A 453,036-nucleotide genomic window follows, 5' to 3' on the forward strand; every position below is an offset into this window, starting at 1 on the left:
TCCGCACCTTCATGCGTGACCACAACACGCCCGCCCACCGCCTGGCCCAGCGCCTCGGCGGCACCAGGATCGACCGCCAGGTCTTTCCCGATGGCGTCACCCGCGACATCTATGCCTTCCCGCGGGAGACAGCCCTGTGACAACCGCTCTGATCATCCCCCGGCTCGAAACCGAGCATCTGATCCTGCGCGCGCCCGAAGCAGGCGATTTCGACACCTATTGCGCCTTCGCCACCGATCCGGTGCGCTCCGCGGGCTTCGGCACCGAAGAGAACCGCTCCAAGGCGTGGCGCTGGTTCGCCTGCAACCTGGGCCACTGGGCCCTGCGCGGCTATGGCTATTTCACGATCGAAGAGAAAGCCTCGGGCAAACCCTGCGGCCTCAGCGGCATCTGGGCGCCCGAAGGCTGGCCCGAGCCCGAGATCGGCTGGGTCGTCTATGAGGGCTATGAGGGCAAGGGCATCGCCTTCGAGGCCGCCACCCGCGTGCGCGAATGGGCCTATACCGATCTTGGCTTCACCACGCTCACCTCCAATATCGTGCCGGGCAACACCCGCTCCGTGGCGCTGGCCGAACGGCTGGGCGCCTGGTTCGAACGTGAATATGACAATGTACACATGGGCGCCGAGCAGCTTTACCGGCACCCCTCGCCCGCCGATCTGGGCCTTGTGGCCGACGCTGACGGCAACCCGGAGGCCTACGCATGATACAGGCCGCCGCCAAGACCCCGGTGCTGGAAACCGCCCGCCTCACCCTGCGCGCCTTCGCGCCGCAGGATATGGAGGCCGGTGTGGACTTCCTGATGCAGCCGCGCACCCGCTACATGGGCGGGCCGTTCTCGCGCGCCGCCGCCTGGGACCATTGCGCGGTTCAGATCGGACATTGGGCGATCCGGGGCTATGGCCTCTTTACGATCTGCCTCAAGGGCACCGATGAGGCCATCGGCGATGCCGGGCTGATCTGCCCCGGCGGCTATCACGAGCCCGAGCTGGGCTGGGGCCTGTGGTCCCCCGCGCATGAAGGCCAGGGCTTCGCCCACGAGGCCGCCCTTGCCGTGCGCGCCCATGCCTATCGGGATCTCGGCTGGTCCACCCTGATCAGCTATATCGACCCCGACAATGCCCGCTCCATCGCTCTGGCCAAGCGGCTTGGCTGCACGCTGGACAGCGACGCAAAGCTGCCGGACCTGCCCGACTGGGAGGGCACGCTCACCTTCCGCCACCCCGGCCCGGAGGCGCTGGCATGAGCATGTATTGCGAAACCAACCCCACCGGCACCGCCGCCGGGATGGCCGCGCGCTTCGCCGCGCTGGTGCCGGTGCTGACCACCGAGCGTCTGACCCTGCGCGCGCCTCAAGCCGCCGATTTCGCGCTTTATGCCGAAATCGCCTGCGGCCCGCGCAGCAAGGGCATCGGCGGCCCGATGACGCGCGATGAAGCCTGGTATGACTTCGCCACGCTCGCCTCCTGCTGGATGCTGCGGGGCCATGGCGGCTGGACCATCACGCTCACCCGAACGGGCGCGCCCATAGGTTTTGCCCTGATCGGGGCCGAACCCGGTGATCAGGCCCCCGAACTGGGCTATCTGCTCATCGAAGCGCAGGAAGGCCAGGGTTACGCGACCGAGGCCGCCGAAGCGGTGCGCGACTACGCCTTCGGCACGCTGCGCCTGCCCGAGCTTGTCAGCTACATCGCCCCCGGCAATGCGCGCTCCGTCGCCGTGGCCGAGCGGCTCGGCGCCATCCGCTCGGGTAACGTGACCTATCCCGAGGGCGACACGCCGGCCCTGGTCTATCGCCACCCCAGCCCGGAGGACGTGTAATGGCAACACAAAACATTCCCGTGCTCGAAACGCGCCGCCTGATCCTGCGCGGGCCCGAGGCTGAGGATTATCCCGATTTCAAGGCCACGTTCAGCTCCTACCGCTCGCGCTTCATGGGCGGGCCGCTGAACCCGTATGAGGCCTGGATGCTCTATGCCGCCGAGATCGGCCACTGGAACATTCGCGGCTATGGCATGTGGATGATCCACGACAAGGCGACCGACAAGACCCTCGGCATGGCCGGCGGCTGGTTCCCGGCCAAATGGCCCGAACGCGAGATCGCATGGATCATCTGGCCCAATGAGGCCGGCCACGGCTACGCGCTCGAGGCCACCCACGCGGTGCGTAAACATCTTTATGCCCATTGCGGCTGGGACGGGGCGGTCAGCTATATCGACCCCAAGAACCTCGACAGTATCCGCCTGGCCGAGCGGCTGGGCTGCGTCAAGGACCACGACGCCGCCACCATCGACGGCAATGACGCGGTCTATCGCCACCCCTCGCCCGAGCGGCTCAAATCCGGCCAGCTCGCCGACGGGATCGAGCTGGAAATCAGCCATTACTGCGATCCGCTCTTCAAACCGAAAGGAATGCCCATTGACTGACGCATCCTCCCGCGCCGCCGAGCTCCTGAAAGAGCATCGCGACAGCATCGACCGGCTCGATGCCGTGCTCGTCTATACCCTGGCCGAGCGGTTCAAGCACACACAGGCCGTGGGCCGTCTCAAGGCCGAACACGCCCTTCCCCCCTCCGATCCGCTGCGCGAAAGCCAGCAGATCGAGCGGCTTCAGCGCATGGCGCTCGATGCCGATCTCGACCCGGAATTCGCCAAGAATTTCCTGAATTTCATCATTGGCGAAGTCATCCAGCACCACAAGAAACACCAATCGTAGGGTGCGTGATTTCACGCACCATCCCACGCCATTCAAAAGGAGAACTCAACAATGGCTATGAAAATCCGTCTCGCCCGTGGCGGCTCCAAGAAACGCCCCTTCTACCGCATCGTGGCCACTGACAGCCGCATGCCGCGCGATGGCCGCTTCATCGAGAAGCTGGGCACCTACAACCCGCTTCTGCCGAAAGACAGCGAAGACCGCGTCAAGATGGACATGGAGCGCGTGCAGTACTGGCTCGACCAGGGCGCCAAACCGACCGACCGCGTCAGCCGCTTCCTCGAAGCCGCCGGCACGATCGAGAAGAAAGAGCGCGCCAACCTCAAGAAAGGCGAGCCCGGCGCCAAGGCCAAGGAACGCCTCGAAGAGAAAGCCGCCAAGGCCGCTGCCGCCGAAGAGGCCGCCAACGCCCCTGCCGAAGACGCGGCACCCGCTGAAGACGCAGCCGCCGAAGAAAACGCGGAAAGCTAAGCGACAGGCTTCCGAGCATGTCGCGCTTTTCGGCCTCGTTTCAGGCGGAACTGCGGGATCTCATGCGTTGGCGGCGCGATGTGCGCCGCTTTCGCACGGGTCCCGTGGACGAGGCGCTGCTCACCCGGTGCCTTGACGCCTTCGCGCTGGCCCCCTCCGTGGGGCTGAGCGAGCCGTGGCGGATTGTCCGGCTCGACAGCGCCGGAATGCGTGCCGCCGCGCTCGCCAATTTCTCGGCCGCCAATGCCGAGGCGCTGGCGGGCTACGGCGGTGACAAGGCGGCGCTCTACAGCCGCCTCAAGCTCTCGGGCATGCAGGAGGCGCCAGTGCAACTGGCGGTCTTTAGCGACGAGACGACCGACAAGGGCGCCGGGCTGGGTGCGCGCACCATGCCCGAGATGCGGCGCTATTCCGTGGTGGCCGCAATCACCCAGTTCTGGCTCGCCGCGCGGGCCGAGGGGCTTGGCGTGGGCTGGGTTTCGGTGCTCGACCCCGACCGGCTTTGCCGCGACCTGGCCGTGCCCGAAGACTGGGCGCTTGTCGCCTATCTCTGCATCGGCTGGCCCGAGGCCGAGGCCGACACGCCCGAGCTGGAGCGCGCGGGCTGGGAAACCCGGCGCGCGCATGTGCCCCTGGAGGTGCGATGAGCCTGCTCTTGAAACCCATTCGGCTGATCCTGCTCTGCGGCGGCGCCTTCATCGCCGGTGTGTTCTATGAACGCACCCAGTCCGGCACCGAATGCGCCAGCCTGGCCCTGAACCCGGGGCCGACCTGCACCGAGGAGACCGCCCATGGATGATCCGATCTGCATCGGGGCCATCGCCGGCGCCTTCGGCGTCCACGGCGAGGTGCGGCTCAAAAGCTTCACGGCCCAGCCCGAAGACATCGCCGCCTATGGCGCTCTGAGCACCGAGGACGGCACACAGCGCTTCACCATCACGCTCACCGGCCAGACCAAGAACGGCTTGCTTGCCCGGCTTTCCGGCATCACCAGCAAGGAAGCGGCCGATGCCCTGCGCGGCACCCGGCTCTATGCCGAGCGCGCACAGCTCCCCACCCTGCCGGACGATGAATATTACCATGCCGATCTGATCGGGCTTGAGGTCTACGACACCGGCGGCACGCTGCTGGGCCGTGTGAAATCCGTGCTCAATCACGGCGCCTCGGACCTGCTCGAAATCCACGGGCCGGGCCTGAAGGACACCGTGCTTCTGCCCTTCACGCTTGAGGCGGTGCCCACTGTCGATCTCGCCGCAGGGCGCATCGTCGCCGACCCGCCGGACGGGCTGTTCTGAGCGATGCGCATCCTGCTGCATCCGGGCTTTCACAAGACAGGCACCTCCAGCCTGCAACGCGGAGCCGAGGCGCGGATGGATGTGCTTGCACCGCATCTGCGCCTGATGGTCACCGCGGATGTGATCGAGGCCGCCCGGGCCGCGCGCAAGTTTTCCGCCCAGCCCGACATGACCCTCCTGCGCAGCTTCGCCGAGCGGCTGGCCGAGGCGGTCGAGCCGCTGGACCCTTCCGACCCCCGCGCGCTGCTGATCAGCGCCGAGGATCTCAGCGGCTACATCCCCGGCCATCACGGCGTTGCGGGCTATGACGCCGCCCCGCCCCTGATGAACGTGGCCACCGCCGTGCTGCGCAGCCATTTCGGCCCGGACGCCGAGGTGACCATCTGGTACACCACCCGCACCGCCCGCGACTGGCAGCGCAGCGTCTACTGGCAGAACCTGCGCGCCCTGCGCCTGACACAGGAGTTCGAGGAGTACCGCGTCACCCTCACTCATGCGGCGCGGCTTGGCGATGTGGTGCGCGCCGTGGCCGACCGGCTCGGCCCCCGCGCCCGGGTCACCCACACCCCCATCGAAAACTGCGGCGCCACCCCGCTTGGCCCGCTCGGTGCGGCCCTTGACCTGCTGGGCATCCCGACCGACGATATCGCCCCTCTGCCTGCGCATAACGTGCAGCCCGACGGCGCCGCCGAGGAGCTTCTGGCGCTCAACCGTTCCGATCTGGACGATACCGCCCTCGCCGACGCCAAGCGCGAGGTGATCCGCGCCCATCGCCGGCTGGGCTACACCCACCGCGCGCCCCGCTCCGACGGCCCCGGGGCTTGACCCGCGCGCACCCCTCGGGCCAAAGACGCAAAAGACCTGACCACAAGGCGCATCGACATGCCCGACACCCCGAGCCGCTCTCATGGCCGCAAATCCATCACCGCCTCGCTCGCCCCGCGCAGCCTGATCGACGGCAACCCGCGCCTCGCCGGTGTCTGGCGCGCGCAGGTGATCACGCTTCTGCCGCAGGCCTTTCCCGGCGTGTTGGGCGAAAGCCTGACCGGGCGCGCCCTCAAGGACGGGCTCTGGCAGCTCGACGCCATCGACCTGCGCCCCTTCGGTGAGGGCAAACACCGCAACGTCGATGACACCCCGGCAGGCGGCGGTGCGGGCATGGTCCTGCGCGCCGATGTCATGGGCCGCGCCATCGACCATGCTCTCAAACTCGCCCCGGCAGGCGCACCGCTGATCTATCTCAGCCCGCGCGGCACCCCCTTCACGCAAGCCATGGCGCAAAAACTGGCGGATGGGCCGGGCGTGAGCCTCATCTGTGGCCGCTTCGAAGGGCTCGACCAGCGCGTGATCGACCATTACGGCATCACCGAGGTCTCTCTGGGCGATTTCGTCCTCACCGGCGGCGAGATCGCGGCGCAGGCCCTGCTTGACGCCACCATCCGCCTGCGTCCCGGCATCCTCGGCAACGAGGCCTCAACCGAGGAGGAAAGCTTTTCCGCCGGCCTGCTGGAACACCCGCAATACACCCGACCGGCCGAGTGGCAGGGCCACGCCATCCCCGAGGTGCTTCTGTCCGGCGATCACGGCAAAATCGGCCAGTGGCGCCGCGCGCAATCGGAGGCGCTGACCCGCGCCCGCCGCCCCGACCTGTGGCAGGCGCACCTCGCCGCGAAACACGGGACGGATGAGTAACGCCTCCGATGCAGCCGCCGCCCTGCGATAAAGGCCCGAACCCATGCTGAGCGCTGTCATCCTGTTCGCCACCCTGCTCGCCGGGGTGCTGCTGATCCATCCGCGCCTTTCCCGCGCCACCCATTGGCGCGCCACGGTCACGCCGCTCGCCTCGATCATCGGCAGCGGCTTTCTGGTGCTCGGCCCGATCCTGCATGGCGCCTATGGCACCTGGGCGCCCTTGGGCATGGTCGCGCTTTGTCTGCTGGCCTATGCCTTCGGCGCGGCGATCCGGTTCAACATCCGCTATCTCGATGCGCAGGCCTTGCCCCCATCTCGGCTCGACGGGTGGGGCGAGATGCTGGCCGACTGGGTGCTTGCCTTCGCCTATGTGATCTCGGTGGCCTATTATCTCAACCTCTTCGGCGCCTTCGCCATGAGCCTCGCCGCGGCCCCCATCGCACATGCCGCCGAACTTGTGACCACGGGCATTTTTGCGCTGATCCTGATCACCGGCCTCACCCGGGGCTTCGGCGCCCTGGAATGGATGGAGAAAGCCTCGGTCAGCCTCAAGCTTGCCATCATCACCGGATTGCTCGCCGGTCTGGCCTGGGTCTTTGCCGAACGCAGCGTGACGGGCGCGCTGATCTACTCGCCCGCCCAGATCGAAGGCTGGGCCGCGATAACGCTGATCTTCGGCCTGCTCGTGACCGTGCAGGGGTTCGAGACCTCTCGCTATCTGGGCGATGAATATGACGCGCCCACGCGCATCGCCTCCATGCGCACCGCGCAATGGATCTCGGGGGCCGTCTATATCGCCTACGCTCTGCTGCTCTGCGCGCTGTTTCTGCCCGACACCGGGCCGGTCTCCGAAACCGCGATCATCGGCATGATGGCCGGGATCGACCCGGTCCTGCCGACGCTGCTCATCATCGCCGCACTCAGCGCACAGTTCAGCGCCGCGGTGGCCGACACCGGCGGCTCGGGCGGCTTGCTGGCCGAACTGACCCGCGGCCGGATGAGCGCGCGGATGGGCTATGCTCTGCTGGCGGCCATCGGCGTGGGCATGACCTGGACGCTCAGCGTGTTCGAGATCATCGGCTATGCCTCCCGCGCCTTCGCGCTTTACTATGCGATGCAGGCGCTGCTGGCCGCGCGGCGCGCCTGGACACAGCCCCGCGGCCACCTGCCCGCAACAGGGTTTTTCCTTCTGGCGCTGCTGGGCCTTGCCATCGTGGCCCTCGGAACCCCGGTCGAATGAGGCAAATCCCTTTCATTGTTCCGAAAATACTCATTTTCCCGGCCTCACAGGCCACGCAACGCTTGATTTCCTGTGCCATCCCCCATATGACCCGCCCATTCCGGGCGCAGGCCCGCCTTTCGTGATTCCCGACCGCTTCGGCGGGAGCCCCGCGAAACGGCACCGCGGCAGCACCCGGACAAGGACATGACGATCTGATCTCTGGCGGGCATGGGCACCATGAACCCGAACGAAGACCAAGAGCTCTCTGTATCGCGCAACCACCTTTGCGGATGAAACCGCAAGCAGCATAGGAGTTGATCAGATGGACCTGATCGCACAGCTCGAGGCCGAACAGATCGCCTCGCTGGGGAAAGACATCCCCGATTTCAAAGCCGGTGACACCGTGCGCGTCGGCTTCAAGGTGACCGAAGGGTCGCGCAGCCGGATCCAGAACTTCGAAGGCGTCTGCATCAGCCGCAAGAACGGCGCAGGCATCGCCGGGTCGTTCACCGTGCGCAAGATTTCCTTCGGCGAAGGCGTGGAACGTGTCTTCCCGCTCTACTCGACCAACATTGACAGCATCACCGTTGTCCGCCGTGGCCGTGTGCGCCGCGCCAAGCTCTACTACCTGCGCTCGCGTCGCGGCAAATCCGCCCGGATCGCAGAGGACACCACCTACAAACCCAAATCAGACGCGCGCGTCTAAGAGGAGCGGATCAGATGAAAAACGACATCCACCCCGACTATCACGTGATCGACGTCAAGATGACGGACGGCACCATCGTGCAGATGCGCTCGACCTACGGCAAGGAAGGCGACACTCTGTCGCTCGACATCGACCCCAGCGTGCACCCCGCCTGGACCGGTGGCGGCACCCGCCTGATGGACGCCGGCGGCCGCGTGTCGAAGTTCAAGAACAAATACGCAGGCCTCGGCTTCTGAGCCACCCGCCTCGCGCAGAGTCGAAACGCCGCCCCGGTTCGGGCGGCGTTTCTCGTTTCAGGATGCGTCGGAATAGGCGACCAGCACCTGGTCCGACGCGGCCTCCCTCAGCGGGACAATCGCCTTGTATTCCGGATCGTCGAACCACCCGCGCAGGGCAGCCCTGTCCGGAAACCGCACCATGACGATCATCCGGTGCGCGACCGGCGTGCCATGCAGCACGTCCTGCACCTGACCGGCATAAAGCAGCTCCGCCCCGTAGCGGCCCGCGACAGACTTGGATTTGCCAAGGTAGTCCTGAAACTTTTCAGGGTCCTTGACGGTGATTTGCGACAGCATGACAGTACTCATGGAAACCTCCTTCTTCAGGCGCTGATGCGGTTGACTAGCGGTGTGGGGTGCCCGTGCGCCCATTCCCGGCTTTCGTTCGAAAAGACCGGCGCGCGCAGAACCGGCAGGTCCCGGTCGCGGATGATCGCGCGCAGATCGGGCGTGGGCGTCAGGCCGGTTTTCAGAAACCCCCAGATGGCCGACATCCGGTTCGACAGCCGGTTTTGCGTTTCCGGCACTGCTGCCGCCGCCCGCCTCGCCGTATCGCTGAAACGCTCCGGCGCCAGCCCTCCCACGGTCTCCACCACATCGGTCGGCGCGCCTATGGCAAACGTGCCGCGCCGGTACTCCTCGGCATAAAGCGCCAGTTGCGACAGCGCCTGATACGAAAAATTGCCCGGCGGGTTTGCCGTCAGCGCTTTCAGGAACAGCCTTTCGCCAATGGCGCGATAGCGCACCCGCCGGCCAAGGGCCTCCCCCATCGCCGCCGCGATCTCATTCGGGCTCAGCAGCTCCGGCCCGGTCGGGCGGTATGTCTTGCCCGCATGCGCGCCGGGATCGGCCAGACAGGCGGCGGCCACCGCGGCAATCGCCTCGTTCGAGGGCGGGGCGTTCTTCTTCACGTCCCCGTCGCCCAGCGGCATCGGCATCACCCCAAGCTGCGCCGCCAGCCCCATCACCATGAAGTAATTCTGCGCGAACCAGCCCGGATTGACGACACTCAGCGTGGTGTCGGGCAGCGCCCGCAGCATTGCCTCGGACAACCACACATCGCGGGTGAACACCGACGGATGATCGGGCTGCGACAACCACTGCCCCAGCATCACCACATGCTCCAGCCGCGCCTCCTCGGCGGCTGCGGCGAACACCGCACCGTAATGCAGCCCGTTCGGGGCCGTCGGCGCACAATGATAGGCCCGCTGCGTCCCCGCCATGGCCCTTCTCATATCCGCAACCGAATAGACATCGCCCACCATCACCTCGGCCCCTGCCGCCGCCAGGCGATCAGCGCGCGCATCCTGCGCACGCACCACAGCCCTCACGGGGAACCCCTGCGCGCGCAAGCGCAGGGCCACCTGCAGGCCGGTATTCCCCGCCGCACTGGTCACAAGAATAGTCGCCTTACTGGACATCACCTCTCCTTTCAGCTTTGACAGAACAGACCGTTCATCCGGCCTATCCTCTGTGTGCTTTATTATTTAAAGTATGCAGTTTAATTTATAAAGTAACATGCCCGTGATCGCTCACGAAAGAACCGCAATGGCCAAATCGCGAAGCTACAACCTGCTCTGTCCCATCGCCCGCGCGCTCGATGCGGTGGGCGACCGGTGGAGCCTGCTGATCCTGCGGGATCTGCATGCCGGCCCGGCACGGTTCGCCGATCTGCAAACCGGCCTGACGGGCATCGCCTCGAATCTACTGACCGACCGGCTGGCGCATCTGACCGCCGAGGGGCTGATCGAGAAAGTCAGCGGGCCGCATGGCGCGATGCTCTATCAACTCACCGATACCGGGCGCTCCACCCGCGGCCTGCTTTTTGCTCTGGCCCGCACCGGCGCGCAGCTTGCACCGGTGCCCGAACCCAGAAAGCCGGGGAACCTGCGCACCATCGCCGTCACGCTTGCCGCTTCGCTCGATCTGGTGATCGAGGCGGATACCCGGCTCGACGCCGAACTGACCGTTGATGATGAGCCCTTCACCATCCGGGTCCGCGACGGCTCGGTCACGGTGCTCGCCGGGCCGAACCCTGCCGCCACGGCCCGTCTGGCCACGTCTTACGACGCCCTCCTGTCCGCCGCGGCCGGGATCATGCCGTTTGAGGAATTTGCCGCGCACCACGCCACGGCATCGGCATCCGATCCCGGCGCACTCAGCCGGTTTACTGCCCTGATGGCCGCGGCATTGGCGCAATTGCAATAAATTCGAACAAAGCGATATGGCGTCTTCACCGGGGCGCGTCCGCAACATATAGTATGACGCAAACAGAGCAGACGGTCCCCTCTCGGGCAAGGTAAGGTTCAGGCATGGCGCATATCATTGTCGTCGGAAACGAAAAGGGTGGTGCCGGCAAATCCACCGTGGCGATGCATGTGGCCACCGCTCTTTGCCGCCTGGGCCACATGGTCAGCGCGCTCGATCTCGACCTGCGCCAGAAGACCTTCGGCCGCTACGCCGCCAACCGGCAGCGCTTTCTCGAAAAGTCCGGTCTGCACCTGCCCAGCCCGCGCTATCACGATCTGCCCGAGGTGGATCAGGCCAGCCTCCAGCCCGGCGAAAACATGTATGACCGCCGCCTCTCGGCCGCCGTGGCCGAACTGGAGCCCGACAGCGACTTCATCCTGATCGATTGCCCCGGCTCGCACACGCGCCTCTCTCAGGTGGCCCATAGCCTTGCCGACACGCTGATCACGCCGCTGAATGACAGCTTCGTCGATTTCGACCTGCTTGCCCATGTCAACGAGGACGGCACCAAGATCCTCGGCCCGTCGGTCTATGCCGAAATGGTCTGGAACGCCCGCCAGCTCCGGGCGCAGGCCGGTCTCTCCCCGATCGACTGGATCGTCGTGCGCAACCGGCTCGGCGCCCAGCGCATGGTCAACAAGGAAAAGATGGGCGCGGCGCTGGAAAACCTGGCCAAGCGCATCGGCTTCCGCACGGCCCCGGGCTTCAACGAGCGGGTGATCTTCCGCGAGCTTTTCCCCCGCGGCCTGACGCTTCTGGACCTCAAGGATATCGGCGTCAAACAGCTCAACATCTCCAACGTCGCCGCACGGCAAGAGCTTCGCGACCTGATCAAGGCGCTGAACCTGCCCGGGATCGAGCCGGATTTCTGACGCGCCCGCATTCATTTGTGAAGGTCGATGACCGCTCCGAGCCCAATCTACCATTTCGTCGGGGGAAAGCGAATGGCCGCTTTTCTCAGGTCTGATACGAGATGCTGAGCTGATGCCGTCCACGTATTACATAGGAGTTGCAAAGGAATCGGCCTGAACCTGGGCTATTGCCGTGTCGGTCGGTTGATGCGTCAAAACGGTATACTCCATCCGTAGTCAAATAGATTTCGGAGCGACGACTACGCTATTTTCGCACCGTGAACCCACTGGGCACACCAACTTCGTCTGCAGAAAGTGGCTCACCCTCCAAGTAGACATTGAGATAACCTGATTCTCTAATTACTTGGGTAATCCGTCGTACGTCTCCATTCCCAAACTCCACGTTACGGCCAGGACGAAACTGACTAATGAATTGGTCGAGATCGGGAAGGAAAAACCCTGCCCAGTTACGAGCGACACCCATATCCCAGTTATCGTCGGTAAGATAGAACGTGTCTGGTGAGCCCTTGTGTAAAACACCCGCTCCAGGATTCGGCAAAACTGAAGCTTCGCACCAATCGATGGATGCAAATGCTGTCTGATTGCCGATCAATTGCAGATCGAAAAGGGGTTCTCCCGCTAAGTAGCGCAGGACTGGAAACGTTGCCTCTGTTCGCGCGGGGTCGACAGATAGGTACCCCCTCGCAGCTGAGGCGAAGGAAATATTGTTTCTGACCATAAATAGCAACCTGGAATTCTCAGGATTATAAATCTCGAATCCAATCTTCACTCGAAAAAACTCATCCTTTTCATTGGCGATCAAAAAGCCTTGTCCATCTGCTGTCACCTCGCATCCAGCATCAACAGGTGCAGGCGGTTTATCGGCCTTTGCCCACACAATCGTGTTCGGAGACAAGAGAACCGGCTCCCAGAGAGAAAACAATTTGTCGTAGAACCAGAAATTTTGGCTTACGCTCCAAGGTTGCCATGTGGGCGAGAATTCGAATTTTGAGGTGACCACTATTTCTGCATTTTCGATACTACTTGCGGTAATTCTGCGGGTCTGACCGAGCGCATGTATGACGGAATCCACTGGCCAAACTGGATCTGCCGAATTGATGGCGCTGAAGATCCCCCAATATTCTTCGATAACCGGGACATCCATGTTTTCTCGCGCGAAGGCCAGATACGGTTGCCAGTCCTTCGACAAGTATCCGCCGAGCTCCGGAACGTAGATCTTGTCGGAGTTCGCTGCTATATGCTTTTCCAGAGCCTTCAAATCAAGGTAACTCTGCAACGCTGAGTGAATCAACAGCGCTAACGCTATGATAAAAGCGCTTGAAGCAATCCAATTTGGCAAAATCCTGAGGGTTTTCAAGCTCGTGTGATTTCGGATCGAAAACACAACCAATGAAGCTCCTGTTGTCGCTGCCCAGAACTTAAACACCTCGAAGTAGCCCCAGATGTGTCCACCAACTGATGCGATAAGACCTGATGCGAACGTTGCCAGGCCGATGCCGAACACTAGCAAGATTTCCTGGCGTCCGTCGGCAATCCAAATAGCGAAGACGATGGCTAGGACCGCAATGGAAAGCAAAACTTCCGTACTCATGACTTTTCCAATATCACCAAGGCCGAAGATACGACTTGTGGTTTCATATGGACCGAAATACCACCATTGGTCGACTGCGACGTCCCTAAATCCGTACAGCAGATAGTCGATTGGATGTCCGGCGGTCGACAGAGTTAGAAAAAGAGCACCTAAAATTATGAATGTCGCGGCGAATATGCAAAGATTGGCCAAGCGACTATCATTGAATGATCGCAGAACTGCTAGGGTAAAGCAGAGAGAAAATGCTATGGAAGTTGTGTAGGCATAATCGTTCGACCATATAAGGCTCAGCGCGACGGCTGAACCTGACATAATCGATTTCACTTTGTTCTTAGCGTTAACTCTCAAAACCAAGTACAGCGCAATCGCTGTAAGGTATGGAAGAAAGGCTCTGATAAACCTCAGTGACATGCCAGGATTTACCAAAACATCCAGAATGTAGTGGCCCGCGCCTTGCGAGCTTAGGTGAAGAATTCCAAGGTAGCAAAATGCGGAGAACAGTGCCGATAGCAGAATTCGCTTAGGGAAAGCGATCAAGAATGTAATTGTGAACAACGCCGCCCATGCCGCGAAGTAGGTGAACAGCTGTGCAATCATGACGCTACTTGCCAGATCAGACCCCGCGGCAAGAAATCCGGGGTACAAAAGATACAAGGGACCTGCGCCGAGATAGGGGAAAAAATCCCTTCCAGGGAACTCCCCATTGGTCAAGCGGAAAAGACCGCTTGCCGTTTGAAAAGCACCGTCGATGTGCTGTGTTGGGAGGTCAAGGGATTGCGCCCAAGCTTGAAAGATAAGCGTGAGGCCAAAAAAAACCAGCGCAAATAACTGTAAAAAACGTGCCATCAATTAAAGTTCCTAGTGACCTGTAATCATACCTTGATCATCCAGTCGAGGTGACAGGGCTCAAAACAACCCCGGTTTTTTTGTTGCCTGCCATCGGCTATACCGTTCGCGGTAACCCCAATTTCCCTAGAATATTAAACATCTTGATGACGGACAATAAGTATCGAGTCGCGCCTGCTGCCGCCTGAAGCGGGCATTGGTGCAACCACAGCGAACTCGCGCTCTATCCACACACCACCGGTTCGCCACCTGAAAGATTTTGCACATGCAGCGAATGGCGGGGCTGACGGGCCGCACCGTAGCTACAGTTACGCACGGCCAAGGTCCGGATTGGGCCGTTCAAATCGCCGCGATCTAGTCCTTCAAGTAAGATGCTGCGGTCGCTCCGATGGCGGCGACGAGCCCAAATTGACCGATGCTGCGGTTTGAACAAAAGACGGCTTTCTACTTAACAGCACAGGTAGCGCCGGTGTGTCTGTCAGTGGTAGTGTACATCTGAACCGCTGCCTCCAAGCGTCAGAACTGACCGTTCTACGTGTACTCCATCGTTGTGATCACCCGGTCAAACCGGCCGACGGACAGGTCTTCGTGCGTGATCCACATCTGAATGATCCCATCTTCGAACAAGAGTCCCCCGGCATCGCTGAGCTGGAACAAAAGCACCTTGTCTTCATGTTCAACCGCGGCATGCTGCAACAGATAGCCTGCCCCGAACATCTGTACATTCCGTGCCTGCTGATCGGCTTCGCCATAATCGTTCTTTGGCTCCGGCGACCGATCAGGATGCAAAGGTTGCAACGCATGGGCCGTGTGGTTGAACGCTTTTGTCATATCCTTCCGCACGTAATCGTTACGGACCCGGTGTTCCTTGAAGTGCCGCATTGATTCCAGATCTACCTTGCCCCCCGCCCGCGCTTTGCGCTCGACGAGTTTGAGTAGTTCCACAAAGGCGAGCTTGTCCGCCGTCGACATCGGCCCTTTGTTCTGCATCAGCCGGGCATAGCCCATCCAGCGCTGCAATTGTACGTCAACCCGCAAATTGACGGCTGGAACATGATCGCAGGAAATCCTCTCCCACCACCCCGGTTTATCACCGAACTGCTGAGCGAGGATTTCTTTCTTTTTCTCTTCAAACCTGCGGATCAGCTTGCGGTAGCGTGGTTGATCGTCACCATTGTGTATCCATGTTTCAAGCTCATCCACAGGCAGTTGCTGGCACTGTGCATAGGCCATTTTTGTCACTTCGAAGATGTAGGGCCAGTCGAACTGAAAAACCCCCCTGGTAAAGAAGCCAAGGAAGGTTTCCGGAATATCGTGAATGAACGGTTCTTTTGTTGCGGCGGGTTCTGGTATTGGCAGCGGATGATCGATACCCAGCGCCCGAAGCTGTTCGGCATAGGCCAGATCACGGGCAAAAACGTCTTCTTCGGACAGCGCTGCTCGATCCATGTTTCGCATGAGCGGGTTTTCCGCGCGCGCAGACAAAAATGGCCTGGCAGCCATAAACCCCGTTATCAGCGAACAGCCATCAGGCGCCACCTGTTCGGGGTGAAAGACATAGGCATCATCCGGATCAAGTTGCGGCAATTCTTCGGGTGGCCGACGCACTGGCGTCACGTCATTCGCGTCGGGTGCGTAAACCACGACGGGTCTTCCCTCGTTCAAGATCCAGTCTTGATTGAGCGAAAGGAAGATAAACAATCGCCCGCCGTCCGGAAAGCTGGGCATGTGATAATGCCGCTCTGCCTGCATCATGCTTCGCGGAAGGGCTGAAAGGTCAATTTCTGCAAAGAAATGCATCGGCTTTCTATTCGATGTCATTGGCCAGTCGTACCTGTCAGGCAGATGGGGATATCCACCATAACGGATAGGCCCAGACCCAGAATCCGAGAACGTCAGCGCAGGCAGAGCGATGGGTAGTGTTTCGTGTAACAAGTGGCAGGCGCCTTCCAAAGATGACTTGTAAGGCAGAAAAACACGTGTTCTCGACAAGATTGGGGCCAAAACGGTTTTTGTCTGTGATGCGAAGCCTGGCCGAGGCCTGCATCGGTGATTTGTGGGCGGTATGCTGCTCTGATCAGGGCCGAAATGGACATGACGGTGGGCAGGAAGAGGACCGGTTTCGGCTCAACCCCCGAAGCGGCCATATGTTCAAATGCAGCGAATTGGCGCATTGTCCCGCCAAGCAGACTTCAACCGCCCACGGCGCTGTTGCATGGCAAAAAACTTACCCGCCGGACCGCATCCGTCGCCGTCCGCGCGCCAGAACCACCAGGTTCGACACCAGCAGCGCGCCGATGACCACCGCGCCCCCGATCAGGGTCAGGTGCCCCGGATCCTCTCCGATCACCACCCAGACCAGGATCGGTGCCAGGATCGACTCGAGCAGGATCAGCAGCGACACTTCGGCGGTCGAGATATAGCGCGGGCCCAGCGTCAGAAAGCAGGTGGCGATGGCAATGAACGCGCCATGCCCCAAAAGCAGGTGCCACTGCATCGCCACCGGCTCCATCGGGGCGGCAAAGGGCAGCAGCACCAGCGCCGAGCCGATATAGGCGATGGGAATGGCCGGGATCATCGAAATATCGCGCACCTTGCGCACCGCCGTCAGCGCCGCCGCATAGGCAAAGGCCACGTAGAGCGCGAAAAGGTCACCCGACCAATGGGCGATCTCATTCTCGCCCGAGCCATAGGCGATGATCGACAGCCCCGCCGCCACCGCGAGCATGGTCACCACCATGCGCCGGCTGATCGTCTCGCCCAGGATCACCCGGCTCAGAACCGCCGCAAAGACCGGCATGGAGGCGAAGATAAAGACCACATTGGCGACACTCGTATTGGTCACCGCCAGAACGAAACCGGGCGTCGTGGACCCGATCAGAAACATGTAGAGCCAGCCGGGCCAGCCGCTGCCCAGCACCTCTCGAAACCCGCGCAGCCCCTGCACCGCCAAGAGCCCCAGCAGGATCAGCACACCCGAGGACATGCCGCGCCAGAAGGCGGTCGTCATCGGCTCGGCCACGATCAGCCGCACGAACAGGCTGTCAGGCACCACAAAAAGCACCCCCAGCGTCGTGATCAGCAATCCCTTTGCGTGATCGTTCATGGCCTAGCCCCCCGCCGCCTGCCAGTCGCGGATCGCCTCCAGCGGCGCGAGCAGCATGATGATATTCAGAGCCAGCCCGTCGCGGATGATCGCCATCGTCAAAAGCTCGAACCCGATCACGATCGCCACGCTCGCCCAGACCGGCAAGCGCATGCTGAGCCAGAAGCCCAGCACCATGGCCAGCATATCCATCACCGAGTTGAGCACGCTGTCGCCGAAATAATCGAGCGAGATCGTCACCTCGCGATAGCGCTCGATCACGGCGTCGGTGTTCTCCAAGATCTCCCAGGCGGCCTCGACCGCCATCGCCACGACCAGCCGCCAGCCCACATCCATCCGCCGCGCCACCAGCCACAGGATCGCGTAGAAGATGAACCCGTGCAGCAGATGGCTCGGCGTGTACCAGTCAAAGAATTGCTGCGACCCTTCCGACGTGCCCACCGTCCCCCACAGGTCGACCCCACAGGCACACCACGGCACCCGCCCCATACCCAGCAGGATAAGTGCGGTGGCCACCACCATCAGCGCGGTGATCACATAAGGGGTGCGGTTGGACGCTGTCATGCGCGCACTCAACCATGCAGGTCTGCCCTTGTCCATCCGCTCTCGCCATCGGCGCGCTGTTTGGTCTAAGCTGCGGACGACCACGCCAAGGGAGCCGCGCCTCATGCCGAACGCCGCGCTGATTCACCTGATCGCCATGAGCCTTGTCTTTGCTTTCTGGGCCTTTCTGATGTTCCGCATGCTCTGGCGTCTCACCCGCCGCTCGCTTGACAAGCAGGCCAAGACCGGCGGCGGCTATTTCACCTGGGTCGGCCATTCCCTGCGCAGCTTCGGCGAGGCCGCCACCTCTGCCCAGGACGGCCCCATGCGGCGGCAGCTCCTGTGGGTGACGCTGGCGATGATTGCCCTGATTGCCCTCTATCCCCTCACCGTCGGCCTGGCCCGGTAACAGCAGCAAAAGGAGCCTACATGCCTGCGCCTCTCAACCCCTTCAAAGCCGCCCTCGCCCGGGGCGAGCGACAAATCGGCTGCTGGGCCGCATTTGCCGACGCCTATGCCACCGAATTGCTGGCCACCGCCGGGTTCGACTGGCTGGTGATCGACGGCGAACACGCACCCAACGACCTGCCCACCATCACCCGGCAATTGCAGGCACTGCATGGCTATGACAGCCACGCGGTCGTGCGCCTGCCCATGGGCGAGGCCTGGGCGATCAAGCAGGTGCTGGATGCAGGCGCGCAAACCCTGCTGATCCCTCTGGTGGAAAGCGCCGAAGAGGCCGCCACCCTTGTGCGCGCCATGCGGTATCCTCCCGACGGCATTCGCGGCTCCGGCGCGGCTCTGGCGCGGGCCTCCGGCTTTTCCTCGATCCCCGATTACACGAAGACGGCCAATGACCAGATGTGCCTTCTGGTGCAGGTCGAGACGGTGGCGGGTCTTGATGCCCTGGACGACATCCTGACGGTCGAAGGCGTGGACGGGGTATTTATCGGCCCTTCCGATCTTGCCGCCGATATGGGCTATCTCGGAGCCAAATCCGACGCGCCCGTGCAGGACGCGATCCGCGACGCGCTCGGGCGTATCGCCGCCTCGGGCAAACCCGCGGGCTGCCTTTCGATGGATCACGATCAGGCCCGTCAATATGTGGACTGGGGCGCACAGTTCATCGCCGTGGGCATCGACGTGCTGATGCTGGCCCAGACCGCCCGGGCCACGGCGGCCCGCTGGCGCGATGGCTGAGCGCTGGCTTCTGGCCGATTTCGGCGGCACGCACACGCGGGCGGGCCTTGCCGAAAACGGCAGGCTCGCCGCGCAAAGCGTCACGCGTTTCCGCAATGACGGGTTCGACGGGCCGCAGGCGCTTCTGCACGCCTATCTCGCCGATCAGGGCAGCCCTGCGATCACTGCGATCTGTGCGGGGGTGGCCGGGCCGGTGCGGTACGGCATCGCCCAGCTCACGAACCACCGCTGGCAGGTCAACGGTGCCGCTCTGGCCGCGGATTTGGGCGCGCGGTCCTGTCACCTGCTGAACGACCTGCAAGCCCAGGCCTATGCGCTCGATGACCTGCCCGACACCGCGATAACGCCGCTCTTTCCCGGCACGCCGCCACCGCCCGGCGCCACCCGCCTGGTCATGGGGATGGGCACCGGCAGCAATGTCGCGGTGGCCCACAGGATCGGGCCGGATCTCTTCGTGCCTCCGGCCGAGTCGGGCCATGCCGGCCTGCCCTTCGCCAGCGGGATACAGGCCGACCTGCTCGCCTGGCTTGAAACCCTGCACACTCATAACCCGATGGAAAAGGCGCTTTCGGGCCCCGGCCTGAGCAATATTCACCGCTTCGTCACCGGCCGCTCGCTGACGCCGCGCGACATCCTCGCCGCCTATGATGCCGACGATGCCGATGCCGCCCGGACCCTGCGCCTCTTTGTGCAGCTCCTGGGCCAGGTGGCGGGCGATCTGGCGCTGGCGCATCTGCCCATGGGCGGGGTCTTTTTCATCGGCGGGCTGGCGCGCGCCGTCGCGCCGCTGCTGGCGCCGCTGGGCTTTCTCGACAGGTTCACCGCCAAGGGCCCCTACACACCGATCCTTCAGGATATCCCTGTTTCGCTGATCACCGATGACACCGCCGCGCTGCTCGGCTGTGCCCGCGCCCTGCGCCAGCGGACCCTTTGAGGCGCGAAACCGCCTGTAAGGGCGGGTGAGCGGCTCAGCCCTCCACCACCATCACCTCGACCCCGTTCCCGGCAAGGCACTCGGCCATTTGCGGCGGCAGGACGCGGTCGGTCACCACCACATCCACCGCTCCGGGCGCACAGGCCACCATCGGCGCGTTCTGACCGAACTTGGTGTGATCTGTCACGACGATCACCCGATGCGCGCGCGCCGTCACCGCCCGCGCCAATGCCGCCTCGGGCGCGGCCGCCAGCAGGAAGCCGGACCGCGGGTCGAAGCCGTCGACGCTGATCACCGCCACGTCGAGGTTGAACCGCTCCACAAAGGCAATCGTCTCGGGACCGAACACCCCGCTTGATACCGCCTGAAGCTCGCCCCCGGCCAGAAACACCCGGTTGTTGTTGATGTCGCTCAGCGCCTGCGCCGCGTGCAACCCGTTGGTCACAACGGTCATGTCACGGTGGTTCCTGAGATTCTGGGCCACAAAGGCTGTGGTGCTGCCCACATCAAGAAACACACAAGACCCCGACGGGATCAGCTCCGCCGCCGCCGCCGCGATCCGTGCCTTCTCTTCCGGCCGCTTGCCCAGACGGGTCACCACCGGGGCGAGCGCCTCGGTATTGGCCAGGTACACCCCGCCATGCACCCGCTGCACAACACCCGACTTGGCCAGCGCCTTCACCGTGCGGCGCACGGTCTCCTCGGAGACATCCAGCGCCTCGGCCAGCACCGCCGTCCGCGCCGATCCCCCCATGGCGCGCAACCGGTCAAGCAGCTCCACCTCACGATGCGTGCTGTGCTTTTCCCGCGACTTGGCCATGCGCCCCTCCCCGACTTTGGGAGAGGTTAGACAATCTGACGCTTCAAAAGTCCAGTTTCTTAAAATGCCCCCGGGTTTCGCCCGCGCATGAGAAAATTCGTACGAATTTTCTTGGCCGCGCCCGGCTCAGCCGAAGCGCACTCCCCGGCGTTGGGCCCGCAAACGGGGGTCATGCGACAGGATCAGCACATCCCGCCCCTCGATCACCTCCTGACAGCGCGCCAGCGTCTCCGCCTCCAGCCGCGCCATCGCCTCATGGGTATAGAATGTCAGGTGCGGGCTCAGGATCACGTTGTCGCGGCCAAAAAGCGGGCTCAGCTTGTGACCCTCAAGCGCCAGCGGCTCGGCACTGTACACATCCAGCCCCGCCCCCGCGATCCAGCCTTCATCCAGCGCCCGGATCAGCGCCTGCTCGTCCACAATCGCCCCCCGCGCCACGTTGATCAGGCAGGCCGACGGCTTCATCGCGCGCAGCTCCGCCTCCCCGATCAGCCCTTTCGTCTCGGCGTTCAGCACCGCATGCACGCTGACAAAATCGCACTGGCCCAGCATGGCCTGCAGATCGTCGCAGCGGGTCACCCCGGCCGCCTCGAACCGCTCCGGCGGCGTATGCGGGCTATAGCCCAGCACCCGCGCGCCAAACCCCGCGCCCGCCATCCGCGCCATGGCGCTGCCGATCTTGCCAAGGCCCACGATCCCCACCGTGCTGCCCGCGATATCACGCCCGAGCCAGCGCGCCTCGGGCCAGGCCCAGCCCTCTTGCTGCATCGCCCGGTCAAGCTCCGTCAGCCGCTTGGCAAGCGCGATCATCAGGGCAAAGGCCCCCTCGGCCACGGTGTTTTCGCCATACTCCGGGATATTGACCACCGGGATGCCCCGCTCCATCGCCGCCGGGATATCAATCGCGTCGATCCCGACGCCATATTTCACGATCCCGCGCAAGCCCGGCGCCGCCGCGATCACCCGCGCCGTGATCGGCTGGTAACACATCAGGATCAGCTCCGCGCCCGCAACCGCCTCACACAGCGCATCTTCCTCCACCCCATCCGGCAGCAGGATCAGCTCATGCCCCGCCTCCCGCAGGGCCGCATCGGTCAGCGGCATCTCCAGATTGGCATCCGTGCGGACGATCCTCACGCGGTGACCTCGCGGATCGCGTCTTCGACAATGCTCAGGGCGCGATCCAGATCGTCCTCCGGAATGGTCAGCGGCGGCGACAGCGTCAGCACCGACCCGGCACTGATCTTGAAACTCAGCCCCCTCTCCAGACAGGCGTAATAAATCTTCTCCGCCGTCGCGTGATCCGTTTCCCGCGTGTCGCGGTCCTTGACCATCTCGACCCCGAACATCAACCCGCGCCCGCGAATATCACCCACTCGCGCGTGACCTCCAAGGCTCTCGTGCAGCCGGTCCATCGCCGCACGGCCCAGCTTGTCCGCCCGCTCCACCAGGCCCTCATCCTCGATAATATCCAGCGTGGTCAGCGCCGCCCTTGCCGTCACCGGGTTCTTCTCATGGGTATAATGCCCGATCGCGAACTCTCCGCAGACATCCAGATCGCGCCGCGCAATCACCGCTGCCAGCGGCAGCATCCCGCCGCCCAGCGCCTTCCCGAGTGTGACGATATCCGGCACGATCCCGTCATGATCAAAGGCAAACATCCGCCCCGTCTTGCCCAGCCCCGTCGGGATCTCATCCATGATCAACAGCGCCCCGTGCCGGTTGCAGGCCTCGCGCACCGCGCGCCAGTACCCCGGCGGCGGCACCACCGGCACGGCGCGCATGGGCTCTGCGATCACCGCCGCCACATCTCCCTCGCGCGCCAGCACATACTCGACCATCTTCGCACAGGCGAGGCCGCATGCCTCCGGCCCGGGATGACCATAGGCACAGCGATAGCAGTGAAACGGTGCCACATGCTCCGTCCCCGGCATCAGCGGCCCGGCAATATGGCTGCGAAATGTCGCCTCGCCCCCCACGCTGGCCGACCCGAACCCGGCCCCGTGAAACGCATCCCAGAAACTCAGCGTCTTGAACCGGCCCGTTGCGGCCCGCGCGATCTTCAGCGCCACCTCATTGGCATCCGATCCTCCGGTGGTGAACAACACCTTCGACAGATCCCCCGGCGCCAGCTTTCCCAACCTTTCCGCCAGCTCGACCGACACCGCATTGGTGAACCGGCGCGGCGAAAACGGCAGCGCATCCATCTGCGCCTTCACCGCCTCCACAAGCCTCGGATGGCCATAGCCGATGTGATGCACCGAGTTGCCATGAAAATCCATGAAGCGCCGCCCGGCAGTGTCCTCGATCCATATCCCTTCGGCCCTGGCAATCGTGGCCACGCAGGGCGACGACAGCGACTGGTGCAAGAACGCCTCCGCATCCCGGTTCAGCAAGTCCCGGGTCGGTCCATGATCCTCTCGCGCCGCCCACTCGGCCCGCGCCTCCGAGGTATTGGCCTCCCCTTCCGTATGCTGCACCACGCGCCCTTTCATTGTTCCCCAAATACTCCCGCCGGAGGCCAAGATTTTTCGTACGAAAAATCTCTGCTCACCCCGGCCAGGGCAGGGAATAGGTTTTGACATTTGTGAAGAACTTCATCGCTTCGATGACGCCTTCCTTCACCCCGTTGCCCGAATCCTTGATGCCGCCAAACGGGCTCATCTCGATCCGGTAACCGGGCTGCTCCCAGATATTGCAGGTCCCCACGTTCAGCCCGTTGATATAGGCAATCGCGCGGTTCAGGTCGTTGGTGCACACGCCCGAGCTCAGGCCGAACTGTGTGCCGTTCGAGATGCGCATCACCTCCGCATCATCGTCCGGCACCCGCACGATGGGCACGATCGGGCCAAAGGTCTCTTCCATCACCAGTTCGCTGTCATGGGGCACGTGATCCACCACGATGGGCGGCAGCAGGGCGCCCTGACGGCCCGGATGATAGAGGATCTTGGCCCCCTGTTCCTCGGCCATGTAGACGCGCTTTTCAAACAGCTCCGCCGCGGCTGCATGGATCACACAGCCCAGCTCGGTCTCCGGGTCCTGCGGATCGCCGAACCGGATCGCTTTCGCCTTTTCCAGCACTTTCGGCACAAAGGCATCGGCCACGCTCTCCTGCACCAGAATGCGCTTGATCGCGGTACAGCGCTGGCCCGAATTGCCCGTCGCACCCGCCACCGCAATCGTCGCGGCGCGGTCCAGATCCGCGTCACTCAGGTCATTGCAGATGATCAGCGGATCGTTTCCACCCAGCTCCAGTGCCTGCCGCTTATAGCCCGCCTTCGCGGCGATCAGCATCCCAACCGGCACGCCACCGGTGAAGGTGATGATGTCGATATTGTCGTTGGTGATCATCTCGTCGCCAATATCCCCCGGCAGCCCCGTGACCACCTGGAACATCTCCGGCGGCAGCCCGGCCTCGTAAAGGATATCCGCCAGCGCGATACAGGTCAGCGGTGTCAGCTCGGTCGGCTTGCAGACCATGCAGTTATTCGTGGCGATGCTCGGCGCGATCTTGTGGCTCACCATGTTCAGCGGATGGTTGAACGGGGTGATCGCGCTGATCGCGCGCACCGGCTCTCGCATCGTGTAGATCTTGCGCTGCTTGCCGTTATGGGTCAGGTCGCAGGAGAAGATCTCGCCATCATCCTTCATCGCCTGCGCCGCGGCAAACTGATAGACATCCTGCGCCCGCTTGGTCTCGTAAATCGCGTGCTGGTGGCAGATGCCCAGCTCCAGCGTCAGCCATTTCGCCAGCCACTCGCGCTTTTCGCCGATCAACTCGCCCGCGCGGGTCAGGATCTGGCTGCGCTCGTACCGGCTCAGCTTCGGCTTGTAATTGGCCGCGATCTCAAAGGCGCGGCGCGCATGGCTCGCATCGCCTGCCGGCACCGTGCCCACCACCTCCTCGGTATAGGGATAGAGGACCTCAACCACATCGTCGGTAAAGACCACCTCGCCACCAATGCGCATGCCTTCGCGGCGAATCTCCGTCTGAGCCATCTTGTTCATGCAGGCACCTCTTCCAGCGCTGCGGCCTGCGCCGCGTAGTAGAACGCGTCGAAATTGCGCAAACTGGGCGCATTCGGCAGATCCAGCACCCGGTTGCAGATGAACGGCACCTCCTGCTCGGTCAGCCCGCCATGGCTGCGCAGCGGTTCCTTGAGCGCGGCCAGATCATGCCGGTGCGCCGACGTGCCGATGGTCATGTTCTCGGTCGAGATCATCACGATATCGCCAATCCGGTCGCCCGGCAGCTCGAACCGCTCCATCGCGGTTTCCTTATCCACCACTTCAAGGATTTCCGGCAGGGCCGCAACCTTTGCTATGATCTCCGCGCGGTCCGCACCCTCGGGCAGATAGCAGGTGGCAAACGAGCCCAGCGCGCCGTGATGCACCACATAAGGATCGGTGATCGGCAGGATCACCCGCGCCGCGGCCTCGCCCAGCCACTCATCCATCTTGTCCTGCATATAGATCACCGCCGGTTCGCCATTCGCATCATGCTTGGGCTTCATGCCGTGATCCGCGGTCACCACGATGGCCGCGCCCAGGGCATCCAGCTCGCCCAGGTAACGATCGAACATAGCATAGAAATCCTTGGCGCCCTGCTCATCAGGGGCAAACTTGTGCTGGATATAGTCGGTCGTGGACAGATACATCACATCGGGCTTCCACTCTTTCAGGAGCTTCACGCCCGCCGCGAAAACGAACTCGCTCAGCTCTGACGAATAGACCTCCGGCACCGGCATGCCCAGCCATTCGCTGGCATTGTCGATCCCGTGCTCGGCCTTCGTGGTCTCGCCCGACCGTTCCGAGGAAAACGCCACCGCGCGATCCTCGTCGAACTTCAGCCCTGCCCCCAGAAGCGCGCGCAGCTTGTCCTTGGCCGTGACCATCGCCACCCGTGCGCCCGCCTCGTAATATTTCGAAAAGATCGTCGGCGCGCGCAGGAAGCGCACATCGTTCATCATCACTTCCTCGCCGGTGTCCGGATCATAAAGGAAGTTGCCGCAGATCCCGTGCACCGCCGGCGGCCGCCCCGTGGCAATGCTGAGGTTGTTGGGGTTGGTGAAGGACGGGATCACCGAATGCGCCAGCCGGTCCGTGCCGGTCTCGCGCATCGCCTTGAGGTTCGGCATCAGCCCCTCGGCGATGGCAACTTCCAGGTACTCCGGCTCGCAGCCGTCGAGGCAAATCGCAATCGCGCAGGTCTTGGGCACGGCATAGGTGCGGTCATTGGCGACAACAGGGGTAGAAATCGTCATATCAGTCAGTCCTTTCAGCCGCCTCACGCGGCCAGTTTCTTGCGTTCTTCCAGCGCTTCGGCTGGCGGGGCGGCGCTCTCCACCCCCATATCCTTCAGCGCGGCGCGGGCGGCCTCGACCACCTTGCGCATCACATGCGCGTCCATCTGCCCGATGCAGCCCACACGGAAACTGTCCACCACGGTCAGCTTGCCCGGATAGATGATGAACCCTTGCGCCTTCATCAGCTCATAAAAGCGCGCGAATTCAAACTTCGGATCGGCGGGGCAGAAGAATGTCACGATGATAGGGCTCAGCCAGCGATCGGCCAGCAGGGTCTCAAACCCCAGGCCGCGCATCCCGGCCACCATCACATCGCGGTTTTCGGTATAGCGCGCTCCGCGCCCTTCGACGCCGCCCTCGGCCTCGTGCGCCTTGAGCGCCTCGATAAAGGCCGCGACCACATGCGTGGGCGGGGTAAACCGCCATTGCCCGGTCTTTTCCATCGTCGCCCATTGCGCATGCACATCAAGGCTCAGCGAATGCGAGTTGCCCCTGGCCGCCTCGATCTCGTCCTTGCGGGCAATGACAAAGCCAAAGCCCGGCACGCCCTCGATACATTTGTTGGCGCTGCTCACCATCGCCGTATAGCCCAGCTTGCCCGCATCGAGCTCGACCGCGCCAAAGGCCGACATGCTGTCAATCAGAAGCTTACGGCCCGCCGCACGCGTGGCCTCCGCGATCTCCTCCACCGGGTTCAGAATGCCCGAGGAAGTCTCGCAATGAATGGCCAGAACATGGGTAATGGCCGGATCATCGGCCAGCGCCTGCGCCACTTCGGCACCGCGCGGGGGCAGGTAATCGCCCTTGTTGATCAGGGTAAAGGCCCGGCCCAGATACTCCATCGTCTGCGCCGCGCGCAGCCCATAGGCGCCATTGGCCAGCACCAGAACCTTGCCATCCTTCGGCACGAAAGAGCCCAGCATCGCCTCAACGCAATAGCTGCCCGACCCCTGGATCGGCACGCAATCATTCGCGTCCGCGCCCGTACCCACCAGCGCCAGCAAACGGCTGCGCAACTCGCGCGTCATGGCGCGGAAATCGTCATCCCAGCTGCCCCAGTCGCGCAGCATGGCCTGCTTGACCTCATACGCGGTGGTCAGCGGCCCGGGGGTCAGAAGGTAAGGCTCCCCAAGGCGGGGCGCAGGAAGAGGCGGTTTTTCGGTGCTCATGGGGTCATCCTCCCGGAAGGGTCTCTGACGGGATATGCAGATAAGTCTCGCATATGTAAAATCTCTATTTTATATTGATCCATAAGATAAAACGATACCTGGTCCCCCGATGCGCCACAGCCAGCTCCGCGCCTTTCACCACGTCGCCCTGCATGGCGGCTTTTCCCGCGCCGCCGAGGCCCTGCATCAGACGCAGCCCGCGCTCTCGGATCAGGTGCGCAAACTGGAACAGGCGCATGACACGCTTCTGTTTCACCGCGACCGCCGCGAGGTGCGCCTGACAGAGGCCGGCGAGGGCCTCTTTCGCCTGACCCGCCAGTATTTCGAACAGGAAGGCGCCATTGCCGATTATCTCAGCCAGTCGCGCGCCTCGGTGCATGGCACGCTGCGCATCATCGCCGACAGCGCCCTGCATGTCACCGACGCGCTGCGCCGGTTTCAGGCGGCGCATCCACGGGTCTCCGTCCTTCTGCAAACCGGCAACACCGCCGAAGTGCTGGCCCAGCTGCGCAACTACGACGCCGAGGTGGGCGTCGTCGGCAATCTCGATCCGGCACCGGACCTGATCCCCCGGGAGCTTTCGCGCTCTCCGATTATTGCCATCGCCGCAAAGGGGCTTTTGCCCAGGGGCGTCACCTCGCTGACGCTGGCCGAGCTGCGCGACTGGCCGCTCGTGTTCCGCGAATCCGGCTCGCATACGCGGCTCGCGCTCGAGGAAGAAGCCGCCCGCCGCCGCCTGCCCCTGCGCCCGACCATCACCGTCGATGGCCGCGAGGCGATGCGCGAGGTCGTGGCCTCCGGCACCGGGCTCGGCTTTGTGTCGGAAGCAGAGTTCGGACAGGACAGGCGGCTGGTGAAAGTGCCGATCACCGATCTGAACGCCGAAATGACCGAAACGCTCGTGCATCTCGGCATGCGCGCCGACGTGCCGGTGATCCGCGCGTTCCTGCGCAGTGTCGAAGAGGGCTGATGATGCGCGCCGTCACGGCGACGGGCATACGGTGCGTGCAAGCACGCACCCTACGGCGTGATTGGTAGGGTGCGTGCTTGCACGCACCTTATGCAGGCCCCTTCGCCTCACCTCCTGCCAAATTGTTGAGTGTTTCTCAAAACCGCGCAAATCAAGAAAACAAATTCAAACATTATCCCACATTATTCCACAAACCGCTTGATCTGTGCCGCGAATCTGGATTTTCTGCCTCTGCCAAGTCTGAGGGAGAGCACCCGCGTGCAGCACCGCCGCAATATTCTGTTCATCGTCATCGACCAGCTTCGCGCGGATTGCCTGACCGGCGCCCTGGCGGATCATGTGGATATGCCCCACCTGCAATCCCTGCGGGACGAGGCGCTGACCTTCGCCAATCACTACTCGGTCTGCAACCCCTGCGGGCCCTCGCGCGCCTCCATGCTGACCGGGCAATATGCCATGAACCACCGCGCCGTGCGCAACGGCACGCCCCTGCCCGCCGACACGCCCACGCTTGGCACCGAGCTGCGCGCCGCGGGCTACCTGCCGCTGCTCTATGGCTATACCGACAGCGCCCAGGACCCGCGCGGGCGCGCGCCCGATGACCCGGCGCTCACTTCCTATGAAGAGGTCATGCCGGGCTTTCACGAAGTGGTCGAAATGCGGCTGGAGCAATCGCACCCCTGGCGTGCCTATCTTGCTGTAAAAGGCTATGATGTCTCGGGCTTTCCCGACATTTTCCGCGCGCAGGGGCCGGATATCTGCGACCCGGCGATGTACCGCGCCGAGGACAGCGACACCGCCTTTCTCACCGACCGCTTCCTTGAGGATATCGCCACACGGGGCGCGGGCTGGTGCGCGCATCTCACCTATATCCGCCCGCATCCGCCGCTCGTCGCCCCGGCCCCCTACAACCGCATGTATGACCCGGCGACGCTGCCCGCTCCGCAACCCTGCGGCGACGCGCACCCGTTTCACACCTCCCTTGTGGCCACCAAACCCCCGTCCTGCATGCTCGACGGGCACCCGGACCTGCCCGACGCCCCGGAAAACATCGCCAAGCTGCGCGCGCTCTATCTCGGCCTCACCACCGAGGTGGACCACCATATCGGCCGCATCATCAGCTGGCTGAAGGAAAGCGGCCAGTATGACGACACGCTGCTGATCGTTACCGCCGATCACGCCGAATTGCTGGGCGATCACGGTGCCTGGGGCAAGATGAGCTATCACGACGCGGCCTACCACGTCCCGCTGATCATCCGCGATCCGCACGCTCCGGACCGGCATGGCCAGACCGAGACGGCGCTGACCGAATCGGTGGACCTGATGCCGACGATTCTCGATCTGGCGGGCCACCTGCCGCCCGACACGGTCGATGGCACAAGCCTCGCCCCGCTGCTCACCGGCCCCGCCCCGGCGGGCTGGCGCAGTCATACGTTCAGCGAGCTCGACTTCGGCGACCCGCTCACCCCGACCACCCTTCAAACCCGGCTGAACCTGCCTCTGACCGAGGCCAGCCTGGCCGTCCTGCGCAACGGCGCGCAGCGCCTGGTGCATTTTGCCGGGGGGCTGCCATCGCTCCTGCTGGAGGTGGACGAGACCGGGCAGAGCCGTGACATCACCGATCAACCGGGGGCTGAACAGGCCATTCTGCGGTTGTCACAGGCGATGTTAGACCACAGAATGCGCCATGCCGGGGGGCGCTTCAATCACACGATGATCACGCCCAATGGGCCGAAAAACGCCCCGCGGCATCAAAAAACGCCAGATCGCGCAACGCGGCTGGCCCAGGTTTCATGACCCGCCCGGGCTGTCATGAACCGGTCACAAAACCCGGGCAATCAGGGGCAGCCTGGCGTCATTCCCGTCGCCGATGCTCTGACGAGGCAGGATAAGGGAGGTACGAAACACTGGACAGCTTAACACGCGTTCCGGGCGAAAACTGGTCTTTGCAGATCGGGAATCTGGCCCTAACGTAGCCATTCGTTTGCGGCCTATGATCCGGCCACAGACACAACATTGGGAAACGGACCCCGCAGTTTGAAGTCCGACAACAGGAGAGACTATGAAAAAGTATCTTTTAAGCGGCGTAGCGCTACTGGCCCTTCCGGCAGCCGCCTATGCCAACTGCCCCGCCATCAGCGTGGCTGATATGCAGGGCGTCGCCCCCGGGGCCTTCCCGCAGCAATATGAGCTGGCCGAGTTCCAGGACGCCGCGGGCTGCACCATGGCGTTTTCGGAAAACCCCGACATCGCGGCGCTGAACGGCAAGATCGTCGGCAACCCCGACCTGCCGCCGCTGGCCGAGCGCCTGCCCGAAGAGCCGCTTGTCGTCGTGCCCTATGCCAGCATCGGCCAGTATGGCGGCACGCTCGATGTGCTGTCGAACGCGACCGAGGCCGGCACGTCCGACTTCCTGTCGGTCCGCCATGTCAACCTCGTGCGCTATTCCGATGACCTTCAGACCATCGTGCCCAACATCGCCAAGTCCTGGGAATGGAACGACGATTTCACCCAGCTGACCTTCAAGCTGCGCAAGGGCCACAAATGGTCGGACGGCGCGCCCTTCACCTCGGCCGATGTGAAGTTCTGGCATGACAACCTGATGCTCGACACCAACATCTTCGAAAAGCCCAAGGATTACGTGACCGTGGGCGGCGAAACGATGACCGTCGATGCACCGGACGAGACCACCGTCGTCTTCAACCTGCCGGCACCCAAGCCGGGCCTTCTGGCGCACTTCGCCACGCACTTTGGTCAGGGCTTCCAGCCCAAGCACTTCCTGGGTCAGTTCCACCCGGCGATCAATGCCGATGCGGACGCCTATGCGCAGTCGCTCGGATTTGAAAACGGCTATGACGCGATCAAGGCTTACTACGGCAACTCGGACTGGACGGACACGCCCACCCCGATGCTCTCGAAGCCTGACCTCGTGGGCGGCCTGCCCAAGCACACGCATCCCACGCTGGAAAGCCACATCTATATCGGCGACACCACCGAGGGCCGTCAGCTCGTGGCCAACCCCTACTTCCACCAGGTCGACCCGACCGGCCAGCAACTGCCCTATATCTCGGAGCAGGACGAGGTCTATATCAACGACAACGAGGTGCGTATCCTCAAGATCGTGAACGGCGAGGTCGACTACAAGTCGCAATCGCTGCAACTGGCCTCGGCCCCGATCCTGCTGGAAAGCCAGGAAAGCGGCGGCTATTCGGTGCAGCTCAAGCCTGAAATCACCATTGGTGCCTTCGGCTTCAACGTGACCCATGAAGACCCCGAAAAGCGCAAGGTCTTCGGCGACGTGAAGTTCCGCGAAGCGATGTCGCTGGCGATCAACCGCGCAGAGCTGAACGAAGTGGGCTTCTTCGGCCAGGGCACGCCGCAGCAATATGTCGGCTTCTCGCCCCTGCCTGAGTTTGCCGATCCGGCGATGCTCACCTACATGGCGGAGTTCGACAAGGCCGGTGCCATGGCGCGCCTCGATGAGCTCGGGATGGCCGACACCGATGGCGACGGCTTCCGCGAGCTGCCCAATGGCGACAAGCTGGTGCTGAACCTCAACTACTCGACCCAGGGCATTGCCGGTCAGACCGTCGAACTGGTCAGCCAGTACTGGGCCGATGTGGGCATCCAGTCGGTCGTCAAGGAAGTGACGCCGGATGAATACCGCTCGGCGCAATCGTCGAACAAGCTCGACGTTTCGATGTGGCGCAAAGGTCAGCCCGTGGCCATCGTGCTCGGCAATAACGAGCTCTGGGTGCCGCCGTTCGAGAACTACTTCGGCAACCGCAACGGCATGCTGTGGGCCGAATGGGTCGACAGCGATGGCGCCGCAGGCGTCGAGCCGCCGGAAGATGTGAAACAGCTCATCGCTGACATCAACGCCTTCCAGTCGGCTGACCAGTCCTCGGACGAATATGCGATGCTGGGCGCACGCCTGGTGGAGAACATGACCAAGAACCTGTTCTTCATCGGCACCGTGAATGCCCCGGCACCGCTCATTCACCACAACAACTTGAACAACTTCACCGAGTTCAAGACCCACAGCTATGAGTATTACCGGACCTACCCGTACCGGGCGACTCAGTGGTGGCTTTCCGAGTAAGCCTTTGCGCTTGCTTGACTGACCTCGTTCCGGGCGGACCGCTCTCGCCCGGAACACCCAATCACAAGGACGCGGGGACGAACCCGCGCCTCACGGACGACAGGGATCCCGGGGAATGCTGCAATTCGGCAAGTTTGTACTGACACGCGCTGTCATGGCGTTGATCACGCTGATCATCGTTTCGCTCGTCGTGTTCTCGCTCATGGAGCTGGTGCCAGGCGACTGCGCCGAACGCTACCTCGCCTTCAAGAACACCCAAGGCTCCTCGATCCAGATCGCCAACGAGCTGGAAGCCGAACGCATCCGCCTCGGGCTCGACCGGCCCTTCCTCGAACGCTGGGGCAAGTGGATCGTCGGCGCCTTCCAGGGCGATTTCGGCGATAGCTGCATCCTGCGGGTCAACATTGCCCAGCTTCTGGGCGACAAGTTCTGGCTGTCGCTGGCACTCTGCCTCTCGGCGCTGCTTCTGGCCTATGCCATCGCCATCCCGGTGGGCATCATCGCGGCTGCCTCCAGCAACGCCGCGCTCAACAACGGGCTGCGGCTCTTCTCCTATCTCGGGCTCGCCATGCCCAACTTCCTTCTGGCGCTGATGATCATGCTGATCGGCACCGTCTATTTCGGTGAGACGCTGACCGGCCTGTTCTCCAGCGAATACCGCGATGCGCCCTGGAGCTGGGACAAGATCGTGGACCTGATGAAACACGCCTGGCTGCCCATCTTCATCCTCGGCTGGTCGGCCACGGCCTTTGCCCTGCAAACCGTGCGCGCGCTGATGTCGGATGAGATCGGTAAGCTTTACGTGACCGCCGCCGCCGCGCGCGGGGTCTATGGCCGCCGCCTGCTGTGGCGCTACCCGGCCCGGCACGCGCTGGGGCCGATCGTCAACTCGCTTGGCTTCGACCTCAACCGCATCTTCAACGAGCTGCCCGTCGTGGCCCTGATCCTGATCCTGACCGACGCGGGCTATCTGCTTCTCGAAGCGCTGGCGCGCTCCAATGACCAGCAGCTTGCCGGCGCCATCATCTTCCTGCTCACGGCCTCCATCGTGACGCTGAACTTTTTGACCGACGTCCTGCTCGCGGTGCTCGATCCGCGCGTCCGCAAGAGCATCCTGAGGTAACCGACATGACAAGCCAGACCGATCCCCAGATCAACACCCCGCTGTCAGCCGAGGACCAGAAGGCGAAAGAGGCCTATTTCACCGCCTCACAGGGTCAGCTCATCTGGGCCCGTTTCAAGAAACAGCGCGCCGCCATGATCGCCGCCAGCGTGCTGTTGGTGCTGATCCTGTCGGGCATCTTCGCGCCGTTCCTGTCGCCCTACGATCCCACCATCGCGGGCAAGAACAAGGACTATACCAACGGCGCCCCCCAGATCCCGCAGTTCTGCGACAAGAACGGCTGTTCCCTGCGCCCCTTCGTCCACGCGGTCGAGCGTGAACGCTCCATGGCAACCAATTTCCGCTGGGTGACCCAGGTCAACGAAGACAAGCGCGTCTATGTCCATTTCTTCGTCGAAGGCTGGGATTACAAGCTCTTCGGCTTTATCCCGATGGACACGCATCTTTTCGGCACCAAGGCCGAAGGCGGCTTCGTGCATCTCTTCGGCACCGATGCGTCGGGCAAGGATATCTTCTCGCGCACGCTGCATGCCATCTGGACCTCGATGCAGGTCGGCACCATCGGCGTGTTCATCGCCTTCGTGCTGGCGCTGATCATCGGCGGCGTGTCGGGCTATTACGGCGGCTGGATCGACAGTATCATCCAGATGATCACCGATGCCGTCCGAACGGTGCCCCCGATACCGCTTTTCATGGCCGTCGCCGCCTTCATGCCGCCCGAAATGACGGCCGAGGCCAGGTTCTTCTACATATCACTCATCCTGGGCTTCATCGGCTGGCCCACCCTGGCCCGGCGGGTGCGCACGCACCTTCTGACCGAACGCAATCAGGAATACGTGCTGGCCGCCCAGCTTTGTGGCGCGCCCGCGGGCCATGTGATCCGCCGTCACCTGCTGCCCAGTTTCACCAGCTACATCATCGTCGATCTGGTCATCTCCTTTCCCTACATGGTGCTCTCCGAGACCGCGCTCAGCTTCATCGGCCTCGGCCTGAAGGACCCGGTCAACTCTCTCGGCGTCATGCTGCAAAACGTGACCAGCGCCGACGTGCTGCTGAACTACCAGTGGTATTTCATTCCCGTCATCTTCTTCATCGCCCTCGTGATGGCCTTCGTCTTTGTCGGCGACGGGCTGCGCGACGCGGCCGACCCCTATTCGGATAGCCACAAATGAGCGACCTGATCACAGTCCAGAACCTCACGCTGCAATTCCGCACCGACGAGGGCCTGATCACCGCGGTGGAGGATGTGTCCTTCCGCGTCCGCAAGGGCGAGGTGATGGGCCTTGTCGGCGAAAGCGGCTCGGGCAAATCCGTGACCGCCAAGGCGCTGATGCATCTCAACGCCAAGAACGCCGTCTACGCGCCTGAAAGCAAGATCATCCTGCACACCGATAATGGCGATATCGACGTGCTGAGCTTGCGCAAACCTTCCGACATGACGGTGATCCGCGGCGGGGCGATCTCGATGATCTTCCAGGAACCCATGGCCAGCTTCGCGCCGGCCATGACCATCGGCACGCAGATGATCGAACAGCTTCAGCTGCATTCCGACATGACCAAGAAACAGGCCCGCGACCGCTCCATCGAGATGCTCGACCGGGTGGGCATCTCCGACCCGCACAAGCGCGTCGACCAATACGCGTTCGAGCTCTCGGGCGGGATGCGCCAGCGCGCCATGATCGCCATGGCGCTGTCGACCAATCCGCGCCTGCTGATCGCGGACGAACCCACCACGGCGCTCGACGTGACGATCCAGGCCCAGGTGATCGACCTCATGCACGACCTGGTCAAAGAGTTCGACATGGGCATCATCTTCATCACCCATGATCTCGGCGTCGTGGCGCAGACCTGCGATTACGTCTCGGTCATGTATCTCGGCCGCCTGATCGAAAAGGGGCCGGTGCGCGAGGTCATCCGCGACCCCCGCCACCCCTATACCCAGGGTCTCATCGCGGCCCTGCCCAAGCTCGACGATCTCGACAGCCCGCTCACCCCGGTGCCGGGCGATATCCCCTCACCGCTGGAGCGCCCGCGCGGCTGCGTTTTCAACACCCGCTGCTCCAAGATCGTCGGCGTTCAGTGCTACTCCCAGATCCCCCCTGACCTGCGGATCGACCCGGTGCACCGCGTCTGCTGTCACATCTACACAGAGGAGGGCGTGGCATGAGCGACGACAATATTCTCATCTCCGCCCGTGGCCTCTCCGTGGGCTTCCAGATCGGCAAGGGGCTGTTTGACAAACGTGTGCTCAAGGCCGTCAACGGCGTCGACGTGGATATCGAGCGCGGCTCGTTCTTCGGCCTCGTCGGCGAAAGCGGCTCGGGCAAGACCACCCTGGGCCGCGCCTTTCTCAAGGCGGTCCCGATCACCGAAGGCTCCGCCTCCTACACCGATGGCGAGGTCAGCTATGACCTGACCACGCTCGACGGCGCCGATCTCAAGGATTACCGCAAACGCGCCCAGCTCATCTTTCAGGACCCTTACGCCGCGCTCTCCCCGCGCATGACCGTGCGCGACATCATCGCCGAGCCGCTCGAAGTCATGGGCCTCACCAAGACCCGCGAGGAAACCGACGCCCGCGTGCGCGAGATCGCCGCCAAATGCCGACTCAACCTCGAACACCTGCGCCGCTTCCCGCATGCCTTCTCCGGCGGCCAGCGTCAGCGTATCTCGATCGCCCGCGCCCTCGTGTCCGGGCCGAAATTCGTGGTGGCCGATGAAAGCGTCGCCGCCCTGGATGTGTCCATTCAGGCTGACGTGCTGAACCTGCTGAAAGAGCTTCAGCGCGACCTCGGCATCACCTTCATGTTCATCTCCCACGATCTCTCCGTGGTCGCCCATACCTGCGACCACGTCGCGGTGATGTATCTCGGCCGCCTCGTCGAAAGCGCCCCCACCCGGCAGCTCTTCGAGGCCCCGCGCCACCCCTATACCAAGGCGCTGTTCTCGGCGATCCCGTCGCTCGACCCCGATGACACCAAATCGGCCCAGAAACTCGAAGGCGAAATTCCCTCCCCCACCAATCAGCCGCCGGGCTGCAAGTTCCACACCCGCTGCCCCTTCGCCGTGGACCGCTGCAAGGTGGAAGAACCGAAGCTGGAACATGCCGATGGCACCGGTCACGAGGTCGCCTGCCACCGCTGGGTCGAACTGATGGAGCAACACGCGCTCTGACCCCGCCCCTGGCCTCTTGCTGGCGTAAATACTCAAAATACACGGCTCACCCGCAGCACCCCATCGCCAATCCCGCCGCCCCCTGTTCCGGGCGCGGGGTGGGCGGGCGGGCGCGCCCGGGACAGGGGGCATGAGACGGCCTGATCCTGTCGAATTTGCAACAAAATGTGTGTTTATGTTTGTTATTGTGCAACTCAACCCCTATACTCTCAGATCAACCACCGCCACCGGGCCATAAATCGAGCACCCCTAGATGCCCATTCTCAGCTTCCTCATTCATCTCGCCGGGGCGACGATGCTCCTGCTCTTCGCCGTGCGGATGGTGCGCACGGGCATCGAGCGCAGCTATGGCGACCGCTTCCAGGTGCTGCTCACGCAAAACCGGTGGCCACCGCGCGCGGCCCTCATCGGGGTGATGCTGGCCATCGTTCTGCAAAGCTCGGCAGCGGTCACGCTGCTCTCGGCCGGGTTTGTCGGCAACGGGCTTCTGGGCTTCACCACCGCGCTGGCCGTGGTGCTGGGCGGCGATCTCGGCTCGGCCATCGTGATCCGCATCCTCTCGCTCGATCTGGCCTGGCTGATCCCGGTCCTGCTCGCCATTGGCGGCACGCTCTTCATCAAATCGACCCAGCGCCACTGGCGCCAGATGGGGCGTATCCTGATGGGCGTGGCCTTCATCCTGATCGCGCTCCAGTTCCTGCGCGAGGCGATGGACCCCATCCGCGACAGCGCCTTCCTGCCCGCCATCGCCAATTACCTCGCCGCCGATTTCGTCACCGCCTTCCTGGTGGGCGCAGCACTGGCCTTTGTCATGCATTCCTCGGTCGCGGCGATCCTGATGTGCGTGACCCTGGTTCAGATCGGGGCGATCCCCTTTGCCGCGGGCATCTCTCTCCTGCTCGGCGCCAATCTGGGCGGCGCGCTCATTCCGGTCTGGCTCTCGCGTGGCCTGACGACCCCGGCGCGGCGCGTGCCCTGGGCCAACGCCATCCTGCGCGGCGGCTGGGCGCTTCTCGCCCTGCTCGCGGTCAACCTGCTGCCGCTGGGCGATCTGCTGCACGCGCGCGGCGGCGCCGGACTGCTCATCGCCGTGCATGTCAGCTTCAACGCGGCCCTGCTTCTTCTGACCCTGCCGATCCTGCCTCTGGTGGAGCGCGCGGCGCAACGCCTCATGCCCGAGCCGGACACCACCCTGCCCGGCCTCGCCCCCATCGCCGAGCCCGTCTCGGCGCTCGATCCCGACATGCTCGATCAGCCGACCCTGGCGCTGGCCTGCCTCAAACGCGAACTATTGCGGATGAACGGGCTGGTCGAGGCGATGTTCGCCCCGGTGCTGCAGATCTACGACACCGGCGACCCGACCCGCATCCGCGCCCTGCGACGGGCGGATGATCAGGTCAATGACTGCCTGTCGAATATCCGCGACTACGTTGCCTCCATCACCCCCGGAAGCTGGCAGAAATCCGAGCGCCGGGCCGCCCGCGACATGGTGGACTATGCCATCGCTCTCGAAAGCGCGGGCGATCTGATCACCCGCCGTTTCACCACGCTCGCCGAAGAGCTGCACCAGACCGGCGCCCAGTTCAGCGCCGAAGGCTGGGCCGAGATCGCCGCCCTGCACCGCCGCATCGTGGCCAATCAAAAACTGGCCGGCAACGTGCTCGTCTCCGACGATCTGGAAAGCGCGCGGCTGCTCAGTCAGGAAAAGTCCGAGCTCAAACGCGCCGAACGCACCAGCCGCAAGCGCCACCTCAAACGGCTGCAACAGGGGATGCAGGAAAGCATCGAAACCTCAGACATCCACCTTGAGACGCTGATGGCCTTCCGCGAATTCAACAACCATATCTCGGCCGTGGCCTTCCCGATCCTCTACGCCAACGGTCAGCTGCTCGAAACCCGCCTGATCGACGATCTGCCCAAGGCCGAACGTCAGGCCTGATCGCCCTGCACCTCATGCACCTCGATGACATTGCCATCGGGGTCATAGAAAAAGATCTGGTGCCACCCCGTCACGGCGGCATGTGCCCAATCCGAATAGGGAATGCCCTGGGCGTCCAGATGCGCCTTGAACGCGGCGAGGTCATCGGTGCGATAGGCGATATGGCCCGTCGACACCGGGTTGACGATCTGGCCCGTCTTGAACCCGGCCATCACGTCGCGCTGCGCAAGGTGGGTCTGAATATGCCCGTCGCTGACAAAGGCCACATCCCCGGCATAGCCCTTGCCCTTCTCCAGATTGGGCAGGTCCGAGACCGGCGGCTCCAACCCCATCACATCGCGATAGAACGCCTCCATCCGGGCCACGTTTTCCGTGGCCAGATTGACGTGATGCAGTTTCAGTTTCATGGCGTCCGCTCCTCTGCCGGGATCTTCGGCAAAACCCTGTCAATCCCCCTGCCGCGTTTTGTACAAAACAGGGGGTGATTTTGTACAAAACGTACAAAATTCTCTACGTTAACGCTTAATTCATCAACCCGGCAAAGCGCATCGCATCTTCGACCAGCACCTTGGTGCCGTCGCTCAGTCCGGTCAGCGGTGAACGCACTTCCTCGCTGCACAGCCCCAGCTTGGACATGGCGTATTTCGCGCCCACCAGCCCCGGCTCGGTAAAGATCGCCTTGTGCAGCGGCATCAGCTTGTCCTGAAGCTCCAGCGCGCGGGCGTAATCGCCTTCCAGCGTGGCCTCCTGCACCTGTGCCACAAGCTTGGGCGCCACGTTCGCCGTGACCGAGATCACCCCCACGCCGCCTTGGGCGTTGAACCCATGGGCGGTGGCATCCTCTCCGGATAACTGTATGAAATCCTTGCCACAAGTCATGCGCTGATGGCTGACCCGGGCCAGATCGCCGGTGGCATCCTTGACCCCGACAATCCGCGGCAGCTTGGCCAGCTCGCCCATGGTCTCGGGGCTCATATCCACGACCGAGCGGCCGGGAATGTTGTAGATGATGATCGGCAGCTCACAGCAATCGTGCAGCGCCGTGTAATGGGCAATCAACCCGCGCTGGGTGGGCTTGTTGTAATAGGGCGTCACCACCAGCGCCGCGTTGGCGCCCACCTTCTCGGCATGCTGCATAAACCGCATGGATTCCAAGGTGTTATTCGATCCAGCCCCGGCAATGACAGGGATCCGGCCGGCGGCGGCACGCACCACTTCCTCGACCACCGTCTCATGCTCTTCATGGCTCAGCGTCGGGCTTTCACCGGTCGTGCCCACAGGGACCAGCCCGTGCGAACCTTCCCCGATATGCCATTCCACGAGTTTCTTGAGCGTATCGAGGTCCAGCTCACCGTTCTTGAACGGTGTGACCAGGGCAGGAAAAGATCCTTTGAACATGATACACTCCTCTTTCGTTTCAATGGCTTAGGCCAATCGGCCTGATGATCCCCAGGTGCTGCGCCAAGCGGGAAGCCGCCCAGATGCCATGTTTGTGCATGGACGGCTGACAGGTGCGCCCCTAGGTTGGCGTTGTCTACTCTTTGGTTAAGCGGAATTGCAAGAGATGTTGCGCCGGCTCGCTGTTTTATTGGGGTTTTTGTGCTCTGCGGTCGCCGCAGGCGCGCAGTCTCCGCCCGGCACAGCGACGCTGATTCTGCCCGAGCCGCCGCCCCGTATCGCCCCGCGCCCCCTCGCCTCCGCGCTTCATGCCATGCGCGAGGGCCGCTGGGACGTGGCCCGCGAGCTTGCCGCGCGCGACGGTCCGGCCGCCAGCCAGATGATTGACTGGTACTGGCTTCTGGCCGGGTTCGGCACCCTGCGCGAGATCATGGATTTCACCAATGCGCATCCCGACTGGCCCGCGCGGGATTACCTTCGCAAGCAGGCCGAAACCAAGGTGGATGAAGCGGATCAAACTGATATTCTTGAGTTTTTTCGCTTCGAGCCACCCCAGACCGGCGCCGGGGTTCTCGCCCATGCCGCGGCGCTCAGCACCATCGGCCAACAGGGCGATGCAGAGGCCAGCCTCGTCCTGGCCTGGCGGTCCTTTGACCTGAGCACCGAGGAACACAACGCGTTTCTGGCAGCGCATGAACCTTTGCTCAAACCGCATCACGAGGCACGGCTCGACATGGCCTGGTGGCGCGGGCTGAAGGATGTGGAGCTGATGCTTCCCCTGGTCAGCGAGACCAGGCGCAATCTGATCGCGGCGCGGCAACTGGCCAAATCCGGCGGTTCGGGGCTGAACGAGGCGATTGAGGCCCTGCCCGAGGCTTTGCGTACCGACGCCGGGATCGCCTATGGGCAGTTCAACCGATTTGTAAAATCCGACGCAGACGCCGCTATCGCTTTGTTATTAAAGCAAAGTCGTCTGGAGAACGGCCTCGGCCAGCCCGAGAAATGGGCCAGCTGGCGCCGCGCCCTGGCCCGCGCTCAGATGCGCGAGGGCAACCCCGCCGTGGCCTATGAACTGGCCGCCCTGCACCAGTTGGTCGAAGGATCCTCCTATTCCGATCTCGAATGGCTGTCAGGCTATCTCGCCCTGACCTACCTGAAAGAACCGGAACTGGCCCTGGACCATTTCCAGCGGTTCCGCGCCGCGGTTGGCTCGCCCATTTCGCTGGGCCGCGCCGGGTACTGGATCGGCCGCGCCCAAGAGGCATTGGGAGATGCCGAAGCCGCCCAGCTTGCCTATGCCGAAGGGGCGAAGCATCAGACGAGTTTCTATGGCCTTCTGGCCGCCGAACGCGCGGGACTGCCCGTGGACCCTGAGCTGTCCGGTCAGGAGCGGTTTTCGTCAATAAAAGAAGGGCCTCTGGCGCAATCCAGTGCCGTGGAGGCGATGGTTCTGTCCTTTGCCATGGGCGACCGGAACAAGGCCGAACGCTTCGTGCGCCATATGGCCGACACGCTGCCGCGCGCGCAGCTTGGTCAACTCGCGGCGCTGCTGGAAGAGCTGGGGGCCGCGCATCTGCTGGTGATGCTGGGCAAGGGCGCCGCACAGCGCGGGATCGTGCTGCATGGGGCGTATTATCCACTGCACCCGCTGACCGAAATGACACTGCCTGTTCCCGAGGAGCTGGCTTTGGCCATTGCCCGCCGCGAAAGCGAGTTTGACCCGGATGTGGTCAGCGGCGCGGGCGCGCAGGGTCTGATGCAGGTGATGCCCGGCACCGCGCGCGATGTGGCACGGGATCTGGGCCTTGAGCACGATCCGTCCCGGGTGCTGTCCGACTGGACCTATAACGCCACGCTGGGCGCGGAGTACCTGGCCCAGATGGCAGAGCAGTTTGACGGGAATATCGTCATGATTTCAGCCGCCTATAATGCAGGCCCGGCCCGCCCGCCACGCTGGATGGAGACGTTCGGAGACCCGCGCGGCAGCCGCGCGGATGACACCAATATCGTCGACTGGATCGAACATATCCCTTTCCGGGAAACGCGGAACTACGTGATGCGGGTCTCGGAAAGCCTGCCGGTCTATCGCGCGCGTCTGGGCAAGGATCCGCTGCCGCAGCCGTTCAGCGCAGAGCTGACGGGGCGCAGCATCGAACCGCGCCCCCTGGCCCCCGGAGAGTGAGGCCAGATCAGAAGGATGTGCGCCAGGCGAGGCCCAGCATCCAATCGGTCTTGAGCATCGGCCCGTTGAGATCCTGATAGACCGGCACGCCCAGCTCCACGCCAAACTTGTGGCCCTTGAGCAGCCCCTGCTGCGGGCTGAAATCAGCCCCGGCAAAGAGCGTCACCCGGTCGCCGCCATAGCTAAGCGGGTCCGCCCCCGGCGATGCCCCGCCAATATTGACATCGATCCCGTCGATCCGGCCAAGGCGCGCGGCCTCGGCCCGGCCCGAGAGGCTCACCCAGGGGGCGGCCCTGTAGCTGACCCAGGCGGTTGCCGCGATCTCATCCCCCAGCGAATACCCCTCGTCATTGGACCCAAGCCTGATTGTCCCGCGCAGTTGTGCGCCATAACTGATCGCCCCCTTGCTGGCCTGGTAGGTCAGCGCGGGACGCAGGTCATAGGTGCCCGAGCCAAGCTGCATCGCATAACCAAGCCGCCGTGTGGGGCGCATCCCCATGGGTGTGAACATCTGACCGGTTTCGGTGATCGATCCCGTCGGCAGGCTCAGCCCCAGCGTGGCGTTGAGCCTGTGCGGGCCTTTTGTCAGCAATCCCATCGTGGCCCCGATCCGGATGTCACCCAGCCCTTCCGAATGGCGCTTTGACGTGCCGAGTACGGTCGTGCCAACCGGCCCCTGATAGGTGATCGCGGTCATGTCCTTTTCGATATAGGGCACCATGGCCATCACGGTCACATTGTCGCTCAGCCCATACATCGCGCTGATCATATGCATTTCGGTGGTCATACTGTCGGGAATAACCCGAAGCGTCGGCGGCATGCCCGGCATACCGGCAAAGCGATTGGGCTGGGTGGTCGCAGCCTGATCGGCGGTCAGATCACTGGTGCCAAGGCGCAGTCCGTCCATGGACATATGGCCAAAGCGATAGCCAAGCATGACCTTTCCTTTCGGCAAAAGGTGCCGCCCCATCACACCGATCGGACCATGTGCATGCATCGCATGACCCATGCCGCCATGGCCCATGGCCTTGTGATCCATATTAGTCTGATGGGTCATATCGCCGGTCATCTTGTCGCCCGCCAGGGCCACAGGCGCGCTCATCGCCAGCCCTGCGCCAAGGCAGAGGGCGGTCAGTTTTTTAAGTGTCATTGTCACGTCTCTCGTTCGGGCCTGCCGGTCAGGCGGCCCTGTGTTCTGAATTCAAGGTGAAGAAAGGTCAGACCAGTGCGGGAGGCGCGCGAGACCGATAGGCCGATGGGATGACACCGGAGGGCAGGTTGTGCCCGGCGAGGGGGCGTGCCTCCAGCACGGAAAGAGAAACCGGGGCCGGATCTGGCGGATGCACATCGGCCAGCATCGACATGATACCGAAGAACGGGCACGGTTCGGCATCGAACCCGCTGTCATCGTCAACGGGCTGGCCATCTTCCATCGAGATATAGATGATCTCGCCGCCCGCGCAGATCGCCATGATTCCGGGCGCGGGCGAGGCCATGATGAACGGGGCCGCCACCACACGCAGCGACAGCACCAGCACAAGGGCCAGGCAGAACAGGCTGTGGAAGATGCGTGGATGTTTCATGGGCCCGTAACTGTATTCTGCCGGCATTCAAACATCAGTCAGAGCGCAGGTCGCTGCGTCAAATCATCCACCTGAGATCAGCCCTTGCTGCGGACCCGCTGACGCCAGAGCGTGAACAGCCCCGCCGCCACGACCAGGGCCGCGCCGAGCGCCACGTTGAGGCGGATGGTTTCGTTGAAGACGGTAATGCCCACCGCGCTGGCAAAGACCAGTTGCAGATAGGCAAAGGGCTGTACCGCGCTGGCCTCGGCCACCTCGTAACATTTGATCAGCGTATAATGCCCCAGCGCGCCGGTGATACAAAGTGCCCCCATCCACACCCAGTCAGACGCGATCATCGGTTCCCAGAACCAGATCCCGACCGCCGTCATCGCCACGCTGCCGACCGTTCCGGTCCAGAAAAAGCTTGTCGCCGCCGAATCCTTCCGGGCCACATAGCGCGTAAGCAGGCCATAGACGGCAAACATCAGCGCCGCCATCAGAGGCACCACCGCCTCGGGCTGAAACACGCCGAACCCGGGCTCCAGGATGATAATCACCCCGACGAAACCCACTCCGATGGCCGCCCAGCGGCGCCAGCCCACATGCTCTCCCAGGATCGGGCCGGACAGGGCCGCGATCAGAAGTGGATAACAGGCAAAGACCACGTGTGTTTCGATCAGCCCCAGAAGGGTGAAGCCCAGGATCATCACGCAAATCTCGGCCACCAGAAGAATGGCCCGAAATCCTTGCAGGAATGGCTGCGTCGTGGCCGCGGCCGCGCGGATGCCCCCGGCCTTTCGGCTGGCCACGGCGATCACGAAGGCCGCGAAAAACCAATAGCGGATCATCACCACCATCAGCACGTTATACTCTCCCCCGAGATGGCGAGAGATGCCGTCCTGTACGGCAAAGATGAAGGTGGTGATCACCATCATCAGGATGCCAAGGCGCGTATTCTGTTCGGTCATGGGCCGGGCTTTCGGGCAGTGGTCATGTGACGCTTGCGGCCATAGCCCGACACGCGGGTGACGTCAAAGCCTGCCGTCTCCAGCCCGCGCCGCACGAAGCCCGCCGCCGTATATGTCGCAGCGGTGCCTCCGGGGGTGGTGTGGCGCGCGACCTCGGCCATAAGCGAGGCTTCCCAAAGCTCGGGGTTTTTGGCCGGTGAAAACCCGTCGAGAAACCACGCATCGGCCCGGCCCTGCCAGGCGCTCAGCGTCTCGCGCGCATCGCCATGGATCAGGGTGAAATGCAGATCGGGCAGGCGAATGTCCTGCGCGCCGCGTCTCCAGAACGCGGCCAGCTCATCGGCCGGACCCGCCAGTTCGGAAAATGCCGCTTGCGCGCGGATCATCTCTTCTGCGCGCATCGGGTAGGCCTCGAAGGAGGTAAAGCGCAGCACACCCGGCACCTGTTGGGCGCGCCATGCCGCCAGCGTTGTCAGCAGGTTCAGCCCCGTGCCAAAGCCCAGTTCAGCCACGTGAAAGCCATCGACAAAGCGCGCGGGCAACCCGTTACCCGCCAGAAAAACATGGCGCGTCTCCGCCAGCCCGTTTTCAAGACTGAAATACGGGTCGTCAAACCGGGTCGAGACGGGCACATCGCCCGTCCGCCAGTCAAGCTCTGCGTGCTGGTCCTGCATGGGGCCTTCCGTTAGACAGGCAGGGAACACCCGCGACCATGCAGAGGAGTGCGCCGCTTGGCAATGGCAGATGTCACCGTGATGGGGGCCGGAATATTCGGCCTCAGCATCGCCTGGGCGTGCCAGTCCAAAGGCGCGAAGGTGCGCGTAATCGACCCGGGCGGGCCGGGCGCCGGAGCCTCGGGCGGTGTGGTCGGGGCGCTGGCCCCGCATGTGCCGGAAAACTGGAACGACAAGAAGGCGTTTCAGCTCGACAGCCTGCTGATCGCGGAAGACTTCTGGCGGGATGTGCAGGCGGTTTCGGGTATCGATCCGGGCTATGCGCGACTTGGTCGGTTGCAGCCGCTGACCGATGCGGCGGCGGTCGGGTTGGCGCGGGCCCGCGAAGAAAACGCCAAGGGCCTGTGGCGCGGACAGGCCAGCTGGTCGGTCGTGGACGGGGGCGGTCATGACTGGGCACCCGTGTCGCCAACCGGCCTTCTTGTCCACGACACGCTGACGGCCCGGCTGCACCCGCGGCGCGCCTGTGCCTCACTGGCCGCCGCCATTGCCAGCCGTGGCGGCGAGATTGCGCGGGACGGGACCGCAGAAGGCAAACGGATCTGGGCCACCGGTGTTGCCGGGCTGGAAGAGCTGAACGCCGCGCACCACCGCACCGTGGGCAACGCGGTCAAGGGGCAAGGCGCGCTCTTGCAATTCGAGGCCCGCCACATGCCCCAGCTCTTTGCGGGTGGGGTGCATATCGTTCCGCATGGCGATGGCACGGTGGCGATCGGATCCACCAGCGAGCGTGACTTCGACGACCCGACAGCCACCGATGCGCAGCTTGACGCGGTGATCGACGCGGCGATGCAGGCCGTGCCGGTGCTGCATGGCGCGCGGGTGATGGAACGCTGGGCCGGGCTGCGTCCGCGCAGTCGCTCGCGCGCGCCGATGCTGGGGTCCCATCCGCTGCGTGAGGGCGAGTTTATCGCCAATGGCGGTTTCAAGATCGGTTTTGGCATGGCGCCCGGGGTGGCGCAGGTCATGGCCGATCTGGTGCTGGAGGGTCATGACGCCATCCCGCAGGGTTTCCGCCCCGAAGCGTCGCTCTGATCCGGCACCCCGGTCCGGGCGCGGGACAGGTTACCCGGCCTCGGCCACCATGCATTGCCGACCATCCGGGCCCCGCACCCAGCCCGCTCCATCCTTCCAGCAGAATTCAGCGGTTTCGAAATCCATCAGCGGCGATGTCGCCCGGAAGCTGAAGCGCGAAAGCCCGCCCAGCCTGGCCTCGGCCATCAGCATCAGGTGCTGCGCCAGCAAAGGACCATGCACCACCAGCCCGGTATAGCCTTCAAACTCACGCGCATAGTCGCGGTCATAATGGATACGATGGCCGTTGAAGGTCAGCGCCGAATAGCGAAACAGCAAGGTCGCGTCAAAGCTGCGCGCCTCTGACAGCGCCTCATCGGTGCGCGCAACAGGCGCGGTGGGCCCGGGCGCGGCAGGGTCGGGATCTTCGCGATAGACCAGATCCTGCCAATCGGTGAGGCAACGCCGCCCGTCCTGCCAGATCTCGTGCCGGAGTGTGACGATCCCCAGGGCCCCGCTTCGCCCGGTCTTGCGCTTCGCCGTCTCGCAGACAGAGCGCCGCTGGGCGGGTTGGCCCGCGCGCAAAGGGGTCTCGAACTCCAGCCGCCCCCCGGCCCACATCCGCCGGGGCAGCCCCATATCGGGGATCAGCCCCCCAAGCTTCGGGTGCCCGTCGCGGCCCAATGCCCCGGGCGGTTTTGGCTCCCAGAAATACAGTTGGTGGAAAAAGGGCGGCAGCGCCTCGCCCGCCGCAAAACCGCGCGGCTGGCCCAGCGTCGCCATCATCGCCTCGGCCCGTGCCGGATCAATCACATCTTCGGAGATTTGCATTTCGGCGCTCATGCGGCGAAGCTACGGCGCGCGCCCGACAGGAACAATGCCGAAATGCAACCGCATGTGACCTCACTCGACCATCTCGTGCTCACCGTGGCCGAGTTTGACCGGACAATCACCTTTTACCGCGATGTGCTTGGCATGGAGCTTGTCACCTTTGGCGCGCCTCCAAGATATGCGCTGCGCTTCGGCGTGCAGAAGATCAATCTGCATCTTGCCGGGCAGGAACTGGAGCCCAAGGAACGTGCGCCCGGGCCGGGCACGGCCGACCTGTGCTTTCTGACGGACACATCCCTCACGGACTGGCAGGCGCATCTGACCAGACAGGGGATTCCCGTCGAAGACGGCCCCGTGCCGCGCACCGGGGCCGCGGGGCCGATCATGTCGCTTTATCTGCGTGATCCCGATGGGAACCTGATCGAGATTTCCCAACCGGCTTAAACGCCGTCAGGTTCGGAAAAACTCTCGGCACAGAACCGGTGCACCTGCACTGTATCGCTCCAGTGTTCACGCGGCAGACCGGCCTTGAGCTTGAGCCCATCGACAAACGCGCGTGGGGTTTCAAGACTGTCCCAGACCATCGGAAGAAACGTGCCGCGGTGACGCCCATCCGTGAGGATCAGACCGTCGCGGCCCGGGGTGAGCTGCGTTTCCAGATCGTCCTGACTGGAAAACCGCATCGCACGCGCCGGTGACAGGACCGCGATCTTGAGTGTCACGCCGTCCAGCTCCTCTGCCGTCAGAGGCGCAAAGCGCGGATCCTGAGAGGCGGCCTTGATCGCGTTTTCCACCACATCGGCAATCAGCGGGCGATGCGCGGCAAGCGAGCCGATACAGCCGCGCAACCTGCCGGCGCTTTGCAGGGACACAAAGGCGGCGGCATGGGTCTGAAGTTCCGCCGCAAAGCTTGCGACCCGGACCTCGGGCATCCGCCCTTTGGCGAGATATGACCGCAACGCCTGGCGCGCGGCGGTCAGCATTGCACTGCGCAGCGGCGGGGCCAAGATCTCAGCGGTGCTGTCGTAAAGTCCCCAGGCACCGTAGCCCACCGTTCGGCTGCTGTCGCCTGTGGCGCGGTGGGAATTGGCCATGCCAAGCCGCTGCAGCCGCATGCCCTGACCGAAGCGGGAGGCCAGAAAGCCCTTGATCGCCCGCGACCCGCAGGCATGTGCCGGGGTGAGCTTGTGGCTCTGCCCCGTCTCGATCAGCTTCGCGGCCTCGGCATCATGTGCCCTGGCCTTGTCGAGGGTGAGAAAATGGCTCAGGTCGCTCGACAACACGAAAAGCGGCGGCTTCTCAGACCGGGTGGCCAGGTAGTCGACCAAGCGGGCAACATCATCGGCCGTGGCCCGACCGATCACCACAGGAATGATTTCAGTATCCGGATGCAGGTGATGAAGGAAAGGAAGCTGCGTCTCGATCCCATGTTCCTGATCATGGGCCGCGTCTTCGACATGGGCAAGCTTTGCGTCCACAAGCGCCGCGCGGGCGGCGGCGTCGATCTTTATGTCAAAGCCCGGCATCCGGTAGCCTGAGGCGCTGGGCAAAGCCAGACCGGCAAAGCCATGCCGGTGCGAGGGCGACAGGATCACGGCACTGCGGGGGCTGGCGGATGCGGTGGCCGCCAGCGCCGCCCCGGCCAGATGACCCGAGAACCGATACCCCGCATGCGGCGAGATCACCGCACAGGGTGCTGCTGTCCCGGCCAAGGGCAGCGTCGGCAAAGCATCCTCGACCGCTTGCGCCAATCGGGCGGGTTCGGCGGGGAAGAACCGACCTGCCATCACGGCGCTGCGCGGGGTCTCTTTCACAGGGGGTGTCATGCGGCTATCCTACGCCCGACCTGCCCGTTCGAAAACCCATGGGAGCGCCATGCACCCCGGCAAATTCGCTCAAATGCAAGAGGATGGCCGCCTGCGCTGTGAGCTGTGCCCGCGCTATTGCAGCCTGCGCGAGGGGCAGCGCGGCATGTGCTTTGTGCGGATGCGCCAGAACGACGGGATGGTGCTCGACACCTATGGCCGTTCAACCGGATTCTGCATCGATCCGATCGAGAAAAAACCGCTCAACCATTTTCACCCCGGCACGCCGGTGCTGAGCTTTGGCACGGCGGGGTGTAACCTGGCCTGCAAATTCTGCCAGAATCATGAAATTTCGAAAAGCCGCGAGGTGGACAGCCTCGCCCATGAGGCCTCGCCCGCGCGAATTGCCGAGGTGGCCCGGACCCAAGCATGCACCGCCGTGGCGTTTACCTATAATGATCCGGTGATCTTTCACGAATATGCGGTGGATACGGCAATGGCCTGCCGCGATGCGGGGGTGAAATCCGTTGCCGTCACGGCGGGCTATGTCTGCGATGCTCCGCGTGCGGAGTTCTTTGCGCATATGGATGCGGCGAATATCGACCTCAAGGCGTTCTCGCCTGAGTTTTATCGCAAGCTCACAGGCTCCGAGATCGGCCCGGTTCTGGACTGTATCCGCTATGCCGTGCAAGAAACCGATTGCTGGGTCGAGCTGACCACGCTCCTCATACCAGGCGAGAATGACAGCGCCGCCGAGCTGGAGGCACTGAGCGCTTGGGTGCTGGAGACCTGCGGACCAGACGTGCCACTGCATTTCTCGGCTTTTCACCCCGATCACCGGATGATGCACCACCCGCGCACACCCGTTGAAACCTTGCTAAACGCGCGCGGAATAGCGAAGGCGGCGGGGCTGCATCATGTCTATATCGGCAATGTGCACCACAAGGGGGCTCAGTCGAGCTATTGCTCGGGCTGCGGGGCGGAGGTGATCGGGCGCGACTGGTATGAGCTGTCGGGCTGGGCGCTTGACGATCACGGGGCCTGCGTGGTCTGCGGCACCGGTTTTCCCGGACGCATCACCGGCGCGCCCGGCACCTGGGGCAGAAAGCGGCGCCCCCTGCGGATGGTCGAGGTCTGAGCCGCGCGGCACCCGCGTGCGGGTGCGCCTTGCCGGACCGCCGCGCCCGAGGCGGGAGAAGCCCCGGGATCAGGTCACTTCGGCGCGCAGTTTCTTCATCCGCCCCGCCACCGCCTTGGCATTGCGCTCTTCGACAAGCCGACCTTCGTCATCGAAGGCGTTCTGCGCGGCCGCGACCAGAACCTGAGGGCCGGGGATCAGCCGCACCTGCAACTGCGCGAGGCAATGCATCACCATGAATTGCGCGGTTTCGCCACCCGTGCGCCCGGCCGCGGCCGAGATCACAACGGTGGGTTTGTCCGCCAGCACTGCCCCGGGCACGCGGCTGACCCAGTCCAGCGCGTTCTTGAGCACGCCGGGAATACCTTTGTTATATTCGGGAGACGCGATCACGATGGCGTCCGCCGCCGCAACCTGATCGGCAAGAACCTGTACCGCTTCCGGTATACCTTCGGCGTCTTCCAGATCACCGTCATAGAGCGGCAGGTTCAGATCGGCCTGCATAACCTCGGCCTCACCGAAAGCATCCACCGCCTGCGCCAGAAGTTTGCGGTTGTACGACCCGGCGCGCAGGCTGCCGGAGATGGCGAGGAGTTTTGGAGCACTCATGTGTGAAGACCTCTTTACATCGGTGTTTGCGCTAATGTGGCGCAATCCCGTGTCCAAGCAACCTTCATCAGTGCACAATAAGGGACATATTCACACACAACGGGCCGCAGACGCACAAAACCCCCGGATGCACGGGCATCCGAGGGTTTTGATAAGTGGTCCTGTTTGGGCCTTACCAGTCGGTCGGGCCCTTGTCTGCGAAGGCACGCACCAGAAAGTCGATGAAGGCCCGGACCTTGGGCTGTGTGAACCGGCCCGGAGGATAAACCGCATAGATGCCCTGGGTTTCCATCGGCAAATCAGGGATCACGTCCTCGACAAGGCCCTTTTCCAGGGCATCGGCATAAAGAAAGCTGGGCAGATAGGCGATGCCCAGACCCGAAATCGCCGCATTGAGCAGGCTCTGGCCGTCATTCACGCTCAACCCGCCCGCAGTGCGCACCTGACGTTTCTCGCCCGACGGTGCGGTAAGCTTCCAGACCGAGCCATTCGCCTGGCTGGAGTAATGCAGCAGCTTGTGATCGTTGAGATCGTCGATCTTCATCGGGCGGCCGTATTTCTGCAGGTAATTCGGGCTGGCGATCATCCGCTTTGTGGTCTCGGTCAGTTTGCGCGCCCGCAAGGAACTGTCTTCCAGCTCCCCGATGCGAATGGCCATATCAAAGCCTTCGCTGATCAGTTCCACATACCGGTTGTTCAGCACCATATTGACCGTAATATCCGGGAATTCATCAAGAAATTCACCAAGCACCGGCGAGAGATGATTGACCCCGAAATCCGTGGCCACTGAGATACGCAGCAGTCCCGAGGGATCCGATTGCATGGACGACACCAGCGCATCCGCCTCCCCGGCGTCATTCAGCACCCGCAAGGCCCGGTCATAATAGGCCAGGCCGATCTCTGTCGGGCTTACGCGACGGGTCGTCCGATTGAGCAGGCGCGCGCCGAGGCGGGCCTCCAGCGAGGAGACGTGCTTTGACACGGCGGATTTGGAAATGCCCATCTTCCGGGCCGCATCCGTAAAGCCGCCCTGATCCACCACAGTGGCAAAAGCTTCCATTTCGGTCAGGCGATCCATACTCGATACCTCTGTTCGTTTGGTTGAGCACAGGTATGATGGGAAAATCGGGCACAACTGCGGCGAGCGCCAGACAATATCTGGGTTTTGTAAGGGATCGTTCTGGGCATGGAAACAGCGAAACAGGCGTTTCCCGTGCATTCGAGAGACCACCGGGCGACGCAATCACCGATTGATCAAAGGCAGGGCGCACAACGAAAGCGTTTGCCGCCGCAACGAGGCCCCTGATCCGCGCCTCGCCTCATTCCGGGGGCGGACAATCCGTGCAGGGCCTATCCGAAGGGACGGCGCGCCTCTCGTTACAGAGAGGCCGCCAGGCGTGTCCCCTGATTGATGGCGCGCTTTGCATCCAGCTCTGCGGCGACATCCGCCCCGCCAATCACATGACAGGCAATGCCCTTTTCCGCCAGCGCATCCGCAAGGCTCCGCTCCGGCAATTGCCCGGCGCAAAGCACAATCGTATCCGCTTCGATCAACTGCGGGTTTTCGCGGGCGTTACCGCTCGACACCATGAGGCCGTTTGCCTCGATCCGCTCATAGTTGACCCCACCCATCATTTTCACGCCTTTCATGCGCAGCGCCGCGCGGTGAATCCAGCCGGTTGTCTTGCCCAGCCGCTTGCCCGGCGCCTCGGCCTTGCGCTGCAGAAGCGTGATGGCCCGTGCCGGGGCTTCCGGCTTTGGCCCTTCAGGCGCCAACCCGCCGCGTGTCCGGGCAGGATCGCCAATGCCCCATTCCTCTTTCCACTCCTCAAGATGCAGCGTCGGGCTTTCCCCGTCCTGCACGAGAAACTCCGCCACGTCGAAGCCAATCCCGCCTGCCCCGACAATGGCCACGCGCGCGCCAACCTCGGCCCCGCCGCGCAGCACGTCGATATAGCTCAGCACATTCGGGCCGTCCTGCCCCGGAATGCCCGGATCGCGCGGCACCACTCCTGTGGCAATGATCACCTCGTCATAGCCGCCAAGATCATCCGCGCTGACCTCCCGGCCCAGCTGCACATCCACGCCCAGCTCTTTCACCATGGTCTCGAACCAGGCGACCAGCCCGTGAAATTCCTCCTTGCCAGGGATCACACGCGCCATGTTGAGCTGTCCGCCGATCTCATCGGCGCGGTCAAAGAGCGTGACCTCATGCCCCCGCTCCGCCGCCGTCATCGCCGCCGAGAGGCCCGCAGGCCCCGCCCCCACAACGGCAATGCGTCTGGGCTCTGCGGCAGGGGCAATCACCAGCTCGGTCTCGGAACAGGCGCGCGGATTCACCAGGCACGAGCTCAGCTTGCCCGAGAACGTATGATCCAGGCAGGCCTGGTTGCAGGCAATGCAGGGCGCGATCGTCTCGGCCCGACCCGCCGCCGCCTTGGCCACGAAATGCGCATCGGCCAGGAAAGGACGCGCCATGCTCACCATATCCGCCGCCCCCTCGGCCAGCACCGCCTCGGCCACCTCGGGCGTGTTGATGCGGTTTGAGGTGATCACCGGGATACCCACCTGCCCCATCAGCTTCTTGGTGACCCAGGTGAAGGCCGCGCGTGGAACGCTGGTCGCAATTGTGGGAATGCGCGCCTCGTGCCAGCCGATGCCGGTATTGATAAGACTTGCACCCGCCGCCTCAATCTCCTGCGCCAGCTGGATCACCTCATCGAAGGTGGACCCGTTCGGCACCAGATCGATCATCGACAGCCGGTAGATGATGATGAAGTCTTCGCCCACCGCTTCCCGTGTGCGGCGCACGATCTCGATCGGCAACCGCATCCGGTTTTCGTAGGAGCCGCCCCAACGATCCTCCCGCTTGTTGGTATGGGTCACGAGGAACTGATTGATGAAATACCCCTCGGAGCCCATGACCTCGACGCCGTCATACCCCGCCTCGCGCGCCCTGACCGCCGCGGTGACGATGTCGGCGATCTGCTTCTCGATCCCGTCCTCATCCAGCTCTTTCGGCGGAAAGGGTGAAATCGGCGACTTGATCGGGCTAGGGGCCAGGCATTTCGGCCCATAGGCGTAGCGGCCGGCATGAAGGATCTGCATCGCAATGCGCCCGTCTGCATCATGCACCCGGTCGGTGACCACGCGGTGATTTGCAATATCCTCGTCCGAAAACAGACCCGCCGCACCGGGAAATACCCCGCCTTCCCGGTTCGGCGCCATCCCGCCTGTGACCATCAGCCCGACACCGCCCCGCGCGCGCTCGGCATAGAACTCCGCCACACGGTTCCAATCCTTCGTCTCTTCAAGCCCGGTATGCATGGACCCCATCAGGACCCGGTTCTTCAGCGTCACATGGCCCAGGTCCAGCGGCGCGAGCAGATGGCTGTAATCACCCATGTCAGTCTCCTATTCTTCGCGCGCCACCCTGCCGTGCGCCTGCTGATTTGTCACCCCAAACGCAACGTTACACCGCCACCCATCTTTCATCTTTCCCGAAATACTCATGCCCCCGCCGCCAGACGCGCCACCACCCGGCGATGGGGCGTTGCCTCGACACTGCCGGAATAAGAGCGTGCGGACGCACTCCTTTGGATCACGCCCGCTCATCCTTGGGCGACCCCATGACCACATAAGAGGTGATCGAATTGACCTGCGGCAGGGTTCCGATCACATCCGTATGAAAGGACTTGTAGGCGGCAAGATCCGCCACCTCGATCCGCAGAAGATACTCCACCGTTCCGGTGATGTTGTGGCATTCCACCACTTCCGGAGCCACGGCCATGGCCCGCTCGAACGCTTCCTGGCTCGCTTTCGTGTGCGAATTCAGCCCGACCGCCGCATAGGCCACAAACCCGGCGCCAAGCGCGGATTTATCCAGCACAACCCGATAGCCCCTGATAACGCCGCGCCGTTCCAGATCCTGCACCCGGCGCAGACAGGCCGAAGGGGAAAGGCCCACCTTATCGGCAAGCTCCAGATTGCTGATCCGGCCGTTTTGCCCAAGTTCTTGCAATATATTTTTGTTTATCTGATCCATGACAGCATTTTATTGTGATTTTTCTCATTTGCATCAACAAATCACAATTTCACTGCGCTTTATTATGCATAAGGTTGCTCACATGACCAGTGATCTCTTCGCCGCCCTTCTCACCTTCGCCTTCGTCACCGTGATCACTCCGGGGCCGAACAACCTGATGCTCATGGCCTCCGGGGCCAATTTCGGCTTTCGCCGGACACTGCCGCACATGGCGGGCATCGGACTTGGTATGCCGATCATGGTGGTGTTGGTGGGCACGGGCGTCATGCAGCTCTTCGACCGCTTTCCGATGAGCTACACCATTCTGAAGGTGCTGAGTGTCGCCTATCTGCTCTGGCTGGCCTGGAAGATCGCACATGCCGCACCACCCAAGGCCGGTGAGGCCACGGGCACACCACTGACCTTCCTGCAAGCCGCCGCCTTCCAATGGGTCAATCCCAAGGCCTGGACGATGGTCCTGTCGGCTGTCACGCTCTATGCCGCCAGCCGCGACATGCCTGCCGTGCTCTGGGTCGCCGCCACCTATCTGGGTGTGTCCTGCATATCGACAACGAGCTGGACGCTGCTCGGCCAGCAACTCAGCCGCTTTCTCAAGACGCCGCGTATGTTGCGGATCTTCAATACGATCATGGCCGGTCTTCTGGTGGCGACACTGATCCCGGTGCTCTGGCCCTGAACGCGGCGGCATGATAGGCGCCGCGTCATGACCCTGACCTTGCTGCATACCGCCGAAGCCCATCGCATCACGTTCGACACGCTGCGCGACCGGATCGCGCCCGGCCGGGGGCTGCACCATATCGTGCGCAAGGACCTGCTGGACCGTGCGCGACATGGTATCAATGACGTGCTGCGGTCCGAGATCGCAACGCTCATCGAAACAGCTCCCGGCCTCACTCTCTGCACCTGCACCACGTTGGGGCCGGTCGCCGCGGATGCCGGGGCGATCCGCATCGACCAGCCGATGATGCAGGCCGCCGCCGCCCTGCCGGGTGATATTCTGATGGCGTACTGCCTTGAGAGCACGCTTGCGCCGAGCCTGAGCCTGCTGGAGGCCGAGCTGGCCCGCGCCGACCGGCCTGCCCCTGTGCACCCTCTGCCGCTCAACGCGCTCTGGCCGCTTTTCGAGGCAGGCGAGACACAGGCATTCGCCATAGGGATTGCCGCCGAAATCCGCCATGTGGCGGCGCAATTGCCCGGGCTGGGAAGCATTGTCCTGGCGCAGGCATCCATGGCCGGAGCCGCGGACCTGCTGCGCGACCTGAGCATCCCCGTGCTCGCCTCGCCCGAGCTGGCCCTGTGCGCCGCTCTGTCGCGGCTTTGACACGGATTGCAAATCGTCCCCGCTGCGGCCATATATCCAGGCGTTAGATACGGAGTGTCCAATGACCAACTATCTCGATTTTGAAAAGCCGCTCGCGGAGATCGAAGGCAAGGCCGAAGAGCTGCGCGCACTGGCCCGGCAAAACGAAGAGATGGATGTGACCGACGAAGCGGGAGCATTGGACAAGAAGGCCGCCGATATGCTCCGGGACCTCTACAAAGAGCTGACCCCCTGGCGCAAATGCCAGGTGGCACGGCACCCGGACCGACCGCATTGCCGCGATTACATCGACGGTCTGTTCAGCGAATACACCCCTCTCGCGGGCGACCGGAACTTTGCCGATGACCTGTCGGTCATGGGCGGCCTCGCACGTCTCGGTGACCGGTCCGTGGTCGTCATCGGCCATGAGAAAGGCAATGACACCAAATCGCGCATCGAGCGTAATTTTGGCATGGCGCGCCCCGAAGGCTATCGCAAGGCGATCCGCCTGATGGATCTCGCCGACCGGTTTAACCTGCCGGTGATCACACTTGTCGACACACCCGGCGCCTATCCCGGGAAAGGGGCCGAGGAGCGCGGGCAATCCGAGGCGATTGCGCGGGCAACGGAAAAATGCCTGAGCATCGGCGTGCCGCTCCTGTCGGTGATCATCGGCGAAGGCGGCTCCGGCGGGGCGGTGGCCTTCGCCAGCGCCAATCGCGTGGCGATGCTGGAGCATTCGATCTATTCGGTGATCAGCCCCGAAGGCTGTGCTTCGATCCTGTGGAAAGATGCCGAGAAAATGCGCGAGGCCGCCGAAGCGCTTCGGCTGACCGCGCAAGATCTCACCAAGCTTGGCGTGGCTGACAAGATCATCAATGAACCTCTCGGAGGGGCGCATCGTGATCCGCAAGCGGCGATCAAGGCGGTGGGCAAGGCGCTTGAGGATATGCTGGGTGAGCTGAATGGTCAAAAGCGCGAGGCACTTGTGAAGGACCGGCGCCAGAAATTCCTGAAAATGGGAAATCAGGTACTCGCGGCATAGAAAATTCGTACGAATTTTCTCAAGTAGAAGATTTTTCGTACGAAAAATCTGCGGGTTCCGGGGTCAGCCCTTGAGCATCCTCAAGCCTTCGGTCACGTCCGAACGCACCGCCAGTCGCAGGCCCGGCTCGTCTCCGGCTTTGAGCGCTCCGATAATCAGTCGGTGATAGCGCGGTGCTTCCTTTCGGTCGAGCCGACCATAAAGCACCCGCATCGTCGGCCCCAGTTGCAGCCAGACCGTTTCCGCCATCGCCAGCATCGCAGGGGCCTGCGCACGCAAATAGAGCGTGCGGTGAAACTCCAGGTTCCGCTTGATGTAAGCCACGGCATCATGCCGGGCGATATCCTCGGAAATCCGGGTATTTATGCTGTGCAGCCGATCGATCAGCGCAATATGCGCCCGCGGGAGCGCACGGCTTGCCAGTTCCACCTCGATCAGGGAGCGCAGGGAGGCGAGTTCCTCGATCCGCTCATTGGTCAACTCCGGGGTTGAGACGCGGCCTGAATGCGACAGTGTCAGCGCGCCTTCGGCCGACAGGCGCCGCACAGCCTCACGCGCGGGCGTCATCGATACGCCGTATTCGGCCCCTATTCCGCGAATCGTCAGCGGTTGGCCCGGCCCGATTTCGCCATGCATGACACGCCCTCGCAGCCCCCGATACACACGATCATGAGCAGAGGGTTCCGGATCAGGGCGGGTGGGGTAAAGCATGACTGCATTTGTGATCACAAACGCGGCCTGCGTCAATTGCCAAAGCGGTAGCGGTGCAGCGCTGCGCCATTTTCGCGCAACCATCGCCGCGGGGCCTCATAGCCGGGGCAAAGCTGCGCCACAACCGACCAAAAGGCCGGTGAATGATTCATCTCGCGCAGATGCGCCACCTCATGCGCGGCGACATAATCAAGCACCTCGGGCGGGGCGAGAACGAGCCGCCAGGAATACATAAGCCCGCCCCGCGCGGAACACGATCCCCAGCGCGACCGCGTATCGCGCAATGTCAGGCGATCAAAGCGCACGCCAAGCTCTGCCGCATACACATCGGACGCCGCAGCCAGCCTGCCCCGCGCCCGTTGTTTCAGCCAGGCCTGGAGCCGGGCACCGGCAGTGTCAGGGGCGCCCCCAACCAGCACCTCATCACCCGTCAGCCGCACAGTGCGCCCACCGGCCATCACGATTCGCCGCGGGATGCCGTCCACCGGCAGGCTGACCCCTTCGCCAACCAGGATCGGCGCGGCACGCTGGCTCAGTTGGGTGCGCAACCACGCTTCCTTCTCTCGGGCGAAATCCAGCGCCTCTCCCTCGCGCACACCACGCGGGATCGTCAGGGTCACCTTGCCGTCAAGCCCAGAGACACGCAGCGAAATCCGGCGCGCACGCGCCGATTGCCGGAGGGTCACGGCCAAAGGGGGGTTGCCCGGAAGGATGTGTTGGCCCATATGGCCTCCTGTCACTATGATGGCGCCTGTTCTCAAAGCCTTTGACACCCGTGACCGGTTATGGCAGGGGACGCAGACCCATCGCAAGATAAGAGATGAAAGGGACCTCCCATGCCCAAGGAAGAATGGGGTGTAAAGCGCCTTTGCCCGACCACCGGAAAGCGGTTCTACGATCTGAACAAGGATCCGATCGTCAGCCCCTATACCGGTGAAGTTGTCGAGCTGGACACCGGCAAGAGCCGGTCGATCACCGCAGACGACGAAGATGCCGAGACCAAGAAAATGGCCGAGGCCGATGTCGATACCGATGCCGATGTTCTGGACGATGATGTCGATGTCGATCTGGGCGATGACGTGCTTGAAGACGACGACGATGATGACAGCGTCTCGCTCGACGAGATCGCCGATGTCGCGTCGGATGACAGCGACGATTGATTGCGCGAAGGGCGGGATTTTTCCCTTGATCCCGCCCGCCGCTTTGCCTAATACGCGTCGACGGGCGGAGACGCCTGCGCGATTGGGGCCTTAGCTCAGCTGGGAGAGCGCTTGCATGGCATGCAAGAGGTCAGGGGTTCGATCCCCCTAGGCTCCACCAAATCCTTCCCTCAAATCAACGAACCCAGCGGCAGAACCCGTTGATGGGCGTCATTTGAGCTGTGGGCTCAGGAAAACTCAGTCATATCCCGTCATCTCAAGATAGCCGCGACCGGAATGACTTCCCTCGACCGTGACAGGCCCCTCCCAATAGGGAATGGACAGGCCCATCCACGCCCCCGGATTGATCGCCGCCACGGTCACATCCACGCCGCGCGACGGCAGCCGCACCTGCCACCGGGTGGGCAGATCGCGCCCGGCCACCGATGTGGTCTGAAGCGGTGCGGCAAAAAACGCGCCATCGGCGAAGGCCGTGCTGGCCCCGTCCGGTGCGATCCATGTCGCCGAACTGTAGCGCGCCCCGTCGGTCTGCCGCAGTTGAAACCCCATCAGCTTGGCACCAGTGTCGAACGTCAGAGAAAACCAGTCCCAGCCAGATTGCGTGTCCGACAAGGGCTGGGATGACCATTCCCTGTCCAGCCAGGCTTGCCCGCTCACCGGCACCGCGCCCGAGGGCAGCGTCAGCGTCCCGTCAATCTCGAAGAAGGGCTGCGAATAATAATAGCTGGCCTGCCCCTCGGCGGATTTGACCGAAAATCCGCCTTCCCCATGAAACACCAGCGGGCCCTTCGCCGTGAGCGCCATGTCATAGGCAAAATCCGGCCCCGCCGCGCGCAGCCGCAGGCGGTCGAAATCGGGACCCTCAAGCACCCATTCGTCAATCCAGGCGCGGAATGGCGCAGGTGTGACCCCGGCCTGACCAATCCCGCCACGGGCAAAACGCTCTGCGGCGAAATGCGTTTGGGGAGTGGTCACAGCGGCATGGGCAAACCAGATTTGCGGCGACGCCCAGCCTGCGGCCTCGCCCGCTGCGAGGGCCGAGCGGAAGAGCGTCCATTGCAGGCCATACTCGGTCCCGTCCGGGCCCGTGAGATTGGCGGTGAGATACCACCACTCGATCCGGTAATCGGGATGCGGGCCATGATCGGCAGGAAAGCTGAAGACGGGGTTGGGGGCGGGGGAGGCAAACCCGCTTTCGGCCTCGGACCCCAGGCCGGAGAACCCTTGCGCCAAGAGAGTGAGAGGCCAGAGGCAGAGCAGAAAAGCAAGCATCCTAACGCTCATTGGCAAAGACCTTCAGAAGCGTGGCGGGGGGTGTCCGCATCAACCGAAGCGCGGGCCAACAGGCGGCAAGACCCGCGGCACAAAGCGCGTAAATTCCAAGACGCAGGTAATCGGCCGGGAAGAAGTACATCGGCAATTGCCAGCCGAACGCTTCGACATTGACAATGCTCAGCAGCACCCAGGCAAGCGCCAGGCCAAGCGGGACCGCACAGACAAAGACCAGCGCCGCCGTCACGATGGCGCGGGACAGTTCCAGCCAGCCGAGCCGCCGCCGTGTCAGCCCCAATGCCCAGACCGGCGCAATCTGAGGGATACGCATATCCGCCAGCGTCAGCAGGCTCATCAAAATGGCAAAACCCGCCACCCCGAGGGTGAGCACGTTCAGCGCAGCGGTCACGGTAAAGGTGCGCTCGAACACCTCAAGAGAGGCGGCCTTGACCGCGGCCTGATCCGTAAAGGCGTTGGCGGGTAGTCCGAACTTTTGCGAAAGCGCCGCGCGCAGGGCGCCCGCACCCTGTATGCGCAGGCCAAAACGCTGGGCAAAAAGCCGGGGATGCAGCGTCTTGAACAGCGCCTCGGAGGTCATCGCCTGACCTTCCGGGTTGCCGTAGTCACCGACGATTGCCGTGATCGGCAGGCTCAGATCCGGCGCAATTTGCAAAACATCGCCCACCCAGAGGCCCGCGCGGCGCGCGAGCTGTTCATTGACCACCAGCCCCTCACCTGCTTCCACCTTGTCCCAGGCCGAAGGGGTAGCGGCGAGAAAGGCCCAATTCTCGCGATAGGTGGGGCCGACCCGCACACCATAGAGCCGCCCAGGGCGCCCTGCCAGTTCCGCAGGGGCCGACAGGAGCGGCAGCGTCTCGATACCTTCCGCACTCAGATACGCCTCAAGCGCCCGGCTTTCGTCGGCGGTTTCCACCTGCACGAAAAGCTCGGAGGCGAGGCGCTGATCAAGAAAATCCACGAAGGTCAGCCGAAAACTGGAAACCATGGTCGACACACCGATATTGGCCGCGACCGCCAGAAGCAGCGCCATCAGCGCCAGGCTCAGCCCCGGAAGCTGTTGGCGCGTGTCCGCCCAGAACCAGCGCCAGACCGGACCTCCGGCGCGGCGTTCCAGCCACGAAAGAACCCGCACGACACACGCCGGTAGCGCAAGGGCCGCGCCAATCAGCATACAGCCCAGAAGGGCAAAGGCCGGCAGCAGCCCCTGACCGGTCAGGGCCAGCAATCCGGCAAGCGCAAGCAGGACAAGCGCGCCGATGGTTTGCAGCCGGAAACGCGCAGCGGTCGCCATCACCCAGGCGCGTGGGCGCACGCTGGCCAGAAGCGGCATGCGCGCCACCTGCCAGAGCCGCCCGGCCAGCGCCAGCGCCGCGCCAGACATGGCCAGCACAAAACCCGATAGCCACCATTCGGGGCGCATCCGCAGCGTACCAGAGACCTGCGCACCATAGAGCCCGTCGAGCGTCAGGGCGACATCGGGCAGCAACGTCGCGGCCACACCATAGCCCAGCACGATTCCCAGGATTGCCCCAACGGTTGCGAGCAGCAGCATCTCGGCAGAGATCAGCGCCACGAGCGAACGCAGCGGCACGCCAAGCGCGCGCAACGTGCGGATCATCCCGCGGCGTTGTTCAAAGGCAAGGCCGATCGTGCTGTGCACGATAAACAGCCCAACGGCAAAGCTGAGCAGGCCAAAGGCGGTGAGGTTGAGGTGAAAACTGTCGGTCAGCTGCGCCACATCCGCCATCTGCCGGGACGGGCGCAGGACAAGCTGAGGAGCGACTTCGGCCAGATCAGGCTGTACCAAAGGTTGCTCAGGCAACACCACGAGCCGCGAAAGATCATCACGCTCAAGGATGCGCTGGACATGCCCGATATCTCCCAGGGCAATGCCCGGTGCCACGCCCTCATCCACGATGATCTCTATGTGGTCCGGAAGGGCCGCTGCTGTCTCGCTATTCGCAAAGAGCCGGGGTGTGCTGCCAAGGAATGTGTCTGGCGCCACACCATCCGCGGCCAGAACGCGCAATCCGGTCGGTGAGGTCAGCGGATCGAGTCCGACAAGGCGCACCCCGCCGATCCGAGCCTCGACCACCGGCGAGACCAGCCAGCCGGCGCGGCGCAACGCCACGTAAACCTCTTGCGAGATCGCATCGCCCTGACGCGGGAGAAGCTGGTCAAACTGACCTTCGCCCAGTGTGGCGGCCGCGGCGTCATAGCTCGCCCGCGCCTCGGCGTTGATCGCCTGCACACCCGACCAAAGCGCCGTGGCCAGAGCCAGACCGGCGAGATACGCAAAAAGCTGCAACGGGTTGCGCCACCAATGCGACAGGAGCGCCAGAAGGCAGGCGCGGATCATGTCAGGCGACCGCCGCTCAGGTGCAGCACACGGTCCATGCGCGCGGCAATGGCCGGTGAATGCGTCACCACCATCAGGGCCGCGCCGGTCTGCGCCACGAGGCTGAGCATTTCATCCAACACCGCGATGGCCGTTGACTCATCAAGGTTGCCCGTCGGCTCATCGGCAAGCAGAAGCCGCGGCTTGGCCGCGAGCGCCCGCGCGATGGCCACGCGCTGTTGCTGCCCACCCGAGAGCACTTCGGGATATTTCTCCATCTGCCCGGTGAGGCCAAGCGCGCCGGTAAGCCGCTCGATAAAAGGGGGATCGACCCGCCCCGATAGCGCCGCCTGAAACGAGATATTGGCCGCCACAGTCAACGACGGAATGAGGTTGAATTGCTGAAAGACCAGCGCAATCTCTGTCTGCCGATAGGCCGCGCGGGCCCGATCATCAAGCGGCACAAGGTCCTGCCCGGCAAAGCGAACGGCACCGGCATCCGGCACATCGAGACCGGCCGTGATATGCATCAGGGTGCTCTTGCCACTGCCGGACTCGCCGGTGAGCGCGAGGGTTTGACCCGCCTCCAGTGACAGGTTCACACCGCGCAGCACCGGCACGCGCGCGGCCCCGGAGCCGAATGATTTCTGAATATCCTGAAGCTCAAGCAGCATGGCGGTCCTCGGTCCCCGGACAATCTATTGCACCGCCCGCAAAGGGACAGGTCTAAAACACCCGGAGCCGCTCTGACACCCGCAACCGCAGCACTCGAGACACAATAGAAGCCTCAAATTCCCGATTTCTTTTTGCAAATCTTAATAATTCATTACATCAAGGGGAACCGATCTGGACCGAGGTGGGGGATACCGGGGCACAGGCCCCGTGACGCCGCGCAGCCGGAGGGGTAGATGTTGCACATGTTTCACCGGTCGCCGGATGCGCTGGCGAGCGGCGAAACACTATAGATAGGGTTTTGGACGTGTCCCTGTTCTTTATCGTTGCCTTGCCGTTTTTCGGCGCGCTGCTTCCGGGGCTGATGAACGCCGCCGGTCGGTCGGCCTGCGCCGGGGTGACCTTCACCGTATCGCTCGCGGCATTTCTCGGCCTGTTGACCAACCTGCCCGCTGTGCTCGCAGGAGAGATGGTGACGGCCAGGGTCGATTGGGTTCCGTCGCTGGGTCTCAATTTCACGCTCATGCTTGACGGGCTTGGGTTCTTCTTCGCCTTTCTGATCCTGGGTATCGGGCTCCTGATCGTCGCCTATGCGCGCCACTATCTGAGCCGCAATGACAATATGGGCGAATTCTTTACCTATCTGCTGCTGTTCCAGGGCGCGATGGTGGGGATTGTACTGAGCGATAACATCCTGCTTTTGTTGATTTTCTGGGAACTCACCTCGCTTTCATCCTTCCTGCTGATCGGCTATTGGAAGCACCTGCCCGAAGGCCGCCAGGGCGCGCGCATGGCCCTGACGGTGACCGGCATGGGCGGGCTTTCGATGATCGCGGGCATGCTGATGCTCGGACAGATTGCAGGCAGCTATGACCTGAGCGTGATCCTGCAGAACCGTGAGTTGATCCAGGCCGATCCGCTTTACCTTCCGGCGCTGATCCTGATCCTGCTCGGCTGCTTCACCAAATCCGCGCAATTCCCGTTCCATTTCTGGCTGCCGCATGCGATGGCCGCTCCGACGCCGGTTTCGGCCTATCTGCATTCCGCCACCATGGTGAAGGCCGGAATTTTCCTTATGGCGCGGATGTGGCCGGTGCTGTCGGGCACGCCCGAATGGTTCGTGATCGTGACCTCCGCAGGGCTGGTGACGATGGTCCTGGGGGCCGTGATCGCGCTCTTCAAGCATGATCTGAAGGCACTCCTGGCCTTTTCGACGGTCAGTCACCTCGGGCTGATCACGATGCTTCTGGGCACCGGGACGGCTTTTGGTGCGCTGGCGGCGGTGTTTCACATTCTCAACCACGCCACGTTCAAGGCCGCCCTCTTCATGTCGGCGGGGATTGTGGACCATGAGGCCAAGACCCGCGACATTCGCCTGCTGGGCGGGTTGCGGACGCTCATGCCCGTCACCTTTGTCATCGCCACGCTGGCCGCGCTTTCGATGGCGGGTATCCCTTTGCTCAACGGGTTCCTGTCGAAAGAAATGATGCTTGAGGAAACCACGCATACCGTACTCTTCGGCTCGCATTACCTTGTGCCTGTGCTGGCGGTTGTCGGCTCGCTTTTCTCGGCCGCATATTGCTTCCGGCTTATCGGGCACACCTTCCTTGGCCCGGTACGCGACGACTATCCGGCCAAGCCGCACGATCCGAACCCGGGGTTATGGATGCCGCCCGCGATCCTCGTGGTCCTGGTTGTGGTTATCGGCGTCGCCCCCTTCCTGGTGCAGAATTTCGTATTCCTGGTGGCGGATGCCGTCATCGGGGACGCCGCAAAGCTTGAAACCAAGTATATCAAGATCTGGCACGGGCTGGTGCCTGCCTTGTTCATGTCTATCGCGGCTGTCGTCGGCGGGCTGATCGTGCTGGCGCTGTTCAGGCCGCTCCTGCGTGCCTGGGACGCCGCGCCGCGCCCCGAGGCCAAGATCATCTTTGAGGCCATCGTCGAGGCCGCCGCCGCCGCCGCGCGCTGGTTTATCCACGGGCTGCATAACGGGGCCTTCACCCGCTACGCGGCAATCGGGTCTGTCGCGATCATTGCGGCCGGTTACCACGCCTGGAGCACCGGCACCGTCGCAGAGGCAACCCGCAGCCTGCAACCCGCCAGCCCGGTGGCTATTGCGGGCTGGGCGATGCTCGTCGCGGCAACCTGCGGGCTGGTCACGTTGCATCGCAACCGTTTCCTGTCGCTGATCCTGATCGGCATCGTGGGTCTGATGGTCTCCATCGGATTTGTCTTCCTCAGCGCGCCCGACCTGGCAATGACGCAGTTCACCGTTGAGGTGGTCACGATCATCCTGCTGCTGCTGGCCCTGAATTTCCTGCCCAATCGCACCCCGGTGGAAAGCGCACCGTTCAAGCGCCTGCGTGACGCCGCGGTGGCGATTGTCGGCGGGCTGGCCACCTTCGGGCTGGCCTATCACTATCTTCTGCGCGACGCGGTGACGACACCGATTTCCGAGTTCCACCTGGCCAATTCCTACAAGGGCGGTGGCGGCACCAACGTGGTCAATGTTATCCTCGTGGACTTCCGGGGCTTTGACACCTATGGCGAGATTATCGTTCTCGGGATCGCCGCCTTGCTGATCTATGCGCTCACTGAAACGCTACTCAGCGGGCCGGTGCGCGCACGCCTTCTGAACCGGGAGCCCGATCAGCCCCGCGCGGGCGATATGCACCCGATGATGATGGTGGTGCTGACGCGCGTGATCATGCCGGTGGTGCTGATGGTGGGCTTCTACATCTTCCTGCGCGGGCACAACGAGCCGGGCGGTGGTTTTATCGCCGGCCTGATCGTCTCGATTGCCGTCGTGATGCAATACATGGCAAGCGGTTTTGCCTGGACCTCGGCGCGGCTGAAATATCCCTATCACGGGGTGATCGGCGCGGGCGTTCTGGTGGCCGGGTTCACCGGCATCGGATCGTGGTTCGTGGGCAAGCCGTTCCTGACCTCTGACTTCACCTATGTACGCATCCCGCCGTTTGAAAAGTTTGAACTGGCGACGGCGGCGCTCTTTGATCTGGGCGTGTTCCTAGCGGTGGTCGGCGCGGTGATGCTGTCGCTTGAAAGCTTCTCGCGGCTTGCACGGCGCGCGGACATGACCGAAAGCGAATATCCGATGGATATCGACCCGTCGAGGGACGACACGCTGCCCGACACCCCGCAGACCACGAAGGAGGGCGTGTGACATGGAGTTTCTCGTCGCTTCCGCCATTGGTGTTCTGACAGCTGCCGGGCTTTATCTTGTGCTGCGCCTGCGCACTTTCCCTGTGATCCTCGGCATGTCGCTGCTGACCTATGCGGTCAACGTGTTCCTCTTTGCCTCGGGGCGTCTGACCATTGGTGCGGCGCCGGTGCTGCGCGATGGGGTTGAAGTCTATACCGACCCGCTTCCGCAAGCGCTCGTCCTGACCGCGATTGTGATCTCGTTCGGGATGACTGCCGTGGTCGTAATGATCGCGCTCGGGGCCTTCCTCGGCTCAGATGACGATTATGTGGATGACCCTGGCGAGGATGCCAAGGAAGCGGAGGGCCAGCCATGACCCATTGGATCATTGCCCCCATTATCCTGCCCGCCCTTCTGGCTCCGTTCATCGTACTGGCCGCGCGCTATCACATTTCGATCCAGCGTGTTTTCTCGCTGGTGGGTGTGCTGGCGCTCATCGTCATTTCGGCCGGGCTTGCCTGGCAGGTTTCCGACGGCTCGATCCTGTTTTATCGGCTGAGCGATTGGGCTGCGCCATTTGGCATCGTCCTGGTCGGTGACCGGCTTTCGACAATGATGGTTCTGCTGACGTCAGTGCTGGCGCTGTTTGTACTGCTCTATGCCATCGGGTCAGGCTGGGACAATCGCGGGCGGCATTTCCATGCGCTGTTTCAGTTCCAGCTCATGGGGATCCTTGGGGCCTTCCTGACGGGCGACCTGTTCAACCTTTTCGTCTTTTTCGAAGTGCTTCTGATTGCCTCATACGGCCTGATGATCCACGCGGGTGGCAATGAGCGGCTGCGCGCGGGCGTGCAGTACGTGCTCTTCAACCTCATCGGCTCCACGCTCTTTCTCTTTGCTCTGGGGTCGATCTATGCAGAGACCGGTACGCTCAACATGGCCGATCTGGCGGAACGGGTCCAGTTGATCGGAGCCGAGGAAACGGTTGGCATTCGTGTGGCCGCGGTTCTGCTGTTGCTGGTCTTTGCGATCAAGGCCGCGCTTGTGCCACTGCATTTCTGGCTGCCGTCGAGCTATGCCGAGGCCCCCGCCCCGGTTGCGGCCCTCTTTGCGATCATGACCAAGGTGGGCGCCTATGCGATCATCCGGGTTTACACCATGGTATTCCCGCCCGATGTGGAGGTCACAGCCGGGCTTCATGATCTTTGGCTTCTGCCTGCCGCGCTGGTGTCGCTGGCCATCGGCATGATCGGTGTGCTGGCGGCCAAAAAGCTCGACCGGCTGGTGGCCTTCTCGATCATCGGATCGATGGGGATGGTGATGGTTTCCATCGCGCTGTTCACGCCTGCGGGTATCGCCGCGGCGCTCTATTACATCGTGCATTCCACCCTTGCCGGCGCGGCGCTCTTCCTCATCTCCGATCTTGTGCGGACCGGGCGCGGCAATCTGGAGCTCACGCCACAACCGCCGATGGCCGGAACGGCGTTGACCGCGGGGCTCTTTTTTGCCGGGGCGATTGCAATGGCAGGCCTGCCGCCACTTTCGGGGTTTCTGGGCAAGCTCATGGTGCTCAATGCGTCCTATGACAGTGATCTGATGGCGTGGATCTGGGCAGTTGTCCTGATCTCGAGCCTGATCAGTATTCTGGGCTTCGCCCGGGCGGGCAGCGTGCTGTTCTGGAAGGCCCATGGCGCCGAAGCTGCCGAAGAAGCGGACGAGCCGCGCATTACACCGGCCCCGACGGCGCTGTCTTATGTGGCTGTGGGCGGGCTCATTGCGCTTCTCGCCCTGCACACGGTCTTTGCCGGGCAGGTGCACCGCTACACCACAACAATGGCCGAGCAGCTTTTTGCGCCGGATGCCTACACGACAACGGTGCTCACCACCCCCGGCAAGCTGAGCAAACCGAAGGAGGATCATTGACATGGCGCGCGCATATCGTTGGCTGATCCCGCATCCTCTCCTCACGCTCATACTGGCAGTGGTCTGGATATTGCTGCAAAATGAGGTGACTGCCGGGATGGCCGTTTTCGGGATCATCCTCGGGATCATCATTCCTTGGATGACTTCGATCTGGTGGCCGGACACGCCCAAGGGTTTTCGGCTGGGCAAAATGGTTCTCTACAGCTTCATGGTGATCTGGGACATCATCGTCGCGAATATGCAGGTGGCCTGGATCGTGCTGACCGTCCCGAACTCCAAGCTGAAACCGGCCTGGATCGTGATCCCGCTCGAGCTGCGTCAACCCGAAGCGATCACCGTGCTTGCAGGCACGATCACCCTGACCCCCGGCACTGTCTCGGCGGATTTGTCGGATGAAGGACACAGCCTTCTGGTGCATGTGCTGCATACCGATGACCCGGACGCTGAACGGGATGCAATCAAGGACCGCTACGAGCGCCGCCTGCTGGAGATTTTCACATGACCGCCGCGACAAGCCTGTTTGATATCGCTTTGATCATCGCCTTCGTCACCCTCGCCCTTGGGCAGATCCTGTCGATGGTCCGACTGGTGATCGGCCCGACATCGGGGGACCGCATCCTCGCGCTCGATACGATGGTGATCAATGCGCTTGGGATTGTGGTCGTGCTGGGCATTAGCCAGGGCGTACAGATTTACTTCGAAGTCTCGTTGCTGATCGCGATGCTGGGCTTTGTTTCGACCGTCGCCCTTGCGCGCTTCCTGCTACGGGGGGATATCATCGAATGAGCCTTCAGATTATCGGAACATATGCTGCTGCCCTCTCTTTGCTGGTGGGATCGGGGTTTATCCTTGTCGGGGTGATCGGTCTGCTGAAGTTCAATGACCCGATGACGCGCCTGCATGCGCCGACCAAGGTTGGCACTCTCGGGATCGGCATGTTGCTTCTTGCGGGGATGATCCATTCATTTCTGCTTGGCGATACGTCCATTCACGAGATGCTGATCATGGCATTCCTGTTTGTTACCGCTCCTATTTCCGCGCATTTCATCGCAAAGGTCAGTATCCATCAGCGCAGTTGCCAAACACCGCCGCCGCCGACGAACGACAGCACCTGGTCGACTCTGAGTGCGCCTGACAAGGGCGATCAGGCCTGACGCATCGGGTGAGGACGTCTCGACCTCCTTTCCTGTCACAGGGTCTTGAGGGTTTATGCAGGCAAGAAAGCCCGTTCTCTGACAGAGGGCCGTATGCCACCCCAGGGCCTCTTTGCACCTCGCGGCACGAATGTCCGTGGCATGGGCCAGCGCAGGGGGCAGCCCGGCGGCCCGGTTTACCTCCGGATTGAAAGATAGCCGGAAGGGCTGGTTGGCTAAGACGGCGCAAGGCTGGAAGAGATGTCACTCATCATGACATGCCCTTGCGCGGGGCCAATATGTTCAGGGGCTATTGGCGGGTGCGGGAAAACAGCCCGCGAACCGAACGCAGACGTCGGCGTCTTCATTGGGGATCCGGTGCGGAGCAACAAAGACCGCGGCCTGCATATCCTCTGTCGCAAAAGGGTCCGGTCATTTCGGATAAGTGCAATATCCACCCGTGAGGGGCGGCGCTGATCCTCACGCCTGGCCAGGCGTGTCGCATCGCGACTTCGGCAAGACGACACCGGGCGCTCCAATCTGGAAGGGCCCCGGAGTCCAAGCTGAAAAGGATCATGGGCCCGCCCGCCCCTCAACTGGCCAGCGTCATGCGCCCGCAAATCCTGTCGCCACAACCTCCCCCCCCCTGAAACACGAAGAGCAACGGGCAAATGACCCTGTTGCGCGGAAAATCTGCTTTGTACTTCGTCTGAACCGCACAGTCAGCCGACCCTTCAGTGCGGCGCAACTGCCGAACATGCGACACGACCGGTGCACATGCGCACCTGGCAGAATGGTTTCCATCACCCTCGAACCATCCGACGGAAGAGGAGGTCATCAGAACAATTGCACGTCCCCGGAAGGCTCCTCGCGTTGCCGTGACGCGGGCAAGGTCCGAGGCGCAATTTCCTCTGCCGCAACGGCCCGGGCATCAGCCATGAAGCGCAGCTGAATGCGCCCGCCAACGGGCCAGAACCTGAGGCTCCGCCCCTGACGTCCGCCAAGGCAACAATCGACCAGTTCGAACCCTTCGTTCTGAACAAACCATTTGGCGAACCGGGCATTAGACGCGCCAATATCGATCTTGCTATCACGCATTTTTGCGCCACCCAGAAGTTTCACCTTCAAGCGTTCGCGACGGGCCCCCTTTCGGATCAGGCCATTGACCAGAAGCTCCATAGCATTGACCCCGTAGCTCAACCCGCCGCTCGGAGAATCGTCCCCTCCAGGTATGAGGAAGTGATTGATGCCTCCCACGCCTGCATCCTCATCCCACATACAAGCAGCAACGCAAGAGCCCAGGATCGTGGTGAGCACAACGGTCCGATCCGCCGAGACATGGGTTTCGCCCTGCAACACAGGAAGAGTAATAAAATCCTTTATCGTATTTCGGGCGTTGGTTTCCACGTCTCGTTATCCAGTATTGCTGCACCTGTTCAGGGGGCATTAAGCCTTCCGCAACGGTTTTATCCAGGGTGTCCGCAGTGAACACATGAGTCAGAAGTCCTGCCAGTTCTCGGACTGGTTGACAGCTGTCCGTTCTGCACGAGCACGCGATTCAAAGACGATCTTTCCTTCCTGCTCGGACGCGCCAGTCCCGGGCTGTGTTTGCTTGGCTTCCGCCTGCTCCGCAGCAAGATCGTCATCCCACGCCTGGGCAGCCGTAGCACTCTTGCCACCTTCTGTTGAAAAGACCGCCATGACTTCGGTCATCCGAGCTGCCTCTTCGCTGAGGCTGCGGCTGGCAGCCGAGGATTCCTCGATCACCGCCGCGTTCTGCTGTGTAACTCGGTCGAGCTCAGACACGCCGTCCTTTATCTCAGCGAGGTTGTTCGCCTGCTCACGCGAGCTCGTGGCAATCATTGAAACAAGGTCCGATGCATAGTGCACACCGTCAATGATCTCACTCAGCGCGGATCCAGCCTTGTTGACCAACTCGCTTCCATTCGCCACCTGTTCACCAGAGCGCAGGATCAGCTCCTTTATTTCATTCGCCGACTCAGAGGCGCGTTGTGCAAGGGCGCGCACCTCGGAGGCCACAACGGCAAACCCGCGCCCCGCTTCACCCGCCCGGGCGGCTTCGACACCCGCGTTTAGAGCCAAGAGGTTGGTCTGAAAGGCAATATCGTCAATGACCCCAATGATTGCGGTGATCTGTTCGGAGGACTGCTCGATGTTCTTCATCGCGTCAACCGCCAGGCTCACCACCTCGTCACCGGATTGGGCCTGCTTACGATTCAACAAAATCCGTTCATTGGCCTCCGCAGCCCGAACCGCAGTCTGTTCAACCGAACTGCTTAGCGTTTCGATCGCAGCCGCCGACTCCTCCAGCGTCACCGCTTGTGCTTCGGAACGTTTTGACTGATCCACGGCCACGTCTGCGATCTCAGCGGCCGAATTACGCACATTTACAGCGGTCGATGTTATGGTGCTCAGAACGTTCTGCAGTTTATCGCACACCGCGTTGAAACTCTCGCAAACAGCTTTTTGCTGTGCATCAAGCTCGCCCATTTCAGGGAGATTGATCAGCTGATCCACCCGGCCGTCGGCCAAATCCGATAGCCCGTCTACAAGTCGCTGAAACAACATCTCTTGTTGAGCCATTTCCTTTTCTCGTATGCCTTGCCGCTGAAAATCTTCTGCCAACTGATCGCGCAATTCAGTCAATTGCTTGGCCATCGCGCCGATCTCATCGGCACGTGCAGAAACGCCGATCTCTGTATCATATTCCCGATCTGCGATCCGCCGCATAGCGGAATTCAAAGCCTGTATGGGTCCGGTAACGAGACGCCCACTGGTCCAGATTACACCCAAAAGAACCACCAGAGAGACCGCAGCGCTCATCGCAATCACCTTCAATGTGCGTGACAGCATCTCGGAATGAAAAGCGGCCAGATCCCAAGACATGATCAATGTTCCAATCTTTGACCCGCCGGACTTGGCGAAGATCGGTTCGGATGTGATCATCGCACCGTCGATGACTTCGAGGCCAATTTGCCCGTCTGAATGATGGCGTTTAAACATGCCGTTCATACGATCCTTCAGATGTGCCGTGCGGGTGCCCTCCCTGTCGAACGTAACGAGCAGGTCGCCATCCGCATTGTAGACATCAATCGCCTGAACCGAATCGTCATTATCCGTCATCGGGCGTATGGTGTCTTTCAGCCGGTTGATATCCCGAAATTGCATAGGGGATGCCATTTGCTTTGACAGCACTGCGATGACCAGGGTGCTGTGCTGCGCGCTGATGTCGCGTATCAACTTCTCCTGACTGGTCAGCTGCAGGACATATCCGATCGCACTGATCGCGATGATACCTGCGGCGACAATTGCCGCCAATTTGTACCGGATGCTCAGGTGAAACACTCTCTGACGTGCGGCCTTTGTTGGAAACATGTTACTCTCCGATAAAATGAGTTCGGTCAGCGGAACACGGCCATGCTCAGTTGCGTAGGGCCAGCTGCTCCAGATTGATTCCCACAGTGATCACGCCGATCACCGACCCGCCATCTACGATCGGCAGGCTGACCTGGCTTTGATAGGCTTGTGCCGATTCGTCGAATTCCACATCTCCGACGTGAATTTCATTTGTTGCGAATGGCACCTGCCATTTCGCTTCGTCTCCTTGCCAGAAATCCGAAGTCACGTCGCTTTGCCCGACATTCAAACCGCGAATATCGGTCACGAAAATCTCTGAAAACTGGCCATGGCTCTCGGCCTGAAGCGCGCGTAGATGAACCGACAGAGAGTTCGCCAGAACCTCGTCTATCATATCGCCACCGCTGATAGTCTGAGCCCGCCATTTTTGATCCAGCGCGTCAATATCGGACTGACTCAGATCGACAGAGGTCAGGTTTTGGTCACGCACTGCAGTGACAATGCTCTGGTCCCTCGTCCATGTGCTCAACACCTCATCCGCAACGGCCTTGATATCTGTAGAATATTCGTTGCCGGCGAGCGCTGCAGAGCAAACAAACGTGAGAGCGGTGCAGATGGAAAGGATGCGTTTCATGAGTGGCTCTCCAGTTTGAGTTGATATTCTGATACTTGTCGCCAAAAGGGTTTAAGAAGGCATGAAACCGCTCCTCAAATAGCGGTGGAATTCTCTCGAATTTGAATGGCCGTCGCCATCAAAGTCGCGAGGTCGCGGTCGACCCGGGCCCAAAACCACCCCAGGCGCTCTTTTAAAGGATTTGCAGCAGGCCAATGAGACACTGCATGTCATTTGCCATGACGCTGTGGGGCTGCAGGATAGCCGCCGGTACGGCACCCCTTCCCTTACAGACCACGCAGGTTCACAGGTTCCGCGCGGATTTCCGGACCAATGCAACCAAGATCGCCGACATAACCGCTTATCTCGGCCACTATCCTGGGCAGCGATTCGACGCCTGCAAGCGTTTCGATTTCACGCCCGAGATCCCTGAAGCGGGATACAAACTCTAGATCCAATGCCTGATCCTTGAAATCCGGGTAAGTGGCACATCCGAAAGCGCAAACCCTTGGGGGATCAGGTCTTTGATATGGTCAGGCAACACGCCGTTTTACGCTTGGACGGGAACGGTTTGATAACACGGCTTAACGGTATCAAAGAAAACTGAGCGCGGCTTTATTCAAATCGATGAGAAACCGGGCTTGACCGGCGGGATTGCGCCGCATGCTCGATGAGAAGCCCCGTTATTTCACATTCATATCGAATGACTTGCCGTGTTTCAGCCTGCTCCAAAGCAGGTGAAAAACCCTCCTCGGCATGTCCTTTTGTTGCATATTCTGATGCGTTGCTCTGACGAAAGCGGGCTGGCAAAACTTTGCAACACCTCGGAATGGATCTTTAGCATAAAAGAAGCTCCCGATTTCATCGGTCGTTGAAACCAAGATTTCTTCCGAAGAAAACTGGGCCAGGTAGCCTTGAACGGCTGGCCCGGCGCTGTCTGCGTGGGCTGTTCAGCTCGTTTTAAATATCCGTCGACAGCGGGCTAGAAAAGCTCCACCGCGCCCTGATCCGGCGCAGATAGCGAAACCGGCGTTCTGTCTGCCAGCCGCGCGCGGATATAGTCGAGCCGGACACCACTGCCGAGTTCGGTCAGATCAAGCTCGGGACCCGGACCAACCATCGTCACCATGCGCCGCAGTATGACAGCAAGGTCGTCGAGATGTTGATGGAGAGCATCCACTCGTTGAAGATCGGACAGGTGCTCGAGGTCGACCCCGCTAAGATCCATATCGCTCACGCCAAGGTCCAGACAATGCGCGATGCTGGCAAGTTCCTGTACTTCTTCAGCAAGCATGCCGAGAATGTCACCTGTCGGTCTGCTTTTCATGAGCGAACCTCTTCCATCACAGCCGTCCGACGACTTTTTCGATACAGGCCTTGAGCTGCACTGTATGAAACGGTTTCTTGATGAAATTGTTCATGCCAAGCCGTGTGCCCCGGTTGATCGTCTCGGCATCTGCGCGGCCGGTGATCAGGATGAATCCGGTCCGGGCAATCGCCTTGTGCGAACGGATGGCCTCAAGCAATTGCAAACCGTCCATACGTGGCATGTTGAAATCCGAAAGAACCAGATGCACCGGTTTTGTCGCCAGGGATCGCCAGGCGGTCTCTCCGTCGTTTTCGGTGCGGTAGTTCGACACCCCCAGCTCGTCCAAGGCCTGCGTGATCAGGGCGCGGCTTGTGGACATGTCATCGACGACCAGCACATGCAGTTTGTCTTTCAGACCCATCTCATCCTCCCGAGCTAGTGAACATGCATCACGGGTCGCGCCGCGGCTTCGGTAGCGTTACGTTGAAAGATGCCGGGGCCCGAAGCCTTGAACTGGCGGGCACACTCCTCTGACAGGGTCTCGGAATGACCAAGAAAGAGCATCCCCGCAGGCAGAACGCGTGAGCCAAGGCGGTGCCAAAGCTGCTCTTGCGTTTCTGCGTCGAAATAGATGGCGACATTCCGGCACATGATCACATCGAAACCGCCCTTGAACGGCCAGGTGCTGTGCAGATTGAGTGTGCGGAAGCTGATCAGCGCTCGGGCGGCATCCACTACGCGCACACGATCACTACTCGATCCAACCGGTTCAAAATACCGGGACATGTGATCACCGGGCAGCGAGGAAGTGTGCGCGCGTGGATAGATGCCCGCCTGCGCAACAGCCAAAATATCGCTGTCGATATCGGTGGCCAGCAGTTTCAAGTCGAGCTTGCTTGCTTCCGGACATGCATCCAACACGTGAAATGCGAGTTGAAATGGCTCTTCACCACTTGAACAGCCTGCCGACCAAAGGCGTACGCGCATACCTTTACGGGCGGCTCTGGCCAGCCGTGGCATCACCGCTTTGGCGAAAAAGCTGAAATGATGGTCTTCACGATTAAAACGCGTCATATTCGTGGTGTAGGCATTGATGAAATGGGATCGCTCCCCGTCACCTTCGGGGGAATTCAGATAAGCGATATAGCTGCTTACCGACTCCATGCAGGTGGCCTTGAGTCGCTTGGACAGACGGCCCGCAACCATGGTTTTCTTATGGGGCGGCAAATCGATGCCTGTAAATTCGCGTACAAGCCCAACAATCTTGTTGAACTCATCTGCATTGAGCTCCGATTGAACAGCGATCCCTTCTGTTGGTCTGCTCATGCGGCACTCACTTCTTCTTGCTGCTGCAAAATCTGGTGAACGTCGATGGCCCGCACGATGGTATCTTCGACCATGTAAACGCCTTTGATGAATGCAGCTGTCCGCTCCGAGGACACATCGGGTGTGGATTGCATGTCGGCGGCATTGACAGTGAGGATGTTGGAGACCGCATCGACGAGAAAGCCGACGGTTTTTTCGTTGATGCATGCAATGATAATCACGTGCCGACTTTCCGGCACAGTCTTGCCCAGGCCCAGACACATCGACAAATCCACAACCGGCAGCACATTTCCGCGAAGGTTCATCATCCCGATCACATAGTCGGGTGCATGCGGAAGTGTGGTTGTCGTTGTCCAGCCACGGATTTCCAACACATGGCCGATATCAAGGCAAAACGCCTGCTCACAGATGGCGAAGGAGACAATTTCGATCCAGGCTGCGGCCTGATCCTGCGGGGTCGCTTCAGACATGTTGAGGTACTCCGTTCAATTCCGGCCTGATCTGGCGGGAAGGCATCGACACGCCAGGCGAAGTAATCACCTGATCGGTGTCGACAATAAGGGCAATCTTACCGTCGCCGAGGATCGTGGCTGCGGCGATCCCGGTAATCTGCTGATAATTTTGCTCCAGCCCTTTGATGACCACCTCGCGCTGATCAATGATCCCATCTACGGCAAGAGCTGTACGGCGCCCTGAATCGCCTTCGATCAGCAGGATGGATTGATCCGAGAAGTCGGTCAGAACGGGGCGGAATCCCAAAGACGCACCAAGATCGATGATCGGGATCAAATCCCCCCCGAGCGAGAGCGCACGATCTTCATCGCAAAAGGCATGAATATCTGCCTGCCCTGGCTGTAAGGTTTCGCGCAAGGACAAGGTCGGCACCACGAGCGACTCGCCTGCGACCGTGACCACCATGCCTTCCATGACGGCGAGCGTGAGCGGGAGCGAGATGGTCAGCTTTGTGCCGCGCCCTTGTTCGGAAAAAAGCGCAATGCGCCCCCCAAGCGCCTGTATTTCGTTGCGAACGACATCCATGCCAACACCACGGCCGGACAGGTTGGAAACTTCGGTGGCAGTGGAGAAACCGGGCCGGAAGAGCAGATTGTCGATATCGGTATCGGTCAGGTCTTCCTCGGGGCGAACCAACCCTTTCTCTTCGGCGATCGCACGTACCTTCGCCCGGTTGATCCCGGCCCCATCATCAGAAAGTGAGATCACCACGCGTCCGGATTTATGCGCGGCCTCCAGCCGGATGATACCTTGTTCAGGTTTGCCGGCTTCGATGCGGTCCTGCGGTGTCTCCAACCCGTGATCGACCGAATTGCGGATCATATGGGTGAGCGGTTCAACCAGCCGTTCTGTCACGGTCTTATCCACCTCTGTGGCTTCGCCGACCATGACAAGCCGTGCGGTCTTTCCAGCCTCACGCGCCGATTCTCGCACAATCCGCGACATACGCTGGAAAAGGCTGCGAACGGGCTGAGCGCGGATCGCCATGACACTTTCCTGCAGCGAGCCCGAGAGCTGTTTGAGCTGGCCCATTGCCTCGCTCACCGCCGAATTGGCGGATCGTGGCAGCTCATCTATCGACTGGCGAAGCATGGCCTCGCTGATAACCAACTCCCCCACCAGATTGATCAGGCGGTCCACCCGCTTCAGATCCACACGAATAGTGGCATTGCGCGCCTCGTCGGACTTCTTCTTGGCTCCGACCGCGGCGGCAGCTTTTGTCGGCGCCTCTGTTCCCGCAGGCAGATGATCAACCGCTTCTGTGTCCTCTGGAATGCTCAGCTCGGGTGCGTCGTCTGGCGAACAGGCCGTGATTGTAAGCTGGCAAAGCCCTTCGACAAATTCGAACACCTCGCGAACGGCTTCCTCATTCACCCCTTCATCGGGCACCAGATGCAGTGACCACGAGAGCGCCGCCAATTCGCCAGTGTCCGCCTCGAGCGGTTTTACCGCGCTTGTATCAGCCGATATGCTCAGCTCACCCATCTTGGATAGCGTCCGGAACAGAAGCGCCGGATCGTGGCCATTGGCATAGAGCGCTGGCTCTGCGGCGAAACTGATATCGAACGCACACTCGGTAATCGCCCCGGAAATATCAGGCAATTCGGTGAATGCATCCCCCAGATCAAGGGTCAGAGGAACAAAGCCCGTGACATCTTCCTCCTGTGCGTCGGCAACAGCTGTCGGCGCGGCTCCAGGATCCTGGGAGACCAGCTTCAGATCGCTGAGTACCGACAAGCCTTCGCTAGCCGGCAGATCGATTTCATCGCGAGCTGCATTGACCAGATCGCTGAGGTGATCGGTCGCCAAGAACATCAGCGCGGTGATCGGGCCATCAACCTGAAGCTTGTCGGATCGCAGCAGATCGAGCACGTTTTCGAAGGCATGGGCAAACTCGATCAGACGATCCATGCCGAAAGCACCGGCACCACCTTTGATGGAATGCACCGAGCGGAACATCGAGTTGATCGTTTCGTCATCACCGGTATCGCCCTCAAGAGCGGTCAATCCGGTCGACAACCCCTCAAGAAGGTCGTCGCATTCTTCAAAGAACATCTCGCGCAAATCGCTCATTTCACGGGCTCCTCAGAAGACCAGACGGTTAATCGCTGTGATCAGTTTCACCGGATCAAACGGTTTCACGATCCAGCCGGTTGCCCCGGCGGCGCGGGCGCGTTGTTTGAGCTGATCACCCGTCTCGGTGGTCAGGACGAGGACGGGAAGCGATGCATAACGTTCACGCGCGCGCACCCCTTCAATCACGCCAAAGCCATCGAGACGGGGCATGTTGATATCAGTGATCACGAGGTCCGGTTCGGTCGCGTCGAGCTGTTCCAGCCCCTGCACACCATCTTCGGCGAGATCGACATGGAATCCGGCATCCTGCAATGCGGTCTGAATCATGTTTCGCATGGTGCGCGAATCGTCAACGGCGAGAATCCTGGTTGTCATTCACAGTCCTCGATTATTAGTTCTGAGTGCGGAATACCGAGCCGATCGAGGCCCGTAAGAAACTGCGCCGTCGGCTGGGCTATGGAAAACGCGAGGGCGTGGGCCTGCCATTCGGCCTGAGCCGCCAGAAGAAGCTCTGCGCCAGCGCCGCCGAGAAACTCTACCTTATCCGCTTCAAGGCATAGCGCGTGGTCACGCGCCGATTCGATTCCGGCGCGCAGATCGGCAACCGCCGCCAGATCCAACCGGACAGGCAATCCAATCGTGCATTCCGCATTCGCGTCTGTTTTGCTGGGCATGGCTGTCTCTCCGGGTTTCGCAGCGTTTGGCTACCGCGAACCCTAGGAGACATGTTTTAAGATGCTGTTACCGCGGATCTGAAACGACGCTGCCCTACACAACCTCGGGCAGACGCTGGGCCGGAGGCGTGTTTCTGCTGCGCAAGCTGGTGATCTTGCCATCGATGATCGTCATGCCCACGCCTGGCAGATTGCCTTGCCGAACCGAATCAAGAAGATCTTTGCCGGGCGCGTGCTGCGCCTGATCCATCAGCACGAAATCCGCACATTTGCCGACCTCGATGATACCGGTATCAAGGTTGCGCTGACGCGACGTGTTGCCGGTGGCAAAACAGAAGGCGATCTCAGCCGGGGTATTGCCCATGCTCGACAAGAGCGCCACCATCCGCAAGATGCCCAGGGGCTGAACACCGGACCCCGCCGGGCCATCGGTGCCGAGGATCACCTGGTCGAGCTTGCCCAACTCGCGCGCTGTGTTGACCGCGAGGATCCCCGCCCTCTCATTCCCGTTATGAACGATCTCAAAGGCGGATTGGCAGCTTTCACAGAGGCAGACAATCTGATCATCCGGCAGCGCCGAATGACCGCCATTGATATGGCCGATCACATCCGTACCGGTCTCGATTACCATATCCGCATCAATCAGGCCCGATCCGGGAATAGACGGACCACCTGTATGGATCGTGCTCTGAATTCCGTATTTGCGCGCCCAATCGACCATCTGCCGCGCGGTCTTGCCATCCTTGACAGTTCCAAGACCAACCTCGCCGAGAAGTTTCACACCCGCTTCGGCCAGTTCCTTGAAATCCTCCTCGACCATGCCGTGCTCGATCACGGGCGCGCCGGCATGGACCTTCATGCCTGACGGGCGAAAATTCTCGTACCAGCGCTGCGAGGCGATCGCCATGGCCTTGAGCCCGACCACATCCTTGGGCCGCCCTGGCATGTGCACCTCACCGGCTGAGATCAGCGTGGTCACACCGCCATTCAGTGTACTGTCGATCCAGTGAAGCTGTTGCTGGCGCGGGGTGTAGTCGCCAACGACCGGATGCACGTGGCTGTCGATCAGTCCCGGCGCCAGAGTCACGCCTTGCGCGTCGACGACGGTGGTCGCGCCCTCGGTGTCGAGATCCGCTTCGCTTCCCCATGCACTGATCTTGCCATCGATGGCGATCAGGCAATCTCCGTCGAAAACGGGCCTGTCGATATCGCCTGAAAGTATCATGCCGATATTGCGGATGACGAGCTTGCTGCTGTCCATAGGACGCGCCCCCCTTGCCAATGATGTCATTCGCACACTAACATCGAAGGGGGGCAGTTCAAGGATATCCTTGCCAGCCCGAGCGGTTGAAAGGGCCAGGACATGACCGATGATCCTAGCGCAGCGGCGGATGAAGCCTACGAGCTCGACAACCAGATCGGTTATATCCTGCGCGTCGCCAGCCAGCGCCATGCGGCTATTTTCCAGTCACAGGCACCGGGCGGCCTCACGCCGACACAATTCTCTGCATTGGTCCGCGTGGCTGAAAAAGGTGCCTGCTCACAAAACCTGCTAGGGCGGCTGACCTCCATGGACGTGGCAACAATCAAGGGCGTGGTGGATCGTCTGAAGCGCAAGGGTCTGGTGGTTCTGGAACCGGATCCGACGGACAAACGCCGGACGATTATCCGGCCGACAGCCGCTGCGTTAGAGATGATTGGCGCATTACATGATGCGGGCCGGCGCATTTCCGAAGCAACGCTCGAGCCTCTCACGCCCACCGAACGCAGCATGCTGATCCGGCTGCTGCGGAAGATCACCTGACGGTAGCCCAAAAGCGGAAGATTTTTCGTACGAAAAATCTTGGCCCGCTCACACGCCCAGATGCGTTTTCAGAAGGTCGGGCTGTTCGCGCAGATGGGCTGCCGTCACGGTTTCAAGATCACGGCCGTTTTCGATGAATGTCACCCGATCAGCGATCGAAAGCACCGCATCGACACGTTGCTCCACCAGCACGATCGCCACGCCCTCGTCCTTCATCCGCTGCACAACCTGACGGATCTGCTCGATCATCGAGGGCTGGAGCCCTTCGGTCGGCTCATCCAGAAGCAGAACCCTGGGCCGCAGGCAGAGCGCCCGCGCCGTCGCCAGCATCTGCTGTTCCCCGCCCGAGAGTGTGCTGGCCTGTTGCTCCAGCCGGTTCCTGAGCGGCGGAAACAGCTCCAGCACCCATTCACGGGTCTCCGGGCCGCTGCCGCAGGTCATCAACCCGATCTCGATATTCTCCGCCACGCTCAACTCGGGGAAAAGCCGCCGTCCCTGGGGAACATAGCCGACGCCGGCCTTTGGCACATCATGCGCCGGGCGACCGCTCAGCGGGGCACCATCCAGCGTGATCTGCCCGGCGCTCAATGGCAACAGCCCCATGATCGACTTCATCAGGGTGGTCTTGCCTGCACCGTTGCGGCCGAGAAGACAGAGAATTTCACCGGCCCGCGCCTCAATCGAGACGCCATGCAAAACCTTGACCCGGCCATAGGAGACATGGATGTCGCTGACCTTAAGCATCCACCGCACTCCCCAGATAAGCGGCCTGGACGGCGGCATTTGCGCGGACTTCCTCCGGTGTCCCCGAGGCCAGCGAACGGCCCATATCGAGCACATGGATATGATCGGCGGTGCGCATGACCACATCCATGTTGTGTTCAATCAGAAGGATCGTCGTCTCGCCCGCCAACGCCTTGATCAGCGAAACGAAATCATCGACTTCCGTCTCAGCGAGCCCCTGCGTGGGTTCATCAAGAATGAAAAGCTCGGGGTCCTGCGCGAGGCCCATGGCGATCTCCAGCACCCGTTGATGCCCGTAACTCAGATCACCCGCGATCTGCTCGGCGCGGTCACGCAGCCCCACCTGATCGAGCACCGCCTCGACCTTGGAACGGACCGCCCTGCCGGAGCTGCCCAGTCGCCGCCGCGCGGCGATCGCGACGTTCTCATAGAGGCTCAGCCCCGCATAGATCGACGTGATCTGGAACGTATAGGCAATGCCCAGCCGGATACGCTCATGCGCGGGCAAGGCGCTGATATCCTGATCCTCGAACACCACCGTGCCGCGCGTGGCCCTGATGCGCCCGCTGACCATGCCGACAAAGGTCGATTTGCCCGCGCCATTGGGACCGATCAAGGCCGTGACCTTGCCGCGCTGAAGATCGAAATCCACATCTTCGTTGGCCGCCAGCCCGCCATAGATCTTGGTCAGTCCACGGGTGCTGAGAATATTCACGGAAGCCATCGAAATGCCCTCCGCCGCAATTCACCCGCCAGCCCCTGCGGCGCGAACAATGTCAGAAGCACCAGCGCAACCCCGGCAATCAGCATGTAGGCCTGCGTGACCGAACTGCTCAGATCAATCAGGTAGAACATGAAGACAACCCCGATGAGCGGTCCAAGCGTCGTACCCGCCCCGCCCAGAAGAACCCAGAGCAGCGGGAAGATCGAGTATTGCACGGTGGCGAATGTGGCACCGGCATAACCAAAGAGCAGCGCATAGGCGGCCCCTGCCGCCCCCGAGATCGTGCCTGACAGGATCACCGCGATCAGCTTGGCGCGGTGCGTGTCATATCCCAGCATGCGCGTGCGTTCTTCGTTCTCACGGATCGCCACCAGGGTCCGCCCGAAAGGCGACCGCACAAGATAGGCAATGGCAAGGAAGACGACAGAGAAAAGGGTCAGCGCCGCAAAATACCTGGCCGTCTCGGTTGACACATCAGCGCCCAGGAAGACCCGCGCATCCTGCCGGATCACGAACCCCTCGTCGCCCCTCGTCCAGCCTCCGAAATAGAGCGCTGTCAGGTACCCCGCCTGTGCAAACATCAGCGTCACGATCATGAAGGACACACCAGAGGTGCGCAGCGCCAGAAAGCCCACTGCCGCCGCGACGACCAGAGCGCAGATCACACCGACGACAAAGGCCGGTTCGGCCGGCACGTCGAAATGGTACATGGCCAGCCCCAGCCCATACATGCCCGTGGCGAAAAAGAGCGCGTGGCCAAGGCTGAGCAGGCCGGTATAGCCAAAGAGCAGGTTGAAGCCCATCGCGTAGACCGCAAGCACCATGATCCGCGCAAGGCTGCTCACATGATAGGCGGGCAGAATGAAGAACAACGCGGCCAACAGCGCGATCACGCCCAGGTGCAGATAGAGAGAACGGCGGGCGTTTGTCATCGTTCCACGCGTCCCATCAGGCCCTGCGGCCGGAAGACCAGCACAAGAGCGACCACGAGTGTGGCGATGATCTTGGCCAGGGTGGGAGAGAAAAACACCGAGATGATCCCGTCGCTCATACCAATGAGGAACGCCGCGATCACCGTGCCTGGCAGGCTGCCCAGCCCGCCGATGATCACCACGATGAAACTCAGAAGCAGCGGGTCATGGCCCATCAGGTAATGCGCCTGCTGAATCGGCACGACAAGCACCGCCCCCATCGCCGCCAATCCGGCACCAAGACCGAAGACGTAAGAATAGACACGCCCCACCGGAATACCGAAGGCTTGCGCGGTTTCGCTATCCTGTTGGGTGGCGCGCATGATCAACCCTGCCTTCGTGCGCGTCATGAAGAGCCACAGGGCGGTCAGGATCGCGATTGCCGCCAGAATTACGAAAAGCTTGTAGCTGGTGATGCTCAGCCCCCAGGGCCAGAACATCGCAAAGCCGTTCTCCCCCCATTCGAACCAGGGCAGCGACAGGCGGTGGTTGAACGGCGGCTCGACAGGCCGCGCATCCGGGCCAAACGTCATCAGCGTGGTCTGCTGAATGATATAAAGCAGGCCAATGGTGGCCACGATGGTCCGGTCCGGATCATAGGCTATGCGTTCCAGGATGACCCGGTCGGCCACCACGGCGATGGCCCCGACCACCAGCGGGGCAATGACCAGCGCGGCAAGGAACCCCAGCGCAGGGGTCACCCCGACCATGCTGGCCACCACCCAGGCCAGAACGGCCCCGATCATGTAGAACTCGCCATGCGCGACATTCACCACGCGCATGACGCCAAATACGATACTGAGGCCCATCGCCGTGAGCGCCAGAATCGCCGCTGTCACCGCGCCTTCCAGCGCGGCCAGCATCAGATGCGGGCCGAACTCCATTTCAGAGTGTCCTTACGACTACAGACTCAGAACGACATCTGGGTGTAATCCACCTCGTCCTCGTACATCCCGTCTTCGATCGAGGTTGTATGCTGTTTCACCAGCTTTCCGTCCATGACCTTTGAGATATACTGATGTCCGAAAGTCTGGTGGGTCTTGCCATTGAACTTCTTGGCCCCCTGCGGGTGATCATCCGATTCCGGCATGTCCGTCATCGCCTCGACCGCTTCGATCAGCGACGCGCGGTCGCCCGGGCCGGAATAGCCCGAGGCTTCCATGCCTGCTTTGATGATGTTGAGCGTCTCCCAGCATCCGAACATATGCGCGTAGGTCGACACGTCCTTCTCATCCTCCACCGAGGCGCCCATTTCATTCACCCCCACAGCGGCGCGATAGGCCTTGTCATGCTCGGACTGGTCGGCCTGCGCGTGGCGCGGATTCCCCTCCCAGAAATAGGTGCCTTCCAGGAACTCAAGGCCGGGGCTGCCAAAGCTGACCGCTTCCAGGCTGTCGATAAAGCCGAAAAGCTGCGGGCCACTGGGCCCGAAGAACTCGCCCAGTTCCTTGACGAAAGTCAGCACAGCAGGGCCCACCATGACGTGATAGAGCACTTCCGTCTCCCGCGGGATCTGCGGGAAGTAGCGGGTAAAGGAGGTCTCCGTCGGCGGGATGGCGATGGAGGCCACAATCTCACCGCCCTGGGCGGTCATCGCTTCGGTAAAGAAGTCGCGGTGATCATGCCCGAACGCGAAGTCGGGATAGATCATCGTCACCTTCTTGCCGAGGTTCTCCGACACGAAGGGCGCCATTGCGATCACCTGGCTTTTCACATCTGTGATGCCGGGCTGAAGCGTATAGCGGTTGAGCGCGCCGGAGGCGACGTGATGCCCCTCGGACACCACGAAATACGGCAGCTTCAGCTCGCCCGCGCGCGGGGCAGAGCCATAGACCACGTGGCTGAAAAGCGTGCCAAAGGCGATATCACATTCATGCTGCTTGGCGAATTTTTCGACGACTTCGGCGCCACGCTTGGGATCGGTGCCGTCATCCTCGGCGATGATCTGTACCTCGCGGCCATTGATACCGCCCATCGCGTTGATCCGCGCGGCGGCGGCCTCGGTCGTGCGTCCGTACCAGCGACCATAGGATGCGCCGATCCCGGTGGCGTGCTGCTGGAAACCGATCTTGATCGGTCCGGAGCTTTGAGCATGGGCAAAACGCGCCACATCCGGCACGAAGCTCGATGCCGCGGCTACACCTGCGCCGGCACCGATGGATTTCAGAAGCCCGCGGCGCGTGAAGCTTTGCTTGGTCTTGTTGGTCATGACATATCTCCCATGGAATGGCTCTTGGCTGGCCTTGTGAACCGATTTTGTGTGTGTGCTAATGAAAAGTCCAGAGAAACTTGTGCTCACCCTCTCAGCCTAAGCACGAGCCCGCTTCACTTCACGGGGAAAATCGCCCGGCCGGGAGCGCCGAGAAAGAAATTGACAGGGTTCGGGCGCGGCTCATATTCTGTTTGTGTGCGAACGAATTGGAGCCTGCTGCCACATGGGCTATCACGTCCCGACATCGCTGGGAGACGCTTTGGAGGTTCTCGCCGGAACCAAGGCCAAGATCATTGCCGGTGGCACCGATGTCTATCCGGCGATGGGCGACGGACCTGCGCCAACCGAATTTCTGGACATCACCCGGCTGGACGCTCTGCGCGGGATCACTCGCGCCGGGTCCGGCTGGCGTATCGGGGCCGCAACCCGGTGGAGCGATATCCTGCAGGCCGATCTGCCCCCCGCGTTTGACGGCCTGAAAACGGCCGCGCGGCAGGTTGGCGGCTGGCAAATCCAGAATGCCGGAACAGTAGCGGGCAATATCTGCAACGCCTCTCCGGCCGCAGATGGGGTGCCGCCGCTTCTGACACTTGATGCCGAGGTCGAGATCAGCTCTGCCACGGCCACACGCCGCATCGCCCTGTCCCAGTTCATCACAGGTGTGCGGCAAACCGATCTGCGGCCCGGAGAAATGGTGACCGCACTCCATATCCCGCCCTTTCCGGAAAACTCAGAAAGCCGGTTTATAAAGCTGGGTGCGCGCAAGTATCTTGTGATTTCCATCGCCATGGTCGCCGCTCTGGTCGCACTGGACGAGGCAGGGCGTATCGAACAGGCCCGCATCGCGGTCGGAGCCTGTTCCGCCGTGGCCCAGCGGCTTCCGGGACTGGAGGCTGCTCTTGTCGGACAAAGCCATGCTGACCTGCATGGCGCCTCTCAGCTCTGGTCGGCGCATCTCGATCCGCTCTCGCCGATTGCCGATGTGCGCGGCTCAGAAACCTACCGTATCGAGGCCGCCGCCGCACTTTGCCACCGCGCGGTCCTGGCCTGCCTGGAGCCCGATCATGGATAAGCCAAGCACCGATTTGCCTGTTGCCTTCACCCTCAACGGTAGCGCCGCGGCCACCGAGAGCCGGATCGGCGAACGGCTGTCGCACACCCTGCGCGAACGGCTGGATCAGCGGGATGTCAAGATCGGATGCAACGCGGGCGATTGCGGAGCCTGCACCGTGCTGGTCGATGGGGAGCCGGTATGCGCCTGCCTGATGGCGACACCCCAGGCCAACGGGCGCTCCGTGGAAACCCTGGCCGGGCTGGTCAAGGCGGACCCCGACGCCCGGCGACTGGCAGAGAGTTTTCAGGCGCATGCGGCGGCACAATGCGGCATTTGCACCCCGGGCATGATGGTCACGGCAGTGGCGCTTCTCCGGCGTCTGCCAGAGCCCACTGCCGCAGAGGTCGAAGAGGCGCTTGGAGGTGTGCTTTGCCGCTGCACCGGCTATCGCAAGATCATCGACGCGGTCTGCGATGCGGGTCGGGGCGTCTGGCCTGAGCCACCCGATACCGGCCGTGTAGGCGCACCGATCCGCAAACTGGACGGGCTCGCGAAAGTCTCAGGACAGGAAGTGTTCTCGGACGATATCGCCCCCGGCGATACATTGGTGCTGCGGGTGCTCCGCTCGCCGCATGCAAGGGCTGGCTTCCGCTTTGGCGACCTTGAGGCCTTCGTCGCCGAAACAGACGGAATCGAAACCGTCCTGACGGCAGCGGATGTGCCGGGTCAAAACCTTTATGGCGTGATTCCCGGGTTCATCGATCAGCCTGTCTTTGCCGAAACCGAAGCGCGTTTTCGTGGCGAGGCGGTTGCTGCGGTCATCGGTACGGCCCAGGCCATGCAGGCCTTTGACATGCAATCCTTTCCGGTCACATGGGAGCCCCTCCCCGCCGCCGAAGGGATCAGCGCAGCCCTGGCGCCCAATGCCCCGCAGCTTCATGCGGACCGCTCCGGCAACATCATGTGCAAGGGGCTTGTGCAATGCGGCAATGCCGACACCGCGCTGCAAGAAGCCGATGTCACAGCCGAAGGCGAGTTCACCACATCTTACGTCGAGCATGGCTATATCGAACCGGAAGCCGCCTATGCCTATCTCGAAGAGGGCCGCATCGTGATCCATGCGGGCACCCAGGCCCCGGTGATGAACCGCGAAAGCATGGCATTGATTCTCGGCTGGGACGAAGCACGCGTCCGCATTGCCCCAACCGCGGTAGGAGGCGGGTTTGGCTCAAAGCTCGACTTGTCGATTCAGCCGCTCGTCGCGCTGGGGGCCGTCAAGACCGGGCGGCCGGTACGCGCCACCTATAGCCGCACAGAATCGATGCAATCGACCACCAAACGCCACCCGGCGCAGATCGCTGTGAGGATTGGGGCGAAGGCGGATGGTACGCTCTGCGGTATGGACTTCACCGGACAATTCAACACCGGAGCCTATGCCTCCTGGGGGCCGACCGTGGCAAATAGAGTGCCCGTGCATGCCTCAGGGCCGTACCGCCTGACCGATTACTGCGCCAAGAGCACAGCCGTCTACACAAACGGCCCGCCCTCGGGCGCGTTCCGGGGCTTCGGTGTTCCGCAATCGGCGATAGCGCAGGAATCGCTCTTTGATGAGCTTGCCGCACAGCTTGGCATGGATGCGCTGGAGTTCCGCATCAGGAACGCGCTTACGGCAGGGCAGCCAACGGTCTGCGGACAGGTGTTCGAACAGGGTGTCGGAATCAAAGCCTGCCTGGAGGCGCTGCGTCCTGCCTGGAGTGAGAGCCGCGCCAGGGCAGAGGCGTTCAACGCCCAGGCCGAGGCAGAGCAAACCCCGCTGCGTCTTGGCGTCGGCGTGGCCGCGGGTTGGTACGGCTGCGGCAACACGTCGTTGCCCAATCCATCGACGATCAAGGCCGGGCTTCGCGCCGATGGCAGCGTCGTTCTGCATCAGGGCGCGATGGATATCGGCCAGGGAGCGAACACAGTCATTGCCCAGATATTTGCCGAAGCACTAGGCTTGCCGGTCCACGAGATGCAGCTCATCGGGGCAGATACGGATATCACCCCAGACGGCGGCAAGACGTCCGCCTCGCGTCAGACTTTCGTTTCGGGAAATGCCGCGCGCCTCTCGGGAGAGGCGTTGCGACGGCAGATCCTGGTCATGGTCAACGCTTCCGAAGACGCCGGACTCGCCATCGATGGGGGACGGATCATCGTGACCGATGCCGGGCAGACCCATGAGATCGACCTGGCCAAACTGGCGCCGGACGAGGACGGCTATGTGCTGCGGGCCTGCGAAACCTATGATCCGCCCACCCGGCCGCTCGACGAGAACGGACAGGGCATCCCCTATGCGCAGTTTGGCTATGCCGCTCATCTGGCCGAGGTGGAGGTGGACCTTGCCCTGGGCACGGTCAAAGCCCGCAAGTTCACCGCGGCGCATGATCTCGGGCAGGCGATCAATCCTTTGCTGGTGGAAGGTCAGGTGCAAGGCGGTATCGCGCAGGGGCTCGGGATGGCGCTGATGGAAGAGTATCTGCCCGGGCGCACCGAGAACCTGCACGATTATCTGATCCCAACAACGGGCGATATGCCGCCGGTCGACACCCTCATCATAGAAGACCCTGATGCGCACGGACCCTATGGCGCAAAGGGGCTTGGCGAACATGTGCTTATCCCGACCGCACCCGCGATTCTGAACGCCATCGCCCACGCGTCGGGTGTGCGCATCCGCCAGGTCCCCGCCACACCGTCGGTCGTGCGCGCAGCGCTCCGGGAGGCAGGCCATGACTGAACGTATCCGGCCCGAAGAAAAGATCCGGTGCGATGCCTGTCCGGTCATGTGCTACATCGCGGATGGCAAAGTCGGCGCCTGTGACCGCTACGCCAATCACGGCGGCGACCTGGTTCGGCTCGATCCGCTGACCATCATCGAAGGGGCCGCTGAGAAAGGGGTGAAGGCCGTGCCCTTCCTGCCCACCGGCTCCGCGGGCGATTGGGATGGCGATCTGCTGCAGGCCAACCGGCCGTTTGTCACTGCCATTGGCGCGGGCACGACATACCCCGATTACAAGCCTGCCCCCTTTATCGTCAGTCAGGATGTCGAGGGGGTGGACATGGTCACCGTGGTGACGGAAGGCATCTTCTCTTATTGCGGGGTGAAGATCAAAATCGACACGGACCGGCACATTGGCCACGAGCGCGCCATTGTGCGTGCAGACGGCGAGCCTGTCGGCCATGTGATGACCTCAGAATATGGCTCCAAGATGTTGTCGCTGGGCGGCGTGGAGCACCTTACCGGCGGCACGAAAAAAGAGGGTCGCGTGACCTGTGACACGCTGCTGAAACTGTGTAATTGCGAACCGGTGGAACTGTGCATTGACGAGGGCGCGACCGTCGTCGTGCAGGCCGGTCAGGCCCCGATCATCGACGGGGAGCGTGAAAATCTGATGCGCGTTGGCTGCGGCTCGGCCGCGATCGGCATGTTCGCCGCGCAATGGGTGGGTCACGCGGATGAAGTCATTGTGGTGGATGACCATATCACCGGCCAGCTTTCGGAACATCAGGCCGGTCAGCAGCTTGACGTGCCGCCCACCGGCATCCGGATCAATGGCCGCCGTTCCACGCCGGGGCGCTATTTCCAGGTTGCGGAGCCGGGCACGGGTTGGGGCGGAACCAACATCGAGGATCCGTTGACCATCCTCAAACCGAGCGACCCCAAGAAAGCCTGGCCGGGTTTACGCCTGCTGATGGTCTCGACCACGGGCGAGCAATCCGCCTATTACGAGCTTGATGACGATCTGGTGCCACAGCCCAAACCCATGCCCGCCGCCTTGCGCGCCTCAGCCGAGCGCATTGCCGAAAACTGCGAGCCCTCGGTCTGTTCGGTGCTGTTCATGGGCGGCGCAGGTGGATCGCTCCGCGCCGGGGTGACCGAAAACCCGGTGCGCCTCACCCGGTCTGTCAAGGATAGCCTGACCCTCGTGAGTGTTGGAGGGGCCGAGGCCTATGTCTGGCCGGGCGGCGGCATCACGATCATGGCCGATGTGCTCAACATGCCGTCCAATGCCTTTGGCTATGTCCCCACACCGGCTTTGGTCGCACCTATCGAGTTCACCATGCGCCTGAGCGACTACGCCGCCCTGGGCGGCCATATGGACGAGGTGCAGCCCCTCGAAGCCGTCGACCGCCCCGAGGTCCGCAAGGTGGGCAAGGTCGACCCACGAAGCGACCCGACCCATGCGCGAAATTTCAAATGGCGGGACCGCTCATGATGCAGGCGCAGGCATCGCTGATCGCGGGGGGGCGTTTGCATCTGCATCACGGCCCGATCGACCTGATCATCGGGGTGGAGCCCGAAGCGCAACGAAGCGCCGCGTTTGAGGCGGCCTTCGTGCGCTTTCAAACGATCCTGCAGGAACTGACCGAAGAGCTTCCTTTGCTGCGCGCGCCCGTCGATCCGACCGCCGCCCTTCCCTCGGGACAGGTGGCGAGGCGCATGTTCGATGCCTGTCGGCCCCTCGCCTCGCTCTGTTTTGTGACGCCGATGGCCGCCGTGGCGGGTGCTGTGGCCGAAGAGGTACTTGCCGCGATGACCCGGGCCACCCGCCTTGAGCGGGCCTATGTCAACAATGGCGGCGACATCGCTCTGCATGTGTCCCCCGGCGCAGAAATGAAGACGGCGATCATGGGATTGAACGGGGCGGAACTGGGGCGGATCACGCTCGGCTCCGATGATGGCATCGCCGGCATCGCGACCAGCGGTCAGGGCGGGCGCAGCCTCTCGCTTGGCATTGCCGATAGTGTGACCGTTCTGGCGGCAACCGCGGCCCGCGCCGATGTTGCCGCCACACTGATTGCCAATGCGGTGGATCTTCCGGGACACGCCGCGATCCGGCGCGCCACTGCGTCACACAATCACCCGGACAGCGATCTGGGCGATCAGCAGATCGTGACGCATGTTGGCCCCCTGCACGCTCAGGACGTGAGCGACGCGCTGATCCGCGGCCAAAAGAGGGCCGACACCCTGTTGGCCAGCGGCCAGATTCGCGCCGCCCATCTCAGTCTGCGCGGTCAGTCCCGTATGTCGGGATCCCTGCCGATACGCGCACCATCCAAAGAGGAGCTGGCCCATGCCTGAGCTGATCCTGCGAAAACTGGTCACAGTCGTGGAGGATATCCATCACGAAGGCGGCCCGGTGGCGGAAACACCGGTCAGGCGCGCCGCGGCGCTGGCGGTGATAAAGAACCCCTTCGCCAAGCGCTATGTAGAGGACATTCAGGATTTCATGGACGACCTGCGCCCTCTCGGCCTGCGCATGGCCCGGCGTCTTGTGGATATTCTTGGCGGGCCCGACAAAATCGAAGGCTACGGTAAGGGCGCGCTGATCGGGCTGGACGGCGAGGTGGAGCATGCCGCGCTCTGGCACAATCCGGGCGGTTATGCGATGCGCGAGGTGATTGGTGGAACCAGGGCCATCGTGCCGTCCAGCAAGAAGGTCGGCGCGAAGGGCGCGCGGCTCGATGTGCCCATCACCCATATCAACGCCTCATATGTGCGCAGCCATTTCGACGCAATGGAGGTGGGTCATAACGATGCTCCGGCCGCCGATGAAATGCTGCTGGCGCTGGTCATGACAACCGGCGCGCGCGTTCATTCCCGCTCGGGTGGGCTGGAGGCGTGGGAGATCACAGGAGAGGACGGACTGAGATGACATTGAACATTCGCAAAACAGCGGTCTGGGTTGAAGAGACCCACCTGGAAATGGGCAAGACCATTGACCCGCCCACGCGCAAGGCTGTGGCGGTGGCGGTCATCGCCAATCCTTTTGCCGGCACGTATGTCGAAGACCTCACTCCGCTGATGGATATCGGTGCAGAGCTGGGTGGCATGCTGGGCGAGCGATGCGTCGAGGCGCTGGGGATCACACCCGATCAGGCCGAAAGCTATGGCAAGGCGGCGATGGTGGGCGAAAACGGAGAGCTGGAACACGCCGCCGCGATCCTGCACCCGAAGCTGGGCGCGCCGCTGCGCAAAGCTGTGGAAAAGGGGGCCGCGCTTGTGCCGTCGTCGAAAAAGATGGGTGGACCGGGGCAGGATCTCGACGTGCCCCTGGGCCATAAGGATGCGGCATATGTGCGCTCACATTTCGACGGGGTCGAGGTGCGCATGAACGATGCCCCCCGCGCCAACGAAATCCTGGTCGCCGTGGCGGTGACGGATAGCGGCCGACCCCTGCCACGCGTTGGCGGACTGACCCATGGCGAGGCCGAAGGGAAAGATGGCCTTCGGTAAGCCTCGGAAAAATATACTGAATTCCTGAGGCCAAGATTTTTCGTACGAAAAATCTCTTCCACGCCCTGCGGTTTGGCGGCGCAAAATAACGTTTTCGACTTGCTCTTTGCGGGGGCAAACTCTACCTACACCGATACCTCGGGGTGCATGGCGCGACCATGCTGAGATGCAATCTGCGAACCCGTTGAACCTGAACCGGCTAGAACCGGCGGAGGGAAGGTTTTCCGGAGCATGCATCCGCCCTTGCCCTTCCGTCGCAAAGGAGGATGACATGAAACATCTTATTTTTGCTGCGGGACTTCTTGGCGCAACCACGGCCTTGGCTGAGGCGCCCGAGCTTACCGTTTATACCTATGACAGCTTTGTATCCGACTGGGGCCCAGGGCCTCAGGTGGAAGCCGCCTTTGAAGCAACGTGCGGCTGCGACCTGAAACTTGTGGGCATCGAGGACGGCGCGGCCCTGCTGGCGCGGGTCCGGCTTGAAGGCGACCGCACCGATGCCGATCTTGTGCTCGGGCTTGACACCAACCTGATGAAGGCGGCGCGGGATACCGGCCTTTTCGCACCGCACGCGGTCAGCGCGGAGTATGCGTTGCCGGTGAACTGGTCCGACGACATCTTTGTGCCCTACGATTGGGGTTATTTCGCCTTTGTCCACTCGGCCGAGATCACGCCTCCCGCCAATTTCAGGGCGCTCGCCGAAAGCGACACCACCATCGTTATCCAGGATCCGCGCTCGTCAACGCCCGGCCTGGGCCTGCTGATGTGGGTCAAGGCTGCTTATGGCGACGAGGCTCCGGTGATCTGGGAGGGGCTGGCCGACAATATCGTGACGGTCACGAAGGGTTGGTCCGAGGCCTATGGCCTCTTCCTGGAAGGCGAAGCCGACATGGTGCTGAGCTACACAACCTCGCCGGCTTATCATCTGATCGCCGAGGACGACGCCTCGAAGGCCGCCGCAGCCTTCGACGAAGGGCATTACATGCAGGTCGAGGTGGCGGCCAAGCTAGCGTCGAGCGACCAGGCTGAGCTTGCGGATCAGTTTCTGGCCTTCATGGTGTCAGATGCGTTTCAGGAGATCATCCCGACGACGAACTGGATGTATCCCGCGATCACTCCGGCCTCGGGGCTGCCTGATGGGTTCGAGACACTGATCACACCCGCCACGTCGCTTCTCTTCTCGCCTGAAGACGCTGCCGCACTGCGCGACCTGGCGCTGGACGAATGGCTCACCGCGCTCAGCCGCTGAGCGCCTGGCCCGGACGCGTCGCGGCACTGGCTGTCGCGGCGCTGATCCTGGGCACGCTGCTGGCAGTGGCACTGCGTGCCGAAACCGGTCGCGGCCTCAGCTTTGCGGATTGGGCCGCGCTGCGCTTTACAGTCGTACAGGCGGCGCTTTCCGCGCTTCTGAGCGTGGCTCTTGCGGTACCGGTGGCCCGGGCGCTGGCCCGGCGCCGCTTTGTTGGGCGGCGCCTGCTGATCGCGCTGCTTGGCGCACCGTTCATCCTGCCGGTGATCGTGGCCATTCTGGGCCTCTTGCAGATCTTCGGACGGTCGGGGTGGCTGAGTGATCTTCTGGTCGCAGCCGGGTTTCAACCGCTGCAGATCTATGGCTTGCATGGGGTTGTTCTGGCGCATGTCTTTTTCAACCTGCCATTGGCGACGCGCCTGATCCTCCAGGCCTGGCAGGAGGTACCCGCCGAGCAGTACCGCATCGCGGCTCAGCTCAATTTCAGCCCTTGGACCATGTTTCGACTGATCGAAGCGCCCCTGCTGCGCCGCGCCTGCCCCGGAGCGCTGGCGGTGGTTTTCGCAATCTGCCTGAGCAGCTTTGCCGTGGCGCTGACGCTTGGCGGCGGACCACGCGCCACCACGCTGGAGCTCGCGATTTATCAGGCCTTCCGGTTCGATTTCGACCTTGGTCGTGCGGCGATGCTCTCGGGCATGCAACTCGTTCTCACGCTCTGCGCAGCCGGGCTCGCCTTGCGTCTGACCAGGGGGGACGGCTTTGGCACAGGGCTTGACCGCCACCTGCGCCGCTGGGACGGAGGCAGTATCGGGGCGAGACTGCTTGATGCAACATGGATTGTCCTTGCCGCACTGTTCCTGCTTCTGCCGCTGCTTGCTATCTGCATCGCGGGCCTGCCAGACCTCGCCCGGATGCCTGCATCCGTTCTCTCCGCCGCGCTCACATCCATTGCCGTCGCATTGGGCAGCACGGTGCTTCTGCTTGGGCTGGCCTTGCCGATGGCCGCCGGTGTTGCCCTTGGCCGGGCCGGGCCAATCGAACTCGCGGGGATCCTTGGCTTGGCCGCCTCGCCCCTCGTCATCGGCACCGGGCTTTTCATCCTGCTCCGCCCCGTGGCCGACCCTTTTGCGCTGGCCCTGCCGGTCACGGCGCTGGTGAATGCCGTTATGGCCCTGCCCTTCGCATTGCGCATTCTCATCCCCAGAGCGCGCGCGGTGGTTCACGACATGTCGCGCCTTGCGCTTTCACTCGACATGGGACACGTCACATTTGCCCGTCTGGTTCTGCTGCCCCGCATGCGCGCGCAGATCGGGTTTGCCGCGGGACTTGCTGCCGCGCTGTCAATGGGCGATCTTGGCGTGATCGCGCTGTTTGCCGATGCCGAGATTGCCACGCTGCCGCTGCAGATCTTTCGTCTGATGGGGGCCTACCGGGTGCAGGATGCTGCGGCGGCGGCTCTGCTGCTGCTGATCCTGTCGATGGCCATATTCTGGCTGCTAGACCGAGGGGGACGGTATCATGCTGAAGCTTGAAGCCTGCCGGATCGAAAACGGCTCGTTCACACTTTCGGCCGATATTCAGATTGCCCAAGGATCGCGCTGCGCGGTGATCGGCCCCTCCGGCTCAGGTAAATCCACCCTTTTGGAGGCAATCGCGGGCTTTCGCGGGTTGAGCGCCGGGCGCATCACCTGGCAAGGAAACGACATGTCTGATCAGCCGCCAGGGCAACGCCCCGTGGCCATGCTGTTTCAGGACGGTAACCTTTTCCCGCATCTCACTGCGGCGCAGAATGTCGGGCTCGGTTTGCGCCCGGTGGCCCGGCTCACCGCAAGCGAGAAGCAGACGGTCGACACCGCTCTTGCACGGGTCGGGCTTGAAGGAATGGGCGCACGCAAGCCTGCGGAACTCTCCGGGGGGCAACAAAGCCGGGTGGCCCTGGCGCGCGCTCTGGTGCAGCGCCGCGCCATCTTGTTACTCGACGAGCCCTTTGCCGCCCTTGGCCCAGCGCTCAAGGCCGACATGCTCGATCTTGTGGCCGATCTGGTGAACGAAACCGGTGCCACGCTTCTGATGGTGAGCCATGATCCCGACGATGCGCTCCGGATCTGCGGGCATGCGATCCTGGTTGCGGGGGCGTGCGCAGCGCCCCCGGTGGAAACCAAGGCGCTGCTCAGCAATCCGCCGCCTGAGCTGCGCGATTATCTGGGCTGATCCGCCCGCTTACTCTGCCTTGCTGGGATCACCGGACGCCCAGGCCACGCCATCACCGCGATCCATGCCCGCCATTCGTGCCATGTCTTCCGCGTCGATCTCGAACCCGGCAAGCGCGATGTTCTGGGCCATTCGCTCCGGGTTCAGGCTCTTGGGTAGCACGGCATACCCGTTCTGAACCCCCCACCTCAGCAGCAACTGAGCTTCGGTCACCCCGTATTTTTCCGCCATTCCAGCAAAGACATGACCATCGGCACGCATCTCTTCGGTCTTGGCGCTGTCCTGGCCCGGCTCGGTGCGCCAGGTGGAAAGCGGCACGAGGCTGCTATAGGCAATCGGCGCAATCGCGTTTGCACGCATATAGGCCAGAAGATCGGGCTTCTGCGACCAGGGGTGCAGTTCGATCTGGTTGGCGTCGGGCATCGACAAACCGGCGGCTTTGATTTCTTCCAGATGATCCTCGTTGAAATTGCTGACACCGATTGACCTGGCTTTTCCGCTGGCCTTCAGCTCCAGCAGGGCCCGCCATTCATTCAACCGCTCCGCGCCGCCATACGGGGCATGGATGAGATAAAGGTCCACATAGTCGAGCCCCAGCTTTTCAAGGCTGTCGTCACAGGCCGCTATCGTCTCGTCAAAACCTTTCGGGGCATCACCCCAGGCCGGATTGCCGGGCCAGAGCTTCGCCGTCACGAACACATCCTTGCGCGACAGGCCATTCGCTGCCAGTCCGTTGCGGAGCCCTTCGCCAACCTCAACTTCGTTGCGATATCCCGACGCGGTGTCGATATGCCGGTAGCCTGCGGTAATCGCCGCCTCAATCGCAGCCGGGGCGTCTTCGGGCGAAACAAGATAGGTCCCGTACCCCACCGCCGGTATCGAAACGTTGGATGTAAGGGGAAAACTTTGGGTCATGAGAGTCATTATCGAATGTCCTTTCGTGCGACTGTCCTGATCCGAGCATAGGGGCAGACAGCGTCCTGCGCCTGCCAGAACCTGTAATAGACCTGCCTAATTCTCTAAACATGAATTGTTTCAGGTGCATTTGCATTTTTGGTCCGCTAGGCTTCTCAGAAAGGAGGCGCACATGAGATTGGATGAACTTCGAGAGCTTGCTCTGCGCTTATTATCTGAAAATAGGGCATATCCACCGGGCATTCACATTCTGCAAAGAGAGGCGCCTTCCTCAATCGAGGCTGTGATATATCGTCCTGTGATTTGCCTGATCCTTCAAGGCGCTAAAGAAGTGACCATCGGGAACAAGACGGTTTGCGCCCGAACGGGTGACGCGCTTCTGGTCAGTCACGATCTGCCGGTTGTCTCGAAGATCACCGAGGCAAGCCAGGACAAACCTTACCTTGCCCTGATCCTGGAAATAGACCTGGCAGCTATCCGCGGTCTCTACGAGCAGCTCGGAGATACGTTGGAGAACGTACCCGACGCGAGGTCGCTGTCGCGCCAGGCGGCCGACCCGGCCTGGATGGAGCCGCTGCAACGGTATCTGCGCCTGGCCGGCTCCCAACTGGATCTGACGGTTGTCGGGCCGCTGACCTTGCGCGAAATACATTATCGCCTGCTGCTCTCGCCGATCGGGGGCATGCTGCGCAATCTGCTGAAGGTCGACAGCCATGCAAGCCGTATCGCCAAGGCCATTCTGCATATCAGGTCCGGGTTTCGTCAGCCTCTCGCAATCGAGACCCTTGCGCGCATGGTTGGCATGAGCACGTCGTCCTTCCATTCGCATTTCAAATCCGTGACCGGCACTTCGCCCCTGCAATATCAGAAAGATCTTCGCCTGATCGAAGCGCAATCCCTCTTGCAGGGCGGGCAGCACAGCGTCGCATCGGCGAGTTTCGAGGTGGGGTATGAAAGCCCTACGCATTTCAGTCGCGACTTCGCCAGAAAATTCGGGGTCCCCCCCAGCCGCGCCCTGGCAGCCGCCTGAATATCGTTGGCAGACACAGCAAACTGATGCAGGCTTTCCGGAGCATCTGAGAAGGCTCCGATATGCCCAACATCATCACGCTCGACGAGGCCGAGAATGCCGCAGAGTTTTTTCCTGGCATGCAGGTCTGGTGGCGCGGTGCGTTGGCGCGCGGCTCTCATCAGGAGCTTTGCTGGGTCAAATTCGAACCGGGCAGCACCTATCCGCTTCATTCACACCCCTATGAGCAGGTCAGTGTCATGGTGCAGGGGCGTATGCGCCTGCGCGTGGGCGATGAGACACGAGAGGTCGGAGCCGGCGATATGTGGTTCGCCCCGGCGGACATGCCCCATGGCGGAGAGATCCTTGGCGAAGACCCGGTGATCTTCATCGATGTCTATGCACCGCCCAGCCGCGGCGATGGCAGCGACGTGACCTATTTCGAGTGAGCGGTAAAAACCCCTACCCGCACTTGGAATGCCCACAACTGCCGCATGTCATACACCCCTCAACCATGCGCATGTCATACTGACCGCAGGACGGGCAGGCCGGGCCTTTGGGGCTGTCGAGATTCACCACCTGCGCCCGTGGGTCGGCCTTCAGCCCCATGCCTTCGCCTTCGAGGAAACCAATGGCGACCATGTGCTGTTCAAGCACTCCGCCGATGGCCGCGAGGATGGAGGGAATGTATTTTCCATTCATCCACGCCCCGCCGCGCGGATCGAACACGGCCTTCAGCTCTTCCACCACGAAAGACACGTCGCCGCCGCGCCGGAACACAGCCGAGATCATGCGGGTCAGCGCCACGGTCCAGGCGAAATGCTCCATATTCTTGGAGTTGATGAACACCTCAAACGGGCGACGGTGGCCGTTCAGCACGATGTCGTTGACAGTGACATAGATCGCATGATTGCTGTCGGGCCATTTCAGCTTGTAAGTGGCGCCTTCCAGCTCGGTCGGGCGGTCCAATGGTTCGGACATATACACGACCTCACCGCCCTCGGGCGATGCAATGGCAGGGCTTTCATCCGGCACCTTATCGGCGTTTTCGCTCACACTCAAAACCGACCCCGTCACATCATTCGGCCGGTAGGTAGTGCAGCCCTTGCAGCCCGTATCCCAAGCCTCCATGTAGACGTCCTTGAACGCCTCGAAGCTGATATCGGCCGGGCAGTTGATCGTCTTGGAAATGGAGCTGTCCACCCATTTCTGCGCGGCGGCCTGCATCTTCACATGCTCCAGCGGCGCAAGGGTCTGGGCGTTGACAAAATACTCCGGCAGCGGCGCATCCCCGAATTTCTCGCGCCAAAGCTGCACGGCATAATCGACCACTTCCTCCTCCGTGCGGCTGCCATCGCGTTGCAGCACCTTGCGGGTGTAGGAATAGGCAAAAACCGGCTCGATCCCCGAGCTGACATTCCCGGCATAAAGGCTGATCGTGCCGGTGGGGGCGATCGAGGTCAGCAAAGCGTTGCGAATACCGTGCTCACGAACAGCATCCCGCACATCGTCGTCCATGGATTGCATCGTCCCGCTGGCAAGGTATTCCTCCGCATCGAAGAGCGGAAACGCGCCTTTCTCCTTGGCCAGATCCACCGACGCCAGGTAAGCGGCACGGGCAATGGCGCGTAGCCAGTTTTCGGTCTGGGCGGCGGCCTCGTCACTGCCATAGCGCAGCCCGACCATGAGAAGCGCATCCGCCAGGCCCGTGACGCCAAGACCGATGCGCCGCTTTGCTTTTGCTTCCGCCGCCTGCTCAGGCAGGGGAAATTGCGACGCATCCACCACATTGTCCATCATCCGCACGGCGGTGGTCACAAGCTCGCTCAACGCGGTTTCACAGACATGCGCGCCATCCTCAAACGGTGCGTAGACAAGCCGTGCGAGGTTGATCGACCCCAGCAGGCACGCCCCATAAGGCGGCAAAGGCTGCTCTCCGCAGGGGTTCGTCGCGGCAATCGTTTCGGCATAGGCCAGGTTATTGGCGGCGTTGATGCGGTCGATGAAGATCACCCCGGGTTCGGCGAAATCATATGTCGCCTTCATGATCCGGTTCCACAGGTCACGCGCCTGCACGGTGTGATAGACCTTACCGTCAAACTGCAGCTCCCAGCTGCCATCGGACTTCACGGCTTCCATGAAATCATCGGTCACCAATACACTCAGATTGAACATTCTCAGCCGCGCGGCATCGGCCTTGGCGGCGATGAAATCCTCGATATCGGGGTGATCGCAACGCATCGTGGCCATCATCGCGCCCCGGCGGCTGCCTGCAGACATGATCGTGCGGCACATCGCATCCCACACATCCATAAAGCTCAGGGGGCCGGAGGCATCAGCGCCCACGCCCTTCACATCGGCGCCACGCGGCCGGATGGTCGAAAAGTCATAGCCGATGCCGCCGCCCTGCTGCATGGTCAGCGCCGCCTCGCGCAGCGCGTCGAAAATACCCCCCATATCGTCGGGGATCGTGCCCATCACGAAGCAGTTGAAAAGCGTCACCTTGCGGCCCGTCCCGGCACCCGCCGTGATCCGCCCCGCCGGCAGATATTTGAAATCCTCAAGCGCGCGATAAAAGACATCTTCCCAATGGGCGGCGTCATCCTCCACCACGGCCAAAGCCCGCGCCACGCGCCGCCAGCTGTCCTCGACAGTCAGGTCATGCGGCGTGCCGTCCGAGGCTTTGAAGCGGTACTTCATATCCCAGATGGCTTCGGAAATAGGGGCAGCAAAACGGCTCATATCGGCGATTCCCTGATGATAGAGACGGGCACAATAACTTGAATGCCTCTTTCTTTCCACTACGATATCTACCCAGGACTCAGGGGATTCTTTTGGCCAACCTACATCTCATCAAGCTCAGCGTCGGCACCGAGAGCGTCGAGGACCTCGCCGCATGGCACAAGACCAAGCGCGCCCAGGGGGCCGATGGGTTGCCGCGCCATGTGACGCGCATGTGGCCCAAGCGTGAAGCGGAGCTGCTTGATGGCGGATCGATCTACTGGGTGATCCAGGGCCATGTGCAATGCCGCCAGAGGATCGTGCGGCTGGATGAGGTCATCGGCTCCGATGGCATCCGTCGCTGCGCGATCGTGCTCGACCCGGAGCTGATCCGCACCACCAGCGCCCGCAAACGCCCGTTTCAGGGATGGCGCTACCTGCCCGGCGACGATGCGCCTGTCGACCTGCCTAAAGGCCGTCAGAGCGACGACACTCTGCCCGCCGATCTATCCGCTGCCCTCGCTGATATCGGCGTTCTATAAACGCGCCTGCGCCTTCTTGGTCCAAACACCCACCCGCAACGCGCATCGCCCCATGAGGGCGCAGGGTGGGTGGGCGGGCGCGCCCGAATGGGGCGATACCGCGCTCAGAGCTTGCGGAAACTTCCACCATATCTGCCCGCCTTCGTCGCTGCAGGGAAAGCCCCCTCATCGCAATAGCGCTGGTGGCACCGCTCAAGCGCCTTGCTGTCCAGCACCACGCCCAGCCCCGGGCCGTCCGGCACCGAGACAGCCCCCGATTTCGGCACAAAAGGTCCGCCCTCGATCACATCATCCGCATACCAGCGAAAAAGGGTCTGCGACGCCCCGCGCACTGGCTCCAACGCCGCCGAGACCTGAAGATAAGCCGCACTGGCGATACCCGTCTCGCCGGAATGAAAACGAAATCCCACATCGAACCGCTCACAGGCGGCGATAAACGCGACCGTATTGGCGATGCCTCCAAGCTCATTAAGATTGGTCACAATCGCGTCCGGAGCGCCCAAGGCCACGGCTTTGCGCAGATCGATCCTATGTGCCGAAAAGCTGGCTGGCGTCATCGCACGCAGCGCCGCCATTTCCTCGTAGCTTTCAACCGGTTCCTCGTACCAGGCCACATCATAGGGCTGCAATGCGAGGATCGCCTGCCTCGCCGAGGGAAGCGTCCAGCCGCCATTGGCATCCAGTCTCAACTCGCGGTCTCCAATCGCCGCTCTGATCTCCCGGACCATCTCCACCTCGGTGGCAAGATCAACGGTGGCAAGCTTGCCTTCGAATATCCGGGCATCGTGCTGTTCGATCATCTCGGCGCAAAACCGGGCAATCTCCAGCGGCGTACTCTCACCTGGATGCGTCGGCCCCGGTTCACGGAACGAGAAGTATTCGGTCAGAGCCACGTGGTCACGGGCCTTGCCCCCCAACAAATGCCAGAGCGGCACGCCTTCGGTCTTGCCGCGCGCATCCCACATGGCCATCTCGATCCCGCCAAACGCGCGGCGCAATCCTGGCAGATTGGCCCAGGCGCTGTATTCCATATCGGGAACAACCCGCCGTCGCGCGTCCTGAATGAGGCGGATATCGAGCCCGATCAGCGCCTCCCCCATCACCTCGACGTCCCGCACGCGATCACCATCTGCACATTCACCGAGACCAACGACCCCGTCTTCTGTCCGAAGCTGGATCACCGTCTTGGTAAGCGATGCGATACTGCCATAGCTAAAGCGATAGGGGGCAACGAAGGGGATATTGACCGCTGTGGCCGAAATGGACCGGATCTTCATACGTGCGCTCCTGCGAAGGCTACCGGAACTCTAAAGGTTTTTCGCAGTGTCGGTATCCCCGAAATACACGGTATTTATTGCGAACGGCTCGCAATTCCCCATGTGCCTCCCCATATGTCTGTCATGAACAGACGTGACTTTGCAAAATCCCTCGCCGCGCTTGGCCTTGTACCGGCCCTGCCCGCGATACCCACCGCCACCGCTGCTCCGGCAGCGGGCTTTTCGGCATATATGTACGGGCTTGGCGCCCATCTGGCGCGCAGCAGCGGCGGATGCTCGGCGGGGGTGCTGGCACGAAAGCTGCGGCTCACACCCGAAGCGGCGGAGGCGATGCAGGCGCAGCTTCTGCGCAACGGGGTGGTCCGGGCGCCGGGCGCGGGCGGATTTGCGGCGGCGGCACAGCCCTATATGCAAAGCGTATCTGCGGCGACCATGTCAGCGGTCGAAACCGCGAAATCGCTTCAAAAACATGCGTTGGACGCCTCGGGTGGTCCAACAGGTCACACCGCCCCCGAAAGATCCGTCACCCCAGAGCAAGACGCGTCAGAAGCTCAGTCATCGTGTGCCGATCAGCCTCGGGAATCTCAGCCATACGTGACTGAAACAAAGTCGCCTGAGAGCTGAGGATCAGCCCGTCATCGAGCACCTTCAGATGATTGGCGCGCAGGGTGTCCCCCGTTGAGGTGATATCGGCAATCGCCTCCGCGGTCTCGTTCTTAACAGTGCCTTCGGTCGCGCCCTGACTATCGACAAGCTGATAATCCGCCACGCCGTTCAAACGCAGGAACTCGCGCACAAGGCGGTGATACTTGGTTGCGATCCTAAGCCGGAAACCATGCCGTTCACGGAATGCGGCAGCCACCGCATCAAGATCATCGAGTGTGCTGACATCGACCCAGGCTTGCGGCACCGCGAGGATCAGATCGGCCTGACCAAAACCCAATGGCTCCAGTTCCGTCACCCGGTTTTGCCAGCCTGCAAGCTTTTCACGAACAAGATCTGTTCCGGTGACGCCAAGGTGAATGCGCCCCGCCGCCAGTTCCCGCGGAATTTCCCCTGCTGAAAGCAGGATCAACTCGACGTTTTCTATACCGTCCACGGCGCCAGCATATTCGCGGTCTGACCCGGAACGGCCAAGCGCGATACCCCGCTGGCCAAACCAGTCGAAGCTTTTTTCCATCAGTCGGCCCTTGGACGGTACGCCCAGCTTGATGCTCATGCCACGCCCCCCAATGCCAGCACCAGCCCCGGACGGATCACGCCGCCCACAGCCGGGATCTCGCGGCCCTGGCCCAAGCGACGCGTCAACGCATCATAGCGCCCGCCGGTGGCAACAGGCGGCAGATCCGGACGCGCCTCGGCGGTAAAGCCAAATACGAACCCGTCATAATATTCCATTTGAGTGCGGCCATAGGAGGCCTCGAACTCAAGCGCAGCCACATCGATCCCGCGCGCATCGAGAGCACCAAGCCGCGCCGCGAAGCGTTCGACAGCGATACCAATGGCGGGCATGTCCACCGCAATATCGCGCAGCCGCTCCAGCGCGTCATCGCTGTTCCCGCGGACCGCGAGGATCGCATCGATCACGTCGACCTCACCTTCCGAAAGCGGCGGGGCGCTGCGGTCTTCCTGCAGCGCGTCGATACGCGCGGCGATCTCGGCGGCACTTCGCAACCCGATCAGAGGTGTCGCCCCTGCCATGGGATCGGCCTCTTCCAGCAGCGCCAGACGCGCCTTTGGCCAGGGCGCGCGACCGGAAAACCTCTCGATCAGCGCGCGAAACCGGCGCGGCCGCCAGATATGGCGCATCAGCGCGCGCTTGCGCCGCTCTGTTGTTTGCAACCCCGCCACAGCCGCAGTGAGGATCCCGATATCCCCCGTTGCGGCGCGCAGGCCAAGCGGCTTCAGAATATCATGGATCAGGGCGAACACCTCGGCATCCGCCGCATCCGGCGCCTCACGCTCGAATATCTCATAGCCGACTTGCAGGTACTCGTTCTTGCGTTCCGGATCATCCTCCTGTCGGCGAAAGACCTCTCCGGCATAGGTGTAGCGCGCAGGCTCTGCCCCATGTTCCATATGCATCTGCACCACGGGCACGGTGAAGTCGGGGCGCAGCATCTGCTCGCCGCGCAGCGCGTCAGAGGTGACATAGGCGCGCGCGCGGATATCCTCACCGTAAAGATCGAGCAGAACCTCGGCAGGCTGGAGCACAGCGGTTTCCACCACTTGCGCGCCTTGCGCTTCAAAAAGGTCGCGCAGCCGCGCGGCCTCGGCCCGGATCGCGGCGCGCTCTGGCATCAGCCCTGACCGTCCAGAATCTCGCGCACCTTCGCGACAAGCTGATCACGTGGCACTTCGAACTGGCTCGGGCGCTCTTTCCATTCCTCCAGCGTGGCGTTCTCGGCGATCTGCGCGCCAAGGATCAGATCCTTGATCTGGACTACGCCATTTGCCTTTTCCTCGGCCCCTTCGATCACTGCGACGGGGCTGCCGCGCTTGTCGGCATATTTGAGCTGGTTACCGAAGTTCTTGGGATTGCCCAGATAGACCTCGGCGCGGATACCTGTGCTGCGCAGCTCGGCCACCATCGCCTGATAATCGGCCATGCGGTCACGGTCCATCACGGTAACGACGACAGGGCCCTGGGTGCTGCCACCGACACGGCCCTTTTCGCGCAGAGCCGCCAGCAGCCGATCCACACCGATGGACACGCCCGTGGCCGGCACGGCCTGCCCGGTGAAGCGCTTGACCAGATCGTCATAGCGCCCGCCACCCGCGACCGAACCGAACTGCCGCTTGCGGCCTTTCTCGTCGAGAATATCGAAGGTCAGTTCGGCCTCGAACACGGGGCCGGTGTAATACCCAAGACCGCGCACGACCGACGGGTCGATCTCGATCCGGTCGGGGCCATAGCCTTGTGCGGCCAGAAGACCCGCGATCGTTTCAAGCTCCTGCACACCTTCGGCACCGATGCTACTCTCGCCGATCGCGCTTCGAAGATTGGCAAGTGTCGTTTGGGCATCCGCACCTTTTGACGTAAGAAACGCCAGAACCGGGCCTGCCTGATCTTCGCTCAGCCCGACCCCATCGATGTAAGCGCCCGACGCATCCAGCCGTCCCTTACCGAGAAGCTCTCGCACCCCGGCCTCGCCCACCTTGTCGAACTTGTCGATGGTGCGCAGAACCGCATCGCGCTCTGCATTGTCATTCAGCCCCATCGTCTCAAGCACACCGTTCAGCACCTTGCGGTTATTGACCCGCACGAGGTAGTCGCCGCGCGGAATACCCACGGCCTCCAGCGTGTCGGCCAGCATCGCACAAATCTCGGCATCCGCTGCCGGAGAGGCCGTGCCAACCGTGTCGGCATCGCATTGGTAGAACTGGCGAAAGCGCCCTGGCCCGGGCTTTTCATTTCGCCAGACGGGACCCATCGCATAACGGCGATAGGGCGTGGGCAGGTCGTTGCGGTGTTGCGCATAGACACGGGCCAGCGGCGCGGTCAGGTCATAGCGCAGCGCCAGCCAGTCACCCTCGTCCTCCTGCCAGGCAAATACACCCTCATTGGGCCGGTCCACATCCGGAAGGAACTTGCCCAGTGCCTCGACCGTCTCGACCGCCGAACTTTCCAGCGCGTCAAACCCGTAGCGATGATAGACCTCGGCAATGGATGCAAGCATCTCGGCGCGTTCGGTGACGTCGCGGCCGAAATAATCGCGGAAGCCTTTGGGCGTTTCGGCCTTGGGGCGCGGGGTTTTCTTGGGTTTGGCCATGACAGGCGTCCTTGAGGCAGGTTTCGCCGCGCGGTCTAGCGGATGGGGCAGGCAGGAGCAAGCGCCGGCACCCGATTGACGGCCCTCGCGGATATGCCTAGACCGGACGGCATGAGCAAAACCGAGGAAACCCTGGCCCATCTCATCCGCACGGTGGACGAGCTATCGGACGTGGTGGCCGCACAGCAACGCGAGATCGACGTGCTGACCCGGCGCGTGGCCATGCTGATGCAACGCGAAGCAGAACGCGAGGCGGACGGGTCCGGAGGTGTGGTGCTCGGGGATGAGCGGCCGCCGCATTACTGAAATACCTAGCCGCCCTTGATATCGGTCGCGACCATCTCGCCATCATGCAAAAGCAGGTTCTTCCAGCGCGAGTTGCTGCCAAAACGCTCATAGATGCTCACGAATACCGTGTTGTTTTCCAGGCGCGCCAGCTTGGCCCCGCAGGGTTTCTTGCGCGGCACGCCGCAGATGCGGGATTTCAGCTTGTCATACGCCTTGTCCGTATCGCTATAGGGCTGCACCTCGGCAGGCAGGCCATAACGGAGCTGTTCATGCATGGCGACGGACCCGAACATGGCAAGCGAGGCCGTGAACTGCCGCGCGCACCCATCGGCAAAGCCGGTTATGAAAAAACTGTGCGGCGCGGTGTTGCCGGGATCGCCATCATAAATCTTATGCCGGGGGCGGCTCTCGGGGAATTGCGCCACCTTCTTGCCCATCTGGCTTTTGCTCAGCCCGCAGATGCGCGCCACTTTGCCATAGGGCAGGACAGTGCCCGGAGCGATCTCGCTCACCGCCGCAACATCGGGCTTGGCCGCTCCGCCGAAGAGGTTGAAACCTTTGCGTTTTGCATCTGCGGCAGGCTCTGACGGTGGAGACAAGCTGGCCGTCTCAACCTGTGCGGGTTCATCGCCAGGCATGGCCAGCGCGAGGTTGGCAGAGGGTGTTTCTGTTGTTGGCTCCACCGGAGTGGTATCAGCAGCAGGGGCCGCACGGGTGAAAAACGCGAAAAGACCGGATTTCTGAGGCTGGGCTGTGGCTGTTGCAGGTTCGGCACTGTCCTCAGTTACGGTGTCTGGGACCGCCGCTTCAGAGGGTTGGGCCGCACCCAGAAGCTGCGCAAGCACGTTGGTGTTCTCAGGCCCGGCAGTGGCGGCGATATCCACAGTGGCGGCATCCTCGGGCAGGTCCTGCTCGGACAGGCGTGGGAAATCGGCGAGCGGATCCCCGCAGCCAACAAGAGCGACACACGCTGACAAACAGATCATGAACCGTGCAGCAAACAGGCCCCTATCCCCCCATGGATGGGGCTTGGCATAACGCATGGCGGGGGTCGAGGTCTATAAAATTTGCCCTATTCAGGCGAATAGGCGATGCTTTGCAGGATCGCAGGTTCAGAATTCCTCGACCATGACAACCCCGCCGAGGCTCTTGATTGCGCCTTTAATCTGCGGGTTGACCGGGTAATCGCGCCCGGTATCCAGCTCGACCTCGCCCGGCAAACTAGGGTCGAGCAGACAGAAGCGGATCGGCCCGCGCCCGCCGGTCTTCACCGATTGCACCGCCCCGTCCAGCACGTTGGCGACCGAAGGGATGGCCGCCGCGTCATCGACAAAAATTCGCAACCCGGCAGCGCCCGCATCGGCCACAACCGCATCGATCGGTTGCACTGCGCGGCAAAGCAGTTTGAGCTGCTCGGCCTCCATCGTGGCTTCGGCGGTGATGACGACACGGCTTCCGGTGTCCAGATGGTCGCGAAACTTCTCCAAAGGTTCGGAGAACATCGTCACCTCGTACCCGCCTGTCGTATCGCTGAGCTGCACGAAGGCAAAGCGATTGCCCTTGGCCGATTTGCGCTCCTGTCGTCCGGCCACGACGCCGGCCATCTTGACAACAACGGCCCCCTTACGGCTGGCTTCCTCGCTGACCTGCTCCAGTGTCAGCACCTGTTTACGTTTGAGCGCCGCCTGGTAGTCATCCAGCGGATGACCCGACAGATAGAAGCCGACCGCCTTGAACTCTTCGGTGAGCCGCTCGGCAGGCAGCCAGTCTTCCACCGGGCTCAGGCGCGGCTCGGGCAGGTCATCGCCGGCTTCGCCAAAAAGCGATACCTGGCTGGACGTCTTCTGCTCAAAGATCGCGGCGGAGTAACTGCTGAGCGCCTCGATACTCTCGAACACGCGGCGGCGGTTGCGGTCGAGCTGATCAAACCCGCCAGCCCGCGCCAGCATCTCCAGCGGGCGCTTGCCGATCTTCTTGAGATCCACACGGCGGGCGAAGTCGAAAAGCGTGGCGAAGGGTTTATCCTCTCCATCGGCGCGGCGCCCGTCGGTGATCAGCTTCATCGCCTCCACGCCGACATTCTTGAGCGCACCCAGCGCATAGTGAAGCGCCCCGTCACGCACCACAAAGGTCGGCTCCGAGCGGTTCACGCAGGGCGGCACCCAGGGCAAATCGAGCGCCTTTTTCACCTCTTCGAAATAGACCGCAAGCTTGTCGGTCAGGTGAATATCGCAATTCATCACCCCCGCCATGAATTCGACCGGGTGATTGGTTTTCAGCCAGGCGGTCTGATAGCTGACCACGGCGTAGGCGGCGGCGTGGGATTTGTTGAAGCCATAGTTGGCGAACTTGTCGAGAAGGTTCCACACCTCCAGCGCCTTGGCGTCATCAACCCCATTTTCCTTGGCCCCGGCGATGAACTTTGGCCGCTCGGCATCCATCGCCTCCTGGATCTTCTTGCCCATGGCCCGGCGCAAAAGGTCAGCACCACCAAGTGAGTAGCCCGCCATTTCCTGCGCGATCTGCATCACCTGTTCCTGATAGACAATGATACCCTGGGTCTCATCCAGAATGTGGTCGATTGAGGCATGCAGCGTGTCCCGTTCGCTCAGGCCGTTCTTCACCTCGCAGAATTTCGGGATATTCTCCATCGGGCCGGGACGATAGAGCGCCACAAGGGCGATGATGTCCTCGATGCAGTCGGGCTTCATCCGCTTGAGCGCATCCATCATGCCCGAGCTTTCCACCTGGAACACAGCCACCGTCTGGGCACGGGCGTAAAGCTCATAAGTCTTGGTATCGTCAAGCGGGATGGCGTTGATCTGGTTCTCCGCCCCCGGCGCAGGTTCATAAAGTTGGGTGCCATCAGCGGCGATATGCAGATCCCGCCCGCCTGCGTGGATCTGCTCCATCGCGTTCTGGATCACGGTCAGGGTCTTGAGACCCAGGAAGTCAAACTTCACAAGCCCCGCCTGTTCCACCCATTTCATGTTGAACTGGGTCGCGGGCATGGTCGAACGCGGATCTTGATAGAGCGGAACGAGCGTATCCAGCGGCCGGTCGCCGATCACCACACCAGCGGCATGGGTGGAGGCGTTCCTGAGCAACCCTTCCACCTGCATGCCATAGTTCAGCAAACGGTCGACGACCTCTTCGTTGCGGGCTTCTTCCCGCAGCCGTTCCTCTTGTGCCAGCGCCTTTTCGATCGAAAGCGGTTTGACCCCTTCCACCGGGATCATCTTGCTCAGCCGGTCGACCTGGCCATAGGGCATCTGCAAAACCCGGCCGATATCGCGCACCGCAGCCTTTGACAGCAGCGCCCCAAAGGTGATGATCTGCGCCACGCGGTCCCGGCCATATTTCTCCTGCACGTAGTCGATCACCTCTTCACGGCGATCCATGCAGAAGTCGATGTCAAAGTCAGGCATCGAAACCCGTTCGGGGTTGAGGAAGCGCTCGAACAGGAGTGAATAGCGCAGCGGGTCAAGGTCTGTAATGGTGAGCGCATAGGCAACGAGGCTACCGGCCCCTGACCCCCGGCCCGGGCCCACGGGAATATCCTGCTCTTTGGCCCATTTGATGAAATCTGCCACGATCAGGAAATAGCCGGGGAAGCCCATGCCTTCGATGATCTTTAGCTCGAACTCCAGGCGCTCTTCATACTCGGCCACGGGCGCGGCATGCGGTATCACCTCAAGCCGTGCCTTCAGACCCGCCTCGGCCTGGCGGCGCAACTCCTGCACCTCGTCATCGGCGAACCTGGGAAGGATCGGATCGCGCCGATAGGCCCCGAATGCGCAGCGGCGGGCAATCTCGACCGTGTTTTCTATGGCTTCTGGCAGATCGGCGAAAAGCGTGGCCATTTCCTGCGGCGACTTGAAGTAATGCTGCGCGGTCAGTCGGCGACGCGGCTCGGACTGATCCACATACGCCCCTTCTGCGACGCAGATCATTGCATCATGGGCTTCATACATCTCGGCGTTTGGAAAATAGACATCGTTCGTTGCCACCAAAGGCAAGTCCATCGCATAGGCCATTTCCACCAGGCCCTGTTCGGTGCGCCGCTCCGCCTCGGGCAAACCAGATTCACCGGGATGACGCTGCAACTCCACATAAAGCCGGTCGCCAAAGGCCTCGGCAAGCACCCGCATCAGGTCTTCGGCGGCAGGCCGTTGCCCGCCCTGCAAAAGTCGGCCGACCGGGCCATCGGGCCCCCCAGTCAGGCAGATGACATCACCCGCATATTGACGGAGCTCCTCCAGCGACACATGCGGCAGCGAACCGTCACCGCGTAAATAGAGGCAGGAGTTGAGCTTCATGAGGTTCATGTAGCCCGCCTCATTCTGTGCCAGAAGCACCACCGGCGCGGGCGGCTTGGCCCGCTCACCCGGCGCGGGCGTGAGATAGGCCAGATCGACCTGGCATCCCATGATGGGCTGAATGCCCGCACCGCTCGCGGTCACGGAAAACTCAAGTGCCGCGAACATGTTGTTGGTGTCGGTCACGGCCACGGCAGGCATCTGCGCCGCCTCGCACAGCCCCGGCAGCTTCTTCAGGCGCACCGCTCCTTCAAGAAGCGAGTATTCGGTGTGCACACGCAGGTGGATGAATCGGGGATCGCTGCTCATGCTGCCACACTAGGACAGCCGCCCGTGCGGGGCCAGATGCGATCTGCTGCTTTGACCACCTTCCAAATCACATCTTGCCAAGCGCCCTGCGGCCCGCATAGCCTCGTGGCCAGTCGCGGCTGGTCCTCTCAAGACGCCGCAAAACAAGGGTGTTTTGACCAAGCGGGGACTCGCAGTGAGCGCTCAGACCATGGAGATCTCATTTCTGCTGAACGGCACGCCCGTTACCTTGCGCAACCCGCCTGTGACAACCACGCTGCTCGACTGGCTGCGCGACGAAAAAGGACTGACCGGCACGAAAGAAGGCTGCAATGAGGGCGATTGCGGAGCGTGTTCGGTGATGGTTCATGATGGGCGGCACGTGCGGGCGCTCAATGCGTGCCTTTTGTTCCTGCCGCAGGTGCATGGCAAGGCTGTGCGCACGGTGGAAGGGATCAGCGGCCCCGACGGCACGCTCCATCCGGTGCAGGCGGCAATGATCGATCACCACGGATCGCAATGCGGTTTCTGCACGCCCGGCTTCATCACCACAATGGCGGTGAACCATCTGAATAAGGTGCAGGATCATGATACGGCGCTGGCGGGCAATCTTTGCCGCTGCACCGGTTATGCGCCGATCATACGGGCTGCCGACGCCGCGCATGCCGCGCCGGTTCCGGGCTGGCTCGTCGATGATCTTTCACAACTCAAGAGCTCACCCCAGACGAGGCTGCCGGAAACGGCAGATGAGTTGGCCGCGCTCTACGCTAAAGAGCCGAACGCCACGCTCATCGCGGGAGCAACGGATGTCGGGCTTTGGGTGACCAAGGATTTGCAGGACCTCGGACCTGTCATCTTTCTGCACCGCTGTAAGGAGCTGCAACAGATCGAGATCGGACCGGAGACTATCCGCATCGGCGCGGGTGTGACGCTGGCGGATTTGATGCAGACGCTGGACCCCTTCCATCCGTCCTTCGCCCTGCTGATCCGCCGCTTTGGTGCCGCACAGGTGCGGGCGGCGGCGACGATTGGCGGCAATATCGCCAATGGCTCCCCAATCGGGGACGGCGCGCCTGCGCTGATCGCACTTGGGGCGCGGCTGCACCTGCGCCAGGGGGAGACACGGCGCGACATGCCACTCGAAGGTTTTTTCCTCGACTACGGCAAACAGGACCGCGCACCCGGAGAGTTCATCGACGCCATCACCATCCCCCGACAGGCCGGCACCTTACGCTGCTACAAGCTCAGCAAGCGGTTTGATCAGGATATCTCGGCCGTGTGCGGCTGTTTCAACATTGTGTTCGAAGCAGGCCGGGTTGTGACGGCGCGGATCGCTTTTGGCGGCATGGCAGGCATCCCGAAACGTGCCACAGCGGTTGAAACGGCCCTGATGGGCCAGCCCTGGACGCAAGCCACGATCGAAGCGGCGCTCCCGGCCTTTGCCAAGGACTTTACGCCGCTCACCGATCTGCGGGCTTCGGAAAGCTACCGGATGGAGACGGCGCGCAACATGCTCCAACGGTATTTTCTTGATCTCGGCGGCGCTCCGGTTTCGGTGCTGGAGGTGGCTCCATGAGTGTTGGGGAGGCCCTGCCGCATGATGGCGCGTCCCTGCATGTGACCGGGGCCGCGCGCTATGTGGATGACCATCCGCTTCCTGCCGATACGCTGCACCTGGCCTTCGGGCTCAGCCATGTGGCCGCTGGTCATATCTCGAAGATGGTATTGGCCGAGGTTCGCCATGCGCCCGGCGTGATCGCTGTACTCACCGCCGATGACCTCGAACGTGATGCTGACACCTCGCCTTCGGCCCATGACGAACCATTGCTTGCGCAGCGGCAGGTGCACTATGCCGGTCAGCCTCTCTTTCTGGTGGCCGCCGATAGCCATCTGGCCGCGCGCAAGGCGGCGCGTCTCGCTGAGGTGGAGATCACCCCGGTCGCACCGATCCTGAGTATCGAGCAGGCCCTTGCAGCCAACAGCCGTTTCGAAGATGGCCCGCGCATCTACGAGAAGGGAGATGCCGACAAAGCCATCGCCAATGCCCCTCATCGGATCGAGGGTCAGATCGAAATCGGAGGCCAGGAGCATTTCTATCTCGAAGGACAGGCGGCGCTGGCCTTGCCCCAGGACAATGGTGACATGGTCGTTTTGTCATCGACCCAGCATCCCACAGAGGTACAGCACAAGGTAGCGGATGCACTGGGCAAACCCATGCACGCGGTGCGGGTCGAAACGCGGCGCATGGGTGGCGGGTTTGGCGGCAAGGAAAGCCAGGGCAATGCGTTGGCCATAGCCTGCGCGCTTGTCGCGGCGCGCACCGGACGACCGGCCAAGATGCGTTACGATCGCGAAGACGATATGCGCATCACCGGCAAGCGGCATCCCTTTCGGATCACCTATCGCGCCGGATTTGATGATGAGGGACGGCTCAGGGGTGTTGATGTCGTCCACCACGTTCTGTGCGGCTGGTCGCAGGATCTCTCTCTCCCCGTGGCTGACCGCGCCATGCTACATGCAGACAATGCCTATCACCTGCCCAATGCCCGGATCGAAAGCCACCGCTTGCGCACCAACACGCAAAGCGCTACCGCCTTTCGCGGGTTTGGCGGCCCGCAAGGCATGCTGGGGATCGAGCGCATCATGGATCATATCGCACATCATCTGGGACGCGACCCGATCGAGGTGCGCCAGGCGAATATGTATGCGCCGGCCGAAATCGCGCCATCCGGTCCCGGGACGGGGCACCGCTTTGGCGGCGCGCATTCGCCAAAAACTGCGAAGCCCGAGATACAGACGACGCCTTACGGACAAGAGGTCCGCGACAGCATCCTGCCGCAGATGACTGACGCTCTGCTCAGATCCAGCGATTATCATGCCCGGCGCGCCCGAGCCGCAACCTGGAATGCGGGCAATGCGATCTTCAAGAAAGGGATCGCTCTCACGCCAGTGAAGTTCGGTATTTCCTTCACGCTGACGCATCTCAACCAGGCGGGCGCGCTTGTGCACGTCTATCAGGACGGCTCGGTGCAACTCAATCATGGCGGCACCGAGATGGGACAGGGGCTTCATCAGAAAGTCGCCCAGGTCGCGGCCAGCCAGTTTGGCATCGATGTGCAGAGGGTGCGCATCACGGCGACGGATACCGCCAAGGTGCCCAACACCTCAGCCACCGCCGCAAGCTCGGGCAGCGACCTGAACGGCATGGCTGTAAAATCCGCCTGCGACACCATACGCGGCCGCATGACCGAGTTTCTGGCGACATATTTCCAGGCCGGGTCGATCCGTTTTGCAGCGGGAAAGGTGTTTGCCGATACGCATGTCCTCAGCTTCGGGGAGGCGGCGAAGCTCTGTTACCAGCACAGGATCAGCCTTTCTTCGACGGGCTTCTACAAAACCCCGGAACTCGCCTGGGACCGGATCAAGGGCCGGGGGCGCCCGTTTTTCTATTTTGCCTATGGTGTGGCGGTCAGCGAAGTGGTGATCGACACGCTCACCGGTGAGTACCGCATCCTGCGGGCGGATATCCTGCATGATGCGGGCAAGAGCCTGAACCCGGCGCTGGATGTCGGTCAGATCGAAGGCGGCTATCTGCAGGGCGCAGGCTGGCTCACGACCGAAGAGCTTGTCTGGGACAAGCCAGGCCGGCTCAAGACCCATGCTCCGTCAACCTACAAAATCCCCGCCTGCGGCGATCGTCCCCGCATTTTCAACGTGGCGCTGTGGAACAGTGAAAACCGCGAAGAGACGATCTATCGCTCCAAGGCAGTGGGAGAGCCGCCGCTCATGCTCGGGATATCGGTGCACATGGCGCTGAGCGATGCGGTGGCGGCCTGCGGTGCCCGGTATCCCGATTTGCAGGCCCCGGCGACCCCCGAGGAAGTGCTGCGTGCGGTTCATCGAGCGCGGGAGGCAGCATGATTGACTTCGAGCTTCTCCAAAGGCTGGTCGAGGCGCATGAAGAGGTTGTCCGGCTGGTCGTCGCCGACGCCAAGGGCTCGACCCCGCGCGAGATCGGCGTGGATATGGTGGTCTGGAAGGACGGTCTTCACCAGACCATCGGCGGCGGGCGGATGGAGTATGATGCAATCAAACGGGCGCGCAGACTGCTGACGGAAGATCGCGACCAGCTGATAGAGCGACAGGCCCTTGGGCCGGGACTGGGCCAATGCTGTGGCGGCTCGATTACCATCGTCTTTGAACGTTTCGACGCAGAGCGCCTGGCCGCCGCCCGAAAGGCCGCAGGTAAAACCGGGGTTTTTCTCAGACAAGTGGGCCCGGGGATGCAAAGCCCTCCAAAGGCACTGCTCACTCCGCATTCAAACGAACCGCTGAGCTTTCGTCGCGGCTGGCTTGCGGAACCTGTCTGGCGCGCACGCCTGCCGGTTTATATCTATGGCGCCGGACACGTTGGCCGGGCGCTGGCGCTGGCGCTGGAACCATTGCCGCAGTTTGAGGTGCATCTCGTCGATGTAAGGCGGGATCAGTTTGCGGATCTGCCGGAAAGCATCCACCAAACCTGGGAAATTTTGCCGACAGATGTCCTTGCCACCGCGCCCGACGAGGCCGCACATTTCATCATGACGCCGGAGCACGATTACGATCTTGAGCTTTGCCACCGCCTCTTGTCGCGCAGTTTTGGATATGCCGGACTGATCGGTTCCGAGACGAAATGGGCACGGTTCCGGGCACGGCTGATCGCGCTTGGCCACGCACCGAAACAGATTGCGCGCATCACCTGCCCGATCGGAGACAAATCATTGGGCAAACATCCGCAGGAAATCGCCGTTGGAGTGGTACTGAACCTTCTGCACTATGCCGCGCAACGCACGAACACCGAGGCGAGCCCCACATGAGCACACCCTTGCTGACCTTGAGCGGGCTGACGAAAGCCTATCCCGGTGTCGTGGCGAATGATGATGTCTCGATGCAGATTGGTACGGGTCAGGTTCACGCGCTTCTGGGAGAGAACGGCGCGGGCAAATCCACCCTGGTCAAGATGATCTATGGTCTGGTCAAACCCGACAGCGGCACGATGACACTCCAAGGCATCCCCTTTGCTCCGAGCGAGCCCAGAGCGGCGCGGGCGGCGGGTGTGGCGATGGTGTTTCAGCATTTCTCGCTGTTCGAGGCGCTGAATGTGGCCGAGAATATCGCAATGGGGATGGAGAACCCGCCGCGCATGCGGGACCTCGCCACCCGTATCCGGGATGTCTCGGAAACCTATGGCCTGCCGCTCGACCCTTACCGGACAGTGGGCGATCTTTCTGCCGGGGAACGCCAGCGGGTGGAAATCATCCGCTGCCTTTTGCAGGATCCGAAACTTCTGATCATGGACGAGCCCACCTCGGTGCTGACACCGCAGGAGGTGGAAATCCTGTTTCAAACCCTGCGCAAACTAACGGCAGACGGGGTCGCGATCCTCTATATCTCGCACAAGCTGGAGGAAATCCGTGCCTTGTGCGATCACGCAACCATCCTGCGGCAAGGGCGCAATGTGGGCACCTGTGTGCCGTCCGAGACCACGGCGCGCGAGATGGCCGAGATGATGGTCGGCACCGCGTTCCAGCTCCCGGCGCGGTCCAAGAGGGACCCGGGCGACGTGGCGCTGGATGTCACCGGCCTGTCGCTCACTTCGCCCAGCGCCTTCGGCACGCCGCTTCGGAATGTTCACTTCACAATACGTCAGGGTGAGATCCTCGGGATCGGTGGTGTGGCGGGCAACGGACAGGATGAACTGCTTGGCGCCTTGTCCGGCGAACTGCTCTCGGACGCGGGTGCGATCACCCTGAAGGGCGAACCGATCGGCTGCATGGGTCCGAATGCGCGGCGCGCGCGGGGGATGCTGGCCGCACCCGAGGAGCGGCTTGGCCACGCTGCTGCCCCGGACATGAGCCTGATTGAGAATGCCCTGCTCACCGGGGCGCAGCGCGAGAAACTCGTCACCCGCGGTTTTCTGAAATGGGCCGATGCGACGGGCTTTGCCCACCGGATCATCGAGGCCTTTGACGTGCGCACACCGGGGCCGGAAAACGCGGCGCGCGCCCTTTCGGGCGGCAATCTGCAAAAATTCGTCATTGGACGCGAGGTGTTGCAGCGCCCTGACGTTTTGGTGGTCAACCAGCCGACCTGGGGCGTCGATGCCGCGGCCGCCGCCGCCATCCGTCAGGCGCTTCTGGATCTGGCAGCGAATGGGACAGCGGTGATCTGTATCAGCCAGGATCTGGATGAACTGATGGAAATCTCTGACCGGTTCTGTGCGATCAATGAGGGGCGGCTGTCGGATATCAGACCCGCGAAAGAGTTGAGCGTCGATGAGATCGGGCTGATGATGGGCGGCGCGCATGGCATGGAGGTGGCGCATGATCCGGCTTGAGAAGCGCCCGCAACCCTCGCGACTCTGGACGTACCTCACGCCACTTGTGGCGGTGATTGCCACCATGATCGCCGGGGGCGCACTTTTTGCCACATTGGGCGAAAACCCGGTCACGGCAATTGCGACGATCTTCTGGGAGCCGCTTTTTGGCGAGTTCGCGTTTTATTACCGCCCGCAACTCCTGATCAAAGGCGCGCCGCTCATTCTGATTGCCATCGGCCTGTCCCTCGGGTTTCGCGCGGGCATCTGGAATATCGGGGCCGAAGGCCAGTACATCATAGGTGCGCTGACAGGTGCGGCGGTGGGCCTGGCCTTCTACCCGCTTGAGGCGTGGTACATCTTTCCGCTGATGGTCATGGCGGGCGCGCTTGGCGGCTGGGCCTGGGCGATGATCCCGGCGCTTCTGAAGGTGCGGTTCGGAACCAATGAAATCCTTGTTTCGCTGATGCTGGTCTATGTGGCCGAGCAGCTTCTGGCCTCGATGGCGCTTGGCCCTTTGCGCAACCCGGACGGCATGGGCTTTCCCGGCTCGCGCAATTTTCAGCAATATGGCTCAGCCCACAATGCCGAGCTGATTGCGGGAACGGGGATGCATTGGGGCGTGGTGGCGGCGATGATCGCAGTGATCTTTGCCTATGTCCTTTTGAACCGGCATATCCTGGGCTTTCACATCCGCCTGACCGGGCAGGCCCCCAAGGCGGCGCGTTTTGCCGGGGTCAGGCCCGCGCGGCTGATCCTGTTTTGCCTCGGCACGTCCGGCGCGCTGGCGGGGTTGGCGGGGCTTTTCGAAGTGTCGGGACCGGCGGGACAGGTGAGCATCGATTTCAACGTGGGCTATGGCTTCACGGCGATCATCGTGGCCTTTTTGGGCCGGTTGCATCCGGTGGGCATCTTGCTGGCCGGGCTGTTGATGGCGCTGACCTATATCGGTGGCGAAATTGCACAGAGCAACCTGGGCCTGCCAGCCGCGGCGATCCAGATGTTTCAGGGGATGCTGCTCTTTTTCCTGCTGGCGATTGATGTGCTGACGAATTTCCGCATCCGGCGGACAGGGCGGGAGGCCGTTTGATGGATCTGAGTTCTATTTCCCCTACCCTTCTGCTGGCCTCACTGATGGTGGCCGCGACGCCAATCCTGCTCGCCGCCCTGGGAGAGCTGGTCGTCGAGCGTGCGGGCGTACTGAACCTCGGGGTGGAAGGCATGATGATCACCGGGGCGATCTGCGGCTTTGCCATCGCGGTGAATACCGGCTCGCCCCTGCTGGGCTTTGCTGCGGCAGCGGTCGGCGGCGCGCTTCTGTCGCTGCTTTTCGCGCTACTCACCCAGATCGCTCTGGCCAATCATGTGGCGAGCGGGCTGGCGCTCACGCTCTTTGGCCTCGGGCTGAGCGCGCTATTGGGTCAAGGCTATGTGGGCATCAAACCGCCACCCACGGGCAAGCTCGACATCCCGCTGCTGAGCGACATCCCTTTCTTCGGGCCGGTGCTCTTTTCGCATGACATCATGGTCTATGTCGGCCTCGCACTCACCCTGGCCGTCTGGGTCATGCTCAAACACACGCGCATTGGCCTGATCCTGCGCGCGGTGGGCGAGAACCACGACGCCGCCCATGCGCTTGGTTACAAGGTGGTGCGGGTGCGGATCATGGCGATCCTCTTTGGCGGGGCCTGCGCGGGTCTGGGCGGGGCCTATATCAGCCTGATCCGCGTGCCCCAATGGACCGAAGGGATGACGGCAGGGGCCGGATGGATCGCCCTCGCACTGGTCGTCTTTGCAAGCTGGAAAGCAGGCCGAGTGCTCTTGGGTGCCTATTTGTTTGGCGGTGTAACTGTGTTGCAGCTCAACCTTCAGGCGGCAGGGGTTGCACTTCCTGTCGAATACCTTTCCATGTCGCCCTATGTGATTACCATATTGGTGCTGGTCATCATGTCGGCGGACCGCTCGCGCGCGCCCGCCTCGCTTGGCCGTACCTTCCATGCCTCGGGCTGAGGCGAAGATAAGAAAACCTGGGAGAGATACATGAAACTCACAAGACTTCTGACCGGTGCTGCCCTTGCGCTTGGTCTGGCCGGGGCGGCCGTGGCCGACGACAAGACCAAGGTCGGGTTCATCTATGTTGGCCCCATCGGTGACGGTGGCTGGACCTACGAGCATGACAAGGGTCGGCTCGCGGTCGAAGAGCATTTTGGCGACAAGGTCGAGACGGTCTATCAGGAAAGCGTGCCGGAAGGCGCTGATGCGGAGCGGGCAATCACGCAGATGGCGCTGCAGGGGGCGGACCTGATCTTTACCACCTCCTTTGGCTACATGGACCCCACCGTGAACGTGGCCGCCAAGTTTCCGAATGTGAAGTTTGAGCACGCAACCGGCTACAAGACCGCCGACAATGTGAGCACCTATTCGGCGCGGTTCTACGAAGGTCGGGCCATTCAGGGCCATATCGCCGGCAAGATGACCAAGTCGAATATCATCGGCTATATCGCCTCCTATCCGATCCCCGAAGTGATCCGGGGCATCAACTCGGCCTATATCCACGCCAAGAAGGTGAACCCGGATGTGGAGTTCAAGATCATCTGGGCCTTCACCTGGTTTGATCCCGCCAAGGAAGCCGACGCAGCCACCGCGCTGATCGAACAGGGCGCGGATGTGATCCTGCAACATACCGATTCCACCGCACCTCAGGCGGCCGCCGAAAAGGCCGGGGGTGTGATCACCTTCGGACAGGCCTCGGATATGAGCGAATATGCCCCCTTCCCGCGCGTGAGCTCGATCATCGACAACTGGGCGCCCTACTACATCGCCCGCACTCAGGCGGTGATGGATGGCACATGGGAAAGTGTGCAGACCTGGGACGGGATCAGCACCGGCATGGTCGGTATCGGCGAGATCACCGATGCAGTACCTGAGGATGTGAAAGCCGAGGCGCTGGCCATGAAAGCCGCGATTGCCGCGGGCGAATACCATCCCTTCACCGGCCCGCTGAAAAAGCAGGACGGCAGCGACTGGCTGGCCGAGGGCAAAGTGGCCGATGATGGCACGCTTCTGGGCATGAACTTCTATGTCGAAGGGCTGACCGGAGAGATCCCGCAATAAACCCGATACCTGACAAGAAAAGGCCCCGGCGAAACGGGGCCTTTTTATTTGGAGCTTCACGATGAGGACTGCGGCATGAAACCTCCTCGCCCGCTGCCCCGGACGGCCTCGGTTGCTGAGCCGGTTCAGGGTGCCATGCTCAGCGCCCCGGCAGCGGAACGCAACGCTGCGGCGATCCTTGACGTGATCCACGAGTTTGCGCCCTCAGACGGCCGCGCGTTGGAGCTTGCAAGCGGTACGGGGCAACATGTCGTGGCCTTTGCACGCGCCTTGCCCGGATTGACCTGGCAGCCAAGCGAGCCGGATCCCGCCCGCCGCGCCAGCATCGACGCCTGGGCGGAGCAGGCCGGTCTGCCCAATCTGCGCCAGGCCATCGCGCTGGATGCCTGCGCGCCCGGTTGGGGGATGGTCCATGCCGGGCAGAAGCTGATCCTGCTGGTGAACCTGCTGCATCTGATCAGCACGCCAGAGGCGAAAACCCTCCTTCGCGAAGCCGCCACCGCCCTTGCGCCGGGCGGGCGGCTGATGCTTTACGGCCCGTTCCTGCGCGATGGTCAGACCACCTCGGATGGCGACGCGCGGTTCCATGCGAACCTGCGCGCCTCGGATCCTGCCATTGGCTACAAGGATGACGCCGATATGACCCGCTGGCTGAAAGACAAGGGCTTGCACCTGCTGAGCATCCGCCCAATGCCTGCAAACAATCTTTTCTTCATCGTGGAAAAGCCGATCTGATCAGGATCAAGGTGCCGGGGCCCGGATTATGTATTCATCTGCATGAATATGTATGAAAAGGAACCCCTCATGTCCTGGAGCGACAAGATCGACACCACCCGCAAGAACCTGCGCGGGCTTAACACAGCCATCCCCGACACCGCCCGTGCCTTTGGCGCGCTTGGCAAAGCCGTCAAGGAGGGCGGCACTCTGGAATTCAAGACCAAGGAGTTCGTGGCGCTCGGCATTGCCGTTGGTCTGCGCTGTGAGGATTGCATTGGACTGCACGTCGCGGCCTTGGTGCGTGCGGGAGCCACACGCGAAGAGATCGGCGATGTGTTGGCCATGACGATCCAGATGGGCGGGGGACCCGCCATGATGTACGCCGCAAAGGCCATGGCTTGTTTCGACGAACTCAGCGGCACGGCCTGACACCGCGCAAATCGAGCAAAACTCGCAGACCAGGTTGACAAAGCCGCGCCGGACCCGCGACGCTCGGCGGAGCAGTCGGATAAGGTGAAGTCGTATCATGCGGTTCGTGCAATGCTTTTGCCTGGTGTTTGTGGCGCTGACCTTCACCCTCGGGATGGCCGAGGCCAAACCTCGCAGTTTTGGCGACAGCGATCCGGTGGAGTTTGGCCGCAAAGGGCCGGAGCGTTACCCGGTGCACGGCGTCGATGCGGCACGGTTTCAGCAGAAGGTAAACTGGCGGCAGGCTAAGCGCGCCGGAGTTGCCTTTGCCTTTATCAAGGCCACAGAGGGTGGCGATCTGCTCGATCCTATGTTCGGTGTCAATTGGAACGGCGCAAGGACGGCGGGCATTCCAACAGGAGCCTACCATTTCTATTATTTCTGTACCAAGCCGCGTGTACAGGCGCGCTGGTTCATCCGGAACGTACCGCGCAAGCGGGGGGCGCTCCCGCCTGTGCTGGATGTCGAATGGAACCCGTTTTCGCCCACCTGTACAACACGCCCGCCCCCCAAGGAAGTCCGCCGGGTAATGACGATCTGGCTGAACGTGGTTGAGCGCCATTACGGCCAGCGCCCGATCATCTATACGACGCCGGATTTCTACAAGACCAACGAGTTATACCACTTCCGGGGTGAAGAATTCTGGCTGCGCTCGACCGCCCGACCGGTTGACGATGTCTATCCCGGACAGGCCTGGACCTTCTGGCAATATACCGGAACCGGCTTGGTGCCCGGCTTCGAGGGCGAAGTGGATATCAACGCCTTTCGCGGAACGAAACGGCAATGGCGCGTCTGGTTGAAAAGCCGCACGAGGTAATCAATCAACACCCAAGGCAGGGATTTTTCCCGGCACCTGCTGAAAACAAACGAAAGGCGGGGTAAACCCCGCCCTACGCATTGTTTGACGCGGCAATCAGCCGTCGATGCGGATCACCTCGTTCTTCGGATCATAGGGGCTGTCACACGTGACCACCGCATCCCAAAGCTTGTCCTGCATCTTGACCTTCAGCTTGGTGCCCTCAACGGCCAGGTCAGGCTTGACATACCCCATCCCGATCGACTTGCCGAAATGCACCGAGTAGCCGCCCGAGGTCAGACGGCCCACGCGGGTGCCATCCTCGGCATAAAGCGCCTCGCGGCCCCACGGATCTGCGTCCTCGGGCCCGTCGATCAGGAGCGTGCAGCATTTTGAACGTACGCCAGTTTCCACCAGCTTGTCCTTGCCGTGGAAGTCCTTTTCGAGATCGACGAAACGCGGCAGATCCGCTTCAAGCGGGGTCGCATCACGGCCCAGCTCGTTGCCGAAGGCGCGATAGGATTTCTCCTGCCGGAGCCAGTTCTGGGCGCGGGCACCCACCAGTTTCATGCCGTGCTTCTCACCCGCCTTCTCCAGCAGATCGAAAAGGTAGTTCTGCATTTCGATCGGGTGATGCAGCTCCCAGCCCAGCTCGCCAGTATAGGCCACGCGGATGGCGTTGACCGGGCACATGCCCAGCTCGATCTGGCGCGCGGTCAGCCACGGGAAGCGCTTGTTCGAAAGAGCGGTGGCCGGGTCGGCATCGTTGATCACTTCTTTCAGCACATCACGCGATTTCGGCCCGGCAATGGCGAAGACGCCCCATTGCGTAGTGACGTCCTGGATTTCGATGTACCCGAACTCGTCCATCTTGTCTTCGGCCGCCTTGCGCAGGAAGTCGGCGTCATATTCCGTCCAGGCACCGGCCGAGACGAGGTAGTAGTGGTTCTCGCCATTGCGCACGATGGTATATTCGGTGCGTGTGGTGCCATTGGAGGTCAGCGCATAGGTCAGGTTAATCCGGCCCACGCGTGGCAGCTTGTTACAGGTGAACCAATCCAGGAATGCAGTTGCGCCGGGGCCCTTGACCACATGCTTGGTGAAGGCGGTCGCGTCGATCAGGCCAACGCCGTTCCGGATCGCCTCGGCCTCGGCCTTGGCATATTGCCACCAGCCGCCACGGCGGAAGCTGCGCGCGTCATGGTCGAAGTTTTCCGGTGCATCGAGCGGGCCGTAATAGTTGGGTCGTTCCCAGCCATTGACCCAACCGAATTGCGCGCCTCGTGCCTTCTGGCGATCGTAAGCGGGCGCGGTCCGCAAAGGACGGCAGGCTTCGCGCTCTTCATCCGGGTGGTGCAGGATGTAGACGTGCTCGTAGCATTCCTCATTCTTGCGCGCGGCGAACTCGGTCGTCATCCAGGATTGCGAGTACCGTTTCGGGTCAAGCGATGCCATGTCGATCTCGGCTTCGCCATCCACCATCATCTGGGCCAGGTAGTAGCCGGTGCCGCCTGCCGCCGTGATCCCGAAGGAAAAGCCTTCGGCCAGCCACATGTTACGCAGGCCCGGCGCCGGACCAACCAGCGGGTTACCATCGGGCGTGTAGCAGATCGGGCCGTTGAAATCGTCCTTCAGGCCGGAGTCTGCACAGGAGGGCACACGCTCGGCCATCGCCATGTATTGCTCGGCGATCCGGTCGAGGTCCAGCGGGAACAGATCGGCGCGGAAGCTGTCAGGCACACCATGTTCAAACCGCGCAGGTGCGCCACGCTCGTAGATGCCCAGAATCCAACCGCCGCGTTCCTCGCGCGCGTAAGATTCGTTGTCGGCATCGCGAACAACCGGGTGCTCGGGGTTGCCTGCCTCACGCCATTTGACCAGCTCCGGATCCTTATCCATCACGATGAACGTGTGTTCGACCGGGATCGCGGGCATCTTGATGCCCAGCATCTTGGCGGTACGTTGTGCGTGGTTGCCGCTGGCGGTCACGACATGCTCGGCGGTGATCACGACCTGTTCGTCGCTTTCTACCAGGTTGCCGCCTTTTTCCACCATCTTGGTGCAGGTGACTTCCCAATGCGTTCCGGTCCAATGGAAGGCATCCGCTTGCAGCTTGCGCACAATCTCAACCCCGCGCTGACGCGCGCCCTTGGCCATCGCCTGCGTCACGTCGGCAGGGTTAATATAGCCATCCTCGGTGTGATAGATCGCGCCCTTCAGGTCACTGGTTTCGATCAGCGGCCAGCGCTCTTTGATCTGGTCAGGGGTCAGCCACTCGTATTTCACATCGCAGGTTTCGGCGGTCGACGCGTAGAGCATGTATTCGTCCATGCGGTCTTGCGTCTGAGCCATGCGAAGGTTGCCGACAACGGCAAATCCGGCGTTGAGCCCGGTTTCTTCTTCCAGCGTTTTATAGAAATCGACAGAGTACTTGTGAATGTGGGTGGTCGCGTAGGACATGTTGAACAGCGGAAGCAAACCCGCTGCGTGCCAGGTTGAGCCGCTCGTGAGCTCGTCGCGCTCGATCAGCATCACATCGTCCCAACCGGCTTTGGCCAGATGATAGGCGATGGAGGTTCCGACGGCACCGCCGCCGACAACCAGAGCTTTGACTTGCGTTTTCATGTGAAGCGACTCCCTTAGGTCGGAAATGATTGGGCATATTTAGCAGGTTCGGTGAATGGCGCGCGGTCCAGCCGACCTTTCCCGGCAGAAAAGCGACGCCTGGGGTCGGCCGATCCGAACAGGCCAGGCTCCTGCCCGTTTCCCGCGTGCCACTCGGGTCCGCGGTGCGCAGCTGGGAGGGTCATTCGCCGAGGGCGATCCCCTCACGGCGCGGGTCTGCCCCGCCCTTGAGATCCTCACCGATCGCGATCGCATGCAGCCCTGAGGTCAGCGCCCTTGCGTTCACCTCATAGCCCATCGAGGTGAGCACCCCGGTCAAAGCTTCGGCCTGCGTGCCCGCTTCCACGTCATAAGTACCGAAGCGATTGACCAGATGTGGCAGGTCTACCGCGGCCTGTACATCCAGCCCCCAATCCAGATGCGCGATGATCGTCTTGGCCACGTACCCGATGATACGGCTGCCGCCGGGGCTGCCGACAACCAGCACCGGCTTGCCGTCTTTCATGACGATCGTCGGCGCCATGGAGGAGCGCGGCCGCTTGCCCGGCTCCACCCGGTTGGCGACCGGCACACCACCACGATGCGACCGGAACGAGAAATCCGTCAGCTCGTTATTGAGCAAAAACCCCCGCACCATCAGTCGCGACCCGAACGCGTTTTCAATCGTCGTGGTCATACTGAGCGCATTACCAAAGCTGTCGACGATGGAAATATGCGAGGTCGAAGGCAACTCGATCGATCCGTCATCCGCCCAGTTCAGGCTGTGATCGAATTCCGGCTCACCCGGGCGCACCTCCGCCAGAGCACTATCCTGCCTCAGCAGTTCCGCGCGTTGCGCCAGATACGTTTCATCGAGCAAACCCTGGACAGGGACCGGCACATAATCAGCGTCGGCCATGTAACGCGCGCGGTCGGCGAAGGCCAGGCGAGACGCATCGCCGATAAGCCGCCAGGCTTCCGGACTCTCCGCTCCGAGTGCCGCGAGGTCGTAAGACGCCAGCATCCCCAGGATCTGCCCGACGGTGAGCGCCCCCGATGACGGGGGGCCCATCCCGCAAACCTCGTGCGCGCGGTAGCTCATACAAACCGGTGCGCGTTCCTTCACGGTATAAATCGCAAGGTCCACTTCAGACAAAACGCCCGGATTGCCTTCGGCACCGCGCACTGCCGCGACAATCTCATCCGCAATCTCTCCGGTATAAAAAACCCCTGCCCCCTGCTCGGCCATCAGTCGCAGTGTGGCCGCATACGCAGGATTCCTCAGCACCGTCCCTTCCGCCAGAGGCACCCCACCCGGCAGAAAGTAATCCCGTGCGGCCGCCTGGCGGCCCAGCCTTTCGGCATCGCCCGACACCAGCATCGCCATGCGCGGGCTTACGGCGAACCCGTCTTCGGCCAGCCGGATCGCATCCGCGAACAGCCCCGACCACTCCGCGCGACCCCAGCGGTCATGTGCTGCTTGCAAAAGGGCGAGCGTGCCCGGTGTCCCCACCGAACGGCCGCCCACGACTGCGTCAAAGAAATCCAGAGGATCGCCGTTGTCATCCTGAAACAACCTCGGCGTTGCCTCTAGAGGGGCGGTTTCGCGCCCGTCAAGCGTTGTCAATTCTCCACTTGCCGCATCGTACCAGACAAGAAACGCCCCACCGCCCAGCCCCGAGCTTTGCGGCTCCACAAGGCCCAGCACGAGTTGCACCGCCACCATCGCATCGGCCGCCGTGCCGCCCTGCCGCAGGACCCGGGCACCCGCCTCCACCGCATGGGGGTTGGCTGCGGCCACCATCCATCTCTGCGCCGAGATGGGCATACCCTCGGCCTTGGCATCCTGAGCCGCCCGGACCTCTGCCGCCCCGACAACCTCTCCGGCTCCGGCGGCTTCCGGAGCCACCTGATCGGCCGCCTCCTGCGCCGCGATCGGCAATGCGGCCAAGGCCAGCAGGCACAAGGTGATGATCGGTTTTCTCATGGCAAAGCCTCCCTTTCGTCCGTATTCTCAAGTACCATTTGAGCAGGGCGGATAGGCCGTGCGAAAGGGGCGCGAATCGGCTCGGACCGCCGGTCAGAGCATCCCCGGCACCACCTGATCCGGCGGGCGGTGACCATCATCGAAGGTCTTGATATTCAAAAGAACCTTCTCACCCATCTCAATCCGGCCCTCGACTGTTGCCGATGCCATATGCGGCAGCGCCACCACATTGGGCAGCTCCCGCAGACGTGGATTTATATCCGCGCCATGCTCATACACATCGAGCCCCGCCCCCGCGATCTCGCCCGCCCGCAACATCCGGGTCAGCGCATTTTCGTCAATCACCTCTCCGCGTGACGTGTTCACGATCACCGCGTCCGGTTTCATCAGCTTGAGCCGCCGCGCGTTCATCAAATGGAAGGTCGACGGCGTATGCGGACAATTGACGCTGATCACATCCATCCGCGCCACCATCTGATCAAGGCTTTCCCAGTAGTGTGCGTCAAGCGCCGCTTCAATTTCGGGGCGTAAGCGATGTCGGTTATGATAATGAATTTGCATTCCAAAGGCCGCCGCACGCCGTGCCACGGCCTGGCCGATCCGGCCCAACCCCAGAATACCCAAGCGCCGCCCGGCCACGCGCCCGCCAAGAAGCTGGGTCGGCGACCAGCCATCCCACTCCCCGGATTGCATGATAGCCAAGCCTTCGGGAAGGCGACGCGTGACCCCGAGGATCAGCGCCATCGTCATATCCGCCGTGTCATCCGCCGAGACACCCGGTGTGTTCGAGACAAGAATACCGTGCTGGCGCGCGGTGTGAACGTCGATATGGTCCACCCCTGCGCCGTAATTGGCAATCAGCTTCAACTGATCCCCGGCCTGCGCCAGAAGGCCTGCGTCAATCCGGTCATTGAGCGTCGGCACCAGCACATCGGCCTTCTTTACAGCCTGGATCAACTCCGCACGGGTCATCGGCACATCGTTTTCCCGCAACTCGACATCGAAGAGTTCCGCCAGACGGCGTTCAACCGGTTCGGGCAAGCGTCGCGTTACGACAACAGTAAGACGCTGAGATGACATGCTTGGTCTCCTCGTGCTTTCATATTTCTTCCATTGCTGCCAGAGTGGCGCAGGAAAGCGACAGGCACAAGAACCTGTCACAGAAGACGAGCAGAAATCGGACCGACATGATGAGACCTGTCATTCTCTGCGCCCTCGCGCTTTGTCTGTTGCTGATACCCGCGTTCCAGGCCGCCGCCCAGGATCGTGGCCCCGTTACCAACCTGCCCCTGCCCCGTTTCGTCTCAATGAAGGCCGCCGAAGGCAACGTGCGCCGAGGCCCCAGCCTCACGCATCAGATCGACTGGATATTCAAACGCCGGGATGCTCCATTGATCATTACCGCCGAGCACGGTCACTGGCGCCGCGTGGAGGACCGGGACGGTGTCGGTGGTTGGGTGCATTACTCGCTTTTGTCCGGCACGCGCACCGCGATCGTGGAACATGACATGCTCGATCTGCTGGCCAGGCCGACCGAAGGCGCCCTGGTTGTGGCACGCCTGGAACTGGGGGTCATCGCCCGGCTGGAGCAATGTGAATCCGAGTGGTGCCGCATGAACGCCGGAGGCTTTCGCGGCTGGGCCCGCAAGGATGCGCTCTGGGGTATCGGGCCGGATGAAGTCTTCGACTGAAGCCGCCCTGGCGCAGCCCGGCAAGCTCCCCGGAACAGCACCGAGATTTTTTTGGATTCAACCCTTGCACCAATCATATCGGCGGAGTAATTAGCGCGTCACCGTTGGGGTGTAGCCAAGTGGTAAGGCAGCGGTTTTTGGTACCGTGTATCGTAGGTTCGAATCCTACCACCCCAGCCAGCCTCCTATTTTTATTTTAAATCAAAGGCTTGCGCTGCGCCCGGCAATGCAGCTGGTACAGGTTTGTGGTACAGATTGTCGGCTCAAGTCTGCGCCTCCTACGGCTATGCTGCCAGAATGACTCAACTAACAACGCTGTTCGTGCAGCAGTTGGATTGCTTGAGCTTGCATCGAAGCTATCCTACGATCGAGAAAAAACATTGAATCTCTTTCGTTTGAACGGTGTCGAGCATGTCGCAATCACAACTTTCGTCGCTCATCTGGTCTGTCGCTGACCTCCTGCGCGGAGACTACCGGCAGTCCGAGTACGGACGCGTCATCCTACCTTTCACGGTCCTGCGTCGTCTCGATTGCGTACTGGAGCCGACCAAGGAAGCGGTGCTGCGCGAGAAGGATGAGAAGACGAAGGCGGGTCTGAATGCCGATCCATTCATGCGTCGTGCCTCTGGATCTGCATTCTACAACGCCTCGCCGCTCGACATGCGCCGCCTTATTGGCGACCAGGACAACATCGGGCCGAACCTGCTTTCCTATGTCGAAAGCTTCTCGCCTGAGGTGCGTGACATCTTCGATCGCTTCGCCTTCGCTGAGCAGATCGACCGGCTCACCAAGAACAAGCTCCTCTACCTTGTCACTGAAAAGTTCGCGGGTTTCGACTTGCATCCGGGCCGCGTGACCAACATGCAGATGGGTCTCGTCTTTGAGGAGTTGATCCGGAAGTTCGCAGAAGCCTCGAATGACACCGCAGGGGAACACTTCACGCCCCGCGAGGTCATCCGCCTGATGGTCAATCTCCTGTTTGTCGAGGACGACGAAGTCCTGGCCAAACCCGGTGTTGTTCGCACGATCTACGACCCCACGGCAGGGACCGGCGGAATGCTGTCGGTTGCCGATGAGTACCTCTCGGAACACAACCCCGATGCCCGCCTCACCATGTACGGGCAGGAGTTGAACGACCTCTCCTACGCGATCTGCAAGGCCGACATGCTGATCAAAGGACAGGATGTCCGGAACATCGTGGCGGGAAACACGCTGTCCGAGGACGGCCATCCGGACACCAAATTCGACTACATGCTCTCGAACCCCCCTTTCGGCGTCGAGTGGAAGAAGGTGCAGAAGGACGTAAAGCGGGAGCATGAGGTCGAGGGCTTCAATGGTCGCTTTGGCCCCGGTCTCCCGAGAGTCTCGGACGGCTCTCTACTGTTCCTGATGCACCTCATATCGAAGATGCGTCCTGCAAAGGATGGCGGTTCGCGCTTCGGGATCGTCTTGAACGGCTCTCCCCTCTTCACCGGTGGAGCGGGATCAGGCGAGAGCGAGATCCGCCGCTATGTGCTGGAGAACGACCTGGTCGAGGCGATCGTCGGCTTGCCGACCGATCTCTTCTACAACACTGGGATCGCGACCTACGTCTGGGTCCTGTCGAACCGGAAGCCAGATCACCGCAAGGGTCTGGTCCAGTTGATCGACGGCAGCTCACTCTGGCAGAAGATGCGCCCATCTCTCGGGTCCAAGCGCCGTGAGATCAGCGACGAGGGCATCGCGCAGATTACCAAGGTCTTCGGCGACTGCATCGAAGCCGAGTTCCATACGCATACCGAGGCACGTGGAACGCCAGACGACGCGCAGGAACGGGCTGACAGAAGCTGGACGGAGATCGTGGAGGGGCGCAACGGCCACCCTGGCATGATGGATGTCACAACGAAGGTGCGGCCCTTCTCGTTGCTACTGCCCAACAAGGCCTTCGGATACCGCCAGATCACCGTGGAACGCCCACAACGCGACGAGGACGGCGAGATCGTCGTGGGGACGCGCGGGGCGCAGAAGGGCAAGCCGCAGCCCGACACATCGCTTCGGGATACCGAGGTCGTGCCTCTGACCGAGGATGTGGAGGCCTATTTCCAGCGTGAGGTACTACCCCACGCCCCTGATGCCTGGATCGATCACGACAAGACGAAGATCGGCTACGAGATCACGTTCAACCGGAACTTCTACGTCTTCGAACCACCGCGTGATCTGGAGGAGATTGATGCGGAGCTGGAGGCGGTCACGCGGAACATCCAGCGGATGCTCGCGGAGTTGGCGGCATGAGCCAAGCTTACTCGCGATACGTGGACACCGACAGTCCCGGGATAGGGTTAATCCCTGATCATTGGTCATTGTGTCCCTTGAAGACCGTGACGAGCTGCAACGATGAGGTCCTTTCGGAATCATCTGACCCCGAAGCCGCGTTCGACTACGTCGAGATCTCTGGTGTCGAGTTCGGCAAGGGCATCGTCGAGACAACACGCGTGATGTTCGCTGACGCCCCTTCAAGAGCGAGACGCGTTGTCCGGGAAGGCGACGTGCTTGTATCTACCGTTCGGACATACCTTCGGGCGATTGCTCAGGTAGTCGAACCATCCGAAGGCCTTATTGCCTAGACCGGCTTCGCCGTACTTCGACCGCGTGGCATCGAGAGTGGCTTTCTCGGCTACTTGGCCGTCGCAGACTTTCTCGTGGGCGAGGTCATCAGCCGCTCGGTGGGCGTCAGCTACCCCGCCATCAATGCAAGCGAGCTGGTGCGGTTGAAAATCCCTCTCCCTCCGCTGCCCGAACAACGCGCCATTGCGGAGTTCCTCGACCGGGAGACGGGGAAGATCGATGCGCTGGTGGAGGAGCAGCGGCGGCTGATCGCGCTCCTGAAGGAGAAGCGTCAGGGCGTCATCTGCCACGCCGTCACCAAGGGTCTCGACCCGGATGTCTCTACGAAGGACTCGGGGGTAGAGTGGCTGGGACTTGTCCCAGATCACTGGCAGGTATCGTCGATCAAATGGCTCTCACCGGTGCTGCGCGGCGCATCACCCCGGCCCATACAAGATCCGAAGTACTTCGACGACGATGGCGAGTATGCTTGGGTTAGGATTGCTGATGTCAGCGCGTCGAACGGGTTTCTGGCGGAAACGCCCCAAAGACTGTCTGAACTGGGCAGCTCATTAAGTGTAAAACTGGAACCGGGAGCGCTGTTTGTCAGCATCGCAGGGTCCGTCGGCAAGCCATGCATCACTAGCATCCGCGCCTGTATTCACGATGGATTTGTATATTTCCCAAGACTTCAGATTCCGGAAATGTGGCTGTTCAGGGTATTTGAGGCGGGTATTTGCTATGGTGGGCTGGGGAAGTTTGGAACGCAACTCAACCTGAATACGGAAACGATTGGAGCAATCAAGGTGGGCATGCCACCTTCGAACGAACTCCGAGAGATCCTCGACTTCCTTGAAACGGCACTTCTCAGTGTGGATGCGCTGATCTCTGAAGCCGAAAAGGCCATCGCTCTCCTCCAGGAGCGCCGCAGCGCCCTGATCTCCGCCGCCGTCACCGGCAAGATCGACGTGCGCGGCGAGGTCCCTGAAACGACTGAGGCCGCGTACCTATGAATGACACATCCGACTCGACACGTCTCTGGCTGGTCCGTCTCGGCAAGAACGGGGAGTACGAAGCGGCAGCTCAGGACCGCAATGAGCTGACGCTCGGTTTTGGGATCAAGGAAGACATCTCACACCTCACGGATCGCGAGATGCTGATCGAGAAGATGGCGGAGGTCTTTCCAGACAGGAAGCCCAACACCCATCGCAACTTCGCCGCCCAGGTGAACCAGTTCGTGAACATGGCGCAAGTCGGTGACCTGGTCGTGACGCCGTTCAAAACCACCAGCACCATCTCGATCGGTAGGTTCAGCGGCCCATACAAGCAAGGGCCAGACGGCAACCCCGTGCGCCCTGTCGAGTGGCTGAAGACAGATCTGCCCCGTGACACGTTTCGGCAGGACCTCCTCTACAGCTTCGGGGCCTTCATGACGGTCTGCGAGATCAGCCGGAACAACGCGCTGGAGCGTGTGAAGACCGTCCTCGCCACGGGTGCCGACCCCGGTGACGTTTCTGCTCCGAAGGTCACCGGGAAACAGAATGGCGGCGTCTCACAAGACACCGAAGAGGCCAGCGATCAGCCGATCGACCTGACGCAGATCGCGCGAGATCAGATCGAGAAGCGGATCGCGTCTTCCTTCGCGGGCCATGACTTCACCACTCTTGTCGCGGCAATCCTCCGCGCTCAAGGCTACCAGACGCGCGTGTCCCCACCCGGCGCGGACAACGGGGTAGACATCGTGGCCGGAAGTGGACCGCTGGGCCTAGAAAGTCCTCGTGTTGTGGTCCAGGTGAAGTCCGGGTCTCAAACTGTCGATCAGCCGACACTGCAAGGTCTGATCGGAAGCACCCAAGACACTCAGGCCGATCATGGTCTGATTGTGAGTTGGGGCGGCTATACAAGTGCCGTTCGTCGGAGGGTGAACGAACTCTACTTCCGGGTCCGGTTGTGGGGCCGGGATGAACTCGTAGACAACCTACTCGCCAACTACGAAAGGCTGCCCGAAGACATCCGCGCTGAGCTGCCCTTGAAGAGGACATGGACCCTCGTCCTGGAGGAAAGCGAGGACCTGTCGTGAACATCCACAAGGAGATCAGCTTCGAGGACGAAATCTGTGACTACCTGGAGTCGCAAGGCTGGTTGCACGATAGCGGCGATGCGCAGCTGTTCGACCGAGCAAGGGCGCTCTACGCATCCGACCTTGTGGAGTGGCTGAGGACTTCTCAACCGAAGGCTTGGGAGGCCGTCAGCAAGTCTGGAGAAGCGGCTCTCCTAGACCGGGTCCGCAAGCAGATTGACACTCGCGGGACGCTTGACGTGCTGCGCCACGGCATCGACATGATCGGGGTTCGCGGCACCTTGAAGCTCGCTGAGTTCAAGCCAGCCCTAAAAGACAACCCCGAGATCGTCGCTCGCTACCAAGCGAACCGGCTACGCGTTATCCGGCAGGTCAAGTACTCAACCACAAACGAAAACTCGATCGATCTTGTACTATTTCTGAATGGCATTCCCGTCGCAACTGCAGAACTGAAGACGGACTTCACGCAGAGTGTGGACGACGCGATTGACCAGTACCGGTATGATCGACCCCCGAGGGCCGCAGGTAGAACGGAACCACTCCTGAGCTTCCCCAGTGGCGCATTGGTCCACTTCGCGGTCAGCAATGCTCAAGTATTCATGACGACGAAGCTGGCGGGGAAGGCGACCCGCTTTCTCCCGTTCAACAAGGGGGATGACGGCGGCGCAGGGAACCCTCTCAATCCCAACGGGCATCGTACAGCCTATCTCTGGGAAGAGGTCTGGGAGCGTGAGAGCTGGCTTGAGCTGATCGGTCGCTACATCATTGCCGAGAAGGACAAGAAGGGGAACCTCACGACTCTGATTTTCCCCCGTTACCACCAGCTTGACGCAACTCGGAAGCTTGTGCGAACCGTTCTCGAAGAAGGCCCCGGAAAGAAGTACCTGATCCAGCATTCGGCGGGATCGGGCAAGACAAACTCTATCGCCTGGTCAGCTCACTTCCTCGCCGATCTCCACGATGCGAACAGGAGCAAGATGTTCGACACGGTCATCGTGGTGTCCGATCGGCGCGTGATCGATGGCCAGCTACAAGACGCGATCTTCAGTTTCGAGCGTACGCTAGGGGTCGTCGAGACGATCAAGGGCGACGGCGGGAGCAAAAGCGGCCAGCTCGCTCAGGTGACGTGCAACGGCTGCTGCTATGGACGAACTGATGACCAACAACTTGCAATGTGCAGCAATAACTCAGTGCTGTTTCTCACATGTCAGGAACAAGGTGTCCGGTCTTGGTCAACATTCTCTTTCTTTTTCATAGAGCGATAGGCATGAAGAAGCGGTTCCGTGTATCCCGATGGCTGTTTGCGCCCCAGGAAAATCAGGTCATACGCGGCCTGATAAGCAAGTGAGGCCTCGTTTCCGGCCATGCGTTCGTAGTGCAGGTCGTCGGCATTTTGCTCATCCACGACCAGTGCCATTTTTCGCAGTGCGGTCTCGACCTGCTCTTTGGTGACAACGCCGTGATGCAGCCAGTTGGCAATGTGCTGCGCGCTGATCCGGCAGGTGGCGCGATCTTCCATCAGGCCGACATTATTGATGTCCGGCACCGTGGAGCAGCCAATGCCCTGATCCACCCAGCGCACGACATAGCCAAGAATGCCTTGGGCGTTATTCTCGACCTCGCGGATGATGTCCTCATCCGACCAGGCCCGGTACGTCGCCAGCGGAATATCGAGGATGCTCTCGACAAAGGCGCGCTTGCCGCCTGCGCGAATGGCGTTCTGACGGGCAAAGACATCCACCTGGTGATAATGCAACGCATGCAGTGTGGCCGCTGTCGGGCTCGGCACCCAGGCGCAATTGGCGCCGGCCATGGGATGCGCGATCTTTTCCTTCAGCATCGCGGCCATTTCATCCGGCACGGCCCACATGCCCTTGCCGATCTGCGCCCGCCCCTGCAAACCGCATTCCAGCCCGACATCGACATTCTGGTTCTCATAGGCCGTGATCCAGCTTTTGCGTTTGATGAAATCCTTGCGGGAAAACGGCCCTGCCTCCATCGAGGTGTGAATCTCATCGCCTGTGCGATCCAGAAAACCGGTATTGATAAAGGCGACCCGGTGCCGGGCGGCGCGGATACATTCCTTGAGGTTGACGCTGGTGCGGCGTTCCTCGTCCATGATGCCCAGCTTCACGGTATAGCGCGGCAGACCAAGCGTTTCCTCGACATGATCGAAAATCTCATTGGCAAAGGCCACCTCGTCGGGGCCGTGCATCTTGGGTTTAACCACGTATATGGACCCATGTACCGAGTTGCCGCTCTCGCGCTTGAGGTCGTGCATCGCGATTGTCGTTGTGCACATCGCATCAAGAAGACCCTCGAAAACCTCGTTCCCGTCGCGGTCCAGAATGGCAGGATTGGTCATCAGATGGCCCACATTGCGCACCCACATCAGCGCCCGGCCCTTGACCTTGAAGGCGGATCCGTCAACGCGCTTGTAGCTGCGGTCCGGCAGCAGGCGACGGGTGATCGTCTTGCCGCCCTTTTCAAACGTCGTCTGCAACGTGCCTTTCATCAGCCCCAGCCAGTTGGAATAGGCAAGTACCTTGTCCTCGGCATCAACGGCTGCCACGCTGTCTTCGCAATCCATGATCGCGGTCACGGCGCTTTCCAGGATGACATCCGCCATGCCCGCCTGATCATGCCGCCCGATGGGATGATCGCGGTTGAAATACAGCTCGACATGCAGGCCATTATTGGTCAGCAGAATGCCTTCCGGCGCGGCAGGATCGCCACGATACCCCAGAAACTTGCCGGGATCTTCCAGCCGCTTGCCATCGACCGACAACCCGTCTTCATCAACCGAATAGTGTTTCGCGTCGCCGTGGCTGGCACCGTCCAGCGGAAAGAAATCGTCCAGGATCACACGCACCCGTGTGACCACCCGCGCACCCCGGCCCAGGTCGTAACCGCCGGGCTTCGGACGGCTGCCGATTGCGTCGGTGCCATAGAGCACATCGTAAAGCGAGCCGAACCGCGCATTGGCGGCGTTGATCGCATAGCGCGCGTTCATCACCGGCACAACAAGCTGCGGCCCTGGCACGGTCGCAATCTCGGGATCGACATTGGCGGTGTCTATCTCGAACGCTCGTCCTTCGGGAAGAAGATAGCCGATTTCTTCCAGGAAGGATTTATAGGCCTTGGGATCATGCGCCTGGCCGCGCCTTGCGATATGCCACTCGTCGATCTGTGCTTGAAGTGCCTCCCTGTGCGCCAGAAGTTCGCGGTTACGGGGTCCTTTTTCATGCACCAGCCGCGACAGGCCTTGCCAAAACTGGTCCGGCGTCACCGCGAGTCCGGGCAGCACATCCTCGTCAATGAATGCAGCGAGTTTGCGGTCAACCTGTAGCCCGTGTTTTTCCAGTCTGTTCATTTTCGTTCCATCATATTGATCGGCGTATTTCGAGGCAAAGAGCGCACCGCCCGCCCTCACAACTCCAGAGGCATGTGGCGGTTCACATCCTTGTAGAGCAGATAGCGGAAAGGCCCCGGTCCGCCAGCATAACAGGCTTGCGGACAAAAGGCCCGCAGCCACATGTAATCGCCCGCCTCGACCTCAACCCAATCCTGATTGAGCCGGTAGACGGCTTTGCCTTCCAAAACATAAAGACCATGCTCCATTACATGGGTTTCAGCAAAGGGGATGACACCGCCGGGCTGGAAGGTGACGATATTGACATGCATGTCGTGGCGCAGGTCTTCGGGGTCGACAAATCGCGTTGTCGCCCAGACGCCATTCGTGTCCGGCATCGAAATCGGCGTCAGGTCGTTTTCGTTGATCACGAAAGCGTCCGGCGCATCCAGGCCTTCAACCGGCTGAAACCGTTTGCGGATCCAGTGAAAGCGCGCGGCGGCACCCGTATCGTTGCGCAGCGACCATTCGGCACCTGCCGGGATGTAGGCATACCCGCCAGTCTCCAGCCTGTGTTCGGTACCATTGATGGTGAGCGCCACCTCACCGTCCACGACGAAAACCACCGATTGCACACCGCTGGCCGTGTCCGGCCGGGTGCTGCCGCCACCAGGGGCGACCTCGCCAATATAATGCGAGAACGTCTCGGAAAACCCCGTCATCGGCCGCGCCAGCACCCAGAAGCGCGCCTTGTCCCAGAACGGCAGCGCGCTGGTTACGATATCGCTGAACGTGCCTTTCGGAATGACCGCATAGGCCTCGGTAAACACCGCCCGGTCAGTAAGCAGCTGCGTCTGAGGGGGCAGGCCGCCCTGCGGCACATAATATTGGCGTTTCGTCATCTTGCACTCCGAAGAAGGGGCGTCTCTGTTTGTAGGCCGGTCAAACCGTTACAAGCACAGGCGTTTCAAACCAGTGTTCTTCCAGGTTGTCACCCGCGCCGATACGATCAACAACCACATATTTTCCAGGTGTATCAATCGGCGTCAGCACCCCGTGCCAGGTATTGCGGTGAATATTCACGCTTTGACCGGGGCCTGCCACAAATGCCTGAAAGCCAGTTGGGACCCCATTGTCATCGTCGGCCACCAGAACCAGATACGCCACACCGTCGACAGGGATGAAGGCCTGGCTGCCCAAAGGGTGCCTCTCGACCAGTTCGAACAGGAAGGGCGCTGATTTCGCCTGCGACGCGAACAGGCTTATTCCGGCCCGGCCATCTGCAAAATCCAGTCGTGCAAGGTCGTGAAACCGGGCGCAAAGTCCCTGATTGATCATCTTGTCAGGCGCAAGACCGGCCCCGTCGATCACATCTCCGAAGGGTTTGAACCTGTCCGCCGACAGCACCCGGGCCACCAGCTTATGCATCGGTTGCAAACTCCTGTTTTACCCGATCGAGCAGCACATCTTCGAGGCTCTGCCGTGTTGTTCCGGGCAAATCGGCCAGGTGCGGCAGCGCCTCCGCCTCTGACATTTGGCGCAAGGCCCGGCACAAGAGGCTGTGCACGCCGATCACACAATCATGCGCGGGGCCGCGTTCCAGACCGGCAGCGCGCTCGACAAGACCGGGGATGTCGGTGAAGAGCGCCCCGAACCGAGAAACGAACGCCTCGTCGGACATCTTTGACACGCCGACCGTTTGCCGGTTGGGGTGGGTTTTGCGCCAATGCTCGGCAATATCGATCCGGCGCGGGCACCAGACATCTTCAAAGCCCTGGATATACTCGATGAACCGTTTCAACCCGGCGAGTTTGCCCGGGCGGCCGATCAGGCGGCAATGCAGGCCGATGCTCAGCATCTTGGCCATGCCTTCCTGGCCTTCGGCATAGAGCATATCAAACGAATCCTTCAGGTACTGAAAGAACTGTTCGCCGGTGATATAGCCCGGTGCCGTGGCGAACCGCATGTCGTTTGCCTCCAGCGTGTACGGAATGATCAGCTGTTCGCGATCCCCGAATTCCACCCAATGCGGCAGGTCGTCGTCATAGGTATCGCTGATGTAGTCGAACCCGCCTTCTTCGGCTGCCAGACGCACGGTGTTGAGGCTGCACCGGCCCGTGTACCAGCCGCGCGGGCGTTCTCCAACGACTTCAATGTGCAGGCGCACCGCCTCGGCAATCGCGGCGCGTTCTTCGGCCTCGGGCATGTCCTTGTGTTCGACCCATTTCAGCCCGTGACTGGCAATCTCCCAGCCTGCGCGCTTCATCGCATCCACCTGCTCCGGGCTGCGCGCAAGCGCCGTGGCGACACCATATATGGTCAGTGGGATGCCCGCCCCCGTGAACAGCCGGTGAAGACGCCAGAACCCGGCGCGGGCGCCGTATTCATAGATGCTTTCCATGTTCCAATGGCGTTGACCGGGCCATTGCGCCGCACCCGGAATATCGGACAGAAACGCCTCAGAGGCGGCATCGCCGTGCAGGATGCAGTTCTCGCCACCTTCCTCATAATTCAACACGAACTGAACCGCGATCTTCGCGCCACCTGGCCATTTGGCATCCGGGGCGTGCTGCCCGTAACCGCGCATGTTCCGCTCGTAGATCATCGGTAAGGGGCGCTCCTTGCAGTTGGGTCAGGTGTCTTTCGCATCATAGGGCGCATAAGCCCCGATCTTGGATGTCTTCAGCCCTGCGGCAACCAGCGCTTCGGCCATGCACACTGCCGAGGCGACGCCGTCGATCACCGGCACGCCAAACTCGTCCGAAAGGCTCTGCATCAGGTCCGCCATTCCGGCACACCCCAGAACAATCGCCTCGGCCTTGTCCTGCGTTATGGCCTCTTCGATCTCGGCGCGGATCTTGGCCAAGGTGGCCGGGTCGCCCTCTTCCAGTTTCAGAACCGGAATATCAGTCGCCCGGACTTTAGCGCATTTCTGCGCAAGACCATAACGCATGAGGTTATTTTCCAAACCCGGAACCGAGCGGGACAACGTGGTGATTACGCTGAACTTGGTCGCAAGCATACTGGCGGCGTGATAGGCGGCCTCGCCAATCCCCAGAACGGGGACATCGGCCACACAGCGCACCGCATCCACGCCTGTGTCGTCGAAACAGGCCACGACAATGGCATCGACATCGTTGTGCTGCTTTACCTCGTCCAGCAGGCCGGGAATGCAGGTTGCCACGTCCAGAAAGCCCTGGATACTGGCCGGTCCGTTTTGCGAATTGCTTGCCACGATCTGCGTATCGGGCCGGGCGACATCCCGCGCGGCCTTCGCGATCTTGTTGGTCATCGACGTGGTGGTGTTGGGATTGACGACGAGGAGTTTCATGACCGCTTACACCTCCCCGCCGAGATAGGCCGCCTTGATCCGGTCGTCATGCAGCAACTCCTTGGAATTGCCTTCGATCATGACATTGCCGGTGGCCATGGCATAGGCCCGGTTCGAGATCGAAAGCGCCATGCGGGAGTTCTGTTCGACCAGCAAGACCGATACGCCTTCGTCGCGGTTGATGGCCACGATCGACCGCGCGATGTCCTGCACCAGTTTTGGCGCGATCCCGAGGCTGGGCTCATCCAGCAAGAGCAGCTTTGGCTTGGCCATGAGCGCACGGCCGATCACCATCATCTGCTGTTCGCCGCCCGAAAGCGTGCCGGCGGCCTGACTGTAGCGTTCTTTCAGGCGGGGGAAACGTGTCAGGATACTGTCCAGCGTGCTCTGGATGTCCGCCTTGTCCGAACGGGTGAAGGCCCCCATCATCAGGTTGTCCTTGACCGACATGTAGGGAAACACCCTCCGCCCTTCGGGCACCATGGCGATGCCGCGCTTGACGATGGCGGACGGATCCGTGCCATCCACGCGCTCACCTTCGAACGTGACCGAGCCGGAAAGCGGTTTTGCCAGCCCGGTAATCGCGCGCAGGATCGACGACTTGCCTGCACCGTTGGCCCCGATCAGCGCAACGGTTTCGCCCTGATTGACATGAAGCGACACGCCTTTGAGCGCATAGACATGATCGTAGTAGAGTTCGACATCCTTGAAATCCAGCATGGTTGTCATGGTCACATCCCGATCTCGTCGTCGGCGCTGCCCAGATAGGCCTCGATGACTTTTTCGTTGTTCTGAATTTCAGACGGCGTGCCTTCGGCGATTTTTTCGCCGAAGTTAAGCACGACAATCCGGTCTGAAATGCTCATCACGGCGGGCATGTCATGTTCCACCAGCATGACCGTGACACCGCGTTCGTCGCGCACGGAGCGCACGAGGTTGACCATATTCATGGTCTCGTCGTGGTTCATGCCCGCGAATGGCTCGTCCAGCAGCAGAACCTTCGGATCCGTTGCAAGACCGATGGCGATGCCCAGCGCCCGCAGGTTGCCCTGAGGCAGGTTATGGGCCAGTTCGGAGCTGATCTCGGACATGCCAAGAAACTCCAGCAGCTCATCCGCGTAGCGCCCGAAGGCGGCCACATCCTCATGCGCGGCCTTGGAGCCCCAGAAATACCCTGCCAGCGTTGCCTTCGCCCTCAGATGCTGGGCCACGATCACGCTTTCGCGCACCGTCATGCTTTTGAAGATCGTGGTTTCCTGGAACGTGCGGACAACGCCTTTGCGCGCGACCACATGGGGCTTGAGGTTGGAAATACGTTCACCGCGGTACCGCACCTCGCCCGATGAGGTGGGTGTGAAGGACGAGATCATCTTGAACAGCGTCGACTTTCCGGCGCCGTTCGGGCCGATCACCGACAGGATTTCATTCTCAGCCACATCAAAGGTGATGTCATTATTGGCGACAAGGCCGCCGTATTTCTTGGTGACGTTCCGGATTTCGACAAGCGCGTTCATTTCTTGTCCCCCTTGCCAAAGCGCAGGCTGAGCAGCCCGTTGGGCAGGAACCGGATCACGCCGATCAGGATGAGCGAATAGACCAGCATCTGATACTTTCCGAGCTCAAAGAGCAGGTCCCATCCGAAATAGAGCACCAGCGTGCCCAGCATCGGGCCGAAGACATAGCCCAGCCCGCCGAGGAAGCAGTTGAGCATGAAATTGACCGAGTCCATGACCTGGAAGGTGGACGGATAAACCGACTGCGAGATCGAGCCGAACATCGCGCCGCCGATCCCGCCGAAGAAGCTGGAAATCGCGAAGATCAGGATACGGATATAGGAGATGTTGACGCCGATGGAACTGGCCAGTTCCTCGTTCTGCTGCATCGAGCGGCACAGGTGCCCCAGGCGCGAGTTCACCAGCCGGTACAGGGTGACATAGGTCAGCACCATAAGGATGCAGGCCGTGAAGTAGAACGCCATGCGGGTGTTCTCCAACGTGGAGAAATCGGGGATCAGCGGGATGCCAAAGAGCGATACGCCCGCCGGAAGCGGGATGTTGGTGATCCCTTTCGCGCCGTTGGTGATTGGCAGTGCCAACGCCGTCAGCGTCACCACCTGGGTCAGCACCAGGGTGATCATCGCGAAATAGACCCCGCGCAGCCGCAGGATGGGCAAACCGATCAGAACGGCAACCAGGGCCGCGAAAAGGCCGGCCATCGGCAGGGAGATCCAGAAAGACCACCCCGCCTTGACCACCAGGATCGCCGACACATAGGCCCCGATCAGGGCGAAGGCCCCTTGCCCGATATTGATCCGGCCAATGTAGAAGGTCAGCCAAACCCCGGCGCTGGCGATGGCAAGCAGTGCCACCGAGGTCAGCGTGAAGTAGAAATCCCAGCGCCCGGTCGCGGCGATGAAGAGCGGCACGCCGACGAAGATGGCCAGAAGAAACAGGCCGACACCGAGCAGTTGTTTCGTGGAAAATCCCATCATCTCATCATCCCCACGGCTTGCCCATCAGCCCCTGGGGCCGAATGGCGAGGAAGATCATCAGCGACACGAAGATCAGCAGATAGGTGATGTCACCATATTGCGCCAGATAGGCCAGCCCGAACGCTTCCATGAAGCCCAGGATGATCCCTCCCCAGATCGCGCCCGAAATCACGCCGGCCCCGCCGATCATCACCATCATGAAGGCCTTGATCGAGGTGGGTCCGCCCATGCCGAGGTTGACGCCAGTGATCGTCACCAGCAGTCCGCCGACAAGCCCCGCCAGCATCGCCCCGAGGGCGAAACCGATCATCGAGTAGCGATCGACATTCACACCCATCAGCTGGGCCGCGGTACGATCCTGCGCCAGCGCGCGCAGGGCGCGGCCGGTCTTGGTATATTGCATGAGGCAGATGAAGGCGACGATCGACAGGATCGCCAGAACGCAGATCAAAATCCGGTCATATGGCATGATCAGCCGGAAATCGTAGTTGAAAACACCGTCGACAATCTTTGGCACGCCGCGCTGTTTTTCCCCGAAAATGATCAGGATCAGCGCATCCAGCAAAAAGGCGATCCCGGCGGCCAGCAGCATCGTGCTTTCTTCGCGCGCCGATTTCTTAATCACTGGGGCAAAGAGGTATTTCTCGATCAGGGCACCGAGAATGGCCAGGGTCACGCAGGACATGAACAAGGCCAGCACGAAGGGCACGCCCCATTGGCCATAGAAGGTATAGGTGACGAAACCACCGATCACATACATCTGCCCGTGGGCAAAGTTGAGGACGTTCATCAGGGCGAAGATCAGGGTCAGACCAAGCGCGATCATCGCATATTGGGACCCGAGATAGACGCCATTGGCCAATATCTGTTCCATCGGTGCTTTCTTTCTTGGGATGTCCCCGGGCCGCTCAATGTGGCCCGGGGTATCTCTGCTTGGAAGAGGTGCGCAAGCAGAGCGGGAGGTTAGTCGACCTCAGCGACGAACAGCGTTTCGAACGCGCCGTTCTGGTAGACATTCACCACCAGAGGCACAGCCACCTGACGCTTCTGCCCGAAGGAGGTCGAACCGACATAACGCAGCTTTGCATCGCCGTTCATGTAGGGATTGGGCGCCTCGAACGTGTCCATCGTCGCCTGGAATTCCTCAACGTTGTCGATCGCGGCAGGGTTCGCCTTGAGCGTCTCGAGGATATATTCCAGCGCATAAACCTTGGTGTTCGACTCGTCGTTATACTCACCGAACATCTCGGTGTAGCGCGCGACAAATTCGTTCATCATCGGCGAGGCCAGCTCGGGCGTTGACGCCCCACCCACCGAAATGAAACCGTTGGCCAGATCGCCGGCCCCTTCGGCCAGCACCCCGGCATCCTGCGCGGTCTCGGTCGAGATGAAACCCTGGAAGCCAAGCTCGCGCGCCGAGCGGATCAACTGAGGCGCATTCGCCGGCGACACACCAGAAAGCACGAGCAGATCGGGTCGCTTGCGCATGACAGGCGTCAGCACGGGCGTGAAGTCGGTGGTGTCGACCTGGTACGTCACATTGGCCGAGACCACTTCGAGGCCCAGAGCTTCGGCTGCGGCGACACCGCCATCGCGCTGGCTGAGCGGATCGGATTCGTTGGCGGCAATGAAAGCGACGGATTTGACGCCCTTTTCTTCCATCAGGTATTTGTAGATCGCCGGACCCGACTGGTAGTTGGCGACCATACCCAGCACGGCGTTTGAGGCCGGCGCGGTATAGAGCTCTTTCGGGAAGGCATAGGGGAAATACATGATCCCGTTGGCCTCGGCCACGGGGCGGACTGCTGCGGCACCGTCATCGACATTGGGGCCGACGACATAGTGAATGCCTTCTTGCGCCATCTTCTCCATGCCAGCGATCGCGCGCTTGGGGTCTTTTTGGTCATCGAAGGACACGATCTCGATGTCGTAAGTCGTACCGCCGATTTCGTATCCGCCGGTTTCGTTGATCCACGCCGCGCGGGTTTCCATCGACCGCTGGTTGGAAATACCCCAAGCCGCGGCGGGCCCGCTTGTCACGCCGACAAACCCGATCTTCAGCGTCGGGTTTTCGGCCAGCGCCGACGTCGTGCCGAACGTGGCCAGCGTTGCGGCGGTCAGCGCCGCTTTCATGAGTGTTCTACGTTGCATCTACATCTCCCGTTGAATTCAACCTTGGCGCCAAGAGCACCTTTCTGGACGGCAGTCAGATGGAACTCCCATGCGCGCCGCACAGACACTTCACGATTGTTAACAATCTTTGTCAACACATTTTGAAATATGGTCGACAAATCTGATTGCTTGGTCTTAAGGTTTGAAGACCGTATAAAAAACACCAGTTTCATTGAACAAGCCAAACAAGCCAGGACGCCCAAAAGTGCCACTCAAACCCAAGGCAAGCCCTCAGAAACAAACGGATATTCGCTCCGATCCCGATGAGGGTTTCATTGTTGAGCGCATATACAAAGCCGTCATGGAACAGCGCCTGGCCCCCAAAACCAAGCTGAGCGAGGCGCGTCTTTGTGAAACTTTTGGTGTCGGGCGGATGCGCGTTCGACGCGCGCTTCTGCTGCTTTCAAGCCAGGGAATTATCGATCTTCAGTCGAATCGGGGGGCTTTTGTTGCGTGTCCTGACACATCTGAGGCGAATGACGTCTTTGCCGCCCGGCTGCTGATTGAACCACCGCTTGTCCGGCAACTGGCCGAGAGCGCGGGCGAGATTGACCTGACATTGCTCACCGATCATATCGCTCTGGAAGACGCCGCCCGGGCCAAGAACGAGCGCACCGAAATCATTCGACTTTCAGGAGAGTTTCACACCAAGCTGGCGCAGGCGACCGGCAACAAGTTCATCACACGCATGATGCGCGAGCTTGTCACCCGCACCTCGCTCATTGTCGGCCTGTTCGGATCTTCGGAAAACTCAAGCTGCCCCGATGACGAACACAGCAATATTCTGCAGGCGATCAGATCAGAAGATCCCGGGAAAGCGGAACATCTGCTCATCACGCATCTGGAACACATCCAAAGCGGTTTGGACATGCAAACGCGCCATCCGCCCCAGGATGATCTGGCCGTTATTCTCGGAGCATAAAAATACGACTGACCTCATCGTGCCCTGACGTCCCTCCTCGCTGATCAGACCCCGGCGCAGGGCTGAATTCTCAAAACCCAAGAGGTGCGGGATACGGTGACCAGGTCTCAATGCGCGCCTACGGCAGTGCAATAGCGATCAAGAACAGGCTCAGCCGGTTTTCGCGGTCTTTGAAATATACGTTTAGGTTGCACCAAGGGCCGTTCGCTCAGTGCTCAAGCTGTCTTTCTGGGACGAAACGAACGTGATGAGAGCAATCATCGGAGCAGCCGCCGCGAATTCAGCATCTGTCCCTCGAATGCTGCTTTCGAACCTGCCAAGATTTTGCGCCCGCAGCGAATGACCGTTCGGACCAAGATTAGCGCGGCATGACATCGCAGGAGTATTGGTCTGCGCGAAGCGTTCCAAGCATCCACCAAGATACAGGTTGCGGGCTCGAACCGGAGCCGCGCTGCAACTTGGACGAATGTCAGTTCGGACGCGGAAGAAAGAGACCACTCAATCCGGTCGAAGAATACAGGTGCCGCCCGTCCCGCCCCCACCGATTGCAGCGCCCTGCATCCGAACAAGATAAATAAAAACAAAGGGGTATCGAATTCGACTGAAGCTTGTATCCTCTAATCACAAGAAAAGGCGCGGAAACCCGATTCGATCACGAATGCTGGAGTGTCGGGCATCCGGCCAAACTGACGACGAAAATTTGGTTTTGGGGGAGTTCAGAAAGATGACACGAGGTGATTCTGACGAGGGTATTCTACATCCGCTGGACTGTGCAGAGTGGCATTTGTGGGCTCTTCGCATTTCAAAGATCGTTGCCCGAGCATGGGTGGACGAGGCCTTTAAGGAAGCTCTTGTATCTGACCCCGCCACGGCACTCGAGGACGCGGGACTGGCCGTGCCGAAGGGCACCGAGGTTGTGATTGATGAGACGGCTACGGGCTGGTCAATGAGTGGCTCTTCGATGGCGAAAGTTGACCGTCTGGTGCTTCCTCTTCCTCCGAAACCCGAGGCAGATGCACTGATCCGGGCCTGGGCAGAAGGCGAGACGGGGCATCCGCCCATACTTTCTGATGACGGTGGGGTTTCATTTAATGGCATCCCGGCCATCGAGGACAGTGCGGCGCGACGTATCGTGGAAGCCCGCCGGGTTGCCGACGCCCGCCGGGTCGGCGAAGGGCGGCGCATTGCCTCAGCAAGACGAATAGCGGACGATGGCATTGCAGGTACGGACGCCGCTGCGCGCCGGGTTGCCGAAGCCAGACGCATCGTTGACGACGGTGATTTTTACGGATCGGATGCGGTGGGTCGGCGTATGGCCGAAGCACGCCGGATCGTGGAGGATGCAGATCCGCCGCTATCCGACGCAGACGCCAGAAGGGTCACGGAAGGACGGCGAACCGCGCAGGGCCGTCGGGTGGAAGAGTCAGAGCCCCCTGCCGATGCCGAAGGACGTCGGTTGACAGAAGGTCGGCGTGTAGCTGAACAGCAAGACAAGCCGGAAAAGGATGAAAGCTGACAGACCCGCCGGGCGGCGACAAACGACACCTTGAGCACCTGTCTATGCTGTCGGATACTTGGACACAAAAGCATCGTTTCGACGGGTTTTGGAGCTGATCGCTCTCTATGCGCATGAACGCAATTCCAAACCGGCCTCTGTGTCCGGCGTTCATCCTAGATCACCATCGGGCTGGTCGGGTGGCTGGTGCCATTGATGCCTGTGCGCTCGACATAGATATTTCCGGCTTTACCCGTGTTACCGATGCGCTGAGTGTGCATGGGCCGCAGGGTGCGGAACTGCTCGCAAGCATCATACGTTCGGTCTTTGACCCCCTGACATCCTGTATCCACGAGTTTGGCGGGTTCATTGCAAACTATTCGGGGGACGGGTTTCTGGCCCTGTTCCCGCAATCGCCCGGACAGGAGGATGCGGTCCGGCGCGGCCTGGCGGCAGCTTGGCAGATGCGCCAGACCATTAGGTCTCGTCATACCTACAAGACCGCATTGGGCACGTTTGAAATCAATGCCAAGCTCGGACTTGCGAATGGCGGGGTCCGCTGGCGCATTTTTGCTGACCCTGAAGGCAAACGTCACATATTCTTTTTTGATGGCGCGCCGATCATAGATGCGACGCATGTCCGGCAGCAGGCTCAAACGGGGCATCTCGGTGTCAGTGACGGCACAAGGGAACTGATTGCCGACTTCGCAACAACAAGACGGTTCAAAGACCCCCCATATTGGCGCGTTGAGGATGTCGGAAACCTCCCGTCACCCGTTGCCGCCACGTCGGCACCAAGGGAGACCGCCTCCCTGATCACGGATTTCTTTCCCGACAGTGTTGCGACATCCGAAGGCATCGCCGAATTCCGTCAGACGGCAAATCTGTTCGTGAAACTTGAGGAGCCCGAAGGAAACATTGATCGTTTCGTGCAATCGATTTTCGAGGCTCATGAAAGATTTGGCGGTTTCATAAACAGCCTGATGAGATCCGATAAAGGCTGTACGGCTTTTGTTTTCTGGGGAGCGCCCAAGGCGAATGTGGACGATATCGAACGGGCGATGGAATTTGGTGCCTTCGTTCTGGAACAACCCGACTTTGAGGCGAGCGCCGGACTCACATATGGTCTTGCCCATGCCGGGTTTGCCGGATCGCCGCACCAGGAGGTCTACACTTGCTCCAGCCGACTGGTAAACCTGAGTGCCCGATTGATGTCGACTGCGGAAGCAGGGCAGATGTTGACGGACAAAGCAACCAGCGACCATGCGCTCAACCGCTTTCATTTCGATTTTGTCGGTGATCTTGAACTAAAGGGATTTTCCGAACGCCAGCCTGTCTTCGCACTTGGCAAAAGGCACTACGGGCAGGTCAGAGCAACCTCCTCTGCAGAAATTGTCGAGCGCGACACCCAGATCGCCAGATTGCTGGATGTCGTGAAGGACGTGTTCGATCACAAACGTACAGGAGCAGCAATTGTTGCGGGCAGTTCGGGATCCGGCAAGACCGCGCTGCTGGAAGAGCTTGAGGGCCGGTTGAAAAAACCGGGCGCAGACACCGGCCAGACAGCGTTCAAGATTGTGGAATTGTTTTCAGAAACGGGTCTCGGTCAGCCGTTCGGTCCGTTTCGCAATGCGTTGACAAGCCTCTTTGGCGCACCCGGCGTTCTGGATGAGGGCCTAAGACGTGCAAGCTTCGAAGACGCCTTTGGCCAGTTTCGTGAACAGACCGTTGAGTATCAGGCACTTTATGAAGAGTTGGGCTTTGTCCATTCATTCCTCGCGGCAATGGTTGATGTCTTCATTCCTGAATCGAGCTACGCAAGCGTCGGTCCCGAGCTGCGCAGCAGCAACATGTCACGCGCGGTTGTCGCAGTCATTTCCGCATTGGCCCGCCAGAACAAGCTGGTCATCATCGCAGATGACCTTGGCGACTTCGATGCTCAGTCCTCCGATGTGCTCAGGTCTCTCTCCACGCTACAGACCGCACCGCTTGCGGTTATCGCCAGCTACAGGACAGACGACACCGGTTCTGTACCGGAGACGTGCATCGACCCCGAAGGTTTGCGCGACACGGTTGAGCTGCCTGCCCTAACCGGCGATGGCATTAGGCGCATTGCGGAACGCTCCCTTGGCGCACCTGTTTCGACACGGATTGTGGAACTTCTTGAAAGCAAGACCGCCGGCAATCCACTTTATGTCGAACAGCTTATACGAACGCTCAGTGCATCCGGAGGGTTCTTGCATCGCGGCGCGGGTCAGACTGCAAGGGTCGAACTCGCGCCAGATGCCGCGGCGAATATTCCGCATGGCCTCATCGGCATCCTCCTTGCACGGATTGATCGTCTGCCCGCGCGGCTGAAGTCGGTGATACAGGTCGCCGCCGTTTTGGGCGAGGAGTTTGAACCGTCTCTTCTCACTGCGATGCTGGGAGATGAAGAACTGGTCACTGAGGTTCTGGACGAAGGGCAGGAACAACAGATCTGGACGCGGCAAAAGGGAGGCAGATTTCGCTTCAACCACGCTATGCTGCGGGAAGCCGTTTACGATATGCAGCTTGTCAACGCACGCCGCGCTCGGCACCGGCAGGCAGCCGACGCGCTTGAGCGTCTTGACGGAGTTCACGACCTTGCCCGCCTCAGCGCCCTGGCCCATCACTTCGAACGTGCCGAGTTGCCGGACCAGGCACAGCATTATCTGCTGCAGGCCGGAGACATGGCCTATGACAGCTTTGATCCAGCCAGTGCGGCCGGGTATTACCGCCGCCTGCTGAACTACAACATCGAACCAGAGCTTTATGTTGCGGTGAGTGCGCGGCTAGGCGCGCTTCTAGTGCTGACAAGCGACTGGGAAGAAGCCGTTGAAACGCTTGAGAACGGGTTGTCCCGCGTTTTCACGGCAAACGACCCGCTGCGCGAGTCCGAATTTCTGATCGCGCTGGGAGATGCGCTGCGCAATACCGGAGACTTCGCGGGGGCGCGGGAAAAACTGGAAGTAGCCTGCGCAATCGCCCGCCGCGCAGAAAACCGGGAGGTGCTTGGAAAAGCCCTCGGCATGCTGGCAGGAACCTACAAATATAGCGGCGATTATGCGCGTGCGCTGGAACTCTACAGTCAGGCTCTTGAGTATGTCGAAGCAATTGAAGACGATAATCTCATTGCTGTCACGCTTGCCGGAATCGCCTCGATTTATGGCTTGCTCGGAAAGTTGCAAGAAGCCGTTGACTGCAATCGGCGCGCCATTCCGATCCTTGAGCGGCTCGGCAACCGCCAGGAACTGGTTTACCCGCTTGGTAATCTTGGCATTGAACTCTTCACGATAGGCGCGCACCAAGAAGCGCTTGAGACGCTGCAACAGGCCTTGCAGGTTTCCAGTGAAATCGGAGACCGCACCGGTATCTGGTTTGCCAGCCATTTCATTGGCCGGGTTTATCATGAAATGGGTGATTTCGAGCAGGCACTCTCTGCCTATGGGCGTGCAATGCTGGAACGTCGGATCATAGGGGGCGACAGTATTCCCTATGACACTCTGCCTCATCTTGCTTCGGCAAAAACGAGCCTCGGCGACCATCTTTCGGCCATTTCTGATCTGGCAAACCATATGGAAATACTGAAGGACGGCGCACCGGATCACGAACACGGCCTGACCTACGTTGAAGTGGCGCGCCTCATTGAGCGGCGGCAAGAACTCGATCCCGATGCGCAGACTCATCTTGATGCACTTTGCGCGCAATACTTCGGATCCGATCCAATGGTCTGGCTGAAAGAAGCAGACAAACATGCCAGAGCTGGCGCTTCCCTGGGCCTGAACAGCCGTATTCGCCTGCTTGTGAAATGCGCGGCCATCTGGATGTCTTCGGAGGGAAAATCCGTTCGGGTGCTGGGCTGTTTTGCAGCGGCCCATGCACTGGCCGAGAAGGCAACATTGCGCAGGGAAGCGGGATTTGTACTTGAAAGTGCGGCAAGGCTTGGAGTGAACCAAGCCGAATTGCGATCCGCCGAACCGCTATATCTTCCGTTCAGTGAACCCCAGTCATAGCAAGCCGCCACTTTCGTCGGCGACAGCAGCGGGCTTTGCAAAGACAGCAAGCTGCATGGTAAGCGGTATGTCGACCGAGTTTTCGCCATGTGCATCGAAAAGCCTGGATACCGCCTCGACAACTTCCCTGCGCGCCGGGTCAGACAAACTCTGGTACAGATAATCCCCTTCAAGAAAGGCAATGTATTCCGCCCCCGACATCTGCATCATCAGCTCGAAGGGCCGCATCGGAACGACCTCTTGCATGCCGGTGGTCCGACGGACCGTGTCTGCCAGAGTCTCCCTGGGGGCAGTTTGAGTGTCTACGCTTTCGAAGCTCAGAGGATCGGATTGATGCCGCGCGATGGTTTCGCTGAGAATACGGCTGTAGTGACCCTCGATCGAGCCACTTGCAGGCTCGTCCCCCAGGACGACCGCAAGCACACCGCCAGGTCCGAGTACGCGGTGAATTTCGCGAAGTGTTTTTTCAATCGGCTTCATGACTGCCAGGCTCATATGCGCAAGCACATAATCGACGGTGTCATCCAGGAGCGGCAAGTTATGCGCTTCGCAGATGTGCAGGCGCACGGGCATATCTGCGAACCGGCTCCGTGCGCGATTGATTTGTTCAGGTGAGAAATCAACACCGATGAGGTTTTCCGGGGGGATGCCTCTCTCGGTCAGTATTTCCAACAGCCTTCCCGTTCCACACCCCAGGTCAAGAACGACAGGCGCACCGTCATTTGCTTCCGTCGAAACTTCATTGGCCAACAGTTCGTAACTGCTTGGCCCAAGGCTCGTTGGCACCTCGGGGAAGGATCCGTCAAACGTGTCGTGGAACTGACGGACATAGTCCGTAAGACGGCGATCAGCTTTGGATTTGTCATGTTCTGTCATGAGGCACCGGTCGCTCGCGCCAGACCAAATCTGTGCAGGCGCTCTAGGAACCGATCTGGATCTTCAATGCCGACCTTATGCGCAAGTTCTTTCAGAGGCGTCTGCGGATCGATTCCGGCCTTGTCACAGTAGCTGCGGACGGCGGCACGATCGTCACCCTCACTTGGCCTCAATCCGTCGCTGGTATCTCTTGCAATCGCCTCTTGCAGAACGGTTTCGTATCGACCCTCTTCGCGCATCGCTGCAATCACCTCCGCCGTGGGAGACTGATTGAACGCCGCATTCAAAGATGCAGAGCCCGCGCCAAGCTGGTATCCTTCAAGAAGGTAGTAATCAATCAACGCGCCAGTGGTCAGGCGACCGTCACCGTTGCGCGCAAGACAGGTATCCCGGTCAGCGAGGCGGTTGAACTTGGTTGTTCGGTTGCACTGAAATTCCTGTGGCACAGTGCATGAAAAGTCACCGGCAGCCAGCAGATCAAGCAGTTCGACAGCGTCGAGGCGCTTTTGATCGACCCGTTCGGCTGACGTGACGGCCTCGACCTCGGGCGCCGACAGACCGAGCTGCCGCGCGTCCTGCGCCAGACGGTCGAAGCTGCGCTCCCAGTAAGGTGTCCGGGCGCATTCCTTCAGTAACAGAACTGCGCTTTGAAGGGACAAACCACCCTGTTGCACAGCCAGGTCCAGTGTCGCGCGGATGTTGACCATTGCTTCGCTCAATGGCTTGTGACCGATGGAATGCGGTGCATGGGTGACCGCGACTTCGTCATCGGCGTCCACAAAGCCGCTGCGATACCAACGATAGATCCGTCCAACACCGCGCATGCCGAAAGCATCTAGTTCGGCGGCACGCAGGGCCCCCATACTGGCGGCTCCCAAAACAGGGATCCCGCAGTCGAGGGCATGAAGTATCTCTTTGTGCCACACGGCCGGCACCAACTGGAAATAACCATCGATGATGCCGATCGCGCGCGGCCTGTCTTGGACGACAGATAGGATATCTCCCTGTGACACGGGTGGCAAAAAGCAGGCATCAAGCCGGTCGCGCGCATCTGCGAGGGTCATCGTGGGGCCGAGAAATACAACCACATCGTTCGTCATGACACGCTCGCTCTTTCTCTCGGTCGGCTCGATGCCATTACTTTCTCAACGAAGCCCTTCACACGCTCACCCTCTGGCGCTTCGTTATCAAGTGTCGGTTCAATCATGCCCGGAACGATCGCCTTTACGACAGGGATGGAAATTCCGGCGATGCTCAGGTCCACGATAATGGCGCGATCAAAGCCGTTGCTTGCGAGAATTGTCAGAACCCGCTCGAGATCCTCCGCCACATCGTCCGTCGCCCAGGTTACGATTTCCTTAAAATCCATCATCTGGCCGGCCTGCCCAAGCCAGGTTAGCCAGTTGCGCCGATTGCGTGCCGTTTGAATGCTGGCGTAATCGTCGCGGAACAGATCGTCGCGTGCGCCCGAGATATAGGTCAGGCGTGACTGTACGGCCTCGGTGATGGCACGGGACAAGGCGACATTCCTGTCAGGGTGGCAACCATAGCCCTGAAATGTGCCAATCGGAGCGCCAGGCATCCTGCCGCCCCGACAATCAGAGATGGCACAGCCAAAAGAGGGCAACGCGAGATCGCTGAACTGAGGCCAGATATGGATATCAATATCAGCCGCCAAGAGGCGTTCGATCAGCCAGCAACAGAGCGGGTCGTCCACCGTGGAAACATCGATCAGCGCCGGTTCACGTCCGATATGCGCGGCAAAGGCCTGATGCAGACAGGTCGCATCGCGTTCAATGACTTCGCAGAGCGCATGCAGGGCTGCTTCCTCGTACGTATTGCCAGAACCGAGACCGTTGGAGCTTGTCAGGAATACACCGTCGCAAGGTGCATCGACACGCAGGTCGCAGGCCACGATGTCTCGCGGCACACTGATGAGGCGATCAGCAACAAGATCGTGTCCCCGGATCCATGTCAGCACCCTGTCGGGGTCCACAGTCTGCACCCCCTGCAACAGTGAAAGCCGCGAGGGATCAAGTGCGTGCTCCGCCCCGAGCGTGCTGAAAGCTTCGCGTTGCGTGGGCAAAAACGCCCGTTCCGCGTGGAAAAGCTCAATCGCCTCCATCGCCGCTGAAACGCGCGCATGATCGAGCGTCACTCCTTTGCCCTGCGACACCGCCAGCGACCGCGCATTCGGTCGAATGGCGTTGCAAACAGGAATGCCGATGCAATCAAGTCCTGTCAGATCTGCGACGCGCGTGATCCCAACGTCAGGCAGGATGGGGGCGATCCATTGCCAGGTATCAACAGGATTTCTGGTCCGGTGTGTGCCGGCGAAAAAGACCTTTTCTGTTGTTGATTCAGCATATTGACTTTCCATGTCGGCAGCATAGGCGCATTGTCCGGTGAAGGGAAAGTCAAGTTGAGATGACATAGCCATCAAAGCTGGCGGGCACGCGCAACACAGCGCGTGAAACTCGGGGGGGCGATATGTACAGACGCAGCAAGGTTCGGAACTTAAAGGCCATTCGTGCGCAGGCGCGCAATGCAGCGCCGCAAGATGCGGCATGGCGCCAGAGTTTCAGCCCCGAAGACCTTGAACAATTCGAGGCGGAGGTTCATGGCGTTGTGATCGTGCCTGGTGACCCTGACTATGACCAAGCGCGTCAGGTATATTATCGGCAGTTCCAATGCTTTCCCAAGATCATTGTCTATTGCATATGCGACAGCGACGTTGCGGCCTGTCTGAACCTTGCGCGCAGCTTTGATCTGGAGGTTGTCTGCCGGTCCGGAGGGCACAGCTCGGCGGGATTTTCCATCAACGATGGCATGGTGATCGACCTCAGCCGGATCAATTCGGTTAGCGTCGATCCAGTTGCCAAACGCGCGGTGGTAGGGGCTGGTATCAATTTCCACCGCCTGAACGCAGCCTTGCAGGATCATGGCTTGCACGTACCCGGCGGCGGATGTGACGAGGTTTGCATCGGCGGTTACATGCAGGGTGGTGGATACGGCTTTACATCACGCGAGTTCGGGATGAATTGCGACTGTGTCGAATCCTTTGACATGATGCTCTGGAATGGGGGGATCGTGACCGCGAACAGCGAGACAAACGCTGATCTCTTCTGGTCCGTTCGCGGTGGCATGGGGACGAATTTCGGTGTTCTGCTTTCAGTGACATATCAGCTATTCGAGCTGGGAGAGCTTTATGGATTTGGTCTGAGCTGGGACGCAGATTACGCGCCCGCGGCACTTGTCGCTCTTCAGAAAGGCTTCATTTCTGGCCCTGGCCTGAAAAAGTTGGGCTATCAATGCGCGTTCATGATGTCAGACGGCGCGCCTCGGTTTTACATGCGGGGCCTTTTCGACGGGAGCGGCGAAACCTGCCGGGACCTGCTTAAACCCCTGACCGATCTTCCCGGAACATCCCACGATATCGAGATGTCAGGTTCTTATGTCGAGCTGAACCAGAAACTTCTGAGCAAGCCAGTGCCAATCCCGAATGCGCCGGATGATGCCTTGGAAGAAAAACAATCCGGCTATCTCTCAAGGGTTCTTGATGCCAGCGATTGGCAGAAAGTCATCGACTACATGCGAACCTCACCCTGCCCATGGAACAACATCGGAATAGAACCCTATGGCGGGATGATCGAACGCACAGATGATCCGAATGCTTTTGTCCATCGCGATGTTCAGATGAACCTCTTCATGGAGGTTTTCTGGGCCCGCGAGGAAGACCGTGCGAAAAACGTGGCCTGGCTTGACGGTTTCATGACGTTGATGAAGCCTTATCTGAACGGTCATTCCTATCAGAACTATCCCAGACCGGGTATGAAGAATGCCGATACGGCCTATTGGGCTGATTACCTGGACACGCTGGCGCTGGTGAAATCCAAATACAATCCGTTCGACTGGTTCGCCAACCCGCAACGTATTGGACTTCTCAAAGCCCAACCGCCAGGAGCGCCACCAGCGAAGGGTCCGAAGTTTCCGGATCGACCCATCGTATATTCGCGATGACCTGCTGCCGCTGAACCGGTGCTTTCAAGTGCTGGCGAACCTGCCTTGGCATCGGAGGTGACACTGTCCTTCAGGCAGGCCAGTTTCTTTTCGCGCCCGCCACCCCAAGGATGTGAAAGGACAGCCCCGTGACATCGGCAATACGCGGGCCTGCGCGACGGTTGCGGCGTCGTCGACCCAGATGCGCCTGTCCGACTGGCCCAGCTTGCCGATCGGTGTCGCGATGTGGAGGTCTTTACTGGAATGCCGACTCAGGCCAAAGACGCATGCAGTCTTAGCTCGGGATGCTCGGGAATCTCAGCCGCGGGAACCCGCGCGATTCTTTGAAGATACCGACACAGACAGAAACCAGCATCAACGCGAGGATCATAGACGACGGTAGCGCGCTCACGATCATCACATCCCGGATCGATGCGACGCCACCCACGGCCATGATCGCGCCCGCATTGGCGGCAATCACAAACGCCCACAGGATCGAATGAAACGGGGTCTCGGCAAGTTTGCTTCCGCCTGCGCCGATCGACTTGATGGCGATGATCGCAGCCGAGGCGGAGGCCACGATCAGGATCAGGAAAAGAAGGACCAGAACCGCTTTGAAAACCGCGGCAACGCCGGGAGACAGCATGATGTCCACCGTTTCATAAAGGCGATAGGCATGTTCGGCCGAGAGTATGGCGCCGGCTGCGGTGCCATCCAGTTCGAGCATCAATGCGGTGCCACCGGTGCCGGCGAACCAGATAAAGCACATGAAGGCGGGCGCGATCATGGTGCCCAGAATGAACTCGCGCAACGTACGCCCGCGCGAAATCTGGGCGACGAACATCCCGACAAACGGTGCAAAGGCGATCCACCACGCCCAGTAGAAAATCGTCCAGTCGCCCTGCCAGTCGCGCTGCGCGCTCGATGCGGCCGAAATCTTTGGGTCGTAGATGGTTGTGGCATGTACCGCGACCGATTTGAGATAGGTGACCGTGCCGTCTGCCAGCACCCCCAGCACGCGCACCCCACCGCCAAAGACGACAAACACCGCAAGCACAGTGAAGAAAAGAACAAAGCCAAGCTGCGACACCCATTTCACACCGCGCTCAACCCCGGAAACGATCGACGCGATGGCCACAGCGGTTAACACGACCAGCGCGGTAAAGAGCGCGATCAGGGGCGGATTGCCCGAGTTATCGGCAAAGAACCGGCTGCCGGTCAGCATCGAAAGACCCGAGCATATCTGTTCAAGCCCGATCACGATTGTCGTGGTGATGCCGGCAATCACGGCGAGGATTGAAATCACGTCGATAACATGCCCCGCCGACCCTTCCAGGCGCTTGCCCAGAATGGCCACGAGCCCGGACCGCATGGTCATCGGCTGACCGTGTCTGTGACACGCCAGGCCAAGCGCCAGACCGACGATCGCATAGGTGGCCCAGGCCGAAAAACCGTAATGCAGATAGACAAAACGCATGGCCGAGGAAACGGCTGCGGCACCGCCGGTTTCCATTGTCCCCGCGAGGATATCGGGATTGATCAGGAAATGTGACACCGGCTCGCTCACCGCAAAGGCCAGCGTGCCGATACCGATCCCGGCGCAGAACATCATCGCCAACCAGGACTTGGTGCTATGCTCGGGCAGAACCCCGTCGGGGCCCAGCCTTAACCGTTTTGACACCGGCAGGCAGGCGATCACGAAACATGACAGCAGGATCAGCGCCAGAACATAGACATACCAGCTGGCAAATACTGTCAGCGTGGCGGTTTTCAGAAGCTCTAGAAGTCGGGCCGACACATCGGGCAGCATGACCAGAAAAATCACCATGCAGACAACAAGCAGCTTGGCACAGACCGACACGACCAGGTTGAAGCCCTCATAGACGCCTCGTTGCACCGTGTTAATCTGAAGAGGGTCAGAGATGTTCCAGAGCGGTGCGCGGCCTATCACCAACGCCGCCGTTTCAGAAATTCTTGTGTCATCGTGTTGATCGAACTGCCGCATGTCATGCCCCCTGATGCTCAGCGGACCGATCCATTCGCGCATCCGCGCAAATCCATTTTCAGCGCCTTGCAAAAAGGTCGCGATGACCGGCCCGTGATCAGGGTCGGAAATTGGGAGGGACGTGTATGTGAATTCCGTCACACTCGCGTGTGATCAAAGCCTCAGATCGGGTCCATCGACGCGATATCCGTAAGCGCCCGCCGATCGAGAATGCTCAGCCTGCCGCGCCCGATCTCGACAATGCCAAGCTGCTTCCACTCGGCTAGCTTTTTTGAAACCGCCTCACGTGTTGCGCTGACATGATCGGCAAGATCGCTTTGCGAGACCGGGATGCGCCCGTTCTGATCCGCCATTTGTCCGGCCAGGAAGACCAGACGCCGGGCCAGGCGGATTTCAAGCGGATGAAAGGCGTGATTTTCAAGCTGGGTGCTGATCCAGCGGACCCGCCTGATCAGCACGCCGAGCAATTGCAGTGCCAGGTCCGGATTGGCCGAAAACTCGGCCAGCAACCTTTCGCGGCCCACGCGCAGCAGATTGCTGTCCTCAAGCGCCGAAACCGTGGCGCTGCGCCGCCCACCGTCCACCAGCGCAATCTCTCCGAAAATATCGCCGCTTTTCAGAACATTCAGAGCCAGCTTGCGGCCATCATCCGATAGCGTACTGATCTCCAGCGAGCCGCTTTTCAGCAGGTAGATGGCATCACCTTCGTCCCCTTGCCTGAACAGGTCCCTACCACGCTTCACCAGCACCACCGTAGACAAGGCGTGCAGTGCGTCGGCCAGCGAATCCTGCTGGCCCGTCTCGTTCCCGGTCTGAAAAGTTCCACGCCCGCTATCCATTGTCTCAGGTTAACACATCGGGCAAAGACCGGCACACATAAATGACGTGTTACCCGGCACTTAGCTGTGTCGTGACATCAATCAGCTTTTTATGGGTATCGCGGGCAAGACTTGATTCAAGCTTGATGCGAATGTCGGGTTTCCGGCGGCACAAGTCCGTCAGCACCGCAGTATCGATCGCAAACATGCGCAAGGGGCTGACCGCCCGCAATGTCGCACTAGCCGGTCCGCCCGAAAAACAGGTCAGCTCTCCGATGAAATTGGGCGCATGCATCTCGCGGATCACAGTGCCGCCTGCGATGACCTGCACACTCCCCTCGGCCAGATAGTAGAGAAACCCGACCTCTTTCCCCTGCGTGGTGATCTCTTCGCCGACAGGTTTATCCAGCCAGTTCCCGGCATTCAGGAGTTGACGCGCACCGAGCGGGGTAAAATCGCTCAGGCGTTCCGAGACCAGTGCACGTTCTTCCGGGGTAAAACGCACACGGCGAGACAGTACGAAAAACCGCGTCATGCCGAAGATACTGATGGTGATCCAGCTGACCTGAATGATCGCCGACCAAAGGTTGAAATTCATCACCAGTGACAGCAATACTAGTGTTGAGGCGATGAGATTGAGAAACGCATAGGTGTAACCGGACCCCTGGATATACCCCATCTGCAGCGCGGCGTAGGACCCCAGGTAAAAGGCCACCCCCAGAAAACCCGCAATCTCGTAGATTTGCGGCGACAATACCCCGTCCATTCACGTTCGCTCCGTCTCTTTCTGAGGAGTGTTAACCGGTATCGCACTGATTTGCAGGGTATTTGTTCTGTTCCCATGTGATGTCCGGAAACATTCTCGCCGGTTGCACTGACCGCATGGCCTTTCCGGGTTATCAAAGCGACATGCTCGAAAGCAGAGGTGCCACCCCCAAAGACGCTCTGGATCGTATCGTGAGGGGCCTTGTTCAGGTTCTGATACCGAGAGGACGGTCCGCAGATGCCGCCAATCCGGAGGCAGGTCGGGTTGTAACGGGGTGTGCCGCCGGGGAACGGCGCCCGCAGGGCATCACGCTCAGCGCCCGATTCAGGTTCGAGACACCGCAAGCCGAATAGCAAATAATGGCGCGCCAAGTGATCCGCTTCACAGATAACCCAGCGATTCTGTCTCAAGATCAAGGGACGGCACAACGCGCAGCCTCGTTTGTGCCCGACAGCGGAGGGTCATGACATGGCTTTGAGATCACGGAAAGAACGTATCATCCAGACAGTCAGCTTCGAACTGGGTGGTCTGATGATTGCAGCGCCGCTCTACGCCTTATTTTTCGATACCTCTTCGGGTCATTCCTTCTTTCTTTTGGTGTGTATTTCTGCGGTGGTGTTGATCTGGGCACCCGTGCACAATACGCTTTTTGACAAATTGGATCTGCACGTCTTTCACCGGCTGGCCAGCGCCCGCCCGCACAAGTGGCGGGTACTCCACGCGATTTCGCTGGAAGTATCGTCAATTGCCTTAACCTTTCCCGTTGTCTTGCTCATCAGCGAGCATGGCGCGTTGGGCGCTCTGGCGGTCAATATCGGGCTAACGCTTTTCTACACTGCGTATGGCTATCTGTTTCATCTTGTCTTCGACATGGTGCGCCCGGTGCAGTCGAACATGTTGCTTCCCGAATAGCCGCTGCGCTGCAACCGGACGCGCCTCGCACTTTGCGGCATCAGATGCGCCGGGAGGGCTTCGAGGTGGCCCGCTGCACAGCGGATTGGCTGATACGCCATTTGGGACCACAGGGTGTTGTTCGCGGCACGTCCCAGAAGGCAATGCGGCCTGACAAGGCCCTGCAGTCCCAAATGGCGCAACGTCCCTGGAGTCGTTGCGGAGGTACCCTCTTACCCTACTTTCCCCAGGCACATGATCACGTCAACTGCCACACACAGGCCAGCAATACGCCCACCGGAAAAATCCGCATGGAATGCAGGGTGTTCCCGGAAGCACACCCGAAAACCGCACGATTCGAATTGCTAATGGGACTGAAATGACTAGTTTAGCGGGATGAACGATCCGTCGAAGACGGACAAATTCAGGGAGAAACATATGAAAACCACTGCTACACTAGCGGCCGTCCTGCTGATGACGTCCTCGCTTTCGGTTTCGGCCGAAACGCTGCGATGGGCACGGGCGGGCGATTCACTGACGCTTGATCCACACGCGCAGAACGAAGGGCCGACCCACACGCTGGCCCATCAGATTTACGAGCCGCTGATCATTCGTGACATGACCGGTGCATTCCAGGCGGCGCTGGCCACCGACTGGGCGCCCAAGGAAGGCGACCCCAATGTGTGGGTCTTCAACCTGCGTCAGGGCGTTACCTTCCATGACGGTGCCGATTTCACCGCCGAGGATGTTGTCTTCTCGATCAACCGCGCCCAGTCCGAAGATTCGGACATGAAAGAGCTGCTGAACTCGATTGTCGAGGTTCGCGCGGTCGACGATCATACGGTTGAGTTTGTCACCGACGGTCCGAACCCGATCCTGCCGTCAAACCTCACCAACCTGTTCATGATGGACAAGGGCTGGGCCGAGGCAAATAACGCGGTCGAGGTGCAGGATGTCGAGGGCGGCGAGAAGACGTTTGCCACCACGAACACCAATGGCACCGGGGCGTATGTGCTGGTCAGCCGTGAGCCCGACGTCAAGACAGTGCTCAAGGCAAACGACAACTACTGGGGCAAGGGTGAATTCCCGCTTCAAGTGACCGAAATCGTCTATACACCGATCCAGAATGCCGCGACCCGCGTTGCCGCGCTGCTCTCTGGCGAAGTGGACTTCATCCAGGACGTGCCGGTGCAGGATCTGACCCGCGTGGCCAACACGGACGGTCTGGTTGTCAAAACCGCACCACAGAACCGGGTGATCTTCTTCGGCATGAACATGGGAGCTGCCGATCTGAAGAACGACAATGTCGATGGTGCCAACCCGCTGGCGGATGTCCGCGTGCGCAAGGCAATGTCGATGGCGATCAACCGCGATGCGATCAAGCAGGTGGTTATGCGCGGTCAGTCACAGCCTGCCGGGATGATTGCTCCTCCGTTCGTGAACGGCTGGACCGCAGAGATGGACAGCTCGTCCATGACCGATGTTGAAGCAGCCAAGGCGTTGATGGCAGAGGCCGGTTATGCTGACGGTTTCTCGATCCAGCTCGATTGCCCGAATGACCGCTACGTCAACGATGAAGCGATCTGTCAGGCCGCCGTCGGCATGCTCGCGCAGATCGGCGTGACGGTGAACCTCGACGCCAAACCGAAGGCTCAGCACTTCCCGCTCATCACCAATGATGAAACGGACTTCTACATGCTGGGCTGGGGCGTTCCGACCTACGACTCGGAATATATCTTCAACTTCCTCGTGCACACCCGCGGCGAGGACCGTGGCAGCTGGAACGGCACCGGGTTCTCCAATGCCGATGTCGATGCCAAGATCGTAAGCCTCGCCTCCGAGACCGACCTGAAGGCGCGCAATGCCACGATCGGTGAAATCTGGCAGGTGGTTCAGGATGAACAACTCTACATTCCGATCCATCACCAGGTTCTGAACTGGGGCATGACCGACAAGGTCGGCATCGAAGTGAGCCCGGAAGACGATCCGAAGATGAAGTTCTTCACGATGAACTAAATCAGGCGGCGGGCCGAACGGCCCGCCCCCGGGCGCCGCATCCTGCCTGATGGTCGCGGCGCCCCTTATTCTCCGGAATCCGCCATGCTCGCATATGTCATCCGCCGCGTTGCGCAATCGGTACTCGTGCTGCTCGTCGTTGGCCTCGTCGCCTTTTCAATGTTCAGTTTCGTGGGCGACCCGGTCGACAATATGCTCGGCCAGGAACGCACCCAGGCCGATATCGACCGCCTGCGCGAAACCCTGGGCCTCGATCAGCCGTTTCCCGTTCAGTACTGGAAGTTTCTCGAACAGGCGGCGCAGGGCAATTTCGGCCTGAGTTACCGCCAGGGCCGACCGGTCTCGGAAATCCTTCTCGAACGTCTGCCCGCAACGCTTGAGCTGGCCTTCGTGTCCGGCCTTCTTGCCCTGATTGGCGGTATTGCTCTCGGCATTTTCACCGCGATCCGCAAACGTGGCGCCGCGGCGCATGTGATCATGACATTGTCCCTTGTGGGTGTGTCGTTGCCGACCTTCCTGATAGGCATCCTGCTGATCTATGTCTTTTCGGTTCAACTGGGATGGCTGCCCTCCTTCGGGCGCGGTGACGTGACATCGCTCGGCGATTGGTGGACCACCGGCTTTCTCAGCGTCTCCGGCTTGAAGGCCCTGATCCTTCCCGCGATCACGCTGGGGCTCTACCAGATGACGCTGATCATGCGGCTGGTTCGCACCGAAATGCTTGAAGTGCTGCGGACCGACTACATCCGCTTCGCCCGTGCGCGGGGCCTGCGCGACCGGGCAGTCAACTTTCGCCATGCGCTGAAAAACACGCTCGTTCCGGTGATCACCATCACCGGTCTGCAACTGGGGTCGATCATCGCTTTCGCGATCATCACCGAAACCGTGTTCCAATGGCCCGGCGTCGGACTTTTGTTCATCAACGCGGTCCAGTTCGTCGATATTCCTGTCATGGCCGCCTATCTGATGATGATCTCGGTCATGTTCGTGGGGATCAACCTGATTGTTGATATGCTGTATTTCGCGATCGACCCGCGCCTGCGCATCGACCAGACAGCCGGGAGGGCCAAATGAGCGACCAAGCCGCGACCCCGACGCCTACACCCGGCCGCCTACGACGCGCCTGGGATAGCGATTTTCTCTACACATTCCGGCGCGCACCCGTGGCGGTGGTTTCCGCGCTCATTGTTGTGGTGCTGATGCTGGCGGCTGTGTTCGCGCCATTGATCGCGCCCTACAACCCATTCGATCCAGCCACGCTCAACCTGATGAACGGCTTCACGCCGCCAGGTGAGCCGAACGCCTTCACCGGCGAGAGCTTCTGGCTCGGAACCGACGATCAGGGGCGCGACGTATTCTCTACAATTCTGTACGGCATGCGGATCTCGCTTTTTGTCGGGTTCTCGGCGGTGCTCCTGGCGATGGTGCTGGGGGTTCTGCTGGGCTTGCTCGCCGGATATCTCGGCGGCTGGACCGAAACCATCATCATGCGCATCGCCGATGTGCAACTGACCTTCCCGGCAATTCTGGTCGCCATGCTGATCTTCGGCATCGCCAAGGGGATCACGCCACCCGAATATCGCGACCAGATGGCGATCTGGGTGCTGATCCTGGCGATCGGGCTCTCGGACTGGGTGCAGTTCGCGCGGGTCGTGCGCGGGGCGACGCTTGTCGAGAAGAACAAGGAATATATCCAGGCCGCGCGGCTTGTCGGGCGGTCACCCTTTGCCATCATGCTGCGCCATATTCTGCCCAATGTCCTGAACCCGGTTCTGGTGATCGCCACGATCAGCCTGGCATTGGCGATTATCGCCGAAGCGACCCTGTCGTTCCTCGGGGTGGGCGCGCCACCGACCAAGCCCTCGCTGGGCACGCTCATCCGCATCGGGCAGGAGTTCATGTTCTCCGGTGAATGGTGGATTCTGTTCTTCCCTGCCGCCACGCTTCTGGCGCTGGCGCTGTCGATCAACCTGCTCGGCGACTGGCTGCGCGATGCTCTTAACCCGAGGCTGCGATGACCACCCCCATTCTCTCTGTTCGCGACCTCGTCGTCGAAATTCCCACCCGCCGTGGTATTCTGCGCCCCGTCGACCGGGTCAGCTATGATATCGCAGCGGGCGAAATCCTGGGCGTGGTTGGGGAAAGCGGTGCCGGAAAATCCATGACCGGGAATGCGGTGATCGGGCTACTGGATCCACCTGCGCGGATCACGTCGGGCGAAGTATTGCTGTCGGGCGAGCCGATCCACAATATCGGACGCGAAGCGCTGCGACGATTGCGGGGCAAGCGGATCGGGATGATTTTCCAGGATCCGTTGACATCATTGAACCCTCTCCTGACCGTGGGGGACCAGCTCACCGAGACAATTCTGGAACATCTGGGCGTGACCCAGGCAGAGGCTCGCAAAAGGGCCGTGGCCGCTCTGGAAGAGGTCGGAATCCCGGCCGCCGCCGCGCGGATCGATTCCTACCCGCACGAGTTTTCCGGCGGCATGCGACAGCGCGTTGTGATCGCGCTGGCGCTGTGTGCCGAGCCCAACCTCGTAATCGCTGACGAACCGACCACGGCACTTGATGTAAGCGTGCAGGCGCAAATCGTCGCGCTGCTCAAGCGGCTCTGCCGGGAGCGTGGCGTTGCAGTCATGCTGATCACCCATGATATGGGGGTGATTGCCGAGGCCGCCGACCGGGTGGCCGTGATGTATGCTGGACGACTGGCCGAAATCGGACCGGTCCGGCAGGTCATTACCGATGCCCATCACCCCTATACTTCCGGCCTGATGGCCTCCACCCCGCTTGCCAGCAGCGGGCAAAAGAGACTGCGGCAGATTCCGGGGGCAATGCCACGGCTCGAGTCCCTGCCGGCGGGCTGCGCCTTTCATCCGCGTTGCGAACGAGCCGGACCAAAATGCCGAGAAGACCGCTCCCCCCGGGTTGAAGATTGCAACGGCCGAGTGGCCTGTTGGTACCCCCTGGGCGAGGCCGATCTTGAGGAGGTTTCACAATGACGGCGCTGATCTCGGTTCGTGGCCTGTCGCGTATCTTCGACGTCTCGAAACCCTGGCTCAACCGGGTGATCGAGCGACGGGAGAAAGCGTTTCTGACGGCCATATCCGATGTCTCTTTCGAGGTCGAAGACAAGAGCGTCTATGCCCTTGTCGGCGAATCCGGTTCGGGCAAGTCAACCGTGGGCAAGATCATTGTCGGCCTTCTGAGCCCGTCGGAGGGCAATGTCGAGATCGACGGTGTGAACCTGGCGACTGAAGCGGATCGTCATGAGGTCGAGCGCGTGCGCGCCGATGTGCAGATGATCTTTCAGGATCCCTATGCCTCGCTCAATCCGCGCTGGCGTGTGCGCGATATCGTGAACGAGCCGATGGCCGCGCGTGGGGGTGATACCAACGGTCTGGCCGAGCGCCTTCTGGAACAGGTTGGGCTATCGGCGGGAGATGCCGACAAGTTCCCACATGAGTTCTCGGGCGGCCAGCGCCAGCGTATCTGCATCGCACGGGCGCTGGCGTCCCGTCCAAGGGTGATCGTCTGTGACGAACCAACTTCGGCGCTGGACGTGTCGGTTCAGGCACAGGTGCTGAACCTGATGTCGGACCTGCGCGAGGAACTGGGGTTGACCTATGTCTTCATCAGCCATGACCTGACCGTGGTTCAGCATATGGCCGACCGGATCGGCGTGCTTTATCTCGGGCGACTTGTCGAAGAGGCGCCGCGGGATACGCTGTTTGCTTCGCCAAAGCATCCCTACACCCAGATGCTTTTCGATGCCGCACCCCGGATGGACGGTTTCGGCCGCGAGGTCGACCCGCCGAAGGGCGAGATCCCGGATCCGATCAACCCACCCTCGGGTTGCGCCTTTCATCCCCGCTGTCCATTGGCTGAACAGCGCTGCAAGCAAGAGCGGCCCGAAATGCGCCAGCTGGGCGATACCCGCGTGGCCTGCCATCTCGCTGAGTGAAGCGACCGCGAGGCGATCCCGGCCGCAGGATGACCGGGAACGTTTTGGCAATCCATCCCTTTGCCTTCGCACATGAGTGACGGCCACACCCGTGAGGCCTAGCGGTGAGCGCGCTGCGCGTATCACCTCGGCACGCGCGACCGGCACATTGGGCACATTGGCCTGTCGCGGCAGCGGCGGCAGCGGATAATGTAAGGGACCTTACTCCTGATCTCGGACCTACCCAAAGGGCAGAGCAAGGTGGATCATTCTCAAAAACAACAGCCACGGAAAATTAAAAACACATATTTTTCATAGCTTTAAATCTTTTTCACAATTTTTTTCGCGTTTTCTTTGAACCTTTTTCGGCCCCCAAGCGACCTATCACCGTAACGCAACCAAACAAGCCAGTTGGCTTAAACTTACGGAGACTAAAAAATGTTCAACTCGACTTTCAGCAACAGCATCATGTCCACCCTCGCAGCAGCTCTCGTTGCAACAAGCATTTCGGCCAGCCCCTCCTTCGCCGGTGGTGGCGGTGGAGGCGGCCGCGAAGAAGGCCCCAAGGTCAGCACGATCTCGACCACGAACGCCGATGGCAGCACGACCTCAATCCGCTCGAAGAACAATGCCAAGACCTACACGGTGACAAAGACCAAAAACGGCAAGGTCGTCAGCAAGCGCAAGGTCAACAAGAAGCCCCGGGCCTTCATCACCATCTTCAATCCCGATGGCACCACCCGCACCGTCAACAAACCGCGCAAAGGCAAGGATTTCGTCACGCTGCACCGTGCTGACGGCACCAGCACCACGGTCACCCAGCCCAGCAAACCGGGAAAAGCCTTCATCACGATGCACAACCCCGACGGCAGCACCACCACCGTCGGCGAGCGGTAAAGTATCTCCCGCGCTTACCGTTCGGATAATCTGACCATGACAGGGTTTCGACATCCGGACGGTGATCCGCAGGGAACATCAACCACACGACTTAATCACGCCGCCCTCGGGACCCCCCGCTGGCGGCGTGATCAGAAAGTTGAACGGGACCATGCCCCAAGCCACAGCGACACAGATGCCCGGTTTGATCCTCACACGAGCGATGTCCACTCCTGTTTTGCCCTGTCCGACCTCCGCGGTTAAGATGGTGGCGAAAATGCGAGCGGGGACGGGAATGTCGGAAGAGGACGATCGGCGGCAGCTTGAAAAAGTGGCCCAGGGCGACCGGCAGGCGATCGGCACTCTGTATCAGCGCCATCACAAGCGGGTGTTCCACTTTGTCCGGCGCTTCGTGAGCGATGTAGATGCCGCCGAGGACCTCACCAACGATGTCTTCATCGAGATCTGGCACAAGGCGTCTTCCTATGAGGGGCGGTCCAAGGTTTCCAGCTGGCTTTTGGGTGTCGCCCGGTACAAAGCCCTCTCGGAGATGCGCAAGAGAAAACCGGTTCACTCGAAGTCGGATGAGATCCTGGAGACAATCGAGGATGATGCGGATGATCCCGAGATGCTCACCCAGAAACGCGACAAGGGTGCCGCGATCAAACGGTGTATCGAAACACTGTCACGCGATCATCGGGTGATACTCGAACTGATCTATTACCACGAGAAGTCGATCGAGGAGGTTTCGGAAATTCTGGATATTCCCAAGAACACCGTCAAAACCCGGACCTTCCACGCACGCAAGCAACTGTCAGCAGAAATGGCCGCACGCGGTCTTGATAGGGGGTGGCCATGAGCACTCTGAGCGATAAGGAAAGACAAGAGCTGTCCCTGCTGCTGCCTTGGTATGCAAACGGAACCCTGGACGACGACGACACCCGCAAGGTCGAAGCCGCGCTGGCCGAAGATGACGCACTTGCGCGCGAGTTCGATCTTGTGCTGGAGGATCAGGCGTCGGTCGTCGCGTTGGTATCGGAAGAAGAGGTTCCGATCTCCATGGGCGAACGGTTCAAGGCGGCATTGACTGCCGAAACCGCGGAACCGGTGACGCGCGTTCAGCCGCGCGCAAGGGATGAGAGCCTTATCAGCCGCATCACGTCCGTCCTGTTTCCGGCCAGACCGCGGGCCTATGCATATGTGGCGGCAGCGATTGTTTTGCTTGTCCCGGCGATTGCGATACTGTCTGTCGTGAACGGAAATCAACAGCCGGGCCGGTATCAGACGGCCTCGGGTGAGGTGGAAACCGCCACCGACAAGCAGCGTATGCTGGTCAAGTTCAGTTCTGAGGTCGCCTGGACCGACGTCGATACTTTTCTCCGAGCGACCCGCGGCCAGATCGTGAGAGGGCCGAATGCGGATGGGCTCTATGAGCTGGAATTTGAAAAGACAGAAGAGCTTGCCACGACATTGGAGAACGCGGCCGGTCTCTTCGAATTTGTATTGCCGTCCAATTAGACAAAGCTGGGGGAGATAAGATCATGCCCATGAACTACATGCCCACATTGCTCCGTTTCACAGGTATGCTGCTGCTGGCGATGACCGTGGCAGCGCCGGTTCAGTACGCATATGCCGATGGCGGGCGCGATCCGACCCCGGTCACACCCTCCGTTTCGTCCACCACCACCCCTGCTCCAAAGCAACCCGCCAAACCCAAGACAAAACCTGAAACGAGAACACCCAGCACGCAGACGGCGACAGCCACAACGCCAAGACGCACCCAACAAAGCCCAAGGACGCCCCCGCGCATCGTCGAAACCGCACCCAGCGGCCAGCCACCGGCAGACGAAACCAGGTTCATCCCGGATGAAGTGATTGTCAGGTTTCAGCTATCCTCGACCGAACGATCACGCACACGGGCAATCAACCGTCTGAACCTCTCTCACCTGGACGCGGCAACCTTCTTTTTGTCCGGTGTCACGGTACACCGCTATCGGCTGCCTTCGGGGCTCGATGTCCGCGAGGCCATCGCGCAGCTTGAGGCCAGCGCCGCCGTCGTGACCGCGCAGCCGAATTATCTGTATAGGCTTCAGCAAAGCGCGGATACCGGCAAGCTGCCTCAGTTCGGCAATACCCGGATCAACCTAAGCGATGCACATGCCAGGACAAAGGGCGGCAAGACCCGTATCGCGGTCATCGACACTGCCGTAGACAAGACGCATCCGGAGTTTGTGACCTCAAGCATCTCGTCATTTGATGTCTCCGATGATGTCAGCAATGTCGATCCGCATGGCACGTCTATCGCGGGCATCCTGGCGGCGAATGCGCAGCTCACAGGTGTCGCCCCCGAGGCAGAGATTGTCAGCATTGCCGCGTTCTCCAAAGACGCGTCGGGGCAAAGCTTCGGAAACACCTGGACGATCATGGAAGCGTTGAACGTGGCTTACAAACAGGATGCCGATATCCTGAACATGAGCTTCGCGGGCCCCGCTGATCCGTTGCTGGCCCGCGCGATGGAGGGCGCCATGGCGCGCAACATCCTTCCCGTCGCGGCGGCGGGCAATGAAGGGCCAGAAGCGGCAATGCTGTTTCCCGCCGGCTATGACGCGGTGATTGCCGTCACCGCGACCGATGCCGAGGACCGGATCTATTCCGACGCCAATACCGGAGAGCATGTGGACCTCGCAGCGCCCGGCGTCGGCCTTCTGGTTCTGGGGAACGCTTCGGGCTTTCGCACCTCGTCAGGCACGTCCATGGCTACAGCTTATGTCAGTGGTATCGCAGCACTCGCCCTGGCCGCAAATCCGGGCGCGGATTACGCGACCCTGAGATCCCTGCTGGAGAATAGTGCCACCGATCTTGGCACCCCTGGCAAGGACGCGGTGTTCGGCGCGGGCATTCCCAGTGCTGCAACGGCGATCAACGGCCTGACAAACTGACTGTCGAACCAGGCCTATCCATGATGGCGTGTTCTCGCTGAACGCGACGGTGAGCCACCCTGACAGAGCGGCAATCAGCGCCCGCCAGTCATTATGACGTCAACGATCAGCCGCTCAGGACATCCAGGATCGAGCGGTGCAACTCCGGTGTACAGGCCGAAACGATTGCGCCGGAGTATCCCTGGCTCAGCGGCTGCCCCTGCCAATCCGTGACGATCCCTCCGGCTGCTTCGACCACCGCCGACACTGCAAGAATATCGTAAGGTTGAAGGTCATAATCGACCACCACATCGACATGCCCGGCGGCAAGCAAAGCGTGCGGGTAGCAATCATAGGAAAAGCGTCGCGTCCGGCCACTCTGAATCAGGCGTTCAAAAACGCCACCATGCTCGCGATAGATCTTTTCACCCTCATTGATGTAGAGAATGGCATCGTTCAGCTGCGTTTGAGCCGATACGGCAATCGGCTCTCCATTCAGCGTCGCGCCCTGCCCCAGTGTCCCGATGAGCACCTCGTTCAACGCGGGCATTGCAATGACGCCAAGCCGCGGCGTGCCGTCCACGAGATAAGCCAGCAAAAACCCATAGAGCGGATGACCGGAAAGAAACGAGCGGGTGCCGTCGATCGGGTCAACCACCCACATATGCCGACGCTCTTCGCCTTCGACCCCATGCTCTTCGCCAAAGATTCCATGGTCCGGCAAATGCTTGCGGAGATAGTCTCGGACGGCGTTCTCCACGGCCCTGTCCGCCTGCGTGACCGGGCTTTCGTCGGATTTGAAATCCACGTCCAGAGGGCGGCGAAAAAACTCGCGCGACATCTCGCTGGCGAATTTTGCGATCTGCTCAGCGTGTTCTTCAAGCGTAACGGCCCGCACCATTTTCTCCCTCTGATGCCACCGTCACGGCACGAGCCGCGCGGCAGATTAAATTACTCATCTCGCTGATAATCCATATCCTTCCGACGCGGGGACGTGTCAATATATATCCACATATTTACTCATTACCCCCCAATAACCCACAGCACCTAATGCGTCACACCGCCTGTCTGTGCGGATGGAAGGGCTAAAAAACGGTCCACAGATCAGCATTTCACCCGAGCCATCTTGGGGTCGTATAGCGGGTCCATATGCAGCTCGGCCGTCACGCGTTCTGTCGCCACTTCAAGCTCGTATGTGCCGCTCAGCAGATAATCGTCATCCACCCCATCCGCCCGGCGCACATACCCATAGCCGATGGATTTTCCGACCGTATAGCCATACCCCCCGGAGGTGAGCCAGCCCACGCGCTCGCCGTTGCGATAGATCGTCTCGCGGCCCTGCAAAACAACCTCGGGGGCAACCGTGAAGCCGCAAAGCCGCTTCTTCACGCCCGCGCTCTTTTGTGCCTCGATGGCCGTGCGCCCCTTGAAGTCGATGTTCTTTCGCAGTTTGACCGCCCAGCCCAGCCCGGCCTCGAGCGGGGTGTGATCGGGTCCGATATCAGACCCCCAGGCGCGGTAACCCTTCTCAAGCCGCAACGACTCGATCACGCGGTAGCCTGCGTTCCTCAGCCCATGAGCCTCGCCTGCCGATTTCAGCGCGTCATACACGGTCTGCGCATATTCAACCGGCAAATGCAGCTCCCAGCCCAACTCGCCCACATAGGTGACCCGCAGCGCCTGCACCGGACAACCGGCGATCCCGATCGTGCGGATCGTGCCAAAGGGGAAGGCCTCGTTGGACACATCGTCACGCGTGACCTGTACCAGAACATCCCGCGCTCTGGGGCCCATCAGCGAAAGCACGGCATTCGAGGATGTGATATCGAAAAGCTGGCAATTCAACCCGTCAGGAATATTGCGGCTGATCCAATTGAAATCATGCGTTGCGAAACCCGTGCCGGTCACAATGTAGAACTCATCATGTGCCACGCGCCCGACGGTCAGGTCGCACTCGATCCCGCCCTTGTCGTTCAGCATCTGCGTATAGGTCAGCGCACCCACGGGTTTTGCCACGTCATTGGCACAGATCCAGTCCAGCGCGGCGCCGGCATCCGGTCCCTTCAGCGCGAACTTGGCAAAGGAGGTCTGATCCAGAAGCACGGCCGCCTCCCGCGCCGCCTTGTGCTCGCGCCCCACGGCATCAAACCAGTTCTGCCGTCCGAAACTGTACTCATCCTGCGGCAACTCACCCAGGCTCAGATCTGCAAACCAGTTGGGCCGTTCCCACCCAAGCTTTTCGCCAAAGCAGGCGCCCTGGGCCTTGAGCGTCTCGTATAGCGGTGACTTGCGGCAGGGACGGCCAGAAGAATGCTCCTCATATGGCCAGGCCATTGTGTAGTGCTTGCCATAGGCCTCAACCGTACGGGTACGCACCCAGTCCGTGTCAAAATGCGGACGGCCAAAGCGGCGGATATCGGCGGACCAGAGGTCAAAGGGCGGCTCGCCCTTGTTCACCCATTCCGCCAGCGCCATGCCCGCCCCGCCACCGGCGGCAATCCCGAAGGCGTTGAACCCCGCCCCGACATAGAAATTGCGTAGCTCGGGGGCTTCCCCGATGATGAAGTTTCCGTCCGGCGTAAAGCTTTCAGGACCATTGGTCAGCGTTTTGATACCTGCGGTTTCAAGCGCAGGTACGCGGCCCAGCGCCAGTTCCATGATCTGCTCGAAATGGTCGAAATTGCTGTCGAGCAGGGAATAATGGAACCCCTGCGGAATGCCATTTACGGCCCAGGGGATCGGGTTCGGCTCGTACCCGCCCATCACCAGCCCCCCGACCTCTTCCTTGTAATAGGTCAGCCGGTCCGGATCGCGCAGGGTGGGCAGGTTGGCGGGCACGCCCTCGATCGGTTCCGTGACCATATACTGGTGTTCCATCGACACGAGCGGCACATTGACCCCGAAGCGCTTGGCAAACGCCCGTGTCCATTGCCCGGCGCAACAGATCACCTTTTCGCACTCGACGCGGCCCTGGTCGGTGATCACTGCACGGATACGCCCATTCTCGATCTCGATATCGGTAACCTTGGTATCCTCGAAAATCGTCGCCCCTGCCATACGCGCACCCTTGGCCAGCGCCTGGGTGATGTCTGACGGGTTGGCCTGCCCGTCGGTGGGCATGAAAGCGGCGCCGACGAGGTCGGAGATGTCCATAAGCGGCCACAGCTCCAGCGCCTCCTGTGGCGTCAGAAGCTCCATCTCCAACCCGAAGGAATGGGCCGTCGTGGCCTGTCGCTTCACTTCGGTCCAGCGTTCCTCGTTGCACGCGAGCCTGAGACCGCCATTCATCTTCCAGCCGGTCCCAAGCCCGGTTTCTTCCTCGATCCGGTTATACAGATCCACCGAGTACCCCAGAAGCTGGGTGATATTGGCGTTTGAGCGTAATTGCCCCACCAGCCCGGCCGCGTGAAAAGTGGTACCGGAGGTCAGCTTCTTGCGTTCCAGCAGCACCGTATCGGTCCAGCCCAGCTTGGCCAGGTGATACGCGGTCGAGCAGCCGATGATCCCGCCGCCGATGATGACCGCTTTCGCGGTTGAGGGAAGGGTACTCATCTTGGTCCTCACATTTGTTCAAAGTCGGCCATTGCGGCACGGAAACGCATAAGGTTCTCTTCGGTATACGCGGCATAGTCGAAATCGATCTCGGAGGTCAGTTCCGAGACCATGCTCCACATGGTTTCCCTAAGCAGTGACGCGCATTTCATCGCCCCGTAACGTTTGCGCAGGGCGTCGGAAACCGGCGCTTCGAAATAGGTTTCAAGCATCCAGTCTTCCTGTTCCGGACTCAGCCCGTTGTTCGAAGCCAGCCCGCCCAGATCAAACAGAGGAGAGTTGAAACCCGCATAGTCAAAGTCGATCAGCCAAAGCCGTGCGCCATCGTCCAGGAAGTTCCCGCAAAGCAGGTCATTATGACCAAAGACCATCTCGAAGGGTCCGGTTGCGCGTTCCAATCTGTTGCCGATCGCAACAAGCTCTGCGAGCTTCGTCAAATGGCTGCTTTCGCGTGCGGTCAGCGTCGCGGCATAGTCGCGGATGACATGGAATACCCAGAAAACCAGGACCGGCCCGCGCAGATATTGCGGCACCTCGCGGTGACAGCGAATGACCAGGTCCAGCGCCTTTGGCAGATACACCTCTGAACGCACATCCTCTTCCGTCAGTGTCCGGCTGTCGATGTAATCCAGTACAGTGATGCCATCCTCGGCATAGACCACCTCCGGCGAGATACCGGCGGCATGGGCCGCACGGCTCGCAGCCAGTTCGTTAAACCGCATGACCTGATGCAGCGGGATATCATCACCCAAACGCACCACGTATTTGCGCTCTGCGTCTTTCACCAGGTAGTTCACATTGGTGATCCCGCCGGTCAGGGGGGTGGCTTCTATCTCACCCTGCCAGAGCGGGAGATCTCGAAGGCGTTGAGGGATGTCAGCCATGGTCAGCTCTCCAATCCGAAACGAATACGTGCGCGCCGGGCACCGGCATTCACAAGCCGGTCGGCGATGATGGCGATAAAGGCGATGGCAAGCCCGGCGACGAGCCCCCGGCCGGTGTCGGCCTTGGTGAGCGCGATATACACCTCCTGGCCCAGGTCGCGGGTACCGACAAGTGCCGTGATCACGAGCATCGAGAGCGCCAGCATGATCGTCTGATTGATGCCGAGCAAGATCTCGGGCAGCGCCATGGGCATACGGATCAGGCGCAGGAGTTGCGCCTTCGTGCACCCCGAAACGATCCCCGCCTCGATCAGGTCATGGCTGACCGATCGGATGCCATGCGCCGCATAGCGCACCGCCGGAGCAAGAGCATAGAGCACGATGGCAATCATCGCGGTGAAATCCCCGACCCGGAACAGCATCACCACCGGGATGAGATAGACAAAACTCGGCAAGGTCTGGAGCGTGTCTATGAATAGATTGATGACCGCGCCCGCTCGCCTGTTGAGCGCCGCGAGCACGCCCAGCGGCACACCGATCAGCGTCGCCAGGATCACCGACGCGCCGCAGAGATAGACCGTCACCATCGCCTTGGCCCAGAGCCCGGAGAGCAGGATCAGCCCCGACATCACCGCGCACATGACCCCCAGCCGCCAACCGCCCGCAGACCAGCCTATCAGCGTGAGCATGGCAATTGCCCAGGGCCAGGGAATGCCCAGCAATGTCTTCTTGATGGGCAGCATGAACCAGGTCAGAAAGAAGAGCTTGACCGCCTCGAACGCATCGAAAAAGTTGACGTTGAGATATTTCACCAGATCGTCCCAGAACGCCCCGGTGGTGATGGTCTGGCCCTCCGGGTATTCCAGCAGCGCGGGGACAAAACGCCCCAGACCCCAGGTCAGAACCAGCAGCACAATCACCGTCACGGTCCGCTTGTGTCGCGCAAGCCATTTGCCGTCGCTCTGGTGATGCACCTGCCCGGTGCGCTCGGCAAAAGCCTGGCTCAACCGGTCCACGGCTATAGCCAGTACAACGATGGCGGTCCCGGCCTCGAATCCGGCGCCGATATCCAGCCGCCGCAACGCCGAAAGCACATCGAAACCGAGCCCTCCGGCCCCGATCATCGAGGCGATGATCACCATGTTCAGCGTGAGCATGATCACCTGGTTGACGCCGACCATCAGGCTTGGCAGCGCCGATGGCACCAGCACGCGCCACATGAGCTGTCGCTTCGTGGTGCCAACCATCTTGCCGAACTCGCGGATTTCCGGATCCACAGCCTTGAGCGCCAATATGGTGACCCGTACCATCGGCGGGGTGGCATAGATGATCGTCGCCACAAGCGCCGCGACCGGACCGAACCCGAACATGAACAGGATCGGCACCAGATAGGCAAAGATAGGGATCGTCTGCATCAGGTCGAGGACAGGCGTTACCACTCTTTCAAACCACGGGTTCCGATAGGCCCATATCCCAACGATCAGCCCGCCGCCCGCGCCAATGGGCACTGCGATCAGTACTGAGGCAAGCGTCACCATCGCGCTGTCCCATTGTCCGAAAATGGCGAGATAGACAAAACACGCCCCCACCAGCGCTGCGAGCCCCCAATCGCGGCAATATTGCCCGAGCGCGGCGACGGCGGCGGTGACGGCGATCCAGCTCATTGCCGGCAGATAGGTCACGGCCTCATCGCCCCGGCCGCTGACAAAGCCGGTCGACAGAAGCGCCAGCACCAGCTGATACGGCTGGTTGATGAGCCAGGCGATGGCCCGCGTGACATCGGTGAATGAAACCGGGCCGATGCGCGCGTCTTCCACCAGCCAGTTCATCCCCTGAGAGATGCTCGTTTTGAATGGCACCGTCCAGGCAGAGGGAAACTTCACCAGCCAGCGTGCATCAAGCGCCTTGGCAAGCTCACTGCCGAACTGGCCCAGAACGACCGTTCCAAGCACAAGGGTCAGGATAAGCACACGGCGTCTTTGCAGCACCGGGGTCATATCCCGCCCCCGTTGGCAAACAGCACATGCGCAATGGATTTGCGATCGACATGACCAACGATCCGGCCCTGGTCATCCGCCACCGGGATAGGCCCATCCGCCGCAATAATTCTCTCGGCAACATCCGCCACAGGTGTCTTGAGAGCAACGGGCTCGCCCTCACCGCCGGGCCCAGAGGTCATGACACCCCCGATGGTAAGCACCTTGGAGCGCGGGATGTGCTTGGTGAACTCGGCGACATAATCCGTTGCGGGGTGCATGACCAGCTCTTCGGGGGTCGCGATCTGGATCACCTCGCCATCCTTCATAATGGCGATGCGGTCAGCAAGGCGGACCGCTTCCTCGAAGTCATGGGTAATGAAAACGATGGTCTTGTGCAGCCGTGCCTGAAGACGCAGAAACTCATCCTGCATTTCCCGCCGGATAAGCGGGTCCAGCGCCGAGAAGGGCTCATCAAGGAACCAGATGTCTGGTTCGGTCACAAGCGACCGCGCAATACCGACCCTCTGCTGCTGCCCCCCGCTCAGCTCTCGCGGAAAATAATCCTCGCGCCCTTTCAGCCCCACCAGTTCCACCACCTCGCGCGCACGCGCCTCGGCTTCGCCCCTGGGCACCGCCTGCACGGTCAGCGGGAACATCGCGTTCTGCAAAACGCTCAGATGCGGGAGCAGCGCAAAATGCTGAAACACCATGCCCATCTTGTGCCGTCTGATCTCGATCATCTCGGCCTCGCTGGCCTGCAGCAGGTTGATGTCGTCAAACAGAACCTCGCCCGCGGTCGGCTCGATCAGCCGCGACAGGCAACGCACAAGAGTAGACTTGCCAGAGCCCGACAAGCCCATGATCACGAAAATTTCGCCCTCGTAGATCTCCAGACAGGCATCCCGGACAGCCCCGATCAGCCCTGCTTTGGCCAGGGCTTCGCCGCTCGGCGGGCGATCCTGTTTGAGAAACGTTTCGGCATGTGGGCCATAGAGTTTCCACACGTTCCGGCACAAGATCTTTGTCTTGGGGGTCATCGGGCCATCCAGGGGAAGGGTCTTGAAAGCACCGGGCGGGTCGGCAGAGCCAGGCCCCGCCCGGGCAGGGAGAACTCAGTCTGCAATCCAGGCCGACCAGCGGTCCTTGTTCTCGCTCATCCAGTCCGCGACCACCGTATCGATATCGACACCGTCCAGGTCGGCGCGCCCGACCATGGCGCTCATTTCCTCGTTGGTGATCGTGTAATCCTCGATGATGTCATAAGCGCCGGGCCATTTCTCCTGAAGGCCGGACCACGCAGCTTTCCAGATCGGGCCACGCGGCTTGCCGCAATCATAGGCCATGTTCGGATTGATGCCCCAGGACGGATCGGAATAGCACTCCGGCGTATAGGCCGGGAACTCGACAAACTCGCCTTCATATTTCGCAGGGGCCCAGTGCGGGACATACACCCAGAGAATGACGGGATCTTCGCGCTGATAGGCCGATTCCAGCTCGGCAAAAAGCGCGGCATCGGTTCCGGCATGAACCACTTCAAAGTCCAGCTCCAGCGCCTCTACCCGCTCGTCGTCAAAGCCGCCCCAGGTCACCGGTCCGCCCACATAGCGCCCGTTCGGAGATGTCTCGGCCGTGGCGAACTCCTCGGCACAGTCCTTCAGCGCCTCCCAGTTGGGAAGGCCCGGGCACCGATCCTTCATGTAAAGCGGATACCACCATTCCTCGATGGCCTGGAGCCCGGTCTCACCAACATTGACGACCTTGCCGGTTGCCACGGCTTCATCCAGCGCCTCGCGGCCTGTGGTTTCCCAGATTTCCATCGCCAGGTGCAAATCGCCCGATTTGAGCCCCGCGAATTGCGCGATGTAATCGGCCTGCACATATTCGACGTAGTATCCCGCCTCTTCCAGGATGCTGCCCATGATCTTCGTGTTGATCAGCTGGCCGGACCAGTCATGAAGCGTCAGCTTTATCGGATCAGTTGAATCGGCCGCTGATACCGCGTTGCCCCCAACCGCCGCTGTCAGAGCTATCAAGCTCACTTTCAACATTTTATTCATTGTTCAACCTCCCAATAATGTGGCTTTTTGTTGGTATTTTGATCTCTGTATGTGAAATTCTGCGATCGGCCTGCCTTTATGTCAAGAATAATCAAATTTCGCACCTCAAAATCGGATATTAAGCCTAAATTAGAGGCGTAAAGCTGGATATTTCGCAGCATTTTATTGCTTTATGTGGCTTTGATTGCTAAGAACGCCAGACGCACCCGAGCAGGCAGAGTTTCATGAATCACATCACGACCAATCAACGCGAAGAGGAAATTCTACGGGCCCTGCGGCGAACCGGCGGGTCTTGTCGCATCAGCTATCTGGCGAAAGAGCTGGAGGTGACGAATGAAACGATCAGGCGCAATATCCGCAGTCTCGAAGAAAAGAGGATCGTACGGAAGGTGCATGGCGGGGTTCACCTGGTCGACGACTTGAACGAGCCGACCTTCCGGAACCGGCTCGAAAGCAAGGCGGATTCCAAAGAGGTGCTCGCCAAAGCCGTTGCCGAGACGATCAACGACGGCGACAGTGTCTTTCTCGATATCGGCTCGACCACGGCCTATGTGGCGCTTGCACTTCAGGACCACAGCAATCTTTTCGTGGTGACCAACTCCGCCTTTGTGGCCAGCACACTCGCCACCAGAAACAACAACCGGGTGTTCATGGCGGGCGGAGAACTGCGGCCGCATGACGGCGGGGCGTTCGGGGTTGAGGCCCATGACCTCATTCGTCGGCTCAATGTGCGCTTCGCAATCCTGTCCGTCGGCGCAATCAATGCCGAATTCGGGCTCATGCTCCACGACCTGCAAGAGGCAAATCTCGCGCAGATCGCGATGGACAACGCCCAGGTCTGCGTGGTGGTCGCTGACAGCGAAAAACTGGGCAAAAGGGCGCCTGTCGTGCTGGAAAAGCTATCTCAGATAGATCTGCTGTTCACCGACAAGACACCGCCACAGGACATCCGCCGCCTTCTGGAAAGCAATGAGATTGAAATCGTGGTGAGCGAGCGCTGAGCTCAGCAGTTCGGCACGTTCACCGCCAGTCCGCCAAGCGACGTTTCCTTGTACTTCTCGCTCATGTCGAGGCCGGTTTGGCGCATGGTCTCGATACAGGCGTCAAGCGGTACAAGATGCGTACCATCGCCGCGCATGGCCAGCGACGCAGCCGACACAGCCTTGATCGCACCCAGGCCATTACGCTCGATACACGGCACCTGGACCAGCCCCTTGACCGGGTCACAGGTCATTCCGAGGTGGTGCTCCAGCGCAATCTCGGCGGCATTCTCGATCTGCATTGGCGTGCCCCCCATCACCGCCGCGAGCCCTGCCGCGGCCATGGCCGACGCGCTGCCCACCTCGGCCTGACAACCTGCCTCGGCGCCAGAGATCGACGCGTTGAACTTCACCAGTCCGCCGATGGCCGCGGCGGTAAGCATGAACTCTTCCACCTTCGCCTCGGTCGCACCCGGCACATGGTCGAGGTAGTACCGGATCACGGCAGGTACCACGCCCGCCGCGCCATTCGTCGGTGCGGTCACAACCTGCCCGCCAGCGGCGTTCTCCTCGTTCACGGCCATGGCGTAAACGCTGATCCAGTCATTGATCTTGTGTGGCGCATTCAGGTTTGTGCCGCGTTCCGCCAACAGCGCATCATGGATACCTTTTGCACGACGGCGCACATTAAGCCCGCCGGGCAGCGTGCCGTCGTTCTCCAGGCCGCGATCAATGCAGTCGTTCATCACCTGCCAGATCCGCGCCACGCCCGACCGCAGGTTCTCCGGCCCGCCGCGCGAATGTTCGTTGGCCTTCTTCATCTCGGCGATGCTCTTGCCGGATGTCTCGGCCATATCCAGCATCTCGGCGGCGGATTTGAACGGATAGGGCACCGGCGCGCCTTCGTCTGTGTTGCGGCCCGCGGCCAGCTCGGCCTCGGTCATCACAAAGCCGCCGCCAATGGAATAGTAAGTCTCCTGCAGGATGACATCGCCCTGCTTGTCCGTGGCCATCAGAATCATCCCGTTGGCATGGCCGGGCAGATTCGGGCCGAAGTCAAAGACCAGATCGTCTTTTGGATTGAACTGCAGTTCAGGCAGACCCTCGGGACGCACGGTATGGGTTTCGCGGATCTGGGTCAGGACCGCTTCGGCCTTCTCGTGGTCATAGGTGTCAGGAAGAAATCCGGCGAGGCCAAGAACAGTTGCACGGTCCGTCGCATGACCCACGCCGGTGAAGGCCAGCGATCCATGCAGCGAGCCACGCAAGCCGTGAAACTCAAACGGCGAAGCACGCATCGCATCAAGGAATTTGGCCGCGGCCACCATTGGCCCCATCGTATGGGATGAGGACGGGCCGATCCCCACTTTGAACATCTCGAAAACGGACAGAAACATGTAAGCAGACTGCCTTTTGATCGCTTTGCATTTCGGGGGAGTCCCGGACCGCCCAGACATATATCAGTCAGTTACTCCGGAAAAGGATTTAAATGCGCCGTGAAACTCTGCAAGTGCGGCGTTAACCCGGCAATGGCCTCCCGATGCAGGGCAATTGCCCCTCGCACCCCGCGCGCATCCCCGGTATAACCGGCGCGAACACTTGGGGAGGACTGCCATGAGCGGGGAATTGTCACCCATCGACAAAGCCAAATTCGTAGCCGCCAAGCGCGCTGTGGATTTCGTCGAAGACGGGATGCGAGTGGGCCTGGGCACCGGCAGCACGGCGGCCTGGATGGTGCGCTGCCTGGGCGAGATGGTGCGCGAAGACGGGTTGAAGATCAAAGGCGTGCCGACCTCGACCCGCACCGCGGACCTGGCCCGCGAGGTCGGGATCGAGGTGATCAGCCTCGATGAGGCCAAATGGCTGGATGTCACCATCGATGGTGCCGACGAGTTCGATGGAGACCTCAACCTGATCAAAGGCGGCGGCGGTGCGCTGTTGCAGGAAAAGATCGTGGCAACCGCGTCGGACCAGATGATCGTGATCACCGACGCCTCGAAAGAGGTCGAGCATCTGGGTGCCTTCCCCCTGCCCATCGAAGTGATCCCCTTTGGCTGGCAGACCACCAAGAGCCTGGTGGAAGAAATGCTTATTTCCATGGATGTGATGGGCCGCGATTCGACCCTGCGGATGAATGGCGATCATCCTTACGTCACCGATGAGGGCAATCACATCCTTGATCTGCACCTCGGACGGATCGGCAATGCACGGCAGCTTTCGCTGGTACTGAACCAGGTGCCGGGCGTGGTTGAAAACGGGCTTTTCGTGGATATCTGCGACGTGGTGATCCTGGGCTTTGCCGATGGCAAGGTGGAGACCCGCGATATCAACGAGGGCACTGTCGAAGAGGATCGCCTCGATTTTCTGGAATCGGACAACCTGTTCAAAGACATGATGGACTAACCACATATGGCGTTTGACTACGATCTCTTTGTCATCGGCGGCGGCTCTGGCGGGGTGCGCGCGGCGCGGGTGGCGGCACAGGGCGGTGCCAAGGTGGCGCTGGCCGAAGAGGACCGCTATGGCGGCACCTGCGTGATCCGGGGCTGTGTCCCGAAAAAACTCATGGTTTTCGCCAGCGAGTTCCCCGCCGCCATCGAAGACGCGCAATCCTATGGCTGGACCGTACATGCCGGCGGTTTTGACTGGACCGCCTTCAAGACCAAGCTGCATACCGAGCTGGACCGGCTCGAAGGCGTTTATCGCAAAATCCTCAGCTCGAACGGGGTCGAAACCTTCGACGCGCGCGCACGGCTTGCGGATGCGCATACGGTCGAGCTCAGCACCGGCGAGACAAAGACAGCCAAGCATATCCTGATCGCCACGGGCGGCCGCCCGGTGAAGCCCGAGCTGCCGGGGGCCGAACATGCGCTGACCAGCAATGACATCTTCCATCTCGAAGAGTTGCCGAAATCCATCCTGATCATCGGTGGTGGCTACATTGCCTGCGAATTCGCCGGAATCCTGAACGGGCTGGGCGTGCAGGTCACACAATTCTACCGTGGCGCTCAGATCCTGCGCGGCTTCGACGAAGAGGCGCGCGGGCTGATCGCGGACGAGATGATCCAGAACGGCGTAAACCTGCATCTTGGCACCAATATCCTTGAGATGACCCCGGTTGAGGGCGGCTATCGCGTGAAGGCCACCAACGGGATGGAAGAGGTGTTCGAACAGGTGATGTTCGCCACCGGCCGCGCGCCCAACACCTCCGATATGGGCCTGGATACCGCAGGAATTGAACTGGGCCGCAAGGGTGAGATCGTGGTCGATGAGTTTAGCCAGACCCGGGTGCCGTCGGTCTATGCCATTGGCGATGTGACCGACCGGGTCAATCTTACGCCCGTGGCGATCCGCGAGGGCATGGCCTTTGTCGAAACGGTGTTCAACGCCAACCCGACCCCGGTGGATCACGCCCTGATCCCGACCGCAATCTTCACCCAGCCCGAGATGGGCACGGTGGGGCTGAGTGAAGAAGAGGCGCGCGAGCAGGAGCCGATCGAAGTTTATGCCACGTCGTTCAAACCGATGCAGACTGCCTTCGCCGGTCGGTCCGATCGGGTTCTGATGAAGCTGATCGTCAGCCAGGCCACCCGCAAGGTTCTGGGCTGTCATATCGTGGCCCCCGGCGCAGGCGAGATGATCCAGTTGGCCGGTATCGCCGTGAAGATGGGCGCGACCAAGGAAGACTTCGACCGCACGGTCGCGGTGCATCCCACCATGTCCGAAGAGCTTGTGACGATGAAAACACCTGTCCGAACGGCTTGATTTTTGAGCCGCGCTGCACAGTTTAGAGAAAACGTCAGGAATACGACGCTAAGATAAGGATTGAGAATTTATGGCTGGACCATCTGGCGGCCCTTGGGGCGGCGGCGGAAATTCAGGCGGAGGCAATGGCGGCGACGATGGTCGCGGCGGTGGCAACCGTGGCAATGGCGGGCGCAGACCGCCGAATGAAGGCGGGCCGCAAATCCCCGAAATTGATGAGCTTATGAAGAAAGGCCAGGATCAGTTGCGCGTCCTGATGGGCGGGCGTGGCGGCTCCGGCGGATCGCGTGGCACCGGCGGCGGAGAAGGCCCCCAATTCGGACGTGGCACGATACTGATCGGGGCTGCGATTGCTGCGGTGCTCTGGGCAGCGGCGAGCTTCTACACGGTCAAGCCAGAAGAACAGTCGGTCGAGCTCTTTCTGGGCGATTATTACCGCACAGCAAATCCGGGCCTGAACTTCGCCCCCTGGCCGCTGGTGACCTATGAAAAACTGCCCGTGACCCGCGAACAGAACGAAGATATCGGCGTCGGCGGGCGCGGCTCAGAGGCCGGGCTGATGCTGACCGGGGACGAAAACATCGTCGACATCGATTTCCAGGTGGTCTGGAACATCAACGACCCGGCAAAATACCTCTTCAACCTGCGCGACCCGCGCCAGACCATTCAGGCGGTGAGCGAATCCGCCATGCGCGAGATCATCGCGCAATCGCGCCTCGCTCCGATCCTCAACCGCGACCGTGGCATCATCGCGTCGCAGCTTGAAGATCTGATCCAGTCGACGCTGGACAGCTATGACAGCGGCGTGAACATCATCCGCGTCAACTTCGACAAGGCCGACCCGCCGCAACAGGTGATCGACGCCTTCCGCGACGTGCAGGCCGCCGAGCAGGAACGTGACCGGCTGGAAAAACAGGCGGATGCCTATGCCGCGCGTGTGCTGGCCGAAGCCCGTGGTCAGGCGGCGCAGACGCTTGAAGAAGCCGAAGCCTATCGTGCGCAGGTCGTCAACGAAGCCGAGGGTGAAGCCAGCCGCTTCACCGCGGTTCTGACCGAATACCAGAAAGCCCCGGAAGTAACGCGCAAGCGTCTCTATCTGGAGGCGATGGAAGATGTTCTTGGCGATATCGACAAGATCATCCTTGACGATCAGGTGGGCGGCGGCGGTCAGGGCATCGTGCCCTACCTGCCCCTGAATGAACTGCGCCGGTCGCAGACGGGAGGTCAGTAAGATGCGGAAATCAACCATGCTTCTGCCGATCCTCGTATTGGCGATCATCGCGGGCCTGTCGGCCATTTTCATCGTGGACGAGCGCGAAAAGGCGCTGGTGCTTCAGTTTGGCCGGGTGGTCAAAGTCAAGGAAGACCCGGGCCTCGCCTTCAAGATCCCGCTGATTCAGGAGGTTGTGCGCTATGACGACAGGATCCTGAGCCGCGACATCGACCCGCTGGAGATCACGCCTCTGGATGACCGTCGCCTGGTGGTGGACGCCTTCGCGCGCTACCGGATCACCGATGTGGAACAATTCCGGCAGGCGGTCGGTGTGGGCGGCATCGCCTCCGCCGAGGACAGGCTCGACTCGATCCTTCGGTCGGAAACCCGGGAAGTTCTGGGTGGTGTCAGCTCCAACGACATCCTGAGCTCGGACCGGGCGGCGCTGATGCTGCAAATCCGCAATGGCGCCATTACTGAGGCTGAACAGCTCGGCGTGGAGATCATCGACGTGCGGCTCAAACGCACCGACCTGCCGCGCCAGAACCTCGACGCCACCTTCGCCCGGATGCGCGCCGAGCGTGAACGCGAAGCCGCTGACGAGATCGCCCGTGGTAACGAAGCCGCGCAACGGGTCCGCGCCCAGGCCGACAGGACCCAGGTCGAAATCGTGTCGGACGCGAACCGCCAGGCCGAAATCACCCGCGGTGAAGCTGATGCCAAACGCAACGCGATCTTTGCCGAAGCCTTTGGCGCGGATGAAGAATTCTTTGAATTCTACCGTTCGCTCAATGCCTATCGCAAGGCTCTCAAAGGCTCCAACTCGTCTATGGTGATGAGCCCCGACAGCGAGTTCTTCAACTACCTGCGCTCGGATCAGGGCAAGGCCGCGAAAGACGCAGGCGTGCAATGATCGAAACCGCGCTTCTGGCGCTGGGGCTTGTATTGGTTGTGGAGGGGCTGGTCTATGCACTGGCCCCTTCGCTTATTGAGGACCTGCTCGCTGCCATGCGCGCCCTCAGCATCGAGCAACGTCGGCTGATGGGGCTCACCGCGCTGGTGATCGGGGTCATCCTGCTCTGGATCGCCAAGTCTCTTGGGGCTTGAATGACATGTCACAATGGGATCACATGAGCGTGACACAGGGTTGTGGCCTTTGTGTTTCGGGCAAGCGTTCCTACATCTAGCGCATGCAGGATCCTGCCTCGACAGGGCAGAACACGGACAAAGAGGAGATCCGGGAGTGAACGTCCAAACCCATTCAACATCTATCCAGACCGCCCGGGGGCTGCGTGCCCTTTGGCTCATGGCGCTGGCTCTGGGGCTTTTGATTGCGCAGGCAATCGCGGCCCAGGCCCGACCTGACAGCTTTGCCGATCTGGCCGAAAAGATCAGCCCCGCCGTGGTCAACATCACCACCTCGACCGTGGTCGCACAGGGCTCTGGGCCGTCGCCCATTGTGCCCGATGGCTCGCCGTTTGAGGATTTTTTCCGCGAATTCCGTGATCGGAACGGTCAGGGAGACCGCCCGCGCCGCACCTCGGCGCTGGGATCGGGCTTCGTGATTTCCGAAGATGGCTACATCGTTACCAACAATCACGTCATTGAATCCGCCGATGAGATCATCATCGAGTTCTATTCCGGCGACGAGTTGGAAGCCAAAGTGATCGGCACGGACCCCAAAACCGATATCGCGCTGCTCAAGGTAGAGGCCGACGGCCCCCTGCCCTTCGTCAGCTTCGGCGACAGCGACACCGCGCGTGTGGGCGACTGGGTCATGGCCATGGGCAACCCGCTGGGTCAGGGCTTCTCGGTCAGCGCCGGGATTGTTTCGGCCCGCAACCGCGCCCTCAGCGGCACCTATGACGACTACATCCAGACCGACGCCGCCATCAACCGCGGCAACTCGGGCGGGCCGCTTTTCAACCTCAATGGTGAGGTGATCGGCGTGAACACCGCAATCCTCAGCCCCAATGGCGGCTCGATCGGCATCGGCTTCTCGATGGCCTCCAATGTGGTGACCCGCGTCGTCGATCAGCTTCAGGAATACGGCGAGACCCGCCGCGGCTGGCTGGGTGTGCGCATCCAGGACGTGACTGACGATGTGGCCGAAGCCATCGGCCTTGAGAAAACCGCAGGCGCCATGGTCACCGATGTGCCCGATGGCCCCGCCAAGGAAGGCGGCATGATGGCCGGTGACGTGATCATGAGCTTCGACGGCCATGACGTCTCAGACACGCGTGACCTTGTCCGTCGGGTCGGCAATTCGGAAGTCGGCAAATCGGTGCGCGTCGTGGTTTTCCGCGAGGGCAAGACGCAAACGCTCAAGATCACGCTTGGCCGTCGCGAGGCAGCCGAGGGTGCTGTTCCCGCGGTGCAGCAAGGTGAGGATGGAGAAGCAGAGCCGATGGAAAAGGTGGTCCTCGGCCTGACGCTGAGCCCGCTTGATGACGAACTGCGCGGTCAGCTCGACCTGGGCGACAACGCCACCGGCCTCGTTGTCAAGGACGTGGACACGCTGGCGGAGGCTTATGAAAAAGGCATGCGCGCCGGTGACCTGATCACCGAAGCCGGACAGCAGAAAGTGCTCAGCATCACCGATCTGGAAGACCGCATCGCCGAGGCCGAAGAAGGCGGGCGCAAGTCGCTTCTTCTGCTGGTGCGCCGCGCCGGTGAGCCGCGCTTCGTGGCCCTGTCCATCGTGCAAGACGAATAGTCATAAGCGACACAGCGATTGAGAAAGGGCGCTCGGCCTACCGGGCGCCCTTTTCCTTTGGAGTGAGCCCCCACCCTAAAACGGCAGCACAAATTCCTGCAGCACCGTGTCCTTGCGCAGATAGAGCGGATGTTTGGCCGAGCCGTCCTTGTTCACCCCGAGGCACTGAAGCGGTTTGCCAAGCGCCGTGATCGCGTCGAACACCTCGCGCACCACGGGCTGAAACCGGGCATGCAGCTTGCCATAGGCCATGACCACCGTTTCCGCCTCGCGCGCCATTTCGACCAGCGAGGGAATGTTCGCCGCAGAACAGGCCAGCGCCGGATCGGGCGGGATGTCCTTGGGCGAGGTCGCGCGCCAATCGAGCATGTTCCCCTTAAGGTAACGCGTATAGCCCCAGTCACGGGCAAACATCAGCTCCCGGTGGCAGGTCGGGTCCGAGGCGGCCGCATCGGCCACAGACGGGTTCATCCCGATGAAAAGAATGGCGCGGGCGGGTTCACCTTCGGGCGTCCAGTCGCGTGTCAATGCCTGCCGGTAGCGCCCACAATCGGAGAAGGTCGCGCCGCCCTCCACCCCGTCGGGCAGCTTGAGGCGAACCTTGCCGCCGGGGTCATGCGCTTGCGTGCTCACGCGCGCTCCTGTGGCAGGATCACGCGGGAGGGATGCAACTCTCCGCCCTTGAACCGGCCCACGGCTACGGCCCGCCCCTCATGCGCGGCCCAGCATTCATCGCCGTATTCCACGTCGCCGCCCAGCACCATCGCCGGGTTGCCGTTGCGCAGCCGCGCCGCATTCTCGGCTGAACATGTCACCATAGGCAGTTCGGCAAGGCCCATCTCCAGCGGCTTGAGATAGGTATCAAGCTCTGGCGTCTGGGCCAGCTTCTCGATCATCTCGAAACTGATCCCGTCGTCGGCATCAAACGGGCCGGACCAGAGCCGCCTCAGCCAGGTGACATGCCCATGACAGCCCAGTGCCTCGCCCAGATCCCGGGCAATGGCGCGCACATAACCGCCCTTGCCGCAGGTCATTTCCAGCACCGCGCGATCGGTGTCGGGGCGATCGGTCAATACCAGCTCCTCGACCCATAAGGGGCGCGCGGCAATCTCGACATCCTCGCCCTCACGCGCCAACTTATAGGCCCGTTGTCCGTCTATCTTGACCGCGGAAAACTTCGGGGGCACCTGCATGATATCCCCCACGAATGCACCCAGCGCGCGTTTGATCTCTTCTTCATCGGGACGCGCATCCGATGTGGCAATCACTTCGCCTTCGGCATCGTCTGTGTTGGTGGCCACCCCGAAACGCACCTCGAAGGCATAGGCTTTCAACGCGTCAGTGATATAGGGCACGGTCTTGGTTGCCTCGCCCAAAGCCACGGCAAGCACACCGGTCGCTTCCGGGTCCAGTGTGCCGGCATGGCCCGCTTTGCGGGCTTGCAGCGCCCAGCGCACCTTGTTGACCACCGCGGTGGAGGTAAGTCCCGCCGGCTTATCCACGACCAGCCAGCCGGAAATATCGCGCCCTTTGCGTTTGCGTGCCATGGGTGGCCTTTCGCTGATGTCTGAGCGGGCGGCGTAACGCAGCACGCGCGAGGCGTCAATCACTCGCTTGAGGCGACAACGCCCACAATCGGCCCCATTGGAAAGCCGCCGTCGCTCCGGCCGATCCCCGGCGCATAAAGCCGTGAGATATTCCCGTCGAAATAGAGCGCCTGCGGCACCTTCAGCACCTCTTTGAAGAGGCTACCAAAAGTGTAAAAATTCACGGCCGCTTGCGAGATGACGAAATAGGCCGTCTTGCCATCCGCCGTGGTGCCCACCCCATTGCGGATATACGTGCTGTCGCTCTGCTTCAGGAAGCGCGGGTGAAGCGCACCATCAATCACCAGCATCGGCCCCGACTGACTGGCATACCGGCAGGCGGGGCGCTCTCGCAGAAACCGCCGGGTTTCGATCACCCTCGCGACGCCGTCGCTCACACAGAAGATACCGTTGGGCAGAAGTCCGAAATTCCCAGGTCCATCGCTGCTGATCACGGGGCTGCGTTCCTGACCGTCCTCGACATAATGGCCGACAGGGCTGCGGTCAGCGTGATACATGCCAGCGTTCATCGCAAAGGCGAGCCGCTCTCCCCCCGCGCCAAGCCGGGCCTCGACATTCTCAAAACTGCCCAGGGGGCGGCCTGTCTCCGGGTCCGTCAGGAAAAGCCGGAGATCCTCGGTGGCAGTGTTCACTTCGCACAAGGTGAACACCTGGTCCTGAAACCGCAGATCGCGGCACTCGACCGCAGCGGCGGGCAGGGCCAGAAGCATCAGCGCCGAGACGAGCCAGCGCATCGGTTATTCCTCGATGTCCCGGCGCACTTCCTCCTGTGCGAACAGGCGGCGTGCTTCATCCATCTGGTCAAAGGTCGTGTCATGGCGAAAGCGCAGATCCGGGGCGTATTTGAGTGCCAGCGTCTTGCCGATGATCCGGCGCAGCTCAGGCTTATTGCGCGCCAGAAACGGAATCAGATCCGCCTCGCCCGCGCCGCCCAGGGCGCTGACATAGGCGGTGGCCACCTTGAGGTCGGGCGACATCCGCACTTCACCGACCGTGACCGAAAGCCGGTTGAGCTCAGGGTCATGCACGTCGCCGCGCGTCAGCACCTCCGACAAGGCGCGCCGGATCAGCTCTCCCACGCGCAACTGGCGCTGGGAGGGACCGGGTCCGTCATGAAACTTGTTCTTTGCCATGGGCTGCATCTAAGCGGTGCGCCCTGATTTGCCAAGCGATAACCCCGCAGATCGGGCGCTCTGCGCGCGCATCCTGGCTTTGACGGGGGTTTTTCTGACCAGAACTTGCTGGCAATTCGGCAGATTGACGATTGTCTGACACTGGCGGTCCGGGCTATGGAATGCGCGGCAAAAAGGGAGAAAGAGATGACCGACAGCCCCGGGATCGTCGTCACAGGAGCATCCGGCCGCATGGGCCAGATGCTGATCCGGACCATTCAGGACAGCAGCAAGGCGCGGCTCGTGGGGGCTGTGGAGCGCGAAGGCCACGCCTGGATCGGACAGGATATTGGCGCGGCGATGGGCGGGCCCGAGACCGGAGTGACGGTCACGGATGACCCGCTTGAGGCATTTGCCAGCGCACAGGCGGTAATCGACTTCACCTCACCTGCCGCCACTGTCGCCTTCGCCGGGCTGGCCGCTCAGGCGCGGGCGGTGCATGTCATCGGCACCACTGGCATGACGGACGAGGACCTGGCGCGCATTCATGTGGCCGCGCGCCACGCGACCATTATCCGTGCGGGCAACATGAGCCTTGGCGTAAATCTGCTGGTGCAACTGACCAAACAGGTCGCCGCAGCACTCGATGAAGACTATGATATCGAGATCATCGAGGCCCATCACAATCAGAAGGTCGATGCCCCTTCCGGCACCGCGCTGATGTTGGGGGAAGCGGCCGCTGACGGGCGGGGAGTGGATCTTGGCGCGGTCTCGGACCGGGGTCGCGATGGGATTACCGGCAAGCGTGAACGCGGCCATATCGGCTTCACCGCTATCCGCGGCGGCGATATCGTCGGAGAACACGATGTGCTCTTTGCCGCAGCAGGAGAGCGCATCACCCTGCGCCATGTTGCCAGCGACCGTGCGGTCTTTGCGCGCGGCGCGCTGAAGGCAGCGCTGTGGGGGCTGGGACGCAAGCCGGGTGAATATGACATGCTGGACGTGCTGGGCCTGAAATAAATTTTCTTCACCAGGTGATCCAACCTCGGGCCTCTTGCGTATTTCGTTGGTGTACGCCTGAGGAGCCTATGCCATGCGCTACGTTCTCACTGCTGTCTTTGTCGGTCTGTTTGCCCTGCCCGCACAGGCCGATGGCTTTTACAAGGTCGATGACCGCAACACCTTCGTGTCTTTGCTGGATGGCCGGGAACTGACCCGTGTCGGCATCAAACTTCGGGTCACTCCTGATGGTCAGATTCAGGGTCGGGCGTTCGGATATGATGTCACCGGCTCCTGGTCGTGGAATTCGGGCTATTTCTGCCGGGACCTGTACTGGGGCGGAGATGATCTGGGACAGAATTGCCAGGAAGTGAAAGTGCAGGGAGACACGCTGCGTTTCACCTCTGATCGGGGGGTGGGCGATTCTGCGGACTTGCGACTGAAGTAAACCGGCGCGCGCAGGCCTAAGACTGGGCGCGAGGCCCTCGCAGCCCCGACGACCTGCGGCTTTATCCGAAAAAAACGCTGAGGCGCTTTGCAGGATCTGAGGCGACACGCCTCAGAAATCTATGGCCAGGCCTTTTTTCTCCCAATCGCCATAACGCACGGGTTCCAGCCCTTCGCGGCGGCCGCCCAATTCTTTGGGCAGATCCAGCGCGGCAGCCTTGGCGCGGCGTTCCTCGGCCTCTGCCAGGGCACGGAGGGCTTCCGGTGGCAGGTCTTTTCGGTCGGTATCGCTCATGGCGCGGGTTCCTTTGTGGTCTGACCCTTGATATACGCGCGCATCCCGCCCCGGCAAGGAGCCCAATCGCCACATGCCCCCACTGCCCCCCTCTGCACGCCACAAGGCTGCCGTTCTGCTTGACCAGATCATCGGCGAAGGTCGGCTGATGCCGGAACTCATCGCCTCGGGTACGCTCGACCGCCTGCCCCCCGAGGACCGCGCCCGTGCGCAACGCCTCGCCATGGACACGTTGCGGGGCATGGAGCGGGCGGACCGGATTCTGTCGAAGTTCCTCCGCAAACCCCCGCCCCTGACCGTGCATAACCTGTTACGCGTGGGGACTGTGGAACTCTGCACCGGGGGGGATGCGCACGGGGTTGTCAACGATATGGTTGCCATCATCGGGCGACACCGACGCTACGGCAATCTCAAGGGGTTGATGAATGCGGTTCTGCGCAAGGTGGCCGAGGATGGGCCGCGCAAATGGCATGACCTGCGCATTCCGCGGTTACGCAACTGGCTTCGGGAGCCGCTGGTGAAAGCCTATGGGCAAGGCGTGATGAACGCGATGGAGAAGGTTCACTTTGCCGGTGCGCCGCTTGACCTCACGGCGAAAGGCGATCCCGATGCCTTGGCAAAGGCAACCGGCGGCACGGTTCTTCCGACGGGAACCGTCCGCCTACGGGAAGCGGGACAGGTCTCGGCCCTGCCCGGCTATGATGCGGGCGACTGGTGGGTACAGGACGCCGCGGCGGCAATCCCCGCCAAGGTTCTGGACCCCAAACCGGGCGAGGCGATCCTCGACCTCTGCGCGGCGCCTGGCGGCAAGACGCTTCAACTGGCCGCCGCTGGCGCGACGGTCACGGCGCTCGACGTCTCCGCGACACGGATGGAACGGGTGACGCAGAACCTCGCGCGTACCGGTCTCACGGCCGCCTGCCTGACCGAGGATGCGCTGACCCATTCGGGCGGGCCGTATGATGCGATTTTGCTGGATGCCCCCTGTTCGGCCACCGGCACGATCCGACGGCACCCGGATTTGCCCTTCGCCAAGGATGGCAGTGAATTCGGGGCGCTCATCGACCTCCAGCAGGCCATGCTCGACCATGCGCTGAGCCTTCTGAAACCGGGCGGGCGCCTTGTCTATTGCACCTGCTCGCTCTTGCCGGATGAGGGGGAAGTGCAGATAGAGGATGCGCTGGCGCGGCATCCGGGCCTCGTTGCGGATCGCGCGGCGCTTGAGCGCCCGGGCATTGATCCGGCCTGGATCACCGAAGAAGGCGGATTGCGCCTGCGTCCCGATTACTGGGCCGACCGTGGCGGGATGGACGGGTTCTATATCTCCGTCCTGCGCCGGGAACCGCCGAAGGACAACTAAGCTGCATTCTGGCGGTGACTTGCGCCGCTGGCACCTCTATATTGGCCGAAACAACGCCGTAAAGAGCGTCACGAGGCTAGGCAGATGGTTTCAGCGGATCCACAGGATATCTCGGCGCGCTGGTCGCATTTTCTGAACCGTCTGCATGCGCGGCGGGCCACCTGGGCACGTCCGGCGACCGCCTTCATCTCTCAGCCCGAGCCGCGCACGATCGGCAGTTTTGCCCGTGGGCGCCAGTTGAGTGCCGGTAACTTCGTCTTTGGCGGCGCGTTGTTGCAGGCGCCGGGCGTGGATATGTGGGAACTCAAGCCGCCCAATGCTGAATTCGAAGCCGAGCAGCACGGCTTTGGCTGGCTCGACGACCTCGCCGCGGCAGGTGATGCCCCGGCCCGCAAAGCCGCACAGCGCTGGACAATCGACTGGATCGCCCGATACGGCGGCGCACGCGGTCCCGGCTGGACGCCTGAACTCACCGGGCGGCGACTGATCCGCTGGATCACCCATGCGCTGTTTCTGCTGAACGGCGTGGAAAGTGCGGAATCCGAAGCCTTCATGCGCTCCCTGGGCCAGCAGACGCTGTTTCTCTCCCGCCGCTGGAAAGCCTCTCCGCCGGGCCTGTCGCGATTCGAGGCCCTCACCGGCATGATCTATGCAGGGCTGTCGCTGGAAGGGATGGAAGGACATGTCGCCCCGGCGCTGGCGGCCCTCGCCCGTGAATGCGATTCCCAGATCGACAGCCAGGGCGGTCTGCCCACACGCAACCCCGAGGAGTTGCTGGAGGTCTTCACCCTGCTCACCTGGGCCGCTCTCGCTCTATCGGAGACGGGCCACACGCCAGGGAATGCCCATTGGAGCGCGATCGAGCGCATCGCCCCCACCCTGCGGACCCTGCGCCATGCCGATGGCGGGCTTGCGCGCTTCCATGGCGGTGGGCGGGGGCTCGAAGGGCGGCTCGATGGCGCGCTGGCCACCAGCGGCGTGAAATCGCGGGCCGCGGATGGGCTGGCCATGGGATTTGCCCGGCTCAGCGCGGGGCGCACCAGTGTCATCATAGACGCAAGCCAACCCCCCAAGGGGCGCGCCTCGGTGGGTGCGCACGCCTCGACGCTGGCCTTCGAACTGACCTCGGGACGGCGGCCGGTGATCGTCAACTGCGGCTCGGGGGCAAGTTTCGGCCCCGAATGGAGGCGCGCGGGCCGCGCCACGCCGTCGCATTCCACGTTGATCCTCGACGGGCGCTCCAGCTCGACGCTCGGCGCGAAAGGCCAGGCACGGGACTGGCTGCATGACACCCCTCGCAACGTACAGATCGAGATCAGCCAGGCGCAGGACGGGTTGCGCTTCGAAGGGGGACAGGACGGGTATCGCCGCAAATATGGCCTGACGCATGTGCGCAAGATCGAAATGACCTTTGACGGGCGTGGCATGGCATCAGAGGACATGCTGGTCACACTCACCGACGAAGACCGCACACGGTTCGATGCCGCCCTTGACCGATCAAGCCTGCAGGGCATTCCCTTTGACATCCGCTTTCACCTGCACCCGGATGTCGATGCCTCCATCGATATGGGCGGGACGGCTGTCTCGCTGGCGCTGAAAAGCGGAGAAATCTGGATTTTCCGCACCGATGGCGTGGCCCAGATGTCGGTTGAACCGAGTGTCTATCTGGAAAAGCTGCGGCTGAAGCCACGTGCGACAAAGCAGATCGTTCTCTCCGGGCGGATAATGCAGTATGCGAGCCGTGTCAGATGGTCCCTGGCCAAGGCACAGGAAACGCCGGTCAGCATCCGCGACCTCGCGGTGGATGAGTTGGACCCTCTGGCCGAAGACTGATAGCTGACGCCTGACACCACTTGAGGGACCTGATCCAGACATGACCGAGTTTGCACCGCTGACCCGCGCGCTCCTTTCCGTATCCGACAAGACCGGCCTTATCGAGCTCGGCCGGGCGCTGGCCAAGCGCGGCGTCGAACTGCTCTCGACCGGCGGCAGCGCCAAGGCCCTGCGGGACGCCGGGCTGGAGGTGCGGGATGTTGCGGAGGTTACCGGCTTTCCCGAGATGATGGATGGCCGGGTCAAGACGCTGCACCCTATGGTGCATGGTGGCCTTCTGGCGCTGCGTGACAACGCCGACCACAAGGCCGCGATGGACGAGCACGGCATCGGCCCGATCGACCTGCTTGTGGTCAATCTTTATCCCTTCGAGGAAACCGTTGCCAAGGGCGCCGACTATGACACCTGTGTCGAAAACATCGACATCGGCGGCCCGGCGATGATCCGCGCGGCGGCAAAGAACCATGCCTTCGTGACCGTGGTCGTCGACGTGGAGGATTACGACGCCGTTATCGGCGACCTGGATCAGCATGGCGGCAAGACCTGTCCCAAGTTCCGCAAGAAACTGGCGCAGAAGGCCTATGCCCGCACGGCAGCCTATGACGCGGCCGTCTCGAACTGGATGGCTGGGGCGGTGGGAATCGAAACACCCAAACGCCGCGCGGTAGCGGGCACTCTGGCGCAATCCCTGCGCTACGGCGAGAACCCGCATCAGAATGCCGCGTTCTACGTGGATGGCTCTGACCGGCCCGGTGTGGCGACCGCCACCCAGCATCAGGGCAAGGAGCTGAGCTACAACAACATCAACGACACCGACGCCGCGTTTGAACTGGTGAGCGAGTTCGACCCGGCCGAGGGACCGGCAGTGGCGATCATCAAACATGCCAACCCCTGTGGCGTGGCGCGTGGCGAAAGCCTGGTTGAGGCCTACAAGAAAGCGTTTGACTGCGACCGCACCTCTGCGTTCGGCGGGATCATCGCGCTCAATCAACCGCTCGATGGCCCTACCGCCGAAGAAATATCGGGCATCTTCACCGAAGTGGTGATCGCGCCCGGTGCAGACGCCGATGCCATGAGTATCTTTGCCAAGAAGAAGAACCTGCGTCTGCTCACCACCCAGGGATTGGCGGACCCGGGTGCCGCGGGCATGATGCTCAAGCAGGTCTCGGGCGGCTACCTGGTTCAGGACAAGGATAACGGGCGGCTCAACGCAGATGACCTGCGCGTTGTCACGAAACGCCAGCCGAGCGCGGCCGAAATGGCCGATATGCTTTTTGCCTGGAAAGTCGCCAAACACGTGAAATCCAACGCGATTGTCTATGTGAAGGATGGCGCCACCGTGGGTGTCGGCGCAGGCCAGATGAGCCGGGTCGACAGCTGCCGGATCGCTGCGCGCAAGGCGCAGGACATGGCCGAGGCGCTTGGTCTGGCCACGCCGCTCACACAGGGCTCCGTGGTGGCGTCCGACGCCTTCTTCCCTTTTGCCGATGGGTTGCTCACGGCGGCCGAAGCAGGCGCCACCGCCGTGATCCACCCCGGCGGGTCGATGCGCGACGATGAGGTGATTGCCGCCGCTGACGAAGCCGGGCTGGCAATGGTCTTGACCGGGATGCGCCATTTCCGGCACTAAGACGCGAGAAAGCTAACGGGCCGCACCGAAGACGCGCCCGAGCCCGAGGAGAGCAGCATGCGCACCGTGTTCTGGGTGGCGGTCATCATATTCCTGTCGGACCAGGCCACGAAATATTACGTGGTGCATATGCTCAGCCTGGACCGTGTACTGGCGATCAATGTGTGGGATCCGTATTTCAACCTGCGCATGGCCTGGAATTACGGGATCAATTTTGGCCTTCTGTCTCTCGACAGCGCCGAACAGCGCGAGATGATGCGCTGGGTGCTGATCGGCGTGGCCCTGACGATCGCCGCCGCAGTCCTGTGGTGGATATACAGGGAGCCAGGTAGCTTGTGGCACCGGATCGCCGCCGGGTTTCTGGTGGGCGGTGCGCTTGGCAATGTGGTGGACCGGGTACTCTATGGCGCGGTGGCGGATTTCATCAATATGTCCTGCTGCGGGGTACAGAACCCCTATGCCTTCAACATTGCCGATATCGCGGTCTTTATCGGTGCGTTTGGGCTGGTGGTGCTGCCGCATAATGAAAAGGCCGCGTGACCTTGCCGCAATCATGGGGTAAACCGAGGCGGAACGACGTGGGAGAGTGGCGATGAGGATGCCGCGAAACGCTTTGATTTTGTCCGTGCTGGTGCTCAGCCTTGCTGCCTGCGGGCAGCGCGATAAGGATATCCAGCTTCGCAAGATCAAGCATACGGGCAATGGCCCGGATGAGTTCTCTATCATCCCAGGCAAGCCGCTGCAGCCGCCGGAGGACTTTTCGAGTCTTCCGACACCGACCCCGGGCGGGTCCAACCTGACCGATCAGAACCCGCGCGGCGATGGCGTGGCGGCCCTGGGCGGCAATCCCGGTGCCCTGGTGGCCAGCGGCGTCTCCAGTGCGGACGGCGCTTTGGTCAATTACACCGGCCGTTATGGCACTGCGGCCAATATCCGCGAGACGCTGCGTGTTGAGGACAAGGAAGTCCGCCGCCGTCACGGCCGTGTGAATATCCTCAATATCGGCCCCAATGACGATTATACCAACGCCTATCGTCGGCAATGGCTGGATGCCTATGCCGAATATGAACGCCTTCGCCGGGCTGGTGTCACGACACCTTCTGCGCCGCCAGAAGAGTAACCCAAACGCTTCACAGACATGTCAACGCGCTTGATTGCGCGGCCGCTTGGCGTATCTACTCATCAGTGCCGTGCTCATGAAGGAGTAACAGATGCGCCTTTTGATTGTTTTCCTTGGCCTTGCTTTGGCTTTTGCCCGCCCCCTTTGGGCCGCTGGCGATGTGACCACCTACACACTCGACAACGGCATGGAGGTCGTTGTGGTCGAGGACCACCGCGCGCCGGTGGTGGTGCATATGGTCTGGTATCGGGCAGGCTCCGCCGATGAGCAGCCCGGGGTCTCCGGTGTCGCGCATTTTCTTGAGCATCTCCTGTTCAAGGGCACCAAAACCATGGAACCTGGTGAGTTTTCGGCCACGGTGATGCGCAATGGTGGGTCGGACAACGCCTTCACCAGCTACGATTACACCGCCTATTTTCAGCGTATCGCCTCGGACCGGCTTGAACTGATGATGAAGATGGAGAGCGACCGGATGGTCAATATCCAGCTCGACGAAGACGACATCCTGACCGAGCGCGATGTGATCATCGAAGAACGCAACCAGCGCGTCGAAAACGACCCGTTCAGCCTGTTCCGCGAGCAGAAGAACGCAGCGCAATACCTCAACCATCGCTATGGCGTGCCGGTCATCGGCTGGCGGCACGAGATGGAAGCCCTGGACCTCGACGATGCGCTCGCCTTCTACCGCGAGTATTACGCGCCCAACAATGCCATCCTCGTGGTCGCTGGCGATGTGAACCCCGAGGAGGTTCGGACGCTGGCGGAGAAATACTATGGCGTCCTGCCGCCGAACCCCGATCTGAAACCCCGCGCGCGCCCGCAGGAGCCGCCCCAGACCGCAGAACGGCGGTTGATATTCAAGGATGCGCGCGTCTCTCAACCTTATGTCAGCCGCTCCTATACAGCACCCGAACGCGACCCCGGCGCACAGGAGAAGGCCGCCGCATTGACCATGCTTGCCAATATCCTGGGTGGCGGCCCGAATTCGGTCCTGACCGAGAAGCTCCAGTTCGAAAGCAAGAAAGCCGTGTTCTCAGCGGTCTGGTACAATGACCTGTCGCTGGATGATACCAAGTTCACCCTCATCGTCGCGCCGGCCGAAGGGGTCAGCCTGCAAGAGGCCGAGGACGCCATGGATCAGGCGATCGCCGAGTTCATGGAAGAAGGCGTGGACCCCGAAGACCTGGAACGGATCCGCAATCAGATCAAGGCCGAGCGCATCTATGAGCGCGACGATGTTGGCTCCATCGGCGATGAATATGGCCGCGCCCTGTCGCAGGGCCTGACCGTGGCCGATGTTCAGGCGTGGCCCGGGCTGGTCCAGTCCGTGACAGAGGATAATATCATGGCGGCCGCGCGCGATGTGTTCGACCGCGACCGTTCCGTAACAGGCTGGCTGATGGCACCGGAGGCAACCCAATGATCCGCACTGCGCTTACTGTTCTGGCCGCGCTGGCCGCCTTCACCCTGCCTGCGCGGGCAGAGATCAACATCAAGGAAATCACCACCCCCGGCGGCATCGAGGCCTGGCTGGTCGAAGAACACGCCATTCCCTTCATTGCGCTTGAACTGAAATTCCGGGGCGGTGCAGGGCTCGACACCCCTGACAAGCTGGGCATGGTGCACCTGATGACTGTGCTGCTCGAAGAAGGGGCCGGAGACCGCGATGCGCGCGAATTTGCCAAGGCGCGCGACACTCTGGCCAGCTCGATCTCGTTCAGCGTGGACCATGATACCATCTCGGTCTCGACCCGCTTTCTGACGGAAAATACCGAGGAAACGATGGCTCTGCTGCGCGATGCCCTGACTGCGCCGCAGTTCAACGACGAAGCTCTGGAACGCGTGCGCGCGCAGGTCTTGTCGGTGCTTCAATCCGATCTCAAGGATCCCGAAGAGCTGGCCAACCTCTACTATTACCGCGATATCTTCGGTGATCACCCCTATGCCTTTCCGATGAATGGCACGCTGGAAACCGTTGCTGCGCTGACACGCGACGACCTGGTTGGCGCCCTGGAAAAGGCGATCACCCGCGACCGTGTTTATGTCGGCGCAGTGGGCGATATCACGGCCGAGGAATTGAGCACGCTGCTCGATAACTTGCTTGAAGGTCTTCCCGAAAGCGGCCCGGACCTGCCTCAAATGGCAGAGCCCGACCTGCCCGGCGGCGTACGCGTCTACGAATTCGAAACACCTCAATCGGTGGTACGCTTCGCGCAGCCGGGGATTGACCGCGATCACCCTGACTTTTTCGCGGCATATGTCCTTAATCACATTCTTGGTGGCGGTGGGTTCGAAAGCCGCCTGATGTCCGAAGTACGCGAGAAACGCGGGCTGACATACGGCGTGTATTCCTATCTCAGCATCCCCGACTACGCCAATCTCTGGGCCGGCGGCACCGCCTCGGCCAATGATCGGGTGGCCGAGACGATCCGCGTCATCCGTGAGGAATGGACCCGGATGCGTGATGAAGGCGTCACCGAAGAGGAACTGCGCGACGCGCAGACCTATCTGACCGGGGCCTATCCGCTGCGCTTTGACGGCAATGGGCCGATCGCCCGGATCGCGGTAAGCATGCAGCTTGATGACCTGCCCACCGATTATATCCGCACCCGGAATGACAAGGTGAACGCGGTGACACTGGAACAGATCAACCGCGTGGCGCGGGAACGTCTGGACCCTGACAAGCTGACCTTTTTCGTGGTGGGCCAACCCGAAGGTCTCGACACCACCACGCAATAGGACCGGCGCGATGATTCACATGCTCTCGGGCTTCAATCTCAAAGATGACGAAAGCCTTGAGACCTTTCGTGCCGACTATGCGGCTTTCGTGAAGGACTTAGAGGCGGCGGGCGTGATCGCCGGGGCCAGCCCGCTGGCACGCCGGGTGGCCGACACTCCGATGGACACGGTTGAGGACAACCCCCGGCAATACTTCTCGGTGCTCAGCTTTCGCGACCGTGCTCAGCTCGATGCGTCTTATGCTCATATCGAGGCCCGCGCGGCTCCGGGCACATCAAGCCACCTGACCATGTATCGCCGCCTGCGCGACACGGTGTTCACCTGCTGGGAAGACATGGGCTGAGCGCTGGGGCGCTCACTCATGCCGTCATTCGCCGTAGGGCACCCAGATATTCTTGACCGCAGTCGCCGCGCGCAGAAACGCCTCGCCCTCGGCCTGCGCGGTGTCGTACCAGTCGATCCGCGCGCTCTGCACCCAGGTCCGTTTCAGATTGCAGGCCGAAAGGCGCTCGACCGTTTCAGCGCCCTTGGGCGAACCATGATACCACAGTCCATCGACGCCATAGTGATCGGCGAGGGTGGCGCTCAGATCATCGCGCGGACCGGTCACGATGTTGACCACCCCGCCAGGAAGATCGGACGTATCCAGAACCTGGTAGAAATCCGTCGCGGCGAGAGGATGCGCCCCGGAGGGGATGGCAATCACCGCATTGCCCATGGCGATGGCCGGCGCAATGAGCGAAACCGCACCCAAAAGCGGTGCATCGTCCGGGGCCGCGATCCCGATGATGCCCACCGGTTCGTTCATCGCCAGCGCCAGCCCCCGTATTGGGACTGCATGCACCCTGCCATCATACTTGTCGGCCCACGCCGCATAGGTGAAAAACCGATCGACCGAAGCCGCGACTTCCCGACGTGCGGCACTGGCCGATATGCCCGTCATATGGCGCAGCCGCGCTGCAAATTCTTCGGCCCGAGCATCCAAGTTTTCACCGATGTAATAGAGGATTTGCGCACGCAGATGCGCGCTGCATTTGGCCCAGCCGGGTTGCGCCGCCGTGGCGGCTTCGACCGCATTGCGGATATCCTTGCGGCTGCCATGACCGACATGACCAATCAGCGCGCCATCGGGCGCGCGCACCTCAAGGCTCTGGCCATTGTCCGGCCGCGCCTGCTTTCCCCCGATATAGAGCTTGGCGGTGCGGTCCACACCGGTGCGCGGCCCTTCATAGCCGACGGGCTTTGTCGTCTTTAGCCGGGGTGCTACGGGTGTCGGAGCCGTCAGATAATCCAGTATCCCTTCGCGGCCTCCTTCGCGGCCAAACCCGCTTTCGCGGACCCCGCCAAAGCCCGCCGCCGCATCAAACTGGTTGGTGGCATTGACCCATACCACACCCGCCTTGATCTGCGGCGCGGTCCCAAGCGCAAGGTTGATATTCTCGGACCATATACTCGCGGCAAGTCCGTAGCGCGAATTGTTGGCCAGTTGCACCGCCTCGGCGGGCGTGCGGAATGTCATGGCCACCAGGACCGGGCCAAATATCTCTTCCTGCGCCAGGGTGTCGCTCGGCTCCACACCCGTCATCAGCGTGGCCGGGTAATAGCAGCCCGTTTCAGGCAGAGCGTGACCGGCCTGATGCAGAACAGCACCCTCTTCAACCCCGCGCGCCACCATCGCCTCCACCCGGGAAAGCTGCACCGGATCGACCATCGCGCCAATATCAATGCTCTTGTCGAGCGGATCGCCCAGCCGCAACCCCTCCATTCGGTTGCGTATCTTTCCATAGAAAGTCCCGGCAATCGACTCCTGCACCAATAGCCGCGAACCCGCACAGCACACCTGTCCCTGATTGAACCAGATCGCATCGACGATCCCCTCTACCGCGCTATCGAGATCGGCATCGTCAAACACGATGAAAGGTGACTTGCCACCCAGCTCCAGCGTCAGCCGCTTGCCCGAACCGGCCGTGACCTGACGCAGATGGCGGCCGACCTCGGTCGAGCCGGTAAAGGCGAGCTTGCCCACATCCTTGTGCCGGGCAATCGCCTCGCCCACGGGGCCATGCCCCGTCACGATATTGACCACCCCCGGCGGCAACCCGGCCTGCTGGCAAATCTCGGCAAAAAGCAGCGCGGTAAGCGAGGTGAATTCCGCCGGTTTCAGAACCACCGTATTTCCCGTGGCCAACGCCGGCGCGATTTTCCACGCAAGCATCAGCAGCGGAAAGTTCCACGGGATGATCTGACCCGCAACACCGATGGGCGTATGGCCCGGAAACTCCGCCTCCATCACCTGTGCCCACCCGGCATGATGATAGAAATGCCGGATGACCAGAGGAATATCCACGTCGCGGCTCTCGCGGATCGGCTTGCCATTATCGAGGCTTTCAAGCACCGCGAAGAGGCGCGCGTGCTTCTGCACCAGCCGCGCCAAAGCATAAAGGAACCGCGCACGACCAGCCCCGCCCAGCGCCGCCCACTCCGGTTGCGCCGCTTTCGCTGACGCGACGGCTCTGTTGACATCCGCCGGACGCGCCTCGGTCAATTCTGCAAGCCGTTTCCCAGTCGCAGGGTTGCGCGTCTCGAACAGATCCTTGCCGGGCTTCTTAAAAGCACCGTCGATGAACAGTCCGAACCGGCGGTCATGCGCCTCCAGCCAGTCCTGTGCCGGGGCGGGGCTTTCCGGGGCTTCGCCATACTCCAGCGTATGGAAAATATCCTTGACCGTCATCGTCCTCTCCTACCCCAGCCCGTGCCGGAACGCCGCCGAATAGCGCCCGGTCACATGGTGTTCCAATTGCCGCTCGATATCGCCCAGCAAACTCGACGCACCGAAACGGAAGAGATCCGGCGCAAGCCAGTCATTGCCGCGCTCTTCCTTCATCAGCGACATATAGACCAGCGCATCCTTGGCCTTTGAAATGCCGCCTGCCGGTTTGAACCCGATCCGATAGCCCGTGCGCGCCTCGTAATCCCGCGCCGTACGGACCATGGTCAGGCTCACCGGCAACGTCGCATTCACCGCCTCCTTGCCGGTCGATGTCTTGATGAAATCCGCGCCACCCATCATGCAGACCTGCGCCGCTCGCGCCACATTGCGCAGGCTGCCCAACTGTCCGGTGGCAAGGATCGCCTTCACATGTGCCTCGCCACAGGCCGCGCGAAAGGCGCGCATCTCGTTATACAGGGCCTGCCAGTCTCCGCGCAGCACATGGCGGCGCGAGATGACGATGTCGATCTCACGCGCACCCGCCGCAACCGAGGCTTCGATCTCTTTCACCCGCAGATCAAACGGCGATAACCCGTCAGGGAACCCCGTCGAGACCGCCGCGACCGGGATACCCGTGCCCTCCAGCGCCTCGACCGCCGTCGCGACCATCTCGTGATAGACACAGACCGCACCCGGCACGATGCGCAACTCCTCCACCCCAAGCGCCTCCACCAGATCGCGGCGCAGCGGATGGCGCGCCTTGGCACACAGGCGCCGGACCTTGCCCGGCGTGTCGTCACCGCTGAGCGTGGTTAGGTCAATGAGTGTGATCGCCCGCAAAAGCCACGCCGCCTGGTGCGCCTTCTTCACGCTGCGGCGTGCGCCCAACTGCGCGGCGCGGCGCTCGACGGCGGAGGTGTTCACCTGCACGGCATGGATGACATCAAGATCCAGCGGCGCACCTGGATTGCGCTCATGCTGCGCTGTGGTGGCAGGCAGATGCGCCTGTCCCAGTACCGTGCTGCTTTGCGTGGTGGTCATGTGACCCCTCCGATCTCGTCCAGAAAACTCTGACCGTGGCCTGTGTACTCCACCCCCAGATGTGCCGCGATACTGACGCCGATATCCGCCATATGCCTCAGCCCCAGGCCAGTCGTCCGCCGCCCACCCCGGATCAGCACCGGCACCCGTTCGCGCGTGTGGTCCTTGCCGCGCCAGGTCGGGTCATTCCCATGATCCGCCGACAGGATCAGCATATCGCCCGGACGTTGCGCTGCAAATAGCTCTGGCAGGCGGGCGTCCAGCGCCTCCAGCGCTGCGGCATACCCCAACGGGTCGCGCCCGTGGCCGTAAAGCGTGTCGAAATCCACATAGTTCGCAAACAGCAACCCGCCCTCGGGCAGATCGTCCATCGCTTCGACGGTCAGATCAAAAAGCGCATCGGTGCCAAAGGCCTTTCGGTTCTCGCTGATCCCGCGGTGGGCAAAGATATCGCCGATCTTGCCGATGGCGATCACCTCACGAGCGGCCTCCTGCAACCGGTCCAGAATGGTCGGTGCCTGTGGCGGCATGGTGAAATCGCGGCGGTTCCCCGTGCGCTCGAAATGGCCGTCCTTGCCGATAAAAGGCCGCGCGATAACGCGGCCGATCTTGTATCTGTCAGCGATCTTGCGCGTGACCTCGCAAAGCCGCATCAAACGATCAAGGCCGAACGCGTCTTCATGCGCCGCGATCTGCAAGACGGAATCGACCGAGGTGTAGACAATCGGTTTGCCGGTGCGCAGATGCTCCGCGCCCAGTGCATCGACAATCGCTGTGCCGCCCGCATGGCAATTGCCCAGCATTCCGGGCACGTCGCCGACCTCCATGATCTCAGCGATCAGCTCTGCCGGGAACGCGTTTTCCTGATCCGGAAACACGCGCGGCGGATCCATGACCGGACAACCCATGATCTCCCAATGGCCCGATGGCGTATCCTTGCCACGCCCGATCTCCGTGGCCGCGGCCCAGGCCCCGCGCAAGCCGTCAGGCGCGGCAAGGGGCGTGCCGTCAGCGCAGTCGAGCGCCTGCCAAAGCCCCAGCGACGCCATATGCGGAAGGTGCAGCGGGCCGGGGTCAGGCCGGGCCGGGCTCACCGCGCCAGAGGCACAGACCTCCGCAATATGGCCAAGCGTGTTGGCCCCCTCATCCCCGAACTCGCCCGCATCCGGTGCTCCGCCTATGCCGAAACTGTCGAGGATGATCAGGATCGCGCGCATCGCACGCTCAACCCCCGGTCCAGCGGTTCAGCGCGTCTTCGTCCTCGTCGCGCGCCGCGACCCAGCCGTCACTGTCGCTGGTATGCTCTTTCTTCCAGAAAGGCGCGCGGGATTTGAGGTAGTCCATCAGGAACTCCGCCGCCTCGAACGCATCCTTGCGATGGCGTGAGGCAGTGGCGACCATCATGATCATCTCATCCGCATGCAACCGGCCAAACCGGTGGATGATCATCACATCGCCGATCTGCCAGCGCGCCTGCGCCTCTGCGGCGATCTTCGACAATGCCTTTTCGGTCATCCCCGGATAATGCTCGATCTCCATCTCCCGCAGGCCACCGGCCACGTCGCGCACGATCCCGGTAAAAGTCACGACCGCACCCATGCCGCTTTGGCGCGTGGCGAACCCCTGCGCCTCCACGCCAAGGTCAAACGGCTCTTGCTGGACACGGATATCCATCGCTCAGCCCCCGGTCATCGGCGGGAAGAACGCCACCTCTCGCGCGCCTTTGAGGGGGGCATCAAACTCCGTCAGTTCCTGATCGACCGCCACGCGCAAGGCGCTCAGATCTTCAAACGCCGCCGCATAGCGTTCTTCGCGGCTGCGCAACTCTTCAACCAGCTCCATCACCGTCGCGGCTTGTGTGTCCACGCGGTCCTTCGGATGGCCGATCCGTTCACGCACCCAGGCGAAATACAGCACGTCAATCATGGCTTATCCTTCAGATATGGCAGGGCTTTCCGGAAATAATCCACCCCCGAAATTAGGGTCAGAAGCCCCGCGATCCACAACAGCCAGAGCCCCAGGCGCCCGGACCAGACCATCGCGTGATAGTAAAGGCGCAGATGATTCAGATCCTCGGTCTCGCCCATCATGATCTGATCCACCATCGCCTGATCCATGCCAAAAGAGCCCATGACGAGGTGATGCTCGAAAATCCCGCGCGAAAACAGCACGGCAATCGCTACCATCTGTGCCGTGGTCTTCCACTTGGCAAGCTTCGTGACCTTCAGCGTCCCCGCCGTATCCCCCAGGTATTCGCGCAGGCCCGAGACAAAGACCTCGCGAAACAGGATCACCGTCGCCGGCAAAACCAGCCACGGCGTCCAGTAAACATCCGAGAAGCCGACAATCACCATCAGTGCGATCACAACCATCGCCTTGTCGGCGATCGGGTCCAGCATGGTGCCAAGCTTGGTCGTCTGTTTCCAGGCCCGGGCGAGATAGCCGTCAAACCAGTCGGTCACCGCCGCGCTCACGAACAGAATCAGCGCAAACCAATCCGCCCAGGGGCGCGTGAAATAGAGGAACATCACAGCCACACCCGGAGCCGCGAGCAACCGCAGAAGCGTAAGGATATTCGGGATGGTCCATGTCATGCGCTATGCATATCGACTCTCTCAGGCGGGGGGAAGGCCGCTCAGACGAGGGCCGTACCGATCCGCTCTGCCGTGGCAAAGACATGCGCCGTCCAGTCCGGGTTGATCGGCAGAGCCTCCGAACTCAGCCAGACAATCACAAGCTCCTGCGCCGGATCGACAAGCAGAAGCTGGCCGTGGATACCCCGGGCATGGACCGTACCCGCGTCATGATTGATATACCACTTGGCGCGATAGGACATATCGACCCCAGGAAAGCGGTCGGCGAAATCCCCCTGCTGCCAGGCGGTCCTGTTCCCGCCGCGCAGGATGCCGTCGACCCAACTCTCCGGGATCACCTGCCGCCCCTCGCGCGCCCCACGCTGAAGCATCATCTGCCCGATCCGCGCCAGGTCCCGCGCGGTCAGGCAGATGCCCCCCGCCGCCCGCGCGCCACCGATCCGGTCGACGGTGATATATCCCGCGCGCTCCGCACCCAGAGGCTGCAAGAGGTGCTGCGAAAGAAGCGTTGCATAGCGCTGACCGCTGGCCCGTTCCAGAACCCAGCCCAGCATATCCGTCACCGGCGAGGCATAGCGGAAACGCTGCCCATGCGGGCCGTCGCACTCGGTCAGCAGGCGCATGAAACTGTAGAGGTCCAGCGCGGCCTCGCCTTCACCCAACGGCTGCCAGTTCATCGCCTTGCGATATTCGATGATCGGGCCTTCGGTCGCAAAATAATCTTCGGCAAAGCTCAGCGCGACCTCCATATCCAGCGCCTGCCGGACGGTCGCCCCGCCAAAGGCGGTCCCGGACAATTCCGGCAGATATTCTGTGATCGGGGCGGCCACATCCAGCGCACCGGTTTCGGCCATCGCCCCCGCGACCAGCCCCAGCAGCGATTTGGACACCGACATCAGAATATGCGGATCATCGGCCGTCATCCCGTTGCGATAGCTTTCATGCACCACCGCCCCGCGGTGCAGAATGACTAGCGCATCGTTGGACCAGCCATCCAGCGCCTTGTTCAGCCCCGCTATGCTGCGGTCCTTGCGGGGCAAGTGCCATATGTCATCGGGATCATGCGCAATCTCCGCCGTCGGAACGATCTCACGCACATGGTGGAAGGCCCAGCGGTTGAACGGCGCCGTCCGCCAGTTGGCCAGCGTGACACGCGCCTCTTCAGGCGGAGGAAACCCTGACATCATCTCCATACCCTGCCCTCACCCGTTTTCATGGAAGAAATCATAGACCTTCTGCGCCAGCGCGTCCGACACACCTTCGACCGCCTTCAGATCGGCCAGCGCCGCCCGGCTCACCGCCTTGGCCGACCCGAAATGCGCCAGCAGCGCCCGCTTGCGCGCGGCCCCGACGCCCGGCACGTCATCAAGCGGGGTTGCCCCCACGGCCTTGGCCCGTTTGGCCCGGTGGGTGCCAATGGCAAAACGGTGCGCCTCGTCACGCAGACGCTGCACGAAATACAGCACCGGATCATTATGCCTCAGCGCTTTGGGGCGTTGGCCCACCCGGTGAAACTCTTCCTTGCCTGCGTCCCGGTCCACCCCCTTGGCCACACCGATCATCGGAATGCCCTCCACCCCCATTTCGCGCATGATCCCGGCCACCGCACTCACCTGCCCAGCACCGCCGTCGATCAACAGCAGATCGGGCCAGAGCCCCTGCTCACGGTCCGGGTCCTCCTTCAGCAAACGCTTGAACCGGCGGGTCAGCACCTCTTTCATCATCCCGAAATCATCGCCGGGCGTGAGGCTCTCGCCCTTGATGTTGAACTTGCGATAGTGGTTTTTCATGAAGCCTTCGGGCCCCGCCACGATCATCGCGCCCACAGCGTTGGTGCCCTGAATATGGGAGTTGTCATAAACCTCGATCCGGCTGGGCGGGGCGGGCAGCTCGAACGCCTCGGCCAGCCCCTTGAGCAGCTTGCCCTGCGTCGCGCTCTCGGCCATCTTCCGCGCCAGGCTCTCGCGGGCATTGCGCAGGGCGGCGTCAATCAGCTCGGCCTTCTCGCCCTTTTGCGGCACGATCAGCGTGACCTTACGGCCCAGCTTTTCGCTCAGTGCCTCCTGCATCAGATCGGCGTTCTCAATCGGATGTGACAGGATCAGCTGCCGCGGCGGCTCCTTGCTGTCATAGAACTGGCCGATGAAGGCCTCCAGCGCCTCGGCCTCCTCCACATGCTCGCCGACACGGGGATAGAAATCGCGGTTGCCCCAATTCTGCCCCGCCCGGATAAAGAAGACCTGCACACATGCCTGCCCCTTCTCCAGATGCAGCGCGATCAGGTCTGCTTCGGTCACGGTGCGCGGGTTGATCCCCTGCGAGGTCTGGACCTGGGTCAGCGCCTTGATCCGGTCCCGCAACGCGGCGGCGCGTTCGAATTCCATCGCCTCGGACGCCGCGGACATCTCGGCCGCCAGCTTCTCCTGAATATCCGTGCTGCGGCCCGACAGATACCGCTCTGCATCGGCCACTTGCCGGGCATAATCCGCTTTGTCGATATACCCGACGCAGGGCGCGGTGCAGCGCTTGATCTGGTATTGCAGGCAAGGCCGCGTGCGACTGTCGAACATACTGTCAGAGCAATTGCGCAGCTGAAACACCCGCTGCAACTGGCCCAGCGTCCGGTTCACTGCGCCGGCGCTGGCAAACGGTCCGTAATACGCCCCCTTCTCCTTTTTCGCCCCGCGATGCTTTTTGATCATCGGAAAGTCATGCGCCTTGGTGACGAGGATGTTTGGAAAACTCTTGTCGTCGCGCAAGAGCACGTTGAATTTGGGCTTGAGCTGCTTGATCAGGTTCTGTTCCAGAAGCAGCGCCTCGGTCTCGGTCGCCGTGGTAAGGAACATCATCGACGCGGTTTCCGAGATCATCCGGGCGATGCGCGGGGTATGACCCGTGGGCCGGGCATAGCTTGAGACCCGCGCCTTCAGATTGCGGGCTTTGCCCACGTAAAGCACCCGCGCCTGCGCATCGAGCATGCGGTAAACACCGGGCGAGCCATCCAGCGTCCTGAGGTAGGATTGGATCACGCCATGGCCGGTTGCGGTAACAGTTTGCGCGGTGTCTTCGGTCATTTGCCTGCTAATGTGATTCTGCCCGGGGTCGCTGCAACCTTATCGCGGAATGAGCAAGAGGAAACCTGTCCACGGTTCTTGTGGATAAGTCTGGAGATAAGATTGGCCGCTGCGAAATTTTCCTTTGTTTTCGGCCCACTTCGTTAAAGTGCCTAAAAAATAGGCGGTTAGGCAAGTCATTGATTTACATAACAATAAAACTTCCTAAATGCCAAAATACTGATTCTATTAAGTTTTTTGTAACGGTTTTGTTAACGCGCTGTGACAGGTGGAAAACTTGGTTTGAGACTCAGAAAATTATTCTGTCCCAATCACATCCGGTGTCTCCCAGGCGAGGTGCTGCCCCCCGTCCACGGCGATCATCTGACCGGTCACGGCGCGCGCCTCCAACAGATACGTCAAAGCCGCGCAAATCTCACCCGGATCCGCTCCGCGTTGCAGCAGGGTCGCCGCGCGTTGGGCGGCAAACTGCGCTTCGGTCTGCCGTCCGCCGCGCAAGGTTGGGCCAGGACCGATCGCATTCACGCGCACCCGTGGCGCCAGCGCCTGCGCTGCCGTCTGCGTCAGGGTCCAGAGCGCGGATTTGGCCAGGGTATAACTCATGAACTCCGGCGTAAGCCGCCGCACCCTCTGGTCGATCATATTGATCACCAACCCCTGCGCCACCGGTTCTCCATTCTCATCCTTGACCGGCTCCGGCACCTGTGACGCAAAGCCTTGCGCCAGAACGAAAGGCGCGCGCAGGTTGCTTTCGAAATGCCGGTCCCAGCTTTCTCGGGTTGCGCTTTCGATCGTGTCGTACTCAAAGATCGACGCGTTGTTCACCAGCACCGTTAGTGGCCCGCCCAGAGCATCAACCGCGCGCGGGATCAGGCTCGCCACATCGGCCTCGTTCAGCAGGTCGGCGGCCAGCACCGGCGCCTTGCGGCCAAGCGCTTCGATCTCCCCGGCGACATCGCCCGCATCCTCGTAGGAACTCGCATAGTGAATGGCCACGTCATAGCCCAGCTCCGCAAGGCGCAGCGCCATGGCGCGGCCAAGCCGCCGCGCGGCACCGGTGACAAGAGCTCGGGTCATTGGATCGCCTTTCTGATCAGGTCAGGACGATGACAACATAGATCAGATACAGTGCGGTCAAGGCAATGCCCCACCTGCGACCGATATCCTGTTTGAGAAAGACAAACGGGATCAGCAGAAGCGACGCGCCCAGCATCACCCAAAGGTCGAACAGCAGGAATTCCGGGTCAACCGGGATCGGGCCGACAAGGGTGGTGATCCCGATGATGGCCAGCAGGTTGAACATGTTCGACCCGATAACATTCCCAAGCGCCACATCGGCCTGCTTGCGAAGGGCGGCCATCACAGTGGTCGCCAACTCGGGCAGCGAGGTACCAAGGGCCACAAGCGTCAGCCCGATCACCGCGTCGCTCACCCCGAAGGCGCGGGCAATGATCGAAGCATTATCCACCAGAAGATCCGCCCCGAGCGGCAAACCGATCAGACCAAGAACCAGGAACAGGACGATCTGCCACCAGGGCATGTCCGGGTCAGCGCCTTCGACCTCTTCCTCTTCATCGAGCACCACCACAGCCGCAGCCTTGCGGTGCATCTGCGCGTCACGAAACGCATCCAGAAGGACAAAGGTCAGCGCCCCCAGAAGCACAAGCCCGGCGATCATGTCAAATGTACCACGGAAGGCGAGCGCGATGAAAAGCACCGTCGCGCTGATCATGAAGAGATAGGTCTTGCGGCAGCGGCAGCCGCTTGTGTGCAGCCCGGCCAACAGGGCGGGCACCCCCAGCACCAGAAGGATATTGGCCGTATTGGACCCCACCACATTGCCAAGCGCCAGGCCCGGCTTGCCTTCGATCACGGCATTGACCGAGATCAGAAGCTCAGGCGCGGAGGTGCCGAAGGCGACAATTGTCAGGCTCACGATCAGCGCCGGAATACCCACCCGCAGGCTGAGGTTCACCGCGCCCTTGACCAGGGCATCCCCCGCCAGCAGCAGGATCACCAGGCCAAGCCCCGACAGAAGCCAGGGCGTGATCACGCCTTACCGCCTTTGCCGCAGGGACAGGGCCCCTTGCCGATACGGTAGCGCCCGCATTTCGGGCATTTGGCCGAGGCGAGCCGCTTCTGCCCCGGAAAGCGCAGCTTGCCGAACACGCCAAGCACGGCGATGAAAACCAGAAAGAGGGCGACAATCTTGGCTATCACGTCAGAGCCCATAGCGCGCGTATTCGGCGCGCTCCTCGATTGTGGCCAGGGCATCCCCTGCAAGGCTCGCCCCAAACCGGCTCAGCAGGCTGCGGCGGCGGCCATAGGGGCGGATACGAACCTTCTCGCCATACAGCTCCTTCAGCTTGGGCATAAGATGCGCCTCGCCATCCACCAGCCCCAGTTCGACCGCCCGTCGGCCCAGCCAGAATTCACCAGTGAAAATATCGCTCTTGTCGGCAAGCTTGTCGCCGCGCCGCGCGATGACATGATCGACAAAGCCCGTATGCATCTGCTCCAGAATGGTCTTGAGCCGCGCCACGTCCTCTTTCTTTTCCGGCAGGAACGGGTCGAGCATGGATTTCGATTTCACCGATGTGTGCACGCGCCGCTCGATCCCCTGTCGCGCAAGGAAAACCGGCGCCCCGAAACTGGCCGAGATCACACCGATGGACCCCACAATCGAGCCGCGATCGACCCAGATATCATCGGCCGCCACAGCCAGCCAGTATCCGCCCGATGCGGCAACATCCTCGACGAAGGCATGCACCGGGATCGCCTTTTCCTCGGCCAGCCGCCGAATCCGCGCGGCAATGAGCGAGGATTGCACCGGTGAGCCGCCGGGCGAGTTGATCACCAGCGCCACCGCCGCGGGCTTGCCCCGCTTGAACGCCTTTTCGATCACCGGGCCGATGGTCTCATCGCTGAGCTGCGACCGCGACGCTCCGATACTGCCGGCAAGGCGCACAACAGCCACCAGAGGCTCGGTTTTGGTGAAAGGGATCAGGTGCTTCATGCACGCCGATGTAGAGTGCCTATGCCCTGCAAACAAGGTGGAGGGCCGCCGCAAAATGCGTTGTGGCTGAAAAGTGACGCCAGATGCGCGATGTTCACGACTTGATCCGATACCCGGTCCTGAAAATCCACCAGATCACGGCAAGACAGGCGACCGTGAAACCGGTGATCGCCAGCAGGCTCACCATGACAGGCACATCCGCCTGCCCGAAGAAGGACCAGCGAAACCCCGAGATCAGATAGAGCACCGGGTTGAACAGGGTGATCGTCTGCCAGACCGGCGGCAGCATCGAGACCGAATAGAACGACCCGCCCAGAAAAACTAGCGGCGTGATCACCAGAAGCGGGATCAGCTGAAGCTGCTGGAAGTTCTGCGCCCAGATGCCGATGATGAACCCGAAGAGCGAAAAACTGAGGCAGGTCAGGATCAGGAAGGCAAGCATCGCCACCGGGTGCAGGATCTCGATCTCGACGAAGAACCGCGCGGTGATCAGAATGACCACCCCGATCAGAAGGGCCTTGGTCGCGGCCGCGCCGACATAGCCGATCACCACCTCAAGGAAGCTCACAGGCGCCGAAAGCAGCTCGAAAATCGTGCCGATGAATTTGGGAAAGTAGATGCCGAAGCTGGCATTGCTGATGGCCTGCGTCATCACGCTGAGCATGATCAGCCCGGGCACGATGAACGCGCCATAGCTCACCCCTTCCACCTGGTCGATGCGGCTGCCGATGGCGGCACCAAACACCACGAAGTAAAGCGATGTGGAGATCACCGGCGACAGCAGGCTCTCCATCAGCGTGCGGACGAAGCGGTTCATTTCGTAGATATAGATCGCACGGATCGCATAGAGGTTCATGCCGCGTCCTCCCCGTCATGGACAAGGCCCACGAAAATCTCTTCCAGGCTCGACTGGCGCGTGTGAATATCACGCAGGTGCAACCCTTCGGCGGCCAGCGCCTGCAACAGGCGGGTGATGCCCGTCCCTTCACCGCGCGTGTCATAGTGATAGCTGAGCGTCGTGCCATCCTCCGACAGCTCCAGATCATAACCCGCCAGCGCGGACGGCACTTCGTCCACCTTATCTCGCAGGTCGATCCGCAGCGTCTTGCGCCCCATCCGTGCCATCAGCGATGCCTTGTCCTCGACAAGCAGCAACTCGCCCTTGTTGATCACACCCACCCGGTCGGCAATCGCTTCGGCCTCCTCGATGTAATGGGTGGTCAGGATGATCGTCACGCCATCGGCCTTGAGCTCTTCCACGATCTGCCACATGTCGCGGCGCAGCTCCACATCGACGCCCGCTGTCGGCTCATCCAGGAACAGCACACGCGGCTCGTGACACAGCGCCTTGGCGATCATCACCCGGCGCTTCATCCCGCCGGACAACTCACGGGTGCGCGCATCGCGTTTGTCCCAGAGCGACAGCTGGCGCAGAATACGTTCTGTCAGGGCGTCATCCTTGGGCTTGCCAAAGATCCCGCGCGAAAAATTGATGGTGCTGATCACCTTCTCAAACGGCTCCAGCGCGATCTCCTGCGGGACAAGCCCGACAAGGCTGCGCGCGGCGCGATACTCACGGGCGATGTCATGGCCGCCCACCGTCGCGGTGCCCGAGCTGGGCGTGGTGATCCCGCAAAGCGCCGAGATCAGCGTCGTCTTGCCCGCGCCGTTGGGGCCAAGCAGGGCCAGGATTTCGCCCGCCTCGATACTCAGCGTGACACCTTTCAGCGCCTCGAACCCGCCGTCATAGATCTTGCGCAGGTTTTTCACATCGACAATCGGGGACATGCGCGCTCCTTTATTTCTTGCGTCCCACCGGTCTAAGCCAAAGCGGGAGGGGAGCAAACCAACAGTTTTGACGGGAGCAATGTGCATTTCTGCATGGGCGGATTCCGGAAACACTGTGTTGATCCCGTTGATCCGCATTCATTGTCGATTTTTGAACGAAAATTCGCAATATTTTTGCCATATTTCAGGGTGGGGAGCCTGACCAACAAGGGATGTCTGGCGTATCATGCGGCCGGAACCGACGAGATATGATGCGATTTTTACTCTGGATTCCGATGCTTATTCTGGTTCTGACCGGATGCGGTGAAACCGTGACCCGCGATGAACCCGCGCGCATTCTGCTGATGGGGGACAGCCTGATGGCCGTGCATCATGGCCAGGGCAAGGCCGTGTCGCATTCGGTGGAAAAACACCTTGGCGAAGAGGTCGTTGACCGGTCGGTTCTGGGGGCACGGATGATCTATGCCCTGCCCATTTCCGGAGCGGCGGGGCTGAACATTCCCAAGCAATACCGCGACGGTAAATGGGATTGGGTCATCCTCAACGGCGGTGGCAACGATCTGTGGCTCGGCTGCGGCTGTTTCGCCTGCGCGGGAAAGATGAACCGGCTCATTTCCGAGGACGGTCGCCAAGGCGTGATCCCGGGGCTGGTCTCAAAGCTGCGGCAGGACGGGGCAAAGGTGCTTTATGTGGGCTATCTGCGCTCACCGGGCATGGGGTCACCGATCGAGTATTGCAAGGATGAGGGGGACGAGTTCGAGCGCCGCGTGCAAGAGCTGGCGGGGCTGGATGGCGGGGTATACTTCCTGTCGCTCGCGGATCTCGTGCCGCATGGCGACCGCAGCTATCACGCGATCGACATGATCCACCCGTCGGTGAAGGCCAGTCAGGAAATCGGCAAGCGCATCGCGGATATCATCGGGCGCTCGCCCGGATAGGCCGCCTCAGCCGCTCCGCATCTGATCCGAAACCTGATGACCAGCCGGGATCGGTCTCAGTTGATCAGCTTTTTCAGCCAGCCCTTCTTCTTCGGTGCCTCTTCTGCCGTATCTTCGGGCGCGTCTTCCTCATCGGTGAACACGGCTTCGAAATTGCTGAAGAACTGATCGGCCATCTTCTTGGCGAAGCCGTCGACGATCCGGCTGCCAAGCTGCGCGAGCTTGCCACCAACCTTGGCATCCACATCATAGATCAGCCGCGTGCCGGTCTCGCTGTCTTCCAGCCGCACCTTGGCCGCGCCCTTGGCAAAGCCGGCCGCGCCGCCCTTGCCCTCGCCGGTGAGCGTCAGGCTTTCATGCTCGACCATATCCGAAAAGCTCACATGCCCTTTGAACGTCGCCTTCACCGGGCCGACCTTCTGCACCACGGTGGCGTCAAACCCCTCTTCCGGCGTTCCGCTCACCTCTTGCGCGCCAGGCACGCATTCCTTGATCACCTCTGCGGTCAGCAGCGCTGCCCAGACCTCGGCCCGGCTGGCCGAAATATCGCGTTCATCACTCATATGCATGGGATCAGGCTCCTGGGAAATGCACTCCTGCCCCGGACTATAACAGCGCGCGCAGCCCGCCAAAAGCAGCATTCTGACGTAGCGTATGTTCCTGCCTGACCTGCCGTGTTACGGGAGGATGCGAAGGAGCGAACAGAATGACCCAGACCAAGCATAACCGGCCCGCGCTCGGGATCATGATGGTGATGATCGGAATGCTGGCGATCTCGGTGAACGACATGCTGATCAAGCTGCTGTCGGGGGGTTACCCGCTGCATCAGGTTGTGTTCATCCGCTCGCTGATCGGCATTTCCTTCAGCCTGATCATCGTGCAGATGGAAGGCGGGTTTCGTATCCTGCGCACCGACCGGCCGCTTCTGCATCTCTTGCGCGGCCTGCTGATCGTGATAGCCAATCTGACATTCTTTGCCGCGCTCGCCTCGCTGCCTCTGGCCGACACGACGGCCATGTTCTTTATAGCGCCGCTGATCATCACCCTGCTGAGCATTCCCATGCTGGGCGAACCGGTGGGGCCGTTGCGCATCGGCGCGGTGATCGTGGGCTTCATCGGCGTGATCATCGTGACCCAGCCCTGGGCTGCGGGCGGCACACGGAATGCCGCATGGTTCGTTTATCTCATGCCGCTGATCGGCGCGGTGAGTTACGCGCTTTTTCAATTGCTTACTCGGATGCTTGGCGCGTCGGCCAAGGCGTCGGCCATGGCGGTTTATATTCAGGCGACCTTTATTGCGGTCAGCGTTCTCTTCTGGCTTTTCGCCGGGGATGGGCGTTATGTCGAAGGGGTCGAGGATGAAAGCCTGCAATTCCTTCTGCGTGCCTGGATCTGGCCCGATGACGGCGATATCTGGCTGTTTGCCATTGTCGGGCTGAATGTGGCGATCATCGGCTACACCATGTCTCAGGCCTATCGGCTCGCGGATGCGGCGACGATTGCGCCTTATGAATATGTCGGCCTGCCGCTGGCGATCTTCTGGGGCTGGATGATCTGGAGCGAGCTGCCGCAGAGCAGTGTCATGTTCGGGATCATCCTGATCCTCGGCTCGGGGCTGTTCGTGTTCCTGCGCGAGCGCCAGAAAAAGCGTAATCTGGTGGCGGCCAAACAGGCCAATCGTCGATATTAAACACGTCGTATCAGAGGGTTGAGAATGCTCAATGGCATCCGGATAATCGAGTTTGAAGGGCTGGGGCCAGGCCCCTTTGCCGCGATGATGCTGGCCGATCTGGGGGCCGAGGTGATCGTGATCCACCGCCCCGTCAGCGCCAATCCGACGGCGGATCAGGGCAATCTCCTGGACCGGGGCAAGAAGTCTATCACTCTGGACTTAAAGGATAAATCCGATCTGGAAGTGGCCCGGGCGCTGGTCGCCTCCGCCGATGCGCTGATCGAAGGGTATCGCCCCGGTGTGATGGAGCGGCTGGGGCTGGGGCCGGAAGACCTGATGACGACGAACCCGGCGCTGGTTTATGGCCGGATGACGGGCTGGGGTCAGGATGGGCCAAGGGCGCAGACGGCGGGGCATGATTACAACTATATCGCCACCTCGGGCGCGCTTTGGTACGCGTCGCCGCCCGGCCATCCGCCGCTGACCCCGGCGACGTTGGTCGGTGACATTGGAGGCGGCGCGCTTTACCTTGTGGCGGGCATACTGGCCGGTATTATCTCAGCAAAATCAACGGGTAAGGGCACGGTGGTGGACGCGGCCATCGTCGATGGATCGGCGCATATGATGGCGCTTCTGATGTCGATGGCACCCTCTGGAAACCTCGTGACGGAGCGGGGCAAGAGCCTGCTCGACGGGCCGCACTGGAGCCGGGTCTATACCTGCGCGGACGGAAAATACCTTTCCGTTCAATGCCTTGAGGCGAAGTTTTATGCGATCTTTCTGGATATCCTGGGCCTGAAGGACGACCCGCGATTTACAGCTCAATATGACGTCGAAAAATGGCCCGCCCAGACCCGGGAGCTGGCCCAGCTTTTCGCCCGTGAACCGGTGCAGCACTGGGCGGATTTGTTCGCAAATACAGATGCTTGCGTTGCCCCCGTCCTGCCACCGGAAGAGGCCGCGCACGAGCCGCACATGGCCGCACGGCAGGTCTGGCAGACCGGCCCCTTACAACCCGCCCCGGCCCCCAGATTTGACGGCATCTGCGTCACGCCCGGGCCGGTGCCGGAAAAGGACGAGCACGGCGCCGCGATCCGTGCGGATCTGCGCCAGAGGGGGCTTTTGTAGCGCCAGGAATTTTGTACGTTTTGTACAAAATCACCCCTTGTTTTGTACAAAATTCCGCACCGCGCTCAGTCGCGTGCCGCCATGGCATAATCGCGCATCGGATCGGAGCGTTCCCAGTCGAACCGCAGGCGCTGGCAACGCTCGGGATACTGCGCTCCGGTGGCGGTGCAGTCTGTTATCCGGTCGATCCGGAAATGACGGAAATCCTGCCGCAGCCCGCACCACGCGGCGAGCAGAACGGCGTCGGTGAAATAGATCATCGCCAGTGGCAGGATCGTGCGGGTGGAGCGCTGATCTGAGAGCGCGTCATAGGTGATGCGCAGCTCGGCCCCGGTGCGGATATGATCGCGGAGCGTGTCAGCCAGAGGGCTGGGGGCAATCGTTGTCCAGGCCGACACATGATGCGGCACATGCGGCCTGCGCCCGTCGGGCAGGGCGGCGGCGATCTTGCCGGTGGCGGAACGCGCGGCCTTTTGCAGCCCTGCATCGCCTGTCCGCTGGAGGAGGGCCGCCCCGACAAAGAGTGCCTCGACCTCTTGTGCGGTGAACATGAGCGGCGGCAGGTCGAAGCCGGCGCGCATGACATAGCCGATGCCCGCCTCGCCCTCGATCGGCACCGACATGGCCTGAAGCGAGGAAATGTCGCGATAGACGGTGCGCTTGGTGACCTCAAGCTGATCGGCAATGGCCTGCGCTGTGACGGGCCGGGGGGCCTGACGGAGGATCTGGATGATCTCGAACATGCGGGTGGAACGGGTCATGCCACGAACATAGCACAGCTGCTGACACAATGCTGTCAGCAGGGTTTTGGTAGGGAGAGACCTGAACAGTGGTGCGTGTGAACACGCACCCTACGGAGGGAGGACACCGAATGAGCCTTGACGGTTACCGCGCAGCATCGGGGCGGCTGGAGCCGGTCTGGACGCTGGAGGTCCAGACCCTGCCGGAAGATGTGGACCGGATTCTCGACGCGGTGCTTGAGGTGCATCCGCTCGGATATGGGCGCTATGGGCGCAATGCATCGGTTTCTGCGGTGGGGCGCGAGACGGCGCAGCCCCGGGAGGGATCGACCACAACGACGCACAAGGCGGGATATCAGGCCGGGGCAACGGAAACCTACCCGATGGTGGAGCTGAAGATATCGGTGGAGCGGGAGCTGAAGGTGCTTGAAGACGTGATGGATGCCATTCTGAAAGTGCATCATTACGAGCAGCCGGTGATTTTCATCCGCGAGGATTGGGCGAGCCGAGCGGCCTATGACCCGAACAACGACAACCCCAACCGATGGTGGAACAACGGGCGTGGACTGCCTGACACTCTGGAATGAAGGAGAGACGACGATGATCAAGTATTACTATCCCGATGGCTCACATTGCTATCGTGCGCTGCATACGACCCATGCGGTTTACCGGTCCGAGGATGGCAAGCTGATTGCCCGGACAATGCGACCGGATAACAGCGAACTCTACGAGTTTGAGATCACCGGGTTCGAGCTTCTGGAGACGGGGGTGCGCTATGAGTGAGGCGATGATGAGCGAGGGTTTCGAAACACAGCCCATCTCGATGCTGCCGATGTGGCAGGTGGCCTTTCTGGCCCCGCAGGAGGATGTGGACCGCATTTTCGATGCGGTGGCCCAGGTTGCCCCGTTGGCCTATGGCGCGACCGATCGCAACGGGTATCGGCTGACCGGAGGGGTGGAGTATTACCGTCCGACCGAAGCCGCGCCCACGGGCGCCGATGATCCGCGTCAGCGCCCCGGGGTTGACCAGATGCGTATGTTCGTACCGCGGGATATGGCTGTGCTGGGTCGGATGATCGAAGCCATCTACGAGGTACATTCCTATTACGAGCCGCCGATCACCGTGACCGAGGTGTTGCGAAGTCAGACCAGGGGGCTGGATGATAACCAGAATCCGTATCGCTGGTGGAATCGGGGCGGGGATTGGAAAAATGGGACATCAGCACCCTGAAGCCACGAATTGAGCAGGCAGGGTCAGGGCAATCCGCGCGCGGCGCGCTGAGCGCCGAGATCGTCGAGGATGGTATCCATATTGCCAAGGGGCCAGCTGAGCCGGGCGGGGCTGTCGCGCCCCTCGTCGATCTCAAGGGTCAGCGCTTCGCCCGCCCGCAAGGCGGCGAGGATCGCGCGGGCCGTGTCGCCCGACATGCGGCATGTGTTTGACGCACAATGAGAGACATCGATTGGCGTGACACCGGCGGCGCCTGTCACGGCGAGGCGTGACGCCTGAAAGCTGAGACCGGGTTCGATATCGAAGCGCAGGTGCGGGTCGGGCCTGCCATCGGCGCCCGCGTGATAGACCAGTTCGACCATGGCCGCAGCGAAGTCCGGCCGAGGGCGATAGACATCGACATATTGCACGTAGCAGCCCCGGTCCGAGCCATCCACGGCCGTATCGCAGGCCACATCCCAGAAGCTGTCATAGATCGCGTGGTAATCGACCTTGCGCCCATCGAGCACCGCGCCGCGCGGCCAATAGGCCCAGGCCAGCGCGGCCCCCGCGACGCCGAGCAGAAGGATATATGTCAGAAGGCGGGTCATGCGCCCACTCTAACCGCTGCGCCGCCCCGGTCACGGCACGATTTCTCACGTCGGCGCGAGCGGCCCTGTTGAACCCCGGCCCGTGGCCCCGTATATTGGCGGGCCGCTGGACAGCTCCGGCAGACCCCGATAGGACCGCAAGATGGCCAAGCCGAAGGACAATCCGAATTACAAGGTCATCGCCGAGAACCGGCGTGCGCGGTACGATTATGCCATCGAGGATGACATTGAATGCGGGATCATCCTTGAGGGGTCCGAGGTCAAATCCCTGCGCGAGAACTCGGCCAATATCGCCGAGAGCTATGCCGCGGTGGAGGATGGCGAGCTGTGGCTGATCAACTCGTATATCGCCCCCTATGAGCAGGCCAAGACCTTTGGCCACGAGGAGAAGCGGCGGCGCAAGCTTCTGGTGTCACGCAAGGAACTGGCGCGGCTGTGGAATGACACGCAGCGCAAGGGCATGACGCTGGTGCCGCTGGTGCTCTATTTCAACCACCGTGGATTGGCGAAGCTGAAGATCGGTATCGCCAAGGGCAAGAAGGTGCATGACAAGCGCGCCACCGACGCCAAGCGCGACTGGAACCGCCAGAAGCAGCGGCTGTTGCGCCACGGGGGATAAACCCCGGCCTTTTCCCCTTATGAGTGTGCTCTGTCTGCGCTCTAAGCTGCGTCCGTCCGAAGGGGGTGGGTCCGGCTTCGGCATCTGATCTGACTGGGCCTCAGAAACGGGGAGTATGATATGGAACTTCTGATTGGACTGATTTCAGGCGCCGTGGGCGGCAATGTCGCGGGCGGGGTGATGAAGAACTTGAACCTCGGCGTGCTTGGCAATTCGATTGCGGGTATCGTCGGCGGCGGGCTTGGCGGGCAGATCCTCGCCATGCTGGGCGCAGGGGGCATGGCCGATGGCGGCATGGATATCGGCGGCATAATCGGCCAGGTGGCCTCGGGCGGCGTCGGTGGCGGCGCGCTGATGGTGGTGATCGGCCTGATCAAGAACGCCATGGCAAAGTGACAGGTACCTGAGGACGAGTTTGAACCCGCGTGGCGTACCGGCGTTGCGCGGGTTTTGCGATCTCCGGTCAGAGCCCTCAAGGGTCATGTGAATTCTGCGCTTTGCGCGGGCCAACGGGCGAAGCCCGCCGCGCATCGCCAACGCGCGCCCATGCGGCTCGGGGTCCGGATTATCGTACAGCAGCAACCTCCCGCGCACCGGACATCCGCCGCTGAAACGGTATCACCGACCTTGCCCCCTGACCCGTCTGGCTGTAGGCATGGCACAACTCTCAAAGGGGGTGCCCTCATGACTCAGGACGATCCGAAAACACTGGTCTCGACGGAGTGGCTGGCGAGCCATATCAAGGACCCCGATCTGCGTATTCTCGATGGCAGCTGGTACATGCCCGCCGAGGGTCGCGACGCGCGAGCCGAATACGAGGCGGCGCATATTCCCGGTGCGAGGTTCTTCGATATCGACGATATTTCCGACCAGCGCTCGGACCTGCCGCATATGGCCCCGCCGGTGGAAAAATTCATGTCGCGCCTGCGGGCGATGGGCGTGGGCGACGGGCACCAGGTGGTGGTCTATGACGGGCAAGGCCTGTTTTCCGCCGCGCGCGTCTGGTGGCTGTTCCGGCTGATGGGACAGGAAAACATCGCCGTGCTCGACGGCGGGCTGCCGAAATGGCAAGCCGAAGGGCGCGAGATCGAGGATATGCCCCCCATCATCCGCGACCGGCACATGACCGTGCGGCGGCAGAACCAGATGGTGAAGGATGTCACGCAGGTCGCCGCAGCTGCGAAGCTGGGCGATTACGAAATTCTGGATGCGCGGTCCGCCGGACGCTTTCGGGGCGAAGAGCCGGAGCCGCGCGAGGGGCTGCGGAGCGGGCATATTCCGGGTTCAAAGAACGTACCATTTAGCAGCCTTCTGACTGCGGATGGCACGATGAAAACACCGGACGAATTGCGCAATATCTTTGCTGCGGCCGGTGTGGACCTTGCCAAACCGGCGATCACCTCCTGCGGATCGGGCGTAACGGCGGCGGTGATCAACCTGGCGTTTGAGCGGATCGGCAAGACCGACCATGCGCTTTATGACGGCTCCTGGACCGAATGGGGCGCCTTTCCCACCTTGCCCGTTGCCACCGGAGACGCGTGATGCTGAACGACCTGACCACCCAGCCCCCCGACAAGATCCTGGAACTGATGCAGATGTTCCGCGCCGATCCGCGCCCGGTCAAGATCGACCTGGGCGTGGGCGTCTACAAGGATGCAACCGGCCATACCCCGATCATGCGCGCCATCAAGGCGGCGGAGCAGAAGTGGTGGGAAAGCGAAGACAGCAAATCCTACACCGCGCTGGCGGGCGATGCGGGGTTTCTTGACGCAATGGTCGCACTGGTGCTGGACGATGCGGTGGCCCGTGAAAAGGTGGCGGCCTGCGCCACGCCGGGTGGCACGGGTGCTGTGCGGCAGGCGTTTGAACTGGCGCAGATGGCCAACCCGAAGGCCCGCGTTTTCACCTCGGATCCGACCTGGCCCAACCATCTAAGCATCCTGAAACATATCGGGATGGAGGCGGTCCCCTACAGGTATTTCGACAACGATAGCGGTGCGGTGAGTTTCGACGGCATGCTGGCCGATCTCGCTGCGGTGGAGACGGGCGATGTCGTGCTGCTGCATGGCTGCTGTCACAACCCGACCGGGGCCAACCTGACCCTGCCGGAATGGCAGGCGGTGATCGAGCTGATGAATGCCAAAGGTGCTATCCCGATGATCGACATCGCCTATCAGGGCTTTGGCGACGGGCTGGAAGAGGACGCGGCCGGCACGCGGCTGGTGGCGCGGTCCTGCCCGGAGGTTCTGATCGCGGCGAGCTGTTCCAAGAATTTCGGGATCTACCGCGAACGCACGGGTTGCACGATGGTGATCTGTCAGGATCAGGCACAGCGTGACCTGGCACAGGCCAATCTGGCGCATCTCAACCGTCAGACCTATTCCTTCCCGCCCGATCACGGGGCGCGGCTGGTCACCCTGGTGATGAATGATGACGCCCTGCGCGCCGACTGGCAGGCAGAGCTTGAAGAGGTGCGGCTTGGCATGCTGGCCCTGCGCGAGCAACTGGCGGGCGAGCTGCAACGGCTCACCGGGTCCGACCGGTTCGGATTTATCGCGCAGCATCGCGGCATGTTCTCGAGGCTGGGCCTCTCGCCAGAGGTGGTCAAACGCCTGCGCGAAGAACATGCGATCTACATGGTGGGCGACAGCCGGATCAATGTGGCGGGGCTCAACTCGGAAACCGTTCCGATCCTTGCAAAGGCGATTGTGGAGGTGGGGGGCTAGACCGCGCCCGCCCCGTCTTCCTGGCAAAACACTCGGGCAGGAGGCTAGATTTTTCGTACGAAAAATCTTGGCCCGGGGACCAGCGGTGTTCAGGCCCGGTAGCGGGCGAGGAACATCTCCACCGCGCCGGTGACCACGCGGTCGATATCGGCCTCCGTGCAGTCGCAGGCCACGCCGCAGAGGCAGCGCACGAAAAGATCGCTCTTGCACAGCTCGCCGAATTGCGAGGCGGCGAGATCCATGTCGTCGATCTTCAGCTCACCGCGGTCCACGTAATGTTGCAGCACCCCGCCGAGCCGCTGGCGCAGAAGCGCCGGGCCGGATTCGTAAAACCGCGCGCCAAGTTCGGGGAAACGGTGCGATTCCGATACGCAGATGCGAAACACCGCCTGCCCGAAATCCGAGAGGAAAAACCGCACCACCCTGTCGGCGGCCTCACGCAGCACATCCTCGACCGGGGCGTCCATTTCGAACACATCGAGCGCTTCATCCGCCTGGCGGTTACATTCCATGCGCGCCACTTCGGAAAAGAGCAGCCGTTTATCGGGGAAATAACTATACAGCGTGGCCTTCGAGACCTGGGCCGCACGGGCGATCTCGTCGACGCTGGCCCCTTCGAACCCATCGCGCATGAAGATCATGCGGGCGCCTTCCAGCACCTGGTCGAACTTGCGTCCCTTTTTGATCTCCGCGGCCAGTGCCGTCATGAATGTCCCTCTCGTCGCCGTGGCCAGTGTAGTCGGCCCGGCCCCGCGGGCGCAAGGGGGCGAGCGGGGCCGGGAGGGAGGAGCGCCTTGCGGCGCGGGGGGAGCTTGGCAGGCTTAGTTGTCAATGCCGGTGTCGTCCTGGGTCACGATCTCACTGGTCGGTTCGGGAAAGTCGAGCGGGGGAAAGAGGCTCGACATATCGACGCTTTGCGCCACGGCAGAGCTGGCGGCGAAGGACAGGACAAGGGCGGTTATCAGGCGTTTCATTTTGGGCTTCCTTTTCTGAACCGTTCAGTTCACATTTCTCAAACTAAACAGATTCGTTTAGTTTTCAAGAGCAAAAGTAAACTAATCGGTTCATTTTTGAGAGGCGCTTGAAGCCGCGCTATTATCTATTTGCTTTTGCTTGATATTTTAATGGGCATCAGGGTTTATTCACCCCTGATACCCCGGATCAGCTTTGCACGGACGGGCCGGTGGATGCAGGTCAGGCGAGGCTTGGCAGCCAGAGCACGATAGCCGGAAACGCCACCAGAAGAGCGATGGTGATGGCATCGGCAACAAAGAACGGCGTCACGCCCTTGAACACATCCTGCACGCTCAGATCGTCGCGCACGCCGGCCACGACAAAGCAGTTGAGCCCGATGGGCGGCGTGATCAGGCAGAACTCGGCCATCTTGACCACCAATATGCCGAACCAGATCGCGCACATCGTCCCGGACATGCCGAACGCCGAGTCGGCGGCACTTATCGTTTCGCCACCGTTCAGCGCCATGACCGCCGGATAGACCACCGGCAGGGTCAGCAGCAGCATGCCGATGGCATCCATGAACATGCCCAGCACCGCATAGGCCAGCAGGATGCAGATCAGGATCAGCATGGGCGAGACCGTCAGAGACGTGATCCAGTCGGAAAACGCCTGTGGCAGCTCGGCAAAGCCCAGGAAGCGCACATAGATCAGCACGCCCCAGATGATCGTGAAGATCATGACCGTCAGCTTCGCGGTTTCCAGCAGGGCGGATTTCAGCTCGGCCCAGCGCATCCCGCGATAAAGCGCCATGAGAAAGACGATGAACGCGCCCACCGCGCCGCCCTCGGTCGGCGTGCCCCAGGCATCTCCGAAGGGGTTATAGACAAAGAAGATGATGATCACGACCACAGCGACGATAGGCAGGGCTGGCGGCAGGGACACGAAGCGTTCGCGCCAGGTGAAGCCGCGGACCGGCGGGCCGACGGATTTGAACACCACCGCGATGGTGACGATCAGCACGCCATAGACCAATGCCGAGAAGGCCCCGGGGATGAAGCCCGCGAGGAGGAGCTTGCCCACGTCCTGTTCGACGATGATGGCATAGATCACGAGGATGGCCGAGGGCGGGATCAGCGAGGCGAGCGTGCCGCCTGCGGCCACGACCCCGGCAGCGAATTGCTTGTTATAGCCGATCTTCAGCATCTCGGGGATGGCAATGCGGGCAAAGACCGCCGCCGTGGCCACCGACGCGCCCGACACGGCGGCAAAGCCTGCCGTGGCGAAGACGGTCGAGACGGCGAGGCCGCCCGGCACCCAGGCGATCCAGCGTTTGGCGGCCTCAAAAAGCGCGCGGGTGAGGCCCGCGTAATAGGCGAGATAGCCGATCAGGATGAAGGTCGGGATGAGGGACAGGGCGTGGGAGGACACTTTGGAATGCGGCACGGAGCCTGCCAGCTTGACGCTGATTTCCACCGCCTTGCCGAAGCGGGCCGGGTCATAGTCGAACCCGTTCCAGCGCAGCCAGACCAGCCCGACAAAGCCCGCAAGCCCCGCGGCAAAGGCGACGCGCATCCCCAGGACGACCATCACGAGCATCCCACCCGTGACCCAGAGGCCAATGGTTATCGGTTCCATCAGTCGCGCCCTTCAAGTTGGGCCGCCTCGGCGCGGGCCTGTTCCTCGACCGTCATGGTGAGCGGTACGGCGACCGGGGTCTCCAGCCCCAGCACCAGCGCCCGCCCATAGCCCCATATCTGGATCAGAAGGCGCAGGCAGAGCACGGCAAAGGCGACCGGCACGATCAGCTTGGACGGCCAGACCGGCAGGCCGATATCGATGGTGCTATCGCGGCTCCACATCGGGCGGGACATATCGAAGCTGCGATCGAAATGCGCCCAGCTTCCCCAGAGCAACATAAGGATCAGACCGAAGATCAGCAGCACCGAGAGAAGCTCGGCCGCCCAAAGCGCACGGCCCTGCAGCCGACCGATCAGGATGTCCATGCGGATATGCCCGCCATCACGCTGCACATAGGCGATGCCCATGACCGCCATCAGCGGCAGCAGCACCTCGATCCAGTCCACATAGCCGGGCATGGGGGACCCGAAGAATTTGCGCCCCGCCACCGAATAGGCGGCGAGGAACATCAGCGAGAAGACCGCGAGCCCCGAAAGGAGCCCCAGGAAGCGTTCCAGCGTCACAAGGCTCCGGTCCAGGCGGCTGAGCCAGCTTTCATCGCTCAGGACTGTGGCGGCACCAGCCACGGCGCGCGCCCCTTAGTTCGACATCGCCTTTTTCTCGGCGAGTGTGGATTGCACGAGGTCAAAGAGTTCCTGACCGGGCAGGCCCTGTGCTTCCATGTCGGCGATCCAGGCCTCGCGGCTGGGGTCGGCGGCCTTGGCGCGGAAGGCGTCAAGCTCGGAATCCGAGATCATGACTTTGGTCACGCCCTTCTCTTCGAGAATGCCATCCCACTTCTTCAGTAGCTCGCCATAGTTCGACAGGTAATGCGCGATGGCCTCATCGACCGACGCATCCAGCGCGGCGCGGTGTTCATCGCTCAGCCCCTCATAGGCGTCGATATTGACCACGACCGGGCAGTTCACCGTGCCGGGGTTGAGGTTGGCGGTCCACCAGGTGGCCTGGTTGATCGTGCCGAAGCTGAGATGTGCGTGCTGGGCAAAGGCAACGGTGTCGACCACGCCACTTTCCATCGCCTGATAGGCCTCTGTGGCGGTCACGGAGGTGGGCACGGCGCCGACGGCTTCGAACGCGCGGCCCAGACCGCCGGTGGCGCGCACGCGCATGCCTTCAAAGTCGGCCAGCGTCTCGCGCGGCTCGCCGGTGCCGACGATGTTGTATTGCGGCATGGGCGAGGTCATCAGAAGCTTGGCGTTCCACTGCGCCATTTCATCGGCCACGGCGGGGTGGCCATAGACGGCATGGCTGACCGCCACTTCCTGATCGAGGTTTTCAACCCCGAGGAAAGGCAGCTCGAGCACGGTGATGAGGCGGTTCTTGTCGGGGTGGTAGCCCGCGCAGAACTGCGCCATTTCAAACGCGCCGATGGAGATACCATCGAGGTTTTCCTTGTTCTTGCTGAGCCCGCCATAAGAGATGTTCATGGTGAACTCGCCGCCGGTCTTTTCGCTGACAAGCTCGGCCAGCTTTTCGACATGTTCGGTAAAGGCCCGGCGTTTGCCCCAGAGCGACACGTTCCATTCGGTGGCCAGAGCCTCACCGACAAATGCAAAAGAGATGGCAGCGACGGCCGCGCCGCGCAGGATGGTTTTCATGGTGATCCTCCCTAGAATCGATGACGTCTTTTTGGTTATGGGCAGAACCTAGCACGTTCGCGCCGGGATGCCACAGGCAGCGTGCAACAGGTTATTTCGGGCGGCAGGTGAACACGACATTGTCCTGAGTGTTGGTCTTGAATTTCCAGTCGCCTGTGATGGTGGCCTGGCCCTTGCCGTTCTGGCCCATTTCCACATTCGACAGGGTTGCGGGCGGAGAGGCCGCGATGGTGATCTGATTGCCGGACATCTGCGCCGAAAGGGCCGCGCGATTGGACCATTGATAGCGCACGGGCTGGCCGTCCTCGACCCAGAGCCGCGCCTTTTTGCCGAACAGCTTGGCCTCGCAGATCTGCTTGTCCTGGGCCAGCGCCGCGCCAGGTGAAAGGAGCAAAACGCAGGTGGCAAGGCCGATCAGGTAGGGTTTCATAGCGTATCCTGTTGGTTGGGATATGTGTCAGGCCAGAGTGGAGCATGTCACCCCCCTTTGCGCAATGGGTCTCCAACGGCAGGGCTTGCAGCGGGGCGTAAGACTGATAAATTAGAATAATTCTAATCTGGAGCCTGACATGATCCCCGGAGTTTCTTCGCGCCGCCGCTTTTCGGACCTGAGTGAACAGGAAATCCTGGCGCTGGCGATTTCCTCGGAAGAGGATGACGCGCGTATCTATCGCAGCTATGCCGAAATGCTGCGCACCGATTTCCCGGACAGTGCCGCGGTGTTCGACGGCATGGCCGAAGAGGAAGACGGGCATCGCAAATCGCTGATCGAGCTGCACAAGGCGCGGTTTGGCGACGTGATCCCGCTGATCCGGCGCGAGCATGTGGCCGGGTTCTATGCGCGGCGGCCCGTCTGGCTGATCGAGAACCTCGGGATCGAGCGCATCCGGGCCGAGGCCGAAGCGATGGAGCGCGACGCCGAGGCGTTCTATCTCAAGGCCGCGCAACGCACGAGCGACGCGGACACGCGCAAGCTCCTGGGCACGCTGGCCGCGGCCGAGGCAGGCCACCAGGACCGCGCCGGAGAATTGCAGGACGAACATCTGGACGAAGAGGCGCGCGACGCCGAAGAGCGCACCGCCAAGCGGCAATTCGTGCTGACCTGGGTGCAGCCGGGGCTGGCGGGGCTGATGGATGGCTCGGTCAGCACATTGGCCCCGATCTTTGCCACCGCCTTTGCCACGCAGGACACCTGGACGACGTTCCTGGTGGGTCTGGCGGCGTCGGTGGGCGCGGGTATCTCGATGGGTTTCACCGAAGCGGCCAGCGACGATGGCGAGTTGTCGGGCCGCGGCAGCCCGATGAAACGCGGCTTTGCCAGCGGCATCATGACCACCGTGGGCGGGCTGGGTCATGCCCTGCCTTACCTCATCCCCGATTTCTGGACCGCGACGATCATTGCGATCATCGTCGTGTTCGTCGAGCTTTGGGCGATTGCGTGGATCCAGAACAAGTATATGGAAACACCTTTCTTCCGGGCGGCGTTTCAGGTGGTTCTGGGCGGCGCGCTGGTCTTTGCGGCCGGGGTGCTGATCGGGTCGGGCTGACGCGGGCCCGGGGCGGGGCCTCAGTAGCCGGAGCCGGCCTCTTCCGAGGCGGGCGCGGGGGCGGGTTCAGGCGCGGGGGTCGGCAGACAGGCCGAACAGGCCAGCAAAGCGGCAAAGGCCAGAACGGTCAGGCGCGGGTGCGGATAGGGCATAATATATCCTTTCAGAAATAAACACGGCAGTAGCGCCAGAATGCCCCGTCTGCGTGATCTTTCCAATCGTCGCGGGCCTGAGATCACCGGATGTTGATTGACCCGGGGCGACAGGATGCTACCAAGCGGTATGCTGGCCATCTTCTTGCAGACGCTGCCCTTCTTTCTGATTATCGGCCTTGGTTATGGGGCCGGGCGGACACGTTTTTTCAGCGAAGAGGCCACGGCCTATCTCACGAAATTCGTCTTTTACTTTGCGCTGTCGGCTATGCTGTTCCGGTTTTCGGCCAATCTGAGCCTGGCTGAAATCATCGACTGGCGATTCATCGGCGCCTATCTCTGGGCCACCGGCTTTGTCTATCTGGTGGCGACGATGGTGGCGCTGCTGCGGCGCATTTCGATCGAGGAGGCCGCGGTCGAGGCGCAATGCGCGGTGATCGGGAATGTCGGCTTCCTGGGTATCCCGATGCTGGTGCTGCTGATGGGCGAGGCAGCGATTGCGTCGGTCATGCTGGTTCTGGCGGTGGACCTCATTGTCTTTGGTTCGCTCATCGTCATCCTTGTCACCGGCTCGCGTGATGGGCGCATGTCACTTGGAATTCTCAAGACGGTTGGCATGGGACTGTTGAAGAACCCGATGATCGTGTCGATCGTGCTGGGGCTGAGCTGGAGCGCGCTTCAGATCCCGATCCCGGCCCCGATGAATGATTTTCTGTCCATCCTGGGCGGGGCGGCCACGCCCGGGGCGCTGTTTGCCATCGGCGCGTCGCTGGCCAGCAAGTCGGCGGAACGGCCTTTCGTCGCCGGGTGGCTGAGCTTTTGCAAGCTGGTGCTGCATCCGGGGGTCGTGGCGCTCTCGGCGCTCTGGCTGTTTCCGGTCGAGCCCTATGCGGCAAGCGTGATGATCGCGGCGGCGGCGCTGCCGGTGGCGGGCAATGTCTATATCCTGGCCCAGCATTACGGGGTGGCGCCGCAACGGGTGTCGGCTTCGATCCTGATCTCGACGGCGCTTGCGGTGCTGAGCGTGTCGCTGGTGATCGGCTGGGTCAGCCCGTTGGCGGGGCTCTAGGTTATGGCCGGGTACAGACCGATCCCCCTGCCCCACCGCGCCGATCTGAGCGATGACGAGGCGCTGCACGAGGCGCGCGCCTTTCGCGATCACATGCGCCAGCGCCATACGGTGCGCCATTTCAGCCTGCGCCCGGTGCCCGAAGCGGTGATCACCGCCTGCATCGAGGCGGCGGGCACGGCCCCCAGCGGCGCGAACCAGCAGCCCTGGCATTTCGCCGCGATCAGCGATCCGCAGATGAAGGCGCGCATTCGCGACGCGGCGGAAACGGAGGAGCGGCGGTTTTACGAGGGCGGCGGCGGCGATGAATGGCTGGCGGCGCTGGAGCCCATTGGCACCGGGGCCAACAAACCGCACCTGACCGATGCGCCCTGGCTGATTGTGATCTTCGCCCAGCGCTGGGGCGTGAACCCGGACGGGTCGCGGCGCAAGCATTACTATGTGCCAGAAAGCGTCGGGATCGCCACGGGCGTGCTGATCACCGCGCTGCACCGCGCGGGGCTGGTGAGCCTGACGCATACGCCGAACCCGATGAAATTCCTCAATGGCTTATGCGCACGGCCCGAGAATGAGAAACCGGTGATGATCCTTGCGGTGGGTCACGCCGCGGAACACGCGACGGTGCCCGCGGTGGCGAAGGAGAAGAAGCGGCTGGATGAGATTGCGAGTTTCTTTCGTGGCGACGCTTAGAACTCAGCCTCGTTCAGATCTATCGCGACGGGCGTAAAGAACAACTGCTCAGCGGGTGCGGCAAACTCAAGCCGACATAACCCGCGCGATTTGGCGTCGGCCAGAGCGATATCGTATTTGACCCGCTGCTGATCGTTCACGTCGCAATAGCTGTTCTCGCTCAGGTCGGCGCCCGGCTGCGCGCACAGGTGATCGGCCAGCCGGTAGGTCCTGACCATCGGGCAGAGAATTTGCGGCCCCAGATCAACGCCCTCTCCGGCATTGCGCCATTTTTCAGGCCCTTCGCCACGTTGCGCCTTAAGGATGACTTCATATTCGTAATTCTTGTCCCAGAGGTATCTGACGACGTGCTGAATGTCATGTTGCGAGTAATAAATGGCGTTTTCCCAGTAGGGATTGTTCAGACCGATGCCGTCGGCCTCCATAACATCAAACCTAGCCCGCGCATATGACAGCCAGTGCGAGGCGATATAGGGCTGAACGATAAGGCGGCGACGCGTAAAGTCCGTCTCTTCGGCGAGTGTAATGCGGTCTTCGCCTGCCTCATAGGTCCGGCCCTGCGGGTCAATGGCAAACTGCGTCACCGGCATCAGCAGGAGTGACAGAAGTTTGGGATCGAACGGGTCATGCTTGAGTTTCTCGCGCGCATCAGCCTTGGCGCGGCGCATGACGGCTTCGCTGAGGAAATCGTGGTCATATCGACCCGCGAGATACATGTCGAACGCCATGGCCCCGCCCATGTTCAACACATCGGGACGCTTGAAATACTCGGCGAGCGTGGCGGCCTGGCTTTCGGTTGCGTTGACCATGTAGTAGGCGAAAGTCGTGTCTTCGATGAGAGTTGGAACCGGGATGTTCCAGACCATCTGGTGCGCCCAATCCCCATCGGTCAGGTTATGGTAGTTCAACGCAGCGTAGAGTTTGCAATAGAGGACCGGGTCCATATCGAACTGGACCTTGGGCGCATAGGTGTCGCACATCTGTTCCGCTTGTGAGCGCCGCCCACCCCAGCCCGCATGGGTAAGAAACAGGGCGCGGCGCAGGCTGCCCATATTCGGGTCTGTCTCCATCACCTTTTTCAGCGCCTTGCGACCTGCCTGCTTGGCGCCCATGGAATTGCCTAACACAAAAATCGCATCCGAAGCACCGACCAGTCTGGGGTTCAGCCGATAGGCCTCGCGGGCGTGCTGCCAGGCCTGAGAATGCATCTTTCGGAATTCGCTCAGCGCATGCGGGTGGATGTCGCCCGCGACCCCCTCGCCGCGGGTTATCCAGCCTCCATTGATCAAAGACCATGCCCGGGCCGTGTGGGCAAAGGCGGAATCCGGCATCCTGTCCACCCAGGTCTTTGAGAAACTGAGGATCTCGGGATGTGTCGTCTCAAACAACATGAACAGGGAGCGTATGTCATCGGCTTCAATCCGGCGCGCCAAGAAGTCTGATTGCGCGGCCATGAAAGCGTTTTCGACATCTCTGTATCGCCGGTCATAGATGGCGCTCCGCATTTCCTCGACGCTGATGAAATCATCGGCCGCTTCAAGGTTTTCGGGGCTGGCAATGGCCGTGGAAGAGCACCACAGTACCAATATCAAAACGAGGCGCATCATGGCATAGTCCGGTTTGATTTTTCTCCCGCGCAGAGTGCAGAGCAATTTTGACGAGAATCAGACCCCCCAAAGAAACAACCATGGCATGCAGGCGCATTTGCCATCGGGAATGACGAGAATTGGCGTTTTGTTCATGTCCCAGCGCTGATAGTGCTAGGGGGATATGAAGGAACGATGAAACGAGGGAGAGCCTGATGGAAACGGTTTCGGAAAACGCCTGTTTTGGCGGAGTGCAGGGGGTTTACACCCATGCATCAGAAGCTTGCGGATGTGACATGACCTTTGGTCTGTTCCTGCCCGATGAGGCGCGGGACGGCCCGGTACCGGTGCTGTGGTATCTCAGCGGGCTGACCTGCACCCACGAGAACGCGATGGTTAAGGCAGGGGCGCAGGGCTGGGCCGCCGAGCAGGGTATTGCACTTGTGTTTCCGGATACGAGCCCGCGTGGTGAAGGCGTGGCCGATGACGAGGGTTACGATCTGGGCCAGGGTGCCGGATTTTACGTGAATGCCACGCAGGACCCCTGGAAACCGCATTTTCAGATGTGGGACTATGTGGCCGAGGAGCTGCCGCGCCTGATCACCGGCAATTTCGCGGTGGATGAAGAGCGTCAGGCGATCACCGGCCATTCGATGGGGGGGCATGGCGCGCTGACCCTGGCGATGAACCTCGCCGGCCGTTACCGGTCCGTCTCGGCCTTTGCGCCGATCTCCAACCCGACGGCAAGCGACTGGGGCCGCAAGCAGCTGAGCGCTTATCTGGGGGACGATGAAAGCCTCTGGGCCAGGCATGACGCGAGCCTGATGATGCGCGAAGCAGGGTTTGACGGACCGGTCCTGACCGATACGGGCACGAATGACCAGTTCATTGACCTGCTCAGGCCCGAAGCCCTGGCCGAGGCCTGTGCCGCGCGCCGCCAGCATGCCACGCTGCGGATGCAACCGGGCTATGACCACAGCTATTTCTTTGTCTCGACCTTCATGGAGGATCACATCGCCTTCCATGCCGAGGCGCTTTATGCGGGGTGAGCGATGCGCAACCACTATGACCTGATCATCATCGGCTCAGGGCCCGCGGGCCGGGCGGCGGCCATCCAGGCGGGTAAGCTCAAGCGCCGGGTTCTGGTGATCGACCGCAAGGACCGGCTGGGCGGGGTTTCGGTGCATACCGGCACGATCCCATCCAAAACCCTGCGCGAGACGGTGCTGAACCTGTCGGGCTGGCGCGAGCGGTCGTTCTACGGGCGCTCCTACCGGGTGAAGGATGACATCCACGCCGATGACCTCAAGGGACGGCTGCACCAGACACTTGATTACGAGGTGGATGTGCTGGAGCACCAGTTCAACCGCAACCATGTGGATACGCTCAATGGCTTTGCGCGCTTCACCGGCACAAACACGGTGGAAGTTGCAACGGAGGCGGGCGAGACCTCGACGCTCTCTGCCGACCGGTTCCTGATTTCGACCGGCACCCATACCTACCGGCCCGACTATGTGCCGTTCAACGGGCACAGCATCGTGGATAGCGATGAATTTCTTGAGATGGCGCATATCCCGCGCGGGCTGATCGTTGTGGGCGCGGGGGTGATCGGGGTGGAATATGCCACAATGTTTTCGGCGCTCGATGTGCGGGTGACGCTGATCGAGCCGCGCGACAGTTTCCTCGATTTCATCGACAAGCGCACGATCCAGGAGTTTACCCATCAGATCCGCGAGAACGGGGTGGACCTCAGGCTGGGCTCGCCCATCGAGACGATCGAGGATGCGGGTGAGCATGTCGAGGTCAGCCTGGAGAACGGACGGCATGTGCGCGCCGAGATGCTGCTCTTTGCTGCCGGGCGCATGGGGGCGACGGAAAAGCTGAACCTGGAGGCGGTTGGGATCAAGACGGATCATCGCGGCCGGATCGAGGTGGACCGCAAGACCTATCAGACCAGCCAGCCACATATCTATGCGGCAGGGGATGTGATCGGACATCCGAGCCTTGCCTCGACGTCGCTGCAGCAGGGGCGTGTCGCGGCCTGTCATGCGCTGGACGTGCCGAGCCTGGAGGAAAGCCCGTGGTTTCCCTATGGCATCTACTCGGTGCCCGAGATTTCGACCTGCGGGATGTCCGAGGAGGAAATGCAGGAGCGCGGCATTCCCTACGAGGTGGGCATTGCCCGGTTCCGCGAGACCAGCCGTGGACATATCATGGGGCTGGAGCACGGGATGCTGAAGATGCTGTTCAGCCTCAAGACGCGGCGCGTTCTGGGCGTGCAGATCGTGGGCGAAGGCGCGACGGAGCTGATCCATATCGCGCAGGCGGTGCTGAACCTGAAGGGGACGGTGGATTACTTCGTGAAAAACACGTTCAACTATCCGACCCTGGCCGAAGCCTACAAGATCGCGGGGCTGGATGCGTTCAACCGGATGCCGATCCCCGAAGAGTTCAAGGTAAAAGGCAAACGGAAGACGTGAGAATTTTCTTCGTACGAAGAAAATTGAATTGAGAAAATTCGTACGAATTTTCTTTGGAGGTGGCGCTCTATGGCGATTTATGTGGATGCCGATGCCTGCCCGGTGAAAGCCGAGGTTGAAAAGGTCGGCACGCGGCACCGGGCACGGATGTTCATCGTCTCCAATGGCGGCATTCGCCCCTCGCAGAACCCGCTGGTCGAGACGGTGATCGTGCCGGATGGCCCGGATGTGGCCGACATGTGGATCGCCGACCGGGCCGGGCCGGGCGATGTCGTGATCACCGGGGACATCCCGCTTGCCGCGAAATGCGTCGAGGCGGGCGCGCGGGTGCTCAAGCATAATGGCGAGGCGCTGAGCGCGGCCAATATCGGCAATGTGCTGGCGACGCGCGACCTGATGGCCGACCTGCGCGCCGCCGATCCCTTCCGGCAGGGCGGTGGAAAGGGGTTCACGAAGGCCGATCGCTCGCGCTTTCTGGATGCGCTGGAACGCGAACTGCGCCGGGCTGGAGGCTAAGCCCGGGGTTTACAAACGCCTCCGGCTGACGTTTGCTCCTCCGGTCACAAGAACCGGAACCCGAATGACCGCTGCGCTGCAATCCCAGAGCAACCTGCACGGCGCGTTCTGCGCCCTTGGAGCGGCGTTCTGCTTCAGCTTCAACGATCTGGGGATCAAGCTGGTCTCGGATGCCTATGCGGTGCATCAGGTGGTGCTGATCCGGTCGTTGGTGGGGCTTGTCACTTTCATGGCGCTGATCATGCCCTTTGCCGGGGGCTGGACGGTGCTGCGCACGCGGCGGCCGTTCATCCACATGGCGCGCGGGCTATGCGTGGTCATTGCCAATACCTGCCTTTTTCTCGGGCTGGCTTCGCTGCCTATCGCCGATGCGGTGGCGATCTATTTCGTAGCACCGCTGGTGGTGGCGGTGATGTCGGTGATCTTTCTGGGCGAACATGTGGGTCCTCGGCGCTGGCTGGCCATCGCGGTGGGCTTTGCCGGCGTGCTGCTGATCGTCAAGCCGGGCACGACGGCGTTTCAGCTGGCCTCGCTCCTGCCGGCGATTGCCGCCTGTTTCTACGGCGCTCTGCATATCCTGTCGCGCTATATCAAGGACACGGAAAGTGCGGCCACCATGGCCTTTTACATCCTGGTGACGTTCATCCTGGTCAGCGCCTCTGTCGGGGTGGCCATCGGTGACGGGCGCTATGCCGGGACCGGGGGGCCAGCGCTGGAGTTCCTGTTCCGGGCCTGGGCCCCGGTGGCCCCCGGAGACTGGTGGGTGCTGATCATGCTGGGTGTGACCGGCGTGGCGGGCGGGTTCCTCATCGGGCAGGCCTACCGGCTGAGCGAGGCGGCCTATGCGGCACCTTTCGAATATGTGGCGATGCTAATGGCCATCTTCTGGGGTGTCACGATCTTCGACACCTGGCCTGATGCATGGAGCTGGGCAGGCATGGGCCTGATCCTGGGCTCCGGGCTGTTCCTGCTGTGGCGTGAGACAATCAAGCAAAGGCGGGCGGTGTGACGGTTGAAGCGGTGGTTCTGGACATCGGCAATGTGCTGATCACCTGGGCACCGGAGCGGGTTTATCACGCGCGTCTGGGGGCCGAGAGGTCGGCAAGATTTTTCAAGGAGACGCAGATTCACGCGATGAACCTGGAGGTGGATCGCGGGCTGAACCTGCATGACGCGGTCGAGGCGCTGGCCGCCGATCACCCAAGCTGGGCGGCGGATATCCGGGTCTGGCGCGACGAATGGCTCAGCCTGGCCAGCCCGGCGATTGATCGCTCGGCGCGGCTGATGAGGGCCTTGCAGAACAAGGGCGTGCCGGTTTTCGCACTCAGCAATTTCGGGGTCGAAACCTTTGAAGTCGCCCGGGCGGCCTATCCTTTCCTGAATGAGTTCGACCGGTCCTTCATCTCGGGGCATATGGGGATGATCAAGCCGGAGCCGGGACTCTACGCCGCGCTCGAGGCGGAAACGGGTGTGGCGCCCGGCGCTCTTTTGTTCACCGATGACCGGCCGGAGAACATCGAGGCGGCCCAGGCGCGCGGCTGGCAAACACATCTGTTTGACGGCGCGGACAGATGGGCGCAAGTTCTGATAAACGCAGGATTGCTGACCAAGGATGAGGCACGATGAGCATCACGATCATTCCCTTTGAAGAAGGGGAGGCCAATCTGGACTGGCTCGCCCTCACCAATGCGCTGGAGGCGGGGCACAGGCTGCAAAAGGCCGAGATTGCCGATACGTTTCTTTACCGCGATCCCGACACGCTTCTGAACCGGTCGGCCTGGATCGACGGGATGGGGCTGGCGGTGAAATCGGCCACGGTGTTTCCGGGCAACCCCGGCAAGGGCAAGCCGATGATCGGCGGCGCGGTGAGCCTGTTCAGTGACGAGGATGGCAGCCTTGAGGCGATTGTCGATTTCCATCTGGTGACGAAATGGAAGACAGCGGGCGACAGCCTGATGGCGGCGCGGCGCCTCGCCCGGCCCGACAGTCAGGAGATCCTGATCGTGGGCGCGGGTACGGTGGGCCGGAACCTGTGGCAGGCCTATTCAGCGGGCTTTCCGGGTGCGCGCTTTACCGTCTGGAACCGCACAGCGGCCAATGCCGAGGCGATGGCGGCGGATTGTCCGGGGCTGAAGGTGGCGGACGACCTGGAGGCCGCCGTGGGCGCGGCCGATATCGTCACATCGGCCACCATGTCGACCGAGCCGTTGCTGAAGGGCGAGTGGTTCCGGCCGGGCCAGCATATCGACCTGATCGGCGCCTATCGCCCGGACATGCGAGAGGTGGACGACACCGCCATGCGGCGCGCACGAGTCTTCGTCGACAGTTACGACACGACCCTTGGCCATATCGGTGAGTTGAGGATTCCGCTGGAAACAGGGGTGATCGCCCGCGAAGACGTGCAGGCGGATTTCTATGAGTGGGCTGCCTTTGCCCGCCACTCCGACGAAGAGATCACGCTGTTCAAGAATGGCGGCGGCGCGCATCTGGACCTGATGACGTCGCGCTATATCCTCGACGCCTGGAGGGCAGCGGCATGATCTGGTGGATATTGCTGTTTCTGCTTCTGGCGGTGGTTGCGGCGGTGATCATCTGGCCGTTCTGGCTGGAGGCGCGCAAGCCGAAGATGACCGATGAGCTGCGCCGGGCGGCGCCGGGCGAGTTCATCAAGCTTTCGCGCGGGCTCACGCATTATCAGTGGCTTGGCTCGTCGCGCGGGCCGGTGGCCGTCTGTGTGCATGGTCTGACCACGCCCTCTTTTGTCTGGGGTCCGATTGCCGCCGGGCTGGGCAAGCTTGGGTTTCGCGTACTGGTCTATGACCTTTACGGGCGCGGCTATTCCGACCGCCCGCGCGGGCCGCAGGACGGGCCGTTCTTCGTGGCGCAGCTCGCTGATCTGCTGGAGGCGCTGGAGGTCGAGGAGGACGTGACGCTTGTCGGGTATTCCATGGGCGGCGCGGTCATCACGGCCTTTGCGGGCACCTATCCAGAGAAGCTGCGGCAGATGGTTCTGCTGGCTCCGGCGGGGATGGGCCATGACCTTGGCCCGATCGTGCGGCTGGTGCAGCAGCGCCCCTGGCTGGGCCGGTGGATGATGCTGGCGCTCTATGGCCGCTCCCTGCGGCAATCGACCGAGGAAGAGCGCGATCTGCCTTCGGCGGTGGAGGGTATTGTCGATCTGCAGCAGAACGAAATCAATTACCGCGGCTTCATTCCGGCGGTGACCGCCTCGATGCGGGGCATGATCGAAGAAGACCTGGAGGAGACGCATCGCGAGATCGGGCGCGAGGGCATTCAGGTGCTGGCGATCTGGGGGCGCGACGATGAGGTGATCCCGATCAGCGCGATGGGCAAACTTGCGCAATGGAACCGCGCGGCACGTCACGAGGTGATCGAGGGCGCCGGACACGGGCTGGCCTATACGCATTCCGATGAGGTGCTGTATGCGATGCGGGACCTGATGCGGGATTGAGGGCAACAGGGATTTGGCCGGTTCGAGCCCACTTTGACCGATGCTGCAAGGTTTCCTAAGGTCGCCAACGCGCAGGGAGCGGACATCGCGAAGTTTAATGAGGGCCCGAGCACATCAATCAAGAGTTGAAGGCCGTAATGTCGATGGAGTATGACTGTCTCTCGTGCAGCAACAAAGAAAAACGAGATTGACGAATGAACCTGTTCATTGATGCCAACATATTCTTAGATTTTTACCACCTCAGTGGCGGCGACATTGAAGAACTGAAGAAACTCGTGGCGTTGGTCGAAAACGGCGACATTGTTTTGTTCTCGTCACCTCAACTCCGAGAAGAGGTCAAGCGCAACCGCGATGCTAAAATATCTGACGCGATGCGGGATTTCAGGAAGACCAGCTTTAAGCTTTCGTTCCCTGCCTTTTGTAAGCACTACGATGAATACGAAGAGCTACGCGCGCACATCAACGATGCGAACAAAAAGCACGCCGAGTTGGTTCAAAAGGCGATGGACGATGTGAAAGGCCGCTGTCTCGCCGCTGATTTGCTGATTGATAACCTACTTGGGAAGTCACAGGAAATTGAACCCGCGAAGGAACTATATGATGCTGCGATCAAGCGGTTTCGGCTTGGTAATCCACCGGGGAAAAAGAAGGTTACACTTGGCGATGAAATCAATTGGGAGTCTTTGCTTGCGGGTGTTCCTGACAATCAAGACCTCATGTTCATCTCAGGAGACGGAGATTTCTGTTCACCAATTGATGGCGATGCTCTGAACGCATTCCTTTTAGATGAATGGGAGGAAAAGAAGGAGTCTGACATTCATTTTTACAAGTCGCTGTCTGACTTCCTGAAGGACAAGTTCCCGCATATCCACCTCGCCAGCGACGTAAAGACTGCCACTCTCGTCGAACAATTAGCACAGTCTGGCTCATTTGCGACTACACACGCCGTTATCGCCTCTTTGAGCAAGGTCACTGATTTTCCGGTGCATCAGATTGAAGAGTTGGTCAGCATTGCAGAACTGAACAATCAGGTTGGGTGGATAATCGACGACGATGACGTCATGGAATTCTACAAAGGAATCTTGGGTAAGTACGGCGATGCAATGAATACTGCCTCGAAAGAGAAGTTGGAGGAAATACTAACGCTGGTGGAGGCGTCGCCTGACCCAATCCCCGATGAAATTCCGTTTTAGCAGCGTCGGTTTCGGGCTGGCGGCAGACATTCCAGTCTTTTGAACGAACGGCAGCTTCGACCTGCTAAGCCGTCTGCATCGCCTCTCCGCGATCTTCCTTCACCGGCAGGTGCACGATGGCGCTGAAGGCGCCGACGCCCACGCCGATCCACCACACCATCGTGTAATCGCCAAACGCATCATACATCCGACCGCCTAGCCAGACGCCCATGAAACTGCCAAGCTGGTGGCTGAAAAACACGATGCCATACAGCGTGCCCATATAGCGCAGCCCGTAAATATGGGCGATGAGGCCGGATGTCAGTGGAATTGTTGCCAGCCAGAGCGCGCCCATGGCGGCGGAAAACAGCAGCACGGATGCAGGCGTGATCGGCGTGAGGATGAAGGCCGCAGCGACCAGAGTGCGACCGGTATAGATCGACGCGAGCAGGTATTTCTTGGAATATGTCTTGCCGAGATAACCTGCCAGAAGCGCGCCCCCGATATTGGTCAGTCCAATCACAGAAATGGCCACGGCGCCCAAGGCCGAGGTGGTGGTGATCCCCAGCCCGTGCAACAGGCTTCCTGCTGCGATGGGGCCGCACATCTCGGTCACGAAGGCCGGGAAATGCGCCGTGATGAAGCCAAGCTGATACCCGCAGGAGAAAAAGCCGAGGAAGATCAGCGTAAAGGAGGGGTCGCGAAAGGCGCGGTAGAGCGTCTCGCCCATGCTCTGCTCCAGTTCCGAGCGGCTGGCAAGCTTGGGCGCACGCATCATCGGCAGAAGCAGCAGAAGCGAAAGGATCAGCCCCGCGAAGATGACAAACACCGCCTGCCAACTCATTTGGGTGAGCATGAATTCCGCCAGAGGAGGCCCAAAGATTTGCCCACCCGAGCCTGCGGCGGTGGCAATGGCGAGGCTCATCGAGCGGTTCTCGTCACTGCTGGCACGGCCCACCACGGCGAGGATCACGCCAAAGCCGGTGCCTGCAATGCCGAAACCTACGAGGATTTCGAGCATCTGATGCGCCTCCGGGGTCACGGCGAAAGACGACAGGATCAGCCCCGCCGCATAAAGGAGCGCCCCGAGGAAAATCGCCTTGCGGTCGCCGATCCGCTCGGCAATGGCGCCAAAGAAGGGCTGCCCGATGCCCCAGGCGAGGTTCTGGATGGCGATGGCCATGGAAAACTCTGCCCGGAGCCAGCCGAACTCTTCGGCAATGGGGATCTGGAACACCCCGAAGGCCGAGCGCACCGCAAAGGACACCAGGATAATCACACAGCCGACAATCAGAACCGGCGTGAAGAGTGGGGCGGTTTTCTGCATCATGCCTCCTGTCAACCGCGTCAATCTGCGGGCAATCGGGATTTGCGTCAACTCAACGATTGTGATCCGCCCCATCACCAAATCGCGTCTCTTTCCCTCTGCGCAAAGGCACGGTAGGAGGGCGGTATGGACACGCTGCCCACCCTTTACGCCCGTGCCGTGGCCGATGGCGCCCTGACCCGTGATGCCGCGCAGGAGGCGGTTTTGCCGGAGTTCGAACGCATCCGCGCAGGGCTGGCGGCGCCGGTCAAGTCGGGCTGGTTCCGCAAGGCGCCGGAGCCGCCGAAAGGGTTGTACCTTTGGGGCGGGGTCGGGCGCGGCAAGTCCATGCTGATGGATATGTTCGTCGACAGCCTTGATGTGCCCAACCGGCGGGTGCATTTCCATGCCTTCATGCAGGAGATCCACAAGGGCATGCACACCGCGCGGCAAAATGGCGTGGAGGATGCGCTGGCCCCGGTGGCGGCGGAGGTGGCAAAGAGCGTCAGGCTTCTGGCCTTTGACGAGATGCAGATCACCGATATTACCGATGCGATGATCGTGGGGCGGCTGTTCGAGGCGCTGTTTGCGGCAGGCGTTGTGGTGGTGACGACGTCGAACCGGGTGCCGGACGATCTCTACAAAAACGGGCTGAACCGGCAGCTTTTCCTGCCTTTCATCGCGCTGCTGGAAGATCGGATGGTGGTGCATGAGATGGTCAGCCCCACCGATTACCGGCAGGACAAGCTGGCCGGCAGCCCGAGCTATTTCACGCCCATCAACGACAATGCGCGGGCGCAGATCGAGGCGGTCTGGCAGGATCTGACAGGCGGGCAGGCCGCCCCCCTGCCGCTGATCGTCAACAAGCGCGAGGTCATGATCCCGGGCTTTCACAATGGCGTCGCGCGGGCCAGCTTTTATGATCTTTGCGGCAAGCCGCTGGGCCCGGCGGATTACCTGGCGCTGGCCGAGGCCGCCCGGGTGCTGGTGCTGGAGAACATCCCGCAGCTTGGCCGGTCAAATTTCAACGAGGCCAAACGATTTGTCACCCTGATCGACGCGCTTTACGAGGCGAAGGTGCGGCTGATCTGTTCTGCCGCTGCGGCGCCCGAATTCCTCTATGTCGAAGGCGAGGGCACGTTCGAATTTGAACGCACCGCGAGCCGGTTGCGGGAGATGCAATCGGAAGAGTGGGGCGCGATCTGAGCCACCGGGGCAAAGAAAATTCGTACGAATTTTCTCAGTCCCGGCTCAACGGTCCGACAGTTTTGGGGAACGAGCTGCGCCCGGCATTGACCGCGCGCAGGAAACGGGCAGCGGGTCTGAGAAAGAGGCGCGGCTGTGTCATCGGAAAGAAATGGCCCACATCGGGGACAGGATGCAGGATCGAGTTGCGGCAAAGCCGACTGATCGCCTGCGCGGAAGGGCCGGTGGTGGAGCGCGTGCCATACATCACCAGCATCGGCTGGGTCAGCGCCTTGAGGTCACGCGCGGTAAAGCTTTCGCCATGTTTGAGGTCCTCGACGAAAGAGGCGCGTTCGGTCAGGGCGATCCATTTCTCGGCGGTCTTGCGGTTTCGGAAAAGTTGCGGGTGATGGTAGATCTCACGCAGAAGCTCATTGGCCTCCTCGCCCGCGGCAAGCTGGATCCTAGCGACGGTCTTGAGATAGTCGATCCCGTCATCCTGATCCGAAATGCTTTGCATCTCGACGCCGATCTTTTCCAGCCGTTCGGCCAGACGCGGCGGGATCTTGCGGACGGGAAGATCCAGTTTCTGTTGTAGCGGGCGCACGCGGACATCGGCCAGGATCAGCGACGCCACCCGCTCGGGCGCCTTCAGAGCGGCCAGAAGCGAGATCATGCCGCCGAAGCTGTGCGCCACCAGATGCACGCGGGGCAGCTCGAGCTGATCCATAAGGCCAAGCAGGTCATTCGCCATCGTCGTCACGCCGAACCCGTCATCGGGCACGGCACTTTTGCCGTGGCCGCGCAGATCATAAAGCAGGCAATCCCCCAGACGCGCCAGAAGCGGCGCGCCGGCCATGTACCAGAAGGCCGAAGACGCGGCGAGCCCGTGCACGAACAGCAAAGGCGTCCCCCCCTGCCCGCGCCGCTGCGGCAGGTGGGTGACATTGAGCACTGTCCCATTGACCTCGATACGGGGCATGGTGAGGGCCTTTGCCTGACGGGGCGGCGGGAGTGCCGCGCGGGATCAGTCTTCGAGGTAGCCCAGAAGCCGCAGCTGGGCCAGCATTTCCTCGCGCTGGTCGTCCGAGATATCCTCGTCCGTCGCGTGGGCCTTGGGAGCGGCACCCGCGTCGGTATGGCCGGCGATGCGCACCGGATGATCGGCAAGCCAATCGGCGGTATAGAGATCCTGCGGCACGTGGCCCTCAAACTCTTCGGGGATGTCCATGCCCATCGCATGGGCCACAACCGCTGTCGTGTCGACGATCGACATGACCTCGCCGCGTTTGGCCTGCACGCCGGGGCCGGACATGATGAAAATGCCATCCGGGTGGTGGGTACCGATGGGCACGGGGCGGGTGATCACCTGCGGCTCAAGGTTGCGCACGGAGACGAACCCGTGATCGCAAAGGATCAGCGTCAGGTCAGGCGCGTTTTCCATCGCCTCACCTGGGAAGGCATCTTCGCGCTTGAGCACCTCGGCGATGACCTTCTCGCCGGTTTCGGGGTCGGTCATGGCCAGAAGGTCGGCGATCAGCTTGTCGCGGAACCACTCGTACTCATCCTCGGCCACGCCGTTGGGGTTCTGCATCGTCTGTTTGCGGATGACGATCCCGTTGGAGGAAGGCGTCGGACAGAAGGCGCGGCTCACCTCCCAGTCGAGATTGGCGAAATTGGCCATGTCGCGGCGCTTGGCAGCGTCAGAACCGTCATGCGGGCGATACTTGAGATAGCCCTTCGATTCCAGGTACTTGTTGACGCGAACGACCTTGGTCGAGCCGGTGAAGCCGTGGTCGGAAACGATGACCATATGACAATCATCCCCGGCGGCCTCATGCAGCCCCCTGAGATAGCCATCGACCTGCCGGAAATACTCCACCACCAGCGCGCGGACGCGTTGGCGGCTTTCTCCGGAGGCCGGATCCCATTCGGCGGGGTCGAGCAGATGCCAGGCCTGGTGCTGGATCTTGTCGGTGCCGTCCAGCATCAGCGCGAAGAGATCGGGGCCGTCCTCTTCCAGCAGGTGCTTGCCGATGTTGAACCATTGCTTGTCACGGGGCAGGTGGCGGTCGACCCAGGTGAACAGTTCATCATCGGGCATCGCTTCGCCGATCTGGCTCTCGCGCTCGAAATCCCAGCTCAGCTCTTTCGGATCGAACCCGTCGATCTGCTTGATCCGGTCAAAGAGTGTATCGGGATAAGTGTTGCGGCGCAGGTGTTTCCACGACACGAAGCCGGGCACGAGCGCGCCGTTGACCTCTTCGGGCGGGGCCATCATCGGGAAGTTCAGCGACACGACCGTCTTGCCCGCGCGACCCGCGACGTTCCACAGCGTTTCGGTGCGAATGTCGCGCGCGTCGTAGAGGGTGAAGAACATCTCGTTGCCCATGTCCTCGAAACGGACAAAGTCATAGATGCCGTGATGTCCGGGCGTGCGGCCGGTGCAGACCGAGGTCCAGGCGGGCGGGGTCAGCGGGTGATTGGTGGATTTCAGCACGGCCGAATAGCCGCCTTCGATCAGGTCCGCGAGGAACGGCATGACGACACCTTCCTCGCAGGAGCCGTCGAGAAAGGGCTGCAATACGGTAAAGGTGGCGCCATCGAGACCGATGAGAAGCGTCTTGGGCATGAGAAGTCCTACCTTAAGTGAAACCGGCTCAGGCGGTGGCGAGCTTGCCTTGCAGGAAGCTGGCAAATTCGGCCACTGAAAGATCGTCGACATAGCGGCCGTCTTTCATCAACAGCTCCTGAAAGCCGATCTTGCGGTTCCCGAACGCCTTGTCGAGCTCAACGGTGAACTGGATCACGTCGATGGAATCGAATTCGAGGTCTTCGACAATCGTTGTCTCGGGGGTGATCTCGGCATCGAGACCCCAATCCTGGATGAACGCCTCAAGGGTGCTGATCACCGTTTCTTCTATTGTATTCGCGGTCATTCGACTCTCTCAATCGCTCGTCTGGTCTTGTCTATACCTCAACAGGTCGCTGCAGTGCAGCGCCAAATACGCAAGGGTGGTCCACCTGGCCGACACGAGCGGTCTCATGCCGAGAGCAGGTAGCCAAAGGAACAGATCCCCGGCCCCACGCGACCCGAGCGTGTATCCACCGTCAGACCCTGATTTGCAACCCTGGCCACCGCGCTGCTTGCATCAAATTCAACGATTTCGAAGTCCTGCGGGCGACCTTGCAGGCCCTGCCCGAGCGTCTTGGCCGCAGCTTCCTTGATCGACCAGAGCAGGACGGCGCTGTCTGCGTCAGGGCGAATGGGAAGGCGGGCGGCTTCGCGGTCGGACAGGATGGCGTCAAGAAAATTGGCGGGCTCGCGAATCCGGTCGGGGGTCTCGTAATCGACCCCGATGCGCCAGGGGTGGGCCGCCACCGCCCCCACACCAACGCCGCCCGAATGGGCAATGGAAGTGCCATAGAGCTGTAGCCCCGCGTCGGGAAGGGTGACGATGGGGGCGCCGGCCTCGGTCTTGGCGATGCAGATCTGCGCGTCGGTGAGCGGCATATCGGCCTGGGCCAGTATCTCGCGGGCGGCGCGTTTGACCGCCAGTCGGCTAAGCGACCAGTGCTGCCAGGCGGCGGCGTCCTCACCTTTGGCGGCCATATCGCGTGCCTGTGCCTTCTCTTCATCCGCCAGGTGCCGGGCCATCGCGCTGGAAGACGGCGTGCCGCGCATGAGATAAGCGCGATAGGCCATCGGCAGGGCGAATTGCGGCGTGAGGTCAAGCACTTCGATCTGGCGACGGGCGGGGGCCGTGCCAAGGGCGTCATGGGCGACACGCTCTTGCCCGCCCAGGAACTGCTGCATCATCTGCAGGTGCTGGCCGACAGCGGCGGTGCCGTTGTGCTGCACAGCGGGCGTTGCCAGCGCTGCTGGGGCAGCATTCGCCCCCAGAAGCGCGCGCACGCTCTCTGCCTCGGCCTCGTCCAGCACCGGGAATGGCAGGTTGGACGGCAGGAAACGCGCCTTGCGGCGTTTGGTCCGGGTTTCGGCCCGGCGCAGGGTATCGGCGGTCTCGCGCGGGTCGAGCAGCGCGGGATAATCAAGATCAAGCCCCGAGGTAAAGAGCTGTGCGACGAGATGCCGAAGCTGAGCGACCATGCCCCGGCGCCGGTTATCGGCGGAGACGATGACCACCGGCTTGCCCGGCAGCGTGTCGCGCACAAAGGCGGTCAGCGTGGCGTTGGGTCCGCATTCCACAAAGCGCCGGAAGCCCGCGTCATACATGTTTTCAATGGCTTCGCGGAACGCGACACGCGAGGTATATTGCGCGATCGCCGTGTCATGAAACGCCTTCTGACGGCGCGGGAAGGGCTGAGCCGTGGCGCAGGAATAGATATCCACCGCGCCCGGCTGCATCTTGAGATCGGCAAAGAGCGCGCCGAAACCTTCGGCCATCGGGGTCACATATTCCGTGTGATAGCCCCAGGAGATGGGCAGCGTGGTACAGACCGCACCCTGCGCGACCACATCAGCCTGAAGCGCGGCAACCGCCTCGGCCGGGCCAAAGACAATCGCCTGATTGGGGCAGTTATCCATGGTGAAATGCAGGCCCGGGTGGCGCTCGAAAGCAGCGGTGAACTCGTCCCGCGCCAGCCCCGCGATGGTCAGAAGCTGACCCTCGGGGATCTCGCCGGACCCGTTCACCGCATTGAACACCTCGTTCATGCGGGCAATCATCGCGCCCACCTGGTCGCGCGACATACCGAACCAGCCAGAGGCAACGATCGCGGCATTCTCGCCAGTGGAATGGCCCAGAAGCGCATCGGGCCTGATCCCAAGATCGGTGAGCAGACCAAACACGGCCTGATCGGCGGCAAAGACCATTTCAGAGCCGTAATCGACGCTGTGCAGCAGCGCGTCGAGCCGCGCCTGTCCGGCCTCATCCACGCAGGTGGGCGGCGGGAACGCGACGTCCTGCAGACGGATGTCGCGTTTACCCTCGAACAGCCCAGCCACGAGGTCGAACCACCGGCGCACCTGCGGAAAGGCCATGACCGCATCGGCCATCATGCCGGGATATTGCGCCATCTCACCGGGGAAGAGGAAGGCTGTCTTGCCCTCCATCCGGGCGGGTTCGTAATAGACGCCGTTGCGGGTTTGCAGGGCGGCGTGCGGGTCTTTTGCGAAATGCTTGGCGGCGGTGGCGAGCTTTTTGGCAAGCTCTGCCGGATCGGCGGCAATCACGGCAAGACGGGCGGGCGCGTCCGAGGCCCTGGCCCAGCTGTCCCGCGCCAGCCCGGCGAAATCCTGGGCGGTTTCGGCCTGGGTTTGCAGGGTGGCGACGGCCTCGGCCATATCGGCAGGCTCGGCGGTCAGCACAAAGACCTGCTCAACCGGTGCGGCGTCCACCGCGCGGGGCAGGAAGGCGGCCGTGGCATCGGCGTGCATGCCGACCGGGCTTTCCTCAAGGATCAGATGCGCGTTGATCCCGCCAAAGCCGAAAGCGTTGACGGCCGCGCGGCGCGGTGCGTCGGACGAGCGCACCCAGGGGCGCGCCTCGGTCGAAACGTAAAAGGGTGTGCCCTCAAACCCAAGATCGCCGTTGATCTCATCGCAGAGCGTGGGCGGGATGATCCGGTGCGTCAGGGCCAGCGCCTGTTTGATGATCGAGGCGGACCCGGCTGCCGGAATGCAGTGGCCAATCATCGACTTCACGGAACCAATGGGAATGGTCGGCACATCGCCCTGCCGCTCGCCGAAAATCTGGCGCAGGGCGGTGACTTCGGTGCGGTCGCCAAGGGGGATGCCGGTGCCATGCGCCTCAACCAGGCCGATGCTGGCCGGATCAAGCCCGCTGATTTCATAGGCGCGCCGCATGGCCAGCACTTCACCCTCAAGGCGCGGCGCCATGAGGCCCGAGGATTTACCGTCAGAGCTTTGACCGACCGCCTTGATCACCGCATAGATCCGGTCTTCGTCCGCCAGTGCGTCCTCAAGCCGCTTGAGGACGACAGCCCCGGCCCCTTCCCCCAGAACCGTGCCGTTTGCGTCGGTGCTGAAGGGGCGGATTGTGCCGCTGCGCGAGAGGGCATCGACCGAACAGAAGACTGAATAGACCAGCGGCGAGGTGGTGGTGTTGACCCCGCCGGCAAGCATCAGACGCGCATTGCCCGCACGCAACTCTCCGGCGGCGAGTTCGAGCGCGATGAGCGCGGATGAACAGGCCGCGTCGATGATGTAATTCGGGCCCATCAGGTCAAGCCGGTTGGCGACGCGCCCGGTCATCACATTGGGCACAAGACCCGGCACCGCCTCGGGCGGGATGGGCGGCAGTTTGGATTTCAGAAGGTCGGTCACCTCATGCAGCCGGGCGCGCTCCACATGCGGGAAAAGCCGCGCCAGGAAGTTGCGCAACTGGTCGTGATACCACGCCTGTTGCACGCCGTTGGTATTGGCGCGATGGGCATGGACCGAGTGCCCCAGGATCACACCGGTGCCGGTATGGTCGGCCTCGCCCGCGCGATAACCCGCGTCATTCAGGGCATCGGCGCAGATCTGCAGCGCCATCATCTGATCCGGCTGCGCCCCGTCGATCGAAGCAGGCATGGTGCCGAACTCCGCCGGGTTGAAGCGTGAAAGATCGCCCAGAAACCCGCCACGATTGGTGTAGATGCTCATCAGGTCGTCAGAATCCGGATCGAGCAGCTCTGAAAGCCCGAGCCAGTCGGGCGGCGCTTCGGTCACCGCGTCCCGCTTGGCAAGGATATTGGCCCAATAGGCATCGATATCCTCGGCCTGGGGATAGACACCCGCCATGCCGATAATGGCGATATCACCGCTATACGAGGTCATTCGGCCACCTGGCGCAGATCCTGTTGCGCGCGTTTGCCACCGGGCCAGCCGCCGCTCAGGCGGTTGAGCACCCGAGTACATTGAACGCGGATCCCGCTGAGCTGATAAAGCGCCTGGCCTGCGCTGTTGAAGGCGCGGGCATTGGCCGTCAGCTCATTGGTGACATCAAGCGTGAGGTCATCAAGCTCAAGCCGGATCGGGCCGGATGTGTCGGCCGCAAAGCGCTGCACGGTCGCAGCACTCAGGGGAAGACCGGAGAAATCGTGTTGCGATCGGCTCCACACCCAGAGCAGTTGCAGCATTCCGTCGATCAGCCCGGGGTCGAAAGACCAGTCCTGCCCGGCCCCATGCGCCACGAAACTGCCGGGCTCGGACCGATGGGCCAGCGCGCGGATGCGGGTGGCATCGAGCGCCAGCACCTCGTCGAGCACCTGAAAGCGCGGCCCGTGCGAGAGCCAGCGGGCATAAAGGTCATCCATCGCCGCACCGGTCCAGGGGGTGATATCCGAGACCTCGGACGGGCTGAGCGACGACGGTTCCGGAAGGCCGTCGGCCAGGGCCAGCTCTGCCTCGTAAAGCACACGCGGTTTGTCATCGGTCGACAGCACGCGGGCCTGCATCCGGTCGGCCGAGGCGCCCTCGGTCAGTTCCACGCACAGATCGAGCGGGCCGTCCTTGAGCGTGAGCCCCTGCAGCATCCGCAGATCGTGCAGCGCCACAACCGGGCGGTCGATGCCGAAGGCGCGCGGCACTTCGCTGAAGACCTGCATCATGCCGGCCATGGGCATAACCGCATGACGGTCAAAGCGGTGATCGTCGGTAAAGGGCGCGCTGACCATGTCAAAGCGCCACAAAAGCCTGTCAGTATCGCGCTGCGCACCGTTCAAAAGCAGCAGGCCCGAGGGCGCGGGCAGGGCATCCGGGGCGGGCGGCAAGGCGCAGACCGCCGATTCCATCGCTTCGCCATCAGCGACCCAGCCGGAGGTTTCCACCTGATCCCGGTCGGCCCAGAACATTTCGCGCCAGAAATATTCGCGGCCCGGGATCGCCTCGACCATGCCAATGCCCCGCGACAGGAACTGCGCGCGGGTGCTTTCGGTGACCATGCCGGCGCCCGTCGTCGTTTCGGCCCAGGGGCCCCAGTTGATGGCGGCGACGCGGCACTCTGGCAGGACGTGGCTGGCGAGATAGCGGGCATAGAAATTCAGCGTCTCGTTGGCGGCGGCATAATCGGCCTGACCGGGGTTGCCATAGCGCCCGGCGACGGAGGTGAAGAAACACAGCCCCTTGAGATGCGGGTTGCGCGCGGCTGTCACCAGGGTCAGCGCGCTGTCGACCTTGGTGTCGAAGACGCGGTCAAAGCTCTCGCGGGTTTTCTTCTCGAACTGGGTATCCTCGATCAGCCCCGCGCCATGCACGACCATGTCGATCCGGCCATATTGCGCCATCAGATCGGCACAGAGCGCCTGCACCGCCCCGGCGTCACACACATCGACGGCGCGGTAATCGACCGTCGCCCCCATGGCGGTAAAATCGCGCAGGTTGGTGTCCATGTCGCGCAGCGCCAGATGGCGGTTCACCTGCGCTTCGATCTGCGCCGGTTTGACCTTCTCCCCCGCGTCGCGAGCCCGCCCGAGCAAATGGGCGCGCAGGCCGGGTATGTCGAGCGCGCGCAGCTCTTCGGGCTCCGGCTCGGGGCGGGCCGAGCGGCCCAGAAGAACCAGCGTCGCCCCCGAAGGCGCGAGCGTGCGCAGGCATTCGGCGGTGATCCCCCGCGCGCCGCCCGAGGCGAGGATCACCCAATCCCGATCGGGGGTCAGCACCGGCTCAAGCGGCGGCTCGGTCGCGGCGGGTTCGGTGCGGAAAATCGTGCGCACGCCGCCCGGATAGCCCACTTCACGGCGGCCCGCGCGCATGGTCAGCTCACGCATTACATGGGCAATCTGCGCCCGCGTCTGCTCGGCGGGGTCGAGATCAACCGCCTTGAGGCTGCATTCGGGCCATTCGAGGGACAGCGCCTTGATTAACCCGATCACACCGGGCTCGGACAACATGGGCGCATCGGCGCCTTCGGCCCCGCGGCCGAAATGGCCGCCGCTCTGCGTTACGGCGACAACGCGCCCGCCGGATTGCAGATGCGGCTGAAGGGCCTGCAACAGGTCAAAGACAGCCTTCGTGCCCGCCTCATGGGCATCGTGCCACGCGTCGAGCGCCCCGAACGCGTCCTCGGGCAGATGGGCCCGGCCGGTCAGATGGATCAGCGCGACAGGGCCATCGAAAGCCTGCCCTGCCACCCAAGCGCCAAGGTCGGGCCGATCGGCAGGCAGGAGTGTCACAGGGTGGCCCATCTCCGAAAGCGCGGCGCTCAGCGCCTCGTGAAACCCGTCATCGCTTGGCGTCAGGACGATGGGCATGTCCTGAGGCAGATCGGACGGCACATGGTGCGCCGCCTCGGCGAAGGGCACCTGAATATACCGGGGAAGCACCGCGCGAGCGGATGTCTCGGCCTCCCCGGCATGATCAAAAGGGTCCGTGCCCTCGGGTTTTGCCGCGGCGGCCTCTCCCCCGCCGTTACCGGCGGTGTCGAAGACGTGATCCACGATTTCGCGCATCGTCGCCAGTTGGCTGATCGCGTCCATATCGCCGCGCATCGCCTGGGCCAGATCCTCGGGCAGGGATTTCTGCATGGTCGAGAGGATCTCCATGCGCTTGATCGAATCGACGCCCAGGTCGGCCTCAAGTGCCTGATCGGGGTCGAGCGCATCCGCCGGGTAGCCGGTCTTGTCAGCGACGATCCCGATGAAGGCGGCCAGCGTGTCCTCGCGGTTCATGGCGGCAGGGGCCGCTGTCGGCGCGGGCGCGGCGGGCGCGGTCTCAGGTGCGGCCGGAGCCTCGACCACCGGCGCAGGGGCCGCGACCGGCGCAGCAACCGGCGCAGCAACGGGCTGCGGGACAGGTTGGGCCACGGGTTGCGGCACAGGCTGCGGCACGGGTTGCATGGCGGCAGGGGCGGCGGGCATCTGCGGCATCGCGGCAGGCAGCGGCGCCCCGCCCGATTGCAGATAGGCCCGCATCACGCTTTCCTGCACGCGCAGGAATTCGGTCATCATCGCGTGATAGCTGCTCATCATATCGCCCTGCCCCGCGACGGGCGCGGCTCCGGGCGGCGGGAAGGTCAGATCGGGTTTCATCTCGATAAACTCCAACTCCTCATCATCTGTGGCTTCGGCAGGCACACCGCTGCCAAGGGGGATCGTTCCGGGGGCGGGCGGCTCGACATCCCGCAGGGGGGCATCAGCGCGGCGGGCATAGGCGCCGTTCAGATACCAGGTGTTCGGGCCGGCCTCGCCGGTGTTGCGCGGGCCGGGGCGGGCAAGCTGCATCCAGAGCGCGGGCAAATCGACAGCCGCACCGGCCACGAAAAGCCGGGCAAGGCCCGCCATGAAGGCCGCCGCATCGCCCTTGCCCGCGTCGAGCGCGATAGAGGTGATCCCGTCTTGCTCGACAATTTCGCCCACGCGGTCGGCAAGGATCGACTTGGGCCCGACCTCGACAAAGACGCGTGCGCCATCGCGCACCATGTTGCGCACCTGCGTGACGAAATCGACAGAGCTGACCAGGTGATCGGCCATGGCGTCGGCGATCCGCTTCGGGTCGCTCTCATGCGGCTCGGCGGTGACGTTGGAATAGACCGGCACACGCGGTGCGGCCCATGCGGCCTTGCCAATGGCCTTGGCAAACTGTGTCTTCGCCGGAGCCATGAGCGGCGAGTGGAAGGCCTGGCTGACCGGCACCCGAACCGCGCTGAGACCGGCCTTTTTCAGCACCTCTGCGGCCTGGTCCATCGCCGCTTCGCTGCCTGCGATCACCGTCTGCACCGGGCTGTTGAGATTGGCGATCGTCACGTCCTTGAGCGCACCGACCGCCTCACGCGTCGCGGCCTCGTCCGCCTTTACGGCGATCATCGCGCCGGGTTTGTCCGGGTCTGAGTTTTCAACCATAGCCCGGCCACGGGCCTCGCTGAGGCGGATCAGGTCGTCATAGCCGAGCGCGCCAGCCGCGCAGAGAGCAGCAAACTCGCCATAGGAATGACCGGCGGCGAGGTCGGGCGTGACGCCAAGCGTAGCCAGCATATCGGCCAGGCCGGTCTCAATCGCTCCAAGGGCGGGCTGGGCCACATCGGTAGCGGTGAGCGCCGCCATCTGGCGCTTGCGTTGCTCGGGTGTAAAACTGTCGCCCGGGTAGATCAGCCGCGCCAGCGGCCGGGCGAGTTTGCGGAAGGTGGGTGTATCGCCCAGCAGCGTCTCGGCCCGGCAGAGGCGGGCCAGCAGGGGCTGCGCCAGAAGGGCCGTCTGCCGGTGCATATCCGGATATTGCGCGCCCTGACCAGAGAAAAGGAACGCCAGCTTGCCGCCCTGTTGCAGAGCCGGAGCGTCGGAATAAAACAGGCCCTCGGGCGGCGCGGTACTGTCTGTCGTCAGGAAGCCAAGCGCCAGGTCCACGTAGTCGAGAAGGTCTTCGCGCGAGGTCGCGACAAAGCCGAGCCGATGCGGCCCGTCAGGGGCGAAGAGGATCTCGGCCAGCCCGGCCAGCGGTGCGCCCGGTGATTTGCTCATCTCGGCCTTGAGCCGTCCAAGCGCCCGGGTCAGACCCTCGCGGCTGTCCGCGGCCAGCGCGAAAGGCACCAGATCTGCACCCATCTCGGCCAGCGGGGCGGGTTGCGCGGCGTCGGCATACTCCTCCAGCGCAACATGGAAATTCGTCCCGCCAAAGCCGAAGGCGCTGACACCCGCGCGGCGCGGCTGGTCTTGCGGCACGATCCAGGGCCGCGGTACCTGGCTGAGAAAGAGCGGCGTGTCCTCGGCCTCGAACACCGCGTTGGGGGCTTTCACGAGGGCATGCGGCGGCAGGGTCCGGTGATGCAGACCAAGTGCCACCTTGATCATCCCGGCGATCCCGGCGCTGGCCTTGGTGTGGCCGATCAGCGTCTTGACCGAGCCGATCGCAACCGAGCGCTCGGGCACGCCGGAGCCGTCGAGAATACCGCTCACCGTTTCCAGTTCGGCCTTGTCGCCCGCCACGGTGCCGGTGCCATGCGCCTCGAAAAGCTGCACCGTTCCGGGGGCGAAGCCGGCCTGCTCATAGGCGCGGCGCAGGGCCCGTTTCTGCCCCTTGGGCAGGGGCGCGGTCAGGCCCTTGGCCCGTCCGTCCGACGACGCGCCGACGCCCTTGATCACCGCATAGATCCGGTCACCGTCACGCTCGGCATCGGCAAGCCGCTTGAGCACCACGGCAGCGAGCCCTTCGGAGATCACGATCCCGTCGGCGGCCTGATCGAAGGTGTTGCAAACGCCACGGGGTGACAGCGCCGTGGTCTTGGCAAAACACAGATACCCGAAGGGCGATTGCAGCGTATCCACCCCGCCCGCGATCACCGCGTCGGCGCGGCCGGTCTCCAGCTCCTGCACCGCCGCATAAAGCGCGGCGAGAGAGGACGCACAGGCCGCATCGACGATCTGGTTGGACCCGCCCAGATCGAACCGGTTGGCGACACGGCCCGCCGAGACATTCGGCAGAAGCCCGGCAAAGCTGTCCTCGGTCCATTCGGGCAGGCGGCTCAGCAGCTCTTCGGGCACCTCGCCCATGAGGCGGGTCAGCTCGGAGCGGGTGGCATATTGCGCGCCCGTCTCCCCCAGCCCGCCGGAGAAGCCGAAGACAACCGACATGCGCTCGCGGTCGATGGCCAGATCGCCGCCCAGGGCCGCGTCATCCAGCGCGTCCCGCACCACTTCCAGCGTCAGAAGCTGCATCGGATCCACCGAAGGGATCGAGGTGGGCGGGATCCCGTAATCGAGCGGGTTGAAGGGGATATCGGGCAAAAAGCCGCCGCGCATCGAATAAATCTTGTCGCGCCGTTTCGGGTCTTCGTCGAAATAGCCAACCAGCGACCAGCGGTCCCTGGGGATCTCGCGAATGGCGCTTTCACCGCTGGTGATCCGCCGCCAGTAACTTTCAAGCGTGTCAGAGCCGGGCAGCAGGGTCGACATGCCGACAATGGCGATATCGGCGGGCTTCGGCGCCTTCGGCTGCGCCGGGGGGGCCGCCTCGGGTGCGATGGCGCGCAGATACTCGGCAGAGCCGACAGAGACGCTTTCGTGCAGTTCGGCGATGGTCTGAACCTTGTCGCGCAGCGCGGCGACCTGGCCGATCATGTACATGCCTTCGGCGCGGCGCTGATCCTGGCCGATCTCGGTCAGCTTGCCATCGGGGCCCGTGCGCGCCAGCCCCTTGGTGGCCATGCGCAGGCGGCCCAGCGTATAATGTTCCAGCGCATCCTTGATCTCGGTGATCGTGGCCCCCTTGGCCTGAAGCTCGGCCCGGCGGGCGCGGAATTCTTCGGCGATGGGGGTGGTGGCGCAGCGGCTGGCAAATCCCGGCCCTTCCCAGAGCGACTGGGTGGTTTCGGTGGCCAGCGCCACCTCCTGATAATCGGGCACGATAGCGCCGGAGTCGACGATTTCCGGCGTAAAGAGATAGGCCGTGCCCATCAGCACGCCGATCTGCACGCCGCGCGCGGCGAAAGGCTCGGCCAGGGCCGAGACCATGGCGGCGGAGACCGCATCGTGAATACCGCCCGCAAAAATGAGCTGTATCTTCTGAGGCGTTTTCCGGGTGACTCCATGCTGGTCCAGCGCATCGAGAATGGCGCTCCACAGCACGAAGCTCGACATCGGGCCGATATGGCCGCCGCATTCGCGGCCTTCGATCACGAACCGGGTGCAACCCTCATCAAGGTAGTGGGTGAGCTGCGAGGCGGCGGCGACATGCGCGTAGGCGCGAATGCCCAGCGCCTCCAGCTTGTCGAGCTGGTCGATGCGGGCCCCCGCGACAATAGCGAAATCGGGGCGATGCGCCTCGATGGCGGTGAATTGCGGGCCAAGCACCTTGGGACCGGCAAACCCCAGCAGGCCGACGCCCCAGGGCATATCGCCCATCTGCGCCTTGGTCTGTTTCAGCAGCGCCTCGGTCTGTTCGCCCTTCAGAAGCGCCAGCGCCGCGAAGGGAAGGCCACCGGCCTCGCCCACCCGCACGAAGAAATCGGACACATCCGAGACGCGCGTCATCGGGCCCTGGAAGATCGGGTAGCGGGTGCCGTTGGCCTGGGCCAGCGGGCTGGCCTCCTGCAAGACGGCGCGCGCGGCGGCGGCGGCGGGCTGTTCGGCCCAGGCGCGGCGCAGGGCAGCGATGAGGCGGCCCAGCGTGCCGTGGCGGCGAAGAATACCGGAGGCGAGTGTCAGGCCCTGCCCGCCCGGATGCAGATTGCCATCAGACCAGCAAAGCGATGCCGCCTCGGAGAGAAGCGCCTCGGGGTCGGCCTGCATGCGGCGGGTCAGCTCCGGCTCCACCTCGCGCGGCTGCAGGGCGAACCCACGCAGGTAAGCCCCGCCGCGCAGGTCCTCGATCTGCACGGTTTCCGAGCCCGACATGCCCGAGATCCGCTGACGCAGCGCGGCATAGGTCAAACCCACCTCGGGCAGCAGCATGATCTGATCGTCGAGCATCACACCGGCCGCACCGGCCACGGCGGAAGCGGCAGCGGTGACGGGGGTGATCCCGCCACGGGCAATGAGCGGTTTGTCGGTTTTGCCACGGGCCTCTTGCAGCAGCACGAAGGTGGTCTGTTCGCTGACCACACCGGCGCATTCATGGCCCTTGAGCACAAAGCCATCAACGCGTTTGGGCAAGGACGCAAGGTCGGAGGACCAGCGCGTGATTTCGGCCCAGAGCGCCACCCCTTTTGGCAGGGCGCGCAGGCGGGCCGCAGCACCCTGCAGCACATCCGCAGAAGCGATGACATGTGTCACGGCGCCTTCGGGAACATCCTTGAGGAGTGCCAGCACAGACAGATCAGCAACCGCCACCCCGAACCGCGTAATCCCGACCCCGGCAAAGCGTTCGAGCTCGGACGCGAGGGACGCTTTGCCAAGCCCGGACGGAAGCTGCCAGATCCCGACCGCACCGGCCCTCTCGGCTGCGCGCAGCACCGCACACGGATCCAGCCCCCGTGGAGCCAGAACGGCACAGGCCATGTGGCCCGTCGCGGATGATGTTGAACACGCTGCCATGTTGTCCATCTGATCAGGCCCCCGCCGGGGCAACAATGGGGCCAATCCCCCAGTTCAATCAATGCGCGTCAAAATAAGTGACGCTACGTCATTCTTACCACCGCGCTTTCGGGGCAGCGCCCGCGGCACCGCGAATCGCTTCGATCCGGCGCGCGAGCATTTGCAGCTTCTCCACGCTGGCCCCGCTGCTTGTGGCGGTTTCGTCCTCACCGGGACTGATAAAATTGAGCAAGCCGCCAGCGATCTTGGCACCTGTCGCCGAGGGATCTTCGGCGCGCGTGCGCAGCATCTCCATCAGACGGGCCACCCCGGTGGCCGTGAACGGCGTATCAGGCACAAGGCCCTCGTCATCGGCCGGGGTCTGGGTCAGGACCTTGTAGACCTTCATCAGAAGCTTGCGCTGGCGGTTCCGCTTGCCCCCGGGGCCACCCATGCCGCCAAAGACGGCACCCGGCCCCATCGCACCACCCATGCCAATATCGGGCTGCGCGTCATCAGCCGGTTCTGCCGCAGGCGCAGGCGCAGGAGGCGCCCCCGCACGCTTTGATTTCAGCGCTTCAAGGCGTTCCCGCCGCTTGCGCAATTCGTCGCTGTCCTGCTCGGGAGTATCGGCCATATTCACCATCGTCAGATTTGTCTAAAAGTTTGATAACCAAGGTTAAACACATGTCACACGTCGGGTTGCGGACAAGAGGTATGCCATTTCCGCAGGATGGCAGTATAACAGGGGCTATCGTGGGGATACAAGCTGTTCCCTCCTGCGCGTCCGGACCAAAACAACCGTCATGAGCTCACCTTTCAGCGTCTCTTTTGCAAACCCTTCGCGGGTGCTTGGCTTTGCCGGTGAGCTGCTCTCACCGCTGCGAATCCTGCGCCTGACGATCTGGCCCCTGGCGGTGTTTGCACTGATCGCGGGGGCCTATAACTGGTATGACCTTCAGGCCAATCTCGATCGGGCGCTGAGTACCTTCAACTTCTTTCAGAACCTGCTGATCTCGATGGTCACCGCGAACCTGATAAGCCGGTTGGTCATGGGGATGACCATGTCCTACATGGGCGTGCCGCCGCATGAATTCGGCCTGCGGCTGCTCTTTGGGGTGATCCCGCGCTTCTATGTCAGCACGGCCGCGATTCAGGCGCTGGATTTTCCGCAACAACGGGTCTGTTACGCCGCTCCGCTGCTGACACGGCTCGGGCTGTTTGCGTTCGGAGTTCTGATCTGGGTGCTGATGCGCCGCGGCGGGACGGGGGCCGCGGATGCAGCGCTTGTGCTCGGGGCCACGGGGCTGGGCGCGTTTCTCTTTACCGCCAATCCGCTGTGGCGCGCGGACGGGTACATGTGGATGACGGCGTACTTCCGGATGCCCGATCTGCGTGAACAATCCTATCGTTTGCTGAGCCTCATCCTGCGCGGCAAACCGATCCCCGAGATGCTGTCGCGGCGGGAAATCCGGGGGCTGCTCTTTTATGCGGTGGTATCGATCGTGTTCACCACCGTGCTGATCCTGCTGATCCTGTCGACCGTCGCTTTTGCGCTGGAAGAGCAGTTTCGCGGCACCGGGGTGGTCATGTTTGCGGCGATCCTTGCCATGGTGATGGCCTTTCTGATCAGCCGCCGAAGCCGGGGCCGTGAAAGGCCCGTACAAAAGCGACGGGAGCGCGCCGTTGAAACCTCGCGCAGGGGCGATATTTCGTGTTACACCACGCCCAAAGATATTTCAGATGAGGCAGAGCCCGACGGTTCTGAAGCCATGGCGCAGCAGCATACAGGCAAATCCAACCGCAAACGGCAGGATGCCGCCAAGAACCGGCCCGACGAAACCTCGTCGGAGCTGGAGGATCTTCTTGGCCAGCAGGCCGCGCCCGGTGATGCAGCCGCCACCGCCGATCTGGATGCCGAGCTTGAAAAGATCCTGGGCCCGTCAGCGGCGGCCCCGGCGCCGAAAAGCGAGTTTGACGAAATTCTCGACGCGGCCCTGACAGCCCTGCCCGCAGCGGACCCGGAACCGGTTGCGGCCGCGCAGGCCCCGGCCCAGTCGCCTGCGCCCAGGCAAGGCGCCGACGGACGACGCCGACAGCCCCCCCAGTCGCCCCCCCGCGCCTCGGATAATCTCGACCATGTGCTCAAGATCGGAAAGGCACGGCGGACACGGGGAAGCCGCCTGCGGGCGCTTCTGATCTGGGCCCTGCTGCTGGGCGGAATTTACTGGGTGGCAATACAGCCCTACCCGTTTTCGGTGGGAGGAGAGTTCTTCGTGAGCCCGCTGGAGCGGGTCCAAGTCAGGGCCCGCACGAATGGCGAGATCACCCGCATCCATGTCAACGAAGGCGACTGGGTGACAGAAGGCCAGGTTCTTGCCGAGCTATCGGACTGGGAGGAAGCCGGGACCGTGGCCCTTCTCGAAGCCGATCTTGAGCGGCTTGAGGCGCAATTGGCCTCGCTTCTGGAAGCGCCCCGCGAGGAAGAGATCCGCGTGGCTGAACAGGATATCAACGCCGCCAGCGCGCGAGAGGCGCAAGCGCTGGCCGAAAAGAACCGGCAGGAAGGCCTGGTGCAGGCCGGGGCTGCGGCGCAGAAATCGCTGGAGGAGGCGGAAACACTGCTCAGTCTGGCCACCGCGATGCGTGAGCAGGCGGAGGCGCGGCTGGCGCTACTGAAATCGGACGCCTCTGAAAGCGAACTGGCAGCGGCCCGGGCCAGTATTGCGCGCAAGACCGAGGAAATCGAATTGAGCAAGCTGCGGCTCAAACACACCAAGATCCTGGCCCCGGCCGACGGGCAGGTGGTGTCGGCCATGCAGAAGATCGCCGTGGGCACCTTCCTGCGCGAGGGTGACCTTCTGGCAGAGCTTACGGACAGCAGCGTGGTGATGGCCGAGATCGAGGTGCCGGAAACCGAAATCGACGAAGCCTCCATCGGCGCGGAGGTGACGATGAAGCTCTGGCGGCGGCCCGACGAGGTCATCACCGGAACCGTGCAAAGGGTGGCCCCGGTGGCAGAAGAGCGCGAGTTCGGCCGGGTGGTGCGGGTGATTGTCGAGGTGCCGAACCCCGACGGAAAGATCAGCCGCAACCTTACCGGCTATGGCAAGATCATCGTCGACGAGCGCCCGGTCTGGGAGGTGTTCAGCCGGGTCTTCATCCGCTTCTTCAAGATCGAGATCTGGAGCTGGCTGCCCTGAGGCGCCAGGCGTCAATCCGCGAGCGGCACCACGGCCACAGGCATGGCATCGGCCCCCAGGGCCTCAAACCCGACAAAGAGCGTTTCTTCGGTGACATGCAGGCGTGTCACCGCGCCGATGTCGCCAGGCAGATCATGCGGCAGTTCCGTCCAATCCTGAAGGTCGAACGAGGCGAACAGCCGAACCGCGCCGTTGTAATGCGACAGCTCCGGTGCGACGGCGCGCCGGTCATCCTCGGGCGGGCCCGCATAATCCTGCAGGGCAATGACCGTCAGCACCCCGTCGCTGCCCATCGCGCGGAGGGCGGCGTTCTGAACCTGGCCCATCCCCGCGGTCAGCCCGGACGCGGGCAAAAGCAGCCCGCCCGGTGAAAACCGCGGCTGACCGATGACCAGATCCCAGCTGCCATCCGGCTTCACGAGCAACAGCTCGGGCCCCCAGAAACCAGCGGGCTGGCGCGGTGAAGCAAGCGCCGCGGTGCCGACAAGAAGCCCCTTGTCATGCGCCAGCACACCCGCGACAGCGGCATTGACCGCAAAACGTTGCGCGCCGCGACTGATGCATGTCTGTGCCGGCTCGGAGGGCGCGCCGAGATCCCAGCGGACAACATCGAACCCCGCCACAGGATCGCAGAGCGAAACGAAGAGCGCCCCGCCGATCACCGCGCTTGTGCCGATCTGGCGATGCTCCGAAAGGTCCAGACCGTCGAGCGACAGGGCGACGGGGGCCGCACCTTCGGGCAACAGATACAGTGACGGCTCGCCTTCCGGCGACCGCCCGCGCACCATCACCCCGCCCTCGTACCGGCAGATCTGATCGTAGCGCGCAAGCCCCAGCGCGGCCAATGCCGCGGCGACAGGGCGGGCCTTGTCACTTACCGCCACCGGCGGCATCGTTTCGCCGATGATCAAATGCAGGTCCGTATCCTGCGTCAGCAGGTCGACCAAAGCCGTTTCCATGTCATCCGGGGTATCGCTGAGCGTGACCGCGGCGCGCCGTTGCGCACGCGCATCCAAACGCAGCAATTCGATGACCTCGTCCCCGCTTGCGACATCGGTCCGGTGCAGGACGGCAATCGCCCCGCCGCCCGGCGCGGCGGCAAAGGCCGAAACCGATGTGATCACCGATGCCACGGGTGCGGGGCTGGCGAGGATACTGTCCAACGGGTCCGGTCTGGTCATGTGTCATACCCCAGTTGATGCGCCAGCATGCGCGTCTGATCGGCGAAATGCGCGGTTCCGGCACTGACCCATTCCAATGGATCGTCCAGGTTCTCGGGGCGCACGGGACCGACGCGGAAATGCGGCTTCTCGACAAAGCCGCGATTGTTGCCCAAACGAGCGTTATCAGGCCCCATCTTCGCGAAAGGAGAGCATTCAGGCTTCATCATCGCCTCGATCGAGGCGGGATCGGTGGACAGCTCCAGCCACTCGCAGATCTGCGGCAGCACCTGATCGGGGCGTTCCAGGAACCACTCACCCTGAAGGTGCATGTACTGCACCGGGTCGAGCCGGGTCGCAAAGGCGCATATGCTGTGGTGCCGTTCCACCCATCTGGCCTCATATTCGGTCTCGGGTACGTCTTTTGGCCGCCCCGAGGAATGCGCCTTGAAACGAGAGCGGCAGGTGGGCCGCGGATGCCGTGTCAGGTGCAGGTACCTGGCATTGGGAAAGGCGCGATAGATCGCCTCCAGCCGTTCCTGTTTCGGGTTGGAGGGGCTTTTGTCGATCACGACCTTATCCCCCGACATCTCGCACAGCTCCTGAAAAAGCTGACCGCCGGTTTTGGCGCGGCGCGCGTCCAGCCATTCGGCCGCCTGTTCGACCGATTCATAGGTCTGTTCGCCGAAAACCAGCTCGGCCACCGCGCGTTTGAGCCCGCTGCTGGCTCCGGGATGCCCGAAAAAAGGCGTGTCCAGATCCAGGAGCCCTCCCACGGTGCCGCGAACGAACAAATGCACTTCGGGCAGTCCGAACGCCTGTGGGTGCTGTCCGATCACAGCGCAGACAATCGAAGAGAATGACCCCCCGGGACAAAGAATAAATAACGGCTCACGCATATTGAATCGGTCGGTCCTTGCTGTTGTCAGACGCCATAGCCCATCTGCTGGGAAATGGCGATGGTCTCGGGGCGCAGGTGCCGCGCGGGGCTGTCCCAATCCAGCGGGTCGCTGAGCGGCTGTTCGGGAATTTCGCGCCGTGAATATCCCGGATTCCGCAGAAAGTTGGGATCATTGCCAAAGGGGGCGGCCGCCGGGCCAAGACAGGCATAAGGCGATTGCTCGGGGCGCAGCATGGCCTCCATATCGGCCGCGCTCGTCTCAAGCCCGAGCCAGGTGCAGATCTGCGGCAGATAGACATCCGGGGCGCGCAGCACATCTTCGCCGCGCACCGACATGAAGCGGTCCGAGGCAATCCGCGGGGCGACGGTCAGAATGCGGCGGTTGGCCTGATACCAGGCCGTCTCGGGGTCTTTCCGGCCCGGCCCGCGCTTGGTGCCGGTGCCGCCGCCGGGAAACTTCGTGATCTTGGCGATCGACCGGGTGGTGGCACATGGATGCCGGTAGAGATGCAGAAAATACGCATCCGGGCAGGTGTCGACAGCGCGGTTGATGGCCTCGTCGCTGAGCACCGTGCTCGGGCTCTTGTCGATCAGGCGAAGCGGGGCAAGGCGCGTGCCCAGATGCTCCATCACCCGAACCACCGGCCAGGTCCCGCGCTCGTCCACCCAGGCAATGGCCTGCGCCACGGTGGCGTCGGTCTGCGCGCCGAATTCCACCTGAGCGATGGCGCGGTATAGCCCATCCAGCGTGCGCGGGCGGACGATCCTGGCGCGACTGACATAGCGCGCCAGAGTGGTTTCCACGAACGGGTTGACCTCAGGCAGAGTATAAAGCCCGGAATGCTGGCCCAGCATCGATGACACCAGTGACGAAAAGGACCGCATGCAGGTCAGGATGATCAGTGGCGAATGAGCACTCATAAAACGACCCTGCACACCCGGCTTAATGGCTCTGGAAGAACCGGGCGATGTAATCCGTGGCGCTGAAGCTCTGGGTCACTTTGACGTTACGCTTGACCTGCCATCTGGCTGGTTCCGCGCCGGGCCAGGCATGGCCCCCGCCCTGGACCAGGCAGAGCTGAACCGTTTCGCCATTGCCACAGGAGTTGACCGTGCAGCTGGTGTCGCTGGACACCCGGAGCGTCTGCGGCGCGCCCGAGCATTGGTTGCCATTGGTGAAGAAGCTGAGACCGCGACTGACCGGGGGCCAGTCATTCGCCGCTGCGGTCATGGCCCCGATACCGCCATTCAGCGGCACGTTCTGATCGCTGGTGCCATGAATGTGCAGGACGCTTACGCCCTGAGGATAGGGGCAGTTGGCCGAAGACACTGTCGCGGCCACGGCGGCCACGGCGGTGATCTGTCCCCGCAGCACACAGGCGGCGCGATAGGCCATCATCCCGCCCTTGGAAAAGCCCATGGCATAGATGCGGTTCCGGTCGATCGCGTAGTCGCCGGGCACGTTGCGCAAAAGCGCGTCGACAAAGCCCACATCGTCCACGCCCGCATTCTCGGCATATCCGCCCGCCGACACGCTCTCGGCATTCCACGAGCCGCGCCCCGGCCGTTTGCGGCCCAGCCCTTGCGGCGCGACAAGCACCATGCCGTACCGGTCCGCCATCTGCCGAAGGTTCATGCGCTCGACAAAACCGTCCGCACCGCCGCCGCCACCATGAAAGGCCAGCACCATTGGGGCGGGCTGACCTCTGCGGGCCGATGCGGGGGCATAGACATAATAGCTGCGCTGCTGGCCACCGACGACGATGCTGCGCGCCTCCATCTGGCCAACCGAGCTGGGTCGGCCCATCACCGGGGTCGTGACAGCCTGTGTTCCGCCCGTCCGGGCACCGCCGACATAACCGCTTTCGCCCGGCAGCGGTTCATCCGAGAAAATGTCATAGTTCGACGAACCGTAGGAGGAGGGCACCGGTGCCGGGGCTCTTGCCCTGTCAGTAGAGCCGATGCCTGTACTTCTTGAAATGATTTCAGGCAGGCGCGACGCGCGCTGACAGCCAAGCACCGACACCACCGTGACCAGCGCCAGGCTCAAAACCAGAAGACGTTTCATGCACTATTCCTCAAAATGGCTGCCAAGCCAGACCTCAAGCCCGCCATTGGGGTTATCCACGTAGCGGAATTTATTATCGATATCCAAGCCCACTTTGGGCCCGAACGGGTTTACAAAACCTGTTGCGAGCCCGTGGGGCGTGGACTGTAATGTCCGAATACCATAGTTGAACTCATTGCCGAAGCCTTGCGTTGTCACCGGCAGCCAGTTTTCGCCGTCGCGACTCCGGTAAAGCTCAGCCCCGGCGCGCAGCTTGATCAGTTTTTCCATACCGAAACGTTCGATCATCTTGCGGAACGGCGTGGGCCAACGCTCCTGCTCGGAATAGCGGACCATCACCGTCCAGTCGAACGTGCCGACATAGATCCAGCCGTCATGGCTCTCCATCTGCCAGAAATAGCCGTTGAACATATTGTCAAAGCCGGGCGCATAACCCGACAGCGGCACCTTGCGGCCTACCGGGGTCTCGCGTTCGGTGCCGACGATCAGATCCCAGAAGCCGTCTTCATGGATACGGATCAGCTCGGGCCCGGCCGGACCGACGCCATTGGCCCGGTCAATGCCGCCATGCTGAATGCCCGAGCCTGCGTAAACCAGCCCGTCATGCACGGTGAAGGACGCCACCCCCTGATTGAGCTTGCCACGGAAGGCGCCCCGTTCGACCACGCATTCCCAGGCGAAGGGCGGGTTGCCCTCAAGCCGGGTGCGCCAGATCTGATAGCCGTCGATATTGGCCGTCCCGGCATAGAGATACTCGCCACAGCCAACCATCTCGAACACACCGATATTACCCGGATCCCCGAAGGCCGGAGGGTTGATCACCTCCCACTTGCCCTTGGCTGGATCGCGACTGCCGAAGATCACCGCATTGCCCGACACATTGGGCATGCCGCCAGCCCTGCCCGTGGGGCTGGTAAAGAGCCAGCCCTTGTGCGGCACGATCAGGCGCAGGGTGATGATGGATTTGTCAAATCCCTCGGGCATGGGGATTTCATCGAAGCTCTCCCCATCCGCCGAGCGCAGGATACGGGTGCCGAAGCCGCGCGCCGGGGCGTAGGTGGCGGTATAGAGGTGCTCTGTGTCGTCGCTTTCGCCCTGAAACACGCACATGCCCCGATACCCCAACTCCCGCGGGAGTTTCTCGCCATCGGCGTCGATCCAGGGGGATTGGCTGGCCAGAGTCCAGCCGGAATTGGGGGTGCCGGGCGTGGCAGCGGCGGGATCAAAAGCCCAGATTTGCGCGCGCATGTCCTGATCATAGACATAGTCGGGGCACTGGACCGGCCAGCGATCGAGCCGTTTCTGGATCTTGGAGACCTTGAAAAGGCACAGGTTGCTCCGGGTCGTGCCGACATAAAGCCGATCCCGGAACCAGGCCATGGAATGCGGGTAGGCGTTGAGCTTGTCGCCAAATCCGTTCATGGCGATACGCTCGAAATGCTTGGAGGCAAGGCCGGGATTGCGGGCGCGGGGCGGGGCGTCTTTCATCGCGCGGCCCCTCTCAGAACTCGGCCGATTTGCTGCGGCGTTGGGCGTTGATCGCCTCCAGCTCGGCCAGCGTTTCTTCAAGCAGGATCTCAAGCATGTCGGCCCAGCCTTCCAGCTTGAGCCGGTATTCCTCGGCCTCGGGCGTCTCGGACATTGTGACGGCATCGGGCTGGGCGAATTGCTGACGCAGCTCATCATAGACCTGGCGCGCCAGCACGGCGAGCTTGGGGTCGCTCATGATCTGCATATAGGTCAGCGTCTGCGGGTCAGCCCCGTCTTCGCCGGCACCGAATTCAGGCCCGATAAAGGCGCGGTGTTCTTTCGCACGGAGGGAGGGCAGCGTCTTCATGCGTCATACCCCAGAGCTTCGGCGAGAGCGACCACGCGCGGATGCAGCTTTTCGCCATCCTCGCGCCAGGGCAGGTGGGCATCCAGCGGCGCATAGGCCACCTTCCCCTCGCGCAGGGCCGGTGACTTGAGGAAATTGACATCGTTGCCCAGGGGCGCGTTGGGCGGGCCCATACAGGCAAACGGGCTGTCTTCGGGGCGTTTCATGGCGGCAATCGCCTCGGGCGCGTCGGACACACCGAGCCATCGGCAGAGCGCGCCAAGGGTCTCATCCGTGTCATTGAGCAGATCCTCGCCGCGGATGGTCACGAATTGCTCGTCAGGAAGCTGATCGAGAAAGCGCAGGATTTGCACCTGTGTGTCGTGCCACAGGATCTGCGGCTCAAGTGCGGCGTCCTCACCGCGGTGATCGACGGAGTTGAGCGAAAGCAGCACCCCGATCCCGCCCTTTGCGGCGAGGGCCGATTTGCACTGATCAATCGGGCTACGCACGAGATGAACAAACCTGGCATGGGGCGCGGCCTTGAGCATGCGGTTCATGAATTCCTGCCGACGCAGGATGCCGGGGCTTTTCTCGACGATCCGGCGCGGGGCCACCGCCTCGGCCAGCTCCTGCAGCACCTGTGCGGAACTGTATTGCTCGCGCGTGCGCAGCCAGCGCTCGGCCATGCGAATACTTTCGGGAGTCTGCTCGCCACTGAAGACCTCGGCCAGCGCCCGCAAAAGCCCGTGCCGCATGGATTTCCAGAAGGGCGATTTGGGCGTGCCGTCAGGATTTTCGCCGGTGTTGAACTCTTCCATGTCACCGCATTGAAACAGGTTCAGCTCGGGCATGCCGAAAAGCTCGGGATGCTGCCCGATCATGCCCACCGCGAGCGACGAATAAGAACGCGGACCCGCAAGGACAAAGACCGGCGCCGGGAAATCAGGCGCGCTCATGGCTTGCGACCCTCCAGAAACGGAATTTCAAAGACCTTCTCATGCATAACCGGACCATGCCCGAAATAATCGCCTTCGCCAAAACATTCTCCGTGATCGGATGTGATGATGAAATGCGTGTCCTTCGGCGCCTTCTCGATCAGGCTGCCCAGCAGCTCATCGACATATTCCACGCAGCGCACCTGCTGCTCGTGCAGGCTTGTCATATCCTCCTGAGAAAAGAACTCATCCTCGTCCGATGCCATGTCGGTGGCGCTGTCGCCGGTGCGGGCGATGGCCTCATCCATGCCTTTGACCACCCCGTGCACGCCCGAGATGATCGGCAGGCTGTCATCTTTCAGCATGTAGGGGTAATGCGTCTCACCCAGATTCATGAAGTAATAGCTGGGCTGGCTGTCGGAAAACTCGACACCCTCGATCATGCCGGCAAAATCGTTGTGGTCCGACATCAGCTTGTAATCGTCGAAAAAGCGCTTGAACCCGGTGAAGGGGTTGAGCACCGGCATGGAGACGCGGCCCGTTGTGCGGTAGCCATGACCGCTCAGCACCTTGGCAAGGCTCAGCTCGGGCACGAAGCTGGTAAAGGACAGATCCGGCACATCCAGACGGTCCACCCACTTGGCGAATTCCTTTTTGTAAACTTCGGAGGCCAGCACCCGCGACGGGCTGCGATGCGCCACCTGCCCCATGAAGATCGAGTGATGCGACGGCGCGGTCCAGGAGGCATAGCTCCAGCGCTGATGGCCCTCGGAGATCCTGTCCATATTGGGGGTGCGGGCGCGCATGTAGCTGTCATAGCGGCAGCTATCCATGATGATGTAGATGAAATTTCGGGGCATTCTCAACTTGCTTTCAACGTCGTCACGCGGCCCGGCTGCGGGGCCGCGATGGGTTAGTCTCCGCCTTGATCATTGCGGCCCTGGCGGTGTTCGCGCAGGGCGGCACGCAGGGCTTTGGCGGTATAGCTTTGCCAGGCCTGAGCGAGTTCTTCGCCGCTGAGACCCGCCAGCTCTTGCGGGTCCGGCTCCGGGGCGCGGGCGCCGGAACAGGCCGCGGCATAAAGCTCGATGGCGGCATCCGGGCGGCCCGAGGCAAGCGCGACATCGCCGTTCAGCTTGTCCTTGAGCGGCTTCATCGCGGGCCGGTCTTTCAGCGTGGGGATCATGGCGCGCGCCTCGTCAAGCTGTCCCGCGCCAATGAGGGCCGCGATGTAGCGCACACGGTCCACCTCGCGCGCGTTGCCTGTCTCGATCAGGGCGCGGTATTGCTTGACCGCCAATTCCGGTTGCCCGGCGAAGCCGACCATGCGGGCATAGCGGGCAACCGATTGCGGCGTCGCCGGAGCGGTGGCGAGGCTTTCCTCGGCGAGGCTGACGACTTCGTCAAGCCGACCCTCCTTGCGCATCAGCCGCAGATAGGCCCGAAGCGCACGGTTGTTCTTGCCCCCCTGCTCAACCAGCCTGCGCAACTCTTCGACAGCCGCATCCGTCTTGCCCTGCTTCATGTTGATCCGCGCGACAAGCTCGCTTGCCCGTTCCAGCGACGGATCGATATCGAGGGCACGGTCGCACAGCGCCAGCGCGTCGTCGAAGTTCTCATCCGCCATTTTCACCGCGGCGGCCCCGACGATGGCGGGCGCGAATTTCTTGTCGAGTTGCAGCGCCTGGGCAAAGGCGGCGGAGGCACCCGGCAGATCGTCATTGCGCAGCCGCGATACACCAAGCAGCGTGTGCTGCCGCGCCTCCAGCGGGGCAAGAGCGGCCGCCTTTTCCGCCGCTCGCGCGGCATAGTCATTCTTCTTCTGTTTCATCAGCACGCGGGCAAGCGCCGCATAGGCCTGATGCGCGTCGGGAAACTCGCGGACAAGCGGGATCAGCGCGCGTTCGGCTGCTTCGGGTCCTTGCTCGCGCTCCAATTGCTTGACTTGCATGAGGCGCGCCTTGATCCCGGCAGCGTTTGAATCGGTCGGGGCAGCTTGGCTCACGGGCGGCTCTCCAAAAAGCTCAAATGCATCAAAGGCGGCGTGCCGGGCAACACAGGTCCGGCCAACCACCTGTTGGCACAGGCCAACTAAAGGTTTCGCTAGCTAAGTGCCATGCCCTCGGCCCGGGGCCAAGGGCATTTTTCCTCGATAAGCGGAAATTGACGCCGTTCTCACGGATGAGTTGAGCCAGTGGCGCCTATTCGCGCACCACATAAACGGAGGCATCTGAGTGGCGCACCACGCGCGATGCGTTAGGGCCAAGCAAGTAATCCTTGAAATCAGGCTTATGCGCGCCGATCACGATGAGGTCAGCCCCGTCGGCTTCGGCCGTTTTGAGGATTTGCTCATAGGCTGAACCTGTCGCCACCACATGGCGCACCTTGGCATTGGCTTCGACCCCCAGCGCCGCGGTGATCAGATCGCTCAGCGCCGCCTTGGTGTCCTCCACCACCTTTTCGTGATGCTCTTCGTCAAAAAATGCGCCGACCACACTCATGCCGTAGTCGGGCACCACGGTGATCACATCAAGCTGCGCGCCTTCCAGTTCGGCGAGGCGCGCGGCGCGTTTGAGTACCTTGTCCTCGCCCTTGGCATTGCTGATGTCGACGGCACATAGAACGGTCTGAATGCTCATGCCGGTTCTCCTTGTTTGCCCATGCGGGCGCGTTGCAGCATGGCCACCAGTGCGAGCAGCAGAAGGGCGGGGATAAACACCAGCTCCTTCGGCATCTGGCTTTGAGGCACTTTCACCGCGCTGATGCTCACCGGGTTGTCCGCGTAGAAGTCGAAGCTGCTCATCTGGTCCGCGATGGGCGCGCCGAACATCGGCTCTTCGAGGCGCATCACCCCGTCTTCTTCCATGACGATGAAGCCCATCGCTTCCATCCGGGCCGCACCGCCCTCATCCTCGGGCACCGGGACGATGAGCGACATGTCTTTCATCTCGCCCGTGTCGAAGTCAGGTCCGGAGATCACAAAGCGCAACTCCTTGCCCGCCTGGGCGGTGTCCAGCTTGGCCTCAAGCTCGGTCGGAGGGATCTGGGCGTAAGGTGGCTGTATCCTGTCCATGAAATAGTCAGGCCGGAACAGCGCGAAGGCCACGGCGACAAGCAGGATACTTTCATAGATGCGGCTCTTGGTCAGGAAATAGCCCATCGTGCCCGCCGTGAAGACAAGGATCGCGATGGTGGCCGCGACGAAGACGATGATCCCCTGAACCCATGTCACATCAATCAGCAACAGGTCGGTGTTGAAGATGAACACGAAAGGCAGCGCGACGGTCCGCAGGGAATAGAAGAACGCCGTGAAACCCGTGCGGATCGCGTCGCCACCGGAGACAGCCGCCGCCGCAAAGCTCGCAAGGCCCACAGGAGGCGTCACATCGGCCATGATCCCGAAGTAGAACACAAAGAGGTGCACGGCGATCAGCGGCACGATCAGGCCGGATTGCGCGCCCAGTTCCACCACGACCCCCGCCATCAGCGAGGACACGACGATATAGTTCGCCGTCGTCGGCAGGCCCATGCCCAGCACAAGGGATAAAAGCCCCACCATGATCAGCATCATGATCAGATTGCCGCCCGACAGGAACTCAACCAGATCAGCCATCACCTGTCCGACACCGGTCAGCGTCACCGTGCCCACGATCACGCCCGCCGTGGCGGTGGCCAGGCCGATGCCGATCATGTTGCGCGCGCCGTCAATGAGGCCGTTCCAGAGGTCGACAACCCCGTCGCGGAAGGCATTGGCCATATCACTCTGCCCGCGGAAGATCGCCTTGAGCGGGCGCTGGGTGAGCAGGATCACAAAAAGCAGCGCCGTGGCCCAGAACGCCGAGAGGCCGGGCGACTTCTGTTCGATCATCAGGAAATAGACCAGCACGATGATCGGCAGCAGATAGTAAAGCCCCGATTTATAGATCTCGCCCACAACGGGCAGCTCGACCTCTTCGGCATTTGGATCATCCGGCTCAAGATCCGGCACCTGAGCGGCCAGATAAAGCAGCGCGGCATACACGAGGAAGATCAGCGCCGAGAGGACCAGACCCGAGGAGGGCAGCACACCGGTGATCCAGCGCACCGGGTATTGCACGCCATAGCAGAGCGCCGCGAAACCGACGAAGAAGATCGCCATGCCGCCGATGGTCTTGCCCATGCTGACCACGCGATTGCCCAGCGTCGGCATGTTGTTTTTCACCGCTTCGAGGTGAACGATATAGACCAGCGCGATGTAGGAGATCGCGGCAGGCAGGAAGGCGTGGGTGATCACCTCGACGTAAGAGATGCCCACATATTCCACCATCAGGAAGGCCGCGGCGCCCATGACGGGCGGCATGATCTGGCCGTTCACGGACGAGGCCACTTCGACCGCGCCCGCCTTCTCAGACGTGAAGCCCACCCGCTTCATCAGCGGGATGGTGAAGGTGCCGGTGGTGACCACATTGGCAATGGACGAGCCGGAGATAAGCCCCGTGGCCGCCGAGCCGACAACCGCCGCCTTGGCCGGGCCGCCGCGCAGGTGACCCAGCGCGCCAAAGGCCATCTTGATGAAATAGTTCCCGGCCCCCGCCTTATCGAGCAGGGCACCGAAGAGAACGAAGAGGAAGACGAATTTCGTCGACACGCCCAGCGCGATGCCGAACACCCCTTCGGAGGTGATCCACATGTGGCTCATCGCCTTCTTGAGCGACGCGCCTTTCCAGCGGATCACTTCGGGCACCCATTCGGAGGAGCCGAAGAAGACATAAAGCAGGAAGATCGTGGCAATGATCGCCATGGCCGGGCCAAGCGCGCGGCGTGCCGCCTCAAAAAGCAGGATCAGACCGGCAAGGGCGACCCATTTATCGGTATCATCCGCAAGGCCGCCTGCATTCACGATCTTCTCATAGAAGAAAAAGCCATAGAGCGCGATGAACGCCCCGGCGAGGCCCATGATCCAATCCTGGATCGGGATATAGTGGCGCGGGCTCGATTTGAGCGCCGGGTAGGCCATGAAGGCCAGGAAAACGGCAAAGGCCAGGTGAAACTGGCGGGAGTTGTTGATCAGATCACCGGGCAGGATGTAATTGGCCACGGGCGAGGCAAGGATCACCTGGAACACCGACCAGACCACGGCGACAATCGCCAGAAGCGTGCCGACCCCACCGGCGGGGTTACGCGCCCCGGCATCGGTCGAGGCGACCAGATCCTGCAGTTCTTCTTCGCTAAGCGGGCGACCGCCCTGTTTCTCGTCGGCCATCTTCTGTCTCCCTGATCACCGCATTTGCGCGGTTCTTTTTACCTGAGCGGGCTCTTGGCGGCCCTTGCACAGTGACAAAGCGCGGGGGCGGCGCACCGCCCCCGCGAAACGCTGGTGGATTATTCCATCCAGCCTTTTTCTTTGTAATACTTGGCCGCACCGGGGTGCAGCGGGGCCGACAGGCCGTCCTTGATCATTTCCTCAGCCTTGAGGTTGGCGAAGGCCGGGTGCAGCTTCTTGAAGTCCTCGAAGTTTTCGAAAACGGCCGCGACCACGGCATAGACCGCATCCTCGGACACCGCATCGGAGGTCACGAAGGTCGCGCCCACACCAAAGGTGGTCGTGTCATTGTCCGACCCACGATACATGCCGCCGGGGATGGTGGCGGTGCGGTAGAACGAGTTATCGGCGATAAGCCCGTCAATCGCCTCGCCGGTCACGTTCACCAGCACACTGTCACAGGCGGTGGTCGCTTCCTGGATCGAGCCTGAGGGGTGGCCCACGGTGTAAATCATCGCATCGATCTGGTTGTCGCACAGCGCTGCGGACTGTTCGGCGGCCTTCAGCTCGGTCGCCAGCGCGAAGTCATCTGTGGTCCAGCCCAGCGCTTCGAGCACAACATCCATCGTGCCGCGCTGACCGGAACCGGGGTTGCCGATGTTCACACGCTTGCCCTTGAGGTCCTCAAAGCTGGAGATACCGGCATCGGCGCGCGCCACAACGGTGAAGGGCTCGGGGTGCACCGAAAAGACGGCGCGCAGACCTTCGAACGCTCCTGCATCTTCAAACTTCGACGTGCCGTTATAGGCATGGTACTGCCAGTCGGACTGGGCCACGCCGAATTCCAGCTCGCCTTCGCGGATGGTGTTGATGTTATAGACCGAACCGCCGGTCGACTCGACCGAGCAGCGAATGCCATGTTCCTTGCGGCCCTTGTTCACGAGGCGGCAGATCGCGCCCCCGGTGGGGTAGTAGACGCCGGTCACACCACCGGTACCGATGGTGATGAACTCTTCGGCGACGGCCGGAGCGGCGATGCTCATGCTCGCCGCGGCCACAACACCCATGAATGATTTCTTGAAAGCCATATACTTGTTCTCCCTGACAATTGGCGGCGCGCCCTGGCGGCGCGCTTGAGTGAGAGTCAGAGATTTGCCAAAATCGGGATGCCTGTCATCTGAAAACTAATGTTTTTTTTGCGCCACCCAGTAGGCATTCGTGTCATTACGCAAATCTTCGTAGGATTTGATTCGGGTGCGGGCGGGCTCTCCTCCGAGTTGCACCAGCATCGCCAGTAGGGTCTCGATGATTGCCATGGCCCCGGTGAAACACCCGAAATGATGGGTGCTGATGGCAGAGGCAATCAGGGTTTCCTCGGGCTCGAAATCGGGCGAAATGACATCGCTATCCGAGATCATGATCAGTTTGACCCCGAGCGCACGGGCAAATTTGCAGGCTTCGATTGTCTCGCGGGAATAGGGCGTGAAGGAGATCGCGATCATCACATCGGACGCATCGGCGGTATGCAATTCGTCAATCGCCGAATTGATATGCCGCGGGATTAACTGCAATGAAGGCAAGGCCATGCGGCCCACATAATGAAAGTAATAAGCCAGTGCGTAACTGGCGCGCACTGCGGTCAGATAAACATTCCGCGCGTCCAGCAGCATCCGCGCCACCCGCTCCATCTGCTCGGGGGACTGGTGCTCCAGCGACCGCTGGACGATGGCCATGGTGTTGGTTGTGGCGTCGGCTTGGACCCGGCCAAGTTCGGAGTGGCCGCGCAAGCCATTGATCCAATCGGGCTGATCGACCAACGCAGAGGTGGAGACAAGCGCATGCCGGAAGGGTTCGCGCAGCTCGTCATAGCCTGCGAAGCCGACCTGTTGGGCCATGCGCACAAGGGTAAAGGTGGAGACCCCGCATTTGCGCGCGGTTTCGCGGATCGGATCGAGACCAAAGTCTGAGGGATGGTCCACAATATACTTTGCCACCACTTTCAGCCGGGGTGAAAGCTCGGGCAGGCGGCGTTTAAGCTCTGATATAACACGGTTTTTTAACGTCGGATCCATCGCGAATCAGTCTCCCCGGGCGCGTCACCTGAGAATAACATACGTTATTTTTCACTCCGATTGACAGATTTTGTAATTCAGGCAAGCTGTATCGCGACGGATCGACTTTAAGAAATCGGAATTCAACCATGCGCTGTGCGTTGCCACTGCCTGCCCAAATGGCGATCTCTGACGGGGCTGCCCCTTTTGTGATGGTCGCGCCCAATGGCGCGCGCCGGACGCGGGCGGATCACCCTGCTTTGCCGGTGACGCTGGACGAGACCGTCGGAACGGCGCGGGCCTGTCACGCCGCGGGCGCGGATGGGCTGCATCTGCATGTGCGCGACGCGGCCGGGCAGCACTCGCTCGATGCTGGCCGCTACCGGGAGGCATTGTCGGAACTCGGACGCGCCGCACCCGGTCTTGCGGTGCAGATCACCACGGAGGCGGGCGGGCTCTATGACGTTGCCGCGCAACTGACCTGCCTTGAGGCGGTGGCCCCGGAATGGGCCTCGGTTTCAGTGCGCGAGATTGCCCGCGCGCCGGAACTAGCGGATCGCGTCTATGGCACCTGCGCAGCCCAGGGCACGCGGGTGCAGCATATCCTTTATGACACCGCTGACCTTGCCCTGCTGCGCGGCTGGCAGGCACGTGGCCTCGTGCGGCATGACCAGACGGACCTTCTGTTTGTTCTGGGGCGCTATAGCACCGGGCAGGTGTCTCAGCCGTCCGATCTCGGGCCGTTCCTCGATGCGCTGCCACGGGGCAGTTCGTGGATGGTGTGCGCCTTTGGCGCGGCTGAACATGCCTGCCTGCGCGAGGCGGCCCGATGGGGCGGTGCGGTGCGCGTCGGGTTCGAGAACAGCCTGACGGATGAGACCGGCATGACCTGGGCCGACAATGCCGCCTCGGTCGCGGCGCTGCGCCGATCGCTGACTGTCGCTCAGGCGCCTTGCGCTGCTTCGCTTTCACACCCCCTTTCCCCCATGCCCATCGGAGGCTGATCCCATGTCCCATGTTTTTCCACGCCACTGCCACGCGGCCATTCCCACTGCGGTGGGCGGCGATGGCTGCTATCTGATCGACGCAGATGGCAAGCGCTATTTCGACGGCTCGGGGGGGGCTGCGGTCTCGTGCCTGGGGCATTCCAACGCACGGGTGAAGCAGGCGATCAAGGACCAGGTAGACAAGCTCGCCTTCGCGCATACCGGCTTTTTCACATCCGAGCCCGCCGAGGCGCTGGCCGATCTGCTGATCGACCACGCGCCGGAGGGGATCGACCGGGTCTATTTCGTCTCGGGCGGATCGGAAGCGGTCGAAGCGGCGATCAAGCTGGCGCGGCAATACCACGTGGAGCGCGGCGAGCCACAGCGGCGGCATGTGATTGCCCGTCGGCAGAGCTATCACGGCAACACGCTGGGCGCGTTGGCGGCGGGCGGCAATGCCTGGCGGCAGGCGCAGTTTGCGCCGCTGCTGATCGAGGTCAGCCATATCGCGCCCTGTTATGAATATGCCGAACGCGGAGAGGCCGAGAGCCTTGCCGACTATGGTCAGCGCGTGGCCGATGAACTGGAAGCCGAGATCCAGCGGCTGGGCGAAGACAGTGTCATGGCCTTTCTGGCCGAGCCTGTGGTGGGTGCCACCCTGGGCGCGGTGCCGGCGGTCGAGGGGTATTTCACCCGCATTCGCGAGATTTGCGACCGCTACGGTGTTTTGCTGATCCTTGACGAGGTGATGTGCGGCATGGGGCGGACGGGGCATCTTTTTGCCTGCGAGGCCGAAGGGGTGCGCCCCGATATCCTGTGCATCGCCAAGGGGCTTGGCGCGGGGTATCAGCCGGTCGGTGCGATGCTGTGCAGCAAAGACATTTACCAGGCGATTTCCGATGGAAGCGGATTTTTCCAGCACGGGCATACCTATGTCGGCCACCCCATTGCCGCCGCAGCCGGGCTGGCCGTGGTGCAGGAGATGCTGGAGCAGGGGCTGGTGGCGCAGGTGCGCCAGCGCGGCGCGCATCTTGAGGCGCAACTGCGCAGCGCGCTGGGACAACATCCGCATGTGGGCGATATTCGCGGGCGCGGGCTGTTCTGGGGGGTGGAACTGGTGGCGGATCGCGCGACCAAGCAACCCTTTGCCCAAAAGCACGGCCTGGCCGGAAAGCTGAAAAAGGCGGCCTTTGCCGAGGGTCTGATCTGCTATCCGATGCCTGGCACCCGCGATGGCAAGATTGGCGACCATGTCCTGCTGGCCCCGCCCTTCATCTCAAGCGAGGCCGAGCTGGACAGCGTGGTGGATATGCTGGGCCGGGCGATCGACAAAGTGCTGGACGGCGTGCCTGTGGAGGCGTGAGCGCCAAAAGAGTATTGCGCCTCCGGCGGGAGTATTTTGGGAACAATGAAAGCAGCGGTCAGTCGTCCTGACCCAGTTTGGGCGAGGGGCGGGAGAGGTTTAGCTCGGCATCCGAGAACCTGAAGGGCGCGCGCACGCCGGGCACGCCATCCGGGTCGATCCGCATGCCCCGCGCCTGCACTTGAGGGTCGGCGAACACCTCGTCCATCTGGTTGATCGGCCCGGCGGGCACGCCCCTGGCCTCGCAGGCGGCGAGCAGGTCCGCCTTGGAAAAGCGGCGGGTATGTTCGTGCAGCAGGTCCGAAAGCTCCTGACGGTGCGACACGCGGTCGGGATTGGTGGCAAAGCGCGGGTCGTCGGCCAGAGTATCGCATCCCAGCAAGGCGCACAGGCGCTGGTACTGCCCGTCATTGCCCACTGCGATGATCAGGAAACCATCGGCGCATTCGAACACCTGATAGGGGCTCAGATTGGGGTGAAAATTGCCCAGCCGACCGGGCGGCGTGCCGGTCGAGAGGTAGTTCATCGCCTGGTTGGCGGTGACCGAGACGGCGACATCCAGAAGCGCCATGTCAATATGCTGGCCCCGGCCCGTGGCGTGGCGCTGGTGCAGCGCGGCGAGGATGGCTGTTGTGGCATAGACGCCGGTGAACACATCCGTCACCGCCACGCCCACCTTGAGCGGCTGGCGCTCGGCTTCGCCGGTGATCGACATCAGTCCCGACATGCCCTGGATGATATAGTCATACCCTGCACGGTGGGCATAGGGGCCGTCCTGCCCGAACCCGGTGATGGAGCAGTAGATCAGGCCGGGGTTGATCTCTTTCAGGCTGTCATAGTCGAGCCCGTATTTGGCCAGACCTCCGACTTTGAAATTCTCGATCACCACGTCGGCATCGGCGATCAGGGCGCGCATCTGCGCCTGGCCGTCCTCGGTTCGGAAGTCGCAGGTGATGGACGCCTTGCCGCGATTACAGGAATGGAAATAGGCAGCCGTGCGGTCCCCGTCGCGCTCGATGAAGGGCGGGCCCCATTGCCGGGTGTCATCGCCAGCGGGGCTTTCGACCTTGATCACCTCGGCACCGAGATCGGCGAGCGTCTGCCCGGCCCAGGGACCCGCGAGAATCCGCGCGAGTTCGATGACCTTCAGGCCTGCAAGAGGGCTGCTCATTATTCGGCCAGAGCCTCGTCGATCAGGCCCTTGAGCTCCTCATAGGACATGTTGCTGTAGGAGGTGCCGTTGATCAGCAGGGTCGGCGTGGAACGGATACCATCGGCTTCGGCGTTCTTCTGATACCAGGCGACCAGCGTCTTGGCCTTGTCATTATCGTTCAGGCACGCCTCGAGCTGATCCTCATCCAGGCCCGCAACCTTGCCGATCTTGCGCAGGTTGTTGGCAATCGCCGCCGGATCCTGACCGCTGCCAACCCAATCACGTTGCTGGTCATAGATCATGTCGGCAATGCCGAAGAAACGCTCCTGGCCGCCGCAACGCGCCACCATAGAGGCCCAGAGGCCGAAGCGGTCGAAATAGACATCGCGATAGACGAAGTTGATCAGGCCGGTGTCGATATACTCTGCCTTGAGCTGTTTGAACTGGCCTTCATGGAAGCGGGCGCAATGCGGGCAGGTGAAGGAGGCGTATTCCATCACCGTAACCTTGGCATCGGGATTGCCGAGCGTCATCTCGACAATCGAGGACGTGTCGATCTCGGCGGCCTCCTGCGCGTTCGCGGCGCCATAAGGCGAAAGATCCGCCGACGGGGCGGGTGCCGTGCGCCAGTTGAGGATCACGGCCCCGACGGCGACAATAAGGCCCAGGGCCCCGACAAGGATCAGACGGTTCATGATGTGTCCTTCCAGTACAAGATTTGGCCAGATCAGCGTTTGGCTTTGGATAATACGTTCTGCCCCAGAGCTTCAAGCGCTGTTCGGAGGCTCTCGTCGCCGACAGGCGCGGCAAGCTGAGCCGCTTCGCGCTGCGTTTCTGGGTCGGGCGGCGCGGGTTCGGTTTTCTTCGGGCGATGCTCAAAGCTGACCTTGCCATCGGCAAAGCCCGTGGGGGCGGTCTGAGTGATACGGATGCGCGAAATGGCGTTGTAGCCATAGACGGCATTGACCCGCTCGCGCAGTTTTTCCTTCTGCATTTCCAGCATGGGGGCCTGTGCGCCGGTGGTCAGCACGGTCAGCGTGGCCCCGAAGCCCTGACGTCCATAGGAAACATCGACAGGCCGCGCGATCGCGGCGATATCCGCGCCCGCGACCTCTTCCCATTGCGTGAGCAGGCGCGAGGCGGCAAAGCCACGGCTTTCCGAGGCACGCCTGATCCGGTCCTGCAACAGCGCAGAGGTGCGCTTGAAGCCGAATGTACCGGGACGTTTGGCGGCCATGGGTGTGCTCCTTGGGTTAATCCTCTATGTAAGCCATGAATGCGGGCAGAACAGCCCCCAATCGTGAGGCGGATTTAACGAATGCGTGAAATGGCTCGGGCCGAGGTGTTACTGGACTGGTATGATCGTCACGCGCGCGATTTGCCCTGGCGGGTGTCACCGGCGCGGCGCAAGGCGGGCGAGATGCCGGACCCCTATCGCGTCTGGCTGAGCGAGGTGATGCTGCAGCAGACGACCGTGGCAGCGGTGAAGTCCTATTATGAGCGGTTCACGGCGCTCTGGCCGACAGTGGGCGACCTGGCCGCCGCCCCGGACGCTCAGGTGATGGGCGAATGGGCCGGGCTTGGCTACTACGCGCGGGCCCGGAACCTCCTGAAATGCGCGCGGGTGGTAACGAAGGAGCATGACGGTGTGTTCCCCACCACACGCGATGGATTGCAGGCGCTGCCTGGCATTGGCCCCTACACCGCCGCCGCGATTTCGGCGATTGCATATGACCGGCCCGAGGTGGTGGTGGATGGCAATGTGGAGCGGGTCATGGCGCGGCTGCACGCGGTGCAGACCCCCCTGCCCGCCGCCAAGTCCGAACTGACGGAAGCGGCGGCGGCACTGACCCCCGACATCCGGCCCGGCGACTATGCACAGGCGGTGATGGACCTGGGCGCCACGATCTGCACACCGAAAAACCCGGCCTGCGGGATTTGCCCCTGGCGCGGGCCTTGTGCCGCCCGCGCGCAGGGTATCGCGGCCGATCTGCCGCGCAAGAGCCCGAAGAAGGCCAAGCCGACACGGCACGGCATCGCCTATGTGGTGCGCCGTGCCGATGGGGCCTGGCTGCTGGAACAGCGCCCTGACAAAGGGCTCTTGGGCGGGATGCTGGGCTGGCCCGGTACCGACTGGAACGAGGCCCCCGCCCCCGCGCCGCCGCTGGACACCGATTGGGAGCGCCTGCCCGAAGAGGCGCGCCACACCTTCACGCATTTCCATTTGCGGCTGGAGGTGTGCATCGCGCGTGTGCCCACGGGGGCCGAGCCTGCGCGGGGGACTTTCCTCACCCCGCGTGAATTCCGCCCGAGCGATTTGCCTACCGTCATGCGCAAAGTCTTCAACCTTGCGCAGTCCGTTCTGAGCTGACCCGCCATGGAACGCTGGGTCATACCTTGCGGTTGGGGCCAATTGCGCTGATTTTGCCCATGTTTTCCAGCCCGGTTTGGCGTATTCTGCGCCCAAGATCGCGGCACTGACCCACGGAGACACCTCTTATGTCCACGCATCCCCCTGTGAACAGCCTTGCCCATGCGCTGCCCTTCTGGATGACGCTGCTCTTGGTGCCCATCGCCCTTATCGGCGCCCTGAACGGCGGCTGGTGGCTTCTGTTGATGCCGGTGGTAACGTGGTACTTCTTTACCCTGCTCGACACCGTTCTGGGCCTGAATCTGGAAAATGCGGACCCGGATACGGACGAAAACCAGCTGACCTGGCACAAGGCAATCACCCTGATCTGGGTGCCGATCCAGTTCCTGCTGCTGTATTGGATGATCTGGTACGGCACGACCGCCGAACATCTGTCTGGCGGGGAACTGATCCTGCTGTTCTTCGGTGTCGGTGTGATCACCGGCACGGTCGGGATCAATTACAGCCACGAGCTGATGCATCAGAAGGACAAGGGCGAGCGGTTTCTGGGCGATGCCCTGCTCGCCATGACCCTCTATTCGCATTTCCGCTCCGAGCATCTGTTGGTGCATCATCGCTATGTCGGCACGCCCCGCGACCCGGTGACCGCGCGCTATAATGAGGGGTTTCACCGGTTCTTTCCGCGCGTGCTCAAGGCGTCATGGCTCTCGGCCTTCCGGGCCGAAAAGGAAATGCTGGCGCGCAAGGGCAAGCCGTGGACAGACCTTTCCAACCCCTTCTGGCGGTATTGGGCATTTCAGGCGTTCATGCTGCTGCTGGCTGGTCTGATCGGCGGCTGGCTGGGGCTGCTGCTGTTCCTGTGGCAGGCCTATATCGCCATCTGGCAGCTGGAGCTGGTCAACTATATCGAGCATTACGGGCTGACCCGAAAGCACCTGGGAGACGGCAAATACGAGCATGTGATGCCGCGCCATAGCTGGAACGCCGCCCATAAGGCGTCAAACTGGCTTCTGATCAACCTGCAGCGCCATTCGGACCACCATTACAAGCCGAACCGGCGCTTTCCCCTGCTGCAGAACTACACCGATGCCGATGCGCCGCAGCTTCCCCACGGCTATCCGCTTATGACAATGGTGGCGATGGTGCCGCCCTTGTGGAAACGGGTGATGAACCCCCGCGTGCGGCGCTGGCGGCAAATGTATTATCCGGAAATTACCGACTGGAAGCCGTATAACAAGGGGCTCAATCCGCAGCCTCGGTGACTAGGGGCGCCGCAGCGTCTGGCCGTAGGTGATCTTGGGTTCCATCGCGATGCGCACCGGGCCTGCGGACGGGTCATTCACCCGTGCGGCAATGATCTCGGCGGCTTTGCGGCCGGTATCATGGCGGCAGGCATCCATCGTGGCCAGTTTCATCGGCAGCCCGTCAAGCAACCCCACGCCATTGAACCCGGCAAGGCCGATCTCCTGCGGGATCTTCGCGCCCTTCTCCAGCAAGTAAAGCAGCCCACCCGCTCCGATCAGATCATTGGAATAGTAGATAAAGTCGATCTCGGGCTCGCGCTCCAGCAGGGCCGCCGTCATCTCGCGCCCCTTCACCAATGCGGAGCCTCCGGTGTAAAACTCCTGATCGGCAATCTCGACCCCGTTCTTGGCCAGCGTCTCGGTGAAGCCTTCGAAACGCTTGCGCGCGCGATGGTCGAGCGACATCTTGGTACCCAGAAAGCCGATCTTCTGATAACCGCCCTTGAGGATCGCCTCGGCCATCTTCTGCCCCGCGCGGCGGTGCGAAATACCCACCACGCTATCGACCGGCGTGCCGTCCACATCCATGATCTCAACCACGGGAATGCCCGATGCGCGCAGCATGGCGCGGCTGGCCTCGGTGTGCTCGATCCCGGCGATAATCACCCCGGAGGGCCGCCAGGACAGCATTTCATAAAGCACCTTCTCTTCTTTCTCGGGCTTGTAGCCTGTGATGCCCACCACGGGCTGCAACTCGGTCTCGTCCAGCGCCTCGGTAATCCCGGTCATGACCTCAGGAAACACCATGTTGGACATCGACGGGATGATCACCGCCACCAGATTAACCCGGCTTGACGCCAGGGCCCCCGCGATCTTGTTGGGCACGTAGCCAAGCCTCTTCGCGGTTTCCAGCACCCGCTCGCGGGTCGCGTCAGAGACATCGCCCCGGTTACGCAGCACGCGACTGACGGTCATCTCCGACACGCCCGAGGCTTCGGACACATCACGCAGGGTCAGGGGTCGGTTATCTGAATTTGTCACGGGGGGTGGTCTTTCAACTGAGGGCGAGACGATGGTACCGCAAACATATGCGGATTATCAAGCGTTCAGAAGGGCGATGACAATCGGCTTTTCGTTGGGTATGCAGAGCCCAGCGGTCCCGTGGCTCAACTGGATAGAGCAGCCCCCTCCTAAGGGGCAGGTTGCAGGTTCGAATCCTGCCGGGATCGCCAGACTGGCATCGGGGGCATAGAGAACCGGGGCTGTTTCCGCGAAAGTTTCGGTTGCGCGGGGGCACGCCGGGATGCAAGCGTGATCCACGATGTCAATGCCGTTGGATACACCGGACCGCGCGGGGTCGGATGGCCCGGAGGTGCCCGACTGGGCCCGTGACGTGCGCGCGCCTGCGCATGAGCTGCACGAGATCGAGGCACTCGTCAAAGACCGGTACGGCCTCGAAGGACAGCTTCACCCGCTTGACGGCGAGCGCGACCAGAACATCCTGATCAGCACGGGCGATGCCCGGCGCTGGGTGGTCAAGATCAGCGAAGGCGCGGCGGCAGAGGCGACTGCGGATTATCAGGCGGCCCTGCTCGGCTATCTCGAAGGGGCAGCACCGGATTTGCCTCTCCCCCGCAACCGAACCGACAGGACAGGCGCGCCCTATCTGCTGCATCGTTTCGCGAACGGACAGCCCGCAGCCGTGCGGGTTGTCAGCTATCTGGAGGGGCGCCCGCTGTCCGATCTGCCGCCTTCGCACGGCAGCTGGGCCAGACCGATCGGGGCCTTTCAAGGCAGGCTTTGCCGCGCGCTCAGAGGGTTTGAACATCCGCAATCCACGCGTTTCATGCCTTGGGATTCATCCTCGGACGTAATGCTTGACGACCGGATGCTGGCCTTTCTCGATCCGGATTTCCGGACAGCGGTCACCCCGCATCTGAACCGGCTGACGGACACCGTGCTTCCCGCTCTGAGGGACGCGCCCGCGCAGGTCATTCACAATGACATCCACCCGGGAAACATCCTGCTTGACGATGGCGGCAGGGTTGCGGGCATGATCGACTTCGGGGACGCGATCCACCGGTCTGCCCTGCAGGATCTCGCCGTTTCGGTCACAAGCCTGATCGAGTTCGCCCCTGACCGGACCGAGCATGTCATACCGCAGCTGATCGGGGGGTTTCTGGCACATTACCCGCTGAACACGCAGATGCTTGCGCTGTTGTATGACGCCATCCTGCTGCGCGGTATTCTGAGCGTGGCCCTGGGACGGATGAAAGATCGGGGTGTTCCGCCCGCCATGCGCCCGCGCCCTGCCACCCGGCTATCCGAGGGCGGCCTGCGCGCGATCCTGTCGCTTTCGGGTGGTGTATTGTCCGATCCCCGGAGATTGCAGAGGCTTGCCCATGGATAGCGTGACATCGCCCGAAGCCCTTATGGCACGGCGCGACAAGGTGCTGAGCCCGACCTACTTTTATCACTATGACGTACCCGTTCATGTGCACCACGCGCAGGGTGCGGTGATCTGGGACCAGTCAGGCAAGCGGTATCTGGATTGCTATAACAACGTTCCCTCCGTCGGTCATGCCCACCCGCATGTGCTGGAGGCGATGCACCGGCAGGCGGCGCTGATCAATACTCATAGTCGCTATCTGCATGAGAGCATCATCACCTATGCTGAGCGCCTGACCGCAACCCTGCCCGATGCCCTGGACATGTGCGCCTTTGTTTGTACCGGCACCGAGGCGAACGGTCTTGCCTACGAGATTGCCCGGACGGTGACAGGCAAGAGTGGCGCGATCGTCACGGAAGAGGCCTATCACGGCAATGCCCTAGCGGTGGCTGCACTCTCACCCTATCGCACCGCGCCCGACAAGCGCGCGGAATTCGTCCGGACCATTCCCGTGCCGTGCCAATCCGGCCAGCCGGGCAGCGGTCAGAACGCGGCGGCACTGGCCGAGCCGACCATCCGGACCCACGCCCGCTCCGACCACGGGCTCGCAATGCTGCTGATCGACCCTATCTTCGACGGCCCGGGCATCTACACGGCGCCGCCCGGATATCTCGCCGAACTTTCCAGGATCACCCGGGACGAAGGCGGGCTTGTCGTGATGGATGAGGTACAGGCCGGGCTGACCCGTCTTGGCGATCATATGTGGGGGTTCATGGATTCAGGCATCGTGCCGGATATCGTCACCATGGGCAAACCGCTTGGCGCGGGATATCCGCTTGCCGCGGTTGTCGCCCGGCGGGACATTTTCGAAGCCTTCGCCGCCAGGCGAGACTATTTCAATACATTCGCCAGCAGCCCGGTGGCCGGAGCGGCAGGCAATGCCGTTCTCGATGTGATTGAAGCCGAAGGCCTTCTGGAACATGTTCATCGGGTCGGGCAAACGATCTCTGACGGGCTGGCCGAGATACAAGGCAAGTTCGACTGCGTCGGAGCACTGCGCGGCAAGGGGTTGTTCCAGGCGGTGGAGCTTGTGACAGGCACCGACGAAGCGCGCCCCGACCCGGCCCTTGCCGACCGCGTTGTCAATCAGATGCGGCACGAAGGGGTCCTGATTTCGGCCTGCGGTATATGCGACAACGTGCTGAAAATAAGGCCACCGCTTGTCTTCTCACAGGACGATGCCGGGCAGTTGCTCGACACTCTGCGCGCAGTCCTTGCCGCGCAAACAGGGGCCACATAGAAACCGCCGACAACAGTCGAATGTCGGCCGGTCTGCACATTGATCGCCCGCGGGGTGACAGGCACCACAGCGACCGCTCTTTCGGCACCGCCCTGGCACAGCCGCGGATCACCGCCGCACAACGCCCGATCACCCGGCCCGCACCGCGTCCGAATCTTATCCGGTAACAGCTCGATATCTTTGGAAACAGTGGTGAGCCGTGCAGGATTCGAACCTGCGACCCACTGATTAAAAGTCAGTTGCTCTACCAACTGAGCTAACGGCCCACTAGGCGGCCTATCTAGAAAGAGCCAGCCCCCCGGTCAACCCCGAATCGTGGGGTTTTTCAACCGAATGCTGGATTCATATCCACCCCACGTTTATATGCCGCTGCATGAGTGATGCGCTCGACACAGGATTGCCCTTCATGAAGATGCATGGGCTGGGAAACGACTTTGTCGTACTGGACGGGCGTGCGCGCAATATTCAGGTGACCGACGCGCTGGCCAGAGCCGTGGGCGACCGACACACGGGCATCGGATTTGACCAGCTCGCGCTGATCGAGGCGGGTGCGGGCGATGCGCATCTGACCTTCTGGAACAGCGACGGTTCCCAATCGGCGGCCTGTGGCAACGCCACCCGCTGCATCGCGCGGTTTCTCATGGACGAGACGGGCCGGGACAGTCTGCACCTGACCACCGCGCGGGGCGATCTCTTTGCGCGGGACGCAGGTCAGGGACTGACCTCCGTCAATATGGGTCCGCCGCAGCTTGACTGGCGCGATATCCCGCTGGCCCACGAGATGGACACGCTTGCGCTGCCTATCGCAGGCGCCCCCACCGCCACCGGCATGGGCAACCCTCATTGCAGCTTTTTCGTCGAGGACGCCGAAGCGGTCGACCTGGACCGGTTCGGCCCCGAACACGAGCATCACCCGCTCTACCCCGAACGCACCAATGTGCAGGTGGCAAGCCTGATTGGCCCCGATCACCTGCGCATGCGGGTGTGGGAGCGCGGCGTGGGCATCACGTTGGCCTCGGGCTCGTCCTCCTGCGCGGTGGGCGTGGCGGCGCATCGGCGAGGGCTCACCGGGCGGGCGGTGACGATCGAGCTTGATGGCGGCACGATCCAGGTAGACTGGCGCGACGAGGGGGTCTGGATGACCGGCCCCACCGCGCATGTCTGCGACGGCGTGATTACACGCGATTTCCTGGACCGGATCGGATGAGCTCGCTGAAATTCACGACGCTCGGCTGCCGTCTCAACGCCTATGAGACCGAAGCCATGAAAGAGCTGAGCCAGCAGGCCGGGCTTGAGAATGCGGTCGTGGTGAACACCTGCGCCGTGACCGCCGAAGCGGTGCGCAAGGCCCGCAAGGACATTCGCCGCCTGCGCCGCGAGAACCCGCAGGCACGCATCATCGTGACCGGCTGCGCCGCACAGACCGAGCCTGAAACCTTCACCGCGATGGCCGAAGTCGATGCCGTCATCGGCAACACCGAAAAGATGCAGCCCGAGACCTGGGCGGGCCTTGCCACGGATTTCATTGGCACCACCGAAGCACCGATGGTCAATGACATCATGAGCGTCACCGAGACGGCGGGGCATCTGATCGACGGGTTCGGCACCCGGTCGCGCGCCTATGTGCAGGTCCAGAACGGCTGCGATCATCGCTGCACCTTCTGCATCATCCCTTATGGCCGGGGCAATTCGCGTTCAGTCCCTGCGGGCGTGGTGGTGGATCAGATCAAGCGGCTGGTCGGGCGCGGCTATAACGAGGTGGTGCTGACCGGGGTCGACCTGACCTCGTGGGGTGCCGACCTGCCCGGAGCACCCCGCCTGGGCGATCTGGTGATGCGTATCCTTCGGCTGGTGCCCGATTTGCCGCGCCTGCGGATCAGCTCGATCGATTCGATTGAGGTGGACGAAAACCTGATGCTCGCCATCGCCAGCGAGCCGCGGCTGATGCCGCATCTGCACCTTTCCCTGCAGCATGGCGATGACCTGATCCTCAAACGGATGAAGCGCCGCCACCTGCGCGACGACGCAATCCGTTTTGCAGAAGAGGCGCGCCGCCTGCGTCCGGATATGACGTTTGGTGCCGATATCATCGCCGGTTTCCCGACCGAAACCGAGGAGCACTTCCAAAACTCGCTGAAGTTGGTGGAAGAGTGCGGGCTGACCTGGCTGCATGTCTTCCCCTATTCGAAACGTGAAGGAACGCCAGCGGCGAAAATTCCCAATCAGGTCAATGGTGCCGTGATCAAAGAGCGTGCCGCAAGACTGCGGGCGGCGGGCGAGGCGCGGGTTGCGCGACATCTGGCCGAACAGATCGGTCGGACCCACCGCATACTGATGGAAAGCCCCCGCATGGGGCGCACGGAACAGTTCACCGAGGTGCGCTTCACCACCGATCAGCCGGAAAGCCGGATCGTGACAGCGACGATCACCGGCGCGACCGAGGCTGAGCTTTTCGCGTGACGGCCACGCCAGCCGCGAAACTGACGCCATGCGCGATGATCCGCGGTTGACCTTGCATCCTCTGGATTTGACGGGAACTCTCGGCTTTTATGCTCCGATCTTCAGTGGACCCTTTCGAGAATGAAACGCGCTCAGCTTCTTCTGGCTCCGGTCATCATCCCGCAGGCGCTTTGGGTGGCCGCGCGGGCGACGCGCCTGCCCGAAGCCGCTGGGCCCCGCAGCGGCACGGCGGGACAGGGCAAACCGGTGCGCATCCTGCTGATCGGTGACAGTTCGGTTGCCGGGGTCGGGGTGGAACGGCAGGACGACGCGCTATCGGGCAGGCTCTGCGAGGCACTATCGCCACATTACGAGGTGAGCTGGACGGTAATCGCCCAATCCGGCGCGACCGTGGCCAGCACGCTCAGAACCCTGCACGCTGTGGACCCGATGCCATGTGACGCCGTCGCGCTGTCACTTGGCGTCAATGATACAAAGAACGGTGTAAGCCGACGCGCCTGGCAAATACGATATGCGCAGCTGCTCGATATGGTCGCGGAGAAATTCCGGCCAAGGGGGATCTGCGTCTCTGGCCTGCCACCAGTCCGGCATTTCCCGCTCCTGCCCTGGCCGCTCAACAGCGTTCTTGGCGCGCGCGCAGAGCTGTTCGACGCCGATCTTGCAGCCTTATGCGCCACGCGGGCCAACACTACCTATCTGCCGCTCGAATTTCCGCTCGATCTGTCAAAGATGGCTTCTGACGGCTTTCACCCGGGCGCGGAGGTCTATCGCGACTGGGCCGGTATGACGGCCGATGTGCTGCGCCGCTTTCTCTGAGCACGCAGCCGCGTAACCCTTTCATCCTTCCCAAAAAAATACCCCGCCACGAAGGCGGGGCAAAAGTTAGTGCCAATGGTCAGGCCACAGGCACCGGCGGTGTTCTGGTGTGATGAATTCAGTTTGGCCGCTCGGCCATCTCGGCGCGGATCTGCTGGCGGAAGATATCGATCGGCACGCGTTTGCCGTCTTTCTTGATGCACCAGTAGGTCCAGCCATTGCAGCTTGGTGCGCCTTCCAGCGCCGCGCCGACCTGATGGATCGACCCTTTCACGTCGTCGCCAATCAGCGTGCCATCGGCCCGCACCTTCGCCTTGTGGCGGTTGTTCATCGAATACAGCTCTTCGCCCGGACGCAGCATCCCGCGCTCGATGAGCTGACCAAAGGGCACGCGCGGCTCGGCGCGTTTGCTGACGCTGACCTGCAGCGCCTCACGGTCAAAGCGGCGGGTCTTGGCAAGCCGCTTCTCAGCCACCTTGCGATAGGCCTCTTCGCGCTCGATCCCGATATAGTCGCGCCCCAGCATCTTGGCGACGGCTCCTGTCGTGCCTGTGCCGAAGAAAGGATCTAGCACCACATCGCCCGGGTTGGTTGTCCCCACCAGCACCCGGTGCAGCAGGCTCTCGGGTTTTTGCGTCGGGTGGGCCTTGTCGCCCTTGTCGTCCTTCAGGCGTTCATGCCCGGTGCAGATCGGCAGCACCCAATCACTGCGCATCTGAATGCCTTCGTTGAGCGATTTCAGCGCTTCATAGTTGAACGTATATTTCGCGCCCTCATCGCGGCTGGCCCAGATCATCGTTTCATGGGCATTGGTCAGCCGCTTGCCACGGAAATTCGGCATCGGGTTCGATTTGCGCCAGACCACATCGTTGAGGATCCAGAAGCCTTCGTTCTGAAGCGCCGCACCAACGCGGAAAATGTTGTGATAGGACCCGATCACCCAGATCGCCCCGTTGGGCTTGAGTAAACGCTTGGCCGCCTTCAACCAGTCCGTGGTGAACTCGTCATACGCCTTGAAGCTGGCGAACTGGTCCCAGTGATCATCGACGGCATCGACCTGGCTGTTATCCGGGCGGTGCAGATCGCCCTTGAGCTGCAGGTTATACGGCGGGTCGGCAAAGACCAGGTCAACGGACGCTTCGGGCAACCCGTTCATGACCTCAATGCAGTCACCATCCAGAATTGTGTTCAAAGGGAGCGCTTCCGCGCCCTTGGTCTTGGAGTTTGTCATTGTCTGCCTCTGTCCCGGCGCATTTTGCGCTCGCTTGTTGAGGCAGAGGATGAGTCAAACCGATTCGCTGGTCAAATTCTTTTTTGAATCAGGAGGTTACGTTTTTCCCTTGATACAAGATATTGTGGACCGGCTTGAACGAACGTCTATGATGTGGGGTCAGCCCGAGATTTTGAAGCGCCTCTCTGTGGCTTTTTGACGGGTAGCCCGCGTTCGTCTCCCAGCCGTATCCGGGGTAGTGTTGCGCCAAATCCCACATGACACGATCTCGACATATTTTGGCCACAATTGAGGCCGCCGAAATCGACAGAGAGCGGGCGTCGCCCTTGATAATCGCCTGCGCCGGGAGGGTCAGGCCGCGCGGGATCATGTTGCCGTCGATCAGCACCTCATCGGGCACGCGGGTCAGCCCAGCGACCGCCCGCTCCATCGCCAGATGCGAGGCGCGCAGGATGTTGAGCGTATCGATCTCCTCCACGCTGGCATGGGCAATCGACACCTCTGCCTTGTCGTGGATCGTCTCCCAGAGCGCCTCGCGCCGGCTGGCACTCAGTTTCTTGCTGTCGTTCAGCCCCTCGGGAATGTCTTCAGGATTCAGGATCACGGCGGCGGCTGTCACCGGCCCGGCGAGCGGCCCGCGCCCCACCTCGTCAACACCGGCCACCACCTGCGCCCCGCGCGTCATGGCATCTTGTTCAAAGGAAAAGTCAGGTCCGGTCATGGGCTCACTAACCATAGTCAGAGCTGCAATGCAAAGAGGGCGGCGCCAAGGCCGCCCTCCCCTGCTCGACATGTGCTGCTTTCAATGCGCGCGGGCCAGTGAATAGCCGTTCTGACGCAGGCAGCGACCGCCATAGATGATCTTCCGTTTGCCGCTATTGGGGTCACGCACCTTCACCTCGCAATAGGCGGGCAACGCCTGAATATTCACCCCGTTGCGCTTGAGACAGCGCTTGCCCAGCCCCCGGATTACCTGGCCTTGCATGTTGACCTTGGTGCCGCACTGGCGCGGCAGCACCTTGGGGTCGTGATATTGCGGCGTCGGGACAGGGCTGACCAGGGGCCCGGCATGACCATGGGTCGTGCCGTAGTTATAGGGCGTGTGGCCATAGCTGTGCCCCTGCCCGTATCCGTAATTATACGCGGGCTGCGGCTTCTTGTTGGCGTCCGCGATGGCAAGGCCGATGATGGCAAGCGCGGCGGCCCCGGCAATCCACTCGGCGGTGTCATCCGCCTTCACGGGTTGTGCCGTCAGGCCGGTCAGGGCCAGAGACGCGGAGAGGACGAGAGCAATGAATTTACGGTGCATGATAACTTTCCTTTCTATGGGTGGCAGCGTTGACCCCGATCCGTGGGGCGTTCATGCGACTGACCCAAAGATGCGACCGCCCCGGAAAGACAGGCAATAACGGTACGCTGTTATCGGATAGCAGCGCCAAACTTCTGCTTTTGAAAGGCTTGGTTATTGAATAGCCCCGCGCTTCGGCGCATCTTCTGCCGCATGACACGCTTATCTCTCATCACCGCCCTGGCCCTTGGCCTTGCGCTTCCCGCCGCCCAGGCACAAGCCGCCTGCACCGCCGAGTACAAGGCCAAGCGCGACAACCCGCTTGAGCTCTATTATGATGTGGCGCAGATCACGGGCCCCTGTACGGTACAAAACGCCGAGGCCCAGCTCCGCGCGATGCTCGCGGCGCAGGGGCTTACCTTGTTGAAAGTGTTATCGGTGGCGGAGAACTGAGTTTGACAGATCAAGACACCACAGCCGCAGAAGCGCGCCGCTCGGGATCCCGCGTGGTGGTGATCGGGATGGCGGCGATTGTCCTGATCCTGACACTGGCCGCTGTCTTTATCTTCCTCAGCCTGCCCGATGCCAACGCTTTCAACGCGCGGGTTGAGCGGATTTTCGTCGAGAACGACCAACTCACCTCGGATGCCGAGATCAAGCTGCTGGAGATACTGGCGCTCTCGGGCACTGCCTTTTCCGAGACGCTGGTCAGCTACCGGATGGTGATCTTTGTGCTACTGGTCTTTGCCGCGGCACTGCTGATTGCCGCGCTGGTATTCCTGATCATGCTGGTCACGCTCAACCGCCGCATGGCCCAGATCGAACGGGCGGGTATTCAAGTCAGCTCGCTTCTGATCAGCCGCGAGGAGAAGACCGTCTATCTCAACAATATGGGCTTCAAGCTGACCGATGCGGCGATGGAAACTCTGGCGGTTCTGGCCGAGGCGCGGATGGATGATGATGTGCTCTCGGGCGCCGAGATCGAGGCGGTGATCTCAGGCCGTTCCGCCACGGATTGCGAAGAAGCCGCCGGTGCCACCCGTATCAAGCGGCTGCGCGATGCCCTGGGCAACCAGATGGTGACCGAGCTTCTGGTCAAGAACATCGCGCGCAAGGGCTATATGCTGGCCATCGACAAGGATGTGATCAAGGTCATCTGACCACCCCGCCGCAGAATCGGCTTGCCTGCACCCCCTCTCTTGCGTCATATTCAATCTCAGGAATATGTAAGGGAGATACCATGGCCACCAGACGAGAGATACTGGCCGGGCTCGGGGCCTTCGCCCTGGCGGGCCTTCCACGTTACGGACATGCCGCCAATGCCGTCACACTGGGGTCAAGAACGGTGACCTCGGTCAGCGATGGCAATCTGGTTCTGCCCGGTGATTTTGCCTTTGCCGACCTGCCGCAGGACGAACTGGCGCCGATCCTTGCTGAATATGGTGTCTCGCGGGACCAGATCGAGCCGCCCTGCAATGTGACGCTGCTTCAGGACGGCGAGCGTACCGTACTCTTCGATGTGGGTTCGGGCTCCGGCTTCATGCCGTCGGCGGGGGCACTGGTGGACAGTCTCGACGCCCTTGGTGTCGCCCCCGAAGACGTCACGCATGTGATCTTCACCCATGCGCACCCGGATCACCTCTGGGGGCTGCTGGACGATTTTGACGACCCGGTCTTTACCGACGCCGCCTATATGATCGGACAGGCCGAATGGGACTACTGGACCGATCCCAACACGGTCAGCACCATCGGTGAGGCGCGCGCCTCCTTCGCGGTGGGTGCGGCCCGGCGGCTGGAGGCGATTGCCGATCAGGTCGAGTTCATCCAGCCGGGACAGGAGGTCCTGCCTGGCGTCGCCGCGGTCGAAAGCTTCGGGCACACACCGGGGCATTTGTCATTCGAAGTCCGCGACGGCGGCGAGGCGCTGCTGATCGGAGGGGATGCCATCGGCAATCACCATGTCGCCTTTGCCCGCCCCGATTGGGCCAGCGGGTCAGATCAGGATGCTGAACTGGGGGCCAAGTCGCGCATGATGCTGCTAGACAAGCTGGCGAGCGAGCAGATACCGCTCCTTGGTTTTCACCTGCCCGGCGGCGGGCTTGGCCGGGTAGAGCGCAAGGACAGTGCCTATCAATTCGTGATGGAGGAAATGTGATGTGGCGCTTTCTGACAGTGATCCTCGCGGCAGGTGCCGCACAGGCGCATGAAGACATTGCCGACAAATACCCCGGTTCGATGCTCTACAACAAACCGGTTGAGGTGATCCCGCATGTCTGGTCGGCCATCGGCGCCACCGCGCCGCCCACCTACGAGAATGCCGGCCATAACAACAACCTGAGCTTCATCGTCACCGGCGATGGGGTTGTCGTGATCAATGGTGGCGCGGCCTATGGGCTTGCCAAGGCATTGCATGACGAGATCAAGACCATCACCGATCAGCCGGTGAAACTTGTCTTTAACGAGAATGGCCAGGGCCACGCCATGCTCGGCAACAGCTATTGGGCCGAACAGGGCGTGCCGATCGTGGCGCATGAGGAAGCGGCGGCCGAGATTGCGGAATATGGCGGGTCGATCCTGGAAGGCATGAAGCGTTACAACGGCGATCAGGCCGAAGGCACGAGTGTCGTGGGCCCGACCGAGACCTTTGACGAAGAGTATATCGTTGAGATGGGCGACTTCCGCATCGAGGCGCGTTATCTCGGCCCGGCGCACAGCCCCGGCGATATCGTCATCTGGCTGCCCGAGCAAAGCCTGGTGATCTCAGGCGACATGGCGTTTCACGAACGGATGCTGCCGATTTTCGAGCACACCTATACCGCCGATTGGGTGGAAACCTGGGAAACCGCCTTTGAGCCGTTGGGCGCCACCTATGTCATTCCCGGCCACGGCCACCCCACCAACATGGATCAGGTGCGCCGCTATACGCATGATTACCTCGTCTATCTGCGCGGCAAGGTCGGCGAGCATCTTGAGGCCGGCGGCGATCTGGCCGACGCCTATTACGTGGACCAAAGCCCCTACGCCCATCTCGACACATACGAAGAACTGGCCACGAAGAACGCCGGCCGGGTCTATGAGCAGATGGAGTTCGAGTAAGCGTCGGCTCAGGATGTGGCCGGGTGGGGGTGGAACCCCCGGGTCAATGTCAGGTGTGTGCCCACCGCGCCCAGCCACATGCAGAACACCGCCACCCAGGCGGTGAGCGCAAAGATTGACCCGCCAGCCATGCCTGCGCCCACGGCGCAGCCACCGGCCAGCATGCTGCCAAAACCCATCAGCACAGCGCCGATCAGGTAGCGCTCCATCGGCGTATCGCGGCCAAACCGCTCGATCTTGGCCTCCCGTGCGTAAAGCGCCATCGCCGCAGAGCCGACAAACACCCCCGGCACCAGCCCGATACCGAAATTCAGCGTGATCTCGGCACTGTTGACGAGGCCCATCAGCGTATCTGTCGAAGGACCGGTGAACGTCACCGAGGAAATGGCAATCGCCTCAAAGGAGGTCTGCGCGATCATGTATGTCAGCAGCCAGCCCGACCCGACCGCGAACCCCACGCCTATGGCCGCCAGCGCCCGCGTGGCCTTGACCCCGTGATGCCAGGCCAGCATGACCGAACCCGACAGCGCCAGCCCTGCCAACACCGCCGCGAAGGTGCTCGACATCCCGATCTGCGTCAGCAGGCTGCGCTCCTCCCCGCCTTGCACGATCCAGAGTCCGGCCAAATTCTCGCGCGTGGGCGACAGAACACCGCGCAGCGAGGCCTGAGCCACCAGTGTCAGCACCAGCCCGGTCAGAAGCGCGCGCAGATTGCCGGTGGCCGAAAGAACCAGAAGGCGGCTCGCACAGCCCCGGGCCAGGATCATGCCGCATCCGAACATCAGCCCGCCAATAATCGCGCCCGACATGCTTCCGGGGGAGGCGAGCTGACGCGCCTCGCTCAATTCGATCATGCCCATGCTGATCAGCCCCTGCACCGACATGACCCCCGCGCTGAAAGCGATAAGCCAGATACAGAGCTTCTGCCCAAAGCGTCCTTCGGCCACTTCCACCGTGGCTGCCCGCAGGCAGAATCGCGAATGCTGCGCCGCCGCTCCGAAGACAATGCCGACAACCGCCCCCGCCATGGCCAGAACGGTATTGTCACCAAAGGTATCGAGCAAAGTCTCAAGCATGGCATAGCCTTTCATCTGACGCCCGCAGGCGACGCGGCAAACCTATTCTAGTGCGTTTTGCACGATCTCATCCAACAGCGCCTGCACCTCCTGCATCGGGCCGTCCGGATAGGTGCGATAGCCGATCATGATCCTACCGTCCTTTTCGGCAACGAAGATGCCATAGGGGCAATGGGCGATATTCATCAGATCCGCCTCCATCACCTTGCGCGACAGGGTGGCTGAACAGAACAGAAAGATGTCAGCCTCCTCGAAGAGCCTGACATCGCTGCCGACATCCTCACCGGTGCGGTTGAGCATCTCACCGGTATGGCTGACATAGTCGATCACCAGACCCTGCCCTATGATCGCGCTCTCCACGGCAAAGCTGGCATCGTCAAAGCTGCCTTTGTAGTCGTAGATCACCGCCTGTTCTTGGGCCATGGAGGGAACTGCAAAACACATTGCAGCGAGGGCTGCACGGAAATGATTCATTTTCGATCTCCCTTTTTCTTTAGTTCACCAGAAATGAAAACGGCGGGCTTTGACCTATGTCAGACCCGCCGAATATTCATATGATTTCAGTTCGCAAACTGTGCTTAACTGAACATATCCGACGTGATCCCGGCATACCACCCTTCCGATTCCTCATAGGTGGCCTGTCGCACTTCCGCTGTCTCGCCGGTCTGGCTGATAAAGCCATCCACTTTGGCGATCTTCTCGTCAGTGGCCTCATAAGTGGCCCCGACCTTGACGCCGTCATTGGCCTCGATCAGCGACCAGCAGGTGTTGGAGAACTTCGCCGGGAACACCTTGGACCCGGTCAGCGCCCCCCGTACCGCATTGGCGCAGACCTTTGCCTGGCTATTGGCCGAGAACCCCGATTTGGGCATATCGCCTTGCTGGCTCGCATCGCCCAGAACATAAACATCTGCATCGGCCTTGGTGGACATGTCCGCCGCATTGACCGGCGCCCAGTTGCCATCGGTCACGCCGGCGATCTCGGCAATCCGGCCCGCTTTTTGGGCCGGGATCACGTTGCAGGCATCGACCTTGGTTTCCTCGCCATCGATGGTCACGGTCATCGCCTCGGGGTTGACCGAGACATTACCACCGCCGAACTCTTCGCCGATCCAGTCGACCATACCGGCATAATGGTTGTTCCATCCTTCCTGGAAGAGCCCCATCTTGGAAAACTTCGGTTTCGGGTCAGCCACGATGATCTTTGCGGTCGGGTTGTTGGCTTTCAGCACCGATGCCACCATAGAGATCCGCTCATACGGGCCCGGTGGGCAGCGGTAGGGGTTGGGCGGGGCGACCATGGCAAACGTGCCGCCTTCGGGCATCGCGAGCACCTGCGCGCGCAAAAGCTCGGTTTGTGACCCGGCCTTGTAGGCATGCGGCATCTTGTTTTGCGACGCCAGGCTCCAGCCTTCCACCGATCCGTCGACAAAGTCGATTCCGGGGCTGAGGATCAGTTTGTCATAAGGCAGTACCCCGCCGCCTGCGAGAGTCACCGTCTTGGCGTCACGGTCCACGTCCACGGCCCAGTCATGCACCACGTTGATCCCGTAATTGGCCGCAAGCGCACCGTAGCTGTGACCCAGGTCGCTGATTTCCTTGAAACCGCCAATGTAAAGGTTCGAGAAGAAGCAGGTGTAGTAAGTGCGCGTCGGCTCGACCAGCGTCACGTCGATAGCACCCTTGCTGTCCTTGGCAATGTAGCGCGCGGCGGTCGCACCGCCTGCCCCGCCACCAATGACCACAACACGCGGCCTGCCGTGATTGTCCGCCAGAACGGCAGGCGCGGCCAGCGTCGCCGCGGCTGCGGCTCCGGAGCCGATGAAAAGTCTTCTATTCAGTTTCATGTATCTCTTCCTCCCATGAAATCGCCTCTAATCGAGGTCTTTGAAATAGGCTGCAAGGGCTGCGATCTCTTCGTCATTGAGCCGCCCCGCCATCATCTGCATGACCGGGTGCGGGCGCAACTTACGCTTGTAGGCATGCATCGCGATGACAAAGTCATCGACCGGCCAGCGGGTGATCGAGGGGATACCTTCGGCCGATCCATCGGCCTGGTGGCAGGTCAGGCATTCGGTGGCGAGGTATTCGCCATATTCCGGGTCCCCTTCCAGCGCCAGGATTGCCGGATCAAGGTCATGATCGGTTGCCCGCGCGGTGGGCTCGGCCTCGGGGATGTCGGCCGGGTTATCTGAATAGACCCGCAAATAAGCAAGGAGATTGGCGCGGTCCTGCGGGTCTTTCATGCCCCGAAAGCTCATCCGGGTCTTCGACACCAGGGCGCGCGGATTCTCGATATAGGCGTTGAGCGTTTCGGCGGTCCAGATCAGCCCGTCCACCCCGGCACGCTGCATGGATTCGGAATAGGCGTATCCTTCATGCACCGCTGCCTGCCGACCAAACAGCCCGTTAAGATGCGGGCCGATGCGGTCGCGGGCACCCTGGCCCACCTCGTGACAGCCCTTGCATTGCTGGAAAAGCCGTTTGCCCGCCTCGGCATCACCCAGCGCCTCCGTCGCCTTGACCCCGGTCGCGGCGAGCGCGGCCAGGATCAGGGCGGCTGGGAGATGGCGAAGGCTCCGCATCCGCTACATCCCGGTACTCTTGAGATAAGCGGTGATGGCCGCGATGTCCTCGTCGCTCTTGAGGCCGGCAAAGCCCATCTTGGTGCCTTTGATGAACTTCTTGGGCGCGGCGAGGAAAGCGGCCAGGTTGGCCTCATCCCAGACCAGCCCGTCCTCGGCTTTGGCCATCAGGGCTTTGGAATACTTGAAGTCCTCGAAATGCCCGGCCGGCTGGCCGACAACCCCTGTCAGGATCGGGCCCGAGCGGTGCTTGGCCCCATCGCCGACCTGGTGACAAGCCTTGCATTTCTTGAACACCTTCTCTCCCGCCTCGACCAGCGCCGGATCAAGGGCAGCTTCCTGAGCCTCGGGTTCTGCTGCGGCTTCAGCTTCGGGTTCCGGCTCTGCCGCAGCTTCGGTTTCAGGTTCTGCGACCGCTTCGGTGCCCTCTGCCGCGCCCTCTTCTTCGGGTGTCACATCAAGCACCGCGGCGCGCATGGTCACTTTCACGTCCGTCTTGCAGTCTGTCATGCAGGGTTCGCCGGTCCAGATCGGATACTCCGTCTCGGCACGGTCGTCGATGATGAAACCACCTGCATTGGGCAGCTCGAACGAGGCAAGATTTTCATGGCTCAGCACGAACTCGTCATCCACGAGATCGTTGGAATAGAGGATATACGCCACGATGGCATAGGTCTCGTCCGGTGTCAGCGTCTGCGCCTGGCCAAACGGCATGGACCGGTTCACATAGTCCCACGCGGTCGACAGGTGTGGCCAATAGCTGCCCACGGTTTTGAGCGGGTCTTCATGGGCCAGGGTCCCCCAGCCGCCAGCGAGTTTGGGCCAGTTGTCCACGCCTTCGGCAAAGTCGCCGTGGCAGATGGCGCATTTTTCGGCAAAGACCTCCTCGCCGGTGAGCACATCGCCCGAGCCTTCCGGCAGGCCTGTGCCATCGGGGGTCACATCGAGATTCCAGGCGGCAATCTCTTCGGGCAGGGCTTCGCGCCCCAGTCCGAACTTTTCGGCGAAGGCCGGGCTGGCGGTCAGGGCAAGCGCCAGGGCAATCTTAAGACACTTCGACATTTTCCGCCTCTCCGTTCTCGCGCACCCACCAGGTTTGAATGCAGTTGTTGTGATAGATCGAGTTAAGCCCGCGCACCTCGCGCAGCTGCGTCTTGGTGGGCTGAACATAGCCCGTTTCATCCATGGCGCGGGATTGCAGGAACATCTCGCCCCCGTCCCAGGTGGTGTCGAGATAGAACCGGGTAAGCGCCATCTTCTCGCCGGGTTTGGCGAGACGCGCGGTCTCCCAGGTCTTGCCCCCATCCTTGGAGACATCGACGCGTGTAATTGCACCGTGCCCGGACCAGGCAAGCCCGGTGATCACCAGCGGCCCCGGTCCGTGGGTGATCGGTGCTTGCGGGCTGGGCGAGGTGACAACCGATTTGGCATCCATCACCCAAGTCCATTTGCGGCTGGTCCCGTCTTCGAGAGTGTCGGTGTATTTTGAGGTCTCCTCACGGCTTTCCACGGGGCGGTCCATGACCTCTACGCGGCGCAGCCACTTGACCCACATATTGCCTTCCCAGCCAGGAACGACGAGGCGTACTGGATACCCGTGCTCTTTACGCAAAGCCTCGCCGTTTGCCTTGAAGGCAACGAGCACATCATCCAGCGCCTTTTCCATCGGGATCGAGCGGCCATTGGAGGACGCATCCGCGCCTTCCACATAGACCCACTTGCCCTCGGCGCTATAACCCGCCTCTTCCAGAAGCGTGCGCAGCGGCACGCCGGTATATTCCATGTTATGGATCATCCCGTGGGTAAACTGCGCGCCATTGAGCTGCGCACCCGCCCATTCCATGCCGGTATTGGCGGCGCATTCGCAGAAATACACATGGTTTTCACGCGGGAAACGCTCCAGATCGGCATAGGTAAAGACCAGCGGCGTGTCCACCAGGCCGTTGATCATCAGCCGGTAGTCTTCCTTGCGCAGCTCGATCGCCCCCGAATGGTGCCGCTCGAACGCGCAGCCCTGCGGGGTGATCGTGCCATCCAGCGCGTGGATCGGCGTGAAGTTGATCGAGCTGATCGTGTCAGCCGTCAGCCATTCCACATTGCGGCGGATGACGTCGCTTTCAAACTCGATGGGCAGGCCATAGGGCGTGGCATCCACACCGTCGCCCAGACCGCTGGCCCATTCCTGCACCTCGGTGATCAGCGGATCGGGTTCTGCGGCCCTGGCGGCCCCGGCGGCGACAGCCCCGGCGGCGGCAGCCGCGGTCCCGCGCAGGAAGGCCCGGCGCGAGGGGTTGCTTTTGAAACTCTCTGACATTCTAGAGGTCTCCTTTCGGCATTGTCATTACGCGCCCACGACCGTGACGCTGTTATTGGGATCAAGGGACACAGTCCCCTGCTTGCGGATATGGCTTTCCACCACATCCCAGATCTGCGGTCCTTCGGTGCCTTCGTTGACCGAGGCCCAGCCGGCCACGACATAGGTCTTGGCGGGGTCAATCGCCTCGCTGGTTTTCAGCAGGGTCATCTCCGAGATCCGGCTGCCCTGCGGCTGGTTGATGCCGATCCGGTAAGCCATGCCCCCGATGCGCACCATGTCGCCGCCCTGCTGGTAATAGGGATCGGGGTTGAAGATGTTGTCAGCCACATCCTCCAGGATCACCTTGATGAACTCGCCGGTCATTTCCGTCCGGTAGGCCGCGCCATAGGTCATGGACGTGACGTTCCAGATATCTTCGCGGGTGATGTCCTGCCCGGGGATCAGGCTCGGACCCCAGCGCACACCGGGCGACATGGCGATATCGGCCTCGCGCTCGGAAATCAGCGCGTTGCAGATCAGATCGTCCCAGGATCCGTTGAAGTTGCCCCGGCGGTAAAGCAGGCTGTCGGTCTGGCCGATCACCTCGGTCAACTGGTCCTGATAGGGCGCGCGCTGTTCGTCGATCAGCGCGGAGACCTCGGCATCCGGGGTGATCACGTCCGAGAAGATCGGGATCAGCTTGTGCCGGAAACCCATCATCCGCCCGTCGCGCACGTCCAGATCGACACGGCTCACGAACTTGCCGTTAGAGCCCGAGGCCACGATGATCGTCTCGCCCACCAGCACCGGCTCGGGCAGTGCATCATGGGTATGGCCCGAAAGGATCACGTCGATGCCCGAGACGATCCCGGCCATTTTCTTATCGACGTCAAAGCCATTGTGAGACAGCACGACAACCACTTCGGCCCCTTGCCCACGGACCTCGTCGACCATCTCCTGCATGTTCTCATCGCGGATACCGAACGCGTATTCGGGGAACATCCACCCCGGGTTCGCAATCGGCATGTAAGGGAAAGCCTGCCCGATCACAGCGACCTTGGTGCCGCCGCGCTCGAAGAAGGTATAGGGCGGGAACATCTCGGCCGGTTCGTCCCACTCGGCATCGAAAATATTCTGCCCCAACGCCGCGAATGGCAGACCCTCGACCAACTCATGAACGCGGTCACTGCCCAGGGTGAACTCCCAGTGGAAAGTCATCGCGTCAGGCTTGAGCGCGTTCATCACGTTGACCATATCCTGCCCCGCCGTGTGATAGCAGGTGTAGGAGCCATGCCAGGTGTCGCCGCCATCGAGCAGGATCGCATCAGGCCGGTCCGCGCGGATCGCATTAATGACCGTCGCCACACGATCCAGCCCACCGACGCGGCCATAGGTCTGCGCCAGCGCCGAGAAATCGCCCGAGCTCAGCGCATAATGCGAGGGGCTGCCATCGTCGATTCCGTAGGCCTTGCGGAAATCGGCGCCGGTGATATGCGGCACCGCGCCCTTGTTGTCGCCCACGCCGATGTTGATCGACGGCTCGCGGAAATAGATCGGCTTGAGCTGGGCGTGAATATCCGTGACATGAATGAGCGAGACATTCCCGAATGTCTCGAACTCCAGCAGCTGATCCTGGGTCAGAGCCTGTTGCGCGGCCAGCTTGGCCCAGTTGCCAAATCCGGAGGCGCCGAGAATCGCGGAGGCTGCCATGCTGGTTTGCAGAAAATCACGCCGTGAGATCATGAGCCTTTATCCCTACCGTCAATACATGCGGCTTTTTGAATGTTTCATGTTACAGAAAACCCCGCCTGACACATGGCAAGGCGGGGCCTTCAGTGGTTAGTTGCGAACCGACGGTCCTTCGACCGACAGACCGTTGCCGCGTGAGGCGACATAAAGCTCCAGAGCGACAAACTCAGGGCTGCCCGGTGCGTAGGTCTCGGCGCGGGTGTCGCGCACACAGCCCTTGAAGCGGGCATGCACCGCGTTCAGCTTGGTGTTTTTCAGGCGATACACGGGAAAGCCATTGATATGGCCCTGGCTGAGGTGGTCCGCGCGGATCATGTTGCCATAGTTGTCTTCATGGCAATTGGCGCAGCTCAGCTCAAGCTGACCGGTCCGGGTATAGTAGAGCTCCTTGCCCTGCTCCCAGGTCGATTGAGCGGGGCCGTCAATGGCCACGTTAATCGGCAGACCGCGCGAGACCGAGGCAATAAGTGCCGTCATGTTCACCATGTCGCCACCGGTGTATTTCCACGGCTCGGCGCCCATGCGGTTCTCGCGGCAATCGTTTATCTGCATTTCCAGCGTGCGGACTTCGCCAGCCGCTTCGTTCCACTTGGGATAGACTGCGCGAACCCCTGCCATGCTGTCCGATCCCTCATGGCAGCTTGCGCAGGATTTACCTTCGGATCCCTCGGCGGTTTCCCAGGCTTCCATGGCACTTTCGACGAAAATCATGCCGGGATTGTCAAAATCATCCTGCTGCATCGCACGGGTCTCTTCGCCGCGGAAATGCCAGCCCGAGATCACCTCGCTCAGCGCGCCATCGACCGCCGCCGACGCCTCGGTCCAGGTGGTCATCTCGATCTCGCCATTGACGTTCAGCGTGTCCTCGACAGGCTCCGCCAATGCCGCTCCGCCTGCCATCAGGGCAAGGGTCATCAAACCGGTTACGGTTTTCGTTTTTCTCATGTTGTTCCTCCCTGTGCTCCGGCTCAGCTCACGCTGATCGACTTGGCTTCCTCGTAGACCGAGCCATCGTCGTCATACCAGGTGAACTTGAACTCGCCGGCCTCGGGGACCTTGGCTTCAAATTCGAAATACGGGTTTGTCGAGATTGCCGGCTCCAGGGTCACGTCGATGACGTTCTCACCGTTGAAGTCGCAGGTGAAGCGATTGATGATCGAACGCGGGATGACATTGCCATCCTTATCCTTGCGCTGACCACTTTCCATTTTGTGGCTGATCAGCGTCTTGATCGTGATCGCATCGCCAGCCGCAGCCGACTTCGGGACCTTGACGCGGGGTTTTACACCTTTGGCCATGTTGAATTCTCCTTGATCCTGTTAGCCGCCGCAGCCGCCGATTGTAACCTTGACCGTGCTTGACGCTTTCGCGAAAGAGCCGTCGGCCATCTTGGCGATTGCCACCACATCCTGCGTTCCGGCCAGGCGGATACGCGTGGAAGCGGAGTGCGATGCGGCCATCGGGCCGAATTTGAACGTCGCCACCGGAGGCGTCGGGTTGCCCAGCGCCAGCACCATGATTTCCGAAGCCCCGGGGGCATCAACCGAAATCGGTACGGTGTTACCATTCTCAGCGATCTCGGGGGCCGTCAGCGTCACCCCGCTATCGGCCATCTCAGCCCCGCCGGTGAAGGCTTCGATCTGTGCTTCGCCGGCAGCAAAGGCGCGGATCGGCAGGCCGAGGGTCACAAAGGCACCGGTGCCCAGGACCATCGCATTGCGTCTTGTGAATTTCATATCCTGATCTCCTGATCTTGCATCAATCGCGCTGGGCGCGACCTATTCCTTGAGCGTGACGAGATAAGCCACCACGTCCTCGATCTGTTGGGCCGACAGAAGCGGAGCAAACGTGTCATCCGCAGCCTTGCCGGTGTAGGCTTTGCCCGGGCGAATGAAGCCTTCGGTCTTGTAGAAGGAAGGCATCATCGTGCCGTCAAACATCATCTTGGCATTGGCCACGATGCCACGCAGCTCTGCCTCGCTCCAGCGGTCGCCGGCACCATCGAGCGGCGGGCCGATCTCTCCATGGAACGGCACATCGGCCAGGTCCGTCGCCGCGTGGCAGGCCACGCAATTGCCCAGGCTCTTCGAGCTTACGATCTCGCGGCCCGCTGCCGGATCACCCGGCTTGCCGCTGAGCGACGCGGCAATCGCCCCGTCTTCGAACTTGACCTCCGTCGGGGCAACCTCACCGGCCAGTGCGCCGGTGCAGCTCAGTGCTGCGATCGCCGCTGTTGTGAAGATGATCTTCATGCGTCCTCCCTCAAACACATTCTAAATTTTGCATACCATAGAACACTCCCGCCCGCGCAATCAATGATAAATTCTACTTCTTGAATTTATTATTTTCTTGCGCAGCGGCGCCTCAGTCAAAACTGCCGTTGTTCCGCTCCTGGATGCGTCTTGCATGATAGCGCTGGAAATCCTCTTCCGAATCAAGCGCATAGCGCTCCTCGTTGACCCAGGTGAACATGTCGATCGTTGTCCCCTTGGAGAAGGCACCGGGCATCAACGCCACAGCCGACTCTGCGGCAGTTTGCCCCTCTTCCACCTCCTTCGGAAGGAAGAGAATCGAAGGCGTGAACAATATGCCCCATTTGCGCGCCGCAGCTTTTTCGCTCAGCGCCTCGCCATCGAAATCCGTCACCTCCGTGTCGCCATGCAGGTTCATCTGCACGACAAAGAAGTTTTCACGGATGTAATCGGAGACCTCAGGGTCCGAGAACACCTCCTTGTGCATCTTGGCGCAATACACACAACCGCGTTGCTCCACCATGATCACCAGACGCTTGCCTTCCGCATTGGCCTCGGCCAGATCTTCGTTCAGGTCCTTGAACGTGTCGCGCATCCAGTCGGCCTTGTGCAGACCATCATCGCCCAACTCGGCGGCCCAGAGTGGCAGCGCCAGACAGGTAGCGGACAGCAAAGCGGTCAGACGGGTCATGTCATTCTCCTATATGTTCTGGAACGCCGGAAAGGTCTCCAGCATCCATTGGGCAATGTAATTCACACTATCGGTGGCGATGAGCACCGCAAAGAAAATCAGCAGCAGGCCCATGGCCTTTTCGACCTTCGGCAGGTGCCGCCGGAACTTCGCGGCAAAGCGCAGGAACGGGCCGATGAATAGCGAAGCAATCACGAAAGGCGCGGTCATCGCCACGCCAAAGACAAGCATCAGCATCAGCCCACGCATCGCCGTCGCCTCGGTGCTGGCGGTGAAGATCACTGCAGTGAGCACCCCGCCCACGCAGGGCGTCCATCCGGCAGCAAAGGCAAATCCGACGACATACGCGCCGAGAATCGACATGTTGCGGGTCTCACCCGCATCCATCTGGAACACCCGGTTGAGAAACCCGATCCGCAGAACGCCGAGAAAATGCAGCCCCAGGACGAAAACGACCAATGCCGCGAAAATACGGAACTCTACCTGCACTCCTCGAAACGCCTGACTCAGCCCGAAGGCCGCCGCACCAAGCAGGACGAAGACGGTGATAATCCCAAGCGAGAACATGATCGACGCCAGAAACGCCCGCCGCCGCACCCCCGGCGCCAGCGTGCCATCCCCGCTGATCTCGGACATGGACGCACCAGCCATATAGCTGAGGTAAAACGGCACGATCGGCAGAACACAAGGCGAGAAGAAGACGATCAGCCCACCCAAAAGAGCGCTCACAATCGTGACATCAAACATATTGGAAGCCTCTTGGCATTGCCGCCGAGCTTGAACGACTTACATATTCAAGTTATTATATGTTTTAGCATAACGTCAAACAGGAAGTTCCATGCGCGCCGCTCGTACATTGCTAATGGCAGCCTTTATGGCGATGGGGCTGGGCGTGACGGCCCAGGCGGCAGAGCTTGTGATGGTCCAGCAGCACGGCTGTCACTGGTGCGAACGCTGGGACGCCGAGATCGCACATATCTATCCCAAAACACCGGAGGGCCAGCGCGTGCCACTCCGCCGGGTCGAGTTGCGCGACCTGCCCGACGACATCACGTTTACCTCGCGGCCGGTATTCACGCCGACCTTTGTTCTTGTGGCGGACGGTCAGGAGCTTGGCCGCATGGAAGGCTATAGTGGAGATGAGTTTTTCTGGTTTCTGCTGGGCAGACTGATCGACGAGAACGCGCATAGGATGCACAGCCAATGATACGGACAAGTATTGAGATTTTGCCGCACTTCCTGAAAATCGGCACCTCGAGGTTTGCGTTCGGGCGGCAAGGGGATCATACATGAAACACGACACGCCGGATCACAATAGCACCATGGCCCTGCCCGTTATCACCGAGGACATCAGCGACGCAGAGATGGATCGCATGATGCGTAACGCCTGCGATGCGTCTGCCTTTCTCAAGGCGATCAGCCACGAGGGGCGGCTGATGATTCTGTGTCACCTGGCCACCGGTGAAAAATCGGTGACCGAGCTTGAAGAGCTTCTTTCGGCCAGACAAGCGGCGGTCTCGCAGCAATTGTCGCGCCTCAGGACCGAGGGCCTGGTCACGCCCCGCCGCGAAGGCAAGGCGATTTATTACAGCCTCGCCGATCAGCGCGCTGTGCGCATCCTTGACGTGGTCTACGATCTATTCTGCAATGGAAATCGCTGAATCGGTCTGACACCAGGCCGGACCACTGGGAGGAGGCAGGCGATGTTGGACGGTATCCCTGAACCGGTGCTGGTTGCACTTGTGGGCTTTGTCGGCGGCGGGCTTCTGGGACTTGCGGCAAGGCTTGGCCGGTTCTGCACCCTCGGCGCTATCGAGGATTATCTCTATCAGGGCAGCGACACGCGGCTGCGCATGTGGGTTCTGGCAATTGGCTTTGCGGGGTTGATGGCCTTCATGCTGGTGCTTGCCGGAGCGCTCGATCCCAACCGCACGGTCTATCACCTCGCACCCTTCTCGCCGCTGGCCCATATCCTGGGCGGGCTGCTCTTTGGCTATGGCATGGCCCTGGCTGGCAATTGCGGATTTGGCGCGCTGGCGAGGGTCGGTGGCGGCGATCTGCGGTCCTTCGTGATCGTGCTGGTCATGGGCGTGTCAGCTTATGTGATGCTCTCCGGCCCGCTGGCGTTCCTGCGGGTGGCCTTCATCGACGCCACGGCCATTGGCACCAACGCCCGCGGCTATGCCGAAATCCTGTCTGGTGTCAGCGGTCTGCCACTCGCAATCTGCGGGCTCTTACTCTCTGCGCTCGTTGCGGCCGTCGCTCTCGGCTCGCGCGCCTTTCTGGCCGAACGCGCGGCGATGCTCTGGGCCGCGGTTGTGGCGCTGGCCATCGCGCTTGGCTGGGCCGGAACAAGTTACCTTGCCACCCAGGGCTTCGGCGCGATTGCAGTCGAAAGTCACACCTTTACCGCGCCCCTGGGCGAGACCATGCTTTATTTTATGACATCCAGCGGGGGCGGCCTCAGCTTCGGGGTGGGGTCGGTGGCCGGGGTCTGGGTCGGTGCATTCTGCGGCAGCCTGATCAAGGGGCATTTCCGCTGGGAAGCCTGCGAAGACCCGCGCGAGCTACGGCGCCAGTTCTTTGGCGCGGTTCTGATGGGCTTCGGCGCGGTGCTGGCAATGGGGTGTACTATCGGACAGGGCATCTCGGCCTTTTCGGTCATGGCACTCGGTGCGCCGCTAACCTTCGCCGCGATCTTCGCGGGCGCTGCTTTGGGTCTGCGCCAGCTGATCGAAGGCTTTGCCCGGATTTGAGCGCGACACACACTTACAGACGCAACAACCCCGCCTCTGCCTCAGGACGCGCCTGCTCAGTTCATGTCCTGCAACAGCCGCCCGTGCTGGCGGGTCTGCGCGATCACCTCGCCGAAGGTGGTGAAGCCGCGTGACGTGAGCATCGGCAACAGCTTGCACAATACCTCTGCAGTGGCTTGCGCATCGCCCAGCGCCGTGTGACGCAACACGTCAGGGATGGTGATCCCGAGCCGGTCACAGACCGCGTCCAGCGTATGTGTCTCGCTCGCCCCGAACAGCACCGCAGACAGCAGCACCGTATCGAGCACCGGGTGGTCCCAGTTGAGCCCTGCCGAGGCCCCATGCCGCTTCATGAAGGCCAAATCGAACGGGGCATTATGCGCCACGATCACGGCACCGCTGGCGAATTCATGAAACATCGCGCAGGCCGCCACAGGATCGGGCGCGCCTTTGACCATCTCATCGGTCACATGATGCACTTTCGTCGAGGCGGGCGGAATCGGCCGTCCGGGATCGACAAGCTGATCCATCACTTCGCCCGGCACGATCCTGCAATTGACGACGCGGACCGCGCCGATCTGCACGATCTCGTCCTTGTGTGGCAGAAGACCGGTGGTCTCGGTATCAAACACCACAAAATTCATCTGCGCGATCGGCTGGTCCTCGACGGTCCGGGGCAGAGCCTGATCCATCAGGTCGAAATCATAGATCAGCGGGCGGGCGTGGCTCGCGGGGATCACCGCCTGCGTGTCATCCACAAGCAGCATGTACCCCGGCGCGCCGCTCAGTGGCTTCAGCCGCGCATCAAAGGCCAGCTTGCCCTTGGTGCCATGCGCACGAAAGGACACCTCCGCGCCGGTCTCCTTCAGCTTTGCATGGGCCTCAAGCAGCTCCTGCTCACGGAAGAAATCAAAGATCGACGCGTTGAGGCGAGGCGTATGGATTTGCCGAAGAACCTCCGCCGCCTGCCCGTCATAGAGCACGATCTGATGTGACGGGCTGACCAGGATCATGGCGATCGGGATCTCTGTCAGAAGCGCGGTCAGTCGGTCCTTTTCGGTGGCCAGACGCGCGGTTTCGGCGGCGACGGCATCGGCAGCATCCATGGTGGATTGTGTCAACTGTCCGGTCACGGCCTGGGTAGCCGGGGCGAGATCACCGAGATATTTCGCCTCGTCCTCCTTCAGCTTCACATCAACCCCGGCATGGGCGCGGGTTCGCATCGCTGCTGCGAGCCGTTCGATCGGTTTGGCGACATTTTCATCAAAGAGCAGCCAGACCCCCGCAACCAGACCCAGTAGACCAAAGGCCGAGAGCAACCCCGCAAAGATGAACGCCGCGCCGGGCGCCTCGGGGTCAAGCCGGCTAAAACCGATGAGCAGCGACGCCCCTACAAGGCCGATCCCGACAACCGCAATGAACAGGAAGAACAGAAAAATGCGCAGTCTCAGGCTAAGTGAGGTCAACATCAGGTTTCTCCGCAGATCGCCACCTGGGTTGCGTTGCGATCCGAGACGCTGGTCCAGTCGGCGCCGGTGACTGCCCCGTCGGCCTCAAAGCTTACCGCATCGGTCAGCGCCGCCTGCCGTTTCCCTGCGCAGTCAGCCAGCACAGGCACCTTGTGCACCGGGGCCCAGCGTCCGAAAAGATAGACATCGGCGAGCTTCTGTCCGGGCTGGCCTTCGTGGGTCTTGATCGTCGCCTGATCCACCGCCACGAACCGCTCGACAAACGGGTGCGCATAGGTCCAGGGGCGATAGAAGGCACGGCTCTGCACCGTTTCCACGATCACCAGCCCCTCGGGCAGGCTGGCCTTGGTTCGGGCGAACCAGTTGTATTCGTTGTAGATCGTGAAGCCGATCATCGCGAGGCCCGCCACCACGGGCATCGCCCAGCGCGGCAACGCCCCGCGCAGGATCTTGTTCAGCAACAAGACAACACCGGCCGCGGCGAACCCCGCCACGAATGTGGCGATCAGTTCCAGAAACATGGCCTCTCCTCCTTTCGGTCCCGCGCCTGCCGGTCTCCTCTCCGGCCGGCGCGGAGGTCATTCTATCCTAGCATACCACTGCCGTGGCCGATGGCGGATTGCATGGTCTTGACCACGACGAACGCATCGCGCAGATGGCTGCGGTCAAAATCGGGCAGGTTGGCGGGCGGCAGAAAATTGTCGGGTGCCTTGCCCTGCTTCACCAGCTTCGCCTGATGCTCCAGCCGTGTGTCGGCAATAAGGTCATAGGCGCTCAGCAGATCCTGCGCGCCAGAAGCGCTGAGCGTGCCCTGCGCCTCTGCCGCTTCCAGCCGTGCGCGGGTGTTCACCGGGGTGAGCCGCCCGCGCAGCGCATGTATGCGGGCAAGGTCCACGATGGGCACCACACCGTTATGCTTCAGATCAATCGTGTTCTTGTGCTCGCCCGAGCGGATCGTCGCCAGCCCGCGCAGAAGGCTCAGCGGTGGCTGATGCTTGAGCGAGTTGGAAATCATATGCGCCACGAAGATCGAGTTCGCGCTGGCGGCTTTCAGCGTGTTCTCCTGAAGATCGTCAAACAGCGCCCGATGCCCGCCGATGGGCCGCAGATCAAACATCACCGAGGCCAGCATCTGGGCCTCCGGGTTGGGCTTGTTGATCCAGCCTGCGAAATACTCCTTCCACACCCTGACCGGCTGACACCAGCGCGGGTTGGTCGCCATCATGTCACCGGGACAATAGACATAGCCGCAAGTGTTGAGCCCGTCGCAGACACGTTTGGCCAGCTCGGCAAAGTACCCGTCGCGGTCGGTATCCGTCACCGCATCGTCCAGAAATAGGCAGTTGTCCTGATCGCTCACACCGGTCTGCTCCTGCCGTCCCTGGCTTCCGCAGGCAAGCCAGAGGTACGGCACGGGCGCGGGGCCAAGAGCGGCTTCGGCCAACGCCAGAAGGCGGCGGGTGGCGGTATCGGCGATGTCCGTGATCAGCCGCGTGACCACCTCGTGCCGGTTGCCGGCGGCGACAAGCTGCACCAGCAGTTTGGGAATGCGGGCGGTGACCTCGGCCATCTCCTCGGCGGTATTCGCCTGGGCGATCTCGCGCACCAGCTCGGCCGAGCTGACCGCCTGGAAGCACGTGAGATCCGTCTGTGTAACAATGCCCACGAGGCTTCCGCCCTCGACAATCGGCAAATGGCCGATGCGGTGCTCCATCATCGCGTGCAGAACATCCGATCCGATAGCAGACGGCGGCAGGGTGATCGGGTCGGCGGTCATCACGTCGCGCACGGTCGTATCCAGCGGGCGCGCCGCGGCAAGCACCTTGTTGGACAGATCGCGGGTGGTGAGGATGCCCCGCAGCGCACCGTCCTGCGTGATGCAAAGCGACGAAATCCGTTTGTCGCGCATCAGACCTGCGGCGTGCTGCACCGTGGCGCCGGGGCCGCATTCGGCAGGCCCGCGTGTCATCAGCGTTTCCACGCGCGTGGTCGCAAGCGACCGCTCCTGCGGCTTCGCGGACCGGCTCCGGTCAAAGAAGGCGCGCACCGCGGGTTCTTCAGCCATCAATGCCTCGAACGGCGTCGGCGGCAGGACAAGCAACACGCCCGCCTCGCGCATCCGCGCACCCGTCACCGCAACCCCATCGCGCAAGAGCCCGCGCTCTCCGAACGAGTTACGCAATCCCAGATGCGAGACAATCACGCCATTCTCGTCGCTGATCTCCACCTCGCCGGAATAGATCAGATAGAGCCCCTCAAGCTGATCACCCCTGTCATAGATCACCGCGCCCTGCGGAACATCCCGCACCTGGACCTGTGCCGCCAGTGTCGCGATCGCGTCGGGCTGAAGCGTGTCATAGGGGTGAACCGAGTGCAAAAAACGTATGATCTGGTCTTGGGTCAGGGGCAATGTCAATCTGCCTGTCATCTGAAAAGAAAAGTCCTGCCCGGTCTGCACCGGACAGGACTATTTTGAAAGAGGGCGGATGGCCGCATGAGGCCACCCGTCGCGGGCCTGGGATCAGTGATCCTGAGCCGACCCTGCCCCGCGCGGAATGCGCACGCTTTCGACGAGATCCTTGATCTCCTGCGGCAGCTCCTTGGTCATGCCCGACACGATGTAGGCCACCGTGAAGTTGACGGCCGCACCGATCGCCCCGAACGAGGTCGACTTGATCGTGCCCAGCAGCGGGTCAGCATCGCTGAAGCTGTTGGTGTCGGGGATGAAGAACCACCCCTTGTGCAGGAAGATATAGATCAGCGTCACGGTCAGACCGGCCAGCATACCTGCCACGGCGCCCGTGTTGTTGATCTTGGTCGAGAAGATCCCCATCATCAGAGCCGGGAAGATCGACGCCGCCGCCAGACCAAAGGCAAGGGCCACGGTTTGCGCGGCAAAGCCCGGCGGGTTGAGGCCCAGATAGGTGGCCACAACGATGGCCGCCGCCATTGCGATCCGCGCCGACAAAAGCTCGCCTTTTTCCGAGATCTGCGGATTGATCGCGCCCTTGATCAGGTCGTGAGACACAGCCGAGGAGATCGCGAGCAACAGACCCGCAGCGGTCGACAGAGCGGCGGCAAGACCACCGGCAGCCACAAGACCGATCACCCAACCTGGCAGGTTGGCGATCTCGGGGTTGGCAAGCACGAGGATGTCACGGTTGAAGTTGGTCAGCTCATTGCCTTCCCAGCCTTTTTCCGCGGCCATAGCCTGCATGTCGGCGTCCTTGTCGTTGTAGTACTGGATCGCACCGTCGCCGTTCTTGTCTTCCCAGCCCAGAAGGCCGGTTTTCTGCCAGGTTGCCATCCAGGCGTACTCTTCGTCATTCTCGATCTGCTGCACGGTCACGGCACCACCGTCGATGCCGCCATTGGGCCACATCATTTCGGTGATGTTCAGGCGCGCCATGGCCCCCACGGCCGGGGCCGTCAGGTAAAGCAGCGCGATGAAGACCAGCGTCCAGCCAGCGGACCAGCGGGCGTCAGACACCTTCGGCACCGTGAAGAAGCGCATGATCACGTGGGGCAGACCGGCCGTCCCGATCATCAGCGACAGGGTGAAGAGCACCATGTTGAGCGTATCGGCATGGTGGGCGGTATATTCGTTGAAGCCCAGCTCACGCACGATCTGATCGAGCTTCTGCAGCAGCGGCTCACCGGATGCGGCATGCTCGCCAAAAAGGCCAAGCGCCGGGATCGGGTTGCCCGTCAGTTGCAGAGAGATGAAGATCGCCGGGATGGTATAGGCGGTGATCAGCACGCAGTACTGTGCCACCTGGGTGTAGGTCACACCCTTCATCCCGCCGAACACGGCATAGGCGAACACCACACAGGCCCCGATCAAGAGACCAGCCGTGTTGGAGACCTCCAGGAAGCGGCCAAAGGCCACGCCCACGCCGGTCATCTGACCGATCACGTAGGTCACCGACGCCACGATCAGGCAGACCACGGCCACGATACGGGCGGTCTGGCTATAGAAGCGGTCACCGATGAATTCCGACACGGTGTATTTGCCGAACTTCCGCAGGTACGGTGCCAGAAGCAGCGCCAGAAGCACATAGCCACCGGTCCAGCCCATCAGAAAGGAAGAGTTGTCATAGCCGGTAAAGGCAATGAGCCCCGCCATCGAAATGAACGAGGCTGCCGACATCCAGTCCGCTGCCGTGGCCATCCCGTTGGTCACCGGGTGCACGCCGCGGCCGGCGGCGTAGAATTCCGAGGTCGAGCCCGCGCGGGCCCAGATTGCGATGCCGATGTAAAGCGCAAAGCTCGCGCCCACAAACAGCAGGTTGATTGTAAACTGATCCATCGTTCAGCTGTCCCTTATTCTTCGTCGACGCCGTGTTCACGGTCGAGCTTGTTCATCCGGATGGCGTAGAAGAAGATCAGCGCCAAAAAGACGAGGATTGAACCTTGCTGGGCAAACCAGAAGCCCAGATCGGTACCGCCGACGGCGATGCCGCTCAGCATGGGGCGCAGCAGGATGCCGAACCCAAAAGAGACCAGCGCCCAGATGACGAGGCTGATCAGAATGATCCGCACATTGGCGGACCAATATGCGTTGTTGGATGAGTTTTCAGACATTGCGTCCTCCCCCTTCTCCGTTTCCACAGGCCCTACGGCTCATCCGCAGGGCCTCTCTTTCAGGCCACCGCGTCCTTGACGATGGCATTCAGTCCTTGCGCGATGGCGTCGATCTCACCCATCGCATCCAGGCGCTTCAGGGCGCCTTTCTGCTCGTAATACGTGATCAGTGGCGCGGTCTGCGCGTGATAGGCTTCCAGCCGCTGCGCCACGGTTTCGGCATTGTCATCCGCGCGGCGCTTCATATCCGTGCCGCCGCATTTGTCGCAGGTACCGTCCTTGGCCGTGGGCTTGAACCGGTCATGATAGCCCTCGCCGCAACCGCCACAGGTGAAGCGGCCCGAAATGCGCACGACCATCTCGGCGTCTTCCACCTCAAGGCTGATCGCCGCGTTGATCTTCTGTCCGGTCTCCGACAGCAGCCCATCCAGCGCCTCGGCCTGCACCGTGGTGCGGGGAAAGCCGTCCAGGATCACCCCCTTGGCACAATCGGGCTCGGCCAGGCGGTCGCGCAGGATGGCAATGACGATCTCGTCGCTTACCAGGTCACCCGCTTCCATCACCGCCTTCGCGGCCTTGCCCGCCTCGGTGCCCGCCGCGACAGCGGCGCGCAACAGGTCTCCGGTGCTGAGCTGTACGAGGCCGAACGTGTCTTCCAGCATCCTCGCCTGGGTACCTTTCCCGGCGCCCGGAGGGCCAAGCAGGATCAGGACAGGGGTTTGGGTCAGTGTCTCGGTGCTCATGCCATTCACCCCTTATTCATCCGGTTTTCGATGAGGTCGTCGACGACGGAGGGGTCGGCGAGGGTGGAGGTGTCGCCGAGGGTTGCGTAGTCGTTTTCAGCGATTTTGCGCAGGATGCGGCGCATGATCTTGCCGGAGCGGGTTTTCGGCAGGCCCGGGGCCCACTGGATCAGGTCGGGGGACGCGATCGGGCCGATCTCCTGGCGGACCCAGGTGCGCAGTTCCTGGCGCAGCTCGTCCGAGGGTTCTTCGCCGGCCATCAGTGTGACGTAGCAATAGATGCCCTGGCCCTTGATCGCATGCGGGTAGCCCACCACGGCGGCCTCGGAGACCTTGGAATGGGCGACCAGCGCGCTTTCCACCTCGGCCGTGCCCATCCGGTGGCCCGAGACGTTGATCACGTCATCGACCCGGCCGGTGATCCAGTAGTCGCCATCCTCGTCGCGGCGGCAGCCGTCGCCGGTGAAGTAATAGCCTTTGTAATCGGCGAAATAGGTCTTCATGAAGCGCTCGTGATCGCCCCAGACCGTGCGCATCTGCCCGGGCCAGCTGTCGGCAATGCAGAGCACGCCCTCGACGCCATTGCCCTCGATGATCTCGCCGCTCGCAGGCTCCAGCACCACGGGCTTCACCCCAAAGAAGGGCTTCATCGCCGCCCCGGGCTTGAGCGCATGGGCGCCCGGCAGCGGGGTCATCAGGTGGCCGCCGGTCTCGGTCTGCCACCAGGTGTCGACGATCGGGCAGCGGCCCTGGCCCACCACCTCGTTATACCAGTTCCAGGCCTCGGGGTTGATCGGCTCCCCCACCGTGCCCAGCACCTTCAGCGAGCTCAGATCGCAGGCCTCGACAAAGCTGTTGCCCTGGCCCATCAGCGCGCGCAGGGCGGTCGGCGCGGTGTAGAACTGGTTCACCTTGTGCTTCTCGCAGACCTGCCAGAAGCGGGAGGCATCCGGATAGGTCGGCACGCCTTCGAACATCAGCGTGGTGGCGCCATTGGCCAGCGGGCCATAGACGATATAGCTGTGCCCCGTGACCCAGCCCACATCGGCCGTGCACCAGTAGATATCGCCGTCATGATAGTCGAAGGTGATCTCATGGGTCATGGCGGCATAGGTGAGGTACCCGCCGGTGGTATGCACCACGCCCTTGGGCTGACCGGTGGAGCCTGACGTGTAGAGGATGAAGAGCGGATCTTCGGCGCCCATCTCCTCGGGCGGGCAGTCATCCGAAACCTTCTCGGCTTCTTCATGCCACCAGAAATCCAGCTCGTTGCGCCAGGCGATCGGATCGCCGGTGCGCTTGACGACAAGGCATTTGACCTCGTCAAAATCGTTCAGCAGCGCCTGGTTCACATTGTCCTTCAGCTTGGTGATGCGGCCGCCGCGCGGGGCGTGATCGGCGGTGATCACCAGCTTGGCGTCACAGCCATTGACGCGCGCGCCCAGAGCATCAGGCGAGAACCCGGCAAAGACGATGGAGTGAATGGCGCCGATCCGCGTGCAGGCCAGCATCGCATAGGCCGCCTCGGGGATCATCGGCAGATAGAGCACCACCCGGTCGCCCTTGCCCACGCCGAGAGCCTTGAGCACATTGGCCATCTTGCAGACCTGGGCGTGCAGCTCCTTGTAGGTGATGTGCTGGGCGGGCTCGTTCGGGTCGTCAGGCTCGAAGATGATCGCGGTCTGGTCGCCGCGCGTGGCCAGATGCCGGTCGATACAGTTGGCCGATACGTTGAGCGTGCCATCCTCGAACCACTTGATCGAGACATTGCCGAAGGAAAAATCCACATCCTTCACGCGGGTGAACGGCTTGATCCAGTCGATCCGCTTGGCCTGCTCCGCCCAGAACCCCTCCGGATCCGCCAGCGACGCCGCATACATCTCCTCATACCGCCCCGCATCAACATGCGCACCGGACGAAAACTCTGACGAAGGGGGATAGGTTTTGGCGCTGGCCACTTCGGTCGACATCGTTGGTTCCTCCTAAAAAATGGTCATGTGATCACAAAAGTGCATCCCGGAGGCTGGCCGACATACGAATGTGTCACAAATTTAGGCGGACCATAATCAATTTTGAAAAAAAAGTCTTAAGCCTAGATTTTTGAAGGAAAAACGTGTCAATATATTTTCTAAGATAGAAGAGTTTTGTAAACTACCTTTACTTTGCAACCAATTTACCTTTAAAAGCAGCGGTTTTTACCTAACGTCACTCACGCGTGTTCGGCTGAAAAATGAGGCATTTCACTCCGCAGAGCGCCAAATAGACAGCACTGCGCGCCTGCGACATATTGTTTCGGTATGCATTGGTATACTTATTTTCGCGCGCCGAGCCGACACGACGTATGGAATCATGCCCCGAGACACTGCACCCTGCTCAGCTCCGGCATCTGTCCCCCCGTCAGCGCAGAAGCGCGAAGCGGTCCACGTCCACAAGGCCGCGATCCGTAATCTTGAGATGGGGAATTACCGGCAAGGCCAGAAACGCCAGCTGCAGGAAAGGTTCCTCAAGGGTCACACCAAGCGCAACAGCCGCCTCGCGCAGGGCAAGAAGCGCGGATTGAACCTCTTCGAAAGGCGCTTCGCTCATCAGTCCGGCGATGGGCAGGGCAAGCTCTGCCTGCACCTGCGTTTCGGCAACCACGACGAACCCTCCTTGCAGCGCCCTGAGCCGGTTCGCGGCCAGCGCCATATCGTCATAGTTCACCCCAACAACAGCGATATTATGGTGATCGTGACAGACGGTTGACGCAATGGCACCGCGTTCAATCCCGAACCCACGCACGACGCCGGTCGCGACATTGCCATTGCGCCCATGCCGTTCGATCACCGCGATCCGGACCAGATCACGCTCCGGATCGGGAGGTTTGTCACCGTCCTGCGGTTCAATCGTTTCTGTGAGATGTTCGGTGATGATCTTTCCCGGAAGAATACCGATGACCGGGGTCGCGGCTGCGCTGCCCTCGCAACGAAAACTCTCGGGCGTCATCTCGGGCGCGTTGACCGAGCGGAGCGCAACGGGAGCGACAGGCCTGCGTGCGGCAAAGAGCGCATCACTCAGCACCTGCCCCGCGCAGAGCACGATCTCGGCGCGGCATGTTGCCAGATCGTCGAGAACCACGATATCGGCGCGCTTGCCGGGCGCGATCAGACCACGATCCTTCAGCCCGAACGCCTCTGCAGCCGACAGGCTGGCCGCGCGGTAAACCGCAAGCGGCGGGCAGCCTCCGGCGATGGCCGTGCGGATCATATGATCAAGATGGCCGTATTCAGCGATGTCGAGCGGGTTCCGGTCGTCGGTGCAGAGGCACATATAGGGCGCGGTGCGTTCGGTGAGCAGCGGCATCAGGGCCTGAAGATCCTTCGAGACGGACCCTTCGCGGATCAGCACGCGCATACCCTTTTGCAGCTTCTCGCGGGCCTCTGTCGCGGTCGTGGCCTCGTGCTCTGTCACGATCCCCGCGGCGATGTAGGCGTTCAGCGCCTTGCCGGACAGCATGGGCGCGTGCCCGTCGATATGACGCCCACGAAACGCGGTGAGCTTGGCCATGACCTCAGGCTCCTGGTTCAGAACACCGGGATAGTTCATGAATTCCGCCAGTCCGATGACCGACGGGTGATCCATCAGCGGCGCGAGGTCATCGGCGGTGAGCCTTGCGCCGGAGGTCTCCATATCGGTCGAGGGAACACACGAGCTGAGCTGCACCCGGATGTCCATGCAGCAGTGCTGGCTCGCCTCCAGCATGTAGCGGATGCCGTCGAGGCCGGCGACATTGGCAATCTCATGCGGGTCGCAAATCGCCGTGGTCACGCCACGCAGGGCAACGCAGCGATCAAATTCCTGCGGAGTAACCAGCGAGCTTTCGATATGCAGATGCGTGTCGATGAAGCCCGGAACAAGCGTTTTACCAGTGACATCGATGACTTCGCGGGCCTCGTAGGCAGCGGCAATGCCAACAATATGGCTGCCGCAAATGGCCACATCCCCGTCCAGCATCTCTCCGGTCACCAGATCGAGCACCCGTCCGCCGCGCAGGACCAGATCGGCAGGCACACGGCCCTGAGCCTGGTCGATCATCTGGGTCAGCGGCGGCGCAACAGCCATGGGACAGCCTCCGTCATCAGGGTTCCGCACAGGATCACACGCTCTGTGCGTCACGCGCAAGTGCGGAGCCAAAAGGGGCTGGTCTCCGGCCGAAAAGAGCGGCAATTTGCGCGCAAACGTCCCCGGAATGAAAGGCAAGGTGGATGCGCTTTCCCAGCACCCCAGAGTATCAGAGCTATGATATCGTCATCGTGGGCGGGGCGATCATGGGCTCGAGCCTGGCCTGGCACCTTACGCAGGATCCGGATTTTGACGGTCGGGTACTGGTGGTGGAACGTGACCCAAGCTACGAGTGGTGCTCCACCGCGCACACGAACAGCTGCATGCGGCAGCAGTTTTCTTCCGACCTGAATGTGCGCATCTCGCAATTCGCCGCCGCCTTCGTGAAGAATTTGCGCGACCACATGGGCGGTGACAAACGCGTGCCCGAGCTTTCGATCCAGAATTTCGGGTATCTCTATCTTGCTGATACGGAGAGCTATGCCGAGCGCCTGCGTCGCAATCTCGAGGTGCAGCGCGCGGCGGGGGCCGGAACGCGGCTTCTGACCCGCGACGAGATTGCAGCGGCCTATCCCTTCTACGCACTGGACGACATCCTAGTTGGGTCCATCAACACCGTGGACGAAGGGTATTGGGATGGAAGCACCGTCTTTGACTGGCTGCGTCGCAAGGCCCGCGAAAACGGCGCGGAATATGTCGCCAACGAGGTGGTCGCGATGACCCGGGCGCCTTCCGGGCAAACGATCGGGTCTGTGACGCTCGGCTCGGGCGAGGTGATCTCCTGCGGGCAGGTGGTCAATGCCTCGGGCCCCCGCGCCGCACGCACCGCAGCGATGGCGGGCCTGTCGCTTCCGGTGGAGCCGCGCAAACGCTTTACCTGGATATTCTCCGCCGAGCGCCCTCTGGACCGTCCGCTGCCGTTGACCATCGACCCTTCTGGCGTGCATGTGCGCGAAAACGGCGGGGGCACGTATATGGTGGGCGGCCATGCCGAGCATGATCCAGCTGTCGATCCGGATGATTTCACCATGGATCACGACCTGTGGGAGGCCCATATCTGGCCCATCGTCGCCACCCGCATCCCGCAATTCGAGGCCATCCGGGTGCAGTCCGAATGGGCCGGGCATTATGCCTATAACACGCTTGATCAGAATGCCGTCATCGGCCCGCATCCGGAACTGGGCAACTTCCATTTCCTGAACGGGTTTTCCGGCCACGGGCTTCAGCAATCCCCGGCGATGGGGCGTGGACTGGCCGAGTTGCTCCTGCATGGCCACTACCGGACCCTGGACCTCAGCCCGTTTCACTACGACCGGATCGTCGACAACCGCCCCATCGTGGAACAGGCCATCATCTGACGCGCCCTCTTCTTCTTGGCCAGCATACTCCTGCCGGTGGCCTTACTCTGTTTGCGACGTCCGCACCCGCTCAAACGCCGCATCAAAGGCGCTCCAGTCTTTCACCTCAAGCCGCACCGGAAGCGTCACCACCCTGGTCCGGAAACTATCGGGCAAGCGCACCGCGTCTTTCTCGGTCGTGACAAGCTGAGCCCCCAGCAATGCCGCTTCATTTTCCAGCCGGGCCATTAGCGCCGGGGTCAGCGGCTGGTGATCCTCCAGCGCTTCCGCGCGCACCAGCTCTGCCCCCAACCCGCGCAAGGTGGCAAAGAATTTCTCCGGGTGGCCGATCCCCGCAAAGGCCAGAAAGCGCGCGCCCTCCCAATCCATCCCGGTTGGCAGCGGTGCAAGTTGCCCCCGCATCTGCGGCAGGCTGAGCACCCCGCCCCAGGTCGCGGCAAACAGCGCCTGCGCCTTTTCGGGCCCGATGGACAGCAGCACATCCGCACGCCGCAGCCCTGTCTCAACAGGCTCGCGCAAAGGGCCGGCAGGCAGACACCGCCCGTTCCCGAACCCCTTGGCGGCATCGACCACGACCAGGCTCAGATCCTTGGCGACATCCGGGTTCTGATGCCCGTCATCCATGACGATCACATCGGCCCCGGCAGCCTCTGCCGCCTGTGCCGCCGCCGCGCGGTCGCGGGCGATCCAGACCCGGGTGAAGGCGGCAATAAGCAAAGGCTCGTCCCCCACCTGAGCGGCGGAATGCGTCCGCTCGATGACCTCCACCGGCCCTGTCAGCTCTCCGCCATGCCCGCGCGAGATCACGAACGGGGTCAGGCCCCGCGCCTGCAAATGCTGAACCAGCGCGATCACCGTGGGGGTCTTGCCCGTGCCCCCGGCATTGAGGTTTCCGACACAGATCACCGGCACACCCGCGCGCCATGCCTGCCCCGTGTTCAATCGCCGCGCCGTGCCCGCCGCGTAGAGCGCGCCGAGCGGTGCCAGAAGGCGGGCACGTAGGGCAGGCCTGTCAGGGGGCGTATCCCAAAACCGTGGTGCGCGCATCACTGGACCCCCACGACATCGAGCGTGTCCTGCACCAGATCGAGGATATGATCCGTGGCCTCGGCCCCCTGCGAGGCCACATCCCAGGCGGCATGCGCCATGATGGCGGCCTGATCCGGGGCGATCAGGCTTTGCACGGCGGCCGCCAGCGTGGTCGCATCGCGCACGATCCGTGCAGCGCGGGCTTCGGCAAAACGTGAATATTCCGCCAGGTAGCGGCGGACATTGGGGCCATAAAGAATGGCCGAGCCATGAACGGCCGGTTCGTTGGGGTTGCACCCTTCCATCCCCGACTGCAAGGAATTGCCGATAAAGCTGACCGGCGCCAGACGATACCAAAGGCCAAGTTCGCCACGGCCTTCGCCCAGTATGATCTGCGTGGTCTCTTCGGGCAACGCGCCATCAGCCCAGTCGATCATGGGAAGCCGCTCTTCCTTCAACCGTTCGCGCAGCACGGGCAGATCCCTGTCGCGATGCGGCACGACGATCAGCAAGGACCGGTGCGACAGGCGGGCAACGGAGCGCCGCGCCTCGAGCACGGTGTCGAGTTCAAGCGGATCAAGATGCGCGGCAAGCCAGAGCGGCCGACCGCGAAGCGCAACGGCAAGCTCTTCGCGTTCCGCCTCATTGTATGGCAGAGGCACCGCTTCGGGGCGCATCGGCGGGGCGCGGGTGATGTCAGCATCCGAAACACCCAGCCGCCGAAGCTGACGCGCGGCGTCCTCCGAACGGACCTGGATATGCGCAAACATATCCATCAGCGATCGTGGCAGGTCCGGAAACCACCGCCAGCTAGGACTGTCAAACTGGCTTTCTTCGGCGTCGAGCAGGAACAGCGGAATGCTCCGCGCGTCCGCCGTGCTCAGCAGCGCGGGCCTCAGATCTCCGCCTGTCCAGAGGCAGATATCGGGTCGCCAATGGTCGAGAAACGCCTCGACCGGGGCGATCAGGTCAGGTGGAACAGGTTGATGGAGAAGCAGCGAATGCGCCTCGATCGGCGGGGTCTCTCCCGGGGTGGTCAGCAGAAGGCGCACACCCGGGCGTTGCTGGGCCAGGCGTTCGGCCATCTGACAAAGCGCTGCCGCGCGCTCGGCATCGGGGGCATGCCCCCAGATGAGTTCGCCTTCGGGGCGCGTGGCGTCCGGCACCGCAAGCGGCGGACCCCCACGGCGCGCATAGGCCATATAGGCCGCCAGGCTGAGCGAACGCGCCATGTTGGGTCTTTCCTTCCCGACTGCTGAACCGGGAGCAGGGTATTGCATTGGTCTGCGGGGTCAAGCGGCTGGGGAGGGGTATCGGCGTGGGGCTTGACGCGGGGCGGAGCAAAGGGCAAGCACGAAACGCATTCCGCCTGAGCCCGCATGATCCATGTCCAAGCCCTTTCTCATCCTGCAGCTGCGCCCCGAAACCGAAGCCTCGGACGATGAATTCGCCGCGATCCTGCGCAAGGGCGGTCTGAACGCGGATCAGGTCCATCGCATCCGACTGGATCAGGAGGGCCTGCCCGAGGGTCTGGACCTTGCAGACTATTCCGGCGTCATCGTCGGCGGCGGCCCGGGCTGCGTGAGCGACGCGCCCGAGGAGAAATCCGAGGTGGAAGCCCGGATTGAAGAGCAGGTGATGTCGCTCATGCCGCAAATCACGTCAGAAGACCGGCCTTTTCTCGGATGTTGTTACGGGATCGGCATTCTCGGCAAGCATCTGGGCGGCGAAGTGAGCAAGGCGGCCTATGGCGAACCCGTGGGAACCTCGGATTGCACGACCCTGCCTGCGGCGGCATCGGACCCGCTGCTTGAGGATGTGCCGGGCTCCTTCCTGGCCTTCGTGGGGCACAAGGAAGCGTTGCAGAACCTGCCCGAGGGCTGCGTGCACCTGGTGGCCTCCGCCACCTGCCCCTATCAGATGATCCGCTATGGGCAGAATGTCTATGCCACGCAATTCCACCCCGAGGCCGATGCGGCCGGGTTCGAAACCCGGATCAACATCTACAAACATCGCGGATATTTCCCGCCGGAAACGGCGGAAGAACTTATCGCCATGTGCCGCGCGGCGAATGTGACCGCGCCGGAAAAGGTACTGCGGAATTTCGTAGCGCGTTACGCCCGTTAACGGCCTCGCCCTGCCGCGGCCCCCTTCCTGCAAACCCGCCTGTCATGTCAGGCCGAAGGGGCGGCCCCTATTCTGTCTGTTGCCTGCACGGCCCACCCGCATGACACAGTTCGACCTGCCTGAGCGCCTCTTCGGTCGGTTCGGCAAAGCCGTTCCCGCCGCAGGGATCGACCGTCAGCGTGTATGCACCGCCCTTGACCTCAAGAAACCCCAGATAGCTCACCCCGCTCGACGCACCAGCGCACCAGGGGCCAAAGCACAGCACCTCAAGCGTGATCTCGTGATCGAACGGGGTATCGAACCGGCTTCCGGACAGGGCCATTCCCGTGATGCGGGCCGGGATTTTTGTCGAGGGCGGGCTTTCGTTCATCACCGCTTCGGGCAGGCGTTGCTCATCAAAACGAAGCGTGCCATGCACCACGACATAATGCTCTTCGGCCTCCGCCGCCTGGGTGTAGGTGCGCACCACATCCGGGCGCATACAGGAAAGGGCGGAGACCTGCGTGCCCGACGCCAGCAGTGCCAGGCTCAACATCAGCAGGTTCCTCATCTCAGAAAGGCCTCGAACTCCGACAAAACCCGTGCGTAGACTTCTCGCTTGAAGGGCACAATTTGCGCCACGAGTTCCTCATGAGGAAGCCAGCGCCACTCGGAAAATTCAGGATGCGCCGTCTTTATGTTCACATCCGAATCCGCGCCGTGAAAGCGCAGCAGAAACCATTTCTGCTTTTGCCCGCGATACCGCCCCTTCCAGATGCGCGGCACCAGATCATGCGGCAGGTCGTAAGGCAGCCAGTCGCGGGTTTCGGCCTCGACCGTCACCATATCGGCAGGCAGGCCGGTTTCCTCCCATAACTCGCGCAGGGCGGCGGCGCGCGGCTCTTCACCGGGGTCGATCCCGCCCTGGGGCATCTGCCATGCGGGCATCTGGCTGTCCTTGCGCTGCCCGACGAACACGTGGTTGGCCGGGTTCACCAACATCACGCCCGCACAGGGGCGGTAGGGCAGACTGGCAATCTCATCCGGGGTCATAGGAGCCTCGCAACTATCATATCTCAACATGTGACGGCACCGGGACGGGTTCAATCCCCCAATGCCGCAGGGCACGGGATGACAGCAAGACGCCAGCCGCTTGAACCAGAATGAAAACCACACAAGTTTCAGGTTTTCGGGATGTAGTTTCAGGAATCCCAAATCAACCAAAAAAATGTCGCAGGCGCGGGCATTCTGCCCTAGATTGGCGCGGGCAAGATCAAGGGAAGTCGATGACCCACCAACAGCCACGGATCAACACCTCGCCGAAAGTCTCGGATGAGGTCAGGAAAACCACGTGCTATATGTGCGCCTGCCGCTGCGGGATCAATGTCCACATGAAAGACGGCAAGGTCGCCTATATCGAAGGCAACCGCGACCACCCGGTGAACCGGGGTGTGCTTTGCGCCAAGGGATCGGCGGGGATCATGCAGGTCAACGCGCCCTCACGTCTGCGCGCACCGCTCAAACGGGTCGGCCCGCGCGGCTCTGGGCAATTCGAGGAAATCAGCTGGGACGAGGCGCTCGATATAGCGACCGGCTGGCTGGAACCGCTGCGCGAAACGGCCCCGGAAAAGCTTGCCTTTTTCACCGGGCGCGACCAGAGCCAGAGCTTCACCAGCTTCTGGGCGCAGAATTTCGGCACGCCCAACTATGCGGCTCATGGCGGGTTCTGCTCGGTCAACATGGCGGCGGCGGGCATCTACACGATGGGCGGCGCCTTCTGGGAATTCGGTCAGCCTGACTGGGACCTGACCAAACTTTTCATGATCTTCGGCGTGGCCGAGGACCATGACAGCAACCCGATCAAGATGGGGATCGGCAAGATCAAGGCGCGCGGTGCGCGGGTGATCGGCGTGAACCCGATCCGCTCGGGCTATAACGCGGTGGCCGATGATTGGGTTGGAATCACGCCCGGCACCGACGGTCTTTTCATCCTGGCTCTGGTGCATGAACTGCTGAAGGCGGGCAAGATCGACCTCGACTATCTGGCGCGCTACACCAACGCGCCGGTGCTGGTGAACCGCGACAGCAAATCGCCCGACTATGGCCTGTTCCTGCGCGATGAGGATGGCAAGCCGCAGGTCGTGGACCGTGTCACCGGCAAGCTCACCGCCTTTGACAAACCGGGGGTAAAGCCAGACCTGCATGCCACCTACCGCCATGCCGGGATCACCCATCGCCCGGTGATGCATCTCATCGCCTCGCGTTATCTCGACAAGCAATATGCCCCCGAGGCAGTGGCCGAACGCTGCGGGATCAAAGCCGAGAAGATCAAGGCGATCGCCGCCGAGATCGCCCGCGTGGCGTTTGAAGAAGAAGTAGTGCTGGAACGCGAATGGACGGATTTCCGCGGCGAGACCCACAAGGTCATGCGCGGCCGTCCCGTCAGCTTCCACGCCATGCGGGGCATCTCGGCGCATTCCAACGGGTTCCAGACCTGCCGCGCGCTGCACGTTCTGCAAATTCTGCTGGGATCGGTCGAGACCCCGGGCGGGTTCCGCTTCAAACCGCCCTACCCCAAACCGGTCAGCGCCCACCCCTCACCGCATTGCAAGGTGACCCCCGGCAAGCCGCTCAATGGCCCGCATCTGGGCTTTGTGCGCGGCCCCGCAGACCTTGCTCTGAAGGACGACGGCACGCCCGCGCGGATCGACAAGGCCTTTACCTGGGAAAACCCGATGTCAGCCCACGGGCTGATGCATATGGTGATCTCCAACGCGCATGCGGGCGATCCCTACAAGATCGACACGCTGTTTTTGTATATGGCGAACATGTCGTGGAACTCGTCGATGAACACATCCGGCGTGATCGACATGCTGACCGACACCGATGAGAACGGCGACTATGTGATCCCGCGCATCATCTATTCGGATGCCTATAGCAGCGAGATGGTGGCCTATGCCGACCTGATCCTGCCCGACACGACCTATCTGGAGCGGCATGACTGTATTTCGCTGCTTGACCGCCCGATCTGTGAGGCCGATGGCGCGGCGGACGCGATCCGCTGGCCGGTGATCGAGCCTGACCGGGATGTGCGCGGCTTCCAGACGGTGCTGGTGCAACTGGCCAACAAGATGAAGCTGCCCGGTTTCACCAATGAGGACGGCTCGGCCAAATATGTGGACTACGCCGATTACATCACCAACCACGAGCGTAAGCCGGGCATCGGTCCGCTGGCGGGTTGGCGGCTGGGCAAGACCGGGCTGACCCATGGCCGGGGCGAGCCCAATGGCAGCCAGATCCAGAGCTATATCGCGAATGGCGGGTTCTTCATCAAGCATGTGCCGGATAACGCCGCCTATATGAAGCCGTGGAACATGGGCTATCAGGACTGGGCGGTGGAGCTGGGCCTGTTCGACTCGCCCCAGCCCTACATTTTCGATCTTTATGTCGAGACGATGCGGCACTTCCAGCTGGCCGCCGAGGGTCATGGTGAGCGGCAACCGCCGGATCATCTGCGCGAGCGGATCAAGAAGACGATGGACCCGTTGCCGATCTGGTATCCACCCTTTGAGGATGACCATGTCGACCCGGACGAATACGATGTCCATGCTCTGACCCAACGCCCGATGGCTATGTATCACAGCTGGGGCACTCAGAACGCGTGGCTTCGGCAGATCCACGGGCATAACCCGCTCTACCTGCCGACGAAGATCTGGGAAAAGCACGGTTTTGCGACAGGCGATTGGGCAAGGGTCAGCTCGGTCCATGGCGAGATCACCGTGCCGGTGGCGCATATGGCCGCGCTGAATGACAACACCGTCTGGACCTGGAACGCGATCGGCAAGCGCAAGGGCGCCTGGGCTCTGAAGGACGACGCGCCGGAGGCCACCAAGGGCTTCCTCCTCAACCACCTCATCCACGAGCTGCTGCCGCCCAAGGGCGACGGGCTGCGCTGGTCCAACTCGGACCCGATCACCGGCCAGGCGGCCTGGTTCGACCTGCGGGTGAAGATCGAAAAGGCCCCGGCCCCGGAAGAAAGCCAGCCCAGCCTGCCGCCCATCGCCTCACCCGTGGGCACCGGCCCGGATGAACTGACCTGGAAGGTGGGCAAATGAGTCCGACACAACGCACCCTGCTGCTGATCTTCAGCTTTGTCGCCTTCATGCTCGGCTCTTTCATCTGGTTCATCGCCACCTGGGACGCCGAAAAAGAGCAATCGCTGACCTTCGCCAACACCACATCGGAGCACGCGGCATGACCTCCCTTCCGACAAGCACCCAGAAAAAGCTCGGCCTTGTGATCGACCTCGACACCTGTGTCGGATGTCATGCCTGCGTGGTGTCCTGCAAAGGCTGGAACACCGAGAATTACGGCGCCCCCTTGTCGGATCAGGACCCCTATGGCACGCCGTCCGGCACGTTCCTGAACCGGGTGCATTCCTACGAGGTGCAGCCCGAGGCCGGCCCGGCGCAACTGATCCATTTCCCCAAATCCTGCCTGCATTGCGAGGACGCGCCTTGCGTGACCGTCTGCCCCACCGGCGCGAGCTACAAGCGGGTCGAAGACGGCATCGTTCTGGTCAATGAAAGCGACTGCATCGGCTGTGGCCTGTGCGCCTGGGCCTGCCCCTACGGCGCGCGCGAGCTGGACGCGGCCGAAGGTGTGATGAAGAAATGCACGCTCTGCGTTGACCGGATCTATAACGAGAACCTGCCCGAGGTGGACCGCGTGCCCGCCTGCGTGCGCACCTGCCCGGCGGGTGCACGTCATTTCGGCGATCTGGGCGACCCCGATAGCGACGTGAGCCAGCTTGTTGCCGAACGCGGCGGCATGGACCTGATGCCCGAGCAAGGCACGAAGCCGGTCAACAAATACCTGCCGCCGCGCCCCAAGGACCAGATGGACCAGATCGACGTGCTGGCGCCCTTCCTCGAACCCGTGGCGACCGAGACCAATGGGTTTCTTGGCTGGCTCGATAAGGCTCTGGAGAAACTCTGATGCATCCCGCACCGTCCGTCATCATCTTCACCACGCTCTCCGGCATCGGCTTTGGCCTGCTGTTCTGGCTCGGCCTCGGCTTTCCCGAGGTGACCGGCTGGATGGCCTTTGCCTTTTTTGCCATCGCCTATCTGCTGGCGGTGGGCGGGCTGATTTCCTCGACCTTCCACCTGGGCCATCCGGAGCGCGCCATGAAAGCCTTCAGCCAGTGGCGCACCTCCTGGCTCAGCCGTGAAGGCGTCGCCGCGGTTGCGGCGTTGCTGGTCATGGCGCTTTTCGGTGCGGGGCTTGTGTTCATGCAGACAAGCTGGACATTGCTGGGCTGGATCGGCGCGGCGTTGTCCGTGGCGGTCGTCTATTGCACGGCAATGATCTATGGCCAGCTCAAGACGGTTCCGCGCTGGAAACAACCGCTGACGCCCGTGCTGCTTCTGTCGATCTCGCTGGCGGGCGGGGCGCTGCTGGCCGGGCAGGTGGCCTTTGCGCTGGTCTTTCTGCCGCTGGCCGGCGTGGTGCAGGTTCTGTGGTGGATGCAGGGCGATCAAGCGCTTGCGAACAGTGGAACCAACCTTGCCACCGCGACCGGGCTGGGCAGCGCAGGCCGCGTGCGTGCGTTCGAGCCGCCGCATACCGGGACGAACTACCTTCTGCGCGAGTTCGTGCATGTCGTCGGGCGCAAGCACAGTTTTAAGCTGAGAATGATTGCGCTTGTCTTCGGCTATACACTGCCCGTTCTGCTGCTTCTTATCCCGTTCAGTCACGTGTTCGCGGTGCTGGCGGTGGTCAGCCACATTGCCGGGATCGCCGCGTCGCGCTGGCTGTTCTTCGCCGAAGCCGAGCATGTGGTCGGGCTATACTACGGGAAACGGTGACGCTCTTCCGCCGTTACCGGCGGCCTCGCGAGGCGGGCTGTCAGGCCCGATGAGCATATTCCGATCTATCCAAATCCGGGGCTTCGCCCGTTCGTCAGAGAAACGCTCCCCCAGAGCGTTTCCGGAGAGCTGGCTCACCCCCAGCCATCGGTCCATTCATCAATCACCGGGTTTATCCGGTTCTTGCGGAACCTTTTCCACCGCACACGGATTGCCCAGAAGACCGCAAACAAAACCGTCAGCAGCACAATGTTGAACCACGGGATAATCCGAGCATCCGGCCCCGGCACGGCCCGCACGCTGATCGCGTTGGGGTAAATCGACAAGAACTCGTTCCGCCAGCCATAATGCTTGATCGCCACCCATTTCGGCGCGGAGGAGGTGGATTTCAGATCAGATGCCTCGGCCTGCAGATTGGCCGTGTCGAACTTGAAATAAGGTGGCCAGCCCCAGCCGGTGTCTTCATTCCGATAAACCATCACCCGACCGTTCGTCTGCACCGTCTGGATGAAAAACACATCGCGGTTCACCGTCCCCTCAAGCTCTCCTGTGCCTTGATTCGCCCAGAAAATGGAGTTTTCGCCAAAATCGACCCGCTTCTCATAGGTGTCGGAGACGCGCACGATATCGTGCTGCGGCAGGGTATAATGAAAGAAGGCGGCCACGAGCAGCCAGAAGATCCCCCAGATCAGATATTTCACATAGATCATCGCGGGCCTCCGTTCCTCTCTGAAGATTTTTCACCGATGCGGCCAAGCTCTGTTATCGTGGCTGGCAGAAAGAAAGACAACCAATGGGAGGAAAGACCATGTGCGATATTTGTGTGATGAACGCCGTGAAAGACAAGATGCTCTCGCGGAGGCAGTTTTTCACCGCAAGTGCTGCGGTCGGGGCGGCAGCGGCCTTGGGATCGGCCAGCGGCACGCCTGCCATGGCCGATGGGCACAGCATGGTCGAGGATCTGACCCATACCTATGACGCCGATTTCCCAACCTATTTCGGGGCGCCGGGCGTCGAGATCACGCAGGAATTCAACTTCGCGGACAATGGCTTCAACCTGATGAAGCTGATGCTGAACGAACATACCGGCACCCATGTGGACGCCCCGTTGCATTTCTCTGCCGATGGGAACTCGGTGGATGAAATTCCGGTCAGCTCGCTTGTCGCGCCGCTTTGTGTGGTCGATATCGCGGCGAAGGCGGCGGACAATGCCGATGCGCAGGTCACCCCCGATGACCTGAAAGCCTGGATCGCGGCCAATGGCGACATTCCCGAAGGGGCCTGTGTGGCCATGCATTCGGGCTGGGGCGGCAAGACCGGCGGCGACGGGTTCCGCAATGCAGATGGGAACGGCGTCATGCACTTCCCGGGCTTCCATATCGAGGCGGCCAAGATGCTGATGGAGGAAACCGGGGCACAGTCGATCGCGGTGGATACGCTGTCGCTGGATCATGGGCCTTCGGCTGACTTTGCGGTGCATTATGCCTGGTTGCCCACCGGCCGTTTCGGGATCGAGAACATCGCCAATCTCGACAAACTGCCAGCCGCCGGGGCCACGATCGTGATCGGCGCACCCAAGCATCGCGGCGGATCTGGCGGGCCCGCGCGCATCTTCGCAATGGTCTGACCCATTAAGGATCGGTGCTCAGGATCTCCCCGATCTTGAGCGCCCGCATCGGATTACCGTCCACCTTGAGCTTGCCCGTCATGAAAGCGGTGGCCGGGTTCTGAGTGCCCAGAACGATATTATGGAACACGTCCGAACGCGCCGTCAGGGTGATCTCGGCGTCGTCATCGCTGATCTTCGCACCGGTCTCGTCCACCCAGAGCGTACCGAGATCGGGCATATCCAGCCGAACCGTGCCCTTGATCCGGCCTTTGGCGCGGGCGGTCACGATGTCCTGAACCTCTTGCAGCGTCGGCATGGGCGTCTCCTTCGTCCTGATGGTCCATCCATGGCAGATTTGCCGCGATTTCCCAGCGTGACGTTGGATCACTTGGGTTCGGTGCCTCGTTCGGCTATGTTTTGAACGCAGTTCAAAAAGGGATCGGCATGGCCGGAAAGACAGAAGAACGCCACGACGCCCTGCGTCGCAAGCTGGTGGATATTGCCGAAACACGGATGGCCGAAGGCGGGCTCTCGGCGCTAAAAGCGCGGGATCTTGCGAAAGAGGCGGGCTGCGCACTCGGGGCGATCTACACGGTGTTCGACGACCTCACGCATATCGCGCTTGAGGTCAACGGCCGCACGTTCCGCCAACTTGGCCGGGATGTGGACGGCGCTTTGCAGGGCTGCGCCGATGCCAGTCCAACGGACCGTCTTCTTTGCATTGCCGATGCCTATCTGACCTTTGCGCTGCGTGAAACCCGACGCTGGCGCAGCCTTTTCGATGTGCCGTTCTCACCCGATCTTGACGTGCCGCAATGGTACTGGGACGAGATGGACCGGCTCTTTGCTCATATTGCCGGACCGGTCGGCGAATGTTTCCCTGACCTTTCCCCTGCCGATCAGGCGCTGATGACACGGGCGCTGTTTTCGTCGGTGCATGGCATCGTCAGCCTGGGGATCGAAAACCGGGCCACCCCGGTGCCAAAGGCCGATCTCAGCCGTATGATTGAACTTCTTGTCCGGCGAACCACTGGAAACGCATAGTTTCTGAACACTGTTCAAAATAGTTCTTGAACAGTGTTCACCGATTTCTATATTCAATTCATGAACAACGTTCACAAAAGGATTTTGCCATGTTCGAGATTTTGAGGACCCTCACGATCGGCGCTAATGCACGCGCCGAGGACCGGCTCAAGGATGCTTTCGCGATCGAATTGATCGACCAGAAGATCCGCGACTCCGAAGCGCAGCTCAAGGCGGCCAAGGGCACGCTTGCCTCGCTTGTGCAGCGTCAGCGTTCGGAAGCACGGCTGTTGGAGGCGCTGACCACACGGATCAGGACTATGACCAACCGCGCCAGCGAAGCGATAGCGGCCGGGCGTGACGACATGGCGCTGCAAGCCGCCGAGGCCATCGCCACGATGGAAAACGAAGCGCGGCTCAGGCACGGCACGGTGGATCGGCTGGAGGAAAAGGTGACCCGCCTGCGCAGTTCGGTGGAAGCCGCGCACCGCCGCCTGATCGACCTCAAGCAGGGGGCCGTCACCGCCCGGGCGATCAAACGCGAACAACTGATGCAGGGCCGTTTGCGCACCACCATCGCCAACACCGCCGCCGCCGATGAAGCCGAAGAGCTGATCGCGCGCGTGGTGGGCCGCGACGACCCTTTTGAGCAGTCACAGATCCTGGCCGGGATCGAGGCCGATCTCAATCACAGCTCGCTTGACGACCGTATGGCCGCCGAAGGCTTCGGACCGGCCAGCAAAGTGACCGCAAGCCAGGTGCTCGCCCGGCTCAAAAAGACTTAAACCATCCCCCCAACAGAGGAGACACTCCAATGTATCACAACGACAAGCCCGACAATTCGCTGATCATGTTCTTCAACCTCGCCGGTGTTGTGGCCGCCTATGTTCTGCTGGCGCTCTCGCTCTACAAATCGGTCGATGTGCCGCTGGCCACCAAGGGATATTGGGGCATCGGTATCCTGCTCTTGACGCTGAGCCTGGTGAATTTCGTGAAATACCGCTTCGACAACCAGGCGCGGATCGACCGGATCAACAGGATCGAGGAAGCGCGCAACGAGAAGCTGCTGGAGGATTATGTGGGCGAGGCTTATGGCCCCGACAAACGCGACGCGGCGTAGCCATGCCAGAAGCAAAACAGGTGGCCCCGATTGAAGGGGGCCACCTTGACGTTGCCGGGTTTACCCAACCACGTTGAACTCAGGCCCGTAGGGATAGCCGGTGATGTTCTCATTGCCGTCTTCGGTGATCACCAGCACGTCATGCTCGCGGTAGCCGCCCGCGCCGGGTTGCCCCTCGGCGAGGGTCAGCATCGGCTCCATCGAGATCACCATGCCCGGCTCCAGCACCGTGTCGATATCCTCGCGCAGCTCAAGGCCCGCCTCGCGGCCATAGTAATGCGACAGGATCCCAAAGGAGTGGCCATAGCCAAAGGTGCGGTATTGAAGCAGGTCACGCTCTTCAAAGAAGGCGTTGATCTTGTGGGTCACCTCGGCACAGCTCACACCGGGTTTCAGCAGGCTCATCCCGTATTCATGCGCGGCCACGTTCGCCTCCCAGATCGCCAGCGAGGCGGCGTCCACTTCGCCCACGAACATGGTCCGTTCCAGCGCCACGTAATAGGCCGAGACCATCGGGAAGGTGTTGAGGCTCAGGATATCGCCGCGCTGCAATGCCCGTGCGGTGACGGGGTTGTGGGCGCCATCCGTGTTGATGCCCGACTGGAACCAGACCCAGCTATCGCGATATTCGGCATCGGGAAAGACGCGGGCAATCTCCAGCTCCATCGCGTCGCGCCCGGCCATGGCCACATCGATCTCGCGGGTGCCTTCGCGCACCGCCTCGCGGATGGCATATCCGCCGACGTCGGCAATCGCCGTGCATTTGCGGATGAGCGCAATCTCGGCCGCGGATTTCTGCATCCGCTGGCGCATCGTGGCCTCGGCCAGATCGACCGTCCGCGACGGGGCCAGGAACGCATCGAGCTTGGCCTTCTGCATCAGGCTCATGTGATCACCCTCATAGCCGATCACGCGGCCCTCACCCGCCACAGACCGCACCGCGCGCCAGTAATTGTCGCGCTGCCAGTCGGTATAGGTGATGTTGTCGAGATGGCTGCGCCGCCAGGGCTGACCCGCGTCAATGCCTGCGCTGATGGTCACGCTTTCGGTGGGCGTGACGACAAGGCCATACGGCCGCCCGAAGGCGCAATAGAGAAAGCCGCTGTAATAGGCGATGTTGTGCATCGAGGTGAAGACAACGGCATCCACCTCCTGCGCGGCCATGATCGCCCGCAGACCCTTGAGGCGTGCATCATATTCGGACGCATCAAACGGCAGCGGCGCTTTCTCGCCATTGTGAAAACGGTACATTTCGGGGCGCGCGGTCTGCGCAAATTGGGTGGTTGTCGGATGTGCAGTCATAGTGACCCTCCTAAAAAGAAAGGTCCCGGCGTTCAGGACTGTTGGGATATATGAGGCCATCTTCGGGGCGACGCCATCGCCCGGGGCCTGACACTCTTCTTGCCGATCCGAATGGTTCAGGCAATATGCTTTGCGACACAAAGGGGACGTTTTTGATCCATGACTGCCAAAGCTGGGCCTTTGAACCTGATCACCGATGTCGCAGGGCTGCGTGTTGGCAACGCGTCGGACGATACGATCAAAACCGGAGCAACGGTCCTTTTGGGCGACGCGCCCTTTACAGCGGGTGTGCATGTGATGGGCGGGGCGCCCGGCACGCGCGAGACTGATCTGCTCAGCCCGGACAAAACGGTGCAGCAGGTGGACGCGCTGGTGCTGTCCGGCGGCTCGGCGTTCGGCCTCGATGCCGCCTCGGGCGTTGCCGACGCCCTGCGCGCCGAGGGGCGCGGATTTGCCGTGGGCGACCAACGCGTGCCGATTGTGCCCGCGGCAATCCTGTTTGATCTGCTGAATGGCGGCAAGAAGGATTGGGCCGAGAACCCGTATAAACGTCTGGGGGCCGAGGCTCTCGCCTCGGCGACTCCCAGCTTCGCCTGCGGCTCCGTCGGGGCGGGCACCGGGGCCACCACGGCAAATCTGAAGGGGGGGCTCGGCTCCGCCTCGCTGGTGCTGCCCTCCGGGCATACGGTCGGCGCGCTGGTGGCGGTGAATGCGCTGGGGTCGGCGGTCGTGGGCGATGGACCGCAGTTCTGGGCCGCCCCCTTCGAGATCGGCGACGAATTCGGGGGGCTCGGCGTGGCGTCGGCCTATCCCGATGTGCACCTGCCTGAGACAAAGCTCAGCCAACATGCCAATACCACCATCGGCATTGTCGCCACCGATGCCGCCCTCACACAGGCGCAATGCACGCGGCTCGCCACCGCCGCGCATGACGGGTTTGCCCGGGCGCTGGTGCCGTCACACACCCCGATGGATGGCGACCTGATCTTTGCAGCCTCGACCGGCGCGCACGAAATGCAAAATCCTCTGGCCGACGCCCTTCTTCTGGGTCATGCCGCCGCCACCTGCATGGCCCGCGCCATCGCCCGCGCCGTCTTTGCCGCCACGCATTCGGACACTGACACACGTCCTTGCTGGTCCTCCTTGGCCCCCTGACTTTCATTGTTCTTCAAATACTCAAAACCAGACGCCTGCGGCAGGCGCAGCGGCTGAGTGTCTTAGCCAAGAAGACGATCAGGACAGCAGCGTCTGCACCATTCTGCTTTCAGGGTCGATCAGCCCGTCGATCACATCGAAATGATGCTTGCCCTCATCGACCACATGCGCGGCCCCCCAGGCCTCGGCCAGCCAGCGCGCCTGATCGAGGAAGACGGGCCGCTCATCCGCGCCGACCCAGACGGTCACCGGCACATCGAGCCGGTCAGTCATCAGAACGGGACTTTCTGCGGCGGCGCTGGCCTCATCCATCCGGAAATCGTCATTCATCGTCGTGTGCAGCAAAGGCCGCAGGTCCGATACCGGAGAGATCGGCATGACGTGCTGGAGACGGGCGGCCACCTCCGGCGACAGCATCCCCGGGGCCAGCATACGCGAGACAAGATGCCCGCCAGCCGAATGGCCGGCCAGAATGATCGGGCCGTCCGCCATCCCGGCCGCGACCTCGACCGCCGCCGCAATCTGCCGGGTGATCTCGGCAATCCGCACCTCAGGACATAGATCATAGGACGGCATCGCCACCGCCCAGCCCTGCGCCATGGCGCCCTGGCCGAGATGGAACCAATACGCCCGGTCAAACCTCAGCCAGTAACCGCCATGCACGAAGATCAACACCCCCTTCGCTGTCCCCGGCGGTGTGAAAAAATCGAACCTCTGTCGCCCGCTTGGACCGTAGGGGATATCCTCCTGCCGCCGCCCCAGTGCGGCCTGGCCAGCAGCCCAGCTTCTGGACGCCGCAAGCCAGCGGTCGGGATAGTCCTCCGCCCCCGCGATATAGGGTGCGTTGGCATAGGCATCGTCGTAATCCATGGGGTCCTCCGGCTCTGGGCACTAGACAAGCCTAGCCCAAGATGCTTTGGCTTTGCGAGACGAAAGACATGTGAGGGAGATGCGCGATGTCCGCAACCGATCTGAAAGCGATGCTGAACGACCCGAGCCTTCTGGCCGAGAAGGCCTATTCCAATGGCGCTTGGGTGGAGGGCGACAATGGAACGTTCGAAGTCACCAACCCCGCCAATGGCCAGGTGATCGCCAATGTGGCCGACATGTCGCGCGCGCAGGTGGCTCAGACCATCGCCGCCGCCGAGGCCGCTCAGAAAGACTGGGCCGCGATGACCGGCAAGGAACGCGCCGCGATCCTGCGCCGCTGGTTCGACCTGATGATGGAAAACCAGGAAGATCTGGCCATCATCCTGACCGCCGAACAGGGCAAGCCCCTTGACGAGGCGCGTGGCGAAATCGGCTATGGCGCGTCGTTCATCGAGTTTTTCGGGGAAGAGGCCAAGCGCATCTATGGCGAGACGATCCCGGGCCATCAGCGTGACAAGCGGATCACCGTGATCAAGCAGCCCATCGGTGTCGCCGCCTCTATCACGCCCTGGAACTTCCCCAATGCGATGATCACCCGCAAGGCCGCCCCGGCCCTTGCCGCGGGGTGCGCTTTCGTCGGTCGTCCGGCCAAGGAGACACCGCTGAGCGCAACCGTCATGGGCGTGCTGGCCGAACGCGCAGGCATCCCCGCGGGGGTGTTCAACATCGTCACCTCGTCCAGCTCCTCGGAGATCGGCAAGGAATTCTGCGAAAACCAAGCGGTGCGCAAGCTGACCTTTACCGGCTCCACCGAAGTGGGCCGTATCCTGCTGCGTCAGGCGGCGGAGAATGTCATGAAATGCTCGATGGAGCTGGGCGGCAACGCGCCCTTCATCGTGTTTGACGATGCCGATCTGGATGCCGCCGTCGAAGGCGCCATCATGTGCAAGTTCCGCAACAATGGGCAGACCTGCGTCTGTGCCAACCGCATCTATGTGCAGGCGGGGGTCTATGATGCCTTTGCCGAAAAGCTGAAGGACGCCGTAGCGGCGATGAAGATCGGCGACGGGATGGAAGAGGGCACACAGCTTGGCCCGCTGATCAATGCCGACGCCATCGGCAAGGTGCAAGAGCATGTCGCCGATGCCGAGGCCAAGGGTGGCAAAGTGATCCTGGGCGGCGGCACGCCGATGCAGGGCGAGGGGTATTTCCTGCCCCCCACCATTGTCACCGGCTGTACCCAGGACATGCAGGTGGCGACGGATGAGACCTTCGGCCCGATGGCGCCGCTCTTCAAGTTCGAGACCGAGGACGACGTCATTCAAATGGCCAATGACACGATCTTTGGTCTGGCGTCTTATTTCTATGCCAAGGATCTGAGCCGGGTCTACAAGGTCGCCGAGGCGCTGGAATACGGCATCGTCGGTGTGAACACCGGCATCATCTCAACCGAGGTCGCGCCGTTTGGCGGGGTCAAGCAATCCGGGCTTGGCCGCGAAGGGTCGCATCACGGGATCGAGGACTATCTGGAGATGAAATACATCTGCATGTCCGTCTGACCCGGGTCCATGCCCCCGATCCGCGATGACCTGATGGGCGATGTCTGGCCCCTGGCTCAGCCGGGGGCGGACGGGGCGGATTACGGTGCGGTGTCACTGGCGCCGCTGGGCAGCTTCCAGGTGCGCAGCTTCCAGCGGTTCACACTCACCTACAGGGTGGGGGAATATGGTCTGGATGACACCGGGGCGATCAAGATCGTGCAGCGCTGGACCTCTGACGCGGGCCCGGTGCAGTTCGATGACCCGCAGGCGATGAACCATGTCAGGGCCGAGGCCTCGAACGGCGTGGAGCTGGAGCTGCACGCCGAACGCTATCCGCATCAGCGGCCCTGGTACAACGGCATCCGGCTGACGGTGAAACGCGGCTATATGCGCCCCGGGGATACGATCACGGTGCACTTTGGCGGCACGCCCGGGTACCGGCTTCAAACCTTCTGCGAAAGCGCTTTCGAGTTTCGCGTGCTGGCCGACCCCTGCGCAACCGGGACGTTCATCCCCGTCGGATCGCCAGCGATCGAGATCGTTGCAGGCCCGCCTGCCCGCTGGGTTCTCGTCGCCCCCACCCTGCGCCGTCCGGGCGAGGGATTTGCGCTTGGTATCCGCGCCGAAGATGCCTGGGGCAATGCCTGCGTTCTGCCGGACACCCCACTGGCCCTTTCATCCGAAATGGAGATGCCGGATCTGCCCGGCGAAGTCAGAGCCGACCCCGGCACCCGTGGTCTGCGCATTGAGGGGCTCAGCATCGACCATGAGGGCGCGACCACCTTCACTCTAAGCACCGCCTCGGGTGAGGTCCTGGCCCGCTCCAATCCGCTACTCATTCAGGACAGCCCGCACGCCGCCCATTGGGGCGATCTGCACGGCCAGAGCGGTGAAACGGTCGGCATCGACACGGTCGAGGACTATATTGCCTTCGCGCGTGACGTGTCCTTTCTCGACGTGACCAGCCACCAGGCCAATGATTTCCAGATCAAGCCCGCCTTCTGGGACGAAATCAACCGCGTCACCGCCGCCTATGACGACCCGGGTCGCTTCACCGTCTTTCCGGGCTATGAATGGTCGGGCAACACGCCAGTGGGCGGCGATCACAACGTGTTCTTCCGTAACGAAGGCGAGGTGATGCACCGGTCTTCTCGCGCGCTCCTGCACGAACGCGAGGATATGCAGACGGACGCACCGACGCTGACCCACCTCTTCGATCACCTGCAGGGGCGTGACTGCGTGGTCTATGCCCATATCGGCGGCCGACCCGCGGATATCTCCTATGCCCACGACCCGGCCCTGCGCACCGCGGTCGAGGTGCATTCCGACTGGGGCACGTTCGAATGGCTGATGACGGATGCCTTTGCCCTGGGCCACCGCGTCGGCCTTGTGTGCAACAGCGACGGCCACAAGGGCGCTCCGGGGATGACTTATCCGGGCGCGACAGAATTCGGGGCCTATACGGGGCTGACCTGTTTCCTGACAGACAGGCTTGACCGGGAGGCGATCTTTGACGCCATGCGGCGGCGGCATCACTATGGCACCACCGGCTGCCGGATGCATCTGGAGGTAGAGGCCGATCTGGGCGCGCAAGGGGTGATCCATGACACCGATCCGGCCCATACAGATGCCGCCTCGCGCCCCTCCGCCACGGCAATCATGGGTGATATCGCGCGCAGCCAGACAGGCGAAGTGCCGCTTCGCATCCGCTGCCATGCACATGCCCCGATCCTGCGGATCGACGTGCTGAACGGGGCCGAAACCGTCCAAACACTACGACCCTATGCTGAGGCCGATCTAGGCGACCGCCTGCGCCTGACCTGGCAGGGCGCGCTTTACCGAGGCCGGGGGCGACAGGTCTTTTGGCAGGGCGAGGCGCGGCTCGATGCCGCCCGGATTGCGGATATGCGGGCGTTCAATGCCTGGAACCTGGAACGCCAGACGGTTCTGCAGGACCCAAGGACAGTCCGTATCGACGCCGTGACCACCGGGAATTTCGGCGGTGTCGATCTTTGGCTGGACGACGGCTCGGCCGGTCAGATCGCAATCGACACCGGGCTCGCCAACGGCCAGTTCGCGCTCTCCGATATCGGCCTTGAGGATACGGTGATCGACGCGGGCGGGCTTGACCGCAAGCTGCGGCTCTGCCGCCTGCCGGATCAGTTGACCGATTGCCGGATGGACGAAACCGTGACGATCCCGCTCATCGCCGGCAAGGACAACCCGCTCTGGGTGCGCGTCACCACCGAGGATGGGTTCAACGCCTGGTCAAGCCCGATCTACCTGATCCCCTGACCCCCCTGGCCAAAGCGCCGTGAAAAAATCTTTCGCTCACCCCCAAGGATTGACGCGCGGCCTGCGTCCTACAATCGTGATGCGCATGACAGTGAGCGATGAAAGCCTGGCCAGAGCCGCCGCCGCCGGAGACCCGGAGGCGTTCTCGTCCCTGTTGCAGCGCCATTATGACGGTGTCTATCGCCTTGCCTTTCGCCTCACCGGGGTTCAGGCCGAGGCCGAAGACCTCACACAGGATATCTGCGCCGCCCTGCCTGCCAAGCTTCAAGGCTTTCGAGGGGAGGCGAAGTTTACCACCTGGCTTTGGCGCGTCGTGGTCAACGCCACCCATGACCGCCGCCGGCGTGCCGCCACCCGGGCGCGCCATGCCGATGGATGGGGCGATTGGGAGGTGGGCCGCCGCGCGGCCGAGGCGGAAACGGCGCAGGCGCTCGATTGGTTAACCCAGGCGATGCGCGCCCTGCCCGAGGATTTGCGCGACACGCTGGCGCTGGTGCTGGATGACGCAACCCATGAACAAGCGGCCGATGTCTTGGGGATATCGCCGGGCACCGTAAGCTGGCGCATCTCGGAGGCCAAGAAACACCTTCGCGCCCTGCGCGAGAAAGAGGATCAGATATGAGTGACGACCGCGACGATCTCGATGATCTGAAAGCTGCCTTCACGGCGGCCACACCTGCGCCGGATGCGGCGAAAAAGGCGGCTAATCTGGCGCTGGCGGAAAAAAACTTTGCCGCGCTCCAAGAAACGCGCCAAGCCGCGCGTCCTACTTCTGATCGCCCGACACACGGGCTCTTCAGAGGAGTACGCACCATGATCGCCAAGCTATCCCCCCGCGCCGCCCTGACCACCACCACCGCCGTTCTGGCCGTGGGTCTCGTGATCAGCCTGCCGCAACTGACCGAGCGCAACCTGCCCGGCTTCTCCGGCCAGCCGGAGCTGACCGAGGCCCCCCTGGGCGGCAGCGGCACCCTGTCGCTGGAAGACAGCGGGACCGATCGGTCCTTGTCCGGCGGTCGTGTGGTGGACGCAGCCCCGGGCGAGGCCGATCTTGTGGAAGAGTTCGCAGCTCAGGAAGCCCCGGAACCGCCCGCGCCTGCCCCCATGGCCGAAGCCGAAACCCGGGGCCTGAGCCAGTCCAAACCCGCCACCGCCGCGCGCAAGCAAACGGGCAATGGCGCGGGTGGGCTGCTATCCCTGCAATCGGTGCCCGCGGATGACATCGTAACCCTGCCCGAACCCAATACCGAGGCCTATCCAGAAGCCGAGAGCAACCCGCTCAAGCTCACCGCCGAAGAGCCTGTCTCGACCTTCTCCATCGACGTTGACACCGCCTCTTATGCCATCCTGCGCAGCACCATCACCTCGGGCCGCCTGCCCAACCCCGAACAGGTGCGGATCGAGGAAATGATCAACTATTTCCCATACGATTACGCAGCCCCCGAAGCAGGCGAACACCCGTTCAAGCCCACGGTCAGCGTGGTCCCGACCCCGTGGAACAACGGCACGAAACTGGTGCATATCGCGATCCAGGGCCAGAAGCCCGCGATGGAGGACCGCCCGCCGCTGAATCTTGTGTTCCTGATCGACACCTCCGGGTCGATGAACCAGCCGAACAAGCTGCCGCTTCTGAAGCAGTCCCTCTCACTGATGCTCTCGCAACTCACCGAGCAGGATCAGGTGGCCATCGTCACCTATGCAGGCAGCGCGGGGCAGGTTCTGGCCCCCACCTCAGCCACCGAGCGCAGCACCATTCTGAACGCGCTCCAGCGGCTCGATGCGGGTGGCTCCACCGCCGGTCAGGCAGGGTTGCAACAGGCCTATGCCGTGGCCGAAGGCATGGCGGAAGAGGGCGAAGTGACCCGCGTGATCCTGGCCACCGACGGCGATTTCAACGTCGGCCTCAGCGATCCCGAGGCGCTCAAGGACTATATCGCCGAGAAACGCGAGAGCGGCTCTTATCTGTCGGTGCTGGGTTTTGGCAGGGGCAATCTCGATGATGCCACCATGCAGGCGCTGGCCCAGAACGGCAACGGACAGGCAGCTTATATCGACACGCTCTCCGAGGCGCAGAAGGTGCTGGTGGATCAGGCGGCGGGCGCGATGTTCCCGATCGCCGACGATGTGAAAATCCAGGTGGAGTTCAACCCTGCGCAGATCAGCGAATACCGCCTGATCGGTTATGAAACCCGGGCGTTGAAGCGCGAGGATTTCAACAACGACAAGGTGGATGCAGGCGATATCGGCGCGGGGCATTCCGTGACCGCGATCTATGAGGTGACACCGGCAGGCTCGGACGCCGAGCTGGTCGACCCGCTGCGCTATGGCGAGGTGGCGGCAAGCGGCGAGACATCGGACGAGCTTGGCTTCCTCAAGCTGCGCTACAAGGCCCCGGGCGAGGAGGCCAGCACGCTGATCGAGGCCCCGATCCTGCCCGCCACCGCCGAGGCCGAGGGCGAGGCCGGGTTTGCCATCGCCATCGCCTCCTTCGGTGAGCTTCTGAAACGGTCGGACTTCACCGGCGACTGGAGCTATGACGACGCCATCGCGCTCGCCAATGCCACCAAGGGCGACGACGCGTACGGCTACCGCGCCGAAGCGATCCGCCTGATGCGTCTGGCCAGCAGCCTCAGCGAGCAGTAAATCCCAGGCTCTCCGGACGCAAAAAGGCCCGGGCGTGTCACACGCCCGGGCCTGATCCTTGGATGAAGGACGCGTTAGTTGACGGCTTTTGCGTCCACGACGTCCTTCTCGACGCTGTCACCCGATGCAATCGCGATCCGGCGCGGCTTCAGCGCTTCGGGTACTTCGCGCACCAGGTCGATATGCAGCATCCCGTCGGAATGCGACGCGCCTTCGACACGCACGTGATCGGCAAGCTGGAACTTGCGCTCGAACGCACGTGTGGCAATGCCGCGATGCAGGAAGGTGCGGGTGCCCTCTTCCTCGGTTTCGGACTTGCGGGCGGACACGATCAGCTGGCCTTCGCGCACTTCCACGCTCAGGTCCTGTTCGGCAAAGCCTGCAACCGCAACCGAGATACGATAGGCATCGTCGGCGGTTTTTTCGATATTGTAGGGCGGATAAGTCGGCTGGGCGACATCGTTGGACAGAACGCGGTCCATCATGTCTGCGATTTGGTCAAAGCCGACGGTGGCACGGTAAAGCGGTGCCAGATCAAAGTTACGCATGGGTCATCCTCCATTGAGCGATAACGATATGTTTGCGGCCTTCCCACCTCGGGACAGGCCAGATGCGCCCGACCCGCCAGGCGGCGTCGGACAGAACAGATGTGGGAAGGGATTTTCACGCTTTCAAGGGGGGCACGCGCGGAAGGCCACCGTTTCACGGCTTGGCGAATTTCGCGCCGGAAACGCCGCGCGTCTCACCCACCTTGACCCGCCGGTTGACAAGCCCGCCATAGGGCACACCCGGCATGGCGCGCAAAACGGACTTCAGCTCGCTCACCACGCTGGGCAGCTCCATGCCATAGGCGACACCATACCCGCCGCCGCTGATCAGCGACAGAATGCGCGCGCGGCCGTTTTCGCGCACAAAAACCGGTGCGCCGGACGAACCGAAGGTCACATTACAATCAAAGGCGATCAGCCCCTTCTGTCGGCCCAGCACCGCACATTCCCTTTGCCAGGACAGCGCCGCATCCCGGCCCATACCATAGGACAGGACACTCACCTGCTGCCCATGATCGACCCGCTGATGCAGAATGAACGGATCCGCCGATGTGGTTGAGATCGGCGCGCTCAACTCCAGCAGGGCGGCGTCATATCGGATGGTGTCAACGCCAAACGGACTCCTCGGGTCATAGCCCGGATGGGCCGCCACCCTTGAGACACTCTGTTCGGCAATGGCAAGCCCATCCGCGAGCCCCGCGCGAAACCGGATCGTATCGGCCCCGCGCAACCGTCCTGCCTGATCATAGACACAATGCGCGGCGGTCAGCACCAGATCCGATGCAATCAGGGCACCGGTGCAATAACCTCCCTGCCCCAGCTCGACACGGCCCACCGCCTCCCACCCCAAGAGGTCATCGCGGTCCGACAACCGCACAAGGCCCGACCCCGCAGTCACCGGCGCGGCAAGCAGGATCATGAAACCGATAATCAGAAGTCCGAAGCTGGTCCGGGGCCGTGCCATCACGGTTTGGCGAATTTCGCACCGGTCGAACGCCGCTCACCGCTGGTGCTCAGGGTCGGGGCCGGGGCCTGGAACATCCCCTTGCCCGCGGCCAGTTCACCGCGCAGAAACTCCAGCGGCGCTTCGAGCTGCGTACCAAGCGACACCTTCTCGCCATCCACTTCCGCCATGGCCGAGACCACCGACACCACCCGCGGCTCCCCGCTTTCGAACGAGAAGACCGGCGCGCCGGAAGAGCCGAAATTCACATCGCAGGACATGATCAACACGCCCTGCTGCCGCGCCTTCACATCACAGACTTCCTGCAATGACGGGGCCTCCGAGCGGTCCCGCGCATAGCTCACCACGCCAATCCGCTGCCCTTTGCGCGGACGGCGATCCGTGGCGAAGGGCAGCACCGTACCGTTGTTGATCGGATGGTGCAGCTCCAGCAGGGCCACGTCATTGCGAACCCGATCCGCAGCCATTTCGCCATCAAAGTAGAAATCCGGATGCGTCACCGCACGCTTGACCCAGCGATAGGCCGAAGCGCGGCCATTGCGCCAGCCGGCGAGAAACTCGATCTTGCTATGGTCGATCCGCTCGCCAGTGGTGTTGTCATAGAGGCAATGCGCCGCCGTCAGCACCAGATCCGGCGCGATCAGCGCCCCGGTGCAAAATCCGCGCCCGTCAAGATCGAGCCGCCCGACAGCCTCCCAGCCCCGGCTCTCGTCACCGGTTTGCAGGGCGGTCAGCCCGGTATCACCCGCCTGAACAAGACTGCCCGAAAGCAACAGAGCGCAAGACAGCAGAAAACGCTTCATATCCGTCAAATCACCTCGAAAACCTCGGCGTTTCCGATAGCAGGGCTTTAAGGCAAAATTGGGGCAGCCCGCGCGTGGCGTCGGTCAATCGCCCTGCAGCGCCGGAGGCTTCGGGCCGCCGGTGGCCCAGTCGAGCAGTTCGACCGTGTGCACGATGGGCACCTGCGTTCCGCTGCCGATCTGCATCATGCAGCCGATATTGCCCGCCGCGATGATATCAGGGCTCTTGGCCTCCAGCGTACGCACCTTACGCGCCTTGAGCTGCTTGGAAATCTCGGGCTGCATCAGGTTATACGTCCCTGCCGACCCACAGCACAGATGGCTGTCTGCGGGTTCCACCACCTCGAACCCGGCACGTTTCAGCAGATCCTTGGGCGCGGTCTTGACCTGCTGACCATGCTGTAGCGAACAGGCCGCATGATAGGCCACCCGCACCCCTTTCGGCGCCCCTTCGGGCAACCCGATCTTCACCAGCAACTCACTGATATCCATCGCTATACCTGAAACCCGCGCGGCCTCTTCGGCCAGTGGCTCGTTGCGGAACATATGACCGTAATCCTTCACCGTCGTGCCGCAGCCCGAGGTGTTGATCACCACCGCATCCAGCCCGTCACCGTCCATTTCATCGCTCCAGGCACGGATATTCCTGGCGGCGGTGGCATGGCTCTCGCCGGTCTTGCCCATGTGATGCGTCAGCGCCCCGCAACAGCCCGCGCCCTTGGCGACGACCACCTCACAGCCAAGCCGCGTCAGCAGCCGGATCGTGGCATCGTTGATATCGGTATTGAGCGCCTTCTGCGCACAGCCCGTCATCAGCGCCACGCGCATCCGGCGCTCTGTTTTCGGGGCAAAGCTCTGAGGGTCGTCATTGCGGCTCACGGGCGGGATGCTCTTCGGGGCCATCTCCAGCATGGCGCGCAGCCGTGCATCGGGCATCAACCGGGCAAACGGCCGCCCGATCTTCGCCCCCAGAAGGGCCAGCCGGAAGCGCGTCGGATAGGGCAGGATCTTGGACAGGATCCAGCGCAGCGCCCGGTCATCCCAGCGCCGTTTATAGCGCTGCTCGATATATTCACGCGCATGGTCGACAAGATGCATGTAATGCACGCCCGAGGGGCAGGTCGTCATGCAGGCCAGACAACTCAGGCAACGGTCGATATGCTTGACCGTACGCGCGTCGGGCTCACGGTCATTTTCCAGCATATCCTTGATCAGATAGATGCGCCCGCGTGGACTATCGAGCTCATCCCCCAACACCTGATAGGTCGGGCAGGTAGCGGTGCAGAACCCGCAATGCACGCAGGCACGCAAGATCTCATTCGCGCGCTGGGTGCCCGGGTCACGGAGCTGCGCTTCGGTAAATTCCGTTTTCATTCAGCGTGTCATCCCTTGTGCAATCATAAGCCCGAACCAGGGCAGTGTCGTGGCCGCCGTGCCGGTGGCAAAAGCCCAGCGATGTGCAGACCCATTAGGAAGGCGTGGCCTGACCGCCTGCACACACAGCGCCAGAACGACAATCCAGGCCAGCCACAACAGAACCAGCAGCAACAGGTCGAAATAGCTCCAGGCCAGCAAGGTCGTCCCAGCGAGGTGGGGCAACAGCAATGCCAGCACCACAAGCACCAAGGCGAGCGCTGCCAGCCGGGCAAAACCGGCCCGGTCTGTCCGCCGCCTCGCCAGCAACCAGAAGGTGGCAGGCCCGGCAGCGAAACTGGCAAGGTAGGCCAGAACCAGCATCAGGCTGCCTGCCCCATCCGCCCCGGATTGAACAATCCGCGCGGATCGAACCGGGCGCGCAACCCGGTCTGAAGCGTCTGAAGCGGCTCGGCAAGCGGTTGGAACGGGTGCGGATCGTCCCCCCTGATCAGGGTCGCATGTCCACCGCTATGCTCCGCCAGTGCGGCTCTGATCCTGCGGCCATCCACGCCACACCCTGCCGGGCAGAACAGCCAGATCAGCCCCCCACCCCAGTCATACAGCGCCTCCGCCCCTGTCAGAGCCGCCACGATGGCGGGGGCCTCTGTCGGTTTCACGGACAAACGCCAGACCGTGCCGTCACGCCCATGAAACGGGGCGACATCGCGCACCCAGGTCCAGCCGGCCTTTGTGTTTTCAGGATCGGTTTCCAGCGCGCAGGAGCCGAACTCCGACAACTCGGCTGTCAGCCGGTCGGCGCGATAGGCCACCGACGCCTCTGAACCTTCGAGACGGATCATCGTCACCGGTGCGCCGTCGAGGCCCTTTTGCGTATGCGCCGCCCCGGTCACTTCGAACGGCGACCGCAGCGCCCGGCTCAGCGCCGATACCGCGCGCTCATCGGACAATCCTTCAAACAGCAGCACACCCGTCGCAGCGGGGATGGGCAACACCTTCAGCGCCACTTCGGTCAGCACCCCTAGCGTACCATAGCTGCCCGCCATCAGCTTCACGAGGTCATAGCCGGTGACGTTCTTCATCACCCGCCCGCCATTGCGGATGACCTGACCGCGCCCGTCGACAAACCGCACACCCAAGAGGCTGTCGCGGCACGCCCCCACCTGAATGCGGCGCGGACCCGAAACATTCGCCGCCACCATGCCGCCCAGTGTCGGCGCGCCACTTGTGCCCAACAGTGCCCGGTGATCCATCGGCTCGAAGGCCAGCCTTTGACCTTCTGCCGCCAGCGCCGCCTCCGCCTCGGCCAGGGGCGTGCCCGCCTGTGCGACCAGCGTCAGCGCCCCGGGCTCGTAAAGCGTGATCCCGCTCAGCCCCCGCGTGCTCAGAACCGGCGCATCCGTCACATGCCCGATGGGCCGCGTTCCGCCGCCTTCGATCCGCATCGGCGCGCTCGCCCCGGCCACAATATTGGCCAGCTCTTCTTCGTTACGCGGTTCCATAGCTTTCATTGTTCCCAAAATACTCAAATCCCAGCTTTGTCATTGGCCGAACGGCAGCCTGTCAGATCACTCCGCCGCCACCCGGCGCGCATCGCTTGCCGCCAGCGGAAACACCTTGGCCGGGTTCAGGAGCCATTTCGGATCAAACACATCCTTCACCGCCATCTGAAGCTCCAGATCGGCAGGCGCATATTGATCCACCATCAGGTCTCGTTTCTCGATGCCCACGCCATGCTCCCCGGTCAGGCATCCGCCAACCTCGACGCAGAGCCGCAGGATATCCGCGCCAAAGGCCTCGCAGGTTTCCAGATCGCCCGGCTTGTTGGCGTCAAACAGAATGAGCGGATGCATGTTGCCATCGCCCGCATGGAACACATTGGCCACATCCAGACCGTACTCCTTGCTCATCTCGCCGATACGCCGCAGCACATAAGGCAGCTCGCTCACCGGGATGGTGCCGTCGAGGCACATGTAATCGTTGATCTGCCCCATCGCGCCAAAGGCCGATTTGCGGCCCAGCCAGATCTTGGCGCTTTCCTCCGCCGACTGGCTCTGGCGCAGCTCCACCGGGTCATGCTTGCGCGCGATCTGCATGATCGTCCCAAGCTGTTCGTCAATCTCGGCCTCGCTGCCTTCCACCTCGACGATGAGAAGCGCCTCGCAATCGGGGTATCCGGCCCCGGCAAAGGCCTCGGTCGCGCGGATGCAGGGCCGGTCCATGAATTCGATCGCCACCGGCAACACACCCGCCTTGATGATGTCACTGACACAGGCGCCCGCCACCTCGTTGCTGTCAAACCCGATCAGCACCGGCCGCGCGCCCTCGGGCTTGGGCAGAATGCGCAGCGTCGCTTCGGTGACGACACCCAACTGCCCCTCCGAGCCGCACATCAGGCCGAGCAGATCCAGCCCCTCGGCATCCAGATGCGCCCCGCCCAGTTCGACCACCTGCCCGTCCATCAGCACCATGGTCACGCCCATGAGGTTGTTTGTGGTCACGCCGTACTTCAGGCAATGCGCCCCGCCCGAATTCATCGCGATATTGCCCGCGATGGCACAGGCAAGCTGACTCGACGGATCGGGCGCATAGAAGAACCCCTCCTCCTCGACGGCCCCTGTCACACTCAGGTTGGTCCGCCCGGACTGCACACGGATGAAACGGTTGTCATAATCCGTTTCCAGCACCTCATTGAGCCGGGCCACGCCCAGAATCACGCTGTCTTCGGTCGGCAAGGCCCCTCCGGCCAGCGACGTGCCCGAGCCCCGCGGCACCACCGGCACGCCCATCTCGTGACAGATCGACAGCACCCGGCTCACCTGTTCCGTGCTGCCGGGCAACACAGCCAGCAGTGGCGGGCATTTATAAGCGGTCAGGGCATCGCATTCATAGGCGCGCGTCTCGAACGGGTCCGAAATAATGGCATCCTCGGGCAACACACCCTTGAGCCGGGCAATCAGCTCGGGCTTCTTGGCCAGAACAGAGGGATTTGGCTGTGGCATCTCCATGGGCGCTCTCCTTATTGGTAATATTTTATAACCAATTTTATGAGTATGGCAAGTCTTTCTCCGCCGCGTTATCAGACCCTCATGACATGGTCTGAAAAATTCTCCTTCTTTTCCACCCTCGATCTGGCCGCGCTGGCTGTTCTGCTGGTCTGTTGGGTGGTGATCGGATGGCTCATCGAACGGGGCATCGGCGCGCGGTTGTCCGTGTCCATGCTGATGGCGCAATACCGGCGCGACTGGATGCAGCAGATGATCGGCCGTGAACCACGGGTGTTCGACGCTCAGATCCTTGCCACATTGCGCCAGGGCACGGCGTTTTTCGCCTCCGCCACGATGATCGCGATCGGCGGCTGTCTGGCCCTTCTAGGCAACACCGAACGGCTTGCGGGCATTGCCGAAGACCTCACGCTTGGCACCGATCCCGCCGTGGTATGGGAGGTCAAGATCCTCGTCATCCTCGGCTTTCTGGCCAATGCCTTTTTCAAGTTTGTCTGGGCCAACCGTCTTTTCGGCTATTGCGGCGTGGTGATGGGCGCGGTGCCAAACGATGCAGCGCATCCCGACGCCACCATTCGCGCCACCCAGGCGGGCGAGATCAACATCTTTTCCGCACGCAGCTTCAACCGGGGCCTGCGATCGGTTTACTTCGGCCTTGCCGCCGGAGCCTGGATGCTGGGGCCGGAGGCCCTGCTGGTCGCGGCCTTGCTGACCTTTGCAATGCTGATCCGGCGCGAGTTCATGTCACGCTCGCATCGAACCCTGCAACGGCACCCCACGCAGACGTGAGTGCGCGTAACATTGCTTCGCGCTATAACGAGCCTCATGCCCATACTGCGCCCCCTCCTCGCCCTTTTGCTCTTCGCCACGCCCGCGCTCAGCGGCGCACCTGAAATCGTGTCGGCAAAAGTCGAGAAATCCGGCATGAGCTGGCGCGTCGAGGTCACGCTGAAACATGAGGATACCGGCTGGGACCACTATGCCGATGGCTGGGATGTGCTGGATGCGACAGGCAAGGTTCTGGGCCACCGCGAGCTTTTGCACCCGCATGTGGACGAACAGCCCTTCACCCGGTCGCTCAGCAATCTGATGCTGCCCGACGGCACGCGCGAGGTGTTCATCCGCGCGCATTGCTCGGTCAAGGGATGGTCGGATGACGTCTATCGCGTCGAGCTATCTCCCTGAGCACAGGGGCGCCACGCCAAGCGTTCAGCGCCGCCCCTCACGCAGCCAGCCGCCCACCACCAGCGCCGAGATCAGGATCAGCACCAGCCACGGCGGCAGGATCGGCGTTTGCGTCACGTTCAGCGTTTCATAAGCGCCGCGCGGGGTGATCCCGATCCAGCCGCGCCCGACAGCCGGGCGGCCGTCCCGGACCTGGCGCAACAGGGGAAGGCCATCTTCCAGCGCCAGCGCGCCGCCGCCCGTCGCCTCAACCGCGGGGGTCAGCAACTCGGTGCTGGCCAGCGTGTTCTCGAACTCCACGGGCGCGGCCGGCCCAAGCCCAATCACCGCCGTCAGCTCGCCCACGCGCAGCCGGTAAAGACCGATCTCAGGCCCGTCATAGACCGCTTCAAACCGGCCCGGCGATACCTCGGTCAGCTCCACCTCCAGCTCTTCGCCCGAGGGGGTGACCACCGTCACCGGATCGCTGTCTTCGGCAAGGGTTTGCCGGATGATGCGCATACTCTGCCCGGTGGCCTCGGCCCAGAGCGCCTCTTCCTCCAGCTCCGGCTCCTTCATCATCCAATGCGCCAGACGCCGCAGCAATTCCAGCTGCGGCCCGCCGCCTTCATAGCCGCGATGCCAGAGCCACGCATGATCCGACGCCAGCAGTGCCACGCGCCCCTCGCCCACACGGTCCAGAACCAGAAGCGGTGTATCCTCGACCCCGGTCATCAGGATCTCACCCGCCTGCGCCTCGACCTCAACCTGCCGCATCCAGCGGCCCCAAGGGGTATCGTCATCGGGGCTCAGGCCCGATGTCACCGGGTGCCGCTCTCCCAGATCGGTCACGGTCGGCAGAAACGGCTGTTCCAAGACCCGCGCCGTGGGCCGGGCAGGCACCACCGTCTCGATCGGGGTGCGATAGATACTGTCGGCGCTGGCAAAGTCCGGCCCGGCGGCGATCAGAACCGCCCCTCCCTGCTCGACATAGTTGCGCACATTGTCGAGATAGAGCGACGGCAGGATACCCCGGCGCTTGTATCGGTCGAAGATGATCAGATCGAAATCCTCGATCTTCTCCAGAAACAACTCCCGCGTCGGGAAGGCGATCAGGCTCAGCTCGCGCACCGGCACGCCGTCCTGTTTTTCGGGCGGGCGCAGGATGGTGAAATGCACCAGATCCACCGAACTGTCGGATTTCAGCAGGTTCCGCCAGGTCCGCCCGCCCGGATGCGGCTCTCCCGACACCAGAAGCACGCTCAGCCGGTCGCGCACTCCGTTGATCTGCACAAGGGCCACGTTGTTGCGGTCGGTCAGCTCGCCCTCCACAAACGGCGTCGAAAACTCCAGCACATTGCGCCCGCCATGCGGCAGGCGCAGCGGCAGTTCGATATCCTTGCCGACCGGCACATCGAAGCGCTGCGGCGTTTCCCCATCGACCGACACATCCAGCGGCACCGTGGCCGTGCCTGCCGGGGCCGCGCCGACATCTTCAAGGGTGAGCGTGAGCGTCACCTCCTCGCCGAGAATGGCAAAGGCAGGTGCGTTGGTCACACTGACGCGGCGATCCCAATCGCTGCTCTGACCGGTGTGCAGAAGGTGCAGCGGAGCGGGCATCTCAGGCACACGCTCCGGATCGTGCACCTGTCCATCCGACAGCAATATCGCCCCGGCAACACGCCCGCGCGGTTCCTCGGCCAGCGCCTCACCCAAAGCACTCATGAGCTGCGTGCCGCTGTTATCGACCCCATCCGGGACTTTGACCCGCCGCACCTCGGTATTGCCCAGGGCAAGCAGCTGTTGCTCCAGCCTTTCGGCGGCATCAGCGGTACGCGCGGCCCGGTCGCTGAGCTGCTGCGAGGCGCTTTCATCCTCGACGAGCAGGACAATATCGGTCAGCCGCTCGCGATCCTCCTGCTGAAAGATCGGCCCGGCCAGCGCAGCAAGCACCACCAGCGCCCCAAGCGCCCGCAAGGCCCAGCCGGACAGACCCCGATGCAGGGCCAGCGCACAGGTGGCCATCGCCATGCCGGCCAGCACCGCGATCAGCCACCAGGGCAGCAACGGATCAAAAACCACCGACCCGCTCATTGGCCCAGCCTGTTCAGCAGCGCGGGCACATGCACCTGATCGGATTTGTAATTGCCGGTCAGCACATGCATCACCAGGTTGACGCCAAAACGATAGGCCAGTTCGCGCTGCCGTTCTCCGGCAAAACCCCGGCCCACCGGGAACATCGGATTGCCCCGGCCGTCCATCGCCCAGGCCGACATCCAGTCATTGCCGCCGATCACCACCGGCGTGACCCCGTCATTGAGGTTGCGGAAGGGCATGCCCTCGATCTGTTCCGCATCGGGCGGAGACGCCTCGACCCAGACCCCCCGGCCCATGTGGCGGCCCGGGAAATCCTGCAACAGGTAGAAGGTGCGCGTCAGGACATGATCCTCCGGCATCGGCTCCAGCGGCGGGATGTCAAGCGGCGCCGCAATACGCTGCAGCTTGGCCCCGTTGGGCGACGAGGCCCCGAAGCCCGACACATTGGCGTCGCGCGTGTCAAAAACGATCATCCCCCCGGTGCGCAGATAGGTATTGAGCCGCGCATAGGCCTCCGCCGAGGGCAGTGGCTGATCCTCGGTGATCGGCCAATAGAGCAGCGGATAAACCGCCAGCTCATCTTGTTCGAGATTCACGCCGATCGGGTCCGCCGGTTCCACCGAGGTGCGGAAGAACAGCGTCTGACTCAGCCCGAACAACCCGGCGCGCGCGGTATCGTCCACCTGCGCATTTCCCGTAAGCACATGCGCCAGAACCACCTCGGCGGTGGCGGCGAATGTCTTGTCATCCTGCGCCTGGACGTCCTGCGGCAGCATCAGCCCCGCCAGAAGGAGGGCCGCCGCCCGCGCGGGCAGAAGCCGCCCCGACAAGGCCAGCGAGGCCAGCACATCAGCGCTCAGCAGCACCAGCGCCAATGCCAGAAGCCAGCCGCCCAGCGGTGCCTCGACCGGGCGCGACAGGCCAGTGACAGCAACCCGCGCGGGCCAGCTGACGGGTGTTAGCACGGTATCGGCCTCGATCACGTTGCGCGCAATCCGCCGGTCCGGGCCTTCATACAGGCCAGGCGGCATCGTGGCGCTCAGCGGGTCGCTGATCAGCCTCTCGCCCGCCACACCCGGAAGGTTGCCCGCGTCTCCCAAATCCCCGGCGGCGCTCAGCACCTTCACCGGTTGCCAGGTGGTGCCCACCAGATCCTCTGCCTCGGGCATCGCGGCCGACCCGGACACCGCCAGCCGCTCCAGCATCTGCACAAAGAGACCCGAAAGCGGCAATGTGGACCATTCGGCATTGGCGGTGACGTGGAACAGTACGATCTGACCCTGCCCCACCCGCTTGCGCGTCACCAGAGGCGTGCCATCGGTCAGCTGCGCGATCACGCGCGAGGCCAGCGTCGGATCGGGCTGCGCCATCACCTGCGCGCTGACGGTCACATCGCCGGGAACAGCCAGGCCAAAGAAAGGGCTGTCTTCATCGAAAGGGGCCAGCGATTTTGGCTCGCCCCAGCTCATCGCGCCCCCAACGGACCGCCCCCCGGCGCGCAACCGCACGGGCATCAGAGGGTCTTCCTCGCTGCGCGATACATCGCTCGCCGCCAGCCTCGGCCCGGCAAAGCGCAGCAACATGCCCCCCTCTTCCAGCCAGTCAAACAGCAGCGCCGCCTCCCCTTCGGACACGGTGGCCACATCGGCCAGCACTATGGCATCAGGATTGGCGGGCAGGATATCCGTCAGTCCGCCGGACAGAATATCGGCGGTCGGGATCAACGCCTGTTCCAGATAATGCAGCGGCGACAGCAGCTCGAGCCCTTCGCGGTCTTCACGACCCGCAACCAGGGCCACCTCGCGCCGCTTCAGCGTATCGTCGGACAGGGTCACCGCCCCGGCATGATCCTGCCCCACCAGTTCAAACTGCGTGAGCCGCGCGCGCAGCTCCGGCGGAAGCGAAAGCTGGCCCGTGGCCTCCTGCGCCCCTGCCTCGAAAGTCAGCGGCAGCGTGGCCAGAAGCCGGGTAATCCCCGACGGATCGCGGCCATAGGCGGCCACGTCGATCGCACGCTCGCCCCCGGCCACCGCACGGCGTGCGGTCAATTCCAGATTGCCCTCGACCAGGCTTGCCGGGGCCAGCGCCACCAGCGCGCGGGGGCTTTCATGAACGGTCAGCGGACCCTGGGCCTCCAGCGTTTCCAGCAGCGCCTCCCGGCCCTCTCGCGCCAACCCATCCGAGAACCAGCGCGTCTCGAAACCATCCCCGGGCAAAAGCCGCGCGGCCTCGGTCATATCCGCCTCTGACGGGGCCCAGGCATCGGGGCCGAGGCCCGAAATCCGCGTGCGCCATGCCTCGGCCGCCTGAAACACCGGGGCCTCAGGCGCACTCAGGCGCAGCACCGCCACGGGCCGCCCATCACGTCCCGCCTCGGCCAGCATGTCGCTCAGAAGCACCTGTTGCTGCGGCCAGTCGCGGGCACTGGCCCAGGAGCTGTCGAGCACCATCAGAAGCGGCAGCTCCTTCTGCCCGGCGCGATCGTCCTGCGGGTTCAGCACAGGCCTCGCGAGCCCCACGATCACCGCAGCCACCGCAAGCATCCGCAAAAGCAAGAGCCGCCAGGGCGTGCGGTCGGTCACGCTGTCGTCGTCTTTCAGCCCGATAAGCAGCGCCACACCCGGAAACAGCCGCCGCACCGGCGCAGGCGGCACCGCGCGCAGGATGATCCACAGGACCGGCAGCAGCGCCAGCGCCACCAGAAGCCAGGGCGCGCCAAAAGCTATGGGGCCGATCATCATGCGCCCAGGCTCCCGTCAAGCGCGCGGTAGAGCCACAGAAGCGCCGATTGCGCACTGTCCGAGGTGTGATGCAGCTGATACCGCCAGCCGGTCACGGCGCAGAGGTCCTGCAGCTCGGCCTTGCGGGTGGCCAGCCGCTCCAGATATCGCTCGCGCAGGTCGGAAGCCTTGAGCGTCTCATGCGTCAATGTCCCGCCCACCGATTGGAAAATGGTCCGCCCGCGATAGGGAAACGCCTCTTCCGCCGGGTCGAGCACCTGCATCAGGATGCCCTGCACCCCCCGGTCAGCCGCCGCCGTCAGCGCCGCCTTCACCGCGCTGACATCGCCCATGAAATCCGACAGCATCAGCGCCCGGCCATGCGCGGGCATACCGCGCAGGTCGGGGCTCCCGTAATCCTCGGCCTGCTCGTCCAGCAAGGCCGCCGTCAGCCGCGACAGCTGCGCCTCGCCCCGGCGCGGGGGCAGCGCCGCTCCGGTCAGGCCCACCCGCTCGCCCGCGCGGTTCAGCAGGATCGCCACCGCCAGCGCCAGAAGCCGCGCCCGGTCGGCCTTCTGCGGCAGGTTTTCCTCGGAGGCGAAACGCATCGATGCGGCGTTATCCACCCACAGCATCACCGATTGCGCGATCTGCCACTCGCGTTGCTTGACGAATTGCGTGTCGCTCTTGGCCGACCGGCGGTGATCAATCAGCCGCCGTGAGTCGCCGGGCTGCACCGGGCGGTATTGCCAGAAATCATCGCCCAGGCCAGAGCGGCGTCGGCCGTGCTCCCCCAACAGCACCGCACCGGCAAGGTGCTCCGCCCGCGCCAGAAGCGGCGGCAGACGGGCGGCCTCGGCCTCGGCCCGGGCCCGGAGGGGAAGCGGCTGGCTCACGCGGCGGCCTCGATTCGGGTGACATCCTCGGTCACGCTGCGGATCAGTCCGGCCAGCGTGTCACCCCGCGCCCGCGCCGCGAAATTGAGCGCCATGCGGTGGCTCAGCACGGGCTGTGCAAGGGCCGCCACATCATCCACATCCGGGGCAAGCCGCCCCTGCAGCATGGCCCGCGCCCGCACGGTCAGCATCAGCGCCTGCGCCGCGCGTGGCCCGGGGCCCCAGGCCACCGTCTCGCGCACCTGTTCCGGCGCGCTGTCGTCTTCGGGGCGGAAGGCGCGGACGAGGTCCAGAATCGCCTCCATCACGCTCTCGCCTACCGGCATCCGGCGCAGCAACATCTGCGCATCGACCAGCTCTGCGGCGGTAAAGACCTCATGCGCCTCGTCCTCGGCCACGCCGGTGGTGGCCAGCAGGATATCGCGCTCGGTGTCGCGGTCGGGATAGGGCACGTCGATCTGCACCAGGAACCGGTCAAGCTGCGCCTCGGGGAGCGGATAGGTACCCTCTTGCTCGATCGGGTTCTGCGTGGCCAGCACATGGAACGGTGCCGCCAGCGGCCGGTCCTGCCCGGCCACCGTCACCTGCCGTTCCTGCATCGCCTGCAGCAGCGCCGATTGCGTCCTTGGGCTGGCGCGGTTGATCTCATCGGCCATCAGAAGCTGACAGAAGATCGGGCCGGGAATGAACTTGAACGTCCGGCTGCCATCGGCCCCGGTTTCCAGCACCTCAGACCCCAGAATATCCGCAGGCATCAGATCGGGCGTGAACTGGATGCGATGCCCGTTCAGCCCCATCACCGTGCTCAGCGTCTCGACCAGCCGCGTTTTGCCCAGCCCCGGCAGACCGATCAGCAATCCGTGCCCGCCACACAGAAGCGCCGACAGGGACAGGTCCACCACCGTCTCCTGCCCGATGAACCGCTTGGTGATCGACGCCCGCGCCTGCGCCAGCTTCTCTTCCAGCGCCTCGATGCCCGTCACCAGTTCCGTATCATCGGTCATGGCAAATCTCCCGTGCTGCCTATATCGTCTGAGTAGAGTGTATCGCGCGCAACCAAAATGGCAAAAGGTATGAGCGACAAACAGATCACGACACCGTCAGCCCGGGACATTGAAAGCTCGGCCAAGGCGGTGCAGCAGAAGGGGCTGCCGCCCGTACACCTCTGGACTCCGCCTTTTTGTGGCGATCTGGACATGCGCATCGCCCGCGACGGAACGTGGTATTACGAGGGCACCCCGATCAACCGGCCGGGCCTTGTGCGGCTGTTTTCCACCATCCTGAAACGCGAAGACGGGAAGTATTACCTCGTCACCCCGGTCGAAAAAGTGGGGATCACCGTCGATGATGCGCCTTTCGTCGCGGTTGATTTCGATGTGGCGGGGGAGGTTAAGGAACAAACGCTTTGTTTTGAAACCAACGTCGGCGATCATACGCTGGCCGGGCCGGACAATCCGATCCGCGTCACGCGCGATGCCGCAACCGGAGAGCCCTCGCCCTATGTGCATGTGCGCGCCGGGCTGGAGGCGCTCATCGACCGCAAAAGTTTTTACCGCATGGTGGAGCTTGGCGAGCATCACGAGGGCTGGTTTGGCGTCTGGTCGGGCGGGGCGTTCTTTGGCCTGATCCCCTCGGATGAACTGGTCGAGGGCTGAACGATGCCGCGCTTTGCCGCCAATCTGTCGATGCTCTTTCGCGAGGTGCCGCTGCTGGAACGTTTCGGCGCCGCGCGGCAGGCCGGGTTCAAGGCGGTCGAAGTGCTCTTTCCCTATGACGAGCCGGGCAATCAGGTGTTGAACGCCATCGACATCAACAAGCTGCACCTGTGCCTGATCAATGGCCCGCCACCCAACTACGCCGGAGGCGCGCGCGGTTTTGCGGCGCTCCCCGGAGGCGAGGCGCGGTTTGAGCATGATTTCAAACGGGTGCTGCGCTATGCAGACCTTCTGAAACCGCAGCATATTCACATTATGGCGGGGGTTGCGTCCGGCCCTGAGGCGCATGCGGCATTCGTGCGCAATCTCAGATGGGCGGCGGCCCAAGCACCCGGGCAGTCGCTGACCATCGAGCCGATCAACCCCTTGGATATGCCCGGCTATTTCCTGAATGATTTCGATCAGGCGGCCGAGATCCTCGACAAGGTGGACGCCCCGAATGTGAACCTGCAATTCGACGCCTATCATGCCCATCGGATCACCGGCGATACACTGGCGGCCTGGGACAAACACGGCGCCCGCGCGGTCCACATCCAGATGGCCCGCGCCGAGGGGCGGCACGAACCGGATGCCACCGGCGCCATCGACTACCCTGCCTTCTTCGCCCGCCTGGACGCGGACGGCTACGACGGCTGGGTCAGCGCCGAATACATCCCCGAGGGCCTGACCGAAGAGGGGCTCGGCTGGTTCACCAGCGGGCTTTGACCAGGCTGATCTCTCTGGCGTTTGCACCAGACGCGGCATAGGCTCTTTTCATGTCCACGCGCACCCTCAACCCGATTGCCGCTTTTGACATCATCGATGGCACGCCAACCGCCATTGATGACCCCTGGCCCGGGCTTGAGGCTGCGTCGGGTTATCGCTGGCTGCATCTCGATCTGACCCAGGACAGCGTGGAGCCCTGGGCGCGTGAACATCTGCCCCGCATTGCGCGCCACGCGCTTTTGCAAACCGAAACCCGGCCGCGATGCGATCTGTTGGAGGATGGGCTGATCCTCAACCTGCGCGGCGTCAACCTCAACCCCGAGGCCAGCCCGGATGACATGGTCTCCCTGCGGATCTGGGTGACCCGAACGGCCCTTGTCACCGCCCGCGTCCGCAAGGTGTGGGCTGTGGACGAAATGCGCAAAGCCGCGCAGAACGGACAGGCACCGGACAGTATCGGCGCCTTTCTGGTCGAGCTTGTGACCGGCCTGACCGCGCGGATCGAAACCGTATCGCTCGACCTGGAGGACCAGACAGATCGGCTCGAAGACCAACTCTTCGACGGCAGGAAACCCGCGCGCGGACAGCTCACCGGGCTGCGTCAGTCCGTGATCAGAATGCGGCGCTTCATCGCCCCGCAGCGGGATGCAATCACGGCGTTGATGCAACTCGAAGACTGGCTCATGACCCGACAGGAGCGCGCCCATCTTCGCGAGGCCGGAAACCGCACACGGCGGATCGTGGAAGAGCTGGAGTCGGTGCGCGACCGCCTTCAAGCCCTTCAGGATCAGCTCGAAGCCGACCACGCGCAGCGGTTGGGGCGGCACAGCCATATCCTGTCTATCGTTGCCGCCATCTTCCTTCCGCTGGGATTTTTGACCGGCCTCTTTGGCGTGAACATCGCAGGCATGCCCGGCATGGTCAGCCCGATGGCCTTCTGGTGGCTCGTCGGCGGCTCTGTGGCGCTCGGCGTGGTGCTCTATCTGGTGTTCAAGCTGGCGGACTGGCTCTAGCCCAAATGCTCGGCCAGATCGGCAAAGCTGCGGTCCAGCGCGCCAAGCACATGATCCATATCCTCCATCGCCAGACAGAGCGGCGGGACCATCCGTAACACGTTGCGATAATTGCCGGATTTCGACACGATGATGCCATGCTCCCGGGTCCGTTCAAAGACGAAGGCCGTCTCTTCCATGGCTGGTCCCTTGGTGTCGTGATCACGGACCAGCTCGATCGCCTGCATGAATCCCGTGCCCCGCACATTCCCGATGATCGGATAGCGCGCGGCAAGGTCCTTGAGCCCCTGATGCAGCACCGCGCCGACCTTGCTGGCGTTCTCGACCATGCGATCCTCCTGAATGACACGCAGAACCGCCCGCCCCGCCGCACTGGCCGCCGGGTTGGCGCCGTAGGTGTGGAACAGGAACTTGCCCGCCATCGCCTCGGCGACGTCGCGTTTTGCGACGACGGCACCGAGGGGGATGCCGTTGCCGATGCCTTTGGCCATGACGACGATGTCGGGGACAACATCATGATGCTCAAAGCCCCAGAGGGCGCGGCCGGTTTTGCCGAAGCCCGATTGCACCTCGTCGATGATCATGAGGCCCCCGGCGGCGCGGATACGTTCCGCCGCGCCGGAGATAAACCCTTGTGGCATCTCGACAATTCCGCCGTAGCCCTGCACCGGCTCGATGATCATCCCGGCCACAGAACCCGTGGTGGCGGTGGCCAGAGTGCGCTCCAGATCGACCAGATAAGGCTCCACCCCCGGCCCATGCACCCCGCGATACTGGTTGGGATCGGAGGTGAAACAGATGTTGCTCAACTGCCCCGCATTGTGCCGGAAATTCTGTAGCCCCGTCACCGACTGCGCCCCGTAAGTGGCTCCATGGTAAGAGTTTTCCAGGGCTATTACGTCAAGGTTACCAGTGCGCACGCGGGCCATCATCAACGCCAGGTCAATCGCCTCGGCGCCGGAGTTGGTGAAATGCACGACCCAGTCCTCTCCGGCGGGCATGGTGGCGGCCAGCTCCTCGGCGAAATGCGCCGGGACGGGGTGATAAAACATTGTGGTACAATGGGTTAGCTCTGCCACCTGCGCCTGCACGGCGGCGACGACTGCCGGATGGGCGTGGCCGACGGAGATGCAGAGGTTCATGCCGAGCAGATCGGTCAGGCGATTGCCCTCCTCATCCCATACGTATTGCATGGAACCTTTCTTTAGAATCAAGGGCTTGGCATAGGGGACAAAGGCGCGTTGGGAGGCGGCATAATAGCGGTCACGCCGGGCGATGATCTCATCCGTGTCCCAACTGACCGGGGCCGGATCGTAGCTGTGAGGTCCGTCCATTTTGCGTGCCTTTCCAATGGCTTAAAAGGTATCAACGCAGAGCCTAGCGCGGATCGGCGATTCCCGATAGGGGGTTGTGCCGCGCGGGGGCCAAAGGCGCGGAGACAGGCACGCCCGGGACAGGCGAAAATTCTGTACAGTTTGTACAGTTTACCCCCCTGAATTGTACAATCGACGGATCGCGACACTTGGCCCCAGCGGGCGGTGCGGTTCGGTTTGGTTAACCTCTCGGCGCGAGGCTGGCGGCATGTACCGCATCCTTCCGGCCCATGTGTTTCGCCTCAGCTTCAGCCAGACCCTGCTGCGCGTCGGGCAAGGGGCCGAACGCGTGCTGATCACGCGGAACGGGCATGACCTGGCGGGGCTGGTGTCGGTGCATGACCTCGACCGGCTGGAAAAGGTGGACGCCCATAGCACGGAAATGATGGAGGAACGCCACCGGCGGATGATGGCGGAGTTTCGGCGGTTGAAGGAGGGGGGTGGGTGAACGACGATTTCAACGCTGCGCAACAATTTACTAAGCCACCTACTCGAGATTGAAGCGATGCTAACGCCTCATTGCTCTATCTATACATCGGATTAGTTCTTTCCCATGCTCGTAAGCGGTTTTTAGATCGCCATAAGTAGCGGTATTTGGCCAAACACCCTCGTGTACAAAATTGTGACGCCAGATAATAAGATTTCCATAGCTGCTTTTCACGCTACCCTGTCGACTAGACAATGCTGCTTCCTCTGCGCTCTTCAACTCGCGATCAAATCTATCACAATATTTTTTTCCAAAGGAGAAGATGTGGCGTTTCCGAATATCGCTTAGCTTGATTTGTCCGTTCAGTCGTTCAAACCTACTTCTCGCTAATTCTCCCAACGCTCGATGCTTTTGATCTGAAAAACGATAAATTATGTCTTTTATTGCCAACTCATAAGCTGTTACGGCAGAGATCGCCAGAAAGCCGAGGTATCTTGAACGAATAAAATCGTCCGGCAGGCCCGTGATTACCCCATCGACGTGCTCCAAATAGTCATCAGCTAAATTAAATCTGTCTTCGAATGGCATACTTAACGCAGGTGTCTGGTTGCGATTTTTAACCTCTCTTCAACGGTCACAGTGTCACTTGTATTGAAATAAATACACTGCTTGAAATCATCATCTTCATATAGCTCCTCCATCTTTTCTCTTAGATTAGACGGAAGCTTTTTCGCCTTTGGCAACAGTGCGTAGTAGACTGAATCCAGTGCAGCTAAGTTGATAGGGCCTCTAACATGGAAAGGGCGTTCGCCTATCTCAGTCAGAAGCGATTTCGTGACGGTTGTGAATGCGGATTTGAACTCTTTGAATACCTTTGACTTTGCCGTGCGATTTGCAGCCATCGCCTTATTTAGAAATCCCTTCATGGGTTTTTCATAGTCGCTCCCAGAACTAAAGAATGAGAATACTCGCAAGATTATCTCAACATCTCGTTGATGTTTTTCAGGTTTGGGGCGACCGATTACTTCACGCCATTCTGGCAAATCATTTAGAGTTCTAAGTTCATTGACGATTTGTCCTGAAAAGACGCAGTTTCTTATTTCTTGCGGACGCAGAGGCGTACCGCCAGTATTAAGACGCTCAAACACATAGTACATACTTGTGTCATCATCCGAGGGAGCCAACTGCTTGATGTTGACTACTCGCATGACAGTGTTTCTTAGTTTTCTTTGGTCTTCATCTGAAAGATCAACATAACGTTTCTTTGCATACGGGCTCTTCTCATCTAATCCGGAAAGCCTGAACACTTGACGTCTACCTTGTGCATTCTCTACGCCGAAAAATCCTTCAAAAAAGAATGCTATCGACGAGACTCTTTGTAGGCCGTCGATAACCAATCTTTTTTCATCATCTCCTACATAAAAGAACACTTGCGGAACAGGCAATCCTAGAAGAAAAGACTCTATCAACAATGAAGACTGTTTGATTGTCCAAACAAAATTTCTTTGAAATTCAGGGGCTTCTATCTCTCCATCGGCCCACATCTCGGCCAACCCTTTTAGTGTATAGTCCGACGGGTAAATGTTAAGATCAAAACTAACGAATTGTTCGTTGTCTTCATTGTCAACATCGAATTCCATATCAGTTTCTTGATCAGTTTTGTCTTTGGTCAAAGTCGATTTTCTCCATTTTATCCTTGCGACAAAGTCCAACAAAACACTCTCTAAGGCAACCGCTTTGCGCGGAAATGGCTAACTTATCTCGCTCCCCCGCCGACGAACTGCGGTGCGGCGATCCGACTGTCCTTCTACAGCACTTTATCCCGGCCATATCCGAAAGACCTTTGAGCGGCGCGCCCAGCGCAACCCTATCGCCGTGCCGGGGGGCGGCCCGGCGATGGCGCGGCGGCTTCGCCTTGATTCCGCGCTGAGGGACAGGGGGGCGGAGGTTAGTGCGCCTCGGCCCAGTTGCTGCCCTGCCCGGCATCGACCACGAGGGGCACGTCGAGCTTGACCGCCGGATCAGCCGCGCCTTCCATGACGGAGCGGGCGGCATCAATCAGCGCGTCTTCCGCCCCCGCTTCCACCTCGAAGATCAGTTCGTCATGCACTTGCAGGAGCATTTTCGCGGGCTGGTCCGCGATGGCGTCGGGCATGCGGATCATGGCGCGGCGGATGATGTCGGCCGCTGTCCCCTGGATGGGCGCGTTGATGGCGGCGCGTTTGGCAAAGCCGGCGCGGGGGCCTTTGGCGGCAATCTCGGGCGTGTGGATGCGGCGGCCAAAGAGGGTCTGGACATAGCCGTGCTCCTTGGCGAAGGCGACGGTGTTATCCATATAGGCGCGGATGCCGGGGAACCGCTCGAAATAGCGGTCGATGAAGGCCTGTGCCTCGGCGCGGGGGATGCGCAGGTTGCGGGCGAGGCCGAAGCCGGAGATGCCGTAGATGACGCCGAAGTTGATCGCCTTGGCGCGGCGGCGGATTTCGGGGGTCATGTCGTCCATCGGGACGTCGAACATCTCCGACGCGGTCATGGCGTGGATGTCCTGCCCCTCGCGGAAGGCCTGTTTGAGGGCGGGCAGGTCGGCGATATGGGCGAGGATCCTGAGCTCGATCTGCGAATAGTCGAGGGAGACGAGGGTGTTGCCGGGCTCGGCGATGAAGGCCTCGCGGATGCGGCGGCCCTCTTCGGTGCGCACGGGGATGTTCTGCAGGTTGGGGTCGGTGGAGGCGAGGCGGCCGGTGTTGGCCCCGGTCTGGACGTAAGAGGTGTGGACGCGGCCGGTGTCGGGGTCGATATGGTCCTGCAGGGCGTCGGTATAGGTGGATTTGAGTTTGGAGAGCTGCCGCCAGTCGAGGACACGGGCGGGCAGTTCATGCTCTGTCGCCAGATCCTCCAGCACATCGGCGCCAGTGGCATAGGCGCCGGTCTTGCCCTTCTTGCCGCCCTCAAGGCCCATCTCGTCGAACAGGATTTCCCCCAGTTGCTTGGGGGAGCCGACGTTGAAGGAGCGGCCTGCAAGCTCGTGAATCTCAGCCTCCAGCCCCGCCATCTTCTGGGCAAAGGCGTTGGACATGCGCGAGAGCACCTCGCGGTCCACCTTGATCCCGTGGCGCTCCATTTGGGCCAGCACGGGCGACAGCGGGCGTTCGAGCGTTTCATAGACGGTGGTGGCCTGGTGGCGGTGCAACTGCGGTTTGAAGGTGAGCCAGAGGCGCAGGGTGATATCGGCATCCTCGGCGGCGTATTTGACCGCATCATCAATCGCGACCTTGTCGAAGGTGATGGCCGATTTGCCGGTGCCGAGCAGGTCCTTGATGGGGATCGGAGTGTGATTGAGATAGCGCTCTGACAGCGTGTCCATCCCGTGCCCGTGCACCCCGGAATAAAGCGCATAGGACATCAGCATGGTATCGTCGAAAGGCGCGACGGTGAGCCCGTAGCGGGCGAGCACCTTGGCATCGTATTTCATGTTCTGGCCGATCTTGAGGATGGCCTCATCCTCCAGAACAGGCTTCAGCGCGTCGAGCACGTCCTGCAACGGCAACTGGCCCTCAAGCAGCGCGTCCGAGCCAAAGAGATCATCGGCGCTGCCGTCCTTGTGGCCGAGCGGGATATAGCAGGCCTGACCGGGCTGGATGGCAAGGCAGATGCCCACCAGATCGGCCTGCATTTCATTGAGCGAGGTCGTCTCGGTATCCACCGCCACATAGCCCTGATGCCGGATCAGCCTGATCCAGCTGTCCAGCGCCTTCATGTCGGAGATGCGCTCATAGGCATCCGGGTCTATGCCGGGCCACTCGGGCGCGGGCCCCTCTCCCGCCTCTTGCGTGGCGGGCTCGGGAATGGCGGGCGGCTCTACTTGGAGCGCCTCGGCAATGCGCTTGGTGAGCGTGCGGAATTCCATCTCGGCCAAAAAGGTCATGAGCCGTTCAGGGTCCGGCTCGCGCACTTCAAGATCGTCGAGTGTAAATTCCAACGGTGTTTCGCAATCGAGCTGGACGAGACGCTTGCTGAGCTCGATCTGCTCGCGATTGTCCAGGAGGGTCTGGCGGCGCTTGGGCTGCGGGATCTCTTCGGCACGGTCCAGCAAAGTCTCCAGATCGCCGAACTCGTTGATCAGCAAGGCGGCTGTCTTGACCCCGATGCCGGGCGCTCCGGGCACGTTATCCACACTGTCCCCTGCCAAGGCCTGCACATCGACAACCCGCTCCGGGCCCACGCCAAACTTGGCCTCAACCCCCTCGACGCCGATGCGGTTGTTCTTCATCGCATCGAACATCTCGACCCCGCCGCCGACAAGCTGCATCAGGTCCTTGTCCGACGAGATGATCGTCACCCGCCCGCCCGCATCGCGTGCCCGGCACGAGAGCGTCGCGATGATGTCATCGGCCTCATAACCTTCCATCTCCTTACAGGCGATGTTGAACGCCTCCGTTGCCTGGCGGGTGAGCGGAATCTGCGGGCGCAAATCCTCGGGCATGGCCTCGCGATTGGCCTTGTATTCGGGATACATCTCGTTGCGGAACGTATGGCTGCCCTTGTCAAAGATCACCGCCACATGAGTGGGCGCATCGGGCCCGTGATTATCCTGCACATATTTCTGCAGCATGTTGCAGAAGCCGCTGACCGCCCCCACCGGCAAGCCGTCTGATTTACGGGTGAGCGGTGGCAAGGCATGATAGGCGCGGAAAATAAACGCCGAGCCATCAATCAGATGCAGGTGATGCCCTTTGCCAAACGCCATTGTGATCCCCTCTGGTCAGCACGCCCGCCTTTCATGCCATGCGGTGCAAGCGGGGGCCACTGTCAATTTTTGAGTATTTGGGGAACAATGAAAGCAACGCCCTCTTTCATTGTTCCCCAAATACTCCCGCCGGAGGCAGCCCGACCTCAACACAAGCTCAACGCCACGAAAATGAGCGTCGCGGTGACACTCGCGCCGGGGAGGACGCAAGGACGACGAGATACTCAAGCAGGCGCGATCAGCGCCTTCCTTTGGATCAGGTGGGTCAGACCTTGCCTTCGAAATCCTTGTGTACCAGCTTGGCATCGCAATAGGGGCATTCGACCCAGCCTTGCTCAAGCGGGATTTGCAGCCAGACGCGCGGGTGGCCGAGCGCGCCCTCTCCCCCGTCACAGGCAACGCGGTAGCTGTCGACGATCTTGGTTTCCGGGGCCGCGGTGGTCATCGGGCGTTTCCTTTTCCTCGGGCTTGGGATAGCCCCATATATGAGCGATCCGGACGTCAGGGGCAAGAGGACCATGCGCAAATCGGCCATCGAGATCACAGGGCTGAGCAAGACCTACAGGGGCGGGCCGCGCGCGCCGGAAAAGGCGGCGCTCAAGGGCATTGACCTCGACATTCCGGCAGGTTCGGTCTTTGGCCTGTTGGGGCCGAACGGGGCGGGCAAATCGACTCTGATCAATATTCTGGCGGGGCTTGTGGTCAAGACCGCCGGCAAGGTGACGATCTGGGGGTTCGATCAGGATGTGAACCCGCGACAGAGCCGGGCGGCGATCGGTGTGATGCCGCAGGAGCTGAACCTCGATCCGTTCTTCACCCCACGCGCGGCACTGGAGGTGCAGGCGGGGCTGTATGGCGTGAAGAAGGCGGAGCGGCGCAGCGACGAGATCCTGCGCCTCGTGGGGCTGGAGGACAAGGCCGAGGCCTATGCGCGCACGCTCTCGGGCGGGATGCGGCGGCGGCTTTTGCTGGCCAAGGCGCTGGTGCATCATCCGCATGTTCTGGTGCTGGATGAGCCGACGGCGGGGGTGGATATCGAGCTCAGGCAGATGCTGTGGGAGAATGTGCGCAGGCTCAATGCCGAGGGCATGACGATCATCCTGACCACGCATTATCTGGAAGAGGCCGAGGAGATGTGCGATGAGATCGCCATCATCAACCAGGGCGATCTGGTGGCCCGCGACAGCACGGCGAACCTGCTGAGCCGGATGGATGGGCGGCGGATGATCATTCAGCCGGACGGCGAGGTGGGCGCATTGCCCGAGGCCGAGGGGATTGAGGCGGAACTGCGCGGCGATGGCGCGCTGGTGCTGAGCTACCAGTCGCAGGCGACCCCTGCCGAGGCGGTGCTGGAGGCGGTGCGCAGCGCGGGGATTGGCATCCGCGACGTGCGCACCGAGCAGGCGGATTTGCAGGATGTGTTCCTGGAACTGACGCGGAGCCGGTAAAGCGTTTCGCCTTAAGAGTTGTCTCAAGTTTAAGGCAAAACGCTTCAGGGCGCTTAGCCGGGCCCGTCCTCCAGCGGCGGGCAGGTGAGGCGCAGCATGATCTCAAAGAGATAGTGCAGCACGACCGGCAGGACCGACAGGATGGCCACCCGCGCGCCGAGAGGCACATGGGCGATCAGCAGGCTTTCGTTGACGACGATCACCAGAAAAACGGTCAGCGCATAGAGCCGGAGCAGGTGGTGGCGAAACGGAAGCGGGACCTCGGAGGGCGCGCCTACCGGGACCAGCCTGTCCAGCGCCACGCGATCGCCGCAAAGGCCGAGCAGGGTCACGCCCAGATAGAGCGCGCCGTAGAGCGAGACGAGGCGGTGGGTGACCACAGGGTTCAGCAACCAGATTTGCAGGGCGAAAAGGCCGAGGCACACCAGCACGGCCCCCCACATGGCCGTGCGGGCACGCCCGAAGAGGCGGCGCTGTCGGACCGCCGAGACAGGCAGCACCGCGTAGAGATGCGCCGCCTGCGCCAGGACCGCTGACCAGACGAAGGCCGCGGGCTGTTCGAGGCCCAAAGCGCACAGGCCCGTCCAGCTGCCGACGAAGACCGCGGGCATCAGCAACCGGCCCCAGCTGACCGGCGGCAGGGAGCGCAGCAGGATCCACAGGATCATGGAAAAGCGGCGAAACGGGTTCATCCGGCCAGTCTAGCGCGCGACGGGGCGGTATTGCGGCGCGCAGAAGGAAAAACCGCGCCTAGCTGTCGCGGCGGTTCTGCTCTTTAAGCGCCTTTTCAATCTCGGTCAGGCGGCTCAGCACCTCGTCGCGGTAGGTGCCGGTCAGCTCGTCCGCTTCGGCATGATGGGCGTCCTGCATCGAGTTGACGATCAGACCCACGACAAGGTTCACCACCGCGAAAGTCGTCACCAGAATGAAGGGCACGAAGAAGGCCCAGGCATAGGGATAGACCTCCATCACCGGGCGGACGATGCCCATCGACCACGATTCAAGCGTCATGATCTGAAACAGCGAATAGGCCGAGCTGCCCAGATCGCCGAACCAGTCGGGGAAGGACTCACCGAAAAGCTTGGTCGCCATGACCGAGCCGATATAGAAGATGATGCCCATCAGCAGAAAGACCGAGCCCATGCCCGGCAGCGCGGCCATCAGCCCCTCGACCACGCGGCGCAGGGAGGGGGTAACCGACACGACCCGCAAAAGCCGCAGGATCCGCATGGCCCGCAGAACCGAGAGGCCTTGCGTGGCAGGCACCAGCGAGATGCCGACGATCACGAAATCGAAAATGTTCCAGCCACTGCGAAAGAACGTCCCGCCCCGGGCAAAGAGCTTGGCTGCGATCTCGACCACGAAAATGGCGAGGCAGATCCTGTCGAGCGCGATCAGGAGCGGACCTGCGGCGGCCATGACGGTCTTGGAGGTTTCCAGCCCGAGGATCACGGCATTGAACAGGATCACCGCTAGAATGGTGTTCTGCACCAGCGGGCGGTCGACAAAGGCGCCCACACGGGCGCGAAGGGAGGTGCTTTGGCTCATGCGCCGGATATGGGGGAAAGGCGGGCGCGTGACAAGATAGGTGGAGTGGGATGTTTTACATGCAGGGCCGTCCTGAGGCCCGGGCGGTCTTTGGGGTCAGCGCGGCGCGAGGCCCATGACCCGCCGCCGGAGTGCGATTGGACCGGCTGTTCCAAGGCGCATTACGCCAATCAGATCCGCGCACGGAACGAGTGAAGGCCTGTCCGGGGGACGGCGTGCTAGCTGGGCGGGGTGCCCGCCGCGTCCAGAAGCTCGGACAGGGCCAGCGCCATGACCTGCGCGCTTTCCACCATATCGGCGATGCCCACATATTCGTCAGGCTTATGCGCGAGATCGAGGATCCCCGGGCCATAGGCGATACAGTTTTTCAGCCGCCCGATCCGGTCGATATGTTTCTGATCATAGGTGCCGGGGCTGACCACGTAATCCGCCTCGCGCCCGAAAACATTGCGCACCGCCTGCGCCACGGCCCCCACCACGGGCGCGTCACGCTCGGTCATGGTGGGAAGCACCCGGTGCAGCTCTGTGATGTCATAGTCGAAGCCGGGGCGCCCGCGCCGCACGGTTTCCAGCACCGCGCGAACCTCGCGCTCGACCTCTTCGATATCCTCTTCGATCAGGAAGCGCCGGTCGATCACCATGCGGCAGCGGTCGGGCACGCAGGGCGAGGGCAGCCCGGTATAGCCCGCTGCCTGCTCCGGTTCGCCGCCATGAATCGAGTTGATGTTGAGGGTCGACTGGCGTGCGCCTTCGGGCACCACCGGCATGGCGGTGCGTTTCTGCGCCAGCGCGGGAAACAGGCTTGTCTCCATCTCCTGCAGCACGGCGCCCATGTGCCGCACGGCGCAATCGCCCAGGAAGGGCATGGAGCCATGCGCGATCTCGCCCTTGGTTTCGACCTCGGCCCACCAGACCCCGCGATGGCCCAGGCAGATCCGGTCCTTGTTGAGCGGCTCGGGGATGATCACATGATCCACATGGGCATAGCGCCCCTGCTGCGCCAGATAGGCCACCCCGCCGAAGCCGCCGGATTCCTCATCCGCCGTGCCGCTGATCTCGATGGCGCCCGCATGGTCGGGGCAAAGCTCGATGAACGCCTCAGCGGCGATGATCGAAGCCGCGAGCCCGCCTTTCATGTCACAGGCGCCACGGCCATAGACACGGCCGTCCTTCACCTCGCCGCCAAACGGGTCCACCGTCCAGCCATGCCCGGCCTCGACCACGTCGATATGGCTGTTGAAATGGACGGTGTCGCCGGGCCGCCCCCCCTCGCGCCGGGCCACGATGTTCCAGCGGGGATGCGCATCGCTGTCACCGACCGCCCCTTCGGCGCGGATCAGTTCGGTTTCGAACCCGGCCTTCAGCAGCCGCTGGTCGAGATAGTCGCAGATCTCACGATAAAACGCGCCGGGCGGGTTCAGCGTGGGGATGCGGATCAGGTCCTGGGTCAGCGCCACGAGATCGCTTTCGCGCGCCGCGATCTCAGCCTTCAAACGCTCTGCCAATGCCATGCCGCACCTCCTGCCATTGGCAAAACCCTAGCACCGGCATCTCAGCGATGAAAACCAATTGTCGGGGGCAGGGTCACCCCAGCCTGCCCGATGCCCCGCGCAGGAGCGCGTCTGCCTCATGCGACATCCGCGCGATGATCTCGGCGGCCGAGGGGCGGTCATGGATCAGCCCCGCCGCCTCGCCGACGAAGGTGTTGGCGCGTTCCGGATCGCCTTCGGCCCAGCCCGCTTTCCACTTGGCGGATTCCGTCTCGGCCTGTGCCAGAAGCCCTGCAAGGTCATTGTGCCAGCGATCGGTGAAGGCGTTTTGCAGGACACGAGCCGTGTAGCGGTCGGGCCAATTGAGCAAGCGGGCGCGGTCCATCACGGTGGAGCGGATCGTGTCGTCGCCGGTGGCGGAGATGGCCGCCGCGACCATCGCCTGTGAGACATCCGCCTCTGCCGAGGCCCAGAGCCGCGAGCCCACGAGCACGCCGTCAGCCCCCAGCATCAGCGCGGCAGCAAGGCCGCGCCCGTCGGCGATGCCTCCGGCGGCCAGAAGCAGCACCTCCGGCGCGTTGCCCGCCAGCCAGTCGGCCACCTCGGGCACCAAAGTCAGCGTCGCGCGGCGTTCGCCATGTCCGCCTGCTTCAGACCCCTGTGCTACGATAACGGCTGCACCTGCCTCGGCGGCGCGCCTGGCGTCGCGCAGGGTCTGCACCTGGCATATCAGGGGAATACCCGCCTCGGCGATCTGCCCGGCAAAGGGCATCGGATCCCCGAAGCTGAGGAACATCGCCGCCGGATCACGGTCCAGAACCACCTGCAAGACCTCGGGCTGTTCGGCCAGTTTCCAGGTGATCAGCCCGCAGCCGACCCGCGTGTTGCCCGCGTCGGAAAAGGCCTGTTCGAGCCAGTCCGTATCGCCATATCCGCCGCCGATCAGACCCAGTGCGCCGGCATTGGTCACCGCCGCCGCGAGCCGCCCGCCCGCCGCGAAGGCCATCGGGGCCGAGACGATGGGATGCTCCAGCTCGAAACGGTCTGTCAGTCGGGTCTTGATCATCTGCGCGCCCTCTCAGCATGGGTCGTTCTATGTGTAATGACCCCTGATTTCATACGAAACACAGCCAACGGTGTTGACAGGGGATCACGCCATCGACCCTGTCCGAGACTGCCCTGCCTGTCACTGACCTTCAAGCGTGCCTTTCACAAAGAGCCGGTCGTTGCGGCGCAGGAAATTCCCCTCGACCGAAAAGAATAGCGGTGCGCCGGAGAGTGGCCGGGCGGGATCGGCGAGGGTCTGGACATGCAGGTGAAGATGCGGCTCACCCGAGTTGCCGGAATTGCCCACATCGGCCAGCCGTTGCCCAGGCTCGACCCGATCCCCGAGGGCGACCACCACCGAACCCGCCCGGAAATGCGCCAGCACCACGGCGAGGCCATCGCAATTGAGGATCACGCTGTTACCTGTCATCGGATCGCGGGCCATCTCGGGCACGCGGTTGTCAGGCACCCCGGAGGTGAGGCCAATCACCTGCCCGGCACAGGGGGCCAGAACGGGGCGGCCCTGGATCACATAGGCCGACGGATCGGGCGGCTGGATGCCAGAGCTGCGCCGACCGATGCGATCAATGCCGATGATGTCCACCGCATAGCTCTGACCGCGGAAATCGGCGGCGCGCGGCAGATCGAGCGTGCGCAAATGCGCGTTGACCGCCAAGGTGGCCCCGCCGCTGACCACCAGATACCGGCCCGGGCCAAGCGGCTGGGCCAGGTCAATGGCCAGATCCGGCGCACGGCGGCCGTCGATCACGGGGACCAGCAAGGCAAGCGCACCGCCCAGTGCCGCCAGCGAAAGCGCCAGTTCCCCGAAGCGAAGGGCGCGCCGGGGGGATGCGCCCCCCTGTCTTTGCCGGTGATAGCGCCAGAGGCAAAGCACGACATGCAACAGGCCCAGCGCATGAGGCGTCCAGAAGGGCGGGAACAGCCAGAGCCCGGCAAGCGCCAGATAGATCAGCAGCCCGGCAATGGCGAGAGAGCGCAAAACAAACCCGAGGCGGCTGGCAAAGGGGAGCAGGCCGTTGGCAAGGATGAGGACCAGCGGCAGCGCCAGTTGCAGCAGCAGAAGAGAGCGGATCAGATCGCTCATCGCCTCCTCGTTATTTGCTTCGGTTTACCCCGGCAGTGCCGCTTCGGCCGCCGCGCGCAGGGCGCGGATATTGTCACCATAGACCGACGGTGCATCGACGCTGCCGCCCTTGAACACGGCAGAGCCCGCGACCAGCACATCGGCCCCGGCTGCGGCCACCAGAGGGGCGGTTTCGGTGGTCACGCCGCCGTCGATCTGGATATGGATCGGGCGGTCGCCGATCATCGCGCGCAGGCGGCGGGTCTTCTCAACCCCGGAATGAATGAATTTCTGGCCGCCAAAGCCGGGGTTCACCGTCATGATCAGCACCATATCGACCAGATCCAGCACATGTTCGATGCTGTCCAGCGGCGTGCCGGGATTGAGCGAGACACCGGCCATCTTGCCCGTCGCCTTGATCGCCTGAAGCGTGCGGTGGATATGCGGACCGGCCTCGACATGGGCGGTGATCATATCAGCCCCGGCCTCGGCATAGGCCTCGATATAGGGATCCACGGGCGCGATCATCAGGTGCACATCCATGAAGGTGCTGACATGCGGGCGGAACGCCTTCACGGCGGGCGGGCCGAAGGTGAGGTTGGGTACGAAATGCCCGTCCATCACATCCACATGCACCCAGTCGGCGCCCTGCGCCTCGATCGCGCGGATTTCCTCGCCGAAATTGGCGAAATCGGCGCTGAGGATGGAGGGCGCAATCTTGATCGAGCGGTCGAAGGGCATGGCAGTGCTCCGCTGTGGCTGGGCGTTGATCGGGTGCGGGCTTTGTGCAACCAATGAGCCGAGACGTCCAGTCCTTTCCGAAAGGGTTTGCCCATGCTTGGCATGATGATGCACCGCGATTTGCGGATCATCGACATTCTGACCTTCGCCGCCGAAGCCTGGCCCGATCAGGGGCTTGTGTCGGTCATGGAGGATGGCGGGCTGCACCGGCAGAGCTATCCCGAAACGCTGGACCGGGTGGCGCAGCTTGCGCAGGCGCTGAGCGCGCTGGGCATTGCCGAGGGCGATCGGGTGGCGACACTGGCCTGGAACAGCCACCGGCATTTTGAACTCTACTATGGGATTACGGCCATTGGCGCGGTCTGTCACACGCTGAACCCGAGGCTGTCGCGGGAGCAGCTGATCTATATGATCCACCATGCCGGGGACCGGGTGATCTGTGTCGATCCGGACCTTGTGCCGCTGCTGGAAGAGATGCGCGAAGAGCTGCCCGCAGGGCTGCGCCTGATCGTGCTGTGCGATGCGGGTGAGGTGCCGCAAAGCACGTTCGAGCTTATGTGCTATGAGGCGCTTCTGGCGCCGCAGGGCACGGCGTATGACTGGCCCGAATGGCCCGAGAACACCGCCGCCGGGCTGTGCTATACCTCCGGGACAACGGGCGACCCGAAAGGCGCGCTCTATTCGCACCGCTCGACGGTGTTTCACGCGATGATGGTGCCGCTGGGCTTTACCCATTCGCTGAAGGCGGGGCGCAAGGTGCTGCCTGTGGTGCCGCTCTTTCACGTCAATGCCTGGGGGCTGCCGCATGTGGCGCCGCTGGCGGGGATGACGATGGTCATGCCGGGGCGGCATCTGGACGGGGAGAGCCTTTATGCGCTGATGCAGGCCGAAGGGGTGTGGTCCGCCTGGGGCGTGCCGACCGTCTGGGCCGGGCTGCTGGCAACGATCAGGGAGAAAGGCGCACCGCCTGACGGGTTCGGTGATCTGGTGGTCGGGGGGGCGGCGGCCCCGGCGTCGATGATCGCGGCCTTCGAGGCGATGGGCGTGCATGTCAACCAGGTCTGGGGCATGACCGAGATGAGCCCGGTGGGCACGCGCGGCGTGCTGCCACCGCATTTGCAGGGGCTGGAGCCCGAGGCGGTGATCGAGGCCAAGCGCGGCGCGGGGCGGCGGCTATTCGGGGTGGAGTTCAAGATTGTCGATGACGCGGGCACCCGCCTGCCCCATGACGGTGAGGCCACGGGCGAGCTTTATGTGCGCGGCAACGGCATTATCGCGGGGTATTTCAACAATGACGACGCCACCGCGAAGGCGATGGACGCCGACGGCTGGTTCGGCACCGGCGATGTGGCCACGGTAGAGCCGGACGGGATGCTGGTGATCCGCGACCGGGCGAAGGATCTGGTGAAGTCGGGGGGCGAGTGGATCAGCTCGATCGATCTGGAAAACGCCGCCGTGGCGCATCCCGAGATTGCCGCCTGCGCCGTCATTGCCGTGCCCCATCCGAAATGGGACGAGCGGCCCGTGCTGGTCGCCGTGGCGGCGGGGGACCGGAAGCTGACGCTTGAGGAGGTGCGCGCGCATCTGGCGCCGGAGTTCGCGAAGTGGCAGTTGCCGGATGATGTGATCTATGTCGAGGCGCTGCCGCTGACCGCCACCGGCAAGATCTCGAAGCTGACCCTGCGCCGGGATCTGGCCGAGTATGTGCTGCCGGAGTTGAGATGAGCACGCTGGACACCAAGGCCATATCCGCCTGGGTCGCGGGCCGCCTGCCGGGGTTTGACGGGCCGGTGAGCGCCAGCAAGTTCAGCGGCGGGCAGTCGAACCCCACTTACCGGCTGGAGACGGCGGCAGGCGATTACGTCCTGCGCCGCAAGCCGCCGGGGGTATTGCTGAAATCGGCCCATGCGGTGGACCGGGAGTTTCGCGTGCAGGCGGCGCTGGCCGGAACGGACGTACCGGTGGCGCGGGTGCATCTGCTGTGCGAGGACGAGGCGGTGATCGGCTCGGCCTTTTATATCATGGACGAGGTGCGCGGGCGCAATTTTGACGACCCGCGCCTGCCCGCGCTGAGCACGCAAGAGCGCGGCGCGATCATGGACGAAATGAACCGGGTGCTGGCGGCGATTCACGAGGTGGATATCGCGGCGGTGGGCCTGAGCGATTACGGACCTGACGGGGATTACTATGCGCGGCAGATCGGGCGCTGGACCAAGCAGTATCGCGCGACGCAGACGGATGATCTGCCTGATATGGATGCGCTGATCGGCTGGCTGGAGGGGAACAGGCCCGGCGATGACGGCCAGCGCTGTCTGGTGCATGGGGATTACCGGCTGGACAATCTGCTGTTTGCGCCGGAGGGCACGGGCTGTGTCGCGGTGCTGGACTGGGAGCTGAGCACGATCGGCCACCCTTATGCCGATCTGGCGGCGGTAGTCATGCAATGGGCGATGCCGGTGGGGCCGGTGGGCCGGGGGCTGGCCGGGGTGGACCGGAAGGCCGAGGGGCTGTGGAGCGATCAGCGCTTTGTCGACGCCTATTGCGCGCGCCGGGGGCTGGCGGGCATCGACCGCTTCGGCTTTTACCTGGCCTTTTGCCATTTCCGCATGGCGGCAATCCTTCAGGGGGTGAAGAAACGCGCGCTGGATGGCAATGCGTCGGACCCCGAAAAGGGCCTGATGCTGGGCCAATATGTGCCGGCGTTCGCGCGGCACGGCCTTGAGGCGGCCCGGCGCGACGGGTGACACAGGCGCCCATCGGTCCCGGATCACGCCCGGGACGGGTGACGCGGCTTGTCCGGCCGATTGCTCAGGCGAGCAGGCCGGGAAGCGGGCAAAGCTCGGTATTGTTCCGGATCGAGGTCAGAACGCGCCCTTCGGACGTGTCCTTGATCGCGTAGCCATACCCGCGCAGGCGGTGCTTCCACTCCCGCTCGGACACCGCCATGGCGCGTTCGCGCATGGCCAGGTTTTGCAGTTCGTTGTGCGTTTTTGTCATTTGCATCGTTCCGTTTCCCTAATGAACACACTCGTTGCAAATTCAGGGCTAATTAACGACCGTGGCGGAAATCGTGAACAATTGTGTCAAATGCGGGGATTGTTCATGGCTGGGGGACAGTGGCGGCCTGGCAAAGACCCGGAAGACCTGTGCAGGTCTGCCTTGCGGCAGGACGGCGAAGGATCATGCTTCGCTCTTTGCGTCAGCTCCGATCGCTGAGCCCGGTCGCAAGATCACTGAGGATGGGGCAGTCGGGCCGATGATCACCGTGGCAGGACATGACCAGATGCGAAAGCGTCTCGCGCATTGCCTCCAGTTGAGCGATCTTTTTTTCAATGGTGGCCAGGTGGTCCTCTGCGATGGATTTCACCTGAGCACTTTCACGACTTTCATCCTCGTAGAGACTGAGCAGCAGGCGACAATCCTCGATCGAGAACCCGAGCGTCCGGGCACGTCCGAGAAAGACCAGCTTGTGCAGGTCGGTTTCACGGAACGCACGATAGCCATTGTCGCTGCGCAGCGGGCGGACCAGCCCGATATCCTCGTAGTAGCGGATCGTCTTGGACGGGAGCCCCGAACGTTCGGCGACTTCTCCGATATTCATGTCGCACCTCCAATCTGGCGTGCCCCGTGCCCGGCAACCGATGTGGTTTGAGCAGGAGGGGGTGTTGTTTCGCTCATGGCGGGGGTGACGCGGCGCAGGCGCAGAGCATTTGTCAGCACCGAAACCGAGGAAAGCGCCATGGCCCCCGCAGCAAAAACCGGTGACAGGAGAATCCCAAAGGCGGGATAGAGCACACCGGCCGCAACCGGGATCAGGGCGACGTTATAGCCAAAGGCCCAGATCAGGTTCTGCCGGATGTTCGCCATGGTCCGGCGCGAGACGTCAACAGCGTTCACCACGCCGCGCAAATCACCGGACATCAGAACGACATCGGCGGATTCAATCGCCACATCGGTTCCGGTGCCGATGGCGATGCCCACATCGGCATGGGCCAGAGCCGGGGCGTCGTTGATACCATCCCCGACAAAGGCAATCTTGCGGCCCCCGGCCCGCAGATCGTCGAGCGCGGCGATTTTGCCATCGGGCAGCACGCCGGCGATCACCTGATCAATGCCGGTTTCCCTGGCGATTGCTTCTGCGGTCTCGCGTTTGTCACCGGTTATCATGGCGACGTGCAGCCCGGCGCGGTGCAGCGCGTCAATGGCCGCGCGGCTTGCCGGTTTGACCGGGTCGGCCACTGCGATCACCGCTGCAAGCCTGCCGTCGATGGCGGCATAGAGGGCCGTGCGGCCGCGTTCTGCCAAATCCTGCTCGGCCTCGCGAAGGGGGGCGACGTCTATGCCTTCACGGCTCATGTAACGATCCGCGCCGACCATGACATCGTGCCCGTCAACCGTAGCTGCGACGCCGTAGCCGGTGATCGACCGGAACGCTTCGGCCTGTGGTACATGAATGCCTTCGTCTTGCGCCCCGCGAAGAATGGCCTCGGCAATCGGATGTTCGGACAGGGCTTCGACCGCTGCAATGCGGCCAAGCACGTCCTGGCGGTCGAACCCGTCTGCGAGCACAACATCGGTCAGGGTGGGCCGGCCCTCGGTGACCGTTCCGGTCTTGTCGACGGCGACGACAGCAACCTCGGACAGCCCCTGCAAGGCATCGCCCTTGCGAAAGAGCACGCCCATCTCGGCCGCGCGGCCGGTGCCAACCATGATCGAGGTCGGCGTGGCCAGCCCCATGGCGCAGGGGCAGGCGATGATCAGAACAGAGACACCGGCAACCAGCGCAAAGGTCAGCGCGGGATCCGGGCCAAGGATCAGCCACACAAGGACGGTCAGCACGGCAAGCGCCATGACCGCAGGCACGAACCACAGCGTCACCCTGTCTACCAGGCCCTGAATAGGCAGTTTCGCACTTTGCGCCTCTTCGACCATGCGGATGATCTGTGCCAGGGTTGTATCGGCCCCGACGCGCGTGGCCCGGAATGTGAGGCTGCCGGTGCCATTGACGGTGCCGCCCGTGACGGCCGCGCCTGCCGATTTGGGCACCGGAACAGGCTCACCGGTGATCATACTTTCATCGACATTGCTGGTGCCGTCGGTCACCTCGCCGTCGACCGGGATGCGCTCTCCGGGCCGGACGAGGATCCGGTCGCCCGCGGCAAGCGCGTCCACATCCACCTCGACCGTGCCGTCATCACGCAGCACCCGCGCGGTCCGCACCTGCAAGCTCAGAAGCGCCTGGATCGCAGCACCGGTGCGCCCCTTGGCGCGTGCCTCCAGCCAGCGCCCGATCAGGATCAGCACAACGATAACCGCCGCGGCCTCAAAATAGACCGCGCGCACGCCTTCGGGCAGCAGGCCCGGCAGGAATGTCGCCACCACCGAATACCCCCAGGCCGCGCCGGTTCCGACGGCGACAAGGCTGTTCATATCCGGTGCACCCCTCGCAAGGGCCGGGATACCGTTGGTAAAGAACTGACGCCCCGGACCAAAGAGTACCAGCGTCGCCAACAGGAACTGGATAAGCCAGGACGTCTGGATACCGATTGAGTTTGCGATGAAATGGTGAAAGGCCGGGATCAGATGCGCGCCCATTTCCAGGACGAAAACCGGCAGAGCAAGCGCCGCCGCGAGGGCGACGCGCCGGGACAGGGCATGTGCCTCATCCGCCTTCCGCTCGGCGCGGGATTGGCCGGCATCGGCCTGGGCCAGCTCGGCCGGATACCCGATCGCGGCCGACGCCGCCATCAGATCGGAAACTGTGACGGCCCCATCGAGAAACTCAACCGCCGCCGTTTCAGCCGCAAGGTTTACTGACACGGACAAGACGCCCGGCACCTCTGCCAGCGCCTTGTCGACCCGCCCGACGCAGGACGCACAGGACATCGAGGCGATGCTCAACGTCACTTTGGAGGTCCGCGCCGGATAGCCGAGCGTCCGCAGAACCTGCGCCGCCTCGGCCAGAACGGCCGGATTGTCGACGGTGAGCTGCGCGGTTTCCGTTGCCAGGTTGACCGCTACGTCTGTGACCCCGTCAACAGCCGACAGGGCTTTGTCCACGCGCCCGACACATGAGGCACAGGACATGCCTTCGATCGTGAGGGTTGTGCGTTCATTTCCATCCATAACATGCGCCTTTGCGAGTCGATTGACCCATATGTAAGGATTCCAGTCGCTGGAAGCTCAAGAGGAAAAGTGAAGTTTTTCGGCGCGACCCGATTTCCATTGACCGTGCCGCCACCGGACGCCCCAAACCGCGACTGAAATACCGAAGGGAAACCGGCCTACGCGTCCGCGTTTCCGAAGTGAGCGGTGGAGAGTGTACCGCCACAACCACACAAGAGATCGCCTTGCCTGAGCCGACATCCCATATGACCGCCGGTCTTGGAGAGCGGCGCAGAGCCGCCCACCCCGCCGCTCATTTACAGACCGGCAGCACCAGGGGCTCGCGTTTGGGCAGCGACTTGCGCCAGCGGTTGATCACCGGTTGCAGTTTTCGTTTGGGCCAGAACTTGGGCGCGCCGATGGCCTTGAGACAGGCCTCGTTCCAGTAGAGCCCGGCACGGGCAATAGACGCCCCGGCCCGGACCGTGTTGGCCACGGCGCTGATATCGCCGGATTCGGGGTAGATGTAGAGCGTGGTCGGGTTGCCTTCGGTCAGTTTCAGGATCTCCTGCGTGGCATCGGCCGACCATGTGGTGCAGCCATTGCTGCGCCCCGAGGTATAATCCACAAGGCGGCCATAGGGCACATAGCCCTCGGCATCGGCATGGGGGCTGTCGGGTTTTCTGAGCCGGCATTGCCATTTGAGGAACATCGCCCGGTGCCCGCCGATGGCGCGCTCGCGGGCGTTGCTGGTGTCGCCCTCGCCATCGAACAGAAGGAAGGTCCGGTAGAAGGGAACGCTCTGACCCGATTTGCTGTAATACCCCTTGAAGGAGGTGCGGCTTTCGGCGGTGACATAAGAGCCGCCGGTGGTCAGCTTTGAGCCTTCGGCATTGCTGAAATTCTTCGCGCATTGCCGCCCGTTCGAAAAATTGGCCGCCTGAAGCTTGCGCCCGTTGCCATAGCCGGACGACACCGCGCGGAAGGATCTGCGCCCCTCGCAGATGATATAGAAGCGCCGCCCGGGCTGACCGCTGCTGGTGGTGCTGGGGCGGGTGGCGTCCTTGGCCAAGTAGCAGGGGTTGCGCACCTCGCCGCTGGCCCGTTTTTGCGCGTAAAGCGCGCGCGCCCGTTCAAGCACCACCGGCGCGATCTGACCATCGCCCGTGCCGACATGCTTTTGCAGCCACGCCGGGATGGCCTCGGATTGGGCCTGTGCCGGGGTGTGAAACAGGCAGGACAAAGCAACCCCGAGCAGGGCAGCCATGACGGCAAGACGAGATATATCCAGCACCGGGCACCTCTTTTGATCGGCCGAACCCGCCGCCAGCATATCACAGATGTCGGCGCGGATGTGGGCCTATCTCGGGATGCGGCGGATTTTTGAGCATGGCCCGCCCCCCATCGCCGATAGCGCCCGACCGCGCGGAGCGTTGATCTGGATCACGGCGCGACGCGGCCCAATCAGGTAGGATTGCATCGCCCGAAACGAGATTGAGAGGCACATTCGATGACCCAGACAGAAAACTATCAAATGGCCAGAACAAGGGCAGAAGCGCAGTATGGGTTTTTGGTTCACGCCGCGATCTATGCGGGGGTTATCCTGCTGCTGACCCTGATCGACCTGACCACGTCACCGGGGGTCATCTGGTTTATCTGGCCGATGCTAGGCTGGGGGATTCCTGTCGCGCTGCACGGCGCGCGGGTCTTTCAACTGGGCGACAAGGCGGCGATCATCGACGCGCTGACGGCACGCGAACTGCGACGGCTTTCGTCCAAAGAGCACCCGGTCGAGCCGCACTAAGCCGCCGGGCCAGCGGTTCTTGGCAAAGCGACCAGAGGTCTGACCAATCGCGCCATGGGGTTGGTGGTTAGAGCTTGGCCTCGGCCTCGATCTGGCGCTTGGATTTGCGGGCGCGTTCGGTGGCCGATTTGAGCTGACCGCAGGCGGCCATAATATCCTCGCCCCGTGGTGTGCGGATGGGCGAGGCATAGCCGGCCTTGTAGATGATATCGGCAAAGGCCTCGATCCGCGCCCAGTCCGAACGCTCATAGGGCGCGCCGGGCCATTCGTTGAACGGGATGAGGTTGATCTTGGCGGGGATGCCGCTGATCAGGCGGACGAGGCGGCGCGCGTCGGCGTCGCTGTCGTTGACGTCCTTGAGCATCACGTATTCGAAGGTGATCCGCTCGGAATTGCTCACCTTCGGATAGGCGCGCAGGGCGTCCAGCAGCGTTTCGATATTCCAGCGCTTGTTGATCGGCACCAGACGGTCGCGCACCTCGTCGGTGGTGGCGTGGAAGCTGACGGCAAGCTGGCAGCCGATCTCTTCCGCCGTCTTGGCAATCTCGGGCACGACACCCGAGGTCGAGAGCGTGATCCGGCGGCGGGAAAGCTGAATGCCCTCGGCATCCATCGCGATCTTCATCGCGTCGCGCACATTGTCGAAATTATAAAGCGGCTCGCCCATGCCCATCAGAACGATATTGCTCAGAAGGCGGGTTTCATCCTTGGGCGCGCCGCGCTCGGGCCATTCCCCCAGATCGTCGCGCGCCATCATCACCTGGCCGACAATCTCGCCCGCCGTGAGGTTGCGCACCAGTTTCTGCGTGCCGGTGTGGCAGAAGGAGCAGGTCAGCGTGCAGCCCACCTGAGACGAAATGCAGAGCGTGCCGCGATCGGCCTCGGGGATATAGACCACCTCGACCTCGTGCCCGCCCGCGATCCGGGCGAGGTATTTGCGGGTGCCATCGGCGCTGACCTGCCGGGAGACCATCTCGGGGATGGAAATGATAAATTTCTCGGCCAGTTCGGCGCGGTAAGCCTTGGAGAGGTTGGTCATCTCGCCAAAGTCGCGCACGCCCCATTGGTAGATCCACTGCCAGATCTGGCCGACGCGCATCTTCGCCTGTTTCTCGGGCGTGCCCGCCTCGATCAGCGCGTCGCGCATGGCCTCACGGGTAAGGCCCACAAGGTTCACCGGCCCCTCGGGAATTTTCCGGGGGATGGTCATCACGTCCTGCGTGATCGGCGCGGAGGCCTGGGGGATGCGGTCATCGGTCATAAGATGCGCCTCTATATAGGCTGTGTGGCGTTTTGCAAAAGGTTTTGCCGGTGATGCAGCAGGACAGGCCCCGGTAATGGCAGCTACGTGGACGCAACTGACCTTCGTCATGGCTGAACGAAGGTCAGCTTTTGCATGAAGGATTGGCGTTCATAACTCGGCCAATCACCTTCACTCAGGTCACATGGGGCTGGCAGGATTGCTATTCGCAAAGCATGATACGAAAACAACCAAGTCGCATAAGGGCTTTTCCATGCTTACTACCGTTCATCAAGTGGTCAATGAGAGCGACTTTTCTCTGCACCTAATCCTCCGTTTGCTTGTGGGCAAAGAGGACCTTGAGAAGATGGGTGCCGAGCATGGCACCCGCTGACTTCAGCTTCGAAGCGGTTCGCGGCGGGTTCAAGGTCACCGATAGGGTTTCAGGAAGCTGGTGCAGACCGATCCTGTCCTACGGCTCGGACCGGCAGACGGTTTTTGAGTTTTCAATTTTGCCCGGCAGTGGACTGCCGCCCTTGATCGGAACTTTCCTGGAAGAGGTTAGGCCAATTGCTCCGGACGATCCGCGCTGCCCGGCCGCTTTCCAGGACAGGCTTGCTGCCGCGCCCGAAGACCAGCGCTGGTGTTTCGAATTGGCGTTGACCGATTTTCGAACGGATGCCGACAGCATCGACGTGCAACATTCCGGTGCCGTTAGGAACATGTTTGTCTTCTTTTACAACGCCATGTTGCTTGCATTTCGCATCCAGAGCGAAGAGACGGCAAAACGGAATCTTTCTCCCGAAATGTATGATAAGAAAAAACTACTCGACGCGGAAAACCCGCCCGCGTCCCCGAAATTCTTGAATTTCCGACCGCAACAGTTGGATCCCGAATTCTGGTTCACCGCCCTGAATCGCGAGGATGGCCTTTATGTTTGGGCTCCATAACAGCCTTTAGGGCAATCGTCTTAACCCCGCAAACGGCTGTCTGAATGCCACCGGCGGGATCTCCGCCGACGCGCAGAAAGCAGCCATGCGTTGCGCACCAGCGTCATTGGCAATATCGCGCTGTGGCGCGAGCAACGCGTGATCTCCTACCTGCTCGCCTCGGATCGAGCACGCGCGCGCCTGGCAGAAGAAAAACTTAGCAGCTGGGCAGTGAACCACCCCTTCGACGAAGTTTGAAGGCTCGCCTCCTGCGGGCTGAAAAGGATAGACACTCCGCTTGCCGAGGCTTTCATTGGAAAGCCTCGACCAGCATAGGCGAGGACCAATTCACATGAGCCCCGTTCCGAAAGGCCGTCAGAACGGCCATTTGAGAGCCACCAGATTTAGGGAATGTGCGCTTTGACCTTCTCGTGGCAAGGGCAGCCCACCAGATGATCGTTGACCATGCCCACCGCCTGCATCCAGGCATAAACAATGGTCGGGCCGCAGAATTTGAACCCGCGTTTCTTCAAATCCTTCGAAAATTGTTGGGATATTTCCGTCTGGGCCGGGACCTCGGCGAGGCTGGTCCAGCGGTTTTGCAGGGGCGCGCCGCCGACGAAGCTCCAGCAATAGCGGTCAAAGCCCTGTTCGGCTTCGACACGCTGCCAGGCGCGGGCGTTGGTGATGGTGGCCTCGATCTTGCCGCGGTGGCGGATGATGCCCGGATCGGCGAGCAGGCGCATCACCTCCGCACTGCCCCAATCGGCAATGATATTTGGATCAAACCCTTGGAAAGCATTACGAAAATTCTCACGCTTCTTGAGGATCGTGATCCAGCTCAGACCGGCCTGAAAGCCATCGAGGATCAGCTTTTCCCAGAGCGCGCGGCTGTCATATTCAGGCACGCCCCATTCGGTATCGTGATAGTCCAGATAGATCGGATCGCGCCCCGCCCAGCCGCATCTTTCCTGCATCATTTGCCCCCTTGCACAGCCTGTGGCGGCCTGATCGTTCAAATGCGCCGCTTAAGACTTCCTTAGAGGGAAGCGGGCAGGTTGTGAACCGAGTCACACCGGAGAGTTGCTAATGCGGGGCAGCAGACGCATCAGGGCCGATATTCCCGCGGGTCATCAGGATCCGCTCAGCTATGCGGTCACGGCCCGGGACCGGTCGACCATCGAGATGGTCAATCAGGCGGTGCGTCACAAGCAGGTGATGCTGGCCTATCAGGCGGTTGTTCCGGCCCGGGACCAGAGCCGCCCGGCCTTCTATGAAGGGCTGATCCGGGTGCTGGACGAGACCGGGCGGATCATCCCGGCCCGTGACTTCATCAGCGCGATCGAGGAGACGGAAACCGGCCGGATCATAGATTGCCTTGCGCTTGAACAGGGGATGAAGACGCTGGCGAAATTCCCCGATCTGCGCCTGTCGGTCAACATGTCGGCCCGATCCATCGGCTATGACCGGTGGATGCGTACACTCAAGCGGGGGCTTGGCGCCGATCCGACGGTGGGCGAGCGGCTGATCCTGGAGATCACCGAAAGCTCGGCCATGCTGGTGCCGGAGCTGGTCATCAACTTCATGAGCGCGCTGCAGCGCAAGGGGATCAGCTTTGCGCTGGATGATTTTGGCGCGGGCTTTACCTCGTTCCGCTATCTGCGGGATTTCTATTTCGACATCCTGAAGATCGACGGGCAGTTCATCCGCGGCATTGCCGCGTCGCCCGACAATCAGGTGCTGACCGCCGCTCTTGCCTCGATTGCCGAGCAGTTCGACATGCTGACGGTCGCGGAGTTCGTCGAAAACGCACAGGATGCGGCCTATCTCACCGAGATGGGCATCGACTGTCTGCAGGGGTACTACTTCGCCGCGCCGACGGTGCGCCTGCCCTGGGCGGAAAAGGAGCGGGCGCGCGCCGTTCTCTGACCTGCGACATTGCAAGCGGTTGCCGCGCTGCGGCGACTGTTTTATCACGGGCCCGAAGGCGGGGGTGTCCGAATCCTTATCATTTCTCAAGCCCGGGCAGTCTCGACCATGACATTGGTGGAGAACATGACATGACAAATGTAGTAATCGCCTCCGCGGGACGGACCGCAGTCGGTTCTTTCGGCGGCTCTTTCGCAAACACCCCGGCGCATGATCTGGGCGCGGCCGTTCTGGAAGGCGTGGTGGCCCGCGCGGGCGTGGACAAGGCAGAAGTTTCGGAAACGATCCTCGGTCAGGTGCTGACCGCCGCTCAGGGGCAGAACCCGGCGCGCCAGGCGCATATCAATGCCGGCCTGCCGCAGGAAAGCAGCGCCTGGGGCATCAACCAGGTCTGCGGGTCGGGCCTGCGCGCCGTGGCCCTTGGCGCGCAGCACATCATGCTGGGCGATGCCAGCATCGTCGCCGCCGGTGGGCAGGAAAACATGACCCTCTCCCCCCATGCCGCGCATCTGCGCGCCGGGCACAAGATGGGTGACCTGAAATATATCGACACGATGATCCGCGACGGTCTGTGGGATGCCTTCAACGGCTATCACATGGGCCAGACCGCCGAGAATGTTGCCGAGAAGTGGCAGATCAGCCGCGAGGCGCAGGACGAGTTCGCCGTCGGCAGCCAGAACAAGGCCGAAGCCGCGCAAAAGGCGGGCAGGTTCGACGACGAGATCATCCCCTTCACCGTCAAGACCCGCAAGGGCGAGATCGTTGTCGACAAGGATGAGTATATCCGCCACGGCGCGAACCTTGAGGCGATGCAGAAGATGCGTCCGGCCTTCACCAAGGACGGGTCGGTCACCGCGGCCAACGCCTCGGGGCTGAACGACGGCGCAGCAGCCGTGCTGCTGATGAGCGCCGACGACGCCGAGAAGCGCGGGATCGAACCGCTGGCGCGGATCGCTTCCTATGCCACGGCCGGGCTGGACCCGCAGGTGATGGGCGTGGGCCCGATCTATGCCAGCCGCAAGGCGCTGGACAAGGCGGGCTGGTCGGTGGACGACCTGGACCTGGTGGAAGCCAACGAAGCCTTTGCCGCGCAGGCCTGTGCAGTGAACAAGGACATGGGCTGGGATCCGAGCATCGTGAACGTCAATGGTGGTGCCATTGCCATTGGGCACCCGATCGGCGCCTCGGGCTGCCGCGTGCTCAACACCCTGCTCTTCGAGATGAAGCGCCGCGACGCCAAGAAGGGCCTCGCCACGCTGTGCATCGGCGGAGGCATGGGTGTGGCGCTCTGCGTCGAACGTCCGTAACCATGACGGGCGCGTGTCATATCGCGAACCGCGCCCGCATTTTCCACGGCCCTGGTATCGGGTGTCTGGCCCTGCTGGCCCTGGGCGGCATGGCACAGGCCAGCCAGCCCATCTCGACCAGCCTGACGGAATGTAATGTGATCTTTTCCGAGCTGGCCGTGATCGGTGAAGCGCGGGGCAAATCGCAGGACGAGATTGCAGCCATCACCCGCAGCGCAACCGTGTTTCTGGACGCCGCATTCGCACAGGCCAAACATGAGGGACAGCCCGACGCATACGAGCATGTTCGATCTGATCTGCACAGGCTGACCGACAAATGGGATGGACGGTTTTCCAGGATCACACTCCTGAACGAGAACATGGAATGGATCAAATATTGCCGTGCCCTCGGAAAGGATCGCGGGCTGGAGCTGCCGTGAAAACCACCCCGCATCGCGGAATATGCGAAAATCCTGCGCGCAATAATATTGCGCTCATCAGCATAACTGAGTAACAAACAAACCAAACACATTCAGACTGGAGACTTAAGATGGGAAGAACAGCACTTGTGACCGGTGGCTCGCGCGGTATCGGCGCGGCCATTTCGAAGGCGCTCAAGGCCGAGGGCTATAACGTCGCCGCCTCTTACGCGGGCAATGACGAGGCCGCCGCGAAATTCACCGAGGAAACCGGCATCAAGACCTACAAATGGGACGTGGGCGATTACGAGGCTTCCGAGGCCGGGATCGCGCAGGTCGAGGCCGATCTGGGCCCGATCGAAGTGGTTGTCGCCAATGCCGGGATCACCTGGGACGGGTTCTTCCACAAGATGACGCCGGAGCAGTGGAACAAGGTGATCGCCACCAACCTCACGGGCGTGTTCAACACCGTGCGCCCGGTCTGGCCGGGGATGCGCGAGCGCAAGTTCGGCCGTGTGATCGTGATCAGCTCGGTCAACGGTCAGAAGGGTCAGGCCGGTCAGGTCAACTATGCCGCCACCAAGGCCGGTGACATCGGCATCGTGCGCAGCCTCGCGCAGGAAGGTGCGCGCGCGGGCATCACCGCCAACGCCGTCTGCCCGGGCTATATCGGCACGGAAATGGTCCGCGCCATCGACGAAGACGTGCTGAACAAGCACATCATCCCGCAGATCCCCGCGGGCCGTCTGGGCGAGCCGGAAGAGATCGCGCGCTGCGTGACCTTCCTGGCCTCCGACGATGCGGAGTTCATCAACGGCTCGACCATCTCGGCCAACGGGGCGCAGTTCTTCGCCTGAGCCGAACGATCAGAGCTCATAAAAAAGGGCCGGTCTCATGGACCGGCCCTTTCTCGTTCCGAGGGAGGCTTGCAACGATCACTCGGACGGGAACGGCTTGCGCAGCCAGCGCAACATACCAGCCAGCGCGTCACTGCGGGCCTGGTGGGCCGCGCGGATGGCATCGCGGGTGCGGGCGGTTGTCGGTGCTTCGATCATGGCGGGCTCCTTTGTGGTGTTCAGTGTTACTTGATTGATTTGAATATGGCCCTTTGCCTTGTTGACCACAAACGAGACTTTCTATCTGTTCACTTAAGTGGTACTTAACTGAATATGCCAGACCGTCTGCCCCCTCTTACCGCTTTGCGCGCCTTTGATGCCGCCGCACGGCATATGTCATTTCAGGCCGCCGCGGCCGAGTTGAACGTGACCCCCGCCGCGCTCAGCTTTCAGATCAAGTCGCTGGAAGAGCATTTTGGCGGGCCGCTTTTTCGCCGCCTGAACCGGGCGGTGGAGCTGACCGAGGCGGGCCGCGCCCTGGCGCCCGGCTGTGCACGCGGGTTTCGCGAGCTGTCGACCGCCTGGCAGACGGCGCGCCGGATCAGCGAAACCAACACGCTGACGGTGACGGCAGGCCCGGCGCTGACGGCCAAGTGGCTTGCCCCGAGGCTGTATGAATTTGCCCGCGTCCACCCCGAGATCGACCTGCGCTTCTCGGCCTCGTTGCAGATCGTCGATCTGGAGAACGCAGGCGTCGATGTCGCCATCCGGTTCAGCGCGAATGTTGACGAGAGGTATTTCTCAATCCCGGTGCGCAAGGAATGGATGACCCCGGTGATGACCCCGGCACTGGCCGAGAGATACACCACCCCCGAAAGCCTGACCGACGCGCCGCTGATTTTTGACGATTCCCTGGCGAGCCTTCAGAACCCGCCGGGATGGCCCAACTGGTTCAGGGCGATGGGCATGGATTTCGAACCCACGCACGGGCCGCGGTTTTCCAATGCGGATCATGCCATTGATGCGGCGGCGGCCGGGATGGGGATCGTGCTGGGGCGCCGCGCGATCATCCTGCAGGATTTGCTGGAGGGGCGGCTTGTCGCGCCTTTCAAGACTGCGGTCGAAATCGACGCGCAGTTCAACTTCGCCTGCCTGAAAGGCACCGAAACGCGGCCAAACGTGGCCGCATTCCGGGACTGGTTCTTCAGTGAAATCGAGAAAACAGCCTATGTGTCGGATGACTTTGAGATCATTCCGAGCAGCGGGATACGCCCCGCCTGATACGTTCCGGGCCGCCGGTCAGGCGCTGACGGACAGCCGTTCAATCTCTTCCTTGAGCCGCAGTTTCTGCTTCTTGAGCTCGGCAATCTCAATATCGGAGGAGCCGGGCGCGCGCTGCACCTCTTCCACCCGATCCGAGAGGTCCTGATGTTTCCGTTTCAGTTCTTCCAGGTGCGAACTCAGGCTCATAGGCGCTCTCCTTTTCTGCGGGTGTCATTACTCTACATGGGGAGTGCAGCACAGTTTTACAAATCTGTCACGCTGCGGCTGCATTGTGAGGCGCGAAAACTTGTTCAACTTTTATGACTCTTGCGGAAATGTCAGCGCCGCGCCCTCGCGCAGAATGGCGGCGGTGGCGGGGGTATAGCTGTCACGGTCCCCGTCATGCTGTGCGCCCTCATGCAGAAGCCAGCCGTCATGCAGCCGGAACGGCGCGCGCCCGTTCTTGCGCCCGCGCAACAGGACAAGCCGCGCAGCACGGCCCCGGCGCGGGATCAGCGGGAGCAGTTCGAGACTGCCCAGATGCTGCGCCATCGCGGTCAGAAGCTCGGGCGCGCGGGCGGCCTGGTGGATGATAGTGAGCGTGCCCTTGGGCGCCGTGCGCCGGGCGCCCACATCGACCCAGGCGGATAGCGGCGTGGCCTCGCCCAGCGCCCCCTCGCGGCCCGGATCGGTGGCGGCCACCCCGGTGGAGCGGTCGAAATAGGGAGGATTTGCAATGACATGGGTGAACTGGCGCTGGCGCAGCGCGCTTGGCATCTCGGCCAGATCGCCGGTCAGAACCTCGGCATCAAGGCCGTTTTCGTCGGCATTGCGGCGGGCGAGCGCGGCATAGCCCGTCTGCCGTTCCAGCCCGGTCACGCGGAGCCCCGGCACGCGCACCGCGCAGCACAGCATCGCCGCCCCTGCCCCGCAGCCCAGATCGAGCAGCGTCTCACCCGATCTGGCGGGCACCGACGCGGCCAGAAGCACCGGGTCCACCCCGGCACGATAGCCGGCCTTTGGCTGGGACAGGGTCAGACGCCCGCCAAGGAAGGCATCGCGGGTCAGATCGCCCTCGTCCGCGTGCTCATTCATCCACATGCAACCCGTTGTCGAGAAGGGTCCGGCGGGCGGCGTCAAAATCTCTCTCGGCGACCATGACGCGGCGAGGGAAAACCCCGATCGAGCCCTCAAGGATGCTCATATTTACGTCCAATTCAAAGCAGTCTATACCCTCGCCCTGAAGCAGCGCCTTGGCAAAGGCGATCTCGGTCGGGTCGTTGGTGCGCATGAGCTGTTTCATACATCTGAAATAAGGGCATGCATGGCGAAATGTCGAGCGATGTGACGGGAGTGTGATGGGATTGGACGAGGCAGCCACCAAGCCGCATGAGCAGCTGGCCGCGCATCTGACCGAGCGGATGGCGGCAGTGAATGTGCTGATCCGCGAGCGGATGGCCTCGCGTCACGCGCCGCGCATCCCCGAAGTGACGGCCCATCTGGTCGAGGCCGGCGGCAAGCGTCTGCGCCCGATGCTGACGCTGGCCAGTGCCGAGATGTGCGGCTATGACGGCGATTTTGACGTGCATCTGGCGGCAACGGTGGAGTTCATCCATACCGCGACCCTGTTGCATGACGACGTGGTCGATGAAAGCGCACAGCGGCGCGGACGGCCCACGGCGAACCTGCTGTGGGACAACAAATCAAGCGTCCTGGTGGGCGATTACCTGTTTTCCCGCGCGTTTCAGTTGATGGTTGAAACCGGCTCTCTCCGGGTGCTGGACATTCTGTCCGGCGCGTCGGCGACGATTGCCGAGGGCGAGGTGTTGCAACTGACCGCCTCGCGCGATCTGTCCACAACCGAAGAGATTTACCTGCAAGTGGTGCGCGGCAAGACGGCCGCCCTGTTTTCGGCCGCGACCGAAGTGGGCGGCGTGATCGCGGGCGCGCCCGAAGCGCAGGTGCAGGCGCTCTTTGATTATGGCGATGCTCTGGGAATTGCGTTTCAGATCGTCGATGACCTGCTGGATTACCAGGGCCAGAGCAGTGCCACCGGCAAGAATGTCGGAGACGATTTCCGCGAACGCAAGCTGACGCTGCCGGTGATCAAGGCAGTGGCGGCGGCGGATGCCGAAGAGCGCGCCTTCTGGAAGCGGACCATCGAGAAGGGCGATCAGCGCGAAGGCGATCTGGATCAGGCGCTGGCACTGCTGGACAAGCATGGCACGCTGGAGGCCACGCGGGCCGAGGCGCTGGCCTGGAGCGCCAGGGCGCAGACGGCGATCCGCTCTCTGCCCGAGCATCCCATACGCACAATGCTGGACGATCTGGCCGAATATGTGGTGGCGCGGATCAGCTGAGCCGCGAGCGAGCGCCTGAAAACGGGCGCGCTCCACTGACTGTCCGAGTTAACCCTGTTCAGGGCCGCGACGATGGGTGCCCTGCATTCAGACGTGCCGCAGCGACCCACCAGCCGGGCTGTTGTTCGCGCAGGCGTCCCGCCGCCGCACGGGCGGTTTCACGGTTGTCATAAAGGCCAAAGCAGGTGGCCCCCGAGCCCGACATCCGCGCAAGGCGACAGCCGGGGGTGACCTCCAGCGCCTTGAACACCTGGGCGATCACCGGCTCGACCGCGATGGCGGGTGCCTCCAGATCGTTGCGCATGCCCTTCAGCCAGGTGATGAACTCGGCCCGGGACTGGCCGGAGGGGATCACCTCGGGCATGGGCGGGTTTTCATGGCTTTCCAGCTTCTTGAAAACGGTCTTGGTCGGGGCCGGGCGGTTGGGATTGACCAGCACAGCATGCAGCTTGGGCAGGCCGTGGAGCGGCTCGACACTTTCGCCGATGCCGCGCATGCGCGCCGCGCGGCCCACAAGGCACACAGGCACATCCGCTCCCAGCGCCAGCGGGTTCTCGGGGATCGGTTTGCCGGTCAGCTCCGACAGCGCCTTGAGCGTGGCCGCCGCGTCGCTGCTGCCGCCGCCAAGCCCGGCCGCGTTGGGCAGTTTCTTGGTCAGGCGCATCTCGGCGCCGACATGCATGAATTGCGCCGCCCGGATCATGATGTTGCGCTCATCCAGCGGCACACCGGCGGTCATCCGCCCTTCGACCGAAAGCGACAGCGTATCCGATGGCTTCACCCGCACGGTGTCGCCGATATCGGCGAACACCACGAGCGAATCGAGCAGGTGATAGCCGTCGTCGCGGCGGCCGGTCACATGCAGGGTGAGGTTGATCTTGGCCGGAGCGAGAACCTTAACCATCATCCGCCACGCGCAGAGGCGGTGAGCCTTCTTCCTCAAGCACGATATCGAGCCCGACTTCGAGCTTGCGGCGGATGCGGTCGGCATCGACATCGGGCGAGGCGTTTTCCGCATCGACGAAGGACAGCGCGCGCTTCCACTGGAATTCGGCCTCGGTGAAGCGGCCCACGGCCCAGAGCACGTCGCCCAGATGATCGTTGATCACCGGGTCCACCGGCTCCAGCTCGACCGCGCGTTCCATATGCACCACCGCCTCTTCGTAGCGGCCAAGCCGGTAGAGCACCCAGCCGAGGCTGTCGACGATATAGCCCGAATTGGGCTGTGCCGCGACGGCCTCTTCGATCATGCCGAGCGCCTCGTCGAGGTTGATCTGCAACTCGACCATGGAATAGCCGAGATAGTTGAGCACCTGCGGCTGACCCGGGTTCAGTTCCAGCGCGCGGCGGAAATCGGCCTCGGCGGCGTCCCAGTTGTCGAGCCTCTCATGGCTGATCGCGCGGGCGTAGTGGACGAACCACTGACCCTGGTCGCGGGCGTCGTAAATCTCGATCGCGCGGTCATAGGCGGCGATGGATTTTTCCCAGTTCTCAAGCTGGCGATAAAGATCGCCCGTCGAGACATGCACAATGGGCAGCTCGGGGTGGCTTTCGGAAAGCTGAGTCAGCACCTCGACCGCCGCATCGGTTTTCTCGGCGCGGCGCAACGATTCGGCGCGGCCCAGTTCGGCCACATGGAAATTGGGGTGATCGCGCGGCACGCGGGCATAGGCGTCATTGGCCAGCTCGAACCGTTCCAGCGATTCCAGCAGCTCCGCCGTCATGAGCAGCGCGTCGATATGGTCGGGTTTGAGATACTCGGCGACGCGCGCATAGAGCAGGGTGTAGTCATCGGCGCTTTCGCTCATCAGAGCCTGCCCGAGGGTAAAGAACACTTCGGCGATGCCGTCCTGCGCGGTGCGTACGCGGGTGAAGGGCAGCGTCTCGCCCGCGGTCAGCCGGTCGCGCAGATCGGCAATCTCGGGGTCGGGAGACGGACCGAACGTGTCTTCGAGAATGGCCACCGCGTCGTCGCCGCGCTCAAGCTGGCTGAGGATCTCGGCCCAGGCGATGGTGCCAAGGCGGGTGCGCTGAATGGGCCCGTCGACCTCGCCCGAGAAAATCTTCTCGGCGCTTTCGTAATCGCCCACCGACGCCAGGGCCAACGCCTTGTGATAAATCGCAAAGCTGCGCAATCCGCGCTCATTCGCCACCGCGTCGAACTGGGTCAGCGCCTCGTCCATCTGGCCTTCGCCACGGAAGGCCCAGGCCTTGATCAGACCATCGGCCAGCATACCGACACCGCGATCTTCCTCGATCCGGGTGAACAGCGCCTGATAGTCCTCGCGCTTGGCCTCGTCCGCCACCAGCGCCATGAAGGCGACCTGGCTCATCAGCCCGTCCGCTTCGATCTTGCGGGCGATCGGCACGGCGCGGTCGAGATCACCAAGCGACATATGGGCGACCGTGGCGGATTCGAGGATTTCGGGGTTCGACGGATCCTTGGCCAGCGCCTGGGTGAAATATTGCGCCGCGGCGGCGAAATCATTGTCGTAACGGGCCTGCCGCGCGGCCAGATAGGCCCCGATGGCGTCATCCGCCCAGACCGGCGGGGCCGGTGTGCCCAGCAGAATTGCCGTTGCCAAGGAAAGAATGACACCTGTTTTCACGCTGATCTGCCCTGTTGCTTTTGGTTGCCAGCGCAAAGGTAGACTTTGCAGGCGGGAGAGGCAATGCAAAGGGCGGCGCAATCGCTGCGCCGCCCGATCACATAAGCGAGGAATTGATCACATATTCGGGTAGTTCGGCCCGTCGCCGCCCTGCGGGGTGACCCAGGTGATGTTCTGGCTGGGGTCCTTGATGTCGCAGGTCTTGCAATGCACGCAGTTCTGGAAGTTGATCACGAACTTGTCGTCCACCACCTCATAAACCCCGGCCGGGCAATAGCGTTGCGCCGGTTCGGCGAATTTCGGCAGGTTCACGTCGATCGGCACGCTCGGATCGGTGAGCTGCAGATGCGCGGGCTGGCTTTCCTCGTGGTTGGTCATCGAGAAGCTGACATTGGTGAGCCGGTCAAAGCTGAGCGTGCCATCGGGTTTCGGGTAGTCGATGGGCTTGTGCTTGGAGGCAGGCTCGGTCGCGGCCGCGTCGGTCTTGCCGTGGCCGATGGTCCCGAAAAGCGAAAAGCCCAGCGTGTTGGTCCACATATCAAACCCGCCCAGGGTGAGGCTGGCCAGCAGGCCGTGCTTGGACCAGATCGGCTTGACGTTGCGGACCTTTTTGAGGTCCTTGCCGATAGGGCCGGTGCGCACTTCGTTTTCGTAGTCGTTCAGCTCGTCACTGGCGCGGCCCGCTTCGATGGCCTTATGCGCGGCTTCGGCTGCGGCCATGCCCGAGAGCATCGCGTTATGGTTGCCCTTGATGCGCGGCACGTTGACCATACCGACCGAACAGCCCAGCAGCGCCACGCCCGGCGCCACCATCTTGGGCATGGACTGATACCCGCCCTCGGTGATCGCCCGCGCGCCATAGGCCACGCGCTTGCCGCCTTTCAGCAGCTCGGCCACCATCGGGTGATGCTTGAAGCGCTGGAATTCCATGTAAGGGAAGAGGTGCGGGTTGCGGTAATTCAGGTGCACAACGAAGCCGACATAGACCTGGTTGTTGTCGAGGTGATAGATGAACGACCCGCCGCCCGCATTGCTGCCCAGCGGCCAGCCCATCGTGTGCGTGACCGAGCCTTCGCGGTGCTTGTCGGGGTCGATCTCCCAGATCTCTTTCATCCCGATGCCGAACTTCTGCGGCTCCTTGCCTTTGCTGAGGTCGTATTTGGCGATCACCTCTTTCGACAGGCTCCCGCGCACGCCTTCGGAGAGGAACACGTATTTGCCATGCAGCTCCATGCCCGGCTCGTAGGCGGGGCCGGGGGTGCCGTCGGCGTTCTTGCCAAACTCACCGGCCACCACGCCCTTGACCTCGCCATTCTCGCCATAGACCAGCTCGGAACAGGCCATGCCGGGGAAGATCTCGACGCCCAGTTCCTCGGCCTGCTCGGCCATCCAGCGACAGACATTGCCCATCGAGACGATGTAATTGCCGTGGTTGTTCATCAGCGGCGGCATGGGGAAGTTGGGGATGCGGATCTGACCGGCCTCGCCCAGCATGTAGAAATTGTCATCCTTGACCGGCACGTTGAGCGGCGCGCCCTTTTCCTTCCAGTCGGGGATCAGCTTGTTCAGGCCGCACGGGTCCAGCACGGCACCCGACAGGATATGCGCGCCCACTTCCGAGCCCTTTTCCAGCACCACCACCTCGCGGCTGGGGTCCAGTTGCTTGAGGCGGATCGCGGCGCTCAGCCCGGCGGGGCCTGCGCCCACGATCACCACATCATATTCCATCGCTTCGCGTTCAATCTCGGACATCGCTGTGTTCCCCTGGTTGCCTGCGGCAAAATAAGTCCAAAGCTGCTTAGCGCCAGTGACAGGGCAGGGTCAATCGCGACACGACGTCGAAATGCGGATTTGCGTCAAAAGCCGCCGCGGCGGCGCGCCATTCTCCCCATTGCAGCGCATGTTCCTTTCGCCTATCTCTTTGTCGGTATGCGCGCCGGTGCGGTGCGCCCCTGACGGCAGACAGATGAGAAAGCCAGCCTCATGGACAAGATCCCGATGACCCGCGGCGGCCATACCGCCCTGGAAACCGAATTGAAGCAGCTCAAGAGCGAGGAACGCCCGGCCATCATCCGCGCGATTGCCGAAGCGCGCGAGCATGGCGACCTGTCGGAGAATGCCGAGTATCATTCGGCCAAGGAAAAGCAGAGCTTCATCGAGGGCCGGATCAAGGAGATCGAGGGCATTCTGAGCCTCGCCGAAGTGATTGACCCGTCGAAGCTGTCCGGCGCGATCAAATTTGGCGCGACGGTGACGCTGGTGGATGAGGATACCGACGAGGAAAAGACCTATCAGATCGTCGGCGAGCACGAGGCCAATATCGAGGCCGGGCTGCTGAACATCAAATCGCCTATCGCCCGCGCGCTGATCGGCAAGGAAGAGGGCGATAGCGTCGAAGTGCGCACGCCTGGTGGCGAACGCTCTTACGAAGTGTTAAAGATCGCCTATATCTGAGCGGGATCCCACGATGCCCAACCGGCGCGACACTCCCCCGAGTTCTCTCGGGGTCTATGAAAAATCGAAGACACAGCAGCTCTCCACGGTCGAGGTCGTGGCGATTGTCCTGTCGTTCCTGTGGCTGGCGCTCACCGCGATCTTCTTTCTGGTGCTGGAGCCCGCCGGGGCCTTTGCCGAGGGCGGCGCGCTGCGCTTTGTCACCATCCTGATGGCGGTGTTCCTGCCGGTCGCGATGATCTGGGTGGCGGTGATGGCGACCAAATCCTCGCGCGTGATCCGCGAGGAAAGCCAGCGCCTGCAGGCCGCGATCGACGCGATCCGCCAGACCTATCTGACCCAGATCCAGGGCCAGGCCACCACGCAGGAACCCTCGGTCGCCAAGAAGCTCGATGAAATCGCCGCAGCACAACGCAAGACCGAAACCGTGCTGGCGATGTTCTCCTCCACCCGGCAGCCCGTCACGCCGCGCCCGGCCACCCCTGCCACAGCGGCGGCGGTGGGCCCGGATGATCAGGTGGCCCTGCCGCTGGGCACCCCCGCCGAGGCGCTGGAACCGCCGCTTGCCCACGAGGATTTCGTGCGCGCGCTGAACTTCCCCGAAACGGCGGAAGACAAGGAAGGCTTTGCCGCGCTGCGCCGGGCGCTCAAGCACAGGCCGACGGCACAGCTTGTCCAGGCCAGCCAGGACGTGCTGACCCTGATGAGCCAGGACGGCATCTATATGGACGATCTGCGCCCTGACATGGCCCGCCCTGAAATCTGGCGCCGCTTTGCCGCCGGGGAGCGTGGCCGCCAGATCGCCACGCTGGGCGGGGTGCGCGACCGCTCGTCGCTGGCGCTCACCGCCACGCGGATGCGCTCGGATCCGATCTTCCGCGATGCGGCGCATCACTTTCTGCGCAAGTTCGACCGGATGATCTCGGACTTCGCGGAAACCGCGACCGATGCGGAAATTTCCGACCTCTCGGACACCCGCACCGCCCGTGCCTTCATGCTGCTGGGGCGTGTGGCGGGGACGTTTGACTGACCTGATCCAAAGGCGTGGCTGCGCCACAACCGGTTGAATTGCGTTCAGGCCACGCAGGCCTTGGGGGCGCTGCCCCCAAACCCCCGGAGTATTTTCGGAACAATGAAGAGGGGCTGCTCAGTCAGCGGCGTTTGAGCTGTTGCAAGAGCTCGACCGAAGGATAGCCCGTCGGCTCTACCCCGATGCTTTGTTGGAAGCCCTTGATCGACTTGACCGTGTTCGGGCCGATGATCCCGTCGATCTTTTCCAGAGGGTAGCCCTTGCGCTTTAGCCGACGTTGAATTTCCTTGCGTTGCTCGAAGGTGACCGGGGTGTAGCCGCGCGGCCAGCCGGCCTGGATCGGCGGACCGCCGGCGATACGGTCGCCCAGATGGCCGACGCCGATCGCATAGGCATCGGCATTGTTATAGCGTTTGATCACGTCGAAATTCTTGAACACCATGAATTTCGCCCCTGCCGCCCCCGCGGGCATGAGGATACGGGCCGAGCCGTAATCCTTTACCGGGCGTCCACGCATATCGGTCACCCCGCGCGCCGCCCAGTCGGAAGGCATGCGTTTGGAGCCGGTATCCGTGAACCCCTTGGGCACTTTCACTTCCAGCCCCCAGGGCATCCCTTTGACCCAGCCGAACCGCTTGAGATAGGCTGCGGTGGAGGCCAGTGCATCGGTCGGATCGTTCTTCGACCAGATGTCGCGCCTGCCATCGCCGGTCGCGTCCACAGCATAGGCAAGATAGGAGGTGGGAATGAATTGCGTGTGCCCCATCGCCCCGGCCCAGGAGCCGGTCATCCGGCGCGGCGCCACATCGCCCGATTGCAGGATTTTCAGCGCAGCGATGAGCTGTTTTTCAAAGAACGCACCGCGGCGCCCGTCATAGGCCAGGGTCGCCATCGCCTCGATCACGTTGATATCGCCCATGCGCGTGCCATAGCGGCTTTCCAGACCCCAGACGGCGGTCACCACCTCTGCCTCGACGCCATAGCGCTGCTCGATCCGGTCAAGCGCGCGCCGGTGCTTGCGCAGGGCGGCCTTGCCTTCGCTCACCCGGTCGGGTGAGGCGGCGCTGTCGAGATAATCCCAGATGTTGCGCTTGAATTCGGCCTGGTTGCGGTCCTTGTCGACCACCTCGGCGTTGTATTGCACCCCGCGAAACGCCTTGTCGAAGGTCGATGCACGGATGCCTGCGGACAGGGCGCGGCCGCGAAAGCCCTTGATCCACTTATCGAACCCGGGGTTTTTCGTGGAGGCGAGGATCACCTTGGCGGGGTCGGTCTCCAGATTGGACGGGCGCATGACCGGGCGCAGAGCATTCACCGGCACATCAAGCACGACAACCACGTCCTGCGGCGTCAGCGTCCCGGGGCGCAGGTGCGGCCGCAGTGACGTCTCAACCGGCCCGGCCCAGGCCGCCACGGATGACAGGATACCCGTCACGGCCGCCCCGAGAAGGCCCCTCTGCACGCTTATACGCATGGCCTGATCCTTTTTATTCTTTTTCATGCTCGTTGACAGGATGGTAGCGCGAAGCGGGGCAAATCAAAAGTCAGGACTGCGTGAGGAGCAGCGAATTGCCGAAGCAGCGCGACCGCTGCCGCGTGGCGCGAGACGGCTGGGCCCGCAGGCGGATGGCGGCATGCCCGCCTGTTGTCCGGAGGATCCGCAAAACAGAACGCCGCTTGACCGGTGTCCCGGCAAGCCAGAGCGGCAAGGCGGTTTTCAATGCGCGGGGTCGGCCGGTGTCATCTCTTCGCGGAGGCGCGCCATATAGTCCCGCAGGAGCGGCACGCGCCGGGGGCGGAACGAGGCGCCGGTCAGTTCCAGATGGCGCATCCGGTCAAGCCGGAAGGCACGGAAATCCCGCCGCAGGTGGCACCAGGCCAGAAGGCAATGCGACGCCTGCATGAAAACGATCGAGAGCGGATCGACCTCGCGCGTGGTGGCGCGGGCCTCGGCATCGGAGTAATCGAACCGGATGGTGCGCTCGTCCCAGGTGGCCTGACGCAGCGCGCTCACGTCGATGCCGGGCTCGGGCATCCTTGCATAGCGGCGCGCGGTCAGCACCGCATGTTCCAGCCGGTGCGCCTGGGCCGCGGGCAGGCGGGCGCGCAGCTTGCTGAGCGCGGTCTGCGCCGCCTTGACCAGCGCCGGGTCGCCCACCTCGCCCACTTCGCGCAGGCCGAGCACCAGCGCCTCCAGCTCATCGGTGTCGAAGCTGAGCGGCGGCAGGGCGGCATCCTCGATCAGCGTGTAGCCGAACCCCGCCGAGCCGTCGATCACCGCGCCGAGGCTGCGCAGCGTGTCGATATCGCGGTACACGGTGCGCGGCGACACGCCCAGATCCTGCGCCAGATCGGCGGCGGTGGCCGGAGGCGGCATCAGGCGCAGGGCCTGCATCAGCTGAAAAAGGCGGTGGGTACGGGACATGGTGACAGTATGGTGGCACATCCTGCCAGATAGTGACAGTATCGAACGCCAGCGCTTGTGCATCAGCGAGGAGAGACGACATGCTGACCCTGCTCACCTTCGGACCTAGTTTCGAGATGCCCAGCCACAGCCCGTTTTGCGTCAAGGCAATGGCGCTTTTGCATCTTTCAGGGCAGGACTGGCAGCCGAAATATCTTTCAGATCCGCGCAAGATGCCGCTGGGCCGTCTGCCTGTTCTGAAGACGGCGGAGGGGCGGCTGATCCCCGACAGCGCGCATATCCAGGCGTATCTGGAGGCTGAAGGAGCGGCGTTTGACGCGGGTCTGTCCGCGCAGGACAAGGCCCGTTCACATGCGCTGATCAGAATGGTTGAAGGGCATCTTGCGGCCGGGATGGCGCATGACCGATGGCTGCGCGACGAGTGTTGGCCAGAGGTCCGCGAGGCCTTTTTCAACCGGGTGCCGCGGATGATGCGCGGCCCGGTATCCGGTATGATCCGGCGCAAGGTGCGCGCGGCGATGATGATCAACGGCATCGCGCAATTCAGCGAAGAAGAGCGGTTGGCGCGGCTGGCGCAGGACCTTGAGACCATAAGCACGACACTCGGCACTGGGCCGTTTCTCTTTGGCGAGCGCCCTACGGCCGCCGATGCTGCCATCGCGCCCGTGCTCGATATGATCCGCACCCTGCCCTGTGACACCGGGCTGCGGCGGCTGGTCCGGGGGTCTCCGGCGCTGATGGGCTATATCAAACGGGCGCGCGCCGCGCTTTACCCGATGTGACGCGAGGCCGGCATGTCAGGGCCGGATGAGCGGCCGCCTCAACGGCGCTTGCGGGCCACCTTGCGCTTGGTCTTGTCGGCTTTCCGTTTGGCCTGGCCCGCCTTGCGGCGTGGTGCCTTGCCGCCCCGCGCGCCAGGCTTGCGCGTCACCGTCTTGCCATCAAGGCTGACCAGTTCCAGCGCCAGACCACCCGTCACCGGAGCCGCTTCGCTTAGCTTCACGGTGACACGTTGGCCCAGACCGATCACCAGCCCGCTATCCTCGCCGGTCAGCGTGGCGGCATCGCGATCGAAGCGGAAAAACTCCCGCCCGAGCGAGCGCACCGGAATGAGCCCGTCAGCCCCGGTTTCGTCCAGCCGCACGAAGGCCCCGAATTTGGCCACGCCGCTGATCCGGCCGGTAAATGCCTCGCCGATGCGTTCAGAAAGAAACGCCGCGAGGTAACGGTCATTCGTATCGCGCTCGGCCATCATCGAGCGGCGCTCGGTGTCCGAGATATGCTCACCCGTGCTTTGCAGCGTCTCGATATCGCGCGGGGTCAGCCCGTCCTCGCCCCAGCCATGCGCCGAGATCAGCGAACGGTGCACGATCAGGTCGGCATAGCGCCGGATCGGCGAGGTGAAATGCGCATAGGACGCCAGAGCCAGCCCGAAATGGCCGAAATTCGCGGGCGCATAATAGGCCTGTGTCATCGACCGCAGGGTGGCCATGTTGATCACTTCCGAATGGTCCGTGTCCTGCGCGGCATGCAAAAGCTGGTTGAGGTGCTGCGTCTTCAGCGCCTGCCCCTTGGCCAGGACGAGCCCGGCGGCATCGGCCACGTCGCGCAGCGTCTCCAGCTTCTCCGGCGGCGGCTCCTCGTGCACCCGAAACAGAAGCGGTGAGCGTTTGGCAATCAGCGTCTCGGCGGCGGCGACATTGGCCAGCACCATGCATTCCTCGATGATCTTATGCGCCTCCAGCCGGTCGGCGAAATTGACGCTGAGCACCTTGCCTTCCTCGCTGAGCTCGACCTTGCGCTCGGGCAGGTCCAGATCGAGCGGCTGGCGGCGGTTGCGCGCGTCTTTCAGCGCCTCATGCGCGGCATAAAGCGGCTTGATGACCTCCTCCATCAGCGGCGCGCATGCCTCATTGGGCGCGCCATCCATGGCCGCCTGCACCTCGTGGTAGTTGAGCGAGGCGGGCGAGCGCATCAGGCCACGCACGAAGCGGTGACCGATCTTTTCGCCATGGGCGTCGATCTGCATGCGCACGGCGATACAGGCGCGCGGCACGCCTTCATGCAGGGAACACAGATCGCCCGAAAGCCGGTCGGGCAGCATCGGCACGACGCGGTCGGGGAAATAGCTGGAATTGCCGCGCTTGCGCGCCTCCTGATCCAAAGCAGAGCCAGGGCGCACGTAATAGGCCACATCGGCAATCGCGACCCAGATCACATGCCCGCCCTCGTTTCCGGGGTCGTCATCGGCATGGGCATAGACCGCGTCGTCATGGTCGCGCGCATCGGCGGGGTCGATGGTGATCAGCGGCAGCTCGCGCAGGTCCTCGCGGCCATTCAGGCCCGCCGGTTTCATGCGGTCCGCCTCGGCGATCACCTCGTCGGGGAAGTCGTCCGGGATCCCATGCTGGTGAATCGCAATAAGGCTGACGGCCTTGGGCGCGGTCGGATCGCCCAGACGGTCGGTAATCCGCGCCGAGGGCAAGCCAAGCCGGTCCTTGGGCCCGGCCTGTTCGGCCTCGACCAATTCGCCATCCCTGGCACCGTTCACCGCATCAGCAGCCACGCGCCATTCCTTGCCGTCGCCCTTGTCGATGGGCAGGATGCGCCCGCCCTCGCCGCGTTTGCGGAAAATGCCCAGCACCTTGAGCGGGTTGGTCCCGATCCGGCGGATCAGCTTGCCTTCATACTGGTGCGGCTCGCCCGTCACCTCCTGCACGCGGGCGAGGATCCGGTCGCCTTCGCCCAGTGCCGGATCCGAGGCGCGCGGGATCACCAGAACCTTGGGTTCCGCCGCTTCGCCATGCCACTCCATCGGGCGCGCGGTCAACTCTCCGTCCGGGGTCTGGCCGGTCACTTGCAACAACGCCACGGGCGGCAGGCGGTCCGGGTCGCGATAGGTCTTCTTGCGCTTTTCGAGATGCCCTTCTGCCTCCAGCTCTTTCAGCATGCGCTTGAGGTCGATCCGGTCCGCGCCCTTGATGCCGAAGGCCCGGGCGATATCGCGTTTGGAAGTGAGGGTCGGGTTGTCGGAAATCCATTGCAGGATTTCGTCCTTCGTCGGCAGGGTGCTCATGAAACCGGCCTAGCATGGCTGATGCGGGGCGTCATCCGGGAAATGCTTGTCGCGCCCTTGCGTGCGCGCCGCGCGAGGCAGCCTGTCAGGGCTGACGAGCGGCGGACAGATCGGCGGCGGTGTCCACGTCCCGGAGCGTGTCGGTGAGCGCCACGCGATCACGCTCAAAGGCGCGCAGCGTATCGGCCAGCGCATGTTCGGTGGACCAGCGCACATTCCGGAACAGCCCCGAGGGCACCGCCCGCACCCGTTTCAGCCCCACCAGCCAATAGCCCCCATCCGGCGCCGCGCCAAACACCGCCTCATGCCGCCCCAGCGCCGCGAAGGCCCGCGCGATCTGAGGCTTGCCCACACCGGGAATATCCGCGCCGATAATGCAGACCGGCCCGGGCGGCAGGCTAAGGAACACGCGCCCCATTCGGTCCCCCAGACCGCCCTTGCCTTGCGGCATACGTGGCAGATGCGCGGGCCAGATGCGGCTCATCAGCCCCTCACGGTCGGGCGACACGGCCAGAACCAGATCCCACCGCGGATCTTCGACGCGGGCCAGCAGCGACCGCACCTGTCGGCGGAACCACCACGCGGCAGGCACCATTCCGATTTCGCGCCCGAGCCGCGTTTTGACCCGGCCCGGGCGCGGCTCTTTCACCATGACCACCAGCTTGGGGCGGATCACAGGGCGCGCTCCATCATCCGGTGCGGGAGGCCGCCGGCATCGTCAAAGACCGGCCCGTAGGCGACAAAGCCCAGCGCCTCGTAAAAGTCCAGGGCATAGGTCTGTGCGCCCAGTTCGGCGCGGGTGACATCGGGCAGGGCGCGCAACCGGTCCAGACACGCCTCGATCAGCCGCAGCCCCAGGCCGACGCCGCGATGCGAGGGCAGAACGCAGACCCGGCCGATCTTGCCGGTTCCATCCTTGATCAGGATACGGGCGGTGCCCACGGGAACATCTCCGTCCAGCGCCAGAAGATGCAGCGCCTCGCCGTCACGGCCATCCTGTTCCAGATCGGGCGCAACACCCTGTTCCTCGACAAAGACCGCACGGCGCACCGCGTGGCAGGCCGACAGATCTTCGGTTGGGACGATCTCGACACTCACGCGAAATAGTCCTTCAGGATGCGGGCATAGATCGCCTTGAGCTGACGGATCTGCGCCACCTCAACCCGTTCATCCACCTGGTGCATGGTCTTGCCGACAAGGCCGAACTCCACCACCGGGCAATGATCCTTCACAAACCGCGCGTCCGACGTGCCGCCAGAGGTGGACAGCTCAGGCCGCACCCCTGTTTCGGCCTCCACCGCTTTTGTCACCATCTCCGACAACTCTCCCGGCGGGGTCAGAAAGCTTTCGCCCGAGACCTTCACCTCCATCGCCGCCGTCACCCCTGTCTCTTCGGCGATCCGGTCCAGTTCGCTCTGCATCCAGCCGATCAGGCTCTGACTAGAATGGGCGTCGTTGAAGCGGATATTGACCGTGGCGCGGCATTGCGCCGGAATGACGTTGGTCGTGGGGTTGCCGGTGTCGATGGTGACGACCGCCAGCGTCGAGGGATCGAAATGCGCCGTGCCGGTGTCAAGCTCATGCGAGGCCAGCCGGTCCACCAGCCGCGCCATGGCCGGTACCGGGTTGACCGCGCGGTGCGGATAGGCCGAATGGCCCTGCACGCCGGTCAGGGTGATCCAGGCCGAAAGCGACCCGCGCCGCCCGATCTTGATCATCTCGCCCATATGGGTGGGGCAGGTCGGCTCTCCGACCAGGCAGGCGGTCATGCGCTCGCCTTCGCGCTGCATCCAGTCGAGCAGGGCGGTCGTGCCGTCCACGGCATCGCCCTCTTCATCACCGGTGATCGTCAGGATAATGGCCCCCTCGGGCGGGGCCTCTTGCACCATGTCCACGGCCGCCGCCACAAAGGCCGCCACACCCGATTTCATGTCGGTCGCGCCGCGCCCCCAAAGCTGGCCGTCCTTCTCGACCGCGCCAAAGGGCGGGACGGACCACGCTGCTTCGTCCCCCACCGGCACGACATCGGTGTGCCCGTTGAACCCGAAGGAGCGGTTCGCGCCCTTGTCGCCCCAGCGGGCAAAAAGATTGGCCACCCCGCCACGATCGACGCGGGTGCAGGCAAACCCGGCCTCGCTCAGCACCTGCTCAAGCAACACCAGGGCGCCGCCTTCGTCAGGGGTCACCGAGGCGCAGCGGATCAGCTTTGCGGTCAGGTCAACGGGGTCGAGCGGGGCATGTGTCATGAACTGTCCTGTCGGCGGGAAAATCGTCGGTCCTGACCTAGCGCGCTTTGCCAGCGCACGCAAATGTGGCGGCAAAGGCGCGTATCTCTGCGATTTTCGCCGAAGACCCCCGTTAACCCCTTAACAGGTCATCTGAAACTTGCTACCAAATCCTCAATAAATGACCCGAGGCAGGGCAATCAGCAGGGCCGCACACGGCCCGGTATCGAGCGGACACAGAGCAGGTCCACAAGAAACGACAGGAGCGGAGCAGATCCGCCGCGCTGATCATTGCGCTGCCTCACGGGATATGAGGCGGGTATGGGTGCAGCTTTGAAACATCCCATTTGTCGCGGGACAAGCGCGACAGAGATGGCGCAGGCGCTGCTTGGCGCCGGGGCCACCGTCCTCAATGCGTCCTGTTCCGGGGATCCGGCCCTTTCGGGCACCTGCTCTGGTGACGACACTGGCGCATCAGGGGGGACGCCGGGCCGTCGCGGGGCTGTTCTGGCGACCGGTGTCGGAGCCGGTGACACGGCTCAGCTCGATGTGGATTTCATCCCTGCCGGAGATGTGTTGACGATGCGTCTGCTTTTCACGGGCGCGCGCCTGTCTCTCTCCGCCGAGGGGACCGGTCCCGATAGTTTCGCGGTCTGGATCAACGGGCGGCCTGTCCCTCTGTCTCCGGGCGAAAGCGCCTCCGCCTTTGGCAAAGCGCAGGGCTCACACGGGCTGAGCGCCGCGATGACGCTGATCGTCCCGGTCCATGCCGGGCAGGTGAACTCGATCCGTTTCGGCCTTGCCGGGGATAAGGCCGGATCAGAGGGCGTGACCCTGAGGATCGTCGGGGAACCGGTGCGCATCTCGCCGCGCCGCGAGGAGGACGGCCCCCTGGTCTGCGGCACCGGCACCGGATCGGGCGATGTTCTGGCCAATGATGTCGAGAGCATGGGCGGCACGCTGATCATCACCCATGTCGATGATCTGCCCACCGGCGAGGCGGCCTGAATGGGGTGGATCGGGCTTTTCGACGGCGACACGCCCCGCTTTGACCGCAAGGGGCTGACCAATGCGCGTCTGGCCTCCAGCCCGCTGCCGCCGCCCGACACGATGATGCCCCGCGGCACACTTCTGGCCGAAACGCGGCTGTCGCCCGACGGGCGTCCGCGGATGCTCCTGCAGATCGGACGCGATCATCCCTGGCAGTTCAGCCTGTCGCTGCAGGCGCTGCCCGGCGGCGGGTTCATCCTGATCGAAACGCAGGAAGACCGGATGCGCCATGTCACCCTGCCGCATGTGCCCGATGGGCGGATGGATGTGATCCGCCTGACCTATCGCTGGGACGCGCCGGGCAAGACCGGGCGGCTGACCATGGAACGGCCCGAGGCCGACACCTCCCATTCGGTCGAGATGCCGCCGCCGCATGCCCTGCCCATGGCGGATCTCGCGCAGGTCATCATCCACCCGCATTACCGCGCCTCGGAAACCGAGACCGGCATCAGCCTTCTGGCCCTGTCGGACCGGATCGAGCCGCAAGGCCCCCTGCCCGGGCTGACCGGCAGCGTGCCGGTGGCCACCCCGTCAGGCTTCATGCCCGCGGGGGCGCTCAGGCGCGGCGATCTGGTGCAGACCCAGTCGGGCGAGGCGGTGCCGGTCCTGCAAACCGTGCGCCAGGTCATGCCCGCCCACGGCACGCTGCGTCCGGTGCGCCTGCGGGCGCCCTATTTCGGGCTGCGCCGCGATATCGTGGTGGCCCCGCATCAGCGCCTGGTGATCAGCGGCAGTCAGGTCGAGTATCTCTTTGGCCGCGAGGCGGTGCTGGTCCCGGCCCGGCACCTGATCAACAATGTCTCGGCCCTGCCTGCGACCGGCCCGGACCTGGTGACCTATCATCACCTGCTTTTGCCCAATCACGAGGTGATCAATGCAGCGGGCTGCCCGGTGGAGAGCCTCTATGTGGGTCGCCTGCGCCGTAAACCCGACGCGCTGGCCGCAAGCCTGCTGGCCCCGTTCGACCGCGCGCATCTGCCCGAGCATCCGCAACCGGTCTGGCCGGTGCTGAAACCGTTCGAAGCGGTGGCGCTGGCCCTCAGCCGGGTGGCGTGAGGCCGCGGCGCACTCGTCCGCCCCTTACGTGTCGGCCTCGTCAAAAAACGGCGTCACCTGCGCGACGATCACGGCGTTTTCCTCAAGCGCGCGTTGCATCAACCCGCGCTCCTCGCCGCTGATCTCATGGCCCTCGGCCTCGCGCTCGGCCAGGGTGCCGTAGCCGGTCACATCGAGCGGCGCCATGTCGGCCTGTTTCAGGATTGCCACGCTCTCGCGCACGGCCTCGGCCTCGTCCACGCCGGAGGCATAGAGCATCAGCGCCGCCCCGGTGGCCCCATCGGGCAGGCCATCGCCCTCCTTGCGGCCCACTTCGACAAGGAGGGTATAGACCTGCTGTTTGCTGTTTGTCCTGGCCATGCCCGCGTTCCTTGGTCATTCGCGCGGCCCTGTCAAGCGCCGCGCCGCCGGTGCCTATCGGTCAGCGCATCCTGCGATAGGCCCAGATCAACAGGCTCGCCCCGGCGATGCCGACAAAAAGCTGCGGAATCCAGCTGTTCGCGGCATATATCCCGATCAGCCCAAGTATGGCATTGAGCACAACCGCGCCGATGATCCCCAGCACGACGTTCAGCAGAATGCCGGTGTTGGCCTTCATGATCATGCTGGCAATCCAGCCCGCAAGCCCGCCGACGATGATGGATGCGATGATCCCGAGTCCCATGGCACGTCCCTCCGCGTTTGCCTATCCTGCTGCCCCGACATCGCTTGGCGGCAATCGGTTCCCTCAGTCGCGCAGAAGCTCGTTGATGCCGGTCTTGGAGCGGGTCTTCTCATCCACCCGCTTCACGATCACGGCGCAATAAAGGTTGATGTTGTTCTTGGTCGGCATGGAGCCCGCCACCACCACCGAATAGGGCGGCACCTCGCCATACATCACCTCGCCCGTCTCGCGATCCACGATCTTGGTGGATTTACCGATGAAGACACCCATGCCCAACACCGAGCCTTCGCGCACGATGCAGCCCTCGACCACTTCGGACCGCGCCCCGATAAAGCAATTGTCCTCGATGATGGTCGGGCCCGCCTGCATCGGCTCCAGCACGCCGCCGATCCCGACGCCGCCCGACAGGTGCACGTTCTTGCCGATCTGGGCGCAGCTGCCCACGGTGGCCCAGGTATCGACCATCGTGCCTTCGTCGACATAGGCCCCGAGGTTCACGAAGGACGGCATCAGCACCACACCCGGCGCGATATAGGCCGAGCGGCGCACCACGCAGTTGGGCACCGCGCGAAAGCCCGCAGCGCCCCATTCATTGTCGCCCCAGTCTTTCCATTTGCTGTCGACCTTGTCCCACCAGGCGCCGCCCTGAGCCGAGCCCTCCTGGCGTTCCATATCCTTCAGGCGGAAGCCCAGCAGCACCGCTTTCTTGGCCCATTGGTTCACATGCCAGTCGCCGTTTGCCTGGCGCTCGGCCACGCGCAGGCTGCCGCTGTCGAGCGCGTTCAGCGTGTCCTCGATCGTTTCGCGTGTCTCGCCTGTGGTGGCGGGGGTGATCGTGTCGCGCGCCTCCCAGGCGGCTTCGATGGCGGTTTCCAGTTGGGCGTTGGACATTGGGGGCTACCTTCTTTTTGCATGGGGTCTGCCGACCCTGTCGGTGTCCTTATCCCGAAACATGCGCCCATGATCAATCGCCTGCGCCTGTTTTGGTCTGAGTTTCGACATATATCAGCCGTTCAACACCGCCGCCCGCGGCCCCGGATACCCGGCGCAGAAGCGCGACCGACCCCCTCCTCTGACGGTCGAAACAGCGGCAATTCACGAGAAATCAGCGGCACAGTGCCCAATTTCACCAAGATGTTTCCTTTTTTTGGCCACGTTTATTTCGAATATCTGAAGCTTGGGCGATTGTTGGGATGGCCCGAGTGACATGCAATCGACGATTGCAGCTTTTGACGCAACCCGTCGCGGCGCGGTTCGAAAGGCGATGCGCGACAGGTTAGAAGGGGACGTTGAAATGGGACGCAAAACCAAACACTTGTTCCGGCGGGCAAGAGGGTTCAGGAAGGATGCCGATGGCAGTGCCTCCATCGAATTCGTGCTCTGGATGCCCGTTTTCATGTTCATCCTGATGCTCACGATTGATGCCAGCATCCTGTTTATGAGCCAGTCCAACTACTGGAGCATTTCAAGGGATACCGCGCGTCTCGTGTCACGCCACGCGATCACGGAAGAACAAGCCAAAACCTATGCCGAAGCGGCAGCGGTCAACAAATTCGCCTCGCCCACGGCGAGTGTCACCAAAAACGGTCAGACCGTGACCGTGGTTCTGACCTCGCCGGCGAGTCAGCTGACGGTGTTCAACCTGTTCAGCTTCGCCACGCCCTACCAGGTTGAAGCCTCGACAACACAAGCTCTGGAGCCGATCTAATGCCTAAGCCGACACACCCGATCAGGGCCCGCCTCGCCGCCTATGCCCGGGATGATGACGGAACGGGCACGGTTTTCAGTATTTTCGCTGTCGCAATGCTGCTGATCATCGGCGGTATCGCCATTGATGGTTCGAACTTCTGGCGCAATCAGCAACAGATGCAGCAAACCGCGGACGTGGCTGCGCATGCCGGGGTGGTCGAGCTAACCATGAATGGCACCCAAGGGGCGGCCAGTGCGGCCGCGACCTTTGTCAACAACAACATGCCGTCCGATCTCTACGGCAACCTTTATGCCGACCAGAACAGCGATATCGTGCTGGTGCATTACGACGAGAACAACAACTCGATCAGCACCTCCGGCACCCCCAATGCCGTGCGTGTGCAACTGCACCGCAACAGCGCCTCCGGCAATCCGCTGCGCACCATCGCGCTCCGGGTGTCGGACCTGTTCCTGATCTCCGAGCAGACATCCCTGTCAAACTGGAACCTGTCGGTGACCGGCGTCGCTGCGCTGGCGGTGTTCAAGGGCTGCAACAGCACCGACGGCATTTACGCCAAGGACAAGGTGCGCCTGTCGTCGAGCAACACGTTCGGCTCCGGATATTGCCTGCACAGCCAGGATGAAATCTGGATGTCGCAGCAGAACAATTTCATGGCCAATTCGGGCCTGAGCATGCCGAATCTGGATTCCTGCGGCAGTAAATGCACCGATGGCGCCAATCCCGGCTCGGAGGCCGCCGCCTTTGAGCGGAACCTGATCCTGCCCGACATCAACGCGCATATCCAGGGGGCGTATGATTCGTTCCTGGGCACCGGCGATCCGGCCATCAAAGACGCGTTCTTCAGCGATAAATATATCGAGAACAGCGCCCTGAATGCGCTTAAAACCGTGGGCATCAAGACCGCCGGACTTCAGACCGGCTCGGTTGTGAACATGACGGATGCCCAGTTCGAAGAGCTGGCCGATGTGCCCGAAGGGCTGGTCTATAACGTGACCTGCAAATCCAACGGCAACCCGGACAGCGTGCGCATCGAATTTGGCGAGGAAAAGCAGAAGCCGGGCAAGAACGGTGAAAAATACTTTACCCCGTCGCAATTCAGCGATGTGGCGATCATCACCAATTGCGGCTTCGAGTTCCTGACCGCGACCGATATCAAGTCATCGGTTCTGATTTCGACCCGCCTTGCATCCACCCACACGATCACCGCCAGCTCGGGCGCCAGCATCGGTGACCTTTTGGGCGGCTGCGCGGTCGACGAGCAAACCGTCGTCATGGGGATGTCGGGGATGAGCGTTCCGGCGGATTTCGCAGGCTCGAATGTCAGCTTCATCGTCGATAACGACATTCACCTGTCGGCGTCCAGCTCGTCCTCCACCATCAACCATTCCGGGGTGAGTTTCCATGCCTCCGGGTCGGTCGAAATCGCCGCCAATCACACCTTTGATTCCTGTGCCACCCCGCCCAGCGGGCTGATCCCCACCCTCAAGGTGATCCGGCACGTGATTCCAAGCTGACCGTAACGGCGCGCACCGGGACAGACCCGGCGCGCCCTTACGACACTCTGACTGATCGGGAAAGCGCTGTTACTGACAGCGCTTTTCTGCTTCTTCCACTGCCGCGGTAAAGCCCATCAGCGAGAAGGTATCGGTTGTCTGTGTGCCGCGCGAGGAACGCGCCTGCAACACGGCCGTCGCACCGCGTTTCAGGGCCGAAATGATCTTGGCGTCATCGGCCGTGGAGGCAGGCCAGGCCCATTCGCCCTCGGTGAACAGCTCAAACTCGTTGCCGCCGATATCGAGATTGACGGTCGACCCGCTGGCAAAGGGATAGCCGCCGGTGAAGGCAAGCTGCCCCTTCACGCCGGCACCGGGCCGGTAGAAGGTCATCAGCAGGATATCGCCCCGGCGCACCGCCACGACGCGCCCGTCCTTCTTGTTGACCGTTTCCGTGGGCGACGACACCGCCCAGCATTCGCGCGGATTCTGATCCTCAAACACCGACCAGGCGGTTTTTGCCGCCACCTGATTGGTGCTTTCTTCCTGCGCCATCACACCCGTTCCGGCCAATGCCAGCGCCGCGCCAGCAATCCCGCGTGCAATGAATGACCCTATTTGTGATCCCATCTGTCCAGCCTCCAAGCTGTCCTTTGCCTCAAAACCTAGTCCCGTGCGCCCCCGTTTCCCGGATTATTTCTTTGGCACGGTCATTTCTTACTCGACATTGCAATATTAGACTGAAACAGGCGAGAGTTGGAAGCCGGAATTGGCAGAATTTCGCGCGCAGCCGCAGTTCGGGAGATCACAATCATGACACATCCGGTTCCAATGGTGGAGATTTGGCGCGGCCCGGTGGTGGAAAGCCAGCATTCGGGCCATGCCGTGATCTGTGACGAGACCGGACAGATCACCCAAAGCTGGGGCAACCCGGATCAGGTGGTTTATCCGCGCAGTTCCGCCAAGATGATCCAGGCGCTGCCGCTGATCGAAAGCGGCGCGGCCGATGCGCAGGGGCTTACCACCGAACAGCTTGCTCTGGCTTGTGCGTCGCATTCCGCCGCGGCGATTCACACCGTGCGGGTGATGGCCTGGCTCGATCATCTGGGCCTGGGCGAGCCCGACCTGCGCTGCGGCCCGCAGGAGCCCGAGGACATTCCCGCCCGCGACGCGCTAATCCGTGCGGGCGACGCGCCCTGTCAGGTTCACAATAACTGTTCGGGCAAGCATTGCGGGTTTCTGACCCTCAACCAGCATCTCGGCGGCGGGCCGGACTATATCGAGATCGATCACCCGGTGCAGCGTGCCTGCCTCGCGGCCTTCGAGGAGGTCACGGATCTCGCCAGCCCCGGCTGGGGGATCGACGGCTGCTCGGCTCCGAACTTTCTGACCACGCTGCATGGCATGGCCCGCGCCATGGCCTTTTTCGCCGCTGCCCGCGAGGGGCAGGGCATGCGTGCCACGGCGGCCGCCCGGCTGCGCGACGCGATGATCGCCCATCCCGAGCTCGTGGCCGGAGAAAGCCGCGCCTGCACCCAGCTTATGCGCGCCTGCACCGAACCGGTGGCGCTCAAGACCGGGGCCGAGGGGTTTTTCATCGCCATCCTGCCGCGCCGCAAGCTGGGCGTGGCGCTGAAGATCACCGATGGCGCCGGCCGCGCCTCCGAAAGCGCCATTGCGGCGCTGCTTGTGCGCCTTGGCGTGCTCGATGCCGGGCACCCGGCGGCAAAACGCTTCCTCAACCCTCCCGTGCTGAGCCGCCGGGGCTTTGATGCCGGTCAGATCAAACCCTCTGCCGGACTTCTCTGACGCGGCGCAAAGGCGCTTGCCACCGCCGGGATTTGCTTTCATTCTGGGCGCGTTCTCAGGGCGGGGTGAAATTCCCCACCGGCGGTAACGGGAGGCTGATACCCAGCGCCCGAAGCCCGCGAGCGGCCCCGGATTGTCCGGGGTGTCAGCAGATCTGGTGCGACTCCAGAGCCGACGGTCACAGTCCGGATGGAAGAGAGCGACAAGGGTCATGCGGGCGCGTCTGCCCGCTGCCTCCTTTCGTTTGATGCTCTGGGCGACGTGTCAAAATGTGAAAGGAGACCGATATGACACTTCCCCGCTATGCCTTCATCAAGGCGAACTGGCATGCCGAGATCGTGGACCAGGCGCTGACCGGCTTTGCCGAGCTGATCCCAATGGCACAGATCGACGTCTTTGACGTGCCCGGCGCGTTCGAGATGCCGCTTCTGGCGCGCGATCTGGCCGCCTCCGGGCGCTATGCGGCGGTGGCCGCCGCGGCCTTTGTCGTGGATGGCGGCATCTACCGGCACGATTTCGTGGCGCAGGCCGTGGTCGATGGGCTGATGCGCGCCGGGCTTGATACGGGCGTGCCGGTCCTGTCGGTGTCGCTCACCCCGCATCAGTATCAGGAGACGGCGCATCACACTGCGATCTATAAGGCGCATTTCGTCGAGAAAGGGCGCGAGGCCGCCCGCGCGGCGCTGATGATCGGTCAGACCCGCGCGGGCCTCGCCGCCTGAACGAACGCGCCGCTCATCGGGCCCTTGCGTGCCCGCCTCGCGAGGCCGCCACGTAAGAGGCGGATGAGCAGCGCGCTCAGATCTCGTGGATTTCCGCCACTTCCACGCTGCCCGACCCGCTGTTCAGGATCGGGCAGCCCCCGGCCATCTCGCAGGCCGCGTTGATATCGTCCGCGATCAGGATCGAATAGCCCGAGAGCGGGTTTGCCCCCCCGTCATCCACGACCCGGTCGCGATGCACCGTCTTCGACAGGCCCACCGGGTTGCCCGCATCGGCCACAGCGGCACCAAGCCCGGCGAGCCAGCCCATCCAGGCCGCGATCATCTTCTCTCCCTCTTCCTCGGACTGAGGCATCTCACCGCCATGATAGGCGAGCATGAATTTCGGCATGGTCGTATCCTTTCCTGTTCGGGTTTCCTCGTGCCACGAGCCTGTCCGGGGTCAAAGATAACATCTTTGCCCGTCAAAAAGATCAGCGAAATATCATCGCCCCCTTTTCCCGCGAAACCGCCCTACACCCGCCGCATTCCAAAACTAGGGTCACATGACCATACCGAAGGAGCACCGGCGACGTGAAGCTCTCGCGCAAGAAAAACGGCAATCTGGAGATGCTGCGCCTGACGCTGTCGCGGCGCGGCAGGCCGTCGTTCACGCTGTTCCCGATGGTTCATGTCGCTGACCGGGCCTTTTTCCGCCAGGTGGCGCGGGAGGCGGATGCGCATGATCTCGTGCTCAAGGAAGGCGTACGCGCCGCCGCCGGACGCACCGCCAACCGCAGCCACCGCATTGCCACCGCCGGGCATCGCACCCTGGCGGCCCAGTCGCGCAGCATGTCAGAGAGCGGCGGCGACCACTGGATAAACGCCGATCTGGCCCCGGACAAGTTCGGCCGGCACTGGCGCAAACTGCCGCTGCTGCGGCGCGCATTGTTTCATATCCTGCTGCCGGTTCTCTCGCTGTTCCTGCGCCTGCCCGCCGCCCGGCGCCAGATGATCGACGTGCTGGCAGAGCTTGGCCCGCAGGACGATGGCTCCATCGACGAGATTTTTGGCGACGGGTTTCACGACGCGGTCGTCAAGCGGCGCGATCAGGCGCTGATCGACGCCTGCATCGATGTCATCGACACCTGGGACGAGGGCAAGGTGGCCGTGGTCTGGGGGGCTGCGCATATCCCGCCACTGGTGATGGTGCTGATGGGCACCCATGGCTATCGGATCACGTCACGCCAATGGATCACGGCCATGACCGCCCCCGGACAGCCCGTTCAGGACGTGGTGAATTCCGACCGCGCATAACCCTGCAGAAAGAGCAGCGCCGTCAGATCGCCATGGTTGATGCGCACATCGCATTGCGCCGCGACCGACGGCTTGGCATGCAGCGCAACGCCCGTCCCGGCCCGGCCCAGCATCCCGAGGTCGTTGGCGCCGTCGCCCACAGCGATCACATCCGCCTCGCTGATCCCGAGCCGCGCGGTGATCTCTTCCAGCGCCTCGACCTTCGCCTGCCGTCCCAGGATCGGCCGCGCCACCTCTCCGGTGAGTGCCGCGTCGCGGATGATCAGCGTGTTGGCGCGGTTCTCGTCAAAGCCCAGATGTGCCGCGACCTGCGCCGTAAAGGCGGTGAACCCGCCCGAGACCAGCGCCGCGTAACCGCCCTGCGCGCGCATCGTCGCCACCAGTTCGGCCCCGCCGGGCATATAGGTGATCCGACTGTCCAGCACCTGCCCGATCACTCGCTCCTCAAGCCCCTGCAACAGCGCCACCCGTTCGGTCAGCGCGCCTTCGAAATCCAGTTCGCCATTCATCGCCCTTGCGGTGATGTCCTTCACATGCGCGCCCACACCGGCCTCCTCGGCCAGCTCGTCAATGCATTCCTGCTCGATCATCGTGCTGTCCATATCCGCCAGCAGCATCCGCTTGCGCCGCCCTTCGGTGGGCTGGATGACCAGGTCGATCTTCCAGCCTTGCAGGTCCTCCCAGACCTCCCACTGATTGCCGGGCTTTTCGGCCAGCGAGAATTCCGCCGCCTCGTCCGGCGAAAGCCACACCACATCCCCCCCGCCCCAGGCATTGCGCAGGGAACTGGCAAGGGTCGGGTCAAGCACGCCCCTGGGGGCGATCAGCGTGGCGGTGTACATGGGCAAGCTCCTGCGGCGTGGTCTTTGCGCTGACCTACGACATGCCGCCGGTGTTTTCCAGATGCAGCCGCCACCACGCGGCAGCCTGTAAAGGCTGACAAGTTTCCCATCGGAACGCTCTGCGTCGCATTTGAACGATAAACCGGCGCGGTTGCGGCATTTATGCTCTTGCGGGGACCGGAAAACGCCGCTACCCCGGTCCGTGGGACACCCCTCCCCAACGAGGGGCGCTTATCTGGAAGGGTAGCATTGATGGCTATGACGACACCCGGCACGCGGCCGGCCAATCCGCGTTTTTCCTCCGGCCCCTGCGCCAAACCCCCCGCATATTCCGTATCCAAACTGGCCGACGCGCCCCTCGGCCGTTCGCACCGCGCCGCCGTAGGCAAGGAACGCCTGAAAGCGGCCATCGAAGGCACGCGCGAGGTGCTGGGCATTCCGGCTGACTACAAGATCGGCATCGTGCCCGCCTCTGACACCGGTGCGGTGGAAATGGCCATGTGGAACCTTCTTGGCGCCCGCAAGGTCGAGATGCTGGCCTGGGAAAGCTTCGGCTCGGGCTGGGTCACGGATGTGGTCAAACAGCTCAAACTCGACGCGGACGTAAAGACCGCCGAGTATGGCCAGATCGTCGATCTCGCCACCGTGGACACCGATAATGACGTGGTCTTCACCTGGAACGGCACGACCTCGGGCGTGCGCGTGCCGGATGGCGACTGGATCAAGACCGATCGCGCGGGGCTGACCATCTGCGACGCCACCTCCGCCGCCTTCGCGCAGGACCTGCCCTGGGACAAGCTCGATGTGACCACGTTCAGCTGGCAAAAGGTGCTGGGCGGCGAGGCCGCGCACGGCATGCTGATCCTGTCCCCCCGTGCAGTTGACCGGCTGGAAAGCTATACCCCGGACTGGCCGCTGCCCAAGATTTTCCGCCTTACGAAAGCGGGCAAGCTGATCGACGGCATCTTCGAGGGGGCCACGATCAACACCCCCTCGATGCTGGCGGTTGAGGATTACCTTCTGGCGCTCGACTGGGCGCGTTCGGTCGGCGGGCTCGACGGGCTGATCGGCCGGGCCACGGCCAATGCGGCGGTGCTGCAGGATTTCTGTGCGCGCACCGACTGGATCGCCAACCTGGCCGAAGACCCGGCGACGGCGTCCAACACCTCGGTCTGCCTGAAGTTCACCGATGACCGCATCACCGATGGCGCTGCCTTTGCCAAGGCGGTGGCCAAGCGGCTGGAGGGCGAAGGCGTGGCCTTTGACATCGGCGCCTATCGCGACGCGCCTCCGGGCCTGCGCATCTGGTGCGGCGGCACGGTGGAAACTTCGGATATCGAGCTTCTGCTGCCCTGGCTTGAATGGGCGTTCGAGACCGAGATCGCAGCCCTTTCCAAAGCCGCGTAAGGTGCGTGCAAGCACACACCCTACAGCATGATCCGTAGGGTGCGTGATCTCACGCACCTTCCCGACATTCCCAATCGAAGGACCACCAACATGGCTCCCAAAGTACTCGTTTCCGACAAACTCTCCGAAACCGCCGTGCAGATCTTCCGCGATCGCGGCATCGACGTGGATTTCCAGCCCGACCTGGGCAAGGACAAGGACAAACTGGCCGAAGTGATCGGCCAGTATGACGGCCTTGCCATCCGCTCGGCCACCAAGGTCACCGAGAAGATCCTCGCCGCCGCGGACAACCTCAAGGTCATCGCACGCGCAGGCATCGGCACCGACAATATCGACAAGGACGCCGCGTCGAAAAAAGGCGTGATCGTCATGAACACGCCCTTCGGCAACATGATCACCACCGCCGAACACGCCATCGCGATGATGTTCGCCGTGGCGCGCCAGATCCCCGAGGCCAGCGCCTCGACCCATGCGGGCAAATGGGAGAAATCCAAGTTCATGGGGGTCGAGCTGACCTCCAAGACCCTCGGCGTGATCGGTGCCGGCAATATCGGCGGGATCGTCTGCGACCGCGCACGCGGGCTGAAGATGAAGGTCATCGCCTATGACCCCTTCCTCAGCCAGGACAAGGCCGACAAGATGGGCGTGGAGAAGGTCGAGCTGGACGAGCTTCTGGCCCGCGCTGATTTCATCACCCTGCATGTGCCGCTGACCGACCAGACCCGCAACATCCTGAGCCGCGAGAATCTGGAAAAGACCAAAAAAGGCGTGCGCATCATCAACTGCGCGCGGGGTGGCCTGGTCGATGAAGAGGCCCTGGCCGAGATGCTGCAATCCGGCCATGTGGCTGGCGCCGCCTTCGACGTGTTCAGCGTCGAACCCGCCACCGAAAACCCGCTCTTTAACCTGCCCAACGTGGTCGTCACCCCGCATCTGGGCGCGGCCACCACCGAGGCGCAGGAAAACGTCGCCCTGCAGGTCGCCGAACAGATGTCGGATTATCTGCTGACCGGGGCTGTGACCAACGCGCTCAACATGCCCTCGGTCACCGCCGAAGAGGCCAAGGTCATGGGCCCTTGGATCAAGCTTGCCGATCATGTGGGCAACTTCATCGGCCAGATGACCGATGAGCCGATCAAGGCGATCAACATCCTCTATGACGGGGTTGTCAGTGAGATGAACCTCGACGCGCTGACCTGCGCCGCTGTCGCGGGCATCATGAAATCGGTGAACCCCGAGGTGAACATGGTTTCCGCCCCCGTCGTGGCCAAGGAACGCGGGATCAAGATTTCGACCACCAAGCAGGACAAGTCGGGCGCCTTCGAGGGCTATATCAAGCTGACCGTCGTGACCGACCAGCGCGAGCGCTCGATCGGCGGCACGGTGTTCAGCGACGGCAAGCCGCGCTTCATCCAGATCAAGGGCATCAATATCGACGCCGAGATCGGGCGGCACATGCTCTACACCACCAATAATGACGAGCCGGGCATCATCGGCACCCTTGGCCAGACCATGGGCGAAAACGGTGTGAACATCGCCAACTTCACCCTTGGCCGCTCGGCGGCGGGCGGTGAGGCGATTGCCCTGCTCTATGTGGACGCGCCGGTGCCTGCCGACGTGGTGGCCAAACTCAAGGCCACCGGCAAGTTCCAGCAGATCCGCGCGCTGGAATTCGACGTCACCTGAGACGCGCGCCACCCGCCCCGGGGCCAAACCGGGGCGGGTGATCCTTTCTCGGCGGTTGCCTTTGCAATCCTGCGCCGTACTCTGAACCCAATCGTTTCAGAGGACCGCCCCATGACCAAGCCCCGCGCCCGCGATCTGGGCATTCCGTTTGACGGCACCCCCGGCACGTTCAACGCCATCACCGACATTCCCGGCGTCGAGCTGGGCCAGACCACGCTCACCGCGGGCCCGGTGCGCACCGGCGTCACCGCCCTTCTGCCCCGTGGCAAGCGGCGCGATCCGAGCCCGGTCTGGGCCGGGCATTTCAACCTCAACGGCAATGGCGAGATGACCGGCACGCACTGGATCAACGAGGCGGGCTATTTCCTGGGGCCGGTCTGCCTGACCAACACCCATTCGGTGGGCATGGTGCATCACGCCGCGACCGGCTGGATGACCGACACCTATGCCGATCATTTCCAGGGAGATCACGGCTGGGCCATGCCGGTGGTGGCCGAAACCTATGACGGTTTTGCCAATGACATCGTCGGCCGCCACGTGACCGAGGCCCATGCCCGCGCCGCCCTCGACACCGCCGCACCCGGCCCCGTGGCCGAAGGCAATACCGGCGGCGGCACCGGCATGATGACCTATGAATTCAAGGGCGGTACCGGCACGTCCTCGCGCCGCGTCACGCTGGGCACTCAGGGGTTCACCGTTGCGGCGCTGGTACAGTCCAATTTCGGCACGCGCCGCGAACTCATGGTGCGTGGCGTACCGGTGGGGCGGCTCTGGCCAGAGGATGCGCCGCTGAGCGGAATGGGCGGGCGCGACACCGGCTCGATCATCGTGATCATCGGCACGGACATTCCGCTTCTGCCGGGCCAGCTCAGGCGCCTGGCCAAACGGGGCGCTTTGGGCATCGGGCGCACAGGCACCTCGGGCGGGCATTATTCAGGCGACATCATGCTGGCCTTTTCCACCGCCAATGACCTGCCCCTGCCCCGGATGACCGCCGACGAGCACCCGCTGTTCAACAGCATGACCTGCCTTGGCGAACACTACCTCGATACGGTCTATGCCGCCGCAGTGGATGCCGTGGAAGAAGCGGTGCTCAACGCGCTGATCGCCGCCGAGACCATGCCCTTGATCAAACCGCAGGGATCAAGCTGGCAGGCGATGGACCATGCCCGCCTGCGGCAGATCATGGCCGATCACGGGCGCCTGAACTGATCGGCCCCCGGGGCGCCTCAGCGCATCACATGCACCGCGCATTTCGCGTGGCGCACCACCCGGTCGGCGGTCGAGCCAAGGAAATAGTTCTCCAGCCCCGGCCGGTGCGAGGCGATCACGATACAGTCGATGTCATGCTCTGACGCATAATCGACAATCGCGCGCCCGGCATGGCCCGACACCAGCACCGTCGCGGCCTTGGGAAAGGCCTCGGCCAGCGCCTGCATATGGGTCTCGATCTCCTTGCGGGTATTGGCGAACACCTCGGGCGGTATCTGCGCCATCGCGAAGGCGGGAACCGGCTCCATCACATGCAGCACGGTGATATGCGCCCCTTCCTCCGACAGGGCCTGCGCCATGTCGAACGACTCCTTCGCATCATGCGCCTCGTCAAATTCCACTGGCACCAGAATATTCTTGTACATCTTGGCCTCCCCTGCCTGATCACGCATCCTTTTGCGCGTCTGAAGCATAGCAGAACCGACGGGGACCAGCTTTGCGCCAAGTCAAACTGCTCCTTGCGGCGGTCACTCCACCTCCAGCACCGCCTCGGCCGCCACCGGGCCGGCCTCGTCCCTATAGGGCATGTGGTTGTTGCTGTTGAGCTCCACACGCACGGTATACGCCCCTTCCGGCAAGGCCCCGATGGTCAGCTCCGGCGCATAGACCCGCTGGAGCTTCAACCCGTCGAGATAAAGATGCCCATGCCCGCGCCCCGGCACATGGACCGGTGTTTCGACTTCGGCCGCCTCACGGTCAAAGGTGAAATTCTCGACCGTCAGGCGCACCCGCGTGGCCCCGTCCGCGGCAGGCTCCAGCACCATGCTCAGCGCAGGCGGTGGCCCATCGCCGCCCGCCTCGGCCATCGCCGCCATGGCCCGGTGCATCGCATGCGGGTCCACTTCCGCGCCGACCCGGGCCTGCACCGACATTTTGCCGGACCGGGCAAACTCCAGCGTCAGGGGGATCAGCCGCCCCTCCTCCAGCGCACCGTCCACGCCTGACAGGCGCAAAAACGCCCCGTCGCTCGACAGCGACGGCGCAGAGCCCGCCGGGATGGTCAGCCGCGTCGCCCCCGTGGGCGAGACGATCGCCACCGCCTCCGCCTCGGGCGAGCTGGCCGACAGAAGCACATCCGGCGCCGCCCCGGCCTCAATCTTAAGCGTGGCCATGGCCGTGCCCTCCGCCCCGCTCTCGGCCTGCACCTTCGCATTGCTGAGCGTGACCGGCGTCTGCCCGCCCATGCTCCGCCAGACAACCAGCACGGCAATCAGCACGATAGCGAGGAAAGCCACAACAAGAGGCGTGCGCATTCAGCTTCTCCCTTTTCCTTGTCCCGCGCCCAGACTAGCGTGCCCTCATGCGCATTTCATTTGCAAAATTCACAAGCCTCGCCGCCATCTTCTGCCCCACAGCGGCGTTGGCCCATGTGTCCGAGCAGGCTTTCGTCCTGCTGCTGCCGACCGAGCAATTCATCATCGGCGGCTGCCTTGCCGTGGCGGCGTCCATCCTGCTTGTTTCCTTCTTGCCAAAACCTGTTGTCGAGCGCGCCTTTACCCCGCGCGCCCTGCCCTGGCCCGCGCTGCCCCGCTGGCTGCCGCATCTGACCAGTCTTGCCTCCTTTGCCGCGGTTCTGGCGCTCGTGGTGATCGGCCTCACCGGTCCGCGCGATCCGCTGAGCAATCTGCTGCCGATGATGATCTGGACCGGCTGGTGGATCACGATCATCAGCGCCCTGGGCCTGATTGGCAATTTCTGGACCTGGATCAACCCGTGGAGCGGGCTGTACCGGCTGCTTTTCGGCCCTGATCCGGCGGCACCGCTGCGCCTGCCCGAACGCTGGGGCGTCTGGCCCGCCTGGGCGGTGTTCGTGATCTATTTCGGTTACTTCATCGCCGACCCGGCCCCGAGCGACCCAGACCGCCTGGCCATTAGTGTGGCGTGCTACTGGCTTTTCACCTTTGCCGCGATGGCGCTTTTCGGGGGCAAGACCTGGCTGGCGCGGGGTGAGGCATTCTCGGTCGCCGCGACTCTGCTCGCGCGCTGCTCGCTCTTTGGCGACTGGACGCGGCCCGCCATCGGCCTGCCCGGCTGGGCTCTGGGGCAAGGCCAGCGCTATGGCATCGGTCTCAGCATCTTCGCTCTGACCCTGTTGGCGGCAGGCAGTTTCGACGGGTTGAAGGAAACCTTCTGGTGGCTGGGCCTGATCGGCGTGAACCCGCTGGAATTTCCCGGCCGTTCCGCCGTGATCGGCTCTTCTCTGATCGGGCTGGGGCTGGCCATCGCCGGGCTTGTGCTGGCCTTTGCGCTGGTGGTCTGGGCCTGCCGCGCCATCGCCAATACCGGGCAAACCGGCGCGGATCAGCCATCGTTCCGGGCGGTTTTCACCGCCCTGGCCCCTGCCGTTCTGCCCATCGCGCTGGCCTATCATATCTCGCATTTCACCGTCAGTTTCCTGATCGAGGGTCAGTACCTTCTGGCCGCGATCGGCGATCCCCTGGCACAGGGGGCCAATTTCCTGGGGCTGGGCGATATCCGCGTCACCACCGGCTTTCTCAATTCCGCCGATAGCGTCAAGGTGATCTGGCTGACCCAGGCGGGGGTTGTGGTGGCGGGTCATGTGCTGTCTGTGCTGGTCGCGCATCACGCCGCATTAGAGCTGTTCGGCACGGCCCGGCGTGCCGCGATCAGTCAGATCCCGATGGGCCTGTTCATGATCGGCTATACACTCTTTGGTCTGTGGTTGCTGGCCACGCCGCGCGGGCTCTGATCCAGCGCACCCAGCATATCCACCGTCTCGATTTTCTCCAGCGCCGGAGCATCGGACATCAACGGATGCGGCACCGGGTCCTTCGCCCGCAGAAAGAACTGGCGGAACAGCTCACCATAGGAGCGATAGAAATAGCTCCGGTTGCGCTCCAGAAACTGCGCCCGGCGTTCGGCGAATATCGCGGGCAAGCGGTACCACGGCACGCCGGGGTGACAGTGATGCACTGAATGAAAGTTGTTGTTGAGAAACAGCCAGGACAGCGGGCCACGATCCTCGATGATCACCGTGCGCCCCGGCACTTTCTCATGCGCGCGGTGCTCCAGAAAGGTGCGGATCTTGAGTAGCGAGAACCCAAGATAGGCCGCCACCGCATAGGCCCAGAGCGGCACCGCCGACAGGCTGACGATCACAAGCACCGGCACCAGCCCCAGCACATGCAGCACATAAGCCTGCCGCACCCGCGCCTCGCCCCGCATGATCGCGGCGGCATCCTCGACATACAGCGTCCACAGGGACAGCCCCGGCCCCAGAACCATCCGCCCCAGCAGCAGGTTGTTGAATCGGTACACCGCCCTCAGCCAGCGCGGCAGGCGCGCCCATGCCACCGGATCCATATAGTTGCTCTCGGGGTCGTCATAGGGGTCGGTCAGGTCCGGGTCGTGATGATGCTTCAGGTGCAGGTCCTTGAAGCGCAGATAGGGCACAAACAGCCCCACCGCCGGAAAGATCAGCCCCTCACTCAGCGCCTGCGACCGGAACGGATGCCCGTGCAGCACCTCATGCTGCAACGAGGAATGCAGCGCGATGAACACCGCCAGAAGCGGCACCGACAAGACCGTGCCAAGGCTGTCGGTCCAGGCCAGCACCGCCCACAACCCGCCATAGCAAAGCGCCACCATGCCCAGTGTCGGCCATTCCACAAGCGGGCGGAGCGACGAACGGGAGGGCATTGAGGGCATGGCCATGAAGACTCGCATACTGACAGAAGATGTCACCGTTATGCGCCAAACCGGCGCGGTAACAAGTCCGTGAATTCATGCATGGATATGATAATTTGCAACATATTCACGTCATATGTTGTATTTTCACACTATCTCGCCTACCCCTCAGATATGGACAAACGCCAGCTTTGCGCTCTTTTCCGGGACCGCCTCGCGCAGCTTCTCGCCGCCGAGACCAAGGGGGTTGCGGGTTTTCTGCGCGACACCGGCATGGATCGCTCGGCCCTCAGCCAGTTCCTCGACCCCAGTATCGACCGGCTGCCGCGCGCCGAAACCCTGCGCCGCATCGGCGAGGCACGCGGCGTGTCGGTGGATTGGCTTCTGGGCCTGGAAAACGCCCCCGAAGGCCGACAGCAGGTCGCCCCCAGCTTTCAGATCGAGCAGGCCGACGACCCGCGCCGCTCGCCCCTGCATGCCTGGCACCGCGAGGCCGAGGGGCAAAAGCTGCGCTACGTGCCCTCCACCCTGCCCGATACGCTTCAACTCAGCGACACGCCCGAGGCTGACGCCCCGACTCCGCGCCAGCCGCGCGAGGAAAACGTGCTCGACGGGGTGATCCGGAACGATCTGGATATCGAGATCGCCATGCCCGTGCAGACCCTTCAGGACCTTGCCACGCAATCCGGGCTCTGGCGCGGGGCCTGCCCAGCGGAATGCGCCCGGCAGCTTGAGCATATGGCCGAAACCTGCGATGCCCGCTTCCCCGCGCTCAGGCTGCATCTTTATGACGGGCAGGCCAATTACTCGTCGCCCTTCACCGTCTTCGGACGCCAGCGCGTCGCACTCTATATCGGAGAGGCCTATCTGGTGCTCACCGGGCGCGAACAGATCGCCGCCTTCACCGCCCGCTTCGATGCGCTGGTGCGCGCGGCCCTCGTCAGCCCGGACCGCACCGGCGCCCTCCTGCGTCGGCTTGCGGACACAGGAGAGTGGGCAGGTTAATGCCGATTGTCAGGGTCAGGTTTACCCTACTAGCCTTCTGACAGTCGCGCCTGTAAACCAGACACACCACTCGAAGCGCCTGAAATATAGAAGTAATATGCCCGACACAACGCCCCCCCAGACCATTCCGGCCTGGCTTGGCACCAATTTGATTGCCATGGACAAGATCGAAGTGCACCGCCGCGGCCTTTTGCACAAGGCGGTATCGGTCTTTGTTCTCTGTGACGATCACCTGCTGATCCAGCGCCGGGCGCTTGGCAAATATCACACGCCCGGTCTGTGGGCGAATACCTGCTGCACGCACCCGCACTGGCGCGAAGATCCGGATAGCTGCGCCCGTCGCCGCCTCGAAGAAGAGCTTGGCCTGACCGGGCTGACCCTGGAGCATCGCGAACAGATCAAATATCGCGCCGACGTGGGCGGCGGCATGACCGAGAACGAACTGGTGGATATCTTTGTCTCGCGCGTCGAGGCGCAGATAGACCCCAACCCCAACCCCGAAGAAGTGATGCAGACCGAATGGATATCGCTGCAGGCGCTCAAAGAGCGCGTCGCCACGGAACCCGAGACCTTCACCCCCTGGCTGCGCATCTATCTCGACCGGCATGCCGAGCAGATTTTCGACTTCTGACGCGCCTCAGCTCTGATCGGTCAGCTGCGCGATCACCCGGCTGTCGATGATCTTGGCCCGCTTGGCGAGGCTGATCGGATAATCCGGGTCATTCAGAAACGCATCGAGCGAAAATCCCGGTTCCAGTCGCTTGAGCTGCTGCATGGTGCGTTCGGCATTTTCGACCTGTCCGAGATGCGAATAGAGCGCCAGCAGATAGCGCCGGGGCGGGCGGAAACGCGGGGCAAGCGCGGCAGAAATCTCAAGCGAGCGCACCGCCAGCTTCAGATCCCCCATATTGAGCGCCGCCAGCCCGACCTGAAAATCGCACCAGAATTGCAGCGGCGACTTGGCCGAAAGCTTTGATGCGATCTGGGCCGCCTGAAGCGACTTTTCCGCCTGATCAGAATAGAGCGCCGCATTGGCATAGGACCACCATCCAAACGGGTTGGACGGGTTCACCCTGATGGCCAGGCTGGCCAGTTCCCCGCCCGCGGCAATATCCCAGTCCAGCAGAATCTGCGCATTGGCCGCCGTGCTCAGCACCATCGAATTCATCGGGTCCGCTTCGACCGCTTTCGCCGCCAGCGCCTTGCCCTTCTCGATACACGCCTCCGGCGCGTCGGTGAACCGCTCGATCAGGTTGATCACCGCGATCTGCGCCTGCCACCCCCAGAAGGTCGCCGCGTTGCGTTCGTCCAGGCATTCGTCCAGAAGCTGCGAGGCGCGCGCCACCTCCCCCGGCTTGAACGAGAAAATCTGCGGGATCGCCGTGCCCAGCAGCACCGGCGGAAACAGCCCGTCCGTGCCGCTACCGGTGAGCATCATGATTTCCTTGTGCACCGCCGTCTGAAGGCGGAACGCCAGGTTCAGAAGGTCAAGGCTCTGCTCGATCGACCCCGAAGCTTTGGACGATTTCGCGCTCTCACTCCAGAAGACGCGGTTCTCCACCGCATGGCGCGCACTGATCCTGAGCCCGATCTGCCCCTCACCCGGCTGCACCGCGTTGACATCGACGACAAAGACATTGTCCCCGGGATGATCGGGCACCGAATACAAAAGCTCGATCTCGCCATTTTCATTCAGGTTACGCGTCAGCAGGTCGATGAACTCGCATTCCAGGTGATAGGACGTGGACACCGAATCCGGCCCGCTCAGCAGGACGAGCTTCCAGCGCCCGCTGCCAAACCGCGATGCGCGCTGCGCCGCCGCGGACTGAGGCGCCTGTACCGCCAACACCTTGCCGCGCATCGTCTGCAGCCAGTCGGCAAATTCCGGGTCCTGAAGCTCGAACCCTTCAAGGAACTCTGCGCCGCCCGGCCTGGCGTCCTTGTCCCACTCCACCGCAACGCTGGCGGGATCGAGGCTGACCACCTGCCGCGTGGCGCTCAGAACATCGGCATGTTCGCCCAGATCGCGGCGAATGGCGGTTAGTGTCTGGCGCAGGCTGGCGGCCGCGCGCGGCCCGTCACTGAGGCTCCACAGCTTGTCCTGCAACCACGAACGCGTGCGCTGCAAATCCTTCGACGTGGCCAGAAGCGCCAACAGCGCCTGCGCCTTCTTGGCCCCCGGGGTGATGTCCTCCCCGGCGGCATTGGTGACCCGGAACTGGCCAGACAGGCGCAGGGTCAGTTTATCGGATTTGCGATTCATTTGTCTTTGATACCAGAGATTTGCCGAATCCACCTGCGTTTTTCGCGTCCGAATACAGGGCAGCGTGCAACAAGCGTGAAGAAACCGTGAATCGTTGCAGTTTTTCTTGACGCTGCGCCAGCTTCGCCCGGAAGCTGGCGGAATGGGGAAAAATCATTTCAGGGAGCACGACCAATGAGCTTTTCAGAAAACGCAGCCGGTGGCGGACGTGGCGGTGGCCGCGGGGGAGGCCGGGGCGGCGGGCGCGGCGGTGGCCGTGGTGGCGGCCGGGGCGGCGGGCGCGGTGGCGGACGGGGCGGTGGCCGGGGCGGCGGGCGCGGCATGGCCGAGGACGAAGGGCTCGTCGCCGATGCACGCCTTGCCATCCATGATGCGCTGGCCGGGTATTGGGACCCGCCCGCAGGCAATAACAGCTTCGACTGGGAACCCGACGCGCTCGATCTGGACTACCTGCCATCGGACCGCCGGATCGAGGTGATCCTGCCGCAGATCCTGGCCCGCTTTGGCATCGAACAGGGCAGCACCGACGGCGTGCCGCATGTCACGCTGAAATGCGACGGGGCCAAGATCTGCACCATCCAGAAGCCCAGCCTTTCCACGCTCGGCACGCAGATGACATGGCTCCGCGCCTATGCCGATCTTCGGGCCGACCGCGCCGGCGAGATCCTGCTGCAGGCCGAAGAGATCACCTCGGCCTTTTCCGCGGTGCGCCCCTTCGATCTGCCCAAGCGGCGGCATACCTACGAGATGCTGATCCTGGTGCATGAGGTGACGATCCTTCTTGAGCAGCAGATCAAGCACCTGATGCGCTCGCCGCGGCCTGTCGAGTTTTCCGACAAGGTGATGCCGATGATCGACACACCGCCACACAGCACCTATCCGTCAGGCCATTCGACCGAAAGCTTCGCCATCGCAACGGCGCTCTCGCAGCTTGAATATGGCGAGACCCCGGGCGAGAGCCTTGCCGCGGACCGGCCCACCTTCCACGTGGCCCAGCGCATCGCCGTCAACCGCACGGTGGCGGGCGTCCATTACCCGGTGGATTCGGCTGCCGGGGCCGCTCTGGGCTGTGCCATCGGCACGGCGGTGGCCTTCATCGCCAACGGCACGCCGCTGCGCAGCTTCGGCTTTGATCCCAATGCGGCCCCCGAGGCTGATTTTAACCGCGCCGCGCTGGAGCCGGTGATCAAGGGCCGCGCCAGCAGCAAATCGCCCGATCCGCTGGCGATCCTGCAAAAGCGCTGGCTCAAGGCGCGGGGCGAATGGCAGCGCCGCGATGGCCGATCCGGCACCACCGGAACAGGCTCATGAGCACCTGGACCCCCTGGCGTGACCATCCCCGCATGGTCACGTCGCCTTATGTCAATTGGTGGCTGATGCAGCACGGGCTGGGCGCAGGGCCGTCCCCGATGCGCATGACCCCGTCGCTCAGACGGATGGATGACTTCGATGCGCTGCAAGGCAGCCTTGCCGATTTCACCGCCCTTGGCCACGATCCGTCCGCCTTCATGCCGGGGGGCAGCGGGGCTGACTGGCCGGTGTTCCCGGTGCCCGACAGCTCGGCCAACCCGGACTTCCTGAACAGCATCGACGGCGCCGGGGGCTGGTTGCCGGAGAATGCGAACTATCCCACGGTTGGCGCGGACACGCTGATTGCCGGGGTGATCGATGTGGATATCGGCCTGGGCCATCGCCGGTTCCGGCAGGCGGACGGCAGCACGCGTGTTCTCGCCTCCTGGCAGCAGGGCGCGCCCTGGGGCGGCGGGCCGGGGCATCTGCCCTTTGGCGCCCAGCTCATGGAAAGCGACATCAACAGCCTTCTGGCGCAGCACAGCTCAGACGGCGACCTCACCCGCCCGCTCGATCAGGACGGGTTCAACCGGGCCGCGCATCTGGTGGATATGGCGCGCCCTGACGGCCTGCATGCGCTGGCCACGTCCGAGGCGCATGGCACCCATGTGATGGGCCTTGTAGCCGGGGCCGACCCGGTCCGCGACGCGCCGTTCAGCGACCGCGTGCGCCTTCTGGTGGTCAACCTGCCGCCCGCCAGCGCCTATGGCGAAGGCGGGGCGTTTCTGGACTATTACCTTGTCTACGCGATGCGCTGGATCGTCGAGATGCATGCCCGGATCAGCAATGCGTCGGGGCTGGCGGCCACCCCGCCGCCGCTTCTTCTCAACATCTCCTTCGGCAAACAGGCCGGGGCCAAGGACGAACGACAGGTTTTCGTGCGCGAGGCCCGGCGGCTCTCGGAAGCGGACCAGATCCTCGGACAGGCCAAATTCAACGCGATCCTGCCCGCGGGCAACGACAACCTGTCGCGCGTGCATGCCCGGTTCGAGCTTCAGCCCGGCGACGAGCAGGCGCTTGACTGGCGCATACAGCCCGATGACGACACGTCGAACTTCGTCGAAATCTGGGTCGAGAAGCTGCTGACCACCGGCACGGTTCTGGCGCCCATCGACATCGACGTGGTGCCCCCCGGCGGCACGGCGGGTGCGTTTCAGCCCGCCGCCTCGGGCCAGATCACCGAACTAACGGGCGGCCTTGGCCGGGTCTATTGCGACGCGGTGGAGCCCGAAGACGGGGCCTCGGTGCGCTTTCGCTACCTCATCTGCCTGGCCCCCGATCATTTCATGAAGGGCGGCAAGGTGGGCGCGGCGGCGGGCAAATGGACCATCCGTTTCCGCAATTCGGGCGACACGGCCCATACCGTACGCGCCACGATCCAGACCGATCAGGCGACGCTGCCGGGGCAACGCAACGCCCGGCGCTCCTATTTCGAAGCGGCGGACTACATGCTGTTCGAGCAGAGCGGTCGCGAGGCCGATACCTTCGCCTATGTCGATGGCGCATCACCGGCCCCCAACCTCGATCGCAGCGCAACGCTCCGGCGGCGGGGCACGCTCAATTCCTACGCCGCCAACCGCTATGTCGCGACCATCGCGGGCCACCGCGAAACCGACGGGCGGCCCGCGCCCTATTCGGCCAGCGGCATCGGCCACCCGGTCCATGCGGGCGGGCGCGGCGCGCCGACGGTCAGCTTCCCCGCCGATGACGGCGCCGCGCATTTCGGCCTCCTGTCGGACGGGGCCAGCGACGGCTCGGTGGCCGCCATGCAGGGCACCAGCTTTTCCTGTGCCTGCGCGACGCGCTGGCTGATCGAAAGCTGGCTTGCCGGGCAGTTCGACCCGCAGGCGGAGGCCAGCGATGTGCAGGCCTTCCTGCGGGCCGCCCCGCTCACCCTGCCGCGCCCCGACAAATGGCATGACGCGCCCGTCGGCCCCGAGAAGGTCGGTGCCGGCCGGGCCTCCTGGCAGCCCGCGCGCCCGGTGTCGCGGCTTGGCTGAACGCCCTTTGTCCGGTCGGAGCCTCCGGCCGGACAACACCCCATTGCATCGCGCCAAAAAATAACGAATGTCTGCCCGGGCAAGACCCGAACAGCAGGCTGATGCGCAGATGACAACCTATGACTACATCCTTGTCGGGGCCGGATCGGCCGGGGCCGCCCTGGCCGCACGCCTGTCGGAAGACGCGCGCGCCACGGTCCTTCTGCTTGAAGCCGGCGGGCGCGGGCGTCATCCTTGGATTGTCATGCCCATCGGCTATGGCAAGGCCTATTACGACAAGCGGTTCAACTGGAAATACGAAACCGCCGCGGACCCCAATATCAAGAACCGTCAGATGTACTGGCCGCGCGGCAAGGTTCTGGGCGGATCGTCCTCGATCAACGCGATGGTCTATGTGCGTGGCCACAAGGCGGATTACGACGAATGGGCCGAGGTGGCTCCCGGCTGGGGATGGGACCACGTCGCCCCGGTGTTCAAACGCATGGAAGACTGGCGCGGCCCTGCGCACCCGGCGCGCGGCACCGGCGGGCCGCTGACGGTCACGGATGTGTCCGACGCGATGCACCCGCTTGTTCGCGCCTATGTCGCAGGCGCGGACGAGGCCGGCATCCCCTTCAACCCCGACTACAACGCCGAGGCGATGGAGGGGGCCGCCTTCTACCAGATCACCACCCGCGACGGGGTGCGCGCCTCCACCGCCGCCGCCTATCTCGGACCGGCGCGCAAACGCCCCAACCTGCGCATCGTGACCGGCGCGCATGTCACGCAGGTGATCATCGAAGATCAGCGCGCGACCGGGGTGCGCTATGTCCGGAACGGGCAAACGCACGTCGCCACGGCGCGGCGCGAGGTGGTGCTGTGCGGCGGGGCGATCAACACGCCGCAGCTTTTGCAACTCTCGGGCATCGGCCCCGGCGCGCTTCTGCAACGCCACGGGATCGAGGTGATCAAGGACAGCCCCCATGTGGGCCGGAACCTGGCCGATCATCTTGGCGTCGATCTGCTGTTCGAAGCGGCCCAGCCCAGCCTCAATCAGGTGTTGCGCCCGTGGTGGGGCAAGCTGCGCGAGGGGCTGCGCTATGTGCTGACCCGCAAGGGCGTCTTGTCGATGAGCCTCAATCATGGCGGCGGCTTCGTGCGGCTTGCCGACGGAGACGGCGCGCCCGACCTGCAACTGTACTTCTCGCCGCTCAGCTATGCCCGGGCGCCCGTGGGCACCCGCCCGCTGATGAACCCGGACCCGTTCCCGGCCTTCCGGCTTGGCTTCAACCCCTGCAAACCCACCTCGCGCGGGCATCTTGAGATCGCTTCGCCCGATCCGTTCACACCGCCCGCGATGCATCCCAATTACCTTGCCACCGAAGAGGATTGCCGGATGATGCTGGACGGGTTCCGCCTGATCCGGCGCATGACCGCCACACCGAGCCTGAACGCCCAGATCATCCGGGAAATGGCGCCCGGTCCCGCGCTCGACGGGGACGAGGCCATCCTCGATCATATCCGCGGCGATTGCTGGACGGTGTTTCACCAGAGCGGCACCGCGCGCATGGGCACGGACCCGGCCGATGCGGTGGTCGATGCACGGCTCCGGGTGCATGGGGTGGACGGCCTGCGCGTGGCCGATGCGTCGATCTTTCCGACCATCCCGTCGGGCAATACCAACGCCCCTGCGATCATGGTCGGCGAGAAGGCCGGCGACATTCTGCGCGAGGATGCGCGCTGAGGGCCGCTCACCAGCCCTGACAGGCTGTTTCGCGGCTCAAAACGCGTGAAAAACAACGAAACCGGCGCATTTTCCCGCTGCATCCCTCACGTTTTGCGCTTAGATTCGGCCTCGGAATGCCTATATTGGGCACAACACTGATTGATTTTCTGAAAGGATAGGGTGCATGGCGAATTTGGATCAGCAGGTACGGGAATCTCAGGAACAGGTCGCCCAGGCGCAGGCCAAAATTGCCGAGCTGACCTCCAAGATCGAAACCGCACGCGCCAAGATCAAGGGCGGCGAGGATGCGATGCTCGATATCGAAAACGCCTCGCTTGAAGATGTGCACGCCCACACCCAGGTGATGAACGAAAACATCGCCGAGCTGATCATGGGTCTCGATGATGTCACCGCCGCCTTCTCCAAGGATTTCGACGAGATGCGCACCAAGACCGGCTGGGAAACTTTTGTCGGCATTTTCGCCAAGCACAAGGCCGACAGCATGCGTCAGGAGCGGATCAAGACCGCCAATATCGACGACAAGCTGCAGGATCTGATCTCGAAATCCGACGTGATCACCCAGCTTCTGCAAGGTCAGCTCAACATCCTCGAAGAGCAGAAGGTGAAGGTGGAAAGCAACCTCAGCGAGACGCTGGACGAGCGTGAATCGGTGGTGGGCGAGCTGGAAAGCCTGCGCGCGGGCATCCAGGCGATGGACCCCGAGATCATCCAGCTGGAAAACAAAATCGCCAACGAAACGGACGCCGCCGAGCGCACCAAGCTGGAAACCCAGCTGGCCGAGATGAACGCCGAATATAACCAGAAGGTGCAGGACGAGCAGGTCAAGCTCGCCAAATCGCAGACGCTGGAGCGCTATATCGAGAAGGGCAAGACCTGGGTCGATTCATTGCAGAACCAGGCGGCCACGCAGATGGTCCTGATCAACAAGCTGCAAACCGACACCAAGCAGCGCGTGGTACTCTATGATGCGCTGACCAAATCGCTGAAAACCGCGCAGCAGCAGGACGTGGCGCACCGGATCAACGAGATCGGCGTGCAGACCGACCAGGAGGCGCAGAGCGCCATGGCGGGCATTGGGGCCGCCACCAATCAGCGCATGGCCGAGATGATGGAAGCGCATGAGGATCACATGGTCTTTGCCCGCGAGGTGCTGGAAGCCAAGGCCAAGGCCGATGAACGCTTCGCCCGCCGCTTCCAGGAGATCATCGAGAAACACGACAAGAACCTCTACGGGGCCTGATGGCGAAGGCTGCGCATCGACGGCAGCGACGCCACCACCGGACCTCCTTCGGGGGACGACGTGATGACCGCTGAACACACCCCTCCCCCCTCCTGGGCCGATTTTGCCGTGCGCTCGGCGATCTATGCGGGTGTGGCCGGGCTGGCCGTCTGGTGGCACCCCATGCTGGGCCTTGTCGTGGGCCTTTTCGTCGCCATCGACCTCATCCACCACGCCGCCGATACCGCCCGCCGCCGCGCAGGCTATCGGCCCATCCCTCGCCACCCCTCCATGCCCGGCGCACCGAAAGAGCCGCTGAAACGCACCGCTCGGGCGCTTGTGATCATCTTCGGCCTGACCTGGCTTCTGACCGCGGTCATCGGCAAGGCGCTGCTGGGCACCGTCTGGTCAGCGGCTCTGATCCAGGCGCTTGTCTTTGCCGGGGGTCTTACGGCGCTCTCCGCCCTGCTCTTTCCGCTCGCCGCAATGGCACTCCTCTGGGTGATGAGCGTCACGCTGGGCCTGCTTCTGTCACTCGCCGATCTGCTGGCGCTTGTCATTTCCACACCCGAGACGCGCAAATCCTGGCACCGCACCGTTGACGCCACCGATCACCGGCTTGCCGATCTGATCCTCGGCCAGCCCGCCATGATCCCCCTGCGCGCCGATATGGCCGAACGCGCGGTCGAGGACCACAAAGACGCCAAAGGAGCCGCATGAGCACCGCACCCGATCATATCGCCCTCAGGGATGTCTTCGCCTCGCGCCGCTACTTCGCCAAGTTCGACAAGATCACCGGCCATCTCACCCGTGTGGCCGCCGTGATGCAGGCCGAGGGAGAGCTGAACAAGAACGAGGTCGAGATCCTCACCACCTATGTGCAGGGCATCGCCTATACCTTCCGCGCGCTTTCGATGAAATATCTGCTGGTCGGGCGTGACACCGGCAAATTCTTCGGCTCTCTGCAGATGGACGTGCAGGAAAGCGGCTTTCCGGTGTTCAACGAACTTCTGGTCATGGCCAATGACGCCCAGCAGGCAAAGGCGCATCTGGCGGGCACGCCCTCGGTCAAGGCGCTCAAGCAACAGATGGTCGAACAGATCATCGGCACCCGGGCGATCCCCACAAAGCTGCAATTCGCCCTGTCGCAGCGGCTCTATTACGAGGAGCTTCTGAAGGGGCATCTCTTCTGGGCGCAGAACCACCCCGAACTTCTCTGGCTCGAAGGCTTCGACGAGCGCCGCAAATACCTGATCCACTGGGCCAGCTATGACAGTCAGGTCAACCTGCCCACGATCTACCTGATGGAGCTTGAGGATACCGGCCGCACCCCCCTGCCCAAGGATCAGCGCCGCTGGCCCGAATGCCAAGCGCATCTGATGGGGCAATCGCTGGGCGGGCTGAAGCTTCTGACCATCGCGCGCGGTTTTGACGAGGCGTTCGACGATCTGCACCCCAAGCGCCTGCGCCGGTTTCATATGGGGCCGATGTATTCCCACGCCTTCACGCAACAGACGGGCCCGATCCGTGATGTGCTGGCCGAGGCCAACGCGCCACAGGGGCAGGACTGGGCGCTGGCCTGGACCGACGAGGTGCTGGAAAGCGAACGCGTGACGCAGGAAAAATCCGGCTGGTTCGGCACGGTGGAACGCGAGGTGTTTGCGCTTGATCCCTTCTCTGGCCGCGGGGCCGATACCGGCGCGACGCGGATGACACGCTCGATCATTCTGCCCGAACGGCCCTATCAGGTGCTCGCCGAGAAGAACCCGCCGGGCTTTGCATCGGTGACGAAATATGTGGTTAGCCCCAATGGCCGGGTGCTGCGCTATTAGGCAGGCCGTGGAATTGAGTATTTTTGGAACAATGAAAGACAAGGGAATTTGAGATGAGCCTGACCGCCGACACGATGGAGCTGCGCGAAGAGGACATTGCCAAGCATTACGACGCGGCGGTGGCCATGCTCGACGGGTTCGACCACACGCCGCGCATCGGCAAGCCAAGCGAGGCCGCGCAGGAAGAGAAATCCTCCGGTATCGGCACGCGGCGGCGGTTTCGCACCACCACGCCGGGGCTGGTCACCCGCTCCACCGCCAAGGCCGAGGGCGTGCACCTGATCGAGCGGATCAGTAGTGCGGATGGCGACGACCCGCTGACCTCCCCCCTGCAGGCCACCGTCATGCACGCCCTGCGCCGCGCGCTCGCCATCGCGCTGGCGGTGGGCGAGACCTATGCCGAGGCCACGGGTCTTGCCGACCTGCGCCGCGCCAACCTCGCAGGCTCTCTCGCGGAGAACCGCAAGACCGAGTTTACCGAGCTTCTGGGCGCCGAGGCGCTGGCCGTGGCCCATGTCTTTGCCAATGCCACCGCCTTCCTGCTCGGCCCACACGGGTCCGAGGTCTCTGTCGAGGTGGGCGATGTCGAGGAGGTGCTGACCGACAATGCCCAGCTCGCCCTGCATGGTGCGCTGTGGGAGCTGGACCAGGACATCGCCAAACATGCCGGTGACGACGCCCGCCTTGTCGCCACCGTCTCGGCCTTTGCCGAACAGCTGATGAAAAAGATCGCCCTGCGCGCCCAGAATGCCGGGCGTCTCGAAGCCTTCATCGGGGCCAGCTGGCGGGTGGAGGCAGACGATTTCACCATTCGCGGGTTTGAAGCGTCGGCCAAGGCCAAATCCTCGACCCTGACCATGACGTTCAAGCAGCCGCATGAGGTGGTGGGCAACCATATCGCCAAATATCAGGCGCTGAAGCTGTCGAAGATGCTCATGGCCTATGATTTCGACCGCAAGCTCAACCCCTTTGCCGAGCTGGGCGGCTTCATCTTTACCTTCATGGGCGATGGCCAGCCCGGCACCGGCAAGACCATCCTCATTCAGATGATGGCGGGGCTGATCAAGGGCTATTGCGACACGGCCGGTTACCCCTTCCGCTATCAGAACCTGTCGACCGAGAGCATCGACAGCTATCAGGGCAAATCGGCCCAGAACGCCAAGGCTTTCGTCAACAACGTGATCGACCCCGGCGTGATCGGCTTTGGCACCATCGACGATATCGACCAGCTTGCGGGCAAGCGCGGCGACAGGCAGTCGAGCGCGGGCCAGCTTGAGATCACCGCCGTGCTGATGGAAAGCTTTGCCGGGGCCAACACCGTGGTGCGGGGCAACTGCACCTTCGGCATGTTCTCCAACTACCCCGAGAAGGTGGACGATGCCCTGCGCCAACGCGCCGGCGCGCGGTTTCTGGTGGACGGCCCGCAGACGCGGGAGGATTATATCGACATCCTGCACCTCCTGATGGGTAAGAACCATGACATACCCCTAGGCGATCACGAACTGTTCGCCGCGCAAGAGATCAGGAAGGCGGTGGCCAAATCCTTCGAGTCGCATTCCAAGCCGCATGAGGACGGGCTGCTCAAGGTCTATGAGAAGGTGCGCGGCGAGATTGGCGAGCTCGACACGATCACCAAGATGGGCACCTATCTCAAGGGCATCCAGGAGGCCGACAGCCGCTTCACCGGCCGCGCGATCAAGAACATCACCGACGCGGTGAAGGTCCGCGCCATGGATTTCGAGCTGCCCGACGAATGGATGGAAGAGCCGGACCTCTTTCTGTTCAAATCTTATGACGAGAAGAAGGGGATGATCGAGGAGCTGCGCAAGCCCATCACCATCGACATGGTGATCCAGGAGATCAACCGGTATGCCGATAGCGAGTTCCGCTATGCCGACAAGTCCGATGAGGTGGCGATTGAAAACGCCGTGCGCGAAATGGGCCGGATGGAAGAGGCCAAGCGGCGGTATTTGGAGGGGAAGGGGTGACTGTAAACGTCAAGTGGCTTTCGAAAGAGCATAAGAACCGCAGCACTTTGTTCTACTTCACGAAAGCCGAGCATGCTTTAACCAACCTGCAGCATCGCAGAGTGAAGGTTTCTAGCTTTTCAAAGTGTAACGACCTGTTTGAATTGGCTTCATTCTCCATGAAGTCTTCAGAAGTACGGAAGGAGCACGAGGAATGGCTTCAACAGGTCGAAAGCAACTTTGGTTTGATTTGCTTTTCGTTCAACTGGAGGCATCCACTAATGTGGGCCCACTACGCGAATAACGGTTCTGGGGTTTGTATGGTTTTTTCTGTTGCAAATGAATGCTTTACTTCAGTTGAATACATTCCTGATCGTGAAAAGCGTGGAGAAAACTTTTCGTTTCCACGGCCTCAGAACGATTCAATTTTTTTCGATTTTTGCTCAAAGAAGTTTTCAGCATGGCGTTATGAACAAGAAGCAAGGATGTTTTGCAATCTGCGGAGTATGAAAGGTGAATCTGGGCAAGGCGATATCGTTTACAAAAACTTCTCGCATGAACTGAAACCGTTAGGGATAATCAAAGGACCTAGACCACAGCTTAGCCAAGCAGAAATACTCGATGCAAGCGATACCCCAATTCAGTTTTTTCAGTGCAGAGCTGCTTTTTCAAAGTACGAAATGGTGGTTCAGCAGAGTAAAAAACGCTGGTATGTGAAATGAAACGCCTCATCAAATCCGGCCTCATGTTTGGCAATCTGATCCACGTCGCCTCCCCGGCGCTGGTGGAGCGGTATAACCGTGCCCTGAAACACCTCACCGGCAAACAGACCAAACTCACCGATTTCTACATCGACATTTCCGGCTACTCCCCCGAGATCGGCCATGAGCTCGATGATCATCTCTACCTCAACCATATGGGCGTGAACCGGCAGTTCATTCTGCTCACCACCGCGCAGAAGGACGCGCCGCTGCTCAACGCCAAATTCTCCACCTCGCGCGGCATCCTGCGGCAGTTCATCGAGAAGAACGAGGCGGCGCTCTTCTCGCTGACCACACGCGATGCGGTGGCAGGCGAGCTGGTCAATTCCGTTTATGACATGCCCGACCCCGCGCGCCTGATGGATATCCGCAAGATCACCATCGAGGCCGACACGACCAACGGCGCCATCGCCAAGGCCGAGGAGCTGGACACCAAGGTGGACCGCTTCATGACCGAGGATGACGCCTGGTTCGACGATGTGCTCATTGCCGAGATGATCGGCCTTGCCGAACAGACAGGCGATGTACTGCGCCATCCGGTGATGCTGAAACATATGGAATTTGAGCAGCAGAATTTCTGGACCGAGCATTTCGGCGGTATCTATGTGTTCCAGAAACAGGAACTGCCGGGCGCCATTACCTGCCTGCCGCGCCACGAGGTTCAGCATATCCCCATCGACTATGTGATCGACCTCTCCGAACGCAACCGGCTGGCCAATTTCCTTGAACTGAACGGGCTGGTGGAACCCATCGTCAAAGCGCGCGGGATCGACGCCGCCGCCGTGCTGAAACAGAAGATGGATTTCATCCTGGTGGACGCGCTGGCCGACGAAGGCATCAACCTGCGCCGCCGCGCGCCCCGCGACATGCGCCGCCTCGCGCGCGAACATGCCGACAGGCTGCCGGATGAGTTTCACGCCCTCGCCGCGCTGGTCAACTGGGCCGAGAACAAGGGCCGCTGGCCGCGCATCACCTCGGAGGATCCGGCCTATTTCTACACGCTACGTGCCGCGAACCACGCCGACGCGGATCTGGTGAACATGCTGCTGAGCCAGCTCAGCCCAAAAGATTTCCGCCAGCTTTTCATCTGCCACAAGCAGCTTTTCTATGCGCTTTACGATGGCTGGTCGGACACCAAGAAGGACTATGTGGTCGAATATCTCAAAACCGAGTATCAAGTGGACAAGGTCGGCGCGCGTGAGGCGCTCTTTGGTCATGAGCCTGTGATGAAGGAAGATCCGGTCAAGACCGGGCCCGGAGGCCCCTGGGTGGCCCATCGCGGCACAACGGACGAGTATGAGGACATGATCGACCGCGTCGGCCCCTGGGGCCCGGTGAGAAGGGGATAGACTATGCTTGCAATGCTGCGCCTGATGGTGATCGGCTTCGTGGTACTCACGATCATCTATGTGTGCCTCTCTCTCTATTCACGCTCGGTCCGCAAACGCAAACTGGCCGAATGGTGGGAGGAAGAGGGCAAGCCCGGCGATCTCGACGCCTATATCGACGCCGGGCTTGAGGAATATGACGGCTCACTCCGCCGCAAACTGATCCTGGGGGTCTACGTGATCCCCTTCACGGTGATGTGCATCATCATCTACCTCACCAATTTCGCGTAAGAGGCCGGGCGATGCTGACATATCTGAAATGGGTGTTCTGGATCACCTTCTGGACGCTGGTGCTGGCCGTGTTTCACTACACCCTGCCACAGGTCGATATCGTGCGGGTGACCGACACCTATGAAAAACGGATCGACTTCGGGGAAAACTCGCTTTTCTGGGCGGCGGCGGATGTGGGCAACGATGCCACCACGCCCAACCGCGATGTGTTCTTCATCCAGACGGTGCGCAACTCGGGCGATATCATGGTCTATCGCAACGAGGATACCGGCTGGCACTGGCCGCCCTATTTCAAATTCGACACCGCGAACCTTCAGGCCGAGGCGGCGGATAACAAATCCACCGCCGACGCACCGCAATGGGTGGCGGTCAAGCATTACGGCTGGCGCAACGAGTTTCTGTCGATCTATCCCAACGCCGTGGGCGTGCGGGCGGTCTCCGGCCCGGATGCGCCCAAGGGGGTGCCGTGGCTGAACATCGTGATCATCGCCGGATTTATCGCCATTGTCCTTTTCATCTGGCGCCTCTTGCGGCGCTTCCGGCAACGGCGGATCGACCCGGTGTTCGAGGATATCTCAGACGGCTTCGACGCCGCCGGTGATGCTGTGCAGGAACGGCGCGCCGGCTTTACCCGCTGGCTCGATACCTGGCGGGCGAAGAAGTAGGAGCGCAACCGGATGATCTTCGGCCTCTCATCACGAGCTTGGTGGGAATGACGGCTTAGCGGGACGTTGCTGCCGTTCGGTTTTCCGGGCCCTGAGCCGGGTATGGCCGACGCGCGCGGGGGCGATCCAACCGATATTCAGGGCACTTTATCCCCGCCACATCCGAACGCATTCCGAGTGATGCGCGAAGCTGAACCCAATCGCCGCCGCGTGGGGGCGCGTCGGCGATGCGCGGCGGGCTTCGCCCTTGAGTCCGCGCAATGCGCCCACATCACATGTCCGCAAAGGGCTCACACCCCACCTTCGGCAAATCCTCACCCTTGCCTCGCAAATTCCTCCTTTTCGAACCCGCCATTTGCCCTTCACTAGCCCTGATCCGCCGCGCGAGTCCTTGCCGACGACATACCCCGTCGCAAATAGAGTTGCGAAAGCGGCCAACGAAGTGACAGACTGCCCCGCGTCAGGGAGAAGGACCACCGCCAATGGCCAAAGACCATATCGACCCCATCGAAGAGCTGCGGCAGAACACGTCGGTGCCGTTCGAGCAGGCCCGCGCCATGCCGCCCTCGGTCTATACCACCGACGCCTTCATGCAGGCTGAGCTGGAGCATATCTTCTCGAAGGACTGGTATTGCGTCGGCCGCGCCTCGGCCCTGCCCAATTCCGGCGACTACCTGACCTGCGAGCTGGCGGGTCAGCCCATCGCCGTGATCCGCGACAAGGCCGGCGATCTGCGCGCCATGTCCAATGTCTGCCTGCACCGCATGTCCACCCTGCTGCATGGCCGGGGCAACACCCGCTCCATCGTCTGCCCCTACCACGCCTGGACCTATAACCTCGACGGCAGCTTGCGCGGCGCCCCCGCGATGACGCTGAACGAGGGCTTCTGCAAGGACAGCTACAAGCTGCCGCAAATCCGCTGCGAAGAATGGCTCGGCTGGGTCTTCGTCACGCTGAACCCCGACGCGCCGCCGGTGGCCGAGCAGCTGAAACAGGTGGAGGAGATGGTCGCGGGCTACGACATGACCAACTACACCGAAGCCTTCTATGAAGAGCATGTCTGGGACACCAACTGGAAAGTGCTGGCCGAGAATTTCATGGAGAGCTATCACCTGCCCGTCTGCCACGCGGGCACGATCGGCGGGCTCTCGAAGCTCGAGGACATGATCTGCCCCCCCGGCCTGCCCGCCTTCAACTATCACACCATTCTCAAGGACGACAGCTTGCGCATCGCCATGGCGCACAAGAACAACACGCGGCTCAAGGGCGAGGAACGGCGCACCACCTTCCTGCTTGCGATTTACCCGTCGCTGCTGATCACGCTGACGCCGGGCTATTTCTGGTATCTCTCCCTGCACCCCGTCAGCCCCGGCAAGGTGCATATCCGCTTCGGCGGCGGCATGTCGGACGATTACAAGGACGATGCCGACGCACAACAGAACTTCACCGACCTCAAGACCCTGCTGGATGAGGTGAATGTCGAGGATCGCGGCTGTACCGAAAAGGTCTATCGCGGGCTCTGTTCGGCCATGTCGGCGCCGGGCCATCTCAGCCATCTGGAACGCCCCAATTACGACTTCGCGCAATATCTCAACGCCCGGATCAGCCCCGGGGCGGCGGCATGACCTTTTCCGTGACAGGCCGCTGCGCGCGCACCGGACAACTGGGCGTGGCCATCACAACCAGCTCCATCGCCGTGGGCGCGCGCTGTCCCTGGGTAAAGGCAGGCGTGGGCGCGGTGGCCACCCAGAACGTCACCATGCCGTCGATCGGCAATGACGTGCTCGACTGGATCGCAGGCGGGGACGATGCCCAGACCGCGCTCAACTCCGTCATGGACCGCGAGCCCTTCCCCGAATACCGGCAGGTTGCCGTGGTCGATCACCAGGGGCGCACCGGGCTTTTCTCCGGCCCCAACTCTCTGGGCATTCACGCCGATGCGGTGGGCGACGGGGTTGTTTGCGCAGGCAATCTTCTGGCCTCCGACCAGCTCCCGCAGGTGATGGTGGAGCATTTCGAAGCCCATGCCGACCTGCCCCTGCCCGAGCGCCTGCTGAGTACCCTGGAAGCAGGCCTGACCAAAGGCGGCGGCGAGGCCGGGCCGGTGCATTCCGCCGCCCTTCTGGTGGCCGATGAGCAAAGCTGGCCGCTGGTGGATCTGCGCGTCGACTGGTCCGAAAGCTGCCCGGTCGCCGCGCTGCGCAGCCTCTGGACCGCCTACGCCCCGCAAATGAACGATTATATCACCCGTGCCCTCAACCCCTCCGCCGCGCCCAGCTATGGCGTGCCCGGCGACGAGTAACCCCAGAGCCCGCCCATGACCGACCTCGCCCAGATGCGCCAGACCCTGCAAGAGCTGGCCGCCCTGCCCCCTGACGCGCCCTTTGGCCTGCCCGGTATCTTCTACACCTCGCCCGAATTCTTCGAGTGGGAATGCCAGACGCTCCTGCGCCGCGGCTGGTATTGCCTCGGGCGCGCCGACGAGGTGCCACAGGCGGGCGACTATTTCACCGTGCAATTGCTGAACGAACCGCTGATCGTGGTGCGCGGCGGCGATGGCGAGATTCGCGTGCTCTCCAATGTCTGTCGCCACCGTGGCATGCCTCTGGCCGAAGGCTCGGGCAACGCCAACCGCTTTGTCTGCTCCTACCACGCCTGGGCCTATGGCCATGACGGGGCCTTGCTGCGCGCCGCGCGGATGAAAAACGAAGGCTTCGATCAGAAAAACTGCAAGCTGCCCAGTTTCCCTGTGCAGCTCTGGCGCGGCTTTATCTATACGTCTCTCGATCCCGCTGCGGCCCCCTTTGGCCCAGACACGAAAGCGCTGGACGATATGGTCTCGCCCTATGAGCCCGACAATTTCCGTCATGTCTACACCGGGACCGAAACCTGGAAATGCAACTGGAAATGCCTCGTCGAGAATTTCATGGAAGGCTATCACCTGTCGGTCGTGCACCCGCAGACGCTGCATGGCTACACGCCCACGGGGCTGGCCAGGAAATCCGTCTCCGGCCCGGGCTTCACCAGCTATTGCGCCAATTATCCGCAGGATATCCCCTCGCGTGGGGCCGGTGCTCCGGGGCTGAGCGCAGAGCAGCGCCAGCGCTCCAGCCTTTTCGCCCGCTTTCCCAACCAGGTGGCCAGCCAGGCGGCGACCCTTCTGGTGTCGCTGTCGATCTTCCCGCGCAAGGTGGACGAGATCGAGGTGCGCTGGACCATGTCGGTCTATGGCGATGAACTGGACGGCGACACGATTGATCAGCGCATTGCCCTCTGGAACGAGGTCAACCGCGAGGACCGGGAAAAACTGGAATGGATGCAGGTGGGACTCGCCTCGTCGCACGCAGGCTCCGGGCCTCTGGCAGGAGAGGATTACGAAGGCACGGTGCGCGACTTCCTTTTGTGGCTCGCCCATATGGATCAGGACGCAGGCGTCCAGCTCAGCATCGCCTGACCGGTCCTGATCAAATGCGGACATTCAGGAGTTGCGCGGCGAAATCTGGTACAGAGCCCATTTCACAAGATGCTGCGGAATGCTCGAAGGGCGGCGAGGCGTGCTTCGCGGACATTGCCGTGCATGGTACCGTCCCAATCAGCCCATTCGCTTTGAGGCTGGTGGCTGAGACGAACGGTGCGTAGTCCCACCGTTCGTGCCCGCGGCCCAGCCTCTCCACAGCAGCCTATGATGGTCAGCGCAGCTTCGCTCCCTGTCGAGGATGCCTTTTACCGATAAAAAAGACCGAAACAGGCATAATAAGCCCTAAGGACCGCGGAGTTATTTCAATCCTTCTCTTTGACAATTTGGATTGTCCTGGTCGGGAAGGCGAAGCTCACTCCAACCTGCCGGGCTAGATCGACGATGTCGGCGACAAGGGCAGAGCGCACCGCCACCTGATCGTCGTAATTGGATACGAATACAAAACACCGGCACTCGATCGCAATGGCGGAATCACCAAAATCCTTAAGCCCTACATAGCAGTCTTTGGCATCAGCGCTCGGTTGCCGCAAAATCAGAGCGCGCAGTTCTTCGATGAACTGATCCAAGAGTCGGCGCGGTGTGTCGTAAGTCAGACGAATGGAAAGGTCGATGCGGCGGCGCGCGCGAAGTCCCCAGTTCACGATGACCTGATCGCTCAATTTTGCGTTCGGGATAATCATCACAGTGTCGTCGAGCCGCTTCAGCCGTGTGGATCGTATACCAACTGTCTCGACCGTTGCGAGTTGACCGTGTGTTTCGATCAGATCGCCACGCCGGAAGGGCCGGTCGGTGAGGAGAAGCATGCCGCCGAGTACGTTCGACACCGTCTCGCGTGCTGCAAATGCCAGGGCGAGACCGCCAACACCCAAACCCGCCAGAACGCCCTCGTAAGGAAGATCGACGATTTCTGCGAGCAGAAGCAGACCTACCATAAGCAAGGCTAACTTGATGATGCCGATCACCATGGCGGTCACGATCTCATCGGCATAACTCACGGTAGACGCCGCTCTGCGCTGAAAGAAGGTTCCTATCATCCCGGTCGCGAGGACTGCGAACCAAGTCGCGCCTACGACCGCCGTTGCGGAGACGAGGGTGTGCAGCGCAGCGAGCGGTGTTTCAATAATCCCGATTATGCTGAAGCCCCAAACAAGGATCAGACTGCCGAGGGTCAGCCTTGCCGCCTGAACCAACCCTTTGCTTTCAAGTGTAGGTGCATCGGCTGCGTCACCGTCGGATGCGGCCCGTGCCTTTGGTGACAGGAGACCGAGAAGTGCAACCAAAACAGCGGCCACTAAAACCATCACCAGGATCGAAAGCCATTGCCAGTTTTCTATCACCACAGCGCGTTTGAGTAGAGCTGGGGACGTATCCCGGATATGCTCTCGCAGAGAGAAGAACTGTGTTAATGGTTGGTTCGGCGGTATGCCTTCGGCCATTGGAAGGCTTTGCATGGCCGAATAGAGCGCCGGTAAGTTGCGTAGTGTTTCTGCATCAAAAGCCCATCGGTCGGGCGCATCTTCGTCCTCCGTCGGCATGCGTGCGATCACAATGTCCCCAACAGGATGCGCATAGTGGATATAGGGCGTCGTCCGATTTGGATTGTTGGGAATCTCCTGAAGGAAGACAAAACCGGCGCGGTCGAGAACGTTCTTCAGATAGTCCGCCAACAATGGTCCTTCGGCACTGTGCAGGTGGTCGGGCAGCATTGAAAGGTCCAGCGTCGACAAAACCGCTTTCCGCCCCGCCCCGTCCCAATCTTGAATACCAAACAGGAACCGTTGCATGACGCCGCGCGGGGAATTTGCCATGGCTGTCTTGGCTGCAGCCACGTTGGGCTCACCAAGTGCGTTGAGATAGCGCCTGAGGGCGGCTGAAAGAGTTTCCGCGTCTTCTACAAGTAGTCGCCAGCCGCCATCATTTGCTCGGACGAACTGCAAATCATAGGACGCCTCGGTGCCATTGAGCGCAATTGTGAATGTGGCGGTATCTGCTTCGGGACGCGGTGGCGCGTCATAAACCCGGAAGGTCGACAGATCGATAATGTCCCACAGCAGAGCTTGGCGATGACGCAGAGTATTCGCCGCCGCCTCACCGCCTTCGAACTCGAGAAGCGTTCGAGCAAAGCGCAGAGCGTCCACATCTCCGCCAAGCAGAAAATCATTGACTGACGCGACAATCGATTGGAGCGTCTCTCGCGGGGACGCGTCCCCAGCGATCAATCGCTTTCCTGCGCCGTCTGATCTGCGTCCGTTCCACCACTCTCCAGTGTCGAAGCGTCCCGTGAAACTCTCGCCATCGTCCGAGATTGCGAAGATTAGTTGCCCACTGACCTGATCCTCAAACCAACGCCCACGCAAGACTTGCCCATTGACCTCCCCCTCAATACGACCACTGCCAGGCTCATAAGTGCCGGTGACGGAGCTGCCTTCCTGCCGGAACTCCACTACCGCCGCCCCGTCGCGCCAGAACGTGTCCCATCGACCCGACCAGTCGGGAGACGACTGTGCAAGGACGGCGCTCACAGTTATCGGCACAAAGAGGCCCGCAAGAAGCAGATTGCATAAAAGGCGCAGGGACTTCTCTGGGTTTGCCGAGTTGCCCGACCCATTCGCAAAGAACAAAATAGCGAGAAAACGAAGCATGCGTGTCCTAGTTGGGAATTGGGCCAGGTTGATTTAAGTGTTACAAGGGAAGTGGCGCGAATAAAAGGCCGCTCAAGCGTTGGGCTGTCGGGCTGCATGCCGGTAACGCCTTGTGGAGGAAACTGCAGTCTTTCCGACTGACAATCTCCACCGCAGGACTTCCACTTTCAGTGCTGCGCTGAACCGATCGAGCCGCACGCACAATCGAAATAGATCAATTTGCGGCTGCCTTAAGCGTTTCCATCACCTCCGCACATTCAGCAGCTCCACCGACGACTGAAGTGCCTTCGGGCAGCCCGTCGGTGCCAGCCAGTTCCTGCGCGGCACGCATGAGAAGCTGATCGACCTGTTCGGCCGTGACGAGGCCCTCGGCCTGCGCTGCCTGCACCGTCGAGCAGATGCCAGCGCTTAGGCCGGTGCCGATCCCGATCCCTGCAGCCGTGCCTCCGATTAGCGATCCTCCGACGACCGCACCACCTACCCCACCGACAACCAGTCCGATGAGTCCAACGATTACCTTGTTCATAGAGTTCTTCCTTCTGTTTGAGGATTGATAGAATGAACGGCCCGCGACGCATGAACACGCGACGGGCCGTGTCTTAGAGAACTGTTCAGTTCCGCATCGACATCGGACGCGTGGTCGAGCCGTCACTGTAGGCGATGCACTGCCAGGGTGCGCGCTGCGGACCAACACCCACCATCACTTCAGTGCCTGCCTGCGAGAAGCTGGAGCTGAGCAGAACAACATCTGGGTTGTTCGTCTCGACAGTCACAGCCCGCAGACACGCCTGCTCGGCCGACGACACGTTCTGGGTCGGGGTCGGTGTAGAATCTGTCGCCGCGCTCAGGTAGCGGCCCGCGACCCAACCACGTTCGCGCATGTCCGTTATCATCTCGATCTCGCACCAACGTGTAGTGCCGCCGCTTTGGCAACCTATCACGCGGACCGGATCGTCATTGGCCAACGCGCCCACTATGGAGTTCCCAGTGCCGGGCCCACTGCGAACATTCAGAACATCGCCCGAAGGCACGCCGACAACACGCATCACGTTACCGGCATTTACGGCAGGGCGCGTGGATGCCGACGGCGCGGCGGCCTCGCGCAGGTACTGGCTTGCAGCCCAGCCCGTCGCGCCTCCACCCACCTGGGCGATCTGGCACCAGACCCGGCCTTCGTTGCGGCGGCAGCCGCGGTTTTGCACGACGGTGCCGTTCATCAGCCCCATCACCAACCGCGCACTGGTCGACGGCGCGGCGCGCACGTTTAGGCTTTGCGACACACCGAAGACCTCCCAGAAGTCAGGGCCACCGGACAAGCCGTCAGCGAAATCCTGACGCGGTGCCGCATCCCCAATGCTGACGTTTAGCGTGTAGTTGGTGCTCTCGTTGCGGCGGGCCGCGTTCCGATTAATGAAGACCTGTATCCGGTAGTCGCCGTTTTCTGGCAGAACGCCCTCGTAGCGCAAACCATTCGTCGCCGCGATGTACATCGCAGCGCTTTCGCCAGGACGATCTCCCGGAGCAAAGATGTTGAAATAGGTCGACGGGTTCGACGGGACCAACTCGACAACCATGCGTTGTCCGGCGCTTGCACCAAGCAGGTATTCGACCGACTGATAGCCTGTAAGGCTGTCCCTAATGGTCGTTCCACTCTGTCCCGCCGGAAATTGAACCCTATTTACAACTGCCTCCTGAGCCGTCGCTATCTGTGTAAAGAAGAGAGCTGCCATGCATGCAAGAAACTGGAATATCTTCATTTTTTCCCTCCCATTTCGCGCGCTGCATGTTTGTCCCCCAGCGCTTATGAAAATTTTCGTCCATACGCTGTGGGTGTAGGTCTGGCAGGGGGGCTGTCAAGTCTCGCCTCATGTTTCGCACGTGGGCACAGCCTGCCGTACGAGGATACAGCTGGAAGAGACCCTTATCATCTCGGTCTGTATATCTGACGTCGGCAGAGTTTCTGATGTAAGGTCCTAATGGAGCTCCGCGTTGGGCTCAACTCGGTCTCTGGCTGTTCCCATTGAGCATCTCACGGTCGGACGGCGGCTCTCGGATATAGCTTGTGTTCGCTTTGCACTGGAGCAAATGCCACATTTTCGTTCCATGTAATTCTTGCGGATGTCGCGAATCGTGGATACCAGCCATTCGCGCAGAAAGGACGAACGGCGGGAAGGTCCGCCTAGCAGTCGTTGCCAGCGAAGTTTCGGTGGTCCGGTGTTTGGATCAAGCCGGACATGTGCGGCGTCAACACATACATTCGGCTAAAGGCCATTCGGCTAAAGGCGTGAAGCATCTGATGGTGCGATGGTCAATCTCATATAGCATTCAAAACTAGTCGTCCGGGGTCACGTTTCCACGCAGTGCCTTCACCTCGCCGCGCGCCTTCTTGGCCTTGAGCCGCCGTTTCTTCGACCCCAGCGTCGGGCGCGTCGGGATGCGCCGCTTGGGCTTTTCCGTGGCCTTCAGGATCAGCGCCTTCAGCCGCTCGCGCGCGATCTCGCGGTTGCGCGCCTGGCTGCGGGTCTCGTCACACTGGATCACCAGCGTCCCCTCCTGCGACCAGCGCCGACCCGCAAGCCGCCTCAACCGCCGCTTCACCGGCTCGGGCAGGTTCGGGCTGCGCGCCGCCTCGAAGCGCAGCTCGACCGCCGAGCTCACCTTGTTCACGTTCTGCCCGCCCGGACCCGAGGCGCGCACGAATTGCTCAGTCAGCTCCCAGGCCTCAATGGTTATCTGATCGTTAACATGCAGCATCGTTCGGTCCGATTGTACAAAATTGGGGGGTATTTTGTACAAAACGTACAAAATTCAAAAGGGCCGCCCGGATCTCGGAACGGCCCTCTAGAGTTTAAGGAGGTGGGCCGGTTAGGCGCACCAATTCGGATGGTCTAGGCCACCCAGGGGCTGCCCTAGGTGGTGTCCTCCCGAACTGTTCCGACACCTCGCTCCAAATGCTCTATAGACACTGGGCACCTCCTTTCGCTTGTTGATCCTGAGCGGAGGTTGCCACAGTTTTTGCGTTTGTCAAAACAAAATCATGTGGTCCCGCGGGTGAGTGACCCCACGATGATGCGGAAAGGCACAAGTGCCAGCAAGGCAAGCGCCAGTTTCACCAGCCAATCCGCCACCGCCAGCGACACCCAGAGCGGCACGGAAGGCCCGGCGCCCAGCAGCGGCAGAACCTCTCCGGCCCAGCTCACATCATTGGCAGGCTCGATAAAGCTGAGCGAGGCCGAGAAGGCGATCGTGAAGAAAAGCGCCGTATCCACCGAGCTGCCCACCAGCGATGACACCACCGGCGCCCGCCACCATGATCCGTCGCGCAGGCGGTTAAACACTGCGATATCAATCAGTTGCGCTGTCAGGAAGGCAAGGCCAGACCCAATCGCGATGCGCCATGTCACCAGCGGGCCGAACTCTCCGGTGATCTGCGTGCCGACAAAGGAACAGGCCACGCCCACCACAAACCCGGCGAAAACCACCTTCCGCGCCGCCTCACGGCCATAGACACGGTTCATGATATCCGTGACCAGAAAAGCCAGCGGATAGGTAAACGCGCCCCAGGTCAGCCACTGACCAAACAGGAACTGCACCAGGATATTGGAGGCCACAACGATGGCCGCCATGGCAAGAACGCCGGGAAGGATGTTGTTTTTCATATGCTTGAGCCGTTTTTTACAAGGGTGCGGTGACTTGCCCCGAGGGGATTGGCCGCTCCTACAGGCTCAGACCTCGCTTGGCAACCCGCTCACTGCGACTGCAGCACCGCCACACATTGCCCCGGCAAATCCGCCATCGTCAGTTCGCGCCGCGGTTTCGGCTTGGGCGCATTGGGGTCGGGGGGCGGCGGGTCGAGGATGTCCCGCACCCATTGACGCGCATCGTCACAGCCATCACCCGCGGGCGGCGGATCCTGGTCCACGCAATTGCGCGCACCCGGCGGGCAATTCAGACGCACATGGAAATGATAGTGATGCCCCCACCACGGCCGGATCTTGCGCAGCCAGGATTTATCCCCCTTCTCCATGTCGCACATCTTCACCTTGGCGCCAGGAAAGACAAATATCCGCGACGTGCGCGGGTCCTTCGCCGCGGCCTTCATGATCTCGAAATGCTGGCGCGACCAGTTGTCGTTGACATAGGCGCCCTTGGCCCGGCGCAGCGAAATGGACGAGAGGCTTTCCCGCTCGGCCGCTGACAGGTTCAGCCGCTTGGGCGGCAGCATCCACACGTCGATATC

Annotated in this window: 426 protein-coding genes, 4 tRNA genes and 2 riboswitches (2 of these 432 running past the window's edge); of the genes, 208 read left to right on the plus strand and 222 right to left on the minus strand. The window is 62.2% G+C overall.

Annotated elements, in window-relative coordinates; all coding sequences use genetic code 11:
- The 15 genes from EI983_RS15700 to rpmE form a co-directional block, all read left to right on the plus strand.
- Positions 1-140: the final stretch of a GNAT family N-acetyltransferase gene (locus tag EI983_RS15700; protein WP_157708296.1), read on the plus strand. Its footprint begins 382 nt before the window's first position; 140 of the gene's 522 nt are visible here — the last part of the coding sequence; its start codon lies off the left edge, out of view; its stop codon occupies positions 138-140.
- Positions 137-706, plus strand: a complete 570-nt coding sequence (locus tag EI983_RS15705; RefSeq protein WP_157708297.1) for a GNAT family N-acetyltransferase — start codon at positions 137-139, stop codon at positions 704-706. The genes EI983_RS15700 and EI983_RS15705 overlap by 4 nt, the downstream gene beginning before the upstream one ends.
- Positions 703-1,245: a GNAT family N-acetyltransferase gene (locus EI983_RS15710; RefSeq protein ID WP_157708298.1), complete on the plus strand. Its 543-nt coding sequence runs from the start codon at positions 703-705 to the stop codon at positions 1,243-1,245. Before EI983_RS15705 ends, EI983_RS15710 begins: the two co-directional genes overlap by 4 nt.
- Entirely contained in the window at positions 1,242-1,820 is a 579-nt protein-coding gene (locus tag EI983_RS15715) for a GNAT family N-acetyltransferase (RefSeq protein WP_198389319.1), read from the plus strand. Before EI983_RS15710 ends, EI983_RS15715 begins: the two co-directional genes overlap by 4 nt.
- The gene (locus tag EI983_RS15720; RefSeq protein WP_157708299.1) at positions 1,820-2,425 is read left to right on the plus strand and encodes a GNAT family N-acetyltransferase; all 606 of its coding nucleotides are present in this window, start codon (positions 1,820-1,822) and stop codon (positions 2,423-2,425) included. The genes EI983_RS15715 and EI983_RS15720 overlap by 1 nt, the downstream gene beginning before the upstream one ends.
- Entirely contained in the window at positions 2,418-2,714 is a 297-nt protein-coding gene (locus tag EI983_RS15725) for a chorismate mutase (RefSeq protein WP_157708300.1), read from the plus strand. The genes EI983_RS15720 and EI983_RS15725 overlap by 8 nt, the downstream gene beginning before the upstream one ends.
- Before the next feature lie 51 nt (positions 2,715-2,765).
- Positions 2,766-3,185, plus strand: coding sequence for a 30S ribosomal protein S16 (gene rpsP, locus EI983_RS15730; protein WP_157708301.1), 420 nt, complete (start codon positions 2,766-2,768; stop codon positions 3,183-3,185).
- A 17-nt stretch (positions 3,186-3,202) separates the two neighbouring features.
- A complete protein-coding gene (gene bluB / locus EI983_RS15735) occupies positions 3,203-3,832 on the plus strand; it encodes a 5,6-dimethylbenzimidazole synthase (protein WP_157708302.1) in 630 nt (209 codons plus the stop codon).
- Positions 3,829-3,984 carry a hypothetical protein gene (locus EI983_RS15740; protein WP_157708303.1) on the plus strand — a complete coding sequence of 52 codons (156 nt, stop codon included), beginning with the start codon at positions 3,829-3,831 and terminating at the stop codon, positions 3,982-3,984. The genes bluB and EI983_RS15740 overlap by 4 nt, the downstream gene beginning before the upstream one ends.
- Entirely contained in the window at positions 3,977-4,480 is a 504-nt protein-coding gene (gene rimM, locus EI983_RS15745) for a ribosome maturation factor RimM (RefSeq protein ID WP_157708304.1), read from the plus strand. The genes EI983_RS15740 and rimM overlap by 8 nt, the downstream gene beginning before the upstream one ends.
- Before the next feature lie 3 nt (positions 4,481-4,483).
- Complete coding sequence (locus tag EI983_RS15750; protein WP_157708305.1) at positions 4,484-5,305, plus strand: hypothetical protein; 822 nt, start codon at positions 4,484-4,486, stop codon at positions 5,303-5,305.
- Between the two features lie 57 nt (positions 5,306-5,362).
- Entirely contained in the window at positions 5,363-6,172 is an 810-nt protein-coding gene (gene trmD, locus EI983_RS15755) for a tRNA (guanosine(37)-N1)-methyltransferase TrmD (protein ID WP_157708306.1), read from the plus strand.
- Positions 6,173-6,215: 43 nt separating this feature from the next.
- A complete protein-coding gene (locus tag EI983_RS15760) occupies positions 6,216-7,412 on the plus strand; it encodes a hypothetical protein (protein WP_157708307.1) in 1,197 nt (398 codons plus the stop codon).
- A gap of 304 nt (positions 7,413-7,716) precedes the next feature.
- A complete protein-coding gene (gene rplS, locus EI983_RS15765; protein WP_157708308.1) occupies positions 7,717-8,100 on the plus strand; it encodes a 50S ribosomal protein L19 in 384 nt (127 codons plus the stop codon).
- A gap of 14 nt (positions 8,101-8,114) precedes the next feature.
- Positions 8,115-8,336 carry a 50S ribosomal protein L31 gene (rpmE, locus tag EI983_RS15770; protein WP_157708309.1) on the plus strand — a complete coding sequence of 74 codons (222 nt, stop codon included), beginning with the start codon at positions 8,115-8,117 and terminating at the stop codon, positions 8,334-8,336.
- 57 nt (positions 8,337-8,393) lie between these two features.
- Here rpmE and EI983_RS15775 read toward each other — a convergent pair whose 3' ends face one another.
- Positions 8,394-8,687, minus strand: coding sequence for a DUF1330 domain-containing protein (locus tag EI983_RS15775; RefSeq protein ID WP_157708310.1), 294 nt, complete (start codon positions 8,685-8,687; stop codon positions 8,394-8,396).
- A gap of 14 nt (positions 8,688-8,701) precedes the next feature.
- A complete protein-coding gene (locus EI983_RS15780; protein WP_157708311.1) occupies positions 8,702-9,799 on the minus strand; it encodes an NmrA family NAD(P)-binding protein in 1,098 nt (365 codons plus the stop codon).
- Positions 9,800-9,926: 127 nt separating this feature from the next.
- Between EI983_RS15780 and EI983_RS15785 the strand changes: the two genes are divergently transcribed.
- Positions 9,927-10,586: a winged helix-turn-helix transcriptional regulator gene (locus EI983_RS15785; RefSeq protein ID WP_157708312.1), complete on the plus strand. Its 660-nt coding sequence runs from the start codon at positions 9,927-9,929 to the stop codon at positions 10,584-10,586.
- Between the two features lie 104 nt (positions 10,587-10,690).
- Complete coding sequence (locus tag EI983_RS15790) at positions 10,691-11,500, plus strand: division plane positioning ATPase MipZ (RefSeq protein ID WP_157708313.1); 810 nt, start codon at positions 10,691-10,693, stop codon at positions 11,498-11,500.
- Positions 11,501-11,744: 244 nt separating this feature from the next.
- Here EI983_RS15790 and EI983_RS15795 read toward each other — a convergent pair whose 3' ends face one another.
- The 4 genes from EI983_RS15795 to EI983_RS15810 form a co-directional block, all read right to left on the minus strand.
- Positions 11,745-13,937, minus strand: a complete 2,193-nt coding sequence (locus EI983_RS15795; RefSeq protein WP_157708314.1) for a hypothetical protein — start codon at positions 13,935-13,937, stop codon at positions 11,745-11,747.
- Positions 13,938-14,468: 531 nt separating this feature from the next.
- Positions 14,469-15,758 carry a DUF1963 domain-containing protein gene (locus tag EI983_RS15800; protein WP_246162209.1) on the minus strand — a complete coding sequence of 430 codons (1,290 nt, stop codon included), beginning with the start codon at positions 15,756-15,758 and terminating at the stop codon, positions 14,469-14,471.
- Positions 15,759-16,164: 406 nt separating this feature from the next.
- Positions 16,165-17,043, minus strand: coding sequence for a DMT family transporter (locus EI983_RS15805; protein ID WP_157708316.1), 879 nt, complete (start codon positions 17,041-17,043; stop codon positions 16,165-16,167).
- Positions 17,044-17,046: 3 nt separating this feature from the next.
- On the minus strand, positions 17,047-17,607 hold the full coding sequence (locus EI983_RS15810; RefSeq protein WP_157708317.1) for a DUF2585 family protein: 561 nt from the start codon (positions 17,605-17,607) through the stop codon (positions 17,047-17,049).
- Between the two features lie 103 nt (positions 17,608-17,710).
- On the opposite strand from EI983_RS15810, the gene EI983_RS15815 reads away from it, so the two are divergent.
- From EI983_RS15815 to EI983_RS15825, 3 genes are read left to right on the plus strand one after another with little or no spacing between them, the layout of a single operon-like run.
- On the plus strand, positions 17,711-17,995 hold the full coding sequence (locus tag EI983_RS15815) for a hypothetical protein (RefSeq protein ID WP_157708318.1): 285 nt from the start codon (positions 17,711-17,713) through the stop codon (positions 17,993-17,995).
- 20 nt (positions 17,996-18,015) lie between these two features.
- Positions 18,016-18,786 carry an aldolase/citrate lyase family protein gene (locus EI983_RS15820; RefSeq protein ID WP_157708319.1) on the plus strand — a complete coding sequence of 257 codons (771 nt, stop codon included), beginning with the start codon at positions 18,016-18,018 and terminating at the stop codon, positions 18,784-18,786.
- Positions 18,779-19,720 carry a glucokinase gene (locus EI983_RS15825; protein WP_157708320.1) on the plus strand — a complete coding sequence of 314 codons (942 nt, stop codon included), beginning with the start codon at positions 18,779-18,781 and terminating at the stop codon, positions 19,718-19,720. The genes EI983_RS15820 and EI983_RS15825 overlap by 8 nt, the downstream gene beginning before the upstream one ends.
- Positions 19,721-19,754: 34 nt before the next feature.
- On the opposite strand, the gene EI983_RS15830 is transcribed toward EI983_RS15825, so the two are convergent.
- From EI983_RS15830 to EI983_RS15855, 6 genes are all read right to left on the minus strand, one after another.
- Positions 19,755-20,540: a DeoR/GlpR family DNA-binding transcription regulator gene (locus EI983_RS15830; protein WP_157708321.1), complete on the minus strand. Its 786-nt coding sequence runs from the start codon at positions 20,538-20,540 to the stop codon at positions 19,755-19,757.
- A 126-nt stretch (positions 20,541-20,666) separates the two neighbouring features.
- On the minus strand, positions 20,667-21,677 hold the full coding sequence (locus tag EI983_RS15835; RefSeq protein WP_157708322.1) for a 2-hydroxyacid dehydrogenase: 1,011 nt from the start codon (positions 21,675-21,677) through the stop codon (positions 20,667-20,669).
- Positions 21,674-23,023 carry a (R)-1-hydroxy-2-aminoethylphosphonate ammonia-lyase gene (gene pbfA, locus EI983_RS15840; RefSeq protein ID WP_246162210.1) on the minus strand — a complete coding sequence of 450 codons (1,350 nt, stop codon included), beginning with the start codon at positions 23,021-23,023 and terminating at the stop codon, positions 21,674-21,676. Before pbfA ends, EI983_RS15835 begins: the two co-directional genes overlap by 4 nt.
- Positions 23,024-23,090: 67 nt before the next feature.
- Positions 23,091-24,548: a phosphonoacetaldehyde dehydrogenase gene (gene phnY / locus EI983_RS15845; RefSeq protein WP_246162211.1), complete on the minus strand. Its 1,458-nt coding sequence runs from the start codon at positions 24,546-24,548 to the stop codon at positions 23,091-23,093.
- Positions 24,545-25,804: a phosphonoacetate hydrolase gene (gene phnA / locus EI983_RS15850; protein ID WP_157708324.1), complete on the minus strand. Its 1,260-nt coding sequence runs from the start codon at positions 25,802-25,804 to the stop codon at positions 24,545-24,547. The genes phnY and phnA overlap by 4 nt, the downstream gene beginning before the upstream one ends.
- A gap of 23 nt (positions 25,805-25,827) precedes the next feature.
- Positions 25,828-27,015 (minus strand): 2-aminoethylphosphonate--pyruvate transaminase, encoded by a 1,188-nt coding sequence (locus EI983_RS15855; protein WP_157708325.1) that lies wholly within the window; start codon positions 27,013-27,015, stop codon positions 25,828-25,830.
- 109 nt (positions 27,016-27,124) lie between these two features.
- Between EI983_RS15855 and EI983_RS15860 the strand changes: the two genes are divergently transcribed.
- From EI983_RS15860 to EI983_RS15895, 8 genes are all read left to right on the plus strand, one after another.
- Complete coding sequence (locus EI983_RS15860; protein ID WP_157708326.1) at positions 27,125-27,985, plus strand: LysR substrate-binding domain-containing protein; 861 nt, start codon at positions 27,125-27,127, stop codon at positions 27,983-27,985.
- A gap of 258 nt (positions 27,986-28,243) precedes the next feature.
- Positions 28,244-29,782, plus strand: coding sequence for a sulfatase-like hydrolase/transferase (locus EI983_RS15865; RefSeq protein WP_157708327.1), 1,539 nt, complete (start codon positions 28,244-28,246; stop codon positions 29,780-29,782).
- Positions 29,783-30,047: 265 nt separating this feature from the next.
- A complete protein-coding gene (locus tag EI983_RS15870) occupies positions 30,048-32,087 on the plus strand; it encodes an ABC transporter substrate-binding protein (protein ID WP_157708328.1) in 2,040 nt (679 codons plus the stop codon).
- A 115-nt stretch (positions 32,088-32,202) separates the two neighbouring features.
- On the plus strand, positions 32,203-33,210 hold the full coding sequence (locus tag EI983_RS15875) for an ABC transporter permease (protein WP_157708329.1): 1,008 nt from the start codon (positions 32,203-32,205) through the stop codon (positions 33,208-33,210).
- Between the two features lie 5 nt (positions 33,211-33,215).
- Entirely contained in the window at positions 33,216-34,382 is a 1,167-nt protein-coding gene (locus EI983_RS15880; protein WP_157708330.1) for an ABC transporter permease, read from the plus strand.
- Positions 34,379-35,377 carry an ABC transporter ATP-binding protein gene (locus EI983_RS15885; protein WP_198389320.1) on the plus strand — a complete coding sequence of 333 codons (999 nt, stop codon included), beginning with the start codon at positions 34,379-34,381 and terminating at the stop codon, positions 35,375-35,377. The genes EI983_RS15880 and EI983_RS15885 overlap by 4 nt, the downstream gene beginning before the upstream one ends.
- Positions 35,374-36,384, plus strand: a complete 1,011-nt coding sequence (locus tag EI983_RS15890; protein ID WP_157708331.1) for an ABC transporter ATP-binding protein — start codon at positions 35,374-35,376, stop codon at positions 36,382-36,384. The genes EI983_RS15885 and EI983_RS15890 overlap by 4 nt, the downstream gene beginning before the upstream one ends.
- A gap of 253 nt (positions 36,385-36,637) precedes the next feature.
- Positions 36,638-38,323 carry a Na/Pi cotransporter family protein gene (locus EI983_RS15895; RefSeq protein WP_157708332.1) on the plus strand — a complete coding sequence of 562 codons (1,686 nt, stop codon included), beginning with the start codon at positions 36,638-36,640 and terminating at the stop codon, positions 38,321-38,323.
- Here EI983_RS15895 and EI983_RS15900 read toward each other — a convergent pair.
- Both EI983_RS15900 and dapA read right to left on the minus strand, forming a co-directional pair.
- Positions 38,314-38,730, minus strand: coding sequence for a VOC family protein (locus EI983_RS15900; protein ID WP_157708333.1), 417 nt, complete (start codon positions 38,728-38,730; stop codon positions 38,314-38,316). The genes EI983_RS15895 and EI983_RS15900 overlap by 10 nt on opposite strands.
- 115 nt (positions 38,731-38,845) lie before the next feature.
- Positions 38,846-39,721, minus strand: coding sequence for a 4-hydroxy-tetrahydrodipicolinate synthase (gene dapA / locus EI983_RS15905; RefSeq protein WP_157708334.1), 876 nt, complete (start codon positions 39,719-39,721; stop codon positions 38,846-38,848).
- 166 nt (positions 39,722-39,887) lie between these two features.
- On the opposite strand from dapA, the gene EI983_RS15910 reads away from it, so the two are divergent.
- Positions 39,888-41,903 carry a lytic transglycosylase domain-containing protein gene (locus EI983_RS15910; RefSeq protein ID WP_157708335.1) on the plus strand — a complete coding sequence of 672 codons (2,016 nt, stop codon included), beginning with the start codon at positions 39,888-39,890 and terminating at the stop codon, positions 41,901-41,903.
- 7 nt (positions 41,904-41,910) lie between these two features.
- Here the strand turns inward: EI983_RS15910 and EI983_RS15915 are convergent, their stop codons facing one another.
- From EI983_RS15915 to mnmC2, 4 genes are all read right to left on the minus strand, one after another.
- Positions 41,911-43,053, minus strand: coding sequence for a transporter family protein (locus EI983_RS15915; RefSeq protein ID WP_157708336.1), 1,143 nt, complete (start codon positions 43,051-43,053; stop codon positions 41,911-41,913).
- A gap of 67 nt (positions 43,054-43,120) precedes the next feature.
- Complete coding sequence (locus tag EI983_RS15920; protein ID WP_157708337.1) at positions 43,121-43,486, minus strand: hypothetical protein; 366 nt, start codon at positions 43,484-43,486, stop codon at positions 43,121-43,123.
- 77 nt (positions 43,487-43,563) lie between these two features.
- Entirely contained in the window at positions 43,564-44,436 is an 873-nt protein-coding gene (locus tag EI983_RS15925; protein WP_157708338.1) for a DMT family transporter, read from the minus strand.
- Entirely contained in the window at positions 44,433-45,110 is a 678-nt protein-coding gene (mnmC2, locus tag EI983_RS15930; protein ID WP_157708339.1) for a tRNA (5-methylaminomethyl-2-thiouridine)(34)-methyltransferase MnmC2, read from the minus strand. The genes EI983_RS15925 and mnmC2 overlap by 4 nt, the downstream gene beginning before the upstream one ends.
- A gap of 63 nt (positions 45,111-45,173) precedes the next feature.
- Here mnmC2 and EI983_RS15935 point away from each other — a divergent pair, with 63 nt between their 5' ends.
- Positions 45,174-46,205: an NAD(P)/FAD-dependent oxidoreductase gene (locus EI983_RS15935; RefSeq protein ID WP_157708340.1), complete on the plus strand. Its 1,032-nt coding sequence runs from the start codon at positions 45,174-45,176 to the stop codon at positions 46,203-46,205.
- Between the two features lie 30 nt (positions 46,206-46,235).
- On the opposite strand, the gene EI983_RS15940 is transcribed toward EI983_RS15935, so the two are convergent.
- The gene (locus tag EI983_RS15940) at positions 46,236-47,015 is read right to left on the minus strand and encodes an HTD2 family dehydratase (protein WP_246162212.1); all 780 of its coding nucleotides are present in this window, start codon (positions 47,013-47,015) and stop codon (positions 46,236-46,238) included.
- A gap of 54 nt (positions 47,016-47,069) precedes the next feature.
- Here EI983_RS15940 and EI983_RS15945 point away from each other — a divergent pair, with 54 nt between their 5' ends.
- Complete coding sequence (locus EI983_RS15945; protein ID WP_157708342.1) at positions 47,070-47,459, plus strand: VOC family protein; 390 nt, start codon at positions 47,070-47,072, stop codon at positions 47,457-47,459.
- On the opposite strand, the gene amrB is transcribed toward EI983_RS15945, so the two are convergent.
- Positions 47,456-48,841 (minus strand): AmmeMemoRadiSam system protein B, encoded by a 1,386-nt coding sequence (amrB, locus tag EI983_RS15950; protein ID WP_157708343.1) that lies wholly within the window; start codon positions 48,839-48,841, stop codon positions 47,456-47,458. The genes EI983_RS15945 and amrB overlap by 4 nt on opposite strands.
- On the opposite strand from amrB, the gene amrS reads away from it, so the two are divergent.
- On the plus strand, positions 48,840-49,958 hold the full coding sequence (gene amrS / locus EI983_RS15955) for an AmmeMemoRadiSam system radical SAM enzyme (protein WP_198389321.1): 1,119 nt from the start codon (positions 48,840-48,842) through the stop codon (positions 49,956-49,958). The genes amrB and amrS overlap by 2 nt on opposite strands.
- 69 nt (positions 49,959-50,027) lie before the next feature.
- On the opposite strand, the gene EI983_RS15960 is transcribed toward amrS, so the two are convergent.
- From EI983_RS15960 to EI983_RS15975, 4 genes are all read right to left on the minus strand, one after another.
- Positions 50,028-50,567: an NADPH-dependent FMN reductase gene (locus tag EI983_RS15960; RefSeq protein ID WP_157708344.1), complete on the minus strand. Its 540-nt coding sequence runs from the start codon at positions 50,565-50,567 to the stop codon at positions 50,028-50,030.
- A 172-nt stretch (positions 50,568-50,739) separates the two neighbouring features.
- Positions 50,740-51,645: a LysR family transcriptional regulator gene (locus tag EI983_RS15965; protein WP_157708345.1), complete on the minus strand. Its 906-nt coding sequence runs from the start codon at positions 51,643-51,645 to the stop codon at positions 50,740-50,742.
- Positions 51,646-51,944: 299 nt separating this feature from the next.
- Entirely contained in the window at positions 51,945-53,972 is a 2,028-nt protein-coding gene (locus EI983_RS15970; protein ID WP_157708346.1) for an NADPH-dependent 2,4-dienoyl-CoA reductase, read from the minus strand.
- Between the two features lie 196 nt (positions 53,973-54,168).
- Positions 54,169-54,612, minus strand: a complete 444-nt coding sequence (locus tag EI983_RS15975; RefSeq protein WP_157708347.1) for an Lrp/AsnC family transcriptional regulator — start codon at positions 54,610-54,612, stop codon at positions 54,169-54,171.
- Between the two features lie 82 nt (positions 54,613-54,694).
- Between EI983_RS15975 and EI983_RS15980 the strand changes: the two genes are divergently transcribed.
- The 3 genes from EI983_RS15980 (at position 54,695) to EI983_RS15990 (ending at position 56,957) form a co-directional block, all read left to right on the plus strand.
- Positions 54,695-55,288, plus strand: a complete 594-nt coding sequence (locus EI983_RS15980) for a LysE family translocator (protein ID WP_157708348.1) — start codon at positions 54,695-54,697, stop codon at positions 55,286-55,288.
- Positions 55,289-55,315: 27 nt separating this feature from the next.
- Positions 55,316-55,933 carry a hypothetical protein gene (locus EI983_RS15985; RefSeq protein WP_157708349.1) on the plus strand — a complete coding sequence of 206 codons (618 nt, stop codon included), beginning with the start codon at positions 55,316-55,318 and terminating at the stop codon, positions 55,931-55,933.
- A gap of 61 nt (positions 55,934-55,994) precedes the next feature.
- A complete protein-coding gene (locus tag EI983_RS15990; protein WP_157708350.1) occupies positions 55,995-56,957 on the plus strand; it encodes an acetyl-CoA carboxylase carboxyltransferase subunit alpha in 963 nt (320 codons plus the stop codon).
- Between the two features lie 63 nt (positions 56,958-57,020).
- On the opposite strand, the gene EI983_RS15995 is transcribed toward EI983_RS15990, so the two are convergent.
- Positions 57,021-57,668 carry a GntR family transcriptional regulator gene (locus tag EI983_RS15995; protein ID WP_157708351.1) on the minus strand — a complete coding sequence of 216 codons (648 nt, stop codon included), beginning with the start codon at positions 57,666-57,668 and terminating at the stop codon, positions 57,021-57,023.
- 32 nt (positions 57,669-57,700) lie between these two features.
- Positions 57,701-58,393, minus strand: coding sequence for a M48 family metallopeptidase (locus EI983_RS16000; RefSeq protein ID WP_157708352.1), 693 nt, complete (start codon positions 58,391-58,393; stop codon positions 57,701-57,703).
- A 111-nt stretch (positions 58,394-58,504) separates the two neighbouring features.
- Here EI983_RS16000 and EI983_RS16005 point away from each other — a divergent pair, with 111 nt between their 5' ends.
- Together EI983_RS16005 and EI983_RS16010 are read left to right on the plus strand one after the other, a co-directional pair.
- Positions 58,505-58,828 carry a TIGR02300 family protein gene (locus EI983_RS16005; RefSeq protein WP_157708353.1) on the plus strand — a complete coding sequence of 108 codons (324 nt, stop codon included), beginning with the start codon at positions 58,505-58,507 and terminating at the stop codon, positions 58,826-58,828.
- A gap of 84 nt (positions 58,829-58,912) precedes the next feature.
- Positions 58,913-58,988, plus strand: a tRNA-Ala gene (locus EI983_RS16010).
- Positions 58,989-59,065: 77 nt separating this feature from the next.
- Here the strand turns inward: EI983_RS16010 and EI983_RS16015 are convergent.
- From EI983_RS16015 to EI983_RS16025, 3 genes are read right to left on the minus strand one after another with little or no spacing between them, the layout of a single operon-like run.
- Positions 59,066-60,112, minus strand: coding sequence for a lipocalin-like domain-containing protein (locus EI983_RS16015; RefSeq protein WP_157708354.1), 1,047 nt, complete (start codon positions 60,110-60,112; stop codon positions 59,066-59,068).
- Positions 60,102-62,480: an ABC transporter permease gene (locus EI983_RS16020; RefSeq protein ID WP_157708355.1), complete on the minus strand. Its 2,379-nt coding sequence runs from the start codon at positions 62,478-62,480 to the stop codon at positions 60,102-60,104. Before EI983_RS16020 ends, EI983_RS16015 begins: the two co-directional genes overlap by 11 nt.
- Entirely contained in the window at positions 62,477-63,133 is a 657-nt protein-coding gene (locus EI983_RS16025; protein ID WP_157708356.1) for an ABC transporter ATP-binding protein, read from the minus strand. Before EI983_RS16025 ends, EI983_RS16020 begins: the two co-directional genes overlap by 4 nt.
- Before the next feature lie 305 nt (positions 63,134-63,438).
- Between EI983_RS16025 and EI983_RS16030 the strand changes: the two genes are divergently transcribed.
- From EI983_RS16030 to mnhG, 6 genes are read left to right on the plus strand one after another with little or no spacing between them, the layout of a single operon-like run.
- Positions 63,439-66,318 carry a monovalent cation/H+ antiporter subunit A gene (locus tag EI983_RS16030; protein ID WP_157708357.1) on the plus strand — a complete coding sequence of 960 codons (2,880 nt, stop codon included), beginning with the start codon at positions 63,439-63,441 and terminating at the stop codon, positions 66,316-66,318.
- A 1-nt stretch (position 66,319) separates the two neighbouring features.
- The gene (locus EI983_RS16035) at positions 66,320-66,673 is read left to right on the plus strand and encodes a Na+/H+ antiporter subunit C (protein WP_157708358.1); all 354 of its coding nucleotides are present in this window, start codon (positions 66,320-66,322) and stop codon (positions 66,671-66,673) included.
- Positions 66,670-68,220, plus strand: coding sequence for a monovalent cation/H+ antiporter subunit D (locus EI983_RS16040; protein WP_157708359.1), 1,551 nt, complete (start codon positions 66,670-66,672; stop codon positions 68,218-68,220). Before EI983_RS16035 ends, EI983_RS16040 begins: the two co-directional genes overlap by 4 nt.
- Position 68,221: 1 nt before the next feature.
- Positions 68,222-68,722, plus strand: a complete 501-nt coding sequence (locus EI983_RS16045) for a Na+/H+ antiporter subunit E (RefSeq protein ID WP_157708360.1) — start codon at positions 68,222-68,224, stop codon at positions 68,720-68,722.
- The gene (locus EI983_RS16050; RefSeq protein WP_157708361.1) at positions 68,719-69,006 is read left to right on the plus strand and encodes a K+/H+ antiporter subunit F; all 288 of its coding nucleotides are present in this window, start codon (positions 68,719-68,721) and stop codon (positions 69,004-69,006) included. The genes EI983_RS16045 and EI983_RS16050 overlap by 4 nt, the downstream gene beginning before the upstream one ends.
- Entirely contained in the window at positions 69,003-69,374 is a 372-nt protein-coding gene (gene mnhG / locus EI983_RS16055; RefSeq protein ID WP_157708362.1) for a monovalent cation/H(+) antiporter subunit G, read from the plus strand. Before EI983_RS16050 ends, mnhG begins: the two co-directional genes overlap by 4 nt.
- Before the next feature lie 816 nt (positions 69,375-70,190).
- Here mnhG and EI983_RS16060 read toward each other — a convergent pair.
- From EI983_RS16060 to EI983_RS16070, 3 genes are all read right to left on the minus strand, one after another.
- The gene (locus tag EI983_RS16060) at positions 70,191-70,760 is read right to left on the minus strand and encodes a chemotaxis protein CheD (RefSeq protein WP_198389322.1); all 570 of its coding nucleotides are present in this window, start codon (positions 70,758-70,760) and stop codon (positions 70,191-70,193) included.
- A gap of 90 nt (positions 70,761-70,850) precedes the next feature.
- Positions 70,851-72,749 (minus strand): methyl-accepting chemotaxis protein, encoded by a 1,899-nt coding sequence (locus tag EI983_RS16065; protein ID WP_157708363.1) that lies wholly within the window; start codon positions 72,747-72,749, stop codon positions 70,851-70,853.
- A 46-nt stretch (positions 72,750-72,795) separates the two neighbouring features.
- Positions 72,796-73,365 carry a PDC sensor domain-containing protein gene (locus tag EI983_RS16070; RefSeq protein ID WP_157708364.1) on the minus strand — a complete coding sequence of 190 codons (570 nt, stop codon included), beginning with the start codon at positions 73,363-73,365 and terminating at the stop codon, positions 72,796-72,798.
- 206 nt (positions 73,366-73,571) lie between these two features.
- On the opposite strand from EI983_RS16070, the gene EI983_RS16075 reads away from it, so the two are divergent.
- The gene (locus EI983_RS16075; protein ID WP_157708365.1) at positions 73,572-73,796 is read left to right on the plus strand and encodes a hypothetical protein; all 225 of its coding nucleotides are present in this window, start codon (positions 73,572-73,574) and stop codon (positions 73,794-73,796) included.
- Between the two features lie 530 nt (positions 73,797-74,326).
- On the opposite strand, the gene EI983_RS16080 is transcribed toward EI983_RS16075, so the two are convergent.
- From EI983_RS16080 to EI983_RS16115, 8 genes are all read right to left on the minus strand, one after another.
- Positions 74,327-74,671 carry a hypothetical protein gene (locus EI983_RS16080; protein ID WP_157708366.1) on the minus strand — a complete coding sequence of 115 codons (345 nt, stop codon included), beginning with the start codon at positions 74,669-74,671 and terminating at the stop codon, positions 74,327-74,329.
- A gap of 16 nt (positions 74,672-74,687) precedes the next feature.
- A complete protein-coding gene (locus EI983_RS16085; RefSeq protein WP_157708367.1) occupies positions 74,688-75,074 on the minus strand; it encodes a response regulator in 387 nt (128 codons plus the stop codon).
- 14 nt (positions 75,075-75,088) lie between these two features.
- Positions 75,089-75,979 carry a CheR family methyltransferase gene (locus EI983_RS16090; protein WP_157708368.1) on the minus strand — a complete coding sequence of 297 codons (891 nt, stop codon included), beginning with the start codon at positions 75,977-75,979 and terminating at the stop codon, positions 75,089-75,091.
- Positions 75,976-76,449: a chemotaxis protein CheW gene (locus tag EI983_RS16095; RefSeq protein WP_157708369.1), complete on the minus strand. Its 474-nt coding sequence runs from the start codon at positions 76,447-76,449 to the stop codon at positions 75,976-75,978. Before EI983_RS16095 ends, EI983_RS16090 begins: the two co-directional genes overlap by 4 nt.
- A complete protein-coding gene (locus EI983_RS16100; RefSeq protein WP_157708370.1) occupies positions 76,442-78,565 on the minus strand; it encodes a chemotaxis protein CheA in 2,124 nt (707 codons plus the stop codon). The genes EI983_RS16095 and EI983_RS16100 overlap by 8 nt, the downstream gene beginning before the upstream one ends.
- A gap of 12 nt (positions 78,566-78,577) precedes the next feature.
- Positions 78,578-78,943 carry a response regulator gene (locus tag EI983_RS16105; protein WP_157708371.1) on the minus strand — a complete coding sequence of 122 codons (366 nt, stop codon included), beginning with the start codon at positions 78,941-78,943 and terminating at the stop codon, positions 78,578-78,580.
- The gene (locus tag EI983_RS16110) at positions 78,940-79,242 is read right to left on the minus strand and encodes an STAS domain-containing protein (RefSeq protein ID WP_157708372.1); all 303 of its coding nucleotides are present in this window, start codon (positions 79,240-79,242) and stop codon (positions 78,940-78,942) included. The genes EI983_RS16105 and EI983_RS16110 overlap by 4 nt, the downstream gene beginning before the upstream one ends.
- 94 nt (positions 79,243-79,336) lie before the next feature.
- The gene (locus EI983_RS16115) at positions 79,337-80,503 is read right to left on the minus strand and encodes an amidohydrolase family protein (RefSeq protein WP_157708373.1); all 1,167 of its coding nucleotides are present in this window, start codon (positions 80,501-80,503) and stop codon (positions 79,337-79,339) included.
- A 102-nt stretch (positions 80,504-80,605) separates the two neighbouring features.
- Here EI983_RS16115 and EI983_RS16120 point away from each other — a divergent pair, with 102 nt between their 5' ends.
- Positions 80,606-81,046 (plus strand): MarR family winged helix-turn-helix transcriptional regulator, encoded by a 441-nt coding sequence (locus EI983_RS16120; RefSeq protein ID WP_157708374.1) that lies wholly within the window; start codon positions 80,606-80,608, stop codon positions 81,044-81,046.
- A 48-nt stretch (positions 81,047-81,094) separates the two neighbouring features.
- Here the strand turns inward: EI983_RS16120 and EI983_RS16125 are convergent, their stop codons facing one another.
- From EI983_RS16125 to EI983_RS16145, 5 genes are read right to left on the minus strand one after another with little or no spacing between them, the layout of a single operon-like run.
- Positions 81,095-81,790: an ABC transporter ATP-binding protein gene (locus tag EI983_RS16125; RefSeq protein ID WP_157708375.1), complete on the minus strand. Its 696-nt coding sequence runs from the start codon at positions 81,788-81,790 to the stop codon at positions 81,095-81,097.
- Positions 81,783-82,514, minus strand: a complete 732-nt coding sequence (locus EI983_RS16130) for an ABC transporter ATP-binding protein (RefSeq protein ID WP_157708376.1) — start codon at positions 82,512-82,514, stop codon at positions 81,783-81,785. The genes EI983_RS16125 and EI983_RS16130 overlap by 8 nt, the downstream gene beginning before the upstream one ends.
- The gene (locus EI983_RS16135; protein ID WP_157708377.1) at positions 82,502-83,446 is read right to left on the minus strand and encodes a branched-chain amino acid ABC transporter permease; all 945 of its coding nucleotides are present in this window, start codon (positions 83,444-83,446) and stop codon (positions 82,502-82,504) included. Before EI983_RS16135 ends, EI983_RS16130 begins: the two co-directional genes overlap by 13 nt.
- On the minus strand, positions 83,443-84,369 hold the full coding sequence (locus tag EI983_RS16140) for a branched-chain amino acid ABC transporter permease (protein WP_157708378.1): 927 nt from the start codon (positions 84,367-84,369) through the stop codon (positions 83,443-83,445). The genes EI983_RS16135 and EI983_RS16140 overlap by 4 nt, the downstream gene beginning before the upstream one ends.
- A 26-nt stretch (positions 84,370-84,395) precedes the next feature.
- On the minus strand, positions 84,396-85,694 hold the full coding sequence (locus EI983_RS16145; protein WP_157708379.1) for an ABC transporter substrate-binding protein: 1,299 nt from the start codon (positions 85,692-85,694) through the stop codon (positions 84,396-84,398).
- Between the two features lie 226 nt (positions 85,695-85,920).
- On the opposite strand from EI983_RS16145, the gene EI983_RS16150 reads away from it, so the two are divergent.
- The 9 genes from EI983_RS16150 (at position 85,921) to EI983_RS16190 (ending at position 96,485) form a co-directional block, all read left to right on the plus strand.
- On the plus strand, positions 85,921-86,769 hold the full coding sequence (locus EI983_RS16150) for an FAD binding domain-containing protein (protein WP_157708380.1): 849 nt from the start codon (positions 85,921-85,923) through the stop codon (positions 86,767-86,769).
- On the plus strand, positions 86,762-89,524 hold the full coding sequence (locus EI983_RS16155) for a molybdopterin-dependent oxidoreductase (RefSeq protein WP_157708381.1): 2,763 nt from the start codon (positions 86,762-86,764) through the stop codon (positions 89,522-89,524). The genes EI983_RS16150 and EI983_RS16155 overlap by 8 nt, the downstream gene beginning before the upstream one ends.
- Complete coding sequence (locus EI983_RS16160) at positions 89,517-91,004, plus strand: 6-hydroxynicotinate reductase (protein WP_157708382.1); 1,488 nt, start codon at positions 89,517-89,519, stop codon at positions 91,002-91,004. The genes EI983_RS16155 and EI983_RS16160 overlap by 8 nt, the downstream gene beginning before the upstream one ends.
- Positions 90,986-91,870 (plus strand): UPF0280 family protein, encoded by an 885-nt coding sequence (locus tag EI983_RS16165; RefSeq protein ID WP_246162213.1) that lies wholly within the window; start codon positions 90,986-90,988, stop codon positions 91,868-91,870. Before EI983_RS16160 ends, EI983_RS16165 begins: the two co-directional genes overlap by 19 nt.
- The gene (locus tag EI983_RS16170; RefSeq protein ID WP_157708383.1) at positions 91,863-92,444 is read left to right on the plus strand and encodes an amino acid synthesis family protein; all 582 of its coding nucleotides are present in this window, start codon (positions 91,863-91,865) and stop codon (positions 92,442-92,444) included. Before EI983_RS16165 ends, EI983_RS16170 begins: the two co-directional genes overlap by 8 nt.
- The gene (locus EI983_RS16175) at positions 92,441-93,025 is read left to right on the plus strand and encodes an amino acid synthesis family protein (RefSeq protein ID WP_157708384.1); all 585 of its coding nucleotides are present in this window, start codon (positions 92,441-92,443) and stop codon (positions 93,023-93,025) included. Before EI983_RS16170 ends, EI983_RS16175 begins: the two co-directional genes overlap by 4 nt.
- 129 nt (positions 93,026-93,154) lie before the next feature.
- Positions 93,155-93,259: riboswitch (TPP riboswitch) on the plus strand.
- A gap of 37 nt (positions 93,260-93,296) precedes the next feature.
- On the plus strand, positions 93,297-94,274 hold the full coding sequence (thiB, locus tag EI983_RS16180) for a thiamine ABC transporter substrate binding subunit (RefSeq protein ID WP_157708385.1): 978 nt from the start codon (positions 93,297-93,299) through the stop codon (positions 94,272-94,274).
- Positions 94,250-95,806: a thiamine/thiamine pyrophosphate ABC transporter permease ThiP gene (locus EI983_RS16185; RefSeq protein WP_157708386.1), complete on the plus strand. Its 1,557-nt coding sequence runs from the start codon at positions 94,250-94,252 to the stop codon at positions 95,804-95,806. The genes thiB and EI983_RS16185 overlap by 25 nt, the downstream gene beginning before the upstream one ends.
- Entirely contained in the window at positions 95,793-96,485 is a 693-nt protein-coding gene (locus tag EI983_RS16190; protein WP_157708387.1) for a thiamine ABC transporter ATP-binding protein, read from the plus strand. Before EI983_RS16185 ends, EI983_RS16190 begins: the two co-directional genes overlap by 14 nt.
- 9 nt (positions 96,486-96,494) lie before the next feature.
- Here EI983_RS16190 and EI983_RS16195 read toward each other — a convergent pair whose 3' ends face one another.
- Complete coding sequence (locus EI983_RS16195) at positions 96,495-97,409, minus strand: aldo/keto reductase (RefSeq protein WP_157708388.1); 915 nt, start codon at positions 97,407-97,409, stop codon at positions 96,495-96,497.
- A gap of 163 nt (positions 97,410-97,572) precedes the next feature.
- Between EI983_RS16195 and EI983_RS16200 the strand changes: the two genes are divergently transcribed.
- On the plus strand, positions 97,573-98,430 hold the full coding sequence (locus EI983_RS16200; RefSeq protein ID WP_157708389.1) for an AraC family transcriptional regulator: 858 nt from the start codon (positions 97,573-97,575) through the stop codon (positions 98,428-98,430).
- Positions 98,431-98,492: 62 nt separating this feature from the next.
- Complete coding sequence (locus EI983_RS16205) at positions 98,493-98,858, plus strand: cupin domain-containing protein (protein WP_157708390.1); 366 nt, start codon at positions 98,493-98,495, stop codon at positions 98,856-98,858.
- 13 nt (positions 98,859-98,871) lie between these two features.
- Here EI983_RS16205 and EI983_RS16210 read toward each other — a convergent pair whose 3' ends face one another.
- Positions 98,872-101,151 (minus strand): adenosylcobalamin-dependent ribonucleoside-diphosphate reductase, encoded by a 2,280-nt coding sequence (locus EI983_RS16210; protein WP_157708391.1) that lies wholly within the window; start codon positions 101,149-101,151, stop codon positions 98,872-98,874.
- 92 nt (positions 101,152-101,243) lie between these two features.
- Here EI983_RS16210 and EI983_RS16215 point away from each other — a divergent pair, with 92 nt between their 5' ends.
- Positions 101,244-101,672 (plus strand): DUF1489 family protein, encoded by a 429-nt coding sequence (locus EI983_RS16215; protein WP_157708392.1) that lies wholly within the window; start codon positions 101,244-101,246, stop codon positions 101,670-101,672.
- A gap of 104 nt (positions 101,673-101,776) precedes the next feature.
- Here the strand turns inward: EI983_RS16215 and EI983_RS16220 are convergent, their stop codons facing one another.
- The 4 genes from EI983_RS16220 to hisS form a co-directional block, all read right to left on the minus strand.
- Positions 101,777-102,949 carry a mandelate racemase/muconate lactonizing enzyme family protein gene (locus EI983_RS16220; protein ID WP_157708393.1) on the minus strand — a complete coding sequence of 391 codons (1,173 nt, stop codon included), beginning with the start codon at positions 102,947-102,949 and terminating at the stop codon, positions 101,777-101,779.
- Positions 102,950-103,472: 523 nt separating this feature from the next.
- A complete protein-coding gene (gene hisG, locus EI983_RS16225; RefSeq protein ID WP_157708394.1) occupies positions 103,473-104,168 on the minus strand; it encodes an ATP phosphoribosyltransferase in 696 nt (231 codons plus the stop codon).
- Complete coding sequence (locus EI983_RS16230; protein ID WP_157708395.1) at positions 104,165-105,250, minus strand: ATP phosphoribosyltransferase regulatory subunit; 1,086 nt, start codon at positions 105,248-105,250, stop codon at positions 104,165-104,167. Before EI983_RS16230 ends, hisG begins: the two co-directional genes overlap by 4 nt.
- Entirely contained in the window at positions 105,250-106,722 is a 1,473-nt protein-coding gene (gene hisS / locus EI983_RS16235) for a histidine--tRNA ligase (protein WP_157708396.1), read from the minus strand. Before hisS ends, EI983_RS16230 begins: the two co-directional genes overlap by 1 nt.
- Before the next feature lie 111 nt (positions 106,723-106,833).
- Between hisS and EI983_RS16240 the strand changes: the two genes are divergently transcribed.
- Positions 106,834-107,028: a SlyX family protein gene (locus tag EI983_RS16240; RefSeq protein WP_157708397.1), complete on the plus strand. Its 195-nt coding sequence runs from the start codon at positions 106,834-106,836 to the stop codon at positions 107,026-107,028.
- A 5-nt stretch (positions 107,029-107,033) separates the two neighbouring features.
- On the opposite strand, the gene EI983_RS16245 is transcribed toward EI983_RS16240, so the two are convergent.
- Both EI983_RS16245 and dnaE read right to left on the minus strand, forming a co-directional pair.
- Positions 107,034-107,996 carry a hypothetical protein gene (locus EI983_RS16245; RefSeq protein WP_157708398.1) on the minus strand — a complete coding sequence of 321 codons (963 nt, stop codon included), beginning with the start codon at positions 107,994-107,996 and terminating at the stop codon, positions 107,034-107,036.
- Positions 107,997-108,122: 126 nt separating this feature from the next.
- On the minus strand, positions 108,123-111,638 hold the full coding sequence (dnaE, locus tag EI983_RS16250) for a DNA polymerase III subunit alpha (protein WP_157708399.1): 3,516 nt from the start codon (positions 111,636-111,638) through the stop codon (positions 108,123-108,125).
- A gap of 190 nt (positions 111,639-111,828) precedes the next feature.
- Between dnaE and xdhA the strand changes: the two genes are divergently transcribed.
- The 10 genes from xdhA (at position 111,829) to EI983_RS16300 (ending at position 123,088) form a co-directional block, all read left to right on the plus strand.
- Positions 111,829-113,193: a xanthine dehydrogenase small subunit gene (xdhA, locus tag EI983_RS16255; RefSeq protein ID WP_157708400.1), complete on the plus strand. Its 1,365-nt coding sequence runs from the start codon at positions 111,829-111,831 to the stop codon at positions 113,191-113,193.
- Complete coding sequence (xdhB, locus tag EI983_RS16260; RefSeq protein WP_157708401.1) at positions 113,190-115,538, plus strand: xanthine dehydrogenase molybdopterin binding subunit; 2,349 nt, start codon at positions 113,190-113,192, stop codon at positions 115,536-115,538. Before xdhA ends, xdhB begins: the two co-directional genes overlap by 4 nt.
- On the plus strand, positions 115,535-116,473 hold the full coding sequence (gene xdhC / locus EI983_RS16265) for a xanthine dehydrogenase accessory protein XdhC (protein ID WP_157708402.1): 939 nt from the start codon (positions 115,535-115,537) through the stop codon (positions 116,471-116,473). Before xdhB ends, xdhC begins: the two co-directional genes overlap by 4 nt.
- Positions 116,470-117,993: an ABC transporter ATP-binding protein gene (locus EI983_RS16270; RefSeq protein ID WP_157708403.1), complete on the plus strand. Its 1,524-nt coding sequence runs from the start codon at positions 116,470-116,472 to the stop codon at positions 117,991-117,993. The genes xdhC and EI983_RS16270 overlap by 4 nt, the downstream gene beginning before the upstream one ends.
- Positions 117,980-119,062 carry an ABC transporter permease gene (locus tag EI983_RS16275; protein WP_157708404.1) on the plus strand — a complete coding sequence of 361 codons (1,083 nt, stop codon included), beginning with the start codon at positions 117,980-117,982 and terminating at the stop codon, positions 119,060-119,062. Before EI983_RS16270 ends, EI983_RS16275 begins: the two co-directional genes overlap by 14 nt.
- Positions 119,062-119,982: an ABC transporter permease gene (locus EI983_RS16280; protein WP_157708405.1), complete on the plus strand. Its 921-nt coding sequence runs from the start codon at positions 119,062-119,064 to the stop codon at positions 119,980-119,982. Before EI983_RS16275 ends, EI983_RS16280 begins: the two co-directional genes overlap by 1 nt.
- Before the next feature lie 30 nt (positions 119,983-120,012).
- Positions 120,013-121,086, plus strand: coding sequence for a BMP family ABC transporter substrate-binding protein (locus EI983_RS16285; protein WP_157708406.1), 1,074 nt, complete (start codon positions 120,013-120,015; stop codon positions 121,084-121,086).
- Between the two features lie 75 nt (positions 121,087-121,161).
- The gene (locus tag EI983_RS16290) at positions 121,162-121,821 is read left to right on the plus strand and encodes a DUF938 domain-containing protein (RefSeq protein WP_157708407.1); all 660 of its coding nucleotides are present in this window, start codon (positions 121,162-121,164) and stop codon (positions 121,819-121,821) included.
- A gap of 69 nt (positions 121,822-121,890) precedes the next feature.
- Complete coding sequence (locus EI983_RS16295) at positions 121,891-122,232, plus strand: carboxymuconolactone decarboxylase family protein (protein WP_157708408.1); 342 nt, start codon at positions 121,891-121,893, stop codon at positions 122,230-122,232.
- 97 nt (positions 122,233-122,329) lie between these two features.
- A complete protein-coding gene (locus tag EI983_RS16300; protein WP_157708409.1) occupies positions 122,330-123,088 on the plus strand; it encodes a glycoside hydrolase family 25 protein in 759 nt (252 codons plus the stop codon).
- A gap of 96 nt (positions 123,089-123,184) precedes the next feature.
- On the opposite strand, the gene EI983_RS16305 is transcribed toward EI983_RS16300, so the two are convergent.
- The 3 genes from EI983_RS16305 to EI983_RS16315 form a co-directional block, all read right to left on the minus strand.
- Complete coding sequence (locus EI983_RS16305; RefSeq protein ID WP_157708410.1) at positions 123,185-125,692, minus strand: GcvT family protein; 2,508 nt, start codon at positions 125,690-125,692, stop codon at positions 123,185-123,187.
- Positions 125,693-125,873: 181 nt separating this feature from the next.
- Entirely contained in the window at positions 125,874-127,658 is a 1,785-nt protein-coding gene (gene ggt, locus EI983_RS16310) for a gamma-glutamyltransferase (RefSeq protein ID WP_157708411.1), read from the minus strand.
- A 93-nt stretch (positions 127,659-127,751) separates the two neighbouring features.
- Positions 127,752-128,738 (minus strand): 2-hydroxyacid dehydrogenase, encoded by a 987-nt coding sequence (locus tag EI983_RS16315; protein WP_157708412.1) that lies wholly within the window; start codon positions 128,736-128,738, stop codon positions 127,752-127,754.
- 110 nt (positions 128,739-128,848) lie between these two features.
- Here EI983_RS16315 and EI983_RS16320 point away from each other — a divergent pair, with 110 nt between their 5' ends.
- From EI983_RS16320 to EI983_RS16345, 6 genes are all read left to right on the plus strand, one after another.
- On the plus strand, positions 128,849-129,349 hold the full coding sequence (locus EI983_RS16320) for an SH3 domain-containing protein (protein ID WP_246162214.1): 501 nt from the start codon (positions 128,849-128,851) through the stop codon (positions 129,347-129,349).
- A gap of 105 nt (positions 129,350-129,454) precedes the next feature.
- Positions 129,455-129,529: transfer RNA gene (locus EI983_RS16325), tRNA-Gln, on the plus strand.
- Between the two features lie 231 nt (positions 129,530-129,760).
- Complete coding sequence (locus EI983_RS16330) at positions 129,761-131,620, plus strand: type I restriction-modification system subunit M (protein WP_157708414.1); 1,860 nt, start codon at positions 129,761-129,763, stop codon at positions 131,618-131,620.
- A 407-nt stretch (positions 131,621-132,027) separates the two neighbouring features.
- Entirely contained in the window at positions 132,028-132,945 is a 918-nt protein-coding gene (locus EI983_RS19270; protein WP_198389323.1) for a restriction endonuclease subunit S, read from the plus strand.
- Entirely contained in the window at positions 132,942-134,012 is a 1,071-nt protein-coding gene (locus EI983_RS16340; protein ID WP_157708415.1) for a restriction endonuclease, read from the plus strand. Before EI983_RS19270 ends, EI983_RS16340 begins: the two co-directional genes overlap by 4 nt.
- Positions 134,009-135,277 (plus strand): type I restriction endonuclease, encoded by a 1,269-nt coding sequence (locus EI983_RS16345; protein WP_157708416.1) that lies wholly within the window; start codon positions 134,009-134,011, stop codon positions 135,275-135,277. Before EI983_RS16340 ends, EI983_RS16345 begins: the two co-directional genes overlap by 4 nt.
- Here EI983_RS16345 and EI983_RS16350 read toward each other — a convergent pair.
- The 10 genes from EI983_RS16350 to EI983_RS16395 form a co-directional block, all read right to left on the minus strand.
- Positions 135,220-137,385 (minus strand): malate synthase G, encoded by a 2,166-nt coding sequence (locus tag EI983_RS16350; RefSeq protein ID WP_157708417.1) that lies wholly within the window; start codon positions 137,383-137,385, stop codon positions 135,220-135,222. The genes EI983_RS16345 and EI983_RS16350 overlap by 58 nt on opposite strands.
- A 56-nt stretch (positions 137,386-137,441) precedes the next feature.
- Positions 137,442-138,266, minus strand: coding sequence for a bifunctional allantoicase/(S)-ureidoglycine aminohydrolase (locus tag EI983_RS16355; protein WP_157708418.1), 825 nt, complete (start codon positions 138,264-138,266; stop codon positions 137,442-137,444).
- A gap of 40 nt (positions 138,267-138,306) precedes the next feature.
- Positions 138,307-138,792 carry an ureidoglycolate lyase gene (locus tag EI983_RS16360; protein ID WP_157708419.1) on the minus strand — a complete coding sequence of 162 codons (486 nt, stop codon included), beginning with the start codon at positions 138,790-138,792 and terminating at the stop codon, positions 138,307-138,309.
- Positions 138,785-139,969: an allantoinase PuuE gene (gene puuE, locus EI983_RS16365; protein WP_157708420.1), complete on the minus strand. Its 1,185-nt coding sequence runs from the start codon at positions 139,967-139,969 to the stop codon at positions 138,785-138,787. Before puuE ends, EI983_RS16360 begins: the two co-directional genes overlap by 8 nt.
- A gap of 27 nt (positions 139,970-139,996) precedes the next feature.
- The gene (locus tag EI983_RS16370) at positions 139,997-140,695 is read right to left on the minus strand and encodes an aspartate/glutamate racemase family protein (RefSeq protein ID WP_157708421.1); all 699 of its coding nucleotides are present in this window, start codon (positions 140,693-140,695) and stop codon (positions 139,997-139,999) included.
- Positions 140,696-140,701: 6 nt separating this feature from the next.
- A complete protein-coding gene (locus EI983_RS16375) occupies positions 140,702-141,424 on the minus strand; it encodes an ABC transporter ATP-binding protein (protein ID WP_157708422.1) in 723 nt (240 codons plus the stop codon).
- Between the two features lie 2 nt (positions 141,425-141,426).
- Complete coding sequence (locus tag EI983_RS16380) at positions 141,427-142,209, minus strand: ABC transporter ATP-binding protein (protein WP_157708423.1); 783 nt, start codon at positions 142,207-142,209, stop codon at positions 141,427-141,429.
- On the minus strand, positions 142,206-143,186 hold the full coding sequence (locus EI983_RS16385; protein ID WP_198389324.1) for a branched-chain amino acid ABC transporter permease: 981 nt from the start codon (positions 143,184-143,186) through the stop codon (positions 142,206-142,208). The genes EI983_RS16380 and EI983_RS16385 overlap by 4 nt, the downstream gene beginning before the upstream one ends.
- 4 nt (positions 143,187-143,190) lie before the next feature.
- Positions 143,191-144,060, minus strand: a complete 870-nt coding sequence (locus EI983_RS16390) for a branched-chain amino acid ABC transporter permease (RefSeq protein ID WP_157708424.1) — start codon at positions 144,058-144,060, stop codon at positions 143,191-143,193.
- Positions 144,061-144,149: 89 nt separating this feature from the next.
- Positions 144,150-145,337: an ABC transporter substrate-binding protein gene (locus EI983_RS16395; protein WP_157708425.1), complete on the minus strand. Its 1,188-nt coding sequence runs from the start codon at positions 145,335-145,337 to the stop codon at positions 144,150-144,152.
- Positions 145,338-145,563: 226 nt separating this feature from the next.
- Here EI983_RS16395 and EI983_RS16400 point away from each other — a divergent pair, with 226 nt between their 5' ends.
- The 3 genes from EI983_RS16400 (at position 145,564) to EI983_RS16410 (ending at position 151,809) form a co-directional block, all read left to right on the plus strand.
- Positions 145,564-146,280 carry a GntR family transcriptional regulator gene (locus EI983_RS16400; protein WP_157708426.1) on the plus strand — a complete coding sequence of 239 codons (717 nt, stop codon included), beginning with the start codon at positions 145,564-145,566 and terminating at the stop codon, positions 146,278-146,280.
- A gap of 724 nt (positions 146,281-147,004) precedes the next feature.
- Complete coding sequence (locus EI983_RS16405) at positions 147,005-147,796, plus strand: hypothetical protein (RefSeq protein WP_157708427.1); 792 nt, start codon at positions 147,005-147,007, stop codon at positions 147,794-147,796.
- A 179-nt stretch (positions 147,797-147,975) separates the two neighbouring features.
- Positions 147,976-151,809 carry a tetratricopeptide repeat protein gene (locus EI983_RS16410; protein ID WP_198389325.1) on the plus strand — a complete coding sequence of 1,278 codons (3,834 nt, stop codon included), beginning with the start codon at positions 147,976-147,978 and terminating at the stop codon, positions 151,807-151,809.
- Here EI983_RS16410 and EI983_RS16415 read toward each other — a convergent pair.
- From EI983_RS16415 to EI983_RS16425, 3 genes are read right to left on the minus strand one after another with little or no spacing between them, the layout of a single operon-like run.
- On the minus strand, positions 151,804-152,685 hold the full coding sequence (locus tag EI983_RS16415) for a class I SAM-dependent methyltransferase (protein WP_157708429.1): 882 nt from the start codon (positions 152,683-152,685) through the stop codon (positions 151,804-151,806). The genes EI983_RS16410 and EI983_RS16415 overlap by 6 nt on opposite strands.
- Entirely contained in the window at positions 152,682-153,785 is a 1,104-nt protein-coding gene (locus tag EI983_RS16420) for a TfuA-like protein (RefSeq protein WP_157708430.1), read from the minus strand. Before EI983_RS16420 ends, EI983_RS16415 begins: the two co-directional genes overlap by 4 nt.
- A complete protein-coding gene (locus EI983_RS16425) occupies positions 153,782-155,119 on the minus strand; it encodes a YcaO-like family protein (RefSeq protein WP_198389326.1) in 1,338 nt (445 codons plus the stop codon). Before EI983_RS16425 ends, EI983_RS16420 begins: the two co-directional genes overlap by 4 nt.
- Positions 155,120-155,175: 56 nt before the next feature.
- Here EI983_RS16425 and EI983_RS16430 point away from each other — a divergent pair, with 56 nt between their 5' ends.
- Entirely contained in the window at positions 155,176-156,705 is a 1,530-nt protein-coding gene (locus tag EI983_RS16430) for an FAD-binding oxidoreductase (protein WP_157708432.1), read from the plus strand.
- A gap of 274 nt (positions 156,706-156,979) precedes the next feature.
- Here the strand turns inward: EI983_RS16430 and EI983_RS16435 are convergent, their stop codons facing one another.
- The 3 genes from EI983_RS16435 to EI983_RS16445 all read right to left on the minus strand — a co-directional run bounded on the left by EI983_RS16435 (position 156,980) and on the right by EI983_RS16445 (position 160,273).
- A complete protein-coding gene (locus EI983_RS16435) occupies positions 156,980-158,731 on the minus strand; it encodes a BCCT family transporter (protein WP_157708433.1) in 1,752 nt (583 codons plus the stop codon).
- A gap of 119 nt (positions 158,732-158,850) precedes the next feature.
- Entirely contained in the window at positions 158,851-159,528 is a 678-nt protein-coding gene (locus EI983_RS16440) for a Crp/Fnr family transcriptional regulator (RefSeq protein WP_157708434.1), read from the minus strand.
- Between the two features lie 49 nt (positions 159,529-159,577).
- Positions 159,578-160,273 carry a cyclic nucleotide-binding domain-containing protein gene (locus EI983_RS16445; RefSeq protein WP_157708435.1) on the minus strand — a complete coding sequence of 232 codons (696 nt, stop codon included), beginning with the start codon at positions 160,271-160,273 and terminating at the stop codon, positions 159,578-159,580.
- 468 nt (positions 160,274-160,741) lie between these two features.
- On the opposite strand from EI983_RS16445, the gene EI983_RS16450 reads away from it, so the two are divergent.
- From EI983_RS16450 to EI983_RS16495, 10 genes are all read left to right on the plus strand, one after another.
- Complete coding sequence (locus tag EI983_RS16450; protein ID WP_157708436.1) at positions 160,742-161,185, plus strand: PACE efflux transporter; 444 nt, start codon at positions 160,742-160,744, stop codon at positions 161,183-161,185.
- 417 nt (positions 161,186-161,602) lie between these two features.
- Positions 161,603-163,180, plus strand: coding sequence for an ABC transporter substrate-binding protein (locus EI983_RS16455; protein WP_157708437.1), 1,578 nt, complete (start codon positions 161,603-161,605; stop codon positions 163,178-163,180).
- Between the two features lie 84 nt (positions 163,181-163,264).
- The gene (locus EI983_RS16460) at positions 163,265-164,254 is read left to right on the plus strand and encodes an ABC transporter permease (protein WP_157708438.1); all 990 of its coding nucleotides are present in this window, start codon (positions 163,265-163,267) and stop codon (positions 164,252-164,254) included.
- Positions 164,251-165,198, plus strand: a complete 948-nt coding sequence (locus tag EI983_RS16465; RefSeq protein WP_157708439.1) for an ABC transporter permease — start codon at positions 164,251-164,253, stop codon at positions 165,196-165,198. Before EI983_RS16460 ends, EI983_RS16465 begins: the two co-directional genes overlap by 4 nt.
- The gene (locus tag EI983_RS16470; RefSeq protein WP_157708440.1) at positions 165,195-166,187 is read left to right on the plus strand and encodes an ABC transporter ATP-binding protein; all 993 of its coding nucleotides are present in this window, start codon (positions 165,195-165,197) and stop codon (positions 166,185-166,187) included. Before EI983_RS16465 ends, EI983_RS16470 begins: the two co-directional genes overlap by 4 nt.
- Positions 166,184-167,149: an ABC transporter ATP-binding protein gene (locus EI983_RS16475; protein WP_157708441.1), complete on the plus strand. Its 966-nt coding sequence runs from the start codon at positions 166,184-166,186 to the stop codon at positions 167,147-167,149. Before EI983_RS16470 ends, EI983_RS16475 begins: the two co-directional genes overlap by 4 nt.
- A 417-nt stretch (positions 167,150-167,566) precedes the next feature.
- A complete protein-coding gene (locus tag EI983_RS16480; protein WP_157708442.1) occupies positions 167,567-168,025 on the plus strand; it encodes a hypothetical protein in 459 nt (152 codons plus the stop codon).
- A 175-nt stretch (positions 168,026-168,200) separates the two neighbouring features.
- Positions 168,201-168,863: a sigma-70 family RNA polymerase sigma factor gene (locus EI983_RS16485; protein ID WP_198389327.1), complete on the plus strand. Its 663-nt coding sequence runs from the start codon at positions 168,201-168,203 to the stop codon at positions 168,861-168,863.
- The gene (locus EI983_RS16490; RefSeq protein ID WP_157708443.1) at positions 168,860-169,522 is read left to right on the plus strand and encodes a hypothetical protein; all 663 of its coding nucleotides are present in this window, start codon (positions 168,860-168,862) and stop codon (positions 169,520-169,522) included. Before EI983_RS16485 ends, EI983_RS16490 begins: the two co-directional genes overlap by 4 nt.
- 23 nt (positions 169,523-169,545) lie before the next feature.
- Positions 169,546-170,943 (plus strand): S8 family serine peptidase, encoded by a 1,398-nt coding sequence (locus EI983_RS16495; RefSeq protein WP_157708444.1) that lies wholly within the window; start codon positions 169,546-169,548, stop codon positions 170,941-170,943.
- Positions 170,944-171,049: 106 nt separating this feature from the next.
- On the opposite strand, the gene EI983_RS16500 is transcribed toward EI983_RS16495, so the two are convergent.
- The 6 genes from EI983_RS16500 to EI983_RS16525 form a co-directional block, all read right to left on the minus strand.
- Entirely contained in the window at positions 171,050-171,823 is a 774-nt protein-coding gene (locus EI983_RS16500) for an inositol monophosphatase family protein (protein WP_157708445.1), read from the minus strand.
- 203 nt (positions 171,824-172,026) lie between these two features.
- Positions 172,027-174,474: a GcvT family protein gene (locus EI983_RS16505; RefSeq protein ID WP_157708446.1), complete on the minus strand. Its 2,448-nt coding sequence runs from the start codon at positions 174,472-174,474 to the stop codon at positions 172,027-172,029.
- An 8-nt stretch (positions 174,475-174,482) separates the two neighbouring features.
- Positions 174,483-175,358 carry a phosphotransferase gene (locus EI983_RS16510; RefSeq protein ID WP_157708447.1) on the minus strand — a complete coding sequence of 292 codons (876 nt, stop codon included), beginning with the start codon at positions 175,356-175,358 and terminating at the stop codon, positions 174,483-174,485.
- A 2-nt stretch (positions 175,359-175,360) separates the two neighbouring features.
- On the minus strand, positions 175,361-177,355 hold the full coding sequence (locus EI983_RS16515; RefSeq protein ID WP_157708448.1) for an ABC transporter permease: 1,995 nt from the start codon (positions 177,353-177,355) through the stop codon (positions 175,361-175,363).
- The gene (locus EI983_RS16520; RefSeq protein WP_157708449.1) at positions 177,352-178,374 is read right to left on the minus strand and encodes a quaternary amine ABC transporter ATP-binding protein; all 1,023 of its coding nucleotides are present in this window, start codon (positions 178,372-178,374) and stop codon (positions 177,352-177,354) included. Before EI983_RS16520 ends, EI983_RS16515 begins: the two co-directional genes overlap by 4 nt.
- Before the next feature lie 75 nt (positions 178,375-178,449).
- A complete protein-coding gene (locus tag EI983_RS16525) occupies positions 178,450-179,394 on the minus strand; it encodes an ABC transporter substrate-binding protein (protein WP_157708450.1) in 945 nt (314 codons plus the stop codon).
- Between the two features lie 224 nt (positions 179,395-179,618).
- Between EI983_RS16525 and EI983_RS16530 the strand changes: the two genes are divergently transcribed.
- Positions 179,619-180,395, plus strand: coding sequence for a DeoR/GlpR family DNA-binding transcription regulator (locus EI983_RS16530; protein WP_157708451.1), 777 nt, complete (start codon positions 179,619-179,621; stop codon positions 180,393-180,395).
- A gap of 2 nt (positions 180,396-180,397) precedes the next feature.
- Here EI983_RS16530 and EI983_RS16535 read toward each other — a convergent pair whose 3' ends face one another.
- On the minus strand, positions 180,398-181,771 hold the full coding sequence (locus tag EI983_RS16535) for an L-serine ammonia-lyase (RefSeq protein ID WP_157708452.1): 1,374 nt from the start codon (positions 181,769-181,771) through the stop codon (positions 180,398-180,400).
- Positions 181,772-181,988: 217 nt separating this feature from the next.
- Between EI983_RS16535 and rpiA the strand changes: the two genes are divergently transcribed.
- From rpiA to EI983_RS16565, 6 genes are all read left to right on the plus strand, one after another.
- A complete protein-coding gene (rpiA, locus tag EI983_RS16540; RefSeq protein ID WP_157708453.1) occupies positions 181,989-182,777 on the plus strand; it encodes a ribose-5-phosphate isomerase RpiA in 789 nt (262 codons plus the stop codon).
- A gap of 6 nt (positions 182,778-182,783) precedes the next feature.
- Complete coding sequence (gor, locus tag EI983_RS16545) at positions 182,784-184,139, plus strand: glutathione-disulfide reductase (protein WP_157708454.1); 1,356 nt, start codon at positions 182,784-182,786, stop codon at positions 184,137-184,139.
- Between the two features lie 70 nt (positions 184,140-184,209).
- Complete coding sequence (gene hflK, locus EI983_RS16550) at positions 184,210-185,370, plus strand: FtsH protease activity modulator HflK (protein WP_157708455.1); 1,161 nt, start codon at positions 184,210-184,212, stop codon at positions 185,368-185,370.
- A gap of 1 nt (position 185,371) precedes the next feature.
- Positions 185,372-186,265, plus strand: a complete 894-nt coding sequence (gene hflC, locus EI983_RS16555) for a protease modulator HflC (RefSeq protein WP_157708456.1) — start codon at positions 185,372-185,374, stop codon at positions 186,263-186,265.
- Positions 186,262-186,459 (plus strand): DUF2065 family protein, encoded by a 198-nt coding sequence (locus EI983_RS16560; protein ID WP_198389328.1) that lies wholly within the window; start codon positions 186,262-186,264, stop codon positions 186,457-186,459. The genes hflC and EI983_RS16560 overlap by 4 nt, the downstream gene beginning before the upstream one ends.
- A 199-nt stretch (positions 186,460-186,658) precedes the next feature.
- Positions 186,659-188,068 (plus strand): DegQ family serine endoprotease, encoded by a 1,410-nt coding sequence (locus EI983_RS16565; RefSeq protein WP_157709132.1) that lies wholly within the window; start codon positions 186,659-186,661, stop codon positions 188,066-188,068.
- Positions 188,069-188,143: 75 nt separating this feature from the next.
- Here EI983_RS16565 and EI983_RS16570 read toward each other — a convergent pair whose 3' ends face one another.
- Genes EI983_RS16570 through rbfA form a run of 4 tightly spaced genes read right to left on the minus strand, consistent with a single transcriptional unit; the run spans position 188,144 to position 190,808 of the window.
- Positions 188,144-188,701, minus strand: a complete 558-nt coding sequence (locus tag EI983_RS16570; protein WP_157708457.1) for a DUF1643 domain-containing protein — start codon at positions 188,699-188,701, stop codon at positions 188,144-188,146.
- Positions 188,698-189,615 carry a tRNA pseudouridine(55) synthase TruB gene (gene truB / locus EI983_RS16575; RefSeq protein WP_157708458.1) on the minus strand — a complete coding sequence of 306 codons (918 nt, stop codon included), beginning with the start codon at positions 189,613-189,615 and terminating at the stop codon, positions 188,698-188,700. Before truB ends, EI983_RS16570 begins: the two co-directional genes overlap by 4 nt.
- A 59-nt stretch (positions 189,616-189,674) precedes the next feature.
- A complete protein-coding gene (locus EI983_RS16580) occupies positions 189,675-190,409 on the minus strand; it encodes a phosphodiester glycosidase family protein (protein WP_157708459.1) in 735 nt (244 codons plus the stop codon).
- A 3-nt stretch (positions 190,410-190,412) separates the two neighbouring features.
- Positions 190,413-190,808: a 30S ribosome-binding factor RbfA gene (gene rbfA, locus EI983_RS16585; protein WP_157708460.1), complete on the minus strand. Its 396-nt coding sequence runs from the start codon at positions 190,806-190,808 to the stop codon at positions 190,413-190,415.
- Between the two features lie 186 nt (positions 190,809-190,994).
- Between rbfA and dapB the strand changes: the two genes are divergently transcribed.
- Entirely contained in the window at positions 190,995-191,807 is an 813-nt protein-coding gene (gene dapB / locus EI983_RS16590; protein ID WP_157708461.1) for a 4-hydroxy-tetrahydrodipicolinate reductase, read from the plus strand.
- Positions 191,808-191,880: 73 nt separating this feature from the next.
- Positions 191,881-192,234: a dihydrodipicolinate reductase gene (locus EI983_RS16595; RefSeq protein ID WP_157708462.1), complete on the plus strand. Its 354-nt coding sequence runs from the start codon at positions 191,881-191,883 to the stop codon at positions 192,232-192,234.
- 111 nt (positions 192,235-192,345) lie between these two features.
- Here the strand turns inward: EI983_RS16595 and EI983_RS16600 are convergent, their stop codons facing one another.
- Positions 192,346-192,528, minus strand: a complete 183-nt coding sequence (locus EI983_RS16600; protein WP_157708463.1) for a DUF1674 domain-containing protein — start codon at positions 192,526-192,528, stop codon at positions 192,346-192,348.
- A gap of 73 nt (positions 192,529-192,601) precedes the next feature.
- Between EI983_RS16600 and EI983_RS16605 the strand changes: the two genes are divergently transcribed.
- The 8 genes from EI983_RS16605 (at position 192,602) to EI983_RS16640 (ending at position 201,553) form a co-directional block, all read left to right on the plus strand.
- Entirely contained in the window at positions 192,602-193,888 is a 1,287-nt protein-coding gene (locus EI983_RS16605) for an RsmB/NOP family class I SAM-dependent RNA methyltransferase (RefSeq protein ID WP_157708464.1), read from the plus strand.
- Between the two features lie 84 nt (positions 193,889-193,972).
- Positions 193,973-195,721: a heparinase II/III family protein gene (locus EI983_RS16610; protein ID WP_157708465.1), complete on the plus strand. Its 1,749-nt coding sequence runs from the start codon at positions 193,973-193,975 to the stop codon at positions 195,719-195,721.
- A 40-nt stretch (positions 195,722-195,761) separates the two neighbouring features.
- The gene (purH, locus tag EI983_RS16615; RefSeq protein ID WP_157708466.1) at positions 195,762-197,351 is read left to right on the plus strand and encodes a bifunctional phosphoribosylaminoimidazolecarboxamide formyltransferase/IMP cyclohydrolase; all 1,590 of its coding nucleotides are present in this window, start codon (positions 195,762-195,764) and stop codon (positions 197,349-197,351) included.
- 57 nt (positions 197,352-197,408) lie between these two features.
- The gene (lspA, locus tag EI983_RS16620) at positions 197,409-197,891 is read left to right on the plus strand and encodes a signal peptidase II (RefSeq protein ID WP_157708467.1); all 483 of its coding nucleotides are present in this window, start codon (positions 197,409-197,411) and stop codon (positions 197,889-197,891) included.
- 52 nt (positions 197,892-197,943) lie between these two features.
- Entirely contained in the window at positions 197,944-198,471 is a 528-nt protein-coding gene (locus EI983_RS16625) for a DUF3035 domain-containing protein (protein ID WP_157708468.1), read from the plus strand.
- Positions 198,472-198,562: 91 nt separating this feature from the next.
- Complete coding sequence (locus EI983_RS16630; protein WP_157708469.1) at positions 198,563-199,894, plus strand: M16 family metallopeptidase; 1,332 nt, start codon at positions 198,563-198,565, stop codon at positions 199,892-199,894.
- Entirely contained in the window at positions 199,891-201,210 is a 1,320-nt protein-coding gene (locus tag EI983_RS16635; RefSeq protein ID WP_157708470.1) for a M16 family metallopeptidase, read from the plus strand. The genes EI983_RS16630 and EI983_RS16635 overlap by 4 nt, the downstream gene beginning before the upstream one ends.
- 10 nt (positions 201,211-201,220) lie before the next feature.
- Positions 201,221-201,553, plus strand: coding sequence for a DUF6614 family protein (locus tag EI983_RS16640; RefSeq protein WP_157708471.1), 333 nt, complete (start codon positions 201,221-201,223; stop codon positions 201,551-201,553).
- A 24-nt stretch (positions 201,554-201,577) separates the two neighbouring features.
- Here EI983_RS16640 and EI983_RS16645 read toward each other — a convergent pair whose 3' ends face one another.
- The 14 genes from EI983_RS16645 to EI983_RS16710 form a co-directional block, all read right to left on the minus strand.
- Complete coding sequence (locus EI983_RS16645; protein WP_157708472.1) at positions 201,578-203,941, minus strand: aldehyde dehydrogenase family protein; 2,364 nt, start codon at positions 203,939-203,941, stop codon at positions 201,578-201,580.
- A gap of 9 nt (positions 203,942-203,950) precedes the next feature.
- Positions 203,951-204,961 carry a deoxyribose-phosphate aldolase gene (deoC, locus tag EI983_RS16650; protein ID WP_157708473.1) on the minus strand — a complete coding sequence of 337 codons (1,011 nt, stop codon included), beginning with the start codon at positions 204,959-204,961 and terminating at the stop codon, positions 203,951-203,953.
- Positions 204,958-206,178, minus strand: a complete 1,221-nt coding sequence (locus EI983_RS16655) for a phosphopentomutase (RefSeq protein WP_157708474.1) — start codon at positions 206,176-206,178, stop codon at positions 204,958-204,960. Before EI983_RS16655 ends, deoC begins: the two co-directional genes overlap by 4 nt.
- 7 nt (positions 206,179-206,185) lie before the next feature.
- The gene (locus EI983_RS16660; protein WP_157708475.1) at positions 206,186-206,635 is read right to left on the minus strand and encodes a molybdenum cofactor biosynthesis protein MoaE; all 450 of its coding nucleotides are present in this window, start codon (positions 206,633-206,635) and stop codon (positions 206,186-206,188) included.
- Positions 206,636-206,638: 3 nt separating this feature from the next.
- Positions 206,639-206,887 (minus strand): molybdopterin converting factor subunit 1, encoded by a 249-nt coding sequence (gene moaD, locus EI983_RS16665; RefSeq protein ID WP_157708476.1) that lies wholly within the window; start codon positions 206,885-206,887, stop codon positions 206,639-206,641.
- The gene (pgsA, locus tag EI983_RS16670; protein WP_157708477.1) at positions 206,884-207,555 is read right to left on the minus strand and encodes a CDP-diacylglycerol--glycerol-3-phosphate 3-phosphatidyltransferase; all 672 of its coding nucleotides are present in this window, start codon (positions 207,553-207,555) and stop codon (positions 206,884-206,886) included. Before pgsA ends, moaD begins: the two co-directional genes overlap by 4 nt.
- A 41-nt stretch (positions 207,556-207,596) precedes the next feature.
- The gene (locus EI983_RS16675) at positions 207,597-208,739 is read right to left on the minus strand and encodes a serine hydrolase domain-containing protein (protein ID WP_246162215.1); all 1,143 of its coding nucleotides are present in this window, start codon (positions 208,737-208,739) and stop codon (positions 207,597-207,599) included.
- Positions 208,740-208,757: 18 nt separating this feature from the next.
- Positions 208,758-210,629 carry an excinuclease ABC subunit UvrC gene (uvrC, locus tag EI983_RS16680; RefSeq protein ID WP_157708479.1) on the minus strand — a complete coding sequence of 624 codons (1,872 nt, stop codon included), beginning with the start codon at positions 210,627-210,629 and terminating at the stop codon, positions 208,758-208,760.
- Positions 210,630-210,926: 297 nt separating this feature from the next.
- Positions 210,927-211,706, minus strand: coding sequence for an SDR family oxidoreductase (locus EI983_RS16685; RefSeq protein WP_157708480.1), 780 nt, complete (start codon positions 211,704-211,706; stop codon positions 210,927-210,929).
- Between the two features lie 16 nt (positions 211,707-211,722).
- The gene (locus tag EI983_RS16690) at positions 211,723-212,679 is read right to left on the minus strand and encodes a calcium/sodium antiporter (RefSeq protein WP_157709133.1); all 957 of its coding nucleotides are present in this window, start codon (positions 212,677-212,679) and stop codon (positions 211,723-211,725) included.
- On the minus strand, positions 212,679-212,849 hold the full coding sequence (locus tag EI983_RS16695) for a hypothetical protein (protein ID WP_198389329.1): 171 nt from the start codon (positions 212,847-212,849) through the stop codon (positions 212,679-212,681). Before EI983_RS16695 ends, EI983_RS16690 begins: the two co-directional genes overlap by 1 nt.
- Position 212,850: 1 nt before the next feature.
- A complete protein-coding gene (locus tag EI983_RS16700) occupies positions 212,851-213,645 on the minus strand; it encodes a S49 family peptidase (protein WP_157708482.1) in 795 nt (264 codons plus the stop codon).
- 94 nt (positions 213,646-213,739) lie between these two features.
- Positions 213,740-214,501, minus strand: coding sequence for an ABC transporter permease (locus EI983_RS16705; RefSeq protein WP_157708483.1), 762 nt, complete (start codon positions 214,499-214,501; stop codon positions 213,740-213,742).
- Positions 214,498-215,433: an ABC transporter ATP-binding protein gene (locus EI983_RS16710; protein ID WP_157708484.1), complete on the minus strand. Its 936-nt coding sequence runs from the start codon at positions 215,431-215,433 to the stop codon at positions 214,498-214,500. Before EI983_RS16710 ends, EI983_RS16705 begins: the two co-directional genes overlap by 4 nt.
- A gap of 275 nt (positions 215,434-215,708) precedes the next feature.
- On the opposite strand from EI983_RS16710, the gene EI983_RS16715 reads away from it, so the two are divergent.
- Positions 215,709-216,371 (plus strand): SGNH/GDSL hydrolase family protein, encoded by a 663-nt coding sequence (locus EI983_RS16715; protein ID WP_246162216.1) that lies wholly within the window; start codon positions 215,709-215,711, stop codon positions 216,369-216,371.
- 56 nt (positions 216,372-216,427) lie between these two features.
- Here the strand turns inward: EI983_RS16715 and EI983_RS16720 are convergent, their stop codons facing one another.
- On the minus strand, positions 216,428-216,940 hold the full coding sequence (locus tag EI983_RS16720) for an SRPBCC family protein (RefSeq protein WP_157708486.1): 513 nt from the start codon (positions 216,938-216,940) through the stop codon (positions 216,428-216,430).
- Positions 216,941-217,077: 137 nt separating this feature from the next.
- Between EI983_RS16720 and EI983_RS16725 the strand changes: the two genes are divergently transcribed.
- Together EI983_RS16725 and EI983_RS16730 are read left to right on the plus strand one after the other, a co-directional pair.
- Positions 217,078-218,061 carry a DMT family transporter gene (locus EI983_RS16725; protein ID WP_157708487.1) on the plus strand — a complete coding sequence of 328 codons (984 nt, stop codon included), beginning with the start codon at positions 217,078-217,080 and terminating at the stop codon, positions 218,059-218,061.
- Positions 218,062-218,085: 24 nt separating this feature from the next.
- Entirely contained in the window at positions 218,086-219,171 is a 1,086-nt protein-coding gene (locus EI983_RS16730) for a CaiB/BaiF CoA transferase family protein (protein WP_157708488.1), read from the plus strand.
- A gap of 65 nt (positions 219,172-219,236) precedes the next feature.
- On the opposite strand, the gene EI983_RS16735 is transcribed toward EI983_RS16730, so the two are convergent.
- Complete coding sequence (locus EI983_RS16735; protein ID WP_157708489.1) at positions 219,237-219,932, minus strand: helix-turn-helix transcriptional regulator; 696 nt, start codon at positions 219,930-219,932, stop codon at positions 219,237-219,239.
- Between the two features lie 110 nt (positions 219,933-220,042).
- Between EI983_RS16735 and EI983_RS16740 the strand changes: the two genes are divergently transcribed.
- The 3 genes from EI983_RS16740 to EI983_RS16750 are packed head-to-tail and all read left to right on the plus strand — an operon-like array spanning position 220,043 to position 221,142.
- Positions 220,043-220,498 carry a hypothetical protein gene (locus EI983_RS16740; protein WP_157708490.1) on the plus strand — a complete coding sequence of 152 codons (456 nt, stop codon included), beginning with the start codon at positions 220,043-220,045 and terminating at the stop codon, positions 220,496-220,498.
- A gap of 13 nt (positions 220,499-220,511) precedes the next feature.
- Positions 220,512-220,694 carry a hypothetical protein gene (locus EI983_RS16745; RefSeq protein ID WP_157708491.1) on the plus strand — a complete coding sequence of 61 codons (183 nt, stop codon included), beginning with the start codon at positions 220,512-220,514 and terminating at the stop codon, positions 220,692-220,694.
- Positions 220,687-221,142, plus strand: coding sequence for a hypothetical protein (locus EI983_RS16750; protein WP_157708492.1), 456 nt, complete (start codon positions 220,687-220,689; stop codon positions 221,140-221,142). The genes EI983_RS16745 and EI983_RS16750 overlap by 8 nt, the downstream gene beginning before the upstream one ends.
- Before the next feature lie 23 nt (positions 221,143-221,165).
- Here the strand turns inward: EI983_RS16750 and EI983_RS16755 are convergent, their stop codons facing one another.
- Complete coding sequence (locus tag EI983_RS16755) at positions 221,166-221,732, minus strand: invasion associated locus B family protein (protein WP_157708493.1); 567 nt, start codon at positions 221,730-221,732, stop codon at positions 221,166-221,168.
- 142 nt (positions 221,733-221,874) lie between these two features.
- Between EI983_RS16755 and smpB the strand changes: the two genes are divergently transcribed.
- The 4 genes from smpB (at position 221,875) to EI983_RS16775 (ending at position 225,077) form a co-directional block, all read left to right on the plus strand.
- Entirely contained in the window at positions 221,875-222,351 is a 477-nt protein-coding gene (gene smpB, locus EI983_RS16760) for an SsrA-binding protein SmpB (protein ID WP_157708494.1), read from the plus strand.
- Between the two features lie 120 nt (positions 222,352-222,471).
- Entirely contained in the window at positions 222,472-222,747 is a 276-nt protein-coding gene (locus EI983_RS16765; RefSeq protein WP_157708495.1) for a hypothetical protein, read from the plus strand.
- A gap of 288 nt (positions 222,748-223,035) precedes the next feature.
- Positions 223,036-223,893 (plus strand): 3-mercaptopyruvate sulfurtransferase, encoded by an 858-nt coding sequence (sseA, locus tag EI983_RS16770; RefSeq protein WP_157708496.1) that lies wholly within the window; start codon positions 223,036-223,038, stop codon positions 223,891-223,893.
- Positions 223,893-225,077: an amino acid aminotransferase gene (locus EI983_RS16775; RefSeq protein WP_157708497.1), complete on the plus strand. Its 1,185-nt coding sequence runs from the start codon at positions 223,893-223,895 to the stop codon at positions 225,075-225,077. The genes sseA and EI983_RS16775 overlap by 1 nt, the downstream gene beginning before the upstream one ends.
- Positions 225,078-225,166: 89 nt before the next feature.
- Here EI983_RS16775 and EI983_RS16780 read toward each other — a convergent pair whose 3' ends face one another.
- The 6 genes from EI983_RS16780 to EI983_RS16800 form a co-directional block, all read right to left on the minus strand.
- A complete protein-coding gene (locus EI983_RS16780; RefSeq protein ID WP_157708498.1) occupies positions 225,167-225,784 on the minus strand; it encodes a TetR/AcrR family transcriptional regulator in 618 nt (205 codons plus the stop codon).
- A gap of 114 nt (positions 225,785-225,898) precedes the next feature.
- Positions 225,899-226,051 (minus strand): hypothetical protein, encoded by a 153-nt coding sequence (locus tag EI983_RS19275; RefSeq protein ID WP_198389330.1) that lies wholly within the window; start codon positions 226,049-226,051, stop codon positions 225,899-225,901.
- A gap of 220 nt (positions 226,052-226,271) precedes the next feature.
- Positions 226,272-227,669 (minus strand): TRAP transporter large permease, encoded by a 1,398-nt coding sequence (locus tag EI983_RS16785; RefSeq protein WP_157708499.1) that lies wholly within the window; start codon positions 227,667-227,669, stop codon positions 226,272-226,274.
- Positions 227,669-228,298, minus strand: a complete 630-nt coding sequence (locus EI983_RS16790) for a TRAP transporter small permease subunit (protein ID WP_157708500.1) — start codon at positions 228,296-228,298, stop codon at positions 227,669-227,671. Before EI983_RS16790 ends, EI983_RS16785 begins: the two co-directional genes overlap by 1 nt.
- Positions 228,299-228,310: 12 nt before the next feature.
- The gene (locus EI983_RS16795; protein ID WP_157708501.1) at positions 228,311-229,330 is read right to left on the minus strand and encodes a C4-dicarboxylate TRAP transporter substrate-binding protein; all 1,020 of its coding nucleotides are present in this window, start codon (positions 229,328-229,330) and stop codon (positions 228,311-228,313) included.
- Positions 229,331-229,421: 91 nt separating this feature from the next.
- Positions 229,422-229,760, minus strand: coding sequence for a hypothetical protein (locus EI983_RS16800; RefSeq protein WP_157708502.1), 339 nt, complete (start codon positions 229,758-229,760; stop codon positions 229,422-229,424).
- 139 nt (positions 229,761-229,899) lie between these two features.
- Between EI983_RS16800 and mbfA the strand changes: the two genes are divergently transcribed.
- Positions 229,900-230,877 carry an iron exporter MbfA gene (gene mbfA, locus EI983_RS16805; RefSeq protein WP_157708503.1) on the plus strand — a complete coding sequence of 326 codons (978 nt, stop codon included), beginning with the start codon at positions 229,900-229,902 and terminating at the stop codon, positions 230,875-230,877.
- A 20-nt stretch (positions 230,878-230,897) separates the two neighbouring features.
- On the opposite strand, the gene EI983_RS19475 is transcribed toward mbfA, so the two are convergent.
- Complete coding sequence (locus EI983_RS19475) at positions 230,898-231,029, minus strand: hypothetical protein (protein ID WP_281356438.1); 132 nt, start codon at positions 231,027-231,029, stop codon at positions 230,898-230,900.
- A gap of 130 nt (positions 231,030-231,159) precedes the next feature.
- Here EI983_RS19475 and EI983_RS16810 point away from each other — a divergent pair, with 130 nt between their 5' ends.
- The gene (locus tag EI983_RS16810) at positions 231,160-232,098 is read left to right on the plus strand and encodes an AEC family transporter (protein ID WP_157708504.1); all 939 of its coding nucleotides are present in this window, start codon (positions 231,160-231,162) and stop codon (positions 232,096-232,098) included.
- A 3-nt stretch (positions 232,099-232,101) separates the two neighbouring features.
- Entirely contained in the window at positions 232,102-232,788 is a 687-nt protein-coding gene (locus tag EI983_RS16815; RefSeq protein WP_157708505.1) for a nitroreductase family protein, read from the plus strand.
- On the opposite strand, the gene EI983_RS16820 is transcribed toward EI983_RS16815, so the two are convergent.
- Positions 232,785-234,395, minus strand: a complete 1,611-nt coding sequence (locus EI983_RS16820; protein WP_157708506.1) for a DUF4034 domain-containing protein — start codon at positions 234,393-234,395, stop codon at positions 232,785-232,787. The two genes, EI983_RS16815 and EI983_RS16820, sit on opposite strands and share 4 nt — an antisense overlap.
- A gap of 194 nt (positions 234,396-234,589) precedes the next feature.
- On the opposite strand from EI983_RS16820, the gene fghA reads away from it, so the two are divergent.
- The 8 genes from fghA (at position 234,590) to EI983_RS16860 (ending at position 242,035) form a co-directional block, all read left to right on the plus strand.
- A complete protein-coding gene (gene fghA / locus EI983_RS16825; protein WP_157708507.1) occupies positions 234,590-235,423 on the plus strand; it encodes an S-formylglutathione hydrolase in 834 nt (277 codons plus the stop codon).
- A 3-nt stretch (positions 235,424-235,426) separates the two neighbouring features.
- Complete coding sequence (sthA, locus tag EI983_RS16830) at positions 235,427-236,854, plus strand: Si-specific NAD(P)(+) transhydrogenase (RefSeq protein ID WP_157708508.1); 1,428 nt, start codon at positions 235,427-235,429, stop codon at positions 236,852-236,854.
- A gap of 69 nt (positions 236,855-236,923) precedes the next feature.
- Positions 236,924-237,370 carry a YaiI/YqxD family protein gene (locus EI983_RS16835; protein ID WP_157708509.1) on the plus strand — a complete coding sequence of 149 codons (447 nt, stop codon included), beginning with the start codon at positions 236,924-236,926 and terminating at the stop codon, positions 237,368-237,370.
- A gap of 64 nt (positions 237,371-237,434) precedes the next feature.
- Positions 237,435-238,379: a DMT family transporter gene (locus EI983_RS16840; RefSeq protein ID WP_157708510.1), complete on the plus strand. Its 945-nt coding sequence runs from the start codon at positions 237,435-237,437 to the stop codon at positions 238,377-238,379.
- Complete coding sequence (locus tag EI983_RS16845) at positions 238,376-238,996, plus strand: HAD family hydrolase (protein ID WP_157708511.1); 621 nt, start codon at positions 238,376-238,378, stop codon at positions 238,994-238,996. The genes EI983_RS16840 and EI983_RS16845 overlap by 4 nt, the downstream gene beginning before the upstream one ends.
- Complete coding sequence (locus EI983_RS16850) at positions 238,993-239,910, plus strand: ornithine cyclodeaminase family protein (RefSeq protein WP_157708512.1); 918 nt, start codon at positions 238,993-238,995, stop codon at positions 239,908-239,910. Before EI983_RS16845 ends, EI983_RS16850 begins: the two co-directional genes overlap by 4 nt.
- Entirely contained in the window at positions 239,907-240,842 is a 936-nt protein-coding gene (locus EI983_RS16855) for an alpha/beta fold hydrolase (protein ID WP_157708513.1), read from the plus strand. Before EI983_RS16850 ends, EI983_RS16855 begins: the two co-directional genes overlap by 4 nt.
- A gap of 194 nt (positions 240,843-241,036) precedes the next feature.
- Positions 241,037-242,035: a PIN domain-containing protein gene (locus tag EI983_RS16860; RefSeq protein WP_157708514.1), complete on the plus strand. Its 999-nt coding sequence runs from the start codon at positions 241,037-241,039 to the stop codon at positions 242,033-242,035.
- Between the two features lie 64 nt (positions 242,036-242,099).
- Here EI983_RS16860 and EI983_RS16865 read toward each other — a convergent pair whose 3' ends face one another.
- Positions 242,100-243,341 carry an MFS transporter gene (locus EI983_RS16865; protein WP_157709134.1) on the minus strand — a complete coding sequence of 414 codons (1,242 nt, stop codon included), beginning with the start codon at positions 243,339-243,341 and terminating at the stop codon, positions 242,100-242,102.
- 126 nt (positions 243,342-243,467) lie between these two features.
- Between EI983_RS16865 and zapE the strand changes: the two genes are divergently transcribed.
- Positions 243,468-244,526 (plus strand): cell division protein ZapE, encoded by a 1,059-nt coding sequence (gene zapE, locus EI983_RS16870; RefSeq protein ID WP_157708515.1) that lies wholly within the window; start codon positions 243,468-243,470, stop codon positions 244,524-244,526.
- Positions 244,527-244,560: 34 nt separating this feature from the next.
- On the opposite strand, the gene EI983_RS16875 is transcribed toward zapE, so the two are convergent.
- The 6 genes from EI983_RS16875 to EI983_RS16900 form a co-directional block, all read right to left on the minus strand.
- Entirely contained in the window at positions 244,561-245,487 is a 927-nt protein-coding gene (locus EI983_RS16875) for an alpha/beta fold hydrolase (RefSeq protein WP_157708516.1), read from the minus strand.
- Positions 245,488-245,532: 45 nt separating this feature from the next.
- Entirely contained in the window at positions 245,533-247,137 is a 1,605-nt protein-coding gene (locus tag EI983_RS16880; protein ID WP_157708517.1) for an alkaline phosphatase family protein, read from the minus strand.
- A 28-nt stretch (positions 247,138-247,165) separates the two neighbouring features.
- On the minus strand, positions 247,166-247,444 hold the full coding sequence (locus EI983_RS16885; RefSeq protein WP_157708518.1) for an acyl carrier protein: 279 nt from the start codon (positions 247,442-247,444) through the stop codon (positions 247,166-247,168).
- 104 nt (positions 247,445-247,548) lie between these two features.
- Complete coding sequence (locus EI983_RS16890; RefSeq protein ID WP_198389331.1) at positions 247,549-251,310, minus strand: type I polyketide synthase; 3,762 nt, start codon at positions 251,308-251,310, stop codon at positions 247,549-247,551.
- Positions 251,307-259,355 (minus strand): type I polyketide synthase, encoded by an 8,049-nt coding sequence (locus EI983_RS16895; RefSeq protein ID WP_198389332.1) that lies wholly within the window; start codon positions 259,353-259,355, stop codon positions 251,307-251,309. The genes EI983_RS16890 and EI983_RS16895 overlap by 4 nt, the downstream gene beginning before the upstream one ends.
- A gap of 175 nt (positions 259,356-259,530) precedes the next feature.
- The gene (locus EI983_RS16900; RefSeq protein ID WP_157708521.1) at positions 259,531-260,052 is read right to left on the minus strand and encodes a hypothetical protein; all 522 of its coding nucleotides are present in this window, start codon (positions 260,050-260,052) and stop codon (positions 259,531-259,533) included.
- A gap of 169 nt (positions 260,053-260,221) precedes the next feature.
- Between EI983_RS16900 and EI983_RS16905 the strand changes: the two genes are divergently transcribed.
- Positions 260,222-262,618, plus strand: a complete 2,397-nt coding sequence (locus EI983_RS16905) for an HlyD family secretion protein (RefSeq protein WP_157708522.1) — start codon at positions 260,222-260,224, stop codon at positions 262,616-262,618.
- An 11-nt stretch (positions 262,619-262,629) separates the two neighbouring features.
- On the opposite strand, the gene EI983_RS16910 is transcribed toward EI983_RS16905, so the two are convergent.
- From EI983_RS16910 to EI983_RS16970, 13 genes are all read right to left on the minus strand, one after another.
- The gene (locus tag EI983_RS16910; protein ID WP_157708523.1) at positions 262,630-263,799 is read right to left on the minus strand and encodes a hypothetical protein; all 1,170 of its coding nucleotides are present in this window, start codon (positions 263,797-263,799) and stop codon (positions 262,630-262,632) included.
- Positions 263,796-264,617 carry a sulfotransferase family protein gene (locus EI983_RS16915; protein ID WP_246162217.1) on the minus strand — a complete coding sequence of 274 codons (822 nt, stop codon included), beginning with the start codon at positions 264,615-264,617 and terminating at the stop codon, positions 263,796-263,798. Before EI983_RS16915 ends, EI983_RS16910 begins: the two co-directional genes overlap by 4 nt.
- A gap of 86 nt (positions 264,618-264,703) precedes the next feature.
- Positions 264,704-265,600, minus strand: a complete 897-nt coding sequence (locus EI983_RS16920; protein ID WP_157708525.1) for a sulfotransferase family protein — start codon at positions 265,598-265,600, stop codon at positions 264,704-264,706.
- A gap of 22 nt (positions 265,601-265,622) precedes the next feature.
- Positions 265,623-266,747, minus strand: a complete 1,125-nt coding sequence (locus tag EI983_RS16925) for a CE1 family esterase (RefSeq protein ID WP_157708526.1) — start codon at positions 266,745-266,747, stop codon at positions 265,623-265,625.
- A gap of 3 nt (positions 266,748-266,750) precedes the next feature.
- Positions 266,751-268,235 (minus strand): hypothetical protein, encoded by a 1,485-nt coding sequence (locus tag EI983_RS16930; protein WP_157708527.1) that lies wholly within the window; start codon positions 268,233-268,235, stop codon positions 266,751-266,753.
- A gap of 13 nt (positions 268,236-268,248) precedes the next feature.
- Entirely contained in the window at positions 268,249-268,584 is a 336-nt protein-coding gene (locus EI983_RS16935) for a hypothetical protein (RefSeq protein WP_157708528.1), read from the minus strand.
- Positions 268,581-269,522, minus strand: a complete 942-nt coding sequence (locus tag EI983_RS16940) for a sulfotransferase family protein (RefSeq protein WP_157708529.1) — start codon at positions 269,520-269,522, stop codon at positions 268,581-268,583. The genes EI983_RS16935 and EI983_RS16940 overlap by 4 nt, the downstream gene beginning before the upstream one ends.
- On the minus strand, positions 269,519-270,361 hold the full coding sequence (locus EI983_RS16945; protein ID WP_157708530.1) for a sulfatase-like hydrolase/transferase: 843 nt from the start codon (positions 270,359-270,361) through the stop codon (positions 269,519-269,521). The genes EI983_RS16940 and EI983_RS16945 overlap by 4 nt, the downstream gene beginning before the upstream one ends.
- 53 nt (positions 270,362-270,414) lie before the next feature.
- A complete protein-coding gene (locus EI983_RS16950) occupies positions 270,415-271,452 on the minus strand; it encodes a tetratricopeptide repeat protein (RefSeq protein WP_157708531.1) in 1,038 nt (345 codons plus the stop codon).
- 250 nt (positions 271,453-271,702) lie between these two features.
- Positions 271,703-272,140, minus strand: coding sequence for a universal stress protein (locus EI983_RS16955; protein ID WP_157708532.1), 438 nt, complete (start codon positions 272,138-272,140; stop codon positions 271,703-271,705).
- Positions 272,137-274,743, minus strand: a complete 2,607-nt coding sequence (locus EI983_RS16960; protein WP_157708533.1) for a TRAP transporter permease — start codon at positions 274,741-274,743, stop codon at positions 272,137-272,139. The genes EI983_RS16955 and EI983_RS16960 overlap by 4 nt, the downstream gene beginning before the upstream one ends.
- 119 nt (positions 274,744-274,862) lie before the next feature.
- Entirely contained in the window at positions 274,863-275,831 is a 969-nt protein-coding gene (locus tag EI983_RS16965; RefSeq protein WP_425500882.1) for a TAXI family TRAP transporter solute-binding subunit, read from the minus strand.
- Between the two features lie 96 nt (positions 275,832-275,927).
- The gene (locus EI983_RS16970) at positions 275,928-276,815 is read right to left on the minus strand and encodes a MurR/RpiR family transcriptional regulator (protein WP_157708534.1); all 888 of its coding nucleotides are present in this window, start codon (positions 276,813-276,815) and stop codon (positions 275,928-275,930) included.
- Between the two features lie 158 nt (positions 276,816-276,973).
- Between EI983_RS16970 and EI983_RS16975 the strand changes: the two genes are divergently transcribed.
- Positions 276,974-277,798 (plus strand): beta-keto acid cleavage family enzyme, encoded by an 825-nt coding sequence (locus EI983_RS16975; RefSeq protein ID WP_246162218.1) that lies wholly within the window; start codon positions 276,974-276,976, stop codon positions 277,796-277,798.
- A gap of 4 nt (positions 277,799-277,802) precedes the next feature.
- Positions 277,803-279,143, plus strand: a complete 1,341-nt coding sequence (locus EI983_RS16980) for an aspartate aminotransferase family protein (protein ID WP_157708535.1) — start codon at positions 277,803-277,805, stop codon at positions 279,141-279,143.
- Positions 279,144-279,201: 58 nt separating this feature from the next.
- On the opposite strand, the gene EI983_RS16985 is transcribed toward EI983_RS16980, so the two are convergent.
- The 3 genes from EI983_RS16985 to EI983_RS16995 are packed head-to-tail and all read right to left on the minus strand — an operon-like array spanning position 279,202 to position 281,533.
- Complete coding sequence (locus EI983_RS16985; protein WP_157708536.1) at positions 279,202-280,314, minus strand: CaiB/BaiF CoA transferase family protein; 1,113 nt, start codon at positions 280,312-280,314, stop codon at positions 279,202-279,204.
- Positions 280,314-280,991 carry a DsbA family protein gene (locus EI983_RS16990; protein ID WP_157708537.1) on the minus strand — a complete coding sequence of 226 codons (678 nt, stop codon included), beginning with the start codon at positions 280,989-280,991 and terminating at the stop codon, positions 280,314-280,316. Before EI983_RS16990 ends, EI983_RS16985 begins: the two co-directional genes overlap by 1 nt.
- A gap of 32 nt (positions 280,992-281,023) precedes the next feature.
- Positions 281,024-281,533 carry a DUF721 domain-containing protein gene (locus tag EI983_RS16995; RefSeq protein WP_157708538.1) on the minus strand — a complete coding sequence of 170 codons (510 nt, stop codon included), beginning with the start codon at positions 281,531-281,533 and terminating at the stop codon, positions 281,024-281,026.
- Positions 281,534-281,614: 81 nt separating this feature from the next.
- On the opposite strand from EI983_RS16995, the gene mutY reads away from it, so the two are divergent.
- Both mutY and EI983_RS17005 read left to right on the plus strand, forming a co-directional pair.
- Entirely contained in the window at positions 281,615-282,667 is a 1,053-nt protein-coding gene (gene mutY / locus EI983_RS17000; RefSeq protein ID WP_157708539.1) for an A/G-specific adenine glycosylase, read from the plus strand.
- Positions 282,668-282,795: 128 nt separating this feature from the next.
- The gene (locus tag EI983_RS17005; RefSeq protein ID WP_157708540.1) at positions 282,796-283,929 is read left to right on the plus strand and encodes an alkane 1-monooxygenase; all 1,134 of its coding nucleotides are present in this window, start codon (positions 282,796-282,798) and stop codon (positions 283,927-283,929) included.
- On the opposite strand, the gene EI983_RS17010 is transcribed toward EI983_RS17005, so the two are convergent.
- On the minus strand, positions 283,930-284,952 hold the full coding sequence (locus EI983_RS17010; protein ID WP_157708541.1) for a LacI family DNA-binding transcriptional regulator: 1,023 nt from the start codon (positions 284,950-284,952) through the stop codon (positions 283,930-283,932).
- Positions 284,953-285,066: 114 nt separating this feature from the next.
- On the opposite strand from EI983_RS17010, the gene EI983_RS17015 reads away from it, so the two are divergent.
- From EI983_RS17015 to EI983_RS17025, 3 genes are all read left to right on the plus strand, one after another.
- A tRNA-Arg gene (locus tag EI983_RS17015) sits at positions 285,067-285,143 on the plus strand.
- An 89-nt stretch (positions 285,144-285,232) separates the two neighbouring features.
- Positions 285,233-286,321, plus strand: a complete 1,089-nt coding sequence (locus tag EI983_RS17020; RefSeq protein WP_157708542.1) for a phosphotransferase — start codon at positions 285,233-285,235, stop codon at positions 286,319-286,321.
- The gene (locus EI983_RS17025) at positions 286,314-287,600 is read left to right on the plus strand and encodes an aspartate aminotransferase family protein (protein ID WP_157708543.1); all 1,287 of its coding nucleotides are present in this window, start codon (positions 286,314-286,316) and stop codon (positions 287,598-287,600) included. Before EI983_RS17020 ends, EI983_RS17025 begins: the two co-directional genes overlap by 8 nt.
- Positions 287,601-287,790: 190 nt before the next feature.
- On the opposite strand, the gene EI983_RS17030 is transcribed toward EI983_RS17025, so the two are convergent.
- Positions 287,791-287,866 (minus strand) — tRNA-Lys (locus EI983_RS17030).
- 107 nt (positions 287,867-287,973) lie between these two features.
- On the opposite strand from EI983_RS17030, the gene dapF reads away from it, so the two are divergent.
- The 3 genes from dapF (at position 287,974) to EI983_RS17045 (ending at position 290,876) form a co-directional block, all read left to right on the plus strand.
- Positions 287,974-288,807 carry a diaminopimelate epimerase gene (dapF, locus tag EI983_RS17035; RefSeq protein WP_157708544.1) on the plus strand — a complete coding sequence of 278 codons (834 nt, stop codon included), beginning with the start codon at positions 287,974-287,976 and terminating at the stop codon, positions 288,805-288,807.
- Positions 288,804-290,060, plus strand: coding sequence for a tRNA (N(6)-L-threonylcarbamoyladenosine(37)-C(2))-methylthiotransferase MtaB (gene mtaB, locus EI983_RS17040; RefSeq protein ID WP_157708545.1), 1,257 nt, complete (start codon positions 288,804-288,806; stop codon positions 290,058-290,060). Before dapF ends, mtaB begins: the two co-directional genes overlap by 4 nt.
- A 120-nt stretch (positions 290,061-290,180) precedes the next feature.
- Positions 290,181-290,876, plus strand: coding sequence for an SGNH/GDSL hydrolase family protein (locus EI983_RS17045; RefSeq protein WP_157708546.1), 696 nt, complete (start codon positions 290,181-290,183; stop codon positions 290,874-290,876).
- A 118-nt stretch (positions 290,877-290,994) separates the two neighbouring features.
- On the opposite strand, the gene EI983_RS17050 is transcribed toward EI983_RS17045, so the two are convergent.
- The 3 genes from EI983_RS17050 to EI983_RS17060 form a co-directional block, all read right to left on the minus strand.
- Positions 290,995-292,107 carry a site-specific DNA-methyltransferase gene (locus EI983_RS17050; protein WP_157708547.1) on the minus strand — a complete coding sequence of 371 codons (1,113 nt, stop codon included), beginning with the start codon at positions 292,105-292,107 and terminating at the stop codon, positions 290,995-290,997.
- 88 nt (positions 292,108-292,195) lie between these two features.
- Complete coding sequence (locus EI983_RS17055; RefSeq protein ID WP_157708548.1) at positions 292,196-292,828, minus strand: ribonuclease HII; 633 nt, start codon at positions 292,826-292,828, stop codon at positions 292,196-292,198.
- Positions 292,829-292,909: 81 nt separating this feature from the next.
- The gene (locus EI983_RS17060) at positions 292,910-293,416 is read right to left on the minus strand and encodes a hypothetical protein (RefSeq protein WP_157708549.1); all 507 of its coding nucleotides are present in this window, start codon (positions 293,414-293,416) and stop codon (positions 292,910-292,912) included.
- 192 nt (positions 293,417-293,608) lie between these two features.
- Between EI983_RS17060 and EI983_RS17065 the strand changes: the two genes are divergently transcribed.
- The 4 genes from EI983_RS17065 to EI983_RS17080 all read left to right on the plus strand — a co-directional run bounded on the left by EI983_RS17065 (position 293,609) and on the right by EI983_RS17080 (position 296,491).
- A complete protein-coding gene (locus tag EI983_RS17065) occupies positions 293,609-293,848 on the plus strand; it encodes a hypothetical protein (RefSeq protein ID WP_157708550.1) in 240 nt (79 codons plus the stop codon).
- 2 nt (positions 293,849-293,850) lie between these two features.
- Entirely contained in the window at positions 293,851-294,555 is a 705-nt protein-coding gene (locus EI983_RS17070) for a winged helix-turn-helix domain-containing protein (RefSeq protein WP_157708551.1), read from the plus strand.
- Between the two features lie 80 nt (positions 294,556-294,635).
- Entirely contained in the window at positions 294,636-295,550 is a 915-nt protein-coding gene (locus tag EI983_RS17075; RefSeq protein ID WP_157708552.1) for an MBL fold metallo-hydrolase, read from the plus strand.
- On the plus strand, positions 295,550-296,491 hold the full coding sequence (locus EI983_RS17080; RefSeq protein ID WP_157708553.1) for an MBL fold metallo-hydrolase: 942 nt from the start codon (positions 295,550-295,552) through the stop codon (positions 296,489-296,491). The genes EI983_RS17075 and EI983_RS17080 overlap by 1 nt, the downstream gene beginning before the upstream one ends.
- Before the next feature lie 8 nt (positions 296,492-296,499).
- Here the strand turns inward: EI983_RS17080 and EI983_RS17085 are convergent, their stop codons facing one another.
- From EI983_RS17085 to EI983_RS17145, 13 genes are all read right to left on the minus strand, one after another.
- On the minus strand, positions 296,500-297,567 hold the full coding sequence (locus EI983_RS17085; protein ID WP_157709137.1) for a YeeE/YedE family protein: 1,068 nt from the start codon (positions 297,565-297,567) through the stop codon (positions 296,500-296,502).
- A 42-nt stretch (positions 297,568-297,609) separates the two neighbouring features.
- Positions 297,610-297,990, minus strand: coding sequence for a DUF302 domain-containing protein (locus EI983_RS17090; protein ID WP_246162219.1), 381 nt, complete (start codon positions 297,988-297,990; stop codon positions 297,610-297,612).
- Positions 297,991-298,145: 155 nt separating this feature from the next.
- Positions 298,146-299,414: an NAD(P)/FAD-dependent oxidoreductase gene (locus EI983_RS17095; RefSeq protein ID WP_157708555.1), complete on the minus strand. Its 1,269-nt coding sequence runs from the start codon at positions 299,412-299,414 to the stop codon at positions 298,146-298,148.
- A gap of 27 nt (positions 299,415-299,441) precedes the next feature.
- Entirely contained in the window at positions 299,442-300,152 is a 711-nt protein-coding gene (locus EI983_RS17100) for a c-type cytochrome (protein ID WP_157708556.1), read from the minus strand.
- Positions 300,153-300,155: 3 nt separating this feature from the next.
- Positions 300,156-301,214: a c-type cytochrome gene (locus EI983_RS17105; RefSeq protein WP_157708557.1), complete on the minus strand. Its 1,059-nt coding sequence runs from the start codon at positions 301,212-301,214 to the stop codon at positions 300,156-300,158.
- Entirely contained in the window at positions 301,198-302,466 is a 1,269-nt protein-coding gene (gene soxC, locus EI983_RS17110) for a sulfite dehydrogenase (RefSeq protein ID WP_157708558.1), read from the minus strand. Before soxC ends, EI983_RS17105 begins: the two co-directional genes overlap by 17 nt.
- Positions 302,467-302,493: 27 nt before the next feature.
- Positions 302,494-304,191, minus strand: a complete 1,698-nt coding sequence (gene soxB / locus EI983_RS17115; RefSeq protein WP_157708559.1) for a thiosulfohydrolase SoxB — start codon at positions 304,189-304,191, stop codon at positions 302,494-302,496.
- A gap of 96 nt (positions 304,192-304,287) precedes the next feature.
- On the minus strand, positions 304,288-305,142 hold the full coding sequence (gene soxA, locus EI983_RS17120; RefSeq protein WP_157708560.1) for a sulfur oxidation c-type cytochrome SoxA: 855 nt from the start codon (positions 305,140-305,142) through the stop codon (positions 304,288-304,290).
- A gap of 23 nt (positions 305,143-305,165) precedes the next feature.
- A complete protein-coding gene (soxZ, locus tag EI983_RS17125) occupies positions 305,166-305,495 on the minus strand; it encodes a thiosulfate oxidation carrier complex protein SoxZ (RefSeq protein ID WP_157708561.1) in 330 nt (109 codons plus the stop codon).
- A 21-nt stretch (positions 305,496-305,516) separates the two neighbouring features.
- Positions 305,517-305,933, minus strand: a complete 417-nt coding sequence (gene soxY, locus EI983_RS17130; protein ID WP_157708562.1) for a thiosulfate oxidation carrier protein SoxY — start codon at positions 305,931-305,933, stop codon at positions 305,517-305,519.
- Positions 305,934-305,975: 42 nt separating this feature from the next.
- On the minus strand, positions 305,976-306,449 hold the full coding sequence (soxX, locus tag EI983_RS17135; RefSeq protein ID WP_157708563.1) for a sulfur oxidation c-type cytochrome SoxX: 474 nt from the start codon (positions 306,447-306,449) through the stop codon (positions 305,976-305,978).
- Positions 306,450-306,561: 112 nt separating this feature from the next.
- Positions 306,562-307,140 carry a thioredoxin family protein gene (locus EI983_RS17140; RefSeq protein ID WP_157708564.1) on the minus strand — a complete coding sequence of 193 codons (579 nt, stop codon included), beginning with the start codon at positions 307,138-307,140 and terminating at the stop codon, positions 306,562-306,564.
- A 9-nt stretch (positions 307,141-307,149) separates the two neighbouring features.
- Positions 307,150-307,887: a cytochrome c biogenesis CcdA family protein gene (locus tag EI983_RS17145; RefSeq protein ID WP_157708565.1), complete on the minus strand. Its 738-nt coding sequence runs from the start codon at positions 307,885-307,887 to the stop codon at positions 307,150-307,152.
- 91 nt (positions 307,888-307,978) lie between these two features.
- Here EI983_RS17145 and EI983_RS17150 point away from each other — a divergent pair, with 91 nt between their 5' ends.
- The 3 genes from EI983_RS17150 to EI983_RS17160 all read left to right on the plus strand — a co-directional run bounded on the left by EI983_RS17150 (position 307,979) and on the right by EI983_RS17160 (position 309,896).
- Positions 307,979-308,347, plus strand: coding sequence for a hypothetical protein (locus tag EI983_RS17150; RefSeq protein WP_157708566.1), 369 nt, complete (start codon positions 307,979-307,981; stop codon positions 308,345-308,347).
- A 115-nt stretch (positions 308,348-308,462) separates the two neighbouring features.
- Positions 308,463-308,801 carry an ArsR/SmtB family transcription factor gene (locus tag EI983_RS17155; protein ID WP_157709138.1) on the plus strand — a complete coding sequence of 113 codons (339 nt, stop codon included), beginning with the start codon at positions 308,463-308,465 and terminating at the stop codon, positions 308,799-308,801.
- A 42-nt stretch (positions 308,802-308,843) separates the two neighbouring features.
- Positions 308,844-309,896 (plus strand): YeeE/YedE family protein, encoded by a 1,053-nt coding sequence (locus tag EI983_RS17160; RefSeq protein ID WP_157708567.1) that lies wholly within the window; start codon positions 308,844-308,846, stop codon positions 309,894-309,896.
- Between the two features lie 56 nt (positions 309,897-309,952).
- Here EI983_RS17160 and EI983_RS17165 read toward each other — a convergent pair whose 3' ends face one another.
- From EI983_RS17165 to ade, 8 genes are all read right to left on the minus strand, one after another.
- Positions 309,953-311,365 carry a 3'-5' exonuclease gene (locus EI983_RS17165; RefSeq protein ID WP_157708568.1) on the minus strand — a complete coding sequence of 471 codons (1,413 nt, stop codon included), beginning with the start codon at positions 311,363-311,365 and terminating at the stop codon, positions 309,953-309,955.
- The gene (locus EI983_RS17170) at positions 311,365-311,886 is read right to left on the minus strand and encodes a hypothetical protein (protein WP_157708569.1); all 522 of its coding nucleotides are present in this window, start codon (positions 311,884-311,886) and stop codon (positions 311,365-311,367) included. Before EI983_RS17170 ends, EI983_RS17165 begins: the two co-directional genes overlap by 1 nt.
- 62 nt (positions 311,887-311,948) lie before the next feature.
- Positions 311,949-313,775, minus strand: coding sequence for a DUF294 nucleotidyltransferase-like domain-containing protein (locus tag EI983_RS17175; protein WP_157709139.1), 1,827 nt, complete (start codon positions 313,773-313,775; stop codon positions 311,949-311,951).
- A gap of 111 nt (positions 313,776-313,886) precedes the next feature.
- The gene (locus tag EI983_RS17180; protein WP_157708570.1) at positions 313,887-315,674 is read right to left on the minus strand and encodes a sodium:solute symporter family protein; all 1,788 of its coding nucleotides are present in this window, start codon (positions 315,672-315,674) and stop codon (positions 313,887-313,889) included.
- A 14-nt stretch (positions 315,675-315,688) separates the two neighbouring features.
- Positions 315,689-315,949: a DUF4212 domain-containing protein gene (locus EI983_RS17185; protein ID WP_157709140.1), complete on the minus strand. Its 261-nt coding sequence runs from the start codon at positions 315,947-315,949 to the stop codon at positions 315,689-315,691.
- Positions 315,950-316,008: 59 nt separating this feature from the next.
- A complete protein-coding gene (locus EI983_RS17190; RefSeq protein ID WP_157708571.1) occupies positions 316,009-316,692 on the minus strand; it encodes an adenylate kinase in 684 nt (227 codons plus the stop codon).
- Positions 316,693-316,697: 5 nt separating this feature from the next.
- Positions 316,698-318,662, minus strand: coding sequence for an acetate--CoA ligase (acs, locus tag EI983_RS17195; RefSeq protein ID WP_157708572.1), 1,965 nt, complete (start codon positions 318,660-318,662; stop codon positions 316,698-316,700).
- A gap of 427 nt (positions 318,663-319,089) precedes the next feature.
- Positions 319,090-320,793 (minus strand): adenine deaminase, encoded by a 1,704-nt coding sequence (gene ade / locus EI983_RS17200; protein WP_157708573.1) that lies wholly within the window; start codon positions 320,791-320,793, stop codon positions 319,090-319,092.
- Between the two features lie 143 nt (positions 320,794-320,936).
- Between ade and EI983_RS17205 the strand changes: the two genes are divergently transcribed.
- A complete protein-coding gene (locus EI983_RS17205; RefSeq protein ID WP_157708574.1) occupies positions 320,937-322,151 on the plus strand; it encodes an NAD(P)/FAD-dependent oxidoreductase in 1,215 nt (404 codons plus the stop codon).
- 42 nt (positions 322,152-322,193) lie between these two features.
- On the opposite strand, the gene lpxK is transcribed toward EI983_RS17205, so the two are convergent.
- Positions 322,194-323,198 carry a tetraacyldisaccharide 4'-kinase gene (gene lpxK / locus EI983_RS17210; RefSeq protein WP_157708575.1) on the minus strand — a complete coding sequence of 335 codons (1,005 nt, stop codon included), beginning with the start codon at positions 323,196-323,198 and terminating at the stop codon, positions 322,194-322,196.
- The gene (locus EI983_RS17215) at positions 323,198-324,412 is read right to left on the minus strand and encodes a 3-deoxy-D-manno-octulosonic acid transferase (protein ID WP_157708576.1); all 1,215 of its coding nucleotides are present in this window, start codon (positions 324,410-324,412) and stop codon (positions 323,198-323,200) included. The genes lpxK and EI983_RS17215 overlap by 1 nt, the downstream gene beginning before the upstream one ends.
- Positions 324,413-324,566: 154 nt before the next feature.
- On the opposite strand from EI983_RS17215, the gene EI983_RS17220 reads away from it, so the two are divergent.
- Positions 324,567-325,307 (plus strand): glutamine amidotransferase, encoded by a 741-nt coding sequence (locus EI983_RS17220; RefSeq protein WP_157708577.1) that lies wholly within the window; start codon positions 324,567-324,569, stop codon positions 325,305-325,307.
- A 67-nt stretch (positions 325,308-325,374) separates the two neighbouring features.
- Here the strand turns inward: EI983_RS17220 and EI983_RS17225 are convergent, their stop codons facing one another.
- Entirely contained in the window at positions 325,375-325,842 is a 468-nt protein-coding gene (locus tag EI983_RS17225) for a hypothetical protein (RefSeq protein ID WP_246162220.1), read from the minus strand.
- A gap of 11 nt (positions 325,843-325,853) precedes the next feature.
- Positions 325,854-326,339 carry an RNA pyrophosphohydrolase gene (locus EI983_RS17230; protein ID WP_157709141.1) on the minus strand — a complete coding sequence of 162 codons (486 nt, stop codon included), beginning with the start codon at positions 326,337-326,339 and terminating at the stop codon, positions 325,854-325,856.
- A gap of 233 nt (positions 326,340-326,572) precedes the next feature.
- On the opposite strand from EI983_RS17230, the gene EI983_RS17235 reads away from it, so the two are divergent.
- From EI983_RS17235 to EI983_RS17245, 4 genes are read left to right on the plus strand one after another with little or no spacing between them, the layout of a single operon-like run.
- Positions 326,573-329,401 (plus strand): molybdopterin oxidoreductase family protein, encoded by a 2,829-nt coding sequence (locus EI983_RS17235; RefSeq protein WP_157708579.1) that lies wholly within the window; start codon positions 326,573-326,575, stop codon positions 329,399-329,401.
- On the plus strand, positions 329,398-329,544 hold the full coding sequence (locus tag EI983_RS19280) for a hypothetical protein (protein WP_198389333.1): 147 nt from the start codon (positions 329,398-329,400) through the stop codon (positions 329,542-329,544). Before EI983_RS17235 ends, EI983_RS19280 begins: the two co-directional genes overlap by 4 nt.
- Positions 329,541-330,284, plus strand: coding sequence for a 4Fe-4S dicluster domain-containing protein (locus EI983_RS17240; RefSeq protein WP_157708580.1), 744 nt, complete (start codon positions 329,541-329,543; stop codon positions 330,282-330,284). The genes EI983_RS19280 and EI983_RS17240 overlap by 4 nt, the downstream gene beginning before the upstream one ends.
- The gene (locus EI983_RS17245) at positions 330,284-331,156 is read left to right on the plus strand and encodes a dimethyl sulfoxide reductase anchor subunit family protein (RefSeq protein WP_157708581.1); all 873 of its coding nucleotides are present in this window, start codon (positions 330,284-330,286) and stop codon (positions 331,154-331,156) included. The genes EI983_RS17240 and EI983_RS17245 overlap by 1 nt, the downstream gene beginning before the upstream one ends.
- 134 nt (positions 331,157-331,290) lie before the next feature.
- Here the strand turns inward: EI983_RS17245 and EI983_RS17250 are convergent, their stop codons facing one another.
- Complete coding sequence (locus EI983_RS17250) at positions 331,291-331,866, minus strand: DUF1523 family protein (RefSeq protein ID WP_157708582.1); 576 nt, start codon at positions 331,864-331,866, stop codon at positions 331,291-331,293.
- A 98-nt stretch (positions 331,867-331,964) separates the two neighbouring features.
- Between EI983_RS17250 and EI983_RS17255 the strand changes: the two genes are divergently transcribed.
- Positions 331,965-332,783, plus strand: a complete 819-nt coding sequence (locus tag EI983_RS17255; RefSeq protein WP_157708583.1) for a cyclase family protein — start codon at positions 331,965-331,967, stop codon at positions 332,781-332,783.
- 4 nt (positions 332,784-332,787) lie between these two features.
- Here EI983_RS17255 and EI983_RS17260 read toward each other — a convergent pair whose 3' ends face one another.
- Positions 332,788-333,081 (minus strand): SCP2 sterol-binding domain-containing protein, encoded by a 294-nt coding sequence (locus EI983_RS17260; protein WP_157708584.1) that lies wholly within the window; start codon positions 333,079-333,081, stop codon positions 332,788-332,790.
- 128 nt (positions 333,082-333,209) lie between these two features.
- Here EI983_RS17260 and EI983_RS17265 point away from each other — a divergent pair, with 128 nt between their 5' ends.
- The 3 genes from EI983_RS17265 to EI983_RS17275 all read left to right on the plus strand — a co-directional run bounded on the left by EI983_RS17265 (position 333,210) and on the right by EI983_RS17275 (position 334,908).
- Positions 333,210-333,809, plus strand: coding sequence for a TetR/AcrR family transcriptional regulator (locus EI983_RS17265; protein WP_157708585.1), 600 nt, complete (start codon positions 333,210-333,212; stop codon positions 333,807-333,809).
- An 89-nt stretch (positions 333,810-333,898) separates the two neighbouring features.
- Entirely contained in the window at positions 333,899-334,573 is a 675-nt protein-coding gene (locus EI983_RS17270; RefSeq protein ID WP_157708586.1) for a PspA/IM30 family protein, read from the plus strand.
- 29 nt (positions 334,574-334,602) lie between these two features.
- A complete protein-coding gene (locus EI983_RS17275) occupies positions 334,603-334,908 on the plus strand; it encodes a hypothetical protein (RefSeq protein ID WP_157708587.1) in 306 nt (101 codons plus the stop codon).
- A gap of 60 nt (positions 334,909-334,968) precedes the next feature.
- Here the strand turns inward: EI983_RS17275 and EI983_RS17280 are convergent, their stop codons facing one another.
- Positions 334,969-336,159, minus strand: coding sequence for an aminopeptidase P family protein (locus tag EI983_RS17280; RefSeq protein WP_198389446.1), 1,191 nt, complete (start codon positions 336,157-336,159; stop codon positions 334,969-334,971).
- 210 nt (positions 336,160-336,369) lie between these two features.
- Here EI983_RS17280 and EI983_RS17285 point away from each other — a divergent pair, with 210 nt between their 5' ends.
- Positions 336,370-337,365, plus strand: coding sequence for a P1 family peptidase (locus EI983_RS17285; protein ID WP_157708589.1), 996 nt, complete (start codon positions 336,370-336,372; stop codon positions 337,363-337,365).
- 78 nt (positions 337,366-337,443) lie between these two features.
- Here the strand turns inward: EI983_RS17285 and EI983_RS17290 are convergent, their stop codons facing one another.
- Positions 337,444-338,235: an alpha/beta hydrolase gene (locus tag EI983_RS17290; protein WP_157708590.1), complete on the minus strand. Its 792-nt coding sequence runs from the start codon at positions 338,233-338,235 to the stop codon at positions 337,444-337,446.
- A gap of 86 nt (positions 338,236-338,321) precedes the next feature.
- Between EI983_RS17290 and EI983_RS17295 the strand changes: the two genes are divergently transcribed.
- The 4 genes from EI983_RS17295 to EI983_RS17310 all read left to right on the plus strand — a co-directional run bounded on the left by EI983_RS17295 (position 338,322) and on the right by EI983_RS17310 (position 344,714).
- The gene (locus EI983_RS17295; protein ID WP_157708591.1) at positions 338,322-339,794 is read left to right on the plus strand and encodes an NAD-dependent succinate-semialdehyde dehydrogenase; all 1,473 of its coding nucleotides are present in this window, start codon (positions 338,322-338,324) and stop codon (positions 339,792-339,794) included.
- A 9-nt stretch (positions 339,795-339,803) separates the two neighbouring features.
- Positions 339,804-342,071, plus strand: a complete 2,268-nt coding sequence (locus EI983_RS17300) for a DUF3604 domain-containing protein (protein WP_157708592.1) — start codon at positions 339,804-339,806, stop codon at positions 342,069-342,071.
- 85 nt (positions 342,072-342,156) lie between these two features.
- Positions 342,157-342,693 carry an RNA polymerase sigma factor gene (locus EI983_RS17305; protein ID WP_198389334.1) on the plus strand — a complete coding sequence of 179 codons (537 nt, stop codon included), beginning with the start codon at positions 342,157-342,159 and terminating at the stop codon, positions 342,691-342,693.
- Positions 342,690-344,714 (plus strand): vWA domain-containing protein, encoded by a 2,025-nt coding sequence (locus EI983_RS17310; RefSeq protein WP_157708594.1) that lies wholly within the window; start codon positions 342,690-342,692, stop codon positions 344,712-344,714. The genes EI983_RS17305 and EI983_RS17310 overlap by 4 nt, the downstream gene beginning before the upstream one ends.
- Before the next feature lie 74 nt (positions 344,715-344,788).
- Here EI983_RS17310 and EI983_RS17315 read toward each other — a convergent pair whose 3' ends face one another.
- From EI983_RS17315 to EI983_RS17345, 7 genes are all read right to left on the minus strand, one after another.
- Positions 344,789-345,262: an Hsp20 family protein gene (locus EI983_RS17315; RefSeq protein ID WP_157708595.1), complete on the minus strand. Its 474-nt coding sequence runs from the start codon at positions 345,260-345,262 to the stop codon at positions 344,789-344,791.
- Between the two features lie 154 nt (positions 345,263-345,416).
- A complete protein-coding gene (locus EI983_RS17320; protein WP_246162221.1) occupies positions 345,417-346,226 on the minus strand; it encodes a trypsin-like serine peptidase in 810 nt (269 codons plus the stop codon).
- Positions 346,226-347,029: a trypsin-like serine peptidase gene (locus EI983_RS17325; RefSeq protein ID WP_157708596.1), complete on the minus strand. Its 804-nt coding sequence runs from the start codon at positions 347,027-347,029 to the stop codon at positions 346,226-346,228. The genes EI983_RS17320 and EI983_RS17325 overlap by 1 nt, the downstream gene beginning before the upstream one ends.
- Positions 347,030-347,113: 84 nt before the next feature.
- Positions 347,114-348,403 carry a glycolate oxidase subunit GlcF gene (gene glcF, locus EI983_RS17330; protein ID WP_157708597.1) on the minus strand — a complete coding sequence of 430 codons (1,290 nt, stop codon included), beginning with the start codon at positions 348,401-348,403 and terminating at the stop codon, positions 347,114-347,116.
- Positions 348,404-348,766, minus strand: a complete 363-nt coding sequence (locus EI983_RS17335; protein ID WP_157708598.1) for a hypothetical protein — start codon at positions 348,764-348,766, stop codon at positions 348,404-348,406.
- A complete protein-coding gene (gene glcE / locus EI983_RS17340; protein ID WP_157709143.1) occupies positions 348,766-349,905 on the minus strand; it encodes a glycolate oxidase subunit GlcE in 1,140 nt (379 codons plus the stop codon). The genes EI983_RS17335 and glcE overlap by 1 nt, the downstream gene beginning before the upstream one ends.
- A 66-nt stretch (positions 349,906-349,971) precedes the next feature.
- Positions 349,972-351,411: an FAD-linked oxidase C-terminal domain-containing protein gene (locus tag EI983_RS17345; protein WP_157708599.1), complete on the minus strand. Its 1,440-nt coding sequence runs from the start codon at positions 351,409-351,411 to the stop codon at positions 349,972-349,974.
- Between the two features lie 81 nt (positions 351,412-351,492).
- Here EI983_RS17345 and EI983_RS17350 point away from each other — a divergent pair, with 81 nt between their 5' ends.
- Positions 351,493-352,197, plus strand: a complete 705-nt coding sequence (locus tag EI983_RS17350) for a DUF599 domain-containing protein (protein ID WP_157708600.1) — start codon at positions 351,493-351,495, stop codon at positions 352,195-352,197.
- Positions 352,198-352,233: 36 nt separating this feature from the next.
- The gene (locus EI983_RS17355; RefSeq protein ID WP_157708601.1) at positions 352,234-352,593 is read left to right on the plus strand and encodes a hypothetical protein; all 360 of its coding nucleotides are present in this window, start codon (positions 352,234-352,236) and stop codon (positions 352,591-352,593) included.
- Positions 352,594-352,617: 24 nt separating this feature from the next.
- Here EI983_RS17355 and EI983_RS17360 read toward each other — a convergent pair whose 3' ends face one another.
- From EI983_RS17360 to EI983_RS17375, 4 genes are read right to left on the minus strand one after another with little or no spacing between them, the layout of a single operon-like run.
- Entirely contained in the window at positions 352,618-354,666 is a 2,049-nt protein-coding gene (locus EI983_RS17360; RefSeq protein WP_157708602.1) for a glutamine amidotransferase, read from the minus strand.
- The gene (locus tag EI983_RS17365; protein ID WP_157708603.1) at positions 354,663-357,410 is read right to left on the minus strand and encodes a DUF4159 domain-containing protein; all 2,748 of its coding nucleotides are present in this window, start codon (positions 357,408-357,410) and stop codon (positions 354,663-354,665) included. The genes EI983_RS17360 and EI983_RS17365 overlap by 4 nt, the downstream gene beginning before the upstream one ends.
- The gene (locus EI983_RS17370) at positions 357,407-358,285 is read right to left on the minus strand and encodes a DUF58 domain-containing protein (protein ID WP_157708604.1); all 879 of its coding nucleotides are present in this window, start codon (positions 358,283-358,285) and stop codon (positions 357,407-357,409) included. The genes EI983_RS17365 and EI983_RS17370 overlap by 4 nt, the downstream gene beginning before the upstream one ends.
- Positions 358,282-359,289 carry an AAA family ATPase gene (locus EI983_RS17375; protein ID WP_157708605.1) on the minus strand — a complete coding sequence of 336 codons (1,008 nt, stop codon included), beginning with the start codon at positions 359,287-359,289 and terminating at the stop codon, positions 358,282-358,284. The genes EI983_RS17370 and EI983_RS17375 overlap by 4 nt, the downstream gene beginning before the upstream one ends.
- A 69-nt stretch (positions 359,290-359,358) precedes the next feature.
- On the opposite strand from EI983_RS17375, the gene EI983_RS17380 reads away from it, so the two are divergent.
- From EI983_RS17380 to EI983_RS17390, 3 genes are read left to right on the plus strand one after another with little or no spacing between them, the layout of a single operon-like run.
- Positions 359,359-359,940 carry a DUF1285 domain-containing protein gene (locus EI983_RS17380; RefSeq protein WP_157708606.1) on the plus strand — a complete coding sequence of 194 codons (582 nt, stop codon included), beginning with the start codon at positions 359,359-359,361 and terminating at the stop codon, positions 359,938-359,940.
- 3 nt (positions 359,941-359,943) lie between these two features.
- Entirely contained in the window at positions 359,944-360,705 is a 762-nt protein-coding gene (locus tag EI983_RS17385) for a hydroxypyruvate isomerase family protein (protein ID WP_157708607.1), read from the plus strand.
- A gap of 50 nt (positions 360,706-360,755) precedes the next feature.
- Positions 360,756-361,718, plus strand: coding sequence for a zinc transporter ZntB (locus EI983_RS17390; RefSeq protein ID WP_157708608.1), 963 nt, complete (start codon positions 360,756-360,758; stop codon positions 361,716-361,718).
- Here the strand turns inward: EI983_RS17390 and EI983_RS17395 are convergent.
- Positions 361,715-363,052: an aspartate aminotransferase family protein gene (locus EI983_RS17395; protein WP_157708609.1), complete on the minus strand. Its 1,338-nt coding sequence runs from the start codon at positions 363,050-363,052 to the stop codon at positions 361,715-361,717. The genes EI983_RS17390 and EI983_RS17395 overlap by 4 nt on opposite strands.
- Positions 363,053-363,299: 247 nt before the next feature.
- On the opposite strand from EI983_RS17395, the gene EI983_RS17400 reads away from it, so the two are divergent.
- Positions 363,300-363,539, plus strand: a complete 240-nt coding sequence (locus EI983_RS17400) for a type II toxin-antitoxin system prevent-host-death family antitoxin (RefSeq protein ID WP_157708610.1) — start codon at positions 363,300-363,302, stop codon at positions 363,537-363,539.
- Positions 363,540-363,599: 60 nt separating this feature from the next.
- Here the strand turns inward: EI983_RS17400 and EI983_RS17405 are convergent, their stop codons facing one another.
- The 4 genes from EI983_RS17405 to EI983_RS17420 all read right to left on the minus strand — a co-directional run bounded on the left by EI983_RS17405 (position 363,600) and on the right by EI983_RS17420 (position 368,710).
- Positions 363,600-364,106 (minus strand): HEPN domain-containing protein, encoded by a 507-nt coding sequence (locus EI983_RS17405; RefSeq protein ID WP_157708611.1) that lies wholly within the window; start codon positions 364,104-364,106, stop codon positions 363,600-363,602.
- A gap of 2 nt (positions 364,107-364,108) precedes the next feature.
- Positions 364,109-365,191 (minus strand): DUF262 domain-containing protein, encoded by a 1,083-nt coding sequence (locus EI983_RS17410; RefSeq protein ID WP_157708612.1) that lies wholly within the window; start codon positions 365,189-365,191, stop codon positions 364,109-364,111.
- A 275-nt stretch (positions 365,192-365,466) separates the two neighbouring features.
- Complete coding sequence (polA, locus tag EI983_RS17415) at positions 365,467-368,265, minus strand: DNA polymerase I (protein WP_157708613.1); 2,799 nt, start codon at positions 368,263-368,265, stop codon at positions 365,467-365,469.
- A 265-nt stretch (positions 368,266-368,530) separates the two neighbouring features.
- Entirely contained in the window at positions 368,531-368,710 is a 180-nt protein-coding gene (locus EI983_RS17420; RefSeq protein ID WP_157708614.1) for a zinc-finger domain-containing protein, read from the minus strand.
- 73 nt (positions 368,711-368,783) lie between these two features.
- Between EI983_RS17420 and EI983_RS17425 the strand changes: the two genes are divergently transcribed.
- Positions 368,784-369,713, plus strand: coding sequence for an ABC transporter ATP-binding protein (locus EI983_RS17425; RefSeq protein WP_157709144.1), 930 nt, complete (start codon positions 368,784-368,786; stop codon positions 369,711-369,713).
- Positions 369,714-369,766: 53 nt separating this feature from the next.
- Here EI983_RS17425 and EI983_RS17430 read toward each other — a convergent pair whose 3' ends face one another.
- From EI983_RS17430 to rpe, 6 genes are all read right to left on the minus strand, one after another.
- On the minus strand, positions 369,767-370,405 hold the full coding sequence (locus EI983_RS17430; protein WP_198389335.1) for a hypothetical protein: 639 nt from the start codon (positions 370,403-370,405) through the stop codon (positions 369,767-369,769).
- Between the two features lie 58 nt (positions 370,406-370,463).
- Positions 370,464-371,261, minus strand: a complete 798-nt coding sequence (locus tag EI983_RS17435) for an ion transporter (RefSeq protein ID WP_157708616.1) — start codon at positions 371,259-371,261, stop codon at positions 370,464-370,466.
- A gap of 218 nt (positions 371,262-371,479) precedes the next feature.
- Entirely contained in the window at positions 371,480-372,772 is a 1,293-nt protein-coding gene (locus EI983_RS17440; protein WP_157708617.1) for an acetylornithine deacetylase/succinyl-diaminopimelate desuccinylase family protein, read from the minus strand.
- A gap of 73 nt (positions 372,773-372,845) precedes the next feature.
- Positions 372,846-373,817 (minus strand): NAD(P)H-dependent flavin oxidoreductase, encoded by a 972-nt coding sequence (locus tag EI983_RS17445; RefSeq protein WP_157708618.1) that lies wholly within the window; start codon positions 373,815-373,817, stop codon positions 372,846-372,848.
- Positions 373,818-373,937: 120 nt separating this feature from the next.
- On the minus strand, positions 373,938-374,903 hold the full coding sequence (locus EI983_RS17450) for a M23 family metallopeptidase (protein ID WP_157708619.1): 966 nt from the start codon (positions 374,901-374,903) through the stop codon (positions 373,938-373,940).
- 24 nt (positions 374,904-374,927) lie between these two features.
- The gene (gene rpe / locus EI983_RS17455; protein WP_157708620.1) at positions 374,928-375,623 is read right to left on the minus strand and encodes a ribulose-phosphate 3-epimerase; all 696 of its coding nucleotides are present in this window, start codon (positions 375,621-375,623) and stop codon (positions 374,928-374,930) included.
- A gap of 93 nt (positions 375,624-375,716) precedes the next feature.
- On the opposite strand from rpe, the gene EI983_RS17460 reads away from it, so the two are divergent.
- Together EI983_RS17460 and EI983_RS17465 are read left to right on the plus strand one after the other, a co-directional pair.
- Positions 375,717-377,348, plus strand: a complete 1,632-nt coding sequence (locus EI983_RS17460) for a long-chain fatty acid--CoA ligase (protein WP_157708621.1) — start codon at positions 375,717-375,719, stop codon at positions 377,346-377,348.
- Positions 377,345-378,367 (plus strand): phosphotransferase family protein, encoded by a 1,023-nt coding sequence (locus EI983_RS17465; RefSeq protein ID WP_157708622.1) that lies wholly within the window; start codon positions 377,345-377,347, stop codon positions 378,365-378,367. Before EI983_RS17460 ends, EI983_RS17465 begins: the two co-directional genes overlap by 4 nt.
- A 64-nt stretch (positions 378,368-378,431) precedes the next feature.
- Here the strand turns inward: EI983_RS17465 and EI983_RS17470 are convergent, their stop codons facing one another.
- The 4 genes from EI983_RS17470 to EI983_RS17485 all read right to left on the minus strand — a co-directional run bounded on the left by EI983_RS17470 (position 378,432) and on the right by EI983_RS17485 (position 383,022).
- On the minus strand, positions 378,432-378,620 hold the full coding sequence (locus EI983_RS17470) for a hypothetical protein (protein ID WP_246162222.1): 189 nt from the start codon (positions 378,618-378,620) through the stop codon (positions 378,432-378,434).
- 202 nt (positions 378,621-378,822) lie between these two features.
- The gene (gene cueR, locus EI983_RS17475; RefSeq protein WP_157708624.1) at positions 378,823-379,224 is read right to left on the minus strand and encodes a Cu(I)-responsive transcriptional regulator; all 402 of its coding nucleotides are present in this window, start codon (positions 379,222-379,224) and stop codon (positions 378,823-378,825) included.
- Positions 379,221-381,749: a heavy metal translocating P-type ATPase gene (locus EI983_RS17480; RefSeq protein ID WP_157708625.1), complete on the minus strand. Its 2,529-nt coding sequence runs from the start codon at positions 381,747-381,749 to the stop codon at positions 379,221-379,223. Before EI983_RS17480 ends, cueR begins: the two co-directional genes overlap by 4 nt.
- Before the next feature lie 292 nt (positions 381,750-382,041).
- A complete protein-coding gene (locus EI983_RS17485; RefSeq protein WP_157708626.1) occupies positions 382,042-383,022 on the minus strand; it encodes a hypothetical protein in 981 nt (326 codons plus the stop codon).
- Between the two features lie 216 nt (positions 383,023-383,238).
- Here EI983_RS17485 and EI983_RS17490 point away from each other — a divergent pair, with 216 nt between their 5' ends.
- Positions 383,239-383,532, plus strand: coding sequence for a 2TM domain-containing protein (locus tag EI983_RS17490; RefSeq protein WP_157708627.1), 294 nt, complete (start codon positions 383,239-383,241; stop codon positions 383,530-383,532).
- 67 nt (positions 383,533-383,599) lie between these two features.
- Here EI983_RS17490 and rlmN read toward each other — a convergent pair whose 3' ends face one another.
- Positions 383,600-384,793: a dual-specificity RNA methyltransferase RlmN gene (gene rlmN, locus EI983_RS17495; RefSeq protein WP_157708628.1), complete on the minus strand. Its 1,194-nt coding sequence runs from the start codon at positions 384,791-384,793 to the stop codon at positions 383,600-383,602.
- Between the two features lie 359 nt (positions 384,794-385,152).
- Here rlmN and EI983_RS17500 point away from each other — a divergent pair, with 359 nt between their 5' ends.
- Both EI983_RS17500 and EI983_RS17505 read left to right on the plus strand, forming a co-directional pair.
- Positions 385,153-385,722 (plus strand): hypothetical protein, encoded by a 570-nt coding sequence (locus EI983_RS17500; RefSeq protein ID WP_157708629.1) that lies wholly within the window; start codon positions 385,153-385,155, stop codon positions 385,720-385,722.
- A gap of 90 nt (positions 385,723-385,812) precedes the next feature.
- The gene (locus EI983_RS17505) at positions 385,813-385,959 is read left to right on the plus strand and encodes a hypothetical protein (RefSeq protein WP_157708630.1); all 147 of its coding nucleotides are present in this window, start codon (positions 385,813-385,815) and stop codon (positions 385,957-385,959) included.
- Positions 385,960-386,105: 146 nt separating this feature from the next.
- On the opposite strand, the gene EI983_RS17510 is transcribed toward EI983_RS17505, so the two are convergent.
- Positions 386,106-386,678, minus strand: a complete 573-nt coding sequence (locus tag EI983_RS17510) for a DNA-3-methyladenine glycosylase I (protein WP_157708631.1) — start codon at positions 386,676-386,678, stop codon at positions 386,106-386,108.
- 112 nt (positions 386,679-386,790) lie between these two features.
- Here EI983_RS17510 and EI983_RS17515 point away from each other — a divergent pair, with 112 nt between their 5' ends.
- From EI983_RS17515 to gcvA, 5 genes are all read left to right on the plus strand, one after another.
- Entirely contained in the window at positions 386,791-387,630 is an 840-nt protein-coding gene (locus EI983_RS17515; RefSeq protein WP_157708632.1) for an EAL domain-containing protein, read from the plus strand.
- A 131-nt stretch (positions 387,631-387,761) separates the two neighbouring features.
- Complete coding sequence (locus EI983_RS17520) at positions 387,762-388,937, plus strand: acetyl-CoA C-acetyltransferase (RefSeq protein WP_157708633.1); 1,176 nt, start codon at positions 387,762-387,764, stop codon at positions 388,935-388,937.
- Between the two features lie 2 nt (positions 388,938-388,939).
- Positions 388,940-389,356, plus strand: a complete 417-nt coding sequence (locus EI983_RS17525) for a hypothetical protein (protein ID WP_157708634.1) — start codon at positions 388,940-388,942, stop codon at positions 389,354-389,356.
- A 110-nt stretch (positions 389,357-389,466) separates the two neighbouring features.
- Positions 389,467-390,192 carry an acetoacetyl-CoA reductase gene (phbB, locus tag EI983_RS17530; protein ID WP_157708635.1) on the plus strand — a complete coding sequence of 242 codons (726 nt, stop codon included), beginning with the start codon at positions 389,467-389,469 and terminating at the stop codon, positions 390,190-390,192.
- A 312-nt stretch (positions 390,193-390,504) separates the two neighbouring features.
- Entirely contained in the window at positions 390,505-391,452 is a 948-nt protein-coding gene (gene gcvA, locus EI983_RS17535; protein ID WP_157708636.1) for a transcriptional regulator GcvA, read from the plus strand.
- 18 nt (positions 391,453-391,470) lie between these two features.
- On the opposite strand, the gene EI983_RS17540 is transcribed toward gcvA, so the two are convergent.
- The 3 genes from EI983_RS17540 to EI983_RS17550 all read right to left on the minus strand — a co-directional run bounded on the left by EI983_RS17540 (position 391,471) and on the right by EI983_RS17550 (position 392,737).
- The gene (locus EI983_RS17540) at positions 391,471-391,641 is read right to left on the minus strand and encodes a YdcH family protein (protein WP_157708637.1); all 171 of its coding nucleotides are present in this window, start codon (positions 391,639-391,641) and stop codon (positions 391,471-391,473) included.
- Positions 391,642-391,752: 111 nt separating this feature from the next.
- On the minus strand, positions 391,753-392,529 hold the full coding sequence (locus EI983_RS17545; RefSeq protein ID WP_157708638.1) for a tRNA1(Val) (adenine(37)-N6)-methyltransferase: 777 nt from the start codon (positions 392,527-392,529) through the stop codon (positions 391,753-391,755).
- Positions 392,522-392,737 (minus strand): putative signal transducing protein, encoded by a 216-nt coding sequence (locus EI983_RS17550; protein WP_157708639.1) that lies wholly within the window; start codon positions 392,735-392,737, stop codon positions 392,522-392,524. Before EI983_RS17550 ends, EI983_RS17545 begins: the two co-directional genes overlap by 8 nt.
- 55 nt (positions 392,738-392,792) lie before the next feature.
- Between EI983_RS17550 and EI983_RS17555 the strand changes: the two genes are divergently transcribed.
- On the plus strand, positions 392,793-393,794 hold the full coding sequence (locus tag EI983_RS17555; RefSeq protein WP_157708640.1) for a polyprenyl synthetase family protein: 1,002 nt from the start codon (positions 392,793-392,795) through the stop codon (positions 393,792-393,794).
- A gap of 58 nt (positions 393,795-393,852) precedes the next feature.
- Here the strand turns inward: EI983_RS17555 and EI983_RS17560 are convergent, their stop codons facing one another.
- The 3 genes from EI983_RS17560 to EI983_RS17570 all read right to left on the minus strand — a co-directional run bounded on the left by EI983_RS17560 (position 393,853) and on the right by EI983_RS17570 (position 398,155).
- Complete coding sequence (locus tag EI983_RS17560) at positions 393,853-394,698, minus strand: 4-(cytidine 5'-diphospho)-2-C-methyl-D-erythritol kinase (RefSeq protein WP_198389447.1); 846 nt, start codon at positions 394,696-394,698, stop codon at positions 393,853-393,855.
- Complete coding sequence (locus tag EI983_RS17565) at positions 394,691-396,379, minus strand: tetratricopeptide repeat protein (protein WP_246162223.1); 1,689 nt, start codon at positions 396,377-396,379, stop codon at positions 394,691-394,693. Before EI983_RS17565 ends, EI983_RS17560 begins: the two co-directional genes overlap by 8 nt.
- 141 nt (positions 396,380-396,520) lie before the next feature.
- Positions 396,521-398,155: an electron transfer flavoprotein-ubiquinone oxidoreductase gene (locus EI983_RS17570; RefSeq protein ID WP_157708643.1), complete on the minus strand. Its 1,635-nt coding sequence runs from the start codon at positions 398,153-398,155 to the stop codon at positions 396,521-396,523.
- Positions 398,156-398,386: 231 nt separating this feature from the next.
- On the opposite strand from EI983_RS17570, the gene greA reads away from it, so the two are divergent.
- Both greA and EI983_RS17580 read left to right on the plus strand, forming a co-directional pair.
- Positions 398,387-398,857: a transcription elongation factor GreA gene (gene greA, locus EI983_RS17575; RefSeq protein ID WP_157708644.1), complete on the plus strand. Its 471-nt coding sequence runs from the start codon at positions 398,387-398,389 to the stop codon at positions 398,855-398,857.
- A 13-nt stretch (positions 398,858-398,870) separates the two neighbouring features.
- Entirely contained in the window at positions 398,871-399,887 is a 1,017-nt protein-coding gene (locus EI983_RS17580; RefSeq protein WP_157708645.1) for a hypothetical protein, read from the plus strand.
- Positions 399,888-400,008: 121 nt separating this feature from the next.
- On the opposite strand, the gene EI983_RS17585 is transcribed toward EI983_RS17580, so the two are convergent.
- Both EI983_RS17585 and EI983_RS17590 read right to left on the minus strand, forming a co-directional pair.
- Positions 400,009-401,361 carry a lytic murein transglycosylase gene (locus EI983_RS17585; protein WP_157708646.1) on the minus strand — a complete coding sequence of 451 codons (1,353 nt, stop codon included), beginning with the start codon at positions 401,359-401,361 and terminating at the stop codon, positions 400,009-400,011.
- Positions 401,362-401,604: 243 nt separating this feature from the next.
- The gene (locus EI983_RS17590; RefSeq protein WP_157708647.1) at positions 401,605-402,312 is read right to left on the minus strand and encodes a helix-turn-helix transcriptional regulator; all 708 of its coding nucleotides are present in this window, start codon (positions 402,310-402,312) and stop codon (positions 401,605-401,607) included.
- A gap of 80 nt (positions 402,313-402,392) precedes the next feature.
- Here EI983_RS17590 and EI983_RS17595 point away from each other — a divergent pair, with 80 nt between their 5' ends.
- Positions 402,393-403,094 carry a glutathione S-transferase family protein gene (locus EI983_RS17595; RefSeq protein ID WP_157708648.1) on the plus strand — a complete coding sequence of 234 codons (702 nt, stop codon included), beginning with the start codon at positions 402,393-402,395 and terminating at the stop codon, positions 403,092-403,094.
- A gap of 38 nt (positions 403,095-403,132) precedes the next feature.
- On the opposite strand, the gene rnr is transcribed toward EI983_RS17595, so the two are convergent.
- From rnr to dapE, 4 genes are all read right to left on the minus strand, one after another.
- Complete coding sequence (gene rnr, locus EI983_RS17600; RefSeq protein ID WP_157708649.1) at positions 403,133-405,388, minus strand: ribonuclease R; 2,256 nt, start codon at positions 405,386-405,388, stop codon at positions 403,133-403,135.
- An 85-nt stretch (positions 405,389-405,473) separates the two neighbouring features.
- Positions 405,474-406,061: a TIGR04282 family arsenosugar biosynthesis glycosyltransferase gene (locus tag EI983_RS17605; protein ID WP_157709145.1), complete on the minus strand. Its 588-nt coding sequence runs from the start codon at positions 406,059-406,061 to the stop codon at positions 405,474-405,476.
- Complete coding sequence (locus tag EI983_RS17610) at positions 406,061-406,486, minus strand: GNAT family N-acetyltransferase (protein ID WP_157708650.1); 426 nt, start codon at positions 406,484-406,486, stop codon at positions 406,061-406,063. Before EI983_RS17610 ends, EI983_RS17605 begins: the two co-directional genes overlap by 1 nt.
- On the minus strand, positions 406,483-407,634 hold the full coding sequence (dapE, locus tag EI983_RS17615) for a succinyl-diaminopimelate desuccinylase (RefSeq protein ID WP_157708651.1): 1,152 nt from the start codon (positions 407,632-407,634) through the stop codon (positions 406,483-406,485). Before dapE ends, EI983_RS17610 begins: the two co-directional genes overlap by 4 nt.
- 351 nt (positions 407,635-407,985) lie before the next feature.
- Between dapE and EI983_RS17620 the strand changes: the two genes are divergently transcribed.
- Entirely contained in the window at positions 407,986-408,621 is a 636-nt protein-coding gene (locus EI983_RS17620) for a hypothetical protein (protein ID WP_157708652.1), read from the plus strand.
- Positions 408,622-409,719 (plus strand): Hint domain-containing protein, encoded by a 1,098-nt coding sequence (locus EI983_RS17625; RefSeq protein ID WP_157708653.1) that lies wholly within the window; start codon positions 408,622-408,624, stop codon positions 409,717-409,719.
- Between the two features lie 24 nt (positions 409,720-409,743).
- Here the strand turns inward: EI983_RS17625 and EI983_RS17630 are convergent, their stop codons facing one another.
- From EI983_RS17630 to dapD, 3 genes are all read right to left on the minus strand, one after another.
- Positions 409,744-410,079, minus strand: a complete 336-nt coding sequence (locus EI983_RS17630; RefSeq protein ID WP_157708654.1) for a hypothetical protein — start codon at positions 410,077-410,079, stop codon at positions 409,744-409,746.
- A gap of 61 nt (positions 410,080-410,140) precedes the next feature.
- Positions 410,141-410,383 carry a GlsB/YeaQ/YmgE family stress response membrane protein gene (locus tag EI983_RS17635; protein WP_157708655.1) on the minus strand — a complete coding sequence of 81 codons (243 nt, stop codon included), beginning with the start codon at positions 410,381-410,383 and terminating at the stop codon, positions 410,141-410,143.
- A 63-nt stretch (positions 410,384-410,446) separates the two neighbouring features.
- A complete protein-coding gene (gene dapD / locus EI983_RS17640) occupies positions 410,447-411,274 on the minus strand; it encodes a 2,3,4,5-tetrahydropyridine-2,6-dicarboxylate N-succinyltransferase (protein WP_157708656.1) in 828 nt (275 codons plus the stop codon).
- 316 nt (positions 411,275-411,590) lie between these two features.
- On the opposite strand from dapD, the gene EI983_RS17645 reads away from it, so the two are divergent.
- Together EI983_RS17645 and EI983_RS17650 are read left to right on the plus strand one after the other, a co-directional pair.
- The gene (locus tag EI983_RS17645; RefSeq protein WP_157708657.1) at positions 411,591-412,091 is read left to right on the plus strand and encodes a TadE/TadG family type IV pilus assembly protein; all 501 of its coding nucleotides are present in this window, start codon (positions 411,591-411,593) and stop codon (positions 412,089-412,091) included.
- Positions 412,091-413,608, plus strand: a complete 1,518-nt coding sequence (locus EI983_RS17650; RefSeq protein ID WP_157708658.1) for a pilus assembly protein TadG-related protein — start codon at positions 412,091-412,093, stop codon at positions 413,606-413,608. Before EI983_RS17645 ends, EI983_RS17650 begins: the two co-directional genes overlap by 1 nt.
- A gap of 69 nt (positions 413,609-413,677) precedes the next feature.
- On the opposite strand, the gene EI983_RS17655 is transcribed toward EI983_RS17650, so the two are convergent.
- Entirely contained in the window at positions 413,678-414,217 is a 540-nt protein-coding gene (locus tag EI983_RS17655) for an invasion associated locus B family protein (RefSeq protein WP_157708659.1), read from the minus strand.
- Between the two features lie 183 nt (positions 414,218-414,400).
- Here EI983_RS17655 and EI983_RS17660 point away from each other — a divergent pair, with 183 nt between their 5' ends.
- Complete coding sequence (locus tag EI983_RS17660; RefSeq protein WP_157708660.1) at positions 414,401-415,396, plus strand: asparaginase; 996 nt, start codon at positions 414,401-414,403, stop codon at positions 415,394-415,396.
- 47 nt (positions 415,397-415,443) lie between these two features.
- Positions 415,444-415,601, plus strand: a riboswitch (FMN riboswitch).
- Positions 415,602-415,683: 82 nt separating this feature from the next.
- Positions 415,684-416,118 (plus strand): 6,7-dimethyl-8-ribityllumazine synthase, encoded by a 435-nt coding sequence (locus tag EI983_RS17665; protein ID WP_157708661.1) that lies wholly within the window; start codon positions 415,684-415,686, stop codon positions 416,116-416,118.
- A 76-nt stretch (positions 416,119-416,194) separates the two neighbouring features.
- Here EI983_RS17665 and EI983_RS17670 read toward each other — a convergent pair whose 3' ends face one another.
- Positions 416,195-416,509 carry a YciI family protein gene (locus EI983_RS17670; protein ID WP_157708662.1) on the minus strand — a complete coding sequence of 105 codons (315 nt, stop codon included), beginning with the start codon at positions 416,507-416,509 and terminating at the stop codon, positions 416,195-416,197.
- 182 nt (positions 416,510-416,691) lie between these two features.
- Here EI983_RS17670 and EI983_RS17675 point away from each other — a divergent pair, with 182 nt between their 5' ends.
- Positions 416,692-417,414, plus strand: a complete 723-nt coding sequence (locus EI983_RS17675; RefSeq protein ID WP_157708663.1) for a hypothetical protein — start codon at positions 416,692-416,694, stop codon at positions 417,412-417,414.
- Here the strand turns inward: EI983_RS17675 and serB are convergent.
- A complete protein-coding gene (gene serB, locus EI983_RS17680) occupies positions 417,384-418,256 on the minus strand; it encodes a phosphoserine phosphatase SerB (protein WP_157708664.1) in 873 nt (290 codons plus the stop codon). The two genes, EI983_RS17675 and serB, sit on opposite strands and share 31 nt — an antisense overlap.
- A gap of 252 nt (positions 418,257-418,508) precedes the next feature.
- Here serB and EI983_RS17685 point away from each other — a divergent pair, with 252 nt between their 5' ends.
- The 3 genes from EI983_RS17685 (at position 418,509) to EI983_RS17695 (ending at position 422,561) form a co-directional block, all read left to right on the plus strand.
- Positions 418,509-419,663, plus strand: coding sequence for a phosphoserine transaminase (locus EI983_RS17685; RefSeq protein WP_157708665.1), 1,155 nt, complete (start codon positions 418,509-418,511; stop codon positions 419,661-419,663).
- A gap of 90 nt (positions 419,664-419,753) precedes the next feature.
- Entirely contained in the window at positions 419,754-421,349 is a 1,596-nt protein-coding gene (gene serA / locus EI983_RS17690; protein WP_157708666.1) for a phosphoglycerate dehydrogenase, read from the plus strand.
- 111 nt (positions 421,350-421,460) lie between these two features.
- The gene (locus EI983_RS17695) at positions 421,461-422,561 is read left to right on the plus strand and encodes a P1 family peptidase (protein WP_157708667.1); all 1,101 of its coding nucleotides are present in this window, start codon (positions 421,461-421,463) and stop codon (positions 422,559-422,561) included.
- A 17-nt stretch (positions 422,562-422,578) separates the two neighbouring features.
- Here EI983_RS17695 and EI983_RS17700 read toward each other — a convergent pair whose 3' ends face one another.
- Together EI983_RS17700 and EI983_RS17705 are read right to left on the minus strand one after the other, a co-directional pair.
- A complete protein-coding gene (locus EI983_RS17700) occupies positions 422,579-422,986 on the minus strand; it encodes a universal stress protein (protein ID WP_157708668.1) in 408 nt (135 codons plus the stop codon).
- 102 nt (positions 422,987-423,088) lie between these two features.
- Positions 423,089-423,874: a copper chaperone PCu(A)C domain-containing protein gene (locus tag EI983_RS17705; RefSeq protein ID WP_157708669.1), complete on the minus strand. Its 786-nt coding sequence runs from the start codon at positions 423,872-423,874 to the stop codon at positions 423,089-423,091.
- 47 nt (positions 423,875-423,921) lie between these two features.
- Between EI983_RS17705 and EI983_RS17710 the strand changes: the two genes are divergently transcribed.
- Positions 423,922-425,331, plus strand: coding sequence for a hypothetical protein (locus EI983_RS17710; RefSeq protein ID WP_157708670.1), 1,410 nt, complete (start codon positions 423,922-423,924; stop codon positions 425,329-425,331).
- Here the strand turns inward: EI983_RS17710 and EI983_RS17715 are convergent.
- Positions 425,283-426,296 carry a fatty acid desaturase gene (locus tag EI983_RS17715; protein WP_246162224.1) on the minus strand — a complete coding sequence of 338 codons (1,014 nt, stop codon included), beginning with the start codon at positions 426,294-426,296 and terminating at the stop codon, positions 425,283-425,285. The two genes, EI983_RS17710 and EI983_RS17715, sit on opposite strands and share 49 nt — an antisense overlap.
- 147 nt (positions 426,297-426,443) lie before the next feature.
- Here EI983_RS17715 and EI983_RS17720 point away from each other — a divergent pair, with 147 nt between their 5' ends.
- Together EI983_RS17720 and idi are read left to right on the plus strand one after the other, a co-directional pair.
- A complete protein-coding gene (locus tag EI983_RS17720; protein ID WP_157708671.1) occupies positions 426,444-427,274 on the plus strand; it encodes a Scr1 family TA system antitoxin-like transcriptional regulator in 831 nt (276 codons plus the stop codon).
- Positions 427,275-427,371: 97 nt separating this feature from the next.
- Entirely contained in the window at positions 427,372-427,905 is a 534-nt protein-coding gene (idi, locus tag EI983_RS17725; RefSeq protein WP_157708672.1) for an isopentenyl-diphosphate Delta-isomerase, read from the plus strand.
- A 6-nt stretch (positions 427,906-427,911) separates the two neighbouring features.
- Here the strand turns inward: idi and EI983_RS17730 are convergent, their stop codons facing one another.
- Positions 427,912-429,537 carry an AfsR/SARP family transcriptional regulator gene (locus EI983_RS17730; RefSeq protein ID WP_157708673.1) on the minus strand — a complete coding sequence of 542 codons (1,626 nt, stop codon included), beginning with the start codon at positions 429,535-429,537 and terminating at the stop codon, positions 427,912-427,914.
- A gap of 174 nt (positions 429,538-429,711) precedes the next feature.
- On the opposite strand from EI983_RS17730, the gene EI983_RS17740 reads away from it, so the two are divergent.
- The 14 genes from EI983_RS17740 to EI983_RS17805 all read left to right on the plus strand — a co-directional run bounded on the left by EI983_RS17740 (position 429,712) and on the right by EI983_RS17805 (position 446,130).
- Complete coding sequence (locus EI983_RS17740) at positions 429,712-430,848, plus strand: phosphatase PAP2 family protein (RefSeq protein ID WP_198389336.1); 1,137 nt, start codon at positions 429,712-429,714, stop codon at positions 430,846-430,848.
- A complete protein-coding gene (locus EI983_RS17745) occupies positions 430,845-432,887 on the plus strand; it encodes a S8/S53 family peptidase (protein WP_157708676.1) in 2,043 nt (680 codons plus the stop codon). Before EI983_RS17740 ends, EI983_RS17745 begins: the two co-directional genes overlap by 4 nt.
- Positions 432,888-432,996: 109 nt before the next feature.
- The gene (locus tag EI983_RS17750; protein ID WP_157708677.1) at positions 432,997-434,610 is read left to right on the plus strand and encodes a GMC family oxidoreductase; all 1,614 of its coding nucleotides are present in this window, start codon (positions 432,997-432,999) and stop codon (positions 434,608-434,610) included.
- Positions 434,611-434,776: 166 nt separating this feature from the next.
- On the plus strand, positions 434,777-435,853 hold the full coding sequence (locus EI983_RS17755; RefSeq protein WP_157708678.1) for a coiled-coil domain-containing protein: 1,077 nt from the start codon (positions 434,777-434,779) through the stop codon (positions 435,851-435,853).
- Between the two features lie 63 nt (positions 435,854-435,916).
- Positions 435,917-436,552, plus strand: a complete 636-nt coding sequence (locus tag EI983_RS17760; protein WP_157708679.1) for a hypothetical protein — start codon at positions 435,917-435,919, stop codon at positions 436,550-436,552.
- Positions 436,549-437,664: a hypothetical protein gene (locus tag EI983_RS17765; RefSeq protein ID WP_157708680.1), complete on the plus strand. Its 1,116-nt coding sequence runs from the start codon at positions 436,549-436,551 to the stop codon at positions 437,662-437,664. Before EI983_RS17760 ends, EI983_RS17765 begins: the two co-directional genes overlap by 4 nt.
- Positions 437,665-437,717: 53 nt before the next feature.
- Positions 437,718-439,652 (plus strand): AAA family ATPase, encoded by a 1,935-nt coding sequence (locus tag EI983_RS17770; RefSeq protein ID WP_157708681.1) that lies wholly within the window; start codon positions 437,718-437,720, stop codon positions 439,650-439,652.
- Positions 439,649-440,353 carry a DUF2971 domain-containing protein gene (locus EI983_RS17775; RefSeq protein WP_157708682.1) on the plus strand — a complete coding sequence of 235 codons (705 nt, stop codon included), beginning with the start codon at positions 439,649-439,651 and terminating at the stop codon, positions 440,351-440,353. Before EI983_RS17770 ends, EI983_RS17775 begins: the two co-directional genes overlap by 4 nt.
- Positions 440,350-441,741: a DUF6638 family protein gene (locus tag EI983_RS17780; protein WP_157708683.1), complete on the plus strand. Its 1,392-nt coding sequence runs from the start codon at positions 440,350-440,352 to the stop codon at positions 441,739-441,741. Before EI983_RS17775 ends, EI983_RS17780 begins: the two co-directional genes overlap by 4 nt.
- Before the next feature lie 3 nt (positions 441,742-441,744).
- Entirely contained in the window at positions 441,745-442,011 is a 267-nt protein-coding gene (locus EI983_RS17785) for a hypothetical protein (RefSeq protein ID WP_157708684.1), read from the plus strand.
- A gap of 14 nt (positions 442,012-442,025) precedes the next feature.
- The gene (locus EI983_RS17790; RefSeq protein ID WP_157709147.1) at positions 442,026-442,676 is read left to right on the plus strand and encodes a DUF1523 family protein; all 651 of its coding nucleotides are present in this window, start codon (positions 442,026-442,028) and stop codon (positions 442,674-442,676) included.
- A 482-nt stretch (positions 442,677-443,158) separates the two neighbouring features.
- On the plus strand, positions 443,159-444,301 hold the full coding sequence (locus EI983_RS17795; RefSeq protein ID WP_157708685.1) for an aromatic ring-hydroxylating oxygenase subunit alpha: 1,143 nt from the start codon (positions 443,159-443,161) through the stop codon (positions 444,299-444,301).
- Positions 444,298-444,978: a DUF1028 domain-containing protein gene (locus EI983_RS17800; RefSeq protein ID WP_157708686.1), complete on the plus strand. Its 681-nt coding sequence runs from the start codon at positions 444,298-444,300 to the stop codon at positions 444,976-444,978. Before EI983_RS17795 ends, EI983_RS17800 begins: the two co-directional genes overlap by 4 nt.
- A 15-nt stretch (positions 444,979-444,993) precedes the next feature.
- A complete protein-coding gene (locus EI983_RS17805; RefSeq protein ID WP_157708687.1) occupies positions 444,994-446,130 on the plus strand; it encodes an aromatic ring-hydroxylating oxygenase subunit alpha in 1,137 nt (378 codons plus the stop codon).
- A 326-nt stretch (positions 446,131-446,456) separates the two neighbouring features.
- On the opposite strand, the gene EI983_RS17810 is transcribed toward EI983_RS17805, so the two are convergent.
- The 6 genes from EI983_RS17810 to mepA all read right to left on the minus strand — a co-directional run.
- Positions 446,457-448,796, minus strand: a complete 2,340-nt coding sequence (locus EI983_RS17810; protein ID WP_157708688.1) for a mechanosensitive ion channel family protein — start codon at positions 448,794-448,796, stop codon at positions 446,457-446,459.
- Between the two features lie 214 nt (positions 448,797-449,010).
- A complete protein-coding gene (locus tag EI983_RS17815; protein WP_157708689.1) occupies positions 449,011-449,322 on the minus strand; it encodes a hypothetical protein in 312 nt (103 codons plus the stop codon).
- Positions 449,323-449,407: 85 nt separating this feature from the next.
- The gene (locus EI983_RS19390; RefSeq protein WP_246162225.1) at positions 449,408-450,553 is read right to left on the minus strand and encodes an SH3 domain-containing protein; all 1,146 of its coding nucleotides are present in this window, start codon (positions 450,551-450,553) and stop codon (positions 449,408-449,410) included.
- Positions 450,554-451,127: 574 nt separating this feature from the next.
- On the minus strand, positions 451,128-451,550 hold the full coding sequence (gene arfB / locus EI983_RS17825; protein ID WP_157708690.1) for an alternative ribosome rescue aminoacyl-tRNA hydrolase ArfB: 423 nt from the start codon (positions 451,548-451,550) through the stop codon (positions 451,128-451,130).
- 281 nt (positions 451,551-451,831) lie between these two features.
- The gene (locus tag EI983_RS17830) at positions 451,832-452,455 is read right to left on the minus strand and encodes a queuosine precursor transporter (RefSeq protein ID WP_157708691.1); all 624 of its coding nucleotides are present in this window, start codon (positions 452,453-452,455) and stop codon (positions 451,832-451,834) included.
- 89 nt (positions 452,456-452,544) lie between these two features.
- On the minus strand, positions 452,545-453,036 hold the 3' portion of the coding sequence (gene mepA, locus EI983_RS17835; RefSeq protein ID WP_425500908.1) for a penicillin-insensitive murein endopeptidase. It continues 315 nt past the right edge of the window; the window shows 492 of its 807 coding nt (coding positions 316-807); its start codon lies off the right edge, out of view — the gene reads right to left on this strand; it ends in the stop codon at positions 452,545-452,547.

The organism is Roseovarius faecimaris (assembly GCF_009762325.1).
GTDB classification, from domain to species: Bacteria; Pseudomonadota; Alphaproteobacteria; order Rhodobacterales; family Rhodobacteraceae; genus Roseovarius; species Roseovarius faecimaris.

Excerpts from the sequence above, each read along its gene's own strand:
- EI983_RS17260 (WP_157708584.1), bottom strand. The coding sequence starts at position 333,081 with ATGCCGACGCTGCAAGAGGTTCAGGACATCGTGACCGCCCGCGCCAAA.
- EI983_RS16420 (WP_157708430.1), bottom strand. The coding sequence starts at position 153,785 with ATGACGAACGATGTGGTTGTATTTCTCGGCCCCACGATGACCCTCGCA.
- EI983_RS16955 (WP_157708532.1), bottom strand. The coding sequence starts at position 272,140 with ATGAGCATTCAGACCGTTCTATGTGCCGTCGACATCAGCAATGCCAAG.
- EI983_RS16580 (WP_157708459.1), bottom strand. The coding sequence starts at position 190,409 with ATGCGCTGGCTCGTCTCGGCGCTGATGCTTCTGGCCCTGCCCGCCGCT.
- EI983_RS17750 (WP_157708677.1), top strand. The coding sequence starts at position 432,997 with ATGACAACCTATGACTACATCCTTGTCGGGGCCGGATCGGCCGGGGCC.
- phbB (WP_157708635.1), top strand. The coding sequence starts at position 389,467 with ATGGGAAGAACAGCACTTGTGACCGGTGGCTCGCGCGGTATCGGCGCG.
- lpxK (WP_157708575.1), bottom strand. The coding sequence starts at position 323,198 with ATGCGCGCACCACGGTTTTGGGATACGCCCCCTGACAGGCCTGCCCTA.
- EI983_RS15870 (WP_157708328.1), top strand. The coding sequence starts at position 30,048 with ATGAAAAAGTATCTTTTAAGCGGCGTAGCGCTACTGGCCCTTCCGGCA.
- EI983_RS16500 (WP_157708445.1), bottom strand. The coding sequence starts at position 171,823 with ATGGTGCGGGCCGTTACGCTTGAAGAACACGCTGAGCAGATCGCAAAA.
- serA (WP_157708666.1), top strand. The coding sequence starts at position 419,754 with ATGGCTCCCAAAGTACTCGTTTCCGACAAACTCTCCGAAACCGCCGTG.
- EI983_RS16360 (WP_157708419.1), bottom strand. The coding sequence starts at position 138,792 with ATGCATAAGCTGGTGGCCCGGGTGCTGTCGGCGGACAGGTTCAAACCC.
- EI983_RS17570 (WP_157708643.1), bottom strand. The coding sequence starts at position 398,155 with ATGTCCGAGATTGAACGCGAAGCGATGGAATATGATGTGGTGATCGTG.
- EI983_RS17655 (WP_157708659.1), bottom strand. The coding sequence starts at position 414,217 with ATGGGATCACAAATAGGGTCATTCATTGCACGCGGGATTGCTGGCGCG.
- EI983_RS17255 (WP_157708583.1), top strand. The coding sequence starts at position 331,965 with ATGTGCGATATTTGTGTGATGAACGCCGTGAAAGACAAGATGCTCTCG.
- EI983_RS16430 (WP_157708432.1), top strand. The coding sequence starts at position 155,176 with ATGTACAGACGCAGCAAGGTTCGGAACTTAAAGGCCATTCGTGCGCAG.
- gor (WP_157708454.1), top strand. The coding sequence starts at position 182,784 with ATGGCGTTTGACTACGATCTCTTTGTCATCGGCGGCGGCTCTGGCGGG.
- polA (WP_157708613.1), bottom strand. The coding sequence starts at position 368,265 with ATGGCGTTTGGCAAAGGGCATCACCTGCATCTGATTGATGGCTCGGCG.
- EI983_RS16105 (WP_157708371.1), bottom strand. The coding sequence starts at position 78,943 with ATGACAACCAGGATTCTCGCCGTTGACGATTCGCGCACCATGCGAAAC.
- EI983_RS17440 (WP_157708617.1), bottom strand. The coding sequence starts at position 372,772 with ATGGCATTGGCAGAGCGTTTGAAGGCTGAGATCGCGGCGCGCGAAAGC.
- greA (WP_157708644.1), top strand. The coding sequence starts at position 398,387 with ATGGACAAGATCCCGATGACCCGCGGCGGCCATACCGCCCTGGAAACC.
- EI983_RS17080 (WP_157708553.1), top strand. The coding sequence starts at position 295,550 with ATGTGGCGCTTTCTGACAGTGATCCTCGCGGCAGGTGCCGCACAGGCG.
- EI983_RS16440 (WP_157708434.1), bottom strand. The coding sequence starts at position 159,528 with ATGGATAGCGGGCGTGGAACTTTTCAGACCGGGAACGAGACGGGCCAG.
- EI983_RS17560 (WP_198389447.1), bottom strand. The coding sequence starts at position 394,698 with ATGGTTAAGGTTCTCGCTCCGGCCAAGATCAACCTCACCCTGCATGTG.
- EI983_RS17290 (WP_157708590.1), bottom strand. The coding sequence starts at position 338,235 with ATGGATTACGACGATGCCTATGCCAACGCACCCTATATCGCGGGGGCG.
- EI983_RS15790 (WP_157708313.1), top strand. The coding sequence starts at position 10,691 with ATGGCGCATATCATTGTCGTCGGAAACGAAAAGGGTGGTGCCGGCAAA.
- EI983_RS16305 (WP_157708410.1), bottom strand. The coding sequence starts at position 125,692 with ATGAAAACGCAAGTCAAAGCTCTGGTTGTCGGCGGCGGTGCCGTCGGA.
- EI983_RS15910 (WP_157708335.1), top strand. The coding sequence starts at position 39,888 with ATGTTGCGCCGGCTCGCTGTTTTATTGGGGTTTTTGTGCTCTGCGGTC.
- xdhA (WP_157708400.1), top strand. The coding sequence starts at position 111,829 with ATGGAGATCTCATTTCTGCTGAACGGCACGCCCGTTACCTTGCGCAAC.
- EI983_RS17005 (WP_157708540.1), top strand. The coding sequence starts at position 282,796 with ATGTCCACGCATCCCCCTGTGAACAGCCTTGCCCATGCGCTGCCCTTC.
- puuE (WP_157708420.1), bottom strand. The coding sequence starts at position 139,969 with ATGATCTACGAGCGGAACATGCGCGGTTACGGGCAGCACGCCCCGGAT.
- acs (WP_157708572.1), bottom strand. The coding sequence starts at position 318,662 with ATGTCGACCGAAGTGGCCAGCGCCAAAACCTATCCCCCTTCGTCAGAG.
- mtaB (WP_157708545.1), top strand. The coding sequence starts at position 288,804 with ATGAGCTCGCTGAAATTCACGACGCTCGGCTGCCGTCTCAACGCCTAT.
- EI983_RS15995 (WP_157708351.1), bottom strand. The coding sequence starts at position 57,668 with ATGCTTTACCCCACCCGCCCTGATCCGGAACCCTCTGCTCATGATCGT.
- EI983_RS16135 (WP_157708377.1), bottom strand. The coding sequence starts at position 83,446 with ATGACAAACGCCCGCCGTTCTCTCTATCTGCACCTGGGCGTGATCGCG.
- EI983_RS16490 (WP_157708443.1), top strand. The coding sequence starts at position 168,860 with ATGAGCACTCTGAGCGATAAGGAAAGACAAGAGCTGTCCCTGCTGCTG.
- EI983_RS16220 (WP_157708393.1), bottom strand. The coding sequence starts at position 102,949 with ATGAAGATCCGGTCCATTTCGGCCACAGCGGTCAATATCCCCTTCGTT.
- dnaE (WP_157708399.1), bottom strand. The coding sequence starts at position 111,638 with ATGAGCAGCGATCCCCGATTCATCCACCTGCGTGTGCACACCGAATAC.
- bluB (WP_157708302.1), top strand. The coding sequence starts at position 3,203 with ATGTCGCGCTTTTCGGCCTCGTTTCAGGCGGAACTGCGGGATCTCATG.
- EI983_RS15935 (WP_157708340.1), top strand. The coding sequence starts at position 45,174 with ATGGCAGATGTCACCGTGATGGGGGCCGGAATATTCGGCCTCAGCATC.
- EI983_RS16925 (WP_157708526.1), bottom strand. The coding sequence starts at position 266,747 with ATGAAACGTCTTCTGGTTTTGAGCCTGGCGCTGGTCACGGTGGTGTCG.
- EI983_RS17525 (WP_157708634.1), top strand. The coding sequence starts at position 388,940 with ATGACGGGCGCGTGTCATATCGCGAACCGCGCCCGCATTTTCCACGGC.
- EI983_RS17545 (WP_157708638.1), bottom strand. The coding sequence starts at position 392,529 with ATGAATGAGCACGCGGACGAGGGCGATCTGACCCGCGATGCCTTCCTT.
- EI983_RS16240 (WP_157708397.1), top strand. The coding sequence starts at position 106,834 with ATGAGCAAAACCGAGGAAACCCTGGCCCATCTCATCCGCACGGTGGAC.
- uvrC (WP_157708479.1), bottom strand. The coding sequence starts at position 210,629 with ATGACCGAAGACACCGCGCAAACTGTTACCGCAACCGGCCATGGCGTG.
- EI983_RS16145 (WP_157708379.1), bottom strand. The coding sequence starts at position 85,694 with ATGACCAACAAGACCAAGCAAAGCTTCACGCGCCGCGGGCTTCTGAAA.
- EI983_RS16705 (WP_157708483.1), bottom strand. The coding sequence starts at position 214,501 with ATGAACCTCTATGCGATCCGTGCGATCTATATCTACGAAATGAACCGC.
- EI983_RS16210 (WP_157708391.1), bottom strand. The coding sequence starts at position 101,151 with ATGAGCCGTTTTGCTGCCCCTATTTCCGAAGCCATCTGGGATATGAAG.
- EI983_RS17360 (WP_157708602.1), bottom strand. The coding sequence starts at position 354,666 with ATGAGCGGGTCGGTGGTTTTTGATCCGTTGCTGCCCTGGTGGCTGATC.
- EI983_RS17425 (WP_157709144.1), top strand. The coding sequence starts at position 368,784 with ATGCGCAAATCGGCCATCGAGATCACAGGGCTGAGCAAGACCTACAGG.
- EI983_RS16985 (WP_157708536.1), bottom strand. The coding sequence starts at position 280,314 with ATGAGCAGCCCTCTTGCAGGCCTGAAGGTCATCGAACTCGCGCGGATT.
- EI983_RS17100 (WP_157708556.1), bottom strand. The coding sequence starts at position 300,152 with ATGCGGAGCCTTCGCCATCTCCCAGCCGCCCTGATCCTGGCCGCGCTC.
- lspA (WP_157708467.1), top strand. The coding sequence starts at position 197,409 with ATGCGCACCGTGTTCTGGGTGGCGGTCATCATATTCCTGTCGGACCAG.
- EI983_RS16800 (WP_157708502.1), bottom strand. The coding sequence starts at position 229,760 with ATGAAACCCTACCTGATCGGCCTTGCCACCTGCGTTTTGCTCCTTTCA.
- EI983_RS15895 (WP_157708332.1), top strand. The coding sequence starts at position 36,638 with ATGCCCATTCTCAGCTTCCTCATTCATCTCGCCGGGGCGACGATGCTC.
- EI983_RS19275 (WP_198389330.1), bottom strand. The coding sequence starts at position 226,051 with ATGAAACGCCTGATAACCGCCCTTGTCCTGTCCTTCGCCGCCAGCTCT.
- EI983_RS17515 (WP_157708632.1), top strand. The coding sequence starts at position 386,791 with ATGCGGGGCAGCAGACGCATCAGGGCCGATATTCCCGCGGGTCATCAG.
- EI983_RS15855 (WP_157708325.1), bottom strand. The coding sequence starts at position 27,015 with ATGAGCACCGAAAAACCGCCTCTTCCTGCGCCCCGCCTTGGGGAGCCT.
- rpsP (WP_157708301.1), top strand. The coding sequence starts at position 2,766 with ATGGCTATGAAAATCCGTCTCGCCCGTGGCGGCTCCAAGAAACGCCCC.
- EI983_RS17055 (WP_157708548.1), bottom strand. The coding sequence starts at position 292,828 with ATGACCGGACCTGACTTTTCCTTTGAACAAGATGCCATGACGCGCGGG.
- EI983_RS17385 (WP_157708607.1), top strand. The coding sequence starts at position 359,944 with ATGCCGCGCTTTGCCGCCAATCTGTCGATGCTCTTTCGCGAGGTGCCG.
- EI983_RS17245 (WP_157708581.1), top strand. The coding sequence starts at position 330,284 with ATGCATCCCGCACCGTCCGTCATCATCTTCACCACGCTCTCCGGCATC.
- EI983_RS15710 (WP_157708298.1), top strand. The coding sequence starts at position 703 with ATGATACAGGCCGCCGCCAAGACCCCGGTGCTGGAAACCGCCCGCCTC.
- EI983_RS16370 (WP_157708421.1), bottom strand. The coding sequence starts at position 140,695 with ATGAAACTCCTCGTCGTCAATCCCAACACCACCACGTCGATGACCAAC.
- EI983_RS15785 (WP_157708312.1), top strand. The coding sequence starts at position 9,927 with ATGGCCAAATCGCGAAGCTACAACCTGCTCTGTCCCATCGCCCGCGCG.
- EI983_RS16965 (WP_425500882.1), bottom strand. The coding sequence starts at position 275,831 with ATGGCTTTCAAGAAATCATTCATGGGTGTTGTGGCCGCGGCGAGCATG.
- EI983_RS17050 (WP_157708547.1), bottom strand. The coding sequence starts at position 292,107 with ATGACAAACTCCAAGACCAAGGGCGCGGAAGCGCTCCCTTTGAACACA.
- amrS (WP_198389321.1), top strand. The coding sequence starts at position 48,840 with ATGCGGCTATCCTACGCCCGACCTGCCCGTTCGAAAACCCATGGGAGC.
- soxC (WP_157708558.1), bottom strand. The coding sequence starts at position 302,466 with ATGTCAGAGAGTTTCAAAAGCAACCCCTCGCGCCGGGCCTTCCTGCGC.
- EI983_RS16560 (WP_198389328.1), top strand. The coding sequence starts at position 186,262 with ATGATCGAAACCGCGCTTCTGGCGCTGGGGCTTGTATTGGTTGTGGAG.
- EI983_RS16700 (WP_157708482.1), bottom strand. The coding sequence starts at position 213,645 with ATGAAGCACCTGATCCCTTTCACCAAAACCGAGCCTCTGGTGGCTGTT.
- EI983_RS16975 (WP_246162218.1), top strand. The coding sequence starts at position 276,974 with ATGGCGATCTCTGACGGGGCTGCCCCTTTTGTGATGGTCGCGCCCAAT.
- rpiA (WP_157708453.1), top strand. The coding sequence starts at position 181,989 with ATGAGCGGGGAATTGTCACCCATCGACAAAGCCAAATTCGTAGCCGCC.
- EI983_RS16045 (WP_157708360.1), top strand. The coding sequence starts at position 68,222 with ATGGCGCGCGCATATCGTTGGCTGATCCCGCATCCTCTCCTCACGCTC.
- EI983_RS16290 (WP_157708407.1), top strand. The coding sequence starts at position 121,162 with ATGAAACCTCCTCGCCCGCTGCCCCGGACGGCCTCGGTTGCTGAGCCG.
- EI983_RS17450 (WP_157708619.1), bottom strand. The coding sequence starts at position 374,903 with ATGAGCGATCTGATCCGCTCTCTTCTGCTGCTGCAACTGGCGCTGCCG.
- EI983_RS16090 (WP_157708368.1), bottom strand. The coding sequence starts at position 75,979 with ATGAGCAGACCAACAGAAGGGATCGCTGTTCAATCGGAGCTCAATGCA.
- EI983_RS16930 (WP_157708527.1), bottom strand. The coding sequence starts at position 268,235 with ATGAAAGACGCCCCGCCCCGCGCCCGCAATCCCGGCCTTGCCTCCAAG.
- EI983_RS16530 (WP_157708451.1), top strand. The coding sequence starts at position 179,619 with ATGAATCACATCACGACCAATCAACGCGAAGAGGAAATTCTACGGGCC.
- EI983_RS15885 (WP_198389320.1), top strand. The coding sequence starts at position 34,379 with ATGAGCGACCTGATCACAGTCCAGAACCTCACGCTGCAATTCCGCACC.
- EI983_RS16230 (WP_157708395.1), bottom strand. The coding sequence starts at position 105,250 with ATGCCAGAGCGCGCCGCGATCCGGGCCGAGGCCGCGCGGCTGCGCGAC.
- EI983_RS16350 (WP_157708417.1), bottom strand. The coding sequence starts at position 137,385 with ATGAACAGACTGGAAAAACACGGGCTACAGGTTGACCGCAAACTCGCT.
- EI983_RS16465 (WP_157708439.1), top strand. The coding sequence starts at position 164,251 with ATGAGCGACCAAGCCGCGACCCCGACGCCTACACCCGGCCGCCTACGA.
- EI983_RS17305 (WP_198389334.1), top strand. The coding sequence starts at position 342,157 with ATGACAGTGAGCGATGAAAGCCTGGCCAGAGCCGCCGCCGCCGGAGAC.
- EI983_RS16035 (WP_157708358.1), top strand. The coding sequence starts at position 66,320 with ATGGAGTTTCTCGTCGCTTCCGCCATTGGTGTTCTGACAGCTGCCGGG.
- EI983_RS17140 (WP_157708564.1), bottom strand. The coding sequence starts at position 307,140 with ATGACCCGTCTGACCGCTTTGCTGTCCGCTACCTGTCTGGCGCTGCCA.
- EI983_RS16715 (WP_246162216.1), top strand. The coding sequence starts at position 215,709 with ATGCTTATTCTGGTTCTGACCGGATGCGGTGAAACCGTGACCCGCGAT.
- EI983_RS15740 (WP_157708303.1), top strand. The coding sequence starts at position 3,829 with ATGAGCCTGCTCTTGAAACCCATTCGGCTGATCCTGCTCTGCGGCGGC.
- EI983_RS16595 (WP_157708462.1), top strand. The coding sequence starts at position 191,881 with ATGCGCTACGTTCTCACTGCTGTCTTTGTCGGTCTGTTTGCCCTGCCC.
- EI983_RS16730 (WP_157708488.1), top strand. The coding sequence starts at position 218,086 with ATGCTCAATGGCATCCGGATAATCGAGTTTGAAGGGCTGGGGCCAGGC.
- glcF (WP_157708597.1), bottom strand. The coding sequence starts at position 348,403 with ATGAAAACGGAATTTACCGAAGCGCAGCTCCGTGACCCGGGCACCCAG.
- EI983_RS17220 (WP_157708577.1), top strand. The coding sequence starts at position 324,567 with ATGTCCAAGCCCTTTCTCATCCTGCAGCTGCGCCCCGAAACCGAAGCC.
- EI983_RS17710 (WP_157708670.1), top strand. The coding sequence starts at position 423,922 with ATGCGCATTTCATTTGCAAAATTCACAAGCCTCGCCGCCATCTTCTGC.
- EI983_RS17235 (WP_157708579.1), top strand. The coding sequence starts at position 326,573 with ATGACCCACCAACAGCCACGGATCAACACCTCGCCGAAAGTCTCGGAT.
- EI983_RS15900 (WP_157708333.1), bottom strand. The coding sequence starts at position 38,730 with ATGAAACTGAAACTGCATCACGTCAATCTGGCCACGGAAAACGTGGCC.
- EI983_RS16890 (WP_198389331.1), bottom strand. The coding sequence starts at position 251,310 with ATGACCTCGTATAGCGGTGATATCGCCATTATCGGCATGGCGGGTGTC.
- EI983_RS17715 (WP_246162224.1), bottom strand. The coding sequence starts at position 426,296 with ATGGCCATGCCCTCAATGCCCTCCCGTTCGTCGCTCCGCCCGCTTGTG.
- EI983_RS16835 (WP_157708509.1), top strand. The coding sequence starts at position 236,924 with ATGGCGATTTATGTGGATGCCGATGCCTGCCCGGTGAAAGCCGAGGTT.
- rbfA (WP_157708460.1), bottom strand. The coding sequence starts at position 190,808 with ATGGCAAAGAACAAGTTTCATGACGGACCCGGTCCCTCCCAGCGCCAG.
- EI983_RS17060 (WP_157708549.1), bottom strand. The coding sequence starts at position 293,416 with ATGCACCGTAAATTCATTGCTCTCGTCCTCTCCGCGTCTCTGGCCCTG.
- EI983_RS17815 (WP_157708689.1), bottom strand. The coding sequence starts at position 449,322 with ATGAACAAGGTAATCGTTGGACTCATCGGACTGGTTGTCGGTGGGGTA.
- EI983_RS16600 (WP_157708463.1), bottom strand. The coding sequence starts at position 192,528 with ATGAGCGATACCGACCGAAAAGACCTGCCACCGGAAGCCCTCCGTGCC.
- sseA (WP_157708496.1), top strand. The coding sequence starts at position 223,036 with ATGACTCAGGACGATCCGAAAACACTGGTCTCGACGGAGTGGCTGGCG.
- EI983_RS16755 (WP_157708493.1), bottom strand. The coding sequence starts at position 221,732 with ATGACCCGCCTTCTGACATATATCCTTCTGCTCGGCGTCGCGGGGGCC.
- EI983_RS16485 (WP_198389327.1), top strand. The coding sequence starts at position 168,201 with ATGCCCGGTTTGATCCTCACACGAGCGATGTCCACTCCTGTTTTGCCC.
- EI983_RS17310 (WP_157708594.1), top strand. The coding sequence starts at position 342,690 with ATGAGTGACGACCGCGACGATCTCGATGATCTGAAAGCTGCCTTCACG.
- EI983_RS17085 (WP_157709137.1), bottom strand. The coding sequence starts at position 297,567 with ATGCTTGAGACTTTGCTCGATACCTTTGGTGACAATACCGTTCTGGCC.
- EI983_RS16710 (WP_157708484.1), bottom strand. The coding sequence starts at position 215,433 with ATGTCCCCGATTGTCGATGTGAAAAACCTGCGCAAGATCTATGACGGC.
- EI983_RS17830 (WP_157708691.1), bottom strand. The coding sequence starts at position 452,455 with ATGAAAAACAACATCCTTCCCGGCGTTCTTGCCATGGCGGCCATCGTT.
- EI983_RS16470 (WP_157708440.1), top strand. The coding sequence starts at position 165,195 with ATGACCACCCCCATTCTCTCTGTTCGCGACCTCGTCGTCGAAATTCCC.
- EI983_RS16040 (WP_157708359.1), top strand. The coding sequence starts at position 66,670 with ATGACCCATTGGATCATTGCCCCCATTATCCTGCCCGCCCTTCTGGCT.
- EI983_RS17320 (WP_246162221.1), bottom strand. The coding sequence starts at position 346,226 with ATGGCACGGCCCCGGACCAGCTTCGGACTTCTGATTATCGGTTTCATG.
- EI983_RS17225 (WP_246162220.1), bottom strand. The coding sequence starts at position 325,842 with ATGTTGAGCCTGGCACTGCTGGCGTCGGGCACGCAGGTCTCCGCCCTT.
- EI983_RS17095 (WP_157708555.1), bottom strand. The coding sequence starts at position 299,414 with ATGAAACTGAATAGAAGACTTTTCATCGGCTCCGGAGCCGCAGCCGCG.
- EI983_RS17315 (WP_157708595.1), bottom strand. The coding sequence starts at position 345,262 with ATGCGTAACTTTGATCTGGCACCGCTTTACCGTGCCACCGTCGGCTTT.
- hflK (WP_157708455.1), top strand. The coding sequence starts at position 184,210 with ATGGCTGGACCATCTGGCGGCCCTTGGGGCGGCGGCGGAAATTCAGGC.
- EI983_RS15980 (WP_157708348.1), top strand. The coding sequence starts at position 54,695 with ATGACCAGTGATCTCTTCGCCGCCCTTCTCACCTTCGCCTTCGTCACC.
- EI983_RS16875 (WP_157708516.1), bottom strand. The coding sequence starts at position 245,487 with ATGCCCCGTATCGAGGTCAATGGGACAGTGCTCAATGTCACCCACCTG.
- EI983_RS17665 (WP_157708661.1), top strand. The coding sequence starts at position 415,684 with ATGACACTTCCCCGCTATGCCTTCATCAAGGCGAACTGGCATGCCGAG.
- EI983_RS17170 (WP_157708569.1), bottom strand. The coding sequence starts at position 311,886 with ATGTTTCTGGAACTGATCGCCACATTCGTGGCGGGGTTCGCCGCGGCC.
- EI983_RS16205 (WP_157708390.1), top strand. The coding sequence starts at position 98,493 with ATGCCCAACATCATCACGCTCGACGAGGCCGAGAATGCCGCAGAGTTT.
- EI983_RS17645 (WP_157708657.1), top strand. The coding sequence starts at position 411,591 with ATGCAATCGACGATTGCAGCTTTTGACGCAACCCGTCGCGGCGCGGTT.
- EI983_RS17795 (WP_157708685.1), top strand. The coding sequence starts at position 443,159 with ATGGCCAAAGACCATATCGACCCCATCGAAGAGCTGCGGCAGAACACG.
- EI983_RS17765 (WP_157708680.1), top strand. The coding sequence starts at position 436,549 with ATGAGCACCGCACCCGATCATATCGCCCTCAGGGATGTCTTCGCCTCG.
- EI983_RS17810 (WP_157708688.1), bottom strand. The coding sequence starts at position 448,796 with ATGCTTCGTTTTCTCGCTATTTTGTTCTTTGCGAATGGGTCGGGCAAC.
- EI983_RS17595 (WP_157708648.1), top strand. The coding sequence starts at position 402,393 with ATGCTGACCCTGCTCACCTTCGGACCTAGTTTCGAGATGCCCAGCCAC.
- EI983_RS17215 (WP_157708576.1), bottom strand. The coding sequence starts at position 324,412 with ATGGCGCGTTCGCTCAGCCTGGCGGCCTATATGGCCTATGCGCGCCGT.
- EI983_RS16945 (WP_157708530.1), bottom strand. The coding sequence starts at position 270,361 with ATGCCCCGAAATTTCATCTACATCATCATGGATAGCTGCCGCTATGAC.
- soxX (WP_157708563.1), bottom strand. The coding sequence starts at position 306,449 with ATGAAGATCATCTTCACAACAGCGGCGATCGCAGCACTGAGCTGCACC.
- EI983_RS16720 (WP_157708486.1), bottom strand. The coding sequence starts at position 216,940 with ATGCATATGAGTGATGAACGCGATATTTCGGCCAGCCGGGCCGAGGTC.
- EI983_RS17695 (WP_157708667.1), top strand. The coding sequence starts at position 421,461 with ATGACCAAGCCCCGCGCCCGCGATCTGGGCATTCCGTTTGACGGCACC.
- EI983_RS15780 (WP_157708311.1), bottom strand. The coding sequence starts at position 9,799 with ATGTCCAGTAAGGCGACTATTCTTGTGACCAGTGCGGCGGGGAATACC.
- dapE (WP_157708651.1), bottom strand. The coding sequence starts at position 407,634 with ATGACACATGCCCCGCTCGACCCCGTTGACCTGACCGCAAAGCTGATC.
- EI983_RS17270 (WP_157708586.1), top strand. The coding sequence starts at position 333,899 with ATGTTCGAGATTTTGAGGACCCTCACGATCGGCGCTAATGCACGCGCC.
- EI983_RS16775 (WP_157708497.1), top strand. The coding sequence starts at position 223,893 with ATGCTGAACGACCTGACCACCCAGCCCCCCGACAAGATCCTGGAACTG.
- EI983_RS16000 (WP_157708352.1), bottom strand. The coding sequence starts at position 58,393 with ATGGGCCAACACATCCTTCCGGGCAACCCCCCTTTGGCCGTGACCCTC.
- EI983_RS16920 (WP_157708525.1), bottom strand. The coding sequence starts at position 265,600 with ATGAGTGCTCATTCGCCACTGATCATCCTGACCTGCATGCGGTCCTTT.
- EI983_RS16795 (WP_157708501.1), bottom strand. The coding sequence starts at position 229,330 with ATGAAAACCATCCTGCGCGGCGCGGCCGTCGCTGCCATCTCTTTTGCA.
- EI983_RS17685 (WP_157708665.1), top strand. The coding sequence starts at position 418,509 with ATGGCTATGACGACACCCGGCACGCGGCCGGCCAATCCGCGTTTTTCC.
- EI983_RS16460 (WP_157708438.1), top strand. The coding sequence starts at position 163,265 with ATGCTCGCATATGTCATCCGCCGCGTTGCGCAATCGGTACTCGTGCTG.
- EI983_RS16195 (WP_157708388.1), bottom strand. The coding sequence starts at position 97,409 with ATGACTCTCATGACCCAAAGTTTTCCCCTTACATCCAACGTTTCGATA.
- EI983_RS16640 (WP_157708471.1), top strand. The coding sequence starts at position 201,221 with ATGATTCACATGCTCTCGGGCTTCAATCTCAAAGATGACGAAAGCCTT.
- EI983_RS17445 (WP_157708618.1), bottom strand. The coding sequence starts at position 373,817 with ATGATCAAGACCCGACTGACAGACCGTTTCGAGCTGGAGCATCCCATC.
- EI983_RS17240 (WP_157708580.1), top strand. The coding sequence starts at position 329,541 with ATGACCTCCCTTCCGACAAGCACCCAGAAAAAGCTCGGCCTTGTGATC.
- EI983_RS16635 (WP_157708470.1), top strand. The coding sequence starts at position 199,891 with ATGATCCGCACTGCGCTTACTGTTCTGGCCGCGCTGGCCGCCTTCACC.
- EI983_RS16860 (WP_157708514.1), top strand. The coding sequence starts at position 241,037 with ATGAACCTGTTCATTGATGCCAACATATTCTTAGATTTTTACCACCTC.
- dapF (WP_157708544.1), top strand. The coding sequence starts at position 287,974 with ATGAGTGATGCGCTCGACACAGGATTGCCCTTCATGAAGATGCATGGG.
- EI983_RS17325 (WP_157708596.1), bottom strand. The coding sequence starts at position 347,029 with ATGAAGCGTTTTCTGCTGTCTTGCGCTCTGTTGCTTTCGGGCAGTCTT.
- EI983_RS16655 (WP_157708474.1), bottom strand. The coding sequence starts at position 206,178 with ATGCGCGCGATCCTGATCATCCTCGACAGTTTCGGCATAGGCGGAGCA.
- EI983_RS16605 (WP_157708464.1), top strand. The coding sequence starts at position 192,602 with ATGCCCCCACTGCCCCCCTCTGCACGCCACAAGGCTGCCGTTCTGCTT.
- EI983_RS15985 (WP_157708349.1), top strand. The coding sequence starts at position 55,316 with ATGACCCTGACCTTGCTGCATACCGCCGAAGCCCATCGCATCACGTTC.
- EI983_RS16340 (WP_157708415.1), top strand. The coding sequence starts at position 132,942 with ATGAATGACACATCCGACTCGACACGTCTCTGGCTGGTCCGTCTCGGC.
- EI983_RS16095 (WP_157708369.1), bottom strand. The coding sequence starts at position 76,449 with ATGTCTGAAGCGACCCCGCAGGATCAGGCCGCAGCCTGGATCGAAATT.
- serB (WP_157708664.1), bottom strand. The coding sequence starts at position 418,256 with ATGTACACCGCCACGCTGATCGCCCCCAGGGGCGTGCTTGACCCGACC.
- sthA (WP_157708508.1), top strand. The coding sequence starts at position 235,427 with ATGCGCAACCACTATGACCTGATCATCATCGGCTCAGGGCCCGCGGGC.
- EI983_RS16525 (WP_157708450.1), bottom strand. The coding sequence starts at position 179,394 with ATGAATAAAATGTTGAAAGTGAGCTTGATAGCTCTGACAGCGGCGGTT.
- EI983_RS16905 (WP_157708522.1), top strand. The coding sequence starts at position 260,222 with ATGAGCTCACCTTTCAGCGTCTCTTTTGCAAACCCTTCGCGGGTGCTT.
- EI983_RS17585 (WP_157708646.1), bottom strand. The coding sequence starts at position 401,361 with ATGCGTATAAGCGTGCAGAGGGGCCTTCTCGGGGCGGCCGTGACGGGT.
- EI983_RS17180 (WP_157708570.1), bottom strand. The coding sequence starts at position 315,674 with ATGGATCAGTTTACAATCAACCTGCTGTTTGTGGGCGCGAGCTTTGCG.
- EI983_RS17190 (WP_157708571.1), bottom strand. The coding sequence starts at position 316,692 with ATGAGCACCGAGACACTGACCCAAACCCCTGTCCTGATCCTGCTTGGC.
- EI983_RS16610 (WP_157708465.1), top strand. The coding sequence starts at position 193,973 with ATGGTTTCAGCGGATCCACAGGATATCTCGGCGCGCTGGTCGCATTTT.
- EI983_RS16140 (WP_157708378.1), bottom strand. The coding sequence starts at position 84,369 with ATGGAGTTCGGCCCGCATCTGATGCTGGCCGCGCTGGAAGGCGCGGTG.
- EI983_RS16520 (WP_157708449.1), bottom strand. The coding sequence starts at position 178,374 with ATGACCCCCAAGACAAAGATCTTGTGCCGGAACGTGTGGAAACTCTAT.
- EI983_RS15925 (WP_157708338.1), bottom strand. The coding sequence starts at position 44,436 with ATGACCGAACAGAATACGCGCCTTGGCATCCTGATGATGGTGATCACC.
- EI983_RS17805 (WP_157708687.1), top strand. The coding sequence starts at position 444,994 with ATGACCGACCTCGCCCAGATGCGCCAGACCCTGCAAGAGCTGGCCGCC.
- EI983_RS17780 (WP_157708683.1), top strand. The coding sequence starts at position 440,350 with ATGAAACGCCTCATCAAATCCGGCCTCATGTTTGGCAATCTGATCCAC.
- EI983_RS17630 (WP_157708654.1), bottom strand. The coding sequence starts at position 410,079 with ATGGCCAGGACAAACAGCAAACAGCAGGTCTATACCCTCCTTGTCGAA.
- EI983_RS16385 (WP_198389324.1), bottom strand. The coding sequence starts at position 143,186 with ATGATGGGATTTTCCACGAAACAACTGCTCGGTGTCGGCCTGTTTCTT.
- EI983_RS16190 (WP_157708387.1), top strand. The coding sequence starts at position 95,793 with ATGCTGAAGCTTGAAGCCTGCCGGATCGAAAACGGCTCGTTCACACTT.
- EI983_RS16765 (WP_157708495.1), top strand. The coding sequence starts at position 222,472 with ATGGAACTTCTGATTGGACTGATTTCAGGCGCCGTGGGCGGCAATGTC.
- EI983_RS17155 (WP_157709138.1), top strand. The coding sequence starts at position 308,463 with ATGGCCCTGCCCGTTATCACCGAGGACATCAGCGACGCAGAGATGGAT.
- dapD (WP_157708656.1), bottom strand. The coding sequence starts at position 411,274 with ATGTCCAACGCCCAACTGGAAACCGCCATCGAAGCCGCCTGGGAGGCG.
- EI983_RS16355 (WP_157708418.1), bottom strand. The coding sequence starts at position 138,266 with ATGACGAAACGCCAATATTATGTGCCGCAGGGCGGCCTGCCCCCTCAG.
- EI983_RS17785 (WP_157708684.1), top strand. The coding sequence starts at position 441,745 with ATGCTTGCAATGCTGCGCCTGATGGTGATCGGCTTCGTGGTACTCACG.
- hisS (WP_157708396.1), bottom strand. The coding sequence starts at position 106,722 with ATGGCCAAACCCAAGAAAACCCCGCGCCCCAAGGCCGAAACGCCCAAA.
- EI983_RS17185 (WP_157709140.1), bottom strand. The coding sequence starts at position 315,949 with ATGTCTGAAAACTCATCCAACAACGCATATTGGTCCGCCAATGTGCGG.
- EI983_RS17205 (WP_157708574.1), top strand. The coding sequence starts at position 320,937 with ATGCGCTTTCCCAGCACCCCAGAGTATCAGAGCTATGATATCGTCATC.
- EI983_RS17490 (WP_157708627.1), top strand. The coding sequence starts at position 383,239 with ATGACCCAGACAGAAAACTATCAAATGGCCAGAACAAGGGCAGAAGCG.
- EI983_RS16480 (WP_157708442.1), top strand. The coding sequence starts at position 167,567 with ATGTTCAACTCGACTTTCAGCAACAGCATCATGTCCACCCTCGCAGCA.
- EI983_RS16910 (WP_157708523.1), bottom strand. The coding sequence starts at position 263,799 with ATGACCAGACCGGACCCGTTGGACAGTATCCTCGCCAGCCCCGCACCC.
- EI983_RS16850 (WP_157708512.1), top strand. The coding sequence starts at position 238,993 with ATGAGCATCACGATCATTCCCTTTGAAGAAGGGGAGGCCAATCTGGAC.
- EI983_RS16125 (WP_157708375.1), bottom strand. The coding sequence starts at position 81,790 with ATGCTTAAGGTCAGCGACATCCATGTCTCCTATGGCCGGGTCAAGGTT.
- EI983_RS17465 (WP_157708622.1), top strand. The coding sequence starts at position 377,345 with ATGAGCACGCTGGACACCAAGGCCATATCCGCCTGGGTCGCGGGCCGC.
- EI983_RS16535 (WP_157708452.1), bottom strand. The coding sequence starts at position 181,771 with ATGTTTCTGTCCGTTTTCGAGATGTTCAAAGTGGGGATCGGCCCGTCC.
- EI983_RS17435 (WP_157708616.1), bottom strand. The coding sequence starts at position 371,261 with ATGAGCCAAAGCACCTCCCTTCGCGCCCGTGTGGGCGCCTTTGTCGAC.
- EI983_RS16330 (WP_157708414.1), top strand. The coding sequence starts at position 129,761 with ATGTCGCAATCACAACTTTCGTCGCTCATCTGGTCTGTCGCTGACCTC.
- EI983_RS17470 (WP_246162222.1), bottom strand. The coding sequence starts at position 378,620 with ATGACAAAAACGCACAACGAACTGCAAAACCTGGCCATGCGCGAACGC.
- xdhB (WP_157708401.1), top strand. The coding sequence starts at position 113,190 with ATGAGTGTTGGGGAGGCCCTGCCGCATGATGGCGCGTCCCTGCATGTG.
- EI983_RS16745 (WP_157708491.1), top strand. The coding sequence starts at position 220,512 with ATGATCAAGTATTACTATCCCGATGGCTCACATTGCTATCGTGCGCTG.
- EI983_RS15975 (WP_157708347.1), bottom strand. The coding sequence starts at position 54,612 with ATGGATCAGATAAACAAAAATATATTGCAAGAACTTGGGCAAAACGGC.
- EI983_RS17295 (WP_157708591.1), top strand. The coding sequence starts at position 338,322 with ATGTCCGCAACCGATCTGAAAGCGATGCTGAACGACCCGAGCCTTCTG.
- EI983_RS16980 (WP_157708535.1), top strand. The coding sequence starts at position 277,803 with ATGTCCCATGTTTTTCCACGCCACTGCCACGCGGCCATTCCCACTGCG.
- EI983_RS16815 (WP_157708505.1), top strand. The coding sequence starts at position 232,102 with ATGGCCGGGTACAGACCGATCCCCCTGCCCCACCGCGCCGATCTGAGC.
- EI983_RS16165 (WP_246162213.1), top strand. The coding sequence starts at position 90,986 with ATGGCGGGACCGCTCATGATGCAGGCGCAGGCATCGCTGATCGCGGGG.
- phnY (WP_246162211.1), bottom strand. The coding sequence starts at position 24,548 with ATGAACAAGATGGCTCAGACGGAGATTCGCCGCGAAGGCATGCGCATT.
- EI983_RS17730 (WP_157708673.1), bottom strand. The coding sequence starts at position 429,537 with ATGAATCGCAAATCCGATAAACTGACCCTGCGCCTGTCTGGCCAGTTC.
- EI983_RS17145 (WP_157708565.1), bottom strand. The coding sequence starts at position 307,887 with ATGTTTGATGTCACGATTGTGAGCGCTCTTTTGGGTGGGCTGATCGTC.
- EI983_RS16275 (WP_157708404.1), top strand. The coding sequence starts at position 117,980 with ATGATCCGGCTTGAGAAGCGCCCGCAACCCTCGCGACTCTGGACGTAC.
- fghA (WP_157708507.1), top strand. The coding sequence starts at position 234,590 with ATGGAAACGGTTTCGGAAAACGCCTGTTTTGGCGGAGTGCAGGGGGTT.
- EI983_RS16390 (WP_157708424.1), bottom strand. The coding sequence starts at position 144,060 with ATGGAACAGATATTGGCCAATGGCGTCTATCTCGGGTCCCAATATGCG.
- EI983_RS17650 (WP_157708658.1), top strand. The coding sequence starts at position 412,091 with ATGCCTAAGCCGACACACCCGATCAGGGCCCGCCTCGCCGCCTATGCC.
- ade (WP_157708573.1), bottom strand. The coding sequence starts at position 320,793 with ATGGCTGTTGCGCCGCCGCTGACCCAGATGATCGACCAGGCTCAGGGC.
- EI983_RS16415 (WP_157708429.1), bottom strand. The coding sequence starts at position 152,685 with ATGACAGAACATGACAAATCCAAAGCTGATCGCCGTCTTACGGACTAT.
- EI983_RS17660 (WP_157708660.1), top strand. The coding sequence starts at position 414,401 with ATGACACATCCGGTTCCAATGGTGGAGATTTGGCGCGGCCCGGTGGTG.
- EI983_RS15820 (WP_157708319.1), top strand. The coding sequence starts at position 18,016 with ATGCCTGCGCCTCTCAACCCCTTCAAAGCCGCCCTCGCCCGGGGCGAG.
- EI983_RS16175 (WP_157708384.1), top strand. The coding sequence starts at position 92,441 with ATGACATTGAACATTCGCAAAACAGCGGTCTGGGTTGAAGAGACCCAC.
- EI983_RS16075 (WP_157708365.1), top strand. The coding sequence starts at position 73,572 with ATGTCATTTGCCATGACGCTGTGGGGCTGCAGGATAGCCGCCGGTACG.
- EI983_RS16315 (WP_157708412.1), bottom strand. The coding sequence starts at position 128,738 with ATGTCATCTCAGCGTCTTACTGTTGTCGTAACGCGACGCTTGCCCGAA.
- EI983_RS15890 (WP_157708331.1), top strand. The coding sequence starts at position 35,374 with ATGAGCGACGACAATATTCTCATCTCCGCCCGTGGCCTCTCCGTGGGC.
- EI983_RS16150 (WP_157708380.1), top strand. The coding sequence starts at position 85,921 with ATGGGCTATCACGTCCCGACATCGCTGGGAGACGCTTTGGAGGTTCTC.
- EI983_RS16200 (WP_157708389.1), top strand. The coding sequence starts at position 97,573 with ATGAGATTGGATGAACTTCGAGAGCTTGCTCTGCGCTTATTATCTGAA.
- EI983_RS17700 (WP_157708668.1), bottom strand. The coding sequence starts at position 422,986 with ATGTACAAGAATATTCTGGTGCCAGTGGAATTTGACGAGGCGCATGAT.
- EI983_RS17280 (WP_198389446.1), bottom strand. The coding sequence starts at position 336,159 with ATGTACCGTTTTCACAATGGCGAGAAAGCGCCGCTGCCGTTTGATGCG.
- EI983_RS16515 (WP_157708448.1), bottom strand. The coding sequence starts at position 177,355 with ATGACCCCGGTGCTGCAAAGACGCCGTGTGCTTATCCTGACCCTTGTG.
- EI983_RS15795 (WP_157708314.1), bottom strand. The coding sequence starts at position 13,937 with ATGGCACGTTTTTTACAGTTATTTGCGCTGGTTTTTTTTGGCCTCACG.
- EI983_RS16510 (WP_157708447.1), bottom strand. The coding sequence starts at position 175,358 with ATGGCTGACATCCCTCAACGCCTTCGAGATCTCCCGCTCTGGCAGGGT.
- EI983_RS17705 (WP_157708669.1), bottom strand. The coding sequence starts at position 423,874 with ATGCGCACGCCTCTTGTTGTGGCTTTCCTCGCTATCGTGCTGATTGCC.
- EI983_RS17555 (WP_157708640.1), top strand. The coding sequence starts at position 392,793 with ATGGGATTGGACGAGGCAGCCACCAAGCCGCATGAGCAGCTGGCCGCG.
- EI983_RS17275 (WP_157708587.1), top strand. The coding sequence starts at position 334,603 with ATGTATCACAACGACAAGCCCGACAATTCGCTGATCATGTTCTTCAAC.
- EI983_RS17500 (WP_157708629.1), top strand. The coding sequence starts at position 385,153 with ATGGCACCCGCTGACTTCAGCTTCGAAGCGGTTCGCGGCGGGTTCAAG.
- EI983_RS17740 (WP_198389336.1), top strand. The coding sequence starts at position 429,712 with ATGAGCTTTTCAGAAAACGCAGCCGGTGGCGGACGTGGCGGTGGCCGC.
- EI983_RS16885 (WP_157708518.1), bottom strand. The coding sequence starts at position 247,444 with ATGACCGCGAATACAATAGAAGAAACGGTGATCAGCACCCTTGAGGCG.
- EI983_RS17020 (WP_157708542.1), top strand. The coding sequence starts at position 285,233 with ATGTCAATGCCGTTGGATACACCGGACCGCGCGGGGTCGGATGGCCCG.
- EI983_RS17230 (WP_157709141.1), bottom strand. The coding sequence starts at position 326,339 with ATGACCCCGGATGAGATTGCCAGTCTGCCCTACCGCCCCTGTGCGGGC.
- mnmC2 (WP_157708339.1), bottom strand. The coding sequence starts at position 45,110 with ATGCAGGACCAGCACGCAGAGCTTGACTGGCGGACGGGCGATGTGCCC.
- idi (WP_157708672.1), top strand. The coding sequence starts at position 427,372 with ATGCCCGACACAACGCCCCCCCAGACCATTCCGGCCTGGCTTGGCACC.
- EI983_RS17625 (WP_157708653.1), top strand. The coding sequence starts at position 408,622 with ATGGGGTGGATCGGGCTTTTCGACGGCGACACGCCCCGCTTTGACCGC.
- EI983_RS16300 (WP_157708409.1), top strand. The coding sequence starts at position 122,330 with ATGCGGTTCGTGCAATGCTTTTGCCTGGTGTTTGTGGCGCTGACCTTC.
- EI983_RS16785 (WP_157708499.1), bottom strand. The coding sequence starts at position 227,669 with ATGGAACCGATAACCATTGGCCTCTGGGTCACGGGTGGGATGCTCGTG.
- thiB (WP_157708385.1), top strand. The coding sequence starts at position 93,297 with ATGAAACATCTTATTTTTGCTGCGGGACTTCTTGGCGCAACCACGGCC.
- EI983_RS17550 (WP_157708639.1), bottom strand. The coding sequence starts at position 392,737 with ATGAAACAGCTCATGCGCACCAACGACCCGACCGAGATCGCCTTTGCC.
- EI983_RS17480 (WP_157708625.1), bottom strand. The coding sequence starts at position 381,749 with ATGGATGGAAATGAACGCACAACCCTCACGATCGAAGGCATGTCCTGT.
- EI983_RS15860 (WP_157708326.1), top strand. The coding sequence starts at position 27,125 with ATGCGCCACAGCCAGCTCCGCGCCTTTCACCACGTCGCCCTGCATGGC.
- EI983_RS17150 (WP_157708566.1), top strand. The coding sequence starts at position 307,979 with ATGCGCGCCGCTCGTACATTGCTAATGGCAGCCTTTATGGCGATGGGG.
- EI983_RS16070 (WP_157708364.1), bottom strand. The coding sequence starts at position 73,365 with ATGAAACGCATCCTTTCCATCTGCACCGCTCTCACGTTTGTTTGCTCT.
- EI983_RS16935 (WP_157708528.1), bottom strand. The coding sequence starts at position 268,584 with ATGAAGACGCTGCCCTCCCTCCGTGCGAAAGAACACCGCGCCTTTATC.
- dapA (WP_157708334.1), bottom strand. The coding sequence starts at position 39,721 with ATGTTCAAAGGATCTTTTCCTGCCCTGGTCACACCGTTCAAGAACGGT.
- hisG (WP_157708394.1), bottom strand. The coding sequence starts at position 104,168 with ATGAGCATCAAGCTGGGCGTACCGTCCAAGGGCCGACTGATGGAAAAA.
- EI983_RS17590 (WP_157708647.1), bottom strand. The coding sequence starts at position 402,312 with ATGTCCCGTACCCACCGCCTTTTTCAGCTGATGCAGGCCCTGCGCCTG.
- EI983_RS16380 (WP_157708423.1), bottom strand. The coding sequence starts at position 142,209 with ATGAACGCGCTTGTCGAAATCCGGAACGTCACCAAGAAATACGGCGGC.
- EI983_RS17510 (WP_157708631.1), bottom strand. The coding sequence starts at position 386,678 with ATGCAGGAAAGATGCGGCTGGGCGGGGCGCGATCCGATCTATCTGGAC.
- EI983_RS16505 (WP_157708446.1), bottom strand. The coding sequence starts at position 174,474 with ATGAGTACCCTTCCCTCAACCGCGAAAGCGGTCATCATCGGCGGCGGG.
- EI983_RS16995 (WP_157708538.1), bottom strand. The coding sequence starts at position 281,533 with ATGGCCGCCAAACGTCCCGGTACATTCGGCTTCAAGCGCACCTCTGCG.
- EI983_RS15720 (WP_157708299.1), top strand. The coding sequence starts at position 1,820 with ATGGCAACACAAAACATTCCCGTGCTCGAAACGCGCCGCCTGATCCTG.
- EI983_RS15805 (WP_157708316.1), bottom strand. The coding sequence starts at position 17,043 with ATGAACGATCACGCAAAGGGATTGCTGATCACGACGCTGGGGGTGCTT.
- EI983_RS16735 (WP_157708489.1), bottom strand. The coding sequence starts at position 219,932 with ATGACCCGTTCCACCCGCATGTTCGAGATCATCCAGATCCTCCGTCAG.
- EI983_RS16085 (WP_157708367.1), bottom strand. The coding sequence starts at position 75,074 with ATGGGTCTGAAAGACAAACTGCATGTGCTGGTCGTCGATGACATGTCC.
- EI983_RS16320 (WP_246162214.1), top strand. The coding sequence starts at position 128,849 with ATGAGACCTGTCATTCTCTGCGCCCTCGCGCTTTGTCTGTTGCTGATA.
- EI983_RS15965 (WP_157708345.1), bottom strand. The coding sequence starts at position 51,645 with ATGGATCGCCTGACCGAAATGGAAGCTTTTGCCACTGTGGTGGATCAG.
- EI983_RS16130 (WP_157708376.1), bottom strand. The coding sequence starts at position 82,514 with ATGGCTTCCGTGAATATTCTCAGCACCCGTGGACTGACCAAGATCTAT.
- dapB (WP_157708461.1), top strand. The coding sequence starts at position 190,995 with ATGACCGACAGCCCCGGGATCGTCGTCACAGGAGCATCCGGCCGCATG.
- rnr (WP_157708649.1), bottom strand. The coding sequence starts at position 405,388 with ATGAGCACCCTGCCGACGAAGGACGAAATCCTGCAATGGATTTCCGAC.
- EI983_RS16080 (WP_157708366.1), bottom strand. The coding sequence starts at position 74,671 with ATGAAAAGCAGACCGACAGGTGACATTCTCGGCATGCTTGCTGAAGAA.
- EI983_RS15960 (WP_157708344.1), bottom strand. The coding sequence starts at position 50,567 with ATGAGTGCTCCAAAACTCCTCGCCATCTCCGGCAGCCTGCGCGCCGGG.
- EI983_RS16990 (WP_157708537.1), bottom strand. The coding sequence starts at position 280,991 with ATGAACCGTCTGATCCTTGTCGGGGCCCTGGGCCTTATTGTCGCCGTC.
- EI983_RS16625 (WP_157708468.1), top strand. The coding sequence starts at position 197,944 with ATGAGGATGCCGCGAAACGCTTTGATTTTGTCCGTGCTGGTGCTCAGC.
- EI983_RS15750 (WP_157708305.1), top strand. The coding sequence starts at position 4,484 with ATGCGCATCCTGCTGCATCCGGGCTTTCACAAGACAGGCACCTCCAGC.
- cueR (WP_157708624.1), bottom strand. The coding sequence starts at position 379,224 with ATGAATATCGGAGAAGTCGCCGAACGTTCGGGGCTCCCGTCCAAGACG.
- EI983_RS16740 (WP_157708490.1), top strand. The coding sequence starts at position 220,043 with ATGAGCCTTGACGGTTACCGCGCAGCATCGGGGCGGCTGGAGCCGGTC.
- EI983_RS16375 (WP_157708422.1), bottom strand. The coding sequence starts at position 141,424 with ATGACAACCATGCTGGATTTCAAGGATGTCGAACTCTACTACGATCAT.
- EI983_RS16455 (WP_157708437.1), top strand. The coding sequence starts at position 161,603 with ATGAAAACCACTGCTACACTAGCGGCCGTCCTGCTGATGACGTCCTCG.
- truB (WP_157708458.1), bottom strand. The coding sequence starts at position 189,615 with ATGGCACGCAAACGCAAAGGGCGCGATATTTCCGGCTGGCTGGTCGTG.
- EI983_RS17300 (WP_157708592.1), top strand. The coding sequence starts at position 339,804 with ATGCCCCCGATCCGCGATGACCTGATGGGCGATGTCTGGCCCCTGGCT.
- EI983_RS17045 (WP_157708546.1), top strand. The coding sequence starts at position 290,181 with ATGAAACGCGCTCAGCTTCTTCTGGCTCCGGTCATCATCCCGCAGGCG.
- EI983_RS15940 (WP_246162212.1), bottom strand. The coding sequence starts at position 47,015 with ATGCAAATCTCCGAAGATGTGATTGATCCGGCACGGGCCGAGGCGATG.
- EI983_RS17365 (WP_157708603.1), bottom strand. The coding sequence starts at position 357,410 with ATGATGATCGGCCCCATAGCTTTTGGCGCGCCCTGGCTTCTGGTGGCG.
- EI983_RS17430 (WP_198389335.1), bottom strand. The coding sequence starts at position 370,405 with ATGAACCCGTTTCGCCGCTTTTCCATGATCCTGTGGATCCTGCTGCGC.
- smpB (WP_157708494.1), top strand. The coding sequence starts at position 221,875 with ATGGCCAAGCCGAAGGACAATCCGAATTACAAGGTCATCGCCGAGAAC.
- EI983_RS19390 (WP_246162225.1), bottom strand. The coding sequence starts at position 450,553 with ATGAAGATATTCCAGTTTCTTGCATGCATGGCAGCTCTCTTCTTTACA.
- EI983_RS16660 (WP_157708475.1), bottom strand. The coding sequence starts at position 206,635 with ATGGATATCCGTGTCCAGCAAGAGCCGTTTGACCTTGGCGTGGAGGCG.
- EI983_RS17755 (WP_157708678.1), top strand. The coding sequence starts at position 434,777 with ATGGCGAATTTGGATCAGCAGGTACGGGAATCTCAGGAACAGGTCGCC.
- EI983_RS16445 (WP_157708435.1), bottom strand. The coding sequence starts at position 160,273 with ATGGACGGGGTATTGTCGCCGCAAATCTACGAGATTGCGGGTTTTCTG.
- gcvA (WP_157708636.1), top strand. The coding sequence starts at position 390,505 with ATGCCAGACCGTCTGCCCCCTCTTACCGCTTTGCGCGCCTTTGATGCC.
- EI983_RS15775 (WP_157708310.1), bottom strand. The coding sequence starts at position 8,687 with ATGAGTACTGTCATGCTGTCGCAAATCACCGTCAAGGACCCTGAAAAG.
- EI983_RS17105 (WP_157708557.1), bottom strand. The coding sequence starts at position 301,214 with ATGTCGAAGTGTCTTAAGATTGCCCTGGCGCTTGCCCTGACCGCCAGC.
- EI983_RS16280 (WP_157708405.1), top strand. The coding sequence starts at position 119,062 with ATGGATCTGAGTTCTATTTCCCCTACCCTTCTGCTGGCCTCACTGATG.
- EI983_RS16820 (WP_157708506.1), bottom strand. The coding sequence starts at position 234,395 with ATGATGCGCCTCGTTTTGATATTGGTACTGTGGTGCTCTTCCACGGCC.
- EI983_RS16475 (WP_157708441.1), top strand. The coding sequence starts at position 166,184 with ATGACGGCGCTGATCTCGGTTCGTGGCCTGTCGCGTATCTTCGACGTC.
- zapE (WP_157708515.1), top strand. The coding sequence starts at position 243,468 with ATGGACACGCTGCCCACCCTTTACGCCCGTGCCGTGGCCGATGGCGCC.
- EI983_RS17380 (WP_157708606.1), top strand. The coding sequence starts at position 359,359 with ATGAGCGACAAACAGATCACGACACCGTCAGCCCGGGACATTGAAAGC.
- EI983_RS16245 (WP_157708398.1), bottom strand. The coding sequence starts at position 107,996 with ATGATCTGTTTGTCAGCGTGTGTCGCTCTTGTTGGCTGCGGGGATCCG.
- EI983_RS17405 (WP_157708611.1), bottom strand. The coding sequence starts at position 364,106 with ATGCCATTCGAAGACAGATTTAATTTAGCTGATGACTATTTGGAGCAC.
- EI983_RS16970 (WP_157708534.1), bottom strand. The coding sequence starts at position 276,815 with ATGGATCCGACGTTAAAAAACCGTGTTATATCAGAGCTTAAACGCCGC.
- ggt (WP_157708411.1), bottom strand. The coding sequence starts at position 127,658 with ATGAGAAAACCGATCATCACCTTGTGCCTGCTGGCCTTGGCCGCATTG.
- EI983_RS16855 (WP_157708513.1), top strand. The coding sequence starts at position 239,907 with ATGATCTGGTGGATATTGCTGTTTCTGCTTCTGGCGGTGGTTGCGGCG.
- EI983_RS17395 (WP_157708609.1), bottom strand. The coding sequence starts at position 363,052 with ATGGACGGACCTCACAGCTACGATCCGGCCCCGGTCAGTTGGGACACG.
- purH (WP_157708466.1), top strand. The coding sequence starts at position 195,762 with ATGACCGAGTTTGCACCGCTGACCCGCGCGCTCCTTTCCGTATCCGAC.
- soxA (WP_157708560.1), bottom strand. The coding sequence starts at position 305,142 with ATGAGAAAAACGAAAACCGTAACCGGTTTGATGACCCTTGCCCTGATG.
- trmD (WP_157708306.1), top strand. The coding sequence starts at position 5,363 with ATGCCCGACACCCCGAGCCGCTCTCATGGCCGCAAATCCATCACCGCC.
- EI983_RS16100 (WP_157708370.1), bottom strand. The coding sequence starts at position 78,565 with ATGAGCGATTTGCGCGAGATGTTCTTTGAAGAATGCGACGACCTTCTT.
- EI983_RS16110 (WP_157708372.1), bottom strand. The coding sequence starts at position 79,242 with ATGCCCAGCAAAACAGACGCGAATGCGGAATGCACGATTGGATTGCCT.
- EI983_RS16405 (WP_157708427.1), top strand. The coding sequence starts at position 147,005 with ATGACACGAGGTGATTCTGACGAGGGTATTCTACATCCGCTGGACTGT.
- EI983_RS15920 (WP_157708337.1), bottom strand. The coding sequence starts at position 43,486 with ATGAAACATCCACGCATCTTCCACAGCCTGTTCTGCCTGGCCCTTGTG.
- EI983_RS17375 (WP_157708605.1), bottom strand. The coding sequence starts at position 359,289 with ATGACCGATGATACGGAACTGGTGACGGGCATCGAGGCGCTGGAAGAG.
- EI983_RS15875 (WP_157708329.1), top strand. The coding sequence starts at position 32,203 with ATGCTGCAATTCGGCAAGTTTGTACTGACACGCGCTGTCATGGCGTTG.
- EI983_RS17250 (WP_157708582.1), bottom strand. The coding sequence starts at position 331,866 with ATGATCTATGTGAAATATCTGATCTGGGGGATCTTCTGGCTGCTCGTG.
- EI983_RS15715 (WP_198389319.1), top strand. The coding sequence starts at position 1,242 with ATGAGCATGTATTGCGAAACCAACCCCACCGGCACCGCCGCCGGGATG.
- EI983_RS16155 (WP_157708381.1), top strand. The coding sequence starts at position 86,762 with ATGGATAAGCCAAGCACCGATTTGCCTGTTGCCTTCACCCTCAACGGT.
- EI983_RS16185 (WP_157708386.1), top strand. The coding sequence starts at position 94,250 with ATGGCTCACCGCGCTCAGCCGCTGAGCGCCTGGCCCGGACGCGTCGCG.
- EI983_RS16725 (WP_157708487.1), top strand. The coding sequence starts at position 217,078 with ATGACCCAGACCAAGCATAACCGGCCCGCGCTCGGGATCATGATGGTG.
- EI983_RS16865 (WP_157709134.1), bottom strand. The coding sequence starts at position 243,341 with ATGCAGAAAACCGCCCCACTCTTCACGCCGGTTCTGATTGTCGGCTGT.
- EI983_RS16840 (WP_157708510.1), top strand. The coding sequence starts at position 237,435 with ATGACCGCTGCGCTGCAATCCCAGAGCAACCTGCACGGCGCGTTCTGC.
- EI983_RS17350 (WP_157708600.1), top strand. The coding sequence starts at position 351,493 with ATGACATGGTCTGAAAAATTCTCCTTCTTTTCCACCCTCGATCTGGCC.
- arfB (WP_157708690.1), bottom strand. The coding sequence starts at position 451,550 with ATGCTGCATGTTAACGATCAGATAACCATTGAGGCCTGGGAGCTGACT.
- EI983_RS17065 (WP_157708550.1), top strand. The coding sequence starts at position 293,609 with ATGACACGCTTATCTCTCATCACCGCCCTGGCCCTTGGCCTTGCGCTT.
- EI983_RS17745 (WP_157708676.1), top strand. The coding sequence starts at position 430,845 with ATGAGCACCTGGACCCCCTGGCGTGACCATCCCCGCATGGTCACGTCG.
- rpmE (WP_157708309.1), top strand. The coding sequence starts at position 8,115 with ATGAAAAACGACATCCACCCCGACTATCACGTGATCGACGTCAAGATG.
- EI983_RS15990 (WP_157708350.1), top strand. The coding sequence starts at position 55,995 with ATGACCAACTATCTCGATTTTGAAAAGCCGCTCGCGGAGATCGAAGGC.
- EI983_RS17025 (WP_157708543.1), top strand. The coding sequence starts at position 286,314 with ATGGATAGCGTGACATCGCCCGAAGCCCTTATGGCACGGCGCGACAAG.
- EI983_RS19475 (WP_281356438.1), bottom strand. The coding sequence starts at position 231,029 with ATGCCCTATCCGCACCCGCGCCTGACCGTTCTGGCCTTTGCCGCTTTG.
- EI983_RS15970 (WP_157708346.1), bottom strand. The coding sequence starts at position 53,972 with ATGGGTGATTACAGCCATCTGCTCGCGCCGCTGGACCTGGGCCATGTG.
- EI983_RS16495 (WP_157708444.1), top strand. The coding sequence starts at position 169,546 with ATGCCCATGAACTACATGCCCACATTGCTCCGTTTCACAGGTATGCTG.
- EI983_RS17355 (WP_157708601.1), top strand. The coding sequence starts at position 352,234 with ATGCCCATACTGCGCCCCCTCCTCGCCCTTTTGCTCTTCGCCACGCCC.
- EI983_RS16020 (WP_157708355.1), bottom strand. The coding sequence starts at position 62,480 with ATGATCCGCGCCTGCCTTCTGGCGCTCCTGTCGCATTGGTGGCGCAAC.
- EI983_RS17420 (WP_157708614.1), bottom strand. The coding sequence starts at position 368,710 with ATGACCACCGCGGCCCCGGAAACCAAGATCGTCGACAGCTACCGCGTT.
- mbfA (WP_157708503.1), top strand. The coding sequence starts at position 229,900 with ATGATCCCCGGAGTTTCTTCGCGCCGCCGCTTTTCGGACCTGAGTGAA.
- EI983_RS15945 (WP_157708342.1), top strand. The coding sequence starts at position 47,070 with ATGCAACCGCATGTGACCTCACTCGACCATCTCGTGCTCACCGTGGCC.
- EI983_RS16005 (WP_157708353.1), top strand. The coding sequence starts at position 58,505 with ATGCCCAAGGAAGAATGGGGTGTAAAGCGCCTTTGCCCGACCACCGGA.
- EI983_RS16950 (WP_157708531.1), bottom strand. The coding sequence starts at position 271,452 with ATGCAAGTCAAGCAATTGGAGCGCGAGCAAGGACCCGAAGCAGCCGAA.
- EI983_RS16900 (WP_157708521.1), bottom strand. The coding sequence starts at position 260,052 with ATGGCCGATACTCCCGAGCAGGACAGCGACGAATTGCGCAAGCGGCGG.
- EI983_RS17670 (WP_157708662.1), bottom strand. The coding sequence starts at position 416,509 with ATGCCGAAATTCATGCTCGCCTATCATGGCGGTGAGATGCCTCAGTCC.
- phnA (WP_157708324.1), bottom strand. The coding sequence starts at position 25,804 with ATGACGATTTCTACCCCTGTTGTCGCCAATGACCGCACCTATGCCGTG.
- EI983_RS16960 (WP_157708533.1), bottom strand. The coding sequence starts at position 274,743 with ATGGCCGACGAGAAACAGGGCGGTCGCCCGCTTAGCGAAGAAGAACTG.
- xdhC (WP_157708402.1), top strand. The coding sequence starts at position 115,535 with ATGATTGACTTCGAGCTTCTCCAAAGGCTGGTCGAGGCGCATGAAGAG.
- EI983_RS17160 (WP_157708567.1), top strand. The coding sequence starts at position 308,844 with ATGTTGGACGGTATCCCTGAACCGGTGCTGGTTGCACTTGTGGGCTTT.
- EI983_RS16685 (WP_157708480.1), bottom strand. The coding sequence starts at position 211,706 with ATGACCCGAGCTCTTGTCACCGGTGCCGCGCGGCGGCTTGGCCGCGCC.
- rlmN (WP_157708628.1), bottom strand. The coding sequence starts at position 384,793 with ATGACCGATGACCGCATCCCCCAGGCCTCCGCGCCGATCACGCAGGAC.
- rimM (WP_157708304.1), top strand. The coding sequence starts at position 3,977 with ATGGATGATCCGATCTGCATCGGGGCCATCGCCGGCGCCTTCGGCGTC.
- EI983_RS17620 (WP_157708652.1), top strand. The coding sequence starts at position 407,986 with ATGGCGCAGGCGCTGCTTGGCGCCGGGGCCACCGTCCTCAATGCGTCC.
- EI983_RS15800 (WP_246162209.1), bottom strand. The coding sequence starts at position 15,758 with ATGACATCGAATAGAAAGCCGATGCATTTCTTTGCAGAAATTGACCTT.
- rplS (WP_157708308.1), top strand. The coding sequence starts at position 7,717 with ATGGACCTGATCGCACAGCTCGAGGCCGAACAGATCGCCTCGCTGGGG.
- deoC (WP_157708473.1), bottom strand. The coding sequence starts at position 204,961 with ATGACCACCACGCAAAGCAGCACGGTACTGGGACAGGCGCATCTGCCT.
- soxZ (WP_157708561.1), bottom strand. The coding sequence starts at position 305,495 with ATGGCCAAAGGTGTAAAACCCCGCGTCAAGGTCCCGAAGTCGGCTGCG.
- EI983_RS15825 (WP_157708320.1), top strand. The coding sequence starts at position 18,779 with ATGGCTGAGCGCTGGCTTCTGGCCGATTTCGGCGGCACGCACACGCGG.
- EI983_RS17090 (WP_246162219.1), bottom strand. The coding sequence starts at position 297,990 with ATGGCCCAAGAACAGGCGGTGATCTACGACTACAAAGGCAGCTTTGAC.
- EI983_RS16880 (WP_157708517.1), bottom strand. The coding sequence starts at position 247,137 with ATGCCCAAGACGCTTCTCATCGGTCTCGATGGCGCCACCTTTACCGTA.
- EI983_RS15880 (WP_157708330.1), top strand. The coding sequence starts at position 33,216 with ATGACAAGCCAGACCGATCCCCAGATCAACACCCCGCTGTCAGCCGAG.
- EI983_RS17580 (WP_157708645.1), top strand. The coding sequence starts at position 398,871 with ATGCCCAACCGGCGCGACACTCCCCCGAGTTCTCTCGGGGTCTATGAA.
- EI983_RS15810 (WP_157708317.1), bottom strand. The coding sequence starts at position 17,607 with ATGACAGCGTCCAACCGCACCCCTTATGTGATCACCGCGCTGATGGTG.
- glcE (WP_157709143.1), bottom strand. The coding sequence starts at position 349,905 with ATGGAACCGCGTAACGAAGAAGAGCTGGCCAATATTGTGGCCGGGGCG.
- EI983_RS16270 (WP_157708403.1), top strand. The coding sequence starts at position 116,470 with ATGAGCACACCCTTGCTGACCTTGAGCGGGCTGACGAAAGCCTATCCC.
- EI983_RS16285 (WP_157708406.1), top strand. The coding sequence starts at position 120,013 with ATGAAACTCACAAGACTTCTGACCGGTGCTGCCCTTGCGCTTGGTCTG.
- EI983_RS15830 (WP_157708321.1), bottom strand. The coding sequence starts at position 20,540 with ATGGCCAAGTCGCGGGAAAAGCACAGCACGCATCGTGAGGTGGAGCTG.
- EI983_RS17760 (WP_157708679.1), top strand. The coding sequence starts at position 435,917 with ATGACCGCTGAACACACCCCTCCCCCCTCCTGGGCCGATTTTGCCGTG.
- amrB (WP_157708343.1), bottom strand. The coding sequence starts at position 48,841 with ATGACACCCCCTGTGAAAGAGACCCCGCGCAGCGCCGTGATGGCAGGT.
- EI983_RS16780 (WP_157708498.1), bottom strand. The coding sequence starts at position 225,784 with ATGACGGCACTGGCCGCGGAGATCAAAAAGGGACGCAAGTTCGACCAG.
- EI983_RS16015 (WP_157708354.1), bottom strand. The coding sequence starts at position 60,112 with ATGAGCGTTAGGATGCTTGCTTTTCTGCTCTGCCTCTGGCCTCTCACT.
- EI983_RS17800 (WP_157708686.1), top strand. The coding sequence starts at position 444,298 with ATGACCTTTTCCGTGACAGGCCGCTGCGCGCGCACCGGACAACTGGGC.
- EI983_RS16120 (WP_157708374.1), top strand. The coding sequence starts at position 80,606 with ATGACCGATGATCCTAGCGCAGCGGCGGATGAAGCCTACGAGCTCGAC.
- EI983_RS15815 (WP_157708318.1), top strand. The coding sequence starts at position 17,711 with ATGCCGAACGCCGCGCTGATTCACCTGATCGCCATGAGCCTTGTCTTT.
- EI983_RS16295 (WP_157708408.1), top strand. The coding sequence starts at position 121,891 with ATGTCCTGGAGCGACAAGATCGACACCACCCGCAAGAACCTGCGCGGG.
- EI983_RS17520 (WP_157708633.1), top strand. The coding sequence starts at position 387,762 with ATGACAAATGTAGTAATCGCCTCCGCGGGACGGACCGCAGTCGGTTCT.
- mutY (WP_157708539.1), top strand. The coding sequence starts at position 281,615 with ATGCGTGAAATGGCTCGGGCCGAGGTGTTACTGGACTGGTATGATCGT.
- EI983_RS16050 (WP_157708361.1), top strand. The coding sequence starts at position 68,719 with ATGACCGCCGCGACAAGCCTGTTTGATATCGCTTTGATCATCGCCTTC.
- EI983_RS16395 (WP_157708425.1), bottom strand. The coding sequence starts at position 145,337 with ATGCAACGTAGAACACTCATGAAAGCGGCGCTGACCGCCGCAACGCTG.
- moaD (WP_157708476.1), bottom strand. The coding sequence starts at position 206,887 with ATGATTGACGTGCTGTATTTCGCCTGGGTGCGTGAACGGATCGGCCAT.
- EI983_RS17770 (WP_157708681.1), top strand. The coding sequence starts at position 437,718 with ATGAGCCTGACCGCCGACACGATGGAGCTGCGCGAAGAGGACATTGCC.
- EI983_RS15915 (WP_157708336.1), bottom strand. The coding sequence starts at position 43,053 with ATGACACTTAAAAAACTGACCGCCCTCTGCCTTGGCGCAGGGCTGGCG.
- EI983_RS16750 (WP_157708492.1), top strand. The coding sequence starts at position 220,687 with ATGAGTGAGGCGATGATGAGCGAGGGTTTCGAAACACAGCCCATCTCG.
- EI983_RS16810 (WP_157708504.1), top strand. The coding sequence starts at position 231,160 with ATGCTGGCCATCTTCTTGCAGACGCTGCCCTTCTTTCTGATTATCGGC.
- EI983_RS16450 (WP_157708436.1), top strand. The coding sequence starts at position 160,742 with ATGGCTTTGAGATCACGGAAAGAACGTATCATCCAGACAGTCAGCTTC.
- EI983_RS16170 (WP_157708383.1), top strand. The coding sequence starts at position 91,863 with ATGCCTGAGCTGATCCTGCGAAAACTGGTCACAGTCGTGGAGGATATC.
- EI983_RS16940 (WP_157708529.1), bottom strand. The coding sequence starts at position 269,522 with ATGAGCGCGCCTGATTTCCCGGCGCCGGTCTTTGTCCTTGCGGGTCCG.
- rpe (WP_157708620.1), bottom strand. The coding sequence starts at position 375,623 with ATGCCCTTCGACCGCTCGATCAAGATTGCGCCCTCCATCCTCAGCGCC.
- EI983_RS17345 (WP_157708599.1), bottom strand. The coding sequence starts at position 351,411 with ATGGAGATGCCACAGCCAAATCCCTCTGTTCTGGCCAAGAAGCCCGAG.
- EI983_RS17265 (WP_157708585.1), top strand. The coding sequence starts at position 333,210 with ATGGCCGGAAAGACAGAAGAACGCCACGACGCCCTGCGTCGCAAGCTG.
- soxB (WP_157708559.1), bottom strand. The coding sequence starts at position 304,191 with ATGATCTCACGGCGTGATTTTCTGCAAACCAGCATGGCAGCCTCCGCG.
- EI983_RS16065 (WP_157708363.1), bottom strand. The coding sequence starts at position 72,749 with ATGTTTCCAACAAAGGCCGCACGTCAGAGAGTGTTTCACCTGAGCATC.
- EI983_RS17165 (WP_157708568.1), bottom strand. The coding sequence starts at position 311,365 with ATGTTGACCTCACTTAGCCTGAGACTGCGCATTTTTCTGTTCTTCCTG.
- EI983_RS16115 (WP_157708373.1), bottom strand. The coding sequence starts at position 80,503 with ATGGACAGCAGCAAGCTCGTCATCCGCAATATCGGCATGATACTTTCA.
- EI983_RS17720 (WP_157708671.1), top strand. The coding sequence starts at position 426,444 with ATGGACAAACGCCAGCTTTGCGCTCTTTTCCGGGACCGCCTCGCGCAG.
- EI983_RS16435 (WP_157708433.1), bottom strand. The coding sequence starts at position 158,731 with ATGCGCGAATGGATCGGTCCGCTGAGCATCAGGGGGCATGACATGCGG.
- EI983_RS17285 (WP_157708589.1), top strand. The coding sequence starts at position 336,370 with ATGACTGCCAAAGCTGGGCCTTTGAACCTGATCACCGATGTCGCAGGG.
- EI983_RS16630 (WP_157708469.1), top strand. The coding sequence starts at position 198,563 with ATGCGCCTTTTGATTGTTTTCCTTGGCCTTGCTTTGGCTTTTGCCCGC.
- EI983_RS19280 (WP_198389333.1), top strand. The coding sequence starts at position 329,398 with ATGAGTCCGACACAACGCACCCTGCTGCTGATCTTCAGCTTTGTCGCC.
- hflC (WP_157708456.1), top strand. The coding sequence starts at position 185,372 with ATGCGGAAATCAACCATGCTTCTGCCGATCCTCGTATTGGCGATCATC.
- EI983_RS16160 (WP_157708382.1), top strand. The coding sequence starts at position 89,517 with ATGACTGAACGTATCCGGCCCGAAGAAAAGATCCGGTGCGATGCCTGT.
- EI983_RS17390 (WP_157708608.1), top strand. The coding sequence starts at position 360,756 with ATGTCCACGCGCACCCTCAACCCGATTGCCGCTTTTGACATCATCGAT.
- EI983_RS16645 (WP_157708472.1), bottom strand. The coding sequence starts at position 203,941 with ATGACGGTCAAGGATATTTTCCATACGCTGGAGTATGGCGAAGCCCCG.
- EI983_RS17400 (WP_157708610.1), top strand. The coding sequence starts at position 363,300 with ATGTACCGCATCCTTCCGGCCCATGTGTTTCGCCTCAGCTTCAGCCAG.
- EI983_RS17460 (WP_157708621.1), top strand. The coding sequence starts at position 375,717 with ATGCTTGGCATGATGATGCACCGCGATTTGCGGATCATCGACATTCTG.
- EI983_RS16425 (WP_198389326.1), bottom strand. The coding sequence starts at position 155,119 with ATGTCATCTCAACTTGACTTTCCCTTCACCGGACAATGCGCCTATGCT.
- EI983_RS16675 (WP_246162215.1), bottom strand. The coding sequence starts at position 208,739 with ATGTCAGGGTTTCCTCCGCCTGAAGAGGCGCGTGTCACGCTGGCCAAC.
- EI983_RS16025 (WP_157708356.1), bottom strand. The coding sequence starts at position 63,133 with ATGCTGCTTGAGCTTCAGGATATTCAGAAATCATTCGGCTCCGGGGCC.
- EI983_RS15760 (WP_157708307.1), top strand. The coding sequence starts at position 6,216 with ATGCTGAGCGCTGTCATCCTGTTCGCCACCCTGCTCGCCGGGGTGCTG.
- EI983_RS17335 (WP_157708598.1), bottom strand. The coding sequence starts at position 348,766 with ATGCTGGTTCTGGCCTACCTTGCCAGTTTCGCTGCCGGGCCTGCCACC.
- mnhG (WP_157708362.1), top strand. The coding sequence starts at position 69,003 with ATGAGCCTTCAGATTATCGGAACATATGCTGCTGCCCTCTCTTTGCTG.
- EI983_RS17635 (WP_157708655.1), bottom strand. The coding sequence starts at position 410,383 with ATGGGACTCGGGATCATCGCATCCATCATCGTCGGCGGGCTTGCGGGC.
- EI983_RS17540 (WP_157708637.1), bottom strand. The coding sequence starts at position 391,641 with ATGAGCCTGAGTTCGCACCTGGAAGAACTGAAACGGAAACATCAGGAC.
- EI983_RS17075 (WP_157708552.1), top strand. The coding sequence starts at position 294,636 with ATGGCCACCAGACGAGAGATACTGGCCGGGCTCGGGGCCTTCGCCCTG.
- EI983_RS16565 (WP_157709132.1), top strand. The coding sequence starts at position 186,659 with ATGGCGCTGGCTCTGGGGCTTTTGATTGCGCAGGCAATCGCGGCCCAG.
- pgsA (WP_157708477.1), bottom strand. The coding sequence starts at position 207,555 with ATGACATGGACCATCCCGAATATCCTTACGCTTCTGCGGTTGCTCGCG.
- soxY (WP_157708562.1), bottom strand. The coding sequence starts at position 305,933 with ATGAAATTCACAAGACGCAATGCGATGGTCCTGGGCACCGGTGCCTTT.